The sequence below is a fragment of the Achromobacter sp. ACM01 genome, assembly GCF_014851745.1.
Taxonomy (GTDB): domain Bacteria; phylum Pseudomonadota; class Gammaproteobacteria; order Burkholderiales; family Burkholderiaceae_B; genus Achromobacter; species Achromobacter aegrifaciens.
In genome coordinates, this window is the sequence record NZ_JACVAF010000005.1 from 1 (window position 1) to 445,716 (window position 445,716).

Below are 445,716 nucleotides of genomic sequence, written 5' to 3' on the forward strand. Positions count from 1 at the left end.
AACACCGAACGCCCGCATAGCGCGCTGGGATACTTAACGCCGGAGCAGTTTGCTCAGGCGCATCGGCAACAACGGTTTTTAACCCTGGACTCTATGTCGGTGCCGTACTAAGTCTGGGGGCAGGTCACAACGCAAAAAATAGGCCAACCAGAACAAGCAGCGTCTTGTGCCACCAACACCGCTCAAGCTGTAGTGCGGCTAGTAAGCCTCCGAGACTTAAGGATCCGTCGCCAGGTGAAAAAACATGCCTGGACTGATGCCTAAAGGCCCATCCCATGCTTTACCATTTTCCGGTATTGCAGGCAGCCCCGAATCTCATCCACGCTAAGGAGACGATCCATGCCAAAGTTTGTGACGATCGGATATGGTGACCAGGAGGGTTACGATCGCACCCCACAGACCATCCGAAACGCAGCGCATGCGCACGACGCAAAACTGCAAGACGACGGTGTATTGATGGGCATTGCAGGCAAGCCCGTACAAGTACGCAACCACGAAGCAACTCGGGTCGAAACAACGCCCGGCCCATTCATGAAGTCGCCCTTGCCAGTGGCCGGCTTCGCCATCATTGAAGCCGCCGACATGGCCGAAGCTATAGAAATGGTGTCGCAAACGCCCTGCGCCGTCGCGCACGGCGTCGTTGAGGTGTGGCCGCTGGAACAGCCGTAGCGACACCTTTCGTTCGCACCGTAGATTTATTTCTAGCGAGAACAAGGGAATAACAGCCAGCGCCTATCCCCCACCCCGCATTCACAAATGCCGATGGCTGCAAACCATAGCCTGCCCGGTCAGCCCCTCGATCAGCCTGGCCAGCCCCCTCGCGCTACCCTCATCCAGCCATTCCGTCCGAACCATCCGAAACCCCATCGCCAAGCTGTACTGCCAATCCAGCTCCAATATCCGGTAATCGCGCCCATTCTCCGCACAATGCCATTGCGCCGCCGGATCCTCGTAAGCCGCCCCAATAAAATCAACATGCGAGTCGAACGGCGGCATAGCTTCCAGCAATTCATCTGACCCCGGCAAGCTAGGCTCGGACAGATTCTCCCCCACCGCCACATGCGGCTCAGGCCCGTCATAAGCCAGCAGCATCAACGGAAAATTCTTGGGGTCCGCATCATAGGAGGCTCGCGTATCGTCAGTCAGATAGGCACGAGCCGCCGGCCCCAGGCAGTATTGCGGGCTGTTCCAGTCGCTGCTCTCGTTATCCGCATACCGATCCCCCGGCGTAATACCGTGCTCAGCCAGCAACGCCATGGCCTCTGCCATCGTGTCGTTATGGCGTATCGGTATCTCCACCGGCAGATACCCCGCCCCCACGTACATGGCGATCACGTCTCCCGTGGTGCGCAGGCCTTCTTGATACTGGTACGAACCTTCGTTCAGGCTGGCCAGATCGAAGCTCAGGTTCAACAGCGCGCGATACGGAATGCCGTCGCCGCGCGGTTCCATTACATATCCACCTTCCAGCAGTTTGATTTCCAGCGACCGCCAATCAGGCGGCGGCAAATGCATGTCGCGGGGGCACAGAAACTGGTGGTGTTCGGACATGGGCTGGACTCACTCTGCTGAGGTGGTTGGGGCCGGCGAATTGTAAGCTGGCGCCCCGCGCATTTCCCTAGGCAGAGGAATCAGGCAACGCGAACACTTAATCCACTTTCGCCCCCGACCGCTGCACCAGCGGCACCCATTTGGCGATATCCGCCTGGATAAATGCAGCCAGTCCGCTGGGCGGCCCGTCGTGGAAGATCTCATACCCCAAGGCCTGCAGCCGCTGGCGCTGTTCTGCGCTATCCATGACTTTGCGCGCCGCGGCGTTGAGTTTCGCCACGACGTCCGGCGGGGTGCCGGCGGGGGCCATCAGGCCGAGGTCGACGGTGATGACGTAGCCCTGCACGCCCTCTTCCATCATGGTCGGCACGTCTGGCAGCAAGGGGGATCGGGCCTCGCCCGTGACCGCCAGGGCGCGCAGCTTGCCCTCCTTGACCAGGCCGGACACGCTAGGCGTGTTGTAGAAGGCGAAGGCGACCTCATGCGCCATGACGGCGGCCACGCCTTGTGGGGCGCCACGGTAGGGGATGTGCGCGGCCTGGGTGCCGGTGATCGACAGCAGCAGTTCGGCCGAGAGGTGGTGCGTGGTGCCGTTGCCGCCGGACGAGTACATCAGTTTGCCCGGCTGGGCTTTCAAGGCCGAGACCAGTTCGGGCACGGAGCGGTATGGGCTGTCGGTCGGCACGACCAGCACATTGGAGCCGCCGGCCAGATAGGCGACCGGCACGAAGTCCTTGGTCGGGTCGTAGGACAGCTTCGAGAACAGTCCCAGGTTGATGGCCCAGGTATTGTTGGAGCCCAGTACCAGCGTATAGCCATCGGGCGAGGCCTTGGCCACGTAGCTCATGGCGATCTGGCCGCCGCCGCCAGGCTTGTTCTCGACGACGACCGTTTGCCCAAGTTGCTGGCTAAGGCCGGGTTGGATGGACCGCGCCAGGATATCGGCCGTGCTGCCCGCCGCAAGGGGCACGACCAGCGTGATGGGACGATCCGGAAACGGCGCCGCCTCGGCTGGCGTCGCGACTAGCGACGCACAGGCCAGTACAGCCCCCAGTAGAACCCCTTGTAGTGTTTTCATGATGCCTCCGCGCTGGCGCGAGCAATGGAAACCATGCGGGCTTGCATGATGCCAAGCAGCGTATCGGAGGCGACAACCCCGAAAAATAGGCGGGGTGCTATAGCGTCATGCCATCACGGCATGGCGGCGTCGCGGCGCAGGCGTTGGGAGACCGAGCGGACCACGGCGACGAAGGCCTGCGCCGCGGGAGACAGTGGGTAGTTGGCCAGGCGCGCGATGGAGATTGGCCATTCCAGCGCCGGATTACGCAAGGCGATGCCCTTGATGCCGGCGGGCATCTGCCCGCGCGCGATCTGCGGCAGCATGGCTACGCCCATGCCGGCCTGTATCAGGCCAATGGCCGTGGACAGCAGGACGACGCGCTGCTCCACGCGCGGATAGATATTCGCGGCGATCAAGCGGCGGCTGATGTTGAGCCAGGCGGGCGCTTCGGGATTCAGCTGGATGCAGGGCAATTCGGCCAGCACCTTGGCGTCGACCTGGTCCAGCCTGGCCAGGGGATGATCCATGCGCGCGAAGAGCGCGACGCCGCTGTCCGAAAGCTGTTCCACCATGATGCGAGAGTCGTCGTCCTGCATGACCGCGCCCAGGCCGACATCGGCCTCGTGCGACAGCAGGCGCGTGCGGATCTGCTGCACCATGCAATCGACGACGATCAGGTCCAGTTGGGGGTGGCGCTGGCGGAACTCCATCAGGATGTGCGGCAACAAGGTCGCCGCGCTGACGTGGCCCACGGCGACCATGACTTTGCCGCGCTTCAGGTCGGAGTGTTCGCGGCATTCCTGGATGGAACTGTCGATGGCCAGGATGGCGCGCCGCGCGGCGTCGACCATGGCCTGGCCGTCGCGGGTCAAGGAGACCTCGCGGCCGCGCACCACCAGCGGCTGGCCGACTTCGGCCTCCAAGCGGCGGATCAAGTGGCTGACCGAGGGCTGCGACAGGCCCAGGCGTTCGCCGGCCGCCGTGAAGCTGGCCGTTTCACCGATAGCGACCAGCGCGCGCAACTGGCGCAAGGAGACGGATTCGATCGGCTCGGTCATGTAGCGACGTCATGATGGAATAGTTTGCATACTATAGCTATATGGATGTGCGGTCCCTAAGATGGGATTTCCCTAACCCGCCAGGAACCGCAATGCCCCACTCTTCCTACGCCGCCGACCGCATGGGATCGGCCATCGTCGAACCCACCGGCCGCTTCGAAGCGGGCAGCTTCGCGTCGTTTACGCTGACGTACACGGCGGGCTATTTCGGCATCGACGACACTGGATCGATCAAGATCGTGCACCGCTTCGCCAGCGACATGGGCAAGCCGCAGTTCGATCAGCCGGACGGCTGGAACTACACCACGGTCGAGGCTTCCAACGGCGCTGTGTTGCAGGTCGAGTACGACGGCAAGCGCAACATCCGGCCCTGGGACAAGACGCTGTTCATCCGCGTGGTGCGCGGCTACCTGGAGGAAGGCGATCAAATCGTGGTGCGCTTCGGCGATACGCGGCAGGGCTCGCCCGGCATGCGGGTACAGACGTTCAGCGAGCCTACGTTCGAATTCAAGGTGCTGGTGGACGCCTTCGCCACCTACAACTACACCGAACTCCAACACTCGCCCACCATTGCCGTGGTGGCCGGGCCGCCGGTGGCCTACAAGGCCATCCTGCCCAGCCAGGCGGTGGCGGGCGAGCCCTTCAGCCTGGGTTTCAAGGGTGAAGACAAATGGGGCAACCCCAGCGACCAGGTAGCGGGCGAGTTCACCCTGCGCAGCAGCCTGCCGCTGCGCGGCCTGCCCGCCACGTTCACTATGCGCGAGGGCGAGTTTGCCGCGCGGCTTGAGGGATTGGTGGCCGAAGCGCCCGGCGAGCTGCGCATCGAGGTGCTGCGCGACGGCCTGCCCGTGGCGCAAAGCACGCCCTGCCGCATCGTCGCGGCAGGCAAAGGCACGCGCGGACACTATTGGGCCGACCTGCACGGGCAGTCCGAGGAAACCATAGGCACCAATTCCGCCGAGGATCTGATCCTGTTCGCGCGCGACCGCGCCTTTCTGGACGTCATGAGCCACCAGGGCAATGACTTCCAGATCACTACGCCGTTCTGGGAACAGCTGAACCAGCTGACCGCGCAATACAACCAGGATGGATCGTTCATCATCTTTCCCGGCTATGAATGGTCGGGCAACACCGGCCTGGGCGGCGACCGCAACGTGCTGTACCTGAAGGAAGGCCGCCCCATCCATCGTTCCTCGCACGCCCTGATCGACGACCTGTCGGACCTGGCGCTGGACGCCAACGATGCCGATGCGCTGTTCGACGCGCTGAAGGACGAGGATGTAGTGGTGTTCGCGCACATCGGCGGACGCTACGCCGACATTACGCGGTCCCATGACGCGCGGCTGGAGCGCTCCATCGAGATCCACTCCGACTGGGGCACCTTCGAATGGCTGCTGGAGGATGCCTTCCGGCTGGGCTACCGCGTGGGCATCCTGGCCAATAGCGATGGACACAAGGGCAGGCATGGCGCCAGCCATCCGGGCGCATCGTTGTTTGGCGCGTATGGCGGCCTGAGCTGTCTGATTGCCGACCAGCTGACCCGCCAGTCGATCGCCGAGTGCTTGCGCCAGCGCCGCCATTACGCCACCACCGGATGCCGCGCCTACCTGGACGTGCAAGCGCATTTCGATAGTCCGGCGCAGCGCTATTCCGATGATCCCAAGCTGGGCGCCCCGGTCACGCGCGAGCCCGTCACGCAGGCCGATATGGGCGCCATCCTGTCGTACGACGCCGACTCGCTGGAGCTGTCCTTCGAGGTCCTGACCCATGGCGCCATCGAGCGCGTGGAAGTCCGCAACCGCATGGACGTGGTGCAGACGCTGTACCCCTACGACGAGGCTGCGCTGGGCAGCCGAATTCGCATCGTGTGGGAAGGATCCGAGTACCGCGGCCGCGGCCGCCAGACGGTCTGGGACGGTAGCGCGACCCTCGAAGGCAACACCTTCGTCGATCCGCTGCCCATCAATTTCTGGAACTTGGACAAGACCTTGGCGCAACCCCGCCCCGACATGCTGAGCTGGCGCTCGCTGACCACCGGCGGCTATAGCGGCATCGACGTGCGGCTGAGCGATACGCGCGCCGGCGTGCTGAAAATCGACACGCCGGTGGTGCGTACCGAAATCCCCGTCGACCAGATCGGACTGGAGCCGGTCGTCGTGGAAAACGGTGGCATCCGGCGCCGGCTTCAGGTCTATCGCCTGCCTGACGAGAATCCGGTACAGCGGATGCAGGCCAGGGTGCGCGTGCCGCTGCACAGGGACTCCGACAATGCGGTGTACCTGCGCATCACGACCGAGGACGGCTTCCTCATCTACTCCAGCCCGATCTATGTGGAGCGGACCGGGTCTGGGCCGAAATAAGGCGGCCGGCCGCTAGGCGCCGGCGGCATCGATCAGTTCCGCCGAAGACTCCCGCAAGCACTCGGCAAACAGCTCTGTGGTGGACGTCGTCGTATCTTCGCGCCAATACAGAATCGCCTCGCCCAATGGCCCCAGCGGCGGCAGCGGCAGCATCCGCATGGTTCCGCGCTGCACGTAGCGACGCGCGAGCGACAGCGGCAGGATGGAGACATATCCGCCGTCGCGCAGCAAGGACAGGTTCAGCGCCAATGAACTGGACTCGATGGTCGGGCGCAACAGGGTCACGCCATGTTCGGCCAGGATCTCGACCATGGTCGCAAAAGCGGGCGAACCCTGCATCGGCGTGATCCAGCGCACGTCCTGCAGGTCGTCCCAGGCCACAGGGGTGTCGGGGCCGCCCAATGGGTGACGCGTACCCACCACGAACACGAACGGCTCGTGATGCAAGGACTCGTGGCGCATGACCGGCAGATTCCCTGTCACGCGGTTGCGGCCCAAGGCCAGGTCGAGATTGCCTTCGTCCATCATCTTGAGCAGGCGGTCGAGCGTGGCTTCGACGAACGAGAACGAGGCATTCGGCGCGCGCCGCGTGAACAGTTCGACGGCATGCGCGATCAAGGGCTGGGGAATCGTCACCACGGCGCCGAATCTGACGTGGCCCGCCGTGCCGGAGGCCAGCGCCTTGACGTCGCGCCGCGCCAGTTCGATCTGGCGCAGGATCTCGCGCCCGCGTTCGACCAGTACGCGGCCTATGCGCGTCAATTCAATGGCGTTGCCCACGCGGCGCACGACCGGCGTGGCCAGCGCCTCCTCGATCTCCGCGATCTGCTTGGAGATGGCAGGCTGCGTGACGTGGAACGCCGCGGCTACCCGTGTCACCTGGCGCAGCTCGCCCAGCGCCACCAGGATGCGCAGATGCCCTAGCTTCAGGCCGCTGCGGAAGAATCGTTCTATCGAATTGTCGGTCGGCGTGCTGGCGGACATGTCGTGAATGGAAAGACGGGGGGATCGGTCGCCATCAGGTAACGGCGCAAGCCGCCAATCATAACCAAACGGTAATGCCAAATGCGGAAAGTGTGATTTGCCGCCGGGTCCGGGCAGCCCGTACCCTTCGAACGGACAGCACTGTAGCGCAGGCCTTTCGTGAAGCATCGACGATCAACCGGGAACAAAGATTGATCCCACGCCGATGCCGCATCGCATAACCGAACTCGCAGGCTGCCGAATAACTCGATGTGCCCCATGGCACACACCCACGGAGACAACACCCATGAGCTCGTCCCTTTCCGGCGGCGCGCCGGCCTATGCCGGCGCGCAGGCCGCGCAGAATCCTGCGCAGCTAGACGCGCTGTACCGCAAGCTGGCCTGGCGCATCATGCCGTTCCTGTTCCTGTCGTTCATCGTCGCGTACATCGACCGCGTGAACGTGAGCTTCGCCAAGCTGCAAATGCTGGCCGACCTGTCGATGTCGGAAACGGTCTACGGCTTGGGGGCCGGCGTTTTCTTCCTGGGCTACTTCATCTTCGAGGTGCCCAGCAATCTGATCCTGCATCGCGTGGGCGCGCGCATCTGGATCGCGCGCATCATGGTCACGTGGTCCATCATTTCCTGTCTGACGATGTACGCGCAGGGGCCGTTGTCGTTCTATCTGCTGCGTTTCCTGCTGGGGGTGGCCGAAGCCGGCTTCTTCCCGGGCATCGTGCTGTACCTGTCGACCTGGTTCCCGTCGAGCCGCCGCTCGCAGATCATCGCGCTGTTCATGGTGGCCATTCCGGTGTCGGGCGCCATCGGCGGTCCGCTGTCCGGCTGGATCATGGAGCGGTTCGGCGGCGCGCATGGCCTGGCCGGCTGGCAGTGGCTGTTCCTGGTTGAAGGCCTGGGGTCGCTGCTGGTCGGGATTGCCGCCTTCTTCATGCTGCAGGACCGGATCGAGACGGTGAAGTGGCTGAACGCGGATGAGAAGCGCCTGCTGGCGCAGGATCTGGCGGCCGACGACAGCACGCGGGCCCGCCATAGCGTGCGGCATGTGTTCGGCGACCGCAAAGTGTGGCTGCTCGGCCTGCTCTATTTCTGCATCGCCATGGGCAATTACGGCCTGGTGTTCTGGCTGCCGACGATGATACGGGCCGCAGGCGTGGCCAACCTGGGCAATATCGGCCTGCTGTCGGCGGTGCCGTCGCTCGTCAGCGCGGTGGCGATGATACTCATCGCGCGCCATGCGGACCGCACGAACGAACGCCGCATCCACGTTGCCGTGTGCTGTGTGCTGGGCGCCGCCGGCATGCTGGTATCGGTGCTGCTTGCCGAGCACCTGTGGTGGTCGATGGCCGCCCTCATCGTCGCCGCCATCGGCATCAATTCGATCGCGCCGGTCTTCTGGGGCATTCCCACCGCGATGATGAGCGGCGCGGGCGCGGCGGCTGCCATCGCGCTGATCAATTCGGTCGGTAACCTGGCCGGCTTCGTGAGCCCGTATGTCATCGGCTTTCTCAAGGACACCACGGGACAGCTGCTGCCCGGCATGATCCTGCTGGCCTGCGCGCTGGTCGGCGGGGCCTTCATCGCGCTGTCGCTGCGTACGAAGCGGGAGCAGGCATGAGCGCGCCTGTCTGCCTGGTGACCGGCGCGGCCAGCGGCATCGGGGCCGCCACGGCCCTGCGTTTCGCGCGTGAAGGCTGGGCCGTGGCCATCAACAATTTCGACGACGGCACGCGGGCGGCGGCCGAGGCGGTGGCCGCGCAGTGCAGCGAGGCCGGCGCGCAGGCCATCGTCGTGGATGCCGACGTGGGCGACGACGCTACCTGCCGCGGCATGGTCGATGCCGTCGCGGCGCGGTGGGGACGCCTGGACGCGGTCGTGAACAGCGCGGGCACGACCCGCGTGATTCCGCATGGCGACCTGGAAGCGGTCGACGCCAGCGAATTCGAACGCGTCTATCGCGTGAACCTCATCGGCATGTTCCAGATGACGCGCGCCGCGGCTCCCCTGTTGCGCGAGCGTCCGGCAGGCGCGGCGTCGGGCTGCGTGATCAATATTTCTTCGCTGGCGTCCTTGAATGGCACGGGATCGTCCATCGCCTATGCGGCCTCGAAGGGCGCGGTCAATTCGCTGACGCTGTCGCTCGCGCGCAATCTCGCCCCGCAGGTCCGTGTGAATGCCATTGCCCCGGGCATGGTCGACGACGGCCTGCTGCGGCGCGTGCTGGGCGACGAGGCCTACGCCCGCGTGATCGACGGCATGCGCGAGAACGCGCCGCTCAAGCGGGTGTCGCAGCCTTCGGAAGTCGCGGACCTGGCCTGGTTCATCGCCGCCCGCGCGCCGGCGATGACCGGCCAGGTGCTGGCCCTGGAAAACGGCTTGATGCTCAATACCTGAGCGTCCTCCGATACTGATACTAGGAACACCATCCATGAAAGATCTGCACAAACACCGCTCCCGCACGGTCACCGAGGGCGTGACGCGCGCCCCGCACCGCGCCTTCCTGCGAGCCACGGGCCTGGACGACGAGGCCATCGACAAGCCGTTCGTCGCCATCGTCGACACCTTCGGCGAGAACACGCCCTGTTCCATGTCGCTGAACCAGATTTCGGACAACGTGCGTCTCGGGATCGCGGCCGGCGGCGGCGTGCCGATACGCGGCTCGGCGATCTCGGTCTCCGACGGCACGTCGATGAATCACTCGGGCATGCGGTTCTCGCTGGTTTCGCGCGAGACCATCGCCGACAGCGTCGAGTTGTTCGTGCGCGCCCACTGCTACGACGCGCTGGTCGGGGTGGCCGGTTGCGACAAGACCCTGCCCGGGATCCTGATGGGCATGGTGCGCGTGAACGTCCCCGGCGTGTTCCTGTTCGGCGGCGCGATGCTGCCGGGCGTGGCGCCGGACGGCTCGCAGGCCACGATCCTGACGGCCATCGAGGCCGTGGGCGCGGCGCAGCGCGGCGACATGTCGGCCGAAACGCTGCGCGGCATAGAAAAGCGTTGCACGCCGACCGCAGGCTCCTGCCCGGGGCAATTCACGGCCAACACCATGGCGATGGTCGCCGAAGTGCTGGGGCTGGCTCCGCTCGGCTCGGCAATGGTGCCGGCCGTCTACAGCGAACGCATCGCGATTGCCCGCCGCGCCGGTGAGAACGTCATGCGCGCACTGCGCAATGGCGGGCCGCTGCCGCGCGACCTGGTGACGCGCAAGAGCCTGGAGAACGCCTGCGCGGCCGTCGCCGCCACCGGCGGGTCGACCAATGCCATGCTGCACATCCCGGCCATCGCCCACGAAGCAGGCATCACCTTCACGCTCGACGACGTGTCGGAAGTGCTGGCGCGCACGCCGCTCATCGGCGACATGCAGCCGGGCGGACGCTATCTGGCCGTGGACCTGCATCATGTCGGCGGCGTGCCGGCGGTGCTCAACGCCCTGCTCGCGGGCGGCCATATACACGGCGACACGCTCACGCAAAGCGGCGAAACGCTGGAAACGGCGCTGCGCGCCTTCCCCGGCCCGGACGGCCGCGTGGTCAAGCCGCATGACGAACCGCTCTCGCCCAACGCGGGGCTGGTGGTCCTGCGCGGCAATCTAGCCCCGGACGGCGCCGCGCTGAAGACCGCCGGCCTCAAGCAGCTGGTGTTCTCGGGCACGGCGCGGGTATTCGAGACGGAAGAAGACTGCATGGCCGTGGTTGCCGCCGGTACCTATCGGGAAGGCGACGTCCTCGTCATACGCAACGAAGGGCCCAAGGGCGGCCCGGGCATGCGTGAAATGCTGAGCGTGACCGCCGCGATCTACGGGCAAGGCATGGGAGAAAAGGTCGCGCTGCTGACCGATGGCCGGTTCTCGGGCGCCACACGCGGCATGTGCATCGGCTATGTCGGCCCCGAAGCGGCGGCGGGTGGCCCGATACGCCTGCTGCGCGACGGCGACCGCATACACATCGACGCGGTCAAGGGCAGCCTGGACGTCGAACTCTCCGACGAGGAACTCGCGCAACGGGCGAAGGCCAGCCAGCCGTTCGCGCGCGGCAGGCTGGGCGGCGTGCTTGAGAAATATGAAGCACTGGTGCGTCCGGCCAAGCTGGGCGCAGTGACCCATTCCGGAGCCGTGAACTGGCCTTACGAACCGTCGCTCGGGGAAGCTCCTGCCCAAGGGGGCCAGGAATGACGAAGACGCCGCGCATCGGTTTTTGCGGCATCGGCCGCATGGGTGAACCCATGACCCGGCGGCTGTTGGCCGCTGGGCACGAGGTCGCCGTCTGGAACCGCTCCAGCGCGAAGCTCGACTCGCTTGCCGCTGCCGGGGCCGTGGCAAAGGCAACGCCGCAGGCGCTGGGCGAGAGCGTGGACATCGCCCTGCTTTGCCTGGGCGACGGCCAAGCCGTGGAGGACGTGGTGTTCGGCGAGCACGGGCTGGCGCAAGCCGCCACGCCGCCCGCTTGCCTCATCGACCATTCGACCTTGTCGCCCGCGCTCACTCGCGCCCTGGCTAGGCGCTGGGCGACGGCGACCGGCGGCGTGTGGATCGATGCGCCTGTCTCGGGCGGCACGGACGGCGCAGCGGCCGGCAAGCTGGCCATCATGGCGGGCGGACCGACCGACACGATCGAAGCCGTGACGCCCCTGATACGCGCCTACGCCGCGCGCGTCACGCGCCTGGGCGAGGTCGGCGCGGGCCAGACCACCAAGCTCGCCAATCAGGCCATCGTCGCGACCACGCTCGCCGGCCTGGCCGAAGCCTTCGTGCTGGCCAAGCGCAGCGGCATCGATACCGCCGCCCTGCCGTCGGCCCTGCAAGGCGGTTGGGCCGACTCCGTGCTGCTGCAAACGTTGTGGCCGCGCATGGAGACCTCGCCCGAGCAAGCCACCGGCACGGTGCGCGTACTGCTCAAGGATCTGGACGCGATCGCCGAACTGGCCGAAGCGAGCGCCACGGTCCAACGCGTGCTGCCGGAAGTGCGGCGCCTGCTGCAGGATGCCGCGCAGCGCGGCATGGGAGATTGGGATCTATCTCAAGTTTTCCGGATCGGTGAAGCGGAGAGCCAGGCCGGCGCGTAACGGACTGCGCGATGGGGAGCGCCTGGCGCCCCCCCCTCCTCCGTCAACCCAACGGCAACTCCAGCACCTGCTTCGTCGTCATGATGTCGCCGAAGGTGTCATCGATGCTCGCCAGCGCGGCGCGATGCAGCATCGCATGCGGCAAGGCCGACTGTTCCCCCGCACCCGTATCCAGGTCGCGCGTGGCGCAGGCATCGGCCGCCACGATCACCTGATAACCCAGCGGCACTGCGTCGCGGGCCGCGCCTGCGACGCAGGCGTGCGTCATCAGACCGGTGATCACCAGCGTGCGTACGCCAGCCGCCTTCAGGCGCTGGTCGATGTCGGTGCTGGGAAACACGCTGACCGTGGACTTGCGCAGCACCGTATGGCCCGCCGCGGGGCTCAGGTCGGGGTGGAATTCGATGCCCGTGCTGCCATCGGCGAAGACCGGGCTGCCGGCGGGCGTGGCGTGCTGGATGTGGAAGACCGGGATGCCATGCTGATCGGCGTGCGCAACGAGCTGCGCGGCGTTGCGCAGGGCCGCCGGGCCTTCAGGAATGGGCAGCCTGCCGCTGAAGTATTCATTCTGGAAGTCGATCACCAGCAAGGCGGTGCTGGCCGGGTCGATGGACTGCGGGGCGGTGGCGCCGGCGATGGCGCGAATGGTCGGGTGGTTCATCGTAGGTCCTTGATCTGTAGGCGTTTAGTGTGCCGTTCACGCGCGAGGGCGAACGGCATCAAGGATGCGCCATCGGGCATTAACCCGAAAGTGGCCCGAATACCAATTAGTGATAGGATCGGGCCAAATCCGCGTTCCTGCCTCTTGTGCCATGCATACCATCGCCGTCGTCGCCTTCGCGGGCATCAGTTCCTTCCACCTGTCCGTGCCTTGCATGGTGTTCGGCGACGATCTGGCCCGGCTGGGCGTGCCGCGCTATCGCCTGCTGGTTTGCGGCGAAGCTGTCGGACCCGTCGCGACCATGTCGGGTTTCGATATCCATGTGCCGCACGACTATTCGGCCCTGGCCGAGGCCGACACGGTGATCGTGCCCGCCTGGCGCGATCCGGACGAGCGTCCGCCTGAAACCATGCTGCAGGCCCTGCGCGAGGCGCATGCGCGCGGCGCGCGGGTCATCGGCTTGTGCCTGGGCGCCTTTGTGCTGGCGGAGGCCGGCCTGCTGGACGGCCGCCCGGCTTCGACGCACTGGGTCTGGAGCGACGACTTCGCCCGCAAGTACCCGCAGATCCGTCTCGACCGCAAGGCCCTGTACGTGGACGACGGCGACATCCTGACCTCGGCCGGCACCGCGGCCGCCATCGATTGCTGCCTGCACCTGCTGCGCTGCGACCATGGCGCAGAACTCGCTAACCGGGTGGCCCGCCGCATGGTGATGGCGCCGCACCGCGATGGCGGGCAGGCGCAGTACATCGAACGGCCGCTGACGCGGGAGGACGGCGGCGACCCGATAAGCGTCGCGATGGAATGGGCCATCGAGCATTTGCAGGAGCCGCTGGGGCTGGACCGCCTGGCCGACCACGCCGGACTGAGCCGCCGCAATTTCACCCGGCGCTTCAAGCTGAAGACGGGCACGACGGTGACGCAATGGGTGCTGAACCACAGGCTGGCTGCGGCGCAGCGCCTGCTGGAGACGGGCGGGCTGTCGGTGGACCGGGTGGCCGAGGCTACGGGGTTCGGGTCGACGGTGTCGCTGCGGCAGCATTTCACGGCGGCGTTTTCGGTGTCGCCTGCCGCTTATCGGAAGCAGTTCCGGCAGCGGTGATGGAGTTTTGTATCGACGAACCAAGGCTCGGATGCTGGCCAGGTTTGATCGATGCGCGCGGCGCAACAAATAATTCAAACAGAGTTCGTCTTTTCAAGCTGGCGCTCGCCAACTAAGCATAGTCAAAAACAAGATTTAGCCTCCCTTCTCCCCACGCTATATTTTTTTCATCAGCCGCGCCTCGCACAGAGCCGGATCGAACCGCCCCTGGCCATCAATCGTCGCGGCGCTTATTAATCATCCAGCGGCATCACACCGGAAAGCGATGAAGAGAAGAATGTCCAATGAGACACAGGGAGTCTTTTTCTTGCGGGCGATGCGTGCGCTGCGCGGCGGCGCACACGCCCTTGCAGGACGCCTCAGCCTGCCGCTCATCATTATCGCGGCTTGGCAATCGGCTTCCGTCACAGGCCTGATTTCGCCCACCCTCTTGCCCTCCCCGCTCCATGTCGCCGAGACAGTGGCGTACCTGATCGACAGCGGAGAACTCTGGCGCCACGTCAGCGCCAGCGGCCTGCGGGTGATACAGGGCTTCGTCGCGGCTGCCGCGCTGGCGCTGACATTGGGAATCTCCATGGGAATCTTCAACCGCCTGGAGCGATTCGTGGATTTCCTGATTCAAATACTCAAGCCGGTTCCCCCTATCGCCTGGATTCCGCTGTCGGTCCTCTGGTTTGGCATTGACGAAGGCGCCAAGATTTTCATCATCGTGCTCGGCAGCTTTTTTCCGATTCTGACGACTACCGTGGACGCCATCCGCCAGACGGACCGGCGCTACGTGGAGCTGGCCCGGACGCTGGAGCTGCCCCGCCATCTGTTCATCCGCAAGATCATGCTTCCGGGCGCGACGCCGCAGATCATGAGCGGTCTGCGCATAGGCCTGGCCATGGCCTGGATGTGCGTTGTAGCCGCCGAGCTGATAGCAGCGCCCAGCGGCGTAGGCTTTCTGATCATGGACGGCCGGGCGATGTCCCAGGCAGATTTGGTGCTGGCAGGCATGCTGACCCTGGGTGTGCTTGGGAAGATCACTGACGACGTTCTACGGGCTGTGGAACAACCGCTGGTCCTATGGCGTCCTCAGTTCAAGGGGATGACACGCACATGAACGTCCTATCGCAAGCGCAGCAACGGGCAGGCAACGGCATGCAAGCCCTGAATGTGAGCAAGCAATACCTGGGTCCCCATGGCCAGCATGTGGCTGCGTTGGTGAACATAGATCTCGTCTTTCCCGAAGGCAGCATCACCTGCGTGGTGGGGACCAGCGGTTGCGGCAAGAGCACCTTGCTCAGGATCCTGGCGGGGCTGGATGGCGATCATGGCGGCAGCGTCACGCTAGGCGCACAGACTTTCTCCGGGCCATCGCTCCAACGCGGCGTGGTGTTCCAGGACCATCGCCTGCTGCCCTGGATGACGATTGCGGAAAATGTGGCACTGGGCCTGCACCGCGAGACCGCCCAGAGACGCCGGGAGATCGTGGACCAGAAGCTGGAGTTGGTTGGGCTATTGGCGTTTCGCGACACCTATCCTGCACAGCTTTCGGGCGGCATGGCCCAACGTGTAGCCATTGCACGTGCGCTGGCGCATGAGCCGCGCGTGCTGCTGCTGGACGAGCCGTTCGGCGCGCTGGACACCATCACCCGGCTGCAGATGCAGGATGAGTTGCTCCGAATCCGCGAGAAGGAACGGGTGACGACCGTGCTGATCACCCATGACATCGAGGAAGCCGTCTATCTGGGCGATCGGATTGCCGTCCTGTCGAGCAGGCCGGGCACGGTACGGGCCGTGGTCGATGTCGAATTGCCTCACCCGCGCAAGAGGACAAGCGCCAGCTTCGCGGCCTTGCGCCAGTCGCTTTACGAGCAATTTCTACAACATGCCTCCGGAGCGCCGCCAAGCAACGTGCCAGAGCGTGGCGATACGGCTTACACCCCGATAACAGGTGGCACCCATGCGTGATCGATTCCGGAGCCTGATGACAGCGGCGGCTTTCGGCGCAGTCTTGCTCTGCTCCATGGCGGCCCACGCCACCGATACGCTGCGCCTGGGCGTCATGCCCTTCGTGCCGTATTCGGCAAGCCTGCTGGCCCGGCAATACGGTTGGGTGGAAGAGGAACTGAAAAAGGCCGGCCACGACGACGTCAAAGTCATCTGGACGCAATTTTCCGGCGGCCCGCCGATCAATGAGGCGTTTGCTTCCGGCGACCTGGACATCGCCGCGCTCGGTGACACTGCCGCATTGATCGGCCGCGCTTCCGGAATCGACGATCGCATTATCGGTCTGTCATACAAGGGAGAGGAAACGCTGGCGCTGATGGTGCGCAAGGATGCGCCATTCCAGAGCGTGGCAGAGCTCAAGGGTATGAAGGTGGCGACGTTGCGCGGGGGAAACGTGCATGAACTGCTGGCGCTTATCCTTGCCGAATCCGGCCTGAAACTGTCGGACGTGCAGTTTCTCAACCTGTCTCTGCAGGACATGAACACGGCCCTGCTCAATAGCGATATTGACGCCGCGCTGGTGTGGGACCCCGTCTTCACTCAGTTGGAAACCGAAGGCCAGGCACGCACGCTGCGCGATGGCAAGGGCCTCAAGAGCAATCTGATTCCCATCATCGCCTCCGCATCGCTCATCCAGCAGAAGCCCGAGTATGTCCAGGCCTACCTGCGCGGTATCGCCCGCGGCGCCGACGCGCTGAAACGCCGGCCCCAGGAAACGGCCGCCGAGCTGGCTCCTGTTTTCGGATTGAGCCCGGCGCAGACGTTGACCGCATTCAGCCGTTCCACCTGGGTCCCGCGTCTGGACGCGCAAGCGTTGGCCGAACTGAGGCGTTCAGTCGAGTTCCTGTTGGGCAATCGAATGATCCGCAAGCCCCTGGATCTGGACAAGTTTGTCGATCCTGCAGACGCCGCGACCACAGACCTGACGGGATATTTGGGATCCGCCCGTGATCCCTCCCACCCGATCCCGGCGGGAGTGCCCCATGCCTGAATCAAACAAAGGCATAGCGCCCCAAAACACGGATGATCAACCCCGGGCCTTGCCGGCGCGGCTGGTGCTTTGGCCTGCGGCGCGCCCTGATTTCCAAGCCGTTCGCGACATCGTGCTCGAAGCTGAAGCGTTGGGCGCAAGCGCGGCGCTGATCACAGGCGGACGCGGCGCGCTGGAACCTTTGACCGTGGTAGGCGCGCTGGCGCCGCTGACCGCACGCATAGGCCTGCTCGCCGAAGTCGACGCTGCCGAAACCCATCCCTATACCGCTGCCCGCCGACTGGCGGCGCTCGATCACATCAGTGGCGGCAGGATTGGCTGGTCGCTGACTGGCGCTCGCGAACCTGGCCGCATTCGGGACTACGTCGATGCGGTGCATGCGCTCTGGGATAGTTGGGATGACGATGCCCATCGATTCGACAAGCGCAGCGGCGTCTACATCGATACGGATCGGATCGCGGCAGCGGACCACGCAGGGCCGTTCTATCGCGTGGCAGGCCCGCTCGATATTCCTCGACCGCCGCAGGGCCGCCTGCCCAGGGTGGGCGATGACAGCACTGCAGATGTCTCTTTCAGTGAGTGGATTGACGTCGTGGCAGTTCCGACCGCATGGCGCAAGCTGCGCGCCCGGTTCGAACCGGGCGTCGCAGATACCGCCGGACGGCCGCCTCGGACGCTGCGGCGCGAGTTAGGCCTATCGGACATTCCCCCGCAGTACTCCAACCGTCTTGCCGCCGCCCCAAATCCATGACCGCTCAAGATCGATCGTTGATTCTGCTCGTGAACGCCTTTGTCGCGGGCCACCACGAGGGGGCTTGGCGGCTGCCCCAAGCTCAACCAGAACGCCTGCGTGACATCCGCTATCACCAGGAGATCGCCCGCCTCGCCGAGACTGGGGGCTTTCATGCCATGTTCGTCGCGGATTTCTTCGTGTTCAATCCGGGCGCGCGCCATAGCCCGCGCTGGGAACTGGATCCGCTGACGCTCCTGTCGGGTGTCGCGCAGGCGACCGAACGGCTGGGCTTGATCGCAACAGGATCGGCCACGCTGAGCACGCCGGAAGAAATTGCGCGCACCTTTTCCACGTTGGATCATGTCAGCGCCGGACGCGCCCTCTGGAACATCGTGACCAATGGCGATCCCGCGGCAGCCGCCAATTTTGGACAGGACAAGCCCGTACCGCATCAGCAGCGCTACCAGATCGGCGCGCAGGCTGTTCAAGACGTGCTGCAGCTTTGGCGCAAAGGACAGGACGTGCCAGCGCCAGTCCAGTCGCATCCGGTTCTGGTGCAGGCCGGGTCTTCATCGGATGGCCGCGACTTCGCCTCGCGCTATGCCGAACTGGTATTCACCGCGCAAAACACCATCGGGGAGGCACATGCGTTTCGTCACGACTTGCTGACACGCGCCGCGGCGCATGGACGCAAGCCTGATGCTGTGAAGCTCATACCCGGCATCAGCCCCGCCATCGGCAGCACGGTTGAAGAGGCGCGCCGCAAAAAGCGCGACCTTGACGAGTTGATCGTACCGGAAGCTTCGCTGGCGTGGCTGGCTGGCTTTGGAATCGATCTGGGAGCCCACGACCTGGACGGTCCCCTGCCGCCGATATTGGGTGACATCGATAGATTCGAAGGGATAAAAAGCCGTTTCGGGGTAATCGCTTCGGTAATCGAACGCCACCGCCCGACGACCATCCGTGCGTTGCTCCAGTTACTTGCGGGCAGTCGCGGCCATGCCAGCCTGAGCGGCACGCCGAAGAGCATCGCGGACCTGATTGCCGAGTGGTTCCAACAGGGCGCGGCCGATGGCTTCATGCTGATGCCGCATGCTTTCCCGAGCGAGTTCCAGTTGTTCGTGGACGAAGTCGTGCCCTTGCTACGCCGACGCGGCTTGCTGCGGGATGGAGACCGGCAAGCGGGCTTGCGTGAACGCCTGGGGTTGCCGATGGAAGGGCTGGGCGAGCGAATCTAGGAAATATCTGCGCAATGCCCCCCAGATGAGGGTCTGAAAAGGCATCCGTCTGCCGCAGTAGGCCAAGGGCCTATGAAATGGGACAAAAGCGGCGCTATCGCCCGCAATCGACGAGCATCTGCCCCCCTACTCCAGAGGCACGAAGAAAATCCCGCCATATCGGTACATTTACATCCGCTCCTGCCGTAAATCTAGCTAAGTCTGGTTTATTGAAAACAGGAGTTTGATGTGGCAGAAAAAGGCTTGATCCGTGGACTTGTGATCGGCGTACCCTCATTGGTGGTTTTGGGAGCCGCTTCCCTCTCCATGCTGGGGTATGGTGCAGCCAGTGCCATTGAAAGCCGCTTTGGCGTGCCTACGGAATTGACGTATGACACGCCACTAGATCTTCTGCATCTCTCCAGTCACGCGTTTTCCGGCTGGATAGAAATTGCGGACGAGATACACACCCTCGAAAACTTCAAACTGTTGGCCATCGTCATGGCGGCCATAGGCCTCGCAATCACTTTGGTTTTCATTGGCTCGCACACGCCGAAAGTGCGCGAACCCGTGATAAAGGCCGGAAGCAGCATCGCGCTCATGCTCTCCAAGATTCCCGGCTGGCAGTTCATTCAAAGAGGCCGGAGATGGCTGCGCAAGGAAATAATCGGCTTCATTCCACTAGCCGCACTCAGCATTGCACCTTGGCTACTTATTTTCGCCATGAAGACCGTGCTGATTCTATTTGCCCTCCTTCCCTATTTGGGATACGTGGGGGCAATGAAACAGCTCCAAACCTGGATAGTTTCCGCTGAGCATTGCACCCCAATCGGCAGCAGAAATGAGAGATTGATTCTCTCCGACCTTCCAAAGACATCTGCCCAGCAAGAGAACAAAAGCAAGGCCACTCCATGCCTCGCTCTCTGGAGAAACGGTTCCATGATTGCAGAAGGCCGACATGTCGCGTCAACCGGAAGCACCATCATCCTTTTTGATCCGGTAAGCGGCAATGTGACGATAGAGCGGACCGAGGGAAGCTCCTTGCGTTTACACGGCCTTTCCGCAATGACGCTGAAAGAGTTGATTGAAACTCCCAACACCGACAACTAAGGCGGAAAATGGCTCGATTATTTGATAGAAAACATCTATAGCCTTGAAATAATCATAGCAAAATATATAAAATTACTTGCCTATAGCAAACAATAATATGCCTTAAGCAAGTAATTGGAACTCCCCCATGACAGAGCAATCGCTCTACGACCGCGCCGAAGCGGTCCGGCATTTCAACCGTTTCTACACCCGCCAGATCGGCGTCCTGCATGAGCACCTGCTGGCCAGCGAGTTCTCGCTGACCGAAGTCCGCATTCTTTATGAACTGGCCCACAGGCCGGCGCTCAGCACGTCGGACCTGTGCCGGGAACTGAACCTGGACGCCGGGTATGTCAGCCGCGTGATCTCGGGCTTCGAGAAGAAAGGCTTGATCGCCAAGACGCGCTCGGCCGCGGATGCCCGCGTCGGCCTGCTGGAACTGACAGAGGCCGGCCGGGCGGCGTTTGCTCCGCTCAATGAAGCGTCCCGCAACGAGATCATCGCCATCCTCAAACAGCTATCGGAGCCGGCGCAAGCGCAGCTGGTCAATGCCATGAACGAAATCCAGAACCTGCTCGGCGACAAAGCCCCCCTGCCCTATGTGCTGCGCGATCCGCGCCCGGGCGACATGGGGCTGGTGGTGGCAAACCAGGCCATGGTCTATGCGCAAGAATTCGGCTGGAACTCGGAGTACGAGGCGCTGGTGGCCGAGATCGTGGCGAAGTTCATCCGGGAGTTCGACCGCGAGCGAGAGCGCTGCTGGATCGCGGAGAAGGACGGGAAGATGGTGGGCTCTGTCTTCGTGGTGCGGCAGGACGAAACCACGGCGAAGCTGCGCCTGCTGTATGTGGACGGCTCCGCGCGCGGGCTGGGCATAGGCCATCGGCTGGTCGACGAGTGCCTGCGTTTTGCGCGGCAGGCGAGCTACAAGCGCATGGTGTTGTGGACCAATAGCGTGCTGACGGACGCGCGCCGGATCTATGAAAAGGCCGGCTTCGAACTGGTCGAGGAAGAACAGCACCACAGTTTCGGCAAGGATCTGGTGGGACAGTATTGGGCGCGGGATCTGTAGGCCACGCGATGCATCCCTGCGGCCAGATCAAATCCGTTTCCACGGACAGGCTCGACTCCGATGAGTGAACGCGCCCAGGCCATATGCGCCGCCGCCGTCACAGGCGCGCTTGTGGGGGCCGCGATGGTGTCCACCCGCGCGGTGTCGAGCGACGTGTCGCCCGAGACGCTGGCTTTCCTGCGTTATGCCATCGGGGCGCTCGTGCTTGCCGTGCCCATGCTGCGGCGATGGTCTGTACGGTTCACGGCCAAGGATTTCTGCGCGGTGGCGGGCCTGGGCATACTGCAATTCGCGCTGCTGATATTGCTGTTGAACTACGCGCTGGCCCGGCTGCCGGCCGCCACTTGCGCGCTGGTGTTTTCCACGCTGCCGCTGGTAACGCTGTGCCTGGCGATTGCCACGGGACGCGAGCAGTTCAGCTGGCCGCGGCTGATCGGCGCGGGCGTGGCGGTCTCTGGGATTGCGCTATTGCTGCAACCCTCTGCCGCCGCGGTGGGCAGCGCCGCAGATGGCTGGGCATGGGCCGCCTTGTTGGGCGCGACCTTCATCGGCGCGGCTTGCAGTCTTTTATATCGCCCGTACCTGCGTCGCTATCCATCCATGTATGTCAGCGTGGTGGCGATGCTGGTGTCGGTCTTGTTCCTGGCGGGCGTCTGCCTGGCGCGAAGCGCGCCATTGCTGCCCAGCCTGTCCGGCTTTCAATGGGCGAACGTGGTGTTCATCGGGCTTTCCAGCGCGGTGGGCTATTTTTGCCTGCTGTGGGCGTTGAGCCGCCTGGAGGCAAGCCGGGTAATGTCGTTTCAGGCGCTGGCGCCGATCACGGCAGTATTGATCGAGCTGCTGAGCGGCTCGTATCCGCTGACCTGGCGCCTGACGGGGGCTTTTGTTCTGGTGTTATCGGGCGTCTGGTTCGGCACGCATGAACGGCGCGCGAGCGCCGCTTGACTCTGCCCCTGGAGCATCAAACCGTTCAAGTTTCTGGATTGATCCGGGCGCGCGTCTTCTCGTCCAGGATGCTGCGCACCAGCGCAAACAAAGGATCCGCGTCGGTGTGCTTCTGGCCGTAGGTCAGGTTGAACCCATAGTCGAAATCCGGCGGATTCAAACCCTGCGTGTGCTGCAGGATGGTTTCCAGCTTGTCCAGGGCCTTGACGGCTTTGGCTTCCGGCGTGGCGCCATCCTCATATTCCTGCCAAAGCGCCAGGATTCCTGCGCGCTGTTGCTCATCCAGGGAGCGGGTCAGGTGCAGCAGGTCGGCTTTCTCCTGTTTGGCCTTGTCCGGATGATGGTGTTTCTCGATGGCGGGCACGTCGCCATGGATGGCCTCGCCCAGATCGTGCAGCACGCACAGCTTCAGAACCTTGAGCATGTCCAGACCGGCCAACTCGTCTTCGAAGGCCATGGCCATCAGGCACAGGCGCCAGCTGTGTTCAGCCGTGCTTTCGGGGCGGCCGGTGGACGTGAATCCGCTACGCAGCACGCTCTTGAGTTTTTCGGCTTCCTGCAGAAAGGCCAGCCGGCCTTTGATGTTCTCGATATTCATTTCAATTCCAACCCAATGCGGCGCGGCCATGGGCCGCGCCCGCCATCACAAGGTCGGCTGCGGAATGGGAATATCCTTCGATATCAGGTCGCCGTCTTGAATCCTTGTGTCGCACCCGGAGCTAAGGCCCCACTTGGTGACCGTGCCGTCATCAATCCTGAACTTCTCCGTGCATCGGTAGATGGTGTTGTTGATGATGCCACGGACGTATTCGTACGAAATGATCTTGCCGCCGCTGGACAAGGTATAGCTGTTGGTGGGCGGCCCCCATTTGGAAACCAGCTTTTCTTCGCTTTCGCCAACCCACGATTGCATCATGTCAGCCCTGGTTTCCTGGCGTTCATTGTTGATCATATTGCCTAGCGGGGAACCCGCGCACCCGGCAAGCAGTTGAGCCACAAGAACCGTCAAGATTAGCTTCTTCATTTATTTTTTCCCCTGGGATCGGCCTGACATGGCCGTGGATTGCAAAGACAGCAGCTCGCAGTGCGGCCTAGCGGCAAGATTCCTTCGGCAGATCGAACCCGACCTTGACGCTGGTCGCGATCACGTTCTTGAAAGCTGCATCGGCGACGCTGTTGTAGCGGGCGTCGCAATTGAATTTGTTATTGAGCAGGTAATCCTTGCCTTCCGCCTTTTCCATCTGCGTGGCCCATTTCTCGGCTGCATCCAGCGCCTCGTCTCCGGCCTGTACAAAGCCCAGCATGATTTCCATGCCACCGGCTGCGCGAGGCGCGGTCCAGCTTGCGTACACCCAGGGATCGGCGGCGTTGCCGCAGTCGGTCAGGCAATCTGCCGTATACGTCAGGTCAGAGCCAAAGGCGGCGGGGGTGATTTTCTGCCCAGGCTTGGGCGCATATTCGCCGATGAAGCTGGCGAGGTCGGGCTTGCAGGTTTCAGAGGGTTCCATGCTCAATGCCGATACCTTGCCCGACTGGATCGTCGCGGTGATCAGGCAGCCCTGCACGTCGAACACGCGATCGTCGCCATAGGATTCCTGCGGCGCGCCGGCTATCGTTTCGAAATGCGCCTGGCTCTTGCCCAGCATTTTTCCATTGAAGACTTCCTGCACGGTGGCGGCCTGCGCAATATTGCCGCCGGCCATCAGCAGCCCCATGGCCAAAACTCTGAAATACATACTGGATCAGGCTCCGTCGAATATGGGTTTTGCCGCGGGCCAAACCTCGCGCGCAAACGGAGCGTATTCAAACATAGATGGCACTGCACGGATGGGCAAAAAATCGGCAATTCACCGGCATACGCCTGCGGATACTTCGCATTCACTGGAAGCCGCGGATTCAAGCAGTAACAACTGCGCCAGCGGGGCAACAAATTATCACGTTTACGGTACGGCCCTGGCAGATCGCCGTATGACCGGCCTCCGATTAACGCTTAGGCGCGAATATCACCTTGACCGGCGCGCCCTGCTTGACCGTGCTGGCCCAGGGGCCATTCTTCGGTTCGAACGCGGGATGCCAGGCCCTGAGTTCCGTATCGGATATCCATTCAAGCTGCAGTTGCTCATCAGGCGTATACGACCGGAACTGCGTCAGCGCCACGATGAACGCATTGCACTTTTCCGACACGCCGGTCTCGACCACGGATACCTGGGTCTGCTCGTCCCAGGTCAGCGACCCGCGCTGCGGGCATTTGCGGACCTCGACGTGATACTTTCCGCCAGGCGAAGGGAGATCGGCGATGATTTTTTCGGGACCGCAAGCCGTCAGCAGCATGGACGACAGCAATACCAGCGGAATGCTTTTTTTCATTGAAAAGCCTTCTGACCGTGAAGGAGGTCAATCCGTGAAAACCTGCGCATGATACCTTGCGACCTTGCGCACCGTTGAAGCCTGAAGCGTTCACACATGGACGATCGATGAACACACCTACGCAATACTGCAGCCAGAAGTTTGCCCTCAAGCCCTGGAGGCTCGCATGCCGATAGCCCTGGCCGATCTGGAACAAGGCGTCATGGAGCTGTTGCGCGCACAGCCCGCGTTCGCTGGCTGGAAGAAAAAGGGCAAGCGTCGCCTGTGGCGAGCCTGCGGCGAATTGCAGCAAGGCGTGGAACTGATCCGCTACAAGGGCTCGTTCGACGACGCGCAGCACGTGTCCTTGGGCGTTTACGTGTCCTTTCCGTATGAAAAGGAATGGCCGGTCTACGTGCCAGCAGAAGTCTGGAACAAGGGGCGCATGTACCGCCGCGCCTATTTGAAGCCAGCTGCCGGGCTAATCCTGGAACCTACGTTGGGCAGCGGCGCGGTGCTCAAGATCAGCGATGCCCGGGGCATGGAGGAATGGCTGACGACCTTGGCGACGGATATTGAAAACCATCTTGCGCCCTGGTTTCAGCGATATGCGACGTTGGAGGAAGCATGGTACGAGTATCGGATTCCATCCTGGCGTCTGATTGCGGCAGGCCTGAATCCGAATGAAGGCGACGCCCGCTGAATATGATTTCGCGGCAAGAAAACAGCTGATAAAGACGTAATGGGCCAATAGCGGTCATTATTGTTACTTTTTGATTTATTTTTTCATAAAAAGCCGCTTTCAATCACCACCTGTGCCGTGGATCAGGCATCATCGCCCCCTTCGGCGGGCCAGTCCCGCACATGTCTTCAGGTGCCCTCTTGCAATCCCTCTCCTCGATCCGCCGCGACGTCCGCGCCCTGGTTCAGTCTCGCGCCTACCCGCAGCTCGACGCCTATTACGCCGACCTGGAACAGCAAGACTGGGCCGATACTGAAAACCCCGGCGCGCCCTATTTCGAGGCGGCCAATTCCGGCACCCTGTTCGACTACTCGACGGTGTCGTACCAGGACGCCTCGGACTTTCTGCAAGCCTGGATCGCCGCCCGCCCGGACTCGTATCACGCGCAGCTGGTGATGGGTAATTTCTGCTACGGCCGCGCCGCAGACATACGCGGCTATGGCTGGGCGGACAGCGTCACGCAGGACCGCTGGCTGGGCGCGGCGCTGGCTTGCGAACGTTCTGCCGCCGCCTTGCTGCAGGCGATGGCGCTTTCGCCGCGTCCGATTGCGGCTTGCGTGACGATGATGCAGCTAGCCGCCCATTTCAAGGAGCCGTACTGGCTGCGCGCGCTATTCACGGGCAATCCGCCCGAGACCTTGACACATGACGACATCGAGGAAGAAGGCTTGATGGATGCGGCGCTGGCGCATTTGGCCTCCGTGGGCGTACCGCGCCTGCAAGAGGCGCCGCAAACCCTGCCCGCGTGGTTGGCACCGCGCGCCGAGCATGAAATTGAGCAAGCAAAGGACTATTGGCTGCTGCGGGCTCTGGACCTGCGGCCCGGGCATCTGGGCGCGCTGACGGCCTACGCGCAGTACCTGCAACCGCGTTGGGGCGGCAGCTACGAGGACATCGACGGCATGGCCGGCGGCCCGCTGTGCGCGGCGCTGACGGAGCCGCAACGCAATGCGATCCGCTGGATCGGGATTTATGACTCGCTGGACAGCTATCCGGAGCCGGACGACACGCAGGCCGTGGAAGAGTACCGCCGCGTGTTCGATTCGTTCCTGCAACGCGAGCTGCGGCCGACGGAGCGCGGCATGGCCTTGGGCTACTACGCGCAGTTCGCCAGCTATTCGCTGCAGGACCAGGCCCGCGCCCGCGCACTGCATGGCCAAAGCGTAGCGGCGTTCGGGCCGAACGAGTATTTCGCGCAGGTGGACGGGCCGTTCCGCAGCTTCGCCCACGTGAGCATCATCCATCACCAGCCCGACGACGATGGCGCATTCAAGCGCGTACTGGAACGCATGTGCGGTTGGGACCAGGTGGCCACGGCGCATGCGCTGGCGGCGGTGGCGCATCAGTTCGGCCGTTGGGGTTTTGCGCAGAATCCCGCGCGTGCGCAGCAGCTGCTGGACCGTGCGGCGGTGCTGGCTGCTGACCAGATGGACGACGATTTCAACGTGCTGGCGGCTGCCGCGATGCTATGGGATGGCGGCGACCATGAGCAGGGCTATTTCCTGTCGCAGCAGCTGGCGGATCGGCGTGTGCCGGACGCCGCCTGCAGCATGTACGACATTCACCGGGGCTTCCGCGACAACACGCCCGACAGTTACCTCGACAACGAAGTGCGCGACCAATGGCTGGCGCGCGCGGTCGAGGACGGTTCGCCGCTGGCCAAGTACAACATGGCCCATCGCAATATCTTCGACGGCGAGATGGACTTCTCGCGCCGCGAGAACCTGGACCGGGTGCTGTGGCTGCTGCAAGGCGCGCGCGAGGAACCGCGCGCGGAAGCGCTGGCTCGCCTGCGCATCGGCGTGCTGTTGCGCGACCATGGCACCGAGCAGGAGCAGCAGGAAGGCGTGCGCGCCTATCTGCGCCCGCTGGTCGAGGAAGACGACGACTGGCGCGCCGGGCGCGCCAGCGCGGAGATCGCCCTGGCCTACACGCACGGCCGCGGCGCCAAGAAGAACCGCTTTGCCGCGATCGAATGGGCGCAGCATGCCTGCCGCCTGCAGCCGGACGACGAGGACATCGAAGACATCCAGGCCCAGGTGATGAACTCGCATAGCCTGGTCAAGACCATAGGCACGGTGTTCGGCGCCTATCTGGGCCGCGGCGGCGTATCGGCCGAAGACCTGCCGCCCAAGCCGGCCGCGCAGTAAGCATGGCGCGCGGCAGCCTGTCGGGACTGAAGCTGTCTGCCCGGCTGTGGCTGGGCGATGCCGCCTTGGCAGGAGCCGGCGTGGCGCTATGCACGGCGCCCGCGTGGCTGTATGCAGCCTTGCCGGGCGTGTTGGGCGTGGCCGCCGCCGCGCTGGCCCTGCCCCTGCCATTCGCGGGCTGGGCGATGCTGCGCCTGCCTTTCGCCGCGCGCCCGCCGGGCGCTGAAGACGGCATCCGCCTGCAAGCCGAAGACGCGCCGGCGCTGTTCCGCGAGATCGAGCAAGTGCGCGCCCGCCTGGGTGCGCCGACGCTGGACGCCGTCTACGTGAACGGCGAGTTCAACGCCAGCATCCGGCAGCACCGGCGCCTGCTGGGCCGCACACGCAACGTCCTATGGCTGGGGCAGCCGCTGCTGGAGATGCTCTCGGCCGAGTCCTGCCGCGCCATTCTGGCGCATGAATGCGCGCATATCGCGGGCAGCCACGGGCGCTATGCCAGCCGGGTGTATTTCGCACGCCTGCAGTGGCAGGAAGCCGCAAGGCAGCTGGAACGGCGCAAGGGGCTGTCGACGGGGCCGCTGCGCCTTTTCATGAATTGGCACGTGCCGCGTTTTCTGGCGGCGAGCCTGGATTTTGCGCGGGAGTGCGAGTACGAAGCCGATGCGCAATCGGCCCGAGCCTGCGGCGCCGATGCGGCAGCGAGCGCGCTGCTGGCCGTGTCCTTGCAGGGCCGGGCCTTGCGCGAGTATTGGCCGGACGTATACGCACAAGCCCCTGACGCACAGCCGCCCCCTCTACACGGACGGCTGGCCGGCGAGGCCGGGCTGCCTTACCCTCGCGACGAAGCCGAAGCGCAGGCCTGGCTGCATCGGGCGCTGTGCCTCCCGACCGCCGATGACGACACGCATCCTTCCCTGTCGGACCGTCTGGCCGCGCTGCATGCCGCTCACCCCAGCCCCTTGCCCTGGCGCCGCGCCTCGCCCAACGCCGCTGAAGCATGGCTGGCCGACCAACGCCTGCCGTTGGCCCATGCGCTGGACGAATCGCAGCGCGATGCCATCGCGCAGGCCGCCCGCGAGGCGCAGAACGAACGCGACGAAGCCATTGCCGGCCACCATGAGTTGCTACGCAAGCAGCGCCTGCGCGCGCTGTCGGCCGACGAACGGGCGCGCATGGCCTGGTACGCCGACACGCTGACGGGGGACGCGGACGGCGCCGCCGCCATGCTCGAGCAGAATTTGCAGGATCATCCCGGCCACCTGCCCACGCTGTGCCAACTGGCCGCGTCGCAGCTACGCCGGGCCGCCGACAAAGCCGACGGCGAGACTTCGCGCCTGGAGGCAGGCGCCGAGGCGCTATGGCGGCAAGCCATCGAGCAACCCGGTCCCCATCGTCTGCCTTGCCTGCGCCAGCTGACGGCAGCGGCGCTGCGGCGCGGTGATGCCGGCCAGGCGCAAGCCTGGCGGGTGGAGGCGGACATGCTGGAGCGGCAGCTCCAGACCGAGGATGGCCACGCGCGTTATCAGCCGCATGGCCTCGGCGAGTCCGAACTGCGCAAACTCGCCGACACGCTGGACCCGCTGCTGCGCGCCGCCACCGGCGTCTGGCTGCTGCGCGATGCCGGCAACGGCCATCTCGCGCTGCTGGTGCTGGCGCAGGATTCGGCCTGGGCACGCGCCATCGGCAAACTGACGGGCGAACAAAGCTATTTGCGGCGCGATTGCGAGATGCTGCTGGCGCGGCTGCTGCCGCGCCTGCGTCAGCCTGTCGAACCGGTGCTGATGGAAGCCGGCGATCCATTGCTAAGCCAGTGCACGCCGGCCAGCCTGCTGCGCCGGATCGGCGCCTGAACAGCTCACGTACCAAACACTGGACAGCGCTGCGGCATCGCGATCCGCAACACTATTGCCACCGGTTGTGGAAACACGACGATGCTCTGCGCCTAAACAGCTACTTAAGCGCCTACCGCGCACGGATATTGATCTGCCTCAATCGCACCCGCATTTTTCGGCAATACTCTGAACCTGACCTCCTTTGCAAAACCCTCGTTCGTGCATTTCCAGACCATGTGCTGAATCCGGAGGTCCAAACAGCTCTGCCATGGAATAGAACTACTGAGGCTAGGCATTCTTTTTTTGTCGGTTCGATCTACCATGCGCGTTGCCCGTATGTCCCTCCTCCCCCACAGCCTCGCCTGCCGTAGCGCCGCCTTGCGCGCACGCCCGGGCCCGGACGCTGTCCATTTCCAGCCTCTGATCGGAATCGCCTCGGTTCCCTGATCTCCCGGCATTTTCATCGCATACCCATGGCTCCCGTTTGAATGAACGGGGAGCCCCAGATTCCTGCGCGCCAAAATATGTCCCTATTTATTGTTGTAACGACAACGATAAACAGGCTTATTCTTATCCCCTGCCCTTGCCGGCGCTTTCACCCACCGGCAAATTCAATTGGCAGGCATTACGCGCAGACGATCACTTCACTAAATTTCTTTTGAATAAGTGAGTAGAGAAGATGCAGCCCTTGTCACCAATTGACGTCCGCTTGTCATTCAAGCTTTCCAGCGCATTCCTGATCGCGTTGGGCGCATTCCCCGCCTATTCTCAGAATATCGATGGCGGATCGATAGTCACCGTTCCCGGGTCGCAGAGTTCGCCCTGGAACCTGGGAGCCAGTTCTCTGACGATAGGCAACACCAGCACCGGCACGCTGCAGATTGGCGCGGGCGGCGTGGTATCGAGCGGATCCGGCTTTATCGGCCGCCAAGTCGGCAGCACAGGCAACGTGACCGTGAATGGCATAGGCGCGCAGTGGACCGCCGGGCCGGGGCTCAATATCGGGAATTTCGGCACCGGCACGCTGGGCATCTCGAATGGCGGCCATGTAACGAGCACGACCAATACCTACCTGGGTGTTGCTGCCGGCAGTTCCGGCACGCTGACGATAAGCGGCGCGGGCTCGCAGCTGAACACCGCTGGGTTCATGCGCGTGGGCCAGACAGGCACTGGCACAGTGCAAATCACCAACGGCGCTGTCGTGACTAATGGCCTTGGCTATATCGGCTATGACACGACCGGCGTGGGTACGGTGACCATAAGCGGCGTTGGATCGCAGTGGAACAGCAGCGCTGAACTCAGCGTCGGCACCACCGGCAAGGGCCAACTCGACATCACGAACGGCGCCGCGGTTTCCAGTACGCTTGGAACCATAGGCGCAGGCGCCAGCGCGACGGGCGCGGTCACCATCGACGGCACCGGCTCCTCGTGGACAAACTCCGGGGTCCTTACGGTGGGCAACGCCGGCTCCGGTGCCCTAACCATCTCGAACAACGCCACGGTCAGCGCGGTCAGCGCGCGGGCAGGCGTGACCGCCGGTTCGCAGGGTGTCATCAATATCGGCGCGGCGGCATTGGCTGCCGCTGCAGCGCCCGGCACGCTGGCGCTGACGGGCCCCAGCCCCAGCCTGACGCTGGGCGCGACCGGGACGCTGGTGTTCAATCACACCGACACCAGCGGCTATGTGTTCACTCCGGGGATCACCGGCGCGGGCAAGCTCAGTACGTACAACGGCACCACGATACTGACCGCCAACAACAACTACACGGGCGGCACCACGATCGCCGGCGGCACGCTGCAGCTGGGCAACGGCGGCACTACCGGCGCCATCGTGGGCAACGTTGCGAACAACGGCGCCCTGACTTTCAACCGCACCGACAGCGTGACCTTCGCAGGCCTGATCTCGGGCAGCGGCGTGGTCAACCAGAATGGCACGGGCGCCACGATCCTGACGGCCAACAATACCTACACCGGCGGCACCACGATCTCGGCAGGCACCCTGCAGCTGGGCAATGGCGGCACCACGGGCGCCATCCTGGGCAACGTGGCCAACAACGGGGCGCTGGTGTTCGATCGCTCCAACACCCTGACGCTCGGTGGCCAGATTTCAGGCACCGGCTCGGTCAGCCAGATCGGCGCCGGCACCACGGTGCTGACGGGCAACAACACCTACACGGGCGCGACCACGATCTCGGCGGGTACGCTACAACTAGGCAACGGCGGCACTACCGGCGCCATCCTGGGCGATGTGACCAATAACGGGGCGCTGGCCTTCAACCGTTCCGACACGTTGGCATTCCCCGGCCTGATCTCCGGCAGCGGCGTGGTCAACCAGATCGGAACCGGCACCACGGTCCTGACGGCCAACAACACCTACACCGGCGGCACCACGATTTCGGCCGGCACCCTACAGCTGGGTAACGGCGGCACAACTGGCGCCATCCTGGGCAATGTGGTGAACAACGGCGCGCTGGCCTTCAACCGCTCCGACATCCAGACCTTCGCGGGCCAGATCTCCGGCAGCGGCGTGGTCAACCAGATCGGCACTGGCACCACGATCCTGACGGCCAACAACACCTACACCGGCGGCACCGCGATTTCCGCCGGTACGCTGCAATTGGGTAGCGGCGGCACTACGGGCGCCATCCTGGGCGACGTGGCAAACAATGGCGTGCTGACCTTCAACCGCTCCGATGTCCAAACCTTTGCGGGCCAGATCTCTGGCAGTGGCGTGGTCAACCAGGTCGGAACCGGCACCACGGTTTTGACGGCCGACAACACCTACACCGGCGGCACCACGATCTCGGCAGGCGCCCTGCAACTGGGCAATGGCGGCACTTCGGGGTCCATCCTGGGCAATGTGGCGAACAACGGCTTGCTGGCCTTCAATCGCTCCGACACCATGACGCTCGCCGGCCAGATCTCCGGCAGCGGCGCGGTCAACCAGATCGGCTCGGGCACCACCGTGCTGACGGGCAACAACAGCTACACGGGCGGAACGACGATCGCGGCGGGCACCCTGCAATTGGGCAACGGCGGCACCACGGGCGCCATCGTGGGCAATGTGACCAACAATGGGGCGCTCGCGTTCAATCGTTCCGATGTCCAGACCTTTCCCGGCCTGATCTCCGGCGGCGGCGTGGTCAACCAGATCGGTACGGGCACCACGATCCTGACGGCCGACAACACCTACACCGGCGGCACCACGATTGCGGCGGGCACCTTGCAATTGGGCAATGGCGGCACCACCGGCGCCATCCTGGGCGATGTGGCGAACAACGGCGCGCTGACGTTCAACCGTTCCGATGTCCAGACCTTCCCCGGCCTGATCTCGGGCAGCGGCGTGGTCAACCAGACCGGTACGGGCACCACGATCCTGACGGCCAACAACACCTACACCGGCGGCACCACGATTTCGGCCGGCACGCTGCAATTGGGCAATGGCGGCACCACGGGCGCCATCCTGGGCGACGTGGCGAACAACGGCGCGTTGACGTTCAACCGTTCCGATGTCCAGACCTTCCCCGGACTGATCTCCGGCAGCGGTGTGGTCAACCAGATCGGCGCTGGCACCACCGTCCTGACCGCGGACAACACCTACACGGGTGGCACGAGCATCTCGGCAGGCACGCTGCAGCTGGGCAATGGCGGCACCACGGGCGCCATCCTGGGCGACGTGACGAACAACGGCGCGCTGACCTTCAACCGCTCCGACACCATGACGCTTGCCGGCCAGATCTCCGGCAGCGGCGCGGTCAACCAGATAGGCACAGGCACCACCGTGCTGACGGGCGACAACAGCTACACGGGCGGGACGACGATCGCGGCGGGCACCCTGCAATTGGGCGACGGCGGCGCCTCGGGCGCCATCGTGGGCGACGTGGCGAACAATGGCGCGCTGACATTCAACCGTTCCGATGTCCAGACCTTTCCTGGCTTGATCTCCGGCAGCGGCACGGTCAACCAGATCGGTACGGGCACCACGATCCTGACGGCCAACAACACCTACACCGGCGGCACCACGATTGCGGCCGGCACGCTGCAATTGGGTAACGGCGGCACTACGGGCGCCATCCTGGGCGACGTGACGAACAACGGTGCGTTGACGTTCAACCGTTCCGATGTCCAGACATTCCCCGGACTGATCTCGGGCAGCGGTGTGGTCAACCAGATCGGCGCTGGCACCACCATCCTGACCGCGGACAATACCTACACGGGTGGCACGAGCATCTCGGCAGGCACGCTGCAGCTGGGCAATGGCGGCACCACGGGCGCCATCCTGGGCGACGTGACGAACAACGGCGCGCTGACCTTCAACCGTTCCGATGTCCAGACCTTCCCCGGGCTGATCTCCGGCGGCGGCGTGGTCAACCAGATCGGCACAGGCACCACCATCCTGATCGCGAACAACACCTACACCGGCGGCACCACGATTTCGGCAGGCACGCTGCAGCTGGGCAATGGCGGCGCCTCGGGCGCCATCCTGGGCGACGTGGCGAACAACGGCGCGTTGACCTTCAACCGCTCCGATACAGTGACGTTCGCGGGCCTGATCTCGGGCGGCGGCACGGTCAATCAGAACGGTTCCGGCGCCACGATCCTGACCGCGCAGAACACTTATGGCGGCCCTACCAACGTCAATAGCGGCGTGCTGCGCGCGGGCGCAGCTTCCACGCTCAGTCCGAACTCGGCCGTGAACGTGGCAGCGGCAGGCACCCTCGATCTGAACGGCTACAGCCAGGCCACGGCCGGCGTGACCAATGCCGGACTCATCAACATGGGCACCGGCACCGCGCCCGGCACCACGCTGACGACGCCGAACTACGTCGGCCAGGGCGGCCGGATCGCGATGAACACCTTGCTCGGCGGCGACGGCTCGCCGTCCGACCGGCTGGTGATCAATGGCGGCGCGGCCTCCGGCTCGTCTTCGTTGATCGTCAGCAATGCCGGCGGCGCCGGCGCCGTGACCACTGGCAACGGCATCCTGCTGATCGATGCCGTCAATGGCGGCACCACCGGCGCCAGCGCGTTCTCACTCGGCAATGCCGGCGGCTACGTCGCCGCGGGCCCCTATGCCTATACGCTGCAACGCTCCAGCGTGGACGGCAGCGGCCTGCAGAACTGGTACCTGCGTTCGACGGTGGACTGCGCCGCCGCACCCAGCAATCCCGCCTGCAAGGACCCGGAGCCCCCGGTTCCGCCGAATCCGCCGGTTCCTCCGGTGCCGCCCAACCCGCCCACGCCCGTGCCTCCCGCGCCGCCCAACTACCGGCCCGAAGTCTCTACGGCCGTAGCGACGCCGGAGTTGGCCTTGCGCTACGGCTCGACCTTCCTGGACTCACTGCATGAGCGCATCGGCGAGGCGCGCTATGCCCTGCCCTCCACCCCCGCCGGCAGCAATTCCCTGGTGTGGGGCCGCGTCATCGGCGTAACGGGCGAGCGCAACGGCAGCAACTCGGGCATCCTGGGATCCCGAGGACCGGACTACGACTACAAAATCTATGGCCTGCAATCCGGCGTGGACCTCTACCGCCGCGCCAACGCCAACGGCAGCATGGACCATGCCGGCGCCTACGTGGCCTTCGGTCGCGCGACGGCCGACGTCGACCATCTGGACGGCCGCTCGGCCGGCCAGGCGGCCATGAATGGCGTGACGCTGGGCGGCTACTGGACGCATATCGGCAAGGAAGGCTGGTATGTCGACGCCGTGATCCAGGGCACGCGCTACGACGTGGACAACGGCCGCTCGCCCGCGGGCTACAACCTGGACACGCGCGGCTTCGGCTTCGCGACCTCGCTGGAAGGCGGCTATCCGTTCCGCCTGAACGACGAATGGGTCATCGAACCGCAGGCGCAGCTCGTCTTCCAGAACGTCAATCTCAACGACGCCAACGACGGCGCCGCCAAGATCCGCTTCAACGACGTCGACAGCCTGAGGGGCCGCGTGGGCGTGCGCCTGGCGCGCACGGTGGAGCTGGATCCCGGACCGCAGGGCAAACGGGTCGCCACGACCTGGCTGCGCGCCAGCCTCGTCAATGAATTCCTGACCAATCCGACCACCGAGTTCTCATCACAGAACGGCTATGTGCCGTTCCGGGCCGACATGAAGGGCGCATCAGTGCAACTGAACCTGGGCGCGGACGTGGGCGTCAAGCGCAACGTCTCCGTGTACGGCAGCGTGGGCTCGGAGATCAGCCTGCGGGGCGACGGCCAGAACTTCAACGGCAAGCTCGGCGTGAAGATAGCGTTCTGAAGTGCAGCGACGCGGATCGGGCGTACACAGCCCGATCCGCGGACCTGGCAATCGATCAGCGGAACCGCAAGTGCCGCCGCTGCAAGTCGCCGACAGTCCTGCATCCCATCAGCTTCATGGCGCGCTCGATCTCGACCCGCATCAGTTCCAGCGCACGCTCCACGCCAGGCCGGCCCGCGGCCGCCAGCGGGAACAAATAGTAGCGGCCCAGGCCCACTGCCTTGGCGCCCAGCGCCAGCGCCTTGAGCACGTGGGTGCCACGCTGCACGCCGCCGTCCATCATCACGTCGATGCGGTCGCCAACCGCGTCGACGATTTCCGCGAGCTGGTCGAAAGCGCTGCGCGAGCCGTCCAATTGGCGGCCGCCGTGGTTGGACAGCACGATGCCGGTGCAGCCTATGTCGGCCGCGCGCCTGGCGTCTTCCACCGACATCACGCCCTTCAGGCAGAACTGCCCGCCCCATTCCTGCACCATGGCAGCGACGTCGTCCCAGGTCATGGCCGGGTCCAGCATGTCGGTGAAGTAGCGGCTGATGGACATGGCGCCGCCGCCCATGTCGACGTGGGTGTCCAGCTGCGGCAGCCGGAAGCGTTCGTGGGTTAGGTAATTGAGCGCCCAGGCTGGCTTGATGGCGAACTGCGCGATGCCGGCAAGATTGAGCCTGAACGGAATGGCGAAGCCGGTGCGCTTGTCGCGTTCGCGGTTGCCGCCAGTGATGCTGTCCACGGTCAGCATCATGACCTGCACACCGGCCTCCTTGGCGCGGGCCATCATCTCGCGGTTCAGGCCGCGGTCCTTGTGGAAGTAGAACTGGTAGACCTGGGGGCCGCCGCTGATCTTGCGGGCTTCTTCCAGGCTGACGGTGCCCAGCGAGGAGACGCCGAACATGGTGCCGAACTTGCCCGCGGCGGCGGCCACGGCGCGTTCGCCGTCATGATGGAACAGCCGCTGCAAGGCGGTGGGCGAGCAATAGACCGGCAGCGCCAGCTTCTGGCCCATCACGGTCACCGACATATCCACGTCCGCCACGCCGCGCAGCACGTCGGGCAGCAGATCGCAGGATTCGAAGGCCGCGGTGTTGCGGCGGTAGGTGGTTTCATCGTCGGCGGCGCCGTCGATGTAATTGAAGATGGGGCCTGGCAGCCGCTGGCGGGCCATGCGGCGAAAGTCGTGGAAGTTCTGGCACTGGTTCAGACGCATGGGTGGACCTTTATCGACACTACACGTACAGACAGCCTGAGCCCCCGGATGGAGCGCGAGGAATTGTAGACCGATAGCCACATTTCCAAGGGCATGAAAATGGACCCAAGCGCAGATCGTGTTAAATGCGGGCTTTCGCCCTACGAACGGAAGTACTCCGCAATGCCTCACCTCCTGCTCAAACCGGCCACGCTGCTCGCGGCCACCGTCCTGTCGCTGCCCGCCGCAACCGTCTCGGCGCAACAGAACCTGGAGCGCGCCACCTCCTTGGCCCAGATCCACGCCATCATGGAGTATTGCGAGGTGCTGACCCCCGAACTGCTGGAGGTCCTGAAGAAGCGGCAGCAGTCCGCCACGCGCGAGTCCGGCGTGTCGTCGCTGGTGTTCGATGCGGAGTATCTGCGCGCCTACGCCAAGGCGCGCAAGGACATGGCGGATTTCGGGGAGGAAGAAAAGGAGCTGACCTGCCAGCCCATGCGGGCCATGGCCGGCAAGGACTGAGCCCTCATTGCCACGCGCCCGAAGTGGCTGCGCGGCGCCTTGAAACATGGCGCCGGCAAGCGTAGTCTGACACCGCTGATTCTTCCCCCACTGCCATAGCCGGGAGCGATTCATGGCGCAGAAAGAACGACATAAGGGCCGCTTGATCGATCACATCGGGCTGGTGGTGCGCGACCTGCCCGCCAGCAAGGCGTTCTACACGGCGGTCTTCAATGCGTTGAAGATTCCCATCGGCGGTTCCGACGGCCCGGACTTCTGGACGGACGAGCTGTTCATTTCCTCGCGCGGCAGCGCCGAGGTGCAGGGCGAACTGACCGGCCGCATCCATCTGGCGTTCCAGGCGGAAGACCGGGCCATGGTGGATGCCTTCTACCAGGCGGCGTTGGCGCATGGCGGCCGGGATAACGGTCCGCCGGGCGAGCGCGCAAACTACCATGCCGGCTACTACGCCGCGTTCGTGCTGGACCCGGACGGCAACAATATCGAAGCCGTCACCCGCGCGGGCGCCCAACGCAGCGCGGCCTCGGTGCGGATCACCTACTGAACGCGCCGCCGGCGCCCGGGGCTGGACGTCAGGCCGCGCCCCGCGGCGCCTGGATCATCTTCCAGCCATTGCCCGCCGAATCACGAAAGCCCGCGTCCACGCTACCATAGCGTTCGATGGGTTCCTGCGTGAACTCGACGCCCAACGCCTGCAGCCGGGCATAGTCTGCGCGGCAGTCGGCCACATGCAGGACCAGAGGCGGCATCGCGCCTTTGGCGACCATGGCACGCAGCGTCTGCGCCGTGGCCTCGTCGTGGATGGGCGGGCCGGGCGCAAACAGGCCGAGCTGAAACGAGGGCTGGTCCGGATGCTGGACCGTCAGCCACCGGTACGGCCCGTTGCGCACGTCCGTATGGACGCGGAATCCGAGCTTGTCCACGTAGAACGCCAGCGCCGCGTCCTGATCGTCCACGTATATACCCGCCACGTTGATGCCTGAGTTCATGAGACCTCCTTGGTTGATGGCGGAAATTTACCGTCGGTCTCGCGGCGGCGCTTCTCCAAAACAGCGATGTTGAGGTCGGGGCGCTGCGCGGCCTTCGCTACGCAGCCGGGCATGCTGTCCAGTGGCGGCGTCCCCGCCCGCGCCTGCACCCGCATGGCGCTGGGGCTGAGCCCGGTGACGTCGCGGAAAATGCGGCTATAGGTGCCGAGGCTTTCCCACCCGGTCGCATAGGCGATTTCAGTGACGCTCTGCTCCGTGTCCCGCAGCATGGCCACGCTTTGTTCGATACGCCGCGTCAACAGGTAGCGGTGCGGAGGCAGGCCGAAGGCGCGCTTGAAGGAGTGCGCGAAATGGGCCTTGGAGATGCCGCTGACCTCGGCCAGGCGCTCCACCGGCCAGGCTTCGTGCGAGGCCGCGTCCATCCGGTCCTTGACGCGCAGCAGGCGGCGCAGCAAGCCCGGATCCTGCTGCGCGCCTGCGCCTGGCGCGGCTTGTGCCAGCAGTGTTCCCAGCTTCAGCAAGGCGTCTTCCTGCACCGTGCTATAGCCCACCACCACACCCGACGCCAGCTTCACCTTGCGGCAGAAGTCCGCCACCGGCTGCATGCCCACGCCCGCGGCCCGCGCCGCCGCCACGGCCTGCGCCACATCCCAGCCCGGGGGCAGCCACCACAGCAGATGAAAGCCGGCGTGTTCGCCACCGACGCGCAATGCATCGCTGCCGACGGCCTGGCGCAAGGCGCGCAGCACGGCGTCGCGCCGGCGCGCGTACACGCCGCGCGCCTTGCGCACGTGGCGCGCGAAACTGCCGTCCTGCAGGAACGCGGCCAGCGTCATTTGCTCGATGATGCTGGGCGAGCGCCCCGCGCGGCGGCGCGCCTGCACGAAAGCGGGCGCCAATTCCTTGGGCACCACCGCATAGCCGATGCGCAGCGCGTTGAACAAGGTCTTGTTGAAGCTGCCGCAATGGATGACGCGATCGGCCGTATCCAGGCTTTTCAGGGCGGCCAGCGGCGCGCCGTCGTAGCTGAATTCGCTGTCGTAGTCGTCCTCGACGATCCAGCAGCCGGCCTGCGCGGCCCAGTCCAGCAGCTCCAGGCGGCGGGACACGGGCATGGTGGCGCCGGTAGGCGCCTGGTGGGCGGGCGTGACGTGCACGAGCTTTACGCCGCGCTGGCGCCGCGCCTGCGCAACCGGAAAGCCGCCGGCATCGATGGCCAAGGGAACGATGTGCCGCGTGTACTGGCCGAAGATCGGTTCGGCATTCAGGTAGCCCGGATCCTCGATCAGCACCTTGTCCTGCGGCTGCAGCAGGAGATGGCCGCAGAGGTCCAGGCCGTCGCGGATGCCGCCCAGGACGATGACCTGCTCCGGATCGCAGCTGATGCCGCGCGCCGCGCCCAGATAGCGGGCGATCTGCTCGCGCAAGGGGCGCCAGCCTTGCGGTTCATCGTTGGCAAGCTGGGCCGGCGTGACGCGCCGCGCGCTGGCCATCAGCCCCTTGCGCCAGCGTTCCATGGGGAAGAGCGCGGCGTCGGCGCTGCGGGAGTAGAACTGGGAGTTGGGCTGCAACGGCGCGTAGATCGCGGCCATATGCGGCGCGGCCCCAGGCGGGCTGACAGCGGGCGCGGGCTGCGGCTCGCCTGCTTGCGTTGCCGGCCGCGGCTCCGGGGCCTGGGACGTTGCGGCGCTCTCGCCCGGCAACCCCGCCCGGAAAAAGTTGTCCGGAATCACCGCCGCCACGTATGTGCCCGAACCCACCGTGCCCGCGGTATAGCCTTCGCTGCGCAATTGGTCGTAGGCAGCCTCGACCGTGGAGCGCGCAATGTGCCAGCGCGCGGCCAGGCTGCGCGTGGACGGCAGGCGCGCGCCGGACGGCAGCGCGCCCTTCAATATGCGTTCGCGGATCTCGCGGTAGACCCAGGCCTGCTTGGACTCCCCTGGCCGCGCGGCGTCCATCGGCAGGTCCAGGCTGGCTTCCTGGCGTTTCGCTCCTGGCTGCCCTGCGGAAAGTGGCTTGTTCATATTGAGAGAAATGGCTCTATTTCATGTAGCCATTCTATCGGTAGATTGGCTGCCTGAGCCCCGTGCGGGGCAAATTTCCTGGAACCCGCCATGACCGCCACTGCGCCCTGCCACACCATCACCCTGGAGACCGGCCCCTTCTTCACGGACGGCACGACCTCGATCCTGGAGGCGGCACTGGCCCAGGGCATACCCGTACCCTTCTCCTGTCAGCGCGGGGCCTGCGGCTCATGCCGCGCCGTGGTCATGGATGGCAGCTATGAACGCATGGCGCCGCCCGCGGACGGCGGCTACCAGACGGCCAGCGACGAACTGCTGATGTGCCAGTGCCGCGCCGCCAGCGACCTGACGCTGCGCTTCCCGCATTGGCGCGCCCCCGAAGAACCCAGTCCGCCGCGCCGCGCCCGCGTCGCGTCGCGCCTGCCGCTGGCCCCCGACGTCACCCAGCTCATCGTCGAAATGCAGGGCGAGGACGACTACGGCTACCTGCCCGGCCAACATGCCCGACTGATCCTGGACGGCGGCGCCCGCCGCAACTTCTCGATTGCGAATGCGCCCGGCGCGGCGAGGCCTGCCCGACTGGAGTTCCACATCCGCCGCATGCCCGGCGGCGCCTTCACCGATGGCATCCTGCCCGGCCTCCAGCCCGGCGACATGCTGACCCTGGACGGCGCGCAAGGCAGTTGCACCTGGCCTGCGGAGATGCCTGCCGGCATCGACCACCTGGTGCTGCTGGCCACCGGCACGGGCTATGCGGGCGTGGCTCCCATCCTTATGGCAGCGCTGCAAAGCCGCGCGCTGAAGACGGTGACCTTGTACTGGGGCGGACGCACGCCGGACGATTGCTACGCCGGGCAGATGCTGGATGCCTTGCAGGGCAAGGGCGACGGGTTCCAGTGGCATGCGGTGCTGTCCCAGGCCGATCGCGCAGATGGTCAGCCCCGCCACGTGCAGGACGCCGCCATCGCCGCGGACCACGACTGGTCACGCAGCCTGGTCTACGCCTGCGGCAATCCGGCAATGGTGCTGGCGGCCCGCGACCGGCTGCTGGCGGCCGGCCTGCCCGCCGACCGCTACCGGTCCGAGGCCTTCCACCCCGCGGCGGGAGGCACGGCCGGCGCCGCGCCGCAGCGCGAGGCGCATCCCTGGGAGCGCCTCAGTCCGCGCTACACGCTCGCAGGCATCCTCGACGCGCGCCAGCGCTCCATGCAGGCGGTGGCGGAAATCGCCGCGCTGATGCGCCCCGGCATGACCACGCGCGAGGCCATCGCAGTGGCGGACGAGCACTTGCGCCGGATGGGCGCGTCCAACAACTGGCACCCGACCTATGTGCGCTTCGGCCCGGATACGCAGTCCCCGCCCATCCAGCGCACCGACTATGACCGCAAGCTGCAGGAACATGACATCTTCGTGCTGGACATCGGCCCGGTGTGGGACGGCCACGAGGGCGACTATGGCGACACCTTCGTGCTGGGCGCCGATGCAGACCGCCTGCGCTGCGCCGAAGCCGCGCGCGAGGTCTTCCGGCGCGCCCGCCTGGCGTGGCTGGAAGGCCTGACGGGCGCCGCCCTGTACGACCGCGCCTCGGAATATGCGCGCGAGCTAGGCTGCGAACTGGTGCGCGAGATTCCCGGGCACCGGGTATCGGATTTTCCGCATGCGCTGTACGGCAAACATCTGCTGGCGCAGGCGGACTTCGTACCCGCCGACGGCATCTGGGTACTGGAGATCCAGGTGCGGGATGCAGAGCGGCCGATGGGCGCGTTCTACGAGGACGTGTTGCTGCGCTAGCGCGGCGGGCGCGAAGCCCGCGCCTTACCCCCGCTGGCTCAGTGCCCGGCTGATCCGGTGCTTCGACACGGTGGTCTTCGGCACATGGAACGGGAACCAGCTGCGCACGTCCTCGTCCAGCCCGATGCCGTGCATGTAGTTGTAGATGGCCTTCTTCAGCGCACGGCCGAGCGCATCGTGATCCACGCCGGTAGGGTCATGGAAGCCGACGTCGTTCTTGGCGAAGGTGATTGGCGGCAGGGGCTTGAGGGTAACGCCGTATTCCTCGGGGTTCTGTCCCACTGGTGAATGCACCGTACAGGCGAACCGGTGGAAAAAGCCGCTCTGGATGCAGCCGTTGTCGAACAGTTGCCGCACGTACTCCAGCGCGTCCACGGTGTCCTGCACGGTCTGCGTGGGAAAGCCGTACATCAGGTAGGCATGCACCAGGATGCCGGCGTCCGTGAAGGCGCGCGTGACCCGTGCCACCTGGTCGACCGAAACGCCCTTCTTCATCAGGTTCAGCAGGCGGTCCGAGGCGACCTCAAGGCCGCCCGACACCGCAATGCAGCCGCTGTCGGCCAGCAGTTCGCAAAGCTCGGGGCTGAAGGTCTTTTCGAAACGGATGTTGCCCCACCACGAAATACCGGTATCGCGCGCGATCAGTTCGGTCGCAAGCGCCTTGAGCGACTTGGGCGGCGCGGCCTCGTCGACAAAGTGGAAACCGGTCTGCCCGGTTTCGCGCACGATGGCCTCGATGCGGTCGGCCAGCACCGCGGCGGACGCGCCTTCGTAGCGGCCGATGTAGTCCAGGCTGACGTCGCAGAAGCTGCATTTCTTCCAATAACAGCCATGCGCCACGGTCAGCTTGTTCCAGCGCCCGTCGCTCCACAGCCGGTTCATGGGATTCAGCATGTCCAGCAGCGACAGGTAGCGGTCCAGCGGCAGCCCATCCCAGGTGGGCGTGCCCACTTCGGCAAAGGCGATGTCGGGTTCGACCATGTTGACGTAGCGCACCGCGCCCGTGTCCGCGTCGCGCAGGAAGGTGCGCACCAGGCGCTGGCGCGAGCGCTTGCCCTGCAGGTGCTCCAGGAGCGACAGCAAGGGACGCTCGCCCGCGTCCAGGGTCACGTAGTCGAAATAATCGAAGACCCGCGGGTCTTTCAGTTCGCGCAGTTCGGTATTGACGAAGCCGCCGCCCAGCACGGTGACGATGCCGGGATCGTGCGCCTTGATGGTCTGGGCGATGCGGAAGGCGGCGTAGACCGCGCCGGGGAACGGCACGGACAGGAGCACCACGGTGGGTGTGTGGCGGGCCAGCGCTTCTGAAGTCAGGCTGCGCAGCATGTCATCCACCAGCGTGGGCGGCGCCGCCAGCGCCTGGGCCAGCGGGTCGAACGTGGGCTGGCTGCCCGCCAGCGATTCGGCGTAGCGCACGAACTCGAAACGCGGATCCACCGCGTCGCGCAGCACGTCGGCCAGGTCGTTCAGGTACAGGGTCGCCAGATGCTTGGCACGGTCATGCAGGCCCAGGGCGCCGAAGGCCCAGCCCAGCGGATCGCCGCCGTCTTCGTCCAGATACACGTCCAGCGAACTGAAGCGCGGCCCCTCGGGCAGGAAATGGCGGCCGACGATGCGGTGCGCCAACGTCGAATCGCGGCCCTGCAGGAAGGCGATCACAGGCCCGATGGTCGCCAGATAGCGCGCCTGCTGCGCCGCGAAGGACTGGACCGCGGGACTGTGCTTGTTCGCCGGCAAGGCAGCAACGCGTTCCGCCACGGCGCGCAGGCCGTCGGCCGACAGCAGGCGCAGCACCAGGGCCAACGCCAGATCTTCCTGGAACGAGGTCACCTCGCGCGACCGCAGAAAGCCGGTCAGGTAGGCGGTGGACGGATACGGAGTATTGAGCTGCGTCATCGGCGGGATGACCGACAGCACGCGTAAAGGCAGAGAGGACATGAAGCACGGCAAGATTGCCGTCAAAGCGGGGATCGGGGCCATTATAGGCAGCGCGGCAGAACCAGACCCGCCGCCCGGCAACAACCGGCGGGTTGGGCCGGACGCAGGCGTCAAAGATCGCCGAGCACGCGGGGGTCGAATCGCCAGCGGTGGTTGCCATTCACGCAGCACACCGCCATTGTCTTCTTATCTCGCTTCGGACCGATTTCCCTGAGCTTCAATTCGCCATCGCATACCGGGCACTGGCCGCCAATCTCCGTATAGAAAACCTCGCCGGCGCGATTGGCCTCCAGGTTGCACATCATGAAAAACCGCGAATAACGCTTGCGTTTCAGGTCATTGCCGGTATCCAGGCTGATGAAACTCAGGAATATCAGGATGAACCACCACGCCGACATCCCCCAGGCGTAGACGCCCAGGGCGGTGATCGCCAAGCCCGCCGCGCCGGCAGCCAACAGCCAGACCGTCTTGACGGGCTTGCCGCGCAGTCGCAGGGGGACAATGTGGTAGCGCTGGAATGCTTCAGCCCAGCTGCCGCGAGAGGCCGCGGCGGCTGGCGGACTGGCGGCGGGCCGCGGATTCGTCACCGCCGGCGGTGTCTCGTTCGCCGCAAAACTGCCGGTGTCCGATGCGAAGATGTTCTTGCTAGGCATGTTGCCCAGCACTCTCGCGCATTCGTCGCATACGCTGTTCTTGCCCTTGTGGGCGGCTCCGCATCTAGAGCAATGCACGCTATCCCCTCGCAGTCGAAACTTTAATCCGGCACCATTATTACCATTATTCTTGGGTTCCCGCCGCAACCCGTCCCGCCAGAAGTCACCCCATGCGCAACCGATCAGACCCATTCGCCCCGCCCCCCAAGCAACGGAACGTCCGCCTCAATTCGCTGCTCTGGATCCTGGAACCGCTGGAACGCGATGCCGGCTACCTGCGCCGCAAGATGTTCGGCTGCGATGCCGCCTACCTGGACGGCCTGCTGTACCTGGTCGCCGCCGATCGCGAGGATCCCTGGAGCGGCCTGCTCGTCTGCACCTCGCAGGAGCGCCACGAGGCACTGTTGGCGGAGTTCCCCGCCCTGCGCCCGCACCCCGTGCTGGGGAAATGGCTGTACCTGCCCCAGACCGACGAGGACTTCGAGACAATCGCGGCGCGGTTGGCGCAGCTTGCGCTGGCGCGTGATTCGCGGATGGGGGTGGCGCCCAGGCCGCGGTCGCGACGCCGGACCTGATCCGGGCCGGTCGCGGTCAGCAGTTCACCGCGCTTGCGGCAGCACCCGCCAGCTCCACCCTATTCCCGCCCAGCGCCTTGGCCTGATACAGCGCCCGGTCGGCCGCGGCCAGCGCGTCGGCCAAGGGCGGAACCTTGTCCTCGAATTGCGCCAACCCGACGCTGACCGTGGCCGGTATGCCCAGACTGTCGTCCCGACCGGACACCGTTACGGAAAAGCGTTGCGCCACGGCCGCGCCCAGCACCGTTGCGCGGCGCGCGTCGGGACCGGCCAAAAGGGCGGCGAACTCTTCGCCACCGATGCGCGCAAGCAACACGTCGTCGCCCAACACGCAACGCGCGCTGTCGGCGAAGAATTTCAACACCTGATCGCCCGTCTGATGGCCGTACCTGTCGTTGATGGCCTTGAACTGGTCCAGATCGAAGGCCAGCACCGCAACCGGCCCGCGCCCTGCCCCGCCCTCGATAATGCGCGCGCCCTGTTCGAAGAACCAGCGGCGGTTGCCCAGGCGGGTCAGATAGTCCGTCTGCGACTCTCGCAACAGCTGGCCGTGGGTCTCTTCGCGGATCAGCTTGAGCAGCGTCATCGGCAGCACGATGGAATACAGCACGCCTTCGTACATGGTAAGGGTGCTGGCGGTCAGGTGTATGGCCGGCCCGTGCTCCGCCACCCACCAGGGCAGGATGAAGGCGCGCGCGGCGTAGACCAGTGCGTGGAGGGTTACCGCCGCCGTTGCAATGCGCAGCGGCGTCAACGACCTGAGCGACTGGCACCGCAGCAGTTCCCAAGCGGTCACGCCGCTGACCAACGCGATCGGGAATGCGCTGATGTACTTCCAGACGAGATCCTCCCACTGTGCGCCGGCCGCCAGCCAGATCAGCGCCATGACGACCAGCAAACCGATGGAAGCGCCCCGATGGCGCCTGCCGCTCAACGAGGCCGCGCCGTTCATGATGAGGAGATAGCCGCTGAGGACGATGAGATTGGCGACGGCCGAGCCCAACGGGCTGGGAAGCCTCGCGCGAAACAGCGCGACAGTGCAGCCCACGGCCAGCGTGGCGAAGCCCGCCGCCAGGATGCGCAATGATCCGCTGCGGCTGGGGTGGGTCCGATGCTCCCAGAACGTCAGGCCTGCACTGGCTAGCAGCGTTCCGATGATGATGAAGTAAAGGGTGAGGAGATCGACGTACATCTTCAACGCGTGGATATCGCGCCGCAGCAATCGCCGCAGCCAGCAAGGATTCTACGTGGGAAATGCGTCATGGAAACATAGCGTAACCCCTGTCACAACTTGGTTGCGCGTCATGCAACACCGGACCGCGCAGCCGTCTCTTCAAACGAAAGAATCCCGTGCAAGTGGCAAATTTGCCACTCATCTACAATTCGTGGCGGTGCCGATTGCCAACTGCAATCGGGCAGTAGCTCACAGGTAGTAATGACGCGCGCGAAGACACCCGCTTCCAAGAAGAGAAGTCCCCCAAGCAGATCCAAGGCCCGGGCCGGTTCCCGATCCAGCGGCCGCTTCCCCCGATTCCTGAAGGCCCTGCTGTTCTCGTCGCTGGCGAGTTTCGGCGCGGCGACCTATATGCTGAATCCGCAGTGGCGGATCCCGGCGTCGGTGCAGGAAGTCATCACGCGCCTGGGATGGCCGCAGCAGCGCCAGACCGCGGCGCCCGCGGCGGTGCCGACCGCAGCGCGGACAGGGGCGCCTGTTCAAACAATGTTTGCCGAATGCCGGCAGTTCTTTCCGCATTCGCGCCCGCCGGAAGTCCCGGGCGGCCAGAAGCTGCGGGAGGTGTGCTTCTCGGCCTTCGCCATCCTGCACGACGGGCAGACCAAGACGCCGGTATTCGTGGCGGAACGCCTGAATCGCCAGATGCTGACCCAGGCCCAGGGGCAGCGTCGCACCGACAAGTTCTACGCCGAAGCGCGGCTGCCGCGCGCCGAACGGGCCGAGCTGGACGACTACCGCGGCTCCGGTTATTCGCGCGGCCACATGGCGCCGGCGGGCGACATGTCCACGCCCGAAGCCATGGCGCAGAGCTTCTCGCTGGCCAACATGGTGCCGCAGGATCAGATACACAACGGCGGCGCCTGGAGCAGCATCGAGCAGGACACGCGCAAGTACGTGATGCGCGCCGCCGGCGACGTCTACGTCTTCACCGGTCCCGTCTATGCCGACAAGCCCAAGACCATAGGCGCGGGCGTGGCCGTGCCCACGTACATCTACAAGGTCGTGTATGACGCGACCACCGGGCGCTCGTGGGTGCATTGGCAGGCCAACGCCGCCAGCACCAAGGCCGGGCCGCCGATCAGTTACGAAGAATTCGTCAAGCGCACGGGCATCCGGGTGCTGCCGGCAGGCAGCTGATGCGCGGACTGACGAGCCCGCTCATAGTTTGGACTCGTAGAACTCGACTTCGATGCGGTCCGCGCTCAGATAGCCGCAAAGATTGGCCGGAAAGCGGGCTCGGCTGCACGCGGTGTAGGCGTTTCCGTACAGCACCGCGGTCTGCAGGAAATTGCGGCTGAGCGCCGTGCTGTCGGAGTGGATGGAGCGCGTGAGTTCGGCTTGCAGCTGCTCGCTCGCCGCGCGCATCGGCCGCAGGATTTCTGATTCGAACTTGCGGGCTACGGTTGCTTCGGCTTCGCTCGCCGGCACGCTGGAATGCTGGGGATCATAAGCGTCCAGCAGCTCGTTCGGAGCGCGGCGCGCGCAATAGAACGCCTGATAGTACGAGCCCGTCGCAGGCCGTTTGAGGCGAGCTTGGGCCAGGTAGACCAAGGAAGGCACGGGGGAACTCCAGGAGATCAAGGTGCTGGTCGTGCCCGGCTTCACCGTGCTCACGTACGCGGGCAGGCAGGCGCCCAGTGGCTCACGCCTGGACCGCAGATCCGCCAGCCTTGCGGCGGCGTAGCGGTCTCCATAGCGCAGCACGTCCTCGTAATTGCCACTGAGATGGCTGCCTATGATTACCCCTTGCACCACCCAGACGCAGTAGCCCTCGACGGTCAGCCCGTCCTGGCAATACGTCGCCAGCGCGCGCTTCATGCTGGGTCCCATCGCCTGGAACCCCAAGTCCAGGGCAGCCGAATATGCCTTGAACAAGGCTTCGCTTCTCCCGTCACCCAAGCCCAGCGGGGCGCCGAGGGTCGAAGAGGCCAGCACGGCCGCCGCCACCGAAGCAAACAATGCCATATCACTTCTCCAGTTGGGTGGCCGACAGCCGGCTGCGGTCGCGCGCGCTCAGCACCGTATCGGGATAGCGGTACGCCCAACGTCCGTCCTTGCATTGATAGACCCGCCCGCCATAGACGACGGTCGAACCTTCGCTGTAGTAGTTCAGATGCGCGGCATCCGAGGGGCGGGTGAAATACTCGCAGGCCTGGCCGGCGTAATCGAGCCCAGGATCCTTGGCGGCGGTCTTGGATGAAGGGGATGGATCCGGCGCGCCGGCGGGGGCATTGCGCGGCTTGTCGCGGCTGGCGGCGTTGTTGCCCCAGGGGTTCAGGGCGGGATCGGTGCTATAGCGCTCCTTGATCCGGTCGCGGTTGCGCAGGTAGTCGGCTTCCTGTTGTTTCGCCCGGGCCCTGGCCGCCGCGTTCTGCGCATCTTCATATTGCTGCCGCAGCCGGTCCTGCGTCTCCTGGTTCAGCAGCGCATCATCCTGCTGGCTGGAGTCTCGCAGGTAATCGCTCAGGGCGCGTTGCGCCGCATCGATGGCGGCGTCGGCATTGCCGCGCGAGGAAGTCGAGGAACGCGACTTCCCGGTGGCCTCAATGGCCTGCCCCGGTCCCGCGAACGCCGCGTGGCCGATGCCGGCCGACACGATGGCCGCCATAAGGCGGACCGCAAGCGTGGCCATAGGAAAGCTCCCCGAGGATGATCGCGCAAACGCCGCCGCCTCCAGGGACTGGCCGTGCAGATGGCCGGCCCGCGTGCGGTGTATCCATGATAGATCGCGCCATTGCCGCGGGAATCAGCCAAAAGGAGGAATCCTCCCCTACCCCCGCCGCGCCGCCTCAATGGCCGCGATATCGATCTTGCCCATCGTCATCATCGCGTCGAACGCGCGCTTGGCTGTGGCGGGATCGGGGTCCGAGATCGCTTCGATCAGCACGCGCGGCGTGATCTGCCACGACAGGCCCCACTTGTCCCGGCACCAGCCGCATTCGCTGGCCTGGCCGCCGTTGCCGATGATGGCGTCCCAGAGGCGGTCGGTCTCGGCCTGGTCTTCGGTCGAAATCTGGAAGGAAAAGGCCTCGCTGTGCTTGAAGGCCGGGCCGCCGTTCAGGCCCACGCAGGGTATGCCCGCGACCGTGAACTCGACGGTCAGCACATCGCCCTGCTTGCCCGAAGGATAGTCCCCCGGCGCGCGCAGAATCTTTCGCACAGCGCTGTCCGGAAAAGTCCGGGCGTAGAACTGCGCGGCTTCCAGGGCATCCTGGTCGTACCAGAGGCAGACGGTATTTTTGCTGGTCATATTCATACTCCTGCCGATAGCCTTGCAAGCACGACGGCGAGCGAGACTTCGGCGCATATGGCGAGAGGCCTGGATCGGCCTCTCGCATCCCGCCTTACGGCGTCACGATGTTGAACCAGAACGGGAAATCATCCAGCGCCCCAAACACTTCGGCCAGCTTGGCCTGATCGCCGCTGACCTTGACGTCGCCCTTGGCCATGGCGTCCTTCAGCGTGGTCTGCTTCAGCATGATGTTGTTGAGCGTCTCGCGGCTAAGCGACACGCTGGCGCTGGGATCCTTGGCCGCCTTGCCTTCGGAATGGTTCAGCACGCTGTTGGCCATTTCGAGCATGTACTTCTGCTTCGTGTCGGTGAAATCCACGTTCAGCACGACGTGCTTGCCCTCGGTCTTCTCGCGGTTCAGCCGCACCGCGAAGTAGTCGAACAGCATGTCCAGCGTCATGGCGCGCACGGTGTCCGGGCTGGCGGTGTCCGGCACCGGCAGCTTCTGCACGCCTTCACGCAGTTCCTTCGCGCCGGTCAGGTAGAAGTTGCGCCACGGGCCGCTTTCGGCCTGGTAGCCCAACTGCTCCAGCGCATCGGCCTGCAGGTTGCGCGCCTCCTGGTTCTTCGGATCGGCGAACACCGCGTAGTTGACCACCTCGGCCACCCAGCGATAGTCGCCCTTGGCATAGTATTCGCGCGCCTTTTTCACCACGGCGTCCACGCCGCCCATCATGTCGACGTAGCGCTTGGCGCCCTCTTCGATGGGCAGGGTGTGCAAGGTGGCGGGATTGCCGTTGAACCAGCCCAGGTAGAGCACGTAGGTCGCGCGGACGTTGTGGTTGACGGAGCCGTAATAGCCGCGGTTGGAGAACTTGCTGGCAATGGACTTGGGCAGCTTGACCTGTTCGGCGATCTCTTCCTTGTTGTAGCCCATGTTGGCCAGGCGCAAGGTCTCGTCGTTGATGTAGCGGTACATGTCACGCTGCAGGCTCAGCTGTTCGCGCACGTCCTTGTTGTTCCAGACCGGCCAGTGGTGCATGGCGTACATCACTTCGACATCGTCGCCCCACAGGTTCAGGGCCTCGTTCAGGTACTTCGACCAGGCCAGCGGATCGCGGATCTTGGCGCCGCGCAAGGAATAGGTGTTGTGCAGCGTGTGGGTGGAGTCCTCGGCCGTGTTGAGCGCCTTCTTTTCCCTGATGTAGTACAGCATCTCGGCAGGCGCTTCGCTGCCGGGCGCGTACAGGAATTCATAGGTCAGGCCGTCGATGGTGCGCTTTTCGCCGGTCTTTTCGATGATGTCGGTGGGCGGAATCAGCGTGACCGTGCCCGCCGAGGTCGTCGTGCCCAGGCCCGCGCCCACCTGGCCCGTCGCGCTGGGCGGCAGCAGGTTCCCGTACATGTAGCTGGCGCGGCGGCTCATGGCCGTGCCGGCCATCACGTTTTCGGCCACGGCGTGTTCCAGGAATCCCAGCGGGGCATAGATCTTGACCTTGCCCGCCTTCACCTCGGCCTCGTCGACCACGCCGCGCACGCCGCCGTAGTGGTCCACGTGGCTATGGGTGTAGATGACGGCCACGACAGGCTTCTTGGGACGGTGCTGATAGTAGAGGTCCAGCGCGGCCTTGGCCGTTTCGGTGGAGATCAGCGGATCCATGATCGTCAGGCCTTCCTTGCCTTCGACGATGGTCATGTTCGACAGGTCCTGATTGCGGACCTGGTAGATCCCGTCCATCACCTGGAACAGGCCCGAAATATTGATCAGTTGCGCCTGGCGCCACAGACTGGGATTGACGGTGTCGGGCGCATCCGAGCCTTCCTTGATGAAGCCGTACTTGTCCGAATCCCAGACCAGGTTGCCCTCGGCGCCCTTGATCATGCCGGCGGGCAGCGGCGCGATGAAGCCTTTATGGGCCAATTCGAAGGCGGTCTTGTCCGAGAACGGCAATTCCTTCAGAAGGGCCGCGTTGGCCTCCTTGGTGGAGGCCTCGGCGGGCTTGGGTCCATTAGCCGCCCATGCCGGCGCTGCAAGCGCGAACGCCAGGGCCGTCAATGCGGCTGGCGCCGAGCAACGACAGCGCCTGGACGGCAGGCGTTGCTGTGCATGGAAATCGGTCGCGCGGCGAAGCAGCTTCATGATCACTTTCTCCAGACGGGTAGAGGACAAACCGCCCTGAATATGGCGGTCCGGCAAGCAACTGAGTCAGGCGAATGCAGAGGACAAGATCAAACTTGCAGGGGACGAAGCGTGAGGCCGACGCGCCGGAGGAGAAAGGAATCAGCCCGGATGAGCGATCGCATGCGACGGGGTGTTGGCTGTATCGAACAAAGCCTACACATTTTTCCTTCTAAATCAATCGTGGATTGCAATTAATCACGTTTCGCATTGCGAACGGCGGCGCCTCCATTTATCTTTGTCAGACTGAACGCGGTCGATACCCACCCCAGGCATGGCATATTGCATGGAGCTTCGATGAGCCCCCGGTCTAGCCACGCAGGCATGCGCAAGCGCAAAATCGGCCTGCTTGCGGTACTGGTCGCCCTGGCCGTGCTGAGCGTGGCCGTCGGCTTTTCCAACGCCATGTACTCGAGCTACCAGGTACAGAAGGCGCAGATCATCAAGAACGCGCTGGCCGCCAACCACGCGCGCGCCGAAAAACTGGCCGAGGTCATCGACGTCTATGTCGCCGCGTTGCACCGCCAGGCCCGGAGCGCCGCCGACCGGCTTCCGGGCTCCCTGGGCAAGCCCCAAGCGCTGCAGGATGAGTTGCAGCGCCTGGCCGGCCAGATCGATTCGCTGCACGCGGTCATGCTGGCCGACGCCGAGGGCCGTATCGTCGCCCGTTCCCCCATGGGGCAGCTCGCGGATGCCAAGGTCCTGCGTCTTGCCGACCTGGGCATAAGCGCCCAGGGCCCAGCGTCCTGGGTGACGACAATACCCGGGGCGCAAGCCGCGGTGCTTACCGTGGCCGAACCCGTGGAAGACGCGGCCGGCGCGCCCCTGGCCTACCTGGCCATCGCCATCACGCTGGACGCCGGCAGCGGCATGGACCGCATCATCGGCGACCGCGACGAAATCGCCGGCATGTCGGTGTTCCTGGTCGGCAGCAACGGCGACGTGCTGTACCGCAGGCATGCCCCTGCCGGGACGTTCGATCTGGCCAGCCTGGAGCCCGCACGGCACGGCGGCGCCGCCCTTTATCCGAAGGCGGACGGCGGCGCCATATTGATCGGCTACGCGCCTTTGGCCAAGGGCAATTGGGCCGTGGTGGCTCAGCGTTCGCTGGATCAGGTGCTGTCGCCGCTGCGCGAATTGCTCGGGGATGCCCTGCGCTCGGCCATCCCGGCGATCGTGCTCACGCTGTTGCTGGTATGCGGCCTGGCCTATGCCATCGCCTCGCCGCTGTCGCGTCTGACGCGCGCCATGAGCGCGGGCAAATCGCCTGGCGTGGACCTCGGACGGCTCAACGCATGGTATGCCGAGGCCGACACCTTGCGCGACGCGGTGGAGCTGACGCTCAACCAGCATCAGGACGAGGTGGGTCGCCTGAATACCCAGGCGCTGACGGATCCCATGACCGGACTATTGAACCGCCGCGCCATGACCGACGTGCTGGACGCCTACGCGGCCGATGGCGCATCCGTGGCCGTCATCGCCATGGATCTGGACCACTTCAAGCGCATCAATGACAGCTTCGGCCACATGACGGGCGACAAAGTGCTGATCGCACTGGCCGAGGTAATCCGCGCCGGCCTGCGCGACCAGGATCGCGCCTTCAGGGTGGGCGGAGAAGAGTTCATCGCCCTGTTGCCTACCGGCTCGGCCGAAAAGGCGTGCGAGATCGCCGAACGCCTGCGCACCGCCGTAGCCCGACGCCTTATGCCGGACAGCGTAGGCCGTGTAACCGTGTCGATCGGCGTCGCGCTCTGGCCGCAGGACGGGGAATCCGCCGCCGACGTCATACGGCGGGCGGACGAAGCGCTCTACGAATCCAAGCAGCTAGGCCGCAACCGCGTGACGCTATGGCGCGACCGCGCCACCACCGAACAGTCCCCTCCGAACAAGCGCAATTGAACACACGGTGACCAAATGAACTATTCCCTCTTGCTGGCGGGTTTGGCTGTCCTGTTCTTCGCGCTGCTGCTGCTTGCCATGAGAATCGGAAGACGGCTCGGACATGGCGCGGACGACAAAAGCGGCGCGGGGACCGCCGCCATCGAGGCATCCGTGTTCGCGCTGCTGGGCCTGTTGGTGGCCTTCACGTTTTCGGGCGCGGCCCAGCGCATGGCCGAGCGCCGCGACCTGCTGGTCCAGGAGGTCAATGCCATCGGGACGGCGTGGCTGCGCATCGACATGCTCGATGCCGCCGACCAGCCCAAGCTGCGCGAGCAGTTCCGCCGCTATGTCGACAGCCGTATCGAGTATTACAGCCACGTCGCCGCGCTGGATCAACGCGAAGCGATTGCGGCCCGCGTGGGGGCCCTGCAGAAAGAAATCTGGACCACCTCCATGAGCGCGGCGCGCCATGCCGTGCCGCCCTTTGCCGCGTCGTATGTGGGCGCAGTCAACGACATGTTCGACGTGTCCACCGCGCAGACCGTGGCGCAGAAGGTTCACCCGCCCGTTGCGACCTATGCCTTTCTGGTCTTTCTGGCCCTGGTCTGCGCCTGCCTCATCGGATCGAAACTGGCCTTGTCCCAACGCGACAGCCTGCTGCATCAACTGGTCTATGCCGTGGTCATGACCGCTGCGATATACATCATCGTGGACTTCGAGTTTCCACGCATAGGCACGATTCGGATCGACCAGAGCGATGCGCTGCTGGCCGCCCAGCGGCAGGCCATGGTTGACCCGCCTGCCGCGGCCAAGTAGATTCGCTGACGCCGCAAGGCCGGCTGCTGTTGGACACGCATTCATTCCGGAGATGACATGCCCCCGCCCGTGATGATGGTGATACGGCGTTCAGGCTGGTTGCTCGCGCTGCTTGGCAGCGCAAGCTTTGCTCCTGCCATGGCCCAGGGCCTGCGGCTAAGCCAGGACGACCTGCAAAAGCGCGCCAACGGGGTGCTCGCGATCATGTCGTTCTCCATCGTGCCCGACATCACGACCAGTTCCCTGAACATAGGCGGAGGCAGCGGATCGGTCTCGGGATCCAGCGAATTCGCCATGACGCAGCAGGGCGGCGGCGACACCATCTCCAAATCGGTCCCCATCTACCTGGAAGGCGTGCTGGCCGCCAGCCGCTACGATCCGACCTTCGTCGCCACGCAGGGCGCCGAATCCCGCAGCATCCCCACCAAGTGGAACAGCTTTTCGGCCACCGGCGGCATAGGCTGGGACTTCAAGCTGACCGACGAACTGAAGCTGCGGCCCATCTTCAATTTTGCGCTGGGCAACGTCACCAGCGACCTGCGCGCCGCCAGCTGGTATGTGGGCCGCCAGACCGGCAAGGACATCAGCTTCCTGGACAAGGGTTCGCTCAACGCCTATGGCCTGGGCGGCTCGCTGATGCTGGACTATGAGCATTACCGCCCCGGTTACGAGGTCGACGTGGAGCTGCGCTATTCCGACATGCGCTTGCAGAGCTTCAACAGTTCTGCCGCCGTCGAGGGCCACGCCACGGCGCAATCGGCCAATCTGTGGGCGCGCTACCGTGCGCCGACGGGATTCGTCATGCTGCAACGGCCGCTGCGCTACGTGCTGGAGCTGACGCACTCTGAGTTCCTGGGCGACCAGCGCGGCATCTTGGGATTCGACCGGCTGACCTCCGTGGGCGCCGGCCTGGAGCTGGATTCCAGCGCCTATGACGTGATCATCACCCGCACCCGGCTGGTGGGCCGCTATGTGTTCGGCACCAATGTGTCGGGCTTCTCCGTCGGGCTGGCAGTGAGCTTCTGAGCCGGCCGCCGGCGGAATTGCGCCGGATTTGTTACTCCCCCCTCTCCGCCCGGCGATGCCAGACTGTTTCCAGGCCGCCGAGCAGCCAGTCTGCGCGCAGACCCTTGCGCCAGGGCCTCGGCCCGCGATAAGGAGGTAGGAAATCATGACTGCATCAAGCAATGGCGCGCCCATGCGCACGCCCCCGGTCGTCTCGCCCCAGGACTGGGAAACCGCCCGCCAGCAACTGCTGGTCAAGGAAAAAGCCCACACCCGCGCCCGCGATGCGCTGGCCGCCGAACGCCGGCGCATGCCCTGGACGCCAGTGACCAAGGCCTATGCGTTCGAAGGCCCGTCGGGCATGCTCGCCCTGCCCGACCTGTTCGACGGCCGCCGCCAACTGATCGTCTACCGCGCCTTCTTCGAGCCGGGCGTGTATGGCTGGCCGGAGCACGCCTGCCGCGGCTGCTCCATGGTGGCCGACCAGGTCGCGCATCTGGCGCACCTGAACGCCCGCGACACCACGCTGGTCTTCCTGTCCCGGGCGCCGCAGGCGGACATTGCGCGGCTGAAAGCGCAGATGGATTGGAAGATGCCCTGGTACACGCTGACCGATGGCTTCGATACCGACTTCGGCGTGGACGAGTGGCATGGCACCAATGTGTTCTACCGCGACGGAGACCGCATCTTCCGCACCTATTTCCTCAACAACCGCGGCGACGAGCAGATGGGCGGCACCTGGAACTACCTGGACATCACGCCGCTGGGCCGCCAGGAAGTCTGGGAGGATTCTCCTGAAGGCTATCCGCAGACCCCGACCTACAAGTGGTGGAACTGGCACGACAGCTACGTGCCGGACGCGCCGCCGGACAGAAAATGGGTCGAGATTTCCGATGCGGGCGAGGCCGCATTCCGGGCGCAGAGCGCAGCCGCCAAACGGTGAGCGGGCGGGCGGCTGGCCGGGCGCGGCCGCTTGCCGTATTCATTGGTAATTAAAATAACCAATAGATACACAAGCTCAAACAACAGCAATTATCGGGGTCCGATGACCGTGCTAATTTATGCGCCCGCCGACCTTCGGCCCAGGCGCATCCCCAGCGTCCCCGTCAGGCGGCCGTTGCCGGGCCGCTGCGCCCTCCTACCCCTATTTGACGAGAACCCATGCACAAGAACCTCGAGAGCGACACGATCATCGCCCAGGGAAAAAAGCGGATGTCCGGCCTGCTGCTGGCGGCGGGCCTGGCGCTTGCGGCAACCGCGCCGGCCATGGCCGTACCGCCGATCAAGGCGCACGGCGCGCCTGCCGCTGCACCCGCCACGGCAGCGCCCTCGGGTTCGGTGCAGAAGACCGACATCCAGAACCAGGCCGCCTATGAGCGCCTGATGAACAACAGCGGCATCACCCTGCAATGGCTCTGGTCCGCGCAGCGCGGCCACCTGACCGCGACGGATGAAAACGACGTGGTCCGCATCGAGGGCACGCAGGCCAACCACGAAGGCACGCTGAAGATCAAGGGCGATATCGTCTCCATCGCCAGCGACCGCTTTATCTTCCGCGGCACGATCCTGATCCTGGACGCGCCGGACAAGGGCCGCCGCTGCGAACGCAACGGCGAGTTCGAGTTCCGCGCGACCGGCAAGCGCAAGTACTGGCGCCTGCAGCAGATGGAAGCCTGCGGCGGGCTGACGGACTACGTGGACGTGTACTACTGAGCCCAGCCTGCAAGAAGGCTATGCTTGCGCATCGATGCCGGCGGCCTCCTCATGCCGCAGTCCGCCGGCGCCACGGCGCGCGGCATATCTGAGGAGGTTTACATGATCACCGAAGTGGACAAGAAGCACCTGGCGCGCTGCGTCGAGCTGGCGAAACAGGCGCTGGAAGCGGGCGACGAACCCTTCGGCTCGGTGCTGGTTTCACCCGACGGCGTGGTCCTGTTCGAAGACCACAACCATGTCTCCAGCGGCGACCGCACGCGGCATCCGGAATTCGAGATCGCGCGCTGGGCCGCCAGCAATCTGCCGCCGGCCGAGCGCTCGGCCTGCACCGTCTACACCTCGGGCGAGCACTGCTCCATGTGCGCCTCCGCGCATGGCTGGGTGGGCCTGGGCCGGATCGTCTATGCCAGTTCTTCTGCCCAGTACCGGGAATGGCTGCGGGAATGGGGCGTCGCCCCCACGACCAAGGTGCGGCCGCTGGCCATCGCCGAAGTCGTGGACGGCATACCGGTGGAAGGTCCCGTGCCGGAATTCGCCGAACAGATCAAACTGCTGCACCAGGAAAGAATGCGCCGCCGCGGCTAGGCGGCGCCCTGCACGGTTCGCCGTTACCGCCCGTCTCAATCGTCAGCAGCAATCCGCAGTATTCTCGCTGCACCGCACTATGAACAGGACTCCCGCATGCCCTCTGCCCTGACCAAATGGCTCACCAGCATCGCGTTCGGCCTGCTAGTCGCCTGGGCCAGCGGCGGCGTCGTCAATCCGGTCATGCAGCAGGCGCTCGGGCTGGCGGACTTGACTGGGCTTGCCTATATGGCGGCGCTGGACAGAATGCTGATCACGACGGGCGTCGTGTCGCTGCTGATAGGCGTGGCGCTAGTCGCAGCGCTGGTCCGCATTCCAAATTTTCGCCGCCTGATCGGCTGGGGCTGCGCCATGCTCGGCCTGGCCGTCCTGCTGAACCTGCTCGGCGCCGTGCTTGCAATGGAACCCGGCATCTTCAATCCGGCCAGCGGCGGCAAGCAGGCGGCCAACGACGCCTATACGGCGCTGTTTTTCTGGGCGCTGATTTTCGGCCTGCCTTATCTGGCCGGCGGGCTGGCGCTGACCATAGGCGGCTGGGTCCTGATCCGCAAGAATCCCGGCCCGGGCGCGGCCAGGCCGGCATGACACGGCCGCCGTGCGCCCTTAAAGTGTGAAATTAACCGGAGCTCCGCAAGCTCCCATCTCCCTGTTTTTTCTGGCCCTACTCGCTCCATGTCCAACCTCATCGTCCACGGCGGCACCCCTTTGCGCGGCCGCGTCATCCCTTCGGCCAACAAGAACGCGGTCCTGCCTGTGCTGTGCGCCACCCTGCTGACGGACCAGCCGCTGCGGCTGCACGGCGTGCCCGACATCACGGACGTGCGCAAGATCCTGGACATCTTCCGCACGCTGGGCAGCGAGGTGCGGCTGGACGAGTCCACCCGCACCCTGGACCTGCATCACCGCGACACCGCCTTCGACGCCGCCCGCCACCGGCTGCCCGAGGAAATGCGCTCTTCCATCATGCTGGTGCCGCCGCTGCTGGCGCGCTTCGGGGTCGCGCGCCTGGAAGACAACGTCAAGGGCTGCACCCTGGGCGTGCGCGAGATCGATCCGCACGTGGACATCTTCCGCTCCTTCGGCGGCGAGGTGGAACGCGCCAGCGGCTCGCTGCTGGTCCGCAGCAGCGGCCCGTTGAAGCCGACCCACCACTGGCTGGACTACGCCTCGGTGACGACCACCGAGAACTTCGTGCTGTGCGCCGCCGCCGCGCAAGGCGAGTCGACGCTGACCAACGCCGCCTCCGAGCCGCACGTGCAGGAGTTCTGCCGCTTCATGGCGATGATGGGCGCGGACATCGACGGCATCGGCACCTCGCGGCTGACGGTGCGCGGCGGCGTCAGCCTGGGCGGCGGCGAATTCACCTTCGAGGAAGACTTCCACGAGATCACCACCTTTCTCGCGCTGGGCGCGATCACGGGCGGCGACGTGGTGGTGCGCAACAGCACGCCCGCGAACTTCCCGCTGATCGACCGCACCTTCGCCAAGTTCGGCGTGCAGATCGTGCACGAGAACGGCTGGTCGCGCGCGCTGCGCTCGGGCCCCTTGAAGGTACAGACGCCCTTCACCAGCAATGTGCTGACCAAGGTCGAAGCGGCGCCATGGCCCTATTTCCCGGTGGACCTGCTGCCCATCTTCATCGCGCTGGGCGTGTGCGCCGAGGGCAACGCCATGTTCTGGAACAAGGTCTACGACGGCGCGCTGGGCTGGACCGGTGAGCTGTCCAAGTTCGGCGCGCACGTGTTTTCGTCCGATCCGCACCGGCTGATCACGTTTGGCGGCCGGCCGCTGACGCCCGCGGTGGTCGAAAGCCCCTACATCATCCGCGTCGCCATCGCGCTCTTCATGATCGCCAGCAGCATCGACGGCCGCTCGGAAATCCGCAACGCCACGCCGATCCGCCGCGCGCATCCCCGCTTCGTCGAAAACCTGCGCAGCCTCGGCGTGCAGGTGGAATGGACCAGCGAGGAGTAAGCTTTCCAGATACGCACGCCACGGCGCGCATAACGGGAGCGGGCCGACCGGCTCCCGGCGCGGCGCGCCGCCCTCCTTAGGTCATGGCCTCTCACGCAGGAGGCGTACTCCATGCCGCGTCCGAACCCATAGGCGGCCAGGGCCTGCTTCGCAGGCCCCAGTTTCAAAGGTTGTTCACGAAGCAGCACCTTCAAGGAGGTGTGTGATGAGCCAACTTTCCGATAGCGCCCTGGATGATCTGAGAGCCTCAGCCCGAGGCCAGGTCCTCTGCCCGGGCGACCCCGGCTACGACGACGCCCGCAAGATCTGGAATGCGATGATAGACCGCCGGCCGGCGGTGATCTTCCGATGCGCCGGCGCCGCCGACGTGCGCCGCGCCGTGGATTTCGCGCGCGACAACGGCCTGGTCCTGTCCGTGCGCGGCGCAGGCCACAACATCGCAGGCACCGCGGTCTGCGAAGGCGGCATGATGATCGACCTGTCGCCGATGAAGTCGGTGCGCGTCGATCCCGTGCGCGCCCGAGCCTATGTGGAGCCCGGCGCGACGCTGGCCGATTTCGACCACGAGGCCCAGGCTTACGGCCTGGCGACGCCGCTGGGCGTGAATTCCACCACCGGCGTGGCCGGGTTGACGCTGGGCGGCGGTTTCGGCTGGCTGACCCGCAGGTTCGGCATGACCATCGACAACCTGCTCTCAGCCGATGTCGTCACCGCGGATGGCAAGCTGCTGCACGCCAGCGAACAGGACAACCCGGATCTGTTCTGGGCAATCCGGGGCGGCGGCGGCAATTTCGGCGTGGTCACCATGTTCGAATTCCAGCTGCATCCGGTCGGACCCGAGGTTTATGGCGGCCTGGTCGTGCTGCCGCTGGAACAGGGTAAAGAAGCGCTGTCGAAGTACCGCGATGCGCTGGCGACCCTGCCCCAGGAACTGACGGTCTGGGCCGTGCTGCGCCTGGCTCCGCCGCTGCCGTTCCTGCCGCAAGCGGTGCACGGCAAGCCCATGGTTGCCTTCGCCATGTGTTATTCGGGCGATCCGGCCAATGGCCCAGCCGCGGTGGAAGTGGTGCGCGGCTTCGGCACGCCTTATGGCGAGCACCTGGGCCCCATGCCCTACGCCGCCTGGCAAAAGGCCTTCGACCCGCTGCTTACACCCGGCGCCCGCAATTACTGGAAGTCGCACAATCTGGGCGGGCTGGAAGACGGGCTGATCGACGCCATAGTGGCGGCGGTGGAAAACCTGCCTTCGCCGCAATGCGAGATCTTCCTGGGCTACATCGGCGGCGTAGCGGCGCAGGTGCCGGTGTCCGCCATGGCCTATCCGCACCGCTCGGCGCAATTCGCCATGAACGTGCACGGCCGCTGGGACTTTCCGGAAGAAGACGAGCGCTGCATCGCCTGGGCCCGGACGCTGTTCCGGACCACGGAGCCCTATGCGCAAGGAGGGGTGTACGTGAACTTCCTGACGCAGGACGAACCGGAGCGGCTGGGCGCGGCCTACGGCCCGAACTTCGACCGGCTGGTCCAGGCCAAGACCCGCTACGACCCGCAGAACCTGTTCCGGCATAACCAGAACATCAAGCCGGCGTCGCCTTGAACCCTGCGGACGCGGCGGGGATCCGACTAGCGGGCGCCGGACTTCCCCGCCGCGTTCAGGGCCGCGGCCGCTCGGATCAGCGCCGCCAGGGCCGTTTCGTCCAGCGTTTCCCCCTCGCGGATATCGATGGCGCGCCGCGTGTTGCCGTCCAGGCTGGCGTTGAAGAGCCCGGAGGGATCCTCCAGCGCCGCCCCCTTGGCGAAGGTCAGTTTCACGGCGCTTTTGTAGGCTTCGCCGGTACAGATGATGCCGTCGTGCGACCACACCGGCACCCGCCATTTCCATTCCTCGACTACGCCGGGATCGGCCTGCCTGATGATGGCCCTGACCCGCGCGAGCGTCTGGCCGCGCCAGTCGTCCAATTCTCGTATCCTGGCGTCTATCAAGGCGGAGGCCGTCTCTTGCGTTGCCTCTTTGGTTGCGTTGCTCGTCTTGGTGTTCATGCCATGTCCCGGGAAAGATCGCAGACGGATGCGTCAGGAAGAATACCTGCATCGATCCCGGAAAATTTGTTAACTTGGTTAGCAAACCAAAATAGCTAGCACCGTAACGGGGTCACGGAAGAGGAGAATCAAGCGCAATGGCCAATCTGGTTTTGCTGCTGCTGGGCGTGGACTATCTGCGCAAGCGCGCCCGCGGACTGTATGTCATCGGCGGCCTGCTTTTCATTACAGGCGTCACGCTGTTCATCGACGCGCTCGATAATGCCGTCTATTTCCCGCTGAATTTCTTCGCGGCGTTGCTGGTCCTCGAAGGCCTGGCCACGCTGGTGATCGCCAAGTCCGGCGTGGGGGGACAGCGGGTGCTGCGCTATGCCAAGGGCGCCATCGTGCTGACGGCGGGCATCCTGGTCCTGATCGGCCACCATCACGGGCATTTCGCGCTGTCCATGCTGTTCGGCCTCATGTTCCTGGTGGACGGCCTGATCCAGTGCACCGCCGCCTACGTGGTGCGCTATGACCGCTGGCGCTATGTCTTTGCCTCGGGCGTGGCCGAAATACTGTTGGCCATCTTCTTTTTCCAGCCCTACCCGACCCATTACGTCGGCACGGTGCCGTACTGCCTGGGCCTGTTCCTGGCGTTTACAGGGCTGCGGCTGCTGTCGCTGGCGCGCCGCGTCCGCCACCTGGACTCCAACCCGGCGCTGGACGTCAATCCGCATCCGGACTTCATGCCCACGCGCGCCGACGCCCATGCGCAAAAGGTGTTCGACGGCCCGCCGCTGGAATCGGAGCGCGCGCTGACCGTGCACGTCTGGACGCCGTCGGGTTCGGCCAAGACCGAGACGCGCAACTATCCCGTGGTGAACCGCTACATCGCCGCCGTCGACATCAACGGCGTGGTGTCGACCGGCCACGCCGCGCTGGAATCACCGGAAGGCGTGTACATCAGCCTGTATCCGGCCCAGGAGATCGACCACTCTCCGGAACAGTTCGGCACCCTGCTGCGCGCCACGGCCGAAAACAACGTGCCCGGCGTGTACCAGCCCGACTACGCGACCGAATCCAAGGCCTGGACCCCGTCCACGATGCGGGTGCGCATCCGCAACTACGACGCAGCCAAGCTGCAGGCCTTCTGGGACGAATACCGCAAGACCGAGATCTACAACCTGACCCACCGCAACTGCTCCAGCTCCGTGTCCAGCGCGCTGGAAGCGGCGCTGGACGGCGTGGTGGGACGCCTGCACGGCCCGGATGCCGGTTGGCGCGTGCTGCTGCGCCTTTTGCTGACGCCGGAACTGTGGGTGGCGGCGCAGATCCGCAAGCGCGCGCTGACCATGGCCTGGACCCCGGGCCTGACGCTGGACTATGCCCGTGCGCTCAGCATGCTGGCCGACCCGCGCCCGTTCGGCTGGTGGAAGATGTCGCAGGACGCGCTGCGCCAGATCGCGCGCATGCGCGCCGGCTGGCGCAAGCAGGACCGCAAGGCTCAGGCCCGCAATGCGGAGCAGGCCGAGTCCTCGCAAGGGGCGCAATGACGGCCCCGCAACGCGCGTGAAGACGCCATGATTGCGCAGATCGTGAGCGGCGTGGCCATCGTGGCCGGCGCGGCCTGGGGCGCGGCGGCGCTCTGGTTCCAATCGCCGTTCCCCGGCCGCGCGCGCGCCGTCCTGCCGGCGGCCTGGCTCGCGCTCGCGGCCGGCGCACTGATCGGCCTGTCTATCGGACAGCCCTTGATTGCCTGGCTGTTCGGCGCCCTGCTGCTGGCGCTCTTGGCCTGGTGGTGGCTGGGTGTGCGGCCGTCCAACGAGCGCCAGTGGATGCCCGAGGTGGCGCGCCAGACGCAAGGAACGGTCGAGGGCGACATCGTCACCCTGCGCAACGTGCGCAACTTCGACTGGCGGTCGCGCACCGATTACGACATGCGCTGGGAGACCCACAGCTACGACCTGTCACGCCTGGAATCGGTAGACCTGGCGTTGTCCTACTGGGGCCGGCCCGCCATCGCGCACGCCTTGGTGTCGTTCGGTTTTGCGGATGGCCAGTACGTGGTGTTCTCGGTGGAGATACGCCGCAAGCTGCACGACGTGTTCTCGGAAATTGGCGGTTTCTTCCGCCAGTACGAGTTGTCGGTGCTGGCCTCGACCGAGGAAGACAGCCTGCGCGTGCGCACCAATGTGCGCGGCGAAGAAGGCTATCTGTACCGCGTGCACATGCCGGACGGCGCGGCTCGCAAGCTGTTCCTGGCCTATGTGGAGACCGCTACCCGGCTGGCGGACAAGCCGCGCTTCTACAACACGCTGACGGGCAACTGCACCACCATCGTGTACCGGCTGGCCGACCAGATCGTGCCGGGGTTGCCGCTGGATTACCGCGTGCTGTTCTCGGGTTATCTGCCCGAGTACCTGTACCGCCTGGATGCTCTGGAAGGAGCGGATAGTCCGCTGGCGTATCGGCAGGCCGGCCATTACACGCAGCGTGCCCGCGCCACCGCGGACGCGGCCGAATTCTCGCGCAACATCCGGCGCGGCGTGCCAGGCGTGCCACAGGCGCCCGCCCCCGCTCAGGATGGCGCGGCCGTGCCCGGCGCCGGCGCGCGCAGCCGCGCCAAGTAGGCGCCCAGTGTCTCCAGGTGGCTTTCTTCCGAGCGCAGCCCGACATGGCCGTCCGCCCTGACGGCCAGCACGAGGATATGCCGCACGCCGAGCCTTCCGGCCACCGAGGGATCAACATAGCCGTCCACGCCATCGACATCCGCATTCGCCGTCAGCGCGACCACGGCCTCGATGATGGCGCCGTCCGATAGCGGCTCGATCGCGGCGCGAACCTGGGCAAGCGCGTCCGCAGACGTCCGCGGGCCGCCCAGGATGAAGACTGTATGGCCCTTGCGGTGGGCGCGCTCATGCAACATCCCCGCGCCGCCCGCCGCAAGGCGTATCGGGATCTGGTCGGGCAGCCGCTGGCCCGGCGAAACCGGGTCGTGCCGGTCTCCCATGACGATGGGCGAATCGCGGTAATCGATGTCCAGCTCCGCCTCGGCAACGGCCTCGTGGTGCTGCGAGGCGCCATCCTCGAAGGCTTTGCGTATGGCGGCATTGCGCTCGCGCAGCACGTCCGGGTCAGTGGCCAGCTGGGCGCTCTCGGCCTCGTCGCCCGACGCCAGCACGCGCTGCGCGGCCGGCCGGCGCTCCGCCTGGTAGCTGTCCAGCAGACTGTCCGAGCACTGGCCGCCGCAGACCAGCGCAAGCTTCCAGGCCAGGTTGACGGCGTCGTGCAGGCCGCTATTCATGCCATGGCCTTGGGCCGGACTGCAGGTGTGCGCGGCGTCTCCGGCCAGCAGGATGCGACCGGCCCGGAATTGCCGCGCGACTTTGGTGTAGCAACGGAAGCGCGCCGGATGGGCCACGTCCTCGAAGTTCGCCTCGGGCAGATAGCGCCGCAGCGTGGACAAGGCATCGGCCACCAGATCGGAGTCTTCGGCAGTAGGCCGCAGATACACGCGCCAGCGCTGGCCCGGCAGCGCCGTCAGGATCACCGGGATCCTGTCCAGGTAGGCGTAATTGGCCTCGAAGATCTCGGGCCAGCCGCTGATCGCGGCGTCGAACACCGCCCAAGGCTGGCTGATGTCGTGGCCGTCCTGCTCGATGCCTGTCAGCTCGCGCACCGTGCTGTGGTGGCCGTCGCAGCCTATCACCCACTCGGCCAGCACTTCGATTGCGCCGCCCGGCTGCTCGATCCTGGCCAGCATGCCGTCCGGCCGTTCCTGCAGATCCACCAGCTTGCTGGCCCGCTGGACGGCGCCGCCGTGGCTGGCCAGATAGTCGGCGAGGATGGACTCCGTGACCTCTTCCGAAATCCCGATGTTGTAGGGGTAGCGGCTGCCGCAAAGGTCCAGATCGATCTCGCCCAGCACCTTGCCGTCGGCATGGATGCGCGCGCCGCGCTGCTTCACGCCCGCGGCCAGCAGCGGCTCGACGATGCCCAGCGAATCGAAGATCTCCAGCGAGCGGGGGTGGACCACCGTTGCGCGGTCCCATTCCAGCGGCCGCTCGTGCGCATCGATCAACAGGCACTGCACGCCGCGCCGTTGCAGCTCGGCGGCGGTGAGCAGGCCCGCCGGACCGGCGCCCACCACCAGGACTGTCGTTGCAATCACCATGATGTCGCCTCGAGAAATTTCGAGGCGACCTGGATTGCGCCTCGGCACGAACCAAAAAAAGTAAGGCCGCGCATCGCTGGCCGTCAAAGATATTGAGGCTTACGCCGCTGGCATGACGCCGCGGACGGATCTCAACCTTTTGGACCGATCCCTGGCGACTCAGGGGTGGCCGGCCAGCTGCGCGGCCTCGCCCAGCAGCGCGTCCAGCAGGCGGCGCGCCGGCACCGTCAGCGGCGCATCGGCGCGGTGCGTCACGTAGATGACGGTCTTGGGCAAGGGATCGATGATGTCCAGCCGCACCAGCCCCAACGCCGGCCCGTAACGGTCCAGGAACCCTTGCGGCATGATGCCGATCAGGTCCAGCTGCGGCATCAGCGCCAGCAACGTGGAAAAGGACTCGCATTCCAGCTGCAGGTGCAGCGCGCGTGCCTGCGTTTCGTCGCTGTACAGCGCCCTGGGATCGCCGGGCCCCTGCGCCGGCCCGGTCAGCACCCAGGCGGCTTCGGCCAGTTCGCTCAGGCGCCGGGCGCCGGCCAGCGGATGCGACGCCCGCGCAACGATGACCGACTGGCTTTCGAACAGCGGCTGCACGGCCAGGTCGCCTCCCCCGCCCGCTTCGGGCAGCGGCCCCAGCGCCATGTCAAGTTCGCCCGAACGGATGCGCTCCAGCGCCTGCGGATACAGCGTGTCGCGCACCCGCAGCCGCACCTGCGGCCAGCGCGCGCCGTAGCGCGCCACCGCGCCCGGCGCCAGCAGGATGGCGGCGGCGGGCGATACGCCCAGGGTCACCTGGGCTTCGGCGCCGCGCAGGTGCCAAGCCAGGTCTTCATGAGCCTTCTCGATTTCTCGCATGACGACCGCGGCGCGCGCCGCGAGGATCTCGCCGGCCTGCGCCAGCCGCACGCCCTTGGGCGTGCGCACCACGAGTTCGGCGCCGACCTCTTCTTCCAGCTGGCGCAGCGACTTGGTCAGCGCCGGCTGCGACACGTTCAGGACCTGCGCGGCGGCGCGCATGCTGCCAGTCCGGGCCAGGGTGAGCAACAGGTTCAGATGCTGGAGTCGCAAGCCGCCTCTCCGGCCGATTACCTGGGGTAATCGACATCAAAACAATTCAAGGGATGCGCGCGCAGGCCGTCGATAGAATTCCTGCATGCCCCAATCGGAGACAGGAGCCTAGCATGACCCGAGGCGTGAAGAACATTCTCTTCATCATGTGCGACCAGCTGCGCTACGACCATCTTTCCTGTTTCGGCCACCCCAGGCTGAAGACCCCGAATCTGGACGCGCTGGCCGCGCGCGGCGTGATCTTTGACCGCGCCTTCGTGCAGTCGCCCGTTTGCGGCCCGTCGCGCATGAGCTACTACACCGGACGCTACGTGCATGCGCACGGGGCCAGCTGGAACTTCGTGCCGCTGAAGGCCGGCGAGATGACCATCGGCGACCATCTGCGGCCGCTGGGCGTGCGTTCCGTGCTGGTGGGCAAGACCCACATGCGCGCCGACATGGCCGGCATGTCACGGCTGGGCATAGACCCGGCCTCCGTCATCGGCCGCCGCATTGCCGAATGCGGCTTCGACGCCTACGAGCGCGACGATGGCATCCATCCGTATTCTGGCCACGACCCGGACCCGCGCTACAACGACTATCTGCGCGCGCAGGGCTACGGCGGCGACAATCCCTGGGAAAGCTGGGCCAATTCCGCCGTGGACGCGGACGGCACGGTGCGCTCGGGCTGGTTCCTGAAGTACTCCAACCTGCCCGCGCGCGTGCCCGACGAGCATTCGGAGACGCCGTACATCACGCGCCGCGCGATGGACTTCATCAGCGAGGCGGGCGAGCAGCCCTGGTGCCTGCACCTGTCCTACATCAAGCCGCACTGGCCCTATCTGGCGCCTGCGCCCTACGCCGGCATGTACAACGCGCAGGACGCGCTGCCTGTGGTGCGATCGGAGGCCGAACGCGCCGACCCGCATCCGGTGTACGCCGCGATGATGCAGCATCGCGTGTCGGCGACCTTTTCCGAGCCCGGCGTGCGCGAAGCCGTCATGCCGGGCTACATGGGATTGATCAAGCAGATCGACGACCAGCTCGGCGCGCTGTTCCGCTTCATGGAGGCGCGCGGACTGTTCGACAACACCATGATCGTGTTCACGTCCGATCACGGCGACTATCTGGGCGACCACTGGATGGGGGAAAAGGACCTGTTCCATGAACCCGTCATCCGCGCGCCGCTGATCGTCTACGACCCGGATCCGCGCGCCGACGCCGCCCGCGGCACGCGCTGCGCGGCCATGGTCGAAGCAATAGACCTGGCGCCGACCTTCCTGGAGGCCTGTGGCGGCGTGCCGGTGCCGCACATCATGGACGGGCGTTCGCTGCGGCCCCTGCTGTTCGGCCAGACGCCGCCGGATTGGCGCGACCACGTCATCTGCGAGTACGACTACGCCTTCCAGGATTCGCGCATCGCGCTGGGTACGCCCGCGCGCCAGGCCTGGCTGCGCATGGTGCGCGATGAACGCTGGAAGTACGTGCTGGCCGAAGGCTACCGGCCGATGCTGTACGACCTGCAGGAAGACCCGAACGAATTCGTCGACCTGGGCGCCTCGCCCGCGCATGAGGCGGTGCGCAAGCGCATGGAGGAATTGCTGTTCCGCTGGGCGCGCCAGCCGCGCCAACGCGCCACGGTGGCCGACGGCACCATCGAATCGATCGAAGTCCAGCCGCGCATTTCCGAGGGCGGCATCCTGATCGGCTATTGGGACGAAGCCGACCTGGCCCGCGCCAGGCAGACGTTCAAGCCCCGTTTCGCATCATCCAACCCGCTCGTGAAGCCGACGCTGGATCGGCTGTCGCAATCCTGAGGAGTGCAGCATGATTCTCGAAACCCCCGACATCACCCGCGCCCAGGCCGGCCTGGACGGCGTCTCCTGGAACATCCTGGGCCAGGTGTACGTGCCCAAGCAGGTCAGCCTGGACAGCATTTCCTGGCACGCCACGTTTCCGGAAGAGAGCTTCGTGCCGCCACACGTGCACCCCAACCAGGACGAGTACATCTTCGTGCTGGACGGCCGCATCGACCTGCTGCTGGACGGCAAGAAGACCTCGGCCGGCCCCGGCGACCTCGTGCGCATGCCTCGTGGCGTGCCGCATGCCTTCTTCAACAATTCCGGCGTCGCCGCCACCGCGCTGTTCTGGGCCGCGCCCGCGGGCAAGCTGCTGGAGCTTTACCGGCGCATCCACAACATGTCGAGTCCGGCGGAGGTCGTTGCGGTGGCGCCGGAGTACGACGTGATCTTCATGCCGCCTGTCTCGTCAGCGGCCTGAACCATGCGCCGCCGCACGCTACTGAAGGGCCTGTCCGGCGCCCTGGCCTGTACCCTGCCCTGGGCCGCCCGCGCCGCGTACCCGGACAAGCCCGTACGCATCATCGTGCCGCTGCCGGCGGCCAGCCCGCCCGACGTGCTGGCGCGCGTGATCGGCGAAAGGCTGCAGCGCCTGTGGGGGCAGCCGGTGGTGGTGGAGAACCGGCCCGGCGCGACCGGCATGATAGGGCTGGACGCCGTCGCCCGCAGCGCCCCCGACGGCTACACCGTGGGCATCATGTTCCTGACGCATACCGTGCTGCCGGCGCTGTTCGGCAAGGTGTCGTACCGCACGGATGGCGACTTCGCGCCGATCGCGAACCTGGTCTGGCTGTATAACGCCCTGCTGGTGGCGCCAGGCAGCGAGTACGCCGACGTCCGCGGCCTGGTCGAACAGGCGAAACGCCAGCCCGGCAAGCTCAGCTACGGTTCCGGCGGCAACGGCTCGCCCGCCCATCTGCTGGGCGCGGCCTTCTGCCAGGCGGCCGGCATAGACATGCTGCACGTGCCGTTCAAGGGTCCTGCGGAAGCGGCGCAGGCGCTGATGGGCGGCTACGTGCAGACCATGTTCGCCACCGCTTCCGTCGCCGTGCCGCTGGCGCAGTCCGGCAAGCTGCGCGCGCTCGCCGTCACGCGCGATGGCGGCATGGCCGCCTTGCCCGGCGTGCCCACGCTGGCCGAGGCCGGCGTGCCTGCGTTCAACCTGAAAGAATGGGAGGGAATCGTCGCGCCCGCAGGCACGCCGCCAGACCTGATCGCCAAATGGAACGGCGCCATGCAGACCATCCTGGCCGACGCCGAGGTACGCGACAAACTCGCCGGCCTGGGCATGGAAGCCGCCCAGGCCAACACGCCGGCCGAGTTCGCCGGGCTGATACGCGGCGAGCTGCAACGCTGGTCGGCGTTCGTGTCGGAACAGAAGCTGCGCAACGGATGACGGGCGGGCGGCCAAGCCCGGCCGCCTACTTCGCCACGCCCCCCACCCTGCCCAGGAACTCCAGCACCGCCAGATAGGAGCCTTCGTTGCCCGCCGCGTTGGCGCTGGGCGTGCCGCCCGCGTCCAGCAGCAGGCCGGACATCGCGTGCGGCTTGCTGATCAGGGTCGCGGGCAGGCAGGGATAGTGCACGTGATGGCCGGCGCCCATGCAGACATGGTGGAAGGTGGGCAAGCCATGTTCCTGGCGCCGCCGCATGACGATTTCAGAGTACGCGGTGCTGGGCCAGAAGCCGTCGTCCGACGCGCTGACCAGCAGCACCGGACCAGGATAGTTCTCGACCGGAATGCGGGCGCGCTCGAACGCCGCGCTGTCGCGCGTGGCGCTGAGAAAGGCGTGCGTCTGGCGGTACGGCGGCTGGGACGCGTAGGCGGCGTCCCAGTTGGCGCTGGCGTTGTCCTGCCACAGGTGCGGCAGCGGCTCGCCGCCCTTGGTCCAGACCTGCGCGTCTCGGCCGGTGCCGGGCGCGCCAGCGCTGACCACGCCGTGCATCACGGGCGAAGGCACATAGGCGACCACTGCGCTTACCAGGTCCGGGTAATGCGAGGCCACCAGCAGCGAGGTCTCGCCGCCGCGGCTGATGCCGGACAGGGCCACGAAGCCGTCGCGCGGCTTGAGCTCCGCGCGTGCCCAGCGCAGCGCATGCTCGAAATACTCCAGCGGCATGTCGTTCAGATACTTGGGGCGGCCCTCGTAGTTGAAGATGGCCAGCGCCAGGCACTGGTAGCCGCGGGACGCGAACAGCGCCGCGCGCGGCGCGTTGACGCCGCCGGACGAGCCGTTCATGTAGATCACCAGCGGATGCGGGCCCGGTCCGGCGGGGGTGTAAAGCTCGCCCGACAGCGTCATGCCGCCGACTTGCTCGCGCACGCTGCGGTGCGTGACGCCTTCGGCCTGGAATTCCTGCACCAGGGTCGCCGCGGCGGACTGGCGTCCGTCGCTGGCTTCGATGCGGATGACGAGCGGCTCGGTCCGGTCCGGCGGGAACACCACGCTGGCCACGTCCTCGCAGGCCATGGACCAGACGATGCCCATGGCCGCGGGTTCGGCGTAGCTGCCGGACACGGGGCAATCGCGGGACAGGTCCAGGCTGCCGTCATGGCCCGCCACGAATACCGCTTGCGAGCGCCATGGCGCGCCGCACATCGTCATGCTGGCCGTGACCGTGATGAAGGCGTAGGCCGGAAAGCCGCTCACGCGGATCTCGCGCGTCACGTCGATCAGGGCGCGTTCCGGGGTGACGGTGATGCTGGGTTGTTCTGCCACGGTGGCTCCTTAGCTCTTCAGGTCGGTCTTGGGCACGCCGTTGGCCTTGATGACCTGGGCCCACATGGCGGATTCATCGGCGATGACCTTGTCCAGGTCGGCCGACGAGGTGAACTCCACGGTCACGCCCTGGTCCGCGAACTGCTGCACCAGGCTGGGATCGCGCGTGCCTTCGCGCACGGCGTTCTCCAGCGCCGCGACCACGGGCGCCGGCATGGCGGCCGGACCCGAGATCATCATGCGGGTATAGAGCTCGAAGCCGTCCACGCCCGCTTCCTTCATGGTGGGAACGTCGGGCAAGCTGGACAGGCGCTTGTCGGAGGTGACCGCCAGCACCTGGAGCTTGCCAGACTTGATGTTGGGCAGCGCCGAGGTCGGGAAGTCGAAGGTGCTCTGCACCGTGCCTGCCATCAGGTCCAGCAGCGCGGGGCCGCTGCCCTTGTAGGGCACGTCCTGGAACTGCGTGCCGGTCTTGGACTGGAAATGCAGCAGCGCCAGGTGGTTGATCACGCCCCGGCCCGCATGCGCGCAAGTGATGTCGCCGGGCTTCTTCTTGGCCAGCGCAATGAATTCCTGCACGTTCTTCACGCCCAGGTCGGGATGCACGATCAGCAGCATCGGCGACTTGCCCATGGAGCCCAGCTGCTTGAAATCCGACTGCTGGTAAGGCAGGTTGTTGTAGAGCAAGGGATTCAGGATCATGCCGTTGGTGCCGGCGAAACCCAGCGTGTAGCCATCGGGCTCGGCGCGCGCCACCGCCACCGTGGCGATGATGGCCTGGCCGCCGGGACGGTTTTCCACCACTACGCTCTGCTTCAAGGTCTTGCCCATGCGCTCGGCCAGGGCGCGCGCCGCGATATCGGTCAGCCCGCCAGGGGCAAAGCCCACCAGCAGGCGCACGGGACGGGTCGGAAAGGTATTCTGGGCCCAGGCGGGGCGCGAGATAAGGGGCAACGCGGCGAGCGCGCCCAGGGCATGGCGGCGGGTAAATCGCATACAACTCTCCAGGCAAGGACAACGCCCCCGCGCCCGGGAGAGGCCGCGGGGCAAAGCAATCGAAGGGAAAGGACGCGCGGGCCGCTCACCTTACGGCGAGCTGTCACGGCGTCAGTATGTTGTATGCAATACCGCGGACGGGCTATCTAGGGATATCCCGAGGCTCTCCGTGGAGCAAGCGAGCGCTTTATTCCGAACAGCGGTATTTGGTATGCGATCTGAGGGCGCTAGGCCTTGGTCATCAGCTTCTTCCAACCTTCCAGCCCCAGCCGCTTCATCGTATCGATGTTCTTCTCGTAGATTTCGGCGGCGTCCGGGAAGGACTCCACCGCGCGGTCGATGCTGTCTTCGCGCAACAGGTGCAGGATCGGGTACGGCGACCGGTTGGTGTAGTTCTCGATGTCGTCCGGCTGCGTGTCGGCAAACTGGAACTGCGGATGGAAGGTGGCCACCTGCAGCTCGCCCACCAGACGCATGCGCTTGAGCAGACGGTCGGACAGGTCTTCGAAGTCATTGAAATCAATGAAATCGTCCAGCGCGTCGGGAATGATCAGCAGCGTGGTGTCGATCTTTTCCGGATCGGCTTCGGCCAGCAGCGCCAGTTCGTCCTGCAGGTCGGTCAGAACGCCTTCGGCGTCGGTGGCATCGCTGACGGCAAAGCGGATCTGGTCCTTGACCTGCACCGCCTTGGCGAAGGGACAGAGGTTCAGGCCGATCACGGCCTGGTTCAGCCAGTGCTTGGTCTCAGCGACCACGTTGGCGTAGGCGTCGGAAGTGGAAATCATGGGTGTCCGTCCTGGAAAAAAGAAAAGCGCGGGCGTTGCGGCCCGCGCTTTGAAGAGCGTCGCCGCCGCTTACGCGGTGGGCATGGCGGCCATGGTCTGGGCCACGGCTGCGGTCAGTTTCTTGCCGTAGGGCACGTGCAGGAATTCATTGGGGCCGTGGGCGTTGGACTTGGGGCCCAACACGCCGCAGACCATGAACTGGGCCTTGGGAAAGCCCTTCTGCAGGATGCTCATCAGCGGAATGGTGCCGCCCTGGCCAATGTAGCCGCAGGACGCGCCGTAGTATTGCTGCGAAGCCGCATCCAGCGCCTGGGTCAGCCAGGGCGCCGAGGCCGGGGCGTTCCAGCCGGTGGCGGCGCCTTCGTTGGCCTTGAAGATCACCTTGGCGTTATAGGGCGCGTCGGCTTCCAGCAGGGCCTTGATCTCTTGCGAGGCGGCCACGGCGTCGATCAGCGGCGGCAGGCGCAGCGACAGCTTGAATGCAGTGCGCGGGCGCAGCACGTTGCCGGCGCTGGACAGCGGCGGCAGGCCTTCGGCGCCGGTCACCGACAGCGTCGGACGCCAGGTGCGGTTCAGCAGCGCCTGCTCGGGTTCGGTCGTCATGGGCAGCACGAAGCCGCCGTCGGCACCGCAGCTCCAGGGGAAACGGCGCCAGACTTCGTCGCCCAGGATGCGCGCGGTGGCGTGCACTTGTTCCACGCGTTCGGCGGGGATCTCGCAATGCAGGCTCTGCGGCAGCAGGCGGCCGGTGCTGCTGTCTTCCAGGCGGTCCAGCAGATGGCGCAGGATGCGGAACGAGGACGGCACCACGCCGCTGGAGTCGCCCGAGTGCACGCCTTCGTCCAGCACCTGGACTTCCAGCGTGCCCGACACCATGCCGCGCAGCGAGGTCGTCATCCAGAGCTGGTCGTAGTTGCCGGCGCCGGAGTCCAGGCACACCACCAGGGCCACGTTGCCCAGACGGTCGCGCAGCGCGTCCACATAGGGCAGCAGGTCGTAGCTGCCGGATTCTTCACAGGTTTCGACGATGCCCACGCAGCGCGGACGCGGAATGCCCTGCTTGTCCAGCGCCATGATGGCGGTCAGCGAGGCGTACACGGCATAGCCGTCATCGGCGCCCCCGCGGCCGTAGAGCTTGCCGTCTTCGAGCTTGGGGGTCCAGGGGCCGAGGCCTGCGCGCCAGCCGGAGAATTCGGGCTGCTTGTCCAGGTGACCGTACAGCAGCACGGTGTCGCCGTTGTCGCTGCGGGTGGCGGGCGCGTCAAAGAAGATGACGGGCGTGCGGCCCGGCAGGCGCACCACTTCCAGCTTCAGGCCGGAGACTTTTTGCGCCTCGACCCACTGCGCGGCGTCGCGCACCACGCGCTCGATGAAAGCGTTCTTTTCCCAGTCCGCGTCGAACGCCGGGCTCTTGGCCGGGATGGCGATGTAGTCGGTCAGCGCCGGGATGATCTCGTTGTCCCATTTCTCGTCGACGAAAGCCTGCAGGGCCTTCGGGTCCAGGGTGGGAGGAAGAGCGTCTTCGGGGATGCGTGCGTTCATGGCGCGGGATCCTGTGTGCGGGAGGGGGTAGGCAATCCGCTATTTTATGCCTGTGTGGCGCGGCTGGCACCTTTTGTCCCTGGTTGTTGTCGGCGCCGTGAAATGGTGCCGCCATGTGGTGCCGCCCTGTGGGCCGCAGATCTGGCCCATGAACAAAGCCCCCAAGGCGCAAACACGCAGGGGGCTTTGGTTCAGTTCACGGCCAGCCCTCCGGGCCGGCCGCCTTATGGGCCAAGGTCAGCGACGCAATCAGGCGCCGAGCAAAGCCGGTTCGCCGTTGCGGCCCACGGCCGGCGCGTCGGCGTCGATCACGCGGCCGGTCTGCAGCTTGAACACGGCCACGGCTTCGCGCAGGCGCTGCGCCTGGGTTTCCAGCGAGGCTGCGGACGCCGCGGCCTCTTCGACCAGCGCGGCGTTCTGCTGCGTCACGCTGTCCATCTGCGACACGGCCTGGTTGACCTGCTGGATGCCCTGCGACTGTTCTTCAGATGCGCTGGAAATTTCGTTGATGATGTCCGTCACGCGACGCACCGAGACCACGATTTCCTGCATGGTGGCGCCGGCGGCTTCCACCTGGTCCGAACCGACCGATACCTTCTGCACGGAGTCGTCGATCAGGCCCTTGATTTCCTTGGCGGCGGCGGCGCTGCGCTGCGCCAGGGCGCGCACTTCGCTGGCAACGACGGCGAAGCCCTTGCCCTGCTCGCCGGCGCGCGCCGCTTCCACTGCGGCGTTCAGCGCCAGGATGTTGGTCTGGAAGGCGATGCCGTCGATCACGCCGACGATGTCGGCGATGCGGTTGGAGCTGTCGGCAATGCCGCGCATGGTGCCGACCACGTCGCCCACGGCCTGGCCGCCGCGCGTGGCCACTTCGGACGCCGCCACGGCCAGCTCCGAGGCGCTGCGCGAGCTTTCCGCGTTGTTGCGCACGGTGGAAGACAGTTCATCCATGCTGGCGGCGGTTTCTTCCAGCGAGGCGGCCTGCTGCTCGGTGCGCGAAGACAGGTCGATGTTGCCCGCGGCGATCTCGCGCGCGCCGGTGTGGATCTCTTCCACGCCCAGCCGCACGGCCGACACGGTACGCGCCAGGCTATCCTGCATGCGCTTGACGGCGGCGTAGAGCACGCCGATTTCGTTGTTGCCGCGTTGCTCGATGCGGTTGGTCAGGTCACCGCCGGCGATGCGGTCGAACAGACGTCCGGCTTCATGCAGCGGACGGAACACCGCGCGGCCGAACACCGCGTACAGGCCCACCACCAGCGCGGCCACCACGACCAGCAGGCCGATCAGGACGGCGATCGCGCCGTTGATGCGGGTGGAGGCGTCGCGCGCCACGCGCTGGCCGACTTCGTCGGCGTAATCCACGTACTTCTGGATGGCGGCGGTAAAGGTCAGGCCCAGCGGCGTGACTTTTTCCAGGTTGAGGCGGTTGGAATCCTGTGCGTTACCGGCACGGATGGCCGCGATCATGGGCACAATGGCGTCGCGGTGATAGACGTCGTAGGCCGCCAGCGCCGCGTCCAGCAGGGGCTTGCCCTGGGGCGAGGTTTCGGGTGTCTTGCGCGCTAGGTCGATCAGCTCGCCGGCCTTCTTGGTGTAGCCGTCCAGGCGCTGCATGCTGGCCAGGTTGTCCAGGCTTTTGCCTTCCATCAGCGCGGTCTGCGCGGCCAGCAGCACCAGGCGGGCGCGCAACAGTTCGGCGCCAGCGCCGTTCACCGCATTGGCGCGGACCAGGTTGGTGTCCAGCAGCACTTCGATGGAATTGCGGTTGGAGGTCAACTGCTGGTGGACGGCGATGCCGGTTAGCAGGAAAAGCGCGAAGAAAACGGCTAAAGCGGTCGTCAAGACCGCGCGAATACTGAGATTCTTGAACATTGGGGTCACTCCGGGTTGCGTGTAGCGGCTACCTATGCTTTACGACAGGTTGCAATGAAAAGTTAAACATCTCATTTGATTGCATGAGGCATTTCGTTCCGCGCCGCGCTTGTCCAACACAATTAACAACGATTATCATTTGCAGTTTTGGACCTGACGGGAACCCATCGTGACGGCGGCCACCCAGCCCACGGCGCACCATGCCTTGAACCTGCTCTACCGCGACCATCACGGATGGCTGGCGGGCTGGCTGCGGCGGCGGCTGGGTTGCGCCCACGATGCCGCGGACCTGTCGCACGACACCTACGAACGGCTGCTGAACTCGGGCCGGCTGCCCGAAGCCGGCCAGGCGCGCGCCTTTCTCACCCAGATCGCCCGGGGCCTGGTGGTGGACCTGTACCGCCGCCGCGCCCTGGAAAGCGCCTACCTGGACGCCCTGGCCAGCTTGCCCGAAGCGCACATGCCATCGGCCGAGGCGCGCGCGCTGGCGCTGGAAACGCTGATGGCGGTGGACGCCGCGCTGGACGCCCTGCCCGCCCGCGCCCGCCAGGTCTTCATCCTGTCCCGGTTCGAGGGCCGGACCTATTCCGACATCGCGCAAAGCCTGGGCGTGTCGGTGGCGCTGGTGCGCAAGCACATGCTGCGCGCCGCCCAAGCCTGCCTGGCCGCGCTGTGAGCGCCCGGCACGGGGACATCCCGGAACCGATACTGGCTCAAGGGCTGGAATGGCTGGTCATCCTGTGGTCCGGCGAAGCCAGCGCCGACGAACGCGCGGCCTGGCAGCGCTGGCGCGCCGCCCATCCGGACCATGAGCGCGCCTGGCAGCAAGTGCAGCGGATCGATACGCGACTGATGGACGTGTCGCCCGAGGCATCGGCCCAGGCTCTGGCCCGCTCGGGCCGGCAGGCGGGACGCCGCAAGGCCCTGCGCTTGATGGGCTGGGCGGTGCTGGGCGCCGGCGCCGCGGGCCTGGCGGCCCAACGCCTGCCTTGGCAGGCCTACGCCGCCGACTACCGCAGCGCCGTAGGCGAACGGCGCGAAATCACGCTGGCCGACGGCACCCGGCTCGTACTCAACGGCGACAGCGCCGTGGACATGGAATACACCGCCGACACACGCCGGCTGGTCCTGCGCCGCGGCGAGATCTACGTGCAAACCGGCCACGGCCCGGCCGCCGCGGGCCGCCCCTTTTTCGTCGCCACCGCCTTTGGCGACGTGCAGGCGCTGGGCACCCGGTTCACGGTGGAGCAGCAGCGCGACCGGATACGGGTCGGCGTCTATGAAGGCGCGGTGGAGATCCAGCCGTTCCGGGGCCGCCCCCTGCGCCTGGACGCGGGCCAATCCGCCGCGTTCACGCCGCTGGCGGCCGAGCCGATGCTGGACGCCTTGCAGCAGGCGCCAGCCTGGCTGCGCGGCCAACTGGTGGCCGAACGCCTGCGCCTGGCCGATTTCCTGGAGCAGGTCGGACGCTACCGGCGCGGCGTGATCCGCTGCGACCCGCGCGTGGCCGACCTGATCGTGTCGGGCGTGTACGCCCTGGACGACACGGACCGGATCCTGGCCTCGCTTGCAAGAGCCCTGCCGCTGCGCGTGTCGCGCTACACGAGCTACTGGGTGGTGGTGGAACCCAGATAGCCCTCCACAAAAAAATTTCGCGAAAACCGTAGCACTTTTTATTTCTCGTTCGGGATACCTGCATATCCGCAGCATTCACGTCCGCAACGAGGAACCCACTACATGCAAGCCCGCTCCACTCCCAAGCCCGCCCGCAGCACGCTGGCGCTGGCCCTGACCGCTTTGGCGCTGGCCGCGCCCCCCGCCGCCATGGCCGCGGAACCGGGCGCCCCCTCGCCCCAGGAGCGGGCCGCCAGAAGCTACGACATTCCCGCCGGCCCGTTGGACCAGGGGCTTAACGCCTATTCGCAGCAGGCGGGCGTGACCATCACCATCGACGGCGCCCTGACCGCGGGCCGGCGCAGTCCCGGCCTGCGCGGCGCCTATGGCCTGAACGCGGGCTATGCCGCGATCCTGGCCGGCAGCGGCCTGGCGGCGCGCCTGGAAGGCGGCGGCTACGTGCTGCGTCCGCTGCCGCCCGGCGCGGCCGGCGTCTCCACGCTGGAGCCGGTCACCGTGCGGGCCTCGAGCGTAGCGCCCGACAGCTACGTGGCCGAGGAAACCCGGGCCGGCACCAAGACCGACACGCCCATCCTGGAAGTGCCGCAGTCGATCTCGGTGGTAACGCGCGCGCAGATGGAAGCGCAGAACGCGCAAAGCGTGACCGAAGTGCTGCGCTACGTGCCCGGCGTGACGGTGGAAACCTACGGCGTGGACCCCAAGGGTTTCGATTGGGTCATGCTGCGCGGCTTCAACGCCCAGGCCACCAGCGACTATAAGGACGGCCTGCGCCAGGCGACCTCCGGCTACACCCTGTTCCGCAGCGAACCCTATGCGCTGGATCGCATCGAGGTGCTGCGCGGCCCCTCTTCCGTGCTGTACGGCCAGGGCGACGCGGGCGGGGTCATCAACCGCGTGAGCAAACTGCCCTCGGCCACGCCGCACTACGAGGCCGAGCTGGAGTACGGCAGCTTCCAGCGCAAGCAGGCGGCGGTCGACCTGACCGGCCCGGCGACCGAAGACGGCACGCTGATGTACCGCGTCATCGGCGTGGCGCGCGACGCCAACACGCAATTCACCTATCCGAACGGCGACCGGATCTCCGACGACCGCCTGTTCCTGGCGCCTTCGCTGACCTGGGCTCCTTCCGCCGCGACCCGCTTCACGCTGCTGACGGAGTACCTGCGCGACCGCTCCGGCGGCACCATCGGCACGGTCACGGTCAACGGCAAGCCCACCAATCTGCGCAACGGCGATCCCAATTTCAACCGCTACGACCAGGACCAGAAGAGCATCGGCTACCTGTTCGAGCACCGCTTCAACGACACGCTGCAGGTACGGCAGAACCTGCGCTACGGGCGGGTCGATTCGATCCTGGACAACATGTTCCTGGCCGGCCTGACGCCCACCGGCATCGCCCGCACAGCCCGGCGCTACGACGAAAGCATGACCGCGCTGGCGTTGGACAACCAGGCTCAGTTCGACCTGCGCACCGGCCCGCTGGCCCATACGCTGCTGCTGGGCCTGGACTTCAACCGCAGCAGCGCCGACGTGTCGCGCACCATGGGGCCGGCGCCCAGCCTGAACCCGTTCGACCCGGTCTATGGCGTGGACGTGCCCACGCCAACCATACCGCTGGCCAACTACCTGGAACGCACGCACCAGACTGGCCTGTATCTGCAGGACCAGGTTCGCTTCGATGAACGCTGGGTGCTGACCCTGGGCGGCCGCTACGACTGGTACAGCCAGAAGACTGAAAACCGCATCCTGAACAACGACACCGACCAGAGCGGCAGTCGCTTCAGCGGCCGCGCCGGCCTGAACTACGTCATGCCCAACGGCGTCGCGCCCTACGTCAGCTTCGCCCAGTCCTTCCTGCCCAATACCGGGACCTCGGCGCCGGCCAATGGCAGTTCTCCGTTCGCGCCCTCGCGCGGACGCCAATGGGAAGGCGGCATCAAGTTCCAGCCGCCCGGGTCGAATGCGCTCTACACGCTGGCGGTCTTCGACATCAAGAAGAGCAACGTGCTGACCAATGACCTGCAGAACCCCGGTTTCCAGGTCGCCTCGGGCGAAGTGCAATCGCGCGGCGTGGAACTGGAAGGCAAATTCAGCCTGGGCGATGGCTGGGACTTCACCGGTTCCTATACCTATGTGCGTGCCCGGATCACCCGCGCCAACAACGGCACCGAAGGCAACCGTCCGGCCCTGGTGCCCGAGCACAGCGCCTCCGGCTGGCTCAACTACACGGTGCGCAACAGCGCCCTGGCCGGGCTGAGCCTGAGCGCGGGCCTGCGCTACGTGGGCTCGACCTACGGCGACAACGCCAACACGCTGAAGATCGCCGGGCGCACGCTGGTGGACGCGGGCGTGTCCTATGCGGTGGACAAGCACCTGACGCTGTCGGTCAACGCCACCAACCTGTTCGACAAGGAATACCTGGCGACCTGCTCCGACCTGAGCGATTGCTATCCGGGAAGCCGGCGCAGCGTCATCGGCCGGGTGAAGTACCAGTTCTGAAGTACCAGTTCTGAACTCCGCAATGAAAACGCCCCGCCAAGTAGCGGGGCGTTTCGCGCAAGCGCCGGGTAACGAGCCCCGGCGCCAGCGCACGGCTTACTTCAGCCAGACGCGCGCGTTGCGGAAGATGCGCATCCAGGGGCTGAACGCGCCGCCCTTGTCCGCCTTGCCCCATTTCTCGGGCGCCCACGACATCATGACGTTGCGCGTCACGCGTTCCGGGTGCGGCATCATGACCGTGAAGCGGCCGTCGGCGGTGGTGACCGAGGTCAGGCCGCCCGGGCTGCCGTTCGGGTTGAACGGGTAGGCTTCGGTGGCCTGGCCGCGGTTGTCGATGTAGCGTGCGGCGGCCAGCAGGCGGCTGGCGTCGCCCTGCTGCGAGAAGTCCGCATAGCCTTCGCCGTGCGCCACGGCCACCGGAATGCGCGCGCCTTCCATGCCGGCGAAGAAGATCGACGGCGACTTGGCCACTTCGACCATCGCCAGGCGGGCTTCGTACTTCTCCGACAGGTTGCGCGTGAAACGCGGCCAGAACTCTGCGCCCGGGATCATCGGCGCCAGCGCAGCCATCATCTGGCAGCCGTTGCAAACGCCCAGCGCGAAGGTGTCGGGACGCGCGAAGTAGGCGGCGAACTGGTCCGACAGCTTGCTGTTGAAGCGGATGGTGCGCGCCCAGCCTTCGCCGGCGCCCAGCACGTCGCCGTAGCTGAAGCCGCCCACGGCCACCAGCCCTTGCACCTGAGCAAGATCCACGCGGCCGGACAACAGGTCGGTCATGTGCACGTCGACGGCTTCAAAGCCGGCAGTGTCGAAGGCCCAGCCCATTTCCACTTGGCTGTTGCAGCCCTGCTCGCGCAGGATCGCCACGCGCGGACGCTTGCCGGTGTTGATGAAGGGCGCAGCCACGTCTTCCTGGGGATCGAAGTCCACGTTGGGGCTCATGCCCGGGTCCGTGGCGTCGTTCCAGACGTCGAGTTCGGCCTGGGCGCAGGCCGGGTTGTCGCGGCGCGACATGATGCGGTAGGACACTTCGCTCCAGGCGCGGCCGAGTTCAGCGCGCGGCTGGCCCCAGACCTTCTTGCCGTCGCGGTAGAACTCGACTTCGTCGGCGCCGTTCAGGCCGCCGATGACATGCGAGTGCGCCGACAGGCCCGCGCCGCGCAGCACCTGCATGACGGCGTCGCGCTGGGCGGCCGGCACCTGGATGACGGCGCCGGCTTCTTCGGAGAACAGCGCCTTGAGCGTCAGTTCCTCGCGCTGCACCGCCACCTGCTCGGGGCGGATCTTGTAGTCGCCCCAATCCGCCGATTGCGGATCGAAGGTCAGCATGTCCAGGTTGACCGAGATGCCGGTGCGGCCGGCGAAGGCCATTTCGGTCAGGGTCGCGAACAGGCCGCCGTCGGAACGGTCGTGGTAGGCCAGGATGGTGCCGGCCTCGGCCAGGGTGCGAATGGTGACGAAGAAGGCGCGCAGTTCTTGCGGCGCGTCGATGTCCGGCACGGTTTCGCCGACCTGGTTATAGGCCTGCGCCAGGATCGAGCCGCCCATGCGATGGCGGCCGCGGCCCAGGTCGATCAGGATCAGCACGCTGTCGCCAGCGTCGGTGCGCAGCTGCGGGGTCAGGCTGGCGCGCACGTCGGCCACGGGCGCGAATGCCGTGACGATCAGCGACACCGGCGCCACCACCTGGCGCTGTTCGCCGTCCTGTTCCCAGGACGTCTTCATGGACAGGGAATCCTTGCCCACCGGGATCGACAGGCCGGTGGCCTGGCAAAGTTCGCTGACGGCCGACACGGTGTCGTACAGCGCGGCGTCCTGGCCGGCAACGCCGCAGGCGGCCATCCAGTTGGCCGACAGCTTGATGTCTTCCAGGCGCGCCACGTCGGCGGCGGCCAGGTTGGTCAGGGCCTCGGCCACGGCCATGCGGCCGGAGGCCGGCGCGTCCAGCATGGCGATCGGGGTGCGTTCGCCCATGGACATGGCTTCGCCGCGGAAGCCCTCATAGTCCGCCAGCGTCACGGCGCAATCGGCCACCGGCACCTGCCAGGGACCGACCATCTGGTCGCGGCTGGACAGCCCGCCCACGGTGCGGTCGCCGATGGTGATGAGGAAGGATTTGTTGGCCACCGTGGGGTGGCGCAGCACGCGGTAGGCGGCTTCGGTCAGGTCGATGCCGGCCAGGTCCAGCGGCGCGGACACGCCGGGCAGGCGCGTGACGTCGCGGGTCATGCGCGGCGGCTTGCCCAGGATGACGTCGATCGGCACGTCCACCGGACGCACTTCGGCTTCGCCCTGCGGACGGATCGTGTCCAGGCCAGGCAGTCCCTCGCCGTCCACCACGCGCAATTGGCGCTCCTCGGTGGCCACGCCCACCACCGCGTAGGGGCAGCGTTCGCGGCGGGCGATGGCGTCAAAGCGTTCCAGGTCCTTGGGCAGGATCGACAGGACGTAGCGTTCCTGCGATTCGTTGCTCCAGATTTCGGCGGGCGACAGGCCCGATTCTTCCAGCGGCACGCGCTTCAGGTCGAAGATGGCGCCGCGGCCGGCGTCGTTGACGAGTTCCGGGAAGGCGTTGGACAGGCCGCCCGCGCCCACGTCGTGGATCGCAATGATGGGGTTGTTCTCGGCCTGCTGCCAGCAGCGGTCGATGACCTCCTGGGCGCGGCGCTCGAGTTCAGGGTTGCCGCGCTGGACGGAATCGAAGTCCAGCTCGGCCGAGTTGCTGCCCATGCTGATGCTGGAGGCGGCGCCGCCGCCCATGCCGATGCGGAAGCCCGGACCGCCCAGCTGGATCAGCAGCGCGCCCGGAGGAATCACGTCCTTGTGCGTCAGGCCGGCGTCGATGCTGCCCAGGCCGCCCGCGATCATGATGGGCTTGTGGTAGCCCCAGCGCGTGCCGCCGGCGGTCTGCTCGAACGAACGGAAATAGCCCAGCAGGTTGGGACGGCCGAATTCGTTGTTGAACGCCGCGCCGCCGATAGGGCCGTCGATCATGATGGACAGCGGCGAGGCGATGCGCTCGGGCAGGCCATGATGGTCGGCTTCCCAGGGTTGCAACGCGTCGTCAAAGCGCAGGTGCGACACGGTGAAGCCGGTCAGGCCGGCCTTGGGCTTGGAGCCGCGGCCGGTCGCGCCTTCGTCGCGGATCTCGCCGCCCGCGCCCGTCGAGGCGCCGGGGAACGGCGCGATCGCGGTCGGGTGGTTGTGGGTTTCCACCTTCATCAGCGTGTGCACGGTGGTGTCGCGGCGGATGTACCTGGCGCCTTCGACGCCCTCGCCGGTCACGCCCGGCACGCCTGCCTGGAAGCGCTGGGCGGGGCCGCCTTCCATGATGGCGGCGTTGTCCGAATAGGCGACCACGGTGCCTTCGGGCTGCGCCTTGTGGGTGGCGCGGATCATGCCGAACAGCGTGTTGGGCTGTTCCTGGCCGTCGATCACCCACTGGGCGTTGAAGATCTTGTGGCGGCAGTGTTCGCTGTTGGCCTGCGCGAACATCATCAGTTCCACGTCGGTCGGATCGCGGCCCAGGTCGGTGAAGGACTTGGCCAGGTATTCGATTTCGTCGTCCGACAGCGCCAGGCCCAGCGAGATGTTCGCCTCGGCCAGGGCTTCGGCGCCGCGCGCCTGCACGTCGACCGTGCGCATGGGCTTGCCGGCCAGCGGCTGGAACAGCGCCTGGCCGTCGAAGCTGGCGTCCACCACGGTTTCCGTCATGCGGTCGTGCAGGCAGTCGGCCGCGCGCGCCAGCATGGCGTCGTCGAAGGACTTGGTACCCAGCAGGCCGCGCTCGGGAGTGATCACGTAGCGCACGCCGCGTTCGATGCGGTGCACCGACGCCAGGCCACAGTTGTGGGCGATGTCGGTGGCCTTGCTGGCCCAGGGCGAAATCGTGCCCAGGCGCGGAATCACCAGCAGGGACAGGCTCTTGGCCGGCGCGTCGCCGGTGGCGGGAGTGCCGTAGTCCAGCAATTGGGTCAGATGTTGCTGCTGTTCGGCCGTCAGGGCCGCGTCGGTGCTGACGAAGTGCTCGTAGCGGGCGGATATGTCGGCCACCGGCAAGCCGGCTTCCTTCAATTGCGCCAGGAGGCGATCGCGACGGAAGGAGGACAGGACGGAGGAACCAGGCAGATGCTGAACTAGGGACACGATGCGGGCGCCGTATAAAGAGAGGAGAGCAAAAAGAGATTTTACCTGTTTAGGGGGTTTTCCCGGAGCCGTTGTTCAATCGATCCCGAACGCCCCTGTTTCGGCCATTGTTACAAAAGAATTCCGAAGGCCGCGCACCGGGATGGTGCGAAGCAGCATCCGCGCCAACTCCGCGCCGCTGCGAATCTTTCCTAATACCGCCCGGCGCCCTGCCTGCGGTTTTATATTGCGTCGCAACATGTTGCGATCATCCCGCACCGCGGGAAAACACGAACTTCCGGTCCCACGGCGCGACGGTAGGATGCAGCGACCCCCATTAACGCATGGCGCCTACCCGCGCGCCGGCCGCTGCCTCACATGTCCCGCCCCGAAGCCCCCGCCGAGCCTGTCGAACCGATCATTCCCGCAGAAACAGATCCCGCAGTCAAAGTACCGCTGGCCATCGAGGACTGGCTGGCCGTGATCCTGCTGGCGACCCTGGCCATCATCACCTTCCTGAACGTGCTGGTGCGCTATTTCACCGACCAGTCCTTCGCCTGGACGGAAGAAATCTCGGTGTTCCTGCTGATCGTGCTGACCATGGCGGGCGGCAGCGTCGCCTTCGTGCGCAACCACCACATACGTATCGAGATCCTGGCGGACTCCGGCTCCCCGCGCCGCCAGCGCATCATGGCGCTGATCTCCAACGGCTGCGTGCTGGCCTTCTTCCTGCTGCTGACCGTGCTGTCGGTGAAGCTGGTTGCCGACGAATATATCTACGAAGAAACCTCGCCCGCCATCGGCGTGCCGACCTGGTGGTATTCGATCTGGCTGCCCGTGATGGCCGCGGCGATCTCGCTGCGCACCATCGGCACGCTGCGCCGCATCGCCAAGAGCGGACGCGCCGCCGGGCAGGATCAGCAATGATCGCCGCCATCCTCTTCATCGTCTTCATCGTCCTGATGCTGATCGGCGTGCCGGTCGGCGTGGCCCTAGGCCTGGGCGGGACCGTGGCCATCGTGCTGTCCAACCTCGACACGCCCTGGTATGGCCTGCTGACCGTGCCGCAGAACTTCTACGCCGGCCTGGCCAAGTATCCGCTGCTGGCCATCCCCATGTTCGTGCTGGTGGGCTCGATCTTCGACCGCTCCGGCGTGGCCAAGCGGCTGGTGGATTTCGCCATTGCGATCGTCGGCCGCGGCCCGGGCATGCTGCCGCTGGTGTCGATCGCGGTGGCCATGTTCCTGGGCGGCATCTCCGGCTCCGGCCCGGCCTGTGCCGCAGCGGTGGGCGCGGTGATGATCACCGCCATGTCGCGCGCCGGCTATCCGGGCTCGTTCTCGGCCGCCGTGGTCGCGGCCGGCGCCGCCACGGACATCCTGATCCCGCCCTCGGTGGCCTTCATCATCTACTCGGTGCTGGTGCCCGGCGCCTCGGTGCCGGCGCTGTTCGCCGCCGGCATGATCCCCGGCATCCTGGCCGGCATCGCCCTTATCGTTCCGGCGGTGTGGCTGGCGCGCAAGCACAAGATGGGCGCGCTCGAAGCCCACCTGCCCCGCCCGCCCTTCTGGGCCAGCCTGCGCGAAGCCTCATGGGGCCTGGCCGCACCCGTCCTGATCCTGGGCGGCATGCGCATGGGCTGGTTCACGCCCACCGAAGCGGCCGTGGTCGCAGTGTTCTACGGCCTGTTCGTGGGCATGTTCATCCACCGCACCATCAAGCTGCGCGACCTGTACACCATTCTGCGCGAAGCCGCCGAGCTTTCCGCCGTCATCATGCTGGTGGTGACGCTGGCCGGCATCTTCGCCTGGGCCCTGTCCACGCTGAGCGTGATCGATCCCATCACCCACGCCATCGTCAACTCCGGCCTGGGCGAATGGGGCGTGCTGGCGCTGCTGATCCTGCTGCTGATGACGGTGGGCATGTTCCTGGACGGCATTTCCATCTTCCTGATCTTCGTGCCGCTGCTCATGCCCATCGCCAACGCCTATGGCTGGGATCCGGTGTGGTTCGGCGTGATCCTGACCTTGAAGGTCGCCCTGGGCCAGTTCACCCCGCCGCTGGCCGTGAACCTGATGGTGTCGTGCCGCATCGCGCGCGTGCCGATGGAGTCCACGGTGCGCTGGGTGGTGTGGCTGCTGGGCGCGATGTTCCTGGTGCTGGTCGCGGTGCTGGTGTTCCCGCAGCTGGCGCTGTGGCTGCCCAAGAAGCTGGGTTATTGAAAGGGCCGAACGGGGCGACCTCAAGGGGCGCCCCCAAGGCCGGCGGTACCGGTATTCATTACAACAACAGACACGCAAAGAGAGGAGACGCAACATGAAATTCCGCAACCTGATCGGAGCAGCCCTGTGCGCGGCTGCCGTCGTCGGCATGGCGCCCGCGCATGCGCAGAACTACAAGTCCGAGTACAAGCTCTCCATCGTGGTCGGCACCACCTTCCCCTGGGGCCAGGGCGCCGAGATCTGGTCCAACCTGGTGCGCGAGCGCACCCAGGGCCGCATCAACATCAAGGTCTATCCCGGCACGTCGCTGGTCCAGGGCGACCAGACGCGCGAGTTCACCGCCATCCGCCAGGGCGTGATCGACATGGCCGTGGGCTCCACCATCAACTGGTCGCCGCAGGTCAAGCAGTTGAACCTGTTCTCCCTGCCCTTCCTGATGCCCGACTATGCCGCCATCGATGCGCTGGTGCAGGGCGACGTGGGCAAGGAGATGTTCAAGCTCATCGAGAAAGCCGGCGTGGTGCCGCTGGCCTGGGGTGAAAACGGCTATCGCCAGCTCAGCAATTCCAAGCACGAGATCAAGAAGCCCGAAGACATGAAGGGCCTGAAGCTGCGCGTGGTGGGCTCGCCGCTGTACATCGACACCTTCACCGCGCTGGGCGCCAACCCCACGCAGATGAGCTGGGCCGATGCCCAGCCGGCGCTGGCCAGCGGCGCAGTGGACGGCCAGGAAAATCCCCTGTCGATCTACACCGGTTCCAAGCTCTACACCGTCGGCCAGAAGTACCTGACGCTGTGGAACTACGTGGCCGACCCGCTGATCTTCGTGGTCAACCGCGAGGTGTGGAATTCCTGGTCCGAGAAGGACCGCGACATCGTGCGCCAGGCCGCGCTGGACGCCGGCAAGCAGCAGATCGTGATCGCGCGCAAGGGCGTGACGCCTGAAGACCCGTCGCTGCTGAAGGAAATCGCCGGCCACGGCGTGACCGTGACCTCGCTGTCGCAGGCGGACCACGAGGCCTTCGTCAAGGTGACCAAGCCGGTCTATGACAAGTGGAAGAAGCAGATCGGCGAAGACCTGGTGAACCTGGCTGAAAAGTCGATCGCCAGCCGCAAGAAGTAAGCCCGCTAGAACAAGCAGCAAGCCCCAGGGGAACGGCGGCGCAAGCCGCCAACCGAGGCAGGGACGTCAGATCCCGCCCACCAACGGGCGCCAGCCACAAGCTGGCGCCCGTTTTCTTTCATGCGGGATAGCTGACTTCCAGGATGTCCAGCTCTTCGATACCGCCGGGCGTGCGCAGCACCACGGTGTCGCCCTCCTTGGCCTTGATCAGCGCGCGCGCCACCGGCGAGATCCAGCTGATCTTGCCCGCCAGCGGCTCGGCCTCGTCGACGCCCACGATGGTCACGTTGTGTTCCTCGCCAGCCTTGTCCGAATACAGCACCGTGGCGCCGAAGAACACCTGGTCGCGGTTGGGTTGCGCGGCCGGATCGACCACTTCGGCGATATCCAGCCGTTTGGTCAAGAAGCGCATGCGGCGGTCGATCTCGCGCAGGCGCTTCTTGCCGTACAGATAGTCGCCGTTCTCGGAACGGTCGCCGTTGGACGCGGCCCACGACACCACCTGCACGACAGAGGGGCGCTCCACGTTCATCAGGTGTGTGAGCTCGCTGCGCAGGCGCTCGTAGCCGCCGGGCGTCATGTAGTTCTTGGTGCCGGCAGGCAGCGCCTGGGCTTGCGGCAGATCGTCGTCGTCCTCGTTGTCCGACTCTTTGACAAAGGCTTTGTTCATGGCGGTTGCGCCGGTCGGGCGCGATTACAGTCGATTGTGTGCAAGGGCTGGCGACATGGCCGCCGCCTGCGTCAGAACCAGTCGTGCCAGACCGGTTTGAGGTCGGGCGGCAGCGCCGGCAAGCGGCCCAGGTCCACCCGGCTTTCCTTCGGACTATGGAAGTCCGAACCGCGCGACGCCAGGAATCCATAGCGGCGCGCCACATCCGCATAATAGCGGGCCTCTTCCGGGGTATGGCTGCCGGTGTTGACCTCGATGCCGAGGCCGCCCAGCTGCAGGAATTCGTCGAACAGCGCGGCGAACTGTAGCGGCGTGTACTTGTAGCGGCCGGGATGCGCGATGACGGCGATGCCGCCCGCGCCGCGGATCCAGCCCACGGCTTCCGCCAGCGTGGCCCACTGCATGGGTACGTGGCCCGGGCGGTCGTCGCCCAGGTGCTTGGTGAACACGGTCTGCACGTCGGGGCAATAGCCGGCTTCGACCAGATAGCGCGCGAAGTGCGTGCGGCTGATGAGTTCGGGGTTGCCTGCGAACGGCAGCGCGCCTTCGTAGGCGCCGGGCATGCCCATTTCCGCCAGGCGTTCGCCGATGCGCTTGGCGCGTTCGGCGCGGCCGGAGCGGGTCTTGCGCAGGCCTTCGGCCAGCGCGGCGTTCTCGGCGTCGAAGCGCAGGCCCACGATGTGCACGGTGACGCCCGCCCAGGTCACGGAGATCTCGACGCCGGTGGCGAAGTCCATGTCCAGCTCGCGCGCCGCGCGGGCCGCTTCGGCCAGGCCGCCGATTTCGTCGTGGTCGGTCAGGGCCCAGACGTCCACGCCGTTGGCATGCGCGCGCTGCGCCACGTCGCGCGGCGCGAGGGCGCCGTCCGAGACGGTGGAATGGCAGTGCAGGTCGATATTCAATGTGCGCGCGTTCATCCAGCTATTGTAGAGAAGGCCCGGCAGCGTGGATAGCGCCGAGCCGTCCCTTGTTTACGGCGCGGTCAGGACAGCAGAAAGGACGCGACCGGATCCACCTGCTCGTCCGAGATCAAGGTGGGCGCATGGCCCACGCCGGCCACTTCATGGGCCTGCGCCCGCGGATTGCGCTTGAGCATTTCCTCGACCGTGGCGCGCGTCAGCAAGTCGGATTCCGCGCCGCGCACGATCAGCACGGGACACGGCAGGGAATCATACGAACGCCACAGGATCTGTTCGCCGGCCGCCAGTTCCTCGGGAGTCTGCGCGGCCAGGGCCTGCGACAGCGCCAGGTCGTAATGCTTGACCCATTTGTCGCCCTGCTGGGGATACAGATAGCGCGCCAGTTCCGCCCACTGCGCGTCGGTATGCGGGCCGAACGTGACGGAGTTGGCGCGCATGGTGGCCACGGCCTCTTCGAAGCTCGCGAACTCGCCCGGCTCGCCCACATACTGCCCGATGCGCGCCAGGGCGCCCGTCTCCAGACGAGGCCCGACGTCGTTGAGCACCAGTTTGTCCAGGTGGAAGCCTTGCTCGGGCGGCAGCATGCCCGCGTGCGGGCGCATGGCCAGCATGGCGCGCGCGAACACGGCCGCGCCCGACAACGCCAGGCCGATGAGCCCCCCCATGGACGTACCCACCCAAGCCAGCCGCGCCGGCTTCAGGCGCGCCAGCAGGGTCACCATGTCCGAGACGTACTGCGGCACCGTGTAAAACGCGGGATTGGCCAGCCAGTCGGAACGGCCGCGTCCCACCACGTCCGGGCAGACCACGCGATAGCGCCCCGCCAGCCGCCGCGCCAGCGTATCGAAGTCCCGCCCGCTGCGGGTCAGGCCATGTACGCAGACCAGCACCTGGTCGTTGCCCGGGTCGCCCCATTCCCAGTAGGCCATGCGGTGCAGGCCCGCCGGGCTGGCGCATGTGACGAAATCCAAACGGGGTTCCAGGCTGGCGTCCACCATCGATACACTCCACGAGTCGTTGCGCGCCATGGCGAAGGCGCGCCAGGCCGGTATCTTATAGGACGGCAGGCTGCGCCGCCGCAACACCCGGCGGTGCGGTTCTGGACTATCGGCCCGGTCGTCGCTACGATCCTTGCATCCGGATCGCCGCCCCCACCTCCACGCACCGCGGGGTGCCTTTGCCTATCGAGGCGATCCAATCATTAAATTGGAGTTGCGGACCTGTTAGGATCAGACTCGGAAGTTTCAAGCATTGCCAGATCAGTCATCCCAAAATTGATATGGAGTCCGTATGCAGCAGAGCAGTCCTTCCTCGCCGTTGGCCGCCGGCCATCAATCCGCCAGTTCCCCTCCCCCCGAACCTCCCAAAGTGCTCCAGGACGTCCTGGCCCGCGCCGATGTCCGCATCAACGGCAACCGCCCCTGGGACATACAGGTTCATGACAAGCATATGTACGAGCGCGTCTTCGCCAGCTGGTCGCTGGGCCTGGGCGAATCCTACATGGACGGCGAATGGGACTGCGACCAGCTCGACGAACTGTTCACCCGCCTGCTGCGCGCCGACATGGGGTCGGCGGCGCTGGGCCTGGCGCGCGTCAAGCTGATCGCCGAGCACCTGCGCCACAAGCTGTTCAACCTGCAGTCCAAGAACCGCGCGTTCGAGGTCGGCGAACAGCATTACGACGCGGGCAACGACGTGTTCGAGGCCATGCTGGACAGCCGCATGATCTACTCCTGCGCCTACTGGGAAAACGCCCAGACGCTGGAAGAAGCGCAACTGGCCAAGCTGGAGATGATCTGCCGCAAGCTGCAGCTGCGCGAAGGCGAGACGCTGCTGGACATCGGCTGCGGCTGGGGCGGACTGGCGCGCTTTGCCGCCGAACGCTACGGCGTCAAGGTCACCGGCGTGACCGTGTCCAAGGAGCAACTGGCCCTGGCGCAGGAAAGGGTCCAGGGCCTGCCCGTGCAACTGCTGCTGCAGGATTACCGCGACCTGCAGGGTAGTTTCGACAAGGTGGTGTCGGTGGGCATGTTCGAGCATGTCGGCCCCAAGAACTACGACACCTACTTCAGCAACGTGCAGCGCCTGATGGCGCCGGACGGCGTGTTCCTGCTGCACACCATCGGCATCGCCTCCACCAGCCAGAGCACCGATCCCTGGATCGACCGCTACGTGTTCCCCAACGGCAAGCTGCCGTCCGCGCGCGAGATCGCCGCCGCCGTGGAAGGCCGCTTCATCATTGAAGACTGGCACAACTTCGGCGCCGATTACGACCGTACCCTGATGGCGTGGTGGGACAACTTCGAACGCGCCTGGCCCGGACTGGAATCGCGCTACGGCAACCGCTTCTACCGCATGTGGAAGTACTACCTGATGTGCTGCGCGGGCTTTTTCCGCTCGCGCGAGGGCCAGCTCTGGCAAGTGATGCTGACCCACCCGCAACGCCAGGAAATGTACCGTTCGCTGCGCTGAACGCGGTGACGCCATCGCCAGAAAGCCGCCCTTTAAGGGCGGCTTTCTTTTCTGCCGCGCCCACGGTAGATTCAGCGCCCTGCAGCGTCCTCGCGGATCATGTCGGCGGCCCGCTCCGCGATCATGATGGTCGGCGAATTGGTGTTGCCCGACGTGATCAAAGGCATCACCGAGGCGTCGGCCACACGCAGGCCCTCCAGGCCATGGACGCGCAGCCGCGCGTCCACCACCGCCCCGCCGTCCGCGTCGCGTCCCATCGCGCAGGTCCCTACCGGATGGAAGATGGTGGTGCCGATCTTGCCGGCCGCTTCCCGCAGCTCGGCGTCCGTCTGGAACGCAGGTCCCGGCAGCCACTCCTGCGGCTGGTAGCGCTGCAAGGCTGGCGCCGCCGCGATCCGCCGCACCAGGCGGATCGAGTCCGCCGCCACGCGCAGGTCTTCCTCGGTGCTCAGATACCTGGGCGTGATGGCCGGCGCGCCCTGCGGCCCCTGCGCATGCACGCTGCCGCGCGAGGTCGGCCGCAGATTGCACACGCTGGCGGTGAAGGCGTCAAAGCCATGCAGCGGTTCGCCAAACGCGCCCAGCGACAGCGGCTGCACGTGGAATTCGACGTTGGCGCGCGCCTGGCCCGGATCCGACTTGGCAAACGCGCCCAACTGCGACGGCGCCATGCTCATCGGGCCGCTGCGCTTGAGCAGGTACTCCAGGCCGATGCCGGCCTTGCCCAACCAGGTGGAGGCGATGCGGTTCAGCGTCTTCACGCCCTGCACCTGGATGATGACGCGCAGTTGCAGATGGTCCTGCAGGTTCTCGCCCACGCCCGGCAAGGCGTGCTGCAAGGCGATGCCGCTTTCGCGCAGGCGCGCGGGCTCGCCCACGCCGGAGAGTTCCAGCAGGTGCGGCGTGTTGACCGCGCCAGCCGCCAGCACCACCTCGCGGCGCGCGCGCAAGGTAGCGCTCTGGCCGTTGCGGCGCAGCTGCACGCCGACGCAGCGCTTGCCCTCGAACACCAGTTGCTCGGCATGGGCGCCCGTCATCACGCGCAGGTTCGGACGCTTTTGCACCGGCCGCAGGAATGCCTTGGCGGTATTCCAGCGCCAGCCGCCGCGCTGGTTCACTTCGAAATAGCCGCAGCCGAAATTGTCGCCGCGGTTGAAGTCCTGCACGCGCGGAATGCCCTCCTGCTCGGCCGCGCCGGCAAAGGCTTCCAGGATGTCCCAGCGCAGGCGCTGCGATTCCACGCGCCATTCGCCGCCTGCGCCATGGAATTCGTCCGCGCCGCGGTGATAGTCCTCGCTGCGCTTGAACACCGGCAGCACCTGGTCCCAGCCCCAGGCGGGGTCGCCGGACAGTTCGGCCCAGTCCTCGTAGTCCTGGCGCTGGCCGCGCATGTAGATCATGCCGTTGATCGATGAACTGCCGCCCAGCACGCGGCCGCGCGGGTAGATCAGGGAACGGCCGCCCAGACCGGCTTCCGCCGCGGTGCGGTACATCCAGTCGGTCCTGGGATTGCCGATGCAATGCAGGTAGCCCACGGGGATATGGATCCAGTGGTAGTTGTCGCGGCCACCTGCTTCCAGCAGCAGCACCTGCACGGCAGGGTCGCGGCTCAGGCGGTTGGCCAGCACGCAGCCGGCCGAGCCCGCGCCAACGATGATGTAGTCGTATGTCTCCATAAGCTCTTCTTATCTTCTTGCCGGGGCGGTACGCCTGCGGACTGGGTGAGCCGACCCGGCTCTGGCGACCTTGCGCGCGCCGGGCATCTACCGTGACTCTCGCGCAGCCGGGTGGAACTGTCCAATGAATTGTTGAAAAACGGTTTATAAGCAACTTAAATAATGCTCAGCCCCTTTTGCTCGCCGCCTACTCCGGGAATCGCCCCATGGACCTCAAGCACATCCGCACTTTTGCCGCCGTGGCCCGCGAGGGCAACCTGACGCGCGCGGCCGAGCATCTGCACCTGACCCAGCCCGCGCTCAGCCTGCAGTTGAAGAACTTCCAGGAATCGCTGGACCTGACCTTGTTCTCGCGCACCGCCCAAGGCTTGGCGCCCAACGCCGACGGCCGCGCGCTGCTGCCTTCCGCGCAGCGCATCCTGGACGCGCTGGACGACTTCCAGCGCGCCCTGGGCGCCCTGCGCGACACCGTCCAGGGCGATCTGCGCATTGGCACCATCCTCGATCCGGAATTCCTGCGCCTGGGCGCCACGCTGCAATACCTGGTGGAGCACTATCCCAAGATCCGCCCCACCCTGCGCCACGGCATGTCCGGATCGGTGGCGAAACAGGTACGGGCGGGCGAACTGGACGTGGGTTTTTCCCTCGGCCCGCAAGGACGTGACGCGGCGCCCGCCGGGCTTGAAGCAATGCCGCTCGCCTCCTTCGCCTATTTCGTCGTGGCTCCCAAGGGCTGGGGCGCGCAGGTGGCCGGCCGCGACTGGGCCGCGATCGCCGCCCTGCCCTGGATCTGGACGCCGCCGGATTCGGTGCACCACCGGCTGCTGTCGGACAAGTTCGACGCGCTGGGCGTCGCGCCCAACGCCGTGGCCGAAGTGGACCAGGAAGCGTCGATGCTGGACCTGGTGCGCTCGGGCGTGGGCCTGTCGCTGGCGCGCGACTCCGTCGCGCTGCGCGAATCCCAGGCCAGCGGGCTGGTGCTGGTCAAGGGCCTGGCGATCCAGGCCGAACTCGCCTTCATCACCCAGGCCTCCCGCCGCAGCGATCCCCTGGTCGCCGCTGCCTTCGCCGCCGTCCAGGCGGCGTTTGCCTAGACCGCTGCGCTGCGCCAAACGGGTGCGGCGCCGCACAGGAATATGCACCGCCTTGATGCACGCCGGCCGGGGCGGTGCGACGCGCGACGCGGCCGCAAAAGCGATCCTGAGGCCGCTTTCCCTATGAAGCGCCCGGCGCGCCCACTCGCGCCGCTGACCGCCGGCATCCCTGGCATGGACTTTGCTTGATGATTCATGCGCGGGCCGCAAGGCCGGCGAGACAACTAGAGCAGTAACGGCAATGGCGCCCCGACCGCAAGGTCCAGGGCGCCTTTGCGTTTTCTGAAACCCGAATACCCAAGCCCACGGGGACATCCCATGAAAGTAGCGGCCTCATCCGATTCTCTGCAGACCCTCGTCGTCATCGGCAACGGCATGGTGGGCCACCATTGCGTCGAACAACTCATCGCCGGCGGCGCGCTTGCGCGCTACCGCATCCACGTCTACGGCGAAGAAAGCCGCCGCGCCTACGACCGCGTGCACCTGTCCGAATACCTGAACGGACGCGACGCCGAATCGATGGCGCTGGGCGACGCGGCGCTGTATGAACAGGAAGGCGTGACCGTGCACCTGGGCACGCCGGTGCTGGAGATCGACCGCCGCCGGCGCGAGATCGTGACCGCGCGCGGCCGCGGCGCCTACGACAAACTGATACTTGCGACGGGCTCCTACCCCTTCGTGCCGCCGATCACGGGCGCGGAAGGCGCATCGCGCCTGGTGTACCGCACGCTCGACGACCTGGACCTGATCCGCGCGGCCGCCCACGGCGCGCGCCGCGGCGTGGTGGTGGGCGGCGGCCTGCTGGGGCTGGAAGCCGCCCATGCGCTGAAGTCGCTGAAGCTGGAGGCGCACGTGGTCGAATTCGCGCCGCGCCTGATGCCGGTGCAGCTGGACGAGCAAGGCGGCGCGGCGCTCAAGGCGCGCATCGAGGCGATGGGCGTGGGCGTGCACCTGTCGCGCGCCACCCAGGACATCAAGCCCGGCACGCAGTACCGCTACCGCATGCGCTTTGCCGAAGGCGCGCCGCTGGAAACCGACCTGATCGTGTTTTCGGCCGGCATCCGGCCGCAGGTGACGCTGGCGCGCAAGGCCGGGCTGACGCTGGCCGAGCGCGGCGGCGTGGCCATCGACGATAAGTGCCGCAGCAGCGATGAGCACATCTACGCCATCGGCGAATGCGCGGCCTGGAACGGCAGCGTGTTCGGGCTGGTGGCGCCCGGCTACCAGATGGCGCGCACGGTGGCGGCGGCGCTGTGCGGCAGCGGCCAGCAGACATTCAGCGGCGCCGACATGTCCACCAAGCTCAAGCTGCTGGGCGTGGACGTGGGCTCGATCGGCGACGCCCACGGCGCCACGCCCGGCGCGCGCAGCTACCGCTACATCGACGAAGCCGGCGCCGGCTACCGCCGCCTGGTGGTGTCCGCCGACGGCAAGCGCGTGCTGGGCGCGGTGCTGGTGGGCGACAACAGCTACTACGACACGCTGCTGCAATACGTGCAGAACGGCATCGCGCCGCCCGCGGACCCGGCCAGCCTGATCCTGCCGCAGGGCCAAGGTGCGCCGCTCCTGGGCGTGGATGCGCTGCCCGCCGCCGCCACCATCTGTTCCTGCCATAACGTGAGCAAGGGCGCGGTCTGCGCCGCGATCGACGGCGGCTGCGCCGACCTGGCCGCGGTCAAGGGCCGCACCAGGGCGGCTTCCGGCTGCGGCGGCTGCGCCAGCCTGCTCAAGCAGGTGGTCGAACACGAACTGGCCAGCCGCGGCGTGGCCGTGGACAAGAGCCTGTGCGAACACTTTCCCCACACCCGCCAGGAGCTGTACGCCATCGTGCGCGTCAACGGCATCGAATCCTTCGACGAGCTCCTGGCCAGCCACGGGCGCGGCCAGCAGGGTTGCGACATCTGCAAACCCGCGGTGGGCTCCATCCTGGCCTCGTGCTGGAACCGCCCGATCCAGGATCCCCACCTGGTGCCGCTGCAGGACACCAACGACACTTTCATGGCCAACATGCAGAAGAACGGCACCTACTCGGTGGTGCCGCGCATCCCGGCGGGCGAGATCACGCCGGACGGCCTGATCGCCATCGGCGCGGTTGCCAAGAAATACAAGCTGTACACCAAGATCACCGGCGGCCAGCGCATCGACCTGTTCGGCGCGCAGCTGCATGAACTGCCGGACATCTGGACGGAATTGATCGCCGCCGGCTTCGAGACCGGCCATGCCTACGGCAAGTCCACCCGCACGGTGAAATCCTGCGTCGGCAGCACCTGGTGCCGCTATGGCGTGCAGGACAGCGTCAAGATGGCGTTGGACATTGAACACCGCTACAAGGGCCTGCGCTCGCCGCACAAGCTGAAGTTCGCCGTATCCGGCTGCACCCGCGAATGCGCCGAGGCGCAGAGCAAGGACATCGGCGTCATCGCCACCGAGAACGGCTGGAACCTCTACGTCTGCGGCAACGGCGGCATGCGCCCGCGGCACGCGGAGCTGTTCGCCACCGACCTGGACGACGCCGCCCTCATCCGCACCATAGACCGCCTCTTGATGTTCTACATCCGCACCGCCGACAAGCTGCAGCGCACCTCGGTCTGGCGCGAATCGCTGGAGGGCGGCCTGGACTACCTGAAGCAGGTGGTGCTGGAGGACAGCCTGGGCCTGTGCGCGGAGCTGGAAGCGCAGATGCAGCTGGTGGTCGACCGCTACGAATGCGAATGGGCCAACGCGCTGAACGATCCGGAAAAGCTCAAGCGCTTCCGCACCTTCGTCAACGACGCCAGCGCCGACCCCGGCATCCGGTTCGTGCAGGAACGCGGCCAGCCCCGACCCGCTCCCGCGCGCGTCATCGCCATTACCGAGGAGATTGCCTGATGGACGCCCTGATCCACAAACCCCAAGACTGGCGACCGGTTTGCCGGCGCCAGGATCTGGTGCCAAATTCCGGCGTGGTGGCGCTGGTGGATGGCGCGCAGATTGCCTTGTTTTACGTGCCGCAAGCCGCGGGCGACGGCGTTTATGCGATCGATAACCGCGACCCCAAGTCCGGCGCCAACGTCATCGGCCGCGGCATCGTCGGCCACGTAGGCGGCGAACTCGTCGTGGCCTCGCCGCTCTACAAGCAACACTTCCGGCTCGCCGACGGCGCGTGCGTGCAGTACCCGGAGCAACGGCTGCGGACCTGGCGGGCGCGCTTGAACGGCGATGCGGTGGAGATCGCCTGAAACGCAACGCCGCCGGCTCAGCCCAGCCCGATGCGCCGGGCGCCCGTCCTGAACAGCGCCTCGGCATCTCCGGCCAGGCGGAAGGCCGCCAGGAAGTCGTCCACGCAGTATGAGGGATGCGTCTTGCGGATCGCGGCCAGCAGGCCGGAGGTCTCATCGTCCTTGCCGGCTATCGCCAGGCAGCAGGCCGCGATCGCCAGGATGTGCACATGGGCGTTGGGGCGGGCCGCCGCCTTCAGCGCCCAGCCGGCGGCTTCCTCGAACCGGCCCAGGCGTACCAACGCCAATGCGCGCACGGCCAGCATGCCGAACAGCAGCGGGTCGTACGGGCTCAGGTCGCGCGAATGGTCGGACGAGCCTATTGCGGCCTCGGCGTCGCCCGACTGGCAATGGACGAAGCCCAGGGTGTAGTGCGCCAGGGCGAAATTCGGGCTCAAATCCACGGCGCGCGTCAACTCGGCCAGCGATTGATCCTGGCTGCCGCGCAGCCATAGCGCCCGGCCCATGGCCCAATGCGCCGCCGGGTCGCGGTCATCGGCGATCAGGCCCTGGCCGGCGGCTTCGAACGCCATGTCGATGGCCGGCGCCTGCTCGCCCCAACGCTGGAACGCGTCCTGCCAATGGGTGAATGACAAGCCCGCGTAGGCCCGCGAGAACGTCGGATCGAGCCTCAAGGCCATCTCGAAAAAGTGCCGCGCCTGCTCGTTGTCGGCGCGGTTGAAGCGGTACATATGCCACAGGCCGCGGTGATGGGCCTGCCAGGCGTCCAGGGAGTTCGGCGGCTTCAGAATGGCCCGGTTGCGCTCGGCGGCCTCGATTTCGATGTCGATGGCGGCCACGATCCGGTTGCCGATTTCGTCCAGGGCCAACAGGGCATCGTCCAGCTGCCGGTCGTAGACGTCCGCCCACACGATGCGCGCGGTCCGGGCTTCTATGAGTTCAACGGCTACGGCGATGCGGTCTTGCCGACGCTGCAGCCACCCGCTCACGACATAGTCCACATTGAGCGTACGGCCGGCCTCGTCGGGTCCCACGTTGCGCTGGTCCAGCGCGAACACCGTGCCTTGCGCTATGACGAACAGGCTGCGCAGCTTGGCCAGCCGGGTGATGATGTCATAGGCCAGGCCATCGGCCAGCCCGCCGCGCACGCCGGCCTGCGCCGAGCGGTCCACGAAGGGCATCACCGCGATCGACGCGCGGCCCGCGCGCTCCGCGGACGCCGCCTCTGACGCCGCTCCTGGCGCCGCCTCGAGCCGCGGCGTCTCGCTTGCCCGCCCCCTCAGATTCCGCCACGTATCGCGCAAGGGCCGCCAGTCCAGCCCGTCCGCCTCGAAGGCGCGCACCGCCGCGGCCAGATGCTCCTCGCCTTCGCGCCATTGACCGCGCTGCGCCAGCAAGCCCAGCAGCAGCTCATGCGCACGCCGGTCGAAGGGCGCGAGCTGCAGCCACTTATCCAGGCAGGCGAAGGTATCGCCCGACCCTGCCGGAAGGCTGGCCGCCAGATGTTCCAGGACCGCGGCATGGCAGGCCCTCAAACGCCGGCGCTGCGCGGTCAGCCAGTTGTTGAAAAAGGGGTTGCGGTCGATCTCCAGCCCCTCGAGGAAATCGCCCGAAAACAGCGCGGCCAGCGCTTGCAGCCGCCCGCAGTCCAGCTGGGCGATGCCCTGCTGCATCGCGCTGCCGATTTCGATGGCGTCGACGTGGCAGTCGACGAGGCCCAGCCTCACCGTGTCCTGCACGGTCTCCACCCTGCGCCGGCCGGGCTCGTCCAGCAGAGTCCTGGCCTTGCTGAGACACCAGCGCAGCTCGCCGCGCGGATCGTTGGGAACGTCCCACAGCAGTTCGCACAGATGCGCGCGTTGCACGGGATGCGGGGCCAACGCCAGATAGGCAATGAGCGCGCGCAGCTTGCGCGACGGCGGCAGCGCCAGGGCCGTGCCCGCCCGGCTGATCGCCATGGGTCCGAGCAGGCGCAACCGGACCTCGCCGCCGGGGACGGAACCGGACGGCTGCGCGGGGCCGGCCGAACCCTCGGCCGATTCCACGCCGGCTACCACGCCCGCCTCCATGGCCCGCTCTTAACTTGGATTCCGGGAAGCACGGCACACGCAAACCCGCGCGGCGCCGGTTGCGGTTCCCCGGCAGGCCCGCATCGCGCACTGCCGCATACACAGAGCCTTAACGGAGACAGACCATGTCCATTTCCTCCCTCGCCACCAGCCCCGTGCGCGATTCCGCGCAGCCCGACCTGGCCGCCTTGAAGACACGCCAGCAGGGCACCTGGGCTTCCGGGGACTATGCCGTAGTCGGCACCACGCTGCAGATCGTAGGAGAACAGCTGTGCGAATCGCTGGACGTCCGCGCCGGACAAAAGGTGCTTGATGTCGCCGCCGGCAACGGCAATGCCTCGCTGGCCGCCGCCCGCCGCTGGTGCGATGTCGTTTCGACCGACTATGTGCCCGCGCTGCTGGGACGCGGCCGCGAACGCGCCGCCGCCGAGCACTTGAAGATCGAATTCCAGGAAGCCGACGCCGAGGCCCTGCCGTTCCCGGATGGCGGATTCGACGCGGTCGTCTCGACCTTCGGGGTGATGTTCACCCCCGACCAGGACCAGGCGGCCGCCGAAATGGTCCGCGTCTGCCGCGCTGGCGGCAAGATCGGCCTGGCCAACTGGACGCCTGACGGTTTCATCGGCCAGGTCTTCAAGACCATCGGCAAGCATCTGCCGCCGCCCGCCGGGGTCAAGTCGCCGGCGCTGTGGGGCACCCGGGCGCGCATCGACGAAATGTTCGGTCCGCATGCCTCGTCGATCCAGGCCGAGCCCCGCCACTTCGTGTTCCGCTACCGCTCCCCGGAACACTGGCTGCAGGTCTTCAAGACCTACTACGGCCCCCTGCTCAAGGCGTTCGGCGCATTGGACCCGGCGGCGCAAGCCACGCTGACCAGCGACCTCATGGTGCAAATAGACCGGTATAACTGCTCTGGCGATGGCACGATGGTCGTACCCAGCGAATACCTGGAGATCGTGGTGACGCGCCGGTGACCGGACTTTGATGCCTGGCTTGGGCCGGTCCGGGCCATCCACGCGGACAGCGGACGGGAAGCGATCCATGGCGCAACGCCTTCACGGCCGCCCGCGGAATGGCCCGGGCGGCCGATGTAGAGCAACCATACGATGAGGTAGGCAATGGCGTGCCGGCCATTGCCGGACGGGGTGCGAGCCCTTATGCGGAATCATACGCCCGCCATGGCTCGCGCGCCGCTATAGCGCCGAGGCCAGCGCGTACTCCATATACAGCTGCCGCAGCTCGCGGCACACGGGTCCGGGCCGGCCCGTGCCGATGGGCTGGCCGTCCAGCTCGATGACCGGCAGCACGAAGTGCAATGCCGACGTCAACACCAGCTCCGTCGCCCGCCGGCATTCGTCCAGCGTGAACTTGCGTTCTTCCACCGCCACCCCGCGCTTGGCGGCCAACGCCAGCACCGCGGCGCGCGTGCAGCCCGGCAGTATCTCGCGCGACAAGGGCCGCACCACGATCCGTCCTTGCGCATCCACCAGCAGCGCGCTCGACGACGAGCCTTCCGTCACCACGCCGTCGGCATCGACCATCAACGCCTCGAACGCGCCCGCGCCCTGCGCGGCCTGCTTGGCCAGCACCTGGGCGATCAGCGACACGCTCTTGATGTCGCGCCGCTGCCAGCGCATGTCCGGCACGCTTGCCACCCGCACGCCAGATTCCGCCAGCGGATTCACGCGCAAGGACTTCTGGCTGACGTACATCATCACGGTGGGCTCGACGTCGGCGGGAAAAGCGAAGTCGCGCTTGCTATCCGCGCCGCGCGTCACCTGCACATAGACGGACCCTTCGCGCAAGCCGTTGCGCAGCACCAGTTCGCGGCAACGCGCCAGCAGCGTGTCGCGCGGCAGCGGATTGCGGATGCCGACTTCGGCCAGGCTGCGCGCCAGGCGGGCGGCGTGCCGCTCGAACTCCAGCAGCAGGCCGTCGATCACCGCGATCACCTCATAGACGCCGTCGCCAAAAAGAAAGCCCCGGTCCAGCGCCGGGATGACGGCCTGCTCGGCCGGAACAAGAATGCCGTTGATATGGAAAATGGAGGACATGGAAGTTCTTGTGGGTAAGGGAAATCAGTGGCTGATGATGCGGGACAGGAAGGCGCGCGAGCGCGCCGACGCGGCGTTGCCGAAGAACGCCTCGGCGCTGGCGTCGTCGACGATCTCTCCGGACTCCATGAACACGACGCGGTCGGCGACGCGGCGCGCGAATCCCATTTCGTGCGTGACGACCATCATGGTCATGCCGTCGCGCGCCAGCCCCGTCATCACATCCAGCACTTCGCCGATCATTTCCGGATCCAGCGCCGAAGTCGGCTCGTCGAACAGCATCACCACCGGGTCCATGGCCAGCGCCCGCGCAATCGCGACCCGCTGCTGCTGGCCGCCCGAAAGCTGTCCCGGATGCTTGCCGCCATGCGCCGCCACGCCGACGCGCTCCAATAGCGTGGCCGCCTTCTCCAAAGCCTGCGCGCGGCTGCGGCCCAGCACGCTGACTTGCCCCAGGCAGACGTTCTCCAGCACCGTCAGATGCGGGAACAGCTCGAAATGCTGGAACACCATGCCGACGCGGGCGCGCAGCTTGGGCAGGTCCGTGCCGGGCGCGCCCACGTCGGTGCCGTCGACCACGATGCGGCCCGCATCGAAGGGTTCCAGCCGGTTCACGCATTTGATCAGCGTGGACTTGCCCGACCCGGACGGCCCGCAGACCACCACGACCTCGCCGCGCCGCACGCGCAGCGAACATTGCTTGAGCACCGGCAGATCGCCGTAGCGCTTGCCGACCTGTTCGATCTCGATCATGTATGTAGACTCCTCATGGAAACAGCTTCAGGCCCCGATTCGGGCGCGCAGCGCCCGCACGCCGCGCGAAGCGGTGAACGAGATCACGAAAAACACCAGCGCCACCAGCATGTACATCTCCACCAGGCGGTTGTCGCGCTGCGCGATCTTGGTCGCGGCTCCAAGGAAATCCGTGAGCGACAGGACATAGACCAGCGCCGTTTCCTGGAAGATGACGATCACCTGCGTCAGCAGCACCGGCAGCATGTTGCGGAACGCCTGCGGCAGGATCACCTTGCGCAGCACCTGTCCGTGGGTGAGGCCCAGGGCGCTGCCCGCCGCATACTGGCCATGCCCCACGCTGCCCACGCCTGCCCGGATGATCTCGGAGAAATACGCGGCCTCGAACAGGATGAAGGTAATGAAGGCCGACCCCATGGCGCCCAGCACGATGGGCCGCTCAGCCCCCGTAACCGCCTGCAATGCGTAAGGCAGGATGAAATAGATCAGGAAGATCACCAGCACCAGCGGCAGCGAGCGGAACAGGTTCACATACACCGTGGCGGGCCAGGCCAGCAGACGGCCGCCGTACAGCCGCGCAATCGCCAGCAAGGTGCCCAGCAGCAGGCCGCCCACGGTCGACGTGAAGGTCAGCAGCAGGGTAAAGCGCAGGCCCGACAGGATCAGGTACGGCAGCGCATCGACGATGGCTTGCAGGTCGAAATCCGTCATGCCCTGCCCCCTTTCGCCGCACGCCCGCCGACTGCGCGCCCCGGAATGCGCAACTTGTATTCGAGCGCCCGCATCACCACGATCACAATCAGGTTGAGCGCCAGATACGCCATGGTCGCGGTCAGGAACGCCTCGAACACCTGGAACGAAAACTCCTGCATCGCGTGAGCCTGGGCGGTCAGTTCCGCCAGCCCGATGGTCAGCGCCACCGAAGTGTTCTTGATGGTGTTCAGGCAATCCGAAGTCATGGTGGGCAGGACCGTGCGCAGCGCATTCGGCAACAGCACGTGCCAGTACAGCTGGGGCAAGGTCAGTCCCAGCGCCAGGCCCGCGTTGCGCTGCCCTTTTGGCAGGGCCTCGATCCCGGCGCGCAGCTGTTCGCCGATGCGCGCCGACATGTACATGCCGATGGCCAGCGCCGCCGTGTAGAAGGACGCGTCGGGCAACTGCTTGATCCAGTCTCCGGCCGCGGCAGGCAGCAGCTCCGGCAAGACGAAGTACCACAGGAACATCTGCACGATCAGCGGGATGTTCCGGAACACTTCCACATAGACGGCCCCCGCCGCGCGCACCCCGCGGTAAGGCAGCGTGCGCGCCACGCCAACCGCCAGGCCCAGCGCCAGCGCGATCAGCCACGCCAGCGCCGCGGTCTTGACCGTCACGCTCAACCCGTCCAGCAGGGTTTGCAGATAGGTTTGCCCGCCATCGGGCGACGGGGCCAGCAGCACGCCCCAATTCCATTGATATGCCATGCTTTTCTCGATGATCAGGCCGCGCGCGGTCCCGGCCCCCGGGGCGGGGCCGCGCATCGGCGTATTGCGGCAGGTTCCGGGCCTAGCGGTAGGCGGCGGGATCGCCCGAATCGGTGGGCGTGGCGACCACGCGCTTGAGCGCCTCGCTCATCGCCACGTTCAGGTTGATACCCTTGGGCGGCAGCGGGCTGCGGTACCAGCGGTCATACAGCGCCTGGAACTCGCCGCTGGCATAGAGCGTCTTGATGGTGTCGTCCACCAGCGCCTTGAACTGCGGATCGTCGCGGCGCAGCATGATGGCGTAGGGTTCGATCGACAGAGACTCGTCGGACACCTCGTAGCGGTCCGGCTGCTTGGCGTTGGCGATCAGGCCGTAGAGCAGGATGTCGTCCATGACGAAAGCGGCGGCGCGGCCGGTCTCGACCATCAGAAAGCCTTCCGCGTGTTCCTTCACGGGCACGATCCTCATGCCCAGCCCGCGCTTTTCGTTCAGCTCGTTGATCTGGCGGATGTTCGCGGTCCCGGAGGTCGAGGCCACGACCTTGCCCTTCAGATCGTCGACGCTGCGCAACTTGGAAGACTTCTGGCTGAGGAACCGGTTGCCGGTGACGAAGGTCGTGACCGAGAACGCCACCTGCTGCTGGCGGTCCAGGGTGTTGGAAGTCGAGGCGCATTCCAGGTCTATGGTGCCGTTGCCCATCAGCGGAATGCGCGTGGCGGAGGTGACGGGCAGATACTTCACCTGGATGTCGCTGCGTTTCAGACGGGCCTGCACCGCGCTGACGATGCGATTGCAGATGTCGATCGAGTAGCCGACGGGCTTCTGGTTGCCGTCGTAGTAGGAAAACGGAATCGAGGTCTCGCGATGGCCGATGGTGATCGCGCCGGTGTCCGCGACCTTCTTCAGCGTGCCGTTCAGCTGCTGGGCCGCGACGGGGCCTGCCATTGCAACCGTCAATGCCGCGATCAATGCCTTGATGGAAAGTGCCATGCTTTTCTCCTTGGGATTCATGTACTTGTGGGGTGCTGCGCAGGACTCGCCGCCGAGCGCGCCCGTCTCCCGGCCGTGGCGGGAGCTTCGGGCGCGGCCAGTCAACGTTGGGTATAGAGGTTGAACACGCGCTCCACCGGCTCTTGGGCTGGTCCCTGGCGGCGCGCATACATGCAGATCTGCATCGGGACGGCGCAGCGCCGGTCCTTGATCGCCACGATCTCTCCCGCGTCCACCGACACCCGGGCGCTGGACTCGGGCAGCCACGCCAAACCCACGCCGGCGCTGACCAGCGTGCGGGCGCCGTCCACGAAATCGGTTTCGCAGACGCGCTGCAGGACGGGGCGTTGCAAGAGGTCGCCGCAAGACAGGTCGACCAGCCGCCGGAAATAGGCGCCCTGGGCGTGCGACACATAGGGGTAACGCGCGGCAGAATCGGCGTCGTACAGTGCGGTCTCGTCCACCGGCATCGTGGCGGGGCGGAACAGGCGCAGGAAGTCGGGCTCCATGCCGGTCCGCATATAGGCTTGCGGATCCAGCTGTATGTCTTCCGCGGCGTGGCGAAAGCACACCAGCAGGTCCACCACGCCGGCCGCCAGCCACTCGACCGAATCATGCACATTGCCCACATGCAGGCGCAGCGACTCGACCCCGCTCTCTTCCTTCCAACGGACGCACCAGCCCGGGAAGTGCGAGGTTGCCAGGCAATGGGGCATGGCAACCCTGAGGACCGCGCCGTCATGGCCGGTGACGCCGGCCTCGCCGCGCGCATCCACCACCTTGCGCACGATTTCGGCGGCGTTGGAACGGAACTGTTCGCCCGCCGCCGTCAGACGCAAGGGAAAGCAGCCGCGGTCTATCAGCGCGGCGCCCGCCCAGGTTTCCAGGGACTGGATGCGGCGGCTGAACGCCGACTGCGATACATGCCGCAGCTCAGCCGCCGTGGTGAACTGTCCGCATTCCGCCAAGGTCAGGAAATCCTGGAACCAACGTAGATCCATTGCAACCGCCGCGCCGTCAGAGTGAATGCGAGGCAGTATAGGGACCGCGCCCGGCGGGCTTATGCATAGTTTGCATAACGCCCCCGCAGTCAGGGTTACTCCCGACTTTTCCGCCTAGGGCAGGTTTTCCCGGAAGATCACCTGGCTGCGCGCCAGCTCCACCCCGTTCATCGGACTGCGCTTGTCGCGCAGATTGCAGAAGATGCGCACGCAGCTCATCAGCGCCTCCATCGGGCTTTGCGTAATCACCGCGTCCATGGTGCCGTCGATCAGCAGCGCGCGGGTGTCGGGCGTGAGGCCGTGACCGATGAAGACCACCCGGTGTTGCTGCCCGGCTTCCTTCAGCGCTCGCGCCACGCCGTCGGACGCGCCGCCGATGTTGTAGATGCCGGCCAGTTGCGGATACTGCTCCAGCAGCTGGCGGGTCTGTTCGTAATTGCGCTGCGCGTCGTCGTAGCCTTCGCGCAGGTCCACCACCTGCATGGCCTGGAACTGTTCGGCGTACAGCTGCAGGAAGCCGCCTTCCCGCTCTTCGTGGGCGCGGTAGTGGCGCGACCCGGCGATCAGCGCCACGTGCGCCGCGCGCGACCCGATAAAGCGTGCGATCAGGTAGCCCGCGGTGCGCCCGGCCGCGCGGTTGTCCAGGCCCACATAGGCCACGCGGGCGCTGTTGGCCAAATCGGAGATCAGCGTCACCGCCGGCACGCCCTGCTGCGCCAGCAGGTTGACGGCCTCGCGCACCGCCGGGTGTTCCAGCGCCATGAAGGCGATGCCGTCGGCGCGCTTGCCGTGCTTGGCCAGGGCCTGCGCCAGCGCATCCGGATTGAAGCTCTCCACGTACTCGACCTGGCACCTGGCGTTGAGCGGCCCGAAGTGCTCCTGCGCATAGCTGACGGTATCGCCCAGCATGCGCAGGTAGCGGTTGCTGCCGCGCGGCAGCAGGAACACCAGCCGCAAGGGTTCCGGCGCCGCGGCCGCACGGACCTCCTGTTCCGGCAGATAGTCCAGTTCGATGGCCGCCTTGAAGACTTTCTGGGCGGTACTGGCGCGCACGCCGGGCCTGCGGTTCAGGACCCGGTCGGCCGTGGCGGTGGACACTCCTGCGCGCTCCGCCACATCGGCCAGACGCGCGAGCTTGCGTTCGGGAGGCATGCGATTCACATCAAAATCCATCATTAATCAGGTTTGACGATATTGGCAACGATTCACTATTGTCCACTCTGCCGCATGGTACTGGCGCTGTTGTGGCACATCAAAAAACATCATAACCAAGATTATGGAGACAACCATGAAGCTGCTGACACGCCGTAGCGCCCTGCGCCGCCTTTGCGCGGTTCCCGCCGTCGCCCTGACCTCGGGCTTCCCGCTGATCGCCCGCGCCGCCGACTACACGCTCAAGTACGGCAACAACCTGCCGGTCACGCACCCGCTGAACATCCGCGCCCAGGAAGCCGCCGAACGCATCCTCAAGGAAAGCAACGGCCGCGTGGACATCAAGATCTTCCCGAACAACCAGTTGGGCGGGGACACCGACATGCTGGCCCAGGTGCGCTCGGGCGGCATCGACTTCTTCACCCCTTCCGCACTGGTCATCGCGACCCTGGTGCCGGTGGCGGCGATCAATGCCGTGGGCTTCGCCTTCAAGGACTACAACCAGGTCTGGAGCGCCATGGACGGCGCGCTGGGCGCCCACGTGCGCGCCGCCATCGCACAGCGCCGCCTCTACGCCTTCGAAAAGATGTGGGACAACGGCTTTCGCCAGACCACCAGCAGCAAGGCGCCGGTCAAGTCCGCCGCCGACATGGAAGGGCTGAAGATCCGCGTGCCGGTCAGCTCGCTGCCGATCTCGATGTTCAAGGGCCTGGGCGCCGCCCCTGCCAGCCTGCAGTTCAGCGAGGTCTATTCGTCGCTGCAGACCAAGGTGGTGGACGCGCAGGAAAACCCGCTGCCCATCATCCAGGTGGCCAAGCTGTACGAAGTGCAGAAATACTGCTCGCTCACCAACCACATCTGGGACGGCTACTGGTTCATCGCCAACGGCCGCATGTGGGAAGGCTTGCCGCAAGACCTGAAGACGGTGGTGGCGCGCGGCATCAACGAGGCGGGCCTGGCCCAGCGCGAAGACATCAAGAAGCTGAACGCCTCGGTGCAGTCGGACCTGGAGGGCAAGGGGCTGCTGTTCAACCAGCCGTCGGCCGACAGCTTCCGCGAGCAATTGCGCGCCGCCGGCTTCTACAAGGAATGGCAGGGCCGCTTCGGCAACGAGGCCTGGACCCTGCTGGAGCAGGCCGTCGGCAAGCTGGCCTGAGGACGCACCATGTCCTCCCTGTCCGCTCCCCACGCGGCGCCGCAGGCGCTGCCGGCACACCCTTTGCGCCGCGCCGCCGGCGCGCTCGACGCGCTGCTGGGCAGCGTGGTCGAACACGTGGCCGCGGCCATCGTGCTGATCGAGATCGCGGTGCTGTTCGCGGGCGTCGTCGCGCGCTACGCCTTCCACAGCCCGCTGGTCTGGTCGGACGAGCTGGCGTCCATCCTGTTCCTGTGGCTGTCCATGCTGGGCGCGGTGGTCGCCCTGCGACGCGGCGAACACATGCGGATGACGGCGCTGGTCAACAACGTCAGCCCGGCGCGCCGCGCGCAGCTGGAAACGCTGGCGCTGGCCGCGTCGCTGGCATTCCTGGCGCTGATCCTGGCGCCTGCCGTGGAATACGCGCATGAAGAACACTTCATCGTCACGCCTGCGCTGGAACTCAGCAACGCCTGGCGCGCCGCCGCGATTCCGGTGGGCATGGGACTGATGGCGGTGGTGGCGCTGCTGCGCCTCCTGCGCACCCAGACCGCGCCGCAAATGCTGGCGGCGCTGGCGGGAGCCGCGGCGGTGGTCGCGCTGTTCTGGGTGGCGCAGCCCATCTTCGCCACGCTGGGCAAACTGAACCTGCTGATTTTCTTCGTGGGCGTCGTCGCCGCCACAGTGTTCTCGGGCGTGCCCATCGCGTTCTCGTTCGCGCTGGCCACGTTCTCCTACCTGGCTCTGACCACCAACACGCCCATGGTGGTGATGGTGGGCCGGCTGGACGAGGGCATGTCGCACCTGATGTTGCTGGCGGTGCCGCTTTTCATCTTCCTGGGATCGCTGATCGAGATGACCGGCATGGCGCGCGCCATGATCCAGTTCCTGGCCAGCCTGCTGGGCCACGTGCGCGGCGGGCTGTCCTACGTGCTGATCGGCGCCATGTATCTGGTGTCCGGCATCTCGGGTTCCAAGATCGCCGACATGGCGGCCATCGCCCCCGTGCTGTTCCCGGAAATGCAGAAGCGCGGCGCCAAACCCGGCGACCTGGTGGCGCTGCTGTCGGCCACCGGCGCGCAGACCGAGACCATTCCGCCGTCCATCGTGCTCATCACCATCGGCTCGGTGACGGGCGTTTCCATCGCCGCGCTGTTCACGGGCGGGCTGCTGCCGGCCGTGGTGCTGGGCCTGGCCCTGTGCTCGGTGGTGTGGTGGCGCTACCGCAAGGAAGACCTGAGCCTGGCGCAGCGCTTCAGCGCCCGCGAGATCGGACGCTTCTTCGTCATCGCCCTGCCCGCCGTGGCCCTGCCCTTCGTGATCCGCGCCGCGGTCGTCGAAGGCGTGGCCACCGCCACCGAGGTCTCGACCATCGGCATCGTGTATTCGGCAGTGGTCGGCCTGCTGATCTACCGGCGCTTCGACTGGGCCCGCTTGAAGCCCATGCTGATCGAGACCGCCTCGTTGTCGGGCGCCATCATGCTGATCGTGGGCTGCGCCACCGCCATGGCCTGGGCGCTGACGCAGTCCGGCTTCTCCGGCGACCTGGCCAAGCTGATGGCCGGCATGCCCGGCGGCAGCTACGGCTTCCTGGCCGTCTCCATCGTAGCCTTCATCATCCTGGGCAGCGTGCTGGAAGGCATACCCGCCATCGTGCTGTTCGGCCCGCTGCTGTTCCCGATCGCGGCGCAGGCCGGCGTGCACGAAGTGCACTACGCCATGGTCGTGATCTTCGCCATGGGCATAGGCCTGTTCGCGCCGCCCTTCGGCGTGGGCTACTACGGCGCCTGCGCCATCAGCCGCGTCGATCCCAACGAAGGCATAGGCCCGATCTGGGGCTACGTCGCCGCGCTGCTGGTGGGCCTGGTGATCGTCGCGGCCTTCCCCTGGTTCTCCATCGGTTTCCTGTGAGGTCCGCGGCCCGCAGCGGGCCGCATCCTCCCGACATCCTCAAACCTCTCCCGCAAAGAATCCATCATGAGTCGTTTCCTGGGCGAAATCCGCCAACTCGGTTATGTGGTGCACGACATCGAAGCCGCCATGGACTACTGGAGCAGCACGCTGGGCGTGGGGCCCTGGTACTACAACCCCCGCGTGCCCATCGTGAACTACCAGTACGACGGCGAGCGCCACGAACCGCACAACTCGGTGGCGCTGGCGAATTCCGGCTTCGTGCAGGTCGAGCTGATCCAGACCCGCAACGACGTGCCCTCCATGTACCGCGACTTCCTGCAGGCCGGCCGCACCGGGCTGCAGCACGTGGCCTATTGGACCGAAAGCTACGACGCCGACCTGGAGCGCCTGCTGACGCAAGGCTTCAAGCCCAAGATGAGCGGCGAAGTGGGCGAGAAAGGCCGCTTCATCTACTTCGACACCGAGTACCACCCCGGCACCGTGATCGAGCTGTCCGAAGTGGCCGGTCCCAAGGGCCGCCTGTTCGACCTGATCCGCGACAGCGCCTGGGATTGGGACGGCAGGGACCCCGTGCGCCCCTTCCCCGATCTGAACCGGATCTGATCCCCTTACCTGCCACCTCCGCCATGAATTCCCAATCGTTTACCGCCACCTACCTGATTGAAACCCCGCTGGACCCCGGCAAGGTCGCGGAGATCATGGCTGGCGAGCAATCCTGCGGCACCTTCACGCGGGTGCAGGGCGAAACCGACGAACTGCGCGCCCGCGCCCGGGCGCGGATCGAGTCCATCGAACCCCTGGAGTCCGCATCCGCGCCCAGCCTGCCCAACGCCTGGCTGGCGCGGCAGCCGGGCGGCATGCCTGGCCGCTACCAGCGCGCCCGCGTGCGCATCGCCTTTCCCGTCGCCAACGTCGGCGCCAACCTGCCGACGCTGGCGGCCACGGTAGGCGGCAACCTGTACGACCTGGGCGAAGTCACGGGGCTGCGCCTGGAAAGCATGGAACTGCCGGCCAACTACCGCGCCCAGTTCGACATGCCGCGCGCGGGCATTGCCGGCACGCGGCAACTGACCGGCGTGGCGCATGGTCCGCTGGTAGGCACCATCATCAAGCCCAACGTCGGCCTGTCGCCCGAGCAGACCGCGCATCTGGCGGCGCAGCTGTGCAATGCAGGCGTGGACTTCATCAAGGACGACGAGGTCTGCGCCAACCCCGCTCACGCGCCGCTGGCGCAACGCGTCGCCGCCGTCATGGCGGTGGTGCGCGCGCACCGCGAGCGCACCGGACGGCAGGTCATGGTGGCGTTCAACATCAGCGACGAGACCGACGCCATGCGCCGCCACGCCGACCTGATCGAACGCGAAGGCGGCTCCTGCGTCATGGCCAGCCTGAACCATTGCGGCTACTCGGCCATCCAGACCTTGCGCCGCAGCACCCCGCTGGCGCTGCACGGCCACCGCAATGGTTACGGCGCGCTGTCGCGCCACCCCATGCTGGGCGTGGGCTTCCAGGCTTACCAGACGCTATGGCGGCTGGCCGGCGTGGACCATATGCACGTGCACGGCCTGCAAGGCAAGTTCGCCCAGGAAGACGCCGAAGTCGTCGAGTCCGCGCGCGACTGCCTGGCCTCGCTGACTCCCGGGATCGATGACCCCGTCATGCCGGCGTTTTCGTCCGGCCAATGGGCTGGCACCGTGCCCGCCACCTGGGCCGCCGTGCGCAGCGACGATCTGCTGTTCATGTCCGGCGGCGGCATCCTCGCCCACCCGGACGGACCCGCCGCAGGCGTGCTCAGCATCCGCCAGGCCTGGCAGGCCATGCGCGACGGCGAGCGCCTGGAAGACTACGCGCGCAACGCCCCGGAACTGCGGCGCGCCATCGAGTTCTTCGGCAGCCGCGCATGAGTTCAGCGGCGCAAGACGCAACGCGGCCGCGGCTGGGCTGGTACGGCGACGACTTCACCGGCGCCACGGATACGCTGGCCGAAACCGCGCGCGCCGGCCTGCGCAGCCTGCTGTTCCTGGGCGTGCCGACGCCGGACCAGCTACGCCGCGCCGGACCGCTGGACGCCATTGGCATCGCCGGCGCGGCGCGCGGCATGGCGCCAGCCGAAATGCAGGCCGAACTGCAGGCCGTGGGCCGCTACATGGCGGGTGCGGGCGTGCGCGTTCTGCATTACAAATGCTGCTCCACCTTCGACAGCGCGCCGCACGTGGGCAGCATCGGCGCCGCCGTGCGCGAACTGCACCGCCACATGCCCAACCCGCTGGTGCCTATCGTGGGCGGGCAGCCCAGCATCGGCCGCTATTGCAGCTTCGCCCAGCTGTTCGCGCGCGCGGGGTCCGCGCCCGAGATCCATCGCATCGACCGCCATCCGGTCATGAGCGCGCATCCCGTCACTCCCATGCACGAAGCCGACCTGCGCCTGCACCTGGCGGCGCAAGGCTTGGCGGACATCCGCTCCTTGCCGCACACGGCCTACCCGCGGCTGCGGCGGGCGGCGGATGCGCCGCTGCTGGACGACTGGATCGACCAGGTCATCGAAAGCACCGACGGACCGCTGCTGCTGGATCTGGTCGACGAAGAACAGCTGGCCATCATCGGCCGGCTCATCTGGCGCGCGGCGTCCTGCCTGCCGTTACTGGCGGTCGGCCCCAGCAGCGTGCAGCAGGCGCTGGCCCGTGCCACGCCAGCCGGCGGCGGCAGCGCCGCAGCCGCGCCGCTGCAACCGGCCTCGGGTCCCGTGCTGGCGGTCGCCGGCAGCCTGTCTCCGGTCACGGCCAGGCAGATCGCCGCGTGCCGGCAATACCAGCTCCAGCCGCTGCAGGCGCAACGGCTCTTGCAAGACCCAGCCTACGCCGCCCAGCAAGCCCAGTTGGCCGCCGCCACGCTGGCCCAGGGGCGTAATGTGCTGGCGCACACCGACCGGCCCGCCCAGCTCCTTGCACCCCATCAGACCGCCGCGACCGCCCGCGCCACTGGTCAACTGGTGGCGGATATCGTGCGCGCCAGCGCGCAAACCGGCGCGCCCCTGTCGCGCATCGGCATCGCCGGCGGCGACACCTCCAGCCAGGCGACGTTGGCCCTGGGCGTCTGGGGCCTGGCGTTCCGCTGCGTGCTGGCGCCCGGCGTGACGGTCAGCCTGACGCGCAGCGATGACCCTGTGACCGACGGCATTGAACTGATGCTCAAGGGCGGACAGATGGGCGGCGATCTGCTGTTCGATGAGTTGGCGTCGGGAGCGGCCTGAGCCGGCATGACGCGCCACGGTGCGCCATGCCCTCAGAACTTGTGCCGGATGCCCAGCGCCAGGGCGGCCTGGCTATCCTTGCCCGGGGGTAGCGTGGCAAGCGGCGCAAAGTTCAGCGCGGAGTTACGCGCATAGGCGCCGACCGCATACAGGTCTGTGCGCTTGGACAGCCCGCTGTAAAGCAGCTGCAAGACATGCTGTTTGGGATTCGGCGGATTTCCTCCCCCTGCATCGGCCTTCACGTCGTCGTAGTAAAACGCGGCAGTGACCTGCAGGACCCGCGAAAGGCGGTACCCGACTCCGATCCACCACATGTCGTCGCGCTGGTTCAAGCTGCCTCGGGCCGTCTTGTCCTGCGCCCAGCGGTAGCCCGCCGTCAGGTGCCAAGGATCCGGCGCGTAGGAAGCGCTCAAGGCCAGCTTGCGCAGCCGGTTCGACGCGGTTGTCGGCTTTGCGCCGCCGGCCTCGTCGTAGACTGCCGCCAGGCCAAACAGGCCGGACAGGTAGCTCGCTCCCCCGCCCCAGGCCGACCGCTGATAACGCGTGCCCGCCGCATCATCGAGCTGGTAATGCGCCTGCGCCGACAGCGCCCCCGTCCCGACGCGATACTTGACCAAGTTGTCGTGACGCACACCACCCAAGAGAGCCCCCGAAGGCTCGTAGGCCGGCGCGTAGGCCTGAGGCACCATCGGGAACAACAGGCTGAACATGCTGGTGTATTGCCTTCCCAAAGTCACCATACCGTAGGGGCTGTTCAGACCCAGGAAGGCCTGGCGGTTGAACGGACGTCCCTCCTCGGCCATGGTTCCCCTATGCGTATTCAAGCCGCCTTCAAGCGTGAAAACAGCCTGCATCCCGCCACCCAGGTCCTCCACTCCCTGCATACCCCAACGGGAACCCGACAACCCGCCGGAGCCCATCCGCATCGAGGATCCGCCGGACGAAGACGATCGCCCCGCCGACGCGCCGCGCTTCTTGTTATCGATGTTGTTGCTCTTGTACTCGATATACGTGTCCGCTATTCCGTAAAACTTGAGACTGGACTGCGCGAACACCGCAGGCGAGTGCGCGGCATAGACAGCCAATGCCGCGCACATCGCCGGGACCTTGAATTGCTTGCCACACTTCCCGTATTGCTTTCCATACTTCATGAACCACCCCCTTTGAAAATCGTTATGTTTGCCGTGGTCGGCAATAGGCCAGCCCCAGGACACTGCAACTCTCGGCGCCACGCGAACCGGTGTTCGAACGGCCTCGGACTACAGGTTGGTCAGCTTTGCCAGATAGTTTTCTTCGGTGCCATGCAGATCCTGATCCTGCGTCGCCAATGCCAGGATTCCCCGCTTATGCCTACTACTCCCGCGTCGATATCGGACTGATTCCCGCGTATTGGAGGAAGGCATTCCTGCTCATCCTTCCCGCCCCTCGCGACTGCACCAAAGCGTCTGTTCTTTTCTGTTCCACGCCTGTCTCCGTCGCTATAATCAGCCGCGATATTGACATCGCCAAACCCCGCAATTAAAGGGTCGCGCCAGAAATAAACGGTTTCGTTGCGGGAAAGAATATGAATCGCCTGGTCGCAATGAATGTCTTCTGCAAGGTCGTCGAACATGGAAGCTTTACGATCGCTGCAACGCGCTTGAACATGTCCACCGCCTCGGTGAGCAAGAACGTTTCTGCGCTGGAAGACCACATAGGCACGCCGCTGCTTGCGCGCACCACTCGCCGCATCGTGCTCACCGATGCGGGCAAGACCTACTACGAAAAATGCACCCGCATCCTCGAAGATGTGGAAGAAGCCGAACGCACCGCGGGGCAGGTACAGACCACGCCACGGGGCATCCTGAAGGTGCGCGCGCCGATCGCCTTCGGCGCAGCGGATCTGGGCCGCCTGATCACGGAATTCACCGCGATTTTTCCCGAGGTCACCGTTGAAATGACACTCAACGACAAGTATCTCGACCCGGCGGACGAAGACATCGACGTCGCGCTGTATATCGGCGCAACCCCCAAGCATTTCGCGGCGGGCGCCCAGACCATCGCCACCCTGCCCAGGGCGCTGGTCGCCGCGCCGACCTATCTAAAACGCCAGGGCACCCCAAAGGACATCCTGGATCTCGCCAGCCATCAGTGCCTGATCTATAAGCGCGGCGCCAACCACAACGAATGGCGCTTTACGCGAGACGACCTGAAGCAAACCGTGCATGTCAGCGGCCCCCTGCGCAGCAACAACAGCCTGACCCTGCGCGACGCAACGCTGAACGGCGCCGGTATCGGACTGCTGCCCGCTTATCTGGTCGCGCAGGACCTGGCCGACGGCCGTCTCATGTCCCTGCTGCCGGATTGGCAGCCCGCGGAGCGAAACCTGTATGCCGTGTACCCGCAGCCGCGGCGCTCATCGCCCAAGGTGCGCGAGTTCATCAATCTGTTGGCCAGCAGCCTGGACCTGGGTACTGCTTGCTCACGCTAGCAGCGGGTTATGCTGCCGACGCGCCCGCCTTTGCGGGTTCCTACGATCAGGAGACTTGCCCACATGAACTGGCCGATACGCGCTTGCACCATGGCAGCGATCGCCCTCTGCGCGTCCGCGGCTGTTTCCGCCGCCGCCCCTGCGAATCAGGCCGAATGGACCACTGGCGCAATGCGCAAACTGCAAAGCCATCTGGAAATGCCCAGGGAAGCGTACGAACTTGACGGTCCCCTAAGCCTGCGCCTGCGCCTCACTGTCCTGCGGGACGGCAAGATCGACGCGGTGGACCTCGCCAGTTCCTCGGGGTATGTCGCCATCGACAAGGCCGCGGTCCGCATGGTCCGGCGCGCCAGCCCGCTGCCCGCCTTCACCAGCGACATGCAGGCCGACAGGGAAATCCTGATGCTGCCGGTGCGGTTCCAGATGATCGAGGAGCCCGCCAGCGACGCCGAGCGCCGCTACGCCGACCGGACGCGCGGATTCGGCGTCACCGTGCCCGCTGCCTATCGGATCGTGAAGAGCGGCAAATCCGACGAATTCGATGTGCTGGTCGAGATCGTCCGCGCCAACGGCGCGCCGCAAGCCGCGGGCGCGGCCGGCTACCTGTGCGGCGTCGGCTTCAGCACGCCGCGCAAATCGCTGAAGACGCATCCCGGCGCCGAAGCGCCGCTCTCTGCCGCCGAGCGCATGGCTGCGGCCGAAGCGATCCTGGCCGCGCAGGGCGAATCGCCCGAGCAGCGCAGCGGCTTCGAGTTGCTGGGCGCCAAGGGCATCGACTATGTCGCGCCCGCGGGCGCAGGACCGGATGGCACGCGCCTGCTGGAATACAACGCCTTGCTGGATACCGCGACGCTGCGCGTCGCGATGCGCTGCACCGCGACTGCCGAGGACATGCCGGCAGCCTTGCCCGCGTTCCGCAAGATACGGGACGGCATCAGCCTGGGCGGGCATACGGCTGCACCGGCCGCGCGCTAATCCAACATTTCGAAGTACGGCGCCATGCGCTCGCGCGACCTGAGAATGTGGTCGCGCATGGCATCCTGAGCGCCATCGGCATCACGCTCGCTCAGCGCCCGCACGATGCGTGCATGCTCGGTCACGGCTTCTTCCGTGACCCTCGAGTGGAAGCGCAGCCGGAACAGATGGGTATGCGCGTACAGCCGGGCCAGCGCTTCGGCAAGCAGTTCATTGCCGCTCTGCTCCGCGATCCAGGAGTGGAACTGCGCGTCCAGCACGGCGAATTTGCCATAGGCCACGCGCGCATCATCGGCGCTCGGGGCGCTCATTGCCGCAGACAGCGCCGCCAGTTCCTGCAGTGACGCGTCCGTCATGCGTTGCGCCGCCAGCCCGGCACCGAATGGCTCCAGCTGCAAGCGCAGTTCGTACATCTGCTCGAAACGCCTGCGCGTAGGCATGGGCGCCGCGCTGTATCCCACGTGATGCGTCTTGACGACCAGCCCTTCGGTTTCAAGCCGGATCAGCGCGGCGCGTATCGGCGTTTGCGATACGCCTAGCTCACGCACCAGCGCATCGACCGCGATGCGCATGCCGGGCGCGATCTTCAGGGAAATGAGCTGCGACAGCAGCGTTTCATAGACCTCGTCGCCCAACGACCGCACGCGCTCGCCCAGGCGCTGGCCGGCCGCAGGCATGGTCGAGGGTACGGCTGCGGAACCGCGAGAGAGTGTCGTCATGGTTGTTTCACCCGATTTGCCAACTATGTGTTGACGTCCAATTTGTTACGAGGTTAGCATAAATCAGATCGTATTTCAGATCCGATCGGATTTAACAACTTAACGACACTATGACGACAACGATAAAAATGGGGGAGGCAAGGCAGGTTTGCATCCGCGCGCTGGAACTGGCCGGAGCCCCGACCGACCACGCCGCGACGCAGACCGACCTGCTGCTTGAAGCCGAATTGCGCGGGCGCGCGTCCCACGGCCTGCTACGCCTGCCGCGCATCATCGAACGCATCCACAACGGCGTGGCCGACCCGAAAACCCGCGGCACGGCCGTCTGGCGCTCCCCAGCTTTCCTGGACATGGATGGCGAGCGCGGCCTGGGGCCGGTGATCGCGCTGGCGGCCCTGGAGCAGATCCGCGAACGCGCCCGCGAGACCGGAATCGCCATCGCCGCGGTCAGCAACAACAACCATATCGGCATGCTGGCGCTCTACGCGGAAAGCGCGGCGCGCGAAGGCCAGATCCTTTTGGCCCTGTCGACCAGCGAGGCCCTGGTCCATCCCTGGGGCGGCCGTCAAGCCCTGATCGGCACCAACCCGATCGCTATCGGCGTACCCACCGCGGACGAACCGTTCGTGCTGGACATGGCCACCAGCCAGGTCGCCATGGGCAAGATCCACGACTACGCCAACCATGGCCGGCCACTCGAGCCGGGCTGGGCGCTCGACGGCGCCGGCAACCCCACCACGGATGCCGAAGCTGCCAAAGCGGGCGCACTGGCCCCCTTCGGTGAAGCCAAGGGATACGCGCTGGGCCTGGCGTTCGAAGTGCTGGTCGCCAGCCTGACGGCATCCGCGCTGGGCAACGCCGTCAAGGGCACGCTGGATTCCCGCGAAATATGCAACAAGGGCGACGTCTTCATCGCGATCGAGGCCGGGTCGGGCGGGATTGCCAGCCGCGTCACGAGCTACCTGGATGACATCCGCGCCTGCCCTGCCCTGCTGCCCGGGCGGCCCGTCGCGGTGCCAGGCGATCGGGCGCGCACCGAACGCCGCCTGCGGCTGGATGCAGGCATCGAACTGGCCGACGAGGTCTGGCGCCGCATCCTCGACCTGGCGCAATGCGCCGCCTGAATTTCCCCAGACACCCTTTCAAGGATCCACAATGAATGAATTGTTTGGAATCATGCGCGCACCGCGCGCCGTGCTGTTCGGCAACGGCCAGCGCCTTGCGCTGGGCCGCGTCGCAGCCGCCCTGGGCCAGCGCGCGCTGATCTGCACCGACGAGCGCTTCGCCGCCACGGCGGAAATGTCCGAACTGCTGGCCACGCTGGAAAGCGCCGGCGTGCGCGTCCAGGTGTACGACCGCACCCAGCCGGACCTGCCCGTCGAGGGCGTCTACGAATGCGTGGCAGCGCACGGCGCGTTCCAGCCAGAGGTAATCGTCGGACTGGGTGGCGGCAGTTGCCTGGACATGGCCAAGCTCGTCAGCCTGCTGCTGACGCATGGCGGGAAGGCCTCCGATTACTACGGTGAATACAAGGTGCCAGGCCCGGTGCTACCCGTGATCGCGCTGCCCACCACATCGGGCACGGGCTCCGAGGTCACGCCAGTCGCCGTGCTGGCCGATAGCGCCCGCGATCTGAAAGTAGGCGTCTCCAGTCCGCACCTGATTCCCCACACCGCCATCTGCGATCCTGAACTGACGCTGACCTGCCCCAAGGGACTGACCGCCATCGCCGGCGCCGACGCCTTGACCCATGCCATCGAGGCCCTGACCGCGGTCCGTCGCAGTCCGGATGCCGACATCGCGCAGACGCGCGTATTCGTTGGCAAGAACGCCTTCAGCGACCAGCAGGCGCTGATTGCCATCCGCGCGCTCGCGTCCTATCTGCCCCGCGCCGTCGACGACGGCTCCGACCTTTATGCCAGGGGCCAGGTCATGGCCGCGGCGCTTGCCGCTGGCCTGGCCTTCGGCGTGGCGGGCACCGCAGCGGCCCACGCCATCCAGTACCCGATCGGCGCGCTGACGCACACGGCGCACGGCGCAGGCGTGGCGACCCTGATGCCCTATGTCATGGATTTCAACGCAACGGCCTGCAGCGCGGACTATGCGGCCATCTCTATGGCGATGGGGGACACGGAAACCGATCCCGCGCGCCTCGCCGCCCGCGCGCCGCGCCATGTCTACGACCTGTTCTCGCGCATCGGCATCCCTGCAACGCTGGCTGGACTGGGCGTGCGCGCCGACCAGCTCGAATGGATCGCCGCGCAGTCCATGCTGGCCGCGCGCCTGGTCACGAACAATCCGCGACCGCTGGACCAGGACGGCATCGCCGCCATCGTGGCCGCCGCCTACGCGGGACGCGGCTCGTTTCGCGCATCTTGATAACCCGCCTTCCACCCACATCCGGAGCTGACGCATGACCATCGAGGCCAACAAGCTGTCTACAGACCTTTACATCGACGGCGCCTGGCGCGCCTCCACCTCGGGCCGTCGCATCGACGTGTACGACCCGTCGACCGAACAGGTAATCGCCAGCGTGGCGGACGCCACGCTCGAAGACGCCGCCGCGGCCGTGGACGCAGCGGCGCGCGCTGCCGCAGGCTGGGCAGCTACACCCGCGCGCCAGCGCGGCGAAATCCTGCGCAAGTGCTATGAACTGATGGTCCGCGACGCCGACCATCTGGCACATCTGATTTCCCAGGAGAACGGCAAGGCGTTGACGGACGCGCGCGGCGAGGTCGCCTACGCCGCCGAGTTCTTCCGATGGTTTTCCGAGGAGGCGGTGCGCATCAATGGCGACATCAGCGTATCGCCCGGCGGCGCCAGCCGCATCATCGTGCAGTACCAGCCCATAGGCATCGCCCTGCTGGTCACCCCGTGGAACTTCCCCGCGGCCATGGCAACCCGCAAGATCGCGCCCGCGCTGGCCGCCGGCTGCACCTGCATCCTCAAACCCGCGACCGAGACCCCCTTGACCGCTTACGCCGTCATGCGCCTGCTGGAAGAAGCCGGCGTGCCTGCGGGCGTGGTCAACGTACTGACGACCTCCTCGGCTGGCAAGTTCGCCAACGCGGTGCTGGATGATCCGCGCGTGCGCAAGCTCTCCTTCACCGGTTCAACGGAAGTGGGCCGCGTGCTGCTGCGCAAGGCGGCGGATTCCGTCATCAGCTGCTCGATGGAGCTGGGCGGCAATGCGCCGTTCCTGGTCTTCGACGACGCGGACATCGATGCCGCCGTCGAAGGCGCCATGATCGCCAAGATGCGCAACGGCGGCGAAGCCTGCACGGCGGCCAATCGCTTCTACGTGCAGCGCGGCGCAGTCGAGGAATTCAGCGCCCGCTTCGCCGCGCGCATGGCCGCGCTGAAGACCGGCGACGGCGTCGATCCCGGCACCCAATGCGGCCCCTTGGTCAATGCGGGCGCGGTGGACAAGGTGGCATCGCTGGTGGCCGACGCCGTCGCCAAGGGTGCGCGGATCAAGGCCGGCGGCAAGCGGCTGGACCGCGCCGGGCACTTCTACGAGCCCACCGTGCTGGTGGATGTGCCCGCCGACGCCGACCTGCTTGCCGAGGAAATCTTCGGTCCCGTGGCGCCCATCGTGGCGTTCGATACCGAGGACGAAGCCGTGGCCTTGGCCAACGCCACGGAGTATGGGCTGGTCGCATACGTCTATACCCGCGACCTGGCGCGCGGACTGCGCGTATCCGAACGCATCGAAAGCGGCATGATCGCCCTGAACCGCGGCCTGGTATCCGATCCCGCGGCGCCTTTCGGCGGCGTCAAGCAAAGCGGCCTGGGCCGCGAAGGCGCGCACCATGGGCTGCTTGAGTTCATGGAAGCCAAGTACATATCCACCAATTGGTAAGCCCTGACGGCCGCGTCCCGGGCGCGGCCGTCCCTCTGATTGCAAAACCCTCACGAGGAGACAGCCACACATGGCTAAGTATGAAATTGCGACCATCGACGGCGATGGCATCGGTCCGGAGGTCTGCCAATCGGCGATCACCGTACTGAAGGAAGCCTGCGGCGCCGACCTGCTCTCATTCAGCAGCTACGACGGCGGCGCCGACCACTACGTCAGGTCGGGCCAGGTTTTGCCCGACGACACCTACGCAGCCTGCAAGGCGGCTGACGCCATCCTGCACGGCGCGGCCGGCATGCCGGGCGTGACCTACCCCGACGGCACCGAAGTCGGAAACGACCTGCATCTGCGCCTGCGTTTCCGGCTGGACCTGTACGCCAACGTGCGCCCGATCCGCTTGTACCAGGGCGTCGATTCGCCGCTCAAGAATTTCAAGCCGGGACAGATCGACTACGTCATCGTGCGCGAAAACACCGAAGGCCTGTACGCCAGCCGCGGCGGCGGAATCGTGCTGCGCGATGAAGTGGCGACCGACACCATAGTCGTCACCCGCAAGGGCATCGAACGCGTCGCCCGCTTTTCCTTTGAGCTGGCGCGCCAGCGCAACGGCGCGCCGCGTGACGGCAAGCGCCGCGTCACGGTGTGCGACAAGGCCAACATCCTGCGCACCTACGCCTTCTTCCGCGCGGTCTGCGATGACGTGGCCGCCAGCTATCCCGACGTCGAAATCGATTACGCCTATGCCGACGCCATCACAGTGCACATGCTCAAGCGGCCGGATTTCTATGACGTGATCGTGGCGGAAAACATGTTTGGCGACATCATTTCCGACCTGGGCGCCGCCACGATAGGCGGCATGGGCCTGTCGGCGTCTGCAGAACTGGGCGACACCCACGGGCTCTTCCAGGGCGCGCACGGATCCGCGCCCGACATAGCCGGCCAGAACGCCGCCAGTCCGCTGGCCACCATTCTGTCGGGCGCGCTCATGCTGCGCTGGCTGGGCGACAAGCATGCCGATGCCGCGCTCTCCGATTCCGCGCAACGCATCGAGCGCGCGGTCGAACAGGTGCTCGCCAAAGGCGACCACGTGCCACGCGACCTGGGCGGCACGGCAAGCTGCACCGACATGACCCAGGCCGTCTGCCGCGCGTTGTCGCGCTGACGGCAAGGCCCCCCACCTAGAAAAGAAAATACGAGGAGACACCCCATGCTACGCATCACCCCCTTCCTGTGCGCCGCCCTGACCGCGGCAGCCTTTTCCGCTCCGGCCGCCGCCCAGGACTATCCCAGCCGCGCCATCACGGTCATCGTGCCCTTCGCGCCCGGCGGCACCAGCGACACGCTGGGCCGCCTGGTGGCCACTTCGCTGTCCAAGCAATTGGGCCAGACGGTGGTCGTCGAAAACTCAGGCGGGGCCGGCGGCCTCATCGGCATGCAGAAGCTGCAGAAGAGCGCACCGGACGGCTACACCCTGGCCTTCAACAACATGTCGCTGGCGATCCTGCCGCATCTGCATCCCAAGGCCAACTACGATCCGCAAAAAGAATTGGCGCCCATCGGCATCGTCGCGACCGTCCCCATGGTGCTGTCGGTCAGCAACAAGAGCGGCATCCAGGATCTGCCCGCCATGCTCAAGCGCATCCGCGACGTGAACGCCGTCAAGCTCAACCTGGGCTCAAGCGGGCCGGGCAGCACGGCGCACCTGGCCGAGGCCATGTTTCTGCACTTCGCCGACGCACGCGGCGAACTCATTCCCTATCGCGGCACAGGTCCCGCGCTGACCGACCTGATGAGCGGCATGATCGACGGGGTCATCGACCAGACCGTGACCATGCTGCCCCTGCATCAGGACAAGCGCGTCAAAGCCATCGCCGTGACCGGAACCGCGCGCCTGGCGCAAAGTCCGGACATCCCCACCTTTGCCGAGGGCGGACTGCCTGAGTTCGATCTGGCCATCTGGAATGGCCTGGTGGCGCCGGCTGGCACGCCGCAACCTGTGGTCGAAAAACTGGCCGCCGCCCTGTCGCAGGCGATAGACACCCCAGAGTTCAAGACTCGTCTGGAACAATTGGCGGCGCAAGCGCCTGCCGCGCAGGAACGCGGCCCCATCGCATTCTCCGATCTGCTCAAGCGCGACTCGCAACGCGTATCGTCGCTGGTCAAGAGCGCGAACCTGCTCGGCGCCAATTGAACGCCGCGGGCGGCCTCAGTCAGCGCCCATGCCAATACCGCCGCCCGCGTTCACGCTCAGCCCACACATGCAGACCCCCAGCGCCTGAAGTCGCCATCACCGCGCCATCGCGGTCGCTGCGCCAAAACGCCGCGCCCGCGCGCGTCCACCGCAGTTCCACCGCGCGGGCCGGATGGCGAAAACGGTTCAAGTGGCCCACCTGTGCGATCGCATGGCCGGCTGCGGACGCGTCCACCAAGTCCCTGCCCGAGGACGATGCCGAACCGTGATGCGGCGCCATCACCACGTCGACTCGGGGCAATACCCGGGCCAGCGCATTTTCCTGAGCCACGCCCACATCGCCCGTCAGCAGCAGCGCATGCGATGTCCCCTGCACCAGCAACACGCAGCTATCGGCATTGCGGCCCTGCCCGTTCCTGCCGCCGGCATCCGCGGGGTTCAGGAAGGTGAATGTCACGCCGTCCACCTCCCAGCTCATGCCGCGCCGGCAACGCCCCATATCGGCGGGCAACGGCGGCGCGGCGTTGCCCGCCTGCGGCCACATCCGGATATCGCGGCGCAGGAACGCAGCGAGATCGAACGATGCGTAGCTGCGCCCTGCCGGAACCGCCGCCAGCACCGCGCGCAATCCGCCCACGTGGTCCAGGTCGGCATGCGACAGGACCAACACGTCCAACCGCCGGATACCCCGCGCCAGCAGGAACGGCGCGACGACGCGTTCGCCCGCGTCGCTGCCGCCGTAATGGCGCGGCCCCGCGTCAAACAGCAAGGCCTGGCTGGCCGTCTCTACCAGGATGGCGCTACCCTGCCCCACATCCATCGCGCTCATGCGCCAATATCCTTGCTCGGGCCGGTCGGGCCGCCAAAACAGCAACGGCAGCATGCAGAGCCATCCCAGATGCCTGCCCGGCCATCCGCGCACCTGCAGCGCCCAGACCATGCCCGCCAAGGCCAGCAGCAGCCAGGGCCACGACGCCGCCGCAACCGGCACGCTGGCCCAGGACGCGTTGCCCACCCAGGACACCGGCGCCATGATCAGGTCGAACGCCTGCAGGCCCCATAGCCCGGCCAACTCGGCCAGCCCCTGCGCCCCCGGCAAGACCGACAAGGCGGCACACGCCAAAGCCAGCGGCGTCACGACGAAGGTCACGACGGGAATCGCCACCGCATTGGCAAACGGCGATCCCAACGACACCTGATGCACCAGGTAGGCCAGCAAGGGCGTCAGGCCCACGGTCACCATCAGCTGCAGGCGCACCGCTTGCGCCAGCCTGGCCGAGCAGCGCGGGCGCCAGCCGGCTTCGCGGTCGACCGGCGCATCTGCGATGCGCAACAGCACCGCCACCGCGCCGAACGACAGCCAGAATCCCGGCGACACCGGCGCCCATGGATCCAACGCCACGACCGCCGCAGCCGCGCATGCCAGCACCCGGCCGCCCGAAAGCGGCAGACGCGACACCGCGGCCGCCAGCACCACCGACAGCATGAAGAACGTGCGGCGCGCCGGCACGCCCCAGCCCGCCAGCAGGCAATACAGCAGTGCGACCAGCGCGGCCGCCGCCCCGCCCGCCACGCGCGCGGGCACGTGCTCGGCCAGCCCCGCGCCGCGCCAGCGCCCTCGCCGCCACAACGCTGCCACCAACAGCCCGGCGATGCCCGCTATCGAGGTCACATGCATGCCGCTGATCGACACCAGATGCGTGATGCCGCTGCGGTTGAACAGCAGCCAGTCCTCGCGCGCGACGCCGGCCTGATCGCCGATGGCCAGGGCGACCATCACTGGCGCATAGCGATGTTCCCCCAAGGCCGCGCGCAAACCCTCCCGCACGCTGTGGCGCGCCCGCTCTATCGCGATGCCCGGCGTCGCCCAGGGCCTGTCCGCCAGCAGCCTGGGCTGTCCGCGCACCGTAGCCACCGCCCGTATCCCTTGCGCGAACAGGCGCCCTTCCACATCCGGCCCCGCTGGATTCAACAAGCCGTGCGGACGCCGCAACACCAGCGCCATGCGCCAGACCTGGCCGGGCTTGATTTCGGGAATCAGCGCCTGCGGGCCGGGCGGCGCCTGCCACGAGACCTGAATGCGCGAGGGAATGCCGGGTGGCGCAGGCTCATCCAGTTCGGCCAGAAAGCGTTGGCCGCGCTCGTCGCCATCCGGCAGGCTGGCAACGCGCAGCGCCAGGCGCGACACGGCGTCCTGATGCTTATCCGACAGCGCATCGTCCAACCTGGCTTGGGCTTGCAGACTGGCGTTCAGCGATCCCGCACACACGCCCAGCATCAAGGCGGCAAGCTGGCGCGCCAGACCAGGCCGCGAGCGCAGGCAGGCAACCAGCCCAAGCAGGCAAGCCCCTGCCAGCCACCATGCGGCGCCTGCGCCGGGCAGCCGCGGGGACACCTGGACCAGTCCCGCGCCAGCCACGAACGCGACGCAGAAAATTCGGCCAGTGATAGCGATCTCCCAAAACCGGGGAGCGTAGGCGCATGCATTGCCGCATGGGCATGGGAGTGACCGGATTTGCCCACCTCGGCTGGGCGCAAGCGCAGCCAGGGTGCCGCCGCACGCGATATTTCCTGTATTGTTTCGGTGCTCGGCAAAATGCTTCACTCATTAATGAGATAAGTCCATGGCCCCTCCAGAAACGATCCCAGCCGCCTCGCCCTCGTTCCCGGCGACTGAGCTGACCAACGCTTTCGTCGCTTTCCTGTTTTCCGCGTCCGCGCCGGTAGCGATCATCCTGAGCGCGGGCGTGAAAGGGGGACTCAGCCAGGCCACCCTCGCCTCCTGGATCTTTGCGGCCTTCGTGCTCAACGGCATCCTTACCATCGTGATGTCCGCCATTTACCGGCAGCCGCTCGCCTTCCTGTGGACCATCCCAGGCGCGGTGCTGGTCGCCAGCGCCCTGCAACACCTGCCCTTTGCCGAGGTCGTCGGCGCCTATTTGCTGACCGCCGCGCTGATGCTGGTACTGGGGCTGACCGGCTGGGTCGGCGCCATCATGGACCGCATCCCCATGCCCATCGTCATGGGGATGGTCGCGGGCGTTTTTCTGAGCTTCGCGCTGGACTGGATCCGATCATTCGCCTCCGATCCGTGGCTGGCTGGCGCCATGACCGCGACCTTCTTCGCGGTCTCGTTGTTCCCCGCGGTGCAAAAGCGGCTCTCGCCCATCATCGGCGCGCTCATCGCCGGCGTATGCACGCTGGCGTTCACGGGCAGGACGCCCGCGCTGGAACATGTGACGTTCGCGACCTCGCTGGCAAGCCCGCAGTTCTACGCCCCGGTATTCTCTTGGGGCGCCGCGTTCGAACTGGTGTTGCCGCTGGCCGTGACCGTGATCGCCGTGCAGAACGCGCAAGGCATTGCCGTGCTGCGCAACTCGCTGCACCGCCCGCCGGTCAACGCCATCACCAATGCCTGTGGCGTGTTCTCGGCGCTGACCGCCTGCCTGGGCTGCGTCTCCACCTGTCTGGCCGGGCCGTCGAATGCCATCATCGCCTCCGGCGCCAACGCGTCGCGGCACTGGCTGGCCGCGGTCTTCCTCGGGGTGATGGTGATCGTGTTCGGGCTGTTCTCCCCGCTGGTCACGCAGGCGCTGCTGGCCACGCCCGCGGCCTTCGTCGCCACGCTGGCGGGACTGGCGCTCTTGCGCATCCTGCAAGGCGCATTCCACACCGCGTTCCGCCAGCACTTCACGCTGGGCGCCCTGGTTGCCTTCCTGGTGACGCTGGGCGGCCTGCCGCTGCTGGGCATCGGCGCGCCCTTCTGGGGCGTGGTGTTCGGCGTGGCGACCAGCTTCATCCTGGAGCGCGGGGACTTTGCGAAGCAGTCGGCGGCTTGAGATCGCCTGCGCAACAGCGCCCCTCAATCAATTCGGTTCTTCATGAGGACGATGGCTTCTCCGACCAGTTTTCCCTTGAAGAAACGTTGGTTCTTCGCGATGTTGCCATCGGCCGTCAGCTGATACCCGGTGACGAAGACCGACTGGCTGACGTTGCCGCCTATGGCCAACGCAACCTCGGTGCCTACCGCCACGATGATGTCGGAATGGCTGGGAGCTTCCGGATTTTTTGAGGCTGCGAGATATTGATCGAACGTGTAGGGCTTGTCCCGCCAACTGCCGATGATGTCGCCGACCTGCGGTTTTTCTTCCGTTATGCGTACGCCCCAAAACGGCGCGGACCGGTCCTCGCTCGCCCGCTTCTTGATGGCATCCCACATATAGGCCGCGTGACCGACGGACCGCTTGAATGCCTGGAATTCAGGGATGGTCTTCGCCGCATTGCTCACCATGAGGGAAATGGCGACGGCCGACCAGGGATAGCCGGTGTCCTTTCCGGTCAGATTCCTTTTCAGCGCCTTCCACATCTCGTGGATGTAAGTGCTATAGGGTTCGACGGTCTCCTTTCCCCGCCCTTTGTCGAATCGTAGCCACTGTTCCACTGCCGCTGCCACGAGCGCCTCGCGAGCCGGAGTATCGAGTGGCCGCAGCGTTGGCTGCTTGGCAGTGGGGGCCCACTTGAATTTCGAATCCGCCAGGCCATCGACCGAATAGCCTTCGACGGTCAGGCCGCCCATTTTCGTCCGAACATGGTGCCACCCCGCGGGTGCGCCTCCCAGATCGTCCACCTCCTGGCCCAGGGTCAGGCTACCGATAGGCGTGTTGTTCTCGGTACTGGGAATGGACCGCAGGTTGACGGCTTCGACACTGACGAAACGCTTCATGAGACGCTCCCCGATCTGCTCGGACATTGGCTGCGTGACCCGACAGTACGCGATAACGTTCCGACAAGCCCTCCTCCGGTCGCACGAGAGGCGCAGCCGCAGATACCATCCGCACAAGATATGGGGATGCCGGAATACCGAGAGCCTCCCCAAATGCCATAAGCACATCACTTAGTTGGAAATTGCGAATCGGTCGTTTGGCCGGGCGGTCATCTCCCGTACTGTGACCTGTCCGCGCCGGCCTTGCCGAATCCGCAAGGCGCCGCGTCCGTTTCACTCTCGGAGACCCGCATGAACGACCGGCTGCACCGTACCCAGGCTTCCCGCTCCGCCGCAATCAAGGCGAAGCTGGACTATCCCGTGATCGATACCGACGTACACGTCAACGACTACGCGCCCGTGCTGGAGGACTACATCCAGCACTATGGCGGCTCCAAGCTGGTGGACGTGCTGCGCAAGACGCAGGGCTCGCGCTTTGCCACCAAGTCCCAGGGCAAGGACTGGTACCAGCAGACCCCGGAAGAACGGCAGCGCAACCGCACGCTGCGCTCACCCTGGTGGGCGCGCGTCACGCGCAATACCCTGGACCTGGCGACCGTCACGCTGCCCGAGCTGCTGTACGAGCGCCTGGAGGAACAGGGTTCGGACTACTCCATCCTGTTTCCCAACGACGTGCTGGCGCCGCTGGGCGCTGGCGACGAGTACCGTCAGCCGCTGCATCGCGCCATCAACCACTTCCATGCTGACCAGTACCGCAAGTACAGCGATCGCCTGACGCCCGTCGCGGGCATTCCGCTGAATACGCCGCAGGAAGCCATCGAGGAACTCGAATTCGCGGTCAAGACGCTGGGATTGAAGGTGGCCAATATCCCTGGCGGCGTGCGGCGGCCGATCAAGGCCATCGCCGACAAGTATCCGCCCGCTGAATTCCCGGAGATCGCGCGCCATGCGTCCTACGTGGATTTCTTCGGCCTGGACAGCGAGTACGACTACGATCCGTTCTGGGCCAAGGCGGTGGAGCTGGGCGTGCCGTTGGCCACCCACTACGGCAGCCAGGGCTGGACCGGGCGCCACTCCATCAGCAACTACATGTTCAACCATATCGGCCACTTCGCCGACGGTTCCCAGGCCTTCGCCAAGGCGCTCTTCTTCGGCGGCGTGACGCGGCGCTTTCCGAACCTGCGCGTGGCCTTGCTGGAAGGCGGCGCGGACTGGGGCGCGCACGTGTACGCGCACCTGGTGGACCGCTGGGAAAAGCGCAATCGCAACGCCGTGCAGCAGTACAACCCGGCCAACGCGGACGTGGAGCTGCTGGCCGACCTGTTCGAACGCTATGGCGCCAGCCTGCTCAACGGACGCGAGCTCAACAAGGACACCTTGCTGCGCGACAGCCTGGGCATCTCGGCGCTGCACCACAGCCGGGAACCGCAAGGCGACGAGCTCGACGACTTCGCCGCGGCCGGCATCGAGAGCGTCGAGGATATCCGCAAACGCTGGGTCGACAGCTTCTACTTCGGATCGGAGGCCGACGACCGGACCATAGGCGCGGCCTTCAACGACCGCGCCAATCCCCTGAACACCAAGCTCAACGCGATCTGGTCGTCCGACGTCGGCCATTGGGATGTGCCGGACCTGACCGAGCCGCTGGCCGAAAGCTGGGACCTGGTGGAAGACGGCGTGATCTCCGCGGCCGATTTCAAGGCCCTGGTGTTCGACAACCCCTACCGCTTCTACACCCAGGCGCACCCCGAGTTCTTCAAGGGCACGCGCATCGAGCAGAAGCTGCAGGCGCGCGCAGAAAAGCGCGCGGCCTGACCTTATCACATACCTGCAATCCCGCCCGCCGGCACATGCCGGCGGGCGCCTGGCCCTGTCCGCGGCCGGGGCTTGCCCGCCCGGACCTGTCTTTCATCATCGATATACGGAACAACCATGCGCACCCTGCCATCCCCCCTCAGCCTGATCTCACGCCTGATGCTGGGCGCTGCCTTGTGCGCTGTCAGCCTCGCCTCCCTGGCCGCGCCCGACGTGGTCCGCATCGGCGTGGCGACCGCCGGCGGCGGCGACCCCATCACCTGGGGCGGCTCGCCAGGCGGCGTGGCGCGCGCCAACAACTGGCTGGAAGAGGCCTTCAAAGGCACCGGCACCGAAGTGCAATGGTTGTTCTTCAAGGGCGCGGGCCCCGCGGTCAACGAAGCGCTCTCGAACAAGCAGATCGATTTCGCCTACCAGGGCGACCTGCCGTCGGTGGTAGGCCGCTCCAACGGGCTGAAGACCCGCATCCTGCTGGGCAGCGGCGTGCGCAACAACCTGTACGTCTCCACGCCCAAGGACTCCGCGCTGCAATCGCTGGAAGACCTGAAGGACCGCAAGGTCTCGATCTTCCGCGGCACCAACGGCCATCTGGTCGCCATCAACGTGCTGGCCTCGCGCCAGCTGACCGAACGCGACATCAAGGGTGTAAACCTCGACACCGGCAGCGCGCAAGCGGCGCTGGTCTCCAACGGCGTGGATGCGGCGTTCGGCGGCTATGAGTACTTCAAGCTGCGCGACCAAGGGCTGGCGCGCATCATCTACTCAACCAAGGGTCAGGACCCCTCGTTCACGCGCCAGGCATCCCTGCTGGTGCGCGAGGATTTCGAAAAGGAGAACCCCGAAGCCGTGCAACGCGTGGTCGACGTGTTCGTGCGTGCGGCGCAATGGTCTTCGGACGAGCAGAACCGGGACGCGCTCTTCAAGATCTGGGCGCGCAGCGGCACGCCTTACGCGTCCTGGCAGGCGGAGTTCGACGGCGAAGTGCTGGCCGTGCGCAATTCGCCGCTGCTGGACGAGTTTCTCGCCGCGCGCTACCAGGCCGTGGCGGACGACGCGCTGAAACTGAAGCTGATCCGCCGTCCCGTGAGCGTAGATGGCTGGTTCGAACCCCGCTACCTCAATGCCGCGCTGCAAAAGGCCAATCTTGCCGCCCGCTGGACCGCGTTCAATGCGCAAGGCCAGCCTGCCGCCAGCGAGCGCCAGGCCAGCGCCGCCGCCGCGCGATAAGGAGCCGCCATGTCCGGGAACACACTGAGCGCCCCGCTTGCGTCCGCGCACCGCGGCGCTCGCCTGGCGCCTGCCGCGCTGCTGCGCAACGCCGGCAGCCGCTTGCTGCCCTGGCTGCTGCCGCTGGCGCTGCTCGCGCTTTGGCAGCTGGGCGCGTCGCAGGGTTGGATCTCGCCGCAGGTGCTGCCCTCGCCCCACTTCGTCTGGCTTACCTTGCAGGACCTCTACAGCAGCGGCGACCTCTGGCTGAACGTGCAGGCCAGCATGCAGCGCGTGCTGGTGGGTTTCGCAGCCGGCAGCGTGCTGGGCCTGGCGCTGGGCGCCGCGATGGGATTGTGGCGTCCGCTGGAAGCCTACATCCTGCCCACCTTCAACGCGCTGGTGCAGATCCCGGTCCTGGCGTGGCTGCCCTTCGTGCTGCTGCTGGTGGGCATAGGCGAGCCATTGAAGTACATCCTGATCGCCAAGGCCGCGCTGGTGCCGGTAACGCTGAACACCTTGCAGGGATTCCGGCAAACGCCCGCCAGCCTGCTGGAAGTGGCCCGCGTCTACGGCTACACGCGCCGCCAGCAGGTGCTGGAAGTCGTGCTGCCCCACGCCCTGCCCACGCTCTTCACCGGCTTGCGGCTGGGCTTCACCAAGGCCTGGCTGTCGCTGGTGGTGGTGGAGCTGGTCGCGTCCAGCGAAGGTCTGGGCTACCTGATTGTCTACGGCCGGCAGCTGTTCCAGCTGGACCTGGTGATGGCGGCGGTGATCGTGGTGGGCGCCATCGGCTACGCCATCGACAAGCTGCTGGACCTGGCCGAAGCCCGCGCGGGCGGCGGCCAGGCTGCCACCCGCCTGGGCGCGGCATCCACGGGAGCCCGGGCATGAGCGCGGCGTCCATCTCCTCGCTTCCCGTGGTCCGACGCGGAGGCGCCTGGTTGCGCGCGCGCTGGCGCGGCCTGGTGCTGCCCGCCGCCGCCATCCTGGCCTGGTGGGCGCTGGCGCGGCTGGACTGGGTATCCACGCCGCTGCTGGTGTCGCCGGGCAAGGTGCTGGAGACGGCGGCCAGCCAGATCTCCTCAGGCCGTCTATGGCGCGCGCTGAGCGCCAGCCTGGCGCGGGAATTCACCGGATTCGCGATAGGCACCGCGCTCGGCCTGATACTGGGTGCGCTGCTGGGCCTGCTGCCCTTGTTCAACCGCATCGTGGGTCCCAGCTTCAACACTTTCAAGCAGATCTCGCTGTTTGCCTGGATCCCGCTGATCTCGGTCTGGTTCGGCCTGGGCGACGTGGCCAAAGTGACGTTCCTGTCGCTTGCCGCCCTGGTGCCCGTGGTCGTCAATACCTGCGACGGCATACGCAGCACCCCCACGGCGCTGCTGGAAGTGGCCCGCGTGTTCGGCTATTCGCGCTGGCAGACGCTGCTGCATGTGGTCCTGCCAGCGGCCGCGCCTTCGATCTTCACCGGGGTATACCTGGCGCTGATCTACTCCTGGCTGGCGACGATAGGCGCGGAGTATCTGCTGGTGGCCGGCCACGGCATCGGCAACACCTTGATCGAAGGCAGCGAACACTTCCAGATGGACCTGGTGATCTTCGGCATGTTCGTGATCGGCCTGGTGGGCTGGTCCATGAACGCCTTGGCCCGCGCGCTGGAGCGCAGGCTGGCGCGGCACCGCTACGGCGCCGCCTGATGGAGCAGGAAAGGAATGACGAGCATCTTCGGCAAGGAATTGAACATTCGCGGCGTGGGCAAGCGCTATGCCGGCCCGGGCGACGGCGCAGAAGCGCTGCAGGTCCTGCAGGACATCAACCTCGACGTGCCCGCCGGGCATTTCGTCAGCATCGTGGGCGCCAGCGGCTGCGGCAAGTCCACGCTGCTGCGCCTGATCCTGGGGCTGGACGGCGAGTACTCCGGCCAGATCCTGCTGGACGGCGCCCCGGTGCGCGGCGCAGGCCTGGACCGCGGCATCGTATTCCAGGACCATCGCCTGTTTCCGTGGCTGAACGTGGAACGCAACATCGCGGCGGCGCTGCGCAACGCGCCGCTTTCGAAGGCAGAAAAGCGCGAGCTGGTGGCCGAGCACATCGCGCTGGTCGGCTTGCAGGGTTTCGAGAAGTCCTACCCGCATCAGATCTCGGGCGGCATGGCGCAGCGCGTGGCGATCGCGCGCGGCCTGGTCAACCGTCCGCGCGTGCTGCTGCTGGATGAGCCGCTGGGCGCCCTGGACGCGTTGACGCGGTCCCGCCTGCAGAACGAGTTGCAGCGCATCTGGCAGCAGGAGCAGATCACCATGGTGCTGGTCACCCACGATGTGGAGGAAGCCGTGTTCCTGGGCGACCGCGTGGTGGTGATGCAGCCGCGCCCGGGGCGCATCCGCCGCATCGTCGACGTCGATCTGCCGCATCCGCGCAACCGCAGCGATCCGCGCTTCATCCGACTGCGCGACGACGTGCTGAGCGATTTTCTCGATCCGGACGGACGCGTGACCCGCCATGAAGAACAGCCGCCGCCTGGCGGCCTGGCGGCGACAGTGGGAGCATTGCCCGCGTTGGGACGCTTGCGCATGGCCTGGTAGCTGCTTGCGCACAAAAGCAAGCCGGCGGCACGCGCCGTCGGCTTGGTTGGTTCAGGCGTCAGCCGCTCAATCGATCGACGCGCCCGCCACCTTCACGACCTTCCCCAGCCGCGCATACTCTTCCGCGCCGAACTCCGCCAGCGCCTGGCGCGACGTGGGCGCAGGAATCGCGCCCCGAGACTCCAGCATCTTGCGGACTTCCGGCTGTTGCAGCGCGCGGTTGACCGCGGCGTTGAGCTTGTCCAGCACGGCGGCCGGCGTGCCGTTGGGCGCGTACAGGCCGTCCCAGGCAAAGAACTCATAGCCCTTCAGGCCCGCTTCGCTGATCGTGGGAATGTCCGGATTGGAGGCCACGCGGTCCGGCGTCGTCACGCCCAGCGCCCGCAGCTTGCCCGCCGCGATCTGGCCCGACACGTTGGGCATCACGTCGATCATGAACGAGATACGCCCGCCCAGCAGATCGGTCATGGCCGCGCCGCCGCCCTTGTAGGGAATGTGCATGACCTTGGTGCCGGCCATCTGGTTCAACAATTCACAGGCCAGGTGCGAGGACGTGCCATTGCCGGCGGAACCGCAGGTCAGTTCGCCCGGATTAGCCTTGGCGTAGGCCAGCAGCTGCGCCAGGGTCTTGAAGCGCTCGTCCGTGGCATTGACCACCAGCGCCGCCGCAATGACGGTAAAGCGCGAAATCGGCTCGAAGTCCGACGGCGCATAGCCCGGCGACTTGTACAGCCAGTGATTGGTGGCCTGGGTGCCGTTGGTGCCGTATGACAGCGTATAGCCGTCGGGCTTGGCGCGCGCCGCGATCGAGGTGCCGATATTGCCGCCCGCGCCGGGGCGGTTCTCGACGATGATGGACTGCCCGAGTTCGCGCGACAGCGGCTCCGCGACCAGGCGCGCCAGCGTGTCGCCGCCGCCGCCGGCCGCGAACGGCACCACCAGCGTGATCGGATGGTTCGGCCAGTCGGCCTGCTGCGCCTGGGCGCCGGACACGACGGCGGCACAGGCGGCCGCCAGCATGCAATGCAAGATTCTTGAGGGTTTCACGGTTTGTCTCCTGAGGTATTTACGGTACGCGTCCGCTGCTTTTTGAATGGTCCGGACGCGTGGGTTGGTATCGATTCGAGGCCCGTCATTCGGGCGGAAGATGACGGCGGCTGCTCTTGTCGGCCAGCCGCCAGCCGGCGTCCGTCTCCACCAGCACGTCCTGGCATTCGCGGATGGCCACCAGGCGCGGCGCGCCACCCTGTTCATGGGGCACGCTTTCGTAGGCGGTCAGGAAGTAGCCGACGGTGGCGCGCGCGCCGGCCAGCTCGACCAGCCGCAGATTGGTGATGACATGGCAGGTACTGCGCTCGGGCGCGCGGGCATTCAGGGCTTGCAGGACTTCCTGGCGGCCGGCAAGCCGGCGTCCCTGCCGTTGCCAGACGCCGTCCTCGGCCATCAGCGCGGCCGCGGCCTCGTGACGCCGCGTGTCCAGGGCGTGGAAGAACTCCAGCACCACGGATTCGCAGGCCGTCTTGGCCAGCATGGGCAAAATCGGGTTTTCCATTGCAATCCTCATCCGATCTGGGCGCTGGCCAGCGGCACGTCGGGCCGCTCGAGCAACGCCGGGTCCAGGGCCGCGCGCTGCGCGATCCATTTGCGCAGCTGGCGGAAATCGCGCGCCGCATCCACCGATACGCCAGCCACGGCGCGGCCGCTGGCGTCCAGCGCCAACGACAGCAACGCGCGCTCCCCTGCCTGCGGCCGCAGCACTTCGCTGCGGGCCAGGCCCGGGAATCCGACGATCTGCACCATGGCGTCGTATTGCTCCGACCAGACGGCGCCGGTCGGCGCATAAGGTTCGCCCAGGCCCAAGGCTGACAGCGCGGCTGCCGTGCCCTGGTCCTGCGCGTTCTGCCACGATTCCATGCGCGCATGGCCGTCCTCGGCCGTCAGCACCGCGACGTCCCCTGCCGCATAGACGTCCGGGGCAGAGGTCCTGCAATACTCGTCGACCAGCACGCCGCGTTCGCAGGCCAGGCCGGCATCACGCGCCAGTTCGTCATTGGCCCGCAGGCCCACGCCCAGCACGATGGCGTCCGCATCCAGACGCGTGCCGTCGGCAAGTTCCGCCACGGGGCGGCCGTCCGCCTGCGCCAGCACCGCGCGCAGGCCGGTGTTCAAGCGCAAGTCCACGCCATGGGCGGCATGCAGCGCGGCCAGGTGCGCCGACACCGCAGGCTGCACGCTGCGGGCGCACAACCGCGCCCCCTGCTCCAGCACGGTGACGGCGCTGCCGGACTGGCGCGCGGTCGCCGCCACTTCCAGCCCGATCCAGCCGCCCCCGACCACGACCAGGCGGCTGCCCGGGCCGAGGCTGGCGCGCAGGCGCAGCGCGTCGTCGCGGGTGCGCAGCACGTGCACGCCGGGACCGTTTACGCCGGGCAGCGCGGGGACTACCGGCCTGCCGCCCATGCACAGGATCAGCTTGTCGTAGCCGATGCTGCCGCCGTCCGAGGTATCCACCTGCCTGTCGGCCACGCGCAGCCGCGTCGCCGCCACGCCCGGCTGGAACTCGATGCGCAGCGCCGCCAGCCGCTCGGCCGAAAACAGCTCGGTGCTTTCGGGCACGGCCTGGCCGCCCAGCACCGCCTTGCTCAAAGGCGGGCGTTCGTAAGGCGCGTGGGGCTCATCGCCCAGCAGCACGATGCGGCCTTCGTAGCCGCGTTCGCGCAAGGTCGTCGCGGCCCAGCCGCCGGCCTGACCCGCGCCGACCACCACGATGGCGCCGGAGTTCATGCGGCTTCCGCCTTCAGGTAGACCGTGCCCGACTCCACCCGCACCTCGTAGCGGCGCAGGTCCGTCGTGACCGGCGGGCATTGCGGCTTGCCGGTGCGGATGTCGAAGACGCCCTGGTGCAGCGGACACTCGATGGTGCCGTCTTCCAGGTAGCCGTCGGCCAGGCTGGCGTTGCCGTGCGGACAGCGGTCCTGCGTGGCGCAGATATCGCCCTGCAGGTTGTAGAGGCAGACGCCCTCGCCTTCATGCACCACGCGCAGGGTGCCGGTGTCGGGGGAAATGTCCGACACCATCGCCACGGGTTTCCAGGTATCCATGCTCACAACCCCATCGCCTTGCGGTAGTAATCGTAGAAGGAGCGGATCAGCACCTCGGTCACCATGTAGTCGGCGGGCTCGGTATCGCGGCCGCCCATCTCGATGATGCCGCGCTCTTCCGGATAGCCGGTGACGCCGATCTGCACCTGGTTCAGCATTTCGCTGTCGTCCATCGACACGAAGCCGGCCGGACCCAGCAGGTTGGCGTGCTTCAGGCGCAGGCGGGTCATCTCCTCGTCGTCGTCTTCGTAGCCGTAATAGGTGAACACCAGTTCGTGCTCGGTCGGGCTGCGCGGAATGACGTGGCGGGTCTTGAGCGAGTTGGCCTGGATGCCGAACTGCGCGGCCGGGAACACCCACGCGCCGCCGACGCGGCCGCGGTTGAACTCGGCGCGCGGCGTCACGGTTTCGAGGTCCAGCAGTTCGAGGTCGTCGCGGAAACGGCTCATTTCCGTGGTGGCCTCGGTCTTCTTCTTGCCCTCGTTGTGCGACACCATCACGCTGTGCGCGCCGCCGCCGGTGGGGATGCATTCGGACTTGGAGTCCGCGCGCCACAGGCCGAAGGTGATGTAGAAGGTGTGCAGCAGCGTGGCGTGGTACGGATCCTTCAGGTTCTCCAGGTACATCTTCCAATTGCTGGGGATCAGCTGGCGGCTGTAGCCCAGCAGCTTGAGCGGCTTGCCCGGCAGCATGTGGTCGATTTCCGCCAGCACTTCCGGACCGCAATAGTCCTCGAAGCTGGGCGCGTCCTCGGCGAAGGTGGCCCAGATCGAGCCGCCGCGATTCACGCTGCGCAGCTTGCGAATGCCGTTCTGCTTGGGATCGAAGTCGCGCGGCATGCCGCCCTTGCCCATGGCGCCCCGGCGAAACGGCACGCCCTGCAGATTGCCGTTCAGGTCATAGTTCCACTGGTGGTACGGGCAGGTGAAGTCCTCGACCTTGCCGGTGTTCTGCCAGCAGATCTGCGCGCCGCGGTGCGCGCAGCGGTTTTCCAACACGTTGATCTCGCCTTCCGCGTTGCGGACCATGACCACGGGGCGGTCGCCGATCCAGTTGCGCTTGTAGCAGCCGACCTCGGGCACTTCGCATTCCAGGCCCACGTAGTTCCAGGTCTTGCCTCCGAAGAAAACGTCCATCTCCTTCTTGAAGATGGCGGGATCGGTGTAGACCCAGTTGGGGATGCGCGTATAGCCTTCCTTGGGCCAGCGGCGCTCGATATGGATGGGAGCCGCCGCCGGAGCCTCTGGCGCGGTGGTGTGGGTACAGGTCATGATGGGTATCCTCGGGGCGGATTCAGATGGGAACGATGAGCGAGGTGCGCACACGGTAGTTGTCGTACACGCAATCGCGGCGGCTGAAAGCCAGGCCCTCGGGCGTTACGTGCACCACGTCCAGATAGCGGCCCACCATGTTCAAGGTGGGCTCGCGGTCGGACAGCGACTCCATCACGGCGAAGTTGGCCTGCGCCACGATGTGGTCGCCCTGCACTTCCAGGACGCGCACGCCGCTGATGAAGTGACGCAGCGAACGCGGCTCGAACATGGTGGTTTCGCGCAAGGCCGTAACGCGGTCACGCACCATGTTCTTGTTCATGCAATAGATCAGGCCCAGGGGCAGGCCGGCGTCATGGTTCTCCCGCGACAGCACCCGGTAATGGCAGTCTTCGGTGAAAAATGCAGGCCAGTCCTCCAGCCGGTCTTCGTCCAGGCAGTAGGCGTAATCGTCATAGAAGTCCCGCAGGCGCGCGCGCAGCGACGGGGTATCGGAAAGCTCGGTCATGGTCATTGCGGATCCAGGTATCGGTTCTAGGAAATCGCGTCCTATCGGGCCGCGGCCAGCTGCGCGCGGTTGCTCTCGAAGCCGCTCTGGCTGCCCAGCGCCAGGATGGGTTCCTGCATGCGCTCCTGCCAGATAAGCGACTCCATGGCGATCTGCAGCGGATGGTCCTGCACCGTCAGCGCGGAGGTGGTTTCCGTGCCCGAGTGATGCGAGTGCATGGCCCAGCCCGGCGCCGACAGGATCAGGTCGCCCGCCTTCCAGTCCAGCCGCGTGCCGTTGACCTTGCTGTAGCCGTTGCCGCGCAGGTAGTAGTTGATGGCCGACGAGCTGTGGCGGTGCGGCACATGGTGGTTGTCCGGCGGCGACGAGGAAATCGTCGCGAAGAAGCTGTGCGTGGTGCCGATGCGGCGTTCGGTCGCCGGGTTGTACAGCACGAACAGGCGACGGCCGTTGTAGCCGCGCGCCATGTCCTCGACGCTGGGCAATTGGCGCGACACCGCGGCCCAGGGCCAATGCAGCGCCTTGGATTCCAGCACGTCGATGTCGATCAGCCATTCATAGCCCAGCAGCCAGGCGCCTTCGGGCGTGATCTGCTCGCGCAGCGCCAGGTCGCGCGAACGGGCCGCGTCGGGCGCGCGCGGCGGCACCGGCTTGGTGTTGGCATCGGCCGGCGGCACGCTGCCCTCGAACTCCTCGACGTAGTGGATCTCCAGCTTTTCCAAGAGCGGCGCGTTGGAATACGACAGGCGCACCCAGGGCGTCTTGCCCTCGTTGCGATAGGAATGCACCTGCATGGCGGGGGTGTTCCAGACGTCCCAATGCCCGACGCGGATGTCACGCCCGGCCACCGTGGCCACGCCCTCGCCGCTGATACAGATCTCCAGCATGTTGGAGTTCTTGCGCAGGTTGAAGGTGCTTTCGCCCGGATTGACCACGTTGATGGTGACGTCCGTTCCCGGGGCCAGGCCCAGGCCCGGCGCCGTGGCTTCCGGGTGCACGATGAGGGACGCACGGCGGCCGTTGTCCGGCCGGGGCGCGTCGGTCAGGCGCGCGATCTCGAGATCGATATCCTCCTTGGGGATGACGATGGACGGCCATTTGTTTTGTTCCCGCGGACTGGCGCCGCTGACGTCTACGAACATGTATGTCTCCTCTTGCCGCCGGCGCCCTGCGCCGGCTGTACGGTTATGCGAATTCGGTATCAGGGCTGCGCCAGCAGCAGGTTCTCGCGGGTCTGGGGCGGCAGCGCCACGCCCAGGCCGTGGTCGCGGGCGTGCTCGTACACGACGCGCGCCATCGCCAGGTCGGACAGGCCCATGCCCATGCCCTTGAAGATCGTCAGCCGCGCGCCTTGCGGGCGGCCCTCGCCGGCGGCGAGCAAGTCGCTCAGCACCGCCACGCCCTGCCACGGCGCGCCGTCGGCGCCAAAGCGTTCGCGCAGTTCACGCGAACCGCGGCGGGCGTTCTCCAGGTCGTCCACCACCACGCGGTCCGCGCGTTCGAACACGTCCTGCGCGAATTCGGCCTTGGCCGGCAGGATCGCGCCGACGGCGTTCAGGTGCCTGCAGTCGGCCAGCATGGCCGCATCCACGAAAGGCTCGACGGCGCGCGTGATCAAGGTGACGATCTCCGCGCCGGCCAGCGCCTGTTCCAGGCTGGCCGCTTCCTCGACTTCGAATCGATACTTGCCTTGCACGCTGGCGACAAAGGCGCGGCGCTTCTCCGGCGTGGGGCTGTAGACGCGCACGCGGCGCAGGTCGCGCACGGCGGCCAGCGCGGCCAATTGGGTGACGGCCTGCGGACCAGTGCCGATCAGCGCGGCACAGGCGGCGTCGGCCGGCGCCAGCGCGCACGTGGCGACTCCGCTGATCGCCGCGGTGCGCAGCATGCCCAGCGCGCGCGCCTCGATTACGGCGCGCAGGAATCCCGACTCGGCGTCGAACAGGCTGAACAGCGAGCCTCCGCCGCTCTTGGTATGGACCCAGGTCTTGAAACCCGCGTAGCCGCCGGCGCCGGTCTGCACCGAACCCAATGCATGCATCGAGCTGCCGTCGCCCCAGGTCGCCAGCGCCTTGGGCAGGTTGCGCGCCTGTTCGCGCCCTTGCGCGACCAGCATGGCATGCAGGGCTTCGATCGCCTTGGGAATATCCAGGACCGAGACCACGTCCCGTTCCGTCAGGTACCGCAGCGCATCAGACATGCGCGTCTCCTTGTTCGTCGGCGGCGGGCTCGTCCGCCACTGTGTTGACCAGCGTCCCGATGCCGGGAATCTCGACTTCCAGCGTGTCGCCGGCGCTCATGAAGCGTGGCGGCTTGCGGCTGGAGCCCACGCCTTCAGGCGTGCCGGTAGCGATCACGTCGCCCGGCGACAGGCGGGTGAAGCTGCTGATGTAGGCGATCAGCTCGGGGATGGGGAAGATCAGGTCGGACACCTGGCCGTGCTGCATGACCTCGCCATTGAGGCGGGAAATGACTTCCAGGCCGGCCGGGTCGCCGATCTCGTCGGCGGTGACCAGGCAGGGACCCAGCGCGCCGCTGCGCTCGAAATTCTTGCCCGGCGTCACCTGCGCGTTGTGCTTCTGGAAATCGCGCACGGAGTTCTCGGCCATGCAGGTGTAGCCAGCCACGTGCGCCAGGGCGTCCTTGGCGGCGATATGGCGGCCGCCTTTGCCGATCACCACGGCCAGTTCGGCCTCGTAATCGAAGCGATCGGAGGCGCGCGGCTTCCACACCGCCTCGCCGTGGCCGACGAAGCTGTCTGCAAAGCGCGCGAACAGCGAGGGGTGCGCCGGTAGTTCGCGTCCGGCCTCGGCCACATGGCGGCCGTAGTTCAGGCCCACGCAGAGAATCTTGCGCGGCGCCACGACCGGGGGCAGCAGGCGCAGCCCGGCCAAGGGCATACAGGGCTGGCCGGCCGTCTCCGCGGCGCGCGCAATCTGTTCCACCCCTGCCTCCAGCGCCGCGACCATGTCGGGCCAGACCTGGGTCAACGCCACGACTTCGGCGCCGCGCACCACGCCCCAGGCGCTACGGCCTGCCTGAACGAAGCTGACGAGCTTCATGTTGTCTCCTGTGCTTGCGGCGGCTTATGGCATGCATTGACGGATTTCTTTGCATGCATTTGTCGCCTTAACCGCACTTGAATCGCTGTTTTTCCGAATTATTGCATGCAATTTTGATAAATCGCAAGGTCATAAAGGTTTTTTTCTTGACTATTGCATGCAATTTTGACGGTACACTGAAAGCCCTCACAGACCGGAACCAGCCCCCCTCCTCTCTATGGCCGCACAAATCGATAAAGTCATTTCCGAACTCCGGGACATGGTGCTTTCGGGCGTCCTGCAACCCGGAGAACGCGTGGTCGAGTTGCAGTTTTCAGCGCGCCTGGGCGTGTCGCGCACCCCGTTGCGCATTGCCCTGACCGAGCTGGAAAAAGAGGGCCTGCTGGAACGGCTGCCTTCGCGCGGTTTCCGGGTACGGGCGTTTACGGTGGATGAAATCGGCGACGCGGTGGACGTGCGCGGCGTGCTCGAGGGCATGGCCGCCCGCCTGCTGGCCGAGCGCGGCGCCTCGCAGGACGTGCTGGACCGCCTGTCGCAAGCGGTGGAAGAAGGACGCGCGCTGCTGGCGCCCGCCCGCCGCGATCCCAATACCACGGTGGATGCGCGCGCCTGGGGGCAGATCAATCGGCGCTTTCACGAGATCCTGTGCGAAGCCGCGGGCAACCGCGCGCTCCTGTCGGCGCTGGAACACAACAACAAGACGCCCCTGGCCGGCCCGGCCGCGCTGACCCTGCCGTCCACGCCGTCGTTGCTTGAAACGCCCTTCGTGCTGCGCGCGCAGGCGGACCACGAAGACCTGCTGCGCGCCATCACGCGCCGCGAGGCCGTGCGCGCCGAAAACCTGATGCGCGAACACGCCTACCGCAGCCGCGAAAACAAGCGCGTGCTGCTGGAATCGCTGCGCGGCGCCCTGCCCGCGCAGCCTGGACTGTCGGACGTCAGCGCATAAACAGGACCCTACGGCATGCAATCCATTCGTGACCTTTCCACCCAGGCGCTGATCTCGCGCGACCTGGTCGCCGCCCTGCGCCGCGACGCGCCGCTGGTGCAGTGCCTGACCAATTTCGTTTCCATGAACACCGCGGCCAACGTGCTGCTGGCCATGGGCGCCTCGCCCGCCATGGTGCACGCGCAAGAGGAAGCGCCCGAGTTCGCGCGCGTCTGCGGCGCGGTCGTGATCAACATCGGCACCCTGTCCTCGCCCTGGCTGGACAGCATACTGCTGACCGCCGCCTCGGCCAACGAAGCCGGCATACCTTGGGTGCTGGATCCGGTGGCGCACCATGCCACCGCATTCCGCCGCGACGCTGTGCAGCGCCTGCTGGACTTGCGGCCCGCCATCATTCGCGGCAATGCCTCGGAGATCATCGCGCTGGCCGGCGGCCAAAGCGCCAGCAAGGGCGTGGACTCGCGCGACGCGGTCTCGCAGGCGGAGCAGTCCGCGCATGCCATCGCCGCCCGCCGCGGAACCGTTGTGGCAGTGACGGGCGAGACCGACTACGTCACGGACGGCACGCGCGCCGTCCGCATCGTGGGCGGCTCGCCCTTGATGCCGCGCGTCACAGCCACCGGCTGCGCGCTGACGGCGGTCGTAGGCGCCTGCGCCGCAGTATCCAGGAATGACCCGTTTTCCGCGGCAGTCGCCGCCCTGTCGTGCTTCGCCATCGCGGGGCGGCGCGCCGGCGCACAGGCGGAAGGACCGGGATCTTTCGCGTGGCGCTTCCTGGATGCGCTGGCGGCTTTGGATGCGGACGACCTCAGCGACGAATCGCCGCTGCGCTAGGCGGGACACCGCGGCATCCGCTCATGTCACGGGCGGGTCACACACTGTCCCCAGAATTTCTTTCCTTCAAACCCGGAGGAAAGACGGTGAAGCCGAATCTAGGAAAGATCCTTGCGATGTCCGCCAGCGCCGCGCTGCTGGCGGGCCTGGCCGCCTGTGGCGGCGATGATGACGACGATGACGCGCCGCAGACGCCGCCGCAGGCGAGCGTGCCCCAGGGTTCCACGCTGGACGTGGCCATCCTCGGCACCACCGACCTGCATGCCAACGTGCTGGGCTACGACTACTACAAGCTGGCCGAGGACAAAAGCTACGGCGTGGACCGCACGGCCACGCTGATCGCCAATGCGCGCAAAGAGAACGCCAACACCCTGCTGTTCGACAACGGCGACACCATCCAGGGCACGGCCCTGTCCGATTACCAGGCGCTGGTGGCGCCGGTGCAATGCAGCGACATGCTGGCGATTTACAAGCAGATGAAGCTGCTGGCCTATGACGCGGCCACGCTGGGCAACCACGAGTTCAACTACGGCCTGCCCTTCCTGTCGCAAGTCACGAATACGGACTTCGGGCTGGCCGGCATCGGCAAGGGCACGGCGCAGACCAATTCCGCCGGCGCCAAGGACTGCGCGGCGCCGGGCTTTCCCTTCGTCTCCGCCAACGTGGTGTCTGCCGCCAGCAAACAGCCCATCTTCAAGCCCTGGGTCCTGCTGAACAAGACCTTCAAGGCCACCGACCCCAACGGCAAGCAGATCGAGGTCGCGCTGAAAGTCGGCGTGATCGGCTTTGCGCCCCCGCCCATCCTGCAATGGGACAAGGCCAATCTGGAAGGCCACGTGGAAGTCGCCGGCTGGAAGGAATCGGCGCAGCGCTACGTGCCGGAAATGCGCGCGGCCGGCGCGGACCTGGTGGTGGCATTGGCGCATGGCGGCATCGACATGCTCACCGAGTACAGCCCGGCCATGGAGAACGGCGCCGGCTACCTGAGCCAGGTGGCCGGTATCGATGCGTTGATCACCGGCCACCAGCACCTGCTGTTCCCCGACACCAATGCCAAGTCGCAATTCGCGGGCCAGCCCGGCATAAATCTGGAGAAAGGCCTGATCAACGGCGTGCCGGCGGTGCAGGCCGGCCAATGGGGCAACAACCTCGGCCAGATCACGCTCAAGCTTGCCTATGACAAAGGCTGGCAGGTGCAGAAGGACGCCACGCGCGTGCAGCGCATCTCCACGCGCCTGACCGCGCAGAACGGCGCCACGCCCGCGACCTACGTCGAACCCGATGCCGCCGTGCAACAGTTGGTGCAGGCTGAACACGCCGCCACCATTTCCTATGTCAAAACGCCCATCGGCCAAAGCCGGTTCGACATGGCGACCTATTACGCGCTGGCGGGCGACGTGTCGGCGCTGCAGATCGTCAACATGGCGCAGATCGATTATCTGACGGACTACATCGCCAAGAACAAGCCGTCATACGCCGCCCTGCCCATCCTGTCGGCGGCTGCGCCCTTCAAGGGCGGACGCAACGGTCCGGGCGACTTCACCTACGTAAAGCAGGGCAACATCGCCATCAACAACGCCGCCGATCTCTACCTGTACCCGAACACCTTGCAAGTGGTGCGGGTCAGCGGCGACATCGTGCGCCAGTGGCTGGAGAAGACTGCCGAGCAGTTCAGGCAGATCGACCCGGGCCAGGTCGCGCCGCAGGACCTGATCGACACGGGCTTCCCGACCTTCAACTTCGACGTGCTGTATGCCGCGGGCAATGCCCTGCGGTATGAAATCGACGTCACCCGCCCCAAGGGCTCGCGCATCACGAAGCTGACGTACCAGGGCGCGCCGCTAGACCCCGCCGCGCAGTTCCTGGTGGTCACGAACAACTACCGCGCCAGCGGCGGCGGCGACTTCCCCGGCCTGGCCGGCGGCAAGGGAGACATCGTGCTGCAAGCCCCGGACGCCAGCCGCGACGTGCTGATCAGCTACATCAGGAAGCACCCGGACCTGGATCTGGCGACCTACGGCCTGGACCGCAGCTGGCGCTTTGCGCGGGTGGGCGCCCTGGCCGGTCCGGTGGTGTTTTCGTCGGTGCCGGGCACCCTGGCCATGGCCGCGGCGCATGGCGTGGACAACGTCACGGTGCACGACGCCACGCCCGACTCCGTGACCCAGTTGTCGCGCTACGCGGTGGACCTCAGCCGCTAAGGCTGGCGGTAGTACACGCAGATGCGCCGGCCGCCGATCTCGTGCACCTCGATCGGCAGCTCGTAAAGTTCGCTCAGGACCTCCGGCCGGACCAGTTCGGCCGGAGGTCCCTGATGCGCGATGCGCCCCGCCCGCATCGCCACGATGCGGTCCGCGTATGTGGACGCGAAGTTGATGTCGTGCAGCACCAGCACCACCGTCTTGCCCAGCTCGTCCGCCGCGCGCCGCAAGGTGCCCATCATGGCGACGGCGTGCTTCATGTCCAGGCTGTTCAGGGGTTCGTCCAGCAGGACGTAGCGCGTGTCCTGGCACAGCACCATCGCCACGAAGGCGCGCTGGCGCTGCCCGCCCGACATCTCGTCCAGGTAGCGGTCGGCCAGCGGCTCCAGGTTCAGGTAGGCGATGGCGCGGTCGATGTGGGCCTTGTCGTCCAGCGTCAGGCGGCCGCCCGTGTGCGGATAGCGGCCGAACGCGACCAGGTCCCTCGCCGTCAGCCGCAGCGGCAAGTGATTATCCTGCCGCAGGATGGCCAGGCGGCGGGCCAGTTCGCGGCTGTCGGCCCGGGTCACGTCCAGGCCCTCGACCAGCACACGGCCCGCCGACATCGGCAGCAGCCGGCTGACCATGGACAGCAGCGTGGACTTGCCCGCGCCATTGGGACCGATGATGGCCGTCACGCCCCCCGCGGGCAGCGACAGGCTGACGTCGTCGACCACCACGCTGTCGCCGTACTGCTTGCTGACTTGCTGGATCTCTATCATCGGCGCCCCCTGCGCAGGATCAGGACGAGGAACATCAGCCCGCCCAGGAATTCGATCACCACGCTGACGGTGGTATTCAGGCCCAGCACGCGTTCAAGCAGCGTCTGGCCGCCCACCAGGAAGATCACGCTAAGCAGCACGGCCGCTGGAACCGTGTGGCGGTGCCGGTCGGACCCCATGGCCTGATAGGCCAGGTTGCTGACCAGCAGGCCGAAGAATGTCACCGGCCCCACCAGCGCGGTGGACACCGACACCAGCACCGCGATGGCGGCCAGCGTCAGCATCAGCGTGCGGCGATAGTCCACGCCCAGGTTCACCGCAATGTCGCGGCCCAGCGCCAGCACGTCGTAGCGACGCCGCATGCGCCACACCAGCAGCGACGCCGCGCACACCGCGGCCAGCGCGATCGGCAACAGGCCCACACGCACGGTATTGAAGCTGGCGAACATGCGGTCCTGCAACACCAGGAATTCATTGGGGTCGATCAGCCGCACCACGAAGTTGGACAGGCTGCGAAACAACAGGCCGAAGATGATGCCCACCAGCATCATCAGGTGCAGGCTGCGCACCGCGTCCGAAAACAGCCAGCGGAACAGCAGGCAGGCGAACGCCGTCATGGCGCCGACCTCCAGCAGGAAGGCGGCCACCGGATGGCTGGCGGCCGTGGCCGCCTGGCCGAAGCCGAACACCACCACGGCCTGTATCAGCAGGTACAGGGCGTCAAAGCCCATGATGGCCGGCGTCAGGATGCGGTTGTGGGTGATCGTCTGGAACAGCACCGACGACACCGCCACGGCATAGGCCACCAGCAGCATCGCCGCCAGCTTGGCGCCGCGGAACGGAATCACGAAGGACCACTGGCCGTTGGCGCCCAGCGTCATGAAGGCGATGGCGCAGGTCAGCGCAAGAGCGCCCAGCAGCCACAGACGCCAGGTTTGCGGCGCACGGACCGGCGCCGGCGCGGAGATGGCGAGTTCAGCCAAGCCGGTTCCTCCGCGTGCGCAACAGCCACAGGAACAGGATGCTGCCCAGCACACCGACCACAGTGCCGATGGGAATCTCGTAGGGATGGATCACCAGCCTGCCGATGACGTCGCAGGCCAGCACGAACACGCCGCCCAGCACCGCCACCCAGGGAATGGAGCGACGCATGTTGTCGCCCAGCACCAGGCTGACGGCGTTGGGCACGATCAGGCCCAGAAAGGGTATGCCGCCCGCCGTCACCACCACCACGGCCGAAATCGCCGACACGATCAGCAGTCCGGCCAGCGTCAGCCGCGCATGGTTCAAGCCCAGGTTGGCGGCGAACTCGCGGCCCATGCCGGCCACGGTGTAGCGATCGGCCGCCGCGTAAGCCGCGCAGGCCAGGCCGAAGCCTATCCATAGCAGTTCATAACGTCCCCGCAGCACGCCGGAAAAATCGCCCGTGGTCCAGGCGTGCAGCGACTGCAGCAGGTCGTAGCGGTAGGCGACGAAGGTGGTGGCGGCGTGGATCACCCCGCCCAGGATCAGGCCGATCAGCGGCACGATGAAGGGCGTGCGCAGCGGTACGCGCTTGAGCAGCGCCAGGAACAGCAGGGTGCCCGCCAGCGCAAAGCCCGTGGCCGTCAGCATCTTGCCGATCACGGGCGTATCCGGCGCCAGCAGCGTGACCACGAGTATGCCCAGTGTGGCGGACTCCACTGTGCCGGCCGTGGTGGGTTCGACGTAGCGGTTGCGCACCAGCATCTGCATGATGAGCCCCGCCACCGCCAGCGACATGCCGGCCAGCAGCAAGGCCAGCGTGCGGGGAATGCGGCTGACCATCAGCAGGCGCCAGGCGCGCTCGGCCTCGTCGCCATTGCCCCACAGCGCGGACAGGCTGAGCTGCCCCGCGCCCAGGCTGACGCTGGCCGCGCACAGGGCCAGCAGCAAGCCCACTGCCGCCGCCAGCCCGCCCCAACCGCCTATCGACTGCCGCCAACTCACCCGCGATTACTCCCGCCGCTCACGCATCAGGCTTTACTTGCCCGCGGCCAGCGCGGCCGCGATCTCGTCCACGTTCTGCTGCATGGCGGTCAAGCCCGCGCTGCCCAGCAGGTACCAGTTGTAGCCGTTCAGGTAAACCACGCGCTTGTTCTTCCAGGCCTTGGTCGGACGCACCAGCTCGTTGTCCAGCATGCGCTGGGCCGACACGCCTTCACGGCCGATGGCGGCGTCGCGGTCGATCACGAACAGCCAGTCGGGGTCGGTCTGGGCGATGAACTCGAACGAGATCGCCTGGCCGTGGTTCGACACGCTCAGCCCCGTCGTCGCCGGCTTGATGCCGAAGGCGTCGTGGATCACGCCGAAGCGCGAACCCGGACCGTAGGCGCTCATCTTGCCGCCAGTGGTCAGCACGATCAGCGCGGTGCCGGCGTTGGCCGCCTTGCCGTTCAGGTCCGCGATCGAAGCGCGCAGGGCGTCGAGCTTGGTCTTGGCGACATCCTGCTTGCCGTAGATGGCGGCCAGCGTTTCGGTGTTGCGCGTCACGCTGCCGACCAGGTCCTTCGCGTTGACCGTCAGGTCCACGGTGGGCGCCAGCTTGGCGAGCTCGTCGTACTTGGGCGCGGAGCGGCCCGCGACGAAGATGAGTTGCGGCGCGGCGGCGTGGATCACCTCGTAGTTGGGCTCGAACATCGATCCCACCTTCAGGTAGCGCTGATCGGCATACTGGCTGAGCTGCGGCGGCCACTTGGCCACCGTCGGCACGCCCGCCACGTTTACGTCCAGCGCATGCAGGGTGTCCAGCACGGCCAGGTCCATCACCACTGTCTTCGCCGGGTTGGCCGGCACGGCGGTTTCGCCGCGCGCGTGCTTCACCGGCACCGTCGCCTGCGCGGCGCATACCGCCGTGGCGGCGCCCAGGACCAGCGCGGCCCCGGCCTGCATCGCCCAACGCCGGACGCGGCCTGCCTGCATTTGCTTCTTCATGCGTACCTCTTCATGTTGCGGGCGCCAGGCGCCCTTTCAAACTCAGAACTTGACGCCCACGCCCAGCCAGTAGCGGCGGCCGTCCTCGACGTAGCCGTAGTCGTCGTACGTGACCTGCTTGTCGAACAGGTTGTAGATGCCGGCGTACACCGCCACCGTCTTGTTCACCTGGTACGAACCGCCCAGGTCCACGAACGTGTAGGAAGGCGCGACCACCGACGAGGACGAGGGGCCGGTGATGGGCTGGCTTTCCTTGCCGCGGTAGTTCAGGCGCGCCCATGCCTGCAGCGCGTCCGAGGCCTGCCAGTTCACCGTGGTGGTGAACAGGTGCTTGGGCAGCTGGTTCAGCGGCTGGCCCTTGTACTGGCCCGACTTCTGCTCCGACTTGGTGAAGGTGTAGCTGCTGGTCAGGGACCAGTCGCGCGACAGCGGCAGCTTCAGGTTGGCTTCCACGCCGCGCGAATTGGCCTTGTCCACGTTCATGTAGGTGGTCGGGTCCGAGCCGAACTGGTTCGGGCCGTCCGTGCACTGGGTCGCCGGGCAAGCCACGCGGGTGATCTTGTCCTTGAAGTCGTTGTTGAAGATCGTCAGGCCGGCGTTGAAGCCTTCGCCGTCGTCATACAGGATGCCGATTTCCTCGGTCACCGACTTCTCGGGCGTCAGGTCCGGGTTGCCGTACATATTGCCGCCGCGGCTGACCTGGCCCCAGCCCGCCACCGTCTGGCGCAGGTCGGGCGCGCGGAAACCGGTGGACACGCCGCCCTTCAGGGTCCAGCGGTCGGCCATGTGCCAGACGCCGTACAGGCGCGGGCTGAAGTGCGTGCCGAAGTTCTCGTCTTCGTCCATGCGCAGGCCGGTGGTGACGGCGAAGGTCTCGGTCAGGCGCCATTCGTCTTCGGCGAACAAGGCCCACTGGTAGCGGTCCACCTTGCTGGGGCCGTTGGCCAGCTGGTTGCCGGTCTGGTCGTTCAGGCGCTGGCTCAGGTAGCTGCCGCCCAGGGTCAGCATGTGCGAACCCAGGGGCAAGGTCCAGCTCGTCTGGATGTCCAGGTTCTTGATCTTCATCTGGCGCGAGCGGTTGTCGAACTCTTCCTGCTGCACATAGCTGTCCGACACGCCCCAGCCCCAGCGTCCGGTATGCGACAGCGCCCACTTGTTGCTGCGGTAGTCGGTATCGGACGAGGCCGGGCAACCATTGCGCCCGCAAGCCTGGCCGGGCGGCAGCGGCTCGACCGTCTTGCCCAGCGTTTCGTGCAGCTTCTGGCGCATGGTGGTCGCTTCCAGCACGATGTCGTGGTCGCGGTTGGGCGTCAGCGCCAGCTTGGCCGTGACGCTTTCCGAGTTGCGCTTGCGGAAGCCGTCGACGATGTCGTCTTCGTCGCGCTGCGTGGCCTGGCCGTAGATCTGCAGGCCCAGCAGGTCCGTCTTGATCGGGCCGGACAGGTAGAAGTTGCCCTGGTAGATGTCGCCCGACTTGTTGCTTTCCTGGATGGTGGTGTCCAGGCGGATCTCGCCGCCCCACTCCGAAGGCACCTTGCGCGTGATGATGTTGATCACCCCGCCCATGGCGTCCGAGCCGTACAGCGAGGACATGGGGCCGCGCACCACCTCGATGCGCTCGATGGCGGAAAGCGGCGGGGTCCAGCCGCCTTCGACGCCCGTGGAGTCCGAGTTGGTGCGGGTCTCGCGCGAGTTCTGGCGCTTGCCGTCGATCAGGATCAGCGTGTACTTGGGGCCCATGCCACGCAGGCTGATGTCCTGGCGATCGCCGCCGCCGGTGACGATCACGCCTGGCACGTCCACCAGCGCGTCGTTGATGTCGCGGTAGAACTTCTTGTCCAGGTCCTCGCGGGTGATCACGCTGATCGATGCCGGCGCATCCTGGATCTGCTGTTCATAACCCGAGGCCGTCACCACCACGGTATCCAGCGTCTTTGCGGTGTCGGCGCTCTGCGCCCACGCGGGCTGCGCCACGCCGAAACCCGCTGCGCACAGGGCTGCCGCCAACTGCGTGCGCGAACCCGGACCGCGCCGGCCGGCGACCAATTCTTTGCTGCTCATGATTCCAGTTTCTCCCGTCCCAGGCCCGCGCCCCACCCCGCGTGCGGCGTCCGTCCTGCCCCGTATTTATTAATGAAAACCATTCTCATATTAGAATTGGACCTGCCGGGAGCCAGCAACACGCTTTCCGCAACTTTTATCTTCTTTGAACTTCTTGACACTCCGGCCCGCGGCCATAAGCCAAACTGCCGGATGCAGAACCGACGACACGCATGCCTTTTTCCCACGCACCGGCGACTCGCCGCATCCTGCTGATTGACGACGATGTCGAGCTTGCGCAGATGCTGCGCGAGTACCTGGAACCCGGTCACTGCCAGCTCACCCTGGCGCATAGCGGCACGCAGGGCCTGGCCCTGTTGGCTCAGGACGACTACGACCTGGTGCTGCTGGACCTGATGCTGCCCGACGGCAACGGGCTGGATCTGCTGAAGCAATACCGCCAGCGCTCGCGCCGGCCGGTCATCATGTTCACCGCCCACGGCGGCGAGACGGACCGCGTGCTGGGCCTGGAGTTCGGCGCCGACGATTACCTGGCCAAGCCCTTCAGTCCGCGCGAACTCAAGGCCCGCATCACGGCCGTGCTGCGCCGTTTCGAGGAAGTGCCGGACACGGCCCGCCCCGCCCTGGCGCTGGGCGCAGTGTCGCTGGACGCCGCCACCGGCGTGCTGCGGATGGGCGATAGCGAAATCCCGCTGACCGGCGCCGAACAGCGCATCCTGGAAATCCTCATGCGCACGCCCGGCCAAGTGGTCGCGCGCGACCAGATCGGCCTGTACGCGCTGGGCCGCAAGCCGGACCGCTACGACCGCAGCATCGACACCCACATCAGCTCGCTGCGCAAGAAGCTGCGCAGCGACGGCGGCGCCGAGACCTTGGCGATCCGCAACCTGCGCGGCCTGGGTTACGTGCTGGCGGGCGCTGACTGATGGCCTGGCTGCCCACCCGCTCGCTATTCGGACGCGCCTTCCTGACCTTCTGGGGTGCGATGGCCGTCATCCTGGTCTGCGGCATGGTGCTGACGGCCGCGGTCGCCTGGTACCGCTTCAATTCCCTGGATGGCCTGAATCCCGGCAATCTCACGCGCGATGCTGCGCAGATCGCCCGCAGCGAGGGCGTGGATGGCCTGGAACGCTGGGTCGAAGCCATGGACCGGCGCTACTCGGCGCTGAAGATCTACGTCATGGACGCCCAGGACAAGGACATCCTGGGCCGGCGGCTGCCCGCCCGCATGGAAGACTGGCTGAGCGATTTCCGCGCCGGGCCGGACCGTTCGCCGAAAGCCGACTACCTTCCCGCCGACCCCACCGGCGAGCGCGTTTCCTGGTGGGAACCGCAAAAGCTGGTCTTGCCCGATGGTTCGCAACTGCTGCTGCTGTTCCTGCCGTTCGATTCATCGCATTGGGAAGTGCTGGCCCTGTCGCCCGTGGCGCTGGCCCTGGTGCTGTTCGCGCTGGCGGTGACCGCACCGTTCTGCTGGGCCCTGAGCCGCCACGTGACGGCGCCCTTGGCGCAGTTGCGCCAGACCACGCATGCCCTGTCCGCGGGGCGGCTGGATGCGCACACGCCCGCCAAGCTGGCCCGCCGCAAGGACGAACTGGGCCAGCTTGCGCGCGACTTCGACGCCATGGCCGACCGGCTGAAGGCGCTGGTCGACACGCGCGAACAGCTGCTGCACAACATCGCACACGAACTGCGTTCGCCGCTTGCACGGCTGCGGCTGGCGGCGGAGCTCGCGCGGCGCAAGGACGAGCGCCAGGATCTGCAGCTGGACCGCATCGAACTCGAATGCGAACGCCTGGACGCGCTGGTCGGCAACACCTTGCGGCTGGCGCGCCTGGGCGCCCTGCCCGTGCCTACTGACACCCTGGACCTGGCCGAACTCGTGTCGGACGTCGTCGAGGATGCACGCTTTGAGGCTGGCGGCCGGCAGATCCGCATAGAGTGGAGCCAACATGCGCCCGTGCCCCTGGTCGGCGACCGTTGCAGCCTGGCCAGCGCCATCGAGAACGTACTGCGCAACGCCCTGCGCTTTGCGCCCGCGCACAGCGCGATCCGCGTGCGCCTGCTGTCGAACGCGCACGAAGCCTGCCTGGAGATCGAGGATCATGGGCCCGGCGTGGCCGCCGAAGAGCTGCAATCGCTGTTCGAGCCCTTCTATCGCACCGCCTCGGGCGCGCGCAAGCCGGGCAGCGGCGCCGGACTGGGCCTGTCGATTGCCCAGGCCGCCGTGGCCGCGCACAAGGGCAGGATGTCGGCCCGCAATATTTCGCCACAGGGGCTGAGCGTGCGGCTGGAACTGCCGCGCCTGAACGGCTGAAGCCAGGGTCGATCAGTCGGCGTCGGCCAGGATCGCGGCCGGCAGCCGCGGCAATACCCGCATGGCGTTGGCGGTGGTGGCATGGGCCACCTGCGCCGGCGTGATGCCACGCAGTTCCGCCAACGTGGCCGCGATGCGGACCAGCTCGGCAGGCGCATTGCGCCGATGCGGCGGATGCAGCCAGGCCGGAGGGATGTCCGGCGCATCGGTTTCCAGCACCAGGTGGGCCAGGTCCACGTCCACCGCATGGCGGCGTATCTGCAAGGCGCGCTCATAGGTCATGGCGCCGCCCAGGCCCAGCGCGAATCCCTGGTCTATGAATGCCTGCGCCTGCTGCGCGCTGCCGTTGAAGGCGTGCGCAATGCCGCCGATGCGCGGATGGCGGCGCAGGTACTTCAAGAGGATGTCCTGCGACTTGCGCACGTGCAGCAGCACCGGCAGGCCGAACTCGGCAGCCAGCGCCAGTTGCGCAGCGTAGAAGCGCTCCTGGCGCTCGCGCGGTTCGCCGGAGGCTATTTCGGGAACGAAGAAATCCAGGCCGATCTCGCCGATGGCGACGAAGCGAGGATCGCCCAGCGCATCCTTGACGGCAGCGCGCAGCGCTTCCAGATCGGCGTCGCTGGCGCGCTGGACGTATAGCGGATGGATGCCCAGCGCATAGGCGCCGCCGGCCGTCTTGCCGGCCAGCTCGCGCACCGCGGAAAAATTGGCGCGTTCGACCGCTGGAATCACAATGGACTGCACGCCTGCCTGGCAGGCGCCGTCGGCGACTTGCTCGCGGTCGGCGTCGAACTCGGCGGCATCCAGGTGGCAATGGGTATCGATCAGCATGGGCGCGACCTCCTTGCCCGGATTATCCCCCCGGCGCGCCTTAACCCGAAACCAGGCGGCCGTTTTCCATGAGCAGCTGGCGGTCGGCGCGGGCGGCCAGTTCCGGATCGTGCGTGACGATGGCGAACGCCGTGCCGGACTCCTGGTTCACCCGCGTCAGCAGTTCGAACATATTGTGCGCCGTGTGGCGGTCCAGGTTGCCGGTGGGCTCGTCGGCCAGCACGCAGACGGGCCGCGTAACCAGGGCGCGCGCCAGCGCCACGCGCTGCCGTTCGCCGCCGGACAGCTGGCCCGGGAAGTGACCTTCGCGCGCGGCCAGGCCCACCATGCCCAGGACCTCGTGCGCGGCTTGCCGCGCCTTGTCGCGGTTCTCGCGGCGCACGATCAGCGGCATCGCCACGTTATCCAGCGCCGAGAACTCCGGCAGCAGGTGGTGGAACTGGTAGACGAAACCCAGGCTGCGGTTGCGCACGGCGCTCTTGCGGGCCTCGGACAGCCCGACGGCAAGCTGGCCGTCCACCGACACCGAGCCGCTGGTGGGCACGTCCAGCAGGCCCAGGATATGCAGCAGCGTGCTCTTGCCGGAGCCGGAGGCGCCGACGATGGCGACCATTTCGCCGCGCGCCACGGTCAGGCTGACGTTGCTCAGCACTTCGATGCGCGCAGGGCCTTCGTCGTAGACCTTGACGATGTTGTCGGCCTGCAGTGCGGGAGTCAGCATGTCAGTCATGGCGCAGCACCTGTGCGGGTTGCAGGCGCGAGGCGCGCCAGCTGGGGTACAGGGTCGCCAGCAGCGACAGCACCAGGGAGGTCACGCCGATGGTGACGATGTCGCCCATCTGCGGATCCGACGGCAAGGCGCTGATGAAATAGATTTCACGCGGCAGGAAATGCACGCCCAGCAGCCCTTCGATGAACGGCACGATCACGTCCACGTTATAGGCAATGAGGATGCCGCCCGCGACCCCCAGCAGCGTGCCGATCACGCCGATCAGCGCCCCTTGCACCAGGAAGATGCGGGCGATTTCTCGCGGTCCCGCACCCAGCGTGCGCAGGATGGCGATGTCGGACTGCTTGTCCTTCACGGCCATGACCAGGGACGACAGCAGGTTGAACGCGGCCACGGCCACGATCAGCGCCAGGATCAGGAACATCATGCGCTTTTCGGTCTTCACGGCCGCGAACCAGGTGCGGTTGTTGCGCGACCAGTCGCTGGCCATCATGTAGGGCGGCAGCACCTTCTGCAATTCGGCCGCCACTTCCGGCGCGCGCTGCATGTCGGCGATACGCAGGCGCACGCCGGCGGTGCCGCTGTCGCGGAACACGCGGGCGGCGTCCTCGTCGTCGACGAAGGCCAGCGAAGAATCGTATTCGTAGTGGCCGGACGAGAACACGCCCACCACGGTGAACTGGCGCATGCGCGGCGTGAAGCCCGCCGGGCTGATCGAGCCTTGCGGCGCCATCATCAGGAGCGTGTCGCCCAGCTTCACGCCCATGCCGTCGGCCAGTTCATTGCCCAGCACCACGCCGAAGCTGCCGGGCTTCAGGTCGGCGAGCTTGCCCGACACCATCTGGCGCGGCAGGTCCGACACATTGCCTTCGGTCTGCGGATCGATGCCGCGCACCTGCACGCCGCGCAAGGCCTGCCCGCGCACCAGCATGCCCTGCGCCGCCACGAACGGAGCGCCGGCCTTGACGGCGGGATTCTTCTCGGCGGCGGAAGCGAACTCCTGCCATCTCTCCAGCACCCGCTCCGGTGCCGCGCCGGGGATGTAGAGTTCGATGTGCGGCAGCACCGACAGCATGCGGTCGCGCACTTCCTTCTGGAAGCCGTTCATCACGGACAGCACCACGATCAGGGCGGCAACGCCCAGCGCAATGCCTGCCATGGAACTGGCGGCGATGAAGGAGATGAAGCGATCGCGGCGGCCGCGTCGCTGGCGGATTCGGGCCAACCCGGCATAGCGGGCGCCTATCCATAGTTCGTAGGGTATTTTCAGCACGAGCGCATTATGGCATTAACCGCCTGGATTCCGCCCCGCGGATGTGCGGTTCCGAGACCAGGCGTTTCAAGCTATGGCAGTGGCGGACGCCGCTTAGTTCCCGCGGCCCGCGCGGACTACAATCGCGCCCATGCTGATCGTCATTCCGGGCGCCCTGCCCGCCCTTCCCGTCGCCGCCGAACTGGCCAAGCTCTTGCCCGAACGCGCGCCCACGCTGCACGGCTGGCTCCAGGCCGGCGCCGCCCGGCCCCAGGCCCATGACGTGCGCGCCCAAGGCTGTACGCCCTACGAAGCCTGGCAGTTGGCCCGCGCCGGCTACGTCCCCGAAGCGGGCCTGCCGCCCGGCGCCGGACTGGGTCCGCTGCTGGCCGGCGCCCAAACCGGCGGCGATGGCCCCGTCTGGCTGGCCGAACTGGTCCACCTGGCGCTGGGCACGGACCAGGCCGCCTTGCTGGACCCCGGCCTGATGGAACTGCGCGCCGAGGAAACGGCTGCTCTGCTCGAGACCGCCCGCCCCCTGTTCGAAGACACGGGCTTCGAGGTCCAAGCGCTCTCGCCCGAACGCTGGCGCCTGCGCCTGCCGGAGGGCCTGCGGCCGCAGACCGCCAGCCCGCTGGCCGTGGCCGGACAGCGCCTGAACGACTGGTGGCGCCAGGACGCGGAAGCGCGCCCGTGGCGCCGGCTGCTCAATGAAATACAGATGGCCTGGCACGAACACCCGGTCAACGACGCCCGCGCGGCGCGCGGCCTGCCTCCGGTCAATGCGCTGTGGCTGTATGGCGGCGGCAAACCTTGGACGCAGTCCCAGCCGGCCCCGGCGCAGGTTTACAGCAACCTGGACGCCCCCCAGCGGGCCGGCGACTGGGCCGCCTGGCTGGACGCCCTGGCCGCGCTGGACGCACAGCATCTGCGCCCGCTGGCCGGCAAGCAAGGCCTGCCGGCCGCGCCCGCCGAACTGCTGCTGCTGGGCGACGACCGCAAGGTCGCCCTCACCCTGAAACCGCGCGGGGGCCTGCTCGGCTTGCTGCCCGCGCCCAAGAAAAACTGGAGCGCCTGGTGGTCTCACCCCGCTTAACCGTCCGCACGCCCGACCTGCAAGCCTGCCGCATCCTGGAAGCCTCGGGCATCCACCCGCTGCTGGCCCGTCTGTGGGCCGCCCGCGGCGTCACCCATCCCGATCAGACCCAGCTCGCCTGGAAGTCGCTGCTGCCGCCCAACGGCCTGACGCATTCGGACCACGCCGCCGGCGTGCTGGCCGACGCCATCCAGACAGGCAAGAAGCTGCTGATCGTGGCCGACTACGATTGCGACGGCGCCACCGCCTGCGCGGTCGGACTGCGCGCGCTGTCCGCCATGGGCGCCGACGTGGACTTCCTGGTGCCCAACCGCTTCGAAACCGGGTACGGCCTGTCGCCGGCCGTGGTCGCGCTGGCGGTCCGGCACCGCGCCGGCAAGCCCGACATCATCATCACCGTGGACAACGGCATCGCCAGCGTGGACGGCGTGGCCGCGGCCAATGAGGCCGGCATCGGCGTGGTGATCACCGACCACCACTTGCCGGGCGACACGCTGCCGGCGGCCCTGGCCATCGTCAACCCGAACCAGCCGGGCTGCGGCTTTCCGTCCAAGAACCTGGCGGGCGTGGGCGTCATTTTCTACATGATGCTGGCGCTGCGCGCCGAGCTGCGCCGCCGCGGCGTCTACGCGGCCGATGGCGGCCCGCGCCTGGACGCGCTGTCCGACCTGGTGGCCCTGGGCACCGTGGCCGACGTGGTCAAGCTGGACGCGAACAACCGCCTGCTGGTCACCCAAGGGCTGCAACGCATGCGCGCAGGCCGCCTGCAGCCCGGGCTGCGCGCGCTTTTCGCCGTGGCCGGACGCGAGCCGCGCGCAGCCAACGGCTTCGACCTGGGCTTTGCGCTCGGCCCGCGCATCAATGCGGCCGGCCGCCTGGCCGACATGAGCCTGGGCATCGCCTGCCTGACCACCGACGACGAGGCGCAGGCGCTGGAAATGGCCCGCGAGCTCGACAACATCAACCGCGAGCGCCGCACCATCGAAGCCGAAATGCGCGAACAGGCGCTGGCCGCCATGGAAGAGCCGAACGCTGCCGCCGGCGCTACGGTCTGCGTGTTCGACCCGGGCTGGCACCAAGGCGTTGTAGGCCTGGTGGCCTCGCGCCTGAAGGAAAAATTCTGGCGCCCCACGCTGGCCTTCGCGCCCGCCGGCGACGATGAAATCCGCGGCTCCGGCCGCTCCATTCCCGACGTGCACCTGCGCGACGCGCTGGACCTGGTGTCCAAGCGCCATCCCAACCTGATCCGCAAGTTCGGCGGCCACGCCATGGCGGCCGGCCTGACGCTGGGCCGCAACGACTTCGCGGCCTTCGCCCCCGCGTTCGACGCCGCCGTGCGCGAGCTGACGGGCCGCGACACCTTCGAGCCGGTGATCGAGACCGACGGCTCGCTGGACACCGGCTACGCCAACGCCGACGTGGCCGGCATGCTGCAGCAGCAGGTCTGGGGCGCCGGCTTCGCCGCGCCGCTGTTCCTGGACGAGTTCGTGGTGCGCAACCAGCGCCTGGTTGGGGAAAAGCACCTGAAACTATCGCTGGAGCGCGGCCACCAGCGCTTCGACGCGATCTGGTTCGGCCACGACCAGTCGCTGCCCGAACACATCCAGGCGGCATACCGGCTGGAGCAGAACGTGTGGAACGGGATGGTGTCGGTGCAGTTGGTGATCGAGCACGCGGGCTAACAAGGCCCGCCATGTAAGCGAGCCCGCCGCGACCCGCGTAGGGTTGCGCGCGGCGGGCGCCTGAACTCTCGTCTCAGGCCGCGCGCTCCCTCCTACTTGTTCACCAGCTTCGCCGGCTGCGCCAGGGCCACCAGCGCCCCCACCACCAGGCAGCCCGACAGCATGTAGAGGCCGGTGTTGGTGGTGCCGGTCATGTCCTTCAGCCAACCCACCAGGTACGGGCTGACGAAACCCGCCAGATTACCCACCGAATTGATGAGCGCGATGCCGGCCGCGGCCGCCGTGCCGCCGAGCAAGGCGGTGGGCAGGCTCCAGAACAGCGGCAGCACCGTGCAGATGCCGATGTTCGCCACCGTCAGCGCAGCGATCGCCAGCACGGTATTGCCGCTCCAGACCGCCGACAGCAGCAGGCCCAGCGCGCCAAACAGCGCGGGCAGCGCGACGTGCCAGCGGCGTTCGCGGTGGCGGTCCGAGTTGCGCGAAATCAGGATCATGCCGATCACGGCGAACAGGTTGGGAACCGCCGTCAGCAGACCGATGGCCAGCGGGCTCTGCACCCCTGTGCCCTTGATCAGGGTCGGCATCCAGAAGCCCACGCCGTAAAGCCCCATCACGAACGAGAAGTAGATCAGCGACATCGCCCAGACGCGCGGCTTGGCCAGCGCGGCGCGGATCGGCGGGTCTTCCTTCTGCTGTTCCTCGGCCGCGATATTGCGGATCAGCACCGCCTTTTCCGTGGCGGTCAGCCATTTGGCCTTATTGATGCGGTCATCCAGATAAATCAGCACCAGCACGCCGATCAGCACCGACGGTATGCCCTCCAGCAGGAACAGCCATTGCCAGCCCGACAGGCCATGGTCGCCATGGAACGTGCTCATGATCCAGCCGGAGATCGGCCCGCCGATCAGCCCGGACATGGGCACCGCGGTCATGAAGAAGGTCGTGATGCGGCCGCGCCGCGCCGCGGGGTACCAATAGGTCAGGTACAGGATGATGCCCGGAAAGAATCCGGCCTCGGCCGCGCCCAGCAGGAAGCGCAGGATGTAGAACATGTGCACGCTGGTCACGAACATCATGCAGGCGGAGATGATCCCCCAGGTGATCATGATGCGTGCGATCCAGATCCGCGCCCCCACCTTGTGCAGGATGATGTTGCTGGGAATTTCGAAAATGAAGTAGCCGATGAAGAAGATGCCCGCGCCCAGCCCGTACACGGTCTCGCTGAACTGAAGCTCCTGCAGCATCTGCAGCTTGGCAAAACCCACGTTCACGCGGTCCAGGTAGGCCACGACGTAGCAAACCACCAGCAGCGGCACCAGCCGCCAGCCTACCTTGCGGTAGATCCGGTCTTCCTCAGACGCCGGGATCGCCGGCGAAACCCCGGGGGCCATCGCATTTTCCATCTATGTCTCCATTCCTCTATCGGGATAGGCCGGCTGCGCCGGCGCCTTTACGGCCCGGTCATCCCGATCAGGAACGGCTGGACCGCTTATACGCAGCCTAGAACCGCTGACTTGACAAAAAACTGAACAACTTGGGGTCCACGCCGGGAAACCGCCTGCTCGCGATCCGTCCCCCTTCCCGCCAACGCGGCCGCGCACTTGGCCCAAGCACGGTAAAATGTTTGGTTTCGCACAAAAGTCATCAGGACAGGATCATCATGGAAGCCGAACGTCAGAACCAGCTCGCAGCCCGCCTCGCCGATTACGCGGAGCGCGAACAGGCTCTACGGAGGTATCTTTGACTACGATGCCAAAGCTGAACGCCTGCAAGTCGTAAACGCCGAGCTCGAAGATCCGGCGGTCTGGAACGACCCCAAGCACGCCCAGGACCTGGGCCGTGAAAAGAAAGCCCTCGAAGACGTGGTGGAAACGCTCACGGCGCTGGGTACGGGCCTGTCCGACTCGAACGAACTGTTCGAAATGGCCGCCTCCGACGACGACGACGCCACCCTCGAATCCATCGAGCAGGACGCCGACGCCTTCCAGGAAAAGCTGGAAGCGCTGGAATTCCGCCGCATGTTCTCCAATCCGGCCGATCCGCTGAATTGCTTCCTGGACATCCAGGCCGGCGCCGGCGGCACGGAAGCGCAGGACTGGGCCTCCATGCTGCTGCGCCAGTACCTGAAGTACGCCGAGCGCAAGGGCTTCAAGGCCGAAGTGCTGGAAGAATCCGAAGGCGACGTGGCGGGCCTGAAGTCCGCCACCATCAAGATCGAAGGCGAGTACGCATTCGGCTACCTGCGCACCGAAACCGGCGTGCACCGCCTGGTGCGCAAGAGCCCGTTCGACTCCTCGGGCGGCCGCCACACCTCGTTCGCCAGCGTCTTCGTCTACCCGGAAGTCGACGAATCCTTCGAAGTCGAAGTGAACCCCGCCGACCTGCGCGTGGACACCTACCGCGCGTCCGGCGCGGGCGGCCAGCACATCAACAAGACCGACTCGGCAGTGCGTCTGACCCACATGCCCACCGGCATCGTGGTGCAGTGCCAGAACGACCGTTCGCAGCACCGCAACCGCGCCGAAGCCATGCAGATGCTGAAGTCCAAGCTCTACGAACTCGAGATGCGCAACCGCATGGCCGAGCAGCAGAAGCTGGAAGACTCCAAGACCGACGTGGGCTGGGGCCATCAGATCCGTTCCTATGTGCTGGACCAGAGCCGCATCAAGGACCTGCGCACCAACGTTGAAATTTCCAACACGCAGAAAGTGCTGGACGGCGACCTGGATCCCTTCATCCAGGCCAGCCTGAAGCAAGGCATCTAAGTTTCGCGATACTCCCCCTCAACGCATCCAGAGGTTCACGAATGTCCGACACCATTGCAATTCTCACCGGCGCATCGCGCGGCATCGGCGCCGCCATGGCGCGCGGCCTGGCCAAACCGGGCACCCGCCTGATCACCCTGGCGCGCCGGGAAGATCCCGAGCTGGCCGCCTATGCGCGTTCGCAGGATGCGCAGCTGGAACAGCTGTCCGTGGACCTCTCGGATCTGAACGCCGTTGAAGCGGCGGCGCAGCGCATCTGCGCGTCGCTGCCGCGCGATGCCAGCCGCTATCTGCTGATCAACAACGCCGGCACGGTGCACCCCATCGCCGGCACCGACGCGCTGGTCGACGGCGCGGCCATCACCGCCGCCTTCAACCTGAACGTCAGCGCCGTCATGCTGCTCACCGCACGCTTCCTGGCCGCGGTCGAAGACCTCAAGGCCGACCGCCGCGTGCTCAACATCTCCTCCGGCGCGGGCCGCAACCCGAACGCCGGCTGGGGCGTCTACTGCGCCACCAAGGCCGCGCTCGACATGTACTCGCGCGTGGTCAAGGCCGAGCAAGGCGCCGACGGCGCGCGCATCGTCGCGCTGGCCCCCGGCATCGTCGACACCGACATGCAGGTCGCCATCCGTTCCAGCGATCCGGAAAGCTTCCCGGCGCTGGCCAAGTTCCAGGAGTTCCACGCGACCGGCAAGCTGTCCTCGCCCGCCAACGTGGCCTCCCGCATCCTCGCCTACCTGGATCGCGAAGATTTCGGCACGACCGAGATCGACGACATCCGCAATTACGACTGATTCCCCGACCATGACCGACCACTCGACCACTCCGGCGCCCGCCCAGGATGAAAACCGCTTGATCGCCGAACGGCGCGCCAAGCTGGCCAAACTGCGTGAAGCCGGGGTCGCGTACCCCAACGATTTCGTTCCCGACGCCCGCGCCGCCGCCTTGCACGACAAGTACGACGGCCAGGAGCAGGAAGCCCTGGCCGCCAACCCCGTCACCGTCAAGGTCGCGGGCCGCATGATGCTCAAGCGCGTCATGGGCAAGGCCAGCTTCGCCACGCTGCAGGACAGCACCGGCCGCATCCAGATCTACCTGGACCGCGGCACCCTGGGCGAAGACAGCTACGCCGCGTTCAAGCAATGGGACATCGGCGACATCATCGCGATCGAAGGGTCGGTCTTCAAGACCAACAAGGGCGAACTGTCGGTGCACGCCGCCAGCGCGCGCCTGCTGTCCAAGTCGCTGCGCCCGCTGCCGGACAAGTTCCACGGCGTGGCCGACCAGGAACTGCGCTACCGCCAGCGCTACGTCGACCTCATCATGACGGACGCCACGCGCCGCACGTTCGAGGCGCGCAGCAAGGCCGTGGGCAGCATCCGCCAGTTCATGCTGAACGCGGGCTTTCTTGAAGTGGAAACCCCGATGCTGCACCCGATCCCGGGCGGCGCGGCGGCCAAGCCCTTCGTCACGCACCACAATGCGCTGGACATGGAAATGTACCTGCGCATCGCGCCCGAGCTCTACCTCAAGCGCCTGATCGTGGGCGGCTTCGAACGCGTGTTCGAAGTCAACCGCAACTTCCGCAACGAGGGCGTGAGCCCGCGCCACAACCCTGAATTCACCATGATGGAGTTCTATGCGGCCTTCGCGGAATACCGCTGGCTCATGGACTTCACCGAAGAGCTGATCCGCCAGGCCGCCATCTCGGCCACCGGCAGCGCCGTGCTGACCTACCAGGAACGCGAACTGGACCTGTCCAAGCCGTTCGACCGCCTGACCATCTGCGAAGCCATCCTCAAGTACGCGCCGGGCTACACCCAGGCGCAACTGGACGATCCGGCCTTCGTGCGCGCGGAACTCAAGAAGCTGGGCGCCGACGCCGACGGCCCGGTGCTGTCGCGCGCCGGCCTGGGCGCGCTGCAGCTGGCGCTGTTCGAAGAGACCGCCGAAGCCAAGCTCTGGAACCCCACCTACATCATCGACTACCCGGTGGAAGTCTCGCCGCTGGCGCGCGCCTCCGATACCCGCGAGGGCATCACCGAGCGCTTCGAGCTCTTCATGACGGGCCGCGAAATCGCCAACGGCTTCTCGGAGCTGAACGATCCCGAAGACCAGGCCGAGCGTTTCCGCTCGCAGGTCGAAGCCAAGGACGCGGGCGACGAGGAAGCCATGTTCTACGACGCGGACTACATCCGCGCCCTGGAATACGGCATGCCTCCGACGGGCGGCTGCGGCATCGGCATCGACCGCCTGGTCATGCTGCTGACCGACAGCCCCAGCATCCGCGACGTCATCCTCTTCCCGCACCTGCGCCGTGAAGACTAAACGGGCGCTGGCATCATGATCTTCAAGATCCTGATGCTGCTGCTGGTCGTGGCGGGGCTGGTCTACTGGATCAAACAGCCCCGCAGCGGCTCGCCCTATTCCCCCTATCCGGCGGCGCGGCCGCGTCGGCCGGCGTTCATCGCGCTGTGTATCGCCGCGGCGCTGTCGGTGGCGGCTTCGCTCATGACCTTCCTGTTGTGGGCGGGCGGCGTGGCCGGCGGCGTAACCGGCGGCGGCTATCACGGGCAGGTGGATTTCCTGCTGCCCGTGGCGGGCACGCTGCTGGCGCTGGCCGTCGTCTGCGCCGTAGGCGCGTTCCTCAAGCGCCGGGGCTGAACGCCCGCCCCTGCCGCGCGCCTATTCGGGCCACTTGCCGGCGCCCGCCGGCAACGACGGCAGCGAGGCCTGCAACATCGCATCGATGAATTCGGCGGGCGGCAAGCGGCCGTCCGGCTTGTACCACTGCACCGTCAGGTTCATGGCGCCCAGCACGCAGCGCTTGATGACGCGCGCATCGCCTTGCAGCAGCCCCGCCGCGACCGCTGCCGCCACCGCGTCCTGCCACATCTCCTCATAGTGGTCGCTCAGCGATTTCACGGCCGCGCGGCTGGGTGCGGACAGGCTGCGCCATTCATAGACCAGCGCGTTCATCGCGTCGCCGCCCGCGCCGTGCAGCATGCTCCACATATGCACGCGGAACAGCGCCGCCAGCCGGTCAGCCGGCGCCCGGTAGCGCGCCAGCGCCCGTTCGCCGTCGTCTATCACTTCCTGGATGCCGTTGTTCATCACCGCCACCAGGATCTCCTCCTTGCTGCGGAAATGATGGAACAGGCTGCCGGACTGCAGACCCACCGCCCGCGCCAGCTCGCGCACGGTGGTGCGTTCATAGCCGTGCTTGCAGAACAGCTGTCCGGCCGTCAGGATCACCTCGCGCCGGCGTTCGGACTCCGAACCCTCGTCCCGCCCTTGCGCGGCCTCCCGCAGTTTCTCCATGTCCGGTCACAGCCTCTGGATGATGGTCGCCGTGGCCATGCCGTGGCCGATGCACATCAGCTGCATGCCCAACTCGCCTTCGGTGGCTTCCAAACCCGTCAGCATCTTGGCCATCAGGCCGGCTCCCGTCGCCCCCAGTGGATGCCCATGCGCGATCGCCCCGCCCCAGGGATTGACGCGCGACAGATTGGCGCCCAGTTCACGCTGCCAGGCGAGCACCACGCTGGCGAAGGCTTCGTTGATCTCGATCCAGTCGATGTCTTCCAGGCTCAGGCCGGCGCGCGCCAGCGCCTGCCGCGCCGCCGGGATCACGCCCGTCAATTGCAGCACCGGATCCGATCCCACCACCACCCGCGCCAGGAAGCGCGCGCGGGGTCGCAAGCCATCGGCCAGCGCCGCATCTCGGTCGGCCAGCAGCACCGCGGACGCCCCGTCCGCCAACTGGCTGGCGTTGGCGGCCGTGACGCCACCCTGGCCTGGCGGCCGCAAGGCAGGCGCCATGGCGGCCATGCGGGCGGGGTCGGTTTTCTCGCGTATGCCTTCGTCACGCCCGGCATCGACCCGCGGCCCCGGCAGCAGCTCGGCGTGGCGGCCGGCCTGCGCGGCGCTCCAGGCGCGCGCGTGGCTTTCCCTTGCCCATTCGTCCATCTCTGCCTGGGACAGCTGCCAACGTTCTGCGATCCGCTCCGCGCTCTCGATCTGGTGGATCAATGGATAGCGCTCCAGCAGGGCCGGGTTCAAGCCTTCGAAGCCGCGGAACTCGCCCTGGCCCAACGTCACGTCCAGGAACATCGGCACCCGGCTCATGCTCTCCACGCCGCCCGCGACCACGTAGCGCATGTCGCCCGCGGCGATGGCTTGCGCGCCGAAATGCACCGCCTGCTGGCTGGATCCGCACATGCGATTCAGGGCCACGCCCGGCACGCTCTCAGGCAGGCCAGCAAGCATGGCGGCCAGCCTGCCGATGTTGGCGCCCTGCTCGCCCGCCTGGCTGACGCAGCCCGCGATCAGGTCCTCGACCTGGGCCCCCGGCAGTCCGGCCCGCGCCAGCAGGCCGGACACCGTCTCGGCCAGCAGCGTATCCGGCCTGGTATCCGCCCACCATCCGCCGCGCCGCCCGAAAGGGGTGCGCACGGCCTCTACGATCACGGATTCGTTCATGCCGTCGTCTCCTCAACGTAGAGCGCTTCGATCTCATCCGCATAGCTGCGGTAGATGCTGGCGCGCCTGACCTTCATGGTCGCGGTCACTTCGCCATCGTCGTGATCCAGCTCCTTGGTCAGCAGATGGAAGCGCTTGATCTGCGCCACCGGCGCCAGGCCGGCGTTGGCGCGCGCGACTTCCTGCTGCACCAGTTCGCGCACCTGCGCGCATTCGGCCAGCGAGCGGAAATGCGTGAAGGCGATGCGGCGCGACTCGGCCCATTTGCCCACCGTGTCGAACTCCAGCTGGATCAGCGCGGACACGTACTTCCTGCCGTCCGCGATCACGATGCATTCCTTGACGTAAGGGCTGCCCTTGACCGCGTTCTCGATCTCGGAGGGCGTCAGGTTCTTGCCGCCCGCCGTGATCATGATGTCCTTCAGGCGGTCCACGATGCGCACGCGCCCCGCGTCTTCGGCCACCACATCGCCCGTATACAGCCAGCCGTCGCGCACGGTGCTGGCGGTGGCTTCCGGATTCTTGTAATAGCCCTGGAACACCATATCGCCGCGCACCAGCAGCTCGCCGGCCTCGCCCATGCGCCATTCCACGCCCAGGATGGGTTCGCCCACGGTGCCCACCTTTACGCGGTCCGGATGCTGGCCGAAGATCATGCCGGCGGACTCCGTCAGCCCATAGACCTCGATCAGCGGCACGCCCAGCGTGCGGAAGTAGCGCACAACGTCCGGCGAGATCGGCGCCGCGCCGGTCATGGCCACGCGCACCCGCCGCAGCCCGATGAAGTTCTGCAGGGCGCGCAGCACCAGCCAGTACCAGAGCCAGCGCGTCCAGCGCTCGCGCAACGTGTACTGCGCGGGGGACTTTTCCAGGAACGGCGTGCAGGCGGCCAACGCGCGTCCGTAAAGCCATTGCTGCAAACGCCCGGCCTCCTGCATCTTGATCGAAATGGCGGCGTGCAGTTTTTCCCAGATGCGCGGCACGCCCAGGAAGATCGTCGGCGCGACTTCGCGCAAATCTTCCTGCACCGTGCGTATCGATTCGCCAAAGTTCACCTGCGCGCCCAGATAGATGGGCACGAAGGTGGACAGCATCTGTTCGGCCACGTGACATAGCGGCAGGTAGGACAGGTGCACGCTGCCGCCGTCCATCGCCAGGCGGTCGGCAATGCCCGGCGCCACGCCGCGCATGTTGCCGTAGCTCAGCATCGCGCCCTTGGGCTTGCCGGTGGAACCGGACGTGTAGATCATGAGGCCGGTATCCTCCAGCCGCTGGCCGTCCAGCGCCGCGTTCAACGCGGCGAGTTCCGCCGCCTCGCGCCGCGCGCCCTCGGCCTCGATCTCGGCGTAGGTCACGATGCGCTCGCGCTCGGCCGGCGCATAGGAGCGCAGGCCCTTGGTCTCCATCATGACGATGCGGCGCAAAAGGGGCAGCCGGTCCGCCACCTGCAGCACCTTGTCGGTCTGCTCCTGGTCCTCGCACACCACCAGTTCCACGTCCGCGTGTTCCAGCACGTAGCCCATCTCCTCGGCCGGGCTGGTGGAGTACACGCCCACCGCCACCGCGCCGACCGCGCCCGCACCCATCTGCGCCAGCAGCCATTCGACGCGGTTCTCGGAGACGATGGCGACCCGGCCGCCCGCGCTCAGTCCCAGGGCGCGCAGGCCCAGTCCCACGCGGCAGGCCCGGCTCCAGTATTCCGCCCAGGTCATGGGCTTCCAGATGCCGAAATCCTTTTGCCGGATGGCGATGGCCGCGGGTTGGCGCCGGGCCTGTTCGCGCAGCATCTGCGGCAGCGTCAAGGCCGGCCACGCCTGCGCCGATGCGCCGGAGGTATCCATATGCTTGTCCATCATGACAGCCAGCGCTTGCGGCGCTTGTAGTGCTTGATGTCGCGAAAGCCACGGGCCTCGCCCGTGCCGCCCACGCCCAGATAGAACTCCCGCACGTCGGGATCCGCCGCCAGCTTTTCGGCGCTGCCGTCGATCACCACCTTGCCGGTCTCCATGATGTAGCCATAATGCGCCACCGCCAAGGCCACCGAGGCGTTCTGCTCCACCAGCAGCATCGACACCCCTTGTTCGTGGTTGATGCGCGCGATGATGGAGAAGATGTTCTCGACCAGCATCGGCGACAGGCCCAGCGAAGGTTCGTCCAGCAGCATCAGCCTGGGCTGCGCGATCAGCGCGCGGCCGATGGCCAGCATCTGCTGCTCGCCGCCCGACAGATAGCCTGCCAGGCCGCGGCGCCGCTCGAACAGGCGCGGAAAGTAGCCGTAGACCAAGTCGAAGTCGACCTTCGCCCCCGGCCTGCCCGTCAAGGCATAGGTCGCGGCCACCAGGTTTTCCTCGACCGTCAGGTCCTCGAACACCCGGCGTCCCTCCATCACATGCGCCAACCCCGCGCGCACCAGGTTCTGCGGCCTGGCGCCCGCGGTGTCGCCGCCGTTGAAGACGATCTGCCCGCGCACCAGCGCACCGTCCTCCAGATCCAGCAGGCCGGACACGGCCTTCAGGGTGGTGGACTTGCCGGCGCCATTGCTGCCCAGGAGAGCCACGATGCTGCCGGCGGGCACCGACAGGGACAAGCCGCGCAGCACCTGCACCGCCTTGTTGTAGACGACTTCGATATTGTTGATATCGAGCACTGCCGCTGCGGGCGCTGCGGCATGCGCGTCATGTCCAGGGTTCACAGCCGCCTCACTTCAGCACGATCCAGTCGGATGCCGGCACCATCTGCTTCTGCTTCACATCGGCGCGATAGATCCGGCCCACCGGGATGGAGTTGCCCTTGATCGAGATCGGCACGCCGATCAGGCCGCCCGTGTCGAAGTCCTTGATGCCGTCCAGCGCCGCCTTCATGTTGGCGCTGGTCAGTTCCTTGCCGGCGTCCAGCGTGCGCTTGGCGACCTCGGTGAACAGCATGGCGGCCAGGAAGCCCTGCATGTAGCCGGTGCTCTGGTACTGCGGGCGCATTTCGCGGATCTTCTTCAGCATCGGCGCGTCGGCCGCCGTGTCGTAGTAGTAGCGGTACGGCATCACGCCCATGAAGCCTTCGGCGTCCTCTCCCATCTGCATCACGGTGGAGTTGTCCATGGTCCAGAACGTGCCCATGTAGCGCGTCTTCAGGCCCATGCGCTTGCCCTGCCCCACGAATTCCGGAATCGGCGCCAGCACGTAACCGTGGAAGATGGTGTAGTCCGGATCGGCGCGGCGCAGCTTGATGACCTCGGTCGACACGTCCACGCTGCCCGGCGGCGTCATGATCTCGGTCGCGACCTTCAGGCCCAGCTTTTCCGCCACCGCGCGCGAGCTGGCGATGGGATCGCGGCCGAACTCCGTGTCCGAATACACGAAAGCCACCTTGGCGCCCGGCTGTTCCTTGGCGATATAGCGCAGCAGTATGCCGAACATTTCCGTGTAGTCAGGTCCCAGCATGAACTGGGCCGGGTACTTGGCCGGATCGTTGAGTTCCGTGGCGAAGGACGCGCCTGTCATCAGGATGTCGCCCGTGCGGTTCAGCTCGGCGTTGATGGTCTTGGAGAAGCCTGTCGAGTCGCCGTAGTAGAAGTTCACCTTGTTCTGGCTGGTGATCTTCTTGAAGGCCGCCACCGACGCGTCCACCTTGTAGGCGGTGTCTTCCGGCACGTAGCGCAGCTTGCGGCCCTTTACCCCGCCCTGGTCGTTGACGATCTTCACGTAGTCGGTGATGCCGGCGTGGATGCCCTGCCCGGCGAAGGCGAACACCCCGCTCAGCGGGATGGAGCCGCCCAGCACCAGGTCCTCGGCCGCCTGCGCGGCGGGCGCCGCCGACAGGGCCGCCGCCAGGCCCAGCGGGGCCAACAACCTCGATAAACCGCTGCCGATCCGGATGCGCTTCATGGTTAGTCTCCTGAGGGTCTTATGGATGGCCGCCGCCATGGCTAGGTACGGAATGGCCAGAGGTGGAAGTAGCGGCGCACGCGCCGCCAGATTTCCGCGAGCCCGTGCGGCTCGAAGATCAGAAAGCCCACGATCAGCAGGCCGAAAACAATGGTGCGCACCGGCGAGATCAGGCGCAGCGCGTCGCCGCCCACCGGCAGCCAGCCCACGATCAGCTTGAGCAGTTCCGGCACCATGGTCATGAAGATGGCGCCCAGGATGGACCCCAGGATCGTGCCCATGCCGCCCACGATGATGGCCGCCAGGAAGAAAATCGACATGATCAGCGGGAAGCTCTCGGGCGTGACCACCCGGAAGAAATAGGCCCACATGCCGCCCGCCACGCCGGCGTAGAACGAGGACAGGCCGAACGACAGCAGCTTGTAGCGCAGCAGGCGTATGCCCAGCACCTCGGCCGAAATGTCGCGGTCGCGTATGGCGATGAAGGCGCGCCCGATGCGCGTGCGGAACAGGTTGGCCGCCCCCAGCACCATCAGCGCCGTCACCGGCACGATCAGCCAGTAGATCTTGAACGAGGTATCCAGGTCCACGCCCAGCACCCGCGCCGGCGGCACCTGCATTCCCGTCGTGCCGCCCGTGAACTGCCAGTTGGCGAAGATGAAATGCGCGATGAACGACGCGGCGATCGTGGCGATGGCCAGGTACAGGCCCTTCACTCGCAAGGACGGAATGCCGACCAGCAGGCCGCCCAGCATCGCCACCAGCCCGCCGGCCACCAGATTGAGCAGCACCGGCGTGCCCAGCCGCTGCTCCAGCACCGCGACCGTGTACGCCCCCAGTCCCATGAAGGCGGCCTGCCCCAGGCTGACCAGGCCGGTATAGCCCGTGAGGATATTCAGTCCCGTGGCGCTGGCGACGTTGATCGCCACCAGGCAGGCCAGGTACAGCCAGTAGGCATCCGCCACGAAGGGAAACATGACCAGGGACGCAGCCAGCAATACCAGCCACGCCTTCTGCGTACGGGTGTCGAACAGCGCTTCGTCCGCAAGATAAGTCTGCTTGGCAGTCGCGATGCGCATCGGTCAGAGCCTCTCGATTTCACGGGTGCCGAACAGGCCATAGGGCCTGACCATCAGCACCACCACCAGCACGATGAAAGTGGCCAGCAATTTGTATTCGCCGCCCATGTAGGCGCCGGCCCAGGCTTCCAGCAGGCCGATGAACACGCCGCCCACCAGGGCGCCCGCCACGCTGTCCAGCCCGCCCACGATGACCACCACCAGCACCGACAGGCCGAACACGCCCATCGACGAGGAGATGCCGCCGATCGCGCCCACGATCACGCCCGACACCGCGGCCAGCGCGCCCGCCGCCACCCAGGCCAGCGAAAACACGCGCGGCACGTTGATGCCCATGGCGTAAGCCGCGCCCTGGTCCGAAGCCGTGGCCCGCAGCGCCACCCCGCCGCGCCAATAGCGGAACACCACCAGCACCAGCAGCGCCAGCACTACCGCCACCCAGAAGCCGTAGAACACCTTGGGCGCGACGAAGGCCTCGCCTATCATCACCGGCGAGCGCGGCATGAATTCCGGCAGGCGGCGCTGGTCCGCCGTCCAGATCAGTTCGACCACGCCCACCAGGATCGACGCCAGCCCCACCGTGATCATGAATACCGAGATCGGCGCTTCGCCGAGCATGGGGCGGATGGTCAGCCGCTCGACCAGCGCCCCCAGCGCGCCCGACACCACCACCGCGCCCACGATGGCCAGCCAGATCGGCCATTCCATGCCGGTGGCAAAGGCATAGAACACGTAGGCGCCCAGCATCAGGAATTCGCCGATGGCGATGTTCACCACCCGGGTCGCCTTGTAGACGATGACGAAGGCCAGCGCCGCCAGCGCATAAAGCCCACCGCTGCCCAGCCCGGCCAGCGTGACTTCCAGGAAGAACAGCATGTCCATCAGGCCGCCTCCCGCAGGCGCCGTCGCAGATCGCCGACGTCGCCCGCGCCCAGATAAGCCTGGATGACCTGCGGGTCCGCCTGCACCTGCGCCGGCGTGCCATCGGCAATGACTTGGCCGAAGTTCAGCACCACCACGTGGTCCGACAGGTCCATCACCATGCCCATGTCATGCTCGACCATCAGCACCGTCACGCCCCATTCTGAGCGCGCGTCCAGAATGAAGCGCGCCATGTCATCGGTCTCTTCGCGGTTCATGCCCGCCACCGGTTCGTCCAGCATCAGCACCTTGGGATTCATGGCCAGCGCCCGCGCCAGCTCCACCCGCTTTTGCAGGCCGTAGGACAGCGCGGCCACCGGCGCGTGGCGGATGTGGTCGATCTCCAGAAAGTCGATGATGCGTTCTTCGATGTCGGCGCGCAGCGCCATCTCTTCGCGGCGCGCCCGCCCGAAATACAGCAAGGCATCCAACACATTGGTCCGCAGGTGGGCGTGGCGGCCCAGCTTGATGTTGTCCAGCACCGTCATGCCGCGGAACAGCGCAATGTTCTGGAAGCTGCGCGCCAGGCCCAGCCGGGCGCGTTCGGGCGCCGCCACGCGCGTGATGTCGCGACCCTGGAAGCGGATCTGCCCGGATGCGGGGCGGTAGAAGCCGGAAATGGTGTTGAACAGCGAGGTCTTGCCCGCGCCATTGGGGCCGATGACCGTGGTGATGGACCCGGACTCCACGCGAAAGCCCACACCGGTAAGCGCCTTGACCCCGCCGAACGCCAGCGTGACCCCATCCACCTCCAGCAAGGGAGGGCTGTCGGACTGATCCACCATTTGTCTCCTCGCCTTTACATGCGAAGTTTTTATCGACGTTGGCCTGGCGAACCCGCGAGGCAGGAGATGCAACGAACCTGTCTTTACCTACGCCAGTACAGCGCCGGAAAATCGTTCTATGCGTTACGCTAAGCGTGCTTAAAAGAAAACCAAGCAAGCGCTCGGTTCAGACCATAGCATCGCGGTTTTTGGATCGACAGTTGGTACTTACCCGATAACGGAGACTCGCCATGACCCAAGAACACCCCGCCTTCCAGACGCTGTTTCTGGAAACCGACGGCGCGATCGCGACCGTGACGCTGAACCGCCCCGACGCGCTGAACGCCATCGACGTGGCGATGGCGCAGGACTTGCAACGGGCCGCGCAATGGCTGGAAGCGCGCGATGAAATCCGCGTCGTGCTGCTGCGCGCGACGGGCAAGACTTTCTGCGCGGGCGGCGACATCAGTATGTTCACGGGCGAACCCGCGTTGGTGCGCGCCACGCTGCTGGACCTGTTCACGCCATTGAACGACTTCATTGCGCGCATCGCCCGCATGGATAAGATCTGGATTGCCCAGGTCCACGGCATTGCCGCGGGTGCGGGCCTGTCGCTGGTCTTGGCCTGCGACCTGGCCATCGCCGACGCCGACGCCCGCTTCATGACGGCCTACCTCAAGCTTGGAGCGACTCCCGACGCCGGCATGACCCACGGTCTCACGCGGGTGCTGGGCGCCCGTCGCGCGCTGGACTTGCTATTGCGCCATGACCCGTTCCTCGCCAGCGACGCGCTGGCCTGGGGCATCGTCACGCGCACCGCCCCAACCGGAGAACTCGCGCAAGCCGCGCGAACCTACGCGCAAGAGATTGCCCGCCACGCGCCGCACGGCATCGCGGGGGCCAAGGACCTGCTGCGCTCGGCCGAACACGCCACGCTGGAAACCCAACTGGCCGAGGAAACCGCGCGCTTTCTGGACAGCGCCTCGCGCACGGACTTCGCGGAAGGCGTGCGGGCATTCCGCGAGAAGCGGACGCCGCAGTTCAAGGGTGAATAGGCCCAAAGGTACGTCTGGCGGCGGCTCCACCCCGCCTCACCGCAGCCCGCTCCAGTCGGGCGCGCGCTTTTGCACGAAGGCGCTCAGGCCCTCGCGCGCCTCGGACGTGGCGGCTGAGTTGCAGAACACCTCTACCGCCGTTGCAACCCTGCGCCGGTACTCGTTGTCATTGCTGTAGACGAAAGCGCGCCGCCCCAAGGCCAGGACTTGCGGCGGCTTGTCCGCCAGCGAGCGCGCCAGCAGGCGGGCCTGCTCCAGCAATTCCGCCGTGGGCGCAACGCGCGCCACCAGCCCCAGCCCGTGCGCCTCCTGCGCATCGAAGATGCGCCCGGTGAACAGCAGGTCGAACGCCCGGTGCTTGCCCACGACGCCCGGCAAATGCACGTAATGTATCGCCGGCAAGACGCCGACATCGATTTCCGGATAGCCGAAAGTGGCGGTGTCCGCGGCCACCACCAGGTCGCTGGAAATGGCCACCGTCATGCCGCCGCCGCGCACTGCGCCCGACACCACCGAGATTGAAGGCTTCGTCAGGTTGAACTGCGTGTCGTAGAGCTTGATATACAGCTTGGACAACAGCGCGTGGATCCGCGCCGGCGAGCTGTCCAGCAACTTCTTCATGTCCAGCCCGGCGCAGAAGCGCCCAGGCAAATCGCTGGCCAACAGCACGGCGCGCACCGCGGGATCGGCATTGGCCCGTTCCAGCGCGGCGATCAGCGCGTCCAGCATGTCCTCGTCCAGAGCATTGACGGGCGCATGGCACATATGGATTTCCGCAATACGATCGCGGACTTCGTAGCGCAGGAATGTCATCTATCTTCTCGCATTCAGGAATGGGTTTGCACGCTGCCCGACGCCAGCAGCGCTTCGATTTCAGCTTGCGCGTAGCCCAGCTCGGCCAGGACTTCGCGAGTGTGCTCGCCCAGCACCGGCGCGGGCAGCGCAGCCTGGCGAGGCTGGCGGCCGAACCGTATCGGCAGGCCGACATTGCGGACCTCGCCCAGCACCTTGTGCTCACTCTTGACGATCAGTTCGCGCGCAGCGACCTGCGGATGCGCCAGCGCCTCGTCCAGCGTGTGGATGGCGGAACAAGCGATGCCCGCGGGCTTGAGCGCATCCAGCCATTGCGCCACGCTGCGCGTCTGCATGCGCGCCTGGACCAGCGCGACCGTCTGGGCGAAATGGCGGACCCGGTCGGCGTTGGTCGCGAATTGGGGCGCATCGACATGGTCCTGCAGTCCCGCGACCGCGCAGAAACGCTGCCATTGCGCATCGTTCCCCACGCCCAGCATGATGTCGCCATCGGCCGCGCGAAATGCCTGATAAGGACACATGGCCGGATGGCCCGTGCCCATGCGGCGCGGAATCTGGCCGGTGCGCCAGTAGTTCTGCGCCATGTACGACATCAGGCCGAGCGAGGTGTCCAATAGGGAAACGTCCAGATACTGGCCCTTGCCGGTCTGGCTGCGCTCCAGCAGCGCGGCCAGAATCCCGCTCAGCGCGAACGAGCCCGTGCCCAGGTCCACAGGCGAGAAGCTGGCGCGCGCGAAATTTCCGTCCGGCTCGCCCATGGTGCTGATCATGCCGCTGAAGGCCTGCAGCATGACGTCGTAGCCCGGCTCCTCGCCCATCGGGCCCTCGCGACCATAGCCCGATATCTCGCAGTACACCAGACGGGGATTGAGCCCGCTGAGCGTCTCGTAATCCACGCCCAGGCGCGCGGCGGTCTTGCCGCCAAAACCCTGCAACACCACATCCGACTGTTGCGCGAGGCGGTGCACCACGGCGCGCCCTGCCGGCGTCTTGAGATCCACAGCCAGGCTGCGCTTGTTGTGGTTCACCGCCAGGAAAGTCGCGGATTGGCCGGCATCCTGCGGCAGCCAGGCGCGCGTATCGTCGCCCTTGCCCACGGGTTCGACCTTGATCACCCGCGCGCCCAACTCGCCCAGATACTGGCCGCATAGCGGCCCGGCCAGCACCTTGCTCAGGTCCAGGACGGTGATGTTCTTCAACGGCGTCATGCGTGCTTCAGTCGACATGATTACTGCTCGCCCTTCAGGCCGATGGTTTGCGCGGCCTGGGTCCATTGCGCGGTTTCACGCTTGAAGAACGCATCCAGTTCGGCGGGGGCGACCTGGAAAGCCTCTGCGCCGCGCTCCTGCATCGCCTTGCGGTAGGCATCGCTCGCGACCACCCGGGCCACGGCCTCGCGCAGCTTCCGCACCACGTCCGGCGGAGTGCCCGCGGGAGTCTGCAGGGAGAACCAGAACTTGAGATCCAGGCTGGGATAGCCCGCTTCCTTCAGCGTGGGCACGTCCGGCAGCAAGGGCGAACGCTCGGCGGCGGTAATCGCCAGGGCCCTCAGCCTGCCGCCTTGCACCTGGCCGAGACTGGTCGACATGCTGTCGAACAGGAAATCGACCTGTCCGCCGATAACGTCGGTCACGGCGTTCGCGCTGCCCTTGTAAGCCACGCCCACGGCCTGAAAGCCCGCAAGCTGCTGCAACGACGCGCCATAGACATGCGGCGAACTGCCCGGACCGAAGGTGGCATAGCTGAGCCCGTTCTTCATGTCGCGGCCGCGCTGGACCAGCTCGGCCAGGGTCTTGACCGGCGTGCGCTCGGGATTGACCACCAGCAGATTGGGCATCGCGCCCGTCGTGCCGACCGGCACATAGTCCTGCAGCGGAGCCATCTTCGCGCTCGGGTACATCAGCGGATTGATGGCCTGCATGGCCACCGTGTTGTGCATCAGCGTGTAGCCATCCGCGGGACCGTTCAGCACGCTTTGGTAGCCGACATTGCCGCTGGCGCCCGGTTTGTTCTGCACGATGACCTGCTGTCCCAATTCGCGCGCCAGAGGCTCGGCCACCAGACGCGCGATGAAATCAGTCGGACCGCCGGCCGAAAACGGCACGACCAACGTAATGGGCTTGGCAGGCCAGGTATCGGCCCACGCCGGGCCGGACAGCGCCGCCGCAGTCGCACAAGCGGCAAGAATTCTTTGGAACGCCATGATGTCTCCGTTGTGTTCTTAGAGGGATGGCGTCCATTATGCGAAGCGTCTTGATATATTAGAAATACCGTTTAAATATGCAGGCCATAATAAATTTGTGATGGCCTGCCTGCACGAGGTTTACGCATGTCGATGTCAATCCGCGCGATGCAATGCTTTGTCGCCGTGGTCTCCACCGGATCGATCAGCCGCGCCGCGGCCGCGCTGCACGTCGCGCAGCCCGCGCTAAGCCTGCTGATACGCAATCTGGAAGAGGATCTGGGCGTGGTGCTGTTGCATCGCAGCGCTCGCGGGGTCACGCCAACGGCCGCGGGATCGCGCATGCTGGCGCACGCACGCGAGATTCTCGGCCGCATCGACGCGGCGCGCGCCGACGTGCGCGAAGACATCAGCGCACCGCGCGGGACCGTCTCGCTGGCCATGTCCATGTCCATGGCCAAGCTGCTCACTGTGCCGCTACTGCGCTTTTCCCTGGAACACTGGCCCGGCGTCTACCTGAAGATCATCGAATCCAGCACCGGGTACATCCCGGGCTTCGTCAGTTCCGGCCATGCCGACCTGGGACTGACGTTCAGCGACGACGCCTCGGTCGACCTGCGCTTCCAGCACCTGATAGATGAAGAACTGGTCGTGGTTTCGCCGCCGCCGGCCAAGTCGCGCAAAAAGCCGGCCCCAGCCGCGCTACATGCGCTGCCGGCCATGGATCTGCACGCGCTCGCCGAATTGCCGCTGGTATTGCCCGGCAGCCAGCACAGCCTGCGCCGCCTGCTGGACCACTATCAGCAACAGGAGCGCGCCGAATTCCGCGTCATTGCCGAGGCCAACGCCATTCCGCAACTGATCGAACTGGCGCAGGCTGGCATCGCGCACACCATCCTGTCTTACGCGGCGGTGCACCAGGAAGCCGCGCGCGGCGAGGTCCTCCTGCATCGCATCGTCAAGCCGCGCCTGGCGCGGCCTGTGTTCCTGTGCAGGTCCGATGTCCTGCCATTGTCCATGGCCGCGTCCGCCGTTGCCGACCGGGTCAGCCGCATCATTACGGACTCCCGGCCTGGCGACCCGCCCACCCGGGCCAGGCTTAGATGACGCGCTTTTCCACCGCCTGCGCCCAGCGCCGCGCCACTACCGGCGAAGTCGCGCAGGTCGCGGACTCGGTCACCACCCGCACCGCGCGTTCCAGCAGCTGGATGTCGGCCTCGTGCTGGCGCGCCACATGCGGATCCTCGAAGAAGATCACACGCTGGCATTGGTGTTCCAGCACCAGCTCCGCGATCTGGGCGTCGCCGCCCAGCGGCCCGCTCAGGTAGCGGTGCACCCAGGGCGTATCCTTGGGCCAGCCGCGCGACCAGGCCAGCTCGTTCAAGCGGCCGCCGGTGGTGCCCGTGGCGACGCGCCGCGCAAACTGCGACAGCACGTCGAAATGCTCGCTGGCGAATGCCACCATCTCGTCCTTGAGCGCATCGTGGGCAATCAGCGCCACCGTCTGGCCAGTGAAGTTGAAATGGCGCGAAGCCGAGACGTCCGGCGCCAAGCCGGCGTGGACGCGTTCGACTTCCATCCATTCGATGGCGCCGGCAAGCGTCGAGATGAACGGGCGGCCGTGCGTGATGCACTGGCGCTTGAGCGCCAGCGCCTCCGGAAAAATCGACGACGGGTCGACGGGATCGATCAGATAGATCGCGCCGTCGAACGGCGCCTGCCCGTCACGCCCTTCCGTCACCCGGGCCACCAGCTTCATCAGGCCGCCCTCGCGGCCGTACGGATAGCGGATCAACCCGCCGTAGCCCTGCAGCATGCCCTCGCGCACGATCGCGTCGTGCGTGCGGCCTACGGTGTGCAACTGCACGCCCAGCTCGCGTATCGTGCCCGAACAGGCGCGCAGCCAGGTAAACAGCGCGGCATCGGGAGTTTCGTGGTGCAGCCGGTTGGCGGCCAGGCCAAAGCGCAATTGGGCAGCGGGCATCGGTGGACTCAGGCAAGTAGGGACAACAAGAAGATCCTTGATGATACCGTGGCGGGCATGGCCGCGGCAGCTTTGGCCCGGATCCGCCGCGCTCAAAAACAAAAACGCTCCCCGCAGGGAGCGTTTCTGGTTTGGCGATCAGTCCGCCTCGTCGATCCAGGCCATCTGGATGGCCTCCAGGATCTTCTCGCCGCAATGCGCGGGGTCGTCGTTGAAGCCCGGCAAGGCCAGGACCCATTCGCGCAGCTGCACGAAGCGCAGCGTCTTGGGGTCCGCGTCAGGATGCGCGTCGAGCAGAGCCTCGGCGATCTGGTAGGTGTCGGTCCACTTCATCAATGGCCCTCTTTGGCGTGGTTGATGGTGTATTTGGGGATCTCGACCGTCAGGTCGGCGTCCGTCACCAGCGCCTGGCAGGACAGGCGCGAGGTCGGGGTCAAGCCCCAGGCCTTATCCAGCAGATCCTCTTCGTCATCGGTCGCGTCTTCCAGCGAAGAATAGCCCTGCTTGACCACCACGTGACAGGTCGTGCAGGCGCACGACAGTTCGCATGCGTGTTCGATGTCGATGTGGTTATCCAGCAGCACGCGGCAGATCGACACGCCCTTGGGCGCGTCTTCGATCACGGCGCCTTCCGGGCAGTAGTCGGGATGAGGCAATACAGTCAGTTTCGGCATAGCGTGTTATCAGGCAATCTCATCAAGTTTGCGGCCCGCCAGCGCGGCGCGGATGCTGCGGTCCATGCGGCGCGCAGCGAAATCATCGGTCGCGGCCGACAGGGCCTGGACCGCGTCCTTCACTGTGTCCACGTCCTGCGCATCCTGGGCGGCGATGGCAGCCTGCAGGCATTCGTCCACGCGCTTGCGTTCTTCGGCGTCCAGCAGATCGCCATCGACGGCCAGCGCGGCCTGCACCGACTCGACCAACTGGCGCGCGTCCACCTGTTGCTCGCGCAACATGCGGGCGCGGGCATCGGTGTCGGCTTGCGCCACGCTGTCTGCCAGCATCTGCGCGATCTCGTCGTCGGTCAGGCCATAGGACGGCTTGACCGACACCATGGCCTCGACGCCCTTGCTCTGCTCGCGCGCGGTCACGCTCAGCAGGCCGTCGGCGTCCACCTGGAAGGTCACGCGGATGCGTGCTGCGCCGGCCACCATGGGCGGAATGCCGCGCAGCTCAAAGCGCGCCAGCGAGCGCGAATCGGAAACCAGGTCGCGTTCGCCTTGCACCACGTGGATGCTCATGGCCGTCTGGCCATCCTTGAAGGTCGTGAATTCCTGGGCGCGCGCCACGGGAATCGTGCTGTTGCGCGGGATGATGCGCTCCACCAGGCCGCCCATGGTTTCCAGCCCCAGCGACAGCGGGATCACATCCAGCAACAGCCAGTCTTCGCCGGGAGCGCGGTTGCCCGCCAGCAGATTGGCCTGCAAGGCGGCGCCCAGCGCCACCACCTGGTCCGGATCGAGGTCGGTCAGCGGTTGCGTGCCGAACAGCTTGCCCACGGCAGCGCGCACGACCGGCATGCGCGTGGCGCCGCCGACCATCACCACGCCGCGCACATCGGCTGGCGTCAGCGAGGCGTCGCGCAAGGCGCGGCGCGCGCAGTCCAGCGTGCGCACGATCAGGGGCTGCGCCAGTTCTTCAAATGCCGCCCGCGTCAGGTTCGTGTCCACGGTCCGGCCATCGGACAATTCCAGCTTCAGGCTGGCCGCATCGGCGTCCGACAAGGCTTCGCGCGCAGCGCGCGCCGCCATCAGCAGGCGGCGGCGGTCCGCCGGCGAAAACTCGCCAGCAGCGAGTCCGGCCACCACGTGATCAACGATCAAGGCATCGAAGTCGTCGCCGCCCAAGGCGGTATCGCCGCCCGTGGCGATGACTTCGAACACGCCCTGGGTCAGGCGCAAGATGGAAACGTCGAACGTTCCGCCGCCCAGGTCGTACACCGCATACACGCCTTCGGCGGCATTATCCAGGCCGTAGGCAATGGCCGCCGCCGTGGGTTCGTTCAGCAGGCGCAGCACGTTCAGGCCGGCCAGACGCGCGGCGTCTCGCGTCGCCTGGCGCTGGGCGTCATCGAAGTAAGCAGGCACCGTGATGACCGCGCCGACCAGGTCATCGCCCAGCACGTCCTCGGCGCGCTGGCGCAGGACGGCCAGGATCTGCGCCGACACTTCAACCGGGCTCAGGTCGCCCTGGACGGTGCGGATGCGCACCATGCCAGGCGCGTCCACGAATTCGTACGGTGCGCGGCTGGCGCGCGCCTCTTCCAGCGAACGGCCCATGAAACGCTTGACCGACACAACGGTATTCAGAGGATCTTCGGCCTGCTGCGCGAGCGGTTCCCGCCCCGTGGTGACCTTGCCGCCGGCGAAATAGCGCACGGCGGAAGGCAGCAAGGCGTGGCCTTGCTCGTCCCTCAGCACTTCGGCGACGCTGCTGCGCACGGCCGCGACCAGGGAATTGGTGGTGCCCAGGTCGATCCCGACCGCCAGCTTGCGCTGGTGAGGCGCGGGCGATTCGCCAGGCTCTGATATCTGCAATAAGGCCATGATTCTGTTTTTTTGGTCAGTAGGCGGCGCTGTGCCGGCGCCCGTCTCGCGGACGCCCCGGCGCGGCCTGGGCTATGCGGCGGGCTGGGCGTGCGCCAGTTCTTCCGCCAACTTCTCCACGAACATCCACTCCCGCACCTTGAGCCCCGCCGCGGCGTAGTCGCGGTCCTGGTCCAGCAGACGGGCCAGCGTGGCGCGCATGGCAGCGCGCGCCTGCTGCAATTCCGCCTGCAAGGCCGCCAGAGCGTCGGCGTCGTCGCGCGCGTCGTCCAGCATCTCGCGCCACGTCATCTGCTGCATCAGGAACTCGGGGTCCATGGCCGTGTTGCTCTCGGTCTGCAGATCCACGCCGGCCTGCTCGCAAAGGTAGCGCGCCCGCAGCAAGGGATCGCGCAACAGGCGGTAGGCCTCGTTGGCGCGAGCCGCCCACTGCATGGCCACGCGGCGTTCCGCGGGGCTGGCAGTGGCGTAGCGGTCGGGATGCACCTGCGCGGCGACGGTGCGCCACGCGGACTCAAGCGCCTGGGCGTCCAGATCGAAACGCGCCGGCAAGCCGAACAGGCCGAAGTGATCGTCTCCAGCCAAGACTTACACCGTGAACGACTCGCCGCAGCCGCAGGTCGCCTTTTCGTTGGGGTTGCGGAACTTGAAGCCTTCGTTCAGGCCTTCGCGGGCGTAGTCGAGTTCGGTGCCGTCCAGGTAGGCCAGGCTTTTCGGGTCAATGAAGACCTTCACGCCGAAGCTTTCGAACACCACGTCTTCCGCTGCCGCGTCGTCCACGTATTCGAGCTTGTAGGCCATGCCGGAGCAGCCCGTCGTCCTAACGCCGAGCCGCAAGCCGATACCCTTTCCGCGCTTCTGCAAGTAGCGGCCGATATGGGTGGCAGCCTGTTGGGTCAGGGTAACGGACATGTTCAGCCCGCCACAGCAGCTTCAGCCGGGGCCGAATGCTTTTCTTTGTAGTTCTGCACCGCGGCCTTGATCGCGTCTTCGGCCAGGATGGAACAGTGCACCTTCACGGGCGGCAGGGCCAGTTCTTCGGCGATCTGCGTGTTGCGGATGTTCATCGCCTCGTCCAGCGTCTTGCCCTTGACCCATTCGGTCACGAGCGAGCTGGAAGCGATGGCCGAACCGCAGCCGTAGGTCTTGAAGCGCGCGTCTTCGATCACGCCGGCTTCGTTCACCTTGATCTGCAGCTTCATCACGTCGCCACAGGCGGGTGCGCCGACCATGCCGGTGCCGACCGACTCGTCCGACTTGTCGAACGAACCGACGTTGCGCGGGTTTTCGTAGTGATCCAGGACTTTGGTGCTGTAAGACATGTTAATTCTCCACGAATTTCAAGGCGCGGGCGCTTAGTGCGCAGCCCACTGCACGGTGTTCAGGTCGATGCCTTCCTTGGCCATTTCCCACAGCGGCGACATATCGCGCAGCTTGCCGACGCGGCTCTTGAGCAACTCGATGGCGTAGTCCACTTCCTTTTCGGTCGTGAAACGGCCCAGCGTGAAGCGGATCGAGCTGTGCGCCAGTTCGTCGTTGCGGCCCAGGGCGCGCAACACGTAGGACGGTTCCAGGCTGGCCGAGGTGCAGGCCGAGCCGCTGGAGACGGCAAGTTCCTTGATCGCCATGATCAGGGACTCGCCTTCGACATAATTGAAGCTGACATTCAGGTTGTGCGGAACGCGTTGGTCCATGTCGCCGTTGAGGTAGACCTCTTCGATCTGCGACAGGCCAGCCCACAGGCGGTCGCGCAGCATGCGGATGCGCTCGTTCTCGGTGCCCATTTCTTCGCGGGCCAGGCGGAAAGCTTCGCCCATGCCGACGATCTGGTGCGTGGCCAGCGTGCCCGAGCGGAAACCGCGCTCATGGCCGCCGCCGTGCATCTGCGCTTCGATGCGGATGCGCGGCTTGCGGCGCACGTACAGCGCGCCGATGCCCTTGGGGCCGTAAGTCTTGTGAGCCGAGAACGACATCAGGTCGACCTTGAGCTTTTGCAGGTCGATTTCCACCTTGCCGGTTGCCTGGGCGGCGTCCACGTGGAAGATGATGCCCTTTTCGCGGCAGATCTCGCCCAGCGTTGCCACGTCCTGGATCACGCCGATTTCGTTGTTCACCATCATCACGGATACCAGGACGGTATCGGGGCGCAGCGCGGCCTTGAAGGTGTCCAGGTCGATCAGGCCGTTGTCCTTGACGTCCAGGTAGGTCACTTCGAAGCCCTGGCGCTCGAGTTCGCGACAGGTGTCCAGCACGGCTTTGTGCTCGGTCTTGACGGTGACGATGTGCTTGCCGCGTTCCTGGTAGAAGTTGGCAGCGCCCTTGATCGCCAGGTTGTTGGATTCGGTGGCGCCGGAGGTCCAGACGATTTCGCGCGGATCGGCGTTCACCAGCTTGGCGACTTCTTCGCGGGCGCGTTCAACGGCTTCCTCGGATTCCCAGCCAAACGCATGGCTGCGGGATGCCGGGTTGCCGAAGTTGTCGTACAGCCAGGGCACCATCTTGTCCACGACGCGGGGGTCGACGGGCGTCGTGGCGGAATAATCCAGATAGATCGGGCGGGTGGTCATTTCTACAACTCCTGATACTGCTTATACGGTGGCGTTGGCGGCGACGGTCGCGGCCGGGGCGTTGGCGGCGTTGTTGGCGCCCCCCACCCGGTTCACGCGCACCGCGCAAGCCTGCGCTTGATTGTTGGCTTCCTGCAATTGGCGCACGCGCTGCTGATCGACGAGATCCTGCAGGGACACCGAATCCAGGTAATCCACCATCTTGCGATTCAACGTAGCCCAGAGTTCGTGCGTCATGCACTTGCCCGGCTTGCCGTCGTTGCCGCTCGTACAGTCCCGCTTGCCGCCGCAGCTGGTGGCGTCCAGGGGTTCATCGACGGCGAAGATGATGTCGGCAACGGTAACGTTGCGGGCGAGGCGCGCGAGCGAGTAGCCGCCCCCGGGGCCGCGCACGCTGTCCACGAGTTCGTGGCGACGCAGTTTCCCGAACAGCTGTTCCAGATAGGACAGCGAAATGTTCTGACGCTGGCTGATGGCCGCAAGAGTGACCGGACCGCTATGCTGCCGCATAGCCAGATCGATCATGGCAGTCACGGCGAAACGCCCCTTGGTAGTTAGCCGCATGGTAGGTTCCCAGTGATTCGGCAATGGCCGCAGGCGAATCCAGCGGTCAATACCCGAGTAATTGCCTCAAGTATAGCCTATTCCCGACTAATTTGGTATGGCTCCCGGCTAGAAAAAACCGCGCATTCGCGCGGTCTTTTACTGCCAAGCACCTCCGAGAACCGCCCGGCGGGCAGCCCTGCGGCAAAAGCGGATCAAGCCGCCTGGTACTGGGTAGCGCGCTTGCGCACCAGCTCGAGGACGCCCTGACAGGCGTCTTCCAGGTAGTCCAGGACCTTGCCGAAACCGTCGGCGCCGCCATAGTACGGATCGGGCACGGTGGCCTCTTCGAACTCATTGGCAAAGCGCATCAGCAGCATCAGCTTGTGCTGGTAGGCCTTGGGGCACTGCTGCTGCATGGCGGACAGATTGTCCCAGTCCATGGCGAGGATCAGGTCGAAATCGCGGAAATCTTCCGCGGTGACCTGACGCGCTTCGCAGTGCGTGATCTCGTAGCCGCGCTTGCGCGCTGCGGCCTGCGCCCGGGCATCAGGCGCCTCGCCGATGTGAAACGCGTGCGTGCCCGCGGAGTCGATGCGAACCACATCGCCCAAACCCGCGTCGTTCACCAAATGGCGAAACACGCCCTCTGCGCTCGGCGAGCGACAGATATTGCCCATGCAAACGAAAAGTACCTTGGTCATCATGGAAGTAAGTGTGCGGGAAAACCCGAGATAAGGCAAGCTTTTTTTGCGTCTGCGGGATTCTGACCGGGCGAATATGACCCCAATATTTATTCAATGAAATCAAATACTTAGAAAGAAATCTGGATCCAGCCTGTGAACACTGAATCCGGATATTCGGACGAATCGTGGCAGCCTGATTGCAACGCAGCAGATTTCCGGCATATTCAGCCGCCTGTCAGCATATAGAAACATTCAGACATGATTTCGCCGCTACACCGCCCCATCCAGCAGCACGCGCTGCTTCAGCGCGGTCAGCGCATCGCGCGCCGCGGCAGCCTGTTCGAACTCCAGGTTTCGGGCATGATCCATCATCAGCTTTTCCAGGCGCTTGATCTCGCGAGCCAGGGCCTTTTCGTCCTTCAGGAACTCGGCCGGAACCGCGGCCTCGAGCGCATCGTGCTGGGTTGGAGCGACAACGCCATCGATCAGTTCCCGCACGGCCTTTTGCACGCCCCGGGCGGTAATGCCATGGTCGGCATTGAATTTCAGCTGCTTGGCACGCCGCCTCTCGGTTTCCTCCATGGCGCGTTGCATTGAATCGGTGATGCGGTCCGCATAGAGGATGGCGTGGCCATTGAGGTTGCGCGCCGCGCGCCCGATGGTCTGGATCAGGCTGCGCTCCGAACGCAGGAAGCCTTCCTTGTCGGCGTCCAGGATCGCCACCAGCGACACTTCGGGAATATCCAGCCCTTCGCGCAGCAGGTTGATCCCCACCAGCACGTCAAAGGTGCCCAGACGCAGGTCGCGGATGATTTCGACACGTTCGACAGTGTCGATATCCGAATGCAGGTAGCGCACGCGCACGCCATGCTCGCTGAGGAAGTCGGTGAGATCCTCCGCCATGCGCTTGGTCAGGGTGGTGACCAGCACGCGCTCCGCTTGCGCCACGCGCGCCTTGATCTGCCCGAGCAGATCGTCGACCTGGGTGCGGGCGGGCAAGACCTGGACCAGCGGGTCCACCAGGCCCGTAGGCCGGACCACCTGCTCCACCACATTGTCGGTGTGCTCTTTCTCGTAGGCGGCCGGCGTGGCCGACACGAACACGCACTGGCGCATCCGGGCCTCGAATTCCTCGAGCTTCAGCGGCCGGTTGTCCAGCGCCGACGGCAGGCGGAAACCGTACTGCACCAGCGTTTCCTTGCGCGCCCGGTCGCCCCGGTACATGCCTCCCAACTGGCCGATGGTGACGTGGCTTTCGTCGATGAACATGAGCGCATCGGACGGCAGGTAGTCGATGAGGGTGGGCGGCGGTTCGCCCGGCGCCGCGCCCGACAGGTGGCGGGAATAGTTTTCGATGCCTTTGCAGAAGCCCAGCTCCTGCAGCATTTCCAGGTCGAAACGGGTGCGCTGCTCCAGCCGCTGGGCTTCGACCAGATGACCGTCGTCGACGAAGCGCTTGACCCGTTCGCGCAGCTCTTCCTTGATGGTCTCGATGGCGCGCAGCACGGTGTCGCGCGGCGTGACGTAGTGCGAACCGGGGTAGACAGTGAAACGCGGCAGCTTCTGGCGGATGCGGCCGGTCAGCGGATCGAACAGCTCCAGGCTTTCGATCTCGTCGTCGAACAGCGTCAGGCGCAGCGCCAGTTCCGGGCTTTCCGCCGGGAAGATGTCGATGGTCTCGCCACGCACCCGGAAGACGCCGCGGGTGAACTCGGCGTCATTGCGGGTGTACTGCATGGCGACCAGGCGGGCCAGGATCTCGCGGCGCGAGATCTGGTCGCCGGCGCGCAGGATCAGCACCATGGCGTGGTAGTCGCCGGGGTTGCCGATACCGTAGATGCAGGACACGGTGCCCACGATGATGGTGTCGCGGCGTTCCAGCAGGCTCTTGGTCGCCGACAACCGCATCTGTTCGATGTGCTCATTGATGGACGAATCCTTTTCAATGAACAGGTCGCGCGTGGGGACGTACGCCTCGGGCTGGTAGTAGTCGTAGTACGAAACGAAGTACTCGACGGCGTTCTTCGGGAAGAACTCCCGCATTTCGGCGTACAGCTGGGCGGCCAGGGTCTTATTGGGGGCCAGTACCAGCGCCGGGCGCCCCATGCGGGCGATGACGTTGGCCATGGTGTAGGTCTTGCCGGAGCCCGTCACGCCCAACAGCGTCTGGAACATCAGGCCGTCTTCGACCCCTTGGGTCAACCCCTCGATGGCGGTGGGCTGATCGCCCGCCGGCGGATAGGGTTGGTACAGATGGAACGGGCTGCCCGGGAAATCGATGAATCCAGGGCCTGGCGCGGACGGATCCGCCACGGCCGATGCCGCCGCGGGATCGGCCGCCAGGTTCGCTGCGGCCCCCGCCGTAATCGGGTCTATTGCGCTCTTAGGCATGCTAGACTCTTCCAGGGTAAACCCCTCATTATCCACAGCAGCCTGTACTGCGTCCACCCACCTCATCAGACTCCCATGAGCACCCTTTTCGATTCCGTCGAACTCGCCCCGCGCGACCCCATTCTTGGCCTGAACGAACAATACAACGCTGATACGCGTCCCGGTAAAGTCAATCTGGGCGTGGGCGTGTACTACGACGATCAGGGTCGCATCCCCCTGCTGGGCGCGGTCCGCAAGGCCGAAGCCGCCCGCATCGAAGCCGCCGCCGCCCGCGGCTACCTGCCGATCGAAGGCATCGCCGGTTACAACAACGGCGCGCAAGCCCTGCTGCTGGGCAAGGATTCCGCGCTGGCCGCCGCCGGCCGCGTGCTGACCACTCAGGCCCTGGGCGGCACCGGCGCGCTGAAGATCGGCGCTGACTTCCTGCGCCAGCTGCTGCCGACCTCCAAGGTCCTGATCAGCGACCCCAGCTGGGAAAACCACCGCGCCCTGTTCGAGCGCGCCGGCTTCGAAGTCGGTACCTATTCGTACTACGACGCCGCCACCCGCGGCCTGAACTTCGATGCCATGCTGGCCGACCTGAAGGCCGCGCCGGCCAAGACCGTCGTCGTGCTGCATGCCTGCTGCCACAACCCGACCGGCGTGGACCCCACCGCCGACCAGTGGAAGCAGATCGCGGCCGTCGTGAAGGAAAACAATCTGGTCCCGTTCCTGGACATCGCCTACCAGGGCTTCGGCGACGGCCTGACCGAAGACGCTTCGGTCGTGCGCATGTTTGCCGATCTGGACCTGACCATGTTCATCAGCTCCTCGTTCTCGAAGTCGTTCTCGCTGTACGGCGAGCGCGTCGGCGCGCTGACGGTCGTCGCCGGCAGCAAGGACGAAGCCACCCGCGTGCTGAGCCAGCTCAAGCGCGTGATCCGCACCAACTACTCCAACCCGCCCACCCATGGCGGCACGGTGGTGTCGACGGTACTGAACACGCCTGAACTCTTCGCGATGTGGGAAGAGGAACTCGCCGGCATGCGCGACCGCATCCGCCTGATGCGCAAGCAACTGGTCGACAAGATCAAGGAACACGGCGGCAAGCAGGACTTCAGTTTCGTGCTGCAGCAGCGCGGCATGTTCTCGTACTCGGGCCTGACCGCGGCGCAAGTGGATCGCCTGCGCGAAGAGCATGGCGTGTATGCCGTCTCCAGCGGCCGCATCTGCGTGGCCGCGCTGAACAGCGGCAACATCGACAAGGTCGCCAAGGGCATCGCGGCCGTGCTGTAAGCCATTTGCAGCGCACAGGCCCACGCGGGCCTGCCGTCAGGAACGGGACCTTCGGGTCCCGTTTTTCTTTTGGTCCAGACCGGCTTTTTCTTTTGGTCCGGACCGGCTTTTTCTTTTGGTCCGGACCGGCTTTTTCTTTTGGTCCGGACCGGCTTTTTCTTTTGGTCCGGACCGGCTTTTTCTTTTGGTCCGGACCGGCTTGCTTTTTTGCGCTGCGTCCCCCAGAATGGCGCTGTATATATGTACAGTCCGATAGCACCGGATCATCGCCATGGCCAGCAAACTCACTGATCGCCAACAACAAATCCTGGATCTCATCAGGCAGACCGTCACTCGCACCGGCTTCCCGCCGACGCGTGCCGAAATTGCCCTGGCCCTGGGTTTCCGTTCCCCCAACGCGGCGGAAGATCACCTCAAGGCGCTTGCCCGCAAGGGCGCCATCGAACTGACGGCCGGCGCGTCCCGCGGCATCCGCCTGAAAGACACCTCCCCTGCTCCCACGCAAAGCTCGCTGCCCATGCCGGGCCTGGCGCAGTTGCTGCTGCCGCTGGTCGGCCGCGTGGCCGCTGGCAGCCCCATCCTGGCTGCCGAGCACGTCGAACGCGAGGTCGGCGTCGATCCCAACCTGTTCGCCCAGACGCCCGACTACCTGCTCAAGGTGCGCGGCATGAGCATGCGTGACGCCGGCATCCTGGAAGGCGACCTGCTCGCCGTAAAGAAAGCCTCGGAAGCCCGCAACGGCCAGATCGTGGTGGCCCGCCTGGGCGACGACGTCACGGTCAAGCGCTTGCAGCGCCAGAACGGCCACATCGAACTACTGCCCGAAAATCCCGACTTCGAACCCATCGTGGTCGAAGCCGGCCAGGATTTCGCGTTGGAAGGCATCGCGGTGGGCCTGATCCGCACGCACGCGCTGCACTAGCCCCCACTACTCCCGCGTTTGCGCGCGGCATGAAAAAAACCCCGCCAAGAAATTGACGGGGTTTTTTGTTGGAAGCTATCCAGAAGGGGCGCCGCTTACCGGCGGCGTCCCTCCCGGTGTCCATCAGTGCTTGAGCACCGGGTCGGTCGAACCAGGTTCGGCAGGCTTGGCCACCAGGGGTTCCTTGACCGCTTCTTCCTCGGCCAGGGGCTCCGGCAGACGCTCCAGCGCCAGTTCCAGCACCTTGTCGATCCAGCGCACCGGCACGATCTCAAGGTGGTTCTTGACGTTGTCCGGGATCTCCGCCAAATCCTTGACGTTTTCTTCCGGGATCAAGACCGTCTTGATACCGCCACGGTGAGCCGCCAACAGCTTTTCCTTCAGGCCGCCGATGGGCAGGACTTCGCCGCGCAGCGTGATCTCGCCGGTCATGGCGACATCGGCGCGCACCGGAATGCGCGACAAGGCCGACACCATGGCCGTGGTGATCGCGATACCCGCGGACGGACCGTCCTTGGGCGTGGCGCCTTCCGGCACGTGCACGTGCATGTCGTGCTTTTCGAAGACGCTGTCGGCAAAGCCCAGACGGCGGGCGCGGGAACGCACCACGGTGCGGGCCGCCTCGACCGACTCCTTCATCACGTCGCCCAGCGAACCGGTGCGTTGGATGACGCCCTTGCCCGGCATGTCCGCGACTTCGATCGTCAGCAGGTCGCCGCCAACTTCCGTCCAGGCCAGACCCGTCACCTGACCGATCTGGTTTTCCTTTTCGGCCATGCCGAAGGCGTAACGGCGCACGCCCAGGAAATCGCTCAGGTTGTCGCCCGTGACGTTGACCGGCTTGACCTCGGCGGTCTTGCCTTCGGCCTTGGCGCGGTCGCTCTGGGTCAGCAACTGCTTGATGACCTTGCGGCAGATCTTGCCCACTTCGCGTTCGAGCGCACGCACACCGGCTTCGCGGGTGTAGTAGCGCACGATGTCGCGCAGCGCGCTGTCGTCGACCGTGAGTTCGCTATCCTTCACGCCGTTGTTCTTCATCAGCTTGGGCAGCAGATGGTCGCGGGCGATGTGGATCTTCTCTTCCTCGGTGTAACCCGACAGGCGGATCACTTCCATGCGGTCCAGCAGCGCCGGCGGAATGTTCAGCGTGTTGCTGGTAGCCACGAACATGACGTCGGACAGGTCGAAGTCGACTTCGATGTAGTGGTCCTGGAACGTGTGGTTCTGTTCCGGGTCCAGCACCTCGAGCAGCGCCGACGAGGGATCGCCGCGGAAATCCATGCCCAGCTTGTCGATTTCATCGAGCAGGAACAAGGGATTGCGCACGCCGACCTTCGACATGTTCTGGACGATCTTGCCCGGCATGGAGCCGATGTACGTACGACGGTGGCCACGGATTTCGGCTTCGTCGCGCACGCCGCCCAGCGCCATGCGCACGAACTTGCGGTTCGTCGCCTTGGCGATGGATTGGCCGAGCGAGGTCTTGCCCACGCCCGGAGGGCCGACCAGGCACAGGATCGGCGCCTTCACCTTGTCCACGCGCTGTTGCACGGCAAGGTATTCCAGGATCCGTTCCTTGACCTTTTCCAGACCGTAGTGGTCGTTGTCCAGCACCGTTTCGGCGTTGCTGATGGAATTGTTGATCTTGCTCTTCTTCCTCCAGGGGAGGTTGATGAGCGTATCGATGTAGTTGCGCACCACGGTGGCTTCGGCCGACATGGGCGACATGAGCTTGAGCTTCTTGAGCTCGGCATCGGCCTTCTTGCGCGCCTCTTTGGGCATATGGGCAGCGATGATCTTCTTTTCGAGCTCTTCGATGTCCGCGCCCTCTTCGCCTTCGCCCAACTCCTTCTGAATGGCCTTGACCTGCTCATTCAGGTAGTAGTCGCGCTGGCTCTTTTCCATCTGCTTCTTCACGCGGCCGCGAATCCGCTTTTCGACCTGGAGGATGTCGATTTCGGTTTCGAGTTGCGTGAGCAGACCTTCGAGGCGCTCGGAGGTGCCGACGATCTCGAGCATCTTCTGCTTCTGCTCGAGCTTCAAGGGAAGATGCGCGGCGATCGTGTCGGCCAGGCGTCCGGCATCATCGATGCCAGCCAGCGAGGTCAGGATCTCCGGGGGGATCTTCTTGTTCAGTTTTACGTACTGCTCGAACTGCGCGACGATGGCGCGGCGCAAAGCTTCGGTCTCGGAGCCTTGCATGGCGTCCGGTTCGATCGGCGACACCTGGCAGGTGAAATGCGAATCGGCATCTTCGATGCTGTTGATGCGGGCGCGCTGGGTGCCTTCGACCAGCACCTTGACGGTGCCGTCGGGCAGCTTGAGCATCTGCAGGATGCCGGCTACGCAGCCGATCTCGTAGACGTCTTCGGGGGTGGGATCATCCTTGCCGGCGGATTTCTGGGCCACCAGCATGATGCTCTTGCCCGCTTCCATCGCAACCTCGAGCGCGCGGATAGAGCGCGGACGGCCGACGAACAGCGGGATGACCATGTGCGGAAACACCACGACATCGCGCAGTGGAAGCAGGGGCAGGTCGATCGGGTCGGAAGGCAGGGTCTGGCTGGCAGACATAGGAGGTTCCTCGGTATGACTCGGCGTATCGGGGACGGGAGGCCTGGGTATACCCGGACAATCCACGTCGGTTACGTCTGTTATGGGAACAATAGCCGAAAATTCAAGATCTCGGCGCCTGGATCCCCCAAAGGCTGAAAAAAACCGCGGGGCGGCACCCTCAGTATGCAAGCGTCGCGCCTGCAGGAAAAGCGTGTTTGCACCCGGGAATGCGCCTTAGGCAAAAAAACCCGTTACAGGAACGGGCTTTTTTGAAATATCAGGCTGCGGCGTCGCGGACTTCTCCGCGCTCTGGCTTGTCTGAAGCCGCGTCCTCGTCGGCGTAGATGAGCAATGGCTTGCCCTCGCCTTCGATCGCGTTCTCGTCCAGCACCACGCGCTTGACGTTGCCCTGGGAAGGCAGGTCATACATGGTGTCGAGCAGGGCCTGCTCGATGATGGAACGCAGACCGCGCGCGCCCGTCTTGCGGCGCAGCGCCTTGCGGGCGATCGCCTTCAGGGCGGCGGGACGCACGTCGAGCTCGGCGCCTTCCATGGCGAACAGCTTCTGGAACTGCTTGAGCAAGGCGTTCTTGGGCTCGGTCAGGATTTGCACCAGGGCCGCTTCGTCCAGCTCATCGAGGGTGGCGACCACCGGCAGACGGCCAACCAGTTCGGGGATCAGGCCGAACTTGATCAGGTCTTCGGGTTCGACTTCGGAGAACAGTTCGCCCACGCCGCGCTCCGACTTGGCGCGCACCGAGGCCGAAAAGCCGATGCCCGATTTCTCGGTGCGGTCGCGGATGACCTTTTCCAGTCCGTCGAAGGCGCCGCCCACGATGAACAGGATGTTGGTCGTGTCGACCTGGACGAAGTCCTGGTTCGGGTGCTTGCGGCCGCCCTGCGGGGGCACCGAGGCGACCGTGCCTTCGATCAGTTTCAGCAAGGCCTGCTGCACGCCCTCGCCCGATACGTCGCGCGTAATGGACGGGTTGTCGGACTTGCGCGAAATCTTGTCGATTTCGTCGATGTAGATGATGGCGCGCTGCGCCTTTTCCACTTCGTAGTTGCAGTTCTGCAGCAACTTCTGAATGATGTTCTCGACGTCTTCGCCCACATAACCGGCTTCGGTCAGCGTGGTGGCGTCGGCCATGACGAAGGGCACGTTCAGCATGCGCGCCAGCGTCTGGGCCAGGAGCGTCTTGCCCGACCCGGTGGGGCCGATCAGCATGATGTTGCTCTTGGAGAGCTCGACTTCGTCGCCCTTGATCTCGCCGTGGCGGATGCGCTTGTAATGGTTGTAGACGGCCACGGCCAGCATGCGCTTGGGCGAGTTCTGCCCAATGACGTACTGGTCGAGGAAGGTCTTGATTTCAGCCGGAGTGGGCAGTTCGGAACGAATCGCCGCGCGCGCGGTGGCTTGCGCCTCCTCGCGGATGATGTCGTTGCAAAGATCTATGCATTCATCGCAGATGAATACCGACGGACCCGCGATCAGCTTGCGGACTTCATGCTGGCTTTTATTGCAAAACGAGCAATGCAGCACTTTTGCGTCTGCCGATCCCTTTTTTTCAGGCATATATGTTCGTATCTCAGGTAAAGATGCGCCAGGCCGGCTAAAGGCCTAGCGCATGCGCTTACTCAAACGTGGTGGCAGCGGGTTCGGGTCAACCGGGAAGTCAGCCTTCCGAGCGGGAGGTCATAACCTTGTCCACCAGTCCATACGATACCGCATCTTCGGCCGACATGAAGTTGTCACGCTCCGTGTCTATGCCGATGCGTTCCATGGTCTGGCCGGTATTGTCGGCCAGGATGCGGTTCAGGCGTTCACGCAGGTCCAGGATCTCGCGAGCCTGGATCTGGATGTCCGAGGCCTGCCCTTGGGCGCCGCCCGAGGGCTGGTGGATCATGATGCGCGAGTTGGGCAGCGTGAAGCGCTTGCCCTTCTTGCCTGCCGCCAGCAGGAACGCGCCCATGCTGGCCGCCAGGCCGGTGCAAAGGGTGGACACGTCCGGCTTGACGAATTGCATGGTGTCAAAGATGGCCATTCCCGCATACACCGACCCGCCGGGCGAGTTGATGTACAGGGAAATGTCCTTGTCAGGATTCTCCGATTCCAGGAACAGCAACTGCGCCACGACCAGGTTGGCCGTTGCGTCATTGACCGGACCCACCAGGAAAATGAGCCGCTCGCGGAGCAGACGCGAATAGATGTCGTAGGCGCGTTCGCCGCGCCCCGACTGCTCGATCACCATGGGAATGTAGCCCAGACCGGTGGGGGTCACCGAAGACCCGCCATTCATTGCCGCATAGAAATCGGTGAATCTCTGCATAGTGTTACGCCATCCCCATCAACTGATCGAAAGGCACCTTCTCTTCGGTGACCTTGGCCTTTTCAAGCACGTGCGCGACGACATTGTCTTCCAGCACGATAGCCTCGATTTCAGCACGACGCTGGCGGTCGGCCAGGTAATAGCTGACAACCTGTGCGGGTTGTTCGTAGTTCTCGGCGAACTCTTCGATACGCGCACGGACTTGTTCGGGCTTGGCTTGCAGCTGGGCTTGCTTGACCAGTTCCGACACCAGCAGGCCCAGGCGCACGCGGCGCTCGGACTCGGTGGCGAAGGCTTCGGCCGGGATCGGCACGGATTCGGCGTTGGGGATGCCGCGCTGCTTCAGCTCTTCGCGGGCGGCGGCGACACGGCCTTGCACGTCGTTGTCGACCAGGGCCTTCGGCACGTCGAACTTGCCGGCTTCGACCAGGGCGTCCATGACGCTGGACTTGGTGCGGCCAGCCGAACGGACCTTGACTTCGCGCTCGATGTTGCTGCGGATGTCGGCCTTCAGCTTTTCGATGTCGCCTTCGGCCTGGCCGAGGGACTTGGCGAATTCGCCGTTCAGTTCGGGCAGCACGCCTTCAGCCACTTCCTTGACGGTGATGGTGAATTCGGCGGTCTTGCCGGCAACTTCCTTGCCCTGGTAGTCATCGGGGAACTTGAGCGGGAAGACCTTGCTTTCGCCAGCCTTCAGGCCGCGGGCGGCTTCTTCGAATTCCGGCAGCATGCGGCCTTGGCCGAGCACGAACGGGAAGGCTTCGGCCTTGCCGCCTTCGAACGGCACGCCGTCGATGGTGCCGGCGAAGTCCAGCGTGACGCGGTCGCCGTCTTGCGAGGCGCGGCCTTCACGGGCTTCGAACGTGGCGCGCTGCTTGCGCAGGACGTCCAGGGTCTGCTGCACTTCGGCGTCGGTGACGGCCGTTTCGTAGCGGGTGACGGCCAGGGCCGACAGATCCGGCACGGCGACTTCGGGGTAGACCTCGAACGTGGCGGTGAACGCCAGCGTGTCGTCGGCAACGCCTTCAGTCTTGGGCTCGAGGTTCGGGGCGCCGGCGACGCGCAGCTTGGCGCCATCGACAGCTTGTTCAAAGGCACGGCCAACTTGGCTATTGATCACGTCGTAGCGGATGCCGGGGCCATGGCTGCGCTCGAGCATGGCGAGCGGAGCTTTGCCCGGACGGAAGCCGGGGACCTTGGCGGTCCGGGCCACGCGCTTCAATTGCGCCTGGACTTCCTTTTCGACGTCGGCCACCGAGACGGCCAGATCAACACGGCGCTCCAGGCCGGAGAGGGTTTCAACCACAGGCTGCATTAAAAGACCTATTTTCCGAGAGATAAAGAGATGACGGGCGGATAAACGGGGCATTTTACCGGAAACTTCCGGTCCCCTGACGCAAAGGGGCGCGAGCACCCGGATAAGTCCGGATACTCGCGCCCCGTTTTCCACCCGGGACGGGAGAATATACGTCAGCCAGAAAGCCTTATTTGGCCTTGGCGATGCGCTCTTCGATGTGCTGCGCGCGCTTGGCCGAGGACGGATGCGAGCTCATCATGTCGCTCTTGCCGCCGTCCAGCTCAGCCAGCTTCTGGAACGCGGTCACCAGGCCGCGGGTGTTCAGGCCCTTGGCCTGCAGCTGGTCGAACGAGTAATCGTCGGCGGCGCTTTCCTGCGACTGCGAGAACTGCGCGTTGATGAACTTCTCGGTCAGGTCGCCCAGTTGCGACGAGCTGAGCGCGGCCACGGTGGCGCCGCCTGCCGCATTGGCAGCATCGCGCGCGGCGGAAACGGTGTAGGCGGTCTGCATCGCCTTCTTGCTGTGGCCCAGCGCGACGTGGCCGATTTCGTGGCCCACCACGCCCATCACCTCATCGTCGGTCATCATGTCCATCAGGCCGCTGTAGACGCGGATGCAGCCGTTGGCCATGGCCCAGGCGTTGACGTCCTTGGTGATGTAGACCTTGTAGCTGGCCTTCTGGCCGTTGACCGTGCCGCCCAGTTGCTTGGCGATCTTCTGCAGGCGGGCGTCGTACTTGCTGCCGGGAGCGGCGATCTTTTCCTGGGAATCGCTCTGCGCGCAAGCCTTGTCCGACAGGGTCTTGATCTCGGCATCGCTCAGCGTGGCAGCTTGAACGACCTTGCTGCCGGCGCCGACCAGGCCGCCGATGTCCAAAGCGTGGGAGGCGGAGAAAGGGGCGAGCGCAACGCCCAGGGCGGCGACGGTGTAGCGGATCTTCATGGGAACAAACTCCTCTTTACTGGCTCTATGCGAACGAGGCCGCAATTCTATATACGACCAATGCGCACCAAGCGTTTCGCCACACAGTTTCGCAAATGCCAGTTTTTCTTACATAAAACCCGAACAGGATTTGCGCAATCGTGCTAGCGGGTATTCCCTTGGATCAGACCCTCTCAAAGAAACTGATATCTGCGGCAACGCGGCGTTGATAGAATTGCGCCCGCCATTTTTTCGCACACACCATAGGGCTCGCACCCAAATGATCTCCAACACCCCTCCCCGCCTGGGCCTGCTGCCCAGCCTGATCTTCAGCTCGCGCTGGCTGCAACTGCCCCTGTACCTGGGATTGATCGTCGCGCAAGGCGTCTACGTCATGCTGTTCCTGAAAGAGCTCTGGCACCTGGTGACGCACGCCAGCAGCTTCGGCGAAATGGAGATCATGCTGATCGTGCTGGGCCTGATCGACGTGGTGATGATCTCGAACCTGCTGGTCATGGTGATCGTGGGCGGCTACGAAACCTTCGTGTCCCGCCTGCGCCTGCAAGGCCACCCGGACCAGCCGGAATGGCTCAGCCACGTGAACGCCAGCGTGCTCAAGGTCAAGCTGGCCATGGCCATCATCGGCATCTCCTCGATCCACCTGCTGCGCACCTTCATCGAGGCCGGCACGCTGGGCACGCCCAACGCGCGCTTCTCCGAGGCCGGCGTGATGTGGCAGACCATCATCCACGCCCTCTTCATCCTGTCGGCGCTGGGAATTGCGCTGGTGGACAAGCTGGCCACGCCACCGGCCAACCACGCGAAGCACTGACGCCGGCAAGCGCCCCAGAGGCGCGCCCGCCCGGCAACAAAAAAAGCCCCCGCACATTGCGTGCGGGGGCTTTTTTCTGGGCGGAGCGCCGGGCCGGCCCGGGGCGCTGCCCTGCGAAGGTCAGGCCGCTACCTTGATGTTCTTTGCGCTGGGACCCTTGGGGCCGGTACCGACCTCAAAGGTGACGCGCTGGTTTTCCTGCAGCGACTTGTAGCCTTCGCTGCGGATTTCCGAGTAGTGAGCGAAAAGATCCTTGCTGCCATCATCGGGCATGATGAAACCATAACCCTTTTCGGCGTTGAACCACTTAACGATGCCGGTTGCCATGGAGTGTCCTTGAACCTAGAAAAAGCGATTGCTCGCGGGGCGCCAGATCATCAAGGATGGGAGAGGAAGCAACCGCAGTACCACTGACGGCGACAAGTGAAACGCAGACCGCGTCGCTTGAAAATCTCGCTGAACCCAGTGTATTGGCGAACCCCGAAAAACGTCAAACATCCGCAAATTCAGGAGCACCGCCAAAGCAGCGGAGAAGCAAGGCCGGCGCGGGTTTGACACCGCCAGGCAGGCCAGGAATTTTCAACTTGGCACGCGTAGACACATGCGGATACCTGCTGCCGGAAAGGCGCCTGGACCCACGTGCCGCGCGCGGTGCGCCTACCCCGCAAACCCGCCGGAATCGAGAAACTCCTGCTCCGCCTGCGTAGTTTGCCGGCCCAACGCGGCATTGCGATGGGGAAAGCGCCCGAAGCGCTTGATGATGTCGCGATGCAGGACCGCCCAGCGCAGCGAGTCGGAGTCCAATGGTTCCATCAAGGCCACGGCGCGGTTTTGCGCGGCGAGGTTCTCCGCGTGCTCGAAGGGCAGGTAGAAAAACTGACGCAGTTGCGGGTCCACCCCCAGATCATGGCCGGCCGCGATGGCCCGGTCGGCGAAGTACTGGGCCAAAGGGTCCGTGGCGAACATGTGCGCCGTCCCCCGGTAGGCGTTGCGCGGAAACTGGTCCAACAGGACCATCAGGGCCAAGGCGCCGGTGGCGTCGTCCAGCCACGCATCCAACTGGCGCGCGGCCGCAGCCATGTGGGCAGCCTCGAAACGGGCGCGGAAGGCTGCGTCGAAGTCCGCGCTCTTGTTGAACCACTGTTGCGGGCCGGCATCGCGCCAGAACGCCACCACCTCGTGGGGCTGCGGAACGATTTGCGTGGCGGGGGTAGAAGTCATGAGCGCGCATATCCTGAAGTCGAAAGCAAGGCCGACAATAACAGAGACGCGCACCATATTAGGATCCATACACCGAATGAATGAATCGGGTGTGACTTGGAAACCTGAATAACGCACTCTAGGGATTACCCTGAGATTACAAGCGCAGCGATACTTTCCATGTTTAGGAACGCTGCGGCAGAAAACAAAAAAGCCCCACGAGGGGGCTTCTATCGAAAACTCAGACCCTTACAGGACCTGGATCTTCGTAGCTTGCGGGCCCTTGGGGCCGTTGGCCGTCACAAAGCTGACGCGCTGGTTCTCTTCCAGAGACTTGAAGCCCGAGCCCTGAATTTCGGAGAAGTGAGCGAACAGATCCTTACCACCCGCTTCCGGAGTGATGAAGCCATAGCCCTTTTCCGAGTTGAACCACTTAACGACGCCGGTTTCCATACTGTATTTCCTAGAGATAATGGGCAAATGCCCGGAGGTCACGAATCAATCAAGGAGGGGACAGTAGAACAATAACGCTGAGCCGGAAAAGGCACGGCACTGAACGAAAATCGCAACGCTTGTGATCGTGTGCCGACACTATCGTTAGGTTCCCCTCACAAGTCAACATAATCCTAAAAAATGCGTGCCAATAATGCAACAAAGAGAAACTGCACGCGGATTCCACACATTTTCATAGGCAATAAGAAGTCCTGCATAGGTGTTTACACCCACGCATCATAAAAAAACAATCTAGGCTTATATAAATGCCGCCTGCCCGCGTACGAGGATTTCTTCATACGCCGTTCGGGCTAGCACTTTGGTTTGCCGCCAGGCTTACTCGTCGATAGGTAAACCCAGCAGATCGAGCGCCGCGCCGAAAGCATCGGGACCCGAGCAAAGGAAAACCGCCACGTCGCCGGGATTCATATTCTCCAGGACTTGGTCGATCTGTTCTTGCGCATTATCAACATTGTCGACACTAGAGGCGTGTATGTCAGCCCCTGCTTCGACTTTTTCACGCGGCACGATGTCTGCGATCGCATTGAGATCCGCCACGCCTTCCAGGACGTAGACGCTGATGCTCTCGCCATCCAGCGTGGTGTGCAGCTCGACGCCGCCCGCTACGTCGGCAACCTGCCGACTTACTATTTCCATGATCACTCTTCCTTGACTTGCGGGCGCTGCCCGCCTGGGCACGCACCTTGCAGGTGCACTCGCACGCCCAGGCGCGACTATAACAGCCTTGGGCTAATGCTTCTTGACAGTAGGACCAAGCGACTGCCGCGCGGCGCCGGAGGTGGCGGCAACGGGACGGGTCCGCACCCCGGCATCGGCCAGAACCCGGACCAGCGGCTTCTGCGCCGCCAGGAAGCGGTCCTTCTCCTCGCCGGCAAGCTTGCAGACGAACATCTGGGCCAGGAGCTGCGTACGGCGGGCCTTGCGGTTACCGGCCTCCTGGGCCAGCCAGTCGCCGACCCACGCCGCCGCCGCATCCGCATCGCCCTGCAGCTTGATATGGCCAAGCAGATCGAACACGGTCACGCCTTCGATGCGGCCGTCCTCGCTGCGCGTGAGAAAGAGCTTGGCGGCCTGGCCCGTGTAGCCGGGGATCAGCGCGAGGCAATCGCGCTCTGCGGGTTTCTTCATGGAATCTGCATGTATCGGTTATCGAGAACCCTGGACTGTAACCCGGCTGCGGCCCCTGTCGCGTCGCGGCAATGGATCTCTGCTATCGTCGGCCTGTCTTTTACCCCCAATGAATGGTGGACAACATGCAACGCGATTTCGACCTGGTCGTCACTATCCTGGGCGCCCTGCGCGACGCCCCCGGCCCCAACCTGAGCACGCACGACATCAAGAACGTGGCCCTGGCGCCGCATCCCGAAGAGCAAGGCCTGCAACTGATTGCGCATCACCTCGACCTGCTGGAAGACGCGGGCCTGGTCAAGCAGATCAGCGAGACGGCGGCCACTGCGGGCGCGACGCGCTGGCGCATCACCTGGAAGGGCTACGACGCCCTGGAACAGGATGAAGAAGACGAAGACGACGAAGATTTCGACGCCGAAGAATAAGGCGCGAAGCGCTCAGCGGCGCAAGAGTATGCGCCGCGTGAGCAGCGATGCGGCGGCGCCGATCACCAGGCTGAACATGAAGGCGGCGATCGACAGCATCGCCGACAGTTCGCTGAAGCCGCCGTGGCGGGACAGCAGGAACACCGCCACGCCCACCGCCGCGGCCAGCGCGACAACCCCCAGCAGCACCCGCTTGACGGAGCCCAGGCGCCCGCATAGCGAGCCGCCTGCCAGCGCCGCCGCCACCATAGCGGCCATGGACCAGAACAGGTATTCGTACTGCATGCGGACGGTCTCCCCCGAAGGTATTGAGGCGCAGGCATTATAGGCGTCCGCCTGCGCGGTCCGCCGCGGGCTAGGCGACGGCGACCACGCTGATCTCCACCTGGGCGCCGTAGTGCAGCTCGCGGGTGGGCACAATGGCCCGCGCGGGCCGGTGAGCGCCGAAGCACTCCTCGTAGACTTGGTTGACCTCGTCCCAAAGCGCCACGTCCGGGATGTACACGGTCACGCTGGCGACCGCGGCAAGCGACGCGCCGGCCGCTTCGAGTATGGCGCGAACACTGCGCAGCGCTTCCCGGGTCTGGGCCGCGGCGCCATCGGCCAGCGCTGGTCGCGCGCCCGGCGCAGCGGGCGGCAGGAAGCCCAATTGCCCCGAAACGAATATGAAACCGTTGGCGCGGACCGCCTGCGAATAATGGCCCGCGGGCGGCGTGGCCCGATTCGTATGGATGAGATCCATGCATGCCTCCTCGTGAAAGGCGGCTTACCAGCCGCGAAAGCGTTCCCAATGCGCCACCACCCCGGACGAATCCGGACGCACGACCTCGTAGGCATCATGCTGCGCGCAGGTGGCGCAGGCGTGATTGGGCACGATGCGCAGCTTCGCCCCCAGCGGCAGCTCGGGCAAGGCCGCGCCGCTGCCAGGACGCACCTTGATGATGCCCTGCTCCTGGTTGGTCTCGGCCAGCAGCAAGTCGGGGTAGACCGTACCGCTGGCGTCGCACACCAGGCCGTACAGTTGGTCCACCCGCTGCTTGGCCGTGCCCCGGTCGCGCGACATGGCCATCCATCCGGCATCCACCAGGATCCAGCCCTTGTCCGGCTGATGGCCGATCACGGTCGTCAACACCGTGGCGGCGATGTCGTCGACCGTACACACGCCCAGCCCGGCCATCACCAGATCGAAGAATACGTATACGCCCGCGCGCACTTCGGTCACGCCATCGAGCTTGCGGGCGAAATGCGCGGTGGGGGTGGATCCCACGCTGACCACGGGACATGGCAGGCCAGCCTGGCGGATCGCCTCGGCGCAACTCACGGCCGCCACGCGCTCCTGCTCGGCCATGTCGGCAATGGCGTCGACGCTATCGCAGCCGTACGACTCGCCGGCGTGCGTCATGACGCCGCGCAGGCACGCGCCGTCCTCATGCAGGACGCGCGCAATCGCCAGCAACTGTGCCGTATTACCCGGCTGCACCCCGGCGCGATGGCCGTCGCAGTCGATCTCGATCAGTGCCGGGATGGCGTCGCCAGCATCCCTCCCCCGCTGGGCGACGGCGCGCGCCGCTTCCAGGCTGTCCACCACCACGGTGAGATCCACGCCGCGGCGGCGCAGCGCCAGCACGCGGTCCAGCTTTGCCGGCGACACGCCCACGGCGTACAGCAGGTCGGTGACGCCGGCAGCCGCGAACTGTTCGGCCTCCTGCAGCGTGGACACGGCGGCCGGCCCCTGGGGTGTAGACATGAGCCGGCGCGCGACATCTATCGATTTGGGCGTCTTCAGGTGCGGACGCAGTTGCACCCCGTGCCCGGCCATCAGCGCATTCAGACGATCGATATTGCGCATCATGCGCGTCTCGTCGAGCAGCAGGCACGGGGTATCCAGGGTCTCGAGGGAGGAAGGCGTGGCGTTCTGGTTCATGGCGTTCTCGGCATGGCGTATCGGAATGGCTGAAGTATGGCGCGACGGCGGTTCCGCGTGTTTAATCTAGACTTAATCATCCATTAATCCATGCCTGCATGATTACGACCGAAGACCTGCGTTTCTTCCTTAGCCTGGCCGCCACCCGCTCGCTGGCCGAAGCGGCGCGCGCGCTGGATGTCACGCCGCCCGCAGTCACCCAAAGACTGCATACGCTGGAAAAACGGCTGGGGGTCAGGCTGGTCAACCGTTCGGGACGCGGCACCGCGCTGACCGACGAAGGCAGGCTGCTGGCGCTGCGGGCGGAACAGATCTGCGGCGAACTGGGCGACCTGGCCGACGAACTGGCAGGCCGCAGGGGCGTGGTGGCAGGCCATCTGCGCGTGGTCGCGCCGCTGGGATTCGGGCAGCGCTACATCGCTGGGCTGGTCGCCGAGTTCCGCAGCCAAAGCGCGGACGTGACCGCCAGCCTGACGCTATCCGACGGGCCGCCGCGGCTGGCTTCCGATGACTGGGATGTGATGGTTCACATCGGCGAGCTGCGCGATTCGACATTGGTCGCGTACCCGCTGGCACCCAATCGCCGGATCCTGTGCGCGGCGCCCTCCTACCTGGCGCGCCACGGCGCTCCTGCCAAGCCCGAGGACCTGCGCGGGCACGACTGCATCGCGCTGCGCGAGAACGATGAAGACGTGACCTTGTGGCGCTTCAAGCATGGACGCGGCCCGGCCGTGGGGGTGCGCGTGGCGCCGGTGCTGTCCAGCAATGCCGGGGAAACCGCCGTGGAGTGGGCCCTGGCCGGGCACGGCATCATCGTGCGCTCGGAATGGGATGTGGCCACGCATCTGCAGGCGCGCGCGCTGGTGCCGCTGCTGCCCGGCTGGACCTTGCCGTCGGCCGACGTGGTGGCCCTGGTGAAATCGCGCCAGGAACTGCCCGCGCGCACGGCCGGCTTTCTGGCGCATCTGCGCGCCGCCTTTGCAACGGCGCCCTGGCGCGCCTAGTCGAGCATGGCCTCGGCCTCGATCTCGATCAGCCATTCCGGCAGCGACAGGCCGCTGACGATGATCCACGATGAGGGCGGAGGATCTTTCTTGAAGCGGTCGCGCAGCGCCTGCGCAATGACTTCCTGATCCTCCCTGGCCGTTTCGCAGATGTAGATGCGCAGCATGATCACCTGCGCCAAAGTGCCGCCGGCCGCAGCCAGCACGCGCTCGACATTGTCCAGCGCGGCTTCGGTCTGCTCCTGCAGGCCCGGCCCCGCCGTACGCTCGTTGATGTCGACGCCAACCTGGCCGGACAGCAGCATGCGGCGCTGCCCCGTGACGATGACGGCCTGGCTGAATCCATACTGGACGGTGTTGAACACGGTGTCGGGATTGACGACTGTTCTGGACATGCGGTTCTCCTTGCGGCGCGCCTGGTGAGGGCGCCGGACTCCCCATTCTATCGGCCGGCCTGGTCAGGCGCCGGCGCGACCGGCCACGGGACTGCGTCCCACCGGCATGGCGGCCAGCAGCACGATGGCGCCCGCCCCTACCGCCGTCCAGAATCCCGCACCCACGCCGTAGTGGTCGACCACCCAGCCCGCCAGCGCCGCGCCCGCCGCTACGCCCGCACCCAGGCCAGTCACCAGCCACGTCAGGCCTTCCGTCAGGCGATGGCCAGGCACGCTGCTTTCCACCAGCGCCATCGCGATGATCATGGTCGGCGCGAACGACAGGCCGGCCAGCAGCACGCCCAGCACCAGGGTCAGCAGATCGTTCACCAGCAGCAGCGGAACCGTGGTGAACGCCGTGACCGCCGCCGCGACCACAAGCAGGCGGGCCAGCGGCATCTGGAACTTCAGTACGCCGAACACCAGGCCGGCCACGCAGGAACCCAGGGCATAGGCCGACAGCACCAGGCTGGCGCCGGCCGGCATGCCCTGCTGCCGGGCAAAGGCGACGCTCAGGACGTCGATGGTGCCGACGATGACGCCCATGGCGGCCATCATCGCCAGCAGGGACCGCATCGGCGGCATGCGCAACACCGACGCCTGACGCCCTTCCTGCGTAAACCGCACGGCAGGCGCCGTGGCCCGCTGCAGCACGAAGGCCGTGACGCCCACCGCGAGCAGCAGCGCCGCGAACAAGGGGCCAGCCTGCGGAAAGAACAGCGCGCTCAGCCCGACGGCCAGCGGCGGGCCGACGATGAAGCTCAGCTCGTCGGCCACGGACTCCAGCGCGTAGGCGGTGCGCAACTGCGGCTGGTCCCTGAATATCTCGGTCCAGCGCGCGCGTATCATGGCCGGCATGCTGGGCAAGGCGCCAGCCAGCGCGGCGAAGACAAACAGGGTCCACTCGGGCGCATTCCATTGCACGCAGGCCGCCAGGCCAACCAGCCCCGCGACGCACAGGCCCGCGGCTACCGGCAGCACCCTGCCCTGGCCATGGCGGTCCACCAGGCGGGAAATCCGCGGCGCCAGCAAGGCCGTGGCCAGCGCAAACGTGGCGGCGACGGCGCCCGCCAACGCGTAGGACCCGCGCACCTCGGACAGCATGGTGATGATGCCGATGCCGATCATGGGCAAAGGCAGGCGGGCGATGGCGCCGGCCAGGACAAAACCCAGTGCGCCGGGCGCCTGGAACAACTCGCGATACGGATTCGACACCGGAAACCTTTGATTGCCATGGACAGCGGCATCGTATTCACATACGATGCGTATGTCAATTTACATACGTATCGTATGTGCATGGAGAGAGCATGACGCGTTCCCGCGCCGAGATGATCGAAGCCACCCGCGCGAAACTGTTGGCCACGGCCCGGCAAGCCTTCCGCGATGTCGGCTATGCGGCCACGTCCATGGACGACTTCACGGCGGCGGCGGGGTTGACCCGGGGCGCCCTGTACCACCACTTCGGCGACAAGAAAGGCCTGCTCGCCGCCGTGGTCGAACAGATCGACGGCGAAATGGACCAGCGCCTGGCGGCCATCGCAGCGCAGGCGCCCGATGCCTGGTCCGCCTTGCAGGGACGCTGCCGCGCGTATCTGCAGATGGCGGCCGAAACCGAGATCCGGCGCATCGTGCTGCAAGATGCACGGGCGGTGCTGGGCGGGGCGGCGGACGGCTCGCAGCAACACTGCATTGCTTCGCTCGCCGCGCTGTTGCAGACGATGATGGATCAGGACCTGATCGAAGCCGCCGCGCCGCAGGCGCTGGCGCGGCTGATCAACGGCAGCCTGGTCGAAAGTGCCTTCTGGATCGCGCAGGACGCCAAGGACGGCCCGCGTCTGGCGCAGGCCTTGCAGGCGCTGGACCTGCTGCTGCGCGGCTTGCTCAAGCGCTGACCGCCGCCGCGGCGAGGACTGCGGCGCTCGTACACAGCGTTTGCTGTTGCACGCCGGCATGCGTATTATCCAATAAATATCTTGTTTAAATAATTTTTCTCGAAGGCGGAAGACCGCGTGAGCACCGGCACAACCCATGTTTCAAGCGCGTCCTGGGCAGATCTGCTGCACGGGACCAATGCCCTGCGCTCGATCGCGCTGGCGGGCGGGGTGGCGCTGCACGCCATCAACGTCTACATCGTCACCACCATCCTGCCCAGCGTCATCAAGGACATCGGCGGCTTGGAGTATTACGCCTGGAACACCACACTGTTCGTCGTGACCTCCATCGTCGGGTCGGCGCTGTCGGCCAGACTGATCGAATCGCTGGGGCCGCGCGCGGCCTACCTGCTCGCCGTCGCGGTGTTCACCGCAGGTTCCGTGGTGTGCGCGCTGGCGCCGAGCATGCCGGCGCTGCTGGCCGGACGCAGCATCCAGGGCTTGGGTGGCGGCATCCTGTTTGCGCTCAGCTATGCCCTGATCCGCCTGGTATTCGAGGCGCCGCTCTGGTCGCGCGCAATGGCCCTGGTGTCCGGCATGTGGGGCGTCGCCACCCTGTGCGGCCCCGCCATCGGCGGCGTCTTCGCCCAGACCGGGCACTGGCGGCTGGCGTTCTGGGCCTTGTTGCCCGTGGCCGCCGCCCTGGCGGCGATCGTGGCCCTCAAGGTAGGCGGCAAGGAATCGGTTCCGGCCTCGCGGCCAAGCCCGCTGCCCGTGACCACGCTGGGCCTGCTGGTGGCCAGTGTGCTGGCGATCACGCTGGCCAGCCTGTCGACGGATCTGCGCTGGAATCTGGCGGGCATCGCCGCCGGACTGGCGATCGCCGCGCTGATCGCGGCGGTGGACCAGCGCGCCGCAAAGCGGCTGCTGCCGACCGGCGCCTACTCGATAGCCACGCCGCTGGGCGCGCTGTACGCGGTGATGTGCCTGGTGGTAGCGGCTATCACCACCGAAATCTTCGTGCCGTATTTCCTGCAGGTCATCCATGGCATGACACCGCTGGCGGCCGGCTACATGACGGCGGCCATGGCGGCGGGCTGGACCTTGGCCGCCATGCCCAGCGCCACCCGCAGCGGCCCGGCGGCGAATTTCCTGGTGCGCCTGAGTCCCATGGTGATCCTGGCCGCGCTGGCCGCCCTGGCCTATATGACGCCGCGCACGGCGCAACTGCAGTCCTACCCGGGGCTGGCGCTCTATGTGCTGGCGCTGGCCGGCGTGGGCTTCGGCATCGGCCTGAGCTGGCCGCACCTGCTGACGCGCATATTCACCGCGGCGCCTGCCGGCGAAGAAACCCTGACATCTTCGTCCATCACGACGGTGCAGCTTTACGCGACGGCATTGACGGCGGCGCTGGCCGGCGTCATCACCAATAGCGCAGGCCTGGCGGATCCCGGAGGCGTCGCGGGCGCACAGCATGCGGCGCAATGGCTGTTTGCTGCATTCGCGCTGGCGCCGGCCGGCGCCCTGCTGCTGCTCGGGCGCATCACGCGCAGCCATGCGCAGGACGCCATCCAGCAATAGCAGCCAGCCGGGCCCGCCAATTTCCGCCAAAGGCGGTATGGATGGCCCGGGCCGCTTTTGCTACGCTGGACGCTATCTGCAAGGGGTCCTGGCCATGATCAACAGAATCCGCGTGCTGACCGTCCAGCCGTCGTCGTTCTCGGCGCGTTTCGCGTTCCTGGGTATCGCCCTGCGCTGGACTCTGGGCGCAACGCCCCGCCCCAGCCGGCTGCTGATCGGGCCGCACGACCTCGAACCGGTAGGCTCCGAGGCAGCCTTCTGGCAATTCGCCTTGCGGCATGCCGCGACCGGCCGGTCCTTCCTGGTGACGCGCGGCGACCGCTGGGACCTGGCGGCGTCCGTGGACGGCGACGAAGTGCGGGCTTTCGGCCGCAAGTTCGCTTTGCGACAATGCCTGTTCTGATTCGGCCGGCGCGGACGCCTCGCGCGCCCGCCTGCACTGAAAGGAACAGCCATCTCAACGCCCGACACCACCGTCATCCATCTCAATGGCCCGATCAACAGCGGTAAATCCACGGTCGGCGCAGCGCTGGCCGGCCTGCTGCCCGCTGCACGCTTCATCGACGGCGACGATCACGACGCCCCCAGCCATCTGCCATACACCGAGCAATGGGCGCTGGCGCTGGCCCGCCTCACCAGGCTGATCGCCGAGGCGCAGGAGCGTTATCTGGTCATCGCCTACCCTTTGGAGCAGGATAGCTACGAGCAAATCCTGGCTGCGTGCCGGCAACGCGGCGCGTGCTTGCGCGTAGTGACCCTGGCCCCCACGCTTGCGGCCGCGCAATCGGACAGAGGCGGACGGGTATTGACCGATTGGGAGCGGGAGCGCGTCGCGCAGATGTACCGCGAAGGCTATGCCACGCGTCCGTTCAGCGACCTGGTGCTGGACACTTCAGGCACGGATGCGCAAACCAGCGCCCGCCAGATCGCGCAGTGGCTCGCGGCCTAGCCTAGCGCGCCGGCTGGCGCTGATACTGGGCATCGGGAGCGCGGCCGCGCAGCAACGACTCCGGATGCGCTTGCAGATAGTCCGACAGTTCCCGCAGCGACCGGGCCGCCCGCGACAGTTCCTGCAAGACTGCATTGGCATTGACCGGCAGGCCGGCGTCCGGATTCAACACCCCGCCCACGGCAGCCAAGGACTTGCTGGCCTGGCGCAGCATGGCTTGCGCCTCGGGCGCCAGGCGGGTATCGAGCCGCTTCATCAGGCTGGAAGTGGCGCGCAGCAATTGGCCCAGATCGGCGCCCAGCCCTTCGAACGGCACCCTGTCCAGCTTGGTGAGGATACTGTTGATCTGCTGCTGCAACTGATCCAGGTTGTTCGGCACGGTAGGAATGAAGGGATCCTCTTCCATCTTGAACGTCACCGGCTTGGCGTCGGGGAACACCGCCAAGGCGACATATAGCTGCCCGGTCAGCAGATTGCCGATACGCAGTTGCGCGCGCAGGCCCTGCTGGATCAAAGCGGCCAGCAGCTTGCCGCTGGGATGCTGCAGCGTCGAACCCGAGTATTCCTTGATTTCCTCGACCGTCTGCGCGCCCAGGCGTTCGGGGTAGACGGTGGCTCCGACCAGCGCATAGAACTGCTTGATCGCCGGATCGAACTCCAGGCGGATCGAGTCCACCTGGCCGATGGACGCGCCATACGCGTCGATGGGCGCGCCGACCACCAGCCCCCGGACCGACTGGTCAAAGCGCATGCGGATGTGCAGCGGCGTGCCATCGGGTTGCGCGCGGGCCGCGCCTTCAGACGAGAAGATGGTGAACTCGGCATCGGCCTTGGCCGCCACATGCGCATGCTGCTCGACGGTGTCGAACGCAACGCCCCCCACGATCACGGACAGCAGCGACTGCGAGCGCACCTGCAGGCCGCGCGCATCAACGCTGAAATCCACGCCGCTGGCATTCCAGAAGCGCGTGGCGCTGTTGACGAAGTCGTCATTGGGTGCGTCGATGAAAACCTGCACGTTGACGCCTTCCCCGCTGCTGTCCAGATGGTAGGCGACCACCTCGCCCACCGCGATGCGGCGGAAGTAGACGGGTGAACCTATGTCCAGCGAACCCAGGTCGTGGGCTTTGAGGGTGAAGCGCTTGCCGGCGCGGTCCTGCTGCACCTCGGGCGGCGTCTCCAGGCCGACGAAGCTGTACTTGGTGGCGCGGGTTTCGGTTTCCTGGCGGAACTGGTCGGACGGGTCCACGCCTATGTAGGCGCCGGAGAACAGGGTGCTCAGGCCCGATACGCCGCTCAGGGTCAGCCTGGGCCGGACCACCCAGAACATCGTCCCTTCCTGCAGCAGGCTGCCGGCGTCCTTGTTGATGCGCACGGTCGCGACGATACCGGAACGGTCCGAGTTCAAGGCCACGCGTTCGACCACGCCGACGACGACTTCCTTGTAGCGGACCTGGGTCTTGCCGGCCTCCAGCCCTTCGGCGGTCTGGAAGCTGATGGTGGCGGTGGGGCCGGCTTCCATCCAGACGCGTACGACCAGCGCCAGTCCGCCCACGGCTGCGATGAGAGGCACCAGCCAGATCCAGGACAGGCGACGCCTTTTACGGCTTGCGGCAGGCGTGCTGGCAACGGCGGACCCAGATTCAGGCATGGGAGATGTCCCCTGTTGTACGCATTGGACTCGAGGGCAGAACGCTTTCAAGAATCGCGCCCGCAGGGTCAGCGCGCAAGTAAGGGTATTCCCGGAATGGACGCGCTGGCCAAAAATGCGCGCCGCCCGATTCACGGGTAGGATAAGGCCCCCAAAAGCAGCAGCAGGAAGTACCCGTGACTATCGAAATTCGCCCCGCCGTCGCCTCGGACGCGGCCCAGATCCATGCCTTCATCACCGAGCTGGCCGTGTACGAACGCGCCGCCCATGAAGTGATCGCCAGCCCCGCGGACGTCGAGCGCACCCTGTTCGCCGAGAACGCGCCGGCCAAGGCCCTGATGTGCCTGCTGGACGGCAAACCCATCGGCTACGCCGTCTACTTCTACAGCTACTCGACCTGGCTGGGCAAGAACGGCATCTATCTGGAAGACCTGTACGTCACGCCGGAGCAGCGCGGCATCGGCGCGGGCCGCGATCTGTTGCGCCATCTGGCGCAAGAGGCGGTGGCCAATGGCTGCGGCCGCCTGGAATGGAGCGTGCTGGACTGGAACACGCCCGCCATCGATTTCTACAAGTCGATCGGCGCGCTGCCGCAGGATGAATGGGTGCGCTACCGGATGGCCGGAGACGCCCTGCTCAATTTCGCGCAGGGCCGGCGCTAGGCGCCTGCCGGGCTGCCCGCATCAGAATTCGGGCAGGTCGAAGAGCGTGTACAAGGTCGAGCTGGGAACCGGCGCGGACGCGAGGTGTTCGCGTCCGTCGTCATCCACCAGCACGCGCACCGGCCGCAACGCCACGCTCATGCCGTCCTGGCTGATGGCGGTTTCGACTTCCACGCCGTCCTTGATGGCCTCGATGACCTCGGATGCCGCCGCCGTCACCGGCTCGGTGACCCAGCCGGGGACGCCGCGTTCTGCCTGGCCCCAGCGCACATAGGCCACGTGCCCGCTGACGGGCTCTTTTCGAACGGCGACGATCACATACAAAGACATCCAGGCCTCCCCAATGTTTGGCCCGGATCGTATAACAACTTTGCGCAGCCGTTATGACCGCGGGATTCAGGGTTCGATGTCGATAGGGGCAAAGGACTTCACCAGGTCGTCCAGCATCTTCAACTGGGTCAGGAAGGGCTCCAGCTTGTCCAGCGGCAAGGCGCTGGGACCGTCGCACTTCGCGTTCTTGGGATCGGGGTGAGCTTCCAGGAACAGGCCGGCCAACCCCACGGCCATGCCCGCGCGCGCCAGTTCGGCCACCTGCTCGCGGCGGCCGCCCGATGCCGCATCCAGCGCCGAGCGCTGCTGCAAGGCATGCGTGACGTCGAAAATGAGCGGCCGGTTGCCGGACACTTTCTTCATCACGCCAAACCCTAGCATGTCTACAACCAGATTGTCATAGCCGAAGCAGGTACCGCGGTCGCACAGGATGAGCTTGTCGTTGCCGGCCTCGGTGCACTTCTCGACGATGTTCAGCATCTGGGTCGGGCTGAGGAACTGCGGCTTCTTGATGTTGATGATGCGCTGCGTCTTGGCCAACGCCACCACCAGGTCCGTTTGCCGCGCCAGGAAGGCCGGCAGTTGCAGGATGTCGACGACCTCGGCCACGGTCGCGGCCTGCCAGGGTTCGTGCACGTCGGTAATGACGGGCACGCCGAATTCCTTCTTGACCGCCTCGAAGATCTTCATGCCCTCTTCCAGGCCCGGGCCGCGATAGGAATGGATGGACGAGCGGTTGGCCTTGTCGAAGGAAGCCTTGAACACATACGGGATGCCCAGCTTGCGGGTGACGCGCTGGTATTCCTCGCAGGCGCGCAGCGCCAGTTCCTTGGATTCCAGCACGTTGATGCCGCCGAACAGCACGAAGGGGCGATCGTTCGCGCAGCTGATCGAGGAGGAGATAAACACTTCAGGGGCGGTCATGATGGGTACATCCTGTGGAAGTAAGGCAGTGATAGTGCGTAATGTACAACCTGCCCGGCCCGGCTTTCACGTCCCGCCCTTGCCGCGCGCTTCTCAGCGGCTGGAGAGCATGCGGCGCAGCACGCCGTCACGCAGGACATAGTGGTGGAACAAGCCGGCCAGGGCATGGAGCAGCGCCAGCACGATGATGCACCAGGCCACGGTGTTGTGCAGTCCGCCGATGAAGCGGCGCTGCTCGTGGTCGATGGCGATCAGCGTGGGCACGTCGAACAGGCCGAAGAAGGCGAACGGCTCACCCTGCGCCCAGCGGAACAGAAAGCCCAGCACGATCTGCGCCGCCATCAACAGGTACAGCAATCCGTGTACACCCGTACTAGCCGTGCGCAGCCAGCCCGTGGCGGCCGGCGGCGGGCGCCTGCCCGCGCTCACGCGCCAGATGGCGCGCAACACGAACACGGCGGCAAACAGCAGGCCGAACGAAATATGCAGGTGCTGCAGCAGGCGCCGCGTGGGCGTGCCGCGCGGCAGGAATTCCCAGATTTCGGCCAGCGCGAACAGGCCCACCACCAGCGCCGCCGTCAGCCAGTGAAACGCGATGCTGACGCGGTCATAGTGCACCAGGCCGGCGGGCCCGGCAGGGGGAATCGTTGTCGTCACGGAATACGCTCATCTTCTTGGAATCGGAGTGCAAGCGTATTGAGATCGGACTTACGGCGTCCTGATTCGGGCCGGCTTCAGGCGTTGCCGGTGTCGGAGGTCCACCTGGCCGAGTAGGTCTGCGGCAGCAGGCTGAGGCTGCCCACCAGTTGCTCCACCCGTTCGTCTTCCTGGCGCATGGAATAGACCACCGCGGTCACTTCGGAGCGGCCGCCGTCGCGCTGCTGGCTTTCCACGCCGCGCAGGCGCAGGCTGTGCTTGCCCAAGGCGTTCAGCAATTCCGCCCGCACCATGGCTTCGTCCGTGGAGGCGCAGGTCAAGGCGATGTTGTAGTAACGCTCTTCGGTTTCCGCATCGGGCACATAGCGGTCCATCAGCCTGGCGCCGCGCCGCAGCAGCACATTGGTGACCAGGATCAGCGCCGTGACCGCGCTGGCTTCGGCCAGGAAGCCATAGCCGGCAAGTACCCCTACGGCGCCGGTAGCCCAGATGGTGGCGGCCGCACTCAGGCCGCGTATGGTCAGGCCGTCGCGCATGATCAGGCCCGCACCCAGAAAGCCTATGCCGGTCACGACCTGGCTGCCCAGGCGCATGTCGTTGCCGGCGTCCAGCAGCGCCGGCAAGGCGGTATAGGCGGCCGCGCCCAGCGAGACCAGCGCATGCGTGACCACGCCGGCATAGTTCTGCCGCCATTGGCGCTCGGCGCCGATGGCGGCGCCAAGCAGCATGGCCAGCACAAGATTGATGGCGATTGAAAATTCGTTCATGGGACCAGGATCAGAGACTTGGCCCCATTATCGCCCGGTGCAGCGCCTGGCTCAGCTACGCTCCTGCGCGGGATCGCTGACCAGCCGGTAGGCGATGGCGCCGACGATCGCCCCGACGATGGGCGCGACCCAGAACAGCCACAGCTGCTCCAACGCCCAGCCGCCCACGAACAGCGCGGGGCCGGTGGAACGGGCCGGATTGACCGAGGTGTTCGTCACCGGAATGCTGATCAGGTGGATGAGCGTCAGCGCCAGTCCGATAGGAATCGCCGCGAAGCCGGCCGGCGCGCGCTTGCTGGTCGCCCCCAGGATCACGAAGATGAAGCCCGCGGTCAGCACGACTTCCGTCACCAGGGCGGAGACCATCGAGTACTTGCCCGGCGAATAGGCCCCGTAGCCGTTGGCCGCGAAATGGCTGCCCTTCAGATCGAAACCCAGCTTGCCGCTGGCAATGCAGGCCAGCACCGCAGCGGCCACGATCGCGCCCAGGACCTGGGCAATGACGTAAGGCAGGATTTCCTTGGCGGGAAAACGGCCGCCCGCCACCAGGCCCACCGTGACGGCCGGGTTGAAATGCCCGCCGGAAATATGGCCGACCGCGAACGCCATGGTCAGCACGGTCAGGCCGAAGGCCAGCGCCACGCCTGCGAAACCGATGCCCAGTTCCGGGAAACCGGCGGCCAGCACAGCGGCGCCGCAGCCCCCCAATACCAGCCAGAACGTGCCAAAGAACTCCGCGCCGCAACGCTTGGAAAGCGGATACATGTCGACTCCCGAAAACGAAAATGCCACGGTATCGCGGGGCGGCGACGGCAACTTCAAAGCAATGTAAATTCTTGACAATTCTTGAGCGCAGCCGGACGCGGACACCCCTGCCGCAACCAAGGTAACGGCGTAGGGCGGACTCGGGGATCGTCCGGACCGGCTAGACGGAAAGGCGCACGCCGCACGGACACCGATGATGCGGGCCGCAGCGGCAGCGTATCGGAGCGCTTGGCCCCGGCCACGGCGACGAGCGGCGTGCCTAGCCCTGCATGGGAGTGCAAAGCTCCACCAACGTGCCGTCCGGACAGCGCACATAGGAAACGACCTGCCCCCAAGGCTTGGAGACAGGCGCGCTCATTTCCGTGGCGCCCGCCGCAAGCGCGCGGGCGTGCGCCGCGGCCAGGTCGTCCGTCACGAAAGCCACTTCCATGCCCAACGGCTCGGCCGACGCCGATGCCGCTACATGGCCGCCGCCGAAGTTGGCGTCGGCCAGTTCATGCGCCGCGAACGACAAGGTGGTTTCGCCGGTGTCCAGTTCGCCGTAAGTCCGGGACTCGTGCAGAAAACGCCTGGCGAAACCGAATGCCTGTTCAAAAAAGGACAGCGACGCGGCGACGTCCGGCACGTAGATGATGGTGTATCCGAATTTCATGGTTCGTCCTGATCGTGGGAAAGGGCGCTTCTGCAGGTGCATGCGCCGGAGGCCTGATGGGATTGAACCAAATTACTGTTTATTTATCCAGTAAATTATGAAGTACCAAACCTCTCCTAAGCCGCCTCTTGGTGCAGCCCGCCGCTGGACCACCGGTCCACGTCGCGGATCAGATACAGCAGGAACTTGGTGTAAGCCACGTCCAGCGCCTGCACCCAGGCGGAGTTGTCGTGGCGGGCGCAGGACGCGCGGATGGCGCAATCCAGCGTTTCCGCCAGATGGCTGACCGTGGTCCCGGACATCCGGAAGCAGATCGGCGCCTGGCAGGAATGCCGGTGGGCGTGGCGCAGCGCGCTGTCGCGCGCCTGCGCCGTGGCGTGGGCATCGGCCACGTCCCGCAGCAAGCGGTTCAGGATTTCGCACCAGTCGGCCAACAGCTCATGCACGGCTCACCTCTCAGGGAACACGTCTGCGTCAGGATTCGGAGTACTAGGCGGGGGCGTGCAGCACCGTCACCAGCACGGTCGCGTCGCGCACGGCCTGCAGCGCGTGCGGTTCGTGCGCGGCCAACGCGACGAGCTGGTTTTCGCGCAACTGGCGCACGCCATCGCGCAATGCCAAGCTCACCTCTCCGGCGATGCAATGAATGGTGATTTCGCCCGCCACGGCATGTTGCGGCAGGCCCTTGCCGGCGGGCAGCGCCAATTGCAGCAGTTGCATATGCGCCGTCTTCATCAGGCTGACGCTGACGGCCTCCCCGTGTTCGCGATGCGGGGTGCGTATATCGATGACATCCAGAAATGCAGCGTGCTTGAGCGCCATGGAAGGCTCTCCTTATCGTGCTGTGTACGGGGCTGTTTGAGAGGCTGTTGCGATACCGGCCAGCGGCAAGCCTCCACCGAAGAGCGCGAAGATATATCAAAAATGTGCTTTCGGCACGGGAGGTTATCCCTAGGAGCAAGACCAACTTGTCGAAGCCCGACTGCCGCCCCTCAATCGCCGATCCCATCCCTGCAAGGAAATGCGCCCATGAAAGATGCCACGATCAGGACTCGGCCCGACATGTGGCGCACCTCGTGGCTGGCACGGGCGTACTTGACGAAGATGTCCGCTAGCTGACGCGCGGACACCCTCTTGGGCGAACAGATATCGGACTTCGTCTTGGCCGCAGTCCCAGCCACAACCAAGCCATCCCAGACGCCGAGGACATATGACAAGCATTGAGTCTCTTCGATGGGGTCACTCGACTGACAAACGGAGAGCCAATAATCTCCGGACGATGAATCATCAGCATGCGCGACGCCCGAGAACATCAAGGCGACTACCGCACATAGGACGTTGACCTTCAGCATTGCACTGACCCCTCTCATGATTCCCTCTCGGTTTTTCCCCTCCATCAAGGAGGGAGCTGTCACAACGCCTGGACGCGCCATGCGTCCCCGACGCTTGCGGAAAATACCACCTTCCCTGCCCGTTGGCGCAAATCCCGATGCGCCTTTCGCGCGTCCGGGCAGTCAAGCCGATAGCGGAATCAAAGCCATAAGCAAAAAGGAAAAGCCCCAAGGCATTCAATGCCTTGGGGCTTGCGGGACACTGGTGGCATGAAGCCGGATCAGTGCCTGAATAAGGTTGGTGCGAAGGAGGGGACTCGAACCCCTACACCTGTTACGGCGTCAGGACCTAAACCTGGTGCGTCTACCAATTTCGCCACCTTCGCTATAGGCCAAGCCCGCTATTGTAGCTTGCTTGTTAAAATCTTGCGTCATGAATCCGCGCCTCGATGCCCTACACCCCTATCCGTTCGAAAAACTGCGCGCTTTGCTGGCTTCGGCCAGCCAGCAGCCGGACGGTCTGACGCCCATCAATCTGTCGATCGGCGAGCCCAAACACGCCGCACCCGCGTGCGTCGAACAGGCCATCCGCGACAGTCTCGCAGGCCTGTCCGTGTACCCGTCCACCAAGGGCGACCCGGCGCTGCGCCGGGCGATCTCGGAGTGGCTGGCGCGGCGCTACAGCATCCCTGCCCCGGATCCGGAAACGCAGGTGCTGCCGGCGCTGGGCTCGCGCGAGGCGCTGTTCGCGTTCACGCAGACCGTCATCGACCCGGCCGCAGGCTCGGTGGTGATCTGCCCCAATCCGTTCTACCAGATCTACGAAGGCGCGGCGCTTCTGGCCGGCGCCACGCCCTACTTCGTCAACGCCGATCCGGTGCGCAGTTTCGCCAGCGACTGGAACCAGGTGCCGGACGAAATCTGGAAGAAGACGCGCATGGTGTTCGTCTGCTCGCCGGGCAACCCGGCCGGCAACGTCATGTCGCTGGACGAATGGAAAACGCTGTTCGAACTGTCCGACCGCTACGGCTTCGTGATCGTCTCGGACGAGTGCTATTCGGAAATCTACCTGGACGAAGGCAACCCGCCGCTGGGCGGCCTTCAGGCCGCGCGCCGCCTGGGCCGCGACACCTACCGCAACCTGGTGGCGTTCTCCAGCCTGTCCAAGCGTTCCAACGTGCCCGGCCTGCGTTCGGGCTTCGTGGCGGGCGACGCCGCGCTGATCGGCCGCTTCCTGCTGTATCGCACGTATCATGGCAGCGCCATGAGCCCCATCGTGTCGGCGGCCAGCATCGCCGCCTGGACGGACGAGGCGCACGTGAAGGACAACCGGCGCCTGTACCGCGAAAAATTCGACGCCGTGGTGCCCATCCTCCAGAAGGTGCTGGACGTGTCCCGGCCGCAGGCTTCGTTCTACCTGTGGGCTGCCACGCCCGGTTCGGATACGGCGTTCGCGCGCGACCTTTTTGGCCGTACTGGTGTTACCGTGCTGCCGGGCAGTTTCCTGGCACGCGAGGCGCATGGCGTGAATCCCGGCCAGGGCCGCATCCGCATTGCTCTGGTGGCGCCCTTGGCTGACTGCGTACAGGCAGCCGAGCGCATCGCCCATTTTGTGCATACTTCCGTTTGATCAACCTTTAAAAGCTGAGCCGCTATGACTCTCGACCTGCAGACCACCATCGAAAAAGCCTGGGACGACCGGGCCAACCTGTCGCCCACCGACGCCAGCGCCGAAGTGCGCGAAGCGGTCGAGCGCACCATCGACGGCCTGGACCTGGGCCGCCTGCGCGTGGCCGAGAAAATCAACGACGACTGGGTCGTGCATCAGTGGATCAAGAAGGCCGTGCTGCTGTCGTTCCGCCTGAACGACAACGCCATCATGGGCCAGGCTCCGCTGCAGTTCTACGACAAGGTGCCGCTCAAGTTCTCGGAATACGGCGATAACGCCTTCAAGCAGGGCGGCTACCGCGTGGTGCCGCCGGCCGTTGCCCGCCGCGGCGCCTACCTGGCCCGCAACGTGGTGCTGATGCCCTCCTACGTGAACATCGGCGCCTACGTCGACGAAGGCACCATGGTCGATACCTGGGCCACCGTCGGCTCCTGCGCCCAGATCGGCAAGAACGTTCACCTGTCCGGCGGCGTGGGCATCGGCGGCGTGCTGGAACCGCTGCAAGCCAACCCGACCATCATCGAAGACAACTGCTTCATCGGCGCCCGCTCGGAAGTCGTGGAAGGCGTGATCGTCGAAGAGAACTCGGTGCTGGCCATGGGCGTGTTCCTGTCGCAAAGCACCAAGATCTATGACCGCGCCACCGGCAAGATCACGTACGGCCGCGTGCCCTCGGGCTCGGTCGTGGTCCCGGGTTCGCTGCCTTCGGCCGACGGTTCGCACAGCCTGGCCTGCGCGGTCATCGTCAAGCGCGTCGACGCGCAGACCCGCGCCAAGACCAGCATCAACGATCTGCTGAGGGCTTAAATGAGCAGCACGTCCGCACGGCCGCCCGAAGGGCGTGCACCCTCCCTTGGGGAGGCAGCCGCGCAGCGGCAGGTGGGTCCATCGTCGGCTGTACTGGATCTGGTCAAGGACCTGATCGCCCGCCCTTCGGTCACGCCGGCCGATGAAGACTGCCAGGCGACGCTGGCCGCGCGCCTGGAGCGCATCGGCTTCGCCTGCGAGACCATCGCACAGGGCGGTGTCACCAATCTGTGGGCGCGCCGCGGCAGCGCGGCGCCGCTGACCGTGTTCGCCGGTCACACGGACGTGGTGCCTCCGGGTCCGCGCGAGAAGTGGGAAAGCGATCCCTTCGTTCCCACCGAGCGCGATGGCTACCTGTACGGCCGCGGGGCAGCCGACATGAAAAGCTCGATCGCCGCCTTCGTGGTGGCGGCCGAGGAATTCGTGGCGGCCCACCCGCAGCATGGCGGCTCGATCGCCCTGCTGATCACCTCTGACGAAGAAGGCCCGTCCATCGACGGCACCGCCATCGTCTGCGACGCGCTGAAGGCGCGCGGCGAACAGATGGACTACTGCATCGTCGGCGAGCCCACTTCGGGCGACGTGCTGGGCGACACCTGCAAGAACGGCCGCCGCGGCTCGCTGTCGGGCAAGCTCACGGTCAAGGGCATCCAGGGCCATGTGGCCTACCCGCACCTGGCGCGCAACCCCGTGCACCAGCTGGCGCCGGCCCTGGCCGACATCGTCAGCATCGAATGGGACCAGGGCAACGAGTACTTTCCGCCCACCACGTTCCAGGTGTCGAACCTGAACTCGGGCACCGGCGCCACCAATGTGGTGCCGGGCGAGGCGGTGGCGCTGTTCAACTTCCGTTTCTCCACCGCCAGCACGCCGGAAAGCCTGCAGGCGCGAGTACATGAAGTGCTGGACCGCCATGGCCTGGAGTACACGCTGGACTGGGAGCTGGGCGGCGAGCCCTTCCTGACGCCGCGCGGTTCGCTGACGGACGCGCTGGTCTCGGCCATCCGCGACGAAACCGGCGTGACGGCAGAACTCTCCACCACTGGCGGCACGTCCGATGGCCGTTTCATCGCCAAGATCTGCCCGCAAGTCATCGAATTCGGTCCCTGCAACGCCACGATCCACAAGGTCAACGAACGCATCGAATTGGCCTCGCTGGATCCGTTGAAGAACATTTATCGGCGCACGCTGGAAAACCTCCTGCTGCCGCCCAAGTAAAAGCCTCACATGTATCAATCCGCCCGCCAAGAACTGCTGACCCTGCGCGACCTGATCCGCTACGGCGTATCGCGCCTGAACGCCGCCCAGGTGGCGCTGGGACACGGCAGCGACAACGCCTGGGACGAGGCGGTCTACCTGACGCTGCACGCCTTGCATCTGCCGCTGGACACGCTGGAGCCCTTTCTGGACGCCCGCATGCTCAGCGAAGAGCGCAACCGCGTGCTCGAATTGATCGACCGCCGCGTGACCGAGCGCCTGCCCGCCGCCTACCTCACCAACGAGGCCTGGCTGCGCGGCCACCGCTTCTACGTGGACCAGCGCGTCATCGTGCCGCGCTCGCCCATCGCTGAATTGCTGGACCAGGGCCTTGCGCCCTGGGTGCAGGATGCGCTGGCGGTTGAGAACGTGCTGGACATGTGCACGGGGTCCGGCTGCCTGGCTATCCTGTCGGCGCTGGCCTTCCCCTATGCCCATGTGGACGCGGTCGACGTGTCGCCGGACGCGCTGGAAGTGACGCGCCGCAACGTCGACGACTACGGCCTGGCGGACCGGCTGGACCTGCACGAAAGCAATCTGTTCGACAGCCTGCCGCCGCGCCTGTACGACGTCATCATCTGCAATCCGCCCTACGTGAACAGCGGCTCCATGGACGTCCTGCCCCAGGAGTACCGCCATGAACCGCAGTTGGCCCTGGCTGGCGGCGACGACGGCATGGACCTGGTGCGCCGCATCCTGGAAGCCGCGCCGCGCTTTCTCACGCCGGAAGGCGTGCTGGTGCTGGAGATCGGCCACGAACGCGACTTCTTCGAGGCCGCCTTCCCGCAGCTCTCGCCCGTGTGGCTGGACACCGAAGAAGCCTCCGACCAGCTTCTGCTGCTTACCCGCGAGCAACTCAGCCTGTGATACGCGCTACTGGATTGACCCTGCGCCGCGGCACCAAGGTGCTGCTGGACGGCGCTGAATTCGTCGTGCATCCGGGCGAGCGCGTGGGCATCGTCGGCAAGAACGGCGCGGGCAAGTCCTCGCTGTTCGCGCTCTTGACCGGCACGCTGGACCTGGACGCGGGCAACCTCGCCATGCCCGCCGGCTGGCGCATCGCCAGCGTCAAGCAGGAAATCGAAGCTGACGAGCGTCCGGCGCGAGAGTTCGTCATCGACGGCGACACGCATCTGCGCGAACTGCAGGCGCGCCGCGCCGAACTGACGGACGAACAAGGCACGCAGATCGCCGAAGTGGAAGCGGCGCTGGTGGAAGCCGGCGCCTGGAGCGCGGCCTCGCGCGCCGAGCAACTGCTGGCCGGCCTGGGCTTCAAGCCCGCCGAATGGATGCAGCCGGTGGCGAGCTTTTCCGGCGGCTGGCGCATGCGCCTGGCCCTGGCCCGCGCGCTGATGGCGCCGTCCGAATTGCTGCTGCTGGACGAGCCCACCAACCACCTGGATCTCGACGCCATGCTGTGGCTGGAGAAATGGCTGGCCGCCTACCCCGGCACCGTCATGCTGATTTCCCACGACACCGAGTTCCTGGATGCGGTCGCCAAATCCATCCTGCATTTCGACCACGCCAAGCTGGTGCGCTACCGCGGCGGCTATGGCGACTTCCTGACACAGCGCGCCGAGCGCCTGCGCCAGACCAATATCGCCTACGAACGCCAGACCCGCGAAGCGGCCCGGCTGCAAGGCTTCATCGACCGCTTCAAGGCCAAGGCCTCCAAGGCCAAGCAGGCGCAGAGCCGCGTCAAGGCGCTGGCGCGCATGCAGGTGCTGGCGCCCTTGCACGCCGAGGCCGGCATCGACATCCGCATCCCCTCGCCCGACCAGGTGCCAGATCCCCTGCTGACCCTGGAGCACCTGTCGGCCGGCTACACGGACGCCGACGGCAACGCCGTGCCCATCCTGCGCGACGTGACGCTGATGGTGCGCGCGGGCAGCCGCGTCGGCGTGCTGGGCGCCAACGGCGCCGGCAAGAGCACGCTGATCAAGACCCTGGCCGAAGAACTGCCGGTGCAGGCGGGTACGCGCCGCGCCTCGCGCGGCTTGGCCATCGGCTATTTCCACCAGCACCAGCTGGACATGCTGGACGTGGACAGCACGCCCATCGCCCATCTGGCGCGCCTGGCCCCCGAGACCCGCGAACAGGAACTGCGCAACTATCTGGGCGGCTTCGGTTTTTCCGGCGACACGGTGACCAGCAAGGTCGGCCCCATGTCCGGCGGCGAAAAGGCGCGCCTGGCGCTGTCCCTGATCGTCTGGCAAAAGCCCAACCTGCTGCTGCTGGACGAACCCAGCAACCACCTGGACGTGGAAACGCGCGAGGCCCTGGCCGCCGCGCTGGCCGACTTCGGCGGCAGCATGCTGCTGGTGTCCCACGACCGCCACCTGCTGCGCACCACGGTGGACAGCTTCTGGATCGTGGCCGACGGCGCGGTGCGCGAGTTCGACGGCGACCTGGAGGACTACCGCGACTGGCTCGCCGCCCGCAACGCCGGCGAACGCGCGGAAGCCGCGCGCGAGAACGCCGAAGGCAACGAACCGGTGGTGGACCGCAAGGCCCAGCGCCGCGCCGAAGCCGAACAGCGCCAGCGCCTGTCCGCGCTGCGCAAGCCGCTCGAATCCAGGCTCGCCAAGGTCGAGGCCGAGATGGAGAAGCTGCGCGCCAAGCTGCATGCGCTGGACGCCGTCATCGCCGATCCGGAACTGTACTCGGATGCGCGCCGCGCCGAACGCCAGAAGGTCATGGCCGAGCATGGCGAACACGGCAAGCGCATGGACGAGCTGGAAGAACAGTGGCTCGAAATCCAGGGCTCGCTGGAAGAGATCGAACAGTCCGAGGCCTGACGGCCTGCGGCGGGCGCCCTGCCCGCCGCCGCTTCCTGCGCTCTCTCCTTATCTAGAAATAGAAATCGTTATCATTTATACTCTGGCGCGAATTTGACTCTATCTGGCGCCCGGCGCCGGCGACATGTCTACGCTCACGGATGTATTTCTCCGCCATTACCGAGAGGTGCTGGGTTTTCTCTCTTTGCGCACCGGCTCGCGCGACGTCGCGCAAGACTGCGCCCAGGACACCTGGATCAAGCTGGCGGAATTCAAGGACAGGACGCGTCCCGACAACGACCGCGCCTACGTCTTCCGCGTGGCCGCCAACATCGCTACCGACTGGCACCGGCGCCGCAGCCGCGAACAGGCCGCCACCGCCGACTACGCCGCTTCGCGCCCTACCCTGCATGAACCCGACACCCTGGACGTGGCTGCCGCGCGGCAAATGCTGCGCAGGCTGGAAACCGCGCTGCTGGCCCAGCCGCGCCGCAGCCTGGACGTGTTCGTGCTGCACCGGCACGAGGGCCTGAGCTACCGGGCCATCGCCGAGCGTTTCGCGATTTCGGTCAGCGCGGTGGAGAAACACATGATGCGCATCCTGCTGGCCTGCGACCAGGCGCTGGCATCCTGAGCATGGCCGCCCCCAAGACCGGCAGCGCCCAGGAAGAAGCGTCGCGCTGGGTCGTGCGCCACAGCGGTCAGGGCATGGATGCGCAAGCCCAGGCGGAGTTCGAAGCCTGGTACCGCGCTGACGCCAGCCACGCCGCCGCCTATGAACGGCTGGCGCGCCTGTGGCGGCGAATGGGCGAGATAGAACGCGGCAAGCTGCTGGCGCCACGGCGCGCGCACAAGCGCGGCGCGACGGCCGCGCTTGTATTGCTGGCCGCCTGGCCAGCCTGGCAATTGCTGCGTACGGTCCATCCCGACGCCGACTACACGACCGGCGCCGAAGTGCGCCGCGTAGCCCTGCCCGACGGCTCCAGCGCCACCCTGGATGCGGACTCCGCCATCGCCATCGATTTCGCACCGGGCAAGCGCGAAGTACGGCTCCTGGCCGGGCGAGCGTTGTTCACGGCCGCGCCGCGCGCGCCTGGTGGTCCGAATTTCACGGTGGTGACGCCGGACGCGTCCGCAGCCGCACTAGGCACCCGCTATGTCGTGGCGCGCGAGGCCGGCGGCACGCGCGTGGCGGTGTACGAACATCGCGTGGCAGTCCATTGCCTGGTCTGCCAGGATGACGCCGCCTTGGCGCTGGACGCGGGCCAGGAGGCTGCCGTGTCGGCGACGGGCATCACGCGCTTCGCCGCGCCGCAGGAACCGGCGCCGGACTGGAGCCAGGGCCTGCTGGCCTTCAACGATGTCGCATTGCCCGAGGCCGCTGCGCGGCTATCCCGCTATGGCGGCAAGCACATCCTGGTGCTGGGCGAAACCGCCAGGCGTTTGCGCGTCTCGGGCATCGCCAGTATCGACGATCCCAAGCGAGCGCTGGAATTGCTGCTGGCGCAGGCCAAGGTCGGCATTACCGAGCTGCCAGGCCTGCTGATCCTGCGTTGAAGCCGATTGCCAATCAGTAAATGAGAATCGATATAAATTATTCATCGGCAATCCGCTGAGGTAATCCGTGCCTGCACACGTCCTACGGCTGACATCAACACCCGCTTGGACGCATTCATGCTGTTTCCCCACTTCAACCGGCGCGCCCGCCGGTCTGGCGCTTCGGCGGCGCTGCTCATCGCCGCGTTGATAACGGCTTCGCCGGCCCCCGCTCAGTCGACCGCGCCCGTCGCCTATGACCTGCCGGCCCAACCCCTGGGCGACGCACTGCTCGCGCTGGGCCGACAGGCGGGCCTGGAGATCTCGTTTCCGCCGGCGGCGGTGGCGGGCAAGACTTCGCCCCCACTGCAAGGAGAGTATTCGCCGCTGCTCGCGCTGAACCACCTGCTGGCGGGGTCCGGACTGGCGCTGCGCGCGGACGGACCTGGCCGCTACATCGTCTACGTGGACAAGACCAACCAGTTTTCCGCCCTGCGCCTGGATGCCGTGCGGGTCTACGGCGAGCAGGTGGGCGAGCGCATCTATACCCGCGAGGACATCGCCGAAACGCCCAGCTCCAACCGCGACCTCAGCACGCTGGTGGCGACGCATCCGGCGGTGCGCACCAATCCGGGCGCCGCCGGCTCGCAGAACCGCGGCTCGCTCAATGTGGAGGACATTTCCTTCCACGGCTCCAGCCCCTACCAGAACTTGTTCCAGCTCGACGGCATGGACGCGACCAACCGCGTGGACCCGGCCAGCAAGAACCTGAACCTGCAGGTCGGCAACGTGCCCAGCAACCCGCAGTCGTACTTCGTGGACACGAGCCTGCTGGAGGAAGTGCGCGTGCACGACAGCTTCGTGCCGGTGGAGTACGGCCGCTTCACGGGCGGCGTCGTCGACGCCAGGCTGCGCCGCTTTTCCGGCGAAAACCGCTTGAATCTGGCCTACCGCTGGAACACTTCCAAAATGACTCGGCAGGAGGTCGCCGAGGGCGAACAAAACAGTTGGGCGCAGGGCAAGCCGGGCTATTCGCCGGAATGGAAAAAGCGCTTCTACTCCGCCGTGGGCGACCTCGCCTTCAATGAAAAGTCAGGCGCCGTGCTGGCCATGTCGCGCCGCGAATCGAACATCACGCGCTGGAACATGGGCGTGGACGACAAGGGACAGCCGGCGCCGGGCCAGGCCGCCTACAGCGACCGGATCGACAACTTCCTGGGCAAGTTCAGCGTGCGCGCCAGCGCCGATACCACGGCCGACCTGACGCTGAAATACAGCGACCGCAGCGAAACCCTGGCCAGCGACCTGTTCCGGCACACGCGCTGGGACAACAACCATGAGGCGCGCGGCATAGGCGTCAACGTAGACCACTACTTCCAGGGCGGCCGGCTTGCGCTGCAGGCGGGCTGGGACCGGTCGCTCAGCAACCGCGAATCCGTCGGCGACGAGCTGGTGACATTCAGCCCCTACCTGCTGCCGCGGTACACGGCGGGCGGCTTCGGCAAGGAGCAGACGCGGCAGGACACCTGGACGCTGAAGGGCCGGGTCGACCTGGATCCGGTGCGCACGGGCGTGTTCACGCACATCCCCTATGCAGGCGCGGAACTGAACCAGGTGCAGGCGAACTTCGAGCGTTTCCAGGAAAGCCACTCCTACCAGCGCGCTTACAACCGCGACGGCAGCTATCGGGATTTCAGCAAGGTCCGCTACCTGCCCGGCACCGTGGACGTGAACTACAACATGGCCAGCCTTTATCTGTCGGACCGCATCGAATGGCAACGGCTGGCGCTGGACGCCGGCCTGCGCTACGACCGCGAGACGTTCCTCGGCAACAACAACCTGTCGCCGCGTACGCGGTTGGATTGGGACATGTTCGGTTCGGGCGATACCCTGCTCAGCGCCGGCTGGTCGCGGTACTACGGGGCCGGCGTGCTGGAGACGGCGCTCAAGGAAGAACGCAGCCGCCTGCGGCGCCAGGTGCTGGACAAGAACGGCAAGCCCGTGGCGGACGGCAGCAAGGAGTACTACGTGGAGTACAAGGGCCTGCGCATGCCCTATGACGATGAATGGGCGGTCTCGCTGCGCCAGCGCATGGCGGGCATGGAAGGCGTGCTGAGCTACGTGCGCCGCAACGGCCGCGACCAGTGGGCCACGACCGGCAACGACAAGGACGGCTACCGCTACACCAACGACGGCCTGTCCACCACCGACGGCGTCAGCCTGTCGCTGCGCACGCTGGAGCCCTGGCGCCTGGGCGAGACGCGCTGGAACATGCAGGCAAGCTGGAGCTGGCAGAAGCGCAAGACCAATGCGGACCTGGTCGAAGGCTACAACGGCGACGCGCGCGACCCCGGCGAGTACGTGATCTACAACGGCTCGCGCCTGCGCGCCATCGACCTGCCTCCAAGCTCCTTCTACCAGCCACAGATCGCCACCCTCAGCCTGACCGGCGCGTGGCCGCGCGCCGGCCTGACCTGGAGCAACATGGTGAACTGGCGCAGCAAGCGCGACGCCACCGTCTACGTCGGGCGCGGTCCGCGGCCCGACTACCTGGATCGATTCGAATCCGGCGAGATCCCGTCCTACTGGACCTGGGACACCAAGCTTTCCTGGAATCCCACGTTTGCGCGCAGTCTGGAATTCACGGTCGAAGTCCTGAACGTGCTGGACCGCAGGCCCGCCGTGACGGCCAGCAATCCCAACGTCAAGACCAACCGCAGTACCTATCAGACTGGACGGGAGCTATGGCTGCAAGTCGGTTACCGCTTCTGATCCTGGGCGCGGCGCTGACGCTGGCGGCGTCCCTATCCCACGCCGACGCAGACGCCCAGGACGATCAGGCCGCCTGCCGCACGCCCACGGGCTGGAATGCCGCTTGCCTGCGGCCGCTGTACGCTGGGCCGCCCTCGGCCTGGCCAGCGCCCACTATCGATCCTGGCGTGGCCTGGCGCGAATGGGGGCCGGTGCCGCCGGCCTCCAATCCGCCCCTATCCTGGACCGCGGCCAACGCCGGCCAAGCGGAACTGGCTGCGGACGTCGCGCGCCCGGCGGTGGTGACGCTGGGGCAGATGCTGTTCTTCGATACCCGGCTGTCGCGCAAGGGGCAGGTGTCCTGCGCCTCCTGTCATCTGCCGCAGCGCGCCTTCACCGACGGCCTCGCGCTGGCCGTGGGCGAAGACAAGCTGATGGGCAGGCGGCGCTCCACGCCGCTGTATGCGGCGCCGTTCGCGCCCCGGTTGTTCTGGGACGGACGCGCCGCCAGCCTGAAGGACCAGGTGCTGGGCCCCATCCACGATCCCCGCGAAATGAACCATGACGCCGACGGCGCCGTGGCGCGCCTGTTGGCGGCCGATCCCTACCCTGCGCAGTTCCTGCAAGCATTCGGCGTCGCCCCGGCAGCGCAGCCGCCTGTGGACGCCGACCGCCTGGCGCGCGCGCTGGCCGCCTATGTCGCTACGCTTCGGCCCGAAACCACGCGCTTCGACAAGTTCCTGGATGGACAATCGAATGCGCTGGACGACAGCGAGTTAATCGGCATGCACCTGTTCCGCACCCAGGCGCGCTGCATGAACTGCCACAGCGGCGCGATGCTGACGGATCACCAGTTCCACAACATCGGCCTGTCCTTCTATGGCCGCCGCAACCAGGATCTGGGGCGCTACGAAGCGACGCGCAATCCCGCCGATCTTGGCAAGTTCCGCACGCCCAGCCTGCGCAATGTGTCGCGCGCCGGACCGTGGATGCACAACGGACTGTTTCCCGACCTGAAGGGCCTGCTGCGGATGTACAACGCCGGCATGGGCCGCGATCCTGTGCCCAGCGATCCGCCCGACCCGTATGCGCCGCGCAAGTCCGAACACATCCGGCCGCTCGCGTTGAGCGCGGACGAGATCGACGCCTTGCTGGCGTTCATGCAGGTCTTGTAGGAAAGGGAGAGGCGGCGCCCGGCAGCTTGCAGATGCAGGCTCCCATGCGCCGCCGGCCTGGCATTACGAGTACGGGCGCTCGCGCAGGCGGGTGTGGTGGTCGACCACGGTGTCGATCACTTCGCGCAGGATGGTTTCGGCAAGCGCGGGCGGCACGCCCGCCTCTTGCGCCAGGCGGCGGATGCGCGCGACCTGCTGCTCCTCGCGCTTGGGATCCACCAGGTCCATGCCCAGATCGCGCTTGAGCTCGCCGATCATGTCCGTGCAGCGGAACCGCACGCCCAGCAGCAGCATGATCTGCTGGTCGATTTCATCGACCTCGGCGCGCAGCGACGCCAGCTCGGCTTTGGAAGTATCGTTGTCGGCCATGAGTATCAACCCTGAACAATGTCAAGTTTGGCGATGCCCAGCGCCAAGGTCTTGGCGCCCACGTCGCGGAACTGGATTTCAGCCTGGGCGTCCTGCCCTGCTCCGCTCAAGCCGATGATCGTGCCTTCGCCGAACCGCGCGTGGTGCACGCCCTGACCTACACGATACTGCTTGTCGCCCACCGTGACGCCGGTGGTAACGCTGCGGGCTTGACGCGGCGCAATGGTATTGGTGGGCTTGCGGCCAAAAGCGTCGCCGCGGTTGCCGCCGCCCCAGCCGGCGCCCGTGCCGCCGACCTGGGCCAGGCCGGCCTTGGGCGACAGCCACTTCAGGTGCTGTTCGGGAATTTCTTCCAGGAAGCGCGACCGCATCGCGTAGCGCGTCTGGCCGTGCAGCATCCGGCTTTGCGCCAGGCTGATGTACAGGCGCTGGCGCGCACGCGTGATGGCCACATACATGAGGCGGCGTTCTTCTTCCAGTCCGGAAGCTTCCAGGACGCTGTTCTCGTGCGGGAACAGCCCCTCTTCCAGGCCGGTGATGAACACCGCGTCGAACTCCAGGCCCTTGGCCGCGTGCACGGTCATGAGCTGGACGGCGTCCTGGCCCTGCTGGGCCTGGTTGTCGCCCGCTTCCAGCGCCGCATGCGACAGGAACGCCGCCAGCGGAGTCAAACCGTCGGATGCCACGACCGGCGCGTCGACCACGCCCGCGTTCAGCGTGGAGGCCGTGTCCTGTTCGGGCACCACGCCGGCAGGCATGCCGTCGTAGTTTTCCTCGGACGCGAACACCGCCGCGGCGGTAACCAGTTCGCTCAGGTTTTCCAGGCGCTCCGCGCCTTCGCGTTCGGCCTTGTAATGCGCGTTCAGGCCGCTGGCCTCGAGCATGTGCTCGACCATTTCCGGCAGCGGCAGGTCGCGGGTCTCTTCGATCAGGCGATGGATCAGCTGCGCGAATTGCGCCAGGTTGGAGCCGCCCTTGCCGGGCACCAGGGCCACGGCCGCGTAAAGGCTGGTGTCGTGCGCGCGCGCGGCGTCGCCCAATTGCTCCAGCGTGCGCGCGCCGATGCCGCGCGTGGGGAAATTGACGACCCGCATCCACGAGGTGTCGTCGTGCGGATTGGCCATCAGGCGCAGGTAGGCCAGCGCGTGCTTAATTTCCTGGCGCTCGAAAAAACGCAGGCCGCCGTACACCTTGTAGGGAATGCCGGCGGAAAAGATGGCGTGTTCCAGCACGCGCGACTGCGCGTTGCTGCGGTAGAGCACGGCGATCTCGCGGCGCAGGCTGCCTTCGCGGATCAGGGAGCGGATCTCGTCCACGATCCACTGCGCTTCCATGCCGTCGGACGGCTGCTCGATGACGCGCACCGGCTCGCCGTCGCCCTGCTCGGTCCAGAGGTTCTTGCCCAGGCGGCCGGTGTTATGGCCGATCAGCGCGTTGGCGGAATCCAGGATGTGGCCAAAGGAGCGGTAGTTCTGCTCCAGGCGGATCACGGTGCCGCGCGCGTAGTCGCGTTCAAAGTCAGCCATGTTGCCGACGTTGGCGCCGCGGAAGGCATAGATCGACTGGTCGTCGTCGCCCACCGCGAAGATTGCGGCGCCGCCGCCGGCCAACAGGCGCAGCCACTTGTACTGCAGCGTGTTGGTGTCCTGGAACTCGTCGACCAGGATGTGGCGGAAACGGCGCTGGTAGTGCTCGCGCACCGGCGCATTGCGCGACAGCAGTTCGTAGGCGCGCAGCAGCAGCTCGGCAAAGTCGACCACGCCTTCGCGCAGGCACTGGGCCTCGTAGAGCTGGTAGATCTCGATCAGGCGACGGCGATGGGCGTCGTAGGCTTCCACGTCGGCGGGACGCAGGCCTTCTTCCTTGGCGCCGTTGATGAAGCGCTGCACATCGCGCGGAGGATACTTTTCGTCGTCGACGCCATTGGCCTTCATCAGGCGCTTGATCGCCGCGAGCTGGTCGGTGACGTCCAGGATCTGGAAGCTTTGCGGCAGGCCGGCATCGCGGTGATGCGCGCGCAGCATGCGGTTGCACAGGCCATGGAAGGTGCCGATCCACAGGCCGCGCGTATCGATCGGCAGGATGGCCGACATGCGCGCGAGCATTTCGCGCGCCGCCTTGTTGGTGAACGTGACCGCCAGCAGCCCAAAAGGCGAGGCCTGGCCGGTTTGAATCAGCCAGGCCATGCGGGTGGTGAGCACCCGGGTCTTGCCGCTGCCCGCCCCGGCCAGGACCAGGGCGTGCTGCGGTTCTAACGTTACTGCGGCGCGTTGTTCAGGATTGAGCTTCTCTAGCATCATGCCGCGTAGCGGCGCAGACGTTGAGCGAATTGCTCGAGCCCGGCGATGCCGCTTTGCTGGGCGCGCTGGCACCAGGCCTGCAGGTCATGAAGAAGCTGTTCGCTGCTGGCGCTGGAGCTTTCCCAGATGCGGCCGAGTTCACGGCGCATCTGTACCAGCGTGGCGAGCGACTTGTTGCGGGCGATGGCTTGATCCACGGCGGCAACCTGTTCGGGCTGGAGGATGTCCTCGTTGCGGTGGATGGCACGGCGCACGCTGTGCAGCTTGGTCCAGTCGCACTCGGCGCTGTCCTTGTTGCGCGAATCCTTCAGCTTGGCCAGCTCTTCACGGGCGGCGCTCTTGATCACGTCCGCATAGCGGGCCATGACTTCGTAGCGGTGCGTGATCACGCCCTGCAGGGTGCGCAGGTCGATGCCGGTCTTGCTGTCGTCCAGCTTGAGCTTGGGCGCAACCTTCTTGATCTTGGCCAGGCCGAAGAACTTCAGGATGTTGATGTAGCACCAGCCGATGTCGAATTCGTACCACTTGGCCGAGAACTTGGCCGACGTGCCATGGGCGTGGTGGTTGTTGTGCAGCTCTTCGCCGCCGATCACGATGCCCCAGGGGAACACGTTGGTGCTGGTGTCCGGGCTGTTGTAGTTGCGGTAGCCCCAGTAGTGGCCGATGCCGTTGACGACGCCGGCGGCCCAGAAGGGGATCCAGGCCATCTGCACGGCCCATACCGTGACGCCGATGGCGCCGAACAGGGCGATGTCGATGGCGAGCATGGTCAGCACGCCCCACAGGCTGTGCTTGCTGTAGACGTTGCGCTCGAGCCAGTCGTCAGGCGTGCCGTGGCCGAACTTGGCCATGGTTTCCTTGTTGTTCGATTCTTCGCGGTACAGTTCCGCGCCGCGGAACAGCACCTTCCAGATGCCGAACAGGATGGGCGAATGGGGATCGCCTTCCTTTTCGCACTTGGCGTGGTGCTTGCGGTGAATGGCCACCCATTCCTTGGTGACCATGCCGGTCGTCATCCAGAGCCAGAAACGGAAGAAGTGCATGACGGCCGGATGCAGATCCAGACCACGGTGCGCTTGGCTGCGATGGAGAAAGACCGTGACCGACACAATCGTGATGTGCGTCACAACCAGAGTGAACACGACAACCTGCCACCAAGTGGCTTGGGTCAGACCGCCGGCAATGAAGGAAAGGATGTAATCCATAAAGCTGTTAGGAGCCTCGCTAGAGAAGTGCCTGGAGTTTAGCTTACCTTGGCTGACTTATGACAAGGTAGTTTCAAAATAGTTTTTGAGCGAAATCAAGGACTAAGCCCCGGTTTTTCAGGGCAAAAACCCACTCTCGCCACCAAAAATGCGGGTTGCGAGGCCGAGCCTTGCGGCACGCGGCGCTAGGGCCGTCCTCCCCAGGGTAGGTGGGGGGCATACGCGAAGGCGCAAGGTTTGGGCTCGATTTCGCCGTTAAAGTTCCTGTCAGCTTGGCGTCCGGTCTTGAAGCGGACTTGCGGCTGGCGCACACTGCGGGTGCTTTACCGACCAAACTGTCTCTTTTGTCCCACTGATGTTGCTGAAAAAAATCCGTCCCCAATTTTTTTACGCCCTGGCCGCGCTGGGCACCGCCCTGCCCGCCACCGTTTCCGCGCAAACGCTGAAATCGGGCGACGTCGCCGTGCTGGCCTCGTACTACGAGATCCGCGGATCGGACTGCCTGGCGCTGCGCGCGCCGCGCGTATCGCTCACCATGACGCCGCGCCTGGGCAAGGCCAACATCATGCAGACGCGGGGCCAGTCCAGCGATTCCGGGCGTTGCGCCTACCAGACCGTGCCGGTGTCCCAGGTGGTCTACCAGGCGGACCAGCCAGGCAATGACAGCCTGGCCTGGGAAGTGAAGTACCAGAACAAGACCCTGGGCACGCGCCGCTACAGCGCCACGGTGGTGGTGACGCCGGGTCCCTGACCCGGCGCTCCCGATCAGGCCGGCTGGTCCTGCGGACCGGCCGCGTCCCCGTCGGACGTTTCTTCAGTCGAAACCTCGTCCGCTTCCGAAGCTGCTTCGGCCACGGTCGCCGCGCCCTTCTTCTTGCGCTCGAATACCGCGGCGAAAAAGCCGTCGGTGCCGTGCACGTCGGGGCGCAGCTGCACGTAGGGGCCGTCCAGCTTCAGGTTTTCACAGCGCGCGGCCAGGATCTCGGCGGCGTCCAGGCGCTCGAAATCCGGATGGCTGGCGAGGAAACGCTCGGCCTGGACCTCGTTTTCCTCGGCCAGCAGGCTGCAGGTGGCGTACACCAGGCGGCCGCCCGGGGCGACGCAGCGCGCCGCGCTGTTGAGGATGCGTTCCTGCAGCTGGCCCAGTTCGGCCAGCGCCTCGGGGTGCTGGCGCCATTTCAGGTCCGGATTGCGGCGCAGGGTGCCAATGCCGCTGCACGGGGCATCGACCAGCACGCGCTGGGCCTTGCCGGCCAGGCGCTTGACGCGGGCGTCGTTTTCGCTGTCGATGACCACCGGCACCACGTTGGACAGGCCGCTGCGCGCAAAGCGCGGCTTGGCGCGCTGCAGGCGGGCCGCGGACACGTCGAACGCGTACAGGCGGCCGGTGGAGCGCATCAGCGCGCCCAGCAGTAGCGTCTTGCCGCCCGCGCCGGCGCAGAAATCGATGATCATTTCGCCGCGGCGCGGCGCCACCAGCAGCGCCAGCAACTGGCTGCCCTCGTCCTGGACTTCGATGCTGCCGTTCTCGAACTGCGGCCAGCGGTTGATGGCCGGACGGCCTTCCATGCGGATGCCCCAGGGCGAATAAGGCATGGCGACAGGTTCGTAGCGGCCGGCGCCCTGCTGCAATTCGGCCAGCATGGCGTCGCGCTCGACCTTCAGCGGGTTGACGCGCAGGTCCAGGCTGGCCTGGCGGTTCAGCGCCTCGATCAGCGTTTCCGGGCTGTCCATGGCGCCCAGGCGTTCGTCCAGCCAGTCCGGGATGCTGCCGCGCACGGCGCGCGGCAGGGTCGCCAGGTCGATCTGCGACACGCGCTGCAGCCATTCGGCTTCGCCGGCGTCCATGCCTTCGGCCAGCGCCTCGGCGCCCAGCGTCGCGGCCAGGCCCAGGATCGCCAGGCGGCGCGAAGCAGGACCGACGCCGCTTTCTCCGAACTGGCGGTAGCGGCGCAGATGGCGCAGCACGTCGTAGACGGCTTCAGCGACCTCGGAGCGATCGCGCGCGCCCAGATTCGGATGATTGCGCAGCCAGTGCGACAGGGCCGCGTCGGCCGGATAGGTCCATTGCAGGATTTCGCCCAGGACGCGCTGGACCTGGTCGATGCGGATCGCCGCGTGCGATTGGCGCGGGCGATTGAATTGGGGCTTGGGCGGGCGGTCCTGGCCGCCGTCGCCGCCGCGCGGGCCGCCATACTGGCCGCGCTCGCCGCCGCGATCATCGCCTCGCGGCGAGCCATAGGACGGACGCGAGTCCGCGCGGCCTTCGCGACGATCCGGGCCATAGGAGGCGCGCTCGCCGCCACGGCCTTCGCCACGCGGGGCGTCATAGGACGGACGCGAGTCCGGACGCCCTTCGCGGCGCTCCGAACCATAGGAAGCGCGCTCGCCGCCACGGCCTTCGCCGCGCGGAGCGTCGTAGGACGGACGCTGGCCCGGACGGCCTTCGCGGCGTTCCGAACCATAGGAAGCGCGCTCGCCGCCACGACCTTCGCCGCGCGGGGCGTCGTAGGACGGACGTTGGCCCGGACGGCCTTCGCGGCGTTCCGAACCATAGGAAGCGCGCTCGCCGCCACGACCTTCGCCGCGCGGGGCGTCGTAGGACGGACGCTGGCCCGGACGGCCTTCGCGGCGTTCCGAACCATAGGAAGCGCGCTCGCCGCCACGGCCTTCGCCGCGTGGAGCATCGTAGGATGGACGCTGGCCCGGGCGGCCATCACGGCGCTCGGAACCATAAGAACCGCGCTCGCCGCGGCCCTCGCCGCGCGCCGGATCGAAGGACGGACGCGGGCTCGGTCGACCCTCGCGACGGTCCGAACCGTAGGAACCGCGTTCACCGCCGCGGCCTTCGCCGCGCGGCGCGTCGTAGGACGGGCGCGGCGTCGGGCGGCCGGCCGAGCGTTCGTCGCGGCTGCCACCGGAGCGCTCGTCACGGGCGTTGTCGCGTGCGATCGGGGCGCGCGCCTCGCCCTTGGGGCGCGAGAAGAAGGACCGACCGTCGCGGCCTTCGGACGCGGCCCTGGCGGCGCCAGCCGGACGGGAACGCGGAGATTGGGGTTTGGTCATGGTGTATTCCAGTGGGGCGGAGGGCTTCCGCCCGAAAAATTCGATTCGGGGCCGCTCAGGCGGCCGGCGACCAGGCGAAAAGGCGATCGGGATCGCCTTGCACGTTGACGCGGTGGTCGCTGGTCAGGGTAACCCGGCCTTCGGCCAGCCAGCGCACCGCCGCCGGGAAAGCCCGGTGTTCGACCGCCAGCACGCGCTCGGCCAGGGATTCGGGCGTATCGCCCGCCAGGACCGGCACGCAGCCCTGGGCGATGATGGGACCGTGGTCCAGCACCGGCGTGACGAAGTGCACGGTGCAGCCGTGCACGCGCACCCCGGTGGCCAGGGCCTGGGCGTGCGTGTGCAGCCCGGGAAACGCCGGCAGCAGCGACGGGTGGATGTTCACCAGCCGGCCGGCATAGTGATTGACGAAGCCCGGCGTCAACACGCGCATGAAGCCCGCCAGAATGACGTAATCGGGTTCGTAGCGGTCGATCTCGGCGGCCAGCGCGGCGTCGAAGGCTTCACGGCTGGCGTAGTCCTTGTGATACAGCGCGCCGGTGGGGATGCCCTGCTGGGCCGCCCATTCCAGGCCGGCGGCATCGGGCTTGCTGGCGATGACGGCGGCGACTTCGGCCGGCCAGCCTTCATTGCGGCAGGCCTCGGCCAAGGCCTGCATATTGCTGCCGCGTCCCGAAATCAGGATGACGATGCGGCGCTTGGTGGTAGATATTTCCGGCAAGATAAGGAATTCCAAGGGAAATCGGGCCCGTCCGCCCTACGCAATCCCGCGCGCGGCGACAGCCTGGACGCGCGGCAGGTAAGGACAGGAACAAACCCGGAATCCAAAATTGTAAACTCTCGCTCGTGAAACCATCGCTGCGCATCTACCGATCCCTGCCCCCGCCCGACCGGCGCGCCCCTTGCGCGCTGACGATCGGCAATTTCGACGGCGTCCATCGCGGACACCAGGCCATGCTGGCGCGCGTCTGCCAAGTCGCTCGCGACCGCAACCTGACGCCCGCCGTGATGACCTTCGAGCCGCATCCGCGGGAGTATTTCGCCACCCTGAATCAACGCCCGGAGCTGGCGCCCACCCGTATTTCGGGTTTGCGCGACAAGCTGGCGGCGCTGGCGCGTTACGGCATCAGCCAGGTCGTGGTGGAGCGCTTCAACGCCCGCCTGGCCGAAATGTCGGCCAACGCCTTCATCGAACAATTGCTGGTCCAGGGCCTGCATGCCAAATGGCTGCTGGTGGGCGAGGACTTCCGCTTCGGCCACAAGCGCAGCGGCGACATCGACCTGCTGCGCGAGGCCGGCCTGCGCCATGGCTTCGAGGTGCAGACCCTGGCGGACGTGACCGACCAGCAAGGGCACCGGATCTCCAGTTCCGAGGTGCGCACCGCGCTGGCGGTGGGCGACCTGGAGCGCGCCCGCCACCTGCTGGGCCACCCGTACCACATCAGCGGCCACGTGATCCACGGCCAGAAGCTGGGCCGCACGCTGGGCTTTCCCACCATGAATCTGCGGGTGGCCGAGCGCTGCGCCGCGCGCTCGGGCATTTATGTGGTGCAGGTCTACGGCCTGGCCGACCGCCCGCTGCCGGCGGTCGCCAGCCTGGGCGTGCGCCCCACGGTCGAAGACCGCGGCCGCGTGCTGCTGGAGTCGCACCTGCTCGACGAGACCGTCGACGCTTACGGTAAACTCGTACGCGTCGAATTCCTGCAAAAGCTGCGGGACGAAGAAAAATTTCCTGACCTCCCTTCCCTGACTGCCGCCATCGCCGAAGACGCGCGAAACGCGCGCGCCTATTTTGCCGTTCATGGACTATAAAAAGACCCTCAACCTGCCCGATACCCCCTTCCCCATGCGGGGCGACCTCGCCAAGCGCGAGCCCGCCTGGATTTCGCAGTGGGAAGAAAACCACGTCTACCAGGCGATCCGCGCCGCCAGCCGCGGCCGGCCGCGCTTCGTGCTGCACGACGGCCCGCCCTACGCCAACGGCGACATCCACATCGGCCACGCGGTCAACAAGATCCTGAAGGACATCATCGTCAAGAGCCGCAACATGGCCGGCTATGACGCGCATTACGTGCCGGGCTGGGACTGTCACGGCATGCCGATCGAAATCCAGATCGAAAAGAAATACGGCAAGCACCTGCCCGTGGCGGAAGTGCAGTCCAAGGCCCGCGCCTACGCCCTCGAACAGATCGACCGCCAGCGCAAGGACTTCAAGCGCCTGGGCGTGCTGGGCGAGTGGGATCGTCCCTACATGACGATGAACTTCAGCAATGAAGCCGACGAAATCCGCGCGCTGGGCCGCATCCTGGACAAGGGCTACGTGTTCCGCGGCCTGAAGCCCGTGAACTGGTGTTTCGACTGCGGCTCGGCCCTGGCCGAAGCCGAGGTCGAGTACGCCGACCGCGTCGACCCGGCGGTGGACGTGGCCTTCCCGTTCGCCGAGCACGCCAAGCTGGCCAGCGCCTTCGGCCTGGACTCGGTTGAAGACGGCGCCATCGTCATCTGGACCACCACGCCCTGGACCATCCCGTCCAACCAGGCGCTGAATCTGCATCCCGAAATCGAATACGCGCTGGTGCGCGTGACGCCGGTTCCCAAGTTCGGTCCGCTCCTGCTGATCGCCAAGGAACGCGTCGAAGCCTGCCTGAAAGCCTGGAACCTGGAAGGCGAAGTGATCGCCACGGCCCCGGGCGCGGCGCTGTCGGGCATCGAATTCCGCCACCCGCTGGCGCAGTTCAACGCCGCCTACGACCGCAAGTCGCCCGCCTACCTGGGCGACTACGTGACGGCCGACTCCGGCACCGGCGTGGTGCACTCGGCGCCGGCCTACGGCATCGAGGACTTCATCTCGTGCAAGGAGCACGGCATGAAGGACACCGACTTCATCAGCCCGGTCATGGGCGACGGCAAGTATGTGGACAGCCTGGCGCTGTTCGGCGGCCTGTCCATCTGGGACGCCAACCCCAAGATCGTCGAGGCACTGACGGAAGCCGGCGCGCTGATGCACGTGGAAAAGCACAAGCACAGCTACATGCACTGCTGGCGCCACAAGACCCCCATCATTTACCGCGCCACCAGCCAGTGGTTCGCCGGCATGGACGTGGCCCCCAAGGACGGCGGCCCTACCCTGCGCGAATCGGCGCTGGCCGGCATCGACGCCACCGCCTTCTATCCGGCCTGGGGCCGCGCCCGCCTGCACGCCATGATCGCCAACCGCCCCGACTGGACGCTGTCGCGCCAGCGGCAATGGGGCACGCCGATGGCCTTCTTCGTGCACAAGGAAACCGGCGAACTGCACCCGCGCACCTCCGAATTGCTGGAACAGGTGGCGCAGCGCGTCGAACAAGGCGGCATCGAAGCCTGGCAGACGCTGGATCCGCGCGAATTGCTGGGCGACGAAGCCGACCAGTACGAAAAGAACCGCGACACGCTGGACGTGTGGTTCGACTCGGGCAGCACGCACGCCACGGTGCTGGGCGGCAAGGACGGCGACTTCGCCGGCTCGCATGGCGCTGAACTCGCCTGGCCCGCCGACCTGTACCTGGAAGGCTCGGACCAGCACCGCGGCTGGTTCCATTCGTCGCTGCTGACTGGCTGCATGCTCTACGGCCAACCGCCCTACAAGGCCCTGCTCACGCACGGCTTCGTGGTGGACGGCCAGGGCCGCAAGATGAGCAAGTCGGTGGGCAACGTGATCGCCCCGCAAAAGGTGTCCGACTCGCTGGGCGCGGAAATCCTGCGCCTGTGGGTGGCGTCCACCGATTACTCGGGTGAACTGTCCATCTCGGACGAGATCCTGAAGCGCGTGGTCGAAGGCTACCGCCGCATCCGCAACACGCTGCGCTTCCTGCTGGCCAACCTGGCCGACTTCGACGCGGTGACGCAGTCCGTTCCTTATGGCGAACTGTTCGAGATCGACCGCTATGCGCTGGCCATGACGGCGCAGATGCAGGCCGAGGTCCAGGCCAACTACGAACGCTACGACTTCCACCCCGCCGTCTCGCGCCTGCAGACGTTCTGCTCGGAAGACCTGGGCGCGTTCTATCTGGACATCCTGAAGGACCGCCTGTACACCTCGGCCGAGGACAGCCGCGCGCGCCGCTCGGCCCAGACGGCCCTGCTGGACATCACGCAGACGCTGCTCAAGCTGATGGCGCCGATCCTGTCCTTCACCGCTGAAGAAGCCTGGAAGGAACTGGTCAACTCGGCCTTGAAGAACCAGGCCGACGCCGCCCGCACCACGATCTTCACCGAGGTCTACCACGCGCTGCCCCCGTTCGCCGATGCCGACGCCTTGTCGGCCAAGTGGGCGCGTCTGCGCGCCATCCGCGCCGAAGTCCAGCGCAAGCTGGAAGAAGTGCGCACGGCCGGCGACATCGGCTCCTCGCTGCAGGCCGAAGTGGACCTGTACGCCAACGGCGCCGACCAGGAACTGCTGGCCAGCCTGGGCGACGACCTGCGCTTCGTGCTGATCGTCTCGCGCGCCACGGTGCACGCGGGCGAAGACGAGACCCGCATCGAGGTCACGCCGTCCACGCACAAGAAGTGCGAGCGCTGCTGGCACTGGCGCCTGGACGTGGGCCAGGACGCGGATCATCCCGAGATCTGCGGCCGCTGCGTGTCCAACCTGTTCGGCACGGGCGAAGCCCGCGACAAGGCTTGAGCATGGCCCGCCCCTCCGACCCCGGAGTGACGGGCGCCGCCCCCGTCCGCGCCGCGCCGGCGCGCGTGGGCGGCTGGCTGGCCCTGGCATTGCTCATCATCGTGCTGGACCAGTTGACCAAGGTCTACTTCAACACCTCGTTCCAGTACGGCGAACGCGTCAACGTGCTGCCGGTCTTCGACTTCACGCTGATGTACAACCGCGGCGCCGCCTTCAGTTTCCTGGCGTCCGAAGAAGGCTGGCAGCGCTGGCTGTTCACCGGCCTGGGCTGCGTGGCGGCGGTGGTCATCACCATCATCCTGCGCCGCACCCATGGCCAGCCGCGTTTCAGCCTGGCGCTGACCCTGATCCTGGGCGGCGCCATCGGCAACGTCATCGACCGCGTGGTCTATGGCCACGTGGTGGACTTCCTGCTGTTCTACTGGAACACCTCCTACTTCCCCGCCTTCAACCTGGCGGACGTGGGCATCACCTGCGGCGCCATATTGCTGGTGCTGGACGAACTCCTGCGCGGCCGCAAGGCCAAGACCCAGGCCTGAAGATGGCCCGGCCGGGGCGCAACGCCCCGGCTTCCTTCAGCATTTCCCACGGTTTTTGTCCTGCTTGATGCCCCCTGAACGCATCGCGAAAGGCGCAATGCCGCAATGCAGAATAAAATCACTGTCCGTTCCTCGTTTACACGGCGCTGAACCCGCCGCCTCCCTCATGCTCGACCTCGCCCGCAAACGCATCGTCCTCGGCCTGACCGGCGGCATCGCCTGCTACAAAATCGCCGAACTGGTGCGGCGCATGACCGAACAAGGCGCCACCGTCGATGTGGTCATGACCGAGGCGGCCACGCACTTCATCACGCCGGTCACCATGCAGGCCCTGTCGGGCCGTCCGGTGTTCGTGGATGCCTGGGATGCCCGCGTGCCCAACAACATGGCGCACATCGACCTGACGCGCGGCGCGGACGCGGTGCTGATCGCTCCGGCCAGCGCCGACTTCATGGCCAAGCTGGCGCACGGCATGGCCGACGACCTGCTGTCCACGCTGTGCCTGGCGCGCGCCTGTCCGCTGCTGGTGGCGCCCGCCATGAACCGCGAGATGTGGGCCAACCCGGCCACGCAGCGCAACGTCGAACAACTGCGCGCCGACGGCATCAGTGTGCTGGGCCCCTCCGCCGGCGAACAGGCCTGCGGTGAAACCGGCGATGGCCGCATGCTGGAAGCGCATGAACTGCTGACCGACCTGATCGCCTTCTTCCAGCCCAAGCTGCTGGCCGGCCGCCACGTGCTGCTGACCGCCGGTCCCACGTCCGAACCCGTGGACCCGGTGCGCGTGCTGAGCAACCGTTCGTCGGGCAAGACCGGCTACGCGCTGGCGCGCGCCGCCCGCGAGGCCGGCGCCCGCGTCACGCTGATCACCGGCGCCACCTTCCTGCAGGTGCCGCGCGGCGTCACCGCGCTGTCGGTCACGACCGCGCGCCAGATGCACGACGCCGTGATGGCCAGCGCGGCCGACGCGGACATCTTCATCGCGGTGGCCGCGGTGGCCGACTGGCGCGTCAAGAACGTCAGCAACCAGAAGCTGAAGAAGACCAGCGAAGGCGGCGGCGCGCCCGTGATGGAATTCGAACCCAATCCGGACATCCTGGCCGAAGTGGCCAAGCTGCCCGACGGCCCCTGGTGCGTCGGCTTCGCCGCCGAAACCGAGAAGCTGGCCGAGCATGCCGAAGCCAAGCGCACGCGCAAGGGCATTCCGCTGCTGGTGGGCAACCTGGCGCACAAGGTCATGGATGCGGACACCACCGAACTGGTGCTGTTCGACGAGCAAGGCACCCATCCCCTGCCCGCCGCCGACAAGCTGGACGCCGCGCGGCGACTGATCGCCGAGATCGCGGCCAGAGTGCCAGGCAAATAAAAAGAGCAGGCCTCGCGGCCTGGCCTGGCTGCCGATGAACCCCTGTCTGCGGACAGGGGTTTTTATTTGCTTGCGGGCTTGCCGCTCATGCGGCCGTCGTCAGTGGATATGCTCCTGCGAGGAACGATCCTCGCGCTCCATCTGCAGCGTCGTATGGTGCAGGTCGAAATCCGCCTGCAGCCTGTCCTCGATGGCCCGGCGTACCTGTTCGCCGTCGGCCCCGGCCGCCAGCACCACGTGACCCGTGAGCATGGGATTGCTCTGCGTCACCGCCCACAGGTGTATGTCATGGATGGAAGCCACACCGGCCGTGCCGGCGATGGCGGCGCGCACGGCCTGCAGGTTCATGCCCGGCGGCACGCCTTCCAGCAGGATATTCACGCACTCGCGCAGCAGCACCCAGGTGCGCGGGAACACCATGAAGCCTATGCCCACCGCCAGCGCCGAATCCACCCAGCGCCAGCCCGTGAACCAGATGAGCACAGCGCCGACGATCACTCCGATCGAGCCCAGCATGTCGGCCCATACCTCCAGATAGGCGCCCTTCACGTTCAGGCTTTCGTCCTTGGCGCCTGCCAGCATGCGCATCGAGATCAGGTTGACGATGAGCCCCACCACGGCGACGGCCAGCATCCCCAGCGACTGGATCTCCTGCGGCGCCGACAGGCGCTGGTAGGCCTCGTACAGGATGTAGAACGCGACGCCCAACAACACCAGCGCATTGACCGCCGCCGCCAGTATCTCGAAGCGGGCGTAGCCATAGGTGCGCATCAGGTCCGCCGCCTTGCGACCGGCGCGTATCGCCACCAGCGCCAGCAGCAAGGCCATGGCGTCGGTCATCATGTGCATGGCATCGGAAATCAATGCCAGGCTGCCTGTGATCAGGCCGCCCGCGATCTCGACCAGCATGAAGCTGCCGGTCAGGCCCAAGGCAATCCAGAGGCGGGATTCGGGCAAGGCGCGCACGTCGCCGTGCTGATGGCTGTCGCTCATGGCTGTCCTGGTCGGGGAAAGGCACCATGACAAAGCCTGTAGCGGCTTCAGAGTCAAGCGCGGCGGCTCGCGCCATGAAAAAAACCCTCCGTGCCACCGGAGGGTTTTTGTTGGACAACCCGGCTTACTGTTCCAGGCTGATGTTGGCCGCCTTGACGATGTCGGCCCATTGCTGGCGGTCCTTCTCCAGGAACTGGCCGAACTGCTCGGGCGTCATGCCGGTGACCGGCTCGGAACCCAGGCCGGCCATCTTCTCGACCAGCGCCGGCTGCTTCAGCACGTCCTGCATGGCGGCGTAGTAGGCTGCCAGCACGTCGGCGGGCAGCCCGGCGGGCGCGAACACGCCTTGCCAGGTCGGCATGTCGAAGCCCTTCAGGCCCTGCTCGTCCAGCGTCGGCACGTTGGGCAGCTGCGGCGCGCGCTTGATCGAGGCCACGGCGATGGCCTTGACCTTGCCTTGCGAGGCCAGCGGCGCGGCGGTGGAGATGTTGTCCATCGTCATGGCGATGTGGCCGCCCAGCAGGTCGGTGATGACGGGCGCGGCGCCGCGGTAGGCGGCGTGCGGCACCTTCACGCCCAGCTTGTAGAGCATGGTCTCGGCGATCAGGTGGTTGGAAATGCCCACGCCGGCGGTGCCGTAGGTGGCGGTCGGCGTCTTCTGGAAGTATTCCTTCAGCTCGGCCAGGTTGTTGGCCGGCACGTCCTTGTTGACGATGACCACGTTGGGCTGCACCGCGGCCAGCGTGACGGGCGTGAAATCCGCCGGCTTGTAGTTGGTGCCCTTGGGGTTCAGGACATGGGTGATGGCCATGGACCCGGCGGCGGCGATGCCGATGGTGTAGCCGTCGGCCGGCGACTGGGCCAGGCGGTACGCCATGATGTTGCCACCTGCGCCGGCAAGGTTTTCGACCACGACGGGTTGGCCCAGGCGCTGCGACAGCGGCTCGGCCAGGAGGCGCGCCAGGGTATCGGCGGAACCGCCGGGCGCAAAGCCCACCAGGAGGCGCACCGGCTTGGCGGGCTTCCAGGCGTCGGCGGCGAAGGCCGGCGCGGCCGTCAGGGCTGTGACGGCGAACAGTGCGCCAGCGGCGCGATGCAGATTACGGCTGAACATGAAAAACACTCCCAACGATTGATTGACGAAGCCCGCTTCGTCTCCTCTCGCCGCTCGCCCGTCCCGCGCCGCGCCGCGCATCCATGCGCGGCCCGGTAGCGGAGCGGTACCTGCGGCGTTATTCCAGTATTTGCGCCAGCGTCTGCGCCACCATGCGGTTGGACAGCAGCACCGGCCGGCCCGAGGCCTGTGCCACGGCCTGGCGCATGCGCTCGGCGTAGCCCATGCAATGCATGACGATCAGGTCGCAGGACGCGAGTTCGCGGCCGGCCCGCTCGAAGTTGAGTGCGGCCTGGGCCGCGTCGGCTTCGTAGGGGGAGGCATGCACGACCACGGTCTCGCAGGACAGCGGCACGACCATGTGGAAGGCATCGACCTGCGCCTCCAGCGGCACCACCAGACCCACCTTGCGGCAATGCTCGGCCAGGCCGACGACCAGGTGGTCCACCACCTGCTGCGGCTCCACCACCAGCGTGCGCATCGGCGCGATCGCGGTGCCGGTGCACAGCGGCACCAGCACGTCATAGCCCGCGGCATCGGCCTGGCGCATGACCTCGGCCAAGCGCGCCTCGGCGGCGGCCGCGTCCAGTTCGATCTGCGAGCCGTCGCGCATGCGGGTGGCGAAGCGGTATTCGCCCGGCTTGGGCGCCAGCGCGGCCAGGCCCGCGGCGTCCAGCCCGTCGAGCGCGCCGAATTCGTCGATGCGCACCTGCGCGCCCAAAAGCGGGGCCATCTCGGGCACCACGTCGCTGCGCGGCGACTGGCCGATGGTGAAGAACGCCACGCGGCGCGGCTGCGCGCTCATGCCTCGCCCGCGCTTTCGCGGCCCACGGTCTGCAGATGCGCCATCGAACCGTAGCGGCTCTGCAAGGCGGCCCATTCCGTTTCGTCGACGAAGCTCATCGCGCCCTGCCCGTAGAGCTTGGCGATCTCGATGCAGAAACGCATGGCGACGTCGGCGTCCACGGCGTTGGTCACGCCCGTGGCGCAGCCCGGCACAGTGGTCTGAGCGGTCAGCGCCACGCCCACCACCGGCGCGCCGGTGACGATCGCGGGCTGCATCAACGAGTTCACGTGCCACAGGCCGTTTTCGTAAGGCGTGATGTCCTGCGTGGTCAGCGGCAAGGTCACCGGCAGTTCGCCGCTGACCCAGCCCATGACGTCCAGCATGGTCTCGGGAATGCGCAGCAGATAGCCCTGGCGCGCGACCGGCGTCAGCGCCACGCCGCGCTTGTTGACCAGGCGGTTGCCGCGCGTGGTGTCGACGGACAGGATCGCGTCCATGCGCGGGTCGACTTCATGCGACATCATCTCGCGCATCGGGAATGGCGAACGCATCATCGGCACCGGATGGTGCGGCCGCGTGCCGGCGCGCGGGCAGATGTGGGTGCGGATGCGCACGGTGCCCGGCATGACGTCGCCTTGGCGCGCCATGGCCATCAGCTTGAACGCCGCGGCAATCGCGACCACCGCGCCGTCGCTGTCGGACACCAGGCCGGTGACCGCCGGACGCGCGCCGATGCCGCCAAGGCGGCCGACGATGCCGAGTTGCGGCGCGGTTTCGTCGAGGCCCGGAATGACGATGGACAGGAATTCGGTGGCCGCGCCGTCGCGCTCCAGCCGGGTCACTTCGACTTCACAGTTGCCCGCCGCGCGCAGCTGTTCGGCCACGGCCTCGCCCGTGATGTGCGCAGAGGACAGCAGTTCGATGGCGTCGATGACGTGCTTCATGCCGGGATCTCCACGGGACCCGGACGGAACACGCGCGGCTCTTCGTTGCCGAGGAACAGCGGCGCGTCGTGCGGGCCGACCAGGTCGATTCGATTGCCGCGCACGCGCAGCGCGGAGCCTTCCGGCAAGCCCAGCACGGGCATCTGCGGATTCAGCGTGCAGAACTCGGCCAGGCGCTGGGCGCGGGTTTCGCCGCGGTGTCCGGGCGGATGGGCATTGGTGTAGTGCGGATTGATCTGGAACGACAGCAAGCCCAGGGCGTCGAAGCCTTGCGGGTCCGTGATGGGCATGTCGTTGGTGGTGCAGATGCTGGGGCAGCTCAGATTGGAGCCTGCGCTCCAGCCCAGATAGGCCGCGCCCTCGCGCACGCGGCGCGCCACGACGTCCAGCAGGCCCTGGCGGCGCAGCTGGCCCAGCAGGTTAAAGGTGTTGCCGCCGCCCACGATGATGATCGCGGCGCCTTCCAGCGCGGCCACGGGATCCTCGGCGCGATGCAGCCCCTGGATGTCCAGGCCGGTATCCGCCAGGGCCGACGCCACCAGCGCGGTGTAGTCGTCCCAGTCGCGCGTGACGCCAGCGTACGGCACGAAGACGGCCGGCGCGCCTTGCGGCAGCGACGCGATCAGTTCGCGGATGTCGGGCAGCGCGTGGACCAGATAGCCGGCGTCGCTGCTGGAATTGCTGAGGAGCAGTAGGTTCATGTGGAGGATTTCCGTAAGGGGATTTTCTGGGTGTCCGGCGGCGCGGACGCATCTGTGGGCCTGAAAGCGTTCAGGCCAGCCAATAGGGATCGTTCAGTTCGCGGCCCAGCGCCCCCACCTGCCGCAGCACCGACTCGCGCAAGCGCGCGACGCGGGCGGCATCGGCCTGGAAGGAAACGAAGGACAAACACAGGCCGCGCAGTTCGCCGGTGGCGGGGTCGCGCACGGCGGCCGCCACCGCGCCTATGCCCGGCATGGCCTGGTCGATGGCCACGCCGCAATGGTCCGCGCGGGTCTGCGCGACCAGGCGGGCCAGTTCGCCGACCGTGGCGGGACAGTCGCGGCCTTCGGTGGGCAGCGGCTGGTCGGCGTCGACGCCGTAGAGCGCCTGGAACTCGGCTTCGCTCAGGCGCGACAGCAGCGCCCGGCCCATGGCGGTGCCCGAGGCGGCGCGGCGCGAACCGGGCGGCGACAGCACCTGCACCGGGTGCGAGCCGTTCAGGCGCTGCAGCACCACGGTCTCGCGCTGGTTCAGGGTGGAGAGATAGGCGGTCAGGCCACTATCGTCGGAGAGCCGGGCCAGCACCGCGCGGCAGGCGTCGTCCAGCGGCGTGGCCGCCATGCCGGCGCGCACCGCCTGCGCCAGCATCGCCCCCGCGCGGTAGCGGCGCGTGGCGGCGTCCTGGTCGAGCAAGCCGTAATGCTGCATCTGGTTGAGCAGGCGCGACGCGCTGCTCTTGGGCATGGACAGGCGCGCCGCCACTTCCGTGAAGCTCAGCTCCGACGCGCCTTCCGCGTATAGCCCCAGCACGCGCTGGACGCCATCGAGAATACTCATGTTTGTTCCAAAAAACGGAACTTATGTTCCTATAAGTTGAACAAGAATAATGCGGGGCTCGACGGCGGTCAATATGGGAACAGCATGAAAAAGCCCCGGGGTCGCCCGGGGCCTGGTCGCGGGAGCCGCCGGCCCCCGATGTAGATCAACGGAATGCCTCAGCCAACCGGCGTCTCGCAGAACTGCAGGAATCGATGCAGCGGAGTCTGCCGTTCGGCGGCACGTTGCCATACGACGACCGTGGGCGGATTCTGTTCACGCAGCTCGACCGGCAGGATGACCGCCTCTGCCGCGACGGTCAGGCGCTCGGCCGCCGCCAGCGGCAGCATGACCAGGTAATCCGTGGTGCGCACGAATTCATCGGTCAGCAAAAGATCACTTACCTGAATGCCGCGCGGCGGCAGTCCCAGGTCGCATCCCAGGAACAGCGCGGTCAGCTTGTCGTGCATCATCGTGCCCGGACGCGGCTTGCACCAGGGTTCTGCATGCAACTCCGGCAGCGTAAGGCGGCGGCGGGCGGCCAGCGGCGACAGTCGGGCGTTGGCGACGACCACCAGCGGCTGCGGCGGCACCAGCCGCAGGCGTCCCAGGCCAGGCGCTGTCAGCTCGGGCGCGTCGTAGCACACCAGCGCGTCCAGCTTGTCGTCCAGCAACAGGTCCGCCATGGCGCGGTATCCGCCAGCCTGCACATCCAGCGCGACGCCGGGCTGGGCCTGGTTGAAGGCATGGATCAAGGGCGCAAGCGTCAGTTTGCCCATGTCGGTCGCCACGCCGATGCGCAGTTCGCCCAGGCGGCCGCTGCGTACGTCCGTCACGGCTTGGGCCAGCCCGCGCGATTGCGCCACCACGGCCTCCATCATGGGCAGGATCTGGCGGCCCATTTTCGTCGGGCGCTTGGCATTGCCGATGCGCTCGAACAGCTTGAAACCCAGCTGCGATTCCAGCTCGGCCAAGGTTTTGGAGACCGCGGACTCGCTCACGTTCGCGGCCGCGGCCACCTCCTTGGCCGACGGCGCATCGCGCAACGCCAGCGCGATCTGCAGATGCCGCAGCTTCAGGCGCGAAGCCAGCGACTCGATGGGCTGCGGCTTGACCATTTTCTCAATCCATTAGTCGAATAATTCACTATACGGTAAACCCGGGCGGACCGATGATAACGGCATAGCGCATGGCCATGAGCCGATCCGCGGCCGGCCAGGCCGCAGGAGCAACAGAGCGCAAACAGGAGACCGCCTTGCTAGCCCGCCCCCGACTTCTCGCCTTCATCCTTGCCGCCGCGACGACGGCAGGCCTGCAACCCAGCGCGATGGCCCAGGAGCCAGCCGGCGGCGACAAGCTCGTGCGCCTGGTGGTCGGCTACGCCGCGGGCGGCGCCGCCGACGCGGTGGCCCGCGCCTACGCCGAACAGTTGCAGACGGCGGGCTACGCCAATGTCATCGTCGAGAACCGTCCCGGCGCATCGGGACGCCTGGGTTTCGACGTGGTGAAGCGCGCCAAGGCGGACGGGCTCACCCTGTACCTGGGCTCGTCGCCGATGTTCGTGATCTTTCCGCTGACCTACAAGAAGCTGGGATACGACCCGGACCATGACCTGCGCCCGGTGGCTCTGGTCGCCGACGTGCCCACCGGCGCCGTCACGGGCGCCGCCCAACCCTACGGCAACATGGCCGAATACGTGCAATGGGCCAAACAGGCGCGCGCCAAGGCGACCCTGGGCCTGGCGACGCAAGGCAGCCCCGGCCAGTTGGGCACGATAGAAATGGGCGGCCAGAACGGCCTGGAGGTCGTGCCCGTGCTCTACCGCGGCGCGGCGCCGATGCTGGTGGACGTGGCGGGCGGTGAAGTGTCGATGGGCTGGGACGCCGTCGCCAGCATGCTGCCGCTCTACAACGCCGGCAAGGTGAAATTCCTGGGCGTGGCTGGCAGCCGCCGCCTGCCCTCCCTGCCCGATGTGCCGACGCTGCTGGAACAGGGCTACCCGCAGTACCAGCATGCCGCCAGCTGGTATGGCGTGTACGCTCCCGCGGCCACGCCGGACGCCACGATCGCCCAACTGGAACAGGCTTTCGTCGCCGCCGGCAAACGGCCGGCGCTGGTGCAAAAACTGCAGACCGCGGGCTTCCTGGTCGACCCCCAGGACGCGCAGAGCGCCAAGCGCCGCATCGGCGTCGAGCGCGCGCACTGGGCCCCCATCGTCAAGGCCGCCGGCATTTCCTTCGACGAATAGGCGCAACGTGGCTTCGATGAGCGATTCCCTTTGCGACTTGAGCGCGGTAGAGGCCGCAAGCCTGATCCGGACCAAGGCAGTGTCCCCGGTCGAGCTGGTGCGCGCCTCGCTGGAACGGGCCGAAAGCCTGCAGCCCGTCCTGAACTGTTTCATCACGCTGTGCGCCGAAGAGGCCATGGCCGAGGCCCGGCTTGCCGAGGCCGCGCTGATGCGCGGCGATGCGCCGGGCCTTTTGCATGGCCTGCCCTACACGGTGAAGGATCTGGTCAATACCGCGGGCGTGCGGACCACCTTCGGCGCCGTGCCGTTCAGCGCCAACGTGCCGGCCGAGGACGCCGTGGCCGTGGCGCGGCTGCGCCAGCAAGGCGCCGTCCTGATCGGCAAGACCACGACGCCGGAATTCGGCTCCAAGTCCATGACGGATTCGCCGCTGTTCGGCCACACCCGCAACGCCTGGAACCTGGAACGCACCTGCGGCGGCTCCAGCGGCGGCGCCGCGGCGGCAACGGCCGCCGGCATCACGGCGCTTGCGGTGGCCAGCGATGGCGGCGGATCCACCCGCATCCCCGCCGCGTGCAACGGCGTGGTGGGATTCAAGCAAAGCCTGGGCGCGATACCGCACAGCCAGGCGCAGGACGCCATCGGCAACCAGACCTACGTGACGCCGACCACGCGCACCGTGGCCGATACCCGCCTGATGATGGCGGCCATGGCCGGCCCGCATGACTGCGATCCGTGGTCGCTGGGCGTACCCAGGACCGACTACGCCGGCGCGGCGGCCAATCCCGAGATGCTGCGCGGCAAGCGCGTCCGCTATTGCGCCGCCCCGCCCGGCCGCCCCGTGGCCGCCGACGTGCGCCGCGCATTCGAAGCGGCGCTGGCGCGCCTGGCCGACCTGGGCGCGGAAGTAGAACCGTTCGACGGCGAGGGCTTCGATGTCGAGCCCATCTGGCGCGTCATCAACCACACGGTCTGGCGCACCCGCTTCCTGCCACTGATAGAACGCGAACCCGACGCCTACAGCCCCACCTTCCGGCGGCAGATCGCCACCGCCGCGGCGTTCAGCGCCCAGCAATACCAGGAAGCCATGTTTGCCCGCACCGCGCTCTACCGCAAGGTGCAGGCGCTGTTCGGCCAGGCCGACCTGCTGGCCATGCCGACCATGTCACGCACCGCCTTGCCGCTGGGCACGGACATATTCGACACCATGGACATCGACGGCCGCTCGTACGGCGACATCCGCGCGCACTGGTATCCGTGGACCATGCTGTTCAACCTGACCGGGCACCCCGCCGTCAGCGTGCCTTGCGGTCTGGGCCAGGATGGCCTGCCGATAGGCTTGCAGCTGGTTGCCCCTTGCCACGCCGACCTGCAGCTGCTGCAGGCGGCCGAAGCCTATGAGCAAGCCGGCACTCCGCTGCCGCGGCCGCCGGCGGTAACCTGAATCACGTTCCTATCTGGTCGACAGTTCCGACCACTGCGCCAGCGGCAAGGGCGGCTGCGCATGCAGGATGCGCGCCAGTACCAGCTTCAGTTCGGCCCAACCGCCGCGCTCGGTGGGCCAGATGGAAGGCGTCACCGCCTGCCAGTTGCCGTCCGCCGCGCGTTCGGCCATCTTGAAGCGGAAGGTGTAATGCCCCGCCATGCCCATGCGCAGGTCCGTCACCACCAACGCATTGCCGATGACGTCGTAGCGCAGCCAGTCGTCCGTGAACCAGCGCAGGCGCTGGTGCAACGGCACGTCCGCCAGCGCCCGCGCCACATCCAGGTTCAGCGGCTGGCGCAGCCATTCCGGCGGATCGCTGTCGAACAGGCTGCTGACCGATTCGTAATAGTGGCCGTCGGGCGTCTTGGCGATGACGCGCCACACCAGCGTGTTGAAGGGCATGGGCACGGCGCGCAGTTCGCTCAGCGCAATGCCCTGCGCCTGCATCGCCTCGCGCACGCGGTCCTCGGCGGCGATGCGCGCGGCCAGCCCGAATCCCAGGTAGGCCGTGCTGAACACCAGCGCCGCGGCCAGCAGCCGGCGCGCCGTCAGCGTCATGCCGAAGCCGATGGCGAACAACACCGCCAGCAGCAACGGCACGGTATAGACCGGGTCGATGATGAACACGGCGGCCCAGCTTTCGGGGATGAGCGCCAGCGGCCAGAACAGCTGCGTCCCGTAGACCGTGAAGGAGTCCAGCACGGGATGGGTCACCAGCACCAGCCATAAGGTCAGGAACAGCCGGCGTCCGCTGTATGGCGCCTGCGGCCAGTACTTGCGGATCAGCCAGGTCAGGAAAACCGCAAGGCCGGTCAGCACGAAGACCGAGTGCGAGAAGCCGCGGTGGTAGGTCATGAGCGACACCGGGTCCGGATAGCGCATCAGGACATCCAGATCCGGCACCGTGGCCAGCGTCGCGCCGTAGATCAACGCCCGCCGCCCCTGCACCCGCCCCAGGAGGGCGCCCTGTATGCCCGCGCCCAGTACCGCCTGCGTAACCGAATCCATAACTCTCCAACAATTAGCTTCATCCAGACGGACTATACGGTGCACCGGCAGTTCCGCAGGCGTTAACATACCTGATTGCGTTCAGCTAATTTTCAACTTCGTAAATATGGACCAATACATCGACCAGATCGCGATGTTCATCGAGGCCAACCAGGCCTGGGCGGGACCGATCACCTTTCTGCTCACGCTGGGCGAATCCATGGTGCTGCTGGGCCTGTTCATCCCGGCCACGGCCCTGATGCTGCTGACCGGCGGCCTGATCGGCGCGGGCACCCTGAATCCCTGGGCCATCATCGCCTGGGGCATCGCCGGCGCCATCGTGGGCGACGCCCTGTCCTACTGGCTGGGCCGCTGGGCCGGCCCTGGCATCCTGCGCCGCTGGCCGCTGAAGCAGCAGCGCAGCGGCGTGGCGCGCGCACGCCTGTTCTTCTACCGCTACGGCTTTGCCTCCGTGCTGATCGGCCGCTTTCTCGGCCCCATCCGCTCCACCATTCCCACCGTCGCCGGCGTGATGGGCATGGGGCACAGCCGCTTCCAGATGGCCAACGTCGCCTCGGCCATCCTCTGGATGCCGCTGATGCTGGCCCCGGGCTATATCACCGCGCGCAGCCTGGGTACAGCGGACAATGCGCAACAGATTGCCATGATGATCGGCGCGGGCCTCTCGGTACTGCTAGGATGCGGGCTGTTGATAGCCATGCTGCGCAAACGCCGGGTCCCGGCACGCCAACGCCGCGGCAACTGAACCGGAGAGAGGGGCAATGGCCATAGATGGGGAACCCAGGAATGGCGATTTCGCGCGCTACGTCGAAAACCTGACGCGCGCCGGCGGCGCATCGCCGGGACAGGTTCCCGACAAGCGGGCGCAATCCCGTCCGGCAGCTCCGCCGCCCCCGCCCCCCGCTTCTCCGTCTGAAACGCTATCCGGCGCGCCCTGGGGCAAGGCGGCCCCGCCGCCCCTGCAATCGCGGCAAGCGCCGCCCGCGGCCCCGGGCCAGACCGATGCCGCCGAGGTATCGATGGCCCGCCAAGCCACCCAGCGCAAGATCGGCGTCATCCTGACGGTGGGCGGCATCCTGGCCGGCTGGGCCGGGGCGCGCATCATCTTCGAAGCCCTGCGCGGCCCCGGGTTCGACCTGGACGAGGCCATGCCCGCCGTCTTCCTGTTCTTCTTTGCCATGATGCTGTTCAAGGCGGCCCGCAATGCGCGCAATCCGCGCGGCAAGACGCCGCTGCCTCCGCTCAAGCGCTCTTCCTACCGCAAGGACGGCGACGCCTGATTCCGCCATCACGGCGGCGCGGCCCCCGCGGGTAATGGTGCTAACATTTCCGCCGCTGTCGAAAGACCCATGAACCACGGAGTGAAAGTGAATAACGTAGTCGGATTGAACCAGGCCCAGGCGGCCACGATGCTGAAGCTGCAGGGCCACTTGAACAGCATGATCAATCCGGACTGGGTCAACGGCGGAGCCCGCTTCCTGCGCGCCGCCTTCGTCGAATCCGCCGAAGCGCTGGAACACTACGGCTGGAAATGGTGGAAGAAGCAGACCATCGACCTGCCGCAAGTGCAGATGGAGCTGGTGGACATCCTGCACTTCTATCTGTCGCACACCATCGTCCAGTCCCGCGGCGACATCGGCGCCGCCGCCGACGCGCTGGTCGCGGACCTGTCCGGCCCGGCCTCGGTCGCGCTGGACGGCAAGACCCATGCGCTGGACCAGCTGAACGTGCCCGAACTGCTGGAGCTGATCGGCGGCCTGGCCGTGTGCGGACGCGCCAGCTTCAAGGTCCTGGAACAGACCATGACGTCCTGCGAGATGAGCTGGAACGACGCCTACACGCAATACGTGTCCAAGAACGTGCTGAACATCTTCCGCCAGCAGCATGGCTACAAGGAAGGCACCTACATCAAGATCTGGAATGGCGAGGAAGACAACGTCGTGCTGGCCCGCCTGCTGTCGCAGCTGGATCCCGCGCGCGAGGATTTCGCCGACCAGTTGCACCGCGAACTGGAGCAGGCTTATTCGCGCCTCTGAGCCGCGACGGTTCCTGCCCGCCTGAAGACGCCGCCATCCGCGGCGTTTTTTGTTTTGGAGGAAGCAAGCGCAACAAACGGAGTTTCAAAAAGGCGGTGGATTTCTACACTGGCCTCGCCTGTAATCACAGGGAGGACCGGGCATGCGCGCCGCGGCAAGCGGAGACAAGGACATGACAGCAGCAGCCGACTATGACTGGCAGAACGTGGAGCAAGCGCTCGATGCCCACGGCAACGCCGTGCTGCCCGGACTGCTGACGCCCGCGCAATGCCGCGCCCTCGCCGCCCTCTACCCGGATGAAGCGCGCTTTCGCTCGCGCATCGTCATGGCGCGGCATGGCTTCGGCCGCGGCGAGTACAAGTACTTCGCCTACCCCTTGCCGCCGCTGCTCGATCAATTGCGCCACGCGCTCTATGCCCGGCTGGCGCCGATCGCCAACCGCTGGAACCAGCGGCTGCGCGCGGATACGCAGTACCCGCCCGAACTGGACGCCTACCTGCAACGCTGCCACCGGGCGGGCCAGACGCGTCCAACGCCATTGATGCTCCAGTACGGCGAGGGCGACTACAACTGCCTGCACCAGGATCTCTATGGCGAACATGTGTTTCCGCTGCAGGTCGCCATCCTGCTGGCCGTGCCGGGCAAGGATTTCACCGGCGGCGAATTCGTCATGACCGAGCTTGCGGCCAGAAGCCAGCGCGCCGACGTCGTGACGCTGGGCCAGGGCGACGCGGTGGTGTTCACCGTCAATCAACGGCCCGCGGCGGGCGCGCGCGGGCCGCGCAAGGTCGCCATGCGGCATGGCGTGAGCCGCGTGCGCAGCGGCCGGCGCCACACCTTGGGCATCATTTTTCATGACGCGGCATGATGCCGCGCACGCTTGCGACCATCGATGAGGACCCTATGCATCACAGCGGCATGACCGCCCTCGAAACGAGCCTGGACCACCTGGATTGGCCGGACATCGGATCGCAGCTCGACGCCGAAGGCTATGCCGTGCTGCCAGGACTGCTGGGCGCGGAACCGGCGCGCAGTCTGGCGCGGCAAGCCGACGCGCCAGACGCCCGGCGGGTGAGCCTGGCATCCGCCGGCCTGGGGCGCGGCGACCTGTATTACTTCGATGCCGGCATCCCGCCGCCGCTGGAGCAATGGCGCTCGGCGCTGTACCGTCGGCTCGTCGTACACGCCAATCGCTGGAACGAGCTTCTGGACGTGCGCGCGCGCTATCCCGATGAGCTGGAAGATTTTCTTCAGCGCAACCGCGACGCCGGCCAGACCCGGGCGCAATCGCACCTGAGCCGGCTCGGCGTCGAAGACTACATCGCGCTGCACCAGCGCAATACAGGCGGACAGGTCTTCCCCATGCAGGCGGTCGCGCTCCTGTCCGAGCCGGGAGACGGCTTCCAGGGCGGCGAGTTCGTGATGACGGAGCAGCGCCCGCGCATGCAATCGCGTCCGCTGGTGGCGCCGCTCGGTTTCGGCGACGTCGCCATCATCGCCACGGGGGAACGCCCCTTTCACGGTTCCAAGGGCTATTACCGCGTCAACCTCAAGCATGCCGTCAGCCGCGTGCGCAAAGGCACGCGCATCGGCCTTGAACTGTTTTTCCACGATGCGCCCTGATGCCAGCCCCAGCCATGCCTACATCAACCATGCTGCACGGCCTGCCTGAAACCCGGATTGCGGATACGGACTGGCAGGACGTCGAAGACGATCTGGGCCGCGATGGTTACGCCGTGCTGCCGGGACTGCTGACGCAGGCCCAGTGCGAGGAACTTGCGGCCGGCTACGGCGACGAAACGCGCTTTCGCAGCCGCATCGTGATGGAACGCTATGCGTTCGGCCGCGGCGAGTACAAATACTTCAGCTATCCGCTGCCGGATATCGTCGCAAGCTTGCGGCAGTCGCTTTATCCACGCCTGGCGCCCATCGCCAACCGCTGGCATGCGGCCATGCGCCTCGAAGCGCGCTTTCCCGCAACGCATGAAGAATTCCGGAGTATCTGCCACGCCGCCGGACAGCGCCGGCCCACGCCGCTGCTGCTGCGCTACCAGGCGGGCGACTACTGCTGCCTGCATCAGGACCTGTACGGCGACCATGTCTTTCCGTTCCAGGCCATCTTCCTGCTCAATGAGCCGGGACGCGATTTCGAAGGTGGAGAGCTGCTGCTGGCCGAAAGCAATCCCAAGCAACCCGGACGGGCCGACGTGGTGCCCTTGCGGCAAGGCGATGCCGTGGTGCTTGCCGTCAATCACAGGCCGGTGCGGTCGGCGCGCGGCTATTACCGCGCGAATCTGCGGCATGGGGTCGGCCGGCTGCGCAACGGAGAGCGGCACACGCTGGGCATCATCTTCCACGATGCCACGTAAGGCTGCGCGATCGTCAGGCCGCGCGCGCAGCCTCGATGGCCGCATCCCACACGGAAGGCGAGCCGATCTGCCGCCGCAATTGTTCGGTGAAGGCGCGGATGCGCGCATTGGCGCGCGGCATGGCGCGCAGCAGGTAGATGCCGCTTTCGGGCGGCGGGCTGGCGTCCTGCAAGGTCAGCTGCACCAGCCGGCCGGCGCCCAGGTCCGCGCCCGCGGACCAGTTGGGCATGAGCGCGATGCCCAGCCCTTCCAGCGCCGCGAACCGGCGCGCGTCGCAGTCGTCGCACTCCAGGACGAACCTGGCGTCCTGGGCCCATTGGCCGTCGCCCAGTTCGCGCCAGCCGCGCACGCTGGTGCTGTGGCGCCGGTCGATGAGGCGATGGCGCGACAGGTCCGCCAGCGTGCGCGGTACGCCATGGCGTTCCAGGTATGAGGGCGCGGCGCAGATCAGGTAGCGATGGCTGCCGATGCGTTGCCCGATCAGGCTGCTGTCTGGCTGTTGCCCCACCCGCACCACCACGTCCATGCGTTCGACCACCGGATCCACCACGCGCTCGGTCAGTTCCAGCTCCACCTGCAATTGCGGATGGCGTTCACCCAGCTGTTGCAGCATGGGCACCACGTAGCGCCGCGCGAACGCCGGCAGGCAACTGACCCGCAACAGGCCCTGCACGGTCTGCTCCAGCGAAATGACCTCGGAACGCGCCTCGGTCATGTCGTGCAGGATCTTCACGGCGCGCTCGTACAGCACCTCGCCGGCCTCGGTGGGCATCAATGCACGGGTCGAGCGCACGAACAGCGGCACCTTGAGCTCGGACTCCAGCGCGCCGATCTGCCGCGCCACGGACGAGGCCACCATGCCCCGGCGGCGCGCCACCTCGGAAAAGCTCTGGGCGCGGGCGACGTCGACGAAGATGGAGAGGCTTTCCGCGAATTTGACGGTTTTCATTTGTGCGTGTGGCGCAAAAGGCTTTGGCGTGGCACGCCAGCTTTCCTGGGAGATTTGGCAATTACGATACTGCGCATGGACGCACTTTGGCAATTTAGACAAAGATAGACGGCCGGACACAACGACGATAAGCCCAGGAGACCCGCATGCCCCCGATCAACGCCCCCCGCCGCTCGCCCCGCGCCCTGCTGGCCAGCGCCGCCCTCGCCGCAGGCGCCTGGGCTGCCGCCCTGCCCGCGCTGGCGGATTCCTATCCCAGCAAGCCGGTAACGGTGGTGGTGCCCTTCGCTGCGGGCGGCACCGTGGACCGGGTGGCGCGCCAGGTGCAGCAGGCGCTGCAGGACAAGCTGGGCCAGACGGTGGTCATCGACAACCGCGGCGGCGCCGGCGGCACCATAGGCACAGCGATGGTGGCCAAGTCCGCGCCCGACGGCTACACGGTGGAAATGGTGTTCGATTCCTACGCCACCGAGCAGCACATCTACCCCAAGCTGTCTTATGACACGGCGCGCGACCTGACGGGCGTGTCGTACATGGTGCGCTCGCCCATGGTGCTGGCCGTGACCGCCAGCGGTCCATACCAGACGCTGGCCGACTACGTCGCGGCCGGCAAGAAGGGCAGCGTGTCCTACGCCTCGGTCGGCGCGGGCAGTTCCAACCATCTGGCGGCTGAAATGTTCCATCAGGCTGCGGGCACCAGCGGCATCCACACGCCCTACCGCGGCGGCGGCCCGGCGGTATCGGACCTGATGGGCGGACACGTGGAGTCCATCATCGCCAGCCTGCCGCTGGTGCTGCCCCACATCCAGAGCGGCAAGCTGCGTGCGCTGGCGGTGACGGCGCCCAAGCGGGTCGCGGCCCTGCCGGACGTGCCCGCCATCGCCGAGAGCTATCCGGGCTTCGAGATCTATTCCTGGGTGGGCATGGTGGCGCCCGCAAGGACGCCGGCGGCGACGCTGGACAAGCTGGCCGACGCCACCATCGCCGCGCTGCGCGACCCGGCCGTGGCCGGACGCATCACCGAATCGGGATTCGAAGTGGTGGCCGGCGGCCGCGATGACATGAACCGGCTGGTGCAGGCCGAGTCCCAGCGCTGGGGCGAGCTCATCAAGAGCCGCGGAATCGTTGCACAATGACCGACATGCAGACGGGGAACGCCATGCAATCCTTCATCTACGCCAGCCGCGCCCAGCGCGTGGTCTTCGGGCCGGGCAGCCTGGGCGGCCTGGCGGCCGAACTCGATGCGCTGGGGCTGCAGCGCGCGCTGGTGCTCTGCACGCCGCCGCAGCGCGCGCAGGCCGAGCGGGTCGCGGCGCTGCTGGGCGAAGCGCGGGTTGCCGGGATCTTCGACCAGGCCGTGATGCACGTGCCGATGGAAATCGCGCGCCAGGCGCGGGAAGCGGCGCGCGAGCTGGGCGCCGATTGCGCGGTGGCCGTGGGCGGCGGCTCCACCATCGGGCTGGGCAAGGCCATCGCGCTGGACTCGGGCCTGCCGGTCATTGCCGTTCCCACGACCTATGCGGGCTCGGAGATGACGCCGATCTACGGTCTCACCGAGAGCGGCCTGAAGAAGACCGGCAAGGATGACCGGGTGCTGCCGCGCAGCGTGGTGTACGACCCAGAACTGAGCCTGTCGCTGCCGGTGTCGATGAGCGTGACCAGCGGCATCAACGCCATCGCCCATGCGGCAGAGGGTCTGTACGCGCGCGACGGCAATCCCATCATGGAGCTGATGGCGCAGGAAGGCATACGCGCGCTGGCCCAGGCGCTGCCCGCCATACATGCCGGCGCCTGCGGCGCGGACCTGCTGCAGGCGCGCAGCGACGCGCTCTACGGCGCCTGGCTTTGCGGCACGGTGCTGGGCAGCGTGGGCATGGCGCTGCATCACAAGCTCTGCCATACGCTGGGCGGCAGCTTCAACCTGCCGCACGCGGAAGTCCACACCGTGGTGCTGCCGCATGCCCTGGCCTACAACGCCGCGGCCGCGCCGCGGGCCATGGAACGAATCGCCATGGCGCTGGGCGCACCGGCTGCCGCGGCAGGCGTATTCGATCTGGCCAGCACTCTGGGCGCGCCCACGGCATTGCGCGACATCGGTATGCGCCAGGAAGACCTGGACCGCGCCTGCGACATCGCCATGCAGACGCCCTACCCCAATCCGCGTCCGCTGGAACGCGAGGCCTTGCGGGCGCTGCTGCAAAACGCCTACGAAGGCAGGCGGCCTCAATAAACAGGGTCCGGCAGGCTGCCAGCCTGCCGGTTGCGCCTAGCGTTGTCCGAAGCGCGTATCGCCAAACAGCGCCTTCTGGTCACGCGGCTGCGAACGCCAGTACTGGCGCGGCGCGCTGACCTGGCCGCCCAGTTGCGCCGCGGCGTGCCACGGCCAGCGCGGGTCGTACAACATGCCGCGCGCCAGCGCGACCATGTCGGCCTGGCCGTTCTGCAGGATGTCTTCGGCCTGCTGCGCCTCGGTGATCAGGCCCACCGTGATGGTCGGCATGCCCACCTTGCGCTTGATTTCGTCGGCGAACGGCACCTGGTAGTTCGGCCCCACGGGTATCTTCTGCTGGGACGAGACGCCGCCGCTGGACACGTCTATGAATTCACAGCCGCGTTCCTTCAAGGCTTGCGCCAGGACCAAGGTCTGTTCCAGGTCCCAGCCGCCTTCGACCCAGTCGGTGGCCGACACGCGCACACCCAGCGTCACCGACGGCGGAATGGCCTCGCGCAGCGCCTGGAAGACTTCCAGCGGAAAGCGCATGCGGTTCTCGAGCGAACCGCCGTAGGCGTCGTCGCGCCGGTTGGACAGCGGCGACAGGAACTGATGCAGCAGATAGCCGTGCGCGGCGTGCAGTTCGATCGCGTCGAAGCCCAGCCGCACGGCGCGCCTGGCGCTGGCCACGAAGGCGTCGCGCACGCGGGCCAGACCCGCCGTGTCCAGCGCGTGGGGCGGCGGTTCCGACGCATTGTGCGGCACGGCCGAAGGCGCCCAGCCCTGCCAGCCGCCGGCCTCGGGCGGCACCAGTTGGCCGCCGTTCCAGGGCGCTTCGCTGGACGCCTTGCGGCCCGCGTGGCCCAGCTGTATGCCCAGCTTGATGGGCGCATAGCGGCGGATGGCTGCAACGACGCGGCCGATGGCCGCCTCGGTTTCATCGGACCACAGGCCCAGGTCTCCCGGGGTGATGCGGCCGTCGGGCTCCACGGCGGTGGCTTCCACGAACAGCAGCGCCGCGCCGGACAAGGCCAGATGCCCCAGGTGGATCATGTGCCAGTCGGTCGCCAGGCCTTCCTCAGCCGAGTACTCGCACATGGGCGCGATGACGATGCGGTTGGCCAGCTCCAGCTGGCCGATGGACGTGGGACTGAAAAGCAGGGACATGCTGGAGCCTCCGGGGCGTGGGATGCGACAGCATAGCGCCCCGACCCGCCCGGGAACCTGAATACCGCAGCCCCGGGCGGGGTCAAGGCTGGCACGCAAGCGCCGCGCTACTGCCCTTCGATCACCGAATCCAGGAACTGGCGCGTGCGCGCTTCCTTGGGCTGGCTGAACAGCACCGCCGATTCGGCGTCCTCGACGATGTTGCCCTCGTCGAAGAACAGGGTCCGGTCCGAGCTGCGTTCTGCGAACTTCATCTGGTGGGTGACGATGATCATCGTCATGCTGCGCCGGGCCGACAGGTCGCGCAGGATCTGCAGGATGCCGCCCACCAGCTCCGGGTCCAGCGCGGAGGTCACCTCGTCGAACAGCATGATGTCGGGGCACATGGCCAGCGCGCGCGCTATGCCCACGCGCTGCTTCTGCCCGCCCGACAACTGCGCGGGATAGACATCGAGCTTGTCGCCCAGCCCGACCATCTCCAGGTATTCCACGGCGCGCTCGCGCGCCTGGTCGCGCGACATGCCCAGCACGTGCACCGGGGCCTCCATGGCATTGGCCAGCGCCGTCATGTGCGGGAACAGGTTGAAGTGCTGGAACACCATGCCGATCTTGCCGCGCACCTTGCGCAGATGCTCTGAATTGAGGCCGGCGGGGCGGCCCTGCGCGTCGGTCCACATGGGCACGCCGTCGATCTCGATGTCGCCGCTGGTGGGCTGGTCCAGCGTCATCAGCACGCGCAGCAAGGTCGATTTGCCCGAGCCGGAGGGGCCGATCACTGCCACGGTCTGGCCGGCCGGTATCTCCAGGTTGATGCCGCGCAGCACCTCCAGTTCTCCGTACTGCTTGCGCAGGTTCTTGATGCTTACGCTGGCGCTCATCGCTTTCCTCCATATCGTTGCAGGCGGGCCTCCAGGCCGCGCACGCCCCAGGCCGCCACCAGGCTCAACGCCAGGAACAGCAGGCCCACCAGGGTCAGGGGCTCGGTGTAGCGGAAGGTGGCAGAGCCGATCATCTTGCTCTGCTGCAGCAGTTCCACCACGGTGATCGCCGACAGCAGCGGCGTGTCCTTGAACATGGCCACCAGGTAATTGCCCAGCGCCGGCACCACAGGCGGAATCGCCTGCGGCAGCACCACGCCCACGGCCGTGCGCCAGCGCGACATGTTCAGCGCGGTGGCGGCCTCCCATTGGCCGCGCGGCACGGCTTCGATGCCGGCGCGGTAGACCTCGGCGCAATAGGTCGCGTAGTGCAGGCCCAGCGCGGCGATGCCGGTGGCCAGCGGCGACATCCGCACGCCGGTCAGCGGCAGCACGTAGAACAGGAAGTACATCTGCACCAGCAGAGGCGTGCTGCGCACGAACTCGATCACGAAGGCGGTGGGCAGGGACACGATGCGCAGCCGCGAACGCCGCAGCAAGGCCAACACCAGGCCCAGCGTCACAGCCACCAGCATGCCCAGCAGCGTGGCCTCGATCGTGATGACCAGCGCGGAGCCCAGCGTGGGCAGGATCTCCAGGGCGAAGGACCAATCGAATACCGGCTTCATCGCACGCGCACCTTGCGTTCCAGCAGACGCACGCCGGCCGTGATCAGCAGCGCCACGGCGAAGTACATCAGCAGCATCAGGGTGAAGATCTCGGTGGTGCGCAGGGTCTCGCTGCGCAGCAGCTGGCCGCGGAAGGTCAGGTCCGTGATGGTGATGAGGGACACCAGCGCGGTGTTCTTCAACAGCTCGATCAACAGGTTGCCCGCAGGCGGCAGCATGGCCGGCACGGCCTGCGGCACCACGATGCGGCGCATGATCTGGCCGCGCGTCAGGTTCAGCGCGATGCCGGCTTCGCGCTGGCCCGGCGGCACCGCGCGGATCGCGCCGCGCACCACTTCCGCGCCATAGGCGCCGGCGTTCAGCGCCAGCACCACGATGCCCACCAGCATGGCCGGCAGTTGCACGCCGAACAGCGGCAGCACGAAGTAGAACCAGAAGAGCTGCACCAGGGCCGAAGTGCCGCGAAACACCTCGACGTAGACCGCCGCGATCCAGCGCAGCGGGCGCACGGACGACAGGCGCCCGATGCCCGCGGCCAGTGCCAGCGGAACTGCCAGCACCACGGCGCCTGCCATGATCTCCAGGGTCACCGCCAGCCCCTGCAGGAGCGGTGGCGCCAGCTCGGCGAAATGTTCGGATATCAGCCGCATGCGCGCCCCCTTACTGGCCGGCGCACAGCTTGGCGGCCGTGACCCCCTTGGGCAGTTCCTCTGCTGTGAAGCCAAAAGGCGCCACGAGTTTCTGGTGTTCTTCGGTGCCGATGAACTTTGCCAGCTCAGCGTTGAAGGCGTCGGCAAAGGCCTTGTCGTCGCTGCGGAAGGCATAGGCGCCGTAGCCGCGCACGTCCTTGCCGTCGATGACGGGATCCTTGAACGGATCGGCCTTCTCCAGGCCGCTGGCCGCGCTGGTCTTGCCCATCAGGTCGTTGACCGTGAGCGCCGTGGCCGCATAGGCGTCGGCGCGGCCCGCCTGCACGCCGGACAGCGCGCTGACCGCATCCGGGAACACCACCACCTGGGCGGGCGGCACCTTGATCTTGGAGGCGTACTCCGCTTCGATCGCGCCGACCACCACGCCGAGCTTGGCGTCGGGATTCTTCATCACGTCTTCATAGCTGTGCAGATTCTTGGGATTGCCTTGCTTGACCAGGAAGGACTGGCCCACCCCATAAGTGGGGTCCGAGAACGCCACCTGCTGGCAGCGTTCGGGCGTGACGTACATGCCCGCGGCGATGATGTCGAAGCGCTTGGCCTGCAGGCCCGGAATGAGCGAGCCGAACTCGGTCAGGACGCCCTCCACTTCGTTGATGCCCATGCGTTTGAGCACCACCCGGGCGATCTCCACGGATTCGCCCGTGACCTTGGCTTCCTTGCTGTCCATGAAGGCGAACGGCGCTTCGTTGGCGTAGCCGATGCGTATCTTGCCGGCGGCCTTGGCGGCTTCCAGGGTGGACGCCGCGGCGGGCGCGTTAGCTGCCGGAGCAGCCTTGTCGGATCCCGAGTCGGAACATGCCGCCAGCACCCCCAGGCTCAAGGCGGCCAGCATACGTCTGGATCGGATCAGGCTCATGGCAGTTTCTCCTGTATTTATTTCGAGGTATATGGATTCACTAAAAATAATACGCTATTAAATGATTTCGACACGAATCATATGCCCGAAAAAAAGCAGGCCGCAGCCTGCTTTTTGCTTCGCCGCCCTATGGGCGTCAGGACAAGTTACGAATCGTAGACTTATATGTCCCCACTTATTCCGCGTAGGAAAAACGGCCGTTCCGGACGATGCCCATGACGCGGGCGCGCTCGTCGAAACCCTGGTGGTTGTCCTTGGTGATGTTGAGCACGCCATTGGGCACGACCAGGTCGCGCGTGTTTTCCAGGGCATCCCGCAGCGCCGCGCGGAATTCCGGCGTGCCGGGCTTGGCCCCGGTCTTGAGCGCCCGCGCCACCGCCGAGTCCAGCAGCATCCAGGCGCCATAGGCGTCGCCCGCGAACTGGGTCAGCGTGTTGGCGCCGTAGCGCGCTTCGTACTTGTCGGCAAAGGCCACCGCCACCCTCTTGACCGGGTTGTCGTCGGGCAGCTCGCGCGCCACCACGCCAGGGCCGGTGGGGAACAGGGTTCCCTCCACGTCCGCGCCGCCGACCTGCAGGAATTCCAGCGTGCCTATGCCGTGCGTCTGGTAGATGGCGCCGGTGTAGCCGCGTTCCAGCAGCGTCTTCTGCGGCAAGGCAGACGGGGTGCCGGCGCCGGCGATCAGCACGGCGTCCGGCTTGGCGGCGATGACCTTCAGCACCTGTCCGACCACCGACGCGTCGGTGCGCTGGAAGCGCTCCTGCGCCACGATCTTCAGGTCGGTCCCGGCAGCGGCGGTGAACTCCTTCCACCAGCTGTCGCCGTAGGAGTCCGCGAAGCCGATGAAAGCCACGTTCTTCAGACCCTTCTTCTTCATGTCCGCGACCAGCGCGGTGGCCATCAACGAATCGTTCTGCGGCATCTTGAAGGCCCAGGCGCGCTTCGGATCGGACAGCGGCTCGACGATGACGCTGGAGGCGGCCAGCGCAATCATGGGCGTGCCGGTTTCGGCCAGCACGTCCAGGCCGGCCAGCGCGGCGGCCGTGGTGTTGGGGCCGACGATGGCGTCGACCTTGTCTTCCGAGGTCAGCTTGCGCATGTTCTTCACCGCGCGGCTGACGTCGGTACCGTCGTCCAGCACCACGTAGCGGGCCGGCTCGCCGCCCAGCGTGGCCGGCCACAAGCGGATCGCGTTATTGGTCTGGATGCCGATGGCCGCGGCCGGACCGGTGGTGGACACGTCCACGCCGATGACGATTTCAGCCTGGGCGGACAAGGCGGGGACGGCCAGCGCAATGGCGCAGGCGTAGCGGACGAGCTTGTAAGACATGACAGCAGTTCTCGGCGAGGTGTGAGCAGATGCCTGTATTTTGCCTGATGGCCGCGTGCCGCCTTGCGACGCGCATCAAGAAAGCCGGTCTGCGGTTACATAGGCTTGCCGTTGCGCGCAGACGCTTTCCGCGCCTGGCGCCCGCAGCCGCCTTATCATCGTTCATGCCATTCCAGGCAGCGCGCCCCGCCCCCAGCGGGCGGCCCGCGCCCTCCCACACCGGCCGCGCGCGCGACGGGCGCGGTCCTTCTACAGGAGTCACGCATGAAGAAAACCGCAACCGCCCACTGGTCGGGCGACCTGAAGACCGGCAAGGGCACGATCTCCACGCAGAGCGGCGCGCTCAAGGAACAGGCCTACGGCTTCAACACCCGCTTCGGCGACACCCCGGGCACCAATCCCGAGGAATTGCTGGGCGCGGCTCACGCCGGCTGCTTCACCATGGCCCTGTCCAACATCCTGTCCGAAGCAGGCATGGTCGCGCAAAGCCTGGACACCAAGGCCGAAGTCACGCTGGACAAGGTGGATGACGGCTTTGCCATCACCGCTGTCCATCTGACGGTGGAAGCCGTCATTCCCGGCGCCAGCGCCCAGGCCTTCGAGGACGCGGCCCGCAAGGCGGAAAAAGGATGCCCCGTGTCCAAGGTGCTGAACGCCAAGATCTCCATGGACGCCAAGCTCAAGTCCTGATCCCCGGTGCAGCCCATGGCCCGTCCGAGAAGGATGGCGCCATTGGGCCGCCCTATCCCCTGCTTGCCCAAAATCAATTTGACGATGCCGTCCCCCAAGAGGATGATGAGAATCATTCTCAGGAGCGAGCATGGGCCAATTCATCTACGCGATATCCGGCGGCAGGACCGCGCTGGCGCAGGACGTCCAAGTATCGGCGGGCCTGCGCCGCATCGCCGGCCCTGGCATCCTGGTGGCCGTGGGCTATATCGATCCGGGCAACTGGGCCACCGACATCGCGGGCGGCAGCGGCTTCGGCTACGGGTTGCTGCTGGTCGTCATCACCTCGGCGCTGCTGGCGCTGGGCTTCCAGATCCTGGTGTCGCGCCTGGCGCTGGCAACGGGGCAGGACCTGGCCACGCTGACGGCCCGCCACCTGTCGCCGCGCCTGGCCAAGGCCGCCTGGCTGGCCGGCGAGGCGGCGATCCTGGCGACTGCCCTGGCCGAACTCATCGGCGGCGCAATCGCGCTGCGCCTGCTCTTCGGGCTGCCGCTGATCGCGGGCGTTGCGGTGACCGGCGTCGGCACGTTTGCCGTGCTGGCGCTGACGCGCGGCAACGCCGACAAGCACGAGCGCTTCATTGCCCTGCTGCTGTCGGTGGTCGCCATGTCCTTCGTGTTCCTGCTGTTCAAGGCCAACCCGGCCTGGACGGAAGTGGCGCACGGCGTCACGCAGACCGGCCGCGCGCTGCGCGACCCGCAGGGCTTCCTGATCGCGCTGGGGATACTTGGCGCGACCCTGATGCCGCACAACCTGTACCTGCATTCCGGATCGCTCGCGCAGCGTGCGCAGCAATTGCCGCCCAGCGCCCGCGACCTGGCCATGCGCGTGGCGCGCAACGACACCGTCGTGTCGCTGGGCCTGGCCATGCTGATCAACGCCGCCATCATGATCGTCGCCGCCGCCTCGCTGTCGGGCTCGGGCATCATCGTGTCCAGCCTGGACGACGCGCATGCCGTGATCGGCCAGACCCTGGGCATCGGCGCGGCCATCGTGTTCGCCGTGGCGCTGTATGCCGCGGGCCAAAGCTCCACCATCACCGGCGTGCTGGCCGGACGCATCCTGTCCCAGGGCTTCCAGGTGGGCAGCGGCTGGTCGGACCGCCGCCGCGCGCTGGCGACGCGGCTGGTGGCGGGCGCCGCGGCGGTCGGCCTGCTGGCCTTCACCGGCGGCCAGGATCCGGACGGCCTGCTGGTGCTGAGCCAGGTCATCCTGAGCCTGGCCCTGCCCTTCGCGCTGGGGCCGCTGGTGCTGCTGGCTTGCCGCAAGAGCCTGATGGGCAAGTACGTGTTGCGCGGCGCCTGGGGCTGGGCCGCGGTTGCGGCCACGGTCGGCATCCTGCTGCTGGATGGCTATCTGGTGGCGGACATGCTGGTCTGAACCCCGGGGATCGGCAGGCATAAAAAAACGCCAGCGATGCTGGCGTTTTTCTCGTACCCGCTGTCGGGCTCAGTGGTAGGCGGAGACCACGGGGTGCTGGCGGCGGCCGGCGTCCATGTCGTGCAACACCTCGCCCACGGCGCCGCCGAAGGCGGCCAGGCGCACTTTCAGGCGCAGCCAGCGCGAGCCGGAAGCGTGGCCGGACAGGCTTTCCGCGATGATCGCGTCATGGATCAGGGTACGTTCCAGCTCATCCGACATGCGGGCATTCTTCAGCGCGGTATCGCTCATGGTTCTCTCCTTGAGAAAGCGATGTGGAACAACACGAGTCCATCTTAGACCTGTGCTTGCTGCGCCGCAATAAATTTCTTAACCATTTTTTTGTGCGTTGCGCAATGGGTACAAACACCAAAAATGGTGCACATGTGCACTGCTGCCTGCACCTTTCTTGTGCTGCCCCTTCCGAAGACGCCCGTCAGGGCTGTGCGAGATGCGCCTGGATCAGCATGTCCGCCATCTGCGCGACCCGGCCGGCTGGCCCGCCTTCGCCAAATAGCTGGCTGGAGACGAAGGCCCCTTCGAACAACAGCAACAGGCCATCGCCCAGCGCGTCGGGATCGGCCGCCCCCATTTCCGCCGCCATGGCGGCCAGGCGCCGCCGCAGCTCGGCCTTGTGTTCCACCGCCACGGCGCGGGCGGGATGACCGGCCTCGGGGTATTCCACCGCCGCGTTCGTCAGTCCGCAGCCCCGGTAGCCGCTCTGCACCGCGCGCACGCCCAGGCCGGTCAGGTAGGCCAGGATCTGGGCCCGGGGATCGCCCGGATGCGCCGCGCAGGCCGCGTCGAAACGCGCCCAGAATTCAGCGTCATAGTCGCGCAGATAGGCCGCCGCCAGTTCGTCCTTGGACGAAAAGCTGCGGTACAGGCTGGGTTTGGTCACGCCCGCTTCGCTGACGATGGCGTCCACGCCCACCGCCCGGATGCCGTCCCGGTAGAACATTTCGCGCGCGGTCTTGCGGATGCGCTCGGCCGCCAGCGGCGGCTTGGATGCGGGCCGATCGGCGCTCGAGGTTTTACTGGCCATGGATGGGCTCCTTTCCGGATGACGGATCGACTAAAAATCGCTTGACGATGTTACTGACCGGTACGTACTATTCGCAAACCCCAATACGTACCGGTCAGTAACATGAGTATAGCCCACCCTCCCGTCCCTTTCCGGCGCGCCGGCCAGAAGTACGCTTTTGTCGTCGTCGCGGTGATTTTCCTGTCCCTGCTGGTATCCGCCGGCCTGCGTTCCTCGCCCAGCGTGTTGCTGGTGCCTCTGGAAGAAACCTTTGGCTGGAGCCGCAGCACCATCTCGCTGGCCGCCGCGGTCGGCATCTTCCTGTATGGCATGGTGGGACCGTTCGCGGCCGCCGCGATGGAGCGCTTTGGCTTGCGGCGCGTGCTGATCGGCGCGCTGATGCTGATGGCTGCGTCCAGCGCAGCCAGCGCCTTCATGACCCAGTCCTGGCATCTGCTGCTGACCTGGGGGGTGTTCTCGGGCCTGGGGTCCGGCGCGGTCGCCGTGGTGCTGGGCGCCACCGTTGTCAACCGCTGGTTCACCAAGCACCGCGGCGTGATGATGGGCCTGCTGACCGCCAGTTCCGCCACCGGCACGCTGGTGTTCCTGCCGGTGCTGGCCGCGCTGGCCTCGTCGGGCGACTGGACGCGCGTGGTGTGGACCGTGGCGGCGGCGGCGGCGGCCCTGGTGCCGCTGGCCTGGTGGCTGGTGCCGGACCGCCCTGCCAGCGTCGGGCTGGTCCCCTTCGGCAGCGATCCGCATGCGCCGCCCGCGCCCGCCGCGCCGCGCACCGGCATGCTGGCCGCCACCTTCGGCGCACTGGCGCGGGCCTCGCGCACCCGCACCTTCTGGTTCCTGTTCGCGACCTTCTTCGTGTGCGGATTCACCACCAACGGCCTGGTCGGCACGCACCTGATCGCGCTTTGCGGCGACCACGGCATGCCCGAGGTGCAGGCCGCGGGCCTCCTGGCGTTGATGGGCATCTTCGACCTGATCGGCACCACGGCGTCCGGCTGGCTCACCGACCGCTACGACCCACGCAAGCTGCTGTTCGTCTACTACGGCCTGCGCGGACTGTCGCTGATCTACCTGCCCTATTCCGACTTCTCGTTCTACAGCCTGTCGATCTTCGCCATCTTCTTCGGCCTGGACTGGATCGCCACGGTGCCGCCCACGCTGCGCCTGACGACCGAAGCCTTCGGCGAGCGCGACGCGTCCATCGTGTTCGGCTGGATCGTCGCCGGCCACCAACTGGGCGCCGCCAGCGCCGCCTGGATGGCGGGCGCCGTGCGCGAAGCCCAGGGCAGCTATCTGATGGCCTTCGTCATCTCCGGCATGACGGGCCTGATCGCCGCCGTCATTGCGCTGATGATAGGCAGGAAGCGCGTGGTGGCGCAGCCGGCCTGAACGCGCCAGCGGGCGGGCGGCCGAGCCCTGGGCCCGCGCCGTCCGCGCGATGACAGGTCACTTCAAGCCTTGGGCCCCGCGCCCGCGCAGGTTGTAGGTCTTCTTGCTGCCCACATGCCTGCGGATGAGCGACTCCGCAAGCTCGCCGTCGCGCTGCATCAGCGCCTGCACGAAGGCCTCGTGGTCGGCCACCGCCGCCGTCCATTCGTCGATATCGAAGTTCGACTTGTAGCGCAACGCCTGCACCTGCAGGTTCAAGCGGTCATACGAATGCGTCAGCGCCGGGTTGTGGGCCGCCCGGTTGATGGCGATATGCGTGCCCATGCTGGCCGCGAAATACGCGCGGATGTCGCGCTGTTCATACCCTTGCAGCATCTGCGCGTGCAATTGTGCGATATGCGCCAGTTCCGCGTCCGTGGCGCGTTCGGCGGCACTGCGCACCGCCAGCCCCTCCAGCACCGACAGCACATCGAAGATGTTCTCGACATCGTCGGCCGACAACTCGATCACCATCGCGCCGCGCTTGGGCTGCAGAGTCACCAGGCCGTCGGAAGCCAGCATGCGATAGGCCTCGCGCAGCGGCGTGCGTGAAATCTTCAACTGGTCGCACAGGTCCCGCTCGTTCAGCCAGGTGCCCGGCTTGAAGGTGCCGTCGATGATGAGCTGCCGCAATTTTTCCGCCACCACGGCCGGCAGCGTGGGGTGATGAATGGCCAAATCGGGGACGGACTGGTCCATAACTTCAGGGTTAGCCATGAGTTGTTGCCACTCGCTATTTCGACTATTTTTGTATCTGGTATACCAAACACCAAAGGCATACCAACCTGACCCCATCATAGATCAAGCAACACGCGGGCAGGCTGACAACCACCAAAGGAGACCCACATGCACAAGCACGCTCGCGCCTGGGCCGGCGCCCTGGCGTTGACCGCCGGCCTGGCCGCCGCCAGTCCCGCCCTGGCGCAGGACGCATCCAAATGGCCGGAACGGCCGGTACGCCTGATCGTCGGTTTCGTGCCCGGCGGCGGCACCGACGTATCGGCGCGCATCCTGTCCGCGCGCCTGTCGGCGCTGCTGGGCCAGCAGGTCGTGGTCGAGAACAAGCCCGGCGCTTCCGGCCTGATCGCGGCCGACTTCGTGGCCAAGGCCGATCCGGACGGCTACACGCTGCTGCTGGCCAATATGCAGTCCACCGTCGCCGCGCCCTATGTGGTGCAGTCCAGCGTCGACCCGATCAAGGACTTCACGCCGGTGCGCTACATCGGGTCGGTGCCCAACGTGCTGGTGGTCAATCCGGCCAAGCACAGCTACGCCAGCGTGCAGAACCTGGTGGACGACGCCCGCGCCAAACCCAAGCAGCTGACCTACGCCTCCTCCGGCATGGGCAGCCCGCAACACCTGAGCGCCGCGCGCTTCTCTCAGATCGCGGGCGTCAGCATGGAGCACGTGCCGTACAAGGGCAGCGGCCAGGCCATGACCGACCTGCTGGGCGGCAGCGTGGACATGAACTTCGACACCCTGCCCGGCGCCATCAACCAGATCCAGGCCGGCAAGTTGCGGCCGCTGGCTGTGACCAGCACCGAACGCAGCAAGCGCCTGCCCGACGTGCCGACGCTGGCCGAGTCCGGCATCAAGGGTCTGGACATCGTGCAGTGGTATGCGGTGCTGGCCCCGGCCAAGCTGCCCAAGCCGGTGCTGGACAAGCTCGACCAAGCGCTCAGCCAGACGCTGGCCGATCCCGAGATCAAGGCCAAGCTGGCCGACCAGGGCATGGAACTGGGCGGCGGTCCGGCCACCCCCGCGGCCTTCGCCAGCTACGTCCAGGACGAATGGAGCAAGTACGGCAAGCTCACCGCCAGCCTGGGCCTCACCAAGCAGTAAGCCGGCAGCAACCCGGCGGGGGGTGCGCCCCCGCCCACGCAAAGGAACACCATGAGCGCTACCCCCACTTCCGACACCTCCCCCATCCTGTGCCAGCGCGACGGCGACATCGCGACCGTGGTGCTGAACCGCCCGGAAAAGCTCAACGCCTTCACCATAGACAGCTGGCGGCTGCTGGGCGACGCCTTCCTGGAGCTGGACGCCGACGACAGCGTGCGCTGCGTGCTGCTGCGCGGCGCGGGCGAAAAGGCCTTCTCCCCGGGCAATGACATCAGCGAATTCGAGACCGCGCGCAGCAACAAGCGCCAGGCCATCGAGTACGGCGCCGTGATGCGCCGGACCATAGAAGCCATCGGCAACTGCCGCCATCCGGTGGTAGCGCAGATACACGGCATCTGCGTGGGCGGCGGGCTGGAGATCGCCAGCCTGGCCGACATCCGCATCTGCGGCCAGAGTTCGCGCTTCGGCGTGCCCATCAAGAACCTGGGGCTGGTGATGTCGTACTCGGAACTGGCGCCGCTGGTGCGCCTGGTGGGCCCGACCGCCGCGCTGCAGGTGCTGCTGGAAGGCACCATCTTCGACGCGCAGGAAGCGCTGCGCCTGGGCGTGGTCACGCGCGTGGCGCCCGACGATCAGGTCGCCTCCGAAGCCCAGGCCGCCGCCCGCCGCATCGCCGACGGCGCGCCGCTGGTCGCGCGCTGGCACAAGAAGTTCATCCGCAATCTGGTGCAGGGCAAAGCCCTGACCGACGCCGACCGCGACGAAGCCTTCGACTGCTTCGACACCGAGGATTTCCGCACGGGCTACCAGGCCTTCCTGGCCAAGGCCAAGCCGCAATTCAACGCCCGCTGAACCCCATGCAAGGAGGACTCATGCATAACGATACCCAGCGCCCCGCCGGCGCCCTTTCCGGCATGCGCGTGATCGAGCTGTCGCAGATCATGGCCGGCCCGACCTGCGGCATGATGCTGGCCGACATGGGCGCCGACGTCATCAAGGTCGAGAAGATCGACGGCGGCGACGATTCGCGCCAGTACCGGGACCCGCAGATCAACGGCATCTCGGCGCCTTATCTCATGCTCAACCGCAACAAGCGCGCCATCGCGCTGGACTTGAAGCATCCGGAGGGCAAGAAGGTCCTGCTGCGCATGATCCGCGACGCCGACGTGGTGACCGAGAACTTCCGCAAGGGCACGATGGAAAAGCTGGGCCTGGGCTACGACCGGCTGCGCCAGGAAAACCCGGGCCTGATCTATTGCGCGGTGTCGGGCTATGGCACCACCGGCCCCTATGCCGACAAGGGCGGCTTCGACCTGGTGGCGCAGGGCTTCTCCGGCCTGATGGCGATCACCGGGGAACCTGGCGGGCCGCCGCTGCGCACCGGCAACTCCGTCGCGGACATCAACGCCGGCTTGCTGGCGGCTTTCGGCGTGCTGGCGGCCTACCAGCACAAGCAGCGCACGGGCGAAGGCCAGATCGTGGAAACGTCATTGCTGGAAGCCAGCCTGCAGCAGCTGTACTGGCACGCCGCCATCTACTTCGGCAGCGGCGTGTCCCCCGGCCCCACGGGTTCGGCGCACGTGCTGAGCGCGCCCTACCAGGCCTTCCCCACCTCGACCGACTGGATCATCATCGGCGGCGCCAACGAGAAGAACTGGCAGCGCATCACCCAGGCGCTGGGCAAGCCGGAATGGGCCGAGGATGCCCGCTACGCCCGCAATCGCGACCGCATGCAGAACCGCGATCAACTGGTAGAGGATATGTCCGCCATCCTCAAGACGCGCAGCGCGCAGGAGTGGCTGGACGTATTCGACACGGCCGGCGTGCCTGCGGGCCCTGTGCACTCCATCGCCCAGGCGCTATCGCATCCGCAGACGCTGGCGCGCGGCATGGTGGTGGAACAGGAGCACCCGGTCGCGGGCACGGTGCGCACGGTAGGCATGCCGGTGAAGCTGTCGGCCACGCCCGCGCAATACCACCGCGCGGCGCCGCGGCTGGGCGAGGACAGCATCGCGATTCTGGGAGAGTTCGGCTACGACGCCAAGGAAATCGAAGCGCTGATCGATGCGGGCGTGGTCGCGGCCGTGGACCGTGAACGCGCGCCGGCTTAGGACGTTTTTGGCTGAATTGCTGACGTTCGGTTTTGTACGGCTGGGGTTCTTGAGTCGCCGGCGTCCGGACTGCGGAATTCCGATGCTCGCCCCGGTGGGGCTGCGCTTCGGATCCCTCCGTCCGGTCACCGGCTCACGGCATCTGCTTACGAACGGGTCCGAAACCAACGCATTAGGCGACTGCCAGCCGAGGCGGCCCGGAGCCATCCGAAGCGCAGCCCCATTGGGGCGAGCATCGGAATGGCGCAGGGCAGCCTCGGCGGCTAAAGAACCCTGACATCCGCAAGCTCGAAGCCCTGCCATTTCGGTTTTATGAGGCTGAGTTCTTGAGCCGCCGGCGTCCGGACTGCGGGATTCCGATGCTCGCCCCGGTGGGGCTGCGCTTCGGATCCCTCCGCCCGGCCACCGTCTCACGATGTCTGCCCATGAACGGGGTCCAAAGCCAGCGCATTAAGCGACTGCCAGCCGAGGACCCCGGAGTCATCCGAAGCGCAGCCCCGCCGGGGCGAGCATCGGAATGACGCAGGGCAGCCTCGGCGGCTAAAGAACCCTGGCGTCGGCAAGCTCGAAGCCCTGCCGCGCCCGCCCCCAAGATCCCGGCCGCGCCCTACTCGGACTCGCCCAGATAGGCCGCCCGCACCTTGGGATCGTGCAGCATGTCGCCGGCCGGACCAGACAGGATGATCTCGCCCGATTCCATCACGTAGCCGCGATGGCTGTTTTCCAGCGCCAGGCGCGCATTCTGCTCGATCAGCAGGATGGTGACGCCTTCGCTGGCGATGGTACGCACTACCTCGAAGACCTTCTCCACCATCAGCGGCGCCAAGCCCATCGAAGGCTCGTCCAGCAACAGCAGCTTGGGGCGCGCGATCATCGCGCGGCCCATCGCCACCATCTGCTGCTCGCCTCCGGACAGCGTGCCGGCCGCCTGCTTGCGGCGCTCCGCCAGGCGCGGGAACAGCGTGAAGACGCGGTCGGTGTCCTGGCGGATCTGGGCCGCATCGCGACGGATATAGGCCCCCATCGCCAGGTTTTCCTCGATCGTGAGCTGGCCGAAGATGCCGCGCCCTTCCGGCACCATCACCAGACCGCGGCGCACCAGCTCATGCGACTTCTGGCCGCCGACGGACTGGCCGCCGTAGACCACTTCACCGCCCGCCAGCGGCACCAGTCCGCAGATGGCGCGCAGCGTCGTGCTCTTGCCGGCGCCATTGGCGCCGATCAGGCAAACCAGTTCGCCCTGGTCCACGCGCAGGTCGATGCCGCGCACCGCGCGGATGCCGCCATAAGAAACCTGCAGGCCCCGCAATTCCAGTAGGGGTTGGGATGCTGCCGTCATGCCGGGCGCTCCTGATGAATCTGCGGATCCTGCGCGGCGCCTGCGCCCAGATACGCTTCAATGACCTTGGGATCGCGCTGCACCTGGGCGGGTTTGCCCATGGCCAGCACCTTGCCGTATTCGAGCACCAGCACGCGGTCGCACAGGCCCATGACGAGCTTCATGTCGTGCTCGATCAGCAGCACGGTGATGCCGTCGGCGCGGATCTTCTCGACCAATTTGCGCAGCACCACGGTTTCCGATGCGTTCATGCCGGCCGCCGGTTCGTCCAGCGCCAGCAGCTTGGGATCGGTGGCCAGCGCCCGCGCGATCTCCAGGCGCCGCTGGTCGCCGTAGGGCAAGGAACGCGCCACGTCGTTGGCGCGATGGCCGATGCCTACGTAGTCCAGCAGTTCCTGCGCCCGCGCTTCGGTGGCGGCCTCTTCGGCCCGCGTGCCGCGCGTGCGCAACACGGCGCCCAATACGCCCGACTTGGTGCGCATGTGGCGGCCGATCATCACGTTCTCGATCGCGCTCAGGTTGGCGAACAGGCGGATGTTCTGGAAGGTGCGCGCCAGGCCCGCATAGGCGACTTCATGCGGCTTCTTGCCGGACATGGACTCGCCGTTGAACGTGCAGCTGCCCTCTTCCGGGATGTACAGGCCGGTGAGCACATTGAACAGCGTGGTCTTGCCCGCGCCGTTCGGGCCGATCAGGCCGTAGATCTCGCCTTGCTCGATGTCGAAGCTGACGTCCGACAGCGCCTGCAGGCCGCCGAAGCGCTTGCCCAGTCCCTGGGCTTGCAGCAGTTTGCTCATGCTCCGCCTCCCTGGGTCTTGGTTGCAAGTTCACGCTTGCGCACCGCCGACGGCCACAGGCCGGCCGGACGGAACAGCATCACGCACACCATGGCCAGGCCGAACAGCAGCATGCGTATGCCCTCGGGGTCCAGCACCACGGCGCCGAACAGCATGTGCTGCACCGGTTCGACCACCGCGCGCAGGAACTCGGGCAGCGCGGCCAGGATCAACGCGCCCAGGATCACGCCCGGGATGTGGCCCATGCCGCCCAGCACCACCATGCACAGGATCGAGATGGATTCCATCAGCGAAAAGCTCTCGGGGCTGACGAAGCCCTGCATCGAGGCGAACAAGGCGCCCGCCACGCCGCCGAAGGACGCGCCCATCGCGAACGCCAGCAGCTTGATGTTGCGGGTATTGATGCCCATGGCCTTGGCCGCGATCTCGTCTTCGCGGATCGCTTCCCAGGCGCGGCCGATGCGCGAATTCTGCAGGCGCACGCAGACCACGATGATGATCAGCGTCACCGCGAGCAGCAGGTAGTAATACTTTTCGGGTCCCGTCACGCGCAGGCCTAGCAGGCTTTCCGTGCGGCCGAAGGCGAACTCGCCGACCTTGAAGGTGTCGATGCGGTTGATGCCCTGCGGTCCGTTGGTGATGTTGACCGGCGCGTTCAGGTTGTTCAGGAAGATGCGGATGATCTCGCCGAAGCCCAGCGTCACGATGGCCAGATAGTCCCCTCGAAGCTTGAGCGTGGGCGCGCCCAGCAGCACGCCGAACAGGCAGGCCACCGCCAGCGCGATCGGCAGGATCGCCCAGAACGGCAGGTGCAGGCCGAAATGCGGCGATGCCAGCAACGCCCAGGTGTAGGCGCCCACCGCGTAGAACGCGATGTAGCCCAGGTCCAGCAGGCCCGCGAAGCCCACCACGATGTTCAGGCCCAGCGACAGCATCACGTACAACAGCGCGAAGTTCAGGATGCGGACCCAGCTCTGCCCGGCCATGCCGATCACGAAGGGCAGCACCGCCAGCACCACGCCGATCAGCGCGATGCCGATCAGGTTGCGGGTGGAGAACCCGCTGCTTTTCAGGGTTGCGTTCATGCCCGGTCTCCCACGCGCTCGCCCAGCAGGCCGGACGGACGGAAGATCAGCACCAGCACCAGCACGAAGAACGCGAACACGTCCTGATAGTGGCTGCCGAGGAAGCCCCCGGTCAGGTCCCCGATGTACCCGGCGCCCAGCGATTCGATGATGCCCAGCAACAGGCCGCCCGCCATGGCGCCGACCAGGTTGCCGATGCCGCCCAGCACCGCGGCCGTGAAGGCCTTCAGGCCCAGCATGAAGCCCATGGTGTATTGCGACACGCCGTAGTAGGTGGCGACCATCATGCCGGCCACCGCGGCCAGCGCCGAGCCGATCAGGAACGCCGCCGAAATGACCGTGTTGATGTTCACGCCCATCAGCCCCGCGACTTCGCGGTTCTGCGCGGTGGCGCGCATCGCCGTGCCCAGGCGGGTCTTGTGCACCACGGCCAGCAGTCCGCCCATGATCAGCGCCGCGATCACCACGATGGCAATCTGCAGCGAGCTCATGCGCGCGCCAGCAATCTCGAATACCTGCGGCGACAGCACCTGCGGGAAGTTCAGGTAGTTGCGGCCCCAGCCCATCATCGCCACGTTCTGCAGGATGATGGACACGCCGATGGCTGTGATCAGGGCAGCCAGGCGCGGCGCGCGCCGCAACGGCCGGTAGGCCACGCGCTCGGCGGTCCAGCCCACGGCCATGCACAGCGGCACGGACACCAGCAGGCCGACGCCCAGCACCACGAAGGCGGACGTGGAAGGATCGCCGCCCACCAGCGAGATGGCGATGGTGGTCGCCGCCATCGCGCCGATCATGACGACGTCGCCATGGGCGAAGTTGATCAGCCCGATGATGCCGTACACCATGGTGTAGCCCAGGGCGACCAGGGCGTACACGCTGCCTAGCGTGACGCCGTTAATCAGTTGTTGAATGAAGATATCCATAGGGGCCGCTGAATAAGCCTGGAAAAATCGCGCGGACCTTGCGGTGACGGCCCTCGGGCCTGCCACGGCGCCGCGCGTGGCACGCGCCTGACGGCGCGCACGCTGCAATACGGGCGGGACGCGGCGCTCAGCCGCCTCCCCGCCCCGGTCCAGCCGCCTTAGTTGGCTTGGCTGACCATCGTCTCAACCATCTCCCACTTGCCGTTCTTGACTTCGTAGATGGTGACCGAGATTTCCTTCAGGTCGCCTTTGGCGTCGTAGGAAATGTGCTCGCTGGTGGCGCCCTTGCGGTTCAGCTTGGCCAGGGCCGGCAGGTACTTCTCGGGCTTGGCCGAGCCGGCCTGCTCGATGGCGGCGATCATGTTCCAGGCGCCGTCATAGGCGTAGGGAGCATAGACGCCGGGGGCCTTCTTGAAGCGGGCCTGGTAGCGCTGCTCGAAGTCCTTGCCCGCGGCCATCTTGTCCAGCGGCACGCCGGCCAGCGAGGCGTAGGTGCCGTCGGCGGCGTCGCCGGCCAGCTTGATAAAGGTGTCGCTGCGCGTCATTTCGCCCGAAACCAGCGGCGCCTTCAGGCCCAGGGTAGCCAGTTGGCGCTTCATCGGACCGGATTGCGCGTCCAGGCCGCCGTAGAAGATGGCGTCGGGCGCCGACCCCTTGATGTTGGTCAGGATGGCGGTGAAGTCGTTGGCCTTGTCGGTGGTGTACTCGCGGCGCACGACCTGGCCGCCAGCGGCCTTGACCGCCTTCTCGACCTCGTCGGCCAGGCCCTGGCCGTAGGCGGTGCGGTCGTCGATGATGGCGACCTTCTTGGCCTTCAGGCTTTCCACCATGAACTTGCCGACCGCGGCGCCCTGCTGGGTGTCGCTGGTCATCATGCGGAAGGTGGTTTCGTAGCCTTGCTTGGTGTACTCCGGCGAGGTCGCCATGGCGATCTGGGGCAGACCGGCTTCATGGTAGACGCGCGAAGCAGGGATGGTCGTACCCGAGTTGAAGTGGCCCAGGATGCCGACCACGTCCTGGTCGACCAGCTGCTGGGCAACCTGCACGCCGACGCGCGGATCGGCCTGGTCATCGCGCGACACCAGCACGAACTTGGCGGTTTCGCCGTCGACCTTGATGCCCTTCTTGTTGGCTTCTTCCAGGGCCAGGTTCAGGCCGTTCTGCATGTCCTCGCCATAGTGCGATTGCGGACCGGTGAGCGGCGCGGCAAAACCGAACTTGACGTCGGCAGCCTGCGCGGAGGCGGCCATGCCGGCGGCGGCAATGCTGGCGGCGAGAAGCTTCAAAGTGGTGCGGAACTTCATGGGTATCCTCCGAGTGTCGGACTTAAGACCTTGTTATACCTGAGCTTTTAACCAGGCTTTTGGTTTTTCACTACTAGCAAGTCCGATATGGCGGAAGCTTGCGTGTGCATGTTCTGCAAAATCCGGAAGCCGGGTTGCGACTTCCGGATTTGAGGTGCGACCGAATTTTCGTGCCAGTGCAACCTCTGCCGATATTGGAGATAACCCTTGGATACCCAAGGGTTGTCCTATACCAGGCTCAACCTATGGTCATGAGGCTGGCGTTGCCGCCCGCCGCCGCCGTATTGACGCTGACGGAGCGCTCCGCCAACAGGCGCTCCGGCACGTAGCCGGCGCCCGCCGCGATCGCGTCGGGGGTCAGTCCATGCACCGACAGGATGGCGCCCGGACGCTGCGCGATGCGCTGGTTCAGCGCCTGCAGCGCGTCGCCATCGCCCTCGAACAGCACGGCCTGGTAGTCCGCCTGGTCGACCTCGCCGTCGGCCAGGATGCCCGCCTGTTCCTGCTGGCCGGCGTCCAGCGAGGCCAGCAGCGCCTGCGCCGCGGGCGTGTCCGCGAACCAGGCGTGGTTGCCTGTCAGCTTGGCGACGGACCACTGCGCCCGCGCCCCGGCCTCGGTGGCGGCCACGCAATACACGGCGCCGCGCGGCTCGACCACATAGGTATTGGTCTCGCCGGTCGGCCCCGGCAGCGCAATGCGCTGCGGCAGCGCCGCCGCCGCGTCCAGCGCCGGCGGCAGGCCCGCCGGACGCGTGCCCAGCAGGCGATACATGTAGAGCGGACCGCCGGCCTTGGGGCCGGTACCGGACAAGCCTTCGCCGCCGAAGGGCTGCACGCCCACCACCGCGCCCACGATATTGCGGTTGACGTAGACGTTGCCCGCATGGACCTGGCCGGTCACGTGCGCGATGGTCTCGTCGATGCGGGTATGCACGCCGAAAGTCAGGCCGTAGCCGGTGCCGTTGATGGCATCCAGCAAGGCGTCCAGTTCGTCGCGCTGGTAGCGCACCACGTGCAGCACGGGCCCGAACACTTCGCGCGTCAGCTCGCTGACGTTGTCGATTTCGATGATGGTCGGCGGCACGAAGGTGCCGTGGCGGCATTCGCCGTTGAGTTCCACCTGGTCCACGCGATGGCCCGCCGTGCGCATCGTTTCGATGTGCCGCTGGATGCCGTTGCGCGCTTCCGTATCGATCACCGGGCCCACATCCACCGACAGGCGGTCGGGGTTGCCCACGCTCAGTTCGCGCATCGCGCCGCGCAGCATGGTCAGCACGTGGTCGGCATTGTCTTCCTGCACGCACAGCACGCGCAGCGCCGAACAGCGCTGGCCCGCCGAGTCGAAGGCGGAGGTCAGCACGTCGAACACGACCTGTTCCGACAGGGCCGAGGAATCCACCACCATGGCGTTCTGGCCGCCCGTCTCGGCGATCAGCGGAATGGTGTGGCCGGCGTCATCCAGGCGATCCGCCAGCGTGCGCGCGATGATGCGCGCCACGTCGGTGGAGCCGGTGAACATCACGCCGCGCACGCCGGGGCTTGCGACCAGTTGCGCGCCCACGGTTTCGCCGCGGCCCGGCAGCAGCTGTACGGCGCCGGCAGGCACGCCGGCAGCGCGCAGGATGGCCACGGCTTGCGCGGCGATCAGCGGCGTCTGTTCGGCGGGCTTGGCCACCACCGTGTTGCCGGCGGCCAGCGCGGCCGCGACCTGGCCGGTGAAGATGGCCAGCGGGAAGTTCCAGGGGCTGATGCACAGCACCGTGCCCAACGGACGATGCGTGTCGTTGCTGAATTCCGATTCGGCCTGGTCCGCGTAATAGCGCAGGAAGTCCACGGCCTCGCGCACCTCGGCGATGGCGTTGGGCAGCGACTTGCCGGCTTCGCGCACGATCAGGCCCAGCAGGGTCTGCATCTGCTCTTCCAGCAGTTGCGCGGCGCGGCGCAGGCACTGCGCGCGTTCGGCCACCGGCGTGGATTGCCAGATGGGAGCGGCATTGGCGGCGGCGCGCAGCGCGGCCTCGGCCTCGTCTGCCTGCGCTTCGACCACGTGGCCCACCACGTCGCGCAGATTGGCGGGGTTGCGGACTTCCATGGCGCGCGAGGCGTCCCAGGCGCCGTCGCCCTCGCCCAGCATGGGGCCGGCGCGCCACGGCATGGCGGCGCTGGCCAGCAGGGCCGCGGACAGCGAACCCAGCCGATGTTCGTTGCTCAGGTCCAGGCCCGCCGAGTTGGCGCGGGCGCCCTCCTGCGGGTCGCCATAAAGTTCACGCGGCAGCGGAATCTTCTCGTGCGGCGCGCCCAGCGGCGTGATGCGCGCAGCGGCTTCCACCGGGTCGGCCACCAGTTGCTCGACCGGAATGCTGTCGTCGCCGATCAGGTTCACGAACGAGGTGTTGGCGCCGTTTTCCAGCAGGCGGCGCACCAGGTAGGCCAGCAGCGTCTCATGCGTGCCGACCGGCGCGTAGATGCGGCACGGACGGTTGAGCTTGCCCTGCGACAGCGCGCCCACGACTTCGTCGTACAGCGGCTCGCCCATGCCGTGCAGGCATTGGAATTCGTACTGGCCCGGGTAGTAGTTCTGGCCCGCCAGCTGGTAGATCGCGGACAGGGTGTAGGCATTGTGCGTGGCAAACTGCGGGAACACCGCTTCCGGCGCGCCCAGCAGCTTGCGGGCGCAGGCCAGGTAGGCCACGTCCGTGTAGACCTTGCGGGTATAGACCGGATAGCCTTCCAGGCCGTCGACCTGGGCGCGCTTGATCTCGCTGTCCCAGTACGCGCCCTTGACCAGGCGCACCATCACGCGATGGCGGCTGCGGCGGGCCAGGTCGATCACGTAGTCGATCACGAAGGGAGCCCGCTTCTGGTACGCCTGGATGACGAAGCCGATGCCGTTCCAGCCGTCCAGCTCGGGCTCGAAACAGAGCGCTTCCAGCAAATCCAGCGAAATTTCCAGCCGGTCGGCTTCCTCGGCGTCGATGTTCAGGCCGATGTCGTAGCTGCGCGCCAGCACGGTCAGCGCCTTCACGCGCGGCAGCAGCTCGGCCATGACGCGTTCGCGCTGGGCGCGCGAATAACGCGGATGCAGCGCCGACAGCTTGATCGAGATGCCCGGTCCCTCATAGATGCCGCGGCCGGCCGCGGCCTTGCCGATGGCGTGGATGGCCTGCTCGTACGAGGCGTAATAGCGGTCGGCGTCCTCAGCCGTGGTCGCGGCCTCGCCCAGCATGTCGTAGGAATAGCGGAAGCCCCGTGCTTCCATCTTGCGGTTGTTGGCCAGGGCTTCGGAAATGGTCTGGCCCGACACGAACTGTTCGCCCATCATGCGCATGGCCATGTTCACGCCCTTGCGCACCAAAGGTTCGCCGCCCTTGCCGATCAGGCGGGTCAGCGCCTTGGACAGCGACTGCTCGCTGCTCACGGCCACCAGCTTGCCGGTGATCATCAGCCCCCAGGTGGCGGCGTTGACGAACAGGGATTGCGAGCCGCCCATGTGCGACTTCCAGTCGCCGCGGGCCACCTTGTCGCGGATCAGCGCGTCGCGCGTGGCGCGGTCGGGAATGCGCAGCAGCGCTTCGGCCAGGCACATCAGCGCCACGCCTTCCTGGCTGGACAGCGAGAACTCCTGGATCAGCCCTTCCACCCCGCCGCCGCTGCGCTTGCCGCGCAGCTTCCGGACCAGGTCGGCGGCCATGGCGTGGATCTTTTCCAGATTGGGCATGCGGGCCTGGCCCAGCAGCAGCGGCACGCACTCGGGCTCGGGGCGGCGGTAGGCGGCGGTAATGGCCGCGCGCAACACCGACTGCGGCTGCACGTCCTGACCGAATTCGTAGAACGGCGGCGTCGGCGCGGAATGGCCTTCGCCCGCCTCGTCCTCGCCGCCCGCGTCCATGCCCAGGTGCGACATCTCGGCGGGCAGGTGGCCGCGCTCGATCTTGTCCAGGTAGGAAAGGATCGCTTGCTTGTGCAGCCAGTGCGGCGTGCAGTTGAGCTTTTGCGCGGCGGCCTTCAGCCGGTCGCGGAGCGCGTCGTCGACTTTAACGCCTAGGGTCGTGCTGGCCATAAGAGATTGCTTCCTGTCGCATGGCAAAGGTAGTACCGGGCCCCGACGGGACCCGGCATGGGTAGGACCGTATGCTAGACAGGTTGCAACTTGGTTTGCACTATGGTTAACCCTTGGTTAACCATTTGAGATCAGGCGGAATTTTGGCCCAGGGCTATCAATCCTTGAGCGCCGCGCAGCCCAGCATCTGCACCGAGGCCGATCCCGCCGGGGTCTGCCCCCGTATGGCCGAGGCCATGGCGCCGGCCAGACTGACCACTGCGCGCTGCTGGGCAGCGATCATGGCGGGCACGCCCTCTTCCGCCACCGGTTCCGTCACCACGCTGCGGCACAGCAGGCCGGAACCCTTCATGTTGACCGGCCGCACGCGCCAGGTCGCATCCAGCTGGGCCATGCGACCCGGCTCCAGCTCGAAACGCTGTACGTCGGTCTGCACCCGCCAGACCGCAGCGCCGGGGCCTGGCTTGACCAGTTGCACATCCAGCGCGCCCAGTTCCCGCTTCAGCGCGTCCGACAGCGCGCCCCGCAACTCGTCGCCCAGCGGTGAGCTCCAACGCTCGGAATACAACGCGGACAGACTGCCTTCGCCGGTGCGCACCATCAGCTGGGGCTGATCCGCCTGCGTCGAGATATTGACCGGTTGCACCTCGATCAGGAAGCTGGCCGGCGCCACCGCACCGCCCGGAGCCTGGGCCGCCGGCGACTGCAAGGTGTGATAGTGCACGGGCGAGGACGCCCCGCAGCCGGCCAGCGCCGCCGACAAGGCCAGCAAGGACAGGACCGGGCGCAGACGGGGCGTCAGCCTGCCCGCGCATCGGGGCTGCTCGGAACTCGGGGCCGCCTGGCGGGCGTGGGGGGACGGGCGTCTATTCATCATGGGATTCAGTTCCTGACAGGACCGGCGCCGGGGATCGGGTCTGGGCCGCGGCCGCGCAACAAGGCCTCGGGATTGGCTTGCAGGAAATCGGCCAGGGCGCGCAGCGAACGGGCCGCGCGGCCCAGCTCCTGCATCGCCTTTTCCGTATTGACCGGCAAGGAAGCATCGGATGCCAGCAGCGCGTTGACCTGCGCCATGGACTCCTTGGCCTGCTTGAGCATGTTCTGCGCTTCAGGCGCGACCTGCTTGTCCAGGCGGTTCATCAGCTTGGAGGTGCTGGCCAAGGTGGTGCGCAGGTCCTCGCCGATCTTGTCGAACGGAATCTTCTCGATCTTGGCGACGATGTTGCTGATCTGCTGCTGCAACTGATCCAGGTTGCCTGGCACCGTCGGGATCAGCGCCGGATCCGAGGGTTTGAATTCAACCGGCTTGGCGTTCGGGAAGTCGTCCAGCGCCACGTACAGCTGGCCGGTCAGCAGGTTGGCGGTGCGCAGCTGCGCGCGCAGGCCGTGCTTGATCATGCCGCCCAACAAGCGGTTGCCGGCAACGTCGCCGTCCTTGGTGGCGCGATCGCGCACTTCGTCGAACACGCGGCCCAGACGTTCCGGATACAGGGTTGCATCCACCATCGAGTAGAAACGCTTGGCGACCGGATCGAAGTCCATGTTGATCTGCGTGACGTTGCCCAGCGTGATGCCGCTGAAGTCGATCGGCGCGCCCACCGTCAGGCCGCGGATCGACTGGTCAAAGCGCATGCGGATCGGGAAGGCCTCGCCGTCCGGATTGGCCTTGGCTGCGGCCTCGGTCGCGTACAGGTCAAATTGCGCGTCGGCCTGCGCCTGCTTGCCGGCATCGCGCGCGCTGATGACCGGCTCGAAGGCCACGCCGCCCACCGCCATCGACACCAGCGATTGCGTGCGCACCTTGAGGCCGTCCGCATTGACGCTGAAGTCGACGCCGCTGGCATTCCAGAAGCGCGTGCCCTGGGTCACGAACTTGTCGTTGGGCGCGTCCACGAACACCTCGACGTTCACGGCCTTGCCGGTTTCATCCAGCGCGTAGCCGATCACGCGGCCCACGTTGATGCGGCGGAAGTACACGGGAGAACCGATATCCAGGGAACCCAGGTCGGACGCCTTGAGCTTGAAGCGCTTGCCGGCGCGGTCATGCGTGACCGCGGGCGGCACTTCCAGCCCTTCGAAATGCAGTTTGGTGGCCTTCTTGGAACCGTCCTTGCCTTCGGCCGCGTCCACGCCGATATAGGCGCCCGACAACAGCGTGCCCAGGCCGGACACGCCGCTCACGTCCAGACGCGGGCGCACCACCCAGAAGTTGGTGCCTTCGCGCGCCAGATCGGAAACATCCTTGGACAGTTCGGCCTGCACCACCACCTTGGTGCGGTCTTCGTTGAAGCCGATCGACTTCACGGTGCCGATGTTGACGTCCTTGTAGCGCAGCTGGGTCTTGCCGACTTCCAGCCCTTCTGCGGTATTGAACGAAATGGAGATGTCGGGCCCCGCCTGCATCCAGGTTCGCACGACCAGCGACAAGCCCATCAGGGCCGCCACGATGGGCACCAGCCAGATCCATGAAATCCGGCTCTTCTTCTTGCGCGAGATCGCGGGTGACGCAAACTTCTCTTCACCGGATCCGGGTGCTTGCTCGGACATCTACTCTTCCTTGTTCGTGGACGGAAGCCGCGGCGCTTCCTAGCCCATTTCCTTGCCGGCGAGAGACGCCGGCTGGCGCCCGCCTCCCACTGGCGGCGATTCTATTTCACTTTGTCCTTCCAGATCCCAACTGCGGCGCAGGTCGAAACTCATGGCCGACAACATGGTCAGGATCACTGTCAGCCCGAACGCCGCCGCACCCGCGCCGGCGCTGATTTCCATCAGACCCTGGAAATCCGCCAACGCCGCCAGCAATATAACGACAAAAACATCCAGCATCGACCATTGGCCGATGAACTCGACCATTTGATACAGGCGCGTGCGCGGACGCAGGTTGGTGGTGCTGCGCCATTGTTCGGTCAACAGCAACAGCATGAGCGCCAGCAGCTTGGTCAACGGCACCGCCACGCTGGCAATGAAGACGATCAGCGCGATATCCCAGGAACCCATTTCCCAGAGTTCGACCACGCCGCCCAGAATGGTGTGGGCGCTGTCCCCCAGCACCGACCTGACCTGCATCACTGGTAGCACGTTGGCGGGGATGTAGAACACCACGGCCGCCAGCAACAGCGCCCAGGTGCGCGCCAGATGATCGGGCTTGCGGAAATGCACCAGGGCGTCGCAACGCACACAGTGGTGGTGCTCTTCCGGATCGGCCGCGCGGGGCAACGCCTGCACCTGGCCACAGACATGGCATCCGGTCAGAACCGTGTCCGGCGCAGCCTGGGGGATATGCACCGGCACCACACCCACGCTCTCGGCGTAGCGCCACAGCACATGCGGCGACAGCCGCCCCAGCATCGTCAACAGGATGGTCAGGATGCCGAACGCCGCCAACCCGATACCCGGAGTCACGGCGGCCATGCCCGCCAGCTTCACCACCGCCACCAGCACGCCCAGGAGGAACACCGGAACCATGCACCAGGGCCGCAGAATGCCCAACAAACGCATCGCAGTACGAAAGCCCAGGGGTTCCCGGCCGCGCGACAGCGGCCCCAACACCCACAGCAACACCGACAGCTGCAGCATCGGCAGCGCAAAGCCGGCCATGCCGGTCATGATGGCGACGACCCAATGGTCCTGGCGCCAGGTGATGGCAATAGCGTCCAGCAAGGATGCCTGCTGCACCATGCCCTGCACGGACATGGAAGCGACGGGATAGGCATTGGCCACCCCGAACACGATCAGGGCGGAAATGGCGAGCGCCAGCCAATTGGACAAAGTAAGCCCGCTGTAACGCCACAGAGTGGCGCCGCAGCGGGCGCAATTGGCGGTCTCTCCAGGTTCAAGCTGATGCCGGCGATAGATGCTCGCGCAGTGTTCGCACTCGATCAGCGGCTGGCGGTCCGCGGTCATTGAGAGCCTTAATCGACCAGTTCGACTTCCTGCTTGTCAGGCGCATCCGACGAGGGCGGCTTGCCGTTCTCGTCGAAGTCCAGCTTGACCTTGCCCTCCTCGTCCAGGTCGACCGTAACCGTGCCGCCATCGACCAGCTTGCCGAACAGCAGCTCGTCGGCCAGCGCGCGGCGGATGGTGTCCTGGATGAGACGCTGCATGGGGCGTGCGCCCATGAGCGGATCGAACCCTTCCTTGGCGAGATGCTCGCGCAGCCCCGTGGTGAAGATGGCTTCCACGCGACGCTCGTGCAGTTGGTCTTCCAGCTGCATGAGGAACTTGTCCACCACGCGCAGGATGATTTCGCGGTCCAGCGGCGCGAACGGGATGATCGCGTCCAGGCGGTTGCGGAACTCGGGCGTGAACATGCGGCGGATTTCCGCCATTTCGTCGCCCACCACGCGCGAATTCGCGAAGCCGATCGACGGACGGTTCAAGGTTTCAGCGCCCGCGTTGGTCGTCATGATGAGGATGACGTTGCGGAAGTCCGCCTTGCGGCCGTTGTTGTCGGTCAGCGTGCCGTGGTCCATGACCTGCAGCAGGATGTTGAACACATCCGGGTGCGCCTTTTCGATTTCATCGAGCAGCAGCACGCAGTGCGGCTGCTTGGTGATGGCCTCGGTCAACAGGCCGCCCTGGTCGAAACCGACGTAGCCCGGAGGCGCGCCGATCAGGCGCGACACCGCATGCCGCTCCATGTATTCGGACATGTCGAAACGCAGCAGCTCCACGCCCAGCGTGAACGCCAACTGGCGCGCGACCTCGGTCTTGCCCACGCCGGTGGGGCCGGAGAACAGGAAGGCGCCGATCGGCTTTTCCGGCTTGCCCAGGCCCGAGCGCGCCATCTTGATGGCGGCGGACAGGGCTTCGATGGCGTTGTCCTGGCCGAAGACCACGGTCTTCAGGTCGCGGTCCAGCGTCGCGAGCTTGCTGCGGTCGTCGTTGGAGACGGACTGCGGCGGGATGCGCGCGATCTTGGACACGATGTTCTCGATGTCCACCTTGCCGATCACCTTCTTTTGGCGCGAACGCGGCAACAGGCGCTGCGCGGCGCCGGCCTCGTCGATCACGTCGATGGCCTTGTCCGGCAGATGGCGATCATTGATGAAACGCGCCGACAGTTCGGCCGCGGCCGACAGGGCGGCGGACGAGTAGCGCACGCTGTGATGCTCTTCGAAGCGGCTCTTCAGGCCGCGCAGGATCTGCACGGTCTGTTCGACGCTGGGCTCGGCCACGTCGATCTTCTGGAAGCGGCGCGACAGCGCGTGGTCTTTTTCAAAGACGCCGCGGTATTCGGTGTAGGTGGTCGCGCCGATGCACTTGAGCTGCCCGGAAGACAAGGCGGGCTTCAAGAGGTTGGACGCGTCCAGCGTGCCGCCGGAAGCCGAACCGGCGCCGATCAGCGTATGGATTTCGTCGATGAACAGGATGGCGTCGGGGTTGCCGCGGATCTGCTTGAGCACGCCCTTCAGGCGCTGCTCGAAATCGCCCCGGTACTTGGTGCCCGCCAGCAAGGCGCCCATGTCCAGCGAAAAGACCTGGGCGGCCTGCAGGATCTCGGGCACTTCGCCGCGCGTGATGCGCCAGGCCAGGCCTTCGGCGATCGCGGTCTTGCCCACGCCGGCCTCGCCGACCAGCAACGGGTTGTTCTTGCGGCGGCGGCACAGCACCTGGATCACGCGTTCGACTTCGTGCTCGCGCCCGATGAGGGGATCGATGCGACCCGCCAGCGCGGCGGCGTTCAGGTCGGTGGCGTACTGGTCCAGCGGCGACTGACGCGATTCGCCCTGCTCTTCACCATTGGTCTGCTGCTCTTTCTGCACGGCGGCGGACTCCACCTGGGGCTGTTTGGTAATGCCATGCGACAGAAAATTGACGACGTCCAGCCGCGTCACGCCCTGCTGTTGCAGGTAGTACACAGCGTGCGAATCCTTTTCGCCGAAAATGGCCACGAGCACATTGGCGCCGGTAACCGGCTTCTTGCCGGTGCCTCCCGCGGATACGTGCATGATGGCGCGCTGGATCACGCGCTGGAATCCCAGCGTGGGCTGCGTGTCGACCTCGGCGCCGCTCGGGATCACCGGGGTGTTCTCCGAGACGAACTGGCGCAGATTGCGGCGCAGGTCGTCCAGGTTCGCGGCGCAGGCGCGCAGCACTTCAACGGCCGAAGCGTTGTCGAGCAACGCGAGCAGCAGATGCTCGACGGTAATAAATTCATGCCGGGCCGAACGGGCCTCGACGAAAGCCATATGCAGGCTGACTTCAAGCTCTTGAGAAATCACGCTTCCTCCGTAACGCATCGAAGCGGGCAAATACACGATTCATATTCTATGCCGATCATGGCGTAACGCCAGAGATTTCAAAAACCACTCTGTCGTGGCGGCCTTGCGCATCCATGACGGTAAGCGTATACCGGCCGTCCATGGCCAACACTAATTTAAACGGATGACCCGACGCGCCATGGCCAACCACGCGCCCGTCCAGCATCCACCATACTTCGCCTTCAGTTCCCTGCACATCCACATCCAGCGCCACTTCGCGCCCGCCCGGCACGGGCCGCAGCACCGAGCCGCTGGCCACGCCGCCCAGACGCAACGGTCCGCGCGAGGCGTCGGCGTAGCCGGCAAAGGACGGCGGCGCCGTTTCATTCAGCACCCAGGCCGCGCGCTGCTCCGGACATTCGCCGGACGGCACGCTGCCGAGCTTGTAACCCAGGGGCCAGCATGTCACCGCGGCCTGCACCGTTTCGGGCCTGACGCGGACCTGCTGAGCGCCTTCGGGCAAGGCCGCCACGATATCCTGCAGTAGCGGCGCCGCCACGTTGGCCCCGAAAAATCCGGGGTTGGGCGTACCGTCCGGACGGCCGACCCAAACGCCCATCGTCCACCTGTCGGTCACTCCAACGGCCCAGGCGTCCCGGAATCCGAAACTCGTCCCGGTTTTCCAGGCCAGCTGCCGCGCCGGACTGCCCGACTGGTAGAACGGCCGGTCGGGATGGCCGCCGCTCTCCAGAATGTCACGGACGATCCAGGCCGCCCCAGGGCTCATCATACGGGACTCGACCCGCGGCTGCTCCGGCCGCAGCCGGGGCCGCCCTGAGACGCCGCCGCGGGCCAGGGCCCGGTAAGCGCCCACCAGTTCTTCCAATGTGGTGCCGCCCCCGCCCAAAATCAAGCTCAAATTCGGTTCCGCGCCCGCGGGCAAACGTAACCGTACCCCGCCGGCCAGCATGACCGAGGCGAAACTGCTGGGCCCGACGCGGTCCAGCAGATCCACCGCCGGCACGTTGAGCGAACGCTGCAGAGCCTGGGCGACGCTGATCGGGCCGGCGAACGCGGCCTGGAAGTTGCCCGGCGCGTAGCCGCCAAACGACATCGGCGCGTCGATCAGCAGGCTTTCGGAGTGGATCAGGCCTTCGTCGAGCGCCTGCGCATACAGAAAAGGCTTGAGCGTGGAGCCCGGCGAACGCACGCCGCGCACCATGTCCACGTGGGCCGCCCGGCTTTCGTCGGAGAAATCGGCGGAGCCGGCATAGGCCTTGACCTCCAGCGTATCGTTGTCCATCACCAACACGGCCATCGACACTTTAGGCGGCAGGCTGTCCACCCGATCCTGCAGCATGCGCTCCACCGCCGCCTGCATGTCCGCGTCCAGGGTGGACGTGACCACCGCGGGCCGCTCGCCAGGACGCCGGCCCGCCTTGCGCTGGCTGCCCGCCTCCTGCAGCAACCGCTGCGCGGCCAGGGGCGCCAGCCAGCGCGCGCGCAGCGGCGGCGCAACCACGTTCTCGATCTTGGCGTCGGCCACCTCGGCCGGGGTCCAGCGGCCCAGTTCGACCATGCGGTCCAGCACCTTGTCGCGCGCGGCCTGCGCGGCCTCGGGGTGACGATCCGGCCGCAGCCGCGATGGCGCCTGCGGCAAGGCGGTCAGCATCGCCGCTTCGGCCGGGCTCAGATCGCGGGCGGGCTTGCCCAGCCACAGGCGCGAGCCCATCTCCACGCCCTCGACGATGCCGCCCATGGGGGCGTGGGTCAGATACAGCGACAGGATCTCGTCCTTGCTGTAGTGCATTTCCAGCTGGATGGCGCGCCAGGCCTGCCGCAGCTTCGCCGACATCGAGCGCGAGGGCTTGCCGGCCAGTTCCGGATCGATCAGCCGCGCGACCTGCATGGTCAGGGTGGACCCGCCCGACACGATGCGGCGGTTGGTGGCCCACTGCCAGCCGGCGCGCGCCATCGCCACCGGGTTGACGCCCGGGTGCCAGTAGAACCAGCGGTCCTCGTAGGTCAGCAACGTTTCCAGATAGCGCTCGGACACCTGGTCGGGCTTGACCGGATAGCGCCAGATGCCGTCGCGGCTGGGATAGTTGCGCAGCGGCGTACCATCGGCGGCCACGACGACGGCGGCGCCGCCCGAATCCACGGGCGGCAAGGGATAGAGGCGGTCCAGCGTGAATAACAACGCGGCCAGCGCAAACAACGCGCTGGCCGCGAAGATTCCTCGCCGCCGCCAGCGGCGGGCGCGCGAGGCGCCCGCCACCGGGGTGGCGGCGGGGTTCAAGGACGCTTGGCGCCGCGGTCGCGGATCTCTACCGTGCTCCATTGCTCGCCTACGCCCCGGATTTCAGGCCGGTACATGTCTTCGGCCACCGTCGACGGCACCGCATAGCGGCCCGGCGTCACCACGCGCACCAGATAGAACACGTCCACCTTGCCGCGACCCAGCGACACCGCGGCCACATAGCGGTCGTCGCGGAACTCGCGGTGCTTGATGTTGGGATCGGACATGGCTTCGGCCACGCGGCGTCCGCCGATCGTCCATTCCTGCATCTCGGGGCTTTGCGACAGGTTCAGGTTTTCGACTTCAAAACCCGCCGGCACGCGGTCCACCAGCAAGCCATCCGGAATGTTCTGGTTGGCGCTGGCCTGCACCCACACCACCAGCATGTCGCCGGTCTGCAGGCTGCCGCCATCCCACGGGCGGCCGTCCGGACGGTACCAGCCGCGCTTGAGCTGGATCACGTCATTGCGCGGCGCAGGCGTGGTGGTCGGACTGCCCTGGATGTCGTATTCGACGAACAGGGACTGGTTGCCGGTGTTCAGCAACTGCACGCCGGCCAGGTCGGCCGCCGACAGCGACACGGTCTGGTCGCTGGTGCCTCCAGCGAGCGCCTTGGTGGAACCGTTGACGGTCAACGTGGCGGACCAGGGCGTGGCCTTGTCGCCGCCCATAGCGCGGGCGGCCAGCAACAGCGACATCTGTTCCTGCGTCGACAGGTACGAACGGTTGCCCAGACGGCTGGCCAGCTGCGTCAGCAGGTTGTCCAGGCGCTCATGGCGCAGCTCGTACTTGTCCGCGATCGCAAAGGCCAGCGCGTAGTCGCGCACGCCGCTGCCGTAGTCGCCCAGCCATTCGTCGTAATAGCCGGAGTTGCGACGATTGTTGAGACCGTACTCGCGCGCCACGGCCTGGTCGAGCGCGCTCTTCATGCGCCCTTCGTCGCCCATGAGCTTGAACGCGGCCGCCAGCTGGATCAGCGGCAACGGCGAGCGCGCGCGCTCCTGGTAGTTGTCGTACAGCTGACGCACCGTGGACAGCGGCGCCTTCTTGTCGCGCGCCAGCGCCAATGCGGCAGTGGCCAGGCCGGCGAAGCGACGATGGTCCTCACGCAGGATGTTGGCGTCGCTGGAGTCGTAGCGACCGGATTCGACGCCGCGCTTCAGGTTGGCCGACCAGGTGCCGAACGCGCCCGAACTCTGCTGCACCTGCTCCAGCAGCCACTGGCGCGAACGGTCCAGCGATGCCTCGGGCACTTCGAAGCCGTTGTCGCGGGCGTCCTGCATGAAGCCGACGGCGTAGGCCGTCAGCCACACATCGCGCGAGGAAGAGCTGCTCCACAGGTTGTACGAACCGACGGCGTTGCGCATGCCCGCCAGGCGGCCGATCGCGCCGGCCACCTTGGCGTCGCGCTCGGCCTTGGTGCGCGGCTTGAGGCCGAACTGCTTGGCCGCGGCCTCATCCAGCATGACCCACGGCAGGGTCGCGCTGATGGTCTGCTCGGTGCAGCCGTAGGGATAGTTGAGCAGCCCTTCGACCAGGCGATTGACGTTGATCGGCGGACGGTTCGATACCGTCATGCTGACCGTGGTCGAGTCCGGGTAGTAGGACGCCACCCACGACGCCTGCGGCGCGTTGGCTTCGCCCGGATTCAGGCGCAGGCGGCGCACCTGGCGCTCGGCCGCGTAGGCCGGTTGCACCTGCAGCACCGATTCGCGCACGATGCGCAAGGGCTTGCCGCCGCCCTGCCCGTCGACGGTCAGGCGCATCAGGCCCAGGCCGTACGAACCGGTGGTGGTGGCGGTGAAGCGCAGCGTGGTGCGCTGCTTGTCCTTCAGAGTCACGGTCTTGACGCCGTCGACGATGGCCAGCGGGTCCAGCGCTTCCAGCTTGACCGTCACCTTCTGCTCGGCGCCGCTCAGGTTGGTCACGTCCAGCGCAATCGCGGCCTGGTCGCCCGGGGTGATGAAGCGCGGCGTGTTCAGCTCGGCCACGATGGGCGCCGCCACCACCATTTCGGTGTCGGTGCTGCCGTAGTTGTCGGGCGTGAAGGCCACGGCCATCAGGCGCAGCGTGCCGTTGAAATCAGGCAGGTCCAGCGGGATGTCCGCCTCGCCCTGCTCGTTCAGCTTGACCGGACCGGAGAACAGGTCCACCAGCTTGACCTTCTTGGGCAGGCTCTTGCTGTCGCCGCGCATGGCGGCGTCGCCGCCCCACTTCAGCTTGCCCTTCGTGCCGTCCATTTTCTCGATCAGCTTGCCGTACATGTCCAGCAATTCGGGCGCGTAGCGGTGCTTGCCGAAGAAGTAGTCCAGCGGATCGGGGGTCTTGTACTGGTTGATGTTGAGGATGCCCACGTCCACCGCCGACAGGGTCACGGTGGCCTGCTTGCCCTGGGCGCCGTCCACCTTGACGCGCACGGTCGCCTTGGTCTCTGGCACCGCCTTGGGCGGCGCCGTCAGTTTCACGTCCAGCTTGCGGTCAGCGCTGGCGATGGGCAGGAAGGTCAGGCCCAGCGCGCGCGCCGGCGTCACGCGGTCGCCTTCGCTGCCGGGACGGAACACTGCGGCGGCGATGTACAGGTCGTGTCGCTTCCAGCTCTTGTCGACCGGGATCTCGACCTGCGTGCCCGTCGCTTTCACGGCCACCCAGGTGGACCACAGCATGCGGTCGCCTTCCACGGTGATGAGCGCCTGGCCGTCATGCGGCGGCGTCAGGGTCAGCTTGACCGTGTCGCCCGGCTTGGCCGGCACGCCTTCAAGCTTCATCTGCACGCGGTCGGGACGATTGCCCATGGCGTCGGAGTCCTGCGCGTTCCAGCCCGCGTAGAAGCGGTAGCGCAGGGTCTGGCCGGTTTCGGGATCGGCGATTTCCAGGCGGTAGCGGCCCCACTTCACGGGCACGGTCAGCTGGGAGCGGTCGTTCAGCGCGATCTCGCGCGAATCCAGCAATTCCTCGGTTTCGGTGTAGCCGCTGTTCCAGCCGCGCTGGTCGTCGAAACGCCAGTAGTACTGGCGGTCTTCGCGGTACAGGCGCATCTGCGCCTGCGCCAGCGGCGCAATCTTGCCCTGCGAATCCACGCGCAGCACTTCAAACCCGGCAGGCGCGCCTTCGCGGGCTACGTCGCCGTCGAATTGCGGACGCACGGCGATCAGGCGGTCGGCGGGCCAGACGCTGCGCTCGATCGAGCGCACCACCGGACGGCCGCCGGATTCCAGCAGGCTGGCCGACACCCGCACCTTCATCGGCGAACGCGTGCCGCCGGTGCGCGGATCGACCTCGAGCTGGCCGCGGCCCTTGTCGTCCAGGGCCGTTTCGGGCAGCTCTTCGAAATGGCGGCGGGCATCGTCGGCAACGTCGCCGAAGATGAAGCCGGGCCATTGCTGGGGCAGCGCAAAACGGTCGCGCTTGACCTGGAAGCTGGACAGCAGGCGGTTGCCAGCGGCGGGCGCGCCGTAGAGATAGTCGCCCTGCACGTCGACAGTCAGCGTTTCCTCCGGCGACAGCACCTCCTGGTCGGAGGTCAGCGCCATCTTCATGCGTTCAGGCAGGAATTCCTCGACCTGGAACTTCCAGGACGCGTCCGGCGCGCGCGACGCGGGGTCCACGCGCAGTTCCAGCAGCCACGTGCCGGTCTGCGCATCCAGCGGCAGGTCGATGCTGCGCTCGATATAGCCGGGCAGATCCTTCTGGGGCTGCCACAGGGTGCTCAGCACCGTGCGGCCGTCGGGGCGCTTGATGGTCGCGGTCAGGGGCGACGGCGCCAGCATGCGGCCGTCCAGATCGCGCGGCAGGACCGAGACGTTGAAGGTTTCGCCGGGGCGGTACAGATTGCGGCCAGCGTAGACGAACAGGTTGTTGGGGCGGGAAACATGGCCGCCCGTGTCGAATTCAGACAGGTCCAGGGCGGGTTCGCCCAGGGCCAGCACCGTCATTTCCTTGTCGCGCGAGGCGCGGATGACGCGCGCATTGGCGAAGCTGCCGTCAAAGCGGACATGGCCCTGGCCGTCGGCCGCGGCCTTGGCCAGCGACTTGCCGGCGCCGTCCACCAGTTCGAACACGGCGCCCGAGATGGCGGTGCCGCTCTTCAGGGATACCGAATAGGCTTCGATGCGGTCGCTGTAGCGGCGCGCGTGCAGGCCGATGTCGCTGACGTAGAAATACGTCACCTGGTATTCGTAGCGGAAACGGCCGGGCTGGCTCATCACCGCGATGTAGATGCCGGGTTCCTGCAATTCCTTGATGCCTTCGACCGGCAGGAACGTGACATGGCGGCGGTTGGGCTTGTCGTCGGTGACGAAGCGGCCTTGATAGACGCTGGTCGTCAGCGAGTTCAGGCGGTCCAGGTCCCAGTTGCTGACCGAGCCCTTCAGGCTGCGGTTGTCGGAATAGCGCCAGTTGTCATCTTCGTCGCTGCTGTCTTCTTCTTCGCCAGAGCCGGTGCTGCGGCCGATGCCCAGCACGGTGTCGAACAGTTCAGGCACGCGCTCAGGCGATACGCGCAGGAACTGCACGTCCACTTCGGACACGTTCACCGTGGCCACGGGCAGGCCGCCATTCTGGCCGGCCGGCAGCACCACGCCGCGGCTGGCGAAATAGAACGACGGCGGCATGGCCTGCGTGTTCACCTCGCAATTCGACGCTTCCGCCAGCTTGATGCCGCCCGCGCCGGGCAGCCCGGCACGCACGGAGATTGCGTAGGAACGCTGCGGTTGCACGTAGGGGAAATAAACCATGCGGGGGTTGTCGCCCACCACCCAGTTGCCCTTCAGGATCTTGCCCTTGGGCGCCGAGTCGCCCGGCCGGACCGAGGCGGGCTGGTCACCGTTGCTGGCGGCCGATTCGCTGTCCTTGTCGGAGGCCGAACCCGTGTCCGTCACCTGCAGAAAGCTGTCCAGGTCGGACTTGGCATCCACCGGCTGCGTGAAGGTCACGGCCAGCGCCAGCGTATCGTTGTACTGGCGCGGCTGGCAGGAAAGCGCGGCAAACGGGTCGGCCGCGCCGACCACCGCGCTGGCGGGCAATGCCGGCTTGGCATCTCCGCCGCCCGCCGGGGCAGCAGGCTGCGACACGTCGGCTGGCGCCGGATTGGCGGGCTGACGTTCCTTGCCCATCCACCAGCCCACGCCGATGGCGCCGGCCAATACAACGACCCCGGCTGTCGCCAGCCAGGCCTTGCTTATCTTTCCACTCACGGTAAATCTCCCGCTTACTCAAATGCAGACGCACCGCTCCTAAGCGGCGGAGCTGCCGACCTGATCATTCCGCGCGCTTCTCGGGTACGCGGATACTGCTTGTCAAAACAAAATAACCGGACAACACAACGCCGCCATGACAGGCGGCGCATTGATTCTGGGGTTCAGACGGGTTCCATCACGCATTGCAGGGGGTGCTGGCGCGCCCGTGCGTATTGGGCCACTTGCGCGATGCGCGTGGCGGCGAGGTCCCGGGGATAAACCCCGCATACACCACGCCCTTCGTGATGCACCTGCAACATGATCCTCGTAGCCTCTTCGTGATTCTTATTGAAGAACTTTTGCAGTACTTTCACGACGAACTCCATCGGGGTGTAGTCGTCGTTCAGCAGCAGGACCTGGTACATCGGAGGCGGCGCGGCGCGCGCCGGAGCCTTCTCGACGGCCAAATCATGCTGGGTATCCAAGGTAGAACTCATAGGGCCGCTATTCTATTTAAACGGGGGACGGCTAGCGTGTAACTTACGGAAAATTACACGTAGAAATGCGTAGTTTCCATACTTGACGCCGCAAAGAAAAGCGGCGCATTATCCACGCATTCTGGGGTTTTCAAAGCACCGAAAATCTGCCAGGAAGCCGGAGGGGGGACAGGGGTCTAGGCCGCGATGCCCTTCGTCAACATACGATTCAATGAGGCAGTCCGCATGTCTGATACGACCGCAACCGCCGTCCAAGGGGACAATCCCAAATCGACGGGCACCGTCAAATGGTTCAACGATGCAAAGGGGTTCGGCTTCATTACGCCCGACGACGGCGGTGAAGATCTGTTCGCCCATTTTTCGTCCATCCAGATGAATGGTTTTAAAACCCTGAAGGAAGGCCAGAAAGTGGCCTTCGAGATTATCCAGGGGCCCAAAGGCAAACAGGCGCTTAATATCACAGCTGCCTGAGTTACCCTTAAAGCGCAACGGTAAGGTTGCGCCATTATTCAGGCGGGGCTTTCGAGCCCCGCCTTGTTATTTTTCATTCATTGCGCCAGGTCATGCCCAAGAACGCCGTTTTAAATCCTGTCAGCCTCACGTTGTTCAAGACAGCGTTCTTCAGAAACTTCCTGCCGAAAGCCCTGGCAGCCATCGCCATGGCCCTGCCTCTGGCGGCCAGCGCACAGCAAACCGGACCGCAAGCCCCGCTGCCCACCACCCAGCTTTCGGCCGGCATCCATATTATCCGCGCAGAAGTCGCGAACACGGAAGCGACCCGCCGCGACGGCCTGATGTTCCGCAAGGAGCTGCCCGGCAACGACGGCATGCTGTTCGTCTTCGAACAGCCCGACGTGCAGTGCTTCTGGATGCGCAACACCATCCTTCCGCTCTCGATTGCCTTTATCGCCGACGATGGCACGATCGTCAACATTGAAGACATGGCGCCGCAGACCGAAGACCCACACTGCGCCAAGAAGCCGGTGCGCTACGCGCTGGAAATGGCCCAGGGCTGGTTCGAACAGCACGGCATCAAGGCCGGCAAGAAGCTGGACGGCCTGCCCTGAGGCGAACCGCCGGCGGATATGAAAAGGGAGCCTGCAGGCTCCCTTTTCGTTCCTGCGCGCAGCAAGCCGCTGCGCGCCAGCGCGATTACACGCGTTCGATGATCAGCGCGATGCCCTGGCCCACGCCGATGCACATGGTGCACAGCGCGTAACGGCCGCCGGTGCGGTGCAGCTGATTGATCGCGGTGGTGGCCAGGCGTGCGCCGCTGGCGCCCAGCGGATGGCCCAGGGCGATCGCGCCGCCGTTGGGGTTCACGCGCGGGTCGTTGTCGGCGATGCCCAGCTGGCGCAGCACGGCCAGGCCCTGGGCGGCAAACGCCTCGTTCAGTTCGATGACGTCCATCTGCGCAAGCGTAAGGCCGGTCTGGGCCAGCACCTTCAGCGTGGCGGGCGCCGGGCCGATGCCCATGATGCGCGGCGCGACACCGGCCGTGGCCATGCCGACCACGCGGGCGCGCGGGGTCAGGCCATGGCGGGCGGCGCCCTTTTCGTCGGCCAGCAGCAGCGCAGCCGCGCCGTCGTTGACGCCCGAGGCGTTGCCGGCGGTGACGGTGCCGCCTTCGCGGACCACGCCCTTCAGCTTGGCCAGCGCTTCCAGCGTGGTTTCACGCGGGTGCTCGTCCTTGCTGACGATGATCGGGTCGCCCTTTTTCTGGGCGATCGACACCGGCACGATCTCGGTGTCGAAGAAACCTTCCTTCTGCGCGCGCGCGGTCTTCTGCTGGCTGGCCAGCGCGAACAGATCCTGGTCTTCGCGGTTGATCTTGAAATCGTCGGCGACGTTCTCGGCCGTTTCGGGCATCGAGTCCACGCCGTATTGCGCCTTCATCAGCTTGTTGATGAAGCGCCAGCCGATGGTGGTGTCGTAAATCGCGGCATTGCGCGAGAACGCGCTGTCGGCCTTGCCCATGACAAAGGGCGCGCGGCTCATGCTTTCCACGCCGCCGGCCAGCATCAGGCCGGCTTCGCCAGCTCGGATGGCGCGGGCAGCGCCGCCGATGGCGTCCAGGCCCGAACCGCACAGGCGGTTGACGGTGGCGCCGGGCACTTCGATCGGCAGGCCGGCCAGCAGCGTGGCCATGCGGGCCACGTTGCGATTGTCTTCGCCCGCCTGGTTGGCGCAGCCCATGATGGCGTCGTCCAGTTCTTCCCAGCGCACGCCAGGATTGCGCGCCACCAGCGCCTTGATGGCTACGGCAGCGAGATCGTCGGGGCGCACGGAAGCCAGCGCGCCGCCGTAGCGGCCGAAGGGGGTGCGGATCGCATCACAAATAAAAGCATGCACGGTCATGGGAGGCTCGAAGTCAGTGAGAAAAAATCCGGATCGGGCGATCTTAACGCAGCGCTTTCGCGCCAAGTTGGTGCGCCTGCGGGATGTCCGCTGCACGGACAGTGTCCAATGGCTGTTCACCCTGCCTGTGCGCGCCCCGTGCACCGCGCCGGGGCGCGGGCGCGGCTTATGGACTCACGCCGGCGGCTTGGCGGCGCGTCCGGCATCGACGATGGCTTGCCGGCGGAAACGCCCCGCAGCCAGGTGGTAGAAGGGTTGCGGGCAGAATTGGCGCGACACGCCGGAAGCCAGCAGAGAGCCGACCAGCAGCCAGAACAGCATAGGCTGGCTGCCCGTCATTTCCATCACCACCACGCTGGCGGTCAGCGGCGCCTGGGTCGCGGCGGCCAGGAACGCGGCCATCGAGATCAGCACCAGCACGCGATGGTCGACGCCCTCTCCCGCCAGTTGCCAGATGTGATGGCCGATGCCGGCACCGGTGGTCAGGGCCGGCGTGAAGATGCCGCCCGGTATGCCCGCCCAATAGGAGGCGACCGTCGCGGCCAGCTTGGCCAGCCCGAAGCTCGCGGGTGCAGTGTCCTTGCCCGACAGCAGGTCCGCGGCCACGCCATATCCCGTGCCGTAGACGCTGCCGGCGGTAGCCAGCCCGATCATGGCCAGGATCAGGCCCATGATGAAGGCGGTCCAGATTGGATGGGCGCGGATCCAGGCGCGCCAGGACTGTGGCGCGCTGCCAGCAGCCCCCTTGCCGAGCAGGCGGGCGAATATGCCGCCCAATGCGCCATTGAGCGCCGCGCAGATGGCCACCCACATCACCATGCCATGCGTCAGCGGCGCGCCGCCGAACACGCCGAAATAGGGGTTGTTGCCGACCACGGCCACGACCAGGAAACCCGAGGCCAGCACGCCGATCAACACCAGCCGCTGCCAGCGCAGCACCGTGCCGCGCCCAAGTTCCTCGATGGCGAAGATGACGCCGGCCAACGGCGCGTTGAAGGCGGCCGCCAGGCCGCCCGCGGCGCCGGCGGCAATCAGTTCGTTGGCGTGAAAGCCGCGCAGCTGCACGCCGCGACGTTTCCAGAAGTCGCCCCAGGCCAGCATCAAGGCCGCGCCCACCTGCACGGACGGCCCTTCGCGGCCGATCGAGGCGCCGGCCAGCATGCCGCCGAACGCAAGAGGAATTTTCCAGAGAGTCTGCCCCAGCGCCACCAGGCTGTTCTGGCTGGCGCCCGGCGGCAGCGACAAGGCGCCGATGACCTGGGGAATGCCGCTGCCGGACGCATTGGGCGCAAAGCGCAAAGTCAGCCAGCGCAAGGCCGCCAGGCTCAGCGGCAGGACCAGCAAGGCCAGCCAGCCGTTGTAGGCGACCCACTCGCGGTTCCATTCCAGCGCCTTGTCGGCCAGATAGGCAAAGCCCAGCGACATCAGCGCCACCAGGCCGGCGCCCCCCAGCAACAGCCCCATCTGCACGCTCTTGCGCGACAGGCGGTTGATCTGGCGCACCTTGCGATGCGCCCATCGGCGCGGGCCGGCCAGCAGCCGGCGTAGAGGGTCGGGCAGGTTCATGGGCAGAAGCCGGCGCGGTTGAAAGTGGCTAACCTTACCACTCCCACCTGACCGCCAGCCCACAGCGCAGGATCAGAACGTCGACCAGTCGTCGTCAGAGGCCTGCGCCAGCGCGGGACGCGCCACCGGCGCGGCCGGCTTGCGCGGCGCCGCAGGCACCGCCTGCACCAGACGGACCTGGGCTTCACGGGCCGATCCGCTGCCGGCTTCGACCTTGAAGCGGCGCACTTCCTGCGCCAGGCGCGTGGCCTGTTCCTGCATGCTGGCCGCCGCCGCAGCCGCCTCTTCCACCAGCGCGGCGTTCTGCTGCGTCACGGTGTCCATCTGCGCCACGGCCTGGTTGACCTGGCCGATGCCGGCGGACTGCTCTTCCGAAGCGCTGGCGATTTCGCGCACCAGCGTGGCGACCTGGCGCACGCTGTCCACCACTTCGCGCATGGTGCGGCCGGCTTCGTCGACCTGGCGCGTGCCGCCCTCGACGCGCGTGACCGACTCGTCGATCAAGGCCTTGATCTCCTTCGCGGCCACTGCGGAGCGCTGCGCCAGCGTGCGCACCTCGCCCGCCACCACGGCGAAGCCGCGGCCCTGCTCGCCGGCGCGCGCCGCTTCCACGGCGGCGTTGAGCGCCAGGATGTTGGTCTGGAAGGCGATGCCGTCGATCACGCCCGTGATGTCGGCAATGCGGCGCGAGCTGTCGGAGATCGCGCTCATGGTCTGGACCACGCCCTCCACCACTTCGCCGCCGCGCACGGCCACGCTGGAAGCCTGGTTGACCAGCCGGTCGGCTTCGCTGGCGTTGTTGGCGTTCTGCTGCACGGTGCTGGTCAGCTGCTCCATCGACGCCGCGGTTTCCTCCAGCGACGAGGCCTGTTCCTCGGTGCGCTGCGACAGGTCTGCGTTGCCCTGCGCGATCTGCGAGGACGCCGAGGCGATGCTCTCACAGCCGTCGCGCACGTCCTTGACGATGCGCGCCAGGCTTTCGTTCATGGTCTTGAGCGCGCCCATCAGATCGCCGGTTTCGTCGCGGGTGGCGACCTGGATGTCGGTCGTCAGGTCGCCGGCCGCAACCTGGCGCGCGGCCGTCACGGCCTGTTCCAGCGGACGCACGATGCCGCGTGTCACCAGCCAGCCCAGCAACATGCCGACCGCCACGCCGATCACGGCCAGGGCGACCATGACGGCGCGCAACGTTTCATACAGATCCGTGCCGCTCTGCACGGTCTGGGCGGCGGCGTTTTCCTTGGTCTTCGCCAAGGTCGTCATGAGGTCATCCAGCTTCTGCGACGAAGCGATCACGCGCGCCTCGATCTCGGCAACCCGCGGATCGGCCTGGGTCAGCGGCCGCGCCTGGGCGGCGGCGAAGAAGGCCGCGGACTCGCGCTTCCAGACCTGCTCGGTCTCGGTGAACTGCGCCAGCGCGCGCTTGCCTTCTTCGGAATAGAAGTTGGCCGCAGCCTTTTCACGCAGCGCGTCCATGTTGGCGACGGCGTCGTCGAACTGCTTGCGCAGGGCCTGGCGTTCCTGGTCGGTGGACGCGGCCAGGTAGCCGTTGCGGGCGCGGCCCGCATAGATCAGATTGATGTTGGCTTCCTTGACGTCCGAGATGCCGCGCAGCTCGGTGTCGTAAAGCCGGTCGTTCATTTCATTGATGCGCGCCAGGCCCCAGACCCCGAAGCCGCCAATCGCACCGCCTATCACCGCCACCAGCAAAAACGCGCCCGACAGGCGCGCGCCGATGCGCAAACCCGAAAATAACCGCAACATGCTTCCCTTCCCTGTAAGTACCACGGTTTATGGCGGGCATGCCGCGGCCGTGGACCCCGTGGTTCAGTCGCCGACCGGGGCCAACGATAGTGGCTGGCAAACCTAGGGATTACCCGGAAGAAAAGCCGGTTTGTTCTTCATTTCCCCGCAATGAATTCGACAATCGACAGGGATTTCGCAGGCTGAATTTTTCCTGAACAAAAAAGAAAACCCCACGCTTGCGCGAGGGGTTGATCAGCAGGAGCCGCGACGCTGACGCCGCGGCGGGCCTGGCTTTGCCTATCAGGCGAAGTTCTTGGCCGCGAATTCCCAGTTCACCAGCGCCCAGAAGTTTTCCAGGTACTTGGGACGGGCGTTGCGGTAGTCGATGTAGTAGGCGTGTTCCCACACATCACAGGTGAGCAGCGGCTTGTCGGCCGTGGTCAGCGGGGTGGCGGCGTTGCTGGTGTTGACGATGTCGACCGAGCCGTCGGCCTTCTTGACCAGCCAGGTCCAGCCCGAACCGAAGTTGCCGGCGGCCGACTTGTTGAAGGCTTCCTTGAAAGCGTCGAAGCTGCCCCACTTGGCGTTGATGGCGTCAGCCAGCTTGCCGGTCGGCGCACCGCCGGCCTTGGGAGCCAGGCTGTTCCAGTAGAACGTGTGGTTCCAGATCTGGGCGGCGTTGTTGAAAATGCCACCCGAGGACTTCTTGACGATGTCTTCCAGCGACAGCGTTTCGAATTCCGTGCCCGGGATCAGGTTGTTCAGGTTCGTGACGTAGGTCTGGTGATGCTTGCCGTAGTGGAACTCCAGCGTTTCCTTGGAGATGTGCGGAGCCAGCGCGTCCAGTTCGTAAGGCAGGGGGGGAAGAGTATGTGCCATGTGAGGTTCCTTCTGTTGAGTGCACGATCAAGCCGTTCAATTGTATCGGCAACTACTGAGGATACCGCGTTAACCCCCCGCCCGCGCGGGGTTAAGGGACGCATCTGCTTATGACTGGAAGCATGTGTTCATGACAGCGGCCCCAAGCGCGCGCGACCGCCCTCTTTCAGGAAGCCTCGCGCGTCTCGCGGCTGCGCGTGACCGCGACTTCGGCTCCGCCCTGCGCGAAGCTCAGGTCCAGCGCCTGCCCCGCCGTCAGCGCGGTCCCGTCCCGCACGATGCGGCCCTGTTCGTCGCGCGCGATGGCGTAGCCGCGGGCCAGTGTGTTGCCCGGATCCAGCGCGCGCAATTGCGCCGTGGCGGCGGCCAGCCGGTTGCGCCGCTGCACCAGCAGCCGCGCATGCGCCTGGCCGAGCTGCCGCGCCGCGCCGGCCAGCCGGTCGGCCGCGCGGCCCGTGTCGGGTACGCGATGCGCCAGACGCTGCGTCAGCAGATTGACGCGCGCGGCGCGGCGCTCCTGGGGACCGGACCAGGCGGTGGCCAGGCGGAAACGCAGGCTGTTCAGGCGCTCCCGCTGATGTTCGAGCCGTTGGGCCGGAGACACCAGTTGCGCGGCAGCGCGGTCCAGCCGCTGGGCAGCGCGTTCCAGGCGGCGCTGCTGACCGCGCGTCATGGCCTCTGCCGCCTGCATGACCCGGCCCAGCAATTCCGAACGCGGCACGCAGGCCAGTTCGGCGGCTGCGGTCGGCGTCGGCGCGCGCACGTCGGCCACGAAATCGACGATGGTGAAATCCGTCTCGTGCCCCACCCCGCTGATGACGGGAATTGCGCTGGCCGCAACCTCGCGGGCCAAGGCTTCGTCGTTGAAGCTCCAAAGATCCTCGATGCTGCCCCCGCCGCGCACCAACAGCAGCGTATCGACCTCGGCGCGCTGGTTGGCCATGCGCACCTGGGCGGCCAGCCGCCCGGCGGCGTCCGCGCCCTGGACCGGCGCGGGGTAGATGAACACGGGCACCTGGGGTGCGCGGCGCGCCAGCGCCGACAGCACGTCCCGCAACGCCGCGGCATGCAGGGACGTCACCACGCCGATCGCCCGCGGCAGGCGCACGGGTTCGCGCTTGGCGGCGGGATCGAACAGGCCTTCGGAAGCCAGTTGCTCCTTCAGACGCAGAAACGCCTCGTACAGATTGCCTAGTCCTGCCCTCCGCATGGCGTCAGCCTGCAGCTGATAGTCGCCACGGGGCTCGTAGAGCGACACGCGGGCCCGGATTTCGACCTGATCACCGGCCCGCGGCGTGAAACCCACCGCACTGGCGCGGCTTCTGAACATGACTGCCCGCACGGAGGCCCGGCTGTCCTTGAGCGTGAAGTACCAATGCCCGGAAGCCGCCGCCGTGAAGTTGGAAATCTCTCCGCGCACCCATAGCGCCGGGATGCTGCGCTCCAACAACTGCCCCACAGCTTGATTCAGCTGGGCAACCGTCAGGATATCCCGCGCAAATACGTTGTTTGTGACTGTAGATTCAATTGTCATGGGGCTTTCCGATGCGTACCTGTCCACAGGAGCCGCGTAGCGGGCCGCAATCATACCGCGTCCCAGCAGATTTCCCCCAACCGGCCCGAAAGCCAGCAAATTCGAACTAAATCATTGATTTTTATATAACTTTATTGAAAACAAAGCTGCTCGAAATTGAAGCAAACAAGTGCAAGCCCTGTGCCCACAAGCACTTCCGGGAAGTTTTGCACAGAATTATCCACAAGATCTGTGGATAGATTGGGGGTCGTACCGACTTGCCACACCCCCGCCGCACCGTTACAGTTTCGGCTTGATCAGATGCCGGTTCGCGCCGCTTTGCGCACCGGTCCCCCGGGAGTTGAACGCTTTGCTTTCCATACTGCGCGAGGCCGGCTGGCCGATATGGCCCCTGCTGGCGACATCCGTCCTGGGCCTGGCGCTGATCTTCGAGCGCTTCCTCTCCCTGCGCCGCGGCCTGGTCATGCCGCGCGGCCTGAGCGACCAAGTGGCTGAAATGCTGCGCAACCGCCAGGACACTCCCGACGCGATCAACCGCCTGGAGCGCAACTCGCCGCTGGGCCGGATCCTGGCCGAGGTAATGCGTCACCGCCACCTGCCGCGCGAGGAACTGCGCAACGTGGTCGAGGATACCGGCCGCGCCGTCGCCCACGACCTCAGCCGCTACATCTCCGCCATCGGCACCATCGCCGTGGTCGCGCCCCTGATGGGCCTGTTCGGCACCGTGGTCGGCATGATCGAGATCTTCGGCTCCTACACCCCCGGCGGCGGCGATCCCGCGCAACTGGCGCGCGGCATCTCGATGGCGCTGTACAACACCGGCTTCGGCATTCTCATCGCCATTCCCGCCATGATCGCGCACCGCTATCTGCGCGGCCGCGTGGACGGCTACCTCAGCGCCATGGAACAGACCGCGTCGCGCCTGGTCCGCGCCGTCTCCCCCGGGTCCGCCATGCGCGAGGGCCGTTCATGAATTTCCGCGGCCCCCGCGGCGAGCGCGATGAGCTGGATATCAACCTGATTCCGCTCATCGACGTGCTGCTGGTCATCCTGATCTTCCTGGCGGCAACCACATCCTTCGCGCGCTTCACCCAGCTGAAGGTGACGCTGCCCCAGGCCTCGATGGAACAGGACACGCCTCCGGCGCTGGAAGTCGCCGTCAGCCAGGACGGGCGCTACGCGCTCAACGGCACGCTCATCGACGTCTCCACGCCGCCCGAAATCGCCGAGGCCTTGCGCCAGGCCGCCGCCGGCAAGACCGAACCGCTGGTCGTCATCAACGCCGACGCCCAGGCCACCCACCAGTCCGTGATCAACATCATGGAAGCCGCCCGGCTGGCTGGCATCGGCCGCGTCAACTTTGCCGCGCAGACCACCCGGTGACCGCCAAGCGCGCCTCGACGCTGCTGGCGCGCCAATGGCAGCACGGCGGCTGGCTCTCCAATCTGCTGCTGCCGCTGTCCAGGCTGACCGCCTGGGAAGTGGCGCGCAAGCGCCAGCGCTACCTGGACGGCACCCGCCGCTCGTACCGCGCCCCCGTTCCCGTCGTGGTGATCGGCAATGTCTACGTCGGCGGCACGGGCAAGACCCCCATGGTCATCGCCACCGTCGAAGCGTTGCGGGCCCGCGGCTACACCCCCGGGGTCGTCAGCCGCGGCTACGGCGTCAAGGTCGGGCCGCACGCCCGCGTCGGGCTGGGCCAACTCGAAGCCGCCCGCTTTGGCGATGAACCCGCGCTGATCGCCCGCGCCACCGGAGCGCCGGTTTCCGTGCACCCGAAGCGCGCCCTGGCGGCCCAGGCCCTGCTGCAGGCGCACCCCAAGGTGGACGTGATCGTGTCGGACGACGGCCTGCAGCATCTGGCGCTGGCGCGCGACATCGAAATCGTGGTGCAGGACGAGCGCGGCGTGGGCAATGGCCGCCTGCTGCCGGCGGGCCCCCTGCGCGAGCCCGCCGAACGGCTGCGGGAGGTCGACGTGGTCGTGACGAACATCGGCACCCCCGGCGGCCAGCCCCAAGCCGCGGGCAGCGTCCGGCCGCGGCAAGTCCGCATGTGGCTGGAACCGGACGATACGCGCCAGGTCTCGGGCCGCGGCGCGCGCCCCCTGGCCGCCTTTGCCGGCCAGCCGCGCATCGCGGCGGCGGCCGGCATCGGCAATCCGGAACGCTTTTTCACCACCCTGCGCGGCGCCGGCATCCAGCTGGAAACCGCGCTCGCCCTGCCCGATCATCACGATTACGCCGAGTCGCCCTTCCAGGCGCTGTCAGCCGAGGCCATCCTGATCACCTCCAAGGACGCGATCAAATGCGCCGCCCTGGACGATCCGCGGCTGTGGGAAGTGCCCGTGCGCGCCGGCTTCTCCGATCCGCAACTGTTCGACTGGCTGGCGCAGGCGCTGCGCCAGCCAGTCCGGGCCTAGCAAACCGTCCGCCTGGCAGCGCCGCGCGGCCCGGCCCTCGCCAAACTGCTTTAGAATTCCGGTCATGGAATCCCGCCTACTCGACATCCTCGTCTGCCCGCTGTGCAAGGGCCGCCTCGAACACGACCGGCAGCAAGCCGAACTGGTTTGCCGCGCTGACCGCCTGGCCTTCCCTGTGCGCGACGGCATCCCCGTCATGCTGGAATCGGAAGCCCGCGCGCTGGACGACGCCCCCGCTTCCCACTGAACCGCCGAGCATGAGCTTCATCGCCCTGATCCCGGCGCGCACCGCCTCGACCCGGTTGCCCGACAAGCCGCTGGCCGACATCGCCGGCAAGCCCATGGTCGTGCGCACCGCCGAACGCGCGGCGCTGTCCGGCGCTTCCCGCGTCTATGTGGCCACGGACGACGTCCGCGTGCAACAGGCGGCGCAGGCGCACGGGCTGCAGGCGCTGATGACCCGCGCCGACCACCCAACGGGCACCGACCGCCTGGCCGAAGCCGTGGAGCAACTGGGCCTGCCTGACGACGCCATCGTGGTCAATGTGCAGGGCGACGAACCCCTGATCGAACCCGAACTCATCGACGCGGTCGCGGCCAAGCTGCAAGCCAGCCCCGAGGCCGACATCGCGACCTGCGCCTGTCCCCTGGCCAACGCCGAGGCCCTGTTCAACCCCAACGTGGTGAAGCTGGTCTGCGCCGCGAACGACCGCGCGCTGTATTTTTCACGCGCCCCGATCCCCTGGGCCCGCGATGCGCTGGCCTCGGGCGAACGCGTGCTGGCCGACGGCCTGCCGGCCTGGCACCACATCGGCCTGTACGCGTACCGGGTGTCGTTCCTGCGCCGCTATCCGTCCCTGCCGCAGGGCGCGCTGGAACGTTTCGAATCTCTGGAGCAGCTGCGCGCCATGGAACACGGCCACGTCATCGTCGTCCATCGGACGTCCAACCCTCCTGCCGCAGGCGTAGATACCCCGGCAGATCTGGAACGCGTCCGACTGGTCTACAGCAAGCAGATATAAGGGTTATTTCCTATGGCGCGGCTCCGCATCGGCTGCTGCATTGCGGCATAATTCCCCGGATCACAAAAAATACACCCCTTCAGGAGCACTCATGCGTCTCATCTTGCTCGGACCTCCCGGCGCCGGCAAAGGCACCCAGGCCGCGTTTCTCACCCAACACTTCGGCATTCCCCAGATTTCCACCGGCGACATGCTGCGCGCCGCGGTCAAAGCGGGCACGCCGTTGGGCATTGAAGCCAAAAAGGTCATGGATGCCGGCGGTCTGGTTTCCGACGAGATCATCATCGGCCTGGTACAGGACCGTCTGAAGCAGCCCGACTGCGCCAACGGCTACCTGTTCGACGGTTTCCCCCGCACCATCCCGCAGGCGGACGCGCTCAAGAGCGCCGGCGTCAAGCTGGACTACGTGGTGGAAATCGAAGTCCCCGAAGAAGACATCATCGAACGCATGAGCGGCCGCCGCGTGCACCAGCCCAGCGGCCGCAGCTACCACGTGCGCTTCAACCCGCCCAAGGTCGAAGGCCGTGACGACGTCACCGGCGAAGAGCTGATCCAGCGCGACGACGACCGCGAGGAAACCGTGCGCAACCGCCTGGCCGTGTACCGCGACCAGACCCGCCCCCTGGTCGACTACTACTCGTCCTGGGCGCAGCAGAATCCCGCCGACGCGCCGAAGTACCGCAAGATCTCCGGCGTCGGCGCGGTCGAAGAAATCAAGGCCCGCCTGTTCGAAGCCGTCCAAGGCTGATCGGCGCCTCGATGGCTCACAGGCCTTCGGCGCTGGCACCGGAACGCAACGCGTCCGGCCGGCCCCGAAGGCCTAGTCATATCCGGCGCCTGCCGCGCCGCTTTCATCCCTAGAACTACTGGTGGTAGACACATGGAAATCGCGAACAAGGTATTCATCGTCACGGGCGGCGCGTCCGGACTGGGCGCCGGCACGGTGCGCATGCTGGTCGAAAACGGCGCCAAGGTCGTCATCGCCGACGTGCAGGACGAGCCGGGCTCGGCCCTGGCCAAGGAACTGGGCCAGCGCTACGTCCACTGCGACGTGACCCAGGAAGCCGACGGCAAGAACGCCGTAGCCGCCGCGCTCGAGCTGGGCTCGCTCTTTGGCCTGGTGAACTGCGCCGGCGTCGCGCCCGCCGCCAAGATCGTGGGCAAGAATGGCGCGCATCCGCTGGAACTGTTCCAGAAGGTCGTGTCGATCAACCTGATCGGCAGCTTCAACATGATGCGCCTGGCCGCCGAGGCCATGAGCGCCAACGCGCCCGAACCCACCGGCGAACGCGGCGTGATGATCAACACCGCCTCCGTCGCGGCCTTCGACGGCCAGATCGGCCAGGCCGCGTACGCCGCCTCCAAGGCCGGCGTGGCCGGCATGACCCTGCCCATTGCGCGCGACCTGTCCAAGACCGGCATCCGCTGCATGACCATTGCCCCGGGCATCTTCGGCACGCCCATGATCTTCGGCATGCCGCAGGAAGTGCAGGACTCGCTGGCCGCCAGCATTCCCTTCCCCGCCCGCCTGGGCCGCCCGGAAGACTACGCCAAGCTGGTCCACAGCATCATCACCAACGACATGCTCAATGGCGAAACCATCCGCCTCGACGGCGCCATCCGCATGCCGCCGAAATAATGCCCCCACGCTTCGCCCGCTGCGCGGGCTCTCTGCCCCCCGAGGGGGCTCTTTTTCCCTTGAGGCGGTCCAAGGGAAAAAGGCGCTCCGGCGTAGAGAAAAAACGTAGGGCGAAGTGTTGCCCCATTCAAGGGGCAATGTTGGTTATGGGGCCTGCCGGCCCCCTTTTTACGTAGTCTTCCATGAGCCTGTTTCGTTCGGCGGCCACGGTCAGCAGCTTCACCCTGCTGTCCCGCATTTCCGGCCTGATCCGCGACATCCTGGTGGCCCGCGCTTTCGGCGCCGGCCCCATCACCGACGCCTTCTGGGTCGCTTTCCGCATTCCCAACCTGCTGCGCCGCCTGTTCGCCGAAGGAGCCTTCGCCCAGGCCTTCGTGCCCATCCTGGGCGCCGCGCGCAACAACCGTTCCGAAGCCGAAGTCCGCACCCTGCTGGACCGCGTGGCGCTGCTGCTGACCGCGGCGCTGATGCTCATCACCCTCATCGGCATCGTCGCCGCGCCCTGGGTGGTATCGGCCATGGCCAGCGGCCTGCGCGGAGCCGCCCGCGACACCGAATTCGGCGCCGCGGTCTGGATGACGCGGGTGATGTTCCCCTATATCTTCTGCATGTCGCTGATCGCGTTCGCCTCGGGCGTGCTCAATACCTGGCGGCGCTTTGCCGTGCCGGCTTTCACGCCGGTGCTGCTCAACCTGGCGATGATCGCGGCCTGCATCTGGCTCGCGCCGCGCATGGACGTGCCGGTCTACGCGCTGGCCATCGGCGTCATGATCGGCGGCGTCGCGCAACTGGCTGTGCAATGGATCGCCCTGGCCCGGCTCGGCCTGACGCCACGCTTCACCCTGCGGTTCCGCGAGGCCTGGGGCGACCCCACGGTGCAGCGCATCCTCAAGCAGATGGCGCCCGCCACCCTGGGCGTCTCGGTCGCGCAGATCTCGCTCTTGATCAACACCAACATCGCCACCTGGCTCACGCCGGGCAGCGTTACCTGGCTGTCATTCGCCGATCGCCTGATGGAATTCCCCACGGCGCTGCTGGGCGTGGCGCTGGGCACGGTGCTGCTGCCCAGCCTGTCCGCCGCCCATGCCCGCGACGACCACGGCGGTTACAGCGGACTGCTGGACTGGGGCCTGCGCCTGGTGCTGCTGCTGGGCCTGCCGGCGGCGGTGGGCATGGCGCTGCTGTCCGACGGCCTGGTCGCCACCCTGTTCCACTACGGCGCCTTCGCCGCCCAGGACGTAAGCCAGACCCGGCTGGCGGTCATTTCCTATTCTGCCGGACTGATCGGTCTGCTGGCAGTGAAGATCCTGGCGCCCGGCTTCTACGCCAAGCAGGACATCCGCACGCCGGTGAAGATCGCCATCGGGGTGCTGATCATGACGCAGTTGATGAACCTGGTGCTGGTGCCTCTGATGGCGCATGCCGGGCTGGCCCTGGCAATCGGCCTGGGCGCCTGCCTGAATGCGCTGGCGCTGCTGATCGGCCTGCGCCGCCGCGGCGTCTACCAGCCCGGCCCCGGCTGGGCGGCGTTCGCGCTGCGCCTTTTGCCCGCCTTGGCGGCGCTGGCGGCCTTGCTCTGGTATGCGGACGGACGCATCGACTGGATCGCCCTGCAGGCCCACTCCGGTCAGCGGGTGGCCTGGCTGGCTGGGGTGCTGGCGGCCAGCGGCGCGGTCTACTTCGGAATGTTGTTACTGTTTGGCTTCCGCCCTAGGGACTTCGGCCGACGTCCGGCGCGCTAAGTTCGGACAATCTGCCTATATACACGTCAAAAGCCGGTCTAGTACCGGCTTTTTTTGCATTAGATTCGTCAAGAATTGACAATCAGCCGGTAATCTTTGGTAAAAAACCTTTATTATTTACAAATTGCCATCGAAAGGATCCCCCTTGAAGCACTGCGGGGACATGAAGTGAAGTACGCCCAAGGACAACCCATGGCGGACCAGGTAATCAATTGGCTGCTGTTATTGCGCTCCGGCAAGGCGACCGCCCAGGACTATAACGACTTCCTGGCGTGGCGTGCTGCCGACCCAGCCCACGAGAACGCCTGGCAGCAGCTGACCGGCTCGCTGGAAGGATCGACGTTTGGCCGGCTTGGCGACGCCTATCCCGCCGGCTACGCGACCACCGGCCCGGCCATCCCGCATCTCGCGGCCCCTCCCGGCCCCGCCATTGCGCCCCCTCGCCGCCGTTTTCTGGCCGGCGCGCTGGCGCTCGCCGGTACCGGCGCCTGCGCCGCCTACGTGGGCAATGCCTTCTATCCCCTGGGTAACGTCGCGGCGGATGCCGCCACGGCCACGGGCGAGCGTCGCCGCTACGTGCTGTCCGACGGCAGCCAACTGCTGCTGGACGCGCGCAGCCGCGTTAACCTGGACTTCACTCCCGCGTATCGCCAGGTCCGCCTGCTGGACGGCGCCGTGACGGTGTCGGTGGCTCCTGACGCGCGCCGCCCTTTCCTGGTCCAGACGGCAGAAGGCACGGTCCGCGCGCTGGGCACCCGTTACATGGTGCGCCAGCAAGCCCAGCGCACCCTGGTAGTGGTGCATGAGCACGAGGTCGAGGTCGAAACCATGTCCGGGGCCCACGGCACCGTCCGCGCCGGCACCGGCGCCCGGTTCGACGCGGCCCGCATGGACACCCCGCGCGCCGAACTCATGGCCGAAGCCGCCTGGGAAGCCGGCTGGGTCGAAGCCCGCGGCCGCCCCCTGGCCGAAGTGATCGCCGCCCTGCGCCCCTACCGCAGCGGCACGCTGCGCGTGTCCATGGCCGCTGGCGGCCTGCCGGTATCCGGCCACTTCCCGCTGGACGACACCGACGCAGCGCTCGATACGCTGCGCGACATCATGCCCATCCACGTCCGCCGTTTCACGCCCTGGTTCGTCTCCATCAGCGTCGCCACCTGACAACGCCGGCATTCGCCCCGTGCCGCCGGAGCGGCTTCGTTGTATACTAAGCACGGTGTTTTTATCCAGTAGGCGCCACGGGTTTTCCTCAAACGCATGAGGACCATCCGCAAGGGCTCTCCAGCCCAGGGAATTCCTCCCGCAGCGCCCCCCGCCCGGTTGACGGGCGCTCCATCGGCTGATCAAACATTAAAAGCTTGCATTCCCGTAGGGACTTGCTACAATGTTCGACTTTGCCGAATTCAACTTATATAGCAACATGGCCAATACCGCCCAAGCCCGCAAGCGCGCTCGCCAATCCGTTGAGCGCAACAAGCACAATTCCAGCCTGCGCTCGATGCTGCGCACCGCCATCAAGCGCGTTCGCCAATCCATCGCCGCTGGCGACAAGGCTGCGGCTGGCGAAGTGTTCCAGAAGGCCTCCAGCGTGATCGATCGCGTGGCCGACAAGAACATCATCCACAAGAACAAGGCCGCTCGCCACAAGAGCCGCCTGGCTGCCGCCATCAAGGCGCTGGCCTAAGCCATTCTGCCGCCCTGTTTTCAGGGCGTCACGAATACGGCAAATGAAAAAGGATGCCCATGGGCATCCTTTTTTGCGTTTCGGGCCGCCGCAAAGCCTCTATTTTTCGGCGTCCATATACTCCCCTTTGCCCCTTGCGCCCGCCGCGGCTATAACTGCGCCGCGATCCGCTCGGCGAAGAAATCGATGAACGCGCGCACCCGGGCAACCTCCGCCGATCGGGGCGGCCATAGCAGCGAAACGCTGCCCCGGTTTTCCGTGTAATCCTCGAGCACCGGCCGCAGCCGCCCCGCCGCCACGTCTTCCTTTACCAGGTAGCTGGGCGCCTGCACGATCCCCAAGCCGCCGATCGCCGCGGACGCCAGGGCCTCGCCATCATTCAATATGCTGGAGGGTTTGAATACCCTGCCCGACGGCTCTCCCTTGAAAGCCCAGGTTTCCGTCCTGCCAGTCGTTGGAAACCGATAGTAGATACAGCAATGCTCACCGAGATCCGCAGGCGTGCGCGGCGTGCCGCGCTGGGCCAGATAAGCGGGCGAGGCGCAAGTCGTGAACGCGTGCGGGCCGATGTTGCGGGCCTGCAGCCCTGAATCCTCCAGTTCGCCCAGGCGCAATACGAGGTCGTATCCGTCCTCGATCACGTCGACGATCAGGTCGTCCAGGTTGATGTCGACCATCACCTCGGGAAAGCGCGCGTGGAAGTCGCTGAGCGCCGGCAACACGATCCTGCGGCCCATCACCGTGGGAACACTGATCTTGAGCCGGCCGCGGGGCGCGTTCTGCACCAGCTGCAACTCGCGCTCCGCCTCCTGGAGATCCTTCAGGATCTTGCTGACATAGCGGTACAGGACCTCGCCTTCACCGGTCGGCCCCAGAGAGCGCGTACTGCGATGCAGCAGCCGCACGCCCAGCTTGAGCTCCAGCCTTTCAACCGCCTTGCCCGCCGCGGACGCGGACAGGCCCAGCTTGCGCCCGGCCGCAGCGAAACTGCCGGACTCCACCGTGGCCGCGAAGGCCACCATTCCACTGAACGATTCGATCGAAAAGGTTCCGGACATATGTTCGCGACTCTAAAGACCGCCACCCGTCTTCTGTCGGAGGCGGTACCGATGAATGATGCATCCCAATGGGATGCCGGGCTGAACGCTGGCTACAGCTGATTCGATCAGCCGTCGATGCGCTTGAACCTCCGATCCTGACACAAGGCTGGAATTTTTAGAGGAGACCACAATGAATACAGGACTACGCCACCCTTCGGCGTCAGAAAATTCAGACTTTCAGCACGCTGCCTTCGACATCATCGTGGTGGGAGGCGGTTCGGCGGGCGCCGTGCTGGCCAGCCGCCTGAGCGAGGATCCCGCCCGCCGGGTACTGCTGCTCGAGGCCGGCCAGGCCTATCCGCCCCACGCCTACCCGGACGCCGTCCGCGCCCAGAACATCATCGGCGGCGACGCCAAACACGACTGGGGATACGTGTCCCGGCCAGGCTGGGGCGGAAAGTCCTTCCCGGTTCCGCGGGGCAAGGTGCTGGGCGGCTCCTCGGCCGTGAATGCCGGCGTCTGGATGCGCGCGCCCGCAGCCGACTTCGAGCGCTGGACCCGAGCAGGACTGCCGCATTGGTCCATCGCCGACGCGCTGCCATTCTTCCGCGGCAGTGAATGGACCGCCTCGGGCGCGGACCAATGCCATGGCCGCACCGGCCCGGAGCCGGTGCACCAGTTGCAGGACGACGAAATCTCCGACATGCAGCGCGCGTTCCTGGTTTCGGCCCAGATGGCGGGCCATGCCCGCGTGCAGGACTTCAACAGCGACGCGCCTTTCGGCGTCGGTCCCTACCCGATGAACAACCGCATGGGCCAACGGCTGAACACGGGTATGACCTACCTGTCGGACGTCGTGCGCGCCCGACCCAACCTGACGATCTACAGCGAGACGCTGGCGGATCGCGTCGAGATTGAAAATGGCCGGGCGCAGGCCGTGATCCTGGCCGATGGCGAGCGGATCGCAGCCGGCGAAGTCGTACTCGCGGCTGGGACGTATGGATCGGCGGCCATCCTGCTTCGCTCCGGCATCGGGCCGGCGGCGGACCTCAAGGCCCTGGACATCCCCCTGGTCGCCGATCTTCCGGTCGGCCTGCGACTGCAGGAGCATCCCTTCTACTTCACGGTCTGGGCCGCGCATCCCGACCGGCTGGGGCTGCCCATCCCGCCGGTTGGCGCCATCCTGTGGACCCGGTCATCCCGGGCCGGGCCCGGCGACGGCGACCTGCATGTCAGCGCAGTGCATTATGGCGACCCCGCCGACTCGCCCACCGGCGCAATCTTCATGCTGGCCCTGGCGCTGACTCGCCCCAGCTCCATCGGCAGCCTCAAGCTGCAAGACCGCGATCCCCGCACTGCGCCGCTCATCGACCTCAACATCCTGGGGACTGCGCGCGATCGGAAACTGATGGTCGAAGGCATTCAATTGATCCGCCGGATCGCGAGCCAGGGCCCGCTGTCCGAGATCATCGCTCAGGAGCTCGTGCCGGGCCCCGCCGCAGCGGACGCTGCGGCGCTGGAAGCGGCCCTGCCGACAGCGTTGGACATCTATCACCACCCCACCTCGACCGCCCCCATGGGCGGCGACGGCGATCCTGGCGCGGTAACGGACTATCAGGGACGCGTGCGCGGCATCGCCAGACTGCGAGTCGCGGACGCATCCTGTTTCCCGGACGTCCCCTCCGTCGCCACCAATCCCACCGTAGTCATGCTGGCCGAACGCGTCAGCCACTGGATCAGGAACACGGAGGCCAGATCATGAAAGATGCCGCAAACACCGCCTGGACCCGCAAGGCCTACAACTGGATCGGCGGCGTCCAGCGCTCCGAAGGCGCCCTGAGGGAATCGATCGACCCTGCCACCTACAACATCATCGGCCACTACCCCGACAACGGCTTGGCGGCGGCAAAGTCGGCCGTCACGGCAGCCGTACGCGCCTTCCGCACGACGCCTTGGGCCCATGACCACGAACTGCGCGCCCGCGTGCTGGAGCAGTTGGCGCGGGCATTCGAGCGCAACCGCGACCGGCTGCTGGACATCCTCTCCCTCGAAAACGGCAAGATCAAGGGCGAAGCGGGCTTCGAGCTCGACATGATTCCAAGCAAGCTGCGTTACGCGGCCGCCGCCGCCCTGCTCGAAAGCGGCCGGGCGCTGACGCCCAGGCCCGGCAGCATTTCCATGGTCCTGCGCCAACCCATGGGCGTAGCGGCGGTGATCGCGCCCTGGAATTCACCGGCCGTGCTGACGATACGGTCGCTGGCGCCGGCGCTGGCGGCCGGCTGCACGGCGGTCGTCAAGCTGCCCGGCCAGGTGGCGCAAACAGCCAGCTTCATGGCCGAGATCATGGCCGAGGCGGAGGACCTTCCGGACGGCGTGATCAATCTGTTCTTCGAAAGCGGACCCGATGGCTCCGCCTATCTGGTGGACTCGCCCGAGGTTCCCGTCATCAGCTTCACCGGCTCCACCCGCACGGGCCGCGCGATCAGCGCCGCCGGCGCCAGGCACTTGAAGCGCTTCGGCATGGAACTCGGCGGCAAGACTCCCATGATCCTGTTCGATGACGCGGACGTGGACGCGGCGCTGCCCGTGCTTGAAAAGGCCTTGACTGTCTTCAGCGGCCAGTTCTGCATGACCGGCTCCCGCTTGCTGGTCCAGGACGGCATCTACGCCGAGGTTCGCGACGGACTGGCCTGCCGGCTGCGCAAGGTCAAGGTCGGCCCGGCTGCCGATCCGGACAGCGACATGGGGCCGCTGATCGACCGCGCCAGCGTCGAACGCGTCGACCATGCCGTCGTCCTTGCGATCGCGGCGGGCGCCACCGCAGTCGAACGCGGCGGGCCGGTGGACACAGGCCCGCTGGCCAGCGGCGCCTTCTACCGCCCCACGCTCCTGGAGGTGACCGAAAACAGCCTGGCCATCGTCCAGCAAGAAACTTTCGGCCCGGTGTTGACGATCCAGCGCTTTGCCGACGAGGCCGAAGCCATACGCCTGGCCAACGACAGCGAATACGGCCTGGCCGCCAGCGTCTGGACCCGCGACGTCGAGCGGTCGCTGCGTGTCGCGCAAGCCATCGACGCAGGTTCGGTATGGATCAACGACTGGGCCAAAGTCTACGACAGCACCGAGGAAGGCGGCTTCAAGCAATCCGGGCTGGGACGCCTGAATGGCGTGGCCGCGCTGGAGGACTTCATCGAATACAAGCACATCGCGCTCAAATCCGGCCTCGGCTAATGCCGACCGGCCAGAACGTCCATTAGAAAAAAGGAGACTCCCATGCCGGATTCCATCGCCGCAAAGCTGATTGACGCGCTCCATGCGGGCGCGGACGTCCCGCCAGGCTGCCGCGTCAATCACGCGCGCGGACTGCTTGTGGAAGGCAGATTCCTTGGCGTGCCCCGGGCAGCGCAATTCTGCGCTTCGCCCATGTTCAACGACGCTGAGCAGCCGCTCCTCGCCCGATTCTCGGACTCCGGCCCCGACCCGCGGATTCGCCAGGACAGTCCGCAAGCCGAACCGCGCGGCCTGGCCGTGCGTATCGGACAGGGTTCGCAGTTGGTGCTCGTAGGCCACTCGATCGAAGGTTTTCCCGCGCAAGACCCGCAGACGTTTCTTGCATTCATACAGGCCCTGAACACGCAGCACACCGCCCCCGAGGCGTTGCAAGCCCATCTGGCGACCAATGCGCCGGCGCAACGCTTCGGCCAACTGCAGCAAGACGCCCTGCCCACGGGCTACGCCTCCCGCAGCTATCACATGCTTCATTCCTACCGCCTGACCGCCGCGGATGGCGGGACGCGAACTGGCAGGCTGACGATCCGGGGCAGGAATGCCGATGGCGCTCACAAGGCCCTGACCGGTCGGAACTGTATGGACGAGGCCTTGCGCCATGCAATGGCGGCGGGCCCGGTGGCGCTGGAACTGGCGTTTACCCCGGAGCCGGAACGAGGCATGACGGACGACCCGTCCACGGGCTGGCCAGGGCATGGCGGCTCGCTGCTCCTGGGATATCTGATGCTGGAACGCCTTGCGCCAGATCAGGACGCACAGCGCACCCTGGTATTCGACCCTTCCATCCTGCCTGCCGGCATCGCGTTCGCGGGCGACCCGTTGCTGAAGGCGCGCTTGCAGGCCTACCGGCTGGCGGCAGAGCGACGACTGCGCGGCACTTCCTGATCCAGGCCAGACGCCAGGCGGCTCCGGGCCGCCTGCGCCGCCTCGCGCAACGACGCCATCAATGCATCCACCAGCGGATTGCCCGGCCGGTGCTCTGGAAACACCACGCTGACCCGGAACGGAAACGAGCGCGCCAAGGGGCGGATATGCAGGCCCCGGCCGGCAAAATCCAGCGCAGTCAGCGGGTTCACGATGGCCAGGCCCAGGCCCTGGCGCACGAAGGTACACACAGACACGGCAGTCGTCGTCTCGACGATGGACCGCCGCAGCACGCCGGCTTCGGCAAAGGCTTCGTCGATCTGGATACGGTAGGGATCGCTGGAGGACAGGCTGACGAACGCATGGCCCTCGAAATCGGCCAGCTCGATGCGCTGCCTGCCCAGGAGTTCGTGGGCGTCGGGCAGCACGCAGACTTCGTCCACTTCCAGCAGCAGCTCCACGCGCGTGCCGGCCGGCGCCGCGTCGTGCTCGGTCAGGCCCAGGTCGTAGCGCTGGGCGCTCAGCCATTCCTCCAGGAAGGGCGATTCCTGGGTTTCCAGCGCCAGGCTCACCCCGGGATGGCGCTCATGGAAACGCCTGAACGCGTCCGGCAGGATCGAATGGGAAAAGACCGGCAGCGCGATCACCGACAGTTGCCCGCCCTTGTAGGCCCGCAGGCGGGCCGCGGCCGAAGCGACCCGTTCCAGGCCGGCGTAGGACTGGCGGACCTCGTCGAACAGCGCCAGGCCCGGCATGGTGGGCCGCAGCCGCCCTGCCACCCGGTCGAACAGCGTGAAGCCTATGCCCTGCTCCATGCGCGCCAGCTCGCGGCTGACGGTCGGCTGGGAAGAGCCCAGCAGCTCGGCCGCCTTGGTCACGCTGCCGGCGATCATGACCGCACGGAAGACTTCGATTTGCCGGTGCGTCAGCATCGCCTACCCATATCAAGAATGAATCGATCAAGGAATTTTAAGCATTTTACTGGATGACCGAAGCCGGGCATCATGCCGCCTTGTTTTCACTTCCACCAACAAGGTTTCGCCCGCCATGGCCTTCGATCCGCGCCAACTCACCCAACTCGCCGCCGAGCACGGCACGCCGCTCTGGGTGTACGACGCCGCCGTCATCCGTGAACGCATTGCGCAACTGCGCCGCTTCGACACCATCCGCTATGCGCAGAAGGCCTGCTCCAACCTGCACATCCTGCGCCTGATGCGCGCCGAAGGCGCCGTGGTGGACGCCGTCTCGCTGGGCGAGATCGAGCGCAGCCTGGCTGCGGGTTTCCAGCCCCAGGGCGAGCCGGAAGGCATCGTCTTCACCGCGGACCTGATCGACCACGCCACGCTGGCCGCGGTGCTCAAGCACGGCATCACCGTCAACGCCGGTTCCCTGGACATGCTGGCCCGCGTGGGCCAGGCCTCGCCCGGCCATCGCGTCTGGCTGCGCATCAACCCGGGTTTCGGCCACGGCCACAGCAACAAGACCAATACCGGCGGCCCGCAGAGCAAGCACGGCATCTGGATCGGCGATGTGGCCGAAGCCATGGCCATCGTGCGCCGCCACGGCCTGAAGCTGGTCGGCATCCACATGCATATCGGCTCGGGCGTGGACTACGCCCACCTGTCCAGCGTGTGCGACGCCATGGTCGACGTGGTCGCCTCGCTGGACCATGACATCGAAGCCATTTCGGCGGGCGGCGGCCTGTCCATCCCGTACCGCGAAGGCGATGCCCGTATCGACTGCGACCACTACTTCGAGCAATGGGACGCGGCGCGCCGCCGCATCGCCGAACGCCTGGGCCACGAGATCCGCCTGGAGATCGAGCCGGGCCGCTTCCTGGTCGCCGAGGCCGGCGCGCTGGTGTCGGAAGTGCATTCGATCAACCGCCGCCCGGAGCGCGACTTCGCGCTGGTCGATGCCGGCTTCAACGACCTGATGCGCCCGGCCATGTACGGCAGCTATCACCGCATTTCGGTGCATGCGCCCGATGGCGGCAGGCCGCAGGGCGCGGCGGAGACCCGCATCGCCGTGGCCGGCCCGCTGTGCGAATCGGGCGACGTGTTCACCCAGGACGCCGGCGGCGTCGTGTCGGATCAGTTGCTGCCGCAGCCGCGCATCGGCGACTTCCTGGTGTTCCACGACGCGGGCGCCTATGGCTCGTCCATGTCCTCGAACTACAACAGCCGCCCGCTGGCGCCCGAAGTGCTGCTGGACAACGGCGCGGCGCGGCTGATCCGCCGGCGCCAGACGATAGGCGAACTGCTGGCGCTGGAAGACGCCTGAGCGCCATCAGGTCGGGAACGCCTCGCGCAAGGCGAAGGTTGCCTGCTTGAACACGCCCAGGTCGGTGCCCACCGCCACGAAGTGCATGCCCATGTCCAGGTAGCGCCGCGCGTCCGCATGCACCGGCGCAAGAATGCCCACGGCCTTGCCTTGGGCGGACACCCGCTGGTACAGATGGCGGATGGCCTCCTGGACTTCGGGATGGCCGGGATTGCCGATATGTCCCAGCGCCGCGGCCAGGTCGGACGGCCCGATGAACACGCCGTCCACGCCTTCTACCGAAGCGATCTCGTCCACCGCGGCGATGCCCGGGCGGCTTTCTATCTGCAGCAGCACGCAGATGTTGTCGTTGATGGTGTGCAGGTAGTCCGGCACCGTGCCATAGCGGTTGCTGCGCTGGGCGCCCGCCACGCCGCGCATGCCCTGCGGCGGATAGCGCGTGGCGGCCACGGCCCGGCGCGCGTCCTCTTCGGATTCGATGAACGGAATCAGCAGGTTGTAGAAGCCGATATCCAGCAGCCGCTTGATCTCCACCGGATCGTTCCACGACGGCCGGCCGACAGCGGCGCTGGCGCTGCCCTGCAAGGCCTGCAGCTGCTGCAGGAACATCGGCACCTCGTTGGGCGAGTGCTCGCCGTCCAGCAGCAGCCAGTCGAAATCGGCCAGGCCCACGAGCTCGGCCGTGATGTGGCTGGACATGCACATCCAGAATCCGATGAGCCGTTCGCGCGCCAGGATGCGTTGGCGGAAACGGTTGGGTAGGGGTGAGTTCATTGCACTTTTCACTTCATCAAGAAAAACAGGTCAGGCCGGGCCAGCAAGCCCGGCCGCGCATTCAATCCACGCATTCAATCCATTTTCGCGCCCGAGGCCTTGGCGGCCTTGCCCCATTTCGTGATCTCGTTATCCACGAACGCCGAGAACGATTTCGGGTCGTCGGCCACCACCACGAACCCCACGCTCTCCAGCTTCTGCCGGATCTCGGGCGAGGATAGCGCCTTCACCGTCGCCTGGTTCAGGCGCTGGATCACGGCGGGCGGCGTCTTCGCTGGCGCCGACAAGCCAAACCAGGACTCGGCCGAAAAACCCGGATAGCCTGATTCCGCCACCGTCGGCGTATCGGGATAGGCGGGATTGCGCTTGGCGCTGGCCACGGCCAGTGCGCGCAGCTTGCCCGACGTGACCTGCGGCAGCAACGCGTCCTGGTTCAAGAACAATACCGAGACACGGCCTCCGATGGTGTCGGTGATGGCGGCGGCGCCGCCCTTGTAAGGCACGTGCACCAGGTCGATCTTGGCGTCCTGTTTCAGCATCTCCATGGCCAGGTGGCCGGAGGAGCCGCTGCCCGAACTCGCATGCGTGTACTTGCCCGGATTCTCCCGCGCCAGCTTGATGAAGTCCGCGAAAGTCTTGCCCGGGAAGTCGTTGTTGGCCACCAGCACATTGGGGCCCGTTGCCAGCAGCGAGATATGCGCGAAGTCGCTGTTGCGGTATGGCATGTTCTGGTAGATCGCGTAGCTGATGGCGTTGGACCCCACGCCGGACAGCAGCAGGGTATAGCCGTCGGGCTCGGCCTTGGCCACCATGTCGGAGCCGATATTGCCATTGGCGCCGCCCTTGTTCTCCACCACCACGGTCTGGCCCAGCTCCTTGGACAGTTCGGCCGCCAGCAGGCGCCCCACCGAATCGGTGCTGCCGCCCGCGGGGAACGGCACCACCAGCTTGAGTTGCTTGGCGGGCCAGGCCGCGCCCTGCGCCATCAGCATGCCGGGCAGCATGGCCAGTGTCCCCGCCGCCGCCAGGATGGCCAGGCGCGCGCGCGCCGCCGGTTTCTTCTGTTGCATGGTTGTCTCCTCTATGGTTTTTTTAGTATGTGCGCCCGGTGTCCGGGTCAGTGGATTTCGGGCTCGCCCGCGGCCGGAGCGCGCGTTTCGGTCTGAAGAAAATCAAAATCGCAGCCCGTGTCGGCCTGGCCGATATGCTTGAGGTACAGCACGCCATAGCCGCGCTCGAAACGCGGCGGCGGCGCCTGCCAGGCGGCGCGGCGCGCGGCAAGCTCCTCGTCGGACACCAGCAGTTCCAGGCGCCGCGCCGGCACGTCCAGCGTGATGCGGTCGCCGTCCTGCACCAGCGCCAACGGGCCGCCCACATAGGCCTCAGGCGCCACGTGCAGCACACAGGCGCCATAGCTGGTGCCGCTCATGCGCGCATCCGAAATGCGCACCATGTCGCGCACGCCCTGCTTCAGGAACTTTTGCGGAATCGGCAACTGCCCCCATTCGGGCATGCCGGGCGCGCCCTGCGGCCCCGCGTTCTGCAGCACGATGACGCTGTCGGCATCCACGTCCAGGTCGGGGTCGTCGATGCGCGCCGCCATGTCGTTGTAGTCCTTGAAGACCACCGCGCGGCCCGTGTGCACCTGCAGATGCGCCTCCATCGCGGGCGGCTTGATCACCGCGCCGTCGGGCGCCAGGTTGCCGCGCAGCACCGCCAGCCCGTCGCGCTCGATCAGCGCCTGCGCACGCGGCCGGATCACGTCTTCATTGAAGATCCGCGCGCCCGCGATGTTCTCGCCCAGCGTGCGGCCGTCCACGGTGCGCTGCGTCGTGTCCAGCAGGTCGCCCAGCTGCACCAGCATGGCGCGCAGGCCGCCGGCGTAATAGAAGTCTTCCATCAGGTACTTGCCGGCCGGCCGCAGATTGGCCAGCACCGGCGTGGTGCGCGCCAGATGGTCGAAGCGGTCCAGGTCCAGCCCGAAGCCGCTGCGCCGCGCCATGGCGATCAGGTGCACCACGGAATTGGTTGAGCCGGACAGCGCCAGCACCGTGCGCACGGCATTGTCGAACGACGCGGCGGTCAGCAGGTCCGAGGGCTTCAGGTCTTCCCACACCATTTCCACGATGCGCTTGCCGGTCAGGCTGGCCATCTGCGCGTGGCGCGAATCCGGCGCGGGGATCGACGAAGCGCCCGACAGGCACAGGCCCAGCGCCTCGACCGCGCCCGTCATGGTGGACGCGGTGCCCATCGTCATGCAGTGGCCGGGCGAACGGGCGATGCCGTCCTCCACGCCCTGCCAGTCTTCCTCGGTAATGTTGCCGGCGCGCAGCTCGGCCCAGTATTTCCAGGTGTCCGAGCCCGAGCCCAGCGTGTTGCCGTTCCAGTTGCCGCGCAGCATGGGGCCGGCCGGCATGAAGATGGTGGGCAAGTCCATGGACACCGCGCCCATCAGCAGCGCGGGCGTGGTCTTGTCGCAGCCGCCCATCAGCACACAGCCGTCCGCGGGATAGGAGCGCAGAAGCTCTTCGGTCTCCATCGCCAGCAGGTTGCGGTAGAGCATGGTGGTCGGCTTCTGGAAGGGTTCCGACAGGCTCATGGCGGGCATTTCCACCGGGAAGCCGCCCGCCTGCCAGATGCCGCGCTTGACCTCTTCGACGCGCTGCTTGAAGTGGCTGTGGCAGGGGTTGATGTCGCTCCAGGTGTTGATGATGGCGATCACCGGCTTGCCGGCGTAGTCCGAGCGGTGATAGCCCATCTGCGCGGTGCGCGAACGGTGGCCGAACGAGCGCAGGTCGCGCACGCCATACCAGCGGTGGCTGCGCAGTTCTTCGGGTTTCTTGCGCTTGTCTGAATTGCTCATGTCTCTGTTCCTGTGCTCTTGGGCAAGGGTTTATAGGGAAAACGGAATCACGCCGGGTCCAGCAGATAAGGCGTGCCGGCGCGCTCGCAGATGGCGCGCAGGCGTTCGGCCAGCGCGGCGGAAATGGGTATGCCGGCGCGCAGCCGGCGCGCGCGCTCGGCGGCTTCGGGCTCGCCCGCCACCAGCACCGGCTCGTCCGGGTTGGCGGGCGGCGTATCGTGCATGGCGTCGATCATGTCGTCCATGTCGGACTCGAACGAGCCCGCCGCGCGGAAGGCGTCGGGGTTCAAGGCCAGGAAGAAATGGCCCACATTGTCGGGTTCGCCCGGCCGGCGCGTCGGTGCGCGGCGCGCGGCGAAGGCGCTGCCGCTGAGCGTGCCGCCCAGGATCTGCGCCATCATCGCCAGGCCGTAGCCCTTGTGGCTGCTCATGGCGGCAGTGCCGCCCAGCGGGGTCAGGCCGCCCTCGGGATGCGTGAAGATAAATTGCATGGCGGCCGCCGCATCGGTAACCGCGCCGCCCTGCCCGTCCACCGCCCAGCCTGGCGGCAAGGGCTGATCCAGGAAGTCGTAGACCTTGACCTTGTTGGCGGCGACGGTGGTGGTCGCCATGTCCAGCACAAAGGGTTCGTTGTAGGCGGCCGGCGCGCCGAAGGCGATGGGATTGGTGCCCAGCATGGGCATGGCGCCGCGCGTGGGCACCATGATGACGCCGTTGGCGCTGCTGGTCACCAGCCCGACCACGCCGCGCTCGACCGCGATGCGCGCATAGACGCCGGCCGCGCCGAAGTGATGCGAATTACAGACCGACACGGCGCCCACGCCGTGCTCCAAAGCCTTGTCCACCGCCAGGTTCATGGCCTGCGCCGCCACCGGATAGCCCAGGCCGCCCATGCCGTCGATCAGCGCGCTGGCGCCGCCGTCGCGCAGGATCCGCGGCCTGGCGTCCAGCCGCAGGGCGCCAGCGCGCAGCTTGTCCTCGTATGCCGGCAGCATAGAGATGCCGTGCGAGTCGATGCCCAGCAGGTCGGTGCGCGCCATCAGGCCCGCGGTGATGTGCGCCAGGTCCTGCGCCATGCCCCAGGCCATCAGCACCTGCAGGATCTGCTCGCGGACCTGCTCCACCGGCACTTCCGCCGCGATATTCCCTTGCACTCTGGTCTCCTGTAGTTTTGGTTTGATCGCAGCGGGCGGACGGAAGGGATCAATCGCGCTCGCGGTCCACCAGCCGGTGACGGGCCTGGCCCAGATGGAACTGCATGGCCACGCGGGCGCGCTCGCTGTCCTGTTCGCGGATGGCGTCCAGGATCGCGGCATGCTCGTCCACCACGCGCTGCGCACGCTGGCGCGAACCGGTGCGGGTCAGGTTCAAGGTCAGCCGCATGAAGCCGCTGATGGATTCGTGGATGCTTTCCAGCACGCCCAGATAGAAGTCGTTGCCGCTGGCTTCGGCGATGCTGGCATGGAAGGCCAGGTCGGCCTCGGCCGACACCTGGCCGCGCGCCAGGCTGTCGGCGAAGGCCGCATGCGCATCGGCGATCTTCCTGAGCTGCTCGTCGGTGCGCCGCAGCGCCGCCAGGCGCGCGGCGTCGCCCTCCAGCGCCACCCGGACCTCCTGGGCCCGCAGGTAGGCGCTGACGTTCTGCACGTCGTTGAAGGTCTTCAGGCGCGGTGCGGGCGCATGGCTGACAAAGGTGCCCAGCCCCTGGTGCGCGGTGATCAGGCCGTCGGCGCGCAGCCGCAGCAGCGCTTCGCGCACCACCGGACGCGAGACGCCGAAGCGTTCGGATATTTCGTTCTCGGAAGGCAGCTTGTCGCCCACGTTCAACCCGCCAGAGACGATCTGCTCGAAGATCTGGCCGTACAGCTGATCCGCCAGCCGCACCCGGTGCCCGCGTTCGAGCACCAGCGCGCCCGCGGCATCGTGTTCGGCGGGCGCCTGCGGCGCTGGCGCGGGTGTTGCTTTGGGTCGGGCCACGAAACCTCCTCGATGCTATGGCGCTGTCCGCGATGGCGGGACAGCGCTCATCGTACCGTCAATGCGCGGCGCCAGTGCGCTCACGCAGCAGCCGCCTCCCGGTCCCAGGCCGCCAGGGCGCGCGCCACCGGCGCCACCCGCTCGCGCTCGGCGGCGGAGATGCCGGTCAGCAGGGGCAGCATCGGCCCCATGTCCGCCACGCCCGACAGCGTCACGGCATCGTGCAGCACGCGGATGGGACTGATGCTGTCGCGGCAGTCTTCCAGGCCCAGGTACTGCTGGCGCACAGCCTCGGCTTCGTCATAGCGGCCGTCGCGCAGCAGATGCAACAGGCGCATCGAACCGCGCGGCGCCACGCAGACCGAGCCGGAGGTGAAGCTCTTCAGGCCGAAATCGCGGTAGTGCACGATGGCCGGACGTTCGCCGATGCCGCTGACGATCCAGCGCGCGTCCACCGCCTGCAGCAGCGATGACAGGTAGGCGTCCTGCGACGGATCATCGCGCACGACGGCGTACTTGAAGGCCACGATGCGGCCCTCTTCGATCAGGCGCGCGGCGCTTTCCGGCGCCAGGTAGCCGGACGACTTGATGTAGATCACCGCGGGCTTGCCCAGCGCGTCCGTGAAGCGGCGCACGCCTTCGGCCAGGCCCGCGTCCGTGTAGGGAAAGGACATGGGCAGCAACATGGCCGTGGGAAACGCACGCGTACGCAGGATCGCCGCCTGGTCCATCATCTTGCCGTAGTCGGGCCCCACGGAAGGCAGGATCCACGTGTCCGCGCCCGCCAGTCCGGCCAGCATGTCGACGATGCGCGCGTACTCGCCCACGCCCACGTTGTAGAAGTTAGCGTTGCCGCCATACATCACGTTGCGCACGCCGCCCGCTTCCAGATGGCCGAGCAAGGCCTTGTTGGCCGCCTCGTTCAGGGAAAGATCGTCGTGGCGCGCCAGCGGCGGCACGGCGATGACCGAACGCTGCAAATCCTGCGCGGTGACCGGGGAGGTTTTCATGGACGGGGCTCCTGGCTGATCCTGCTATCGGGTGTGGGGGTTCGAAAAAGTATACTTGGTTGACAAGCACAAGCTCAATACATATATTTGTTTTACAAGTAGTCCGGCAGCAAAACGCAGGGCGCCGCGGGGTGCCATGCGGCGTCAAAGCCTCGGGCCATGCCAGGGGCGGAATACCCCCAGAAACGATGCGCGGCCACGCGCACACCGAGGAGACGAATTCCATGCATGCAGCCCCTGCGCGAGGCCGGTCCGCCTTGGCCGTTCTTTGCAGCGCCGCCCTGGCGGCGGCCGCCTTCCTGTCGCCGGCCGCGCCGGCGCGGGCAGACTACCCGGAACGGGACGTCAAGATCATCGTGCCCTTCCCGGCCGGCGGCACCACCGACATCGCGGCCCGCATCGTCGCCGCCGAACTCGGCAAGACCTGGAACAAGGCCGTGGTGGTGGACAACAAGGCAGGCGCAGGCGGCAACGTCGGCACGGCCGAAGCCGCCCGGGCCGCGCCGGACGGCTACACGCTGCTGATGGGCACCGTCAGCACCCATGCGATCAACCAGTCGGTCTATGCCAAGCTGCCTTACGACCCGGTCAAGGACTTCGTGCCGGTGACGCTGGTGATCCCCGTACCCAACATCCTGGAACTCAACCCCGCGTTTGCCGACAAGCACGGCATCCGCACGGTGGCCGACCTGATCAAGTACCTGAAGGCCAATCCGGGCAGCGTCAACATGGCGTCCACCGGCAACGGCACCTCCACGCATCTGTCGGGAGAGCTGTTCCAGAACATGACGGGCACGCGGATGACCCACGTGCCGTACAAGGGCAGCAGCCCCGCGCTGACCGATGTGATGGCCGGTTCCGCCGATCTGATCTTCGACAACCTGCCGTCCTCCATGGGGTTCCTCAAGAGCGGCAAGCTGCGCCCGCTGGCCGTCACCAGCGCCCAGCGTTCACCCGCCTTGCCCGACGTCCCCACCATGGCCGAGGCCGGCGTGCAGGGCTATGACGCGTCCAGCTGGTTCGGCCTGCTGGCGCCCGCCGGCACGCCGCAGGCGGTGGTCGACAAGATCCAGCGCGACGTGGCCGCGGCCCTCAAGCAGGAATCCGTGCGCACGCAGTTGCAGGCGCAAGGCGCCACGCCCTCCGGCAACACGCCGGCCCAGTTCAAACAGTTCATGGCGCAGGAATCCGCCAAATGGGCGGAGGTCGTGAAGAAATCCGGCGCCAAGGTCGACTGACCCCAAGCCGATCCGGGTCCGTCCGCAACGCGTGGGCGGCGGGCTCTTCATCAGCACGCGAACCAGGAGACACCATGAACAAACTGATGAGCGCCGTGGCCGTCGCAGCCGCCGTCGCCGCAGGCGCCGTGCTGCCCGGGATGCCCGCGGCGCAGGCCGCCGGCTATCCCGACAAACCCGTGACGATGATAGTGCCTTTCGTGCCGGGCGGTTCTTCCGACATTACCGCGCGCTCGGTCACGCCGGGGCTGACGAAAATCCTGGGGCAGACCTTCGTGGTCGAAAACAAGCCCGGCGCCAACAGCGCCATCGGCGCGCAGGCGCTGGCCCGCTCCACGCCTGACGGGTACACCATGATGGTCGGCTCCATCGGCACCTTCGCCATCAACGAGGCGCTCTACAAGAACCTGTCGTACAACCCCAGCAAGGACTTCGAATACCTGACGCAGGCGGTGCGCAATCCCAACGTGCTGGTGGCAGCGCCGACGTTTCCGGCCAGCACCGTCGCCGAACTGGTCGAATACGCGAAGAAGAATCCGGGCAAGGTGTCCTATGCCTCGTCGGGCACGGGTTCGTCGGACCACCTGTCCGCCGTGCTGTTCCGCCAGCGCACCCAGAGCACGGGCGTGGACGTCCCCTACCGCGGCGGCGGCGCGGCCATCGCCGACCTGATCGGCGGGCAGGTCAACGTGTCATTCCAGAACCTGGGCGCGGTCCAGACCCACATCAAGGCCGGCAAGCTCAAGGCGCTGGCCATCACGGGCGACGCCCGCGCCGCCGACCTGCCGGACGTGCCCACGCTGGCCGAGGCCGGCATCAAGGACATGGTGGTGTACTCCTGGCAAGGCTTTGCCGTGCCCAAGGGCACGCCCGCGCCCATCGTCCAGCAACTGTCCAAGGCCTTGCAGACCGCGCTGCGCGATCCCCAGACCGAGAAGACCCTGCAAGGCCTGGGCTTCGAGGTCGTGGCCAACACGCCGCAGCAGTTCACGGCATTCCAGCAGGCCGAGGTCAAGCGCTGGAAGGACGTCATCCAGAAAGCCAACATCCAGCTCGAGTAAGGTCGCGATCGGGACCCGGGATGCCCCTGGCGGGCATCCTGTCAGCCTGCATCAAGGCCGGATCAAGTAGCATCAACGTTTTGCCACCCACCTGTACGACAACATGACCACCAAGCATCGCATCATCCAGGTCGGCTCGCTGGCCGGTTCCCCCTACGCCAACAAGACGCTCGCGGACCGCTACGACGTCGTCGAACTATGGAAGTACCCGGACCGCAAGGCGGCGCTGGCCGAGCATGGCAAGGGCGTCACCGCCGTCGTCACGTCCGCCACCTACGGCGCCAACGCCGAACTCATTAACGCCCTGCCCGACCTGAAGGCCATCTGCAGCTGGGGCGTGGGCTACGAGACCATCGACGTCCAGGCCGCCAAGCAGCGCGGCGTGCAGGTCAGCAATACCCCCGACGTGCTGACCGACTGCGTCGCCGATCTGGCCTGGGGCCTCCTGATCGCGGGCGCGCGCCACATGGGCCAGGGCGAACGCTTCGTGCGCGCGGGCCAGTGGGGCCAGGTGCATGGCGGCATCCCGCTGGGCCAGCGCGTCAGCGGCAAGAAGCTGGGCATCGTCGGCCTGGGCCGCATCGGCGAGGCCATCGCCCGCCGCGGCATGGGCTTCGACATGGACGTGCGCTACCACAACCGCCGCAAGCGCGATGACGTGGAATACGGCTACGAAGCCTCGCTCACCGACCTGGCCAAGTGGGCCGACTTCCTCATCGTGGCCACCGTCGGCGGTCCCAGCACGCGCCATCTGGTCAACCGAGAAGTGCTGGAAGCGCTGGGCCCCACGGGCATCATCGTCAACATCGCGCGCGGCCCCGTCATCGACGAGACCGCGCTGGTCGCCGCGCTGGAAGCCGGCAAGCTGGGCTGCGCCGCGCTCGACGTGTTCGAGCACGAGCCCAAGGTACCCGAAGCGTTGCTCAAGACCGATCGCGCAGTGCTGCTGCCGCACATCGGCAGCGCCACGCTGGAAACCCGCGTGGCCATGGAGAACCTGATGCTGGAAAACCTGCAGGCGTTCTTCGAGACCGGCCGCGTGATCACTCCTGCGGAGTAAGGCCCGCCCTGCGCCGCAGCTGCGGCGCGCCAAATGAAAAAGCCTCTCGGCGCCCATACCGAGAGGCTTTCGACTTTCCGGCCCCCGCGGGAATCGGAAGTCGTTTGCGCAAAGGAACTACCGGGCGCTCAGGCCCTCAGTGCTTACTTCGCTGGCGCCGCTGCGCCGGAATGATCCGTCTTCGCGGCCCCGCCCGATTTGGCCGCCGCCGGTTTGGCGGAGGTCTTGTCGGACTTGTGATGCTTGTGCTGCGCCTGGGTCTTGGTTTCACCCGTCTTGGACGTGGCATCGGCGCCCGCCGCAAACGCCGAAGGCGCGGCAGCCAGACCGAGGCACAGGGCCGAGGTGGATAGGAACGCAGCAATACGGGAGTGAGTCGTCATTTCATGAACTCCTGAATGTAAAAGGACCGAAGTCCTTTTTTCGACACGGGGCGGCAACATCGCCGCTTTACCCGTTCCCGTTTGAACCGGCCCCATCCAGAAGGTTCAGCGCGGAACCAGAAAATTTCGGTCGCTAACGCTTCGAAATATGGCGCGGACGGTTCAGCTCTCGAACGCCAGCAGCGCCACGGTGGCGAACAGCATCAATGCGAAGCAGGCTCTCAGCTTGCGTTCAGGCAGACGGTACGCAAGCTTCACGCCCACCGGCACGAACAGCAGGCTGCCTATCGCCAGCGGCGCGCCGACCAGCCAATCGGCCTGCCCCGCCCAGGAGTAGGTGATCAACGCGATGAAAGATCCCGGAATCACCATGCTCAGCGCCAGCGCCTGCGCCGTGGTCTGCGGCAACCTGAACACGGACGTGATGATGGGCACGGCCAGCACCGCGCCGCCCACGCCGAAGAAGCCGCCCAGCGTGCCGCACAAAATGCCCAGCACGCTGGCGCGGCGCGGCGTGAAGACCGGGGCATCGCCCTTGGCCGCCGGCTTGCGCGCCGCAACGGGACGCGAGGCGCGCCAGGTCTGCCACACATAGAATAGCGCAATGAAGAACAGGAACACGGCGAAGCTGCGGCGCAGGATGCCGGAATCTATGCCCAGCGCCAGTTGCGCGCCGACCCAGGTGAACACCACGGCCCCGGCCGCTCCCGCCAACGCCACGCGCTTGTCGATGCGGGTCTGCTGGTTGTACTTGCGCACCGCCATCATGATGGTGGGCAGGACCATGATGAGCGCCGTGCCCTGCGCCAACTGCTGCGACATGCCCATCAACAGCACCAGCGCGGGAATCGCGATCAGGCCGCCCCCGATGCCCAGCACGCCGCCCATGAAACCGATCAGGCCGCCCGCAGCCAGGCACGCGGCGATAACTAACAGACTCACTTCTTGCTCCAGCAGGCCCGGCCAGTGCAGGCCGGGCAATCAGAATGTCGATATGAAACCGCCGCAGGCCGCCGCTCTCGGCGTCAGCGCAGCTTGTCCAGCGCGGCGTCCAGCCGGTCCACCGCCCAGATCTCCAGTCCTTCGATGGGCTGGCGCGGCGCGTTGGCCTTGGGGATCAGCGCAATCGAAAAGCCCAGCTTGGCCGCTTCGCGCAAGCGTTCCTGTCCGCGCGGCGCGGGCCGGATCTCGCCCGCCAGGCCGACCTCGCCGAAAGCAATCAGGCCGCGCGGCAGCGGCTTGTCGCGCAGCGAGGACATGATGGCCAGCAGCACCGGCAGGTCGGCCGCAGGTTCCGTGATGCGCACGCCGCCCACCGCGTTGACGAACACGTCCTGGTCAAAGGTGGACACGCCGGCGTGCCGGTGCAGCACCGCCAGCAGCATCGCCAGGCGGTTGCCCTCCAGGCCGACCGTGAGCCGGCGCGGGTTGGGCGCGTGCGAACTATCCACCAGCGCCTGGATCTCCACCAGCAGCGGGCGCGTGCCTTCCTGCGTGGCCATCACGCAGGATCCCGCGACCTGCTGTTCATGCTGCGACAGGAACAGCGCGGAAGGGTTGGCCACGCCGCGCAGCCCGCGGTCCGTCATGGCGAAGACACCCAGTTCATTGACCGCGCCGAAGCGGTTCTTGAAGGCGCGCACCAGGCGGAACGAGGAATGCGTGTCGCCCTCGAAATACAGCACGGTGTCCACGATGTGCTCCAGCACCCGCGGCCCGGCCAGCGCGCCGTCCTTGGTGACGTGGCCGATCATGACGATGGCGATGCCCGTCTGCTTGGCCAGGCGCGTGAGCTGCGCCGCGCATTCGCGCACCTGCGACACCGACCCCGGCGCCGCGGTCAGTTCGCCGCTGTACAGGGTCTGGATCGAGTCGATCACCGCCACAGTGGGCTTCTGCTCCGACACCGCCGCCTGGATCGACTCCAGCCGGATCTCGGCCAGCAGGTTGACGTTGCCCGTCTGCAGGCCCAGCCGGCGCGCGCGCAGCGCCACCTGCTCGGCGGATTCCTCGCCCGTCACGTACAGCACGTTGGTGACTTCGGACAGCGAGGCCAGCGCCTGCAGCAGCAAGGTGGACTTGCCTATGCCCGGGTCGCCGCCGATCAGCACCACGGCGCCGGCCACCAGGCCGCCGCCCAGCACACGGTCGAATTCTTCCAGCCCGGTAGGCTGGCGCGGCGTTTCGCGGGCCTCGATTTCAGACAGGCTGCGCACGGGGCTGGCGGCCGCCAGCGGCGCATAACGGTGGGAGGCGGCGGCCGGCGCCGACGATTCCACGGTTTCTTCCAGCGTGTTCCAGGCGTTGCAATGTGGGCATTTGCCCTGCCACTTGGGGGTGGTGCCGCCGCAATCGGAGCACACATATACGGTTCGGGATTTGGCCATGCGCGAAAGTGTACCGGCAAGCCAGGGCGGCATGCGCGCGCACACGCGCGCTTTCGTCCTCGCACGCCCCATGATGGGGCGGTATCTGTCATTCTGCTTTCAAAAACAGGGACGTGCTGAAGTTACATGATGCAAACTCAAGAAATTCTCTGGCGGATTTCTCCAAATCGCGCATAATCATCAGGTGCAGCGCATTGACGAACCGCCCGGCCCAGGGCGGCATACCTGCAGCCAGACGCCCTCGGGGCGCGGCGGCGGGAATCGCGGCGCAATCACCCGCGGCTTTCCAGGAAGCCGCCTAAACCGGAACAGGACCCGAGCTACGACGAGACCGCCGGACCACCGGCGCGGCGTGCGCAGAGGTCAGACGCGGATGCGCCTTGCCACCAGGCGCATGTGCGAGGAGTACGCGCATGAGCATTACCTACCGCCCCCCTTTCGACGAAGACGATGAACGGGATCTGCGCGCCTTGTATCGCAGGCACGGTCCCGGCGCCAATCCCGAATTGGACGCGGCAGTGCGCCGCCGTTGGCATCCCGGCCATAGCTGGCACCCCGCCTGGGGCGCTGCCGCTTGCGCGGCCATGGTCTTCGGCCTGTTCGCCTGGACCGAGATGCGCGAAGCCCAGGATTTTCCCGAGCAGAACACGCCTGTCATCACCCCCCACGAAATAGGGACAAGCTCGGAACGCGCGCCCGCGCTGCTGTCCACGCCTGCGCAAGCGCCCGCCGAACAGTCCGCGCCCGTCACCGAACGCGTGGCCGCGCCGCCGCAAGAAACGGCGCCGCAAGCCGCTCCTGCCCAGGAAGCCGCCCCCGCCGCCCAGGAAACCTCGCCCGCGGAACAACCAGCCGCCGAGCCCGCCGCGCCGGAAACGCCCGCCCTCAGCGATCAAGACATCGAAGCCCGCGTGACCCACATCCGGGCGCTGGTGCGCGAGGAACAGCAGGAAGAGGCCGTACAGGCGCTGCGCGAATTGCAGCAGGCCGCCCCCGACCTGACCCTGCCCGACGACCTGCAGGAACTGGCCCAGCAGAACCCCGCCTGATCACCGCAACCCATCGGCGCCGCGCCCGGCGCGGACCGATGGGCGCGCGCGTCCGATTTCGCTGCGGCGCGGCCCGGCTTCTTGCTAACATAGCCGCCATGAGTCCGAGCTTCCACCACCGCAATCTCCCCCATCTGCTGCTCTACGCGCGTGAAACGCTGATGGCGCACTTCCGCCCCATCCTGCACGCCGCGGGCGTCACCGAACAACAATGGCGGGTGCTGCGCACGCTGAGCGAAGTGGGCTCCATGGAACCCAACCAGATCGCCCGCACCTGCCAGATTCTCAGCCCCAGCCTCACGCGCATGCTGGCGGGCATGCAGGAACAGGGCCTGATCAAGCGCACGCGCTCCAGCGCCGATCAGCGGCGCCAGGAAATTTCGCTGACGCCCAAGAGCAACAAGCTGATCGACCGCATGCGTCCGCAAGTGGACGCGAAGTACCAGGAAATCGAGGCCCGGATCGGCAAGGAATTGCTGGACCGCCTGTATCGCGACGTCGACACCATGGTCGAACTGATCAAGCGCGAGCCCGCCGACGCGCGCGCCTCCGAAGAAGAATGATCAGGCCGGCACCGGGAAGATCGCGTTGATCTGCCCCGTGCCGGAACTGGCGAAGTAATCCGTCACGATCTCCACCGGCTGGTCGTAGCCGTCCCAGCCCAACAGGCCCAGCAGCATCGCGGTATCGTGCATGCCGCCCTCGCCCACGCACAGGTCCGCGTATTCGGGCAGCATGGCGCAGAAGGCCTTCCAGTCGCCCTGGCGCCACAACTCCACCACCCGCAAGTCCACCTGCCGGAAGAACTCGCGGCTGATCTGGTGCATGGCGGCCTCGGGGCTGCCGTTGTCGTTGAAGCGATGCGAAAGCGAACCGCTGGCCAGCACCGCCACGCGGCTGTCGCTGGCCTCGATGGCCTGGCGCAACGCCGCGCCGAAGCGGCGGCTTTCGTCCAGCGAGTGCCAGGCGCACCAGGCGGCTACCGACACCACTTTGAAGCGCCCGTCGCCATTCATGTAGCGCATCGGCACCAGTGTGCCGTACTCCAGTTCCAGGCTGTCGATTTCATGCGAACGCGTGCCCACGCCCGCGGCGTTGGCGCATTCAGCGATGCGGCGCCCCAGTTGCGGATTGCCGCGGTAGGCGTAATCCATGTCCTTGATGAAATGCGGCAGCTCGTTGCTGGTGTAGCGGCCCTTGAAGCCGCTGTTGCAGTTCACGTGATAGCCGCCGTTGACCAGCCAGTGCACGTCCAGCACCACAATGCTGTCCACATCCAGGTCGCGGCAACGCTGGCCGATGATGCGATGTCCCTGGATCGCCGCCTCCCTGCAACCCTGGTGCTTGCCAGGCAGTTCCGAAAGATACATGGACGGCACATGCGTTACCTTGGCCGCCAGCGCGAGCTTGCCCATGATGCTAGTCTCCTCGTTCCTGTGGTCGGGGCCGGATTCAGACGCCCCATCTGGGGATGTGGTGGCTGCCCATGGACACGCACACGTTCTTGATCTCGGCAAAGACCTCGTAACTGTATTCGCCGCCTTCGCGTCCCGTGCCCGATTCCTTGGTGCCGCCGAAGGGCTGGCGCAGGTCGCGCACATTCTGGCTGTTGATGAATACCATGCCCGCCTCGATGCCGCGGGCCAGTCGGTGCGCCCGCCCAATGTCGCGGGTCCAGATGTAGGACGCGAGACCGTACTTCACGTCATTGGCCAGCGCCAGGCCCTCTGCCTCGTCCTTGAACGGCAGCAGGCAGGCGACCGGTCCGAAGATCTCTTCCTGCGCGCAACGCATGCGGTTGTCGACATCCGCCAGCACCGTCGGGCTGACAAAATTGCCGCCCGCCAGATGGGCCGGCAAGCCTGCGGGCCGGTCCGCGCCGCCCGCGAGTATGCGCGCGCCTTCCTGCTCGGCCAGGCGGATGTAGCCCGTGACCTTTTCCCAGTGCTGGCGCGTGATCATCGCGCCCACGTGGGTATTGTCATCGGTGGGGTCGCCCACGGCCAGGCGCTGCGCGCGTTCGGCAAACCTGCGCACGAAATCGTCGTAGATGGATTGCTGGATGAAGATGCGCGAACCCGCGGTGCAGCGTTCGCCGTTGAGCGAAAAGATGGTGAAGAGCGCCGCGTCCAGCGCGCGCTCCACGTCCGCGTCGTCGAAGATCAGCACGGGCGACTTGCCGCCCAGTTCCATCGAATACTTCTTGACGCCGCCAGCGCTGGCCAGGATCTTCTTGCCGGTCACGGTGCCGCCGGTGAACGAGATTGCGCGCACGCCGGGATGCCGCACCAGCGCATCGCCAGCGGTGGCGCCGTAGCCCTGCACCACGTTCAGCACGCCGGCCGGAATGCCGGCCTCCAGCGCCAGCATCCCGAGCTGGTCCGCCGTCAGCGGCGAAAGCTCGGACATCTTCAGCACCGCCGTATTGCCCAGCGCCAGGCAAGGCGCCGTCTTCCAGGTGGCGGTCATGAACGGCACGTTCCAGGGCGACACCAGCGCGCACACGCCCACCGGCTGGTACAGCGTGTAGTTCAGCATCTGGTCGTCCACCGGATAGGTGTGGCCGTTCATGCGCGTGCAGACCTCGGCGAAGAAATTGAAATTCTCCGAGGCGCGCGGGATCAGCTGCTTGCGGGTCTGCGAGATCGGCAGCCCGGTGTCGCGGGTTTCCAGTTCGGCCAGCTGCGGCACGTTCTGGTCTATCAGTTCGCCCAGCCTGCGCATCAGGCGGGCGCGTTCCTTGGCGGGCGTGTTGGCCCATTTGGGGAAGGCCTCGGCGGCTGCCGCGACGGCCGCGTCGATCTCGGCCTGCCCGCCCGCGGCCACCTCGGCGATGGGTTCGCCCGTGGCCGGGTTGCTGGTGATGAAGCGGTCGCGGCTGTCGACCTGCTTGCCGTTGATCCAGTGCTTGATGCTCACGCGCGGCTCCTCGTCCTGTCCGCGCCGGACCGTCCGGCGCAAATTTAATTAACAAGTTAACGTTATGCTTGCCGGAACGCGCTGTCAACGTCGGGAAACCCCCAGGCGGAACAGGCCCCGGCAACCCTATGGCCGATTGTTGCCATCGCAGTTTTTCATTAAACTAGTTAACATGATAATTACATCATGCGGAGCAAGGCCATGCCCCATATCTGGATCGAATACTCAGGCAATCTGGCCCTGGATACGCAGGCGCTGATGCGGACCGTGCAGGACGCCGCCGTGGGCGACGGCAGCCTGTTCCCGCTGGCCGGCGCGCGCACCCGCGCGCTGCGCGTGGATGACTGCCTGATCGTCGACGGCCATCCCGACAACGCCTTCGTCCACGTGGTGCTGCGCATCGGCCACGGCCGCAATGCCGAACAGAAAGCCGCCCTGGGCGAGCGGGTGTTCCAGGCGCTGACCGCCGCGCTCGCGCCGCAGATGGCGGCGCGCCCGCTCGGCATCTCGATGCAGATCGAGGAAGCCGATCCGGTGCTGAACTACAAGCTCAACAACTACCGCGAACACCTGGCCGCGCGCGCAGCCGCGGCCACGGCGCCGTGGCCGCGGACCGTGGTGGGCGCGGCGCTGAACACGCGCCAGGCGCTGGCCGCGCTGGGCGAGGCCGTGGACGCGCCCCCCTACAAGGCCGCGCCCAAGGCGCCCGTGCTCTACATCAAGCCGGCCAATACCTATGCCCGCAATGGCGACGTGATCGCCCTGCCCGCCGGCGTGGACGAGGTCGAAGTGGGCGCCTGCCTGGGCGTGGTGTTCGCCCGCCGTGCGACCCGCGTGAGCGAAGCCGAGGCGCTGGACTATGTGGCGGGGTACCGCGTGGTGGCGGACCTGTCCGTGCCGCACGCCAGCTACTTCCGCCCCGCGCTCAAGCAGAAATGCCGCGACGGCTTCTGCCCCATCGGCCAGGATCTCGCCCCCGTGGCCGCGGTCGGCGACGTGGACGCCCTGGACATCGAAGTGCGCATCGACGGCCAGGTGGCGCAGCGCGCCAGCACCGCCGACCTGATCCGTCCCGTAGCGCGGCTGATCGCCGACGTGACCCAGTTCATGACGCTGGAAGCGGGCGACATCCTGCTGGCCGGCACGCCTCACGGCGCGCCCCGCGCGCGCGCCGGACAGCGCTACGAGATCAGCATTTCCCGGGTTGGCACGCTGGGCAATGCGCTGGCCGCCGCCCGATAAGCCCAGGAGCCCGCCATGAAACATGCCCGTATTTCCCTGGACGGCGTCATCCATGCCGCCACCGAAGCCGGCCCCGGCCAGGTCCGCCTGGCCGACGGACGCGTGTATGCCGAAGACGCGGTGCAATGGCTGCCGCCCTTCGAGCCGCGCACCACCTTCACGCTGGCCATCAACTATGCCGACCACGCCAAGGAACTGGCGTTCAAGGCCCCGGACGAGCCGCTGGGCTTCCTCAAGGCCGCCAACACCTTCGTCGGGCACCGCGCCCAGACCTTGCGCCCCGCCGACGTCGCCTTCATGCACTACGAATGCGAACTGGCGGTGGTGATAGGCAAGACCGCCAGCAAGGTCAGCCGCGCCCAGGCCTATGACTGCGTGGCCGGCTACACCGTGGCCAACGACTATGCGCTGCGCGACTACCTGGAAAACTGGTACCGCCCCAATCTGCGCGTGAAAAGCCGCGACACCTGCACACCGCTAGGCCCCTGGCTGGTGGACCGCGACGACGTGCCCGACCCCATGAACCTCAACCTGCGCACCACCGTCAACGGCGTGGAGACGCAGCGCGGCAATACCCGCGACATGGTGTTCGACGTGCCCGCGCTGATCGAGTACTTCAGCAGCTTCATGACGCTCTCGCCCGGCGACCTGATCCTGACCGGCACGCCCGACGGCATCGTCAACGTGCAGCCCGGCGACGAAGTCGTGACCGAGATCGAAGGCGTGGGACGGCTGGTCAACACGCTCGTCCCCTTCCCCAATTGATTCCACTCCAACTCCATGACACCTGGAACTCCGATGCTAGATAAAGATACCGTGCGCGCCATCGCCGCGCGCCTGCACGAAGCCGAACGCACCCGCCAGCAGATCCGCCAGATTTCGCTCGAGTACCCCGACATCACCATTGCCGACGCCTATGCCATCCAGCGCGCCTGGATGGACATCAAGCTGGCCGAAGGCCGCATCAAGCGCGGCCACAAGATCGGCCTGACCTCGCGCGCCATGCAACAGGCCTCGCAGATCGACGAACCCGACTTCGGCATGCTGCTGGACGACATGTTCTTCAATGACGGCGCGGACATACCCGCGGGCCGCTTCATCCTGCCGCGGCTGGAAGTCGAACTCGCCTTCGTGCTGGGCAAGCGCCTGCAAGGCCCCGACGTCACACTGTTCCAGGTCTATGACGCGGTCGACTACGTGGTCCCGGCGCTGGAAATCATCGACGCGCGCTCGCACAGCATCGACCCCGACAGCAAGCGCCCGCGCAAGGTGTTCGACACCATCGCCGACAACGCCGCCAACGCCGGCGTGGTGATGGGCGGACGGCCGGTGAAGATCGGCGAGCTGGACCTGCGCTGGATCGGCGCCATCCTGTCGCGCAACGCCGTGATCGAGGAAACCGGCGTGGCCGCGGGCGTCTTGAACCATCCCGCCAATGGCGTAGTATGGCTGGCGAACAAGCTGGCCGCCCACGACGTGGCGCTGGAAGCGGGAGAGATCATCCTGTCGGGCTCCTTCACCCGGCCGGTGCTGGCCCGCCCTGGCGATACCTTCAACGTCGATTACGGCGTGCTGGGTTCCGTCAACTGCCATTTCATCTGACCACGCCACCATCCATGGACATATTGACCAACACCTTCAAGCAGGCCCTGCGCAGCGGCAAGCCCCAGATCGGCCTGTGGGCGGGCCTGGCCAGCGCCTACTCCACCGAAATCATCGCCGGCGCGGGCTTCGACTGGCTGCTGATCGACGGCGAGCACGCGCCCAACACCTTGCAGACCACGCTGCAACAGCTGCAATCCATGGCCGCCTATCCGGTCGCTCCGGTGGTGCGGCCGGCCTGGAACGACGCGGTGCAGATCAAGCAGATCCTGGACACCGGCGCGCAGACGCTGCTGGTGCCCATGGTGCAATCCGCGGAAGAAGCCGCGGCCGCCGTGGCCGCGGTGCGCTATCCGCCGCAAGGCGTGCGCGGCGTGGGCAGCGCGCTGGCCCGTTCGTCGCGCTGGAACCGCATCCCCGACTACCTGCGCCGCGCCAATGACGAAATGTGCGTGCTGGTGCAGATCGAAACGCCGCGCGGCGTGGACGCGCTGGAAGAGATCCTCGCGGTGGACGGCGTGGACGGCGCCTTCATCGGCCCGGCCGACCTCTCGGCCAGCATGGGCTACCTGGGCCAGCCGGAGCATCCGGAAGTGGTCAAGGCGATCGACGACGCCATCCTGCGCATCGTGCGCAGCGGCAAGGCCGCCGGCATCCTGCATAGCGGCGTGGACCGCGCCAAGCACTATCTGTCGCTGGGCGCGACCTTCGTCGCCGTGGGCGTGGACGCAACCCTGCTGGCGCGCGCGGCCGAACAGCTGGCGGGCCAATTCAAGAACGCGGCCGCCCCCGTGGCGGCCAAGGGTCCCTACTGACCCGCAGGCCGGGGCGCACCGTCCCGGCCCGCCAGGAACTCGCGCACGGCGGTATTGAACAATAGCGGGCGCTCCAGGTGCGCGGCATGCCCGCAGTCCGGCAGCACGCACAGGCTGCCGTGGGTCAAGGCGGCGCGCAAGGCCAGCGCCGAGGGCAGCGGATGGCTGCGTTCAAGCTCGCCCGATATGACCAGCACCGGCGCGCGCACCGCCGCCAGCGCCTGCGTGTAGTCCACGCCCGCGACCGCCGCGATCATCGAGGCCGCGCCGGCCGCACTCATGGTCATGCCGTCTTCCAGGCAGCCCGCGTAGGCCGGCGCCTGCTCCCCCTGCCGGAACCATGCGCCCAGCACGCGCCTGGCGGTGGCCCGCGGGCCGTCCGCGCGCAGGCGCGCCAAGGTCTGGTCCATGGGCTCAAAGCGCGCGGCGCCATCTACCCTCAAGCCCGCGCCGTACAGCACGGCACGGCCGACGCGCCCCGGAACCGCGCAAAGCAGCTGCTGCGCAACGAAGCCGCTGAACGAATGCCCCAATACGTCGAAGCTGGCGATGCCCAGTTCATCCGCCAGCGCGACGAGCGCGTCCGCGTAGGCCGGCAAACCCTGCAAGGGAGCCGCTTGCGCGCCGCGCCCGAAGCCCGGCCAATCCACGGCGATCACGTCATGCTCATCGGCCAGCGCGCCCAACAGGCCGCTCCAGATCGCGGACGATGAACAAAAGCCATGCAGCAGGAACAGCGGGCGGCCTGAACCGCGGCGCGTGTACTTCATGTCCCGCTCCTCAGTTGTCCAGCACCACGCCGGATTCGCGCACCACCGCCTGCCATTGCGGCGCTTCGCGGCGCCAGGCCGAGGCGAACGACGCGGGCGTGTCCTGTCCCGGTACGAAGCCGCCCGCCAGGAACGCCTGGCGCACCTCCGGCAAGGCCAGCACCTCGTGCAGGACGTCGGCAAAGCGCGCCACGCGCTCGGGCGGCGTGCCCTTGGGCGCGGCAAAGCCCCACCAGTTGCCCTGCACCACGTCCGGCATGCCAGCCTCGGCCGCGGTAGGCACGTCGGGCAGGCCGGCAAAGCGCTCGGGAGCCGCCACCGCCAAGGCCCGCACCTTGCCCTGCGGCATGTAGGCCGCGGCGATGCTGTAGCCGCCGATGTACATCTGGATCTCGTTGGCCAGCAAGGCCTGCACCCCCGGCGAGGAACCGCGGTAGGCGATGTGCGTCATGCCCGCACCCATGGCATGCGACAGGCGGTAGCCGGAAAGATGCGGCGTAGTGCCCATGCCCGGCGATCCGTAGTTCAGCTTGCCGGCCTGCGCGCGCGCATACTGCGCGAACTGCGCGTAGTCCTGCGCCGGCACTTGCGCGCTGACGTAGACGAAGGCCGGCACGTCCGCCAGCTTGCCCACCGGCTCCAGGTCGGCCAGCGGATCGAAGCCCAGCTTGCGGTACAGGAACTGGTTGATGACGAAGTTGTTGGTCGCGCCCAGCACCAGCGTGTAGCCGTCGGGCTTGGCGCGCGCCACCTCCAGCGCGCCGATGTTGCCGCCGGCGCCCGTCTTGTAATCGACGACGAGAGGCTGGCCCAGACGCTTTTCCAGCAGGGGCTGGATCTGGCGCATGGCCACGTCGCCCGCCGCGCCCGGCGCGTACGGCAGGACGACGCGGATGGGATGATCGGGATACTGCGCCCGGGCGGCCAGCGGCGATGCCGCCAGGCCCCAGGCAAGCAAAACGGATACGGCGCAAGTCCGGTACGTCATGGTGTTCTCCCTGGCCGGCGGGCCGTGCCCGCGCGCGCCGGCCCGGCGGCCGGCAGGTTTTCCTCGCGGATGCTACAAGTCGATGCGCATCAGGTCATGGGCCAGCCGCAGCGGGCCCGAATAGTTCTTGCGGATGTCGGCCACGATCTCGTCCATCAAGTGCGGTCCCATCAGTTCCACCGGCAGATGCTTGGCCGCGGCGCGCTTGATCACCGGACTGGTCGAATCGAAATGGCCGAAGTGCGTCGCCACCAGGCTCTTGACGCCCGCGCGGCTGGCGATGATGCCAAGGTCCGTGGGGCTGGTGTGCGCATAGGTGCCCACGCCGGTCTTGGCGCGGTGCGCGATGAATGATTCGGGAAAGGTGCATTCATGGATCAACAGGTCTGCGTCCTGCGCCAGGCGCACCATGGCTTCACAGGGCGCGGTGTCGCCGCTGAACGCGATGACCTTGCCTTCGGCCTCCACCCGCACGCCGAAGCATTCGCAGACGTCGCGCGGAATGTGCTCCACCCAATCGACCGAAATGCGCACCCTGCCGTCGTCGAACACCGGCCCGGGGCTGACTTCCCGCACCTCGGGCCGCATGGCTTCCAGATTGGCCTGGCGTACCGGATAGGCGCTGCGCGCCTGGTAGTCGGTGTGGTAGGCGCCGTTCTCGAACAGGTGGTCGACGAAATGGCGGGTGCCCTTCGGCCCCAGCACCAGCGGCGCGCCGGTCTTGTTCAGCATCCAGCTGGAGATGACGAAGTAGGGATAGTCGCAGATGTGGTCGTGGTGCAGGTGCGTCAGGAACACGAAGCCGACCTTGGCCGGATCGACGTTGGCGCGCACCATCTGGCGCGTGGCGCCCTCGCCGCAGTCAAACAGGTAGTGGGTATCGTCATCCAGGGTCAGCAGGATGGCGGACTGGCCCCGGTCGGGATCGGGCAGCGCGGCTCCGGTTCCCAGCATCGTGATCTTCATGTTTTCCCCTTTTGCACAGGTCGGTTGAACTGCGATCCAGTATAGGGATGGGGTGCATACAATCTAATCAATTATTAGAATGCTGTGATAACCAACAGGAATTGCAAAAAATGCCTGCCACGCCCCGCATTCCCGAACTGCACCACATTGGCGGACGCCTGCGCATGCGCCACCTGGACCTGCTGCGCGCCCTCTATGCCCTGGGCAGCGTGCACAAGGCCGCGGCCGAGCTCGGCATGACGCAGCCCGCGGCCAGCAAGCAGCTGCTGGAACTGGAAGACATGTTCGGCGTGCCGCTGTTCCAGCGCACGCGCCGCGGCATCGTGCCCACGGGCTTCGGCCATGCGCTGGCGCGCAAGGCGGATGTGCTCTGGTCCGACCTGTCCGGCGCGCGCAACGAGATCGCCGCGCTGGCCGCCGGCGCCAGCGGCCGCATCCGCGTCGGCGTGCAGCAGGTGGCCCTGCCCGTGCTGGTGCCGCGCGCCCTGCAGCGCCTGCGCGCCGACCATGCCGGCGTCACCGTCATGCTGCAGGAAGGCGCGCACGACGCGCTGCTGGCCGGCCTGGCGCGCGGCGAACTCGATTGCGTACTGGGCCGCCTGATGCTGGACGCGACACAGCCCGTGTTCCGTACCGAGGTCCTGTACGAAGAGCCCATCTGCGTGGTGGCGCGCGTCGGCCATCCGCTGGCCAAGTCCACCCGCATCACCGCCGCTGCGCTGGCGCGGCAGGACTGGATCCTGCCGCCGCCCCAGGCGCCACTGCGCCAGCGCATCGACTCCTACTTCGCCGAACAGGGACTGACGCTGCGCGCGCCCATGGCCGAATCGGTATCGCTGCTGGCCAACGAGGTGCTGTTGCGCAGCAGCGACCTGCTTTCGGCCATGCCGCGCGCGGTGGCGCAGCACTATGCCGCGCTGGGCGTGCTGGCCATCCTGAGATTCCGCCCCGACTGGAACCTGCCGCCGGTAGGCGTGGTGCAGCGCGCGCAGGTTGAAGCGGCGCCGGCGCTGCAGCGCTTTCTGGACGCGCTGCGGGTGGAAGCTGGCGCGCTGGGCGCGTAGCGCCGCAGCCGCCTCCCGGTCTCAGGCGTATTGCGCGAGACCGTAACCGAAAGACCAGTTCTCTTTCGCCACCTCCACCAGGTTCACGAACACGTCCTCGGGCCGCAGGCCGGGATCTTCGCCCAGGCGCTGCGCGATCCGCTGGAACAGCGCCTTCTTCTGTTCCAGGCTGCGCGTGTTGTTCGCCGTGATCTGGATGTAGACGAGGTCGTCGCTGCGCGCCACGTCCATGTAGGTCGGGCTATAGCGGAAGTTCGACGCCTCATGCTCGGTCATGGTCATGAATTGGTCGTCTTCGGGAACATTGAACGTTTCGCGCATGGCCAGATAGATGTTGTCGAAGATGGCCTGGCGATAGGCTTGCGGCTTGCCAGCGCGCAATGAGACATGGACTAGCGGCATGGTGGTTCTCCGTTGTTGTGCCGTTCCATGTTAGCCATTCTGATAAGCTATGGCTCTATATTTCAATGATAAGCATCTGAAATGACTGAACGCCCACTGGATATCGCCGCGGTCAGGGCCTTTGTCCGCATTGCCGAACTGGGCAGCTTCACGCGCGCCGCCGAAGTCCTACAGACGACGCAGGCCGCCATCAGCCTGAAACTCAAGCGGCTCGAGGACCGGCTCGGTTTCCGCCTGATCGAACGCACGCCGCGGTATGTGGAGCTTTCGGCCAGGGGCGCCGCCTTTCTTGGACAGGCGCGCGAACTGCTGGCGGCGCATGACCGTGCACTGTCCGCGGCTGCCGAGGACAGGCAGCGCCTTGCCGTCGGCATCAGCGAACACGTGGCGGGACCGGAACTGCCGGCGCTGATCGCGCGCATGAACGCGGCGGATCCCCAGTTGCTGATCGAAATCCGGATTGCCTCATCCGGCGATTTGCTCCAGAGCTACGACCGGCGCGAACTCGATACGGTGATCGTGCGCCTGCATGCGGGACGCGACGACGGCCAGGTCCTGACCAAGGAAAAATTCGGTTGGTACGCGGCGCCCGACTGGCAGCACCGGGCAGGCGAACCGCTGCCCCTGGCCACCATGGCGCAACCTTGCGGCGTGCGCGCCATCGCCGAACAACTGCTCGACGAATCGGGCATACCGTGGACGGAAGTTTTTGTGGGCGGCGGCGTAATGGCGGTCGCGTCCGCCGTGATGGCGGGACTCGGCGTTGCGGCGCTGTCTCCGCGCATGTTGCCCTTCGGCGCGGTCGACGCGGGCCCGAGGCTGGGACTGCCTGCCCTGCCGCAACTGCCGGTCTTACTGCACACCAGGGTCAGGGATGGCCGCGCGCGCGATGCGCTGACGGCCCTGGGCGCGGCGTTCCGCAGCGCAGTGAAAGGCTGAAAACAAGCCTGAAAACGTCAGGAACGGCCGCCCAGGCTGCCGCCGCCATCCACGCCCAGCACCTGCCCGGTGATGAAGCCGGCATCGTCCGACAGCAGGAAGGCAATCGCGGCCGCCACTTCGGCGGGCGTGCCCAAACGCTTCATGGGCACGGAGGCCAGCGCGCGCTTTTCGGCGTCGCTGCCGGCAGGCCGCGTGGCGCGGAACATCTCGGTTTCGATCGGGCCGGGGGCCACCGCGTTGGCGGTGACGCCGTATTCGGCCAGTTCCAGCGCCCAGGTGCGCGTGCAGCCGACCAGCGCGCTCTTGGCGGCCGAATAGGCGGTGCGCTCCAGGCCGCCGTGGATGGCGCGGCTGACCACGTTGACGATGCGCCCTGCGCGGCGCACCTTCATGGATTCGATGAAGGCCTGGGTGACTTGCACCGCCACCCGCACGTTCAGGTCGAGCACGTTGTACAGCGTGGCCAGATCGATCTCGCCCAGCGGCTGGGGCGAGACGATACCGACGTTGTTGACCACGGCGTCGACCGGGAATTTCTCGCGGATCTCGCGCAGCACCTCTTCGGTGCGGCCGGCGTCCGCCAGGTCACAGGCATAGAGGTAGCCCGGGAAGTCCACGTCGGTGGTGTTGCGCGCGATGCCCACCACATGACAGCCCATGTCGGACAGCCGCTGAGTAAGCGCCCAGCCTATGCCTTTGGTGGCGCCCGTGACGAGCACGCATTTGTCCTTCATGGGTTGAAACCTCGCTTCTGTTTTCTTGGTAAAAAACGGGCGCTTGGGCGCCCGGTCTTCCAAGTAGACACCATCCGGCGCCACCTGTCTTGTAAATTGCGTAGCAATTCTTGCCTGCCGGACAGCCTGCCCGGCCGCAAGGGACCGGCCCTTTTCAGACGTCCCGGGTGACCGGAACGCGCGGCGCCAGGGCGCACAGCAGCTCGTAGCCGATGGTCCCGGCGGCCAGGGCCACCTCGTCCACGGAGGGGCCTTCCTCGCCCCAGAGCGACACGGGGGAGCCGACGCCGGCGGCGGGGACGGGCCCCAGATCGACGATCAGCATGTCCATGGAAACACGGCCCACCAATTGGGTGCGGATGCCGGCCACCACCACCGGCGTGCCGGTGGTGGCGTGACGCGGATAGCCGTCGGCATAGCCGCAGGCCACGATGCCGATGCGCATGGAGCGGTCGGCGCGGAAGATGGCGCCATAGCCCACCGAATCGCCGGCTTTCAAATCCTGCACGGCAATGATTTCCGATCGCAGCGACATGGCCGGTTTCAGACCGAAGGAAGATGCTTCGGCGTCCGCGAACGGCGACGCGCCGTACAGGCAGATGCCCGGGCGCACCCAGTGCGCCTGGGTTTCCGAGGCAACCGCGATCTCCGCGAAGCGCAGCGTGGCAGCCGAATTGCAGACGCTGATGGCGCCCGGCATCTTATGCGTCACCGAATTGAATACCGCCAGTTGCTCGTTCACGCCCTGGGGGCCGTCGGCGCAGGCGAAATGGGTCATCTTGCCCACCGAGCCCAGCACGCCCTGCTGTTGCAGCAGCATGGCGCGCTCATGCGCCGCGGCGTAGGCGGCGGGGCTGAAGCCCAGGCGGTTCATGCCGCTGTTCAGTTTGAGCATGATGTCGACGCGGCGCGAGAAGCGCGCGCGGGCCAGCATGTCCAGTTGCTCGCGGTTGTGCACCGTGGTGCTCAGGTGGTAGCGGTCGACGATGTCCAGGTCGGAGGGTTCGAAAAAGCCTTCCAGCAGCAGGATGGGGCCGCCCCAGCCCGCCTCGCGGCAGCGCACCGCTTCGTCCAGGTCCAGCATCGCCAGGCCTTGGGCCTTGGAGAAGCCGGCCACGGCCTGCTCGATGCCGTGTCCATAGGCATTGGCCTTGATCACTGCCCAGATCGAGGGCGGCAGGCCGGAAGCCGCGGCGGCCGTCTGGTCCAGGTGGCGGCGCACGGCCGCAAGATTGTGCGCAAGCGCGGAAACGGAGACGGTGGCGGATATGGGACGCGGCATGGTGTGGGATCCTGTGGCGCTTAAGTCTAACTGATCCGCGTCCCGCACGGCATGGCGCCGTGCCGCCGGAATGCGACTACTCTAAAATGGATCGGTCCAGGCCCCCAGGCCAGATCCGCAATTCCAAATATGCCCATCGATCACTACGAGAACTTTCCCGTCGCCTCGCTGCTGCTGCCGCGCAGGCTGCGCGGCGCCGTGACCGATATCTACCGTTTCGCCCGCGCAGCGGACGATATCGCCGACGAAGGCAGCGCCACCGACGCGGAACGGCTGAGCCAGCTGGCCGCGTTCCGCGCCGAGCTGCACCGCATCGGCGCCGAACCAGGCGCCACGCCCGAACCCGGCTCGCCCGAACTGGCCGGCATCTTCGTGCCGCTCGCGGCCACCATCGCGCGCCACCAGTTGCCCATCACGCCGTTCTACGACCTTTTGTCCGCCTTCGAACAGGACATCAGCGTCAAGCGCTACGAAGACTACGCCACGCTGGCGGACTACTGCACCCGCTCCGCCAACCCTGTGGGCAGGCTGATGCTGCACCTGTTCGAAGCCACCAATCCGCATAACGTGACCGAGGCCGACGCCATCTGCACCGGCCTGCAGCTGGTGAATTTCTGGCAGGATGTACGGGTGGACTGGCACAAGCAGCGCGTCTACCTGCCGCAGGAAGACCTGCGCCGCCACGGCGTGACGGACGAGGACCTGGCCGCCTGCCGGTTGACGCCCGCCTGGCGCGACCTGATGGCCTTCGAAGTCGAACGCGCCCGCGCACTGCTACACTTCGGCGCTCCGCTGGCGCGCCGCCTGCCGGGCCGCATGGGCCTGGAGCTGCGTCTGGTGGTGCAAGGCGGGCTGCGCGTGCTGGAGCGTATCGAGGCGGGCGGCTACGATGTATTCATGAATCGCCCCGAATTGGGCGCCAAAGATTGGGCCATCATGTTGTGGCGCGCAATTACCTGATATGACCCCTGACGAATATTGCCAGGAGAAAGCCGCCAAGAGCGGTTCCAGCTTCTACTACTCGTTCCTCTTCCTGCCGCCCGAGCGGCGGCGCGCCATCACGGCGCTGTATGCGTATTGCCGCGAAGTGGACGACGTGGTCGACGAATGCACCGACCCGTCGCTGGCCCGCGTCAAGCTGGCCTGGTGGCGCACGCAGGTCGACCAGATGTACAACGGCAATCCGGACCACCCGGTGACGCGCGCGCTGCAGCCGCACCTGCAAAGCTGTTCGATCACGCGCGAACGCCTGCTGGCCGTCATCGACGGCATGGAAATGGACCTGGACCAGACCCGTTACCTGGACTGGCCGGGCCTGCGCAAATACTGCTGGCACGCCGCCGGCGTGGTGGGCGAACTGTCGGCCGGCGTCTTCGGCTACTCCGACCCCAAGACCCTGGTCTACGCGGAAAAGCTGGGCCTGGCGTTCCAGATGACCAACATCATCCGCGACGTGGGCGACGACGCCCGGCGCGGCCGCATCTACCTGCCGGTCAACGACATGCAGCAATTCGAGGTCAAGGCCTCGGACATCCTGAACGGCGAGTACTCCGACCGCTTCAGCGCGCTGATGAAGTTCCAGGCCGAGCGCGCCCGCGGACTGTACCGCGAGGCCATGAGCAACCTGCCCGAGGCGGACCGCCGCGCGCAGCGCCCGGGCCTGATGATGGCGGCCATCTACCACGCGCTGCTCGACGAGATCGAGCGCGACAACTGGCAGGTGCTGCATCAGCGCATCTCGCTCACCCCTTTGCGCAAGCTGTGGCTCGCCTGGAAGACCTGGGTGGGCGGCGGACGCGGACTGGTCCGCCGGTTGGCGCGGTGAAGGCCGCGGTCATCGGCGCTGGCTGGGCTGGCCTGGCAGCCAGCGTCGCCCTGCGCGAAGCCGGCGCCAAAGTCACCGTCTTCGAAGCCGGCCATACGCCGGGCGGCCGCGCCCGGCGCGTCTTCCACACCGATTTCGACGCGCCGCTGGACAACGGCCAGCACCTGCTGTCGGGCGCCTACAAGCACACGCTGGCGCTGATGCGCCGCGTCGGCCGCAACCCGGACGCCTTGCTGATGCGCCGGCCGCTGCAGCTGGCCAGCCTGGACGGCCGCTTCCGCCTGGCCGCGCCGCGGCTGCCGGCCCCATTGCACATGGCGGCGGCGATCCTGCGCGCGCGCGGCCTGGCCTGGAAGGACCGCCTGGCGACGCTGCGCCTGATGCGCGGCCTGAAGACCATGTCCTGGACGCCGCCGCGCGAATGGACCGTCCTGCACCTGCTGCACTATCACGCGCAATCGGATGCGCTGATCCGCCAGGTCTGGGAACCGCTATGCCTGGCCGCGCTGAACACGCCAACCGCCACGGCCAGCGCCGCGCTGTTCGCGCGCGTGCTGCGCGACAGCCTGACCGGCAGCCGCGAAAACAGCGACATGCTGCTGCCCTGCACCGACCTGTCCGCGCTCTGGCCCGACGCCGCCGCGCGCCAGGTGACCATGCGCTACGGCAGCACCGTGCGCCAGCTCCGCCCGTCCGCTGAAGGCATCGACATCAACCAGGAACGGTTCGACGCGGCCGTGCTGGCGGTGCCGCCCGCCTTTGCCGCACGGCTGCTCGACGCCCCGCTGCGGGAAGCGGGCGCCACCGGGCTGCTGGATGCGCTCAAGGCATTCGAGTACATGCCCATCGCCACGCTGAACCTGCGGCTGCAGGATCCCTGGCGCCTGCCCGAACCCATGATGATGCTGCGCGAGGAATCCGCCCGCGACCACTACGGCCAATGGCTGTTCGACCGCGCGCAGCTGGCCGGCGACACCAAGGCCGGCGAACTGGCCGTGGTGACCAGCGCGGCCACCGGCATCGCGGAACGCAACCGCCGGCAGGTCATCGAAGCGCTGATCGACCAGGTGGCCGAACAGGCGGCGCGCCATCCCGCGCGCCTGCCGGCCATGCCGGAAGTGACGGCCGCGGAACTGTTCATCGAGAAACGCGCCACCTTCGCGGCGGTGCCGGGCCTGACCCGGCCATTGAATTCCACGCCCTGGCCCACGCTGGCGCTGGCCGGCGACTGGACCGACACGGGCTACCCTGGCGTGCTCGAAGGCGCGGTGCGCAGCGGCCTGCAGGCCGCCCGCGTGCTGAATCCGGCAGCAGCCTGAACGCCGCCCGCAGGCCTTAGCGCAGCAGGCTGGCAGTGGCCAGCCCGGCCGCCGTCAGCAGCAGCGACCCGATCAGGCTGAACCCGGCATAGCCCAGCGCGCTGGCGTAGGCGCCGCGCTCCAGCATCGCCACCGTCTCGGCCGAAAAGGTCGAGAACGTGGTCAAGCCTCCCATGAAACCCGTGATCGCGCCCAACCGCACCCAGGCCGGCCATTCGGGATGCCCGGCCACCAGCGCCAGGACCAATCCGACCAGGTACCCGCCGGCCAGGTTCACCGCGAAGGTGCCCCAGGGCCAGGACTCCACGTTGAGCCACATGCTGACCAGCCAGCGGGTCCAGGCGCCGAACATGGCGCCCAGGCCCACGGCCAGGAAATTCAGGGGAATCAGGGTTTGGTATGCGGACATCGGATTTCAGGACGCCTTGTGCTGTTTGAGGCGGAAGGAAAAGACCAGCAGCAGTATGCCGAAAAACACGGCGTAGGCGCCGATGACCCAGACCAGCGCCAGCGCGCCCGCGCCCGGCTGCATGATCAGCATGCCGCCGAACAGGATGGACACCAGGCCCGAGAGGCCGAGCAACCACTCGTTGCGGATGTCCTTGCGGAAACGGATGGCTGCGACAACCTGGAATATGCCGGACACCAGCGCCCAGATCGCAATGATGTAGAGCAGGACGAGCGCGGTCAGGCCTGGATAGAGGAAGGTGACGATGCCGGCCGCGATCCCCAGCAGGCCCACGATGATGAGCGCCCACAAGGGTTTGCCGTTGTCGCGGATGCGCACGCCGGCGACCAGGGCCAGCACGCCGTCCACCAGCGCGAAAGCGCCCCACACCAGCACCAGCGCGGACAAGGTGATGGCAGGCATGAGCAAGGCCATGAGCCCGAACAGGATGGCGACGACGCCGCGCAACGCCACCCAACCCCAATGACGACCGATCTGATCCACGACTTGCTGTTCAAGCATGACGACCTCCGGTGTTTGTAACGGGTGGCCTATCTTATCGCCGCTGGCAGGCAGGCGCCACGACGCGCCCTTTTCTGCCGACGCTTGCCCCGAAACCAATTGAAATTTCCTTGGGCGGACCACGGAGGCATTTATAAGAGTCATTCTCATTAAATGTTAGAATCCGCGGGCTTTCACCCTATACCCCATGGACAGTCAACCCACTCCCCGCCGCCGGGCCTATTGGCTCAAGACGCTGCACCAATGGCATTGGATCAGCTCGGCGCTGTGCCTGCTGGGCATGCTGTTGTTCGCGGTGACGGGCCTGACCCTGAACAATGCCTCGCATATCGAGTCCCGGGCGGTCGTGACCAGCCGCGAGGCCCGCATGCCGGACGCCGTGCTGCAGCAACTGTCCCCCCCGCCAGCCCAAAAAAAGGCGCCGCTGCCCGCGCCCGTCGCGCAATGGCTGGACCAGACGCTGGATGCCTCCGCCGCCGGCAAACCGGCCGAGTGGTCGGCCGACGAGGTCTACCTGTCGCTGCCGCGCGCCGGCGGCGACGCCTGGCTGTCCATCGACCTGGCCAGCGGCGACGTGGAATACGAACGCACCGACCGCGGCTGGATCTCGTACCTGAACGACCTGCACAAGGGGCGCAACACCGGCCTGGCCTGGAGCTGGTTCCTGGACATCTTCGCCGTCGCCTGTCTGGTCTTTTCGCTGACCGGACTGGTGCTGCTCAAGATGCACGCCGGCAACCGCAGCGCGACCTGGCCCATGGTCGGCCTGGGCGTGGTGATCCCGGTGGTGCTGGCCCTGCTTTTCATACATTGATTCCAACGATCCGCCCCTGGAGATTTCCATGCGCAAGCTGTTGCTGTCGGCCCTGCTGGCCGGCCTGATCGCCCGAACGGCCCAAGCGGCCGACATCGGCCTGTCCATCGAGATCCCGCGCCTGGACGTGGCGGAGTACCACCGCCCCTACGTCGCGATCTGGATCGAAAACCCGGATCAGAGCGTCGCGACCGACCTGGCCGTCTGGTACGACGTGGCCAAGAAGAACAACGAAGGCACGGAATGGCTCAAGGACATGCGCCAATGGTGGCGCCGCAGCGGCCGCAACCAGCAGTTCCCGGTGGACGGCGTCAGCGGCGCGACCAAGCCCGTGGGCAAGCATGCGCTGAGCTTTGACGCGGCCAGCAAGCCGCTGTCGGGCCTGAAGCCCGGCCAGTACGCCGTGGTGGTCGAAGCCGCACGCGAAGTCGGCGGCCGCGAGCTGCTGCGCATTCCCTTCCAATGGCCGCCGCAAAAAGCCGAGCAATTGACCGCGCGCGGCGAACACGAACTGGGCGCCATCGCGCTCGACCTGAAACCTTGAGATCCCCTAGGAGCGCAACGATGAAATCCGCCGCCAAACTGGCCGCCGCCCTGGCGCTGTGCCTGCCCTTCGCCTCCCAGGCGCATGACGTCTGGATGGTGCCGTCCTCGACGGTGCTGTCGGGCACCGACAGCTGGGTCACCGTCGACGCCGCCGTCGGCAACGACAAGTTCTATTTCAACCACGCCCCGCTGCGCCTGGACGGCCTGGCCGTGACTGCCCCGGACGGCAGCGCCGCCGAAGCCGAGAACATCAACAAGGGCAAGCTGCGCAGCACCTTCGACCTGCAACTGAAGCAGGCCGGTACCTACCGCGTGGCCGTGGTCAACGACGGCGTGTTCGCGCGCTGGAAGGAAGACGGCAAGAACAAGCGCTACTTCGGCAAGCCCGAAGGCCTAGCGCAGGCCGTTCCGGCCAAGGCCGATGAACTGGAAGTCTCGCAAAGCCTGGGCCGCGTCGAAACCTTCGTGACCGCCGGCAAGCCTTCGGCCGTCAAGCCGGTCGGCCGCGGCCTGGAACTGGCGCCCGTGACCCACCCGAACGACCTGTTCACCGACGAGCCCGCCACCTTCCAGATGCTGCTGGACGGCAAGCCCGCCGCCGAACTGGAAGTCAACGTGGTGCCCGGCGGCAGCCGCTATCGCGACAAGGTCGGCGAAATCCAGCTGAAGACGGACAAGGACGGCAAGTTCTCCGTGAAGTGGCCGCAGCCCGGCCTGTACTGGATCGAGGCCGGCATGGAAGACGCCAAGGTCAGCGTGCCGCAAGCCAAGAAGCGCCGCCTGTCCTACGCGGGCACGGTCGAAGTGCTGCAGCCCTAAGCCGCCGCAGGCGCATGGCCAACTCTCCTTCCTACGCCCAGCGCGGCGCGCCGGCCGCTGCCGTGCGCGTCGCCTATGGCGCCATGCCGGCAATGCCGGCGGCGCCCGCGGCGTTGGCCGGCGCCACCATGGGAACCACCTGGTCGGCGCGCATGGCGCTGCCGGCCGGACGCACGGAAGCCGCGGCGCGCCATGCCATCCAGGCGGCACTGGACGAAGTGGTCGCCCAGATGAGCACCTGGGAAGCGGATTCCGACATCACGCGCTACAACCAGGCCGCGGCCGGCTGGCAGGAATTGCCGGCGGAATTCTTCCATGTGCTGAGCCACGCGCTGGCGCTGGCCGGGGACACTGGCGGCGCGTATGACCCCACGGTAGGACCGCTGGTGAACGCCTGGGGATTCGGACCGCACCAGCGCGCCTTCGAGCCGCCCGCGCCTGCCGCCATCGAGGCGGCGCGCGCGCGCTGCGGCTGGCGCCGCGTGCGGCTCGACACCGAACGCCACGCCGCGCTGCAGCCGGGCGGCGCCTATCTGGATCTTTCCTCCATCGCCAAGGGTTACGGCGTGGACCGCGCCGCGATGGCGCTCGATGCCCTGGGCATCACCCAATACCTGGTCGAAGTGGGCGGCGAATTGCGCGCGCGCGGCAAACGGCCCGACGGCCAGCCCTGGCGCGTCGCGATCGAAGTGCCGGACGCGAGCGACGACCATGCGCTGGCCCTGCCGCTATCCGACCGCAGCATCGCCACCTCGGGCGATTACCGCCGCCACGCGGGCAACGGCGACGAGCGCTACGCCCACACCATCGATCCGCGCACCGGACTGCCGGTGCGCAACAATCTGGCCTCGGTCACCGTGCTGCATTCCGGATGCATGCAGGCCGACGCGCTCGCCACCGCCCTGACCGTGCTGGGCGAAGACGAGGGCCTGGCCTATGCGCGCCGCCACGATCTGGCGGCCTTGTTCATCCTGCGCGAGCGCGACGCCTGGCGCGTCGTCGCCACGCCCGCATTCCAGGCGCTTGCCGCCATAGCCTGACGACATGCCAGCAACCCGGTTGATCGCGGCAGCATGCGTGGTGGGCGCCTGGCTGCTTCTGTGCGTCTGGGCCCGCCGCCGCGCCAAGCGCCATCAGGCGCAGCAGGAGCAGGCCTTGCAAGCCCTGCAGGCGCCCGTCCCTGAAGACACCTTGCTGATCGCCTATGCCACGCAGACCGGCTATGCCGAATCGCTGGCGGCGCAGACCGCCGAATCCCTGCGCGCGGGCGGCCTCGCCGTGCGCGTGGCCTCGCTGGAACAGCTGGATGCCAAGCGTCTTGCGGCGTATCGCCGCATGCTGTTCGTGGTCAGCACCTATGGCGAAGGCGATCCGCCCGACGCCGCCGCGGCCTTCGCCGAACAGATGCAGCAGACGGTCCCGGCGCTGGCCGGCGCGCATTACGCGGTGCTGGCACTGGGCGACAGCGAATACGCCCAGTTCTGCGGCTTCGGCCATCGCCTGGACGACTGGCTGCACGCGCAGGGCGCGACGCCGCTGTTCGACCTGGTGGAAGTCGACAACGGCGACCCCGCCGCCCTGCGCCATTGGCAACACCACCTGGGCCTGCTGGCCGGACGCAGCGACCTGCCCGACTGGCAGGCGCCGGTGTACGAATCCTGGCGCCTGGCCGCGCGCGAGCAGCTCAATCCACATAGCCAGGGCGGCCCCTGCTACCTGCTGACGCTGACGCCGCCAGCCGATGGCGTGCGCGGCTGGCAGGCCGGCGACATCGCCGAGATCGGCCCGCGGCGCGAAGCCGGCGGCCCCTTGCTCGCGCATCGCGAATACTCGATCGCATCGCTGCCGGAAGACGGTTCGATCCAGTTGCTGGTGCGCCAGATGCGCGGCGCCGATGGCGCGCTGGGCCTGGGCAGCGGCTGGCTCACCTACATCGCCCAGCCCGGCGACGCGATCGACCTGCGCGTGCGCGTCAACCGCAATTTCCACGCCCCTGCCGACGACCGTCCGCTGCTGCTGGTGGGCAACGGCACCGGCCTGGCCGGCCTGCGCGCGCTGATCAAGGCGCGCCGCGCCGCGGGCCGCCGTCGCAACTGGCTGGTGTTCGGCGAACGCAATGCGGCGCATGACTGGTTCTGCCGGGAAGAGATCGACGCGTGGCGCGCCGACGGCACGCTGGAACGCGTGGACGCGGTGTTCTCGCGCGATCAGGCCGACCGCCGCTACGTGCAGCACCATCTGCGCGATGAGGCCCAGGCCGTGCGCGCCTGGGCCGATGCCGGCGCCGCGATCTACGTCTGCGGCAGCCTGCAAGGCATGGCCGGCGGCGTGGACGCCGCCCTGCAGGACATACTGGGCGCCGCGCGCCTGCAGGCCATGCAGCGCGACGGCCGCTACCGCCGCGACGTGTACTGAGCTGTGTTTACTGCAGCTTGATATCGGCCTTCTCGATCACGGTCTTCCAGCGGTCGCGCTCGGCGCGGATCTGCTGGCCGAATTCGGCCGGAGTATTGCCCAGCGGGAACGCGCCCGTCTCTTCCATCTTGGCCGCGGTCGCCGGATCGCGCACGGCGCGGGCGAAGGCGTCGGCCAGCTTGTCGCGCACGTCGTCAGGCATGCCGGCAGGTCCCACCACGCCGTACCAGGCCGTCACGTCGTAATCCTTGTAACCCTGCTCCGCGAACGTCGGCACGTCCGGCAGACGCGGGTTGCGCTGGGCGCCGGTGATGGCCAGGGCGCGCAGGTGATTGCTCTTCAGATAGGGCAGCGACGACGGGAAATTGTCGAAGATCACCGGCACCACGCCGCCCACCGTATCGGTCAGCGCTGGCGCCGAACCGCGATAGGAAATGCTGTTCATCTTGCCGCCGATGATCTGCAGGAACCAGATCATGCCCAGGTCGTTCACGCCGCCCGCGCCGGCATTGGCATAGCCGTCCTTGTTGGGATTGGCGCGCACGTGCTCGACGAACTCGGCCAGCGTCTTGGCTGGAAACTGCGGATTCACGCTGAGGATGTTGGGGCTGGTGACCAGGTTGCTGACGGGCGTGAAATCCTTCACCGGATCGTAAGCCAGCTTGGGGAACAGGTGCGGCGCGGTGCCGTGCGTGCTGACGGTGGCCAGGCCCACGGTGTAGCCGTCCGGCTTGGCCCGTGCGGTGGCGGTCATGCCTATGGTGCCGGACGCGCCCGTGCGGTTCTCCACGACGATCTGCTGGCCCAGGATCTCGCCCGCCTTGGCGGCCGCAAGCCGGCCCACGATATCGGTCGGGCCGCCCGCCGGGAACGGCACGATCAGCGTGATGGGATGGTCGGGAAAAGCCGCGTGGGCGGCGGGCAGCATGGCGGCCAGCGCCAGGGCTACGCAAGTCTTGCGCATCATGGGTATGTCTCCTGTACGGATGGTTGGAATTCTTATGTGGCCGCGCCGGCGGCGGCTTGCGCCATTGCTTCACGGCGCAGGATCTTGCCGGGGCGGGCCATCCCGGGGCGGGCCATGCCGGCTTCGGCCGGGAAGACCTGCTGGCCGTTGACCAGCACGTGCTCCACGCCCGCGGAAGCCAGCGTCGGCGCCTCCCAGGTGGCGCGGTCCTCGACCGTGTCGGCGTCGAACACAACGATGTCGGCCCAGGCGCCCTCGCTCAGCTGGCCGCGCCCGGCCAGGCCGAACACGCGGGCCGGCAGGGAAGTCATCTTGGCGACCGCGGTCTCCAGCGTCATCAGCTCGGCCTCGCGCACGTAGCGGCCCAGCACGCGCGTAAAGCTGCCCCACAGCCGGGGATGCGGATGCGCGTCGTTGGGCAGGCCGTCCGAGCCCACCATGCAGCATTCGTGCTGGAAGATGCGCTGGACCTCGGCCTCGTCCATGGCGAAGTAGATCGCGCCCGCGGGACACAGCCGCTGCGCCGCGGTGGTCTTGTCGCAGCCCCAGCGCGCCGCAATGTCGCTGAGAAACTGGCCGCCGCATTCGGGATGGGGCGTGGACCAGGTGATGCGTATGTCCTCGATGGTCTCGGCGCGCTCTGGAATCAGGATGGTGGAGCTGCCGGGGTACGGGTAGATGTCCAGCGCCACCTCGACGCCCTCGCCACGCGCGCGGTCGATGTTGGCCAGCGTGGCGCGGCTCTTGCCCCAGTTCTGCGGCATCATGCATTTGTGGTGCGACAGCACGGTGGCGCAACCCGTGTTACGACCAACCGAGAGCACCTCGTCGACGGCCGCCTCGACCTCGTCGCCTTCGTTGCGGATATGGCTGGTATGCATGGCGCCGCGCGCCGCCGCCACCCGCGCAAGCCCCTCCAGTTCAGCGGGACGCGCCGCGCCGCCAGGCTGGTAGGCCAGGCCCGTGCTGAAGCCCACCGCGCCCGCGGCCAGGGCTTCGTCCAGCATGCGCTGCATGCTGTCCTGTTCTTCGGCCGTAGGCTGGGCCGCCGGGTCGCGCATGGCGGCCAGTCGCAGGTTGGCGTGCCCCACCAGGGCCGCCACATTGATCATGGGTTGCTGCGCGCGCAACTCGCCGAAATAGGCCTGCATGTCGGCGAACAGCGGCGTCTCCCCCAACAGGGCCAGCGCCGCGGCCGTATTGCCCGGCAAGGGCGCCGGGGCGCCGCTCACGCCGCAATTGCCCACCACCACCGAGGTGATGCCCTGGGTGGTCTTCCATTCCAGGCCGGGCCGCTCCACGAACATCAGGTCGTCGTGGCCATGCACATCGATGAAGCCGGGGGCCACGATCTTGCCGCGCGCGTCCACCCGGCGCGTGGCAGTCCTGCCCGACAGGTCGCCGATGGCGGCGATGCGCTCGCCCGCCACGCCCACGTCGGCGCGCCGACGTGGGCCGCCCAGGCCGTCGATGACCCAGCCGCCTTCAATGATCAGATCCAGAGGTTCCTGCCGCATGGTGCTCCCGCCTTGAGGGTGTCGCCGGCGGATACGCCAGGCCAGCGGACGCCGAAAGGGTCTAGTATCGTCGGCCGGATCAATCTGGGAAAATTGTTTTTATTGATCCATCTATCGCTATTTGAAATGAATCGTCTGCCCAAGCACGTCACCCTGAAGCACCTGACCGCCTTCGTCGCGGTGGCCCAGGAATCCAGCTTCACGCACGCGGCCAAGCGCCTCTTCCAGACGCAGTCGTCGGTGACCAGCCTGGTGCGGCAGCTGGAAGACGCGCTCGCCACGCAACTGTTCGCGCGCACCAGCCGGCGCGTGCTGCTGACGGCGGCCGGCGAGGAATTCCTGCCGCGCGTCATGCGGCTGCTGGCGGATTTCGATGGGGTGATAGACGACGTGCAGCGCTATGGCGCGCTGGAGCGCGGTCGGGTCGGGGTGGCGGCAGCGCCGTCTGCCATCACGCAGATCATCGCGCCCGCCGCCGCGGCGTTTTCCGCCCGCTACCCGGCGGTGCGCCTGTATCTCAGCGACGACAACTCCGGCCGCATCCAGCGCAAGGTCGCCGCGCGCGAGGTCGACTTCGGCCTGACCAGCCGCTGGGCCGACGCGCCCGGCCTGCAGTTCGACGCCCTGCTGGAAGATCGTTTCGGCGTGTTGTACCGGGAAGACGACGCCAGCCTGCGCCCCGCGCGCGACGGCACGATGCGCTGGTCGGACCTGGCCGGCCGCAAACTGGTGGGGGTGGTGGACGAGACCGGCATCATGGCGCTGTTGCGCGCCCGCGCCGACCTGCCGATAGAAGCCGGCGCGCCATTCTACGAAGCGTCCAGCACCACCTCGCAGGCGGCGCTGGTCCAGGCCGGCCTGGGCGTGGCGCTACTGCCTGCGCTGGCCGCGCAGCGGGTAATGGAGCCGGGACTGGCCTACGCATTGCTGGCGCGGCCCACTGTCGTGCGCACGGTCTGCATCATCCGGCACAAGGAATACCCCTTGAGCCCCGCCGCGCAGGCGCTGATTCGCGCCATCCACGACTACCTGCGCAGCGCGCCGCTGCCGGCCGGCTGCAAGCGCATGCCGGCCAAGGGTTTGAAAGCCTGAAAGACAGGCTCGGCGCGATCAGGCTCCGCGCAGCTTCTCATCCAGCGCCGCCAGCCCCGCCGCGAACACGTTGCGGCCCACGGCGTTGGCCACGTCGCTCAGCTCCGCGCCCTCGACGCGGAAATCCGCCCACCACTCCACCAGCGTGTGGCCGCCCTCGGTGACGGCATGCAGGGACACGCCGGCGATGTAGTCGCGCATGGGCAGGTCGGTCTCGATGATGGAGTAGCGCAGCGCCGTGCCCGGATCGTCCAGCATCAGCAACTGCTCGCGGACGAAACCGGAAGGCTTGAGCGACAGGTGCCGCACGCTGCCTACGGCGTCATGGCGGCCGCCCTCTTCCAGGCGGCTTTCGGCGATGCCGGGATGCCAGGCGGCCAGGCCGTTGAAGTCGCGGAAACTGGCCCAGACTTTCTGAAGCGGCGCGTGGATGATGGCGCTGACGTGTACGGTATGCGGCATGCGGACTCCTGCGGGCGCGCGGCCCAGGGATGGAGAAAACGTCGGAAGCGACGGAATCAGAACGTCAGGCTCTTGAACTCGCGCGTTGCCGCGGTCAGTGCCTGTTCAGTGGGCAGCCGCTCCATCGAGCTGGCGCCATAGAAGCCATGGCAATGCTTGCACGCGCGCAGCACGTAGGCTGCGTCTTCGGGCGTGGCGATGGGACCGCCGTGGCACAGCACGATGATATCCGGGCGCACCGCCAACGCGGCCGCGGCGATGCGGTCGATGGCCGCCACGCAACCGTCCAGCGTCTGCGCGGTCTCGGCGCCGATCGAGCCGCCGGTCGTCAGGCCCATATGGGCCACGATGATGTCGGCGCCGGCCTTCGTCATGGCGACGGCGTCGTCCTCATTGAACACGTAGGGCGTGGTCAGCATGCCCTTCTTGTGGGCCAGGCGGATCATGTCCACTTCCAGCGCGTAGCCCATGCCGGTCTCTTCCAGGTTGGCGCGGAAGGTGCCGTCGATGAGGCCCACGGTGGGAAAGTTCTGCACGCCGGCAAAGCCCTGGCGCTTGAGGTCGTCCAGGAACACGTCGAAATCGCAGAACGGATCGGTGCCATTGACGCCGGCCAGCACCGGCGTCTTCTTTACCACCGGCAGGACTTCGCGCCCCATGTCCACCACGATCTCGTTGGCGTTGCCATAAGCCAGAAGCCCCGCCAGCGACCCGCGCCCCGCCATGCGGTAGCGGCCCGAGTTATAGATCACGATCAGGTCGATGCCGCCCGCTTCCTCGCACTTGGCCGACAAGCCGGTGCCCGCGCCGCCGCCGACGATGGGCGTGCGCGAGCGCACCATGGCGCGATACTTGTCCATGAGTTCGTTGCGGTCAAAGCGCGGCATGGCGGCGGTCCTCAGTGTGTAGCGATTTCAAGAAATTGGTCGACCGCGGTCTGGGCGAAGAGCGGGTCGTTGATATGGCACGGCACGCGCACCAGACGGCGGTCGGCGGTCTGCACCAGATTCGCCTCCAGCGCCGCGTACAGCGCGGCGTCGGCTTCCGGATCCCAGAACGCCTGTCCCGGCGCGTCCAGCGCAGAGACGCCGCCCTCCGGGATCAGGAAGCGCACCGGGCCCTGGCATTGATTCAGCCTGGCGGCGATCCATTCGCCCTGGCGGGTGTTTTCTTCCACGGTGGTGCGCATCAGCGTCACCTGCGGATTGTGCGGATAGAACTTGCGGCCGCGGTAGCGTTCCGGAACGGTGTCCATGGCGCCGAAATTCACCATGTCCAGCGCGCCGCAGGAGCCCACGTAAGGCAGTCCGGTGCGGGCCACTGCGCCGAAGCGGTCCTCGGTGCAGGCCAGCACGCCGCCAAACAGGAAGTCGCAGACTTCGGTGGTGGTCAGGTCCAGCACGCCGCCCAGCAGATGGCTGTCCAGCAGCTTTTCCATCGACTGCCCGCCCGTGCCGGTGGCATGGAACACCAGGCAGTCGTAGCGGGACTCCAGCAGCGGCGTCACCTGCTGCACGCAGGCGGTGGTGACGCCGAACATGGTGATGCCCACGGCGGGCCGGCCGTCATCGGCCGTGGCGCTCGCCGCCTGTTTGAAGGCGCCGCCGATCGCGCCGGCGGCATTGGCCAGCACCCGGCGGGAAATGCGGTTCAGGCCCGCGACGTCGGTCACGGAATACATCATGGCGATGTCCGAGGGCCCGACATAGGGCGCGACATTGCCCGAGGCCATCGTCGACACCATCAGCTTGGGCGTGCCGATCGGCAGCGCGCGCATGGCGGGCGTGATCAGCGCGGTGCCGCCCGAGCCGCCCAGGCCCAGCAGCGCGCCTATCCCGGCGTTGCCGGCCGCGTAGCGTTCGAACGCCAGCGCCATGGCCGCGATGGCCGTGCCACGGTCGCCGGTGAAGACCGCGCCGGCGCCGCCCGGATGGCTGGCGGCCACCTCGCTGGCCTGCACCTGTGCCGCGCTGGCGGCGCCGGAAGTGGACACGTCCACCGACACCGGATCCAGTCCGTCCCGGCGCAGCAGGTCCATCACGTACTCAGCCTCTTGGCCCTTGGTGTCATAGGTGGCGGCCACGTAGACCCGCCGATTCGTATGCGTCATGACTCCTCCGCGGGCGGCTACACTCGGTGCGCGCCTCGATATGTGAGGCCGCGAGGCCTGTAGAATCTAGAAATGAGACGAAAGAATCATACTGAGACACCTGTCTCACGTCAAACTCCCGCCCCCTCCGCGGCCGGCACGGCGCGCCTGATCGCGCCGGCCAGTCCGCAAGCCGCCGCCAGCGGCGAACCGCCGCACGGGCCGCGCGCGCGCATGCGCAAGATCCTGCTGGATGCGGCGCAGCGGCTGATGGCCCAGGGCATCACGCCGTCGGTGGCCGAACTGGCCGAACACGCGCAGGTATCGCGCGCCACCGCCTATCGCTACTTTCCCAGCCAGAGCGCGCTGATCGCAGCCGTGGTGGACGAGAGCCTCGGGCCCATCCTGGCCTGGGACTCTGCCGCGCCCGACGCCGCCGACCGCATCGACGAACTGCTGCGCTTCGCCTACCCCCGGCTGGCAGCGCACGAAGCGCCGCTGCGCGCCGCCATCATGGTGTCGCTGCAGCAGCACGCCGAAGCCAGCGCCGGACGCGCCGCAACCGAACCGCGGCTGGTGCGCGGCCATCGCGTCGACATCCTCAGGCGCGCCATCGCGCCGCTGGCGCCCGAGCTGACCCCGGCCCAGCTGGACCGCGTGGCCCAGGCCTTGTCGCTGGTCTATGGGACGGAGGTGTTCCTGGTGTTGAAGGACATCTGGAAACTGGAGCTGGCCGAACTCACGGACGTAGCGCGCTGGACCGCCCGCGCCATCATCGCGCAGGCGCGCGCAGAGGCGAAGGCCGCCAAGGCCTGAACGGCTTCAATCGCGCCGGTTCATCCCGGCGGAGATGGCCCGCGCCGTACGGCACAGCGGCTCCAGGCACTGCTCCACCATCTGCCCGGCCGTGCGTACGCCCTGGATCCACACGATGTTGACGCAGCCGTAGAGCCGCCCCGGCGCGGCCAGGATAGGCAGGGCGATGGCCTCCAGCCTGTCGTTCTGGTCCTTGCGGGTCTTGTCGTAGTCGCCGCCAAAGCGCTGCTCGCGCAGGCCGTAGCCTTGGCGGCGTGTCTGCTCCAGCATTTTCTCCACGGCGGCGCAATCGTGGGCCAGCGCGTCGCCCTCGCGGCGGCTGCGGCGCAGCGCGGCCAGGATCGAATCGCGCTCTTTGTCGGCGCAGAACGCCAGATACGCGCGCCCCACTGCGGAGCGCAGCATGTTGATCTGGAAGCCGATGTTGTCGCGGCGGATGGTGAAGTACGACTGGCTGCGGTTGGTTTCGCGCACGATCATGGCGGTGCCGCGGCGCACCGTCAGGTCCGACGGCCACAGCACCTGCGCCTGCAGCCGGTCCAGCTCCGGCGCCGCGCACTGGCCCAGCAGATCCAGCACGCGCGCGCGCCGGCTGGGCTCGTTGAGCGAGCTGGCGGGGCAAAAATAGTCGTCCGCGATCCTCCGCCAGATCAGTCCGCGCAGTTGCAGCGTCGCCAGGATGCGCAGCAGCGTGGCCTTGGCGTAGCCGGTGCGCACATGCAGCTCCTGCAGGCTTGCGCCCTGCGTGGCGCGCACCTCGTCCAGCACGATCAGGCCGCGCTCCAGCGCGTCTATGGTCTTTACCTTCGGCGTCCAACGGCTCATTGCGCCCCCTCTTTCAGCACAACTGGAAATTTCACTCAGTGAAACTCTAGCAAAACCTGCTTGAGCCGCCCACCCCCCGCGAAATATCGTGGCGTCTAACGCAAGCCGCGGTGGCTGGCGGAACGGGAAGAGAGGCGGGAATGAGCGGACAGGCTGTACGCAATGTGCTCTGGATCATGTGCGACCAACTGCGCTGGGACTACCTGTCCTGCTATGGGCACCCGCGCCTGCGCACCCCCAATATCGATCGTCTGGCCGCCGAAGGCATGCGTTTCGACAATGCCTTCGTGCAGGGCCCGGTCTGCGGGCCGTCGCGCATGTCCTATTACACCGGCCGCTATGTCACCAGCCACGGTGCGGTGTGGAACTTCGTCCCCATGCCTGTCAGCGAAATGACGCTGGGCGACTACCTGCGCCCCCTGGGCGTGCGCGTGGCGGTGGCGGGCAAGACCCACGTGGAGGCCGACAGGTCCGGCATGCGGCGCCTGGGCATAGATCCGGCAAGCGCCAGCGGCCTGCTGGCCGCGCAAGGCGGCTTCGAGCCCTACGACCGCGACGACGGCATCTGGCCGCCGGGCTTCAGCGACGAATCGCACCACTACACGCAATACCTGCGCAAGCAAGGCTACGACGGCGCCAATCCCTGGCACGACCACGCCAACTCGGCGCTGGGCGCCAACGGCGAGATCCTGTCCGGCTGGAACATGCGCTATGCCGGCCTGCCGGCGCGCGTCGCGCAAGCCGACTCCGAAACGCCCTACATGACGCGGCGCGCGATCGAATTCATGGAGCAAAGCGGCGAGCAGCCCTGGGTGCTGCATCTGTCCTACATCAAGCCGCACTGGCCCTATGTCGCACCCGCGCCATACCACGCCATGTACTCGGCCGACGACATGCAACCCGCCAAACGCGCGGCGCGCGAACTCGAAAACGCGCATCCCGTGCTGCAGGGCTTTCGCCAGGCCGAGGTCAGCAGGAACTTTTCCTGCGACCAGGTGCGCGAGACCGTGATACCCACCTACATGGGCCTCATCAAGCAGGTCGACGACCAATTGGGCGTGCTGTTCGACTACCTGCGGCGCAGCGGCCGCGACCAGGACACCATGGTCATCTTCTGCAGCGACCATGGCGACTACCTGGGCGACCACTACCTGGGCGAGAAGGAACTGTTTCACGATTGCGTGGCCAAGGTGCCGCTGATCGTGCGTCTGCCCGGCGACGGCGCGCGCCGCGGCGTGGTGGAATCGCGGCTGGTGGAAGCGATCGACCTGGTGCCCACCATCCTGGACGCGCTGGGCGCCGAGATCCCCGACCACATCCTCGAAGGCCGTTCCCTGCTGCCGCTGCTGCGCGGCGAGGAACCCTCCGACTGGCGCCGCGCCGTGTTCTCGGAAAACAACTACGCGTTCCGCGACTTCGTGCGCGAACCGCTGGGCCGTCCCGCCGACGGCTGCCACACCATCATGGTGCGCGACCACGATTGGAAGTACGTCCATTTCGAAGGCCTGCGTCCGCAGCTGTTCGATTTGCGCGCCGACCCGGACGAGTACGACGACCTGGGCGCGGATCCCGCGCACGCGTCCGTGCGGGAACGCTACCAGGCCATGCTGTTCGACTGGCTGCGCAACCGCAGGATCCACCCCACCGTCAGCCACGCCGCCATGACGGGATGGACACGCAAGGAGGACTCGGTCGGCATCCATATCGGCAGGTGGTAGCGCAGCGCGCCCGGACCAGGGCGCCTGAAAAAATAAACTCAGGAGACAGCATGAAATCGCAATTACTTGCGCTGGCAGCCTGTATGGCCGCCAGCACGGCGTCGCACGTCCAGGCGCAGGAGGAGTGGCCCACGCGCGCCATCCGCATCGTGGTCGCCTTTCCCGCGGGATCGCCGGGCGACACCGCCGCGCGCATCGTGGCCGACGCCGTGGGGCAGTCGCTCAAGCAGCCGGTCATCGTCGAGAACCGCCCCGGCGCGGGCGGCAACATCGGCGCCGAAGCGGTGGTCCGTGCGCCCGCCGACGGCTACACCTTCCTCGAAGCGCCCGACACCGTCGTCACCATCAACCCCGCCATCTACCGCAAGCTGAATTTCAAGGCCGACGACCTGACGCCGGTGGTCGCGCTGGCGAACTTCAACCAGATGCTGGTGTGCTCGGCCGCCTCGGGCCTGCGCACGCTGACGCAGCTGGACGCGCAAGCCAAGAAGACGCCCGGCGCCCTCAGCTATGCCTCCGGCGGCCAGGGCGTGCCTGGCCATCTGGCGATGGAGCTCTATCTGTCGGGCGCCGGCCTGGACATCCTGCATGTCCCCTACAAGGGGCCGTCGCCCGCCACGCAGGACGTGCTGGCCGGCCAGGTGCCCTGCGGTTATCTGGCCTCGCCGGTGGTCGCGCCCTACGTTGCGGCCGGCAAGCTCTACGGGCTGGCGGTGTCGGGCAGCGCGCGCTCGGTCCAGGCGCCGGACGTGCCGACCATGCAGCAGGCCGGCGTGGCCGGCTACGACGCCACCTTCCGCGAAATGCTGTTCGCGCCCAAAGGCACGCCGGCCGCCATCGTGCAACGCATGAATACGGAGGTGGCGCGCGCCCTGGCGCTTCCGGAGGTGAAGCAGAAGCTGCAAGGCAACGACCTCGATCCGCAGCCCGAATCGCCCGACGCCACTGCGCTGCGCTTGCGCGAGGACGCCGCCAAATGGACCGGCGTCATCCGCAAGATCAATCTCAAGGTGGACTGAGACGCCCGCCCCTTTCCCCCGTCCGCGCCCTTTCCGCCGCGCGGGCTGCAGTACCCGACACAGGAGGCACCATGAACACCGCAACACCGACCACCGTCTTCGGCTCGCTCAAGGATTACCGCAAGGGCTCGATCGAGATCACGCAAGGCTCGCCGCGCCATTACGTCTTTTCCAACATTTTCGAGGTGGCCGCGAACTCGGCGCCCTACGAAAAGGTCGTCGTCGGCAAGAACCTGGAATACGTCATCGAAACGCTGCGCGCCGAAGGCGTATCGCCTTGGTACGCCTGCAGCCACGACGAGTTCGCGATCCTGATGGACGGCCAGGCCCAGGTCGAATTCCTGGCGCTGGACCAGCCGCCCCCCGCCGCTGACGGCACGGTGCTGGCGGGGACGGCCCCCGCCGGCAAGCCCATGGGCCGCGTGCTGCTGGGCCGCGGACACCAATGCCTATTGCCCGCCGGCTGCGCCTACCGCTTCACCGCACCGTATCCGGGCGTGCTGCTGATCCAGACCCGCGCCGGCGAATTGTCCGTCGAGAAGTGGGCGGACATCTGCCTGCAGTAAGCCGCCCCCCTTTTTCCTTTTCTGGAGTACCGATATGGCCATGCTGGACACCCCCGCTCCCGCCTCTTCCTTCGCCGCCGGCAAAGTCGTGGCTGGGCCCGCCGACGCCGTCACCGGCTACAAGCGCTTCGATCTCGGCGCGTTCACCTTCACCCGTGACGAATACTTCGTCAAGGTGCACTGGCCTTCCAAGGGCCAGACGCGCACCCACGCCATCGCGGCCGACGCTTTCCTGCGCGCGCTGATGCGCGACGTGGCCTGGGGCTTCTTCTACGGCTGGGTCAACTTCGACCACGTGTTCGGCACGCGCAACCACTACGGCAAGGTGGACGTCTACGCCGGCTCGTTCAACGGCGTCATGAAGGCCGCGGGCGTGGACTACACGGAAACCTTCGACACGCCGCTCATCATGGCCACCTTCAAGGCCATGCTGCACGACTGGACCAACGAAGGCTTCGATCCGTTCGCCGCGCCCGAGGAAACCGGCTCCGCCTTCGGCCGCAAGCACGGCGACAACATCGCCGCCATCGAGCGTTCGCGCATCGCCACGCGCCGCATGCCCGGCCTGCCGGAAGACTCGCCGCTGCGCGACGACCTGCCGGTCAACCGCGCCTTCGCCGACGTGACCCAGGATGAGCCGCAGATCCAGGCCGAACCGGGCTACGAGGGCGCGCTGCACGCGTTCAGCCTGTTCAAGTACCTGTCGCGCTCGGACGTGACCTGGAACCCCTCTGTCACCTCCGTCTGCGGCGCCAGCCTGTTCTGCCCCACCACCGAGGAGTTCATCCTGCCGGTGTTCCATGGCAATGACCGCGTCGAATGGTTCCTGCAACTGTCCGACGAAATCGTCTGGGACATCGGCGACAAGGACACCGGCGCGCCGCGCGCCCGCGTCACCATGCGCGCGGGAGACATCTGCGCCATGCCCGCCGACATCCGCCATCAGGGTTATTCGACCAAGCGCTCGATGCTGCTGGTCTGGGAGAACGCCACCCCCGATCTGCCCCAGCGCTACGAAAGCGGCGAACTCGCGCCCTACCCCGTCGAGTTCTGAATCCGCCTCCTTCCACCCATCACGTATCCAGAGCCATGCAGAACAAACTCTTTATCGACGGCCGTTTCGTGGACGCAGCCGCCGGCGGCACGATAGACGTGCTCAACCCGCACGACGGAACCCTCATCACTGCCATCGCCGCGGCCGAAGCCGAAGACGTGGACCGCGCGGTCGCGGCCGCGCAACGCGCCTTTCCCGCCTGGTCGCGCATGGCGGCGGCCGAACGCGGGCGCCTGCTGCTCAAGCTGGCCGACCTGATCGAAGCCAACGCGGAAGAACTGGCGCAGCTCGAAACGCTGGACACCGGCCATCCGATACGCGACACGCGCGGCCTGGACGTGCCGCGCACCGCCGGCTGCTTCCGTTACTTCGGCGGCATGGCCGACAAACTGCAAGGCAGCGTCATTCCGGTGGAAGCGGGCTTCCTCAACTACGTGCAGCGCGCGCCCATCGGCGTGGTCGGCCAGATCGTGCCGTGGAACTTCCCGCTGATGTTCACCAGCTGGAAGCTGGGCCCGGCGCTGGCCGCTGGCAATACGGTGGTGCTCAAGCCGTCCGAACTCACCCCGCTGTCGACCCTGCGCATCGCAGAACTGATGGCCCAGGCGGGCTTTCCCGAAGGCGTGGTCAACATGGTCCCCGGCTACGGCCACACCGCAGGCCAACGCCTGGCCGAGCATCCCGGCGTGGGCAAGATCGCCTTCACGGGGTCGACTGCCACCGGCCGCCGCATCGTGCAGGCGTCCCAGGGCAACCTCAAGCGGGTACAGCTGGAACTTGGCGGCAAGGGCGCCAATATCGTGTTCGACGACGCCAACCTCGACGCCGCCATCAACGGCGCGGCCTGGGCCATCTTCCACAACCAGGGCCAGGCCTGCATCGCAGGTTCGCGCCTGATGCTGCACGACAAGATCGCCGATGCCTTTCTGGAGCGCTTCACGGCGCTGGCGAACTCCATCCGCCTGGGCGACCCGCGTTCGCCCGATACCGAAATGGGTCCGCTGACCTCGGCGCAGCATCGCGACAAGGTCCTGTCCTACGTGGGCATTGCCGCCGAACAGGGCGCGCGCCTGCTGGCCGGCGGCCAGGCGCCCGGCGGCGAACTGGCCCGCGGCTACTACGTCGCGCCCACCATCGTCGAAGCCCGGCCCCAGGACCGCGTCGCGCAGGAAGAAGTCTTCGGCCCTTTCGTCACCGTGCTGCGCTTTGGCAGCGACGAGGAAGCGCTGGCCATCGCCAACGCCACCGATTACGGCCTGGGCAGCGGCCTGTGGACGCGCGACCTGGCCCGCGCCCACAAAATGGCAGGCGCCATCCACGCCGGCATGTGCTGGATCAACTGCTACAAGCGGGTCAATCCCGGCAGTCCGTTCGGCGGCGTGGGCCAGTCCGGCTACGGACGCGAAATGGGCTTCGAGGCCATGCATGACTACACTGAGGCAAGGTCCGTGTGGGTCAATGTGGACGCCGCCGTGCCGCCGCATTTCAAGCGCTGAGGAGCCGCCATGAACCCTGCTATGCCGAACGCCGAAACCGCCCTGACCGACACGGTCGCCGCCGCCTTCGCCCAGACGCCGGATCCCAGGCTGCGTCAGCTGATGCAGTCCCTGGTGCGGCATCTGCACGCCTTCGTTGCCGACGTCGAGCCCACCGAGGCCGAATGGATGGCCGCGATCCGGTTCCTGACCGAGACCGGCCAGATCTGTGACGGCGCGGTGCGGCAGGAATTCATCCTGCTGTCCGACACGCTGGGCGTGTCGATGCTGGTGGACGCCATCAACCACCGCAAGCCGGGCCAGGCCACCGAGAGCACGGTGTTCGGCCCCTTCTACATGGCCGGCATGCCCGAGCGCGCGGCGGGCGAGGACATGGCGCAGACGCCAGGCGAGCCCGCGCTGGTGCATGGTCATGTGCGCGACACCGAAGGCCGGCCGCTGGCCGGCGCCGTGCTCGACGTGTGGCAGACGGCCGCCAACGGCATGTATTCGGGCCAGGACCTGGACCAGCCGCAGGGCAATCTGCGCGGCCGCTACCGCAGCGGCGAAGACGGCAGTTTCGCGATCCGCACCATCCTGCCGGTGTCCTATCCGATCCCGGGCGACGGTCCCGTCGGCCGCATGATGGCGGCGACCGGCCGGCACATCTTCCGGCCGGCGCATCTGCACTTCATGATCGATGCGCCTGGGCACCAGCGGCTGGTAACCCATCTGTTCAACGCCGGCGATCCGTATCTCGCGTCGGACGCGGTGTTCGGCGTGAAGCCCTCGCTGGTGCTGCAATACCGCCCGCAAGCTGCGGATTCCGCGCTGGGCAAGCGCTACGGCTTCGGGTCGGACTTCCACGAGGGACGTTATGACTTCGTGCTGCCCCGCGCTTGAGCACGCCGCCGGGGCGGCGCTGTGCCGGATCGAAGACATTCCGGATGGCGGCTCGCTGACGGCGGAGATGGGCGCGCAGCCGGTGGTCCTGCTGCGGCGGGGCCAGACGGTCTGGGGCTACGTCAACCGCTGCCCCCACTTCTCGGTGACGCTCAACGCGGCCGACGGCGCGGTCCTGACCTACGAAGCCCAGGTATTGATGTGCGCGCATCATTCGGCCCTGTTCCGCTTCGAGGACGGGTTGTGCATCGAAGGCCCCTGCCAGGGCGCGGCGCTCGATCCGCAACCGCTGCGCGTGGACGCGGGACGCGTCTACGCGGCCGAGACGAAACTGAAGATTGATTGAACGGTTGACGCAGCCGACAACAGTTATTACACACACAGACGCATTGCACTTGACGTTGCCTTCAACCTCTTCTTCCAGGAGGAACTGAAACGGCCGGAACGTTCCCTGCTGCGCCCCGAGATCGAATTCCGCGTCGACAAGGTCACGCGGTTCCCCTTCGACCGCCACTCGGAGGAAGGCGGCGACCAGCCCTTCGCCATCCTCCTGGCCACGCCGCCGATACGCGCGGTGGATGTCGTGCTGGAGTCCGGCGTGTCGCAAGCCGAAAACAACGAAGCCTGGCTGCCGACCGACCACGAGACGCTGCAGGTCTACGGGCTGCAGAATGTCTACGTCATCGGCGACACCGTCGACCTGCCGGTCAGCAAGGCGGGCGGCTCCTGCCATAAACAGGCGCCGGTCATCGCCAACATCATCGCGGCCTGATGCGCGATGAGGACACCCGCCGCGGCATGGCCGTGGTGCTGCGGGCGCTGCAGACGCTGGGCAGGCAGATGGCGGCGCAACGCAAGGACTACGCCGACGCAAGCTGAAGACGCATGTAAAAACCCCCGGAAACTGGACGTCAGTCCAGCTTCCGAGGGTTGTTTTCATGCGCGGCCGGGATCTCGCCGCGCCGGACCCGTTTACTGCAAGGTCCGCGTAAAGACGAACTGCCCGTCCTGCCAGTCCACCGGCACCACGTCGCGCGGGCCGAAGCGGCCTTCCAGGATCAGGCGCGCCACCGGGTTTTCGATCTGCTGCTGGATCGCGCGCTTCAAGGGGCGCGCGCCGAACACCGGATCGAAGCCGGAGCGGGCCAGTTCCGCCAACGCGGGTTCGCTCACTTCGAGGCGCATCTCCTGCTTTTCCAGGCGCTCGCCCAGGCGGCGCAGCTGGATGCGGGCGATCGACTCGATGTGCTGCGCTTCCAGGCCATGGAACACGACCACTTCGTCGATACGGTTCAGGAATTCGGGGCGCAGGGTCTGCTTGAGCTCGTCCCACACCACTTCCTTGACCACTTCGTAAGGCTTGCCGGCCAGGCTCTGGATATGGTGCGAACCCAGGTTGGACGTCATCACGATCACCGTGTTGCGGAAGTCCACCGTGCGGCCCTGGCCGTCGGTCAGGCGGCCGTCGTCCAGCACCTGCAGCAACACGTTGAAGACGTCCGGATGGGCCTTTTCGACTTCATCCAGCAGCACCACGCTGTACGGCTTGCGGCGCACGGCTTCGGTCAGGTAGCCGCCTTCTTCGTAGCCCACGTATCCCGGCGGCGCGCCGATCAGGCGGGCCACCGAGTGCTTCTCCATGAATTCGCTCATGTCGATGCGGATCATGTGCTCTTCGGAATCGAACAGGAACTCGGCCAGCGCACGCGTCAGCTCGGTCTTGCCCACGCCCGTGGGGCCCAGGAACAGGAAGGAGCCGTAGGGGCGCGACGGGTCCGCCAGGCCGGCGCGCGAACGCCGGATGGCGTCGGACACCAGGCGTACGGCCTCGTCCTGGCCCACCACGCGCTTATGCAGGTATTCCTCCATGTGCAGCAGCTTCTCGCGTTCGCCCTGCATCATCTTGGACACCGGAATGCCGGTGGCGCGCGACACGACCTCGGCGATTTCCTCGGCGCCGACGCGGGTGCGCAACAGGCGCGGACGCCCTTCGCCGCCCTCGGCTTCCTCGGCCGCTTCCGCGGCGCCCACTTCGGCCGCCTTCAGGCGCGCTTCCAGGTCCGGCAGCTTGCCGTACTGCAGCTCGGCCAGCTTGTCGAACTGGCCCTTGCGCTGCAGTTCCGCCATTTCGGCGCGCACGCTGTCGATTTCTTCCTTGATGGCCTGCGTGCCCTGCACCGCCGCTTTCTCGGCCTTCCAGATTTCCTCGAAGTCGTTGTACTCGCGTTGCAGCTTTTCGAGTTCGTCCTCGATCACGCCCAGGCGGCGCTTGGAAGCGTCGTCGGATTCCTTCTTGACGGCTTCGCGCTCGATCTTGAGCTGGATGATGCGGCGGTCCAGCTTGTCCATCACTTCCGGCTTGGAATCGATTTCCATGCGGATGCGCGCGCCGGCCTCGTCGATCAGGTCGATGGCCTTGTCAGGCAGGAAGCGGTCGGTGATGTAGCGGTGCGAGAGCTCGGCCGCGGCCACGATGGCCGGGTCGGTGATCTCGACGCCGTGGTGGATTTCATAGCGCTCCTGCAGACCGCGCAGGATGGCGATTGTGGATTCCACGTCGGGCTCGTCGACCAGCACCTTCTGGAAGCGACGCTCCAGCGCCGCGTCCTTCTCGATGTACTTGCGGTATTCGTCCAGCGTGGTCGCGCCGATGCAGTGCAGCTCGCCGCGTGCAAGCGCGGGCTTGAGCATGTTGCCGGCGTCCATCGCGCCTTCGGCCTTGCCCGCGCCCACCATGGTGTGGAGTTCGTCGATGAAGACGATGTTGCTGCCGTCGTCCAGCGACAGCTCTTTCAGCACGGCCTTCAGGCGTTCTTCGAATTCGCCGCGGAACTTCGCGCCGGCCAGCAGCGCGGCCAGGTCCAGCGACAGCACACGCTTGCCGCGCAGCGTTTCGGGAACTTCGTCATTGACGATGCGCTGCGCCAGGCCTTCGACGATGGCGGTCTTGCCCACGCCGGGTTCGCCGATCAGCACGGGGTTGTTCTTGGTGCGGCGCTGCAGGATCTGGATGGTGCGGCGGATTTCGTCGTCGCGGCCGATCACCGGGTCGAGCTTGCCTTGGCGGGCGCGCTCGGTCAGGTCCATGGTGTACTTGGACAGGGCTTCGCGGTTGGATTCGCCTTCCGCGCCGGAGACGTTCTCGCCGCCGCGCACGGCGTCGATCGCGGCCTCCAGGGCCTTTTTCTGCAGGCCCGCGTCGCGCAGGATGCGGCCGGCGTCGCCCTTGTCGTCCGCCAGCGCCAGCAGGAACAGTTCGCTGGCAATATAGGTGTCGCCACGGCGCGCGGCTTCCTTGTCGGTGCGGGTCAGCACCGCCTGCAGGTCGCGGCCGACCTGGACGTTGTCGTCGCCCTGCACCTGCGGCAGGGACTTCAGGGCGCTGTCGATGGCCGACTGCACCCGGTTGACGGCCACGCCGGCGCGCGCCAGCAGGCTGCCCGCGCCGCTGTCGGAATCCGACAGCAAGGCGGAGAGCACGTGGATGGGCTCGATGTAGGGATGGTCGTTGCGGGCGGCCAGACTCTGAGCGTCGGCCAGGGCTTGCTGGAACTTGGTAGTCAGTTTGTCGAATCGCATAATGGTCGTTTGGCTTGTTGGGGAGCCTGACCGATACGTGCCGGCTGGCTCGATATCCTGAATATGCGGCCAGATGCGAGAATTTCAACACCCTGCCCGCGCCATGGTTTTTTCGACGTGCAGCAACAACCTGACCTATGAGCATATACGTTTTTGTCTACGGCACCCTACGCGCGGGCGAAATCAATGACCTGGCTCAAGCCGCCGCCCGGCGCGGCCTGCCGGCGGCCCGCCATGTCGGTCCGGCCAGCGTGCCGGGCCGCCTGGTGGACTTCGGCGACTGGCCCGGCCTGATCCCGGTGGACGACGGCCGGCGCGTGCGCGGCGACATTTTCCAGGTGGAGCCCGCCCTGGTGGCGCTGATGGACGAGATCGAGGAGTACGAATCCGGCAAGCCCTGCTGCTTCGTGCGGCGCGAGGTCGTGGCGCGCCTGGAACCGCCCGCGCAAGCCCCGGAACTGCGCTGCCAGTACTACCCGATAGACCCGGCCCTGCGCGGCGCGGCGGTCGATATAGCCGCCGACGACTGGGTCGCTTACCGCCTTGCGCGCCCCCTATCGGACGCCCCGTAAGACGCCCGTAGTAACAACGGACTACAATACAGCTTGTCTTAAGCTTTATACCCATGCCGGCATCCGTCCGCGCAATGGGCACTATAGAGGTCATCGTATGCAAAAACGGGTCCCCGTTGCCCCTGATGCCGCCCATTGCTCCACATGCATGCTGGGGCATGTGTGCGTGCCCGTGGGCATGGCAGCCGCGGAAGTGGAAAAGCTGGACGAACTGGTCAGGGAACGCGTGCGCCTTGAAAAAGGCAAGCCGCTCTATTCGCTGAATCACCCGCTGGACGCGGTCTACAGCGTGCGCTTCGGCAGCCTCAAGACGCAGCTGGAAGACGCGACCGGCCAGATCCAGGTCACCGGCTTTCATCTGCCCGGCGAAATCGTCGGCATGGACGGCATGCTGGACGGCAAGCACGTCTCGACCGCCGTGGCGCTGGAAGATTCCGAGGTCTGCGTCATCCGCCTGGCCGACATCGACCGGGTCGCGACCCACCTGCCCTCGCTGCAGCAGCAATTCCGCCGCCTGATGAGCCGCGAAATCAACCGCTCGCACCAGATGCTGGCATCGCTGGGCTCCATGCGTTCCGAGCAGCGCCTGGCCGCGTTCCTGCTGAACTTGTCGCAGCGCTACGCTTCGCTGGGCTATTCCTCCACCGAATTCGTGCTGCGCATGAGCCGCGAGGAAATCGGCAACTACCTCGGCCTGACCCTGGAAACGGTCAGCCGGCTGTTCTCGCGCTTTGCGCGCGACGGCCTCATCAAGATCAACCAGCGCGAGGTCCGCATCCTGGACCTGCCCGCGCTCAAGCAGTTGCTGGGCCAAGAGAGCTGCTGAATTTCCGCCGCGCCATGCGCCGCGCACCTATCCTCCCCTTGCTTGTAGCGCGGCCGGACCGCATGCGCGGCCTGGCCGCGCTGTTCGCCCTGGCGGCGCTCGCGCCGCTGGCCGCGCGCGCGCAGACGCCCCTGCCCGACCCTTACGACTACAGCGAAACCGCGCCCGCGCCCAAGCGCGCGGCGCCCTTGCGCTGGCAGTCCCTGGAACTGGGCAAGCCCGGCCACCGCTACAAGATGCCGGTCTACGCCAACCGCGACCTGGCCAAGGACGACCTGCGCAACATCAAGCAGGTCGTGGTCGTGATCCACGGCGTCAAGCGCGACGCCGACCGCTATTACGAATCTGTCGCCGCGCTGCTGGCGCACAACCCCGAGCGGGCCCGCGACACCCTGATCCTGGCGCCGCGCTTCTCGGGCTCCATCGATTCGGGTTTCGGCGGCATGGCGGCCTGGCGCAAGGCCAGCTGGGAAGACGGGGAAGACAGCGTGCAGGCCGCGGGACGCCCCGCGCCCGTCAGCTCGTTCCAGGTGCTGGACGACCTGCTGCGCAGCCTGGACGACCGCAAGCGCCTGGCCTCGCTGGCCGGCATCGTGCTGGCCGGCCACTCGGCCGGCGGGCAGTTGGTACAACGCTACGCGGTGCTGAACAACATCGACGGCCCGCTGCGGCGCGACGGGCTGGCGCTGCGCTACGTCGTCGCCAATCCTTCGTCCTACCTGTACCTGAGCAACGAGCGCCCCCGCGCCGACGGCAAGGGCTATGCGCCCTACGAGCGCGGCATCTGCCCCACCTACAACCAGTACAAGTACGGCCCGGACAAGCTGCCCGCGTACTCGCGCGAGACCGACGAATCCAAGCTCTTCGTGCGCTACGCCGCGCGCGACGTCACCTATCTGCTGGGCGGCGCCGACAACAATCCCGAAGACCGCCTGCTGGACAAGACCTGCGGCGCGGAAGCCCAGGGCGCGACCCGGCTGGCCCGCGGCACAGGCTACGCACAATACGAACACGTGCTGGCCGCCCGCGGCGCCAAACCCGTGACGCTGCACCGGCGCGCCTTCGAAGTGGCCGGTATCGGCCACAACAGCAAAGGCATGTTCGGCTCGGTTTGCGGCACGCAGGCGCTGCTGGGCGACGAGGCCCAGGCGGCGGACGGCGCCGCGCCTTGCGAAGTCATCAAGCCACGCGGCAAGTGAGCCGGCGCGGCCAGGCCTGACAAAAAGCTGAACAAGAAGCGGTATTGATACGCGTGCATTTCCGCGCGCGCAGGCGCAACATAACGCAATGCATGTTCCATTCGCGGCCCACCCGCGATCGCGTGTCCGGCGTCCCCCGACAAACGCACCCGAAGGATGGATATGACACAAGCGTATCTCGACATCCCCGACGCGAAGCGCCGCATCAAGGCGATCTTCATCGGCTCCATGGGCAATCTGGTGGAGTGGTATGACTTCTACGCCTATACCGCTTTCGCCCTGTACTTCGCCCCCGCGTTTTTCCCGTCCCACGACCCGGTCGTCCAGCAACTGAACGCGGCCACGCTGTTCGCGGCCGGCTTCATCGTGCGTCCGCTCGGCGGCTGGCTGTTCGGCCATCTGGCCGACCGCCATGGGCGGCGCCTGTCGCTGATGGTGTCGGTGGGGATGATGTGCGTGGGCTCGCTGATCATCGCGGTCACGCCCACCTATGCCACCATCGGCCTGGCCGCGCCCGCGCTGCTGGCCCTGGCGCGCGTGATCGAGGGGCTGAGCCTGGGCGGCGAGTATGGCGCCAGCGCCACCTACCTGACCGAGATCGCGGACCCCGAGCATCGCGGCTTCTATTCCAGCTTCCAGTACGTCACGCTGATCGGCGGCCAGCTCTGCGCCATCCTGGTGCTGCTGCTGTTGCAGAACGTGTTCCTGACCCACGAGCAGTTGGTGGAATGGGGCTGGCGCATCCCCTTCGTGATCGGCGCCATGCTGGCCATCATCACGGCCCTGATGCGGCGCGACATGCCCGAGACGGATTCCTACAAGGAGGCGCAGAAAGCGCCCAAGCCGCAGACCAGTTCGCTGCGCGGCCTGCTGAAATATCCGCGCGAGGTCGCGATCGTGGTGGGCCTGACCGCGGGCGGCACCGCGGCGTTCTATACCTTCACCACCTACATGCAGACCTTCGTGCGGCAGACCTCGGGCTTCTCCGACATCGTCACGACCTACATCATCGCCGGGTCGCTGATCTTCGCGCTGATCCTGCAGCCGGTGTATGGCGCGCTGTCCGACAAGATCGGGCGCAAGCCGCTGCTGGTGTTCTTCGGCGTGGCAGGCGCGGCGCTCACGGTGCCCATCCTGATGACGCTGTCGCATACGCATTCGCCCTTCATGGCCTTCCTGCTGATCTGCGGCGCCTGGGTGTTCACGGCCGGCTACACCTCCATCAACGCGGTGGTGAAGGCGGAGCTCTTCCCCACCAACATCCGCGCCACCGGCGTGGCCGTGCCCTACGCCGTGACGGTGTCGATCTTCGGCGGCACGGCGCCGGCCATTGCCCTGTTCTTCAAACAGCAGGGGCACGAGGAGTGGTTCTACTACTACCTCGCCGGCATCATCTTCCTGTCGCTGCTGGTGTACGCCACCATGCGCGACACCAAGCACCGGTCGGCCATGCACCAGCACGCCTGATTCCTTTCGCGCCAACTTTGTTGCTTGACAGTCCCGCGGCTTCGGCTTAATACTTAACCCTATGGTTAAGTTTAAAGACGACACGCTGGACAGCATCTTTTCGGCCCTGGCAGACGGCACGCGGCGCCGGGTGCTGGCCGACCTGGAACAAGGCGCGGCCTCGGTCAGCGAGCTGGCCCGGCCGCACGCCATGTCCCTGCCCGCTTTCATGAAGCATCTGCGCGTGCTGGAAGACGCCGGCCTGATCGCCCGCGCCAAAGACGGCCGCGTCGTGAACTGCACGCTATCGCCCGAACCCATGCGGGCGGCATCCGACTGGCTGGCCCGCTACGAGAAGTTCTGGAACGGGCAGCTGGATTCGCTGGCGCGCTACCTGTACCACGAGGAAGAGGTCCACCCATGGAAAAACGAAGCACCCGAGGCGAAACAGCCCCCATCGAACTCCGCCTCAAACGCCGCTTCGACGCCCCCGTCGAACGCGTCTGGCGCGCCTGGACGGACCCGCAAGCGCTGATGCGATGGTTCGGTCCCGCCGAAACCCGCAAGGTGCTGCGGGCGGAAACCGACGTGCGCGTGGGCGGCGCCTATCAGGTGGGATTCGCCACCGAGGACGGGCTGGAGCACCACGCCAGCGGCCACTACCGCGAAGTCGAACCGCAGCGCCGCCTGGTGTTTACCTGGGCCTGGCGCGATACGCCCGTGGAAGTCTCGCTGATCACCCTGGAATTCACCCCTGCCGGCGGCGGCACCGAGCTTGCCTTCCTGCAAACCCCGTTCGTCGACCAGGCCACCCGCGACAGCCACCAGCATGGCTGGCTGGGCGCGCTGGAACGGCTGGCGGCCCATCTGGCGAAGCCGGCCTGAATCCCCGCCGTTCGCCCTACCCGGGCCTGCCGGCCCGTTCCAAGGAGACACACGATGCAGACCGATCACCCCGTCGTATCCCGAGCGCAATGGGACATCGCGCGCGAGGCGCTGCTGCGCCGCGAAAAAGAACTGACTCGTGCCCAGGACGCGCTGGCCCGCGAGCGCATGGCCCTGCCCTGGGTCAAAGTGGACAAGCCCTATCGCTTCCAGGGCGCGGCCGGCTCCGTGGACCTGGCCGCGCTGTTCCAGGGCAGGAGCCAGCTCATCGTCTACCACTTCATGTTCGGCCCGGACTGGGAGGAAGGCTGCGTGGGCTGCTCGTTCCTGGCCGACCACATGGACAGCGCGCTCATCCACCTGCGCCAGCATGACGTGACGGTGGTCGCCGTGTCGCGAGCCCCCTACGCCAAGCTGGAGGCCTTCAAGCGCCGCATGGGCTGGCAGTTCCCCTGGTACTCGTCCGAAGGCTGCGACTTCAATTTCGACCTGCTGGCCTCCGTGCCCAAGGCCGACGGCAGCATGGAGGAAAACTCCGGCGCCAGCGCGTTCTTCCGCGACCCGGACGGCGAGATCTTTCATACCTATTCAAGCTTCTCGCGCGGCGTGGAAAGGCTGGCCGGGGCCTACAACTACCTGGAATTGGCGCCCCTGGGCCGCAACGAGAACGGCCCGCACTTCAACCTGGGCGACTGGGTACGCCACCATGACCGCTACGACGACGCGCGGCCGCACGCCTGCCACGCCTGCGGCTAGGCGCAAGCCCGGCGATGCAGTCCGCGTGGCCTCCGACGCCGCCGTCCTGTGGCTGGCCTGCACCGCAGCCATGGCCGCGGGGCTGTGGGCAGACACGCTGCGCACGCCGGCGGCGCTGCTGGCCAGCCTGTGCGGGGCGTCCGGCGGGCTGCTGGACCAAGCGTGGCGCCATGCGGCCCTGATGCCCGCCAGCAGCGCAGCCATGCTGCTTGCCGCGCTACTGCCACTGCCGGGCGCGCCGCGCATGGCAGCGCGGCTGGCCTGCGCGCTGGCGATGGGGCTGGGCATGCTGGCAGGGGCTCAATGGGGCATGGCGGCGGCGCTGGCCGCGAGCGTCGCGCCATTCGGCGGAATGGCGGCCGGCATGGCGCTGGGAATGGGCGTCGCCATGGCCGCCGCGGCGCTGATTGCAGGCGCTAGCGCCGCGCCCCGGTAAGCGGGCGCGGCGGCGCAACGGGCGCGGCCTCGATCGGCGCGGCCAGGGGCGCCTGGATTTCCAGGGCGGACTCGGCCTGCGCCACGCAGGGCAGGATCCAGCCTTCTTCCTTCTCGTCGCGCGACAGCCCCGGCCACTCGATGCGGTACGAGATCTCGCCTTCCAGCAGCAGGCACATGCAGGCGCGGCATGTGCCGTTACGGCACGAACTGGGCAGCTTGATGCCGGCCGCCTGCGCCGCCAGCAGCACGGAGGTATCGGCCGGCGCGTCAAAGCGCAGGCCGGCGGGCTGCACCAGAACGGGAAATGCGGACATGTCTGGACAGATTCCGGACCGGGCTTCAGCCCGCGTTGTCCTGCCAGTCCAGCTGCCAGGCGCCGGACAGCACGTTCTGCATCCACAACACGCAGGTCAGCGTCTTGGCGTCGGTGACCTCGCCCTTGGCGCAAGCCTCGATCAGCTCGGCGGGATCCGCGCTGATCACATCCAGGAATTCGTCCTGGTCCAATTGGCGAGGCCCGGCGCGCAGGCCGCGGGCGAAGTAGATATGGATGATCTCGGTGGAATACGCGATGGCCAGGTGCAGCGCTCCCGCATGCGCCCACTGATCCGCGGTATAGCCGGTTTCCTCCAGCAGCTCGCGCTTGCCGCAGGCCAGCGGATCCTCGCCCGGATCCAGCTTCCCGGCCGGGAACTCGGTCATCACGCGTCCGATGGGATAACGGAACTGACGCTCCAGCAGGACCCGGCCATCGTCCAGCAGCGGGATCACCACCACCGCGCCCGGATGCACCACGTACTCGCGCGTGGCCGTGTTGCCGTTGGGCAGGCTGACCGTGTCGCGGCGGATCTTCAGGAAGGCGCCGTTGTATGGCGCCTCGCTGGCGACGAGTTTTTCTTCGAGATGGGAATCGGGCTTGCGGGTCATGGCGGGTCGGATACCTCAAGGGACGCGCGGATGATGGCCAGTCCGCGCGGGCAGCACGAGCTTACCATCGCCGCCCGCCTTCCCCGATGACGCCTACTCCGCGACGCGGATGACGAGCTTGCCGAAGTGCCGGCCCGACGCCAGGTGCTCGAACGCCTCGCGCGCTTCGGCAAACGAGTAGACGCGGTCGATGACCGGCGCGATGCGCGCCACGTCGACGAAACGCGCCACGTCCTCGAGCATCTTGCGGCTGCCGACGAAGATGCCTTCCAGCCGCTTGACGCCCGCGATCAACGCCAAGGGCGCGACCGGCACGGCCGCGAAGCCGCTGACGCCGCCGATGACCGCAATGGTGCCTCCCATGCGCGCGGCCGCGACGGAACGTTCGAGCGTGCCTTCGCCGCCGACTTCCACCACCACGTGGGCGCCCTCGCCGCCGGTCAGGCGCAGCACTTCGTCCTGCCATTGCGGCGTTTCACGGTAGTTGATCGTAAGGTCCGCGCCCAGCTCGCGCGCGCGGGCCAGCTTGTCCGCGCTGGACGAGGTGATGATGGTGCGCATGCCGGCTGCCTTGGCCAGTTGCAGGCCCCAGATGGAAACCCCGCCCGTGCCCAGGAACAAAGCCGTCTGGCCCGCCTTGGCGCGTCCGGCGACGAACAGCGCGTTCCATGCGGTGACGGCGGCGCAAGGCAGGGTCGAGGCCTGCTCGTCGCTCAAGGATGCCGGCGTTGCGACCAGGGCGTGCTCGGCAAACACACTCTCGGTGGACAGCAGGCCGTCGGTGGCGGCGCCCGGCGCCAGCGCCACCGTGGCAGGCGTGGGCTCGCCATCGATCCAGTCCGGCATGAATGCGCCCATGACGCGGTCGCCGACCTTGAACCGGCTCACGCCCGCACCCACCTCGATCACCTCGCCCGCGGCGTCGGAGGCGGGTATGACCGGATCGCCCGAACCCTTCAGATACTCGCCGCGCGCCACCATCAGGTCGCGGTAGTTCAGCGACACGGCCTTGATGCGCACGCGCAGCTCCAACGGCCCCAGGCTGCGAGGCTGGCGCGTGACGCGCTCCAGCGAAGCGATGTCCTTGCCGCTGGTGACGGTGTATGCCTGCATGTTGTTTCTCCTATCGATTCAAAAAAGGCCCCCACGCTGCGCCTTCGGCTTGCTGCCCCCCAAGGGGGTTTTTTTTTTGCCTTGGGGCGGCCCGGCGGCAAAAAAGACCGCCGCCCGCCATTGGCGGCTATCCGTGACGGTCAAGTACCGATAAGATATATGGGAACCAATTTCCCTAGTGGCGAATGTTTTTCATTTCATCGAATCCCACCAGGAACCAATAAATGCAGGGAGTCCATGATGGCTACAGCGATCACCTATGACCGGCTGAGCGGCATCGAAGTCTTCGTTCAGGCCGTGGAAGCAGGCAGCTTCGCGCTCGCGGCGCAACGCCTGAACCTCACGCGCTCCGCGGTGGGCAAGTCCATCGCGCGGCTGGAGGCGCGGCTGGGCGCCAGGCTGTTCCACCGCACCACCCGCCAGCAAAGCCTGACCGACGATGGCCAGGCCTATTACGACCGTTGCGTGCGCGCGCTGGCCGAACTGCAGACCGCCGAGGCCGAGCTGGACAGCGGCCGGCGCGAGCCCCAGGGTCGCTTGCGCGTCAACGCGCCGTTGGTGTTCGGCCGCCATTGCGTCGCGCCCGTGCTGCGCGAACTGGCACAGCAGCATCCGCAACTGCAGGTGGAGGTTTCATTCAACGACCGGGTGGTCGATCTGATCGAGGAAGGCTACGACCTGGGCATCCGCGTGGGCGAGCTGCCCGACAGCGCCAGCCTGGCCGCGCGGCGGCTGGGCATGCAGACCATGGGCATCGGGGCTTCTCCCGCATACATCCAGGCACATGGCCGCCCGGTCACCGTGGATGAGATGCAGCGGCATGCCGCCATCGTCTACACGCGCAACGGCGTGGACAAGGCCTGGGCGCTGCATGGGCCCGACGGCCAGGTACTGCAGCTGCGCCCGCGTCCGTGCCTGCGCCTGGACGACCTGCAAGCCATCGCGGACGCCGCCATCGCCGGCGCGGGGCTCGCCTGGCTGCCCTGCTGGATGCTGACGCACTATGTGCGCACCGGCGAGCTGGACGTGCTGATGCACGGCGATCGCCTGGCCGCGCAAGAGGTGCACGCCGTCTGGCCGCAAGCGCGCTACCTGCCGTCCAAGACGCGGGCCGCCATCGACGCGCTGGCGGCCCGCGTACCCTCGATGCTGGCCGCCTGAGCGGCTCAGCCGAACTTGCGGCGGGCGTCCAGCGCCAGGCCGGCGCCGATGCTGCCGAACAGGTCGCCTTCGACGCTGCGCGCGCCCGGCACCAGGGCTGACACCGATTCGCGCAAACGCGGCACGCGGCTGGAACCGCCGGTGAAGAACACCGTATCCACGTCCGCGGTCGATACGCCGGCGTCGCGCAGCAACGCGCCCACCGTGGTCTCGACCTTTTCGATCAGGCGGCCCACGCAGGCGTCGAACGAGGGGCGCGTCACGTCCACGCCCAGCTCCGGCGCGATGCGCGACAGGTCGATGCGCGCGGCGGGCGTCTCCGACAGTGCGATCTTGGCCTCTTCGACCTGCACCGCCACCCAGTGGCCGGCGCGCTGCTTGACCAGGTTCAGCAGCAGGTCGATCTTCTCGCGGTCGCCGGCCTCGGCGCGGATGTAGGCGAAATGTTCGGCGGCCTTGCGCGTATAGGCCTGGTTGATGGTGTGCCAGCAGGCCAGGTTGCCGTATTGCGTGGAGGGCACATCCTTGCCGCTGCGCAGCTGGCTGCCCAGCCCCAGCATGGGCATCACGTGCGCCAGGCTGAGCTGCTTGTCGAAGTCCACCCCGCCGATGTGCACGCCGCCGTAGGCCAGGATGTCTTCGCGGCGGTCGGCCTTGGTGGCGCGGCCGGGCCCCAGGCGGATCAGCGAGAAATCGGAAGTACCGCCGCCGATGTCGATGACCAGCACCAGTTCTTCGCGGTCGATCTGCGATTCATAATCGAATGCGGCGGCCAGCGGCTCGAACTGGAACTCGATATCGGTGAAGCCGACGCTGCGCGCGATCTCGCCCAGCGTGTCCTGGGCGGTCTGGTCGGCGGCCGGATTGTCATCCACGAAGAACACCGGCCGGCCCAGCACGGCGCGCGTGAAGCCGCGCCCCGCTGCGGTTTCCGCGCGGCGCTTGAGTTCGGCGATGAAGCGCGTGAGCAGGACGCGGAACGGAATCGAACGGCCCTGCACTTCCGTCGAGCCGTCGATCAGCGAGCTGCCCAGCAGGCTCTTCATCGAGCGCATCAGGCGCCCGTCGTAGCCCGCCAGGTAGTCGGAGATGGCGGCCCGGCCATAGCTGACTTCGGCGTCTTCGTCATGGAAGAAAATGGCCGAGGGCAAGGTGGTCTTGCCGTCTTCCAGGGCGAGGAGCGCGCGCTGATCGGGGCGGCTCCAGCCCACGGTGGAATTGGACGTGCCGAAGTCGACGCCGCATGCGGTGGAAATCATGGGGAATTCTGGGGCTGAAAGCAAAACGGCGCATAAGTGTAGCCGCAACCGCCAGAATCGCCATATCAGCCCGTGCGCGCCAGCGCCCTGGCCGTGAACGCCAGCGTCGCGGCCGCCACCAGCAAGCCGCTGGCAAAGCCCCCCGCGTAGCCGACCTGGGCCGCCAGCCCGGTCATGAGGGACGAGGTCAGGATCTCGCCCAGGTCGCGCGCGCTCTGCACCGCAGTCATGTCGGTGCCGGCCTGCTCGCCGCGGCTGGCAAAGCGCATGGCCAGCGTCATCAGGGCCACGGACGCGGCGCCCGCGCCGAACGCGCCCAGCGCCTGCGCGCCCAGGGCGCTGCCCGCCTGCGACGGCATCCAGCCCTGGGCCTGCGCCATCCAGGCCAGCGCGGCCGCGCCCGAGGCAGCCAGGCCCAGCGCCAGAACCGCGCGCGCGCCCAGCCGGCCGATCAGCCATGCCCCACCGCCGCAGCCCAGCAGCACCGTCACCACGCCCCCCGCCATGCCGACGCGCCCCACGGCCTCGACCGCCCAGCCCGCATCCACCAGGAACAGCTTGGACAGGCCATAGCCCGCCACCGCCGTCATGGCCGACAGGAAGGCGGCCGCGGCCAGGGCCCAGGCGCCGGGGCGGCGCACGAAGGCGCCCAGCGTGGCGCGGCGCCTGGCCGCGGGCATGGCCAGTTCGGTTTCACGCCAGGCGGCCGCCAGCAGCAGGCTGAACGCCACCACGGCCGCCAGGGTCAGCAACGCCCCGGTCTGTCCGATATGGCCGGCCAGTACCAGGCAACCCGGTCCGCCGAAGAAGAAGCCCACCATGGTGCCGCCCACCTGCACGGCATTGGCGCGCGCCAGATCCTGCCCCTGGAAGCGCTCCGCCGTCAGGCCGTCGGTGGCGATATCCTGCGTCGCACTGGCCAACGAAGCCAGCGCCATCAAGGCGACCACCCAGGCCGCCCCCGCGGCATCGATGCCGAGCAAGGACAGCGCCAGCAGGCAGGCCAGCACCACGGCCTGCATCGGCAGGATCCAGCTGCGCCGCCGGCCCATGGCGCGGGTCCAGCGGTTGTCGACCACGGGCGCCCACAGGAACTTCAGCACCCACGGCAGGCCGACCAGCGGCAGCCAGGCCAGCGCGTGCAGGTCCGCGCCGTCGCGGCGCAGCAGCGTGGGCAAAGCCTCCATGGCCACGCCCAGCGGTATGCCTTGGGAAAAATACAAGGCGCCTATCATCACGAACATGCGTGCGTCTGCAATACGGTTCACTTCAGATTTCCTTCAACAAGGGGCTGCGGGATTGCGGCGCATCCGCGCGACGGTGTTCGCTGCCCTGCCCCGGCGTCACGAACAGGATCTTGCCGGGACAGGCCACGTGCAGCCTGTGCCACACGCCGCGCGGCACGATGGCGCTGCGCCGGGTATCCAGCAGCATGTCGGTCTGGACGCCGTCCTCCGCCATCAGCGTGACCACCACGCGCCCTTCCAGCACGCAGAGCATTTCATCGCCGGCCGGGTGGCGCTCCCACACATCGCCATGCACGTCGGCGTCGCTGGCCACGGCCTTGATGCCGACCAGCCATTCGTCCTGCGGCGCGAGGCGGCGCAGACGGCCCACGTCGCGCATGGCGCCGTCGCGCCCCAGCGCCACGAAGTGGTCCAGCCAGTCGAACACCGGCCCGGTATCGGGTGCACTCATCGATCTCTCCTTCTCATTGCCGGCGGACGCGCGCGGTGGGCGTCCGCCGCGGGTCATCAGTATTCGGCGCGCAGGGTCAGCATGACGTTGCGGGGCTCGCCGTAGCGGTTGTTCCAGGCCGTGCCCGACAGGCTCTGGTAATAGCCGCGGTCGAACAGGTTGTTGACGTTGAGCGCCGCGGTCACGTGCTTGTCCACGCGATAGGCCATGCGCAGGTCCACCAGCGCATAGCCGCCCTGGCGCAGCGTGACGGGACCGGACACCGTGGAATAGCCCGACTGCACCTGCAGCCCGCCGCCCACGCTCAGCCGCCGCTCCATGCCGGGCAAGGCATAGTTGGTCCACAGGCGGAAGATGTGCTTGGGCGTGAAGCGCGCGAACGGCTGTCCGCCGGATTCCGAATCCGTCAGGTACTTGCTGGTGTTGAAGGTGTAGCCCGCGGCCACCGTCCAGTAGGGCGTGATGCTGCCGGAGGCTTCAGCCTCGATCCCACGACTGCGCACTTCCCCACCCGAGATGTAGTAGCAGTTGCGGCCCACGCATGGCCATGCCGGGTCCTCCTGCGCGCGGTTCTTCTGCTGGATCTGGAACACGGCCAGCGACAGGTTCAAGGCGCCGTCCGCCAGTTCGCCTTTGACGCCGGCCTCGTAGTTGGTGCCGGTAATGGGATCCAGCGGCTGGCCGTCGCGCGTCAGCTCGCCCTGCGGCTGGAAGACCTGTGCATAGCTGCCATACAGCGACCATTGGCGGTCGAGGTCGACGATCAGCCCGCCATAGGGCGTGAACTCCGGATCGATGCGCTGGCGCGCGCGGGGCGCGCTCTGGTTCCACCAGCTCATGCGTCCGCCCAGCACCAGCGTCACCGGATCGGCCAGCGAAAAGCGGCCCATGCCGTAGACGCCCTGCTGCTTGAGCCGGGTCTCCCCGGGCGAGGTGTACGGCCCCACGCCAGGCTCGGGCACGCTGTGCGGATCCCAGTCGAAGACGTTGACCGGCACGTTCGGATAGGGCGTCAGGTCCGCGCTGTACTGCTCGGACGTGGTGCGTTGGGCATTGCCGCCCAACAGCAGTTCATGGCGCCGGCCGAACAGTTGCACCGGGCCGCCGACATAGGCGTCCACGCTGGCCTGGGTGTTGTCGAACTTGTAGGCCGCGCCCATCAAGGAGGAACCCAACCCGGTCTGGCGGTCTATCGCGCCATAGGCGCCGGCGTACTTCAGGTTGCTGTCCGCGGTCAGGTAATTGGCGCTGATCTTGGCGCTCCAGCCTTGGCCGAAGCGATGCTCCAGGTCCGCGAACACGCGCGTCGTATCCCAGTTGAAGCGGTCCCAGGCCACGTCCAGGTAGGTCGAGCGCTTCAGGCCGATATCGCCGCCGTCCTTGTAGCGCGGCACGCCGGCCATGTTGGTGGTGGAGCGGATGCGTTGGGTCTGCAGGCCGGCGGACAGCACCGTGTCCGGCCCCAGGTCCACCTCGCCTATTGCGTAGAGCAGCGCCGATTGCTGATCCGCGACGTCATAGAAATAACCACGGTCTTCCACGGCGCCGACGATGCGGCCGCGCACGCTGCCGCTGTCGTTCAAGGGGCCGCCCAGGTCGGCCTCCGCACGGTAGCGATCCCAGCTGCCGGCGCTGAGGGAGCCGTTGAACGAGAACTCGCGTTGCGGCCGCTTGCGCACCAGGTTCACCGTGGCGGCGGGATTGCCCGCGCCATGCATCAGGCCGTTGGCGCCGCGCAGGATCTCCACGCGTTCGTACACCGCCATGTCCTGCGGCGATGCCGCCATGTTGCCCATCAGCACGGGCACGCCGTCCTGCTCGAACGAATCTACTTTGAAGCCGCGCGCGTAGTACGCGGTGGTCAGCAGCTGATAGGGCTGCACCGTGATGCCGGTGGCGTGCTGCATCACCTCATCCAGGCTTTGCAGGTTCTGCTCGCGCATCCGCTCCTGCCCGATCACCGTCACCGACTGCGGAATCTCGCGCAGCGTCAGCGGCAGTTTGCCGAGGGTCGCCATGTCCTGCGCCACGCCCTCGCCGCTGACCGTCACCGCCGGCAGCGACGCGGCCTCCTGCGCCAGCGCCGGCCCCGCCGCCACCGCCAGCCACAGCGGCCAATGCCGCGCCCGCGCCGCGTTCCTGCGCGGCGCCCCCGTTTTCACCTGTTTTCGCACTGCCTGTCCTCTTAGAATTTTATTGAGAATAATTCTCAAGTAATTCTAGGAACGACAGCGGCCGCGCGTTGGCGATTGCGGAAGTCTTGCTGGCGATTGCGGAAGTTTCGACGCCTTAGCGGCCCGGCGCGACACTGCTGGGCAGCACGCCGTAGCGGCGCAGGAACGCCTTGGTGAAGTGCGAATCGGTATAGCCGCAGGCGTAGGCCGCCTCGGACACGGTATAGGCGCCTTCGGCCAGCAGCGCCTGGGCCTGCTCCATGCGCCGCTCGCGCACGTAGGCGTAGACGCTCTGGCCGAACAGCTTGCGAAAGCCGGTGGTGAGCTTGTTGACGTTCACGCCCACGCGTCGCGCCAGTTCGGGCAGCGAGGGCGGGTCCTGCAGGTTCGCCGCAACCAGGTCGCGCGCGTGATGCAGGCGTTCCACGTCGGCGCGCGTCAGGCCGCGCACGGGAGCGCCCTGCTCCGCCGGCTGCAGCGCGCCCAAGGCAAGCGCGGTCAGTTCCAGCGCCTTGGCCGAGAGGTACATGCGCCTGAGCGCGCCCTGCACCGGGCAGGCCAGCATCTGGTGGCCCAAGGCCTCCAGCTTGCGGTCCGCCCGCATATTGGCCTCGGCGTATGCGCCAACGGCCCGCGGCGCGCGCAGCAGGCCCGCCAATTGGGCCGGATCCATGGCAAAGGCATCGCGCAGATGGTCCAGTCCCGTGCGCAGGGACACGAAGCGCAAGGACTGATGGGCGCCAAACTCGTGCTCCATGCCCATGGCGTCCTGGCACACGCTCAGGTGCAGCGCGGGCCCGCTCACGCGGGTGGGCGCGGCGCCGCGCACGCTATAGCGCAGGTCCCCGTCCAGCACGAGCACCAGCTTCAGGCCCGGCTCCAGGCGCTCCTGCACGCGCTCGTCGCGGCCAAAGCGCAGCGTGCCGCCCGCCAGCGAAATAGCGGGCGTGGCGGCCGATACGGTCCAATCAGGTTCGGGATGGGCGGCGGTCAAGATGGCGGCTCCGTCGCGGCGGGCAGCGCTGTTGATGAGATTGAATATTATTACCGTTTGACCAGAACGGAAAGCCGCCCGTTGGGCGGCGGCGCGCGCCTTATTGCTGGCGACGCTGCTCCAGCTCTTTCAGGCACTGCGCCACGCCGGCCTGCATCTGCGCGTTCGACACGGCGGCGCGGTCCGACACTTCGCGGCAGCGCACGTACTGGGCCTGGCTTTCCGGCGTGTCGCGGATGACCGCGGGCGCGGAGCCGGCTTCGGGCGTGACCGTCATGCGCAACGTGGAAGGCGGCGACAGGCTGCCGTCCTTGGAGCGCACGCTGGGGTACTGGTATTCCTGCGTGACGGGCGCCGCATTCTGCGCCTGTACGGCGCCGGCCGCGCACAAGGCGGCAAGCAGGAAGGCGGAAATGTGGAGTTTCTTCATGACGACCTCTCTTCAATGGACTGACGTCCAGGGCGCGCTCCGGGGCCCCTGGGCATGCCGCACTATGGTATCCCCGGCCGCTGGCGCGCGGCGTGCCAAGACGCTACACAATCCGCCACAGTTGTTTCCCGGGGTTTCTCTGGCGGGTTGCCCTACGCGGGCCGCGCCCTACTTCTTCGGCGCGGACTGGCGCAGCGGCGCCAGCAAGGAAGACAAGCCGTTGTGGTCCAGCTCGTGCATCAGGGCCAGCAGACGTCCCAATTCACCCGGCGGAAAGCCCTTGCGCGCGAACCAGGCCAGGTAGGGCCCGGGCAAATCCGCGATCAGGCGTCCCTGGTACTTGCCGAAGGGCATGGTGCGCGTGACCAGCAAGGACAGCAGTTCAGGATCCATGGCGGTCACCGGGCAGCCGCGGCGGCGAAGACGATGTCCGCCGCAGGCACGGCGGCGATCTTCACGCCAAAACTGGAGATCGATGACAAGGTCGCGTTGTGATGCGCGCGGATCTGCGCGCCCGGCGCATGCGGCTTGTCCTGGGTGGTGTGGGCGTCGGCAGCCAGCGTGACGGGATATCCAAGCGCGGCCGCGCGGCGCACGGTCGTGTCCACACAGAACTCGCTGGCGTAGCCGCACACGACCAGTTGCGTGGCGCCGGCTTGCGCCAGCGCATCGGCCAGACCGGTGCGCAAAAAGGAATCGGGCGTGGTCTTGCGCACGCGGACGTCGCCGTCCTCCGGTTGCAGCCGCGAGTCCAACTGCCAGCCCGGCTGGCCGTGATCCATGGCGCTGCCGGGGCTCTCGTGCTGCACGTAGATGACGGGCGCGCCAGCCGCGCGCGCACGCCCGGCCAGCGCATTGATGCGGGCCAGCACGGCCTCGGCATCGGCTGGCGCGGGATTCGTCTCGAACAGCGCGCGCTGCACGTCTATCACGATCAAAGCGGAGGTCATGGTTTTCTCGAATTGGTTGGGCGTCAGTCCTGCGCGGCAGCGACCCGCGCGTACATCCAGAAGTCGCGAGGTTCGCCGCGCACCAGGCGGTAGCGGCGCATCAGTCCTTCGCACTGAAAACCGCAGCGTTCCAGCACGCCGGCCGACGCCACGTTGGTATCCAGCACGGTAGCCTGGATGCGTGCGAAGCCCAGCTCGCGCAAGGCCCACTCGGTCACGGACACACAGGCGCGCGTGGCGATGCCACGCCGCCAGTACGGCGGCGCGACGTCATAGGCGATCTCCGCGCGCCGCGCGGACGCAGCGATCTCGTTCAAACCTATGGTGCCCGCCAAGACGCCGTCCAGCGTGACGATGGCCAGGCGCAGGCTGTGCGATACCGCTGGCTGACCATAACCGCGGATCAGGCGCACCAGCGTATCCGGTCCGTCCAACTGCCAGCTGGTATGGCGCGTGACCGCCTCGTCGCGCAGATATGCGTGCCAATCGGCCGCGTCTGCTTCCCGCAATGGGCGTAGCCGCAAGCCTTCCAGCCCCAGTACGGGCAGGTCCTGCGGATAGTCAGTGAGGTGCGGAATCATCCTGGGGCGCGGTCGGCTGCGGCGGCAGCGCCGCGACATGGCGCAGCTTATCAGGGTTGCGCACGATGTAGATGGCGGCGATCCTGCCGTCGCGCACCTCCAGCGTGGTCGACCGGGGCAAACCGTCCAGTTCGGTCGCCAGCACCCCCGGCATGCCGTTCAATTGCGTCACCACGGCGTCCAGGAACTGGCCGCTGGGCTTTTTCGCCAGACCGGCAAAAAAACGCGCGATCTTGTCGCTGCCCAGAATGGGCCTGAACACGGCCAGCTTTTTGCCGCCGCCGTCCGCATGCAGCACGGCGTCATGCGCCAACAGGCTGCGCAGGGCATCCACATCGCCCGCGCGCGATGCCTGCCAGAAGGCATCGGCGATGCGCGCGCCTTCCTGCTCCGTCACTGCGAACCGCGGACGCGCGTCGCGCACGCGGCTGCGCGCCCGCGCGGCCAACTGGCGGCAGGCTGCCTCGTTGCGGCCCAGCGTCGCCGCGATCTCCGCGAACGGCATGTCGAACACGTCGTGCAGCAGGAAAGCGGCCCGTTCCAATGCGGACAGGCGCTCCAGCGCCAGCATCAGCGCCACCGACAGATCGTGCGCAATCTCCCCCGCACCCGCCGCCTCATAGCTGCCCGCGTCGGGCAAGGGTTCGGGCAGCCATGGCCCCACGTACTCCTCGCGCCGCGCGCGCGCCGATTTCAACTGGTCCAGGCACAGCCGCGTGACCGTCCGCGACAGGAAGGCGCGAGGCGTCTCGACCCGGCCGCGGTCCGCGTCGCGCCAGCGCAGCCACGCGTCCTGCACGATGTCCTCGGCCTCCGCCCATGACCCCAACATGCGGTAGGCCAGGCCCTGCAAATGCCTGCGATGGGGCTCGAAGTCGGCAACGGCATCGGGAATGGCGGACGCGCTCATACGGCCTGGCCTCAGTGCTTGGGATGCTGCGAGCGGAACCCGACTGCGATGCGGTTCCAGCTATTGATCATGTTGATGGCGACGGTCAGGTTGACCTGCTCTTCCTCGTTGAAATGCCTTGCCATTTCGGCGTAGTCCGCGTCCGGCGCGCGAGTATCTGCAAGTCTGGTCAACGACTCCGTCCACGCCAGCGCGGCGCGCTCACGCTCGCTGTACAGCGAAGATTCGCGCCAGGCATCCAGCAGGTACAGGCGCATTTCGGTTTCGCCCTGTTTACGGGCATCGGTGGAATGCATGTGCAGGCAGTAGGCGCAACCATTGATCTGCGAAGCGCGCATCTTCACCAGTTCGAGCAGGCTGTGCTCCAGGCCGCAGCTTTCGACGAAGTCGTTCAGGGCGATCATGGCTTTCATGGCCTTGGGCGAGGCGGTGTAGGCGTTCAGGCGGGCGGTGCTCATGGCGGGTCTCCGGCAAGGTAGGCATGCGCCGCAGGATGCGGCGCCATTACCCGTAGGACGAGACAGCCTGCCATGACGTGACATCGCCCGCCGGAAAATTTGTAAATCCGGCTAGAAAGCCAGCCGCCCGCGCAGCTCCCCGAACGGCACCATCACATGTTCGCGATAGGCGGGACGGGCATGCAGGCGCTCGTACCAGGCCTGCAGATGGGGCATGGACGGATGCGGGATGTCCAGTTCGAAGTAGCGGTAGAGCGTGGTGCCCGCCGGAATGTCGGCCAGGCCCAGGGTTTCGCCGCCCAGATACGGACGGTCCGCCAGCGCGCGGTCCAGTTGCCGCAGGCAGGCATGCGTGGCGGCGATGGAGCGCTCGATGGCCGCCGTGTCGCGCTGCGCCTCGGGGGTGCGGTAATAGCCCCAGAACACGCCCATCAGAAAGGCTGGCTGCAAGGCGGTCTGGGCCCAGTCCATCCAGCCGTCGGCGCCGGCCCGCTGCGCGGGGTCGTCCGCCCAGAAGCGGCCGGCGCCGTCGCGCGCGGCCAGATAGCGCAGGATGGCATGGGACTCCCAGACCGTCGTCGCGCCATCGCGCAGCAGCGGCACCTTGCCGTGCGGATTCATGGCGCGGAACTCGGCCGTGTCCAGCAGCCCGTGCTCGCCGCCAGCCAGCACATGTTCGTACTCCAGGCCCAGCTCTCCCGCCAGCCACAGCACCTTCTGCACATTGAATGAACTGCGGCGTCCCCAAACGGTCAGCATGGCGATGGTCCTCAGGCAGCTTGCACGATGCGCGGCTCGCAACGCACCGGGAAGTTGACCGAATTGGCAATGAAGCAGAAATGATGCGCGCGCTCGTGCAGTTCGGTCGCCAGCGCAGCGTCGTCGCCAGCGCGGATGGTCACTTCGGGGCGCAAGGTGACGGCGCTGAAGAAGCCGCCACGCTCGCGGTCCTCGACCATGACGCCTTCGGCCTCGTCGCGGTAGGCCTCCACCGTCACCCCTTCGACCGCGCAGAAGTGCAGATACCAGAGCTTGTGGCACGCGGACAGCGACGCCACCAGCATGTCCTCGGGATTCCAGCGCGCGGGATCGCCGCGGAAGGCCGGATCGGACGATCCCGGCACATCGGGCTTGCCCGCCGCACGGATCACGTGGTCGCGGGAATAGGCCGCGTAGCTGGACGTGCCGGAGCCGGTGTTGCCGGTCCAGTCGACGGTGACGTTGTAACGGTGTTCGCCTTTCATCGGAATCGTCCTGTTCAAGAGGGAAGGCCCGGGCCGGTGCGCCTGGAAAATAAGGTAGCGTAGCGCATGCACGGCCGCTGCCGGCCCCCGCGCTTTACATCCCGTTTCAGCACCGCCCCGTTACTGTCCGTATCGTGACCGGTTTGCCAAACAGGAGCTCGCCATGATGAAAACCACCCTGACCTGCGCCCTGACGCTAGCCCTGCTCGCCGGCTGCGCGCCCTCCCGGCCCGGCGCCGGCGGTTCCGCCCCCGTCGACAGCCACACCGCCCGCGATTCGCTGGACTGGGCCGGCAGCTACGAAGGCACCCTGCCCTGCGCCGACTGCCCGGGCATCCGAACCCGCCTGACCTTGGAACAGGATGGCCGCTACGAAAGACAGACCCAGTACCTGGACCGCCAGCCGCAGCCCGAGGTGGTAACCGGCACATTCAGCTGGGAGTCCGACGGCAGCACCATCCGCCTGGACGCGTCCGGCGACAGCCAGCGCTACTTCGTGGGCGAAAACCAGGTGACCATGCTGTACCGCGACGGCACCCGACCTACAGGTCCGCTGGCCCCGCACTACGTACTGCGCCGCGCACAATAAGGCATCGCGCAACGCGCGCGCTTGCGGCTATGCTTGCCGCATCGTGCGCGCCAGCGCGCGCCCCTACGCCCAAGGAAACCATGAAGACCGACCACGAGCTGCTTTCCGCCTTCGCCCCCACCGGCGCGTTGCGCGCGTCCATCAACCTGGGCAATCCCATCCTCGCCCACGCCGATCCCGTCACCGGCCAGGCCGGCGGCGTCTCGGTCGACCTGGCAACAGAACTGGCGCGGCGCCTGGACGTGCAACTGGAACTGGTGGTCTTCAAGTCGGCCGGCGAATCCGTCAATGCCGTAGCCGCAGAAGAGGCCGACGTGGGCTTCTTCGCCATCGATCCGCTGCGCGGCGCGCAGATCGCATTCACCGCGCCCTACGTGGTCATCGAAGGCGCGTACCTGGTGCGCCAGGACTCGCCCATCGTCAGCATGGACCAGGTGGACCGCAAGGGCCAGCGCGTGGTGGTCGGCAAGGGCAGCGCCTACGACCTGCACCTCACGCGGGAACTCAAGCAGGCGGAGATCTTCCGCGCGCCAACCTCGCCCGCCGTCGTCGACACCTTCATGCAGGAAAACATGGAAGTCGCCGCAGGCGTGAAGCAGCAGCTTGAAGCCGACGCGCAGCGCCTGGGCGGCCTGCGCCTGTTGGACGGCCACTTCATGCTGATCCGGCAGGCCATGGGCGTGCCCAAGAGCCGCGGCGACAAGGCCAGCGCCTACCTGGCCGCCTTCGTCGAGGCCATGAAGAAATCGGGCTTCGTCGCCGAAGCCCTGGCCCGCCACAAGATCCAGGGCGCCGCGGTGGCGCCACTGGAGGCCTGAACCCGTTGCTCGCGCCTCGCAAGAACAAGGCCCCGCTCGACCGGGGCCTTGTTTTATGCGCCATCGTCGCGTCCTCAGTGGCTGATCATCCAGGGCCTTGCGCCCGCGAACGACTTCGCCCCATCGGGCGTGGTGCGCGTCTTGCCCGCCGTCTTGCCGCCGGAGCAGCATCCGCAATTCATGCCGTGGCCGGAACGCGAACTGCGCGGCTCGTGGGCGCTGCGCTCATTGACCGCGCGCGCCCGGTTCACCGCGGAAGATAGCGCCGATATCGCCGGCGCCCCGCTCAGGATGCGGCCGCACATCGCGCCGCATTGCGGGCAGGCCGCGGGATCGCGCCACTGGGCCAGAGGCACCAGCGCCGCGAACTCGCCGCAATCGCCGCAGGCATAGTCATACATGGGCATGGGATGGCTCCTAGCGGTCGCGCGACAGCGGCATGTCCACGCCGCCCTGGATGTGCTTGACGGGGCCGGACGCCGACGGTTGGATGTCGAAGTCGAAAATCTCCGTCGGCAGCCACAGCGTGGCGCAGGAGTTAGGGATGTCCACCACCCCGCTGATATGCCCCTGCACCGGCGCGCAGCCCAGCAACGAATACGCCTGGGCGCCCGAATAGCCGAACTTCTTCAGGTACTCGATGGCGTTCAGGCAGGCCTGCCGGTACGCGACGTTCACGTCCAGGTAGTGCTGCTTGCCGGATTCGTCCACCGAAATGCCTTCGAAGATCAGGAAGTCCTTGTAGGCCGGCGTGATCGGGCTGGGCTTGAAGATCGGATTCCTGATCGCGTACTTGTCCATGCCGCCCTTGATCAGCGACACGCGCATGTGCACCCAGCCCGCCATTTCAATGGCGCCGCAGAACGTGATCTCGCCGTCGCCCTGCGAAAAATGCAGGTCGCCCACCGACAGGCCGCCGCCCTTCACATAGACCGGAAAGAACACGCGCGCGCCGCGCGAAAGGTCCTTGATGTCGCAGTTGCCGCCGTGCTCGCGCGGCGGCACCGTGCGCGCGCCTTCGCCCGCCGCCTTGTCGCGCTCCGCTCCCTGCATGGCGCCCATGTGTGCCGTCTTCGGCGCGGGCGGATTGGCCAGCGGCGGCACGCGGTTGGGATTGGTGTCGATCAGCGCCTGCTCGCGCCGGTTCCAGGTATCCAGAAGCTTCTTGTCCGGCAGGCAGCCGATCAGCCCGGGATGGATCAACCCGGCGAAGTTCACGCCCGGGATATGGCGGGACGACGTGAACATGCCATGGAAATCCCAGATGGATTTCTGCGCGTGCGGAAAATGCTCGGTCAGGAAGCCGCCGCCGTTATTGCGGCTGAAGAAGCCGTTGAACCCCCACAGGCTGTCCGGCTTGGCGCCGATGTCCAGCAGGTCCACCACCAGCAGGTCGCCAGGCTCGGCCCCTTCCACGCCCACCGGCCCCGAGAGAAAGTGCACCGTGGACAGGTCCACGTCGCGGACGTCGTCGGCGCTGTCGTCGTTCTTGATTGCGCCGCCGGTCCAGTCATAGGTTTCCAGCACGAAGTCATCCCCGGGCTTGACCCACACGGCCATCGGAATGTCCGGATGCCAGCGATTGTGGATCTGTGCGTTCTCGTAGGGGGATTGGGCCAGGTCGACCTTGATGAGGGTATCGGTCATTCTCTTTCATCTCCAACGTAACTTGTTGATAAAACAGAAATTTCTATCTCCGACTGTCTCGCGAGCGCGCCAGGCGGCGTTGCAAGTCGTTGATATGTAAAGAACAGTAGGCGAGTTTCAGGCAACCGTAAACTGGGTTTTCGACCAGTAACCAGGCGATAAATTGGAGTAGAACTTAAGAGGCATGGGATGCGTCATGCGCCCGCCGCATCCCCACCTGCCATCACCTGATCCTGGGGCCATCGCACAACACTCTTTCCATATATTCAATACAAAAAACTACACACGCAGGAAACATACCTCCGCCAGACTAATGGATCCGAAATTCAGTTCCTTTTCAAAGGGCAGTGAGCGTATCTATTGGATGCCATGTCGACCGCCCCCTCCGTCTCGTGCAGCACTGCGCGAAATTGTGCGATTTATATTTCCGGCGGCATCGGCGACGGAGTGCTCAGCATGGTTTTTGCCCGGGCATTGGCCGAACAAACCGGAGGGACGGTCTCATTGCTCATGACTCAAAATGAGTCCGCGCAAGAACTGTTCCGCGCTCAGCCCTATGTAGGGGAAGTCATCTCGCTGCGATCGGAAAACCGGCTGCAAGGCTGGGAACGAATCACACGGGTGAAGCAGGTGCTGGCGGATCGCGCCTACGACAGCCTGTTTCTCTTTACCTTCCGTACTCACATTGCGCTGGCGGCCCGCTTGGCAGGAATTCCACGGCGCATCGGTTTCGTACGCATGCATCATCCGCATCTCGCGGCACTGCTCACGCATCGTCTCTGGGTACGCCGCAAAGGAACCCCGCACCCCGACATCTATACATGGCTGCCGTTGCTGTATGCCAAGGCTGGCTATCAGTATGAGCCACGTTATCCGTCGCTATTCTGTACGGATTCGGCGAGCAGCAAGGCCATCCAGTTCTGCCAAGCGCAATCGCGGACGGTTGGCTTCGGCTTGAATGGATCGATACCCTGCAAACGCTATAGCGGCAGAGCTTTTGCGGAGGTCGCGCGCATCTTGCATGCGCAAGATAGCGGACTGCGTTTTGCATTGGTGGGCGGCAGCGATGTCCAGGAGATCGCCCAAGAAATTCGCAGCTTGCTGCCCGAGTCCATTGTCTTGTTGGACGCAACGCAACAGGCCACGGACATATGCGATAGCCAGGCGCTGATCGCGCGCTGTTCGGTATTTGTTTCCAACGACAGCATGGGCATGCACATTGCGGCGGCCCACGGAATACCGACCATAGGTCTGTTCGGCGCCACTCCTGCGTTGCGGTATGTGCCCTGGCTGCATCCGATTGAAGCCGCCGTAAAGGGCGACATGGCCAGCATTGCGCCGCAGACAGTGGCCGAGGCGATCTGGAAGCATCTGGCGGCAGCGGGTTCGGACGGATCTGCCCATCCGGCGCACTGATGCTCGCGGCAGTTATGATGCTGCCCATTCAGTCGCATTCCCAAGGTATCCCCGCATGGCCGCTCTTGACCGACGCTCCCTCGCCGTCCTGCTCCTCTGCGCCGCCAGCGCCCCCGCCGTCGCGCAAGACTGCGTTGCGCAGGTCCAGGCAGAGCAGGCGCGCATCGACCGCGCGCAGGACGTGCAGCGCACGCGCGAAGCATCCAACGATCTGCAATTGAATCGCGAGCTGTGCCAGGGCCGGCTGGACTTGCTGGATGCGCGCTACGCCCTGGCCGACGACTTCGAGGCCTGCCGCCGCAAGGGGGTCGAGTTTCCGGCGAAGATGGCGCGCGCGCTGAGCGACGCGTCCGAGGAACTGGCCGACAAAAAGGCCGCATGGATCAGAACCTGCGGCCTGCAGATGAAGGATTGAGCGGCCCGCCAGCCGGCGGGCGCGCGGCTCAGGCGGCCTGCTTCTCAGCGCTGTGCGGGAAGAAGATGGCCCGGCTTGGATCGAAGCCGTAGCGGTGCTCGAACTCGGTCGCATCCGCGGCCAGCGCCAGCACCGAATCCAGGATGAAATCGGCCTTCTCGTCTGGCAGCAGCACGCTGAAGTTCAGCCGGATGAAGCCCGGCTTTTCCATCTCGCGGCCGTCCAGGATGGCTTGGCGCATCTGCTGCGATTCCTCAGCGTCGATATCCAGCAGGCGATGCACGTAGGGTCCCGCGCAGGCGCAACCGCCGCGCGCCTGGATGCCGAAGCGGTCGCTCAGCATGCGCGTCACCAGTTGCTGGTGCACGAAGCCGCCGCGTCCATTGCGCACCCGGAACGAGAAAATCGGCAGGCGCGCCGCCGTCAGCGAACCCAGCAGCTCCAGCTGCGCGACGCCTTGCCATCTGGCCAGCGCACGCTCCACGAAGTGTTGATTGCGCTGGCGCATGAAGTCGGCGCCCAGGGCTTCCTTCACCAGCAGCACCAGCGCGGCGCGGATATCGCCCACCACATTGGGCGTGCCCGCTTCCTCGCGCGCTTCCAGGCTGCCGCTGTAGTCGTGGCCCGCGGGCGAAACGAAGCGCACCGTACCGCCGCCGGGCCAGGTGGGCTTGGTGTCCAGCACCGCGTCGCGGCGCACGATCAGCACCCCAGACGCGCCCGGACCGCCGATGAATTTGTGCGGCGAAAAAACAATCGCGTCGATCGCCGCGTCGGCGGCGGGCGTCATCCGGATCGGCAGATAGGGCGCGCCGCCTGCGTAGTCCCACAGCATCTTGGCGCCCGCGGCCTTGACGCGCCGGGTCACTGCCGCCACGTCCGCCACGATGCCCGTCACGTTCGAAGCCGCCGACAGCGCGCAGACGACCAGCGCGCCCTTCCCGGCTTGCAGCGCCGCGTCCAGCTGGGCCAGCTCGGGGCCGCCTTCCGGGCTTTCCGCCAGCTCGACGACTTCAGCGCCGCATTCGCGCCACGGCAGGATGTTGGAATGGTGTTCGTAGGGGCCGATGATGATGCGCACCTTGCGGCCCGCGGCGATGGCCTCGCGCACGCCGAACAGATGCACCAGCCGGTTGATCCCCGCCGTCGCGCCAGACCCCGCAAAAATCACGGCATGCTCATCGCTCGCGCCGCAGCACCGCGCAATCGCCGCGCGCGCCTCGCGGCGCAGGCGGGTAATGAAACCGCCGCAGTACGACGCCTCGGTATGCGAGTTGGCGTAGTACGGCAGCACCTGCTCAAGAATGAAACGCTCGACCTGCATCAGCGCCCGGCCGGACGCAACGTAGTCGGCGTACACCAGCGGCTTGATGCCATAGGGCCCCTCGACCACCGCATCCTTGCCGATCAGCCCCTCGGCCAGCGCCGCGGCCACGTCGTCCGTCTTCAGGCTTTCCTGGAATTGCTGCAACGGAGTGATCTTGGCGGGGGTCGTTTTGGTAGGCGTATTCATGTCGGGGATGTTCCTGGGCACACCGAAATATCATACGATGGAAAGAAATTTGAAACCTCACCTAAATTTTGCCAAAAACCTCATAAATTGGGTCATTTGATCTTTTAAATGGAAAAAATAGATAAATTTGATCTGAATATCATCTCCTGCCTGCAAAAGGACGGCGCGCTGTCGCAACGCGAGCTGGCCGATCGCGTCGGCCTGTCGCAAAACGCCTGCTGGCGCAGGCTGCAGCGCTTGAACGCCTGCGGCATCATTCGCGGCACCCGGGCCGAGGTCAATCTGGTCGAACTGGGACTGGACCTGACGGTCTTCGTGATGATCCGCACCAGCCATCACGCCAAGGCCTGGGCTGACGGCTTTCGCCAACATGTGGAACGCCTGCCCGAAGTCACGGAGTTCTATCGCATCGGCGGGGACTGGGATTACCTGATCAAGGTGGTCTGCCGCGGCATGGCCGGGTACGACCGCTTCTACCAGAAGCTGATCACGGATTTCGAGCTTTCCACGGTGACCGGGTTCTTCAGCATGGAGGCCATCATCGAGAACCGGCCTCCGGATCTGGGGGGATTGGAGGGATAAGGCAGGCGGGGTACGACCCATGCGGACATGACAGAACCGTGACGCCGGGACGATCGGATTTGTAATTCCAATGACTGCGGATTGTCGGGCGACGGCCTGCACACTGGCCCTGCCAATCCGCCAGAAGACATGGTTTCCGTGGCTTCCGGTCGGTATGACGCATATCGATCTTCCCCGCTCACGGAGTCCCCATGAAAAAGCTATACGCCGCGGCGGCCGCCACGGCACTGTCTGGCGCCGCCTATGCGCAGCCCTCTTCCGTCACGCTCTATGGCCTTATCGACACCGGCATCGGCTACGCCAACGTCGATGGCGCCTACACCGATCCCGCCACCGGCAGCCGCACCCGCGTCGACAGCAGCCGCATCGGGTCCACCACCGGCACCACCGCGGGTTCGCGCTGGGGCCTGCGCGGCAAGGAAGACTTGGGCGACGGCCTGTATGCGCTCTTCCAGCTGGAGTCCGGCTACGACAGCCGCAACGGCAACTCGCTGCAAGGCGGCCGCCTGTTCGGCCGCGAAGCCACCGTGGGCCTGGGCAGCGCCGACTGGGGCGAAGTCCGCCTGGGCCGGCAATACAACGTCGCCGCGCGCTACTTCACCGGCATGTTCGGCTCGTCGTTCGGCGGCGGCTTCAATCAGTTGAACACCGGCGCGGGCCTGGGCTTCAGCTCGGCCTACTTCGTGCGCTACGACAACCTGGTCGTCTATGAAACCCCGTCGATGGGCGGCTTCAAGGGCGCCGTCGGCTATGCCTTCAACGCCGACGACCGCCGCCTGGCCCAGACAGGCTTCGCCACCGCCGACAACACCCGCGCCATCACGGCCGGCCTGCGCTACGACAACGGCCCCGTGATGGGCTTTGCCACCTATGACCAGCTCAATGCCTCGAACAAGCTGAGCCCAAGCCAGACCGACGCCACGCCGCGCTCCTACATTGTCGGCGGCTCCTACGACTTCGAGGTCGTCAAGGTCGCCCTGGCCTACAACCGCATGAGCGACGGCTGGTTCGCGGGCAAAGGCTTCCCCAATGGCGGCAGCATCGGCGGCTTCACCGGCACCCCGTCCTACGCATTCGTCAAGGGCTTCCGCTCCAACGCCTACATGCTGGCGCTGGCCGCCCCGGTCGGCAGATCCGGCGGCGCGTTCGCATCGTGGCAGCGCGCCGACGCCAACAACAAGCAGCTCACTGGTGGCGACGCCACCAGCAACACCTACAGCCTGGGCTACAACTACAACCTGTCCAAGCGGACCGATCTGTATGCGGTAGCGTCCTACACCACCAACTGGGCGTTCCTGGACAACGTCAAGGCGACCGAAGTGAACATGGGCATCCGCCACCGGTTCTAGCGCAAGCTTTCACAAGACGCTGTATGCAGGGAGTCCCTTGATCGCGCCCTCCTCCGCGAAGGGAAGGCCAGATGATCGCCGCGCGCCTTTCCGGCGCGCGTTTTTTTGACACCGCGCAGTTGCCCGCCGCGCATGAAGGCTTGTGCCGATCACAAAGGACCCGCCGCCAGCATATAGCTGCCGCCCCGTATCGTATGCAGCAGCTTGGGCCCCGGGCCTGCGTCCACTTTCTTGCGCAGCCTGCGCATGGCGACCGCAACCGCATGCGACTTGAAATTGCGCTTGTCGTGGATATGCAGCTTCATTTTCCAGACCTGCTCGGCCAGCTCCCATCCCACGCATACGACCCCAGGCCGCTGCATCAGAAAAGCCAGCAAGCCGAATTCCTTGGGCGTGAGCGGCAGGAACTGCCGGTCGCGGTAGGCGCGGCAACGCAACAAGTCCAGCTCCAGGTCGGCAAGCTGCAACCTGGGGCTGGACTCGGGGGGATTGATCACGGAGGATTCGGCCACGCCGGGCGCTCCTGCCGCGCCGGCGGCTATCGCCGCGACGCGTTCTGGCGTTGTACTTCAGCCTGGTACTCCGGCCCCGAACGCAGGCGGAAGTATTCGGTGAATGCCGCCTTGTACTCCGGGCTATAGATGTCCGGCGTCTCTTCGCCGCGCCAGAACCGGTCCACCCCCGCGCGCTTCCAGAGCGCCAGGTCGGCCAGCACTTCGGCGCGCGTCAACGAGGGGCCATAAGGATTGGCCAAACCAGCTGGCGGCGGCGCGGACTGCGCCAGCGCCGCGCCGGTAGCGGCGGCCGACAGTGCCAGGATGAATGCGGCTTTGCGGATGATCTGCATGCTTGTTTCCTATGTATCGTGGAGGGGACTGCACGATCAAATTCTAGGAAAGCGATGCGGACAGAAAGCGGATAGCGGGATTACGTTTTTGAAATGGCGGACCGCTTTGCGCTTTGCGATGCCCCTACCAAGCCAGGCCCTGCTGCGCCAGTCCAAGGCGCCGCGGCCTCAAGAACACATAACAATGCTGAAACCCGTCCGCCACGACGTGGCGCGCGCCGGTCATCCCCGCTATTCCGGGTTCGAATGTCTTGAAGACCTGAAATCCCTTCGCCTGCTCGACCTTGAATTTCAGCCGATCGGGCTTGTCGTTATAGCCAAGCACCAGCATCCCGTCGTCGGCCAGCACGTGATGGCATTCAAACATCAACTGATTGAATGCGTCTTCCGTATCCAGGCCGAAGCCGATCAGTCCGTTGGCGAACACCACGTCAAAGCCATGCGGCGGATAGTACGAAGACAGTTCAGTCGCCGAACCCACCACGTGCCTGTTGGGCGGGCCGTAGGCGGCGTTGCGCGGATTCAGGTCGATCGAATAGAAGTCCAGATCCAGCAGCCGGTCGTAATGCCAGTTGTGCTTGTCCAGGCCAATGAAAAGGCACCTGGCCGCCGGCGCCGCCGCAGCACGCCGGAAGTGGTCATTGATGTAGGCAAAGACCTCTTGCTCCATGAACGTCCGGCTGGGCACCCGCAGCCGGAAATCGGCGCCTGACATTCTCAAAAGAGCTGGAGAAACCCGGAAAACAGCGCGCTTCAGGACGTAAGTTATTTTTTTAGCGAACCTCATGATCCCCCAAATCTCAAAAACCCGAAAAGCGCCAGGCCCGCTAGCGGCATCCTGCCGGCCAGTCGTCGCGCTTTCAGATTTTATTTTTGGGAGAGGTTCTCTAACCGGAGTTTTTATGAACTGGTGTTTGCTTTTTCTTGATTTGAAACAGCGGGATGGAACGGTGCGCTACCACATCAATCTCGCCATCCATGCTTACGTTTTTGCGATGGATGACGTAGCGACGCTGCCCCGCCTTGCCATGCCGCAAGGCGCTAGCATTGATCGCAAGTCCCGCCGCCCGTACGTTCAAGAATGGCTTTGCCGGTGGGGTCGGGCAGCCACCACCCTTGCACGCGCAGCGATCGATTGACGATTTCCACCGATTCCAGGCTGGGGTGCCTGGTTTTCAAGTAAGGAAGGTCTTCCGCGTAGTTGTCGTGTATGGACGCAACTTCCAGAAAACGGCTGGCGTCCAACCGTCCCAAATACGCGATCTGCCCTGGAATGACCTCGAATTCAATCGCCTGCGCGAAGCCCTCCGATACCTTGATCCGACGGCCGTAATCCAGCGCCCAACGGGTAATCTGATACTTCCCTGGCGCAAGCTGCAATGCGAAGGTGCTTCCCACCCCTTTAGGCACTTTGGGCGGATTGTTGACGATGGCGGGCTTTCCGCCGCCCCCTCCGCTCTCAAGCATGATGCGCTTGCCGTCGGAGGATTGCAGATAGAAATAGGCGCCATATGGTACGAACACCGCGCGTTCGAATACCGTCCCGACGACGACGCCTTTTGCCGGATCCAGCGCGGCGACCGAGTATCGCGCCGAACTCTGCCCGGCCGTCGTACATCCAACCAACATGGCCAAGGTCAGGATCGCTGCACCCACGCCGCAGTATCTGCTGCGCACGAAAAAAAACTTCTGCATGGATAGGCCCTCCAGCCTGTGCCCGGTGCGCCAGCGACTGTGATCGCCGGCGCACCGGGAAGTTGAACCGTCGAGCGTTACTTATTTCGCGGCGACTTGATCTGGAAAACGGAAGATCTCCGTGTAGACCGGCTCGCTCCAATAGCTCAGCCTCGCGCCCAGCTCACCATGCGCGCCCTTGTAGTCTTCAATCAAGCTTGCAAAGGTAAGGAAGGTCTTGTCGGAGTCGCCATAAAAGCGGTTAAAGGATCGTGCCATGAGCGGCTTGCCATGCTCGTCTTTCAGCGCGTATTCAATGACGGTCATGGGCTTGTAGCTATCCGTCGCGGAGGCAGCGGCGTATCCCGTGGTCAATCGCAAGAGCAGTTGCATATGCCCTTCGGTGGGCACCAGGTCCTCGGACACACTCGCCGCCAGGTCGTCACTGCCCGAGGGACGCGTCACCTTCGTGACCTTTACTTCCCGGCCGTCCTTGGCTAGCAAGTCGCCAATCTGGCGTGCGAACGCCTGGTTGATGCTCTGATCGGAAATGTTCTCGCCGACCAGTTTGGAAAACTCCTCGGAGCGCCGTTCGGTGCGCGCCCTGAAATCCAGTTTGTGTGCCGCGTGTGCCGAAAGGCCGACCAAGAGACCTACCGGGCCGAGAATGCCGAGCAAACCGGCCGCTTGGGATCCGCCTAGATCCATGACCACGAAGTTGTCATCGTGATAGAAAATTTCCACCGATTTACCGGACTGGATGAAGGCTTGATTGGCCTGTTTATCCAATTGGTACTTGGGCGGCGGCTGCTTGACTGCGCAACCGCTCAGGAAAATAAGAACGATACAAAGCAACTTCTTCATATATCAACTCGTAAAAGGCGGCCAAAGTCCTGGCGCAGCCCCCCCCGCAACCATGCGCCAGGGCAGAAAACCCGTCGCCCGGTGCCTTACGGAGGAGCTTCGCCATGTCGCGATTTGCGTTTCACATTGAAACTATTTGTTTGGTTATTTTGCCTTAAACAACAATAAATCACAATAAACTTCATTTTGTAAATTCGCAACAAAGGACTATTGTTGAACGGAATTGACGAAAAATTCGCAGACGATGGCGCAGGAAGCGCAAAAATCACGACTACGGGGCCGTTGAAAGGGAAACACTGACTATCCATCCGCCTAAGCAAGAAATCGTCAGCAGGCGCCTGTGCGCAAAGACTTGTGAAACGCAAACATCCCAGGCTTTGGGGGCAAGCCCGGCAGCCGGCCCAAAGAGCCGAGTGAACGTTCAATGTGGAAGATGCAACCGGCGTCTTGATTCGTCCGCATCTCAATGCCGATCGGGGCCAGACCGGCTTTCCTCTGCCAGCTACTAACGGCGAAGAATGGCCTTCCTCAATGTTCCATTCTTTGAAGCCGGGCAGACTCCGGGTCTTGGCTATTCCCCTTAACTTCCATTGGCAGCGCAAGCCTTCGTGGGGGTGAGTTCAACGACTCGACCAACCTTGCCTGTGCCAGTTGCGCCCAGATCTTCGACGACCACTTTGCGATCCCGCACATATATCTCGTAGTCGGCGCCGGCTCTCGGGGTGAAATAGCCTGCATCACGCGTTTCGCGCATATAAATGGAGACTGCCGGCGAATGATACGTACCGCCGACCTGGCCATATATGGTTAAGGGGATGCCGGCCTTTATGATGAATTCATCGAAGACAGCGTCGCCATGCTTTGAAGTGGGAGGCATGCAAATACTGCGACTACCCTGGTAATGGCCCCGCTGAATGGTCTCCAACCCTTGCCCATGCCCCAACAGGCCAGGACTGGTGTAGCAGGTACGATCAAAGTCCAGACGAATTCGATCGGCGGTGTAGACAAAAACACGGACACGTGAAGCTTGGGTCACGTCGTAGCTCTTGAGAATATTAGGATTGGTTGCTGAGCAACCTGAGAGTCCGCCAGATAGCACTAACACGGGAACCAATATTCGAAACACCAAATTCGACACTTCAAAAACCTCGGCACAAGATAAATTTCGACATATGCATCAAGCGGAGACCACCGTTTCAGCTGAGGAAAATGTAGTCTCACGCCTTACCAGGTGGCCTGGCATGGCACTATTGCCGACCGATCACGATACGAGCGGGGAGTCTGCGCGCTCTTCCGTTGACGTCAACGCCAGCGTCCGATAGCTGACAGACATCGACGTCACGGAAACCAAAGTGAAAGCAAAGGTCGATATGGCCGTATACAGATAAAACGAGATGCCCGGCGCCCGCGGCACCTGCAGCAGAAAGATCCGAACAGCCTCCAACAGCAGCAACAGCGGCACGGGCAACATGGCCACCGCGAACAGGCGTAACCGGTTGCCCTTCACCAGCCCCGCAATCCGCGACATGTCCATCCTGCCGGTCAAGGCTGCGTGCGGCAACGCCAGAAAGAAATACCCCAGGAAAAAGCATGGCGACAATATCAACAACAGCACCAACACCATGCCAAGCCAATGCGGGCCGGCTGATCCCTCGGAAAACAGCATCACGATGTAGCCCAGAAGCGCAACCGCGAACGCTAACGCGGCACTCACCAACAGTACGATGAAATACATGCGTTCGGGCTTGCCTGCCACAAGACGAGGCGCAGGAGTTTCGCCCAGAAGGATGCACCGATGCCAAGCCACCGCCGCCAGGACTGGCGCGGCGGTACTCACCACCCAGCCGGCAAGCTCCAGCAGCTTGCTTTGCTCGACATATGCCATGTGGTTCAGGTGCATGCCCAAAACCACACCCCCCAGCAGAATCAGGATCAATAGCGGCGATGCTCCGATCAATGGCCCGCCGTGGTCGCCCAGATAGTCCAGCGTCTGGCGGATGATCCGCAGTATTGGGAGTTTTTTCCGCATTTATTGCTCCATGAAGTGCGTTGGCCGTCACTGCTTCGCATGGGTTGCGTCGTGGCAGACCAGGCCTGTCCAGGGTCTTTGCATCCCAATCGGCCAAGAACCTGGCTATGGTTCTTCTAGTTGATAACGGCCGAGCATGGAGTTTCTTAATTTTCGTTTTGATAAAGGTGTAAGACTGACACCTTATTTTGGGGAGGTCTCAGAGGCTAGCACCGTTTTTATTATGGATATATCCCCTTCTCCTCCAGCTCTGAGAAAATGTACATTACCCCCTCTTCAATGCATTCCACATCCTTTCTCAAAATGACCCCCACCGCAGAAACATTCAACACCACCGTATAGATATTTCCGCTCCGCCCCCCGTCGACTTTCAGCAAAAAGAACCCTTTATTTTTTTTTGATATCAACATCAAGATTTGAAAAAAATCTTCCAAAGAAATAGCTTCGACACTAGAAAATCCAAATCGTTCCGCATATTTTCCAGCCAGGATAAAAGTGGACATTAATCCAATCCTCTCAATGCTCTTGCAATATTTTTGACATCAATCAGCTCACCAGTAGCCACTTTGTCCACCACATTCCATATGACTTGTTTTGCCGGACCATCAACGCCGTTTCTAACAATCAATTGCTCAACAATCTCTACTGCCGTCCTCTTGTTTCCATTATCGAACAAGTGCCCACCAGCAATATCTCTTATTATTGACCCAGCCTTGCTATAGAAGCCATCATAGTTGGCAGCATTGGCCAAAACCACGCAAAAAAGTGTCAGACTACATTTTCAGCTTTGGAAAATGTAGTCTGACACCTTTTCTTATCACGCTCACCTGTGCTTCGGCGTGCTCAAAACGCGTTCACCCTATCGCCCGGATTACGCCTAATCTCTTGACGGGCAAGACGGTATCTTTTTTGGACACCTTTTTTTGAGCACCCGTACCAGCAACGTCTCCAGCAGCACCTATCGCATTTGAACCAACTAGTTAAGTCAGAATAACTCTATAATTTTTTTCGCTAACCATGCCTCACTTTTATCTATAGATATGTAGCATCCTTCGAATGAGCCGCTTGTCAAAACAAGCCTATGCCCTGCATATTCAATAGCAACTAGAATTGAGTAAGGACCTTGCTCACGCATTATTTCCTCTGCGTTTAGTTTTTTCAAAACAACACCAACAAATTCCTCAAATCTTTCTTCTTCATACTCATTAAAATAGACAAAATGACCAAGCTCGGAACTAGACTCAGAAAAACAATTCATGCGCACACCCCCAACCCATTATTCGCGCTTTTTCTAGATGACTGGGATTTTTCGATAATTTTGCGCCACAAATAAAAAAGGTGTCAGACTATATTTTTTGTTTGAAAAATGCAGTCTGACACCTTTTTTATTTGCTGTATTAATTTACGAAGAAGCCTTCCGCGAATAGACTTTTGAGCTCAGTTCGTCGCTGTGCGAACAGCGGAAAATCACGAACAATTTCTTGAATTTCTTCTGTGACTCTCACCAAATATCCGTCACCGATCTTTTCGATTAGGAAACCGGCCCTGGCGATTCGATCGGCATCGACTTTCTCAGCGAATTCATTGCCATAGAACATTGCCCAGCCGGCATTAGGTATATTCGGGTTCAGTGCCGCATTGAACGAGCCAATCTGGAAACTATCGTTCACTTGATGCGGAGCAAGCTCAGGCTCGGTGAAGTAATGCAGCATGCCCAACTGAGGCGGAAAGATTTCGCACCAGACTTTGAAGAGCTGATACCAGTCAACCTTTTCGCTAAAGGCTGAGGTCAGGTACGGACCACCGGGCACAATCTGATTTCGGATATTTCTCTTCGTATGCTGTACGTATCCAGAACTTTTAACTGCTCTCTTCCTTTTCCAAACAAAATCAAGGAAGAATTCTGAGTAACCTCCATTGGAGCGCATTTCCGCCTTTTCCGCCCAAAGCGTTCCCGCTTGAGGCTTACCCTCAAAAGGCGTTGTTGTCCTTCCCCAGGATTTCGAAACAAATTCTGGCGAAAGAACTCCATTATTCAAACTTAATGACTCGAAAAACCGACTACCGACATCCCACCCAATAGTCTCGGCCCTTGTCTTTATTGACACCTGAACATATGGCTTTTTCATATTAGAACTTCGTTAATTCACCAGTTGCAGGATTATATCTATAAACATCACCACCAGTCTCTCGTATCTGGGTTGCAAGTTTATTGGCCACACTCTTAGTAGCAGGGCTCACAACCAGATTCAGTAAGAAAAGGTGTCAGACTGAGCTAACCCGGGTTTTCCGGACACCCGAAGAAGTAGACAATACTTGAAGGAGGTGTCCCATGGATAAATCCAAATCCGAAGGCAAGCCGCTTGAAGCCAAACGCCAGTATCACAGTCGAGAGTTCAAGATCGAGGCGGTCAGACAACTGGAGGAAGGCAAGGTCAGCGGCACGCAACTATCGCTGATGCTGGGCGTGAAGCGGTCGATTATTTACCGATGGAAGAAAGAGCTGGCGACACACTGCCCAGACGTCTCATTTCCCGGTAAAGGCAAGGCTCGCACCGACGAGCAGACCGAGATTCAGCGCCTCAAGCGTCAGTTGGCCGAGGTCACCGAAGAGCGCGATATCCTAAAAAAAGCGGCAGCGTACTTTGCGCGGGAACTGCCGTGAGGTACGCCTTTGTGCAGGCTCATCAGCAGCAGTTCCGGGTCGCTCGGTTATGCCGGGCCTTGCACGTCAGCCGCAGCGGATATTACGACTGGCAACGTCGTGAACCCTCGGCAAGGCAGCAAGAGGACGTCAAGCTGCTCGCGGCCATCGAGCAGACCCATCAGACCTGCCGGCAAGCGTATGGCGCGGAAAAGACCTGGCGCGCGCTTAACGCCAACGGCGTGGCGTGCGGCAAGCATCGCGTCGCAAGACTGCGACGCCAGGCCGGCATCGAGGCGCTGCGCAAGCAGCGCTTTCGTCGGCTGGAGAAGCATTCGCTGCTGGGGCCGGCCCCGAACCGCCTGCAACGTCAGTTCACCGTGCAATGTCCCAATAAAGTCTGGGTGGGCGACATAACGGTTGTACCAACACGGACAGGCTGGCTATATCTGGCCGTACTGCTGGATCTCTACTCTCGGTCGGTGATCGGCTGGAGCATGGCCGAGAAGGCCGACCGCAGGTTGTTGGTCCATGCACTTCAAATGGCCCTAGCCCGGCGCCGTCCCGATCCTGGACTGTTGCACCACAGCGATCGCGGTGCGCAGTACAGTTCGGCAGAGTACCGAGGCATGCTTAAGGACCACGGCATCATCATCAGCATGAGCGCCAAGGGGGATCCCTACGATAATGCCGTGGCAGAGAGCTTCTTCAGCAACTTAAAGAACGAATTAACGCATCATAAGGTCTTCCACAGCAGGGAGCATGCGCGGCTGGCGATCTTTAACTACATCGAGGTCTTCTATAACCGCCAGCGAATCCACCAGGGGCTAGGTTATCGAACCCCTGCCCAGGTCGAGGCCTCCGTGCCTTAACCAAAATGTCCGAGAAATCCGGGTCAGCTCAGTCTGACACCTTATTTCTCTCGGATTACGCCTAATCTCTTGACGAGTAAGACGGTATCTTTTTCGTGACACCTTTTTCGTAGCCCGACTTCTTTTTTTTCTGAGCAACGTTTCATTTCGTTCCCTTAACCTGAAGTTCCCTTCTAAGCACGTCCAACATGTCGGACCAGTTTTTAAAAAGCCACTCATCCCCTTCGAGAGAAGCATTTGCCGTCGGCATATATCTGACAAAAGAAGAGACAGACACAGGATAACCAAAATCTGCGTACAACTCCTCAACGACCCCCAAGGGATCTCGATATGAATTCCTATTTCTAAATACCCAAAGAAAAATCAAGAAAATCCATACCTTTTCCTCCCGCTCGGTATCTCTCGGGAATTCTGAAGCAAGATTACTAACGTGCTGCATCACCTCATTTACGTCATCACCGGCCAAGCAGGCCAACTCATAATGTTCAGCAGAAGAATCTACAGTAAGATTTTTAACAGCATACTGAACGGCGCCACGAGGACTCAAGAAACCGCGCTCCAACCCATATTTTATATCGCCCCATTGCATCCAGGGCGCTTCTTCAAGACAAAAATTACTATCCAACTTAATATCCACAACTCGCCCCATTATTTTGGCAGCCTAGACGGAACCTGATTTGGCGTTCCCGTTATTTTCCCCTCAGGTATAAATCTCTGATGCGTCAGCTCTCCTTTCGCATTGACTATCCACTCAAACACTCCTGACTTTCCATCCACAGCCCCTTCCATCTGGGTAAGGTTATACGATTTACCATCCCCACCTCGAAGAGTGAAAAATCTCCCCTTTTCTGGGATTTGATCAACAACGTAGCTGGGAGCCCGATGGAGAGAGTCGTCTTTAAGCGCACTCCCGACAGGCTGAGCACTTCTTATTTCTTGAGCAGCGTACGCTGCACGCTGCCTTTCGAAGAGAGCGATATTCGCTGCGGAGTCCGCCCCCCTAGCACCGGCGCCTCCTACCTTCCCTACATCAAGAGCCTTCCCCCCTTCCGCAAACACGCGAATCGCCTGGCCGCCCTTTTTAAGCATGCCACCAACTACCGGCACCAAGCCAATCGACGCAAAGAATCGATTCGCCTCATCCCCTGTCGCCGTCTTCCCCGTCACAAGCTCGTACAGCGAACTTGCATTTGACACCCCTGGAGCCAGATCCAAAACGGCTTGAGCAAGCGCGTCCGCTTTCTCCTTGGTCAAAGCCGGATAGTGGGTGAGCGTTATGACTTCGTCATATGCCGCCGCCATTCGATCCGCTTCCGACCATCCAGGAAAAAGGTGTCAGACTACATTTTCAGCTGTGGAAAATGTAGTCTGACACCTTTTTTCAATCAGCTTATTTATCATTCCTACTTCACCCCACTTATGTTCGGGATTGATACATCAAGAGTAAAACCACCTGATCCACGAGCAGACAACGTTACACCGGTTGGCATTCGGTTTGCACCTGTAAAAAAGGTGTCAGACTACATTTTCAGATTTGGAAAATGTAGTCTGACACCTTTTTTTCCGACACTGCAATGAGAAAGCGTGCTCATCTCTGCTTCGGCGTGCTCAAAACGCGTTCATCCTATCGCCCGGATTACGCCTAATCTCTTGACGGACAAGACGGTCTCTTTTTCTCACTGCTTATTTTCTTAGTCCTGCCAAGTGCTTGAAAGGTCCTTCTTCCAAACTTAATCCCATGTCAGAAGCCAATTTAATAGCCTCCACATACTCCTCATCCGTTATCAAGATATCGTACTCACAAAGATGATCACATAGAATTTCGAAGGCCAAGCCCTCTTCATTGTATGAGATATAGTCCAACGCGTCCTGAAGCAGGAAGGAACTAATTCTTCCTTTGAATCTATTTCCAAATTTTATAATGCGATCCGAGTACATAGAAATCAATTTATATGTTTATAGGGTGGAATTGGTGCATTATCAGGGAAAGCGGTAATTACCTCCCCTGTTGCTGGCTGATACACGACGCGCATACGTACTCCATCACGAACCTCATATGCCACCCATTTTGCGGGATCTCCCTTCGCGGTGTAGATCCCGCCGGTTCCAGTTTGGGCGTACCATTTGGTTCCAGGCGACGTTGTAATATCGCCAACTTCATGAATAATCTTATCCGCAGACCAATTCTCCGGAAAAACTGTTTTCCCTGGCTGGCCCGGCCACATATGTCCGCCGCTACCCGGCCGATCGCCATACAAAATGTGCTGCTTAGCTTCTGGTGAAAGAATGTCAACATAATCCTTTCCGGCACCTTTGGCGACTACTCCGGCCGACGTTTCAACCTTAGCAGCATTACTCGCGACCTTCGCCGTCACCCTCTGGGTCAGGATAGAGCCAGTCTTGGCAACCCCCGCCCCCACAGTCAACAGCCCAGCCACGTCAAATATCAGCTTCCCTCCTTCAACACCCGCATTGAACGAACCATCGGCACCCGCGCGCTGGTATTCCGCCTCCATTCGCGTAATGCGTTCAATGTATGACTGCTTGATCGCCTCAGGCACCCTTTCCAGCACATCCCCGCTCTCGAACAACGACTTCAGCGCCGCATAGGTTTCTAGTGGGCTGGCAGCTGCCTTGGCAATGCCGAGCACCGCGTCATACAAACCCGCAGGAACCCCCGCCACCACTCCTGAGTAGAAGCTGGCATCTTGTCCCGCATCAATCGCCGCCCATTTGACTTCGGCCGTCGCGGCGCAGACCCAAGACTTGCATTCCTGAATTTCCTGGTTCCTCTGCGTCTTTTGCTGCTCGCTGAGATAGTTGTTCTCCGCCTCGATCGTGGCCCCCGTCAGCGCGGTCGCCGCCACGGACGGATCGACCGCGGCGGCAATGCCCGCCACGATGCTGCCCACCAGATCAAGACGCGCCTGCCGCTCCTCGGCCGAGAGTTGCTTGGTCGCATCATCTCTCGTGCTATCGAGCAACTTGTTCAATACAACGCTGGACAGAGCGCCGACGCCGCCTGCTGCGCACGAGGCGTTTTGCGCTGCCGCTCCCGCGCATCCCAGGATGGTATGCAGCGCGGCGTTGCCAGCTGAGCCGTCTCCTCCCAACCCCTTGCTAAGCTCCTTGATCTGAGCGGCACCAAGGCCTTGGAGGTAGTTGACCGCTGCTGCCTGGACAAATTGGTTTGTCGCCCCTGTGACATTGCCTGCGGCTGCTGCAAGAACTGCGGTACTCAAATGCCGGTATGTGCCATTAGTTCCCCATTTGCTCTGGAGGTCGTAGTACTCCTTCGTTGCTTGAAGCCGCTCAGCATCCGAGAGCGAAGCGTCCTCCGAACGCGCCTTCGCGTCCTTCAGCTCCTCCGCCCGATTCGCCAAAAACTGCCCCATCTGGCGTCCAGTCTCTCCCACGATCTCGAAGCCCGCCCGCACTTCCTTCTCGTCAAAGATCGGGTCCAGGCTGTTCAGCGTGTCCTTGGTGTCGCGATTCAGGCTAGCGATTGCCTCCGCTGCCGTCTGGCCCGTCTGCGCCTTCTGGCCCGTTTCGTCGCGTATGACGATCTTTCCGCCGCTGATGCCGCTAAGCGTCGTGGAGCTGGATTCGCCATTGGCGCCCATCGGTACAGGCGGGACCGTGCTGACGCCGTTGATGGCAGGCAGGTTCGAATTCGGCGTCGCCTTGGAGCCGCCCGCGGCTTCGCCCTTGCCATCCGTGCCGACGTTGTTCTTGTCCTTGCCGTCCTCCTCGCCGCCGCCAAAGCTCACGCCTCCGCCCAATTGCAGGGACTGGCCTTCATAGCGGGCGCGGTTCTCGATGTCGCGGCTGGTCAGCGTGCCGGTGATCAAGACGTTCCTGGCGTCGGCTACAGCCTTGTCACTGCTGGCGATCACGCCGCCGATCAAGCTGGTGTTCTTGGCAACGTCCAGTTGGAAGCCGCCATCACCCGCCCATAGCCCGGTCTGTTCGGTGACGCTGGCGTACTTGCTGTCGATGTTGGTCTTGCCATAGTTGCCGCTTACCGAGCTGGCGCCATAGCAGATGGGCGGAATGCACAGGCTGACCTGCACGCCTACGCTGCGGTCGCGAGCAGTGAAGCTATTGATGTCCTGCAGGCTCTCGACGAGCAGATTGCCGCCCACGGTTGCCAGGATACGATCGCCGCTTGCCTGCGCGCCGCGCAGCACGGTGTCGCCGCCGGAGTTCATGGTCAGCGTGTTCCCGGCCTGGACGTGGGTGTTGTTCCAGGTAGAGGCTTGTCCATCGGACTTGCTCTTGCTGCCGCCCGCCCCGAGGTTGATGCTGAAGCCTTGCTGGCTTCCGCCCAGGGAGAAGCCCACGCCTATGCTGGCGTTGCTGCTCTTGCCGTCGGTTTTCTGGCTGGACGTGTTCTGCTGCGCAATAAGCAGCAGATCGCCTTGCGCGTCCAGCAGCACGTTGCGTCCAGCCGCGAGGTCAGAGCCGGCCACGATAATGTCGGATTGCTCGCCTTTGCCTGCCGCAATGATCGTCAGGTCACGGCCGGCTGCAATGGCTGCGCCGCTGGCGGTGCTACTTTGTCCGGTGCTTGTCTGACTGGCGCTGCTGGCGCCCAGGTCCACGTTGATGCTGATGCCGCCTGCCCTGGCGGGATCCTTGGCCACGGCGTCATATGCGTTTTTCGCCGCGAGACCCGCCGCGACGCCGGCGATGGCCTGCAAGCGCCCATTGTTGCTTTCCTGGGCCGCCTCGCGCATGCGGTTGGTGCTCTGCACCGCGCTGACAACCGGATTGCTGGCGCTGACAGTCACGCCGATCTGGCTGGTCTCCTGGAATCGGCGATAGACGCTGGTGTCGTAGCTGCCGTCAATCGTGACAGTCTGCCCGCCCAACAACATGTCGCGGCCCGCGCGAATGTCGCTACCACGTATCAACAAGTCATCTTGGGCGATGATGGAGACGTCGCCCTGCCGACTCGTGATCGTGCTGCCTGCGGCGCTGGGCGTGCTGCTGCGTTCATCCAGACTGCCGCTGCTGCTGCGCACGCCCACCGTGAAGCCGCTGCCTTCGCGCCCCAGGTCCCCCACTGATTTGTTGCTGTAGCTGCTGCTGTGTTCGCGCGTGGCGCTCCCGGTATCAATGACGACCGATCCCTGCCGTGCAGTGAGGCCAACGTTGTTGATCGCGTCGATGGCGGAGCCGGCAATGCGGATATCGCCTTCACGGCTGTTCAAGCTGACGTTATTGCCGGTGATGAGCGAGGACGTCTGCCATGTGCCCGATGTCAATTCCTTGGAACGGGCGGATTCACTTCCGTAGGGGAACATCTTGACCCCGCTGGAGTTCGGTCCTCCATCGACGGCACGCCCGATATCACCCAGGCTCATGCTTCCGAACGAGAAGCTGGTGCTCTTGCTGGATTCTTTGTTGTTCTGCGTCTGGCGGTTGTCCGAACCGACAACCGCAATGTTGCGTTGGGCGTCCAGCACCACGCCCTCTTGAGCGCGCAATGTGGAGCCGGAAATGACGACATCGCCATCCAGCGCCCGTCCGGAGCCATCCCGCTCGCCGTCCCCCGTGGCGCGAATGCGGATGTCGCCTGCCGCGCTTAGCGAAGAACCGCTACTGACTTGGCTGTATGAGTCGAACGAACCGCTGCTCTTGCTACTGCTGAAGGAGAATGCGACGCCCGGATTGGTGGCGCCGCTGTGCGCGATTTCCTGGACCTTGCCCTTCGTGGAGCCCGCTGCAGCCAGGTTCTTGAAGGTGTCGATCACCGTCCCGACCACCGCCACGCCAAAGCTGCTTTGCTTGAGCGAATACTCGCTGTGCGTGTTTTCAACGTCGCGGCCCGCGATGATGGCGACGTTCTCTCCCTGGATGTCGATGTTTCCAGTCTTGCCGGCCAGGTCTTTTTCCGCCTTGCCCGCAACGAGGTCGCTGCCGGCAACTAACACATCCCGTCCAGCGGTCAGGATGACGTTGCCGCCCGTGGTTCCCAACAGGCTTCTCGCGTCGCTCTGTGTAGCGCCATCGACCGTCTGCTTGGATTGCGCATCGCTGGTCTTGTAGGAAATTCCCAAGCCGCCGACGGAGAAGCCACTTTTCTTGATCCGTTCGTAATGGCTTTCCGCGTAGGTATTGGTTCCAGCGGCGACCACGATGTCGCGGCCTGCATCGATCGTCAAATCCTTGTTTGTAAGAACCTGCGAGGCCGAGAGAGAGAAATCCCTCCCCGCCTGGAAAATGGCCTCATCACCGCTAAACGTCGACGCCTGCGCTTGCGTAGACGCCTGCGAGTCGATCCTGTGCGTACTCTTGCTGGAGAGGAAGCTGCGCGTCTTGAATGAGACTTCGTCGCGCGCGTAGGTCGATGCCTCTCCTGCACTGATGTTGATATCGCGGCCCGCCACGACGGCCAAGATCTTTTCCGAGCTGACTTCGGCCGCACGCGCGTTGACGTCCTGCCCCGCGACCAGCGCAAGGTTTCCGCCCGCGGCGATGCTCGAGCCGACTTCCGAACTTGTGCTCAGATCGTGGCGATTTTTCTTGTTCAGAACCAGCGTTTCGCCATGGCTCTCCGTAAGCGTTTCCAGCGCGATATCGCGCCCGGCCTGCAGGCGTGCATCGTCCTTGACCGAGACTTGCGCCGCAGTCAGGGTGATATCGCGTCCGGCCTGCATGTTGAGGTTGCCGGCATCGACGCGGGCCACGCCGCTGACGTGGGTGCCCCAGGTGCTGCCGAAGTTCTCGGACGCCGCGGTGGACGTCAGGGCGATGTCGTTCCCCGCCTTCAGGGCGACGTTGTCGCCCTTGATCAGGGACACCAGGTTGGTCAGGTCCTCGCGTGCGGCGAGGTCGACGGTGGAGCCCTGGATCAGCCCGCCGCCCTGGTTGACGATGTTGCCGGCGGTCATGACGGTGGCTTCGCGCGCGCCGATGGTGCCGCTGTTGACGATGTCGCCTTCGGCCTCCAGCTTGACGTTGCGGCCGGCCATGAGCGTGCCGTCGCCCTTCAGGTCGCCTTCGCGCACCAGCAGGTAGACCTGCGGGACCAGCACGGTCTCGGTGGTGCCGTCGGGCAGCGTGACAGTCTGTTCGACCAGCCAGACCAGGTCGGTGGTCAGTTGGCGCTGCTGCGCCTCGGTCAGCGCGACGCCGAGCTGGACGCCGTTGTCACGGGCGAATTGGGCGCCGGCGGCAAGCAGGGCCTTGTACTGGCTGTCGTTGTCGCTGTACTTGTCGAGGAAGCGTTGGCCAGTGGTGGCCAGGATCTGGTCGGACACGAGCTTCTGTTCATAGAAACCGTCGCCCAGGCGCTTGGGCTGGCCCGAGGGCGTCAGGAACTTGGCGCCCGCGGGCACCAGGGAATCCCAGCTGCCCAGGCGCGCGCCAGACAGGTTCTGGCCGTCGGCCGCGGCGGTGGCGCCGCTGGCGGACAGAGAACCGCCCGTGCCGAGCGTGGCGCCGGCGGGTCCCGATGCGCCCTGCGCGTCCAGGCGCTGGCCGTCCAGGCCGCTGCTGGCGCCGACGGTGGCGCCGGCTTGGCCCGCATGCGAGACCGAACCCGCGCCGACGCCCGCGTTGACGGGTCCGGAGCCGCCTTGGCCGTCCATACGCTGCCCTTCAAGGCCGCTGCTGGCGCCCACGGACGTGCCGCCTTGCCCCGGGGTCGAGACCGAGCCTGCGCCCACGCCGGCATTGACCGTGCCGGCCGTGCCGGGCTGGTCGTTGCGTTGGCCTGCCAGGCCGCCGCCCGAGCCGGCGCCGTTGCCGATGGTGGTGCCGGGCAGCGCGCCCGGCTGGCTCAGCAGGTCCAGCAGGTAGTCGCTGGAGACGGTCGGACGCTGGCCGACGAAGCGCGGATCGGTCGCGACGACGTAGGGCGCATCCGGCCTGCCGTTGACGGTGTAAAGCTGGCTGTCCGGAATGCCGGCAGGATTGGAGACGGTGCGCACCACCGTGCCGCCGGGCAGGCCGACGCTGGCGACAAGCACCGGCCCGGGCGCGGCGCCGCCATTGCTGGCGCCGGGCTTGGAGCCGTTGAGCTGGACAGCGACGTTGCCGCCGGACGTGCCGACTGGCAGTTCGATGGGCTGGCCGGCCAGGGTGGCGTTGTAAGCGCTGGAATACTCCTTGCGGTCGCGCGAACGCGCCTGGGTTTCCGTCATGGTCCCGGTCCGCGTGATGGTGCGCACGCCGCCCGCGCCGATGTTGTTGATGGCAGGGCCCGCCACTGTGAGCGCGCCGCCCGCGGCGATCTGGCTCTTATCGTTGGTGACGTCGCCGGTGAGCGTCATGGACCCGCCCGACAGGATTTTGCCGGGATCGGAGGACAGGGTGCGGGTCTCGGTGACGGTCTCCTGCACCCGGTAGTACACGAACGTGCCGACCAGGCGACTATTGAAGTCGGCGTTGAATTCCCGGATGCGCGCATCCAGCACCATGTGCGGCGCCTTGTACGCAGCATAGGCTTCTTCGTAGGCCTGGCGACGCGCTTTCTCGGCGTCGCAGGTGGCGCGGTTGTAGCAGGCCCGCTCAGGCTCCGTCCAGACCGGCATGGGGCCGGACGGCGGCGTCACGCCGAAGACGGACCAGATGCGCTCCTGGGCGCCGTACCGGAATTTTTCCGGAACGTCCGAGCAGGTCGCACCCGCATCGCCGCCGGGACCGTCACACACCATGGTGACCGGCGTGTAGGTAGGAGTGATGGGCGAAGTCGTGCCGCCCTTGCCTTTCAGACTAGGCGCGTAATCAAACGGCGGCCCATAACGCGACGCCGGATACTTGGTGGACGGCAACAGGAACATGCGTTCCGGATCGTCGTTCAGCCAGGCCGGATCCTTGCTGCACATCGGCGTCACTTCGTCGCACAGCCAATTGGTCTCGGCGTCGTACATGTCGGTGGTGCCGGCCGGGGTGAAGTACACCTTGGACGTGCTGGACACCTGCACCGTTTCGCTGGTGTAGCGGTCGTTCTGGTTGCGGATGGACGCGGCCGAGATGTCGGCATTGCCTGCAGCCTCAATGGTCGCAGAGGCGTTCAGGAGCGAGCCGGCCTGGCCGATGGCACGGCCGGCGGCATCCAGCGCGCCGCCGATGCGCAGGTCGGCGCCCGCGTAGATCAGCGCGTGGTCGCGGTTGATGAGCGATCCCACGCCTAGGTCCATGTTCCCGCGCGACGCGATGACGGCGCCGCCGCCCGCGCCCGCGCCGTTGACCAGCGTGCCTGCCTGGATCGACACGGCATCGCCGTAGATGCGGCCGGTGTTGTCGACGCGGCCTGCGGTGATGCGGGTGGAACCGCCGTCGATGAGGCCGGCGTTGGTCAGGCCCTGCGTCACCGTGATGCGGTTCTGGCCTCCGGCCAGCAATTGGCCGGAGGCCTGGTTATTCAGCGAGTCCGCCGAGATGCTCAGGTCGCGGCCGGCGCTGATCTTGGCGCGGTTGTCCATCGCGCCGCCGATCGACAGGTTGAGGTCGCGGCCGCTGGAGATGTCGCCCTGCTGGTTCAGCGGGCCGGCATAGGCGAACGACAGGTCGCCCGCGGATTGCAGCACGCCCAGCCCTTGCAGCGCCTGCGCGATGACGGTCAGGCTCTTGCCCGCCTGCAGCGTGCCTTGGGTGTTCCTAAGCGTGTCCGCGACGATGCGCGCGTTGCCTTGGGAAGCGACGGCGCCGCCCGTGTTGTCCAGTTCTTTGGTGTTAAGGGTCAGGTCCTCGATTGCCTCGATGGAACCTCCCTGGTTGTTGACGCGGTCGGCCACGATGGAGACGACCTTGCCCAGTACGCCCTTGGGCGGCGAGCCGGCCGCGGTCACCGTGCCGCTGTTGTCCAGGCTGTCGGCCTTCAGGGTCAGCACGTTGTCGGCCTGGATCAGGCCGCCGCGGTTGTCCACCGCGCCCGTGGCGGTGATGGTCAGGTCGCGCGCGGCCAGCGTGCCGTCGCGGTTGACGATGTTTGCGGCTTCGATGCTTGCATTGCCTGCGGCTGCGATCACCCCGCCGGTGTTGTTCAGGCCGCCGCCCAGCTTGATCGCGGCATCGCCGGTCGACGTCAGTTTGCCGCCCTGGTTGTAGAGATTGGCGGCGCTGATGTCCAGGGTGCCGCCCTGCACGACCGCGTTGCGGCTGTCGACGTCGCCCGCCGTGGCCAGCGTGACCTTGTCGATGGCAGACAGTTTGCCGCCCGCCAGGTTCAGGCTGCCCGCCGACAGGCTCAGATCGCGGCCGGCGAGGCTGGTGCCGCCATGGACGATGGAGCCTGCCGTCAGCGTGATGCTGCCCGGCTGGCTGAGCGCGCCGTCGGCGCCCACGCCGGCCACGAAGCGGCCAGCATTCGAAAGTTGTCCCAAGGCGGTGGCGATGAGATCGCCGCCGGCCAGCACCGAGCCGGTGTTGTCCAGCGAGGATCCGGCCCACAGCTTGGCGTTCGTGCCTGCGGACGCGATGCCCGCGTTGAGCAGCGCGCCGCCCGCGCTCAGGTCCAGCGCCGCGCCGGACTGCAAGCGGCCGTCCGCTGTGATGGTGAGTTTGCCGCCGGCGCTGGCGACCAGGTTGCCAGCCTGCGTGGCGGCGATGCCGCCCAGTGTTGCGTCCGTGCCGGCCCGCAAGGTCATGCCTTGTTCCGCCGCAGCCGAGCCGAGCGCGGTCAACGCGCCGTTCGCCTGCGCGGTCAGCGAGCCCCCAGCCTGCAAGCGCGACGCCGCGCCTAATGCGATATCGCCGCGCTGCGCGGTGAGCGACAGGTCGCCTTGCAAGGCGGCGACCGTGCCGTCGACCGTGATCTTGTCGCCCGCTGTCAAGGCCTGCGAGCCACCGGCCAGCATCCGCCCGGCCGCCTGCAGCGCGCCTTGCGCGGTGGCGTTCAACGTGCGGCCGGCCTGCGTCAGCCCGGCCGCACCGACGGTCACGTCGCGGCCCGTCAGCGTCAGATTGGCATCGGTGGCGGCAGTGCCGTCCACTCGCGCGTCGCGAGCGGCAGCCAGCAGCATGTCGCCCACCGAACTCAGGGCGCCCGTTGCGTACAGGTCACGATCCGCGCGGGCAGTCAGCGTGCCAGCGGCTTGCAGTTGGCCGTTCTGTTTGACGACGAGATCGCGTCCCGCCGTGATCGAGGCATTGCCCGCCGCGCGTTCGCCCAGGGCGGCAGCAAGGCCGCCCAACAGGACGTCTCCAGTTGCGGCGAGCGTCAGGCCGCCGCCCGCGGCAATGACGCCGTCTGACTCCAGGTTGCCGCCCGCGCGCGCGCTCAGGCCGTCGAAGGCCTGCATCCTGCCGCCCGCGCCGACGAGCAGGTTCGCGCCTGCGTCAGCGGTCAGGCCGCCTTCCAGCGCGGTGGCGATGCCGTCGATGCGGATGTCGCGCTGCGCGCCCAGGACGATGGGGGAACCGGCGGTCGCCGTGCCCGTGATGAAGAGGTCGCGGCCCGCCTGCGCCTGCAAGACGCCGCCCGCGGCGCCCGCGCCCGTGGCGGTGCCCGCCGTGCCTGCGATGCGCAAGTCCTGGCCCGCGCCCAGCAGCAGCTTGCTGCTGCCCTGGGCCAGGCCGGCCTGGCCGATGCTCAGGTTCCCGGCCGCGTCCGCGCGCAGCGTGCCGTTGGCGACGGTCTTGCCGTTCAGCTCGGCGTCCGCGCCTGCCTTCAGCGTGATGTCCTGCTCGCCCGAAATCGTGCCGTTTGCCAGCAGCTTGCCGCCGGCCTGTGCTTGCAGCAGTCCGCCTGCTTGCAGCGCGCTTGAGGCGCCCAGCGTCATGGCGCCGCCGCTGTCCACCTTGAGCGCGCCCGCATCGGCCAGGACCGTGCCGTCCACCGCCAGATCCTTGTCGATCCGCAGCGTCGCCGCTTGCCCGGCCACCAGCGTGCCCGCCAAGGCGGCGCTGTCGGCTTGCACATCGACCGAGCCATCGGCCTGCAGGCGCGCGTTCGCGCCGGTGGCCAGCGCGCCGCCGGCCTGTAGCGCCAGATTGCCGGCCGCCAGGTTCTGGCCGTCGAGGCTGATGTTGCCAACCGACTCCAGGATCAGATCGGCCAGCGAGGAAATCGTACCTGCCGCCGTCAGCGAACCGCCCGCGCGCGCTTGCAGCGCGCCGCCGGACAGCGCCCGGCTGCCGGCCGCCAAGACCAGGTCTTCACCCGCTTTCAGGTCCAGGGCGCCATTGGCGGATGCCGCCGTGCCGGACAGGTCCAGGCGGCCCCCGGCGTCCAGGCTTGCGCCCTTGTCGCCACGCACGACGCCGGCCATCTCCAGATTGCCCGCAGCCGCGATCCGCGCCTGATCCGCGTTGTCCAGTTGCGCCGCCGCGCCGATGCGCAGATTGCCCCCTGCGCCGAGATCCAGCGCGCCGTCGGCGCCCAGCTTGCCGTCCACGCGCACATCGCGCACCGCCTGGAGTTCCGCGCCCGCGGTGGACACCAGAACGCCGCCCAGCGCCAAGTCGCGCCCGGCGTCAGCCTGCACCCCCTTGCCTTGCAGCTGGCTGCCCGCGCCCAGCTGCAGGTCATTGCCGCTCTTGAGCTGCAGCACCCCGCCATAGGCGAGCGCATTGCCGTCCACGCGCAGGTCGCGCGACGCGTCCAGCGACATGCCGCCTTCGGCCAGCGCCGTGCCGGCGAGGTTCAGATCCTGCCCGGCCGCAAGCGTCATCGATGCGTCGGATTGCAGGTGCGAGCCGCCCGCCGCCGTCAGCGTCTGGCCCGCCTTCAGGTCCAGGCCGCGTGCCGCGTAGACCTGTCCCGCCACTGCCGCGTTGCGCGCGGCCTGTAGCGTCAGGGCGTCCAGCGAACTGAGCGCGCCCGCCACCCTGAGATCGCCCAGCGTCGTGACGTTGACCGCGCCCTTGGCCGCGACCCGCGCCAGCTCGCCCATCGACAGGTCGCCGCCGGCGTTCAAGCTCAGGCCGCCGGCGCTGGCGGCAAGCGTGCCGTCCACGGACAGCTTGCCCGCGGCATCGATGTTCATGTCGCCGTTGCCGCGCCAGATGCCGGCCAGCGTCATGTCCTGGCCGGCCTGGGCGCGCGAAGCGCCTTCGGCGTCCCATTGCGCCGTGTTGCCCATGGCAAGGTCACGCACTGCAATCAGCGACGTGTTGCCGGTGGCTGCGGCCTTGCTGTCGATGCGCGCATCACGTCCCGCGTTCAAGAGGATGTCGCCACGCGCAGCCATCACGCCGCCCGCCAGCAGATCGCCCATGGCGCGCGCCTCCACGCCCACGCCCTGCGTGCGGCTGGCGTCGCCCAAGCGGAGGTCCTTGCCCGCGTTCATGGCCAGTTGGCCGCCGTAGGCCAGCGCTGCGCCGTCCACCTTTACGTCGCGCCCGGCATCCAGCGTCAGGCCCTTGTTGGTCTCCGCCTCTCCGGCCAGCACCAGATCCTGGCCGGCGCGCAAGGCCATGGCGCCTTCCGATTGCAGGCGCGCATCCGCGCCGGCCTGCAACTGACCTATCGCCTCCAGCAGCAGCGGGCCGCCAGCCAGCAGCTTGCCCGTCACCGACGCATCGGTTCCCGCTTGCGCCGTCAAGCCGGCCAGCGAAGACACCGTGCCCACCACGTTCAGCGCGCCCTTCGCGACCATGGACAAGGGACCGCCGGATTGGGCGCTGCCGCCCACCGTCATGTCGCCGTCCGAGGCCAGGGTCAATGCGCCCGAGGCTGCGCCGGCCGTGCCGCTGACGTCCAGCGCGCCTCCCGCGCGCAACTCCGTGCCCTGGTTGCTGAGCAGGCTGCCCGACAGCGCCACGTCTCCGCCAGCTTGCAGGCTGGCCGCGCCCGTGGTTTGCAGGTCGCCCGTGACCCTCGCCGTGTCCTGTGCGCGCAGCGTCAGGTCGCCGTCGGCGCCGAGCTTGGCGCCGAACACCGCATCGCGGCCCGCCGTCAGGGCGGCCGATCCGGCGGCCACCATTTCGCCGGCCGTGACAAGGTCGCGCGCCGCCTGGACCGTGACGCCCTTGCCCTGCGTCTTGCTGGCTGCGCCCAGCAGCAGGTCGCTGCCGGCAGTCATGGACAATTCGCCGCCGTAGGCCAGCGCGCCGCCGTCCAGGCGCAGCTCGCGCGCCGCGTCGATCGCGATACCGCCATCGCTCAGGGCAGCGCCCGCGAGGCTGGCGTCCTGGCCCGCGCTAAGCGTCATATTCTTGGACGATTGCAGTTGCGCGGCCTGTCCCGTGCGCAGGCCCTGGCCTGCCCGCAACGACAAGGCGTCGCCGGACAGCAGCTTGCCGTCCACCGTTGCGCCGGCCACCGATACGAAAGTCAACGCGCCCTGGCCGGCCAATTCACCGGCGACCGACAACGCGCCGCCGCTCTCACCACGCAGTGCGCCGCCCGCCAGCGCCTTGCCGGCGCTTCCCACCGTCAGATCGCCGCCCGCGCGCAGATCGATTGCGCCGGATGCCGCGGAAGTTACGCCGTCCAGGCGCAGGGCGCCGGCGGCCTCGATGTGGTTGCCCTGGTTGCTGCGCAATGCACCCGCCAGCGTCGCATCCTGCCCTGCCTTGAGTCGCGCCTTGCCTTCCGCATCCAGTTGCGCGGCTTGGGCGATGGCCAGATTGCGCCCGCCATCCAGCTTCAGGTCGCCTGCGGCCACGGTCTTGCCGCCGAGGCTGGCATCGCGGCCTGCGACCAGTGCGATATCGCCGCGCGAAGCCATGGTCCCCTCTGCCAGCAGATCGCCGCCGGCGCGCGCGGCTACGCCCTCGCCCTGCGTGCGGCTGGCGTCGCCCAAGCGCAGATCATTGCCAGCGTCCATCGACAGTTGACCGCCGTAGGCCAATGCCGCACCATCCACGCGCAGATCGCGCGCGGCGTCCAACGTCAGACTCTTGTTGGCTTCCGCCTCGCCTGCCAGGACCAGATCCTGGCCCGCGCGCAACTGCATGGCGTCTTCCGATTGCAAGCGTGCATCCGCGCCTGCCACCAACCGGCCCAGCGTTTCCAGCAGCAGCGGACCGCCGGCCAGCAGCTTGCCATTGACCGTCGCGTCGCCGGCGGCCTGAGCCGTCAAGCCGGACAGCGAGGACACCGTGCCCGCCACGTTCAGCGCGCCCTTCGCGACCATGGACAAGGGACCGCCGGATTGGGCGCTGCCGCCCACCGTCATGTCGCCGTCGGAGGCCAGGGTCAATGCGCCCTGCGCTGCACCCGCCGTGCCGCTGACGTCCAGCGCGCCACCCGCCCGCAGTTCCGTGCCCTGATTACTGAGCAGGCTGCCCAACAGCGTCATATCGCCGCCGGTTTGCAGGCCTGCGGCGCCCGTTGTTTGCAGTTCGCCCGTGAGCTTGGCGGACTCCTGCGCGCGCAGCGTCAGGTCGCCGTCGGCGCTAAGCCTGGAACCGATGGCCGCGTCCCGGCCCGCAGTGAGCGTCACGGCGCCCGGCGCCACCATCTCGCCGCCAGCGCCCAAGTCGCGCCCCGCCAGAGCGGTGATGCCTTTGCCCTGGGTCTTGCTGATATCGCCCAGCCACAGATCGCGACCGGCGCTCATCGACAAGCCGCCGCCGTAGGCCAGCGCGCTGCCGTCCACGCGCAGCTCGCGTGCTGCGTCGATCGCGATGCCGCCATCGCTCAAGGCAGCGCCTGCGAAGCTGGCGTCCTGGCCCGCGCTCAGCGTCATGCCCTTGGACGATTGCAACTGAGCCGTCTGTCCCGTGCGCAGGTCCTTGCCCGCACGCAACGACAAGGCGTCGCCAGACAGCAGCTTGCCGTCCACCGTTGCGCCGCCCACCGATACGAAAGTCAACGCGCCCTGGCCGGCCAGTTCGCCATCCACGCGCAACGCACCGCCGCTTGTGCCGCTGAGCGCGCCGCCCGCGTATGCCTTGCCCTGCGCGCCCACGGACAGGTCGCCGCCTGCGAGCAAATCGATGGCGCCCGCGACAGAGGAGGTTTCTCCGTCCAGCCGCAGCTTGCCGGCGGCGTCGATGCGTATGCCTTGATTGGTGCGCACAGCGCCAGCCAGCGTGGCGTCCTGCCCTGCCTGAATCTGCGCCGAGCGTTCCGCCTCCAGCTGCGCGCCCTGCGCAATGGCCAGGTTGCGTCCGCCCTTCAGCGTCACGTCGTTGGTGGCGACCGTCTTGCCGCCGAGCTGCGCATCGCGCCCCGCGGTCAACGCGATATCGCCGCGCGCGGCCATCGCGCCGTCCGACTGCAGGTCACCGCCCGCGCGCGCCGACACGCCCTCGCCCTGCGTGCGGCTGGCATTGGTCAAACGCAGATCCTGGCCCGCATCCATCGACAAGACGCCGCCATAAGCCAGCGCCGCGCCGTCCATGCGCAGGTCGCGGCCCGCGCCCAGTGTCAGGCCTGCATTGGTTTCCGCCACGCCGGCCAGAAGCATGCTCTGGCCAGCACGCAGCTGCATGGCGCCGTCCGATTGCAGACGCGAGTCCGCGCCCGCCGCCACCTGGCCTATCGCTTCCAGCAGCAGCGGACCGCCGGCCAGCAGCTTGCCGTCGACCGCGGCATCGCGCGCGGCCTGGGCCGTCAATCCGGCCAGCGAGGAGACCGTACCCGCCACGTTCAGCGCGCCCTGCGTGCTCAACCTGACCGGGCCGCCTGCCTGCGCGCTGCCGCTGACCGACAGGTCGCCGCCGGAAGCCAGCGTCAGTTCACCCGCTGCCGCGCCCACCACGCCGCTGATGGCGAGCGGGCCCGCCGCGCGCATGTCCACGCCCTGATTGCCGCTCAGGCTACCTGCAAGCGAAATGCCTGCTCCGGACTGCAGCCGCGCGCGGCCCAGCGCTTCCACCTGTCCGGTGACGGCCGTGGCGCCTTGCGCGCTCAGGTCCAGATCGCCGCGCGCCAACACCCGGGCGTCCACCGCGGCTTCGCGTCCGGCCTTCAGTTCAGCTGCCGTCTCCGACACCAGTTCGCCATCGGCTCGCAGATCGCGCGCCGCATCGATTCCCACACGCTTGCCCTGCGCCTTGCTGGCCGCGCCCATGCGCAGATCGCCGCCGCTCTTCAGGTCCAGCGCACCTCCATAAGCCAGCGCGCTGCCGTCCAGGCGCAGGTCGCGCGTGGATTCGACCAGCATCGCGCCATCGGTCAGGGCCGCGCCGGCCAGCGTGACGCCTGAACCCGCGCGTATGGTCATGCCTCCTGCCGACTGCAGCTGCGCGCCGGCCTCCGACACCGCGTCCGCGCCCGCCTGCGCCTGCAACACGCCGGACGCATAAACCTGGCGCGACAACAGCATGTCGCGTCCCGCCTGCAGCGTGACGCCTTCCTTCGCGGAAACCACGCCACCCGCCGTGGAAACGCCGCCGCTCGGCTCGCCCGGCGCGGACGGGTCGGGAGTCTTGCCGGGCTCGCCGCCGGTGGCCGATCCAGATCCAGTTCCCGATCCGGCGCCGGAGCCCGAACCATTGTCGGTTCCCGCCCCCCCGCCGGTCCCGCCACCCGTGTTCCCGCCTTGCCCCGGCTGCGGCGCGACCGCCTGGCCCGCTACCTTCAGATTGCGTCCGGCTTGCGCACGCAAGTCCTGATCCGAAGTCAGCAAGCCTCCCGACAAGGAGAGATCCTTGCCCGCCGCCACGCGCAAGACGCCTTGCGTGCGCAGGCTGCCCTGCGCGCCGACAGCCACATCGCCGCCAGCATCGAGCGTCAAGGCGCCACCGGCGCCGACCGCGCCCTGCACGGAAACGTCGCGCGTAGCCGCAAGCGCGGCAGTCCCGCCGGCCTGTGCCGCGCCTTGGACAGACAGATCGCCGCCGCTGTCCACGCGCAGATTGCCGGCCGCCTGCGCGGTGCCGCGCGGCGCAATGCGGACGTCGCCCGCCGCCGTGACCTGCAGGTCGCCGGTCAGCGCCACCAGGTTGCCGCCGATGTTCACGCCCACGCCGGCCTCGGTGCCGATCAGGCGCACGCTATTGGCATACATGCCGCCCAGCGCCGCGGTATCCAGCGCCACCTCCGGCGCCGCGCCTTCGCCCGCCTGGGCGGACACTGCTCCCGTGGCATAGTCGACGCGCGCCGCGCCTGCGGTCACGTTGAGCTTGTCGGCCCACACGTCCGCGTTGATCTCCAGCGTGCGCGCCAGCAGGTCCACCTGGCTGAGGTTGGAGCCGTTCAAGCCGGCGCCTTCGACGCGGATCTTGCCCGAAGCAATATCGAAGCCGATGCTGCCGTCCGGTCCGACCTGGGGCTTGCCGGTGGTCAGGGTGGCGCGGTCCGCATTCAGAAAGCCGCAGCCGTTGCAGGTAATGCCCGCCGGGTTGGCGACGATCACATTGGCGCGGTTGCCGGCCACTTCCAAGGTGCCCAGCAGTTGCGACGGGTTGGGCGCGGTGACCTGGTTGAGAATGGTGCTGGCGCGCTGATTGCCCAGCATGGGGTTGCCGCCGACCTGCCCCGCCAGTTGGGTCTGGCTGGCGCCACCGCTGTTGTTGAGCACCGCGCCGGACGGGCCCACGTTGAACTGCGTGTAGCGGTTGTTGGACACGCCGCCCGCCGACGGCGGCGCGATGTTGATGACCGGCACGCCGTTACTGACGCCGACGGAGGGCTTTGCTCCCGCCACGCTCTTGTCCACCGAAATCGGCAAGGTCTGCGCCAATACTGGCGACCAGACCTGGGTGAAGACGACGGACCAGACTATCAGGGAGCGAAGCTTGGACATCATGCGTATCCGGTTGGACTAAGGATGGACTGCGGATTGGCTGCGCAAGGCCGCCGGATCAGAACTCGAACATCAGCACCGCCGCGAACATGGTCGAAGCGGTTTTCAGGGACTCGGGTTTTTTCAGCGGCCAGCCGGCAGACAGGTCATAGCTGGCGTTGACATAGGGCATGGCGAGCCGTCCGCGCAGCCCAGCCACGGCGCCGACCAGCGTGCGGCCGGATAGCGACGCCGCCGACGGACCACCCACCCGGCCCACGTCCAGGCCCGTGTACAACTGGTGGCCAGGCACGCGCAGCAGCTTGTCCAGGCCCAGCGACAAGTCGTTGCGCAAGGTCCAGCCGTCCTCGGCGGCCAGCGTCATCTGCCCGTCGAAACCCCGCACCGCATAGCGGTTGCCGATGGTGAAGTAGTCGGACGGCACGATGGGCGTCTTGGCGTGCTGGATCTGCCAATTCAGCTGGTAGGCCAAGGGCTGCTCCGCCAGTTCGAACGGCAGATACAGGCCCGCATTGGCCGAAAGTATGGTGCTGCGGCCGTTCCAATCCGGATCGCCATAGACGTAGCCCGGCTGGTCGGACAGCCCGGTCAGCGTGCCGCGCACGCCCCCGCCGACGTCCAGCGCGGCGCGGCCCAGATAGTGGCGATGCCCCAGGTTGAACTCGTAGCCGGTGACGTCGCGCCGCTGCACCTCGATGTCCACGTCGTTGAGCGTGCTGGTGGTGCGCTTGCGCAGCAGCGTCAGCGATGCCGTGCCCTTGTAGGTGGCGCTGCGATACGGCACCACCGAGACGCCTGCCTGCACCTGCTTGGTCGTGCCGCCGTAGATGATGGGTTCATCGAAGCCGGCCACGGTCTGGCGGTAGGTGGATTTGCTGGCGCCGGCAAAGAAGGTCCAGTAGCCGAAGGGAATGCTGTAGTTCAGCGAGGCGGCGCGCGTGTTCGACTCGGCGTCACGCCAGCGCGCATTGCTGTTCCACGACACCGACAGCTGGTCGTACAGGAACAGGGGCGAATCCAGGGTCAGGCCGGCGTTGACCTGGTACTTGCCGATGGCGTCCATGCCGGCGTTGTCGCCGCCGATGTATCCATGCCAGCGCTTGCCGGTGCCGGGACGGATGAGGATGTCGGAATCGCCCAGCTCCGGCCCGGGCGCGACGTCGATGGACGCATCGGCCTGGCTGCCCAGCCTGCGAATGTTTTCCAGCGCCTGGTCCAGGTCGCGCTGGTTCACTTCGCCGCCCGGCCCCGTGGGCAAGGCCGTGCGCCACCAGCCGATGGCGCCCTCGCCCTTGACGGCGGATATGCGGCCCGGCAGGTAGCGCAGCGTCAGCGTGCCCGCGGCCAGGGATTGTTCCGGCACGACCACCCGCGCCGTGACGAGTCCGCGATCGATCAGCAGGCCGATCAGATGTTCCTGCAAGGCCCGCAACCCCAGGCCGCCCACGCAATGGCCAACGACGGCATCGGCTGCGCGCGCCAGCGATTCAGCGGGCTGCGCTCCGTCCCAGACGACTTCCTTCAGGGCGAAGCAAGGCGTTTCGACCGGCAGGACCAGGCCGCCGGCGGTGGGCGCGGCGGGCGACAGCACGTCCGGCCGTTCGGCCGCTCGGGCGCGCTGCGCTCCAAGTTCCTGTTCTTGGCGACGTTCGATTTCGGTGGCGCGCACCGCTGCTTCGGGCAGCGGCTGCGCACCGGATCCAGCCGGGAAAAAGCCAGCCGCCAACATGCCCGCGGCCATGCGCAGGCGCCAATAGTGATTCATGCCGGTATGGCGCCTGCGGACGTGCGCGGCGCTCCTTGTTATCTCTGTGTGAAACTAAATGTTTTTCGAGTTTGCCTTAAAACACAATTAATAACAATAGATATCCGAATGTATAAATTCAAAAATTAGCGTACTTAGTTGAACTTAGCGGATAAAGGACAGGAAATTGGCGCACAAAGACCATAGTTCCGCACCCCGGAACTATCATCTCTACAGCAAGGACGATTTGATGTGAAACAAACCGCAAGTGACTCGGAGCAAGCGACCCTGTGGAATCTTTTACGTGGAGAGGTGCTGCGAATAAATAGGGCGAGTCTGAAAACCGGCGGTAGAGCCTGGTACCAGTTGGTTGAACACGGGTTATCCCCGATACGGGCATATCAACAAATCGTCAATAATTCGCCAACGTTTTATCGCCGATCCGTCCCCTTCCCCTCCCAGCCCATGCCTGTATCCGTCCGGGACGCCATTGTTTCCTCCTCCCATCTGGCCTCTTCAGCCCCCGAGCTTTCCGAAGTCGAATTCGGCCTGATCATCGCCTCGCACGCGTTCAACCGCTGGATGGTGCGCTGCATGGCCTGTGCGGGACTGCCCGAGCTGACCTCACTGGACATCCTGGTGCTCAACCACGTGTTCCACCGCGGCCGAGGCAAGAAGCTGGCGGACATCTGCTTCACGCTCAACGTCGAGGACACCCATCTGGTGAACTACTCGTTGAAGAAACTCGAGCGCCTGGGCGTGGTGCAAAGCGCCAAGACGGGCAAGGAAGTGATCTACACGGCGACCGACGCCGGCGCGGCCGCCATCCAGCGCTACGCCGAAGTGCGCGAGCAATGCCTCGTCAAACCCTTCATCGACTCCCCCGCGGCGGACGACGCCAGCCATCAGCTGGCCAACACTCTGCGCGCCCTCTCGGGCCTGTACGACCAGGCCGCCCGCGCCGCCACCTCCCTGTGAGAATCCACGTTGTCTAGCACCACCGCATCTACTTCCGCCCCGCTGCTGTCCGTGCGCGGCGTGTCGGTCGACTTCAATACCGAAAACGGCGTGTTCCGCGCCGTCGACAACCTGGATTTCGAGGTGCGCCCCGGCAGGACGCTGGCCATCGTCGGCGAATCGGGCTCGGGCAAGTCGGTCACGTCCATGGCCATCATGCGCCTGACGGACTACACCAACGGCCGCATCGCCACGGGACAGATCCTGTTCCGCGACAGCGCCGACCGCGAGATCGACCTGACCGCGGCTTCCGACGAAGACATGCGCGCCATCCGCGGCAACGACATCGCGATGATCTTCCAGGAGCCGATGACTTCGCTGAACCCGGTGTTCACCGTCGGCGACCAGATCGTCGAGGCCATCATGCTGCACCAGCAGCTGTCGCGCTCGGCCGCGCGCCAGGCGGCGCGCAAACTGCTGGAGAAGGTGCGCCTGCCGGACGCCGAACAGATGCTGGACCGCTACCCGCACCAGCTGTCGGGCGGCATGCGCCAGCGCGTGATGATCGCGATGGCGCTGTCGTGCCAGCCGCGCCTGCTGATCGCCGACGAGCCGACCACGGCCCTGGACGTCACCATCCAGGCGCAGATCCTGAACACCGTCCGCGAACTGCAGCGCGACCTGGGCACCGCAGTGATCTTCATCACCCATGACATGGGCGTGGTCGCGGAAATGGCCGACGACGTGGTGGTGATGCTGCGCGGCAAGAAGGTCGAGCAAGGCACCGTGGACGAGATCTTCAACGCGCCCAAGCATCCCTACACCCGCGCGTTGCTGGCGGCGGTGCCGCGCCTGGGCAGCCTGACGGGCCGCGACCTGCCGCTGCGCACGCCGCAGACCGTGCTGGAAGGCGACACGCTGCGCGAAGTGGGCGAGACGCGCGAGCAGGACACCGCGCGCTACGACGAGCCCGTGTTGCGCGTGGAAAAACTGACCACCCGCTTCGACGTGGGCCACAACTTCTTCGGCCGTGTCACGCATCGCGTGCACGCCGTCGAGGAAGTGAGCTTCGACGTCTATCCCGGCGAAACGCTGGCGCTGGTGGGCGAGTCCGGCAGCGGCAAGTCCACCATCGGCAAGACCTTGCAGCAGCTGGTGGCGCCGACCTCGGGCGCCGTGCGCTACAACGGCCAGGACATTTTCTCGATGGACAGCGCCGGCCGCCAACGCCTGCGCCAGGAGATCCAGTACATCTTCCAGGATCCCTACGCCTCGCTGGATCCGCGCAAGACGGTGGCGTTCAGCATCGCGGAACCGATCCGCACGCACGGCCTGTTGACCAGCGAGGACGCCATTGCCCGCCGCATCGGCGAACTGCTGGAGCAGGTCGGCCTGAAGCCCGAACACGCCAAGCGCTACCCGCATGAATTTTCGGGCGGGCAGCGCCAGCGCGTTTGCATTGCGCGCGCGCTGGCCAGCAATCCCAAACTGATCATTGCGGACGAATCCGTGTCGGCGCTGGACGTGTCGATCCAGGCGCAGATCCTGAACCTGCTGATGGACCTGCAAAAGGACCGCGGCCTGTCCTATCTGTTCATCACGCACGACATGGCGGTGGTGGAGAAAGTCAGCCATCGCGTTGCGGTCCTGTACCTGGGCCAGATCGTCGAACTCGGCACCCGCCGCCAGATTTTCGAATCGCCGCAACACGCGTACACGAAGAAGCTGCTGGCCGCCGTGCCGGTGGCCGAGCCCGGCCGCCACATCGACACCTCGCTGATCGAAGGCGAGATTCCCAGCCCGGTACGGCGCGTCGGCGACGAACCCGCCATCATTCCCCTGGTTGAATTCGCGCCCGGCCACCAGGTGGCCCGCGCGGCTTGAGCCGCATATCCTTTTTCACGTCGGCCCGTCCGGCTTCCCGTTCCTGGAGTTGAACATGCTCTCCCTACGCAAAACCTACACCGCCACCGCCCTGGCTCTGGCGCTGGGCGGCGCGCTGCCCGCAGTCTTCACGAGCGCTCACGCCGCCGGCACGCTCAATGTCGCCATCAACCAGGACCCGGGCAGCTGGGACCCGATCGACACCTTCGTGACCTTCTGGGGTTCGGTGGGCAGCAATCTGTATGACGGCCTGACCATGCGCGGCGCCGACTTGAAGCTGCAGCCGGGGCTGGCCACCAGCTGGGAATACCTGGACGACAACAAGCGCCTGCGCTTCAAGCTGCGCGAAGGCGTCAAGTTCCACAACGGCGAACCCTTCAACGCCGAAGCCGTGAAGTTCACCTTTGAGCGTCTCTTGGGCGCGGAAGGCGCCAAGGGTCCGCAGAAGTCCAACTACGACTCGATCGGCGAGATCAAGGTGGTGGACGAATACACCGTGGACTTCATCCTGAAGCAGCCCGATCCGGTCCTGCTGACCAAGCTGGCCGGCTATGGCGCCATGATCGTGCCGCCCAAGTACATCAAGGAAAAGGGCGAAGACAACTTCAACACCAACCCGGTCGGCACCGGCCCGTTCAAGTTCGAAAGCTACCAGCCCAAGGTCAACGTGACGCTGGCGCGCAATGACGACTACTGGGGCGGCAAGCCCAAGCTGGACAAGGTGGTCTACCGCTTCATCGGCGAGCCGGGCACGCAAGTCGCCGAGCTGCAGGCTGGCCGCATCGACGTCGCCACCCTGATCCCGCTGGGCCTGATCGAAACCGTGAAGAAGTCCGGCAACGCCGATGTCATCTCCACCGGCGGCCCGGTCGCCTTCGCGCTGCGCTACAACACCAAGAGCGGCATCACGCAGAACCGCGACGTGCGCCGCGCGCTGATCATGGCCGTGGACCGCGACGCCATCGTCAAGCAACTGCTGCTGGGCCAGGCCAAGACCATCGCCAGCTTCCAGGGTCCGCAGTCCTTCGGCTACAACCCCGAGCAGAAGCCCCTGCCCTTCAACCCCGCCGAAGCCAAGAAGCTGCTGGCCGCCGCCGGCGTGAAGCCGGGCGCCACCGTGCAGATCGACGTCCGCGGCAGCGATTCGAACTTCCGCGAAGTGGCCCAGGCCGTGTCGGGCTATCTGCAAGGCGTGGGCGTGCGCGCCACGATCAAGCCGTATGAAACCGGCGTGCTGCTCAACGACATCATCCCCGGCGGCAAGACCGGCGAAATGTGGCAGAACCAGTGGGGCGGCTGGACCTACGACTACGACAACACGGCCTACCTGATGTACCACACGGGCCAGAAGTGGAACCCGTACGACAACGACGCCAAGCTCAACGGCATGCTGGAAGCGCAGCGCACGGTCTATGACGTGAAGAAGCGCGAAGCCATGCTGCAGGAGATCGCCGGCTACGTGGCCGACCAGGCGCTGGAAATGCCGCTGTACAGCCTGAACACGATCGTCGGGGTGAACAAGCGCGTGAAGGATCTGGAGGTTCCGGGCGACATCCGCTTCCGGTTCCTGAACGCCTCTGTGGAGTAGAGTAGGTCCCCCCCCCCGAAGCGCTACGCGCTTCCCCCCCAGGGGGGCATGCCTACGGACCGGCAGAGCCGGCTCCGTGGCATCCCGCTGGGGGAGGACCGGTTGCTATTGGCGTGATGACGCTATGAACAACCGGCACTTTTTTTGGAATGCTTTTGGCGCTGCCTTGAGGCATTAACCTTACCGACCCGTTCCGGCGCAAGCCGGGACGGCGATTTATGACCGGATTTCTCATCAAACGCGTGTTGCAGGCCGTCTTCGTGATTGTCGCGGTGACACTGCTCGTCTCCTATGCCGTGCGCCTGACCGGCGACCCTGCGCTGATGCTCAGCCAGGGCTCGGGCAGCGTCACCGAGCAGGACCTGGCCAATATCCGCCAGGCGCTGGGGCTGAACCGTCCCTTCTACGAGCAGTACCTGTCCTATATGCAGGGGCTGCTGCATGGCGATTTCGGCCGCAGCTTCATGGGTGGCACGTCGGTCGCCAAGCTGATCGGCGATGCGTTGCCCGCCACGCTGATGCTGGCGTTCACCTCGCTGCTGGCGTCGATCCTGATCTCGCTGCCGCTGGGCATCCAGGCCGCGATCAAGCGCGGCAAGACCACGGACCAGGCGATTCGCATCCTGTCGCTGGTGGGGCTGTCCTTTCCCAATTTCTGGCTGGCGCTGATGCTGGTGCTGCTGCTGTCGATCACCTTCCCGCTGTTGCCGCCGTCCGGCTGGAGCGGGCCGGCCAGCCTGGTGCTGCCGTCGCTGACGATGGCCATCATCCTCAGCGCCACCAACATCCGCCTGGTGCGCACCACCATGCTGGAAACGCTGTCGGCGCAATACATCATGGTGGCGCGCAGCAAGGGCCTGAAGGAACGCGTGGTGCTGTACAAGCACGCGCTGCGCAACTGCGCGATTCCGCTCATCACCTACCTGGGCCTGCAGTTCGGCGGCCTGATCGGCGGCATCGTGGTCATTGAAATGGTCTTCAACTGGCCCGGCCTGGGCACGCTGGCGTTCGACGCCATCTCCGGCCGCGACTACCCGGTGCTGCAGGGCACGGTCACCGTGCTGGCCTCCGTCATCGTCCTGGTCAACCTGATCGTCGACATCGCCTACGGCATCGTCGACCCCCGCATCCGCACGCGCTGAGCCTTATGCAGACTACTACCCCCACCGCCGCCGCTCCCAAGGCGGCCAAGCCCCGCAGCCGCTACCGCTCGCTGGAATTCGTGCTGGGCGCGCTGCTGACTGGCACCATGATCGTGCTGGTGCTGACCTCCGGCTGGCTGTTTCCCGACGGCGGCGAAGCCATGGACCTGGCCGCCCGCTTGATGGCTCCCTTTACCTCTGCGGCCCACCCCTTCGGCACCGACCCGCTGGGCCGCGACGTGCTGGCCCGCGTCATCGTCGGCGGCAAGATCTCGCTGACGGTGGGCTTCGCCTCGGTCGTCGGCGGCGCGCTGCTGGGCATCGTCATGGGCCTGATCGCCGGCTACTACCGCGGCTTCTGGGACATGATCGTCATGCGCTTTGCCGACGTGCAGCTGGCGCTGCCGTTCATCCTGGTGGCCATCACCTTCATCGCCATCCTGGGCGGCGGGCTGTTCAACGTCATCTTCTTCATGATCGTGTCGCAGTGGGTGCAATACGCGCGCCTGGTGCGCGCCCAGGTCCTGGCCCTGCGCGAGCGTGAGTTCGTGCTGGCCGCCCGCGCCTTCGGCGTGCGCGACCTGGCCATGATCCGCCACCACGTCGTGCCCAATCTGCTGGGTCCGCTGGTCATCCTGATGACGCTGAACGTCGCCAACAACATCCTGCTGGAAAGCAGCCTGACCTTCCTGGGCCTGGGCGTGGACCCCATGATCCCGAGCTGGGGCGGTATGCTTGCCGACGGCCGCACGTATATGCAGACGGCCTGGTGGGTCAGCGTCTTCCCGGGCCTGGCCATCATGCTGACGGTGCTGGGCCTGAACCTGCTGGGCGACTGGCTGCGCGACCGCCTGGATCCGACCGGCAAGGTCTGAAGCCGCCCCGGTCCGCCTGAAAGGAATATCGAGTATGTCTTTGCTGGAAAAAACATTCGACCGCACGCTGGACGCCTGGACCCACGCCTACATGGCGCCGGCCTGGCGCGGCGCGGTCGTGGAAGGCTGGCTGTTCGAAGGCGTGGAAGCGCGCCGCGCGGCCCAGGAACGCCTGGCGCAAGCCGGCGTCACGGCGCGCTTTCGCAGCGCCTACAAGCCGCTGCTGCACTACTTCCTGGAAGAGGTCGAGCGCGAAGGGCTGGCGTCCGTCGTGGTGCGCTATCCGCTGCACGAACATGCACAGGCCAAGCGCTTCACGCTGGAAGCCTACCCGCTCATCGCGCTGCTGCAAGGCGTGGACGTCGCCATGCAGCCCGGCGCCGATGACCTGCACTATGACGTCAGCCTGCGCTACGCCGATGGCCGCGAGCTCGATACCCGCGTCTATGCGCCCAACCAGGTCGGGTACGCCCAGGACGGCACGCCCGAACTGTCGCCCACCGGCTGGCTGCGCGTGCGCGACGCCGAAGGCGCGCTTCAGACCGATGCCGCCCAGGCCACCGAATACCAGCAGGCGTTCCGCGCCATCTTGGACACGGTGCGCAACCATGCCTGGGGCGCGCACGAGCCCTATTTCGAACGCCTGGAAATCCGCGTGGATCTGCCGGGCATCGACTTCGCCCTGCCGGTGGACGAGGAAATCGTCAGCACCTTCGAGGCGCTGCACGAAGACATCTATTTTTCGCTGCTGGAACATTTCCAGAAACACTCGGGCCGCCCGTCCGGCGACCGCGGCCTGCAACCCGGCCAGATCATTCCCGACATCCGCCGCCACGACGGCGCGGCGCGCGTGCAGATCTCGCTGGAGCATTTCGGCGCCCTGGCGCCCGTTGCGCCCGCGCCGCTGGCTGCACCGCTGACCCAGGCCCGCGAACCGCTGTCGGCAGGCCAGATCGCCAGCTGTATGGCGGCGTTCGGCGGAGACTCCTTCCAGGCCGTATCGCGCCAGGGCCGTCCGGTGCTGGGCACCTACCTGCGCGGCCCCGGTCCCGCGGTCTTCATTTCGGGCGCGCAGCACGCCAACGAAACCTCTGGCGTCGTCGGCGCCCTGCGCGCGGCGCAAACGCTGGCCGAGCGCGGCGACGCGCACTTCGCCCTGATCGCCGCCGAAAATCCCGATGGCTACGCGCTGTTCAACCGCCTGCGCGCGCACCACCCGCGCCACATGCTGCACGCCTCGCGCTACAGCGCGCTGGGCGACGACATCGCCTACCGCGAGCGCGCCCCGTTCTTCGAACGCGAAGGCCGCCACCAGGCGCATGCGATCAGCGGCGCGCAGCTGCACATCAACCTGCACGGCTATCCCGCCCATGAATGGACCCGGCCGCTGTCCGGCTACCTGCCTCGCCATTTCGAGCTGTGGACCATCCCCAAGGGCTTCTTCCTGGTGCTGCGCCATCACCCGGGCTGGGGCGACCGCGCCCGCCGCCTGATCGAGGGCGTTACCGCCAGGCTGGCCCGCACCGTTCCCGGCCTGGTCGAGTTCAATGCGCGACAACTTGAACTATTCCAGGCGCACGCGCTCGAAACCGGATTCGACGTGCTTAACGGCATCCCGGTGCAGATCAGCGAAAGCGACCGCGAAGACCTGCCCATGGCGTTGATTTCCGAGTTTCCGGATGAAACCGTCTACGGCGAGCGCTTCGTTTTCGCGCATACTGTGCAGATGGAAACCGTCCTGGCGGCGACCGAGCTCTACCGCGCAGGGCTCTAGCGGCAAAAAGACCGGCGTAGCCAAGGACCGCGCCGGCACCCGACCTGTAAAACCATTAGAAAAATGAATATCCGAGAACGCAACCACGGCGATGACCTGGCCCTGGTGGACATCTGGCTCCGTTCGGTACGCGCCACCCACACGTTCCTGACGGAAAAGGAAATCCAGGCCATGTACCCGCAGGTGCTCAATACCGACCTGCCTTCGGTGCGGGTCTGGGTCTGTGAGGACGATGCCGGCGAAGTCGCTGGCTTCATGGGCCTGAACGGCAACAAGGTCCAGATGCTGTTCGTGGATGCCAACAAGCGCGGCAAGGGAGCTGGCCGGCGCCTGCTGAACTTCGCGCGCTCGCTGCACGGCACCCTGGTGGTGGACGTCAACGAACAAAATCCCCAGGCCCACGGCTTCTACAAGCACTACGGGTTCGAGGACGTGGGCCGCTCGGAGCACGACGACGCGGGTCGCCCTCGTCCCATCATCCACATGAAGCTGGCGGGCTGACGCCTGCCCGCCCCGCCAGGCGCCTAGCCTTTGGATTGCTCCGGATGCCTGGCCCGCCAGGCTTTCAGCGCTTCCCGGTAATCGTCCATGGCTTCGTTGTAGGTGTCATAGACACAGGGGATGCAGCCGCTGTTGCAACACTCTTCGGGTTCGGGCGCGACGGGCGGAACGGGTTGCGGGTCGTCGTCGGGGATCTGCTTGGTGCTCATACCCGAATCTTAGCGCCGATGCCCTGCGCCAGCCGCCGCGTCCGCCTCTGGCAGCGGCCATTCGGCGCGGCGGATTTCGTAGCGACGCTTGCCAGCGCCGCCCGCTCCCGCGCCGCCGATCTGGCGCATGCCGCATTTTTCCAGCACCCGGCAGGACGCGGCATTCTCTTCCAGCGCCACGGCCGACAGCGCCTCGACCGGCAAGCGCCCGAATCCCAACGACAGCAGCGCCTGGGCGATTTCGGTGGCATATCCCATGCCCCAGCTCGCGGGGAGGAAGGCATAGGCGACCTCGACCTCGTCGCAGCCCCGCGACTGGGTGCGCTTCAAGCCCGCGCGGCCCGCCAGCGCGCCGCTGGCGCGGTCGGCCAGCACATACATGCCGTAGCCCAGCTCGGCCCAATGCTCGACGTTCTGCAACAGATAGCGGCGGCTGGCCGAGTCCGTCCGGGTGCCGCCCATGGTGGCCATGAGGCGCTCGTCCGCATGCATCGCGGCAATGAAGGAAAAATCAGTTTCGTCCATGCGCCGGGCTTGCAGCCGGGCGGTCTGGAAAGTGTCGGGGAGCAGTGCGGTGGACATGGCGGGCGGAAGGAATGGCGTGACGGAAATGATACCGGCGGACGGCCCGCCGGCCCATCGTCCAACGGACGAATCCCCCGGGCCGAGGCCGGCCCCGGGGCGTGGCTTTCAACTGCGGTGCACGTCCGCGAACGCGATGCTCTCGTACTGGTCCGCCAGGGCCGCGGCGTTTTCACCGTAGCCCTGCGTGCCGGAAGCCCCTGTCATTGCTGGGCTGCCGGCCGAGCCTGGATCGCCGCGGGCGGCCAGGTGGCCTTGATGGCGTCGTAGATGCGCTTGCCCACGCGGCCGTCTTCCGGCAGCTTGCGCTTGACCTGTTCTTCGCGCACGGCATCGCGGGTCTTGCTGCCCGGAATGCCGTCGGCCACGCCTACGTCATAGCCCAGGCCGTAGAGCATCTCCTGGAGCTCCTTGATCTGCGCGCGCGACAGGCCGGGGTCGTCCGTGGGCCAGGCCGCGACGAGATCCGGACCGCCTTGCAGGCGATTGAGCAGCATCGACACCGCCAAGCCATAGCGGCGCGACTGGTTGTAATGCAGGATGGCGTCGAAATTCACGGTCGCCAGGAACACCGGGCCAGCGGAACCCGTGGGCGCGAACAGATAGGCCTGCTCCTCGTTGCCCGACGCCAACTTCAAGGCCGAGCCGTTGCCCTGCTTCACGCCGGCCTGGGCCCACTGGGCTATCGTGCGGCGGTCCTGCGAGCCCACGTATTCGGCTTCGGGCGAGGCCGGAATGGCAGAGGCCAGCTCGGCCGGCACACGCACTTCGATCACGGCGGGCAGGCTGTGCGTCCACTTGGCGCGGCGCTTGCGCAGGTGATTGGCGGTCGACGCCAACGCGTCGGGCAGCGAGTTGTAGAGATCGATCTTGCCGTTGCCGTCGCCATCGGCGGCCAGTTCATAGAACGAGGTCGGGATGAACTGCGTCATGCCGAAGGCGCCGCTCCAGGAACCGACGAAGCTGTCCGCCGGCACCACGCCGTCGCGCAGCAGGCGCACCGAGGCGTAGGCGTTCTTTTCCCACAGCGACTTGTTCTCGGTGCAGGCGCGCGTCAGCCAGGCGTCCAGCACATTGGTCCTGCCGACCTGGCGGCCGTAGTTGGTCTCGATGCCGAAGATCGCGACCAGCGTGGCCGGATCCACCTGGTATTGCTGGCTGATGGCCGACAGTTGCGGACCATACTTGGCGAGCACCCCCAGGCCGTCGCGCACGCGCTCTTCGTCCACGGTCTTGGCGATGTAGTCCCACCAGGCCTCGCGCCCCTCGGGCTGGCCCTTGGCCGATGCGACCGTGGTGGGCAGCAGCTTGGCGTTGGCGGTGTATTTGTCCCAATCGGCCACGGTCAGGCCGTTGGCCGTGGCGCCCTTGCGCAGCTTGGCGATGCAGGCCTTGGTGTCGAGTTCGGTCGGGATGATGACCGTGGGCGCGGGGGTGGCGGTGGCGGCGGGCGCCGCGGTGGCAGCCGGCGCAGCCGTTGCGGCAGGCGCAGCGGTCGCCGCCGGGACGGCAGCGGCCGGAGCCGCCG

At 66.3% G+C, this 445,716-nt stretch carries 405 protein-coding genes, 1 tRNA gene and 1 pseudogene; 189 read left to right on the top strand and 218 right to left on the bottom strand.

Annotated features, from left to right (window positions below; translation table 11 throughout):
- Window positions 1-339: 339 nt before the first annotated feature.
- Window positions 340-669 (top strand): YciI family protein, encoded by a 330-nt coding sequence (locus tag IB268_RS22785; protein WP_192354837.1) that lies wholly within the window; start codon window positions 340-342, stop codon window positions 667-669.
- Window positions 670-750: 81 nt separating this feature from the next.
- On the opposite strand, the gene IB268_RS22790 is transcribed toward IB268_RS22785, so the two are convergent.
- The 3 genes from IB268_RS22790 to IB268_RS22800 all read right to left on the bottom strand — a co-directional run bounded on the left by IB268_RS22790 (window position 751) and on the right by IB268_RS22800 (window position 3,669).
- Complete coding sequence (locus IB268_RS22790) at window positions 751-1,551, bottom strand: hypothetical protein (RefSeq protein ID WP_192354838.1); 801 nt, start codon at window positions 1,549-1,551, stop codon at window positions 751-753.
- A 97-nt stretch (window positions 1,552-1,648) separates the two neighbouring features.
- Window positions 1,649-2,629: a tripartite tricarboxylate transporter substrate binding protein gene (locus IB268_RS22795; protein ID WP_192354839.1), complete on the bottom strand. Its 981-nt coding sequence runs from the start codon at window positions 2,627-2,629 to the stop codon at window positions 1,649-1,651.
- 113 nt (window positions 2,630-2,742) lie between these two features.
- Complete coding sequence (locus tag IB268_RS22800) at window positions 2,743-3,669, bottom strand: LysR family transcriptional regulator (RefSeq protein ID WP_059373274.1); 927 nt, start codon at window positions 3,667-3,669, stop codon at window positions 2,743-2,745.
- Window positions 3,670-3,761: 92 nt separating this feature from the next.
- On the opposite strand from IB268_RS22800, the gene IB268_RS22805 reads away from it, so the two are divergent.
- The gene (locus tag IB268_RS22805) at window positions 3,762-6,029 is read left to right on the top strand and encodes a DUF3604 domain-containing protein (protein ID WP_192354840.1); all 2,268 of its coding nucleotides are present in this window, start codon (window positions 3,762-3,764) and stop codon (window positions 6,027-6,029) included.
- Window positions 6,030-6,041: 12 nt separating this feature from the next.
- On the opposite strand, the gene IB268_RS22810 is transcribed toward IB268_RS22805, so the two are convergent.
- The gene (locus tag IB268_RS22810; protein WP_192354841.1) at window positions 6,042-7,013 is read right to left on the bottom strand and encodes a LysR family transcriptional regulator; all 972 of its coding nucleotides are present in this window, start codon (window positions 7,011-7,013) and stop codon (window positions 6,042-6,044) included.
- Window positions 7,014-7,299: 286 nt separating this feature from the next.
- On the opposite strand from IB268_RS22810, the gene IB268_RS22815 reads away from it, so the two are divergent.
- From IB268_RS22815 to IB268_RS22830, 4 genes are read left to right on the top strand one after another with little or no spacing between them, the layout of a single operon-like run.
- Entirely contained in the window at window positions 7,300-8,628 is a 1,329-nt protein-coding gene (locus tag IB268_RS22815) for an MFS transporter (RefSeq protein WP_192354842.1), read from the top strand.
- A complete protein-coding gene (locus IB268_RS22820; RefSeq protein ID WP_192354843.1) occupies window positions 8,625-9,404 on the top strand; it encodes an SDR family NAD(P)-dependent oxidoreductase in 780 nt (259 codons plus the stop codon). The genes IB268_RS22815 and IB268_RS22820 overlap by 4 nt, the downstream gene beginning before the upstream one ends.
- 34 nt (window positions 9,405-9,438) lie before the next feature.
- Window positions 9,439-11,181 (top strand): dihydroxy-acid dehydratase, encoded by a 1,743-nt coding sequence (ilvD, locus tag IB268_RS22825; RefSeq protein WP_192354844.1) that lies wholly within the window; start codon window positions 9,439-9,441, stop codon window positions 11,179-11,181.
- A complete protein-coding gene (locus IB268_RS22830) occupies window positions 11,178-12,071 on the top strand; it encodes an NAD(P)-dependent oxidoreductase (protein ID WP_192354845.1) in 894 nt (297 codons plus the stop codon). The genes ilvD and IB268_RS22830 overlap by 4 nt, the downstream gene beginning before the upstream one ends.
- Before the next feature lie 43 nt (window positions 12,072-12,114).
- Here IB268_RS22830 and IB268_RS22835 read toward each other — a convergent pair whose 3' ends face one another.
- A complete protein-coding gene (locus tag IB268_RS22835; RefSeq protein WP_192354846.1) occupies window positions 12,115-12,732 on the bottom strand; it encodes a cysteine hydrolase family protein in 618 nt (205 codons plus the stop codon).
- A 151-nt stretch (window positions 12,733-12,883) separates the two neighbouring features.
- Between IB268_RS22835 and IB268_RS22840 the strand changes: the two genes are divergently transcribed.
- From IB268_RS22840 to IB268_RS22880, 9 genes are all read left to right on the top strand, one after another.
- On the top strand, window positions 12,884-13,834 hold the full coding sequence (locus IB268_RS22840) for a GlxA family transcriptional regulator (protein WP_054456291.1): 951 nt from the start codon (window positions 12,884-12,886) through the stop codon (window positions 13,832-13,834).
- A gap of 277 nt (window positions 13,835-14,111) precedes the next feature.
- Window positions 14,112-14,939, top strand: a complete 828-nt coding sequence (locus IB268_RS22845; RefSeq protein ID WP_225591460.1) for an ABC transporter permease — start codon at window positions 14,112-14,114, stop codon at window positions 14,937-14,939.
- On the top strand, window positions 14,936-15,790 hold the full coding sequence (locus IB268_RS22850; RefSeq protein WP_225591461.1) for an ABC transporter ATP-binding protein: 855 nt from the start codon (window positions 14,936-14,938) through the stop codon (window positions 15,788-15,790). The genes IB268_RS22845 and IB268_RS22850 overlap by 4 nt, the downstream gene beginning before the upstream one ends.
- Window positions 15,783-16,820, top strand: a complete 1,038-nt coding sequence (locus tag IB268_RS22855) for an aliphatic sulfonate ABC transporter substrate-binding protein (protein ID WP_192354848.1) — start codon at window positions 15,783-15,785, stop codon at window positions 16,818-16,820. The genes IB268_RS22850 and IB268_RS22855 overlap by 8 nt, the downstream gene beginning before the upstream one ends.
- Window positions 16,813-17,571: an LLM class flavin-dependent oxidoreductase gene (locus IB268_RS22860; protein WP_192354849.1), complete on the top strand. Its 759-nt coding sequence runs from the start codon at window positions 16,813-16,815 to the stop codon at window positions 17,569-17,571. Before IB268_RS22855 ends, IB268_RS22860 begins: the two co-directional genes overlap by 8 nt.
- Window positions 17,568-18,791, top strand: coding sequence for an LLM class flavin-dependent oxidoreductase (locus IB268_RS22865; protein WP_192354850.1), 1,224 nt, complete (start codon window positions 17,568-17,570; stop codon window positions 18,789-18,791). Before IB268_RS22860 ends, IB268_RS22865 begins: the two co-directional genes overlap by 4 nt.
- 228 nt (window positions 18,792-19,019) lie before the next feature.
- Window positions 19,020-19,880 (top strand): hypothetical protein, encoded by an 861-nt coding sequence (locus IB268_RS22870; RefSeq protein ID WP_192354851.1) that lies wholly within the window; start codon window positions 19,020-19,022, stop codon window positions 19,878-19,880.
- A 127-nt stretch (window positions 19,881-20,007) separates the two neighbouring features.
- Window positions 20,008-20,931 (top strand): bifunctional helix-turn-helix transcriptional regulator/GNAT family N-acetyltransferase, encoded by a 924-nt coding sequence (locus tag IB268_RS22875; RefSeq protein WP_192352367.1) that lies wholly within the window; start codon window positions 20,008-20,010, stop codon window positions 20,929-20,931.
- A gap of 60 nt (window positions 20,932-20,991) precedes the next feature.
- Entirely contained in the window at window positions 20,992-21,876 is an 885-nt protein-coding gene (locus IB268_RS22880) for a DMT family transporter (protein WP_192354852.1), read from the top strand.
- A 25-nt stretch (window positions 21,877-21,901) separates the two neighbouring features.
- Here the strand turns inward: IB268_RS22880 and IB268_RS22885 are convergent, their stop codons facing one another.
- From IB268_RS22885 to IB268_RS22900, 4 genes are all read right to left on the bottom strand, one after another.
- Window positions 21,902-22,474 carry an HD family hydrolase gene (locus tag IB268_RS22885; protein ID WP_192354853.1) on the bottom strand — a complete coding sequence of 191 codons (573 nt, stop codon included), beginning with the start codon at window positions 22,472-22,474 and terminating at the stop codon, window positions 21,902-21,904.
- A gap of 45 nt (window positions 22,475-22,519) precedes the next feature.
- Window positions 22,520-22,900 carry a hypothetical protein gene (locus tag IB268_RS22890; protein ID WP_192328409.1) on the bottom strand — a complete coding sequence of 127 codons (381 nt, stop codon included), beginning with the start codon at window positions 22,898-22,900 and terminating at the stop codon, window positions 22,520-22,522.
- A 67-nt stretch (window positions 22,901-22,967) separates the two neighbouring features.
- Entirely contained in the window at window positions 22,968-23,612 is a 645-nt protein-coding gene (locus tag IB268_RS22895) for a hypothetical protein (protein ID WP_192354854.1), read from the bottom strand.
- A 247-nt stretch (window positions 23,613-23,859) separates the two neighbouring features.
- Window positions 23,860-24,243 (bottom strand): hypothetical protein, encoded by a 384-nt coding sequence (locus IB268_RS22900; RefSeq protein ID WP_192354855.1) that lies wholly within the window; start codon window positions 24,241-24,243, stop codon window positions 23,860-23,862.
- Between the two features lie 166 nt (window positions 24,244-24,409).
- Between IB268_RS22900 and IB268_RS22905 the strand changes: the two genes are divergently transcribed.
- The 4 genes from IB268_RS22905 (at window position 24,410) to IB268_RS22920 (ending at window position 35,199) form a co-directional block, all read left to right on the top strand.
- A complete protein-coding gene (locus tag IB268_RS22905; protein ID WP_192354856.1) occupies window positions 24,410-24,925 on the top strand; it encodes a hypothetical protein in 516 nt (171 codons plus the stop codon).
- A 179-nt stretch (window positions 24,926-25,104) separates the two neighbouring features.
- Window positions 25,105-27,114 carry a DUF4034 domain-containing protein gene (locus tag IB268_RS22910; RefSeq protein ID WP_192354857.1) on the top strand — a complete coding sequence of 670 codons (2,010 nt, stop codon included), beginning with the start codon at window positions 25,105-25,107 and terminating at the stop codon, window positions 27,112-27,114.
- Between the two features lie 2 nt (window positions 27,115-27,116).
- The gene (locus IB268_RS22915; RefSeq protein WP_192354858.1) at window positions 27,117-28,964 is read left to right on the top strand and encodes a M48 family metallopeptidase; all 1,848 of its coding nucleotides are present in this window, start codon (window positions 27,117-27,119) and stop codon (window positions 28,962-28,964) included.
- A 691-nt stretch (window positions 28,965-29,655) separates the two neighbouring features.
- Window positions 29,656-35,199: an autotransporter-associated beta strand repeat-containing protein gene (locus IB268_RS22920; protein WP_192354859.1), complete on the top strand. Its 5,544-nt coding sequence runs from the start codon at window positions 29,656-29,658 to the stop codon at window positions 35,197-35,199.
- Between the two features lie 55 nt (window positions 35,200-35,254).
- Here the strand turns inward: IB268_RS22920 and IB268_RS22925 are convergent, their stop codons facing one another.
- Window positions 35,255-36,400 (bottom strand): alpha-hydroxy acid oxidase, encoded by a 1,146-nt coding sequence (locus IB268_RS22925; RefSeq protein WP_192354860.1) that lies wholly within the window; start codon window positions 36,398-36,400, stop codon window positions 35,255-35,257.
- A 162-nt stretch (window positions 36,401-36,562) separates the two neighbouring features.
- On the opposite strand from IB268_RS22925, the gene IB268_RS22930 reads away from it, so the two are divergent.
- Window positions 36,563-36,901 carry a hypothetical protein gene (locus tag IB268_RS22930; protein ID WP_192354861.1) on the top strand — a complete coding sequence of 113 codons (339 nt, stop codon included), beginning with the start codon at window positions 36,563-36,565 and terminating at the stop codon, window positions 36,899-36,901.
- A 112-nt stretch (window positions 36,902-37,013) separates the two neighbouring features.
- The gene (locus IB268_RS22935; RefSeq protein WP_054456277.1) at window positions 37,014-37,445 is read left to right on the top strand and encodes a VOC family protein; all 432 of its coding nucleotides are present in this window, start codon (window positions 37,014-37,016) and stop codon (window positions 37,443-37,445) included.
- 28 nt (window positions 37,446-37,473) lie between these two features.
- On the opposite strand, the gene IB268_RS22940 is transcribed toward IB268_RS22935, so the two are convergent.
- Window positions 37,474-37,890: a VOC family protein gene (locus tag IB268_RS22940; RefSeq protein WP_192354862.1), complete on the bottom strand. Its 417-nt coding sequence runs from the start codon at window positions 37,888-37,890 to the stop codon at window positions 37,474-37,476.
- Window positions 37,887-39,914: an aminotransferase class I/II-fold pyridoxal phosphate-dependent enzyme gene (locus IB268_RS22945; RefSeq protein ID WP_192354863.1), complete on the bottom strand. Its 2,028-nt coding sequence runs from the start codon at window positions 39,912-39,914 to the stop codon at window positions 37,887-37,889. The genes IB268_RS22940 and IB268_RS22945 overlap by 4 nt, the downstream gene beginning before the upstream one ends.
- Before the next feature lie 90 nt (window positions 39,915-40,004).
- Here IB268_RS22945 and IB268_RS22950 point away from each other — a divergent pair, with 90 nt between their 5' ends.
- On the top strand, window positions 40,005-41,705 hold the full coding sequence (locus tag IB268_RS22950; RefSeq protein WP_192354864.1) for an NAD(P)H dependent flavin oxidoreductase family protein: 1,701 nt from the start codon (window positions 40,005-40,007) through the stop codon (window positions 41,703-41,705).
- A gap of 24 nt (window positions 41,706-41,729) precedes the next feature.
- On the opposite strand, the gene IB268_RS22955 is transcribed toward IB268_RS22950, so the two are convergent.
- Together IB268_RS22955 and IB268_RS22960 are read right to left on the bottom strand one after the other, a co-directional pair.
- Window positions 41,730-43,643 (bottom strand): radical SAM protein, encoded by a 1,914-nt coding sequence (locus IB268_RS22955; RefSeq protein WP_192354865.1) that lies wholly within the window; start codon window positions 43,641-43,643, stop codon window positions 41,730-41,732.
- Window positions 43,644-43,753: 110 nt separating this feature from the next.
- Window positions 43,754-44,296, bottom strand: coding sequence for a hypothetical protein (locus IB268_RS22960; RefSeq protein ID WP_192354866.1), 543 nt, complete (start codon window positions 44,294-44,296; stop codon window positions 43,754-43,756).
- A gap of 170 nt (window positions 44,297-44,466) precedes the next feature.
- On the opposite strand from IB268_RS22960, the gene IB268_RS22965 reads away from it, so the two are divergent.
- Window positions 44,467-44,871, top strand: a complete 405-nt coding sequence (locus tag IB268_RS22965; RefSeq protein WP_119451283.1) for a hypothetical protein — start codon at window positions 44,467-44,469, stop codon at window positions 44,869-44,871.
- Between the two features lie 16 nt (window positions 44,872-44,887).
- Here the strand turns inward: IB268_RS22965 and IB268_RS22970 are convergent, their stop codons facing one another.
- On the bottom strand, window positions 44,888-46,063 hold the full coding sequence (locus tag IB268_RS22970) for a diguanylate cyclase (RefSeq protein ID WP_054456489.1): 1,176 nt from the start codon (window positions 46,061-46,063) through the stop codon (window positions 44,888-44,890).
- Window positions 46,064-46,306: 243 nt separating this feature from the next.
- On the opposite strand from IB268_RS22970, the gene IB268_RS22975 reads away from it, so the two are divergent.
- Window positions 46,307-47,242 carry a DNA/RNA non-specific endonuclease gene (locus IB268_RS22975; RefSeq protein ID WP_192354867.1) on the top strand — a complete coding sequence of 312 codons (936 nt, stop codon included), beginning with the start codon at window positions 46,307-46,309 and terminating at the stop codon, window positions 47,240-47,242.
- A gap of 21 nt (window positions 47,243-47,263) precedes the next feature.
- Here IB268_RS22975 and IB268_RS22980 read toward each other — a convergent pair whose 3' ends face one another.
- The 4 genes from IB268_RS22980 to IB268_RS22995 form a co-directional block, all read right to left on the bottom strand.
- The gene (locus IB268_RS22980) at window positions 47,264-48,070 is read right to left on the bottom strand and encodes a hypothetical protein (RefSeq protein ID WP_192354868.1); all 807 of its coding nucleotides are present in this window, start codon (window positions 48,068-48,070) and stop codon (window positions 47,264-47,266) included.
- A gap of 1 nt (window position 48,071) precedes the next feature.
- Complete coding sequence (locus tag IB268_RS22985; RefSeq protein ID WP_125472362.1) at window positions 48,072-48,737, bottom strand: hypothetical protein; 666 nt, start codon at window positions 48,735-48,737, stop codon at window positions 48,072-48,074.
- A gap of 138 nt (window positions 48,738-48,875) precedes the next feature.
- Window positions 48,876-49,355, bottom strand: a complete 480-nt coding sequence (locus tag IB268_RS22990; RefSeq protein WP_054456268.1) for a VOC family protein — start codon at window positions 49,353-49,355, stop codon at window positions 48,876-48,878.
- Between the two features lie 94 nt (window positions 49,356-49,449).
- Window positions 49,450-51,477 carry an alkyl/aryl-sulfatase gene (locus IB268_RS22995; RefSeq protein WP_225591463.1) on the bottom strand — a complete coding sequence of 676 codons (2,028 nt, stop codon included), beginning with the start codon at window positions 51,475-51,477 and terminating at the stop codon, window positions 49,450-49,452.
- A gap of 363 nt (window positions 51,478-51,840) precedes the next feature.
- Between IB268_RS22995 and IB268_RS23000 the strand changes: the two genes are divergently transcribed.
- The 9 genes from IB268_RS23000 (at window position 51,841) to IB268_RS23040 (ending at window position 61,090) form a co-directional block, all read left to right on the top strand.
- A complete protein-coding gene (locus IB268_RS23000) occupies window positions 51,841-53,415 on the top strand; it encodes a diguanylate cyclase (RefSeq protein WP_192354869.1) in 1,575 nt (524 codons plus the stop codon).
- 15 nt (window positions 53,416-53,430) lie between these two features.
- Window positions 53,431-54,213, top strand: a complete 783-nt coding sequence (locus IB268_RS23005; RefSeq protein ID WP_054456266.1) for a hypothetical protein — start codon at window positions 53,431-53,433, stop codon at window positions 54,211-54,213.
- 57 nt (window positions 54,214-54,270) lie between these two features.
- Window positions 54,271-55,239, top strand: coding sequence for a hypothetical protein (locus IB268_RS23010; protein ID WP_192354870.1), 969 nt, complete (start codon window positions 54,271-54,273; stop codon window positions 55,237-55,239).
- Between the two features lie 172 nt (window positions 55,240-55,411).
- Entirely contained in the window at window positions 55,412-56,161 is a 750-nt protein-coding gene (locus IB268_RS23015; protein WP_217472161.1) for a DUF899 domain-containing protein, read from the top strand.
- A gap of 218 nt (window positions 56,162-56,379) precedes the next feature.
- Complete coding sequence (locus tag IB268_RS23020; RefSeq protein WP_119451278.1) at window positions 56,380-56,931, top strand: hypothetical protein; 552 nt, start codon at window positions 56,380-56,382, stop codon at window positions 56,929-56,931.
- A 102-nt stretch (window positions 56,932-57,033) separates the two neighbouring features.
- Window positions 57,034-57,519 carry a nucleoside deaminase gene (locus IB268_RS23025; RefSeq protein ID WP_054456486.1) on the top strand — a complete coding sequence of 162 codons (486 nt, stop codon included), beginning with the start codon at window positions 57,034-57,036 and terminating at the stop codon, window positions 57,517-57,519.
- Between the two features lie 96 nt (window positions 57,520-57,615).
- Entirely contained in the window at window positions 57,616-58,104 is a 489-nt protein-coding gene (locus IB268_RS23030) for a hypothetical protein (RefSeq protein ID WP_125472369.1), read from the top strand.
- Window positions 58,105-58,191: 87 nt separating this feature from the next.
- Window positions 58,192-59,493 (top strand): UDP-N-acetylglucosamine 1-carboxyvinyltransferase, encoded by a 1,302-nt coding sequence (locus IB268_RS23035; RefSeq protein WP_054456262.1) that lies wholly within the window; start codon window positions 58,192-58,194, stop codon window positions 59,491-59,493.
- Between the two features lie 205 nt (window positions 59,494-59,698).
- Complete coding sequence (locus IB268_RS23040; protein ID WP_192354871.1) at window positions 59,699-61,090, top strand: FAD-binding oxidoreductase; 1,392 nt, start codon at window positions 59,699-59,701, stop codon at window positions 61,088-61,090.
- A 26-nt stretch (window positions 61,091-61,116) separates the two neighbouring features.
- Here the strand turns inward: IB268_RS23040 and IB268_RS23045 are convergent, their stop codons facing one another.
- The gene (locus IB268_RS23045) at window positions 61,117-61,533 is read right to left on the bottom strand and encodes a DUF1801 domain-containing protein (RefSeq protein ID WP_119451275.1); all 417 of its coding nucleotides are present in this window, start codon (window positions 61,531-61,533) and stop codon (window positions 61,117-61,119) included.
- Window positions 61,534-61,670: 137 nt separating this feature from the next.
- Between IB268_RS23045 and IB268_RS23050 the strand changes: the two genes are divergently transcribed.
- Together IB268_RS23050 and IB268_RS23055 are read left to right on the top strand one after the other, a co-directional pair.
- Window positions 61,671-63,068 carry an HdeD family acid-resistance protein gene (locus IB268_RS23050; protein ID WP_054456259.1) on the top strand — a complete coding sequence of 466 codons (1,398 nt, stop codon included), beginning with the start codon at window positions 61,671-61,673 and terminating at the stop codon, window positions 63,066-63,068.
- 27 nt (window positions 63,069-63,095) lie between these two features.
- Window positions 63,096-64,145, top strand: a complete 1,050-nt coding sequence (locus IB268_RS23055; RefSeq protein WP_175181377.1) for a DUF4105 domain-containing protein — start codon at window positions 63,096-63,098, stop codon at window positions 64,143-64,145.
- Here the strand turns inward: IB268_RS23055 and IB268_RS23060 are convergent.
- Window positions 64,094-65,689 (bottom strand): FAD-dependent monooxygenase, encoded by a 1,596-nt coding sequence (locus IB268_RS23060; protein ID WP_192354872.1) that lies wholly within the window; start codon window positions 65,687-65,689, stop codon window positions 64,094-64,096. The two genes, IB268_RS23055 and IB268_RS23060, sit on opposite strands and share 52 nt — an antisense overlap.
- Before the next feature lie 159 nt (window positions 65,690-65,848).
- Window positions 65,849-66,754 (bottom strand): LysR substrate-binding domain-containing protein, encoded by a 906-nt coding sequence (locus IB268_RS23065; protein WP_125470632.1) that lies wholly within the window; start codon window positions 66,752-66,754, stop codon window positions 65,849-65,851.
- 113 nt (window positions 66,755-66,867) lie between these two features.
- Here IB268_RS23065 and IB268_RS23070 point away from each other — a divergent pair, with 113 nt between their 5' ends.
- From IB268_RS23070 to IB268_RS23080, 3 genes are read left to right on the top strand one after another with little or no spacing between them, the layout of a single operon-like run.
- Window positions 66,868-68,550, top strand: coding sequence for an alkaline phosphatase family protein (locus tag IB268_RS23070; protein WP_054456255.1), 1,683 nt, complete (start codon window positions 66,868-66,870; stop codon window positions 68,548-68,550).
- Window positions 68,551-68,560: 10 nt separating this feature from the next.
- Window positions 68,561-69,013, top strand: coding sequence for a cupin domain-containing protein (locus IB268_RS23075; protein WP_054456254.1), 453 nt, complete (start codon window positions 68,561-68,563; stop codon window positions 69,011-69,013).
- A 3-nt stretch (window positions 69,014-69,016) separates the two neighbouring features.
- A complete protein-coding gene (locus tag IB268_RS23080) occupies window positions 69,017-69,988 on the top strand; it encodes a tripartite tricarboxylate transporter substrate binding protein (protein ID WP_054456253.1) in 972 nt (323 codons plus the stop codon).
- 25 nt (window positions 69,989-70,013) lie between these two features.
- Here IB268_RS23080 and IB268_RS23085 read toward each other — a convergent pair whose 3' ends face one another.
- The 5 genes from IB268_RS23085 to IB268_RS23105 form a co-directional block, all read right to left on the bottom strand.
- Window positions 70,014-71,312 (bottom strand): acyl-CoA thioester hydrolase/BAAT C-terminal domain-containing protein, encoded by a 1,299-nt coding sequence (locus IB268_RS23085; protein ID WP_175181381.1) that lies wholly within the window; start codon window positions 71,310-71,312, stop codon window positions 70,014-70,016.
- A 9-nt stretch (window positions 71,313-71,321) separates the two neighbouring features.
- Window positions 71,322-72,308: a tripartite tricarboxylate transporter substrate binding protein gene (locus tag IB268_RS23090; RefSeq protein WP_054456251.1), complete on the bottom strand. Its 987-nt coding sequence runs from the start codon at window positions 72,306-72,308 to the stop codon at window positions 71,322-71,324.
- A gap of 227 nt (window positions 72,309-72,535) precedes the next feature.
- Window positions 72,536-73,093 carry a DUF1415 domain-containing protein gene (locus IB268_RS23095; RefSeq protein WP_054456250.1) on the bottom strand — a complete coding sequence of 186 codons (558 nt, stop codon included), beginning with the start codon at window positions 73,091-73,093 and terminating at the stop codon, window positions 72,536-72,538.
- 69 nt (window positions 73,094-73,162) lie between these two features.
- On the bottom strand, window positions 73,163-74,635 hold the full coding sequence (locus IB268_RS23100; protein WP_054456249.1) for a M20 family metallopeptidase: 1,473 nt from the start codon (window positions 74,633-74,635) through the stop codon (window positions 73,163-73,165).
- Between the two features lie 249 nt (window positions 74,636-74,884).
- Window positions 74,885-76,510 carry a methyl-accepting chemotaxis protein gene (locus tag IB268_RS23105; protein ID WP_054456248.1) on the bottom strand — a complete coding sequence of 542 codons (1,626 nt, stop codon included), beginning with the start codon at window positions 76,508-76,510 and terminating at the stop codon, window positions 74,885-74,887.
- A 169-nt stretch (window positions 76,511-76,679) separates the two neighbouring features.
- On the opposite strand from IB268_RS23105, the gene IB268_RS23110 reads away from it, so the two are divergent.
- The 3 genes from IB268_RS23110 (at window position 76,680) to IB268_RS23120 (ending at window position 80,644) form a co-directional block, all read left to right on the top strand.
- Complete coding sequence (locus IB268_RS23110) at window positions 76,680-77,186, top strand: sigma-70 family RNA polymerase sigma factor (protein WP_054456247.1); 507 nt, start codon at window positions 76,680-76,682, stop codon at window positions 77,184-77,186.
- On the top strand, window positions 77,183-78,145 hold the full coding sequence (locus tag IB268_RS23115) for a FecR domain-containing protein (protein WP_175181382.1): 963 nt from the start codon (window positions 77,183-77,185) through the stop codon (window positions 78,143-78,145). The genes IB268_RS23110 and IB268_RS23115 overlap by 4 nt, the downstream gene beginning before the upstream one ends.
- Before the next feature lie 102 nt (window positions 78,146-78,247).
- Complete coding sequence (locus IB268_RS23120; RefSeq protein WP_192354873.1) at window positions 78,248-80,644, top strand: TonB-dependent siderophore receptor; 2,397 nt, start codon at window positions 78,248-78,250, stop codon at window positions 80,642-80,644.
- A gap of 96 nt (window positions 80,645-80,740) precedes the next feature.
- Here the strand turns inward: IB268_RS23120 and purL are convergent, their stop codons facing one another.
- Window positions 80,741-84,790 (bottom strand): phosphoribosylformylglycinamidine synthase, encoded by a 4,050-nt coding sequence (gene purL / locus IB268_RS23125; RefSeq protein WP_192354874.1) that lies wholly within the window; start codon window positions 84,788-84,790, stop codon window positions 80,741-80,743.
- A 357-nt stretch (window positions 84,791-85,147) separates the two neighbouring features.
- Here purL and IB268_RS23130 point away from each other — a divergent pair, with 357 nt between their 5' ends.
- The 3 genes from IB268_RS23130 to IB268_RS23140 all read left to right on the top strand — a co-directional run bounded on the left by IB268_RS23130 (window position 85,148) and on the right by IB268_RS23140 (window position 88,114).
- Window positions 85,148-85,696, top strand: coding sequence for a TRAP transporter small permease (locus IB268_RS23130; RefSeq protein ID WP_175213663.1), 549 nt, complete (start codon window positions 85,148-85,150; stop codon window positions 85,694-85,696).
- Window positions 85,693-86,991 carry a TRAP transporter large permease gene (locus IB268_RS23135; RefSeq protein ID WP_054456243.1) on the top strand — a complete coding sequence of 433 codons (1,299 nt, stop codon included), beginning with the start codon at window positions 85,693-85,695 and terminating at the stop codon, window positions 86,989-86,991. The genes IB268_RS23130 and IB268_RS23135 overlap by 4 nt, the downstream gene beginning before the upstream one ends.
- A gap of 94 nt (window positions 86,992-87,085) precedes the next feature.
- Window positions 87,086-88,114 (top strand): DctP family TRAP transporter solute-binding subunit, encoded by a 1,029-nt coding sequence (locus tag IB268_RS23140; protein WP_119451268.1) that lies wholly within the window; start codon window positions 87,086-87,088, stop codon window positions 88,112-88,114.
- A gap of 118 nt (window positions 88,115-88,232) precedes the next feature.
- Here the strand turns inward: IB268_RS23140 and greB are convergent, their stop codons facing one another.
- The 3 genes from greB to IB268_RS23155 form a co-directional block, all read right to left on the bottom strand.
- Window positions 88,233-88,784 (bottom strand): transcription elongation factor GreB, encoded by a 552-nt coding sequence (gene greB, locus IB268_RS23145; RefSeq protein ID WP_119451267.1) that lies wholly within the window; start codon window positions 88,782-88,784, stop codon window positions 88,233-88,235.
- Window positions 88,785-88,855: 71 nt separating this feature from the next.
- A complete protein-coding gene (locus IB268_RS23150; protein WP_192354875.1) occupies window positions 88,856-89,701 on the bottom strand; it encodes a 3',5'-nucleoside bisphosphate phosphatase in 846 nt (281 codons plus the stop codon).
- Window positions 89,702-89,766: 65 nt separating this feature from the next.
- Window positions 89,767-90,702 (bottom strand): alpha/beta fold hydrolase, encoded by a 936-nt coding sequence (locus tag IB268_RS23155; protein WP_192354949.1) that lies wholly within the window; start codon window positions 90,700-90,702, stop codon window positions 89,767-89,769.
- 292 nt (window positions 90,703-90,994) lie between these two features.
- On the opposite strand from IB268_RS23155, the gene cfa reads away from it, so the two are divergent.
- A complete protein-coding gene (gene cfa / locus IB268_RS23160; RefSeq protein ID WP_119451265.1) occupies window positions 90,995-92,176 on the top strand; it encodes a cyclopropane fatty acyl phospholipid synthase in 1,182 nt (393 codons plus the stop codon).
- A gap of 71 nt (window positions 92,177-92,247) precedes the next feature.
- Here the strand turns inward: cfa and IB268_RS23165 are convergent, their stop codons facing one another.
- Complete coding sequence (locus tag IB268_RS23165) at window positions 92,248-93,852, bottom strand: GMC family oxidoreductase (protein WP_054456238.1); 1,605 nt, start codon at window positions 93,850-93,852, stop codon at window positions 92,248-92,250.
- A gap of 206 nt (window positions 93,853-94,058) precedes the next feature.
- Here IB268_RS23165 and IB268_RS23170 point away from each other — a divergent pair, with 206 nt between their 5' ends.
- The 3 genes from IB268_RS23170 (at window position 94,059) to nirD (ending at window position 98,164) form a co-directional block, all read left to right on the top strand.
- Window positions 94,059-94,946 (top strand): LysR family transcriptional regulator, encoded by an 888-nt coding sequence (locus IB268_RS23170; RefSeq protein WP_054456237.1) that lies wholly within the window; start codon window positions 94,059-94,061, stop codon window positions 94,944-94,946.
- Window positions 94,947-95,264: 318 nt separating this feature from the next.
- On the top strand, window positions 95,265-97,814 hold the full coding sequence (gene nirB / locus IB268_RS23175; RefSeq protein ID WP_192354876.1) for a nitrite reductase large subunit NirB: 2,550 nt from the start codon (window positions 95,265-95,267) through the stop codon (window positions 97,812-97,814).
- On the top strand, window positions 97,814-98,164 hold the full coding sequence (nirD, locus tag IB268_RS23180) for a nitrite reductase small subunit NirD (RefSeq protein ID WP_175213666.1): 351 nt from the start codon (window positions 97,814-97,816) through the stop codon (window positions 98,162-98,164). Before nirB ends, nirD begins: the two co-directional genes overlap by 1 nt.
- A gap of 17 nt (window positions 98,165-98,181) precedes the next feature.
- Here the strand turns inward: nirD and IB268_RS23185 are convergent, their stop codons facing one another.
- Window positions 98,182-100,233: a transcriptional regulator gene (locus IB268_RS23185; RefSeq protein ID WP_192354877.1), complete on the bottom strand. Its 2,052-nt coding sequence runs from the start codon at window positions 100,231-100,233 to the stop codon at window positions 98,182-98,184.
- 125 nt (window positions 100,234-100,358) lie between these two features.
- On the opposite strand from IB268_RS23185, the gene IB268_RS23190 reads away from it, so the two are divergent.
- Complete coding sequence (locus IB268_RS23190; protein ID WP_192354878.1) at window positions 100,359-101,207, top strand: class I SAM-dependent methyltransferase; 849 nt, start codon at window positions 100,359-100,361, stop codon at window positions 101,205-101,207.
- A gap of 219 nt (window positions 101,208-101,426) precedes the next feature.
- Here IB268_RS23190 and IB268_RS23195 read toward each other — a convergent pair whose 3' ends face one another.
- The 7 genes from IB268_RS23195 to IB268_RS23225 form a co-directional block, all read right to left on the bottom strand.
- Entirely contained in the window at window positions 101,427-102,287 is an 861-nt protein-coding gene (locus tag IB268_RS23195) for a D-amino acid aminotransferase (RefSeq protein ID WP_192354879.1), read from the bottom strand.
- A 24-nt stretch (window positions 102,288-102,311) separates the two neighbouring features.
- Window positions 102,312-103,040 carry an amino acid ABC transporter ATP-binding protein gene (locus IB268_RS23200; RefSeq protein WP_175162230.1) on the bottom strand — a complete coding sequence of 243 codons (729 nt, stop codon included), beginning with the start codon at window positions 103,038-103,040 and terminating at the stop codon, window positions 102,312-102,314.
- Window positions 103,041-103,067: 27 nt separating this feature from the next.
- Window positions 103,068-103,751 (bottom strand): amino acid ABC transporter permease, encoded by a 684-nt coding sequence (locus IB268_RS23205; RefSeq protein WP_054456230.1) that lies wholly within the window; start codon window positions 103,749-103,751, stop codon window positions 103,068-103,070.
- Entirely contained in the window at window positions 103,748-104,503 is a 756-nt protein-coding gene (locus tag IB268_RS23210; protein ID WP_054456483.1) for an amino acid ABC transporter permease, read from the bottom strand. The genes IB268_RS23205 and IB268_RS23210 overlap by 4 nt, the downstream gene beginning before the upstream one ends.
- A gap of 82 nt (window positions 104,504-104,585) precedes the next feature.
- The gene (locus IB268_RS23215) at window positions 104,586-105,494 is read right to left on the bottom strand and encodes a transporter substrate-binding domain-containing protein (protein WP_192354880.1); all 909 of its coding nucleotides are present in this window, start codon (window positions 105,492-105,494) and stop codon (window positions 104,586-104,588) included.
- 101 nt (window positions 105,495-105,595) lie between these two features.
- Window positions 105,596-106,495 carry a LysR family transcriptional regulator gene (locus IB268_RS23220; protein ID WP_125470654.1) on the bottom strand — a complete coding sequence of 300 codons (900 nt, stop codon included), beginning with the start codon at window positions 106,493-106,495 and terminating at the stop codon, window positions 105,596-105,598.
- A 114-nt stretch (window positions 106,496-106,609) separates the two neighbouring features.
- A complete protein-coding gene (locus IB268_RS23225; protein ID WP_054456227.1) occupies window positions 106,610-107,671 on the bottom strand; it encodes a LacI family DNA-binding transcriptional regulator in 1,062 nt (353 codons plus the stop codon).
- Between the two features lie 112 nt (window positions 107,672-107,783).
- Here IB268_RS23225 and IB268_RS23230 point away from each other — a divergent pair, with 112 nt between their 5' ends.
- The 5 genes from IB268_RS23230 to IB268_RS23250 all read left to right on the top strand — a co-directional run bounded on the left by IB268_RS23230 (window position 107,784) and on the right by IB268_RS23250 (window position 113,946).
- The gene (locus IB268_RS23230) at window positions 107,784-108,803 is read left to right on the top strand and encodes a TRAP transporter substrate-binding protein (protein ID WP_054456226.1); all 1,020 of its coding nucleotides are present in this window, start codon (window positions 107,784-107,786) and stop codon (window positions 108,801-108,803) included.
- Window positions 108,804-108,812: 9 nt separating this feature from the next.
- Window positions 108,813-110,693, top strand: coding sequence for a TRAP transporter large permease subunit (locus tag IB268_RS23235; RefSeq protein ID WP_192354881.1), 1,881 nt, complete (start codon window positions 108,813-108,815; stop codon window positions 110,691-110,693).
- A gap of 66 nt (window positions 110,694-110,759) precedes the next feature.
- A complete protein-coding gene (locus IB268_RS23240) occupies window positions 110,760-111,299 on the top strand; it encodes a VOC family protein (protein ID WP_192354882.1) in 540 nt (179 codons plus the stop codon).
- A 23-nt stretch (window positions 111,300-111,322) separates the two neighbouring features.
- Window positions 111,323-112,600: a ribulose-bisphosphate carboxylase large subunit family protein gene (locus IB268_RS23245; RefSeq protein ID WP_054456223.1), complete on the top strand. Its 1,278-nt coding sequence runs from the start codon at window positions 111,323-111,325 to the stop codon at window positions 112,598-112,600.
- Window positions 112,597-113,946, top strand: coding sequence for a four-carbon acid sugar kinase family protein (locus IB268_RS23250; RefSeq protein WP_192354883.1), 1,350 nt, complete (start codon window positions 112,597-112,599; stop codon window positions 113,944-113,946). The genes IB268_RS23245 and IB268_RS23250 overlap by 4 nt, the downstream gene beginning before the upstream one ends.
- Window positions 113,947-113,978: 32 nt before the next feature.
- On the opposite strand, the gene IB268_RS23255 is transcribed toward IB268_RS23250, so the two are convergent.
- Together IB268_RS23255 and IB268_RS23260 are read right to left on the bottom strand one after the other, a co-directional pair.
- Window positions 113,979-115,097 carry a porin gene (locus tag IB268_RS23255; RefSeq protein ID WP_192354884.1) on the bottom strand — a complete coding sequence of 373 codons (1,119 nt, stop codon included), beginning with the start codon at window positions 115,095-115,097 and terminating at the stop codon, window positions 113,979-113,981.
- Window positions 115,098-115,216: 119 nt separating this feature from the next.
- Window positions 115,217-115,558, bottom strand: a complete 342-nt coding sequence (locus IB268_RS23260; protein WP_192354957.1) for a hypothetical protein — start codon at window positions 115,556-115,558, stop codon at window positions 115,217-115,219.
- Here IB268_RS23260 and IB268_RS23265 point away from each other — a divergent pair.
- Window positions 115,529-116,416 carry a LysR family transcriptional regulator gene (locus tag IB268_RS23265; protein ID WP_225591474.1) on the top strand — a complete coding sequence of 296 codons (888 nt, stop codon included), beginning with the start codon at window positions 115,529-115,531 and terminating at the stop codon, window positions 116,414-116,416. The two genes, IB268_RS23260 and IB268_RS23265, sit on opposite strands and share 30 nt — an antisense overlap.
- Window positions 116,417-116,506: 90 nt before the next feature.
- Entirely contained in the window at window positions 116,507-117,391 is an 885-nt protein-coding gene (locus tag IB268_RS23270; RefSeq protein WP_255510299.1) for a TonB family protein, read from the top strand.
- On the opposite strand, the gene IB268_RS23275 is transcribed toward IB268_RS23270, so the two are convergent.
- Window positions 117,388-118,110, bottom strand: a complete 723-nt coding sequence (locus IB268_RS23275) for a GntR family transcriptional regulator (protein ID WP_119451254.1) — start codon at window positions 118,108-118,110, stop codon at window positions 117,388-117,390. The two genes, IB268_RS23270 and IB268_RS23275, sit on opposite strands and share 4 nt — an antisense overlap.
- Before the next feature lie 110 nt (window positions 118,111-118,220).
- Between IB268_RS23275 and IB268_RS23280 the strand changes: the two genes are divergently transcribed.
- From IB268_RS23280 to IB268_RS23300, 5 genes are all read left to right on the top strand, one after another.
- Complete coding sequence (locus IB268_RS23280) at window positions 118,221-119,234, top strand: Ldh family oxidoreductase (protein ID WP_225590309.1); 1,014 nt, start codon at window positions 118,221-118,223, stop codon at window positions 119,232-119,234.
- A gap of 31 nt (window positions 119,235-119,265) precedes the next feature.
- A complete protein-coding gene (locus tag IB268_RS23285) occupies window positions 119,266-120,489 on the top strand; it encodes an iron-containing alcohol dehydrogenase (protein ID WP_054456213.1) in 1,224 nt (407 codons plus the stop codon).
- A gap of 34 nt (window positions 120,490-120,523) precedes the next feature.
- Entirely contained in the window at window positions 120,524-121,972 is a 1,449-nt protein-coding gene (locus IB268_RS23290; protein ID WP_054456212.1) for an NAD-dependent succinate-semialdehyde dehydrogenase, read from the top strand.
- A gap of 70 nt (window positions 121,973-122,042) precedes the next feature.
- Window positions 122,043-123,131 carry an isocitrate/isopropylmalate dehydrogenase family protein gene (locus tag IB268_RS23295; protein ID WP_054456210.1) on the top strand — a complete coding sequence of 363 codons (1,089 nt, stop codon included), beginning with the start codon at window positions 122,043-122,045 and terminating at the stop codon, window positions 123,129-123,131.
- A gap of 45 nt (window positions 123,132-123,176) precedes the next feature.
- Complete coding sequence (locus IB268_RS23300) at window positions 123,177-124,160, top strand: tripartite tricarboxylate transporter substrate binding protein (protein ID WP_054456208.1); 984 nt, start codon at window positions 123,177-123,179, stop codon at window positions 124,158-124,160.
- Between the two features lie 19 nt (window positions 124,161-124,179).
- Here the strand turns inward: IB268_RS23300 and IB268_RS23305 are convergent, their stop codons facing one another.
- Complete coding sequence (locus tag IB268_RS23305) at window positions 124,180-126,555, bottom strand: DNA internalization-related competence protein ComEC/Rec2 (protein ID WP_370540034.1); 2,376 nt, start codon at window positions 126,553-126,555, stop codon at window positions 124,180-124,182.
- A 229-nt stretch (window positions 126,556-126,784) separates the two neighbouring features.
- Here IB268_RS23305 and IB268_RS23310 point away from each other — a divergent pair, with 229 nt between their 5' ends.
- Window positions 126,785-127,999: a benzoate/H(+) symporter BenE family transporter gene (locus IB268_RS23310; RefSeq protein ID WP_119451249.1), complete on the top strand. Its 1,215-nt coding sequence runs from the start codon at window positions 126,785-126,787 to the stop codon at window positions 127,997-127,999.
- 23 nt (window positions 128,000-128,022) lie between these two features.
- On the opposite strand, the gene IB268_RS23315 is transcribed toward IB268_RS23310, so the two are convergent.
- Window positions 128,023-128,883 (bottom strand): DUF2272 domain-containing protein, encoded by an 861-nt coding sequence (locus IB268_RS23315; protein WP_192328512.1) that lies wholly within the window; start codon window positions 128,881-128,883, stop codon window positions 128,023-128,025.
- A gap of 291 nt (window positions 128,884-129,174) precedes the next feature.
- Here IB268_RS23315 and IB268_RS23320 point away from each other — a divergent pair, with 291 nt between their 5' ends.
- The 5 genes from IB268_RS23320 (at window position 129,175) to IB268_RS23340 (ending at window position 134,489) form a co-directional block, all read left to right on the top strand.
- On the top strand, window positions 129,175-130,698 hold the full coding sequence (locus IB268_RS23320; RefSeq protein ID WP_192354887.1) for an amidohydrolase family protein: 1,524 nt from the start codon (window positions 129,175-129,177) through the stop codon (window positions 130,696-130,698).
- A 117-nt stretch (window positions 130,699-130,815) separates the two neighbouring features.
- Complete coding sequence (locus tag IB268_RS23325) at window positions 130,816-131,925, top strand: ABC transporter substrate-binding protein (protein WP_119451247.1); 1,110 nt, start codon at window positions 130,816-130,818, stop codon at window positions 131,923-131,925.
- Window positions 131,926-131,934: 9 nt separating this feature from the next.
- On the top strand, window positions 131,935-132,798 hold the full coding sequence (locus IB268_RS23330; RefSeq protein ID WP_119451246.1) for an ABC transporter permease: 864 nt from the start codon (window positions 131,935-131,937) through the stop codon (window positions 132,796-132,798).
- On the top strand, window positions 132,795-133,604 hold the full coding sequence (locus IB268_RS23335) for an ABC transporter permease (protein WP_175181400.1): 810 nt from the start codon (window positions 132,795-132,797) through the stop codon (window positions 133,602-133,604). The genes IB268_RS23330 and IB268_RS23335 overlap by 4 nt, the downstream gene beginning before the upstream one ends.
- Window positions 133,605-133,619: 15 nt before the next feature.
- Window positions 133,620-134,489 carry an ABC transporter ATP-binding protein gene (locus IB268_RS23340; RefSeq protein ID WP_125470670.1) on the top strand — a complete coding sequence of 290 codons (870 nt, stop codon included), beginning with the start codon at window positions 133,620-133,622 and terminating at the stop codon, window positions 134,487-134,489.
- A gap of 66 nt (window positions 134,490-134,555) precedes the next feature.
- On the opposite strand, the gene IB268_RS23345 is transcribed toward IB268_RS23340, so the two are convergent.
- The 9 genes from IB268_RS23345 to IB268_RS23385 form a co-directional block, all read right to left on the bottom strand.
- Window positions 134,556-135,509: a tripartite tricarboxylate transporter substrate binding protein gene (locus tag IB268_RS23345; protein WP_192354951.1), complete on the bottom strand. Its 954-nt coding sequence runs from the start codon at window positions 135,507-135,509 to the stop codon at window positions 134,556-134,558.
- A gap of 112 nt (window positions 135,510-135,621) precedes the next feature.
- Window positions 135,622-136,041: a nuclear transport factor 2 family protein gene (locus IB268_RS23350; protein WP_054456194.1), complete on the bottom strand. Its 420-nt coding sequence runs from the start codon at window positions 136,039-136,041 to the stop codon at window positions 135,622-135,624.
- 8 nt (window positions 136,042-136,049) lie between these two features.
- Complete coding sequence (locus tag IB268_RS23355; protein WP_192354888.1) at window positions 136,050-137,273, bottom strand: NAD(P)/FAD-dependent oxidoreductase; 1,224 nt, start codon at window positions 137,271-137,273, stop codon at window positions 136,050-136,052.
- Entirely contained in the window at window positions 137,270-137,590 is a 321-nt protein-coding gene (locus IB268_RS23360; RefSeq protein WP_054456189.1) for a non-heme iron oxygenase ferredoxin subunit, read from the bottom strand. The genes IB268_RS23355 and IB268_RS23360 overlap by 4 nt, the downstream gene beginning before the upstream one ends.
- Window positions 137,591-137,592: 2 nt before the next feature.
- Window positions 137,593-138,861, bottom strand: coding sequence for an aromatic ring-hydroxylating dioxygenase subunit alpha (locus IB268_RS23365; protein ID WP_175162201.1), 1,269 nt, complete (start codon window positions 138,859-138,861; stop codon window positions 137,593-137,595).
- Window positions 138,862-138,883: 22 nt separating this feature from the next.
- Window positions 138,884-139,375 (bottom strand): aromatic-ring-hydroxylating dioxygenase subunit beta, encoded by a 492-nt coding sequence (locus tag IB268_RS23370; protein ID WP_192354889.1) that lies wholly within the window; start codon window positions 139,373-139,375, stop codon window positions 138,884-138,886.
- 35 nt (window positions 139,376-139,410) lie between these two features.
- Window positions 139,411-140,511: a cupin domain-containing protein gene (locus IB268_RS23375; RefSeq protein WP_054456182.1), complete on the bottom strand. Its 1,101-nt coding sequence runs from the start codon at window positions 140,509-140,511 to the stop codon at window positions 139,411-139,413.
- 59 nt (window positions 140,512-140,570) lie between these two features.
- Window positions 140,571-141,569, bottom strand: coding sequence for an ornithine cyclodeaminase family protein (locus IB268_RS23380; RefSeq protein ID WP_192354890.1), 999 nt, complete (start codon window positions 141,567-141,569; stop codon window positions 140,571-140,573).
- Window positions 141,562-142,431: a fumarylacetoacetate hydrolase family protein gene (locus IB268_RS23385; protein WP_175181403.1), complete on the bottom strand. Its 870-nt coding sequence runs from the start codon at window positions 142,429-142,431 to the stop codon at window positions 141,562-141,564. The genes IB268_RS23380 and IB268_RS23385 overlap by 8 nt, the downstream gene beginning before the upstream one ends.
- Window positions 142,432-142,648: 217 nt before the next feature.
- On the opposite strand from IB268_RS23385, the gene IB268_RS23390 reads away from it, so the two are divergent.
- The 3 genes from IB268_RS23390 (at window position 142,649) to IB268_RS23400 (ending at window position 146,415) form a co-directional block, all read left to right on the top strand.
- Complete coding sequence (locus IB268_RS23390; RefSeq protein WP_088141226.1) at window positions 142,649-143,380, top strand: GntR family transcriptional regulator; 732 nt, start codon at window positions 142,649-142,651, stop codon at window positions 143,378-143,380.
- Window positions 143,381-143,395: 15 nt separating this feature from the next.
- Window positions 143,396-144,214, top strand: coding sequence for a hydroxyethylthiazole kinase (gene thiM / locus IB268_RS23395; protein ID WP_192354891.1), 819 nt, complete (start codon window positions 143,396-143,398; stop codon window positions 144,212-144,214).
- Between the two features lie 116 nt (window positions 144,215-144,330).
- A complete protein-coding gene (locus IB268_RS23400; RefSeq protein ID WP_175162184.1) occupies window positions 144,331-146,415 on the top strand; it encodes a 5'-nucleotidase C-terminal domain-containing protein in 2,085 nt (694 codons plus the stop codon).
- Here the strand turns inward: IB268_RS23400 and IB268_RS23405 are convergent.
- Genes IB268_RS23405 through IB268_RS23425 form a run of 5 tightly spaced genes read right to left on the bottom strand, consistent with a single transcriptional unit; the run spans window position 146,412 to window position 152,189 of the window.
- A complete protein-coding gene (locus IB268_RS23405) occupies window positions 146,412-147,176 on the bottom strand; it encodes an ABC transporter ATP-binding protein (protein ID WP_192354892.1) in 765 nt (254 codons plus the stop codon). The genes IB268_RS23400 and IB268_RS23405 overlap by 4 nt on opposite strands.
- Window positions 147,173-148,159, bottom strand: a complete 987-nt coding sequence (locus IB268_RS23410; RefSeq protein ID WP_175162182.1) for an iron chelate uptake ABC transporter family permease subunit — start codon at window positions 148,157-148,159, stop codon at window positions 147,173-147,175. The genes IB268_RS23405 and IB268_RS23410 overlap by 4 nt, the downstream gene beginning before the upstream one ends.
- Window positions 148,152-149,144 carry an ABC transporter permease gene (locus IB268_RS23415; protein WP_054456168.1) on the bottom strand — a complete coding sequence of 331 codons (993 nt, stop codon included), beginning with the start codon at window positions 149,142-149,144 and terminating at the stop codon, window positions 148,152-148,154. Before IB268_RS23415 ends, IB268_RS23410 begins: the two co-directional genes overlap by 8 nt.
- 33 nt (window positions 149,145-149,177) lie before the next feature.
- A complete protein-coding gene (locus IB268_RS23420; protein ID WP_082401124.1) occupies window positions 149,178-150,128 on the bottom strand; it encodes a siderophore ABC transporter substrate-binding protein in 951 nt (316 codons plus the stop codon).
- Window positions 150,129-150,170: 42 nt separating this feature from the next.
- Complete coding sequence (locus IB268_RS23425) at window positions 150,171-152,189, bottom strand: ligand-gated channel protein (RefSeq protein WP_119451239.1); 2,019 nt, start codon at window positions 152,187-152,189, stop codon at window positions 150,171-150,173.
- 212 nt (window positions 152,190-152,401) lie between these two features.
- Between IB268_RS23425 and IB268_RS23430 the strand changes: the two genes are divergently transcribed.
- The gene (locus IB268_RS23430; RefSeq protein WP_054456165.1) at window positions 152,402-153,115 is read left to right on the top strand and encodes a response regulator transcription factor; all 714 of its coding nucleotides are present in this window, start codon (window positions 152,402-152,404) and stop codon (window positions 153,113-153,115) included.
- On the top strand, window positions 153,115-154,506 hold the full coding sequence (locus tag IB268_RS23435) for an ATP-binding protein (protein WP_054456162.1): 1,392 nt from the start codon (window positions 153,115-153,117) through the stop codon (window positions 154,504-154,506). Before IB268_RS23430 ends, IB268_RS23435 begins: the two co-directional genes overlap by 1 nt.
- A 12-nt stretch (window positions 154,507-154,518) precedes the next feature.
- Here the strand turns inward: IB268_RS23435 and IB268_RS23440 are convergent, their stop codons facing one another.
- Genes IB268_RS23440 through IB268_RS23450 form a run of 3 tightly spaced genes read right to left on the bottom strand, consistent with a single transcriptional unit; the run spans window position 154,519 to window position 157,292 of the window.
- Complete coding sequence (locus tag IB268_RS23440; protein ID WP_054456160.1) at window positions 154,519-155,337, bottom strand: TatD family hydrolase; 819 nt, start codon at window positions 155,335-155,337, stop codon at window positions 154,519-154,521.
- A 40-nt stretch (window positions 155,338-155,377) separates the two neighbouring features.
- A complete protein-coding gene (locus tag IB268_RS23445) occupies window positions 155,378-156,067 on the bottom strand; it encodes an ABC transporter ATP-binding protein (protein WP_054456159.1) in 690 nt (229 codons plus the stop codon).
- Entirely contained in the window at window positions 156,060-157,292 is a 1,233-nt protein-coding gene (locus IB268_RS23450) for a lipoprotein-releasing ABC transporter permease subunit (protein ID WP_233564600.1), read from the bottom strand. The genes IB268_RS23445 and IB268_RS23450 overlap by 8 nt, the downstream gene beginning before the upstream one ends.
- 178 nt (window positions 157,293-157,470) lie before the next feature.
- Between IB268_RS23450 and IB268_RS23455 the strand changes: the two genes are divergently transcribed.
- Both IB268_RS23455 and recJ read left to right on the top strand, forming a co-directional pair.
- A complete protein-coding gene (locus tag IB268_RS23455; protein WP_119451236.1) occupies window positions 157,471-158,415 on the top strand; it encodes a hypothetical protein in 945 nt (314 codons plus the stop codon).
- Window positions 158,397-160,097: a single-stranded-DNA-specific exonuclease RecJ gene (gene recJ, locus IB268_RS23460; RefSeq protein ID WP_054456153.1), complete on the top strand. Its 1,701-nt coding sequence runs from the start codon at window positions 158,397-158,399 to the stop codon at window positions 160,095-160,097. Before IB268_RS23455 ends, recJ begins: the two co-directional genes overlap by 19 nt.
- Window positions 160,098-160,189: 92 nt before the next feature.
- Here recJ and IB268_RS23465 read toward each other — a convergent pair whose 3' ends face one another.
- Window positions 160,190-161,500 (bottom strand): MFS transporter, encoded by a 1,311-nt coding sequence (locus IB268_RS23465; protein WP_125470689.1) that lies wholly within the window; start codon window positions 161,498-161,500, stop codon window positions 160,190-160,192.
- A gap of 257 nt (window positions 161,501-161,757) precedes the next feature.
- On the opposite strand from IB268_RS23465, the gene prfB reads away from it, so the two are divergent.
- The 4 genes from prfB to IB268_RS23485 all read left to right on the top strand — a co-directional run bounded on the left by prfB (window position 161,758) and on the right by IB268_RS23485 (window position 165,529).
- Window positions 161,758-162,862, top strand: a protein-coding gene (prfB, locus tag IB268_RS23470) for a peptide chain release factor 2 (protein WP_119451233.1) whose coding sequence is annotated in 2 segments (ribosomal slippage) — window positions 161,758-161,838 and window positions 161,840-162,862 — 1,104 coding nt in all. Because the reading frame shifts where the segments join, the coding sequence is not laid out codon by codon here.
- Window positions 162,863-162,903: 41 nt separating this feature from the next.
- On the top strand, window positions 162,904-163,659 hold the full coding sequence (locus IB268_RS23475; protein WP_119451232.1) for an SDR family oxidoreductase: 756 nt from the start codon (window positions 162,904-162,906) through the stop codon (window positions 163,657-163,659).
- Between the two features lie 10 nt (window positions 163,660-163,669).
- The gene (lysS, locus tag IB268_RS23480) at window positions 163,670-165,193 is read left to right on the top strand and encodes a lysine--tRNA ligase (RefSeq protein ID WP_054456145.1); all 1,524 of its coding nucleotides are present in this window, start codon (window positions 163,670-163,672) and stop codon (window positions 165,191-165,193) included.
- A 15-nt stretch (window positions 165,194-165,208) separates the two neighbouring features.
- A complete protein-coding gene (locus IB268_RS23485) occupies window positions 165,209-165,529 on the top strand; it encodes a preprotein translocase subunit TatB (RefSeq protein ID WP_054456143.1) in 321 nt (106 codons plus the stop codon).
- Between the two features lie 21 nt (window positions 165,530-165,550).
- On the opposite strand, the gene IB268_RS23490 is transcribed toward IB268_RS23485, so the two are convergent.
- From IB268_RS23490 to IB268_RS23525, 8 genes are read right to left on the bottom strand one after another with little or no spacing between them, the layout of a single operon-like run.
- Complete coding sequence (locus IB268_RS23490) at window positions 165,551-166,186, bottom strand: TetR/AcrR family transcriptional regulator (RefSeq protein ID WP_054456141.1); 636 nt, start codon at window positions 166,184-166,186, stop codon at window positions 165,551-165,553.
- 6 nt (window positions 166,187-166,192) lie between these two features.
- Entirely contained in the window at window positions 166,193-167,347 is a 1,155-nt protein-coding gene (locus IB268_RS23495; protein WP_192354893.1) for a thiolase family protein, read from the bottom strand.
- Complete coding sequence (locus IB268_RS23500; protein ID WP_192354894.1) at window positions 167,344-169,203, bottom strand: long-chain fatty acid--CoA ligase; 1,860 nt, start codon at window positions 169,201-169,203, stop codon at window positions 167,344-167,346. Before IB268_RS23500 ends, IB268_RS23495 begins: the two co-directional genes overlap by 4 nt.
- The gene (locus IB268_RS23505; RefSeq protein ID WP_054456135.1) at window positions 169,200-169,994 is read right to left on the bottom strand and encodes an ABC transporter ATP-binding protein; all 795 of its coding nucleotides are present in this window, start codon (window positions 169,992-169,994) and stop codon (window positions 169,200-169,202) included. Before IB268_RS23505 ends, IB268_RS23500 begins: the two co-directional genes overlap by 4 nt.
- 52 nt (window positions 169,995-170,046) lie before the next feature.
- Window positions 170,047-171,228: an ABC transporter substrate-binding protein gene (locus IB268_RS23510; RefSeq protein ID WP_054456133.1), complete on the bottom strand. Its 1,182-nt coding sequence runs from the start codon at window positions 171,226-171,228 to the stop codon at window positions 170,047-170,049.
- 41 nt (window positions 171,229-171,269) lie between these two features.
- Entirely contained in the window at window positions 171,270-172,307 is a 1,038-nt protein-coding gene (locus tag IB268_RS23515) for a branched-chain amino acid ABC transporter permease (protein ID WP_013394582.1), read from the bottom strand.
- 3 nt (window positions 172,308-172,310) lie between these two features.
- Window positions 172,311-173,189 (bottom strand): branched-chain amino acid ABC transporter permease, encoded by an 879-nt coding sequence (locus tag IB268_RS23520; RefSeq protein ID WP_054456130.1) that lies wholly within the window; start codon window positions 173,187-173,189, stop codon window positions 172,311-172,313.
- Complete coding sequence (locus IB268_RS23525; RefSeq protein WP_054456127.1) at window positions 173,189-174,013, bottom strand: ABC transporter ATP-binding protein; 825 nt, start codon at window positions 174,011-174,013, stop codon at window positions 173,189-173,191. Before IB268_RS23525 ends, IB268_RS23520 begins: the two co-directional genes overlap by 1 nt.
- Window positions 174,014-174,243: 230 nt before the next feature.
- On the opposite strand from IB268_RS23525, the gene IB268_RS23530 reads away from it, so the two are divergent.
- Window positions 174,244-175,047 carry an enoyl-CoA hydratase/isomerase family protein gene (locus tag IB268_RS23530; RefSeq protein ID WP_119449354.1) on the top strand — a complete coding sequence of 268 codons (804 nt, stop codon included), beginning with the start codon at window positions 174,244-174,246 and terminating at the stop codon, window positions 175,045-175,047.
- Window positions 175,048-175,083: 36 nt separating this feature from the next.
- Here the strand turns inward: IB268_RS23530 and IB268_RS23535 are convergent, their stop codons facing one another.
- From IB268_RS23535 to IB268_RS23545, 3 genes are read right to left on the bottom strand one after another with little or no spacing between them, the layout of a single operon-like run.
- A complete protein-coding gene (locus IB268_RS23535; RefSeq protein ID WP_119449353.1) occupies window positions 175,084-175,860 on the bottom strand; it encodes an enoyl-CoA hydratase/isomerase family protein in 777 nt (258 codons plus the stop codon).
- Between the two features lie 14 nt (window positions 175,861-175,874).
- Window positions 175,875-177,086, bottom strand: a complete 1,212-nt coding sequence (locus IB268_RS23540) for a CaiB/BaiF CoA-transferase family protein (RefSeq protein ID WP_225591464.1) — start codon at window positions 177,084-177,086, stop codon at window positions 175,875-175,877.
- 2 nt (window positions 177,087-177,088) lie between these two features.
- Entirely contained in the window at window positions 177,089-178,063 is a 975-nt protein-coding gene (locus IB268_RS23545) for a tripartite tricarboxylate transporter substrate binding protein (protein WP_054456123.1), read from the bottom strand.
- Window positions 178,064-178,189: 126 nt separating this feature from the next.
- Between IB268_RS23545 and IB268_RS23550 the strand changes: the two genes are divergently transcribed.
- A complete protein-coding gene (locus IB268_RS23550; RefSeq protein ID WP_054456121.1) occupies window positions 178,190-179,149 on the top strand; it encodes a LysR family transcriptional regulator in 960 nt (319 codons plus the stop codon).
- Here the strand turns inward: IB268_RS23550 and IB268_RS23555 are convergent.
- The 11 genes from IB268_RS23555 to uvrB all read right to left on the bottom strand — a co-directional run bounded on the left by IB268_RS23555 (window position 179,142) and on the right by uvrB (window position 188,759).
- A complete protein-coding gene (locus tag IB268_RS23555; protein ID WP_054456119.1) occupies window positions 179,142-180,026 on the bottom strand; it encodes a methylglyoxal synthase in 885 nt (294 codons plus the stop codon). The genes IB268_RS23550 and IB268_RS23555 overlap by 8 nt on opposite strands.
- Before the next feature lie 138 nt (window positions 180,027-180,164).
- Complete coding sequence (iscX, locus tag IB268_RS23560; RefSeq protein WP_054456117.1) at window positions 180,165-180,359, bottom strand: Fe-S cluster assembly protein IscX; 195 nt, start codon at window positions 180,357-180,359, stop codon at window positions 180,165-180,167.
- The gene (gene fdx, locus IB268_RS23565; RefSeq protein WP_013394592.1) at window positions 180,359-180,700 is read right to left on the bottom strand and encodes an ISC system 2Fe-2S type ferredoxin; all 342 of its coding nucleotides are present in this window, start codon (window positions 180,698-180,700) and stop codon (window positions 180,359-180,361) included. The genes iscX and fdx overlap by 1 nt, the downstream gene beginning before the upstream one ends.
- A gap of 9 nt (window positions 180,701-180,709) precedes the next feature.
- A complete protein-coding gene (gene hscA, locus IB268_RS23570) occupies window positions 180,710-182,572 on the bottom strand; it encodes a Fe-S protein assembly chaperone HscA (protein ID WP_175181413.1) in 1,863 nt (620 codons plus the stop codon).
- Between the two features lie 72 nt (window positions 182,573-182,644).
- A complete protein-coding gene (gene hscB / locus IB268_RS23575) occupies window positions 182,645-183,157 on the bottom strand; it encodes a Fe-S protein assembly co-chaperone HscB (RefSeq protein WP_054456112.1) in 513 nt (170 codons plus the stop codon).
- A gap of 3 nt (window positions 183,158-183,160) precedes the next feature.
- Window positions 183,161-183,484 carry an iron-sulfur cluster assembly protein IscA gene (gene iscA, locus IB268_RS23580; RefSeq protein ID WP_042794073.1) on the bottom strand — a complete coding sequence of 108 codons (324 nt, stop codon included), beginning with the start codon at window positions 183,482-183,484 and terminating at the stop codon, window positions 183,161-183,163.
- Between the two features lie 2 nt (window positions 183,485-183,486).
- Complete coding sequence (iscU, locus tag IB268_RS23585) at window positions 183,487-183,894, bottom strand: Fe-S cluster assembly scaffold IscU (RefSeq protein WP_054456111.1); 408 nt, start codon at window positions 183,892-183,894, stop codon at window positions 183,487-183,489.
- A 33-nt stretch (window positions 183,895-183,927) separates the two neighbouring features.
- Window positions 183,928-185,139, bottom strand: coding sequence for an IscS subfamily cysteine desulfurase (locus IB268_RS23590; RefSeq protein ID WP_054456109.1), 1,212 nt, complete (start codon window positions 185,137-185,139; stop codon window positions 183,928-183,930).
- 21 nt (window positions 185,140-185,160) lie between these two features.
- The gene (iscR, locus tag IB268_RS23595; protein ID WP_054456107.1) at window positions 185,161-185,703 is read right to left on the bottom strand and encodes a Fe-S cluster assembly transcriptional regulator IscR; all 543 of its coding nucleotides are present in this window, start codon (window positions 185,701-185,703) and stop codon (window positions 185,161-185,163) included.
- Between the two features lie 194 nt (window positions 185,704-185,897).
- Window positions 185,898-186,389 carry a low molecular weight protein-tyrosine-phosphatase gene (locus IB268_RS23600; RefSeq protein ID WP_006386176.1) on the bottom strand — a complete coding sequence of 164 codons (492 nt, stop codon included), beginning with the start codon at window positions 186,387-186,389 and terminating at the stop codon, window positions 185,898-185,900.
- Between the two features lie 249 nt (window positions 186,390-186,638).
- Window positions 186,639-188,759, bottom strand: a complete 2,121-nt coding sequence (gene uvrB / locus IB268_RS23605) for an excinuclease ABC subunit UvrB (RefSeq protein WP_225588755.1) — start codon at window positions 188,757-188,759, stop codon at window positions 186,639-186,641.
- Window positions 188,760-188,834: 75 nt separating this feature from the next.
- On the opposite strand from uvrB, the gene IB268_RS23610 reads away from it, so the two are divergent.
- Together IB268_RS23610 and lexA are read left to right on the top strand one after the other, a co-directional pair.
- Window positions 188,835-190,034, top strand: a complete 1,200-nt coding sequence (locus IB268_RS23610) for an amino acid aminotransferase (RefSeq protein WP_054456103.1) — start codon at window positions 188,835-188,837, stop codon at window positions 190,032-190,034.
- Between the two features lie 271 nt (window positions 190,035-190,305).
- Window positions 190,306-190,956, top strand: a complete 651-nt coding sequence (lexA, locus tag IB268_RS23615; protein ID WP_054456101.1) for a transcriptional repressor LexA — start codon at window positions 190,306-190,308, stop codon at window positions 190,954-190,956.
- A gap of 123 nt (window positions 190,957-191,079) precedes the next feature.
- Here the strand turns inward: lexA and lon are convergent, their stop codons facing one another.
- The 5 genes from lon to IB268_RS23640 all read right to left on the bottom strand — a co-directional run bounded on the left by lon (window position 191,080) and on the right by IB268_RS23640 (window position 198,082).
- Complete coding sequence (gene lon, locus IB268_RS23620; RefSeq protein WP_054456099.1) at window positions 191,080-193,530, bottom strand: endopeptidase La; 2,451 nt, start codon at window positions 193,528-193,530, stop codon at window positions 191,080-191,082.
- A 259-nt stretch (window positions 193,531-193,789) separates the two neighbouring features.
- On the bottom strand, window positions 193,790-195,088 hold the full coding sequence (gene clpX / locus IB268_RS23625) for an ATP-dependent Clp protease ATP-binding subunit ClpX (protein ID WP_054456097.1): 1,299 nt from the start codon (window positions 195,086-195,088) through the stop codon (window positions 193,790-193,792).
- A 100-nt stretch (window positions 195,089-195,188) separates the two neighbouring features.
- Complete coding sequence (gene clpP / locus IB268_RS23630) at window positions 195,189-195,842, bottom strand: ATP-dependent Clp endopeptidase proteolytic subunit ClpP (RefSeq protein ID WP_054456095.1); 654 nt, start codon at window positions 195,840-195,842, stop codon at window positions 195,189-195,191.
- 4 nt (window positions 195,843-195,846) lie between these two features.
- A complete protein-coding gene (tig, locus tag IB268_RS23635; RefSeq protein WP_054456093.1) occupies window positions 195,847-197,157 on the bottom strand; it encodes a trigger factor in 1,311 nt (436 codons plus the stop codon).
- Window positions 197,158-197,326: 169 nt separating this feature from the next.
- Window positions 197,327-198,082: a M48 family metalloprotease gene (locus IB268_RS23640; RefSeq protein WP_119449349.1), complete on the bottom strand. Its 756-nt coding sequence runs from the start codon at window positions 198,080-198,082 to the stop codon at window positions 197,327-197,329.
- 259 nt (window positions 198,083-198,341) lie between these two features.
- On the opposite strand from IB268_RS23640, the gene IB268_RS23645 reads away from it, so the two are divergent.
- The gene (locus IB268_RS23645; protein ID WP_054456088.1) at window positions 198,342-198,893 is read left to right on the top strand and encodes a TIGR00645 family protein; all 552 of its coding nucleotides are present in this window, start codon (window positions 198,342-198,344) and stop codon (window positions 198,891-198,893) included.
- 120 nt (window positions 198,894-199,013) lie between these two features.
- On the opposite strand, the gene IB268_RS23650 is transcribed toward IB268_RS23645, so the two are convergent.
- From IB268_RS23650 to IB268_RS23670, 5 genes are all read right to left on the bottom strand, one after another.
- Window positions 199,014-199,220, bottom strand: coding sequence for a cold-shock protein (locus tag IB268_RS23650; RefSeq protein ID WP_006225311.1), 207 nt, complete (start codon window positions 199,218-199,220; stop codon window positions 199,014-199,016).
- Window positions 199,221-199,550: 330 nt separating this feature from the next.
- Window positions 199,551-200,114, bottom strand: a complete 564-nt coding sequence (locus IB268_RS23655; RefSeq protein ID WP_192354895.1) for a DUF924 family protein — start codon at window positions 200,112-200,114, stop codon at window positions 199,551-199,553.
- A gap of 228 nt (window positions 200,115-200,342) precedes the next feature.
- Window positions 200,343-200,546: a cold-shock protein gene (locus tag IB268_RS23660; RefSeq protein WP_006220190.1), complete on the bottom strand. Its 204-nt coding sequence runs from the start codon at window positions 200,544-200,546 to the stop codon at window positions 200,343-200,345.
- 375 nt (window positions 200,547-200,921) lie between these two features.
- A complete protein-coding gene (locus IB268_RS23665) occupies window positions 200,922-201,242 on the bottom strand; it encodes a hypothetical protein (protein ID WP_054456085.1) in 321 nt (106 codons plus the stop codon).
- A 93-nt stretch (window positions 201,243-201,335) separates the two neighbouring features.
- Window positions 201,336-201,734 (bottom strand): hypothetical protein, encoded by a 399-nt coding sequence (locus tag IB268_RS23670; protein WP_192328534.1) that lies wholly within the window; start codon window positions 201,732-201,734, stop codon window positions 201,336-201,338.
- Window positions 201,735-201,859: 125 nt separating this feature from the next.
- Between IB268_RS23670 and IB268_RS23675 the strand changes: the two genes are divergently transcribed.
- Window positions 201,860-202,159: a DUF2513 domain-containing protein gene (locus IB268_RS23675; RefSeq protein WP_054456477.1), complete on the top strand. Its 300-nt coding sequence runs from the start codon at window positions 201,860-201,862 to the stop codon at window positions 202,157-202,159.
- A gap of 12 nt (window positions 202,160-202,171) precedes the next feature.
- On the opposite strand, the gene IB268_RS23680 is transcribed toward IB268_RS23675, so the two are convergent.
- From IB268_RS23680 to IB268_RS23690, 3 genes are all read right to left on the bottom strand, one after another.
- Complete coding sequence (locus IB268_RS23680) at window positions 202,172-202,444, bottom strand: hypothetical protein (protein WP_054456080.1); 273 nt, start codon at window positions 202,442-202,444, stop codon at window positions 202,172-202,174.
- 70 nt (window positions 202,445-202,514) lie between these two features.
- Window positions 202,515-202,901: a RidA family protein gene (locus IB268_RS23685; protein ID WP_054456078.1), complete on the bottom strand. Its 387-nt coding sequence runs from the start codon at window positions 202,899-202,901 to the stop codon at window positions 202,515-202,517.
- 24 nt (window positions 202,902-202,925) lie between these two features.
- Window positions 202,926-204,083, bottom strand: a complete 1,158-nt coding sequence (locus tag IB268_RS23690; RefSeq protein WP_054456077.1) for a DSD1 family PLP-dependent enzyme — start codon at window positions 204,081-204,083, stop codon at window positions 202,926-202,928.
- A gap of 98 nt (window positions 204,084-204,181) precedes the next feature.
- On the opposite strand from IB268_RS23690, the gene IB268_RS23695 reads away from it, so the two are divergent.
- Window positions 204,182-205,087, top strand: a complete 906-nt coding sequence (locus IB268_RS23695) for a LysR family transcriptional regulator (protein ID WP_054456075.1) — start codon at window positions 204,182-204,184, stop codon at window positions 205,085-205,087.
- Here the strand turns inward: IB268_RS23695 and IB268_RS23700 are convergent.
- Both IB268_RS23700 and IB268_RS23705 read right to left on the bottom strand, forming a co-directional pair.
- Window positions 205,084-205,482, bottom strand: a complete 399-nt coding sequence (locus IB268_RS23700) for a RidA family protein (protein ID WP_054456073.1) — start codon at window positions 205,480-205,482, stop codon at window positions 205,084-205,086. The two genes, IB268_RS23695 and IB268_RS23700, sit on opposite strands and share 4 nt — an antisense overlap.
- 63 nt (window positions 205,483-205,545) lie before the next feature.
- The gene (locus IB268_RS23705) at window positions 205,546-206,736 is read right to left on the bottom strand and encodes an MFS transporter (RefSeq protein ID WP_175181415.1); all 1,191 of its coding nucleotides are present in this window, start codon (window positions 206,734-206,736) and stop codon (window positions 205,546-205,548) included.
- 92 nt (window positions 206,737-206,828) lie between these two features.
- On the opposite strand from IB268_RS23705, the gene IB268_RS23710 reads away from it, so the two are divergent.
- The 4 genes from IB268_RS23710 to IB268_RS31110 all read left to right on the top strand — a co-directional run bounded on the left by IB268_RS23710 (window position 206,829) and on the right by IB268_RS31110 (window position 209,922).
- Window positions 206,829-207,413: a TetR/AcrR family transcriptional regulator gene (locus IB268_RS23710; RefSeq protein WP_119449347.1), complete on the top strand. Its 585-nt coding sequence runs from the start codon at window positions 206,829-206,831 to the stop codon at window positions 207,411-207,413.
- Window positions 207,414-207,530: 117 nt separating this feature from the next.
- Window positions 207,531-208,973, top strand: a complete 1,443-nt coding sequence (locus tag IB268_RS23715; protein WP_054456067.1) for an MFS transporter — start codon at window positions 207,531-207,533, stop codon at window positions 208,971-208,973.
- Window positions 208,974-209,067: 94 nt separating this feature from the next.
- Window positions 209,068-209,376, top strand: a complete 309-nt coding sequence (locus IB268_RS23720; RefSeq protein ID WP_059373681.1) for a hypothetical protein — start codon at window positions 209,068-209,070, stop codon at window positions 209,374-209,376.
- A gap of 339 nt (window positions 209,377-209,715) precedes the next feature.
- Complete coding sequence (locus tag IB268_RS31110) at window positions 209,716-209,922, top strand: hypothetical protein (RefSeq protein ID WP_225590306.1); 207 nt, start codon at window positions 209,716-209,718, stop codon at window positions 209,920-209,922.
- Window position 209,923: 1 nt separating this feature from the next.
- Here IB268_RS31110 and IB268_RS23730 read toward each other — a convergent pair whose 3' ends face one another.
- Window positions 209,924-211,573 (bottom strand): intermembrane transport protein PqiB, encoded by a 1,650-nt coding sequence (locus tag IB268_RS23730; protein WP_054456064.1) that lies wholly within the window; start codon window positions 211,571-211,573, stop codon window positions 209,924-209,926.
- 176 nt (window positions 211,574-211,749) lie between these two features.
- Between IB268_RS23730 and IB268_RS23735 the strand changes: the two genes are divergently transcribed.
- Complete coding sequence (locus tag IB268_RS23735) at window positions 211,750-212,235, top strand: GNAT family N-acetyltransferase (RefSeq protein ID WP_054456062.1); 486 nt, start codon at window positions 211,750-211,752, stop codon at window positions 212,233-212,235.
- 21 nt (window positions 212,236-212,256) lie between these two features.
- Here the strand turns inward: IB268_RS23735 and IB268_RS23740 are convergent, their stop codons facing one another.
- From IB268_RS23740 to IB268_RS23785, 10 genes are all read right to left on the bottom strand, one after another.
- Entirely contained in the window at window positions 212,257-212,565 is a 309-nt protein-coding gene (locus IB268_RS23740; RefSeq protein ID WP_054456059.1) for a hypothetical protein, read from the bottom strand.
- A 66-nt stretch (window positions 212,566-212,631) separates the two neighbouring features.
- Complete coding sequence (gene kdsA / locus IB268_RS23745) at window positions 212,632-213,489, bottom strand: 3-deoxy-8-phosphooctulonate synthase (RefSeq protein WP_192354896.1); 858 nt, start codon at window positions 213,487-213,489, stop codon at window positions 212,632-212,634.
- A gap of 93 nt (window positions 213,490-213,582) precedes the next feature.
- Window positions 213,583-214,146 (bottom strand): cytochrome b, encoded by a 564-nt coding sequence (locus tag IB268_RS23750; protein WP_192354897.1) that lies wholly within the window; start codon window positions 214,144-214,146, stop codon window positions 213,583-213,585.
- A gap of 77 nt (window positions 214,147-214,223) precedes the next feature.
- Window positions 214,224-214,913: an MgtC/SapB family protein gene (locus IB268_RS23755; RefSeq protein ID WP_059373609.1), complete on the bottom strand. Its 690-nt coding sequence runs from the start codon at window positions 214,911-214,913 to the stop codon at window positions 214,224-214,226.
- A 51-nt stretch (window positions 214,914-214,964) separates the two neighbouring features.
- Window positions 214,965-215,678, bottom strand: a complete 714-nt coding sequence (gene aqpZ, locus IB268_RS23760; RefSeq protein ID WP_054456051.1) for an aquaporin Z — start codon at window positions 215,676-215,678, stop codon at window positions 214,965-214,967.
- 259 nt (window positions 215,679-215,937) lie between these two features.
- Entirely contained in the window at window positions 215,938-216,330 is a 393-nt protein-coding gene (locus tag IB268_RS23765) for a VOC family protein (RefSeq protein ID WP_119449342.1), read from the bottom strand.
- Window positions 216,331-216,446: 116 nt separating this feature from the next.
- Window positions 216,447-216,776: a hypothetical protein gene (locus IB268_RS23770; RefSeq protein ID WP_054456047.1), complete on the bottom strand. Its 330-nt coding sequence runs from the start codon at window positions 216,774-216,776 to the stop codon at window positions 216,447-216,449.
- 43 nt (window positions 216,777-216,819) lie between these two features.
- The gene (locus IB268_RS23775) at window positions 216,820-217,152 is read right to left on the bottom strand and encodes a hypothetical protein (RefSeq protein WP_054456045.1); all 333 of its coding nucleotides are present in this window, start codon (window positions 217,150-217,152) and stop codon (window positions 216,820-216,822) included.
- Between the two features lie 170 nt (window positions 217,153-217,322).
- On the bottom strand, window positions 217,323-217,682 hold the full coding sequence (locus IB268_RS23780) for a Rap1a/Tai family immunity protein (RefSeq protein WP_192354898.1): 360 nt from the start codon (window positions 217,680-217,682) through the stop codon (window positions 217,323-217,325).
- A gap of 278 nt (window positions 217,683-217,960) precedes the next feature.
- Window positions 217,961-218,047: transfer RNA gene (locus tag IB268_RS23785), tRNA-Leu, on the bottom strand.
- A 47-nt stretch (window positions 218,048-218,094) separates the two neighbouring features.
- On the opposite strand from IB268_RS23785, the gene dapC reads away from it, so the two are divergent.
- The 9 genes from dapC (at window position 218,095) to IB268_RS23830 (ending at window position 229,633) form a co-directional block, all read left to right on the top strand.
- The gene (gene dapC, locus IB268_RS23790) at window positions 218,095-219,291 is read left to right on the top strand and encodes a succinyldiaminopimelate transaminase (protein ID WP_192354899.1); all 1,197 of its coding nucleotides are present in this window, start codon (window positions 218,095-218,097) and stop codon (window positions 219,289-219,291) included.
- Between the two features lie 24 nt (window positions 219,292-219,315).
- Window positions 219,316-220,137, top strand: coding sequence for a 2,3,4,5-tetrahydropyridine-2,6-dicarboxylate N-succinyltransferase (gene dapD, locus IB268_RS23795; protein WP_013394697.1), 822 nt, complete (start codon window positions 219,316-219,318; stop codon window positions 220,135-220,137).
- Complete coding sequence (gene dapE, locus IB268_RS23800) at window positions 220,138-221,355, top strand: succinyl-diaminopimelate desuccinylase (RefSeq protein ID WP_225591465.1); 1,218 nt, start codon at window positions 220,138-220,140, stop codon at window positions 221,353-221,355. It begins immediately after the preceding gene.
- A gap of 9 nt (window positions 221,356-221,364) precedes the next feature.
- Window positions 221,365-222,261 (top strand): 50S ribosomal protein L3 N(5)-glutamine methyltransferase, encoded by an 897-nt coding sequence (prmB, locus tag IB268_RS23805; RefSeq protein ID WP_192354900.1) that lies wholly within the window; start codon window positions 221,365-221,367, stop codon window positions 222,259-222,261.
- Entirely contained in the window at window positions 222,258-224,192 is a 1,935-nt protein-coding gene (locus tag IB268_RS23810; RefSeq protein ID WP_192354901.1) for an ATP-binding cassette domain-containing protein, read from the top strand. The genes prmB and IB268_RS23810 overlap by 4 nt, the downstream gene beginning before the upstream one ends.
- Before the next feature lie 124 nt (window positions 224,193-224,316).
- Window positions 224,317-224,805 (top strand): RNA polymerase sigma factor, encoded by a 489-nt coding sequence (locus IB268_RS23815; RefSeq protein ID WP_054456036.1) that lies wholly within the window; start codon window positions 224,317-224,319, stop codon window positions 224,803-224,805.
- A 2-nt stretch (window positions 224,806-224,807) separates the two neighbouring features.
- Window positions 224,808-225,728: a FecR domain-containing protein gene (locus IB268_RS23820; protein ID WP_192354902.1), complete on the top strand. Its 921-nt coding sequence runs from the start codon at window positions 224,808-224,810 to the stop codon at window positions 225,726-225,728.
- Window positions 225,729-225,845: 117 nt separating this feature from the next.
- The gene (locus tag IB268_RS23825; protein ID WP_192354903.1) at window positions 225,846-228,479 is read left to right on the top strand and encodes a TonB-dependent receptor; all 2,634 of its coding nucleotides are present in this window, start codon (window positions 225,846-225,848) and stop codon (window positions 228,477-228,479) included.
- On the top strand, window positions 228,452-229,633 hold the full coding sequence (locus tag IB268_RS23830) for a cytochrome-c peroxidase (protein ID WP_192354904.1): 1,182 nt from the start codon (window positions 228,452-228,454) through the stop codon (window positions 229,631-229,633). Before IB268_RS23825 ends, IB268_RS23830 begins: the two co-directional genes overlap by 28 nt.
- Window positions 229,634-229,696: 63 nt before the next feature.
- Here the strand turns inward: IB268_RS23830 and IB268_RS23835 are convergent, their stop codons facing one another.
- From IB268_RS23835 to IB268_RS23845, 3 genes are read right to left on the bottom strand one after another with little or no spacing between them, the layout of a single operon-like run.
- On the bottom strand, window positions 229,697-230,002 hold the full coding sequence (locus IB268_RS23835) for a chorismate mutase (protein WP_054456030.1): 306 nt from the start codon (window positions 230,000-230,002) through the stop codon (window positions 229,697-229,699).
- A gap of 5 nt (window positions 230,003-230,007) precedes the next feature.
- Window positions 230,008-232,302 (bottom strand): UvrD-helicase domain-containing protein, encoded by a 2,295-nt coding sequence (locus IB268_RS23840; RefSeq protein WP_059373632.1) that lies wholly within the window; start codon window positions 232,300-232,302, stop codon window positions 230,008-230,010.
- Window positions 232,299-233,507, bottom strand: coding sequence for a fatty acid desaturase (locus tag IB268_RS23845; protein WP_054456025.1), 1,209 nt, complete (start codon window positions 233,505-233,507; stop codon window positions 232,299-232,301). The genes IB268_RS23840 and IB268_RS23845 overlap by 4 nt, the downstream gene beginning before the upstream one ends.
- A gap of 355 nt (window positions 233,508-233,862) precedes the next feature.
- Here IB268_RS23845 and IB268_RS23850 point away from each other — a divergent pair, with 355 nt between their 5' ends.
- Window positions 233,863-234,258: a hypothetical protein gene (locus tag IB268_RS23850; protein WP_175162139.1), complete on the top strand. Its 396-nt coding sequence runs from the start codon at window positions 233,863-233,865 to the stop codon at window positions 234,256-234,258.
- Between the two features lie 14 nt (window positions 234,259-234,272).
- Here IB268_RS23850 and IB268_RS31350 read toward each other — a convergent pair whose 3' ends face one another.
- Both IB268_RS31350 and purN read right to left on the bottom strand, forming a co-directional pair.
- A complete protein-coding gene (locus IB268_RS31350) occupies window positions 234,273-235,613 on the bottom strand; it encodes an RsmB/NOP family class I SAM-dependent RNA methyltransferase (protein ID WP_175162206.1) in 1,341 nt (446 codons plus the stop codon).
- Window positions 235,614-236,628: 1,015 nt separating this feature from the next.
- Complete coding sequence (gene purN, locus IB268_RS23860; protein WP_088159649.1) at window positions 236,629-237,285, bottom strand: phosphoribosylglycinamide formyltransferase; 657 nt, start codon at window positions 237,283-237,285, stop codon at window positions 236,629-236,631.
- Window positions 237,286-237,419: 134 nt separating this feature from the next.
- On the opposite strand from purN, the gene IB268_RS23865 reads away from it, so the two are divergent.
- From IB268_RS23865 to coaBC, 4 genes are all read left to right on the top strand, one after another.
- A complete protein-coding gene (locus IB268_RS23865) occupies window positions 237,420-238,385 on the top strand; it encodes a bifunctional riboflavin kinase/FAD synthetase (protein ID WP_054456020.1) in 966 nt (321 codons plus the stop codon).
- Window positions 238,375-241,236 (top strand): isoleucine--tRNA ligase, encoded by a 2,862-nt coding sequence (gene ileS / locus IB268_RS23870; protein ID WP_192352321.1) that lies wholly within the window; start codon window positions 238,375-238,377, stop codon window positions 241,234-241,236. The genes IB268_RS23865 and ileS overlap by 11 nt, the downstream gene beginning before the upstream one ends.
- Before the next feature lie 2 nt (window positions 241,237-241,238).
- Window positions 241,239-241,775 (top strand): signal peptidase II, encoded by a 537-nt coding sequence (gene lspA / locus IB268_RS23875; RefSeq protein WP_054456015.1) that lies wholly within the window; start codon window positions 241,239-241,241, stop codon window positions 241,773-241,775.
- A 166-nt stretch (window positions 241,776-241,941) separates the two neighbouring features.
- Window positions 241,942-243,141 (top strand): bifunctional phosphopantothenoylcysteine decarboxylase/phosphopantothenate--cysteine ligase CoaBC, encoded by a 1,200-nt coding sequence (gene coaBC / locus IB268_RS23880; RefSeq protein WP_054456013.1) that lies wholly within the window; start codon window positions 241,942-241,944, stop codon window positions 243,139-243,141.
- Between the two features lie 99 nt (window positions 243,142-243,240).
- Here the strand turns inward: coaBC and IB268_RS23885 are convergent, their stop codons facing one another.
- The 7 genes from IB268_RS23885 to IB268_RS23915 all read right to left on the bottom strand — a co-directional run bounded on the left by IB268_RS23885 (window position 243,241) and on the right by IB268_RS23915 (window position 249,615).
- The gene (locus tag IB268_RS23885; RefSeq protein WP_054456011.1) at window positions 243,241-244,134 is read right to left on the bottom strand and encodes a cation diffusion facilitator family transporter; all 894 of its coding nucleotides are present in this window, start codon (window positions 244,132-244,134) and stop codon (window positions 243,241-243,243) included.
- Window positions 244,135-244,258: 124 nt separating this feature from the next.
- Window positions 244,259-245,248 carry a tripartite tricarboxylate transporter substrate binding protein gene (locus IB268_RS23890; protein ID WP_175163009.1) on the bottom strand — a complete coding sequence of 330 codons (990 nt, stop codon included), beginning with the start codon at window positions 245,246-245,248 and terminating at the stop codon, window positions 244,259-244,261.
- A 118-nt stretch (window positions 245,249-245,366) separates the two neighbouring features.
- A complete protein-coding gene (locus tag IB268_RS23895) occupies window positions 245,367-246,053 on the bottom strand; it encodes an AroM family protein (protein ID WP_192354906.1) in 687 nt (228 codons plus the stop codon).
- On the bottom strand, window positions 246,050-246,979 hold the full coding sequence (locus IB268_RS23900) for a DUF1177 domain-containing protein (RefSeq protein WP_054456009.1): 930 nt from the start codon (window positions 246,977-246,979) through the stop codon (window positions 246,050-246,052). The genes IB268_RS23895 and IB268_RS23900 overlap by 4 nt, the downstream gene beginning before the upstream one ends.
- A complete protein-coding gene (pepE, locus tag IB268_RS23905; RefSeq protein WP_054456008.1) occupies window positions 246,976-247,680 on the bottom strand; it encodes a dipeptidase PepE in 705 nt (234 codons plus the stop codon). The genes IB268_RS23900 and pepE overlap by 4 nt, the downstream gene beginning before the upstream one ends.
- A 70-nt stretch (window positions 247,681-247,750) precedes the next feature.
- Window positions 247,751-248,518 carry an IclR family transcriptional regulator gene (locus tag IB268_RS23910; RefSeq protein ID WP_192354907.1) on the bottom strand — a complete coding sequence of 256 codons (768 nt, stop codon included), beginning with the start codon at window positions 248,516-248,518 and terminating at the stop codon, window positions 247,751-247,753.
- 158 nt (window positions 248,519-248,676) lie between these two features.
- Window positions 248,677-249,615 (bottom strand): LysR family transcriptional regulator, encoded by a 939-nt coding sequence (locus IB268_RS23915; RefSeq protein WP_119449331.1) that lies wholly within the window; start codon window positions 249,613-249,615, stop codon window positions 248,677-248,679.
- Between the two features lie 137 nt (window positions 249,616-249,752).
- Here IB268_RS23915 and IB268_RS23920 point away from each other — a divergent pair, with 137 nt between their 5' ends.
- Together IB268_RS23920 and IB268_RS23925 are read left to right on the top strand one after the other, a co-directional pair.
- Window positions 249,753-250,745, top strand: a complete 993-nt coding sequence (locus tag IB268_RS23920; protein WP_119449330.1) for a tripartite tricarboxylate transporter substrate binding protein — start codon at window positions 249,753-249,755, stop codon at window positions 250,743-250,745.
- A 16-nt stretch (window positions 250,746-250,761) separates the two neighbouring features.
- A complete protein-coding gene (locus tag IB268_RS23925) occupies window positions 250,762-252,189 on the top strand; it encodes an amidase (RefSeq protein WP_054456002.1) in 1,428 nt (475 codons plus the stop codon).
- Window positions 252,190-252,198: 9 nt separating this feature from the next.
- Here the strand turns inward: IB268_RS23925 and IB268_RS23930 are convergent, their stop codons facing one another.
- Window positions 252,199-253,239, bottom strand: coding sequence for a metal-dependent hydrolase (locus tag IB268_RS23930; RefSeq protein WP_192328550.1), 1,041 nt, complete (start codon window positions 253,237-253,239; stop codon window positions 252,199-252,201).
- Between the two features lie 106 nt (window positions 253,240-253,345).
- Here IB268_RS23930 and IB268_RS23935 point away from each other — a divergent pair, with 106 nt between their 5' ends.
- From IB268_RS23935 to IB268_RS23960, 6 genes are all read left to right on the top strand, one after another.
- Window positions 253,346-253,984 carry a DedA family protein gene (locus IB268_RS23935; RefSeq protein ID WP_054455998.1) on the top strand — a complete coding sequence of 213 codons (639 nt, stop codon included), beginning with the start codon at window positions 253,346-253,348 and terminating at the stop codon, window positions 253,982-253,984.
- Window positions 253,985-254,000: 16 nt separating this feature from the next.
- Window positions 254,001-254,519: a hypothetical protein gene (locus IB268_RS23940; RefSeq protein ID WP_175213704.1), complete on the top strand. Its 519-nt coding sequence runs from the start codon at window positions 254,001-254,003 to the stop codon at window positions 254,517-254,519.
- A 69-nt stretch (window positions 254,520-254,588) separates the two neighbouring features.
- Window positions 254,589-255,275 carry a dUTPase gene (locus IB268_RS23945; protein WP_175162993.1) on the top strand — a complete coding sequence of 229 codons (687 nt, stop codon included), beginning with the start codon at window positions 254,589-254,591 and terminating at the stop codon, window positions 255,273-255,275.
- 172 nt (window positions 255,276-255,447) lie between these two features.
- A complete protein-coding gene (locus tag IB268_RS23950; RefSeq protein WP_175181429.1) occupies window positions 255,448-256,143 on the top strand; it encodes a 2OG-Fe(II) oxygenase in 696 nt (231 codons plus the stop codon).
- 50 nt (window positions 256,144-256,193) lie between these two features.
- A complete protein-coding gene (locus tag IB268_RS23955; RefSeq protein WP_054456471.1) occupies window positions 256,194-256,898 on the top strand; it encodes a 2OG-Fe(II) oxygenase in 705 nt (234 codons plus the stop codon).
- 14 nt (window positions 256,899-256,912) lie between these two features.
- Window positions 256,913-257,644, top strand: a complete 732-nt coding sequence (locus IB268_RS23960) for a 2OG-Fe(II) oxygenase (protein WP_370126305.1) — start codon at window positions 256,913-256,915, stop codon at window positions 257,642-257,644.
- A gap of 13 nt (window positions 257,645-257,657) precedes the next feature.
- On the opposite strand, the gene IB268_RS23965 is transcribed toward IB268_RS23960, so the two are convergent.
- Window positions 257,658-258,593: a LysR family transcriptional regulator gene (locus IB268_RS23965; RefSeq protein WP_054455989.1), complete on the bottom strand. Its 936-nt coding sequence runs from the start codon at window positions 258,591-258,593 to the stop codon at window positions 257,658-257,660.
- A 146-nt stretch (window positions 258,594-258,739) separates the two neighbouring features.
- Between IB268_RS23965 and IB268_RS23970 the strand changes: the two genes are divergently transcribed.
- Both IB268_RS23970 and IB268_RS23975 read left to right on the top strand, forming a co-directional pair.
- Window positions 258,740-259,729: a tripartite tricarboxylate transporter substrate binding protein gene (locus IB268_RS23970; RefSeq protein WP_175181431.1), complete on the top strand. Its 990-nt coding sequence runs from the start codon at window positions 258,740-258,742 to the stop codon at window positions 259,727-259,729.
- A gap of 23 nt (window positions 259,730-259,752) precedes the next feature.
- Window positions 259,753-260,823, top strand: coding sequence for a maleylacetate reductase (locus IB268_RS23975; RefSeq protein WP_192354908.1), 1,071 nt, complete (start codon window positions 259,753-259,755; stop codon window positions 260,821-260,823).
- Window positions 260,824-260,859: 36 nt separating this feature from the next.
- On the opposite strand, the gene IB268_RS23980 is transcribed toward IB268_RS23975, so the two are convergent.
- The 6 genes from IB268_RS23980 to IB268_RS24005 all read right to left on the bottom strand — a co-directional run bounded on the left by IB268_RS23980 (window position 260,860) and on the right by IB268_RS24005 (window position 266,417).
- The gene (locus IB268_RS23980) at window positions 260,860-261,972 is read right to left on the bottom strand and encodes an NADH:flavin oxidoreductase/NADH oxidase (protein ID WP_175181433.1); all 1,113 of its coding nucleotides are present in this window, start codon (window positions 261,970-261,972) and stop codon (window positions 260,860-260,862) included.
- A 107-nt stretch (window positions 261,973-262,079) separates the two neighbouring features.
- The gene (gene ehuA, locus IB268_RS23985) at window positions 262,080-262,850 is read right to left on the bottom strand and encodes an ectoine/hydroxyectoine ABC transporter ATP-binding protein EhuA (protein ID WP_054455983.1); all 771 of its coding nucleotides are present in this window, start codon (window positions 262,848-262,850) and stop codon (window positions 262,080-262,082) included.
- Window positions 262,847-263,518 carry an ectoine/hydroxyectoine ABC transporter permease subunit EhuD gene (gene ehuD / locus IB268_RS23990; protein WP_175181434.1) on the bottom strand — a complete coding sequence of 224 codons (672 nt, stop codon included), beginning with the start codon at window positions 263,516-263,518 and terminating at the stop codon, window positions 262,847-262,849. Before ehuD ends, ehuA begins: the two co-directional genes overlap by 4 nt.
- The gene (ehuC, locus tag IB268_RS23995) at window positions 263,515-264,168 is read right to left on the bottom strand and encodes an ectoine/hydroxyectoine ABC transporter permease subunit EhuC (protein WP_054455979.1); all 654 of its coding nucleotides are present in this window, start codon (window positions 264,166-264,168) and stop codon (window positions 263,515-263,517) included. The genes ehuD and ehuC overlap by 4 nt, the downstream gene beginning before the upstream one ends.
- Window positions 264,169-264,178: 10 nt before the next feature.
- On the bottom strand, window positions 264,179-265,087 hold the full coding sequence (gene ehuB / locus IB268_RS24000; RefSeq protein WP_156337399.1) for an ectoine/hydroxyectoine ABC transporter substrate-binding protein EhuB: 909 nt from the start codon (window positions 265,085-265,087) through the stop codon (window positions 264,179-264,181).
- 175 nt (window positions 265,088-265,262) lie between these two features.
- Window positions 265,263-266,417, bottom strand: a complete 1,155-nt coding sequence (locus IB268_RS24005) for an ABC transporter substrate-binding protein (RefSeq protein WP_192354909.1) — start codon at window positions 266,415-266,417, stop codon at window positions 265,263-265,265.
- Between the two features lie 264 nt (window positions 266,418-266,681).
- On the opposite strand from IB268_RS24005, the gene IB268_RS24010 reads away from it, so the two are divergent.
- Together IB268_RS24010 and IB268_RS24015 are read left to right on the top strand one after the other, a co-directional pair.
- Window positions 266,682-267,107: an OsmC family protein gene (locus IB268_RS24010; protein WP_054455974.1), complete on the top strand. Its 426-nt coding sequence runs from the start codon at window positions 266,682-266,684 to the stop codon at window positions 267,105-267,107.
- A 130-nt stretch (window positions 267,108-267,237) separates the two neighbouring features.
- Window positions 267,238-268,527 (top strand): Nramp family divalent metal transporter, encoded by a 1,290-nt coding sequence (locus IB268_RS24015; protein ID WP_192354910.1) that lies wholly within the window; start codon window positions 267,238-267,240, stop codon window positions 268,525-268,527.
- A gap of 69 nt (window positions 268,528-268,596) precedes the next feature.
- Here the strand turns inward: IB268_RS24015 and IB268_RS24020 are convergent, their stop codons facing one another.
- Both IB268_RS24020 and IB268_RS24025 read right to left on the bottom strand, forming a co-directional pair.
- Complete coding sequence (locus IB268_RS24020; RefSeq protein ID WP_054455972.1) at window positions 268,597-268,818, bottom strand: hypothetical protein; 222 nt, start codon at window positions 268,816-268,818, stop codon at window positions 268,597-268,599.
- Between the two features lie 184 nt (window positions 268,819-269,002).
- The gene (locus IB268_RS24025; protein WP_054455971.1) at window positions 269,003-269,611 is read right to left on the bottom strand and encodes a TetR/AcrR family transcriptional regulator; all 609 of its coding nucleotides are present in this window, start codon (window positions 269,609-269,611) and stop codon (window positions 269,003-269,005) included.
- A 102-nt stretch (window positions 269,612-269,713) separates the two neighbouring features.
- On the opposite strand from IB268_RS24025, the gene IB268_RS24030 reads away from it, so the two are divergent.
- The gene (locus IB268_RS24030) at window positions 269,714-270,997 is read left to right on the top strand and encodes an MFS transporter (protein WP_054455968.1); all 1,284 of its coding nucleotides are present in this window, start codon (window positions 269,714-269,716) and stop codon (window positions 270,995-270,997) included.
- A gap of 57 nt (window positions 270,998-271,054) precedes the next feature.
- On the opposite strand, the gene IB268_RS24035 is transcribed toward IB268_RS24030, so the two are convergent.
- A complete protein-coding gene (locus tag IB268_RS24035) occupies window positions 271,055-271,753 on the bottom strand; it encodes a GntR family transcriptional regulator (RefSeq protein ID WP_225588757.1) in 699 nt (232 codons plus the stop codon).
- Between the two features lie 129 nt (window positions 271,754-271,882).
- Here IB268_RS24035 and IB268_RS24040 point away from each other — a divergent pair, with 129 nt between their 5' ends.
- From IB268_RS24040 to IB268_RS24050, 3 genes are read left to right on the top strand one after another with little or no spacing between them, the layout of a single operon-like run.
- Window positions 271,883-272,878, top strand: coding sequence for a tripartite tricarboxylate transporter substrate binding protein (locus IB268_RS24040; protein WP_054455963.1), 996 nt, complete (start codon window positions 271,883-271,885; stop codon window positions 272,876-272,878).
- 51 nt (window positions 272,879-272,929) lie between these two features.
- Window positions 272,930-273,730, top strand: a complete 801-nt coding sequence (locus tag IB268_RS24045; protein ID WP_125470024.1) for an enoyl-CoA hydratase/isomerase family protein — start codon at window positions 272,930-272,932, stop codon at window positions 273,728-273,730.
- Between the two features lie 20 nt (window positions 273,731-273,750).
- Window positions 273,751-274,989: a CaiB/BaiF CoA-transferase family protein gene (locus IB268_RS24050; protein ID WP_192354911.1), complete on the top strand. Its 1,239-nt coding sequence runs from the start codon at window positions 273,751-273,753 to the stop codon at window positions 274,987-274,989.
- Window positions 274,990-275,596: 607 nt separating this feature from the next.
- On the opposite strand, the gene IB268_RS24055 is transcribed toward IB268_RS24050, so the two are convergent.
- The 13 genes from IB268_RS24055 to clpS all read right to left on the bottom strand — a co-directional run bounded on the left by IB268_RS24055 (window position 275,597) and on the right by clpS (window position 298,673).
- Window positions 275,597-276,328 carry an ABC transporter ATP-binding protein gene (locus IB268_RS24055; RefSeq protein WP_054452351.1) on the bottom strand — a complete coding sequence of 244 codons (732 nt, stop codon included), beginning with the start codon at window positions 276,326-276,328 and terminating at the stop codon, window positions 275,597-275,599.
- On the bottom strand, window positions 276,325-277,125 hold the full coding sequence (locus IB268_RS24060; RefSeq protein ID WP_054452353.1) for an ABC transporter ATP-binding protein: 801 nt from the start codon (window positions 277,123-277,125) through the stop codon (window positions 276,325-276,327). The genes IB268_RS24055 and IB268_RS24060 overlap by 4 nt, the downstream gene beginning before the upstream one ends.
- Window positions 277,122-278,210: an ABC transporter ATP-binding protein gene (locus tag IB268_RS24065; RefSeq protein ID WP_054452355.1), complete on the bottom strand. Its 1,089-nt coding sequence runs from the start codon at window positions 278,208-278,210 to the stop codon at window positions 277,122-277,124. The genes IB268_RS24060 and IB268_RS24065 overlap by 4 nt, the downstream gene beginning before the upstream one ends.
- Entirely contained in the window at window positions 278,207-279,136 is a 930-nt protein-coding gene (locus IB268_RS24070; protein WP_013394754.1) for a branched-chain amino acid ABC transporter permease, read from the bottom strand. The genes IB268_RS24065 and IB268_RS24070 overlap by 4 nt, the downstream gene beginning before the upstream one ends.
- A 158-nt stretch (window positions 279,137-279,294) precedes the next feature.
- Window positions 279,295-280,440, bottom strand: a complete 1,146-nt coding sequence (locus tag IB268_RS24075) for a branched-chain amino acid ABC transporter substrate-binding protein (protein ID WP_013394755.1) — start codon at window positions 280,438-280,440, stop codon at window positions 279,295-279,297.
- A 238-nt stretch (window positions 280,441-280,678) separates the two neighbouring features.
- Window positions 280,679-284,500, bottom strand: coding sequence for a trifunctional transcriptional regulator/proline dehydrogenase/L-glutamate gamma-semialdehyde dehydrogenase (putA, locus tag IB268_RS24080; RefSeq protein ID WP_192354912.1), 3,822 nt, complete (start codon window positions 284,498-284,500; stop codon window positions 280,679-280,681).
- A gap of 157 nt (window positions 284,501-284,657) precedes the next feature.
- Window positions 284,658-285,374, bottom strand: coding sequence for a membrane integrity-associated transporter subunit PqiC (locus IB268_RS24085; RefSeq protein WP_225591480.1), 717 nt, complete (start codon window positions 285,372-285,374; stop codon window positions 284,658-284,660).
- 8 nt (window positions 285,375-285,382) lie between these two features.
- A complete protein-coding gene (locus IB268_RS24090) occupies window positions 285,383-287,047 on the bottom strand; it encodes an intermembrane transport protein PqiB (protein ID WP_119449314.1) in 1,665 nt (554 codons plus the stop codon).
- A gap of 39 nt (window positions 287,048-287,086) precedes the next feature.
- A complete protein-coding gene (locus IB268_RS24095) occupies window positions 287,087-288,403 on the bottom strand; it encodes a paraquat-inducible protein A (protein ID WP_054452361.1) in 1,317 nt (438 codons plus the stop codon).
- An 8-nt stretch (window positions 288,404-288,411) separates the two neighbouring features.
- On the bottom strand, window positions 288,412-290,724 hold the full coding sequence (gene clpA / locus IB268_RS24100; RefSeq protein ID WP_175162976.1) for an ATP-dependent Clp protease ATP-binding subunit ClpA: 2,313 nt from the start codon (window positions 290,722-290,724) through the stop codon (window positions 288,412-288,414).
- A 55-nt stretch (window positions 290,725-290,779) separates the two neighbouring features.
- The gene (gene pbpC / locus IB268_RS24105; RefSeq protein WP_175162975.1) at window positions 290,780-293,002 is read right to left on the bottom strand and encodes a penicillin-binding protein 1C; all 2,223 of its coding nucleotides are present in this window, start codon (window positions 293,000-293,002) and stop codon (window positions 290,780-290,782) included.
- On the bottom strand, window positions 292,999-298,194 hold the full coding sequence (locus IB268_RS24110; RefSeq protein WP_370540035.1) for an MG2 domain-containing protein: 5,196 nt from the start codon (window positions 298,192-298,194) through the stop codon (window positions 292,999-293,001). The genes pbpC and IB268_RS24110 overlap by 4 nt, the downstream gene beginning before the upstream one ends.
- A 164-nt stretch (window positions 298,195-298,358) precedes the next feature.
- On the bottom strand, window positions 298,359-298,673 hold the full coding sequence (gene clpS, locus IB268_RS24115) for an ATP-dependent Clp protease adapter ClpS (protein ID WP_006383989.1): 315 nt from the start codon (window positions 298,671-298,673) through the stop codon (window positions 298,359-298,361).
- Between the two features lie 225 nt (window positions 298,674-298,898).
- On the opposite strand from clpS, the gene IB268_RS24120 reads away from it, so the two are divergent.
- Entirely contained in the window at window positions 298,899-299,144 is a 246-nt protein-coding gene (locus IB268_RS24120) for a cold-shock protein (RefSeq protein ID WP_006220277.1), read from the top strand.
- Between the two features lie 188 nt (window positions 299,145-299,332).
- On the top strand, window positions 299,333-299,740 hold the full coding sequence (locus IB268_RS24125; protein WP_119449368.1) for a DUF192 domain-containing protein: 408 nt from the start codon (window positions 299,333-299,335) through the stop codon (window positions 299,738-299,740).
- An 85-nt stretch (window positions 299,741-299,825) separates the two neighbouring features.
- Here IB268_RS24125 and pcaF read toward each other — a convergent pair whose 3' ends face one another.
- The 5 genes from pcaF to xseA all read right to left on the bottom strand — a co-directional run bounded on the left by pcaF (window position 299,826) and on the right by xseA (window position 306,756).
- A complete protein-coding gene (gene pcaF, locus IB268_RS24130; RefSeq protein ID WP_054452365.1) occupies window positions 299,826-301,031 on the bottom strand; it encodes a 3-oxoadipyl-CoA thiolase in 1,206 nt (401 codons plus the stop codon).
- 174 nt (window positions 301,032-301,205) lie between these two features.
- Window positions 301,206-302,597 carry a chloride channel protein gene (locus IB268_RS24135; protein WP_054452367.1) on the bottom strand — a complete coding sequence of 464 codons (1,392 nt, stop codon included), beginning with the start codon at window positions 302,595-302,597 and terminating at the stop codon, window positions 301,206-301,208.
- Window positions 302,598-302,669: 72 nt separating this feature from the next.
- Entirely contained in the window at window positions 302,670-304,361 is a 1,692-nt protein-coding gene (locus tag IB268_RS24140) for a methyl-accepting chemotaxis protein (RefSeq protein WP_175162969.1), read from the bottom strand.
- Between the two features lie 282 nt (window positions 304,362-304,643).
- Entirely contained in the window at window positions 304,644-305,222 is a 579-nt protein-coding gene (sodB, locus tag IB268_RS24145; protein WP_013394768.1) for a superoxide dismutase [Fe], read from the bottom strand.
- Window positions 305,223-305,388: 166 nt separating this feature from the next.
- Window positions 305,389-306,756 carry an exodeoxyribonuclease VII large subunit gene (xseA, locus tag IB268_RS24150; protein WP_054452371.1) on the bottom strand — a complete coding sequence of 456 codons (1,368 nt, stop codon included), beginning with the start codon at window positions 306,754-306,756 and terminating at the stop codon, window positions 305,389-305,391.
- A gap of 349 nt (window positions 306,757-307,105) precedes the next feature.
- Here xseA and IB268_RS24155 point away from each other — a divergent pair, with 349 nt between their 5' ends.
- The 10 genes from IB268_RS24155 (at window position 307,106) to rpsT (ending at window position 315,263) form a co-directional block, all read left to right on the top strand.
- The gene (locus IB268_RS24155; protein ID WP_054452372.1) at window positions 307,106-307,729 is read left to right on the top strand and encodes a MotA/TolQ/ExbB proton channel family protein; all 624 of its coding nucleotides are present in this window, start codon (window positions 307,106-307,108) and stop codon (window positions 307,727-307,729) included.
- On the top strand, window positions 307,726-308,139 hold the full coding sequence (locus IB268_RS24160; protein WP_054452373.1) for a biopolymer transporter ExbD: 414 nt from the start codon (window positions 307,726-307,728) through the stop codon (window positions 308,137-308,139). Before IB268_RS24155 ends, IB268_RS24160 begins: the two co-directional genes overlap by 4 nt.
- On the top strand, window positions 308,136-309,176 hold the full coding sequence (gene lpxK, locus IB268_RS24165; RefSeq protein WP_192354913.1) for a tetraacyldisaccharide 4'-kinase: 1,041 nt from the start codon (window positions 308,136-308,138) through the stop codon (window positions 309,174-309,176). Before IB268_RS24160 ends, lpxK begins: the two co-directional genes overlap by 4 nt.
- 64 nt (window positions 309,177-309,240) lie before the next feature.
- Window positions 309,241-309,423, top strand: coding sequence for a Trm112 family protein (locus IB268_RS24170; RefSeq protein ID WP_054452377.1), 183 nt, complete (start codon window positions 309,241-309,243; stop codon window positions 309,421-309,423).
- A 10-nt stretch (window positions 309,424-309,433) separates the two neighbouring features.
- Window positions 309,434-310,198: a 3-deoxy-manno-octulosonate cytidylyltransferase gene (gene kdsB / locus IB268_RS24175; RefSeq protein WP_192354914.1), complete on the top strand. Its 765-nt coding sequence runs from the start codon at window positions 309,434-309,436 to the stop codon at window positions 310,196-310,198.
- Window positions 310,199-310,289: 91 nt separating this feature from the next.
- Window positions 310,290-310,946, top strand: a complete 657-nt coding sequence (adk, locus tag IB268_RS24180; protein WP_054452380.1) for an adenylate kinase — start codon at window positions 310,290-310,292, stop codon at window positions 310,944-310,946.
- A 132-nt stretch (window positions 310,947-311,078) separates the two neighbouring features.
- Window positions 311,079-311,837 (top strand): 3-hydroxyacyl-CoA dehydrogenase, encoded by a 759-nt coding sequence (locus IB268_RS24185; protein WP_054452382.1) that lies wholly within the window; start codon window positions 311,079-311,081, stop codon window positions 311,835-311,837.
- A 182-nt stretch (window positions 311,838-312,019) separates the two neighbouring features.
- A complete protein-coding gene (gene murJ, locus IB268_RS24190; protein WP_054452384.1) occupies window positions 312,020-313,579 on the top strand; it encodes a murein biosynthesis integral membrane protein MurJ in 1,560 nt (519 codons plus the stop codon).
- A gap of 192 nt (window positions 313,580-313,771) precedes the next feature.
- On the top strand, window positions 313,772-314,740 hold the full coding sequence (locus IB268_RS24195; RefSeq protein ID WP_175163563.1) for a FecR domain-containing protein: 969 nt from the start codon (window positions 313,772-313,774) through the stop codon (window positions 314,738-314,740).
- A 259-nt stretch (window positions 314,741-314,999) separates the two neighbouring features.
- On the top strand, window positions 315,000-315,263 hold the full coding sequence (gene rpsT, locus IB268_RS24200) for a 30S ribosomal protein S20 (protein WP_006396042.1): 264 nt from the start codon (window positions 315,000-315,002) through the stop codon (window positions 315,261-315,263).
- Window positions 315,264-315,412: 149 nt separating this feature from the next.
- Here rpsT and IB268_RS24205 read toward each other — a convergent pair whose 3' ends face one another.
- Window positions 315,413-316,285 carry a LysR family transcriptional regulator gene (locus IB268_RS24205; RefSeq protein ID WP_225591466.1) on the bottom strand — a complete coding sequence of 291 codons (873 nt, stop codon included), beginning with the start codon at window positions 316,283-316,285 and terminating at the stop codon, window positions 315,413-315,415.
- A gap of 208 nt (window positions 316,286-316,493) precedes the next feature.
- Here IB268_RS24205 and IB268_RS24210 point away from each other — a divergent pair, with 208 nt between their 5' ends.
- From IB268_RS24210 to IB268_RS24220, 3 genes are read left to right on the top strand one after another with little or no spacing between them, the layout of a single operon-like run.
- The gene (locus IB268_RS24210; protein WP_192354916.1) at window positions 316,494-318,065 is read left to right on the top strand and encodes a GMC family oxidoreductase; all 1,572 of its coding nucleotides are present in this window, start codon (window positions 316,494-316,496) and stop codon (window positions 318,063-318,065) included.
- Window positions 318,062-319,534 carry an aldehyde dehydrogenase family protein gene (locus tag IB268_RS24215; protein WP_225590302.1) on the top strand — a complete coding sequence of 491 codons (1,473 nt, stop codon included), beginning with the start codon at window positions 318,062-318,064 and terminating at the stop codon, window positions 319,532-319,534. The genes IB268_RS24210 and IB268_RS24215 overlap by 4 nt, the downstream gene beginning before the upstream one ends.
- A gap of 42 nt (window positions 319,535-319,576) precedes the next feature.
- The gene (locus IB268_RS24220) at window positions 319,577-320,476 is read left to right on the top strand and encodes a catalase (RefSeq protein WP_054452394.1); all 900 of its coding nucleotides are present in this window, start codon (window positions 319,577-319,579) and stop codon (window positions 320,474-320,476) included.
- On the opposite strand, the gene IB268_RS24225 is transcribed toward IB268_RS24220, so the two are convergent.
- The gene (locus IB268_RS24225; RefSeq protein ID WP_054452397.1) at window positions 320,434-321,387 is read right to left on the bottom strand and encodes a LysR family transcriptional regulator; all 954 of its coding nucleotides are present in this window, start codon (window positions 321,385-321,387) and stop codon (window positions 320,434-320,436) included. The two genes, IB268_RS24220 and IB268_RS24225, sit on opposite strands and share 43 nt — an antisense overlap.
- A gap of 115 nt (window positions 321,388-321,502) precedes the next feature.
- Between IB268_RS24225 and lysA the strand changes: the two genes are divergently transcribed.
- Window positions 321,503-322,738, top strand: a complete 1,236-nt coding sequence (lysA, locus tag IB268_RS24230; protein ID WP_119449300.1) for a diaminopimelate decarboxylase — start codon at window positions 321,503-321,505, stop codon at window positions 322,736-322,738.
- Window positions 322,739-322,744: 6 nt separating this feature from the next.
- Here the strand turns inward: lysA and garL are convergent, their stop codons facing one another.
- The 6 genes from garL to IB268_RS24260 all read right to left on the bottom strand — a co-directional run bounded on the left by garL (window position 322,745) and on the right by IB268_RS24260 (window position 329,362).
- Window positions 322,745-323,512, bottom strand: a complete 768-nt coding sequence (garL, locus tag IB268_RS24235; protein ID WP_054452400.1) for a 2-dehydro-3-deoxyglucarate aldolase — start codon at window positions 323,510-323,512, stop codon at window positions 322,745-322,747.
- A 74-nt stretch (window positions 323,513-323,586) separates the two neighbouring features.
- Window positions 323,587-324,582: a tripartite tricarboxylate transporter substrate binding protein gene (locus tag IB268_RS24240; protein WP_175181439.1), complete on the bottom strand. Its 996-nt coding sequence runs from the start codon at window positions 324,580-324,582 to the stop codon at window positions 323,587-323,589.
- Window positions 324,583-324,629: 47 nt separating this feature from the next.
- Window positions 324,630-326,375 (bottom strand): L-arabinonate dehydratase, encoded by a 1,746-nt coding sequence (araD, locus tag IB268_RS24245; protein WP_192354917.1) that lies wholly within the window; start codon window positions 326,373-326,375, stop codon window positions 324,630-324,632.
- A gap of 47 nt (window positions 326,376-326,422) precedes the next feature.
- Entirely contained in the window at window positions 326,423-327,529 is a 1,107-nt protein-coding gene (locus IB268_RS24250) for an Ldh family oxidoreductase (RefSeq protein ID WP_192354918.1), read from the bottom strand.
- A 49-nt stretch (window positions 327,530-327,578) separates the two neighbouring features.
- Window positions 327,579-328,352, bottom strand: coding sequence for a FadR/GntR family transcriptional regulator (locus IB268_RS24255; RefSeq protein ID WP_118932816.1), 774 nt, complete (start codon window positions 328,350-328,352; stop codon window positions 327,579-327,581).
- An 80-nt stretch (window positions 328,353-328,432) separates the two neighbouring features.
- Complete coding sequence (locus IB268_RS24260; RefSeq protein WP_059379899.1) at window positions 328,433-329,362, bottom strand: dihydrodipicolinate synthase family protein; 930 nt, start codon at window positions 329,360-329,362, stop codon at window positions 328,433-328,435.
- Between the two features lie 224 nt (window positions 329,363-329,586).
- On the opposite strand from IB268_RS24260, the gene IB268_RS24265 reads away from it, so the two are divergent.
- From IB268_RS24265 to IB268_RS24275, 3 genes are all read left to right on the top strand, one after another.
- On the top strand, window positions 329,587-330,600 hold the full coding sequence (locus tag IB268_RS24265; protein WP_054453632.1) for a tripartite tricarboxylate transporter substrate binding protein: 1,014 nt from the start codon (window positions 329,587-329,589) through the stop codon (window positions 330,598-330,600).
- A gap of 74 nt (window positions 330,601-330,674) precedes the next feature.
- Window positions 330,675-331,661 carry a tripartite tricarboxylate transporter substrate binding protein gene (locus IB268_RS24270; protein WP_192354919.1) on the top strand — a complete coding sequence of 329 codons (987 nt, stop codon included), beginning with the start codon at window positions 330,675-330,677 and terminating at the stop codon, window positions 331,659-331,661.
- A gap of 103 nt (window positions 331,662-331,764) precedes the next feature.
- Window positions 331,765-332,721 carry a 2-hydroxyacid dehydrogenase gene (locus tag IB268_RS24275; RefSeq protein ID WP_054452409.1) on the top strand — a complete coding sequence of 319 codons (957 nt, stop codon included), beginning with the start codon at window positions 331,765-331,767 and terminating at the stop codon, window positions 332,719-332,721.
- A gap of 143 nt (window positions 332,722-332,864) precedes the next feature.
- Here IB268_RS24275 and IB268_RS24280 read toward each other — a convergent pair whose 3' ends face one another.
- The 3 genes from IB268_RS24280 to radA form a co-directional block, all read right to left on the bottom strand.
- Window positions 332,865-333,104, bottom strand: a complete 240-nt coding sequence (locus IB268_RS24280) for a hypothetical protein (protein ID WP_054452411.1) — start codon at window positions 333,102-333,104, stop codon at window positions 332,865-332,867.
- Window positions 333,105-333,266: 162 nt separating this feature from the next.
- Complete coding sequence (locus IB268_RS24285) at window positions 333,267-334,046, bottom strand: sulfite exporter TauE/SafE family protein (RefSeq protein ID WP_054453641.1); 780 nt, start codon at window positions 334,044-334,046, stop codon at window positions 333,267-333,269.
- Between the two features lie 83 nt (window positions 334,047-334,129).
- Window positions 334,130-335,491, bottom strand: a complete 1,362-nt coding sequence (gene radA / locus IB268_RS24290; RefSeq protein ID WP_059379903.1) for a DNA repair protein RadA — start codon at window positions 335,489-335,491, stop codon at window positions 334,130-334,132.
- A gap of 413 nt (window positions 335,492-335,904) precedes the next feature.
- Here radA and IB268_RS24295 point away from each other — a divergent pair, with 413 nt between their 5' ends.
- Together IB268_RS24295 and hpaR are read left to right on the top strand one after the other, a co-directional pair.
- The gene (locus tag IB268_RS24295; RefSeq protein ID WP_192354920.1) at window positions 335,905-336,540 is read left to right on the top strand and encodes a hypothetical protein; all 636 of its coding nucleotides are present in this window, start codon (window positions 335,905-335,907) and stop codon (window positions 336,538-336,540) included.
- A gap of 98 nt (window positions 336,541-336,638) precedes the next feature.
- A complete protein-coding gene (gene hpaR, locus IB268_RS24300) occupies window positions 336,639-337,103 on the top strand; it encodes a homoprotocatechuate degradation operon regulator HpaR (protein ID WP_054452418.1) in 465 nt (154 codons plus the stop codon).
- On the opposite strand, the gene hpaD is transcribed toward hpaR, so the two are convergent.
- Window positions 337,104-337,955, bottom strand: coding sequence for a 3,4-dihydroxyphenylacetate 2,3-dioxygenase (gene hpaD, locus IB268_RS24305; protein ID WP_192354921.1), 852 nt, complete (start codon window positions 337,953-337,955; stop codon window positions 337,104-337,106). It abuts the gene before it with no gap.
- A 37-nt stretch (window positions 337,956-337,992) separates the two neighbouring features.
- On the bottom strand, window positions 337,993-339,459 hold the full coding sequence (gene hpaE / locus IB268_RS24310; protein WP_175163550.1) for a 5-carboxymethyl-2-hydroxymuconate semialdehyde dehydrogenase: 1,467 nt from the start codon (window positions 339,457-339,459) through the stop codon (window positions 337,993-337,995).
- Window positions 339,460-339,660: 201 nt separating this feature from the next.
- Between hpaE and IB268_RS24315 the strand changes: the two genes are divergently transcribed.
- The 4 genes from IB268_RS24315 to hpaI are packed head-to-tail and all read left to right on the top strand — an operon-like array spanning window position 339,661 to window position 343,118.
- Window positions 339,661-340,701 carry a fumarylacetoacetate hydrolase family protein gene (locus IB268_RS24315; RefSeq protein WP_192354922.1) on the top strand — a complete coding sequence of 347 codons (1,041 nt, stop codon included), beginning with the start codon at window positions 339,661-339,663 and terminating at the stop codon, window positions 340,699-340,701.
- Window positions 340,702-340,716: 15 nt separating this feature from the next.
- The gene (locus IB268_RS24320) at window positions 340,717-341,466 is read left to right on the top strand and encodes a fumarylacetoacetate hydrolase family protein (RefSeq protein ID WP_054452424.1); all 750 of its coding nucleotides are present in this window, start codon (window positions 340,717-340,719) and stop codon (window positions 341,464-341,466) included.
- Between the two features lie 33 nt (window positions 341,467-341,499).
- Window positions 341,500-342,303 carry a 2-oxo-hept-4-ene-1,7-dioate hydratase gene (hpaH, locus tag IB268_RS24325; protein ID WP_175213720.1) on the top strand — a complete coding sequence of 268 codons (804 nt, stop codon included), beginning with the start codon at window positions 341,500-341,502 and terminating at the stop codon, window positions 342,301-342,303.
- A 14-nt stretch (window positions 342,304-342,317) separates the two neighbouring features.
- Complete coding sequence (gene hpaI, locus IB268_RS24330) at window positions 342,318-343,118, top strand: 4-hydroxy-2-oxoheptanedioate aldolase (RefSeq protein ID WP_054452428.1); 801 nt, start codon at window positions 342,318-342,320, stop codon at window positions 343,116-343,118.
- Here the strand turns inward: hpaI and IB268_RS24335 are convergent.
- The 3 genes from IB268_RS24335 to IB268_RS24345 all read right to left on the bottom strand — a co-directional run bounded on the left by IB268_RS24335 (window position 343,112) and on the right by IB268_RS24345 (window position 345,842).
- On the bottom strand, window positions 343,112-343,888 hold the full coding sequence (locus IB268_RS24335) for an alpha/beta fold hydrolase (RefSeq protein WP_119449293.1): 777 nt from the start codon (window positions 343,886-343,888) through the stop codon (window positions 343,112-343,114). The two genes, hpaI and IB268_RS24335, sit on opposite strands and share 7 nt — an antisense overlap.
- 10 nt (window positions 343,889-343,898) lie before the next feature.
- Window positions 343,899-344,876 carry a tripartite tricarboxylate transporter substrate binding protein gene (locus IB268_RS24340; protein WP_119449292.1) on the bottom strand — a complete coding sequence of 326 codons (978 nt, stop codon included), beginning with the start codon at window positions 344,874-344,876 and terminating at the stop codon, window positions 343,899-343,901.
- A gap of 72 nt (window positions 344,877-344,948) precedes the next feature.
- Window positions 344,949-345,842, bottom strand: a complete 894-nt coding sequence (locus tag IB268_RS24345) for an MBL fold metallo-hydrolase (RefSeq protein ID WP_013394808.1) — start codon at window positions 345,840-345,842, stop codon at window positions 344,949-344,951.
- A 110-nt stretch (window positions 345,843-345,952) separates the two neighbouring features.
- Between IB268_RS24345 and IB268_RS24350 the strand changes: the two genes are divergently transcribed.
- The gene (locus tag IB268_RS24350) at window positions 345,953-346,906 is read left to right on the top strand and encodes a LysR substrate-binding domain-containing protein (protein WP_054452434.1); all 954 of its coding nucleotides are present in this window, start codon (window positions 345,953-345,955) and stop codon (window positions 346,904-346,906) included.
- A gap of 21 nt (window positions 346,907-346,927) precedes the next feature.
- On the opposite strand, the gene IB268_RS24355 is transcribed toward IB268_RS24350, so the two are convergent.
- Window positions 346,928-347,308: a tautomerase family protein gene (locus IB268_RS24355; protein WP_054452436.1), complete on the bottom strand. Its 381-nt coding sequence runs from the start codon at window positions 347,306-347,308 to the stop codon at window positions 346,928-346,930.
- An 81-nt stretch (window positions 347,309-347,389) separates the two neighbouring features.
- Here IB268_RS24355 and IB268_RS24360 point away from each other — a divergent pair, with 81 nt between their 5' ends.
- The gene (locus IB268_RS24360) at window positions 347,390-348,247 is read left to right on the top strand and encodes a LysR substrate-binding domain-containing protein (protein WP_192354923.1); all 858 of its coding nucleotides are present in this window, start codon (window positions 347,390-347,392) and stop codon (window positions 348,245-348,247) included.
- A 17-nt stretch (window positions 348,248-348,264) separates the two neighbouring features.
- On the opposite strand, the gene IB268_RS24365 is transcribed toward IB268_RS24360, so the two are convergent.
- On the bottom strand, window positions 348,265-348,984 hold the full coding sequence (locus IB268_RS24365; protein ID WP_042794220.1) for an SDR family oxidoreductase: 720 nt from the start codon (window positions 348,982-348,984) through the stop codon (window positions 348,265-348,267).
- Window positions 348,985-349,138: 154 nt separating this feature from the next.
- Window positions 349,139-350,266 carry an alanine racemase gene (gene alr, locus IB268_RS24370; RefSeq protein WP_054452440.1) on the bottom strand — a complete coding sequence of 376 codons (1,128 nt, stop codon included), beginning with the start codon at window positions 350,264-350,266 and terminating at the stop codon, window positions 349,139-349,141.
- A 129-nt stretch (window positions 350,267-350,395) separates the two neighbouring features.
- Here alr and hpnC point away from each other — a divergent pair, with 129 nt between their 5' ends.
- From hpnC to hpnE, 3 genes are read left to right on the top strand one after another with little or no spacing between them, the layout of a single operon-like run.
- A complete protein-coding gene (gene hpnC, locus IB268_RS24375) occupies window positions 350,396-351,226 on the top strand; it encodes a squalene synthase HpnC (protein WP_054452442.1) in 831 nt (276 codons plus the stop codon).
- A gap of 1 nt (window position 351,227) precedes the next feature.
- Window positions 351,228-352,091, top strand: a complete 864-nt coding sequence (gene hpnD, locus IB268_RS24380; RefSeq protein ID WP_054452444.1) for a presqualene diphosphate synthase HpnD — start codon at window positions 351,228-351,230, stop codon at window positions 352,089-352,091.
- Window positions 352,088-353,410 carry a hydroxysqualene dehydroxylase HpnE gene (gene hpnE / locus IB268_RS24385; RefSeq protein ID WP_054452446.1) on the top strand — a complete coding sequence of 441 codons (1,323 nt, stop codon included), beginning with the start codon at window positions 352,088-352,090 and terminating at the stop codon, window positions 353,408-353,410. Before hpnD ends, hpnE begins: the two co-directional genes overlap by 4 nt.
- A 16-nt stretch (window positions 353,411-353,426) precedes the next feature.
- Here hpnE and crcB read toward each other — a convergent pair whose 3' ends face one another.
- Both crcB and IB268_RS24395 read right to left on the bottom strand, forming a co-directional pair.
- On the bottom strand, window positions 353,427-353,819 hold the full coding sequence (gene crcB, locus IB268_RS24390) for a fluoride efflux transporter CrcB (protein ID WP_054452448.1): 393 nt from the start codon (window positions 353,817-353,819) through the stop codon (window positions 353,427-353,429).
- Window positions 353,820-353,825: 6 nt separating this feature from the next.
- Window positions 353,826-354,380 (bottom strand): HdeD family acid-resistance protein, encoded by a 555-nt coding sequence (locus IB268_RS24395; protein WP_054452451.1) that lies wholly within the window; start codon window positions 354,378-354,380, stop codon window positions 353,826-353,828.
- A 187-nt stretch (window positions 354,381-354,567) separates the two neighbouring features.
- Between IB268_RS24395 and IB268_RS24400 the strand changes: the two genes are divergently transcribed.
- Genes IB268_RS24400 through IB268_RS24420 form a run of 5 tightly spaced genes read left to right on the top strand, consistent with a single transcriptional unit; the run spans window position 354,568 to window position 358,974 of the window.
- Window positions 354,568-355,194 carry a PepSY-associated TM helix domain-containing protein gene (locus IB268_RS24400; RefSeq protein WP_054452454.1) on the top strand — a complete coding sequence of 209 codons (627 nt, stop codon included), beginning with the start codon at window positions 354,568-354,570 and terminating at the stop codon, window positions 355,192-355,194.
- Between the two features lie 28 nt (window positions 355,195-355,222).
- Complete coding sequence (locus tag IB268_RS24405) at window positions 355,223-355,738, top strand: DUF2271 domain-containing protein (protein WP_088158886.1); 516 nt, start codon at window positions 355,223-355,225, stop codon at window positions 355,736-355,738.
- 20 nt (window positions 355,739-355,758) lie between these two features.
- Entirely contained in the window at window positions 355,759-356,559 is an 801-nt protein-coding gene (locus IB268_RS24410; RefSeq protein WP_054452460.1) for a DUF4198 domain-containing protein, read from the top strand.
- A 14-nt stretch (window positions 356,560-356,573) separates the two neighbouring features.
- On the top strand, window positions 356,574-357,599 hold the full coding sequence (locus tag IB268_RS24415) for an FAD:protein FMN transferase (RefSeq protein WP_082400854.1): 1,026 nt from the start codon (window positions 356,574-356,576) through the stop codon (window positions 357,597-357,599).
- 4 nt (window positions 357,600-357,603) lie between these two features.
- The gene (locus tag IB268_RS24420) at window positions 357,604-358,974 is read left to right on the top strand and encodes a sulfite reductase subunit alpha (RefSeq protein WP_054452463.1); all 1,371 of its coding nucleotides are present in this window, start codon (window positions 357,604-357,606) and stop codon (window positions 358,972-358,974) included.
- A 7-nt stretch (window positions 358,975-358,981) separates the two neighbouring features.
- On the opposite strand, the gene IB268_RS24425 is transcribed toward IB268_RS24420, so the two are convergent.
- Both IB268_RS24425 and IB268_RS24430 read right to left on the bottom strand, forming a co-directional pair.
- Window positions 358,982-359,941, bottom strand: coding sequence for a tripartite tricarboxylate transporter substrate binding protein BugE (locus tag IB268_RS24425; RefSeq protein WP_054452466.1), 960 nt, complete (start codon window positions 359,939-359,941; stop codon window positions 358,982-358,984).
- 32 nt (window positions 359,942-359,973) lie between these two features.
- Window positions 359,974-361,458 carry an amidohydrolase family protein gene (locus IB268_RS24430; protein ID WP_175164169.1) on the bottom strand — a complete coding sequence of 495 codons (1,485 nt, stop codon included), beginning with the start codon at window positions 361,456-361,458 and terminating at the stop codon, window positions 359,974-359,976.
- 126 nt (window positions 361,459-361,584) lie between these two features.
- Here IB268_RS24430 and IB268_RS24435 point away from each other — a divergent pair, with 126 nt between their 5' ends.
- Window positions 361,585-362,550, top strand: coding sequence for a LysR family transcriptional regulator (locus IB268_RS24435; RefSeq protein WP_054452471.1), 966 nt, complete (start codon window positions 361,585-361,587; stop codon window positions 362,548-362,550).
- 18 nt (window positions 362,551-362,568) lie between these two features.
- On the opposite strand, the gene IB268_RS24440 is transcribed toward IB268_RS24435, so the two are convergent.
- From IB268_RS24440 to IB268_RS24450, 3 genes are read right to left on the bottom strand one after another with little or no spacing between them, the layout of a single operon-like run.
- Window positions 362,569-363,012: an SRPBCC family protein gene (locus tag IB268_RS24440; protein WP_054452474.1), complete on the bottom strand. Its 444-nt coding sequence runs from the start codon at window positions 363,010-363,012 to the stop codon at window positions 362,569-362,571.
- Window positions 363,013-363,068: 56 nt separating this feature from the next.
- Complete coding sequence (locus IB268_RS24445; protein ID WP_192354924.1) at window positions 363,069-363,899, bottom strand: phosphoenolpyruvate hydrolase family protein; 831 nt, start codon at window positions 363,897-363,899, stop codon at window positions 363,069-363,071.
- 11 nt (window positions 363,900-363,910) lie between these two features.
- Complete coding sequence (locus tag IB268_RS24450; protein ID WP_054452480.1) at window positions 363,911-365,122, bottom strand: Tm-1-like ATP-binding domain-containing protein; 1,212 nt, start codon at window positions 365,120-365,122, stop codon at window positions 363,911-363,913.
- Between the two features lie 147 nt (window positions 365,123-365,269).
- Between IB268_RS24450 and IB268_RS24455 the strand changes: the two genes are divergently transcribed.
- Window positions 365,270-365,917 (top strand): TetR/AcrR family transcriptional regulator, encoded by a 648-nt coding sequence (locus tag IB268_RS24455; protein WP_054453648.1) that lies wholly within the window; start codon window positions 365,270-365,272, stop codon window positions 365,915-365,917.
- A gap of 6 nt (window positions 365,918-365,923) precedes the next feature.
- Here IB268_RS24455 and IB268_RS24460 read toward each other — a convergent pair whose 3' ends face one another.
- Window positions 365,924-366,742 carry an IclR family transcriptional regulator C-terminal domain-containing protein gene (locus IB268_RS24460; protein WP_119449285.1) on the bottom strand — a complete coding sequence of 273 codons (819 nt, stop codon included), beginning with the start codon at window positions 366,740-366,742 and terminating at the stop codon, window positions 365,924-365,926.
- A 140-nt stretch (window positions 366,743-366,882) separates the two neighbouring features.
- Here IB268_RS24460 and IB268_RS24465 point away from each other — a divergent pair, with 140 nt between their 5' ends.
- The 8 genes and pseudogenes from IB268_RS24465 to IB268_RS24500 all read left to right on the top strand — a co-directional run.
- Complete coding sequence (locus IB268_RS24465) at window positions 366,883-368,460, top strand: alkaline phosphatase family protein (protein WP_054452483.1); 1,578 nt, start codon at window positions 366,883-366,885, stop codon at window positions 368,458-368,460.
- Window positions 368,461-368,510: 50 nt separating this feature from the next.
- Entirely contained in the window at window positions 368,511-369,479 is a 969-nt protein-coding gene (locus IB268_RS24470) for a tripartite tricarboxylate transporter substrate binding protein (RefSeq protein ID WP_192354925.1), read from the top strand.
- A 71-nt stretch (window positions 369,480-369,550) separates the two neighbouring features.
- Window positions 369,551-370,045 (top strand): hydroxyquinol 1,2-dioxygenase, encoded by a 495-nt coding sequence (locus IB268_RS24475; protein ID WP_119449283.1) that lies wholly within the window; start codon window positions 369,551-369,553, stop codon window positions 370,043-370,045.
- Between the two features lie 34 nt (window positions 370,046-370,079).
- On the top strand, window positions 370,080-371,099 hold the full coding sequence (locus IB268_RS24480; protein WP_054452490.1) for a hydroxyquinol 1,2-dioxygenase: 1,020 nt from the start codon (window positions 370,080-370,082) through the stop codon (window positions 371,097-371,099).
- Window positions 371,100-371,134: 35 nt separating this feature from the next.
- Window positions 371,135-372,595: an aldehyde dehydrogenase family protein gene (locus IB268_RS24485; protein ID WP_119449282.1), complete on the top strand. Its 1,461-nt coding sequence runs from the start codon at window positions 371,135-371,137 to the stop codon at window positions 372,593-372,595.
- A 9-nt stretch (window positions 372,596-372,604) separates the two neighbouring features.
- A complete protein-coding gene (locus IB268_RS24490) occupies window positions 372,605-373,477 on the top strand; it encodes an intradiol ring-cleavage dioxygenase (RefSeq protein ID WP_175164162.1) in 873 nt (290 codons plus the stop codon).
- Entirely contained in the window at window positions 373,452-373,823 is a 372-nt protein-coding gene (locus tag IB268_RS24495; protein ID WP_192354926.1) for a Rieske 2Fe-2S domain-containing protein, read from the top strand. The genes IB268_RS24490 and IB268_RS24495 overlap by 26 nt, the downstream gene beginning before the upstream one ends.
- Window positions 373,824-373,988: 165 nt before the next feature.
- A pseudogene (locus IB268_RS24500) lies at window positions 373,989-374,246 on the top strand (NAD(P)/FAD-dependent oxidoreductase); the annotation flags it as partial.
- Window positions 374,247-374,449: 203 nt separating this feature from the next.
- Here IB268_RS24500 and clpB read toward each other — a convergent pair.
- Window positions 374,450-377,056 (bottom strand): ATP-dependent chaperone ClpB, encoded by a 2,607-nt coding sequence (gene clpB / locus IB268_RS24505; RefSeq protein WP_054452508.1) that lies wholly within the window; start codon window positions 377,054-377,056, stop codon window positions 374,450-374,452.
- Window positions 377,057-377,193: 137 nt separating this feature from the next.
- Between clpB and IB268_RS24510 the strand changes: the two genes are divergently transcribed.
- The 8 genes from IB268_RS24510 (at window position 377,194) to IB268_RS24545 (ending at window position 383,176) form a co-directional block, all read left to right on the top strand.
- The gene (locus tag IB268_RS24510; RefSeq protein ID WP_192328618.1) at window positions 377,194-377,628 is read left to right on the top strand and encodes a gamma-glutamylcyclotransferase; all 435 of its coding nucleotides are present in this window, start codon (window positions 377,194-377,196) and stop codon (window positions 377,626-377,628) included.
- Between the two features lie 97 nt (window positions 377,629-377,725).
- Window positions 377,726-378,454: a helix-turn-helix domain-containing protein gene (locus tag IB268_RS24515; protein ID WP_192354927.1), complete on the top strand. Its 729-nt coding sequence runs from the start codon at window positions 377,726-377,728 to the stop codon at window positions 378,452-378,454.
- A gap of 14 nt (window positions 378,455-378,468) precedes the next feature.
- A complete protein-coding gene (locus IB268_RS24520; protein WP_225591468.1) occupies window positions 378,469-379,653 on the top strand; it encodes a hypothetical protein in 1,185 nt (394 codons plus the stop codon).
- 162 nt (window positions 379,654-379,815) lie between these two features.
- Window positions 379,816-381,120 (top strand): MFS transporter, encoded by a 1,305-nt coding sequence (locus IB268_RS24525; protein ID WP_054452516.1) that lies wholly within the window; start codon window positions 379,816-379,818, stop codon window positions 381,118-381,120.
- A gap of 61 nt (window positions 381,121-381,181) precedes the next feature.
- A complete protein-coding gene (locus IB268_RS24530) occupies window positions 381,182-381,634 on the top strand; it encodes a helix-turn-helix transcriptional regulator (RefSeq protein ID WP_119449275.1) in 453 nt (150 codons plus the stop codon).
- Complete coding sequence (locus tag IB268_RS24535) at window positions 381,520-381,984, top strand: SRPBCC domain-containing protein (RefSeq protein WP_192354928.1); 465 nt, start codon at window positions 381,520-381,522, stop codon at window positions 381,982-381,984. The genes IB268_RS24530 and IB268_RS24535 overlap by 115 nt, the downstream gene beginning before the upstream one ends.
- Before the next feature lie 54 nt (window positions 381,985-382,038).
- A complete protein-coding gene (locus IB268_RS24540; protein ID WP_054452529.1) occupies window positions 382,039-382,740 on the top strand; it encodes a DUF899 domain-containing protein in 702 nt (233 codons plus the stop codon).
- On the top strand, window positions 382,691-383,176 hold the full coding sequence (locus IB268_RS24545; protein WP_225588761.1) for a hypothetical protein: 486 nt from the start codon (window positions 382,691-382,693) through the stop codon (window positions 383,174-383,176). Before IB268_RS24540 ends, IB268_RS24545 begins: the two co-directional genes overlap by 50 nt.
- Here the strand turns inward: IB268_RS24545 and IB268_RS24550 are convergent.
- The 3 genes from IB268_RS24550 to IB268_RS24560 form a co-directional block, all read right to left on the bottom strand.
- A complete protein-coding gene (locus IB268_RS24550; RefSeq protein ID WP_054452532.1) occupies window positions 383,157-383,492 on the bottom strand; it encodes a 2Fe-2S iron-sulfur cluster-binding protein in 336 nt (111 codons plus the stop codon). The genes IB268_RS24545 and IB268_RS24550 overlap by 20 nt on opposite strands.
- A 25-nt stretch (window positions 383,493-383,517) precedes the next feature.
- Window positions 383,518-384,105: an NUDIX domain-containing protein gene (locus tag IB268_RS24555; RefSeq protein ID WP_054452535.1), complete on the bottom strand. Its 588-nt coding sequence runs from the start codon at window positions 384,103-384,105 to the stop codon at window positions 383,518-383,520.
- Between the two features lie 93 nt (window positions 384,106-384,198).
- A complete protein-coding gene (locus IB268_RS24560) occupies window positions 384,199-385,218 on the bottom strand; it encodes an NAD(P)-dependent alcohol dehydrogenase (protein WP_119449272.1) in 1,020 nt (339 codons plus the stop codon).
- Between the two features lie 240 nt (window positions 385,219-385,458).
- On the opposite strand from IB268_RS24560, the gene IB268_RS24565 reads away from it, so the two are divergent.
- Window positions 385,459-386,379, top strand: coding sequence for a LysR substrate-binding domain-containing protein (locus IB268_RS24565; protein WP_192354929.1), 921 nt, complete (start codon window positions 385,459-385,461; stop codon window positions 386,377-386,379).
- A gap of 5 nt (window positions 386,380-386,384) precedes the next feature.
- Here IB268_RS24565 and IB268_RS24570 read toward each other — a convergent pair whose 3' ends face one another.
- The 13 genes from IB268_RS24570 to IB268_RS24630 all read right to left on the bottom strand — a co-directional run bounded on the left by IB268_RS24570 (window position 386,385) and on the right by IB268_RS24630 (window position 397,077).
- A complete protein-coding gene (locus IB268_RS24570; protein ID WP_054452538.1) occupies window positions 386,385-387,638 on the bottom strand; it encodes an Hsp70 family protein in 1,254 nt (417 codons plus the stop codon).
- A 65-nt stretch (window positions 387,639-387,703) separates the two neighbouring features.
- A complete protein-coding gene (locus tag IB268_RS24575) occupies window positions 387,704-388,882 on the bottom strand; it encodes a RhtX/FptX family siderophore transporter (protein ID WP_054452541.1) in 1,179 nt (392 codons plus the stop codon).
- A 25-nt stretch (window positions 388,883-388,907) separates the two neighbouring features.
- Window positions 388,908-389,336: a cupin domain-containing protein gene (locus IB268_RS24580; RefSeq protein WP_119449271.1), complete on the bottom strand. Its 429-nt coding sequence runs from the start codon at window positions 389,334-389,336 to the stop codon at window positions 388,908-388,910.
- 56 nt (window positions 389,337-389,392) lie between these two features.
- Window positions 389,393-391,510, bottom strand: a complete 2,118-nt coding sequence (locus tag IB268_RS24585) for a TonB-dependent siderophore receptor (protein ID WP_302476944.1) — start codon at window positions 391,508-391,510, stop codon at window positions 389,393-389,395.
- 115 nt (window positions 391,511-391,625) lie between these two features.
- A complete protein-coding gene (locus IB268_RS24590) occupies window positions 391,626-392,504 on the bottom strand; it encodes an AraC family transcriptional regulator (RefSeq protein WP_192354930.1) in 879 nt (292 codons plus the stop codon).
- A gap of 100 nt (window positions 392,505-392,604) precedes the next feature.
- Complete coding sequence (locus IB268_RS24595; RefSeq protein WP_054452546.1) at window positions 392,605-392,934, bottom strand: hypothetical protein; 330 nt, start codon at window positions 392,932-392,934, stop codon at window positions 392,605-392,607.
- 168 nt (window positions 392,935-393,102) lie between these two features.
- A complete protein-coding gene (locus IB268_RS24600; protein WP_041655832.1) occupies window positions 393,103-393,327 on the bottom strand; it encodes a DUF3820 family protein in 225 nt (74 codons plus the stop codon).
- 5 nt (window positions 393,328-393,332) lie between these two features.
- On the bottom strand, window positions 393,333-393,884 hold the full coding sequence (locus IB268_RS24605) for a cysteine hydrolase family protein (RefSeq protein WP_192328630.1): 552 nt from the start codon (window positions 393,882-393,884) through the stop codon (window positions 393,333-393,335).
- 23 nt (window positions 393,885-393,907) lie between these two features.
- Window positions 393,908-394,465, bottom strand: a complete 558-nt coding sequence (locus IB268_RS24610; protein ID WP_192354931.1) for a GNAT family N-acetyltransferase — start codon at window positions 394,463-394,465, stop codon at window positions 393,908-393,910.
- Window positions 394,446-395,375 carry a sigma-70 family RNA polymerase sigma factor gene (locus IB268_RS24615; protein ID WP_192328636.1) on the bottom strand — a complete coding sequence of 310 codons (930 nt, stop codon included), beginning with the start codon at window positions 395,373-395,375 and terminating at the stop codon, window positions 394,446-394,448. The genes IB268_RS24610 and IB268_RS24615 overlap by 20 nt, the downstream gene beginning before the upstream one ends.
- An 11-nt stretch (window positions 395,376-395,386) precedes the next feature.
- A complete protein-coding gene (locus tag IB268_RS24620) occupies window positions 395,387-395,833 on the bottom strand; it encodes a carboxymuconolactone decarboxylase family protein (RefSeq protein ID WP_054452557.1) in 447 nt (148 codons plus the stop codon).
- A 111-nt stretch (window positions 395,834-395,944) separates the two neighbouring features.
- Entirely contained in the window at window positions 395,945-396,592 is a 648-nt protein-coding gene (locus IB268_RS24625; RefSeq protein ID WP_192354932.1) for a glutathione S-transferase family protein, read from the bottom strand.
- Between the two features lie 11 nt (window positions 396,593-396,603).
- Window positions 396,604-397,077, bottom strand: coding sequence for an OsmC family protein (locus tag IB268_RS24630; protein WP_192354933.1), 474 nt, complete (start codon window positions 397,075-397,077; stop codon window positions 396,604-396,606).
- A 163-nt stretch (window positions 397,078-397,240) separates the two neighbouring features.
- Between IB268_RS24630 and IB268_RS24635 the strand changes: the two genes are divergently transcribed.
- Both IB268_RS24635 and IB268_RS24640 read left to right on the top strand, forming a co-directional pair.
- Window positions 397,241-397,666 (top strand): copper resistance protein NlpE, encoded by a 426-nt coding sequence (locus IB268_RS24635; protein ID WP_054452565.1) that lies wholly within the window; start codon window positions 397,241-397,243, stop codon window positions 397,664-397,666.
- An 80-nt stretch (window positions 397,667-397,746) separates the two neighbouring features.
- Entirely contained in the window at window positions 397,747-398,484 is a 738-nt protein-coding gene (locus IB268_RS24640) for an ABC transporter substrate-binding protein (RefSeq protein ID WP_192354934.1), read from the top strand.
- Between the two features lie 74 nt (window positions 398,485-398,558).
- Here IB268_RS24640 and IB268_RS24645 read toward each other — a convergent pair whose 3' ends face one another.
- Both IB268_RS24645 and fmdA read right to left on the bottom strand, forming a co-directional pair.
- Window positions 398,559-398,891, bottom strand: a complete 333-nt coding sequence (locus IB268_RS24645; RefSeq protein WP_192354935.1) for a zinc ribbon domain-containing protein — start codon at window positions 398,889-398,891, stop codon at window positions 398,559-398,561.
- Window positions 398,892-398,901: 10 nt separating this feature from the next.
- Complete coding sequence (gene fmdA, locus IB268_RS24650) at window positions 398,902-400,131, bottom strand: formamidase (RefSeq protein ID WP_054452573.1); 1,230 nt, start codon at window positions 400,129-400,131, stop codon at window positions 398,902-398,904.
- Window positions 400,132-400,500: 369 nt separating this feature from the next.
- Between fmdA and IB268_RS24655 the strand changes: the two genes are divergently transcribed.
- Window positions 400,501-401,547, top strand: a complete 1,047-nt coding sequence (locus tag IB268_RS24655) for a glycosyltransferase family 9 protein (RefSeq protein WP_054452574.1) — start codon at window positions 400,501-400,503, stop codon at window positions 401,545-401,547.
- 55 nt (window positions 401,548-401,602) lie between these two features.
- On the top strand, window positions 401,603-401,962 hold the full coding sequence (locus IB268_RS24660) for a hypothetical protein (protein WP_192354936.1): 360 nt from the start codon (window positions 401,603-401,605) through the stop codon (window positions 401,960-401,962).
- Between the two features lie 28 nt (window positions 401,963-401,990).
- Here the strand turns inward: IB268_RS24660 and IB268_RS24665 are convergent, their stop codons facing one another.
- Entirely contained in the window at window positions 401,991-403,475 is a 1,485-nt protein-coding gene (locus IB268_RS24665) for an aminotransferase class V-fold PLP-dependent enzyme (RefSeq protein WP_175164273.1), read from the bottom strand.
- Window positions 403,476-403,583: 108 nt separating this feature from the next.
- On the opposite strand from IB268_RS24665, the gene IB268_RS24670 reads away from it, so the two are divergent.
- Together IB268_RS24670 and IB268_RS24675 are read left to right on the top strand one after the other, a co-directional pair.
- Window positions 403,584-404,057 carry an Lrp/AsnC family transcriptional regulator gene (locus tag IB268_RS24670; protein WP_054452588.1) on the top strand — a complete coding sequence of 158 codons (474 nt, stop codon included), beginning with the start codon at window positions 403,584-403,586 and terminating at the stop codon, window positions 404,055-404,057.
- A 191-nt stretch (window positions 404,058-404,248) separates the two neighbouring features.
- Window positions 404,249-405,406 carry a porin gene (locus IB268_RS24675; RefSeq protein WP_054452591.1) on the top strand — a complete coding sequence of 386 codons (1,158 nt, stop codon included), beginning with the start codon at window positions 404,249-404,251 and terminating at the stop codon, window positions 405,404-405,406.
- Window positions 405,407-405,555: 149 nt separating this feature from the next.
- On the opposite strand, the gene IB268_RS24680 is transcribed toward IB268_RS24675, so the two are convergent.
- The 11 genes from IB268_RS24680 to IB268_RS24730 form a co-directional block, all read right to left on the bottom strand.
- On the bottom strand, window positions 405,556-405,918 hold the full coding sequence (locus IB268_RS24680; protein WP_088141465.1) for a winged helix-turn-helix domain-containing protein: 363 nt from the start codon (window positions 405,916-405,918) through the stop codon (window positions 405,556-405,558).
- Between the two features lie 26 nt (window positions 405,919-405,944).
- The gene (locus IB268_RS24685) at window positions 405,945-406,253 is read right to left on the bottom strand and encodes a DUF4148 domain-containing protein (protein ID WP_119449262.1); all 309 of its coding nucleotides are present in this window, start codon (window positions 406,251-406,253) and stop codon (window positions 405,945-405,947) included.
- A gap of 124 nt (window positions 406,254-406,377) precedes the next feature.
- On the bottom strand, window positions 406,378-407,040 hold the full coding sequence (locus IB268_RS24690; protein WP_192354937.1) for a class I SAM-dependent methyltransferase: 663 nt from the start codon (window positions 407,038-407,040) through the stop codon (window positions 406,378-406,380).
- A 254-nt stretch (window positions 407,041-407,294) separates the two neighbouring features.
- A complete protein-coding gene (locus IB268_RS24695; protein WP_175164263.1) occupies window positions 407,295-407,948 on the bottom strand; it encodes a hypothetical protein in 654 nt (217 codons plus the stop codon).
- Window positions 407,949-408,029: 81 nt separating this feature from the next.
- A complete protein-coding gene (locus IB268_RS24700) occupies window positions 408,030-408,791 on the bottom strand; it encodes a hypothetical protein (RefSeq protein WP_175164262.1) in 762 nt (253 codons plus the stop codon).
- A 580-nt stretch (window positions 408,792-409,371) separates the two neighbouring features.
- Window positions 409,372-409,827 carry a hypothetical protein gene (locus IB268_RS24705; RefSeq protein WP_370540036.1) on the bottom strand — a complete coding sequence of 152 codons (456 nt, stop codon included), beginning with the start codon at window positions 409,825-409,827 and terminating at the stop codon, window positions 409,372-409,374.
- A gap of 225 nt (window positions 409,828-410,052) precedes the next feature.
- Window positions 410,053-410,820: a hypothetical protein gene (locus IB268_RS24710; RefSeq protein WP_175164260.1), complete on the bottom strand. Its 768-nt coding sequence runs from the start codon at window positions 410,818-410,820 to the stop codon at window positions 410,053-410,055.
- A gap of 221 nt (window positions 410,821-411,041) precedes the next feature.
- Window positions 411,042-411,323, bottom strand: a complete 282-nt coding sequence (locus tag IB268_RS24715; protein WP_192354938.1) for a hypothetical protein — start codon at window positions 411,321-411,323, stop codon at window positions 411,042-411,044.
- Complete coding sequence (locus IB268_RS24720) at window positions 411,323-411,571, bottom strand: hypothetical protein (protein ID WP_192354939.1); 249 nt, start codon at window positions 411,569-411,571, stop codon at window positions 411,323-411,325. The genes IB268_RS24715 and IB268_RS24720 overlap by 1 nt, the downstream gene beginning before the upstream one ends.
- A gap of 234 nt (window positions 411,572-411,805) precedes the next feature.
- Window positions 411,806-412,078, bottom strand: a complete 273-nt coding sequence (locus IB268_RS24725; RefSeq protein WP_175164256.1) for a hypothetical protein — start codon at window positions 412,076-412,078, stop codon at window positions 411,806-411,808.
- A gap of 139 nt (window positions 412,079-412,217) precedes the next feature.
- Window positions 412,218-412,949 (bottom strand): hypothetical protein, encoded by a 732-nt coding sequence (locus IB268_RS24730; protein WP_175164254.1) that lies wholly within the window; start codon window positions 412,947-412,949, stop codon window positions 412,218-412,220.
- Window positions 412,950-413,152: 203 nt separating this feature from the next.
- On the opposite strand from IB268_RS24730, the gene IB268_RS24735 reads away from it, so the two are divergent.
- The gene (locus tag IB268_RS24735) at window positions 413,153-413,485 is read left to right on the top strand and encodes a transposase (protein WP_192354940.1); all 333 of its coding nucleotides are present in this window, start codon (window positions 413,153-413,155) and stop codon (window positions 413,483-413,485) included.
- Window positions 413,482-414,336 (top strand): IS3 family transposase, encoded by an 855-nt coding sequence (locus IB268_RS24740; protein ID WP_054452606.1) that lies wholly within the window; start codon window positions 413,482-413,484, stop codon window positions 414,334-414,336. Before IB268_RS24735 ends, IB268_RS24740 begins: the two co-directional genes overlap by 4 nt.
- 142 nt (window positions 414,337-414,478) lie before the next feature.
- Here IB268_RS24740 and IB268_RS24745 read toward each other — a convergent pair whose 3' ends face one another.
- The 5 genes from IB268_RS24745 to IB268_RS24765 all read right to left on the bottom strand — a co-directional run bounded on the left by IB268_RS24745 (window position 414,479) and on the right by IB268_RS24765 (window position 434,697).
- Window positions 414,479-414,973 carry a DUF2247 family protein gene (locus tag IB268_RS24745; protein ID WP_175163968.1) on the bottom strand — a complete coding sequence of 165 codons (495 nt, stop codon included), beginning with the start codon at window positions 414,971-414,973 and terminating at the stop codon, window positions 414,479-414,481.
- A gap of 11 nt (window positions 414,974-414,984) precedes the next feature.
- Window positions 414,985-415,638: a pre-toxin TG domain-containing protein gene (locus tag IB268_RS24750; protein ID WP_192354941.1), complete on the bottom strand. Its 654-nt coding sequence runs from the start codon at window positions 415,636-415,638 to the stop codon at window positions 414,985-414,987.
- 381 nt (window positions 415,639-416,019) lie between these two features.
- The gene (locus IB268_RS31355; protein WP_192354942.1) at window positions 416,020-416,274 is read right to left on the bottom strand and encodes a MafI family immunity protein; all 255 of its coding nucleotides are present in this window, start codon (window positions 416,272-416,274) and stop codon (window positions 416,020-416,022) included.
- A gap of 5 nt (window positions 416,275-416,279) precedes the next feature.
- Complete coding sequence (locus tag IB268_RS24760) at window positions 416,280-432,935, bottom strand: hemagglutinin repeat-containing protein (RefSeq protein WP_192354943.1); 16,656 nt, start codon at window positions 432,933-432,935, stop codon at window positions 416,280-416,282.
- Window positions 432,936-432,990: 55 nt separating this feature from the next.
- Window positions 432,991-434,697, bottom strand: coding sequence for a ShlB/FhaC/HecB family hemolysin secretion/activation protein (locus tag IB268_RS24765; RefSeq protein ID WP_192328651.1), 1,707 nt, complete (start codon window positions 434,695-434,697; stop codon window positions 432,991-432,993).
- Between the two features lie 444 nt (window positions 434,698-435,141).
- Between IB268_RS24765 and IB268_RS24770 the strand changes: the two genes are divergently transcribed.
- From IB268_RS24770 to IB268_RS24800, 7 genes are all read left to right on the top strand, one after another.
- Window positions 435,142-435,654: a winged helix DNA-binding protein gene (locus IB268_RS24770; RefSeq protein WP_035360603.1), complete on the top strand. Its 513-nt coding sequence runs from the start codon at window positions 435,142-435,144 to the stop codon at window positions 435,652-435,654.
- Between the two features lie 9 nt (window positions 435,655-435,663).
- Window positions 435,664-437,517 (top strand): dipeptide ABC transporter ATP-binding protein, encoded by a 1,854-nt coding sequence (locus IB268_RS24775; RefSeq protein ID WP_119449933.1) that lies wholly within the window; start codon window positions 435,664-435,666, stop codon window positions 437,515-437,517.
- A 55-nt stretch (window positions 437,518-437,572) separates the two neighbouring features.
- The gene (locus IB268_RS24780) at window positions 437,573-439,105 is read left to right on the top strand and encodes an ABC transporter substrate-binding protein (RefSeq protein ID WP_192354944.1); all 1,533 of its coding nucleotides are present in this window, start codon (window positions 437,573-437,575) and stop codon (window positions 439,103-439,105) included.
- Between the two features lie 218 nt (window positions 439,106-439,323).
- A complete protein-coding gene (locus IB268_RS24785) occupies window positions 439,324-440,247 on the top strand; it encodes an ABC transporter permease (RefSeq protein ID WP_054452620.1) in 924 nt (307 codons plus the stop codon).
- 5 nt (window positions 440,248-440,252) lie between these two features.
- Window positions 440,253-441,122: an ABC transporter permease gene (locus tag IB268_RS24790; RefSeq protein WP_192354945.1), complete on the top strand. Its 870-nt coding sequence runs from the start codon at window positions 440,253-440,255 to the stop codon at window positions 441,120-441,122.
- A 34-nt stretch (window positions 441,123-441,156) separates the two neighbouring features.
- Window positions 441,157-442,896 carry a peptidase M14 gene (locus IB268_RS24795; RefSeq protein ID WP_192354946.1) on the top strand — a complete coding sequence of 580 codons (1,740 nt, stop codon included), beginning with the start codon at window positions 441,157-441,159 and terminating at the stop codon, window positions 442,894-442,896.
- 63 nt (window positions 442,897-442,959) lie between these two features.
- Window positions 442,960-443,397 (top strand): acetyltransferase, encoded by a 438-nt coding sequence (locus IB268_RS24800; protein ID WP_054452633.1) that lies wholly within the window; start codon window positions 442,960-442,962, stop codon window positions 443,395-443,397.
- A gap of 23 nt (window positions 443,398-443,420) precedes the next feature.
- Here the strand turns inward: IB268_RS24800 and IB268_RS24805 are convergent, their stop codons facing one another.
- The 3 genes from IB268_RS24805 to IB268_RS24820 all read right to left on the bottom strand — a co-directional run.
- The gene (locus IB268_RS24805) at window positions 443,421-443,606 is read right to left on the bottom strand and encodes an oxidoreductase-like domain-containing protein (RefSeq protein WP_054452636.1); all 186 of its coding nucleotides are present in this window, start codon (window positions 443,604-443,606) and stop codon (window positions 443,421-443,423) included.
- Window positions 443,607-443,615: 9 nt separating this feature from the next.
- On the bottom strand, window positions 443,616-444,188 hold the full coding sequence (locus IB268_RS24810) for a GNAT family N-acetyltransferase (protein ID WP_192354947.1): 573 nt from the start codon (window positions 444,186-444,188) through the stop codon (window positions 443,616-443,618).
- 203 nt (window positions 444,189-444,391) lie between these two features.
- Window positions 444,392-445,716: lytic murein transglycosylase (locus tag IB268_RS24820; protein ID WP_192354948.1), on the bottom strand; the 1,325-nt coding region annotated here is incomplete at its 5' end.

Excerpts from the sequence above, each read along its gene's own strand:
- IB268_RS22875 (WP_192352367.1), top strand. The coding sequence starts at position 20,008 with ATGACAGAGCAATCGCTCTACGACCGCGCCGAAGCGGTCCGGCATTTC.
- hpnD (WP_054452444.1), top strand. The coding sequence starts at position 351,228 with ATGACCCCTGACGAATATTGCCAGGAGAAAGCCGCCAAGAGCGGTTCC.
- IB268_RS23355 (WP_192354888.1), bottom strand. The coding sequence starts at position 137,273 with ATGAACTCCGGCGCCATCGTGGTGGTCGGCGCGGGTCAGGCCGGCGGC.
- IB268_RS23055 (WP_175181377.1), top strand. The coding sequence starts at position 63,096 with ATGATTGCGCAGATCGTGAGCGGCGTGGCCATCGTGGCCGGCGCGGCC.
- IB268_RS23465 (WP_125470689.1), bottom strand. The coding sequence starts at position 161,500 with ATGGAAAATGCGATGGCCCCCGGGGTTTCGCCGGCGATCCCGGCGTCT.
- IB268_RS22860 (WP_192354849.1), top strand. The coding sequence starts at position 16,813 with ATGCCTGAATCAAACAAAGGCATAGCGCCCCAAAACACGGATGATCAA.
- lysS (WP_054456145.1), top strand. The coding sequence starts at position 163,670 with ATGACCGACCACTCGACCACTCCGGCGCCCGCCCAGGATGAAAACCGC.
- IB268_RS23775 (WP_054456045.1), bottom strand. The coding sequence starts at position 217,152 with ATGGCGCTCAAGCACGCTGCATTTCTGGATGTCATCGATATACGCACC.
- IB268_RS24785 (WP_054452620.1), top strand. The coding sequence starts at position 439,324 with ATGACCGGATTTCTCATCAAACGCGTGTTGCAGGCCGTCTTCGTGATT.
- IB268_RS23915 (WP_119449331.1), bottom strand. The coding sequence starts at position 249,615 with ATGGTCAAGCCGCAGCCCATCGAGTCGCTGGCTTCGCGCCTGAAGCTG.
- IB268_RS24340 (WP_119449292.1), bottom strand. The coding sequence starts at position 344,876 with ATGACGTACCGGACTTGCGCCGTATCCGTTTTGCTTGCCTGGGGCCTG.
- IB268_RS23885 (WP_054456011.1), bottom strand. The coding sequence starts at position 244,134 with ATGAGCGACAGCCATCAGCACGGCGACGTGCGCGCCTTGCCCGAATCC.
- IB268_RS24270 (WP_192354919.1), top strand. The coding sequence starts at position 330,675 with ATGAACAAACTGATGAGCGCCGTGGCCGTCGCAGCCGCCGTCGCCGCA.
- IB268_RS24185 (WP_054452382.1), top strand. The coding sequence starts at position 311,079 with ATGGAAATCGCGAACAAGGTATTCATCGTCACGGGCGGCGCGTCCGGA.
- IB268_RS24735 (WP_192354940.1), top strand. The coding sequence starts at position 413,153 with ATGGATAAATCCAAATCCGAAGGCAAGCCGCTTGAAGCCAAACGCCAG.
- IB268_RS23380 (WP_192354890.1), bottom strand. The coding sequence starts at position 141,569 with ATGTCTGATGCGCTGCGGTACCTGACGGAACGGGACGTGGTCTCGGTC.
- prmB (WP_192354900.1), top strand. The coding sequence starts at position 221,365 with ATGTATCAATCCGCCCGCCAAGAACTGCTGACCCTGCGCGACCTGATC.
- IB268_RS23100 (WP_054456249.1), bottom strand. The coding sequence starts at position 74,635 with ATGAACGCACGCATCCCCGAAGACGCTCTTCCTCCCACCCTGGACCCG.
- IB268_RS23545 (WP_054456123.1), bottom strand. The coding sequence starts at position 178,063 with ATGGCGTTCCAAAGAATTCTTGCCGCTTGTGCGACTGCGGCGGCGCTG.
- IB268_RS23670 (WP_192328534.1), bottom strand. The coding sequence starts at position 201,734 with ATGAAGAAACCCGCAGAGCGCGATTGCCTCGCGCTGATCCCCGGCTAC.
- IB268_RS22955 (WP_192354865.1), bottom strand. The coding sequence starts at position 43,643 with ATGTCCTCTCTGCCTTTACGCGTGCTGTCGGTCATCCCGCCGATGACG.
- IB268_RS22850 (WP_225591461.1), top strand. The coding sequence starts at position 14,936 with ATGAACGTCCTATCGCAAGCGCAGCAACGGGCAGGCAACGGCATGCAA.
- IB268_RS23520 (WP_054456130.1), bottom strand. The coding sequence starts at position 173,189 with ATGGACATGCTGTTCTTCCTGGAAGTCACGCTGGCCGGGCTGGGCAGC.
- IB268_RS23940 (WP_175213704.1), top strand. The coding sequence starts at position 254,001 with ATGGCCATAGATGGGGAACCCAGGAATGGCGATTTCGCGCGCTACGTC.
- IB268_RS23190 (WP_192354878.1), top strand. The coding sequence starts at position 100,359 with ATGTCCATTTCCTCCCTCGCCACCAGCCCCGTGCGCGATTCCGCGCAG.
- hscA (WP_175181413.1), bottom strand. The coding sequence starts at position 182,572 with ATGGCCTTATTGCAGATATCAGAGCCTGGCGAATCGCCCGCGCCTCAC.
- IB268_RS24560 (WP_119449272.1), bottom strand. The coding sequence starts at position 385,218 with ATGCAGGCATACACCGTCACCAGCGGCAAGGACATCGCTTCGCTGGAG.
- IB268_RS24770 (WP_035360603.1), top strand. The coding sequence starts at position 435,142 with ATGCCTGTATCCGTCCGGGACGCCATTGTTTCCTCCTCCCATCTGGCC.
- IB268_RS24810 (WP_192354947.1), bottom strand. The coding sequence starts at position 444,188 with ATGTCCACCGCACTGCTCCCCGACACTTTCCAGACCGCCCGGCTGCAA.
- IB268_RS23825 (WP_192354903.1), top strand. The coding sequence starts at position 225,846 with ATGCTGTTTCCCCACTTCAACCGGCGCGCCCGCCGGTCTGGCGCTTCG.
- IB268_RS23975 (WP_192354908.1), top strand. The coding sequence starts at position 259,753 with ATGCAATCCTTCATCTACGCCAGCCGCGCCCAGCGCGTGGTCTTCGGG.
- IB268_RS24670 (WP_054452588.1), top strand. The coding sequence starts at position 403,584 with ATGGAAAAAATAGATAAATTTGATCTGAATATCATCTCCTGCCTGCAA.
- IB268_RS24055 (WP_054452351.1), bottom strand. The coding sequence starts at position 276,328 with ATGACGGCAGCATCCCAACCCCTACTGGAATTGCGGGGCCTGCAGGTT.
- rpsT (WP_006396042.1), top strand. The coding sequence starts at position 315,000 with ATGGCCAATACCGCCCAAGCCCGCAAGCGCGCTCGCCAATCCGTTGAG.
- IB268_RS23010 (WP_192354870.1), top strand. The coding sequence starts at position 54,271 with ATGCCCCCGCCCGTGATGATGGTGATACGGCGTTCAGGCTGGTTGCTC.
- IB268_RS23895 (WP_192354906.1), bottom strand. The coding sequence starts at position 246,053 with ATGAGCGCGCAGCCGCGCCGCGTGGCGTTCTTCACCATCGGCCAGTCG.
- IB268_RS23245 (WP_054456223.1), top strand. The coding sequence starts at position 111,323 with ATGAATTCCCAATCGTTTACCGCCACCTACCTGATTGAAACCCCGCTG.
- IB268_RS23835 (WP_054456030.1), bottom strand. The coding sequence starts at position 230,002 with ATGGCCGACAACGATACTTCCAAAGCCGAGCTGGCGTCGCTGCGCGCC.
- IB268_RS23105 (WP_054456248.1), bottom strand. The coding sequence starts at position 76,510 with ATGTTCAAGAATCTCAGTATTCGCGCGGTCTTGACGACCGCTTTAGCC.
- IB268_RS24475 (WP_119449283.1), top strand. The coding sequence starts at position 369,551 with ATGAACACCGCAACACCGACCACCGTCTTCGGCTCGCTCAAGGATTAC.
- IB268_RS23655 (WP_192354895.1), bottom strand. The coding sequence starts at position 200,114 with ATGACTTCTACCCCCGCCACGCAAATCGTTCCGCAGCCCCACGAGGTG.
- IB268_RS22995 (WP_225591463.1), bottom strand. The coding sequence starts at position 51,477 with ATGAAGCTGCTTCGCCGCGCGACCGATTTCCATGCACAGCAACGCCTG.
- IB268_RS23820 (WP_192354902.1), top strand. The coding sequence starts at position 224,808 with ATGGCCGCCCCCAAGACCGGCAGCGCCCAGGAAGAAGCGTCGCGCTGG.
- IB268_RS23015 (WP_217472161.1), top strand. The coding sequence starts at position 55,412 with ATGCGCACGCCCCCGGTCGTCTCGCCCCAGGACTGGGAAACCGCCCGC.
- IB268_RS23285 (WP_054456213.1), top strand. The coding sequence starts at position 119,266 with ATGAATGAATTGTTTGGAATCATGCGCGCACCGCGCGCCGTGCTGTTC.
- IB268_RS24025 (WP_054455971.1), bottom strand. The coding sequence starts at position 269,611 with ATGGCCAGTAAAACCTCGAGCGCCGATCGGCCCGCATCCAAGCCGCCG.
- IB268_RS23390 (WP_088141226.1), top strand. The coding sequence starts at position 142,649 with ATGGCCGCACAAATCGATAAAGTCATTTCCGAACTCCGGGACATGGTG.
- IB268_RS24020 (WP_054455972.1), bottom strand. The coding sequence starts at position 268,818 with ATGAGCGATACCGCGCTGAAGAATGCCCGCATGTCGGATGAGCTGGAA.
- IB268_RS23240 (WP_192354882.1), top strand. The coding sequence starts at position 110,760 with ATGAGTCGTTTCCTGGGCGAAATCCGCCAACTCGGTTATGTGGTGCAC.
- IB268_RS24750 (WP_192354941.1), bottom strand. The coding sequence starts at position 415,638 with ATGGCGGCGGCATATGACGAAGTCATAACGCTCACCCACTATCCGGCT.
- IB268_RS24480 (WP_054452490.1), top strand. The coding sequence starts at position 370,080 with ATGGCCATGCTGGACACCCCCGCTCCCGCCTCTTCCTTCGCCGCCGGC.
- IB268_RS23540 (WP_225591464.1), bottom strand. The coding sequence starts at position 177,086 with ATGTCGACTGAAGCACGCATGACGCCGTTGAAGAACATCACCGTCCTG.
- IB268_RS22885 (WP_192354853.1), bottom strand. The coding sequence starts at position 22,474 with ATGAATATCGAGAACATCAAAGGCCGGCTGGCCTTTCTGCAGGAAGCC.
- IB268_RS24315 (WP_192354922.1), top strand. The coding sequence starts at position 339,661 with ATGCCCCATATCTGGATCGAATACTCAGGCAATCTGGCCCTGGATACG.
- IB268_RS22805 (WP_192354840.1), top strand. The coding sequence starts at position 3,762 with ATGCCCCACTCTTCCTACGCCGCCGACCGCATGGGATCGGCCATCGTC.
- IB268_RS22895 (WP_192354854.1), bottom strand. The coding sequence starts at position 23,612 with ATGTATTTCAGAGTTTTGGCCATGGGGCTGCTGATGGCCGGCGGCAAT.
- dapD (WP_013394697.1), top strand. The coding sequence starts at position 219,316 with ATGACTCTCGACCTGCAGACCACCATCGAAAAAGCCTGGGACGACCGG.
- IB268_RS24465 (WP_054452483.1), top strand. The coding sequence starts at position 366,883 with ATGAGCGGACAGGCTGTACGCAATGTGCTCTGGATCATGTGCGACCAA.
- IB268_RS24030 (WP_054455968.1), top strand. The coding sequence starts at position 269,714 with ATGAGTATAGCCCACCCTCCCGTCCCTTTCCGGCGCGCCGGCCAGAAG.
- IB268_RS24620 (WP_054452557.1), bottom strand. The coding sequence starts at position 395,833 with ATGAGCACCGCCCGCCTGAACGCCTACACCGCCTCGCCCAAGGCCATG.
- IB268_RS23955 (WP_054456471.1), top strand. The coding sequence starts at position 256,194 with ATGACCGCCCTCGAAACGAGCCTGGACCACCTGGATTGGCCGGACATC.
- IB268_RS23890 (WP_175163009.1), bottom strand. The coding sequence starts at position 245,248 with ATGTTCAGCCGTAATCTGCATCGCGCCGCTGGCGCACTGTTCGCCGTC.
- IB268_RS23140 (WP_119451268.1), top strand. The coding sequence starts at position 87,086 with ATGAAATTCCGCAACCTGATCGGAGCAGCCCTGTGCGCGGCTGCCGTC.
- IB268_RS23730 (WP_054456064.1), bottom strand. The coding sequence starts at position 211,573 with ATGCCTGAATCTGGGTCCGCCGTTGCCAGCACGCCTGCCGCAAGCCGT.
- IB268_RS24335 (WP_119449293.1), bottom strand. The coding sequence starts at position 343,888 with ATGAAGTACACGCGCCGCGGTTCAGGCCGCCCGCTGTTCCTGCTGCAT.
- IB268_RS23255 (WP_192354884.1), bottom strand. The coding sequence starts at position 115,097 with ATGAAGTATGGAAAGCAATACGGGAAGTGTGGCAAGCAATTCAAGGTC.
- IB268_RS23250 (WP_192354883.1), top strand. The coding sequence starts at position 112,597 with ATGAGTTCAGCGGCGCAAGACGCAACGCGGCCGCGGCTGGGCTGGTAC.
- thiM (WP_192354891.1), top strand. The coding sequence starts at position 143,396 with ATGCAATCCATTCGTGACCTTTCCACCCAGGCGCTGATCTCGCGCGAC.
- ehuD (WP_175181434.1), bottom strand. The coding sequence starts at position 263,518 with ATGAAGCCGGTATTCGATTGGTCCTTCGCCCTGGAGATCCTGCCCACG.
- IB268_RS23455 (WP_119451236.1), top strand. The coding sequence starts at position 157,471 with ATGCTGATCGTCATTCCGGGCGCCCTGCCCGCCCTTCCCGTCGCCGCC.
- clpX (WP_054456097.1), bottom strand. The coding sequence starts at position 195,088 with ATGCCTGAAAAAAAGGGATCGGCAGACGCAAAAGTGCTGCATTGCTCG.
- IB268_RS23205 (WP_054456230.1), bottom strand. The coding sequence starts at position 103,751 with ATGACGGATTTCGACCTGCAAGCCATCGTCGATGCGCTGCCGTACCTG.
- kdsB (WP_192354914.1), top strand. The coding sequence starts at position 309,434 with ATGAGCTTCATCGCCCTGATCCCGGCGCGCACCGCCTCGACCCGGTTG.
- IB268_RS24345 (WP_013394808.1), bottom strand. The coding sequence starts at position 345,842 with ATGAAGATCACGATGCTGGGAACCGGAGCCGCGCTGCCCGATCCCGAC.
- IB268_RS24430 (WP_175164169.1), bottom strand. The coding sequence starts at position 361,458 with ATGCGGCAGGAACCTCTGGATCTGATCATTGAAGGCGGCTGGGTCATC.
- radA (WP_059379903.1), bottom strand. The coding sequence starts at position 335,491 with ATGGCCAAATCCCGAACCGTATATGTGTGCTCCGATTGCGGCGGCACC.
- IB268_RS24600 (WP_041655832.1), bottom strand. The coding sequence starts at position 393,327 with ATGGATCCTGAACTGCTGTCCTTGCTGGTCACGCGCACCATGCCCTTC.
- IB268_RS22810 (WP_192354841.1), bottom strand. The coding sequence starts at position 7,013 with ATGTCCGCCAGCACGCCGACCGACAATTCGATAGAACGATTCTTCCGC.
- IB268_RS23330 (WP_119451246.1), top strand. The coding sequence starts at position 131,935 with ATGTCCGGGAACACACTGAGCGCCCCGCTTGCGTCCGCGCACCGCGGC.
- greB (WP_119451267.1), bottom strand. The coding sequence starts at position 88,784 with ATGAACAAAGCCTTTGTCAAAGAGTCGGACAACGAGGACGACGACGAT.
- IB268_RS24635 (WP_054452565.1), top strand. The coding sequence starts at position 397,241 with ATGATGAAAACCACCCTGACCTGCGCCCTGACGCTAGCCCTGCTCGCC.
- uvrB (WP_225588755.1), bottom strand. The coding sequence starts at position 188,759 with ATGCCTAAGAGCGCAATAGACCCGATTACGGCGGGGGCCGCAGCGAAC.
- IB268_RS24050 (WP_192354911.1), top strand. The coding sequence starts at position 273,751 with ATGCATAACGATACCCAGCGCCCCGCCGGCGCCCTTTCCGGCATGCGC.
- IB268_RS24075 (WP_013394755.1), bottom strand. The coding sequence starts at position 280,440 with ATGAAGTTCCGCACCACTTTGAAGCTTCTCGCCGCCAGCATTGCCGCC.
- IB268_RS23425 (WP_119451239.1), bottom strand. The coding sequence starts at position 152,189 with ATGAGCAGCAAAGAATTGGTCGCCGGCCGGCGCGGTCCGGGTTCGCGC.
- IB268_RS24715 (WP_192354938.1), bottom strand. The coding sequence starts at position 411,323 with ATGTCCACTTTTATCCTGGCTGGAAAATATGCGGAACGATTTGGATTT.
- IB268_RS22835 (WP_192354846.1), bottom strand. The coding sequence starts at position 12,732 with ATGAACCACCCGACCATTCGCGCCATCGCCGGCGCCACCGCCCCGCAG.
- IB268_RS23475 (WP_119451232.1), top strand. The coding sequence starts at position 162,904 with ATGTCCGACACCATTGCAATTCTCACCGGCGCATCGCGCGGCATCGGC.
- IB268_RS24035 (WP_225588757.1), bottom strand. The coding sequence starts at position 271,753 with ATGGCTAACCCTGAAGTTATGGACCAGTCCGTCCCCGATTTGGCCATT.
- hpaH (WP_175213720.1), top strand. The coding sequence starts at position 341,500 with ATGCTAGATAAAGATACCGTGCGCGCCATCGCCGCGCGCCTGCACGAA.
- IB268_RS22960 (WP_192354866.1), bottom strand. The coding sequence starts at position 44,296 with ATGCCTAGCAAGAACATCTTCGCATCGGACACCGGCAGTTTTGCGGCG.
- IB268_RS24065 (WP_054452355.1), bottom strand. The coding sequence starts at position 278,210 with ATGAACGCAACCCTGAAAAGCAGCGGGTTCTCCACCCGCAACCTGATC.
- IB268_RS24655 (WP_054452574.1), top strand. The coding sequence starts at position 400,501 with ATGTCGACCGCCCCCTCCGTCTCGTGCAGCACTGCGCGAAATTGTGCG.
- IB268_RS24520 (WP_225591468.1), top strand. The coding sequence starts at position 378,469 with ATGCGCCGCGCACCTATCCTCCCCTTGCTTGTAGCGCGGCCGGACCGC.
- IB268_RS24795 (WP_192354946.1), top strand. The coding sequence starts at position 441,157 with ATGTCTTTGCTGGAAAAAACATTCGACCGCACGCTGGACGCCTGGACC.
- IB268_RS23945 (WP_175162993.1), top strand. The coding sequence starts at position 254,589 with ATGAACCACGGAGTGAAAGTGAATAACGTAGTCGGATTGAACCAGGCC.
- hpaD (WP_192354921.1), bottom strand. The coding sequence starts at position 337,955 with ATGGGCAAGCTCGCGCTGGCGGCCAAGGTAACGCATGTGCCGTCCATG.
- IB268_RS23645 (WP_054456088.1), top strand. The coding sequence starts at position 198,342 with ATGATCTCCAACACCCCTCCCCGCCTGGGCCTGCTGCCCAGCCTGATC.
- IB268_RS24515 (WP_192354927.1), top strand. The coding sequence starts at position 377,726 with ATGCAAAAACGGGTCCCCGTTGCCCCTGATGCCGCCCATTGCTCCACA.
- iscR (WP_054456107.1), bottom strand. The coding sequence starts at position 185,703 with ATGCGGCTAACTACCAAGGGGCGTTTCGCCGTGACTGCCATGATCGAT.
- IB268_RS23280 (WP_225590309.1), top strand. The coding sequence starts at position 118,221 with ATGACGACAACGATAAAAATGGGGGAGGCAAGGCAGGTTTGCATCCGC.
- IB268_RS23045 (WP_119451275.1), bottom strand. The coding sequence starts at position 61,533 with ATGAACACCAAGACGAGCAACGCAACCAAAGAGGCAACGCAAGAGACG.
- IB268_RS24400 (WP_054452454.1), top strand. The coding sequence starts at position 354,568 with ATGGACAGTCAACCCACTCCCCGCCGCCGGGCCTATTGGCTCAAGACG.
- IB268_RS24225 (WP_054452397.1), bottom strand. The coding sequence starts at position 321,387 with ATGCTGACGCACCGGCAAATCGAAGTCTTCCGTGCGGTCATGATCGCC.
- IB268_RS23850 (WP_175162139.1), top strand. The coding sequence starts at position 233,863 with ATGTTGCTGAAAAAAATCCGTCCCCAATTTTTTTACGCCCTGGCCGCG.
- IB268_RS23165 (WP_054456238.1), bottom strand. The coding sequence starts at position 93,852 with ATGGAGACATACGACTACATCATCGTTGGCGCGGGCTCGGCCGGCTGC.
- IB268_RS24395 (WP_054452451.1), bottom strand. The coding sequence starts at position 354,380 with ATGCTTGAACAGCAAGTCGTGGATCAGATCGGTCGTCATTGGGGTTGG.
- IB268_RS23235 (WP_192354881.1), top strand. The coding sequence starts at position 108,813 with ATGTCCTCCCTGTCCGCTCCCCACGCGGCGCCGCAGGCGCTGCCGGCA.
- ehuC (WP_054455979.1), bottom strand. The coding sequence starts at position 264,168 with ATGCGGCTGATATCCGAACATTTCGCCGAGCTGGCGCCACCGCTCCTG.
- IB268_RS23385 (WP_175181403.1), bottom strand. The coding sequence starts at position 142,431 with ATGAAGCTCGTCAGCTTCGTTCAGGCAGGCCGTAGCGCCTGGGGCGTG.
- araD (WP_192354917.1), bottom strand. The coding sequence starts at position 326,375 with ATGAGCAATTCAGACAAGCGCAAGAAACCCGAAGAACTGCGCAGCCAC.
- IB268_RS23590 (WP_054456109.1), bottom strand. The coding sequence starts at position 185,139 with ATGACCACCCGCCCGATCTATCTGGATTATTCCGCCACGACGCCCGTC.
- IB268_RS23320 (WP_192354887.1), top strand. The coding sequence starts at position 129,175 with ATGAACGACCGGCTGCACCGTACCCAGGCTTCCCGCTCCGCCGCAATC.
- IB268_RS22890 (WP_192328409.1), bottom strand. The coding sequence starts at position 22,900 with ATGAAGAAGCTAATCTTGACGGTTCTTGTGGCTCAACTGCTTGCCGGG.
- IB268_RS23510 (WP_054456133.1), bottom strand. The coding sequence starts at position 171,228 with ATGAAGCGCATCCGGATCGGCAGCGGTTTATCGAGGTTGTTGGCCCCG.
- IB268_RS24355 (WP_054452436.1), bottom strand. The coding sequence starts at position 347,308 with ATGCCGCTAGTCCATGTCTCATTGCGCGCTGGCAAGCCGCAAGCCTAT.
- IB268_RS24535 (WP_192354928.1), top strand. The coding sequence starts at position 381,520 with ATGGAAAAACGAAGCACCCGAGGCGAAACAGCCCCCATCGAACTCCGC.
- iscX (WP_054456117.1), bottom strand. The coding sequence starts at position 180,359 with ATGAAGTGGACCGACACCTACCAGATCGCCGAGGCTCTGCTCGACGCG.
- IB268_RS22830 (WP_192354845.1), top strand. The coding sequence starts at position 11,178 with ATGACGAAGACGCCGCGCATCGGTTTTTGCGGCATCGGCCGCATGGGT.
- IB268_RS24450 (WP_054452480.1), bottom strand. The coding sequence starts at position 365,122 with ATGACGCATACGAATCGGCGGGTCTACGTGGCCGCCACCTATGACACC.
- IB268_RS22815 (WP_192354842.1), top strand. The coding sequence starts at position 7,300 with ATGAGCTCGTCCCTTTCCGGCGGCGCGCCGGCCTATGCCGGCGCGCAG.
- IB268_RS24360 (WP_192354923.1), top strand. The coding sequence starts at position 347,390 with ATGACTGAACGCCCACTGGATATCGCCGCGGTCAGGGCCTTTGTCCGC.
- IB268_RS24005 (WP_192354909.1), bottom strand. The coding sequence starts at position 266,417 with ATGTCTTACAAGCTCGTCCGCTACGCCTGCGCCATTGCGCTGGCCGTC.
- IB268_RS22790 (WP_192354838.1), bottom strand. The coding sequence starts at position 1,551 with ATGTCCGAACACCACCAGTTTCTGTGCCCCCGCGACATGCATTTGCCG.
- putA (WP_192354912.1), bottom strand. The coding sequence starts at position 284,500 with ATGGCCAGCACGACCCTAGGCGTTAAAGTCGACGACGCGCTCCGCGAC.
- IB268_RS24510 (WP_192328618.1), top strand. The coding sequence starts at position 377,194 with ATGAGCATATACGTTTTTGTCTACGGCACCCTACGCGCGGGCGAAATC.
- IB268_RS23035 (WP_054456262.1), top strand. The coding sequence starts at position 58,192 with ATGTCCAACCTCATCGTCCACGGCGGCACCCCTTTGCGCGGCCGCGTC.
- IB268_RS23695 (WP_054456075.1), top strand. The coding sequence starts at position 204,182 with ATGATTACGACCGAAGACCTGCGTTTCTTCCTTAGCCTGGCCGCCACC.
- IB268_RS24435 (WP_054452471.1), top strand. The coding sequence starts at position 361,585 with ATGAATCGTCTGCCCAAGCACGTCACCCTGAAGCACCTGACCGCCTTC.
- cfa (WP_119451265.1), top strand. The coding sequence starts at position 90,995 with ATGCAGCAGAGCAGTCCTTCCTCGCCGTTGGCCGCCGGCCATCAATCC.
- IB268_RS23445 (WP_054456159.1), bottom strand. The coding sequence starts at position 156,067 with ATGACTGACATGCTGACTCCCGCACTGCAGGCCGACAACATCGTCAAG.
- IB268_RS23660 (WP_006220190.1), bottom strand. The coding sequence starts at position 200,546 with ATGGAAACCGGCGTCGTTAAGTGGTTCAACTCGGAAAAGGGCTATGGC.
- IB268_RS24085 (WP_225591480.1), bottom strand. The coding sequence starts at position 285,374 with ATGAATAGACGCCCGTCCCCCCACGCCCGCCAGGCGGCCCCGAGTTCC.
- IB268_RS23780 (WP_192354898.1), bottom strand. The coding sequence starts at position 217,682 with ATGCTGAAGGTCAACGTCCTATGTGCGGTAGTCGCCTTGATGTTCTCG.
- IB268_RS23080 (WP_054456253.1), top strand. The coding sequence starts at position 69,017 with ATGCGCCGCCGCACGCTACTGAAGGGCCTGTCCGGCGCCCTGGCCTGT.
- IB268_RS23650 (WP_006225311.1), bottom strand. The coding sequence starts at position 199,220 with ATGGCAACCGGCATCGTTAAGTGGTTCAACGCCGAAAAGGGTTATGGT.
- IB268_RS23075 (WP_054456254.1), top strand. The coding sequence starts at position 68,561 with ATGATTCTCGAAACCCCCGACATCACCCGCGCCCAGGCCGGCCTGGAC.
- IB268_RS23150 (WP_192354875.1), bottom strand. The coding sequence starts at position 89,701 with ATGAACGCGCGCACATTGAATATCGACCTGCACTGCCATTCCACCGTC.
- IB268_RS24015 (WP_192354910.1), top strand. The coding sequence starts at position 267,238 with ATGGGCCAATTCATCTACGCGATATCCGGCGGCAGGACCGCGCTGGCG.
- IB268_RS24135 (WP_054452367.1), bottom strand. The coding sequence starts at position 302,597 with ATGAACCTGCCCGACCCTCTACGCCGGCTGCTGGCCGGCCCGCGCCGA.
- IB268_RS24525 (WP_054452516.1), top strand. The coding sequence starts at position 379,816 with ATGACACAAGCGTATCTCGACATCCCCGACGCGAAGCGCCGCATCAAG.
- IB268_RS23925 (WP_054456002.1), top strand. The coding sequence starts at position 250,762 with ATGAGCGATTCCCTTTGCGACTTGAGCGCGGTAGAGGCCGCAAGCCTG.
- IB268_RS24545 (WP_225588761.1), top strand. The coding sequence starts at position 382,691 with ATGACCGCTACGACGACGCGCGGCCGCACGCCTGCCACGCCTGCGGCT.
- IB268_RS24220 (WP_054452394.1), top strand. The coding sequence starts at position 319,577 with ATGCCGGATTCCATCGCCGCAAAGCTGATTGACGCGCTCCATGCGGGC.
- clpP (WP_054456095.1), bottom strand. The coding sequence starts at position 195,842 with ATGCAGAGATTCACCGATTTCTATGCGGCAATGAATGGCGGGTCTTCG.
- hpaR (WP_054452418.1), top strand. The coding sequence starts at position 336,639 with ATGAGTCCGAGCTTCCACCACCGCAATCTCCCCCATCTGCTGCTCTAC.
- IB268_RS23830 (WP_192354904.1), top strand. The coding sequence starts at position 228,452 with ATGGCTGCAAGTCGGTTACCGCTTCTGATCCTGGGCGCGGCGCTGACG.
- IB268_RS23490 (WP_054456141.1), bottom strand. The coding sequence starts at position 166,186 with ATGGAGAAACTGCGGGAGGCCGCGCAAGGGCGGGACGAGGGTTCGGAG.
- IB268_RS22975 (WP_192354867.1), top strand. The coding sequence starts at position 46,307 with ATGACGCGCGCGAAGACACCCGCTTCCAAGAAGAGAAGTCCCCCAAGC.
- IB268_RS23930 (WP_192328550.1), bottom strand. The coding sequence starts at position 253,239 with ATGGATTCGGTTACGCAGGCGGTACTGGGCGCGGGCATACAGGGCGCC.
- IB268_RS23530 (WP_119449354.1), top strand. The coding sequence starts at position 174,244 with ATGACCCAAGAACACCCCGCCTTCCAGACGCTGTTTCTGGAAACCGAC.
- IB268_RS24260 (WP_059379899.1), bottom strand. The coding sequence starts at position 329,362 with ATGAAAACCTCCCCGGTCACCGCGCAGGATTTGCAGCGTTCGGTCATC.
- ilvD (WP_192354844.1), top strand. The coding sequence starts at position 9,439 with ATGAAAGATCTGCACAAACACCGCTCCCGCACGGTCACCGAGGGCGTG.
- IB268_RS23370 (WP_192354889.1), bottom strand. The coding sequence starts at position 139,375 with ATGACCATGACCGAGCTTTCCGATACCCCGTCGCTGCGCGCGCGCCTG.
- IB268_RS23260 (WP_192354957.1), bottom strand. The coding sequence starts at position 115,558 with ATGTTCGACGACCTTGCAGAAGACATTCATTGCGACCAGGCGATTCAT.
- sodB (WP_013394768.1), bottom strand. The coding sequence starts at position 305,222 with ATGGCACATACTCTTCCCCCCCTGCCTTACGAACTGGACGCGCTGGCT.
- IB268_RS24160 (WP_054452373.1), top strand. The coding sequence starts at position 307,726 with ATGAATTTCCGCGGCCCCCGCGGCGAGCGCGATGAGCTGGATATCAAC.
- IB268_RS24215 (WP_225590302.1), top strand. The coding sequence starts at position 318,062 with ATGAAAGATGCCGCAAACACCGCCTGGACCCGCAAGGCCTACAACTGG.
- IB268_RS23030 (WP_125472369.1), top strand. The coding sequence starts at position 57,616 with ATGCCCTCTGCCCTGACCAAATGGCTCACCAGCATCGCGTTCGGCCTG.
- IB268_RS23155 (WP_192354949.1), bottom strand. The coding sequence starts at position 90,702 with ATGGTGGACGCCAGCCTGGAACCCCGTTTGGATTTCGTCACATGCGCC.
- IB268_RS24010 (WP_054455974.1), top strand. The coding sequence starts at position 266,682 with ATGAAGAAAACCGCAACCGCCCACTGGTCGGGCGACCTGAAGACCGGC.
- IB268_RS24645 (WP_192354935.1), bottom strand. The coding sequence starts at position 398,891 with ATGCCCATGTATGACTATGCCTGCGGCGATTGCGGCGAGTTCGCGGCG.
- IB268_RS23270 (WP_255510299.1), top strand. The coding sequence starts at position 116,507 with ATGGCAGCGATCGCCCTCTGCGCGTCCGCGGCTGTTTCCGCCGCCGCC.
- IB268_RS23265 (WP_225591474.1), top strand. The coding sequence starts at position 115,529 with ATGAATGTCTTCTGCAAGGTCGTCGAACATGGAAGCTTTACGATCGCT.
- IB268_RS23550 (WP_054456121.1), top strand. The coding sequence starts at position 178,190 with ATGTCGATGTCAATCCGCGCGATGCAATGCTTTGTCGCCGTGGTCTCC.
- IB268_RS23215 (WP_192354880.1), bottom strand. The coding sequence starts at position 105,494 with ATGGCACTTTCCATCAAGGCATTGATCGCGGCATTGACGGTTGCAATG.
- IB268_RS24120 (WP_006220277.1), top strand. The coding sequence starts at position 298,899 with ATGTCTGATACGACCGCAACCGCCGTCCAAGGGGACAATCCCAAATCG.
- IB268_RS24640 (WP_192354934.1), top strand. The coding sequence starts at position 397,747 with ATGAAGACCGACCACGAGCTGCTTTCCGCCTTCGCCCCCACCGGCGCG.
- IB268_RS23360 (WP_054456189.1), bottom strand. The coding sequence starts at position 137,590 with ATGGATACCTGGAAACCCGTGGCGATGGTGTCGGACATTTCCCCCGAC.
- crcB (WP_054452448.1), bottom strand. The coding sequence starts at position 353,819 with ATGTCCGCATACCAAACCCTGATTCCCCTGAATTTCCTGGCCGTGGGC.
- IB268_RS23130 (WP_175213663.1), top strand. The coding sequence starts at position 85,148 with ATGTCCCGCCCCGAAGCCCCCGCCGAGCCTGTCGAACCGATCATTCCC.
- IB268_RS22945 (WP_192354863.1), bottom strand. The coding sequence starts at position 39,914 with ATGAACAAGCCACTTTCCGCAGGGCAGCCAGGAGCGAAACGCCAGGAA.
- IB268_RS24205 (WP_225591466.1), bottom strand. The coding sequence starts at position 316,285 with ATGGTGGCCTTCGCGGCCACGGTGGAGTCCGGCAGTTTCGCTGCGGCC.
- IB268_RS23420 (WP_082401124.1), bottom strand. The coding sequence starts at position 150,128 with ATGAAGAAGCAAATGCAGGCAGGCCGCGTCCGGCGTTGGGCGATGCAG.
- IB268_RS24615 (WP_192328636.1), bottom strand. The coding sequence starts at position 395,375 with ATGAGCGCGTCCGCCATTCCCGATGCCGTTGCCGACTTCGAGCCCCAT.
- IB268_RS24170 (WP_054452377.1), top strand. The coding sequence starts at position 309,241 with ATGGAATCCCGCCTACTCGACATCCTCGTCTGCCCGCTGTGCAAGGGC.
- IB268_RS23000 (WP_192354869.1), top strand. The coding sequence starts at position 51,841 with ATGCGCAAGCGCAAAATCGGCCTGCTTGCGGTACTGGTCGCCCTGGCC.
- IB268_RS23665 (WP_054456085.1), bottom strand. The coding sequence starts at position 201,242 with ATGGAAATAGTAAGTCGGCAGGTTGCCGACGTAGCGGGCGGCGTCGAG.
- IB268_RS24555 (WP_054452535.1), bottom strand. The coding sequence starts at position 384,105 with ATGACCCGCAAGCCCGATTCCCATCTCGAAGAAAAACTCGTCGCCAGC.
- IB268_RS23090 (WP_054456251.1), bottom strand. The coding sequence starts at position 72,308 with ATGCGATTTACCCGCCGCCATGCCCTGGGCGCGCTCGCCGCGTTGCCC.
- IB268_RS23300 (WP_054456208.1), top strand. The coding sequence starts at position 123,177 with ATGCTACGCATCACCCCCTTCCTGTGCGCCGCCCTGACCGCGGCAGCC.
- IB268_RS24700 (WP_175164262.1), bottom strand. The coding sequence starts at position 408,791 with ATGAAGAAGTTGCTTTGTATCGTTCTTATTTTCCTGAGCGGTTGCGCA.
- IB268_RS24710 (WP_175164260.1), bottom strand. The coding sequence starts at position 410,820 with ATGCGGAAAAAACTCCCAATACTGCGGATCATCCGCCAGACGCTGGAC.
- murJ (WP_054452384.1), top strand. The coding sequence starts at position 312,020 with ATGAGCCTGTTTCGTTCGGCGGCCACGGTCAGCAGCTTCACCCTGCTG.
- IB268_RS24095 (WP_054452361.1), bottom strand. The coding sequence starts at position 288,403 with ATGACCGCGGACCGCCAGCCGCTGATCGAGTGCGAACACTGCGCGAGC.
- IB268_RS23230 (WP_054456226.1), top strand. The coding sequence starts at position 107,784 with ATGAAGCTGCTGACACGCCGTAGCGCCCTGCGCCGCCTTTGCGCGGTT.
- IB268_RS24605 (WP_192328630.1), bottom strand. The coding sequence starts at position 393,884 with ATGACCTCCGCTTTGATCGTGATAGACGTGCAGCGCGCGCTGTTCGAG.
- IB268_RS23275 (WP_119451254.1), bottom strand. The coding sequence starts at position 118,110 with ATGACGACACTCTCTCGCGGTTCCGCAGCCGTACCCTCGACCATGCCT.
- IB268_RS24090 (WP_119449314.1), bottom strand. The coding sequence starts at position 287,047 with ATGTCCGAGCAAGCACCCGGATCCGGTGAAGAGAAGTTTGCGTCACCC.
- IB268_RS23220 (WP_125470654.1), bottom strand. The coding sequence starts at position 106,495 with ATGGATCTACGTTGGTTCCAGGATTTCCTGACCTTGGCGGAATGCGGA.
- IB268_RS23350 (WP_054456194.1), bottom strand. The coding sequence starts at position 136,041 with ATGGAAAACCCGATTTTGCCCATGCTGGCCAAGACGGCCTGCGAATCC.
- IB268_RS23295 (WP_054456210.1), top strand. The coding sequence starts at position 122,043 with ATGGCTAAGTATGAAATTGCGACCATCGACGGCGATGGCATCGGTCCG.
- IB268_RS23340 (WP_125470670.1), top strand. The coding sequence starts at position 133,620 with ATGACGAGCATCTTCGGCAAGGAATTGAACATTCGCGGCGTGGGCAAG.
- IB268_RS22930 (WP_192354861.1), top strand. The coding sequence starts at position 36,563 with ATGCCTCACCTCCTGCTCAAACCGGCCACGCTGCTCGCGGCCACCGTC.
- IB268_RS24780 (WP_192354944.1), top strand. The coding sequence starts at position 437,573 with ATGCTCTCCCTACGCAAAACCTACACCGCCACCGCCCTGGCTCTGGCG.
- IB268_RS23525 (WP_054456127.1), bottom strand. The coding sequence starts at position 174,013 with ATGGTGGATCAGTCCGACAGCCCTCCCTTGCTGGAGGTGGATGGGGTC.
- IB268_RS24125 (WP_119449368.1), top strand. The coding sequence starts at position 299,333 with ATGGCCCTGCCTCTGGCGGCCAGCGCACAGCAAACCGGACCGCAAGCC.
- IB268_RS23135 (WP_054456243.1), top strand. The coding sequence starts at position 85,693 with ATGATCGCCGCCATCCTCTTCATCGTCTTCATCGTCCTGATGCTGATC.
- ileS (WP_192352321.1), top strand. The coding sequence starts at position 238,375 with ATGGACTATAAAAAGACCCTCAACCTGCCCGATACCCCCTTCCCCATG.
- IB268_RS23225 (WP_054456227.1), bottom strand. The coding sequence starts at position 107,671 with ATGATGGATTTTGATGTGAATCGCATGCCTCCCGAACGCAAGCTCGCG.
- IB268_RS23060 (WP_192354872.1), bottom strand. The coding sequence starts at position 65,689 with ATGGTGATTGCAACGACAGTCCTGGTGGTGGGCGCCGGTCCGGCGGGC.
- iscA (WP_042794073.1), bottom strand. The coding sequence starts at position 183,484 with ATGTCCGTTACCCTGACCCAACAGGCTGCCACCCATATCGGCCGCTAC.
- IB268_RS24040 (WP_054455963.1), top strand. The coding sequence starts at position 271,883 with ATGCACAAGCACGCTCGCGCCTGGGCCGGCGCCCTGGCGTTGACCGCC.
- pepE (WP_054456008.1), bottom strand. The coding sequence starts at position 247,680 with ATGAACCTACTGCTCCTCAGCAATTCCAGCAGCGACGCCGGCTATCTG.
- IB268_RS24530 (WP_119449275.1), top strand. The coding sequence starts at position 381,182 with ATGGTTAAGTTTAAAGACGACACGCTGGACAGCATCTTTTCGGCCCTG.
- IB268_RS24410 (WP_054452460.1), top strand. The coding sequence starts at position 355,759 with ATGAAATCCGCCGCCAAACTGGCCGCCGCCCTGGCGCTGTGCCTGCCC.
- IB268_RS23535 (WP_119449353.1), bottom strand. The coding sequence starts at position 175,860 with ATGACATTCCTGCGCTACGAAGTCCGCGATCGTATTGCGGAAATCCAT.
- IB268_RS23700 (WP_054456073.1), bottom strand. The coding sequence starts at position 205,482 with ATGTCCAGAACAGTCGTCAATCCCGACACCGTGTTCAACACCGTCCAG.
- IB268_RS23020 (WP_119451278.1), top strand. The coding sequence starts at position 56,380 with ATGCACAAGAACCTCGAGAGCGACACGATCATCGCCCAGGGAAAAAAG.
- IB268_RS23815 (WP_054456036.1), top strand. The coding sequence starts at position 224,317 with ATGTCTACGCTCACGGATGTATTTCTCCGCCATTACCGAGAGGTGCTG.
- clpB (WP_054452508.1), bottom strand. The coding sequence starts at position 377,056 with ATGCGATTCGACAAACTGACTACCAAGTTCCAGCAAGCCCTGGCCGAC.
- IB268_RS24730 (WP_175164254.1), bottom strand. The coding sequence starts at position 412,949 with ATGAAAAAGCCATATGTTCAGGTGTCAATAAAGACAAGGGCCGAGACT.
- kdsA (WP_192354896.1), bottom strand. The coding sequence starts at position 213,489 with ATGACCGCCCCTGAAGTGTTTATCTCCTCCTCGATCAGCTGCGCGAAC.
- IB268_RS24140 (WP_175162969.1), bottom strand. The coding sequence starts at position 304,361 with ATGTTGCGGTTATTTTCGGGTTTGCGCATCGGCGCGCGCCTGTCGGGC.
- IB268_RS23095 (WP_054456250.1), bottom strand. The coding sequence starts at position 73,093 with ATGATTTCCACTTCCGACGCCTACGCCAACGTGGTCGCTGAGACCAAG.
- IB268_RS23315 (WP_192328512.1), bottom strand. The coding sequence starts at position 128,883 with ATGAAGCGTTTCGTCAGTGTCGAAGCCGTCAACCTGCGGTCCATTCCC.
- IB268_RS24760 (WP_192354943.1), bottom strand. The coding sequence starts at position 432,935 with ATGATGTCCAAGCTTCGCTCCCTGATAGTCTGGTCCGTCGTCTTCACC.
- IB268_RS24460 (WP_119449285.1), bottom strand. The coding sequence starts at position 366,742 with ATGAGCCGTTGGACGCCGAAGGTAAAGACCATAGACGCGCTGGAGCGC.
- IB268_RS24320 (WP_054452424.1), top strand. The coding sequence starts at position 340,717 with ATGAAACATGCCCGTATTTCCCTGGACGGCGTCATCCATGCCGCCACC.
- IB268_RS23515 (WP_013394582.1), bottom strand. The coding sequence starts at position 172,307 with ATGCGCATCGCGACTGCCAAGCAGACTTATCTTGCGGACGAAGCGCTG.
- IB268_RS24540 (WP_054452529.1), top strand. The coding sequence starts at position 382,039 with ATGCAGACCGATCACCCCGTCGTATCCCGAGCGCAATGGGACATCGCG.
- xseA (WP_054452371.1), bottom strand. The coding sequence starts at position 306,756 with ATGACAATTGAATCTACAGTCACAAACAACGTATTTGCGCGGGATATC.
- IB268_RS22900 (WP_192354855.1), bottom strand. The coding sequence starts at position 24,243 with ATGAAAAAAAGCATTCCGCTGGTATTGCTGTCGTCCATGCTGCTGACG.
- IB268_RS23405 (WP_192354892.1), bottom strand. The coding sequence starts at position 147,176 with ATGATAGAGATCCAGCAAGTCAGCAAGCAGTACGGCGACAGCGTGGTG.
- IB268_RS23610 (WP_054456103.1), top strand. The coding sequence starts at position 188,835 with ATGAGCACCCTTTTCGATTCCGTCGAACTCGCCCCGCGCGACCCCATT.
- IB268_RS23555 (WP_054456119.1), bottom strand. The coding sequence starts at position 180,026 with ATGCCCGCTGCCCAATTGCGCTTTGGCCTGGCCGCCAACCGGCTGCAC.
- IB268_RS24690 (WP_192354937.1), bottom strand. The coding sequence starts at position 407,040 with ATGAGGTTCGCTAAAAAAATAACTTACGTCCTGAAGCGCGCTGTTTTC.
- IB268_RS24350 (WP_054452434.1), top strand. The coding sequence starts at position 345,953 with ATGCCTGCCACGCCCCGCATTCCCGAACTGCACCACATTGGCGGACGC.
- hpnC (WP_054452442.1), top strand. The coding sequence starts at position 350,396 with ATGCCCATCGATCACTACGAGAACTTTCCCGTCGCCTCGCTGCTGCTG.
- IB268_RS22855 (WP_192354848.1), top strand. The coding sequence starts at position 15,783 with ATGCGTGATCGATTCCGGAGCCTGATGACAGCGGCGGCTTTCGGCGCA.
- IB268_RS24550 (WP_054452532.1), bottom strand. The coding sequence starts at position 383,492 with ATGTCCGCATTTCCCGTTCTGGTGCAGCCCGCCGGCCTGCGCTTTGAC.
- IB268_RS22985 (WP_125472362.1), bottom strand. The coding sequence starts at position 48,737 with ATGGCCACGCTTGCGGTCCGCCTTATGGCGGCCATCGTGTCGGCCGGC.
- IB268_RS23690 (WP_054456077.1), bottom strand. The coding sequence starts at position 204,083 with ATGAACCAGAACGCCACGCCTTCCTCCCTCGAGACCCTGGATACCCCG.
- IB268_RS24575 (WP_054452541.1), bottom strand. The coding sequence starts at position 388,882 with ATGTTCGTGATGATAGGCGCCTTGTATTTTTCCCAAGGCATACCGCTG.
- IB268_RS22845 (WP_225591460.1), top strand. The coding sequence starts at position 14,112 with ATGTCCAATGAGACACAGGGAGTCTTTTTCTTGCGGGCGATGCGTGCG.
- IB268_RS23935 (WP_054455998.1), top strand. The coding sequence starts at position 253,346 with ATGGACCAATACATCGACCAGATCGCGATGTTCATCGAGGCCAACCAG.
- IB268_RS24195 (WP_175163563.1), top strand. The coding sequence starts at position 313,772 with ATGGCGGACCAGGTAATCAATTGGCTGCTGTTATTGCGCTCCGGCAAG.
- IB268_RS22880 (WP_192354852.1), top strand. The coding sequence starts at position 20,992 with ATGAGTGAACGCGCCCAGGCCATATGCGCCGCCGCCGTCACAGGCGCG.
- IB268_RS24470 (WP_192354925.1), top strand. The coding sequence starts at position 368,511 with ATGAAATCGCAATTACTTGCGCTGGCAGCCTGTATGGCCGCCAGCACG.
- IB268_RS23335 (WP_175181400.1), top strand. The coding sequence starts at position 132,795 with ATGAGCGCGGCGTCCATCTCCTCGCTTCCCGTGGTCCGACGCGGAGGC.
- IB268_RS23495 (WP_192354893.1), bottom strand. The coding sequence starts at position 167,347 with ATGAACGAATCCGTGATCGTAGAGGCCGTGCGCACCCCTTTCGGGCGG.
- IB268_RS22915 (WP_192354858.1), top strand. The coding sequence starts at position 27,117 with ATGGCGCGCGGCAGCCTGTCGGGACTGAAGCTGTCTGCCCGGCTGTGG.
- IB268_RS24070 (WP_013394754.1), bottom strand. The coding sequence starts at position 279,136 with ATGGATATCTTCATTCAACAACTGATTAACGGCGTCACGCTAGGCAGC.
- lon (WP_054456099.1), bottom strand. The coding sequence starts at position 193,530 with ATGTCTGCCAGCCAGACCCTGCCTTCCGACCCGATCGACCTGCCCCTG.
- IB268_RS22865 (WP_192354850.1), top strand. The coding sequence starts at position 17,568 with ATGACCGCTCAAGATCGATCGTTGATTCTGCTCGTGAACGCCTTTGTC.
- IB268_RS22990 (WP_054456268.1), bottom strand. The coding sequence starts at position 49,355 with ATGACCAGCAAAAATACCGTCTGCCTCTGGTACGACCAGGATGCCCTG.
- IB268_RS23170 (WP_054456237.1), top strand. The coding sequence starts at position 94,059 with ATGGACCTCAAGCACATCCGCACTTTTGCCGCCGTGGCCCGCGAGGGC.
- pcaF (WP_054452365.1), bottom strand. The coding sequence starts at position 301,031 with ATGACCGTGCATGCTTTTATTTGTGATGCGATCCGCACCCCCTTCGGC.
- IB268_RS23740 (WP_054456059.1), bottom strand. The coding sequence starts at position 212,565 with ATGTCTTTGTATGTGATCGTCGCCGTTCGAAAAGAGCCCGTCAGCGGG.
- IB268_RS24295 (WP_192354920.1), top strand. The coding sequence starts at position 335,905 with ATGAGCATTACCTACCGCCCCCCTTTCGACGAAGACGATGAACGGGAT.
- IB268_RS24425 (WP_054452466.1), bottom strand. The coding sequence starts at position 359,941 with ATGATGCGCAAGACTTGCGTAGCCCTGGCGCTGGCCGCCATGCTGCCC.
- lysA (WP_119449300.1), top strand. The coding sequence starts at position 321,503 with ATGGCCTTCGATCCGCGCCAACTCACCCAACTCGCCGCCGAGCACGGC.
- IB268_RS23375 (WP_054456182.1), bottom strand. The coding sequence starts at position 140,511 with ATGTTCGTAGACGTCAGCGGCGCCAGTCCGCGGGAACAAAACAAATGG.
- clpS (WP_006383989.1), bottom strand. The coding sequence starts at position 298,673 with ATGAGTTCTACCTTGGATACCCAGCATGATTTGGCCGTCGAGAAGGCT.
- IB268_RS24595 (WP_054452546.1), bottom strand. The coding sequence starts at position 392,934 with ATGAAGAAACTCCACATTTCCGCCTTCCTGCTTGCCGCCTTGTGCGCG.
- ehuA (WP_054455983.1), bottom strand. The coding sequence starts at position 262,850 with ATGAGCGCCAGCGTAAGCATCAAGAACCTGCGCAAGCAGTACGGAGAA.
- nirD (WP_175213666.1), top strand. The coding sequence starts at position 97,814 with ATGGACGCCCTGATCCACAAACCCCAAGACTGGCGACCGGTTTGCCGG.
- IB268_RS24440 (WP_054452474.1), bottom strand. The coding sequence starts at position 363,012 with ATGCCGCATACCGTACACGTCAGCGCCATCATCCACGCGCCGCTTCAG.
- IB268_RS23325 (WP_119451247.1), top strand. The coding sequence starts at position 130,816 with ATGCGCACCCTGCCATCCCCCCTCAGCCTGATCTCACGCCTGATGCTG.
- IB268_RS24570 (WP_054452538.1), bottom strand. The coding sequence starts at position 387,638 with ATGATTTCCACCGCATGCGGCGTCGACTTCGGCACGTCCAATTCCACC.
- tig (WP_054456093.1), bottom strand. The coding sequence starts at position 197,157 with ATGCAGCCTGTGGTTGAAACCCTCTCCGGCCTGGAGCGCCGTGTTGAT.
- lspA (WP_054456015.1), top strand. The coding sequence starts at position 241,239 with ATGGCCCGCCCCTCCGACCCCGGAGTGACGGGCGCCGCCCCCGTCCGC.
- IB268_RS24210 (WP_192354916.1), top strand. The coding sequence starts at position 316,494 with ATGAATACAGGACTACGCCACCCTTCGGCGTCAGAAAATTCAGACTTT.
- IB268_RS22840 (WP_054456291.1), top strand. The coding sequence starts at position 12,884 with ATGCATACCATCGCCGTCGTCGCCTTCGCGGGCATCAGTTCCTTCCAC.
- IB268_RS22980 (WP_192354868.1), bottom strand. The coding sequence starts at position 48,070 with ATGGCATTGTTTGCTTCGGTGGCGGCGGCCGTGCTGGCCTCTTCGACC.
- IB268_RS23210 (WP_054456483.1), bottom strand. The coding sequence starts at position 104,503 with ATGGCATATCAATGGAATTGGGGCGTGCTGCTGGCCCCGTCGCCCGAT.
- IB268_RS23185 (WP_192354877.1), bottom strand. The coding sequence starts at position 100,233 with ATGGAGGCGGGCGTGGTAGCCGGCGTGGAATCGGCCGAGGGTTCGGCC.
- IB268_RS22940 (WP_192354862.1), bottom strand. The coding sequence starts at position 37,890 with ATGAACTCAGGCATCAACGTGGCGGGTATATACGTGGACGATCAGGAC.
- IB268_RS22925 (WP_192354860.1), bottom strand. The coding sequence starts at position 36,400 with ATGCGTCTGAACCAGTGCCAGAACTTCCACGACTTTCGCCGCATGGCC.
- IB268_RS24800 (WP_054452633.1), top strand. The coding sequence starts at position 442,960 with ATGAATATCCGAGAACGCAACCACGGCGATGACCTGGCCCTGGTGGAC.
- IB268_RS24365 (WP_042794220.1), bottom strand. The coding sequence starts at position 348,984 with ATGAAGGACAAATGCGTGCTCGTCACGGGCGCCACCAAAGGCATAGGC.
- IB268_RS23345 (WP_192354951.1), bottom strand. The coding sequence starts at position 135,509 with ATGCTGGCGGCCGCCTGTGCCGCCGTCGTGTCCGGCGCCCAGGCGCAG.
- IB268_RS23640 (WP_119449349.1), bottom strand. The coding sequence starts at position 198,082 with ATGAAGATCCGCTACACCGTCGCCGCCCTGGGCGTTGCGCTCGCCCCT.
- ehuB (WP_156337399.1), bottom strand. The coding sequence starts at position 265,087 with ATGAGCCTGATCCGATCCAGACGTATGCTGGCCGCCTTGAGCCTGGGG.
- IB268_RS31355 (WP_192354942.1), bottom strand. The coding sequence starts at position 416,274 with ATGTACTCGGATCGCATTATAAAATTTGGAAATAGATTCAAAGGAAGA.
- IB268_RS23440 (WP_054456160.1), bottom strand. The coding sequence starts at position 155,337 with ATGCTGATCGATACCCATTGCCACCTGGATGCCGCCGAGTTCGACGCC.
- IB268_RS23950 (WP_175181429.1), top strand. The coding sequence starts at position 255,448 with ATGACAGCAGCAGCCGACTATGACTGGCAGAACGTGGAGCAAGCGCTC.
- IB268_RS23195 (WP_192354879.1), bottom strand. The coding sequence starts at position 102,287 with ATGTCCTCCATTTTCCATATCAACGGCATTCTTGTTCCGGCCGAGCAG.
- IB268_RS22800 (WP_059373274.1), bottom strand. The coding sequence starts at position 3,669 with ATGACCGAGCCGATCGAATCCGTCTCCTTGCGCCAGTTGCGCGCGCTG.
- IB268_RS23005 (WP_054456266.1), top strand. The coding sequence starts at position 53,431 with ATGAACTATTCCCTCTTGCTGGCGGGTTTGGCTGTCCTGTTCTTCGCG.
- IB268_RS22970 (WP_054456489.1), bottom strand. The coding sequence starts at position 46,063 with ATGTACGTCGATCTCCTCACCCTTTACTTCATCATCATCGGAACGCTG.
- alr (WP_054452440.1), bottom strand. The coding sequence starts at position 350,266 with ATGCCGCGTCCCATATCCGCCACCGTCTCCGTTTCCGCGCTTGCGCAC.
- IB268_RS23845 (WP_054456025.1), bottom strand. The coding sequence starts at position 233,507 with ATGGATTACATCCTTTCCTTCATTGCCGGCGGTCTGACCCAAGCCACT.
- IB268_RS24725 (WP_175164256.1), bottom strand. The coding sequence starts at position 412,078 with ATGAATTGTTTTTCTGAGTCTAGTTCCGAGCTTGGTCATTTTGTCTAT.
- IB268_RS23720 (WP_059373681.1), top strand. The coding sequence starts at position 209,068 with ATGATCAACAGAATCCGCGTGCTGACCGTCCAGCCGTCGTCGTTCTCG.
- IB268_RS24805 (WP_054452636.1), bottom strand. The coding sequence starts at position 443,606 with ATGAGCACCAAGCAGATCCCCGACGACGACCCGCAACCCGTTCCGCCC.
- IB268_RS23485 (WP_054456143.1), top strand. The coding sequence starts at position 165,209 with ATGATCTTCAAGATCCTGATGCTGCTGCTGGTCGTGGCGGGGCTGGTC.
- IB268_RS24765 (WP_192328651.1), bottom strand. The coding sequence starts at position 434,697 with ATGAATCACTATTGGCGCCTGCGCATGGCCGCGGGCATGTTGGCGGCT.
- IB268_RS24415 (WP_082400854.1), top strand. The coding sequence starts at position 356,574 with ATGGCCAACTCTCCTTCCTACGCCCAGCGCGGCGCGCCGGCCGCTGCC.
- IB268_RS22785 (WP_192354837.1), top strand. The coding sequence starts at position 340 with ATGCCAAAGTTTGTGACGATCGGATATGGTGACCAGGAGGGTTACGAT.
- IB268_RS23900 (WP_054456009.1), bottom strand. The coding sequence starts at position 246,979 with ATGAAGCACGTCATCGACGCCATCGAACTGCTGTCCTCTGCGCACATC.
- IB268_RS24045 (WP_125470024.1), top strand. The coding sequence starts at position 272,930 with ATGAGCGCTACCCCCACTTCCGACACCTCCCCCATCCTGTGCCAGCGC.
- IB268_RS24565 (WP_192354929.1), top strand. The coding sequence starts at position 385,459 with ATGGCTACAGCGATCACCTATGACCGGCTGAGCGGCATCGAAGTCTTC.
- IB268_RS24790 (WP_192354945.1), top strand. The coding sequence starts at position 440,253 with ATGCAGACTACTACCCCCACCGCCGCCGCTCCCAAGGCGGCCAAGCCC.
- IB268_RS23680 (WP_054456080.1), bottom strand. The coding sequence starts at position 202,444 with ATGCAGTACGAATACCTGTTCTGGTCCATGGCCGCTATGGTGGCGGCG.
- IB268_RS23765 (WP_119449342.1), bottom strand. The coding sequence starts at position 216,330 with ATGAAATTCGGATACACCATCATCTACGTGCCGGACGTCGCCGCGTCG.
- IB268_RS23310 (WP_119451249.1), top strand. The coding sequence starts at position 126,785 with ATGGCCCCTCCAGAAACGATCCCAGCCGCCTCGCCCTCGTTCCCGGCG.
- IB268_RS23675 (WP_054456477.1), top strand. The coding sequence starts at position 201,860 with ATGCAACGCGATTTCGACCTGGTCGTCACTATCCTGGGCGCCCTGCGC.
- IB268_RS22935 (WP_054456277.1), top strand. The coding sequence starts at position 37,014 with ATGGCGCAGAAAGAACGACATAAGGGCCGCTTGATCGATCACATCGGG.
- IB268_RS23430 (WP_054456165.1), top strand. The coding sequence starts at position 152,402 with ATGCCTTTTTCCCACGCACCGGCGACTCGCCGCATCCTGCTGATTGAC.
- IB268_RS24265 (WP_054453632.1), top strand. The coding sequence starts at position 329,587 with ATGCATGCAGCCCCTGCGCGAGGCCGGTCCGCCTTGGCCGTTCTTTGC.
- adk (WP_054452380.1), top strand. The coding sequence starts at position 310,290 with ATGCGTCTCATCTTGCTCGGACCTCCCGGCGCCGGCAAAGGCACCCAG.
- hpaI (WP_054452428.1), top strand. The coding sequence starts at position 342,318 with ATGGACATATTGACCAACACCTTCAAGCAGGCCCTGCGCAGCGGCAAG.
- IB268_RS23050 (WP_054456259.1), top strand. The coding sequence starts at position 61,671 with ATGGCCAATCTGGTTTTGCTGCTGCTGGGCGTGGACTATCTGCGCAAG.
- dapE (WP_225591465.1), top strand. The coding sequence starts at position 220,138 with ATGAGCAGCACGTCCGCACGGCCGCCCGAAGGGCGTGCACCCTCCCTT.
- IB268_RS23120 (WP_192354873.1), top strand. The coding sequence starts at position 78,248 with ATGCAAGCCCGCTCCACTCCCAAGCCCGCCCGCAGCACGCTGGCGCTG.
- IB268_RS24580 (WP_119449271.1), bottom strand. The coding sequence starts at position 389,336 with ATGAGTGCACCCGATACCGGGCCGGTGTTCGACTGGCTGGACCACTTC.
- IB268_RS22965 (WP_119451283.1), top strand. The coding sequence starts at position 44,467 with ATGCGCAACCGATCAGACCCATTCGCCCCGCCCCCCAAGCAACGGAAC.
- IB268_RS24625 (WP_192354932.1), bottom strand. The coding sequence starts at position 396,592 with ATGCTGACCGTTTGGGGACGCCGCAGTTCATTCAATGTGCAGAAGGTG.
- IB268_RS22795 (WP_192354839.1), bottom strand. The coding sequence starts at position 2,629 with ATGAAAACACTACAAGGGGTTCTACTGGGGGCTGTACTGGCCTGTGCG.
- IB268_RS24275 (WP_054452409.1), top strand. The coding sequence starts at position 331,765 with ATGACCACCAAGCATCGCATCATCCAGGTCGGCTCGCTGGCCGGTTCC.
- garL (WP_054452400.1), bottom strand. The coding sequence starts at position 323,512 with ATGAACTCACCCCTACCCAACCGTTTCCGCCAACGCATCCTGGCGCGC.
- IB268_RS24660 (WP_192354936.1), top strand. The coding sequence starts at position 401,603 with ATGGCCGCTCTTGACCGACGCTCCCTCGCCGTCCTGCTCCTCTGCGCC.
- IB268_RS23290 (WP_054456212.1), top strand. The coding sequence starts at position 120,524 with ATGACCATCGAGGCCAACAAGCTGTCTACAGACCTTTACATCGACGGC.
- IB268_RS24405 (WP_088158886.1), top strand. The coding sequence starts at position 355,223 with ATGCGCAAGCTGTTGCTGTCGGCCCTGCTGGCCGGCCTGATCGCCCGA.
- IB268_RS24280 (WP_054452411.1), bottom strand. The coding sequence starts at position 333,104 with ATGACGACTCACTCCCGTATTGCTGCGTTCCTATCCACCTCGGCCCTG.
- IB268_RS22950 (WP_192354864.1), top strand. The coding sequence starts at position 40,005 with ATGACCGCCACTGCGCCCTGCCACACCATCACCCTGGAGACCGGCCCC.
- IB268_RS23685 (WP_054456078.1), bottom strand. The coding sequence starts at position 202,901 with ATGGATCTCATCCATACGAATCGGGCCACGCCGCCCGCGGGCCATTAT.
- coaBC (WP_054456013.1), top strand. The coding sequence starts at position 241,942 with ATGCTCGACCTCGCCCGCAAACGCATCGTCCTCGGCCTGACCGGCGGC.
- IB268_RS24610 (WP_192354931.1), bottom strand. The coding sequence starts at position 394,465 with ATGATTCCGCACCTCACTGACTATCCGCAGGACCTGCCCGTACTGGGG.
- IB268_RS22820 (WP_192354843.1), top strand. The coding sequence starts at position 8,625 with ATGAGCGCGCCTGTCTGCCTGGTGACCGGCGCGGCCAGCGGCATCGGG.
- lexA (WP_054456101.1), top strand. The coding sequence starts at position 190,306 with ATGGCCAGCAAACTCACTGATCGCCAACAACAAATCCTGGATCTCATC.
- IB268_RS23400 (WP_175162184.1), top strand. The coding sequence starts at position 144,331 with ATGTCCGCCAGCGCCGCGCTGCTGGCGGGCCTGGCCGCCTGTGGCGGC.
- IB268_RS23435 (WP_054456162.1), top strand. The coding sequence starts at position 153,115 with ATGGCCTGGCTGCCCACCCGCTCGCTATTCGGACGCGCCTTCCTGACC.
- IB268_RS23840 (WP_059373632.1), bottom strand. The coding sequence starts at position 232,302 with ATGATGCTAGAGAAGCTCAATCCTGAACAACGCGCCGCAGTAACGTTA.
- IB268_RS23040 (WP_192354871.1), top strand. The coding sequence starts at position 59,699 with ATGAGCCAACTTTCCGATAGCGCCCTGGATGATCTGAGAGCCTCAGCC.
- IB268_RS23910 (WP_192354907.1), bottom strand. The coding sequence starts at position 248,518 with ATGAGTATTCTCGATGGCGTCCAGCGCGTGCTGGGGCTATACGCGGAA.
- nirB (WP_192354876.1), top strand. The coding sequence starts at position 95,265 with ATGAAAGTAGCGGCCTCATCCGATTCTCTGCAGACCCTCGTCGTCATC.
- IB268_RS24490 (WP_175164162.1), top strand. The coding sequence starts at position 372,605 with ATGAACCCTGCTATGCCGAACGCCGAAACCGCCCTGACCGACACGGTC.
- IB268_RS23070 (WP_054456255.1), top strand. The coding sequence starts at position 66,868 with ATGACCCGAGGCGTGAAGAACATTCTCTTCATCATGTGCGACCAGCTG.
- IB268_RS24060 (WP_054452353.1), bottom strand. The coding sequence starts at position 277,125 with ATGAGCAAACTGCTGCAAGCCCAGGGACTGGGCAAGCGCTTCGGCGGC.
- IB268_RS24695 (WP_175164263.1), bottom strand. The coding sequence starts at position 407,948 with ATGCAGAAGTTTTTTTTCGTGCGCAGCAGATACTGCGGCGTGGGTGCA.
- IB268_RS23025 (WP_054456486.1), top strand. The coding sequence starts at position 57,034 with ATGATCACCGAAGTGGACAAGAAGCACCTGGCGCGCTGCGTCGAGCTG.
- IB268_RS24495 (WP_192354926.1), top strand. The coding sequence starts at position 373,452 with ATGACTTCGTGCTGCCCCGCGCTTGAGCACGCCGCCGGGGCGGCGCTG.
- IB268_RS22905 (WP_192354856.1), top strand. The coding sequence starts at position 24,410 with ATGCCGATAGCCCTGGCCGATCTGGAACAAGGCGTCATGGAGCTGTTG.
- IB268_RS24240 (WP_175181439.1), bottom strand. The coding sequence starts at position 324,582 with ATGCAACAGAAGAAACCGGCGGCGCGCGCGCGCCTGGCCATCCTGGCG.
- IB268_RS24675 (WP_054452591.1), top strand. The coding sequence starts at position 404,249 with ATGAAAAAGCTATACGCCGCGGCGGCCGCCACGGCACTGTCTGGCGCC.
- IB268_RS23710 (WP_119449347.1), top strand. The coding sequence starts at position 206,829 with ATGACGCGTTCCCGCGCCGAGATGATCGAAGCCACCCGCGCGAAACTG.
- IB268_RS23965 (WP_054455989.1), bottom strand. The coding sequence starts at position 258,593 with ATGAAAACCGTCAAATTCGCGGAAAGCCTCTCCATCTTCGTCGACGTC.
- IB268_RS23600 (WP_006386176.1), bottom strand. The coding sequence starts at position 186,389 with ATGATGACCAAGGTACTTTTCGTTTGCATGGGCAATATCTGTCGCTCG.
- fdx (WP_013394592.1), bottom strand. The coding sequence starts at position 180,700 with ATGCCGAAACTGACTGTATTGCCTCATCCCGACTACTGCCCGGAAGGC.
- IB268_RS23365 (WP_175162201.1), bottom strand. The coding sequence starts at position 138,861 with ATGACCTGTACCCACACCACCGCGCCAGAGGCTCCGGCGGCGGCTCCC.
- dapC (WP_192354899.1), top strand. The coding sequence starts at position 218,095 with ATGAATCCGCGCCTCGATGCCCTACACCCCTATCCGTTCGAAAAACTG.
- IB268_RS24630 (WP_192354933.1), bottom strand. The coding sequence starts at position 397,077 with ATGAAAGGCGAACACCGTTACAACGTCACCGTCGACTGGACCGGCAAC.
- IB268_RS23755 (WP_059373609.1), bottom strand. The coding sequence starts at position 214,913 with ATGAACGAATTTTCAATCGCCATCAATCTTGTGCTGGCCATGCTGCTT.
- IB268_RS23980 (WP_175181433.1), bottom strand. The coding sequence starts at position 261,972 with ATGTCCCTGCTTTTCAGTCCCACGTCCATCGGCCAGCTGGAGCTGGCC.
- IB268_RS24445 (WP_192354924.1), bottom strand. The coding sequence starts at position 363,899 with ATGCCGCGCTTTGACCGCAACGAACTCATGGACAAGTATCGCGCCATG.
- IB268_RS24685 (WP_119449262.1), bottom strand. The coding sequence starts at position 406,253 with ATGCAGATCATCCGCAAAGCCGCATTCATCCTGGCACTGTCGGCCGCC.
- IB268_RS23200 (WP_175162230.1), bottom strand. The coding sequence starts at position 103,040 with ATGATCGAGATCGAACAGGTCGGCAAGCGCTACGGCGATCTGCCGGTG.
- fmdA (WP_054452573.1), bottom strand. The coding sequence starts at position 400,131 with ATGACCGATACCCTCATCAAGGTCGACCTGGCCCAATCCCCCTACGAG.
- IB268_RS24485 (WP_119449282.1), top strand. The coding sequence starts at position 371,135 with ATGCAGAACAAACTCTTTATCGACGGCCGTTTCGTGGACGCAGCCGCC.
- IB268_RS24665 (WP_175164273.1), bottom strand. The coding sequence starts at position 403,475 with ATGAATACGCCTACCAAAACGACCCCCGCCAAGATCACTCCGTTGCAG.
- IB268_RS23960 (WP_370126305.1), top strand. The coding sequence starts at position 256,913 with ATGCCTACATCAACCATGCTGCACGGCCTGCCTGAAACCCGGATTGCG.
- IB268_RS23970 (WP_175181431.1), top strand. The coding sequence starts at position 258,740 with ATGCCCCCGATCAACGCCCCCCGCCGCTCGCCCCGCGCCCTGCTGGCC.
- aqpZ (WP_054456051.1), bottom strand. The coding sequence starts at position 215,678 with ATGTATCCGCTTTCCAAGCGTTGCGGCGCGGAGTTCTTTGGCACGTTC.
- IB268_RS24420 (WP_054452463.1), top strand. The coding sequence starts at position 357,604 with ATGCCAGCAACCCGGTTGATCGCGGCAGCATGCGTGGTGGGCGCCTGG.
- IB268_RS23500 (WP_192354894.1), bottom strand. The coding sequence starts at position 169,203 with ATGATGGACAAGCATATGGATACCTCCGGCGCATCGGCGCAGGCGTGG.
- iscU (WP_054456111.1), bottom strand. The coding sequence starts at position 183,894 with ATGTCTTACAGCACCAAAGTCCTGGATCACTACGAAAACCCGCGCAAC.